At 35.6% G+C, this 461,373-nt stretch carries 363 protein-coding genes and 3 tRNA genes (2 of these 366 cut by a window edge); 174 read left to right on the plus strand and 192 right to left on the minus strand.

Annotated elements, in window-relative coordinates:
* Positions 1-1,069 carry the 3' portion of an aminopeptidase P family protein gene (locus tag DB891_RS00790; protein WP_116759612.1) on the plus strand. Its footprint begins 224 nt before the window's first position, so 1,069 of the gene's 1,293 nt are visible here — the last part of the coding sequence; its start codon lies off the left edge, out of view; its stop codon occupies positions 1,067-1,069.
* Positions 1,070-1,324: 255 nt separating this feature from the next.
* Positions 1,325-2,131 carry a TIGR00266 family protein gene (locus DB891_RS00795; protein ID WP_116759614.1) on the plus strand — a complete coding sequence of 269 codons (807 nt, stop codon included), beginning with the start codon at positions 1,325-1,327 and terminating at the stop codon, positions 2,129-2,131.
* A 43-nt stretch (positions 2,132-2,174) separates the two neighbouring features.
* On the opposite strand, the gene DB891_RS00800 is transcribed toward DB891_RS00795, so the two are convergent.
* Complete coding sequence (locus tag DB891_RS00800) at positions 2,175-3,395, minus strand: AbiH family protein (RefSeq protein ID WP_116759616.1); 1,221 nt, start codon at positions 3,393-3,395, stop codon at positions 2,175-2,177.
* Between the two features lie 90 nt (positions 3,396-3,485).
* Here DB891_RS00800 and DB891_RS00805 point away from each other — a divergent pair, with 90 nt between their 5' ends.
* The gene (locus DB891_RS00805; protein WP_116759618.1) at positions 3,486-4,274 is read left to right on the plus strand and encodes an alpha/beta fold hydrolase; all 789 of its coding nucleotides are present in this window, start codon (positions 3,486-3,488) and stop codon (positions 4,272-4,274) included.
* 2 nt (positions 4,275-4,276) lie between these two features.
* Here DB891_RS00805 and DB891_RS00810 read toward each other — a convergent pair whose 3' ends face one another.
* The 4 genes from DB891_RS00810 to DB891_RS00825 all read right to left on the minus strand — a co-directional run bounded on the left by DB891_RS00810 (position 4,277) and on the right by DB891_RS00825 (position 13,093).
* Entirely contained in the window at positions 4,277-7,042 is a 2,766-nt protein-coding gene (locus DB891_RS00810) for a PD-(D/E)XK nuclease family protein (protein ID WP_116759620.1), read from the minus strand.
* Positions 7,043-7,105: 63 nt separating this feature from the next.
* A complete protein-coding gene (locus tag DB891_RS00815) occupies positions 7,106-8,533 on the minus strand; it encodes an OmpA family protein (RefSeq protein ID WP_116759622.1) in 1,428 nt (475 codons plus the stop codon).
* Positions 8,534-8,646: 113 nt separating this feature from the next.
* Positions 8,647-9,840: a glycine C-acetyltransferase gene (gene kbl, locus DB891_RS00820; RefSeq protein ID WP_116759624.1), complete on the minus strand. Its 1,194-nt coding sequence runs from the start codon at positions 9,838-9,840 to the stop codon at positions 8,647-8,649.
* Between the two features lie 76 nt (positions 9,841-9,916).
* A complete protein-coding gene (locus DB891_RS00825) occupies positions 9,917-13,093 on the minus strand; it encodes a UvrD-helicase domain-containing protein (RefSeq protein WP_116759626.1) in 3,177 nt (1,058 codons plus the stop codon).
* 303 nt (positions 13,094-13,396) lie between these two features.
* Between DB891_RS00825 and DB891_RS00830 the strand changes: the two genes are divergently transcribed.
* Positions 13,397-14,005, plus strand: a complete 609-nt coding sequence (locus DB891_RS00830; RefSeq protein ID WP_116759628.1) for a superoxide dismutase — start codon at positions 13,397-13,399, stop codon at positions 14,003-14,005.
* Positions 14,006-14,745: 740 nt separating this feature from the next.
* Here the strand turns inward: DB891_RS00830 and DB891_RS00835 are convergent.
* The 4 genes from DB891_RS00835 to DB891_RS00850 all read right to left on the minus strand — a co-directional run bounded on the left by DB891_RS00835 (position 14,746) and on the right by DB891_RS00850 (position 18,883).
* Positions 14,746-16,644 carry an amidophosphoribosyltransferase gene (locus tag DB891_RS00835; protein WP_116759630.1) on the minus strand — a complete coding sequence of 633 codons (1,899 nt, stop codon included), beginning with the start codon at positions 16,642-16,644 and terminating at the stop codon, positions 14,746-14,748.
* 141 nt (positions 16,645-16,785) lie between these two features.
* Entirely contained in the window at positions 16,786-17,709 is a 924-nt protein-coding gene (locus tag DB891_RS00840) for a PfkB family carbohydrate kinase (RefSeq protein ID WP_116759632.1), read from the minus strand.
* Between the two features lie 210 nt (positions 17,710-17,919).
* The gene (locus DB891_RS00845) at positions 17,920-18,312 is read right to left on the minus strand and encodes a hypothetical protein (protein WP_116759634.1); all 393 of its coding nucleotides are present in this window, start codon (positions 18,310-18,312) and stop codon (positions 17,920-17,922) included.
* A complete protein-coding gene (locus DB891_RS00850; protein WP_116759636.1) occupies positions 18,296-18,883 on the minus strand; it encodes an RNA polymerase sigma factor in 588 nt (195 codons plus the stop codon). Before DB891_RS00850 ends, DB891_RS00845 begins: the two co-directional genes overlap by 17 nt.
* Positions 18,884-19,009: 126 nt before the next feature.
* On the opposite strand from DB891_RS00850, the gene DB891_RS00855 reads away from it, so the two are divergent.
* Entirely contained in the window at positions 19,010-19,357 is a 348-nt protein-coding gene (locus DB891_RS00855; RefSeq protein WP_116759638.1) for a DUF6249 domain-containing protein, read from the plus strand.
* Positions 19,358-19,410: 53 nt separating this feature from the next.
* On the opposite strand, the gene rnhA is transcribed toward DB891_RS00855, so the two are convergent.
* Both rnhA and purN read right to left on the minus strand, forming a co-directional pair.
* On the minus strand, positions 19,411-19,884 hold the full coding sequence (gene rnhA, locus DB891_RS00860; protein WP_116759640.1) for a ribonuclease HI: 474 nt from the start codon (positions 19,882-19,884) through the stop codon (positions 19,411-19,413).
* A gap of 11 nt (positions 19,885-19,895) precedes the next feature.
* Entirely contained in the window at positions 19,896-20,465 is a 570-nt protein-coding gene (gene purN, locus DB891_RS00865; RefSeq protein ID WP_116759642.1) for a phosphoribosylglycinamide formyltransferase, read from the minus strand.
* A gap of 177 nt (positions 20,466-20,642) precedes the next feature.
* Between purN and DB891_RS00870 the strand changes: the two genes are divergently transcribed.
* The 7 genes from DB891_RS00870 to DB891_RS00900 all read left to right on the plus strand — a co-directional run bounded on the left by DB891_RS00870 (position 20,643) and on the right by DB891_RS00900 (position 29,261).
* Complete coding sequence (locus DB891_RS00870) at positions 20,643-20,879, plus strand: acyl carrier protein (RefSeq protein ID WP_007137004.1); 237 nt, start codon at positions 20,643-20,645, stop codon at positions 20,877-20,879.
* A 179-nt stretch (positions 20,880-21,058) separates the two neighbouring features.
* Positions 21,059-22,318 (plus strand): beta-ketoacyl-ACP synthase II, encoded by a 1,260-nt coding sequence (gene fabF / locus DB891_RS00875; RefSeq protein WP_116759644.1) that lies wholly within the window; start codon positions 21,059-21,061, stop codon positions 22,316-22,318.
* Complete coding sequence (locus tag DB891_RS00880; RefSeq protein ID WP_116759646.1) at positions 22,319-23,065, plus strand: ribonuclease III family protein; 747 nt, start codon at positions 22,319-22,321, stop codon at positions 23,063-23,065. It begins immediately after the preceding gene.
* A gap of 108 nt (positions 23,066-23,173) precedes the next feature.
* Complete coding sequence (locus DB891_RS00885; protein WP_116759648.1) at positions 23,174-23,662, plus strand: IPExxxVDY family protein; 489 nt, start codon at positions 23,174-23,176, stop codon at positions 23,660-23,662.
* A gap of 5 nt (positions 23,663-23,667) precedes the next feature.
* Complete coding sequence (gene pyk, locus DB891_RS00890; protein ID WP_116759650.1) at positions 23,668-25,098, plus strand: pyruvate kinase; 1,431 nt, start codon at positions 23,668-23,670, stop codon at positions 25,096-25,098.
* Positions 25,099-25,208: 110 nt separating this feature from the next.
* Positions 25,209-26,855, plus strand: coding sequence for a DUF6377 domain-containing protein (locus tag DB891_RS00895; RefSeq protein WP_116759652.1), 1,647 nt, complete (start codon positions 25,209-25,211; stop codon positions 26,853-26,855).
* A gap of 288 nt (positions 26,856-27,143) precedes the next feature.
* Positions 27,144-29,261 carry a glycoside hydrolase family 97 protein gene (locus DB891_RS00900; RefSeq protein WP_116759654.1) on the plus strand — a complete coding sequence of 706 codons (2,118 nt, stop codon included), beginning with the start codon at positions 27,144-27,146 and terminating at the stop codon, positions 29,259-29,261.
* A 119-nt stretch (positions 29,262-29,380) separates the two neighbouring features.
* On the opposite strand, the gene DB891_RS00905 is transcribed toward DB891_RS00900, so the two are convergent.
* From DB891_RS00905 to DB891_RS00925, 5 genes are all read right to left on the minus strand, one after another.
* Positions 29,381-30,730, minus strand: a complete 1,350-nt coding sequence (locus DB891_RS00905) for a DUF5689 domain-containing protein (protein WP_116759656.1) — start codon at positions 30,728-30,730, stop codon at positions 29,381-29,383.
* Between the two features lie 17 nt (positions 30,731-30,747).
* Entirely contained in the window at positions 30,748-33,585 is a 2,838-nt protein-coding gene (locus DB891_RS00910; RefSeq protein ID WP_116759658.1) for a TonB-dependent receptor, read from the minus strand.
* A 278-nt stretch (positions 33,586-33,863) separates the two neighbouring features.
* The gene (locus tag DB891_RS00915; protein ID WP_116759660.1) at positions 33,864-35,075 is read right to left on the minus strand and encodes an MFS transporter; all 1,212 of its coding nucleotides are present in this window, start codon (positions 35,073-35,075) and stop codon (positions 33,864-33,866) included.
* A gap of 94 nt (positions 35,076-35,169) precedes the next feature.
* Positions 35,170-36,210 carry a Gfo/Idh/MocA family protein gene (locus DB891_RS00920; RefSeq protein ID WP_116759662.1) on the minus strand — a complete coding sequence of 347 codons (1,041 nt, stop codon included), beginning with the start codon at positions 36,208-36,210 and terminating at the stop codon, positions 35,170-35,172.
* 121 nt (positions 36,211-36,331) lie between these two features.
* Positions 36,332-37,402 (minus strand): NADH:flavin oxidoreductase/NADH oxidase, encoded by a 1,071-nt coding sequence (locus tag DB891_RS00925; protein ID WP_116759664.1) that lies wholly within the window; start codon positions 37,400-37,402, stop codon positions 36,332-36,334.
* A gap of 200 nt (positions 37,403-37,602) precedes the next feature.
* On the opposite strand from DB891_RS00925, the gene rseP reads away from it, so the two are divergent.
* The 5 genes from rseP (at position 37,603) to DB891_RS00950 (ending at position 39,923) form a co-directional block, all read left to right on the plus strand.
* Positions 37,603-38,946 (plus strand): RIP metalloprotease RseP, encoded by a 1,344-nt coding sequence (rseP, locus tag DB891_RS00930; protein WP_116759666.1) that lies wholly within the window; start codon positions 37,603-37,605, stop codon positions 38,944-38,946.
* Positions 38,947-39,108: 162 nt separating this feature from the next.
* Positions 39,109-39,182: transfer RNA gene (locus DB891_RS00935), tRNA-Asn, on the plus strand.
* Between the two features lie 50 nt (positions 39,183-39,232).
* Positions 39,233-39,520 (plus strand): GIY-YIG nuclease family protein, encoded by a 288-nt coding sequence (locus tag DB891_RS00940; protein WP_116759668.1) that lies wholly within the window; start codon positions 39,233-39,235, stop codon positions 39,518-39,520.
* Between the two features lie 169 nt (positions 39,521-39,689).
* Positions 39,690-39,763 (plus strand) — tRNA-Asn (locus tag DB891_RS00945).
* Positions 39,764-39,821: 58 nt separating this feature from the next.
* On the plus strand, positions 39,822-39,923 hold the full coding sequence (locus DB891_RS00950) for a GIY-YIG nuclease family protein (RefSeq protein ID WP_116759670.1): 102 nt from the start codon (positions 39,822-39,824) through the stop codon (positions 39,921-39,923).
* Positions 39,924-40,127: 204 nt separating this feature from the next.
* On the opposite strand, the gene dinB is transcribed toward DB891_RS00950, so the two are convergent.
* Positions 40,128-41,210, minus strand: coding sequence for a DNA polymerase IV (gene dinB / locus DB891_RS00955; protein WP_116759672.1), 1,083 nt, complete (start codon positions 41,208-41,210; stop codon positions 40,128-40,130).
* 189 nt (positions 41,211-41,399) lie between these two features.
* On the opposite strand from dinB, the gene DB891_RS00960 reads away from it, so the two are divergent.
* Complete coding sequence (locus tag DB891_RS00960; protein ID WP_116760311.1) at positions 41,400-41,867, plus strand: CYTH domain-containing protein; 468 nt, start codon at positions 41,400-41,402, stop codon at positions 41,865-41,867.
* Between the two features lie 2 nt (positions 41,868-41,869).
* On the opposite strand, the gene DB891_RS00965 is transcribed toward DB891_RS00960, so the two are convergent.
* The 12 genes from DB891_RS00965 to uvrC all read right to left on the minus strand — a co-directional run bounded on the left by DB891_RS00965 (position 41,870) and on the right by uvrC (position 60,007).
* Positions 41,870-42,364 (minus strand): septal ring lytic transglycosylase RlpA family protein, encoded by a 495-nt coding sequence (locus tag DB891_RS00965; RefSeq protein WP_116759674.1) that lies wholly within the window; start codon positions 42,362-42,364, stop codon positions 41,870-41,872.
* 81 nt (positions 42,365-42,445) lie between these two features.
* On the minus strand, positions 42,446-42,868 hold the full coding sequence (locus DB891_RS00970; protein WP_116760313.1) for a hypothetical protein: 423 nt from the start codon (positions 42,866-42,868) through the stop codon (positions 42,446-42,448).
* A 198-nt stretch (positions 42,869-43,066) separates the two neighbouring features.
* Positions 43,067-44,101, minus strand: a complete 1,035-nt coding sequence (locus DB891_RS00975; RefSeq protein ID WP_116759676.1) for a fasciclin domain-containing protein — start codon at positions 44,099-44,101, stop codon at positions 43,067-43,069.
* A gap of 52 nt (positions 44,102-44,153) precedes the next feature.
* Positions 44,154-47,504, minus strand: a complete 3,351-nt coding sequence (locus tag DB891_RS00980) for a TonB-dependent receptor (RefSeq protein ID WP_116759678.1) — start codon at positions 47,502-47,504, stop codon at positions 44,154-44,156.
* 302 nt (positions 47,505-47,806) lie between these two features.
* Positions 47,807-49,450, minus strand: coding sequence for a glucose-6-phosphate isomerase (gene pgi / locus DB891_RS00985; protein ID WP_116759680.1), 1,644 nt, complete (start codon positions 49,448-49,450; stop codon positions 47,807-47,809).
* 434 nt (positions 49,451-49,884) lie between these two features.
* Complete coding sequence (locus tag DB891_RS00990) at positions 49,885-51,105, minus strand: M23 family metallopeptidase (protein ID WP_116759682.1); 1,221 nt, start codon at positions 51,103-51,105, stop codon at positions 49,885-49,887.
* 24 nt (positions 51,106-51,129) lie between these two features.
* A complete protein-coding gene (locus tag DB891_RS00995) occupies positions 51,130-52,062 on the minus strand; it encodes a tryptophan 2,3-dioxygenase family protein (protein ID WP_116759684.1) in 933 nt (310 codons plus the stop codon).
* Positions 52,059-52,832 carry a DUF3108 domain-containing protein gene (locus DB891_RS01000; RefSeq protein ID WP_116759686.1) on the minus strand — a complete coding sequence of 258 codons (774 nt, stop codon included), beginning with the start codon at positions 52,830-52,832 and terminating at the stop codon, positions 52,059-52,061. Before DB891_RS01000 ends, DB891_RS00995 begins: the two co-directional genes overlap by 4 nt.
* Positions 52,833-53,114: 282 nt before the next feature.
* A complete protein-coding gene (gene hppD / locus DB891_RS01005) occupies positions 53,115-54,275 on the minus strand; it encodes a 4-hydroxyphenylpyruvate dioxygenase (protein WP_116759688.1) in 1,161 nt (386 codons plus the stop codon).
* Positions 54,276-54,519: 244 nt separating this feature from the next.
* A complete protein-coding gene (locus DB891_RS01010) occupies positions 54,520-55,677 on the minus strand; it encodes a homogentisate 1,2-dioxygenase (protein WP_116759690.1) in 1,158 nt (385 codons plus the stop codon).
* Positions 55,678-55,956: 279 nt separating this feature from the next.
* Entirely contained in the window at positions 55,957-58,152 is a 2,196-nt protein-coding gene (locus tag DB891_RS01015; protein WP_116759692.1) for a patatin-like phospholipase family protein, read from the minus strand.
* 58 nt (positions 58,153-58,210) lie between these two features.
* The gene (gene uvrC / locus DB891_RS01020) at positions 58,211-60,007 is read right to left on the minus strand and encodes an excinuclease ABC subunit UvrC (protein ID WP_116759694.1); all 1,797 of its coding nucleotides are present in this window, start codon (positions 60,005-60,007) and stop codon (positions 58,211-58,213) included.
* A gap of 148 nt (positions 60,008-60,155) precedes the next feature.
* On the opposite strand from uvrC, the gene DB891_RS01025 reads away from it, so the two are divergent.
* The 3 genes from DB891_RS01025 to DB891_RS01035 all read left to right on the plus strand — a co-directional run bounded on the left by DB891_RS01025 (position 60,156) and on the right by DB891_RS01035 (position 63,022).
* Positions 60,156-61,133: a succinylglutamate desuccinylase/aspartoacylase family protein gene (locus DB891_RS01025; RefSeq protein WP_116759696.1), complete on the plus strand. Its 978-nt coding sequence runs from the start codon at positions 60,156-60,158 to the stop codon at positions 61,131-61,133.
* Positions 61,134-61,221: 88 nt separating this feature from the next.
* Positions 61,222-62,484, plus strand: a complete 1,263-nt coding sequence (locus DB891_RS01030; RefSeq protein WP_116759698.1) for a pyridoxal-dependent decarboxylase — start codon at positions 61,222-61,224, stop codon at positions 62,482-62,484.
* Positions 62,453-63,022: a 5-formyltetrahydrofolate cyclo-ligase gene (locus DB891_RS01035; protein ID WP_116759700.1), complete on the plus strand. Its 570-nt coding sequence runs from the start codon at positions 62,453-62,455 to the stop codon at positions 63,020-63,022. Before DB891_RS01030 ends, DB891_RS01035 begins: the two co-directional genes overlap by 32 nt.
* A 78-nt stretch (positions 63,023-63,100) precedes the next feature.
* Here the strand turns inward: DB891_RS01035 and DB891_RS01040 are convergent, their stop codons facing one another.
* Positions 63,101-65,758, minus strand: a complete 2,658-nt coding sequence (locus DB891_RS01040) for a response regulator (protein WP_189337077.1) — start codon at positions 65,756-65,758, stop codon at positions 63,101-63,103.
* A gap of 313 nt (positions 65,759-66,071) precedes the next feature.
* Here DB891_RS01040 and DB891_RS01045 point away from each other — a divergent pair, with 313 nt between their 5' ends.
* The gene (locus DB891_RS01045; protein ID WP_116759704.1) at positions 66,072-66,266 is read left to right on the plus strand and encodes a hypothetical protein; all 195 of its coding nucleotides are present in this window, start codon (positions 66,072-66,074) and stop codon (positions 66,264-66,266) included.
* 58 nt (positions 66,267-66,324) lie between these two features.
* Here the strand turns inward: DB891_RS01045 and DB891_RS01050 are convergent, their stop codons facing one another.
* The 8 genes from DB891_RS01050 to gdhA form a co-directional block, all read right to left on the minus strand.
* Complete coding sequence (locus DB891_RS01050) at positions 66,325-66,927, minus strand: lipoprotein signal peptidase (protein WP_116759706.1); 603 nt, start codon at positions 66,925-66,927, stop codon at positions 66,325-66,327.
* 86 nt (positions 66,928-67,013) lie between these two features.
* On the minus strand, positions 67,014-67,394 hold the full coding sequence (locus DB891_RS01055) for a TraR/DksA family transcriptional regulator (protein ID WP_116759708.1): 381 nt from the start codon (positions 67,392-67,394) through the stop codon (positions 67,014-67,016).
* 4 nt (positions 67,395-67,398) lie between these two features.
* Entirely contained in the window at positions 67,399-70,860 is a 3,462-nt protein-coding gene (gene ileS / locus DB891_RS01060) for an isoleucine--tRNA ligase (RefSeq protein ID WP_116759710.1), read from the minus strand.
* Positions 70,861-70,989: 129 nt separating this feature from the next.
* Positions 70,990-71,715 (minus strand): DNA repair protein RecO, encoded by a 726-nt coding sequence (recO, locus tag DB891_RS01065; protein WP_116759712.1) that lies wholly within the window; start codon positions 71,713-71,715, stop codon positions 70,990-70,992.
* Between the two features lie 68 nt (positions 71,716-71,783).
* Positions 71,784-74,069, minus strand: coding sequence for a type IX secretion system anionic LPS delivery protein PorZ (porZ, locus tag DB891_RS01070; protein ID WP_116759714.1), 2,286 nt, complete (start codon positions 74,067-74,069; stop codon positions 71,784-71,786).
* A 59-nt stretch (positions 74,070-74,128) separates the two neighbouring features.
* Positions 74,129-74,647: a GNAT family N-acetyltransferase gene (locus tag DB891_RS01075; protein WP_116759716.1), complete on the minus strand. Its 519-nt coding sequence runs from the start codon at positions 74,645-74,647 to the stop codon at positions 74,129-74,131.
* A gap of 502 nt (positions 74,648-75,149) precedes the next feature.
* Positions 75,150-76,004, minus strand: coding sequence for a hypothetical protein (locus DB891_RS01080; RefSeq protein ID WP_116759718.1), 855 nt, complete (start codon positions 76,002-76,004; stop codon positions 75,150-75,152).
* 466 nt (positions 76,005-76,470) lie between these two features.
* Positions 76,471-77,814, minus strand: coding sequence for an NADP-specific glutamate dehydrogenase (gene gdhA / locus DB891_RS01085; RefSeq protein WP_116759720.1), 1,344 nt, complete (start codon positions 77,812-77,814; stop codon positions 76,471-76,473).
* Positions 77,815-78,098: 284 nt separating this feature from the next.
* On the opposite strand from gdhA, the gene DB891_RS01090 reads away from it, so the two are divergent.
* The gene (locus DB891_RS01090) at positions 78,099-78,890 is read left to right on the plus strand and encodes a THC0290_0291 family protein (protein ID WP_116759722.1); all 792 of its coding nucleotides are present in this window, start codon (positions 78,099-78,101) and stop codon (positions 78,888-78,890) included.
* 113 nt (positions 78,891-79,003) lie between these two features.
* Here DB891_RS01090 and DB891_RS01095 read toward each other — a convergent pair whose 3' ends face one another.
* Together DB891_RS01095 and DB891_RS01100 are read right to left on the minus strand one after the other, a co-directional pair.
* Positions 79,004-80,149 carry a cystathionine gamma-synthase gene (locus DB891_RS01095; protein WP_116759723.1) on the minus strand — a complete coding sequence of 382 codons (1,146 nt, stop codon included), beginning with the start codon at positions 80,147-80,149 and terminating at the stop codon, positions 79,004-79,006.
* A 74-nt stretch (positions 80,150-80,223) separates the two neighbouring features.
* On the minus strand, positions 80,224-80,679 hold the full coding sequence (locus DB891_RS01100; RefSeq protein ID WP_116759725.1) for a DinB family protein: 456 nt from the start codon (positions 80,677-80,679) through the stop codon (positions 80,224-80,226).
* A gap of 73 nt (positions 80,680-80,752) precedes the next feature.
* Between DB891_RS01100 and DB891_RS01105 the strand changes: the two genes are divergently transcribed.
* The 9 genes from DB891_RS01105 to DB891_RS01145 all read left to right on the plus strand — a co-directional run bounded on the left by DB891_RS01105 (position 80,753) and on the right by DB891_RS01145 (position 86,588).
* Positions 80,753-81,103: an arsenate reductase family protein gene (locus DB891_RS01105; RefSeq protein WP_116759727.1), complete on the plus strand. Its 351-nt coding sequence runs from the start codon at positions 80,753-80,755 to the stop codon at positions 81,101-81,103.
* A gap of 109 nt (positions 81,104-81,212) precedes the next feature.
* Entirely contained in the window at positions 81,213-81,446 is a 234-nt protein-coding gene (locus tag DB891_RS01110) for a hypothetical protein (RefSeq protein ID WP_116759729.1), read from the plus strand.
* A complete protein-coding gene (locus DB891_RS01115) occupies positions 81,436-81,768 on the plus strand; it encodes a type II toxin-antitoxin system RelE family toxin (protein WP_116759731.1) in 333 nt (110 codons plus the stop codon). The genes DB891_RS01110 and DB891_RS01115 overlap by 11 nt, the downstream gene beginning before the upstream one ends.
* 65 nt (positions 81,769-81,833) lie before the next feature.
* Complete coding sequence (locus DB891_RS01120) at positions 81,834-82,715, plus strand: DMT family transporter (RefSeq protein ID WP_116759733.1); 882 nt, start codon at positions 81,834-81,836, stop codon at positions 82,713-82,715.
* A gap of 261 nt (positions 82,716-82,976) precedes the next feature.
* Positions 82,977-83,639: a potassium channel family protein gene (locus tag DB891_RS01125; RefSeq protein WP_223256018.1), complete on the plus strand. Its 663-nt coding sequence runs from the start codon at positions 82,977-82,979 to the stop codon at positions 83,637-83,639.
* A gap of 58 nt (positions 83,640-83,697) precedes the next feature.
* Complete coding sequence (locus DB891_RS01130) at positions 83,698-84,558, plus strand: YicC/YloC family endoribonuclease (RefSeq protein WP_116759737.1); 861 nt, start codon at positions 83,698-83,700, stop codon at positions 84,556-84,558.
* A gap of 59 nt (positions 84,559-84,617) precedes the next feature.
* Positions 84,618-85,190 carry a guanylate kinase gene (gene gmk / locus DB891_RS01135; RefSeq protein ID WP_116759739.1) on the plus strand — a complete coding sequence of 191 codons (573 nt, stop codon included), beginning with the start codon at positions 84,618-84,620 and terminating at the stop codon, positions 85,188-85,190.
* Between the two features lie 112 nt (positions 85,191-85,302).
* Positions 85,303-85,884, plus strand: coding sequence for a nicotinate (nicotinamide) nucleotide adenylyltransferase (gene nadD / locus DB891_RS01140; protein ID WP_116759741.1), 582 nt, complete (start codon positions 85,303-85,305; stop codon positions 85,882-85,884).
* Positions 85,885-86,261: 377 nt separating this feature from the next.
* Entirely contained in the window at positions 86,262-86,588 is a 327-nt protein-coding gene (locus DB891_RS01145) for a hypothetical protein (RefSeq protein ID WP_124019477.1), read from the plus strand.
* Between the two features lie 112 nt (positions 86,589-86,700).
* On the opposite strand, the gene DB891_RS01150 is transcribed toward DB891_RS01145, so the two are convergent.
* On the minus strand, positions 86,701-87,594 hold the full coding sequence (locus DB891_RS01150; RefSeq protein WP_116760316.1) for a LysR family transcriptional regulator: 894 nt from the start codon (positions 87,592-87,594) through the stop codon (positions 86,701-86,703).
* Positions 87,595-87,682: 88 nt separating this feature from the next.
* Between DB891_RS01150 and DB891_RS01155 the strand changes: the two genes are divergently transcribed.
* From DB891_RS01155 to DB891_RS01165, 3 genes are all read left to right on the plus strand, one after another.
* Positions 87,683-88,453, plus strand: coding sequence for a type 1 glutamine amidotransferase domain-containing protein (locus tag DB891_RS01155; protein WP_189337078.1), 771 nt, complete (start codon positions 87,683-87,685; stop codon positions 88,451-88,453).
* Between the two features lie 98 nt (positions 88,454-88,551).
* Positions 88,552-89,715, plus strand: coding sequence for an iron-containing alcohol dehydrogenase (locus DB891_RS01160; protein ID WP_116759745.1), 1,164 nt, complete (start codon positions 88,552-88,554; stop codon positions 89,713-89,715).
* 296 nt (positions 89,716-90,011) lie between these two features.
* On the plus strand, positions 90,012-91,007 hold the full coding sequence (locus DB891_RS01165; RefSeq protein WP_116759747.1) for an NAD(P)H-dependent glycerol-3-phosphate dehydrogenase: 996 nt from the start codon (positions 90,012-90,014) through the stop codon (positions 91,005-91,007).
* A gap of 155 nt (positions 91,008-91,162) precedes the next feature.
* Here the strand turns inward: DB891_RS01165 and DB891_RS01170 are convergent, their stop codons facing one another.
* The 3 genes from DB891_RS01170 to DB891_RS01180 form a co-directional block, all read right to left on the minus strand.
* Positions 91,163-91,570: a hypothetical protein gene (locus DB891_RS01170; RefSeq protein ID WP_116759749.1), complete on the minus strand. Its 408-nt coding sequence runs from the start codon at positions 91,568-91,570 to the stop codon at positions 91,163-91,165.
* 270 nt (positions 91,571-91,840) lie between these two features.
* Entirely contained in the window at positions 91,841-92,860 is a 1,020-nt protein-coding gene (gene pheS, locus DB891_RS01175; protein WP_116760318.1) for a phenylalanine--tRNA ligase subunit alpha, read from the minus strand.
* A 112-nt stretch (positions 92,861-92,972) separates the two neighbouring features.
* A complete protein-coding gene (locus tag DB891_RS01180; protein WP_116759751.1) occupies positions 92,973-93,329 on the minus strand; it encodes a hypothetical protein in 357 nt (118 codons plus the stop codon).
* A 163-nt stretch (positions 93,330-93,492) separates the two neighbouring features.
* On the opposite strand from DB891_RS01180, the gene DB891_RS01185 reads away from it, so the two are divergent.
* Positions 93,493-93,990 carry a CvpA family protein gene (locus DB891_RS01185; protein WP_116759753.1) on the plus strand — a complete coding sequence of 166 codons (498 nt, stop codon included), beginning with the start codon at positions 93,493-93,495 and terminating at the stop codon, positions 93,988-93,990.
* 210 nt (positions 93,991-94,200) lie between these two features.
* Here the strand turns inward: DB891_RS01185 and DB891_RS01190 are convergent, their stop codons facing one another.
* From DB891_RS01190 to DB891_RS01225, 8 genes are all read right to left on the minus strand, one after another.
* Positions 94,201-94,947, minus strand: a complete 747-nt coding sequence (locus DB891_RS01190) for a tetratricopeptide repeat protein (protein ID WP_116759755.1) — start codon at positions 94,945-94,947, stop codon at positions 94,201-94,203.
* A 65-nt stretch (positions 94,948-95,012) separates the two neighbouring features.
* Complete coding sequence (locus DB891_RS01195; protein ID WP_116759757.1) at positions 95,013-96,761, minus strand: BatD family protein; 1,749 nt, start codon at positions 96,759-96,761, stop codon at positions 95,013-95,015.
* A 243-nt stretch (positions 96,762-97,004) separates the two neighbouring features.
* Positions 97,005-97,751 carry a tetratricopeptide repeat protein gene (locus DB891_RS01200; RefSeq protein WP_116759759.1) on the minus strand — a complete coding sequence of 249 codons (747 nt, stop codon included), beginning with the start codon at positions 97,749-97,751 and terminating at the stop codon, positions 97,005-97,007.
* Between the two features lie 70 nt (positions 97,752-97,821).
* Entirely contained in the window at positions 97,822-98,856 is a 1,035-nt protein-coding gene (locus tag DB891_RS01205) for a vWA domain-containing protein (RefSeq protein ID WP_116759761.1), read from the minus strand.
* A gap of 86 nt (positions 98,857-98,942) precedes the next feature.
* The gene (locus tag DB891_RS01210; RefSeq protein WP_116759763.1) at positions 98,943-99,944 is read right to left on the minus strand and encodes a vWA domain-containing protein; all 1,002 of its coding nucleotides are present in this window, start codon (positions 99,942-99,944) and stop codon (positions 98,943-98,945) included.
* Positions 99,944-101,572, minus strand: coding sequence for a phenylalanine--tRNA ligase subunit alpha (locus tag DB891_RS01215; protein ID WP_116759765.1), 1,629 nt, complete (start codon positions 101,570-101,572; stop codon positions 99,944-99,946). The genes DB891_RS01210 and DB891_RS01215 overlap by 1 nt, the downstream gene beginning before the upstream one ends.
* Positions 101,573-101,635: 63 nt before the next feature.
* Complete coding sequence (locus DB891_RS01220) at positions 101,636-102,499, minus strand: DUF58 domain-containing protein (RefSeq protein ID WP_116759767.1); 864 nt, start codon at positions 102,497-102,499, stop codon at positions 101,636-101,638.
* Positions 102,500-102,697: 198 nt separating this feature from the next.
* Positions 102,698-103,702, minus strand: a complete 1,005-nt coding sequence (locus tag DB891_RS01225) for an AAA family ATPase (RefSeq protein WP_116759769.1) — start codon at positions 103,700-103,702, stop codon at positions 102,698-102,700.
* Between the two features lie 270 nt (positions 103,703-103,972).
* Here DB891_RS01225 and DB891_RS01230 point away from each other — a divergent pair, with 270 nt between their 5' ends.
* Positions 103,973-104,848 (plus strand): aldo/keto reductase, encoded by an 876-nt coding sequence (locus tag DB891_RS01230; protein WP_116759771.1) that lies wholly within the window; start codon positions 103,973-103,975, stop codon positions 104,846-104,848.
* A gap of 183 nt (positions 104,849-105,031) precedes the next feature.
* On the opposite strand, the gene DB891_RS01235 is transcribed toward DB891_RS01230, so the two are convergent.
* Complete coding sequence (locus DB891_RS01235; protein WP_223256019.1) at positions 105,032-105,853, minus strand: DUF4382 domain-containing protein; 822 nt, start codon at positions 105,851-105,853, stop codon at positions 105,032-105,034.
* A gap of 184 nt (positions 105,854-106,037) precedes the next feature.
* Here DB891_RS01235 and DB891_RS01240 point away from each other — a divergent pair, with 184 nt between their 5' ends.
* The 3 genes from DB891_RS01240 (at position 106,038) to DB891_RS01250 (ending at position 108,942) form a co-directional block, all read left to right on the plus strand.
* Positions 106,038-107,177: an ATP-binding protein gene (locus tag DB891_RS01240; protein ID WP_116759773.1), complete on the plus strand. Its 1,140-nt coding sequence runs from the start codon at positions 106,038-106,040 to the stop codon at positions 107,175-107,177.
* Between the two features lie 471 nt (positions 107,178-107,648).
* Positions 107,649-108,374 (plus strand): metallophosphoesterase family protein, encoded by a 726-nt coding sequence (locus DB891_RS01245; protein WP_116760322.1) that lies wholly within the window; start codon positions 107,649-107,651, stop codon positions 108,372-108,374.
* 43 nt (positions 108,375-108,417) lie between these two features.
* On the plus strand, positions 108,418-108,942 hold the full coding sequence (locus tag DB891_RS01250) for a DUF6646 family protein (protein WP_116759775.1): 525 nt from the start codon (positions 108,418-108,420) through the stop codon (positions 108,940-108,942).
* 69 nt (positions 108,943-109,011) lie between these two features.
* On the opposite strand, the gene amaB is transcribed toward DB891_RS01250, so the two are convergent.
* A complete protein-coding gene (amaB, locus tag DB891_RS01255) occupies positions 109,012-110,565 on the minus strand; it encodes an L-piperidine-6-carboxylate dehydrogenase (protein ID WP_116759777.1) in 1,554 nt (517 codons plus the stop codon).
* Positions 110,566-110,825: 260 nt separating this feature from the next.
* Between amaB and DB891_RS01260 the strand changes: the two genes are divergently transcribed.
* Together DB891_RS01260 and DB891_RS01265 are read left to right on the plus strand one after the other, a co-directional pair.
* Positions 110,826-111,785: an MBL fold metallo-hydrolase gene (locus DB891_RS01260; protein ID WP_116759779.1), complete on the plus strand. Its 960-nt coding sequence runs from the start codon at positions 110,826-110,828 to the stop codon at positions 111,783-111,785.
* Between the two features lie 275 nt (positions 111,786-112,060).
* On the plus strand, positions 112,061-112,627 hold the full coding sequence (locus DB891_RS01265; RefSeq protein ID WP_116759781.1) for a hypothetical protein: 567 nt from the start codon (positions 112,061-112,063) through the stop codon (positions 112,625-112,627).
* A gap of 14 nt (positions 112,628-112,641) precedes the next feature.
* On the opposite strand, the gene DB891_RS01270 is transcribed toward DB891_RS01265, so the two are convergent.
* Positions 112,642-113,754, minus strand: a complete 1,113-nt coding sequence (locus tag DB891_RS01270; protein WP_116759783.1) for an endonuclease/exonuclease/phosphatase family protein — start codon at positions 113,752-113,754, stop codon at positions 112,642-112,644.
* Between the two features lie 240 nt (positions 113,755-113,994).
* On the opposite strand from DB891_RS01270, the gene DB891_RS01275 reads away from it, so the two are divergent.
* The 5 genes from DB891_RS01275 to DB891_RS01295 all read left to right on the plus strand — a co-directional run bounded on the left by DB891_RS01275 (position 113,995) and on the right by DB891_RS01295 (position 119,277).
* On the plus strand, positions 113,995-114,900 hold the full coding sequence (locus DB891_RS01275; protein ID WP_116760324.1) for a S66 peptidase family protein: 906 nt from the start codon (positions 113,995-113,997) through the stop codon (positions 114,898-114,900).
* A gap of 126 nt (positions 114,901-115,026) precedes the next feature.
* The gene (locus tag DB891_RS01280; protein WP_116759785.1) at positions 115,027-115,386 is read left to right on the plus strand and encodes a YraN family protein; all 360 of its coding nucleotides are present in this window, start codon (positions 115,027-115,029) and stop codon (positions 115,384-115,386) included.
* A gap of 108 nt (positions 115,387-115,494) precedes the next feature.
* Positions 115,495-116,151, plus strand: coding sequence for an aspartate kinase (locus tag DB891_RS01285; protein WP_116759787.1), 657 nt, complete (start codon positions 115,495-115,497; stop codon positions 116,149-116,151).
* 203 nt (positions 116,152-116,354) lie between these two features.
* Positions 116,355-118,460, plus strand: a complete 2,106-nt coding sequence (locus DB891_RS01290; protein WP_116759789.1) for an FAD-binding and (Fe-S)-binding domain-containing protein — start codon at positions 116,355-116,357, stop codon at positions 118,458-118,460.
* A gap of 100 nt (positions 118,461-118,560) precedes the next feature.
* A complete protein-coding gene (locus DB891_RS01295; protein ID WP_116759791.1) occupies positions 118,561-119,277 on the plus strand; it encodes a (Fe-S)-binding protein in 717 nt (238 codons plus the stop codon).
* Between the two features lie 87 nt (positions 119,278-119,364).
* Here DB891_RS01295 and mfd read toward each other — a convergent pair whose 3' ends face one another.
* Entirely contained in the window at positions 119,365-122,643 is a 3,279-nt protein-coding gene (mfd, locus tag DB891_RS01300; protein ID WP_394335983.1) for a transcription-repair coupling factor, read from the minus strand.
* Between the two features lie 82 nt (positions 122,644-122,725).
* A complete protein-coding gene (locus DB891_RS01305) occupies positions 122,726-123,340 on the minus strand; it encodes a hypothetical protein (RefSeq protein WP_116759795.1) in 615 nt (204 codons plus the stop codon).
* Positions 123,341-123,579: 239 nt separating this feature from the next.
* Here DB891_RS01305 and DB891_RS01310 point away from each other — a divergent pair, with 239 nt between their 5' ends.
* Both DB891_RS01310 and DB891_RS01315 read left to right on the plus strand, forming a co-directional pair.
* Positions 123,580-124,542 carry an L-threonine 3-dehydrogenase gene (locus DB891_RS01310; protein WP_116760325.1) on the plus strand — a complete coding sequence of 321 codons (963 nt, stop codon included), beginning with the start codon at positions 123,580-123,582 and terminating at the stop codon, positions 124,540-124,542.
* Between the two features lie 418 nt (positions 124,543-124,960).
* Entirely contained in the window at positions 124,961-127,609 is a 2,649-nt protein-coding gene (locus tag DB891_RS01315) for an MGH1-like glycoside hydrolase domain-containing protein (RefSeq protein ID WP_116759797.1), read from the plus strand.
* An 89-nt stretch (positions 127,610-127,698) separates the two neighbouring features.
* Here the strand turns inward: DB891_RS01315 and DB891_RS01320 are convergent, their stop codons facing one another.
* From DB891_RS01320 to DB891_RS01340, 5 genes are all read right to left on the minus strand, one after another.
* On the minus strand, positions 127,699-129,573 hold the full coding sequence (locus tag DB891_RS01320; protein WP_116759799.1) for a M1 family metallopeptidase: 1,875 nt from the start codon (positions 129,571-129,573) through the stop codon (positions 127,699-127,701).
* 65 nt (positions 129,574-129,638) lie between these two features.
* Positions 129,639-131,234, minus strand: coding sequence for a S8 family peptidase (locus DB891_RS01325; RefSeq protein ID WP_116759801.1), 1,596 nt, complete (start codon positions 131,232-131,234; stop codon positions 129,639-129,641).
* 218 nt (positions 131,235-131,452) lie between these two features.
* Positions 131,453-133,957 carry an outer membrane beta-barrel family protein gene (locus DB891_RS01330; protein WP_116759803.1) on the minus strand — a complete coding sequence of 835 codons (2,505 nt, stop codon included), beginning with the start codon at positions 133,955-133,957 and terminating at the stop codon, positions 131,453-131,455.
* Between the two features lie 49 nt (positions 133,958-134,006).
* Positions 134,007-134,435: a MarR family winged helix-turn-helix transcriptional regulator gene (locus DB891_RS01335; protein WP_116759805.1), complete on the minus strand. Its 429-nt coding sequence runs from the start codon at positions 134,433-134,435 to the stop codon at positions 134,007-134,009.
* A gap of 268 nt (positions 134,436-134,703) precedes the next feature.
* The gene (locus tag DB891_RS01340) at positions 134,704-135,561 is read right to left on the minus strand and encodes an MBL fold metallo-hydrolase (protein WP_116759807.1); all 858 of its coding nucleotides are present in this window, start codon (positions 135,559-135,561) and stop codon (positions 134,704-134,706) included.
* A gap of 259 nt (positions 135,562-135,820) precedes the next feature.
* Between DB891_RS01340 and DB891_RS01345 the strand changes: the two genes are divergently transcribed.
* The 4 genes from DB891_RS01345 to sufD all read left to right on the plus strand — a co-directional run bounded on the left by DB891_RS01345 (position 135,821) and on the right by sufD (position 139,895).
* Positions 135,821-136,150 carry a HesB/IscA family protein gene (locus DB891_RS01345; protein WP_116759809.1) on the plus strand — a complete coding sequence of 110 codons (330 nt, stop codon included), beginning with the start codon at positions 135,821-135,823 and terminating at the stop codon, positions 136,148-136,150.
* An 89-nt stretch (positions 136,151-136,239) separates the two neighbouring features.
* Entirely contained in the window at positions 136,240-137,688 is a 1,449-nt protein-coding gene (gene sufB, locus DB891_RS01350) for a Fe-S cluster assembly protein SufB (protein WP_116760327.1), read from the plus strand.
* Positions 137,689-137,742: 54 nt separating this feature from the next.
* Positions 137,743-138,495, plus strand: a complete 753-nt coding sequence (sufC, locus tag DB891_RS01355; RefSeq protein ID WP_116759811.1) for a Fe-S cluster assembly ATPase SufC — start codon at positions 137,743-137,745, stop codon at positions 138,493-138,495.
* A gap of 83 nt (positions 138,496-138,578) precedes the next feature.
* Complete coding sequence (gene sufD / locus DB891_RS01360; protein WP_116759812.1) at positions 138,579-139,895, plus strand: Fe-S cluster assembly protein SufD; 1,317 nt, start codon at positions 138,579-138,581, stop codon at positions 139,893-139,895.
* 354 nt (positions 139,896-140,249) lie between these two features.
* Here sufD and DB891_RS01365 read toward each other — a convergent pair whose 3' ends face one another.
* Complete coding sequence (locus DB891_RS01365) at positions 140,250-141,590, minus strand: serine hydrolase domain-containing protein (RefSeq protein ID WP_116759814.1); 1,341 nt, start codon at positions 141,588-141,590, stop codon at positions 140,250-140,252.
* A gap of 185 nt (positions 141,591-141,775) precedes the next feature.
* Here DB891_RS01365 and DB891_RS01370 point away from each other — a divergent pair, with 185 nt between their 5' ends.
* From DB891_RS01370 to DB891_RS01390, 5 genes are all read left to right on the plus strand, one after another.
* Complete coding sequence (locus tag DB891_RS01370; protein ID WP_116759816.1) at positions 141,776-142,990, plus strand: aminotransferase class V-fold PLP-dependent enzyme; 1,215 nt, start codon at positions 141,776-141,778, stop codon at positions 142,988-142,990.
* Between the two features lie 12 nt (positions 142,991-143,002).
* Entirely contained in the window at positions 143,003-143,434 is a 432-nt protein-coding gene (locus DB891_RS01375) for a hypothetical protein (protein ID WP_116759818.1), read from the plus strand.
* Complete coding sequence (locus DB891_RS01380; RefSeq protein ID WP_116759820.1) at positions 143,431-143,853, plus strand: SufE family protein; 423 nt, start codon at positions 143,431-143,433, stop codon at positions 143,851-143,853. The genes DB891_RS01375 and DB891_RS01380 overlap by 4 nt, the downstream gene beginning before the upstream one ends.
* Before the next feature lie 4 nt (positions 143,854-143,857).
* Positions 143,858-144,181, plus strand: a complete 324-nt coding sequence (locus DB891_RS01385) for an SUF system Fe-S cluster assembly protein (protein WP_116760329.1) — start codon at positions 143,858-143,860, stop codon at positions 144,179-144,181.
* Positions 144,182-144,267: 86 nt separating this feature from the next.
* Positions 144,268-144,777: a DUF2480 family protein gene (locus DB891_RS01390; protein ID WP_116759822.1), complete on the plus strand. Its 510-nt coding sequence runs from the start codon at positions 144,268-144,270 to the stop codon at positions 144,775-144,777.
* Positions 144,778-144,897: 120 nt separating this feature from the next.
* Here DB891_RS01390 and DB891_RS01395 read toward each other — a convergent pair whose 3' ends face one another.
* Positions 144,898-146,025 carry a hypothetical protein gene (locus DB891_RS01395; RefSeq protein WP_116759824.1) on the minus strand — a complete coding sequence of 376 codons (1,128 nt, stop codon included), beginning with the start codon at positions 146,023-146,025 and terminating at the stop codon, positions 144,898-144,900.
* Positions 146,026-146,198: 173 nt separating this feature from the next.
* On the opposite strand from DB891_RS01395, the gene DB891_RS01400 reads away from it, so the two are divergent.
* Positions 146,199-147,470, plus strand: a complete 1,272-nt coding sequence (locus DB891_RS01400) for a hypothetical protein (RefSeq protein ID WP_116759826.1) — start codon at positions 146,199-146,201, stop codon at positions 147,468-147,470.
* Between the two features lie 82 nt (positions 147,471-147,552).
* On the opposite strand, the gene hflX is transcribed toward DB891_RS01400, so the two are convergent.
* The 24 genes from hflX to DB891_RS01525 form a co-directional block, all read right to left on the minus strand.
* Positions 147,553-148,788 (minus strand): GTPase HflX, encoded by a 1,236-nt coding sequence (gene hflX / locus DB891_RS01405; protein ID WP_116759828.1) that lies wholly within the window; start codon positions 148,786-148,788, stop codon positions 147,553-147,555.
* A 164-nt stretch (positions 148,789-148,952) separates the two neighbouring features.
* Positions 148,953-149,717, minus strand: a complete 765-nt coding sequence (locus tag DB891_RS01410; RefSeq protein WP_116759830.1) for a Bax inhibitor-1/YccA family protein — start codon at positions 149,715-149,717, stop codon at positions 148,953-148,955.
* A gap of 167 nt (positions 149,718-149,884) precedes the next feature.
* Positions 149,885-151,312, minus strand: a complete 1,428-nt coding sequence (locus tag DB891_RS01415; protein WP_116759832.1) for a murein hydrolase activator EnvC family protein — start codon at positions 151,310-151,312, stop codon at positions 149,885-149,887.
* Positions 151,313-151,414: 102 nt separating this feature from the next.
* The gene (locus DB891_RS01420) at positions 151,415-152,647 is read right to left on the minus strand and encodes a murein hydrolase activator EnvC family protein (RefSeq protein ID WP_116759834.1); all 1,233 of its coding nucleotides are present in this window, start codon (positions 152,645-152,647) and stop codon (positions 151,415-151,417) included.
* A 23-nt stretch (positions 152,648-152,670) separates the two neighbouring features.
* Entirely contained in the window at positions 152,671-153,468 is a 798-nt protein-coding gene (locus tag DB891_RS01425) for a DUF4292 domain-containing protein (protein WP_116759836.1), read from the minus strand.
* The gene (locus DB891_RS01430) at positions 153,468-154,820 is read right to left on the minus strand and encodes a tetratricopeptide repeat protein (RefSeq protein ID WP_116759838.1); all 1,353 of its coding nucleotides are present in this window, start codon (positions 154,818-154,820) and stop codon (positions 153,468-153,470) included. Before DB891_RS01430 ends, DB891_RS01425 begins: the two co-directional genes overlap by 1 nt.
* Before the next feature lie 133 nt (positions 154,821-154,953).
* Positions 154,954-155,964, minus strand: coding sequence for a sugar phosphate nucleotidyltransferase (locus DB891_RS01435; RefSeq protein ID WP_116759840.1), 1,011 nt, complete (start codon positions 155,962-155,964; stop codon positions 154,954-154,956).
* A gap of 137 nt (positions 155,965-156,101) precedes the next feature.
* Complete coding sequence (gene dut / locus DB891_RS01440) at positions 156,102-156,536, minus strand: dUTP diphosphatase (RefSeq protein ID WP_116759842.1); 435 nt, start codon at positions 156,534-156,536, stop codon at positions 156,102-156,104.
* 532 nt (positions 156,537-157,068) lie between these two features.
* Positions 157,069-157,791, minus strand: a complete 723-nt coding sequence (locus tag DB891_RS01445) for a LytR/AlgR family response regulator transcription factor (RefSeq protein WP_116759844.1) — start codon at positions 157,789-157,791, stop codon at positions 157,069-157,071.
* Positions 157,792-157,793: 2 nt separating this feature from the next.
* Positions 157,794-158,876, minus strand: coding sequence for a sensor histidine kinase (locus DB891_RS01450; RefSeq protein WP_116759846.1), 1,083 nt, complete (start codon positions 158,874-158,876; stop codon positions 157,794-157,796).
* Between the two features lie 280 nt (positions 158,877-159,156).
* Complete coding sequence (locus DB891_RS01455) at positions 159,157-161,316, minus strand: prolyl oligopeptidase family serine peptidase (RefSeq protein ID WP_116759848.1); 2,160 nt, start codon at positions 161,314-161,316, stop codon at positions 159,157-159,159.
* 775 nt (positions 161,317-162,091) lie between these two features.
* On the minus strand, positions 162,092-163,564 hold the full coding sequence (locus tag DB891_RS01460; protein WP_116759850.1) for a lipopolysaccharide biosynthesis protein: 1,473 nt from the start codon (positions 163,562-163,564) through the stop codon (positions 162,092-162,094).
* 101 nt (positions 163,565-163,665) lie between these two features.
* Complete coding sequence (locus tag DB891_RS01465) at positions 163,666-164,109, minus strand: GNAT family N-acetyltransferase (RefSeq protein ID WP_116759852.1); 444 nt, start codon at positions 164,107-164,109, stop codon at positions 163,666-163,668.
* A 78-nt stretch (positions 164,110-164,187) separates the two neighbouring features.
* Positions 164,188-165,048: an ATP synthase F1 subunit gamma gene (gene atpG / locus DB891_RS01470; protein ID WP_116759854.1), complete on the minus strand. Its 861-nt coding sequence runs from the start codon at positions 165,046-165,048 to the stop codon at positions 164,188-164,190.
* 83 nt (positions 165,049-165,131) lie between these two features.
* The gene (atpA, locus tag DB891_RS01475) at positions 165,132-166,709 is read right to left on the minus strand and encodes a F0F1 ATP synthase subunit alpha (RefSeq protein ID WP_116759856.1); all 1,578 of its coding nucleotides are present in this window, start codon (positions 166,707-166,709) and stop codon (positions 165,132-165,134) included.
* Between the two features lie 38 nt (positions 166,710-166,747).
* The gene (atpH, locus tag DB891_RS01480) at positions 166,748-167,281 is read right to left on the minus strand and encodes an ATP synthase F1 subunit delta (protein ID WP_116759858.1); all 534 of its coding nucleotides are present in this window, start codon (positions 167,279-167,281) and stop codon (positions 166,748-166,750) included.
* A gap of 2 nt (positions 167,282-167,283) precedes the next feature.
* A complete protein-coding gene (locus tag DB891_RS01485) occupies positions 167,284-167,784 on the minus strand; it encodes a F0F1 ATP synthase subunit B (protein WP_116759860.1) in 501 nt (166 codons plus the stop codon).
* Positions 167,785-167,910: 126 nt separating this feature from the next.
* Positions 167,911-168,102, minus strand: a complete 192-nt coding sequence (atpE, locus tag DB891_RS01490) for an ATP synthase F0 subunit C (RefSeq protein ID WP_077374818.1) — start codon at positions 168,100-168,102, stop codon at positions 167,911-167,913.
* A gap of 100 nt (positions 168,103-168,202) precedes the next feature.
* A complete protein-coding gene (atpB, locus tag DB891_RS01495) occupies positions 168,203-169,357 on the minus strand; it encodes a F0F1 ATP synthase subunit A (RefSeq protein WP_116759864.1) in 1,155 nt (384 codons plus the stop codon).
* Positions 169,358-169,877: 520 nt separating this feature from the next.
* Positions 169,878-170,108: an AtpZ/AtpI family protein gene (locus DB891_RS01505; protein ID WP_116759868.1), complete on the minus strand. Its 231-nt coding sequence runs from the start codon at positions 170,106-170,108 to the stop codon at positions 169,878-169,880.
* The gene (locus DB891_RS01510) at positions 170,095-170,481 is read right to left on the minus strand and encodes a bactofilin family protein (protein ID WP_116759870.1); all 387 of its coding nucleotides are present in this window, start codon (positions 170,479-170,481) and stop codon (positions 170,095-170,097) included. The genes DB891_RS01505 and DB891_RS01510 overlap by 14 nt, the downstream gene beginning before the upstream one ends.
* A 2-nt stretch (positions 170,482-170,483) precedes the next feature.
* Positions 170,484-173,096, minus strand: a complete 2,613-nt coding sequence (gene porW, locus DB891_RS01515) for a type IX secretion system periplasmic lipoprotein PorW/SprE (RefSeq protein WP_116759872.1) — start codon at positions 173,094-173,096, stop codon at positions 170,484-170,486.
* Positions 173,097-173,183: 87 nt separating this feature from the next.
* Positions 173,184-173,879 (minus strand): ABC transporter ATP-binding protein, encoded by a 696-nt coding sequence (locus DB891_RS01520; RefSeq protein ID WP_116759874.1) that lies wholly within the window; start codon positions 173,877-173,879, stop codon positions 173,184-173,186.
* Between the two features lie 70 nt (positions 173,880-173,949).
* Positions 173,950-175,419 (minus strand): DUF5687 family protein, encoded by a 1,470-nt coding sequence (locus tag DB891_RS01525; RefSeq protein ID WP_116759876.1) that lies wholly within the window; start codon positions 175,417-175,419, stop codon positions 173,950-173,952.
* 136 nt (positions 175,420-175,555) lie between these two features.
* On the opposite strand from DB891_RS01525, the gene DB891_RS01530 reads away from it, so the two are divergent.
* Together DB891_RS01530 and DB891_RS01535 are read left to right on the plus strand one after the other, a co-directional pair.
* A complete protein-coding gene (locus DB891_RS01530) occupies positions 175,556-176,608 on the plus strand; it encodes a ferredoxin--NADP reductase (protein WP_116759878.1) in 1,053 nt (350 codons plus the stop codon).
* Positions 176,609-176,708: 100 nt separating this feature from the next.
* Positions 176,709-177,017, plus strand: coding sequence for a hypothetical protein (locus DB891_RS01535; RefSeq protein ID WP_116759880.1), 309 nt, complete (start codon positions 176,709-176,711; stop codon positions 177,015-177,017).
* 98 nt (positions 177,018-177,115) lie between these two features.
* Here the strand turns inward: DB891_RS01535 and DB891_RS01540 are convergent, their stop codons facing one another.
* Both DB891_RS01540 and DB891_RS01545 read right to left on the minus strand, forming a co-directional pair.
* Positions 177,116-178,114 (minus strand): glycosyltransferase family 9 protein, encoded by a 999-nt coding sequence (locus DB891_RS01540; RefSeq protein ID WP_116760331.1) that lies wholly within the window; start codon positions 178,112-178,114, stop codon positions 177,116-177,118.
* Positions 178,115-178,159: 45 nt separating this feature from the next.
* On the minus strand, positions 178,160-178,765 hold the full coding sequence (locus DB891_RS01545) for a DUF4254 domain-containing protein (protein WP_116759882.1): 606 nt from the start codon (positions 178,763-178,765) through the stop codon (positions 178,160-178,162).
* A gap of 101 nt (positions 178,766-178,866) precedes the next feature.
* Here DB891_RS01545 and upp point away from each other — a divergent pair, with 101 nt between their 5' ends.
* Entirely contained in the window at positions 178,867-179,520 is a 654-nt protein-coding gene (upp, locus tag DB891_RS01550) for a uracil phosphoribosyltransferase (protein WP_116759884.1), read from the plus strand.
* On the opposite strand, the gene DB891_RS01555 is transcribed toward upp, so the two are convergent.
* On the minus strand, positions 179,515-180,444 hold the full coding sequence (locus DB891_RS01555) for a DUF6427 family protein (protein WP_116759886.1): 930 nt from the start codon (positions 180,442-180,444) through the stop codon (positions 179,515-179,517). The two genes, upp and DB891_RS01555, sit on opposite strands and share 6 nt — an antisense overlap.
* 144 nt (positions 180,445-180,588) lie before the next feature.
* Between DB891_RS01555 and DB891_RS01560 the strand changes: the two genes are divergently transcribed.
* Positions 180,589-180,819, plus strand: coding sequence for a DUF6341 family protein (locus DB891_RS01560; protein ID WP_116759888.1), 231 nt, complete (start codon positions 180,589-180,591; stop codon positions 180,817-180,819).
* Between the two features lie 83 nt (positions 180,820-180,902).
* Here DB891_RS01560 and purD read toward each other — a convergent pair whose 3' ends face one another.
* Complete coding sequence (purD, locus tag DB891_RS01565) at positions 180,903-182,177, minus strand: phosphoribosylamine--glycine ligase (RefSeq protein WP_116760333.1); 1,275 nt, start codon at positions 182,175-182,177, stop codon at positions 180,903-180,905.
* Between the two features lie 114 nt (positions 182,178-182,291).
* On the opposite strand from purD, the gene DB891_RS01570 reads away from it, so the two are divergent.
* From DB891_RS01570 to DB891_RS17690, 5 genes are read left to right on the plus strand one after another with little or no spacing between them, the layout of a single operon-like run.
* Positions 182,292-182,573 (plus strand): type II toxin-antitoxin system RelE/ParE family toxin, encoded by a 282-nt coding sequence (locus tag DB891_RS01570; RefSeq protein ID WP_116759890.1) that lies wholly within the window; start codon positions 182,292-182,294, stop codon positions 182,571-182,573.
* Between the two features lie 10 nt (positions 182,574-182,583).
* Positions 182,584-182,886, plus strand: coding sequence for a HigA family addiction module antitoxin (locus DB891_RS01575; RefSeq protein ID WP_116759892.1), 303 nt, complete (start codon positions 182,584-182,586; stop codon positions 182,884-182,886).
* Positions 182,887-184,206, plus strand: a complete 1,320-nt coding sequence (locus tag DB891_RS01580) for a phenylacetate--CoA ligase family protein (protein ID WP_116759894.1) — start codon at positions 182,887-182,889, stop codon at positions 184,204-184,206.
* A 32-nt stretch (positions 184,207-184,238) separates the two neighbouring features.
* Positions 184,239-184,481 (plus strand): ORF6N domain-containing protein, encoded by a 243-nt coding sequence (locus tag DB891_RS17685; RefSeq protein ID WP_223256021.1) that lies wholly within the window; start codon positions 184,239-184,241, stop codon positions 184,479-184,481.
* Between the two features lie 2 nt (positions 184,482-184,483).
* Positions 184,484-184,699 carry a hypothetical protein gene (locus DB891_RS17690; protein WP_223256022.1) on the plus strand — a complete coding sequence of 72 codons (216 nt, stop codon included), beginning with the start codon at positions 184,484-184,486 and terminating at the stop codon, positions 184,697-184,699.
* 68 nt (positions 184,700-184,767) lie between these two features.
* Here DB891_RS17690 and DB891_RS01590 read toward each other — a convergent pair whose 3' ends face one another.
* From DB891_RS01590 to DB891_RS01600, 3 genes are read right to left on the minus strand one after another with little or no spacing between them, the layout of a single operon-like run.
* Complete coding sequence (locus DB891_RS01590; RefSeq protein ID WP_116759896.1) at positions 184,768-185,538, minus strand: glycosyltransferase family 2 protein; 771 nt, start codon at positions 185,536-185,538, stop codon at positions 184,768-184,770.
* Position 185,539: 1 nt separating this feature from the next.
* Positions 185,540-186,892 carry an exopolysaccharide biosynthesis polyprenyl glycosylphosphotransferase gene (locus tag DB891_RS01595; RefSeq protein ID WP_116759898.1) on the minus strand — a complete coding sequence of 451 codons (1,353 nt, stop codon included), beginning with the start codon at positions 186,890-186,892 and terminating at the stop codon, positions 185,540-185,542.
* A 3-nt stretch (positions 186,893-186,895) separates the two neighbouring features.
* Positions 186,896-187,879 (minus strand): UDP-glucuronic acid decarboxylase family protein, encoded by a 984-nt coding sequence (locus DB891_RS01600; protein ID WP_116759900.1) that lies wholly within the window; start codon positions 187,877-187,879, stop codon positions 186,896-186,898.
* Between the two features lie 263 nt (positions 187,880-188,142).
* Here DB891_RS01600 and DB891_RS01605 point away from each other — a divergent pair, with 263 nt between their 5' ends.
* Positions 188,143-189,219, plus strand: a complete 1,077-nt coding sequence (locus DB891_RS01605) for a glycosyltransferase (protein ID WP_116759902.1) — start codon at positions 188,143-188,145, stop codon at positions 189,217-189,219.
* Here the strand turns inward: DB891_RS01605 and DB891_RS01610 are convergent.
* The 8 genes from DB891_RS01610 to DB891_RS01645 form a co-directional block, all read right to left on the minus strand.
* Positions 189,188-190,492, minus strand: coding sequence for an O-antigen ligase family protein (locus DB891_RS01610; RefSeq protein ID WP_116759904.1), 1,305 nt, complete (start codon positions 190,490-190,492; stop codon positions 189,188-189,190). The genes DB891_RS01605 and DB891_RS01610 overlap by 32 nt on opposite strands.
* Entirely contained in the window at positions 190,467-191,528 is a 1,062-nt protein-coding gene (locus DB891_RS01615) for a hypothetical protein (protein WP_116759906.1), read from the minus strand. The genes DB891_RS01610 and DB891_RS01615 overlap by 26 nt, the downstream gene beginning before the upstream one ends.
* A 2-nt stretch (positions 191,529-191,530) precedes the next feature.
* Positions 191,531-192,619, minus strand: coding sequence for a glycosyltransferase (locus DB891_RS01620; protein ID WP_116759908.1), 1,089 nt, complete (start codon positions 192,617-192,619; stop codon positions 191,531-191,533).
* Positions 192,620-192,628: 9 nt separating this feature from the next.
* The gene (locus tag DB891_RS01625; protein ID WP_223256023.1) at positions 192,629-193,972 is read right to left on the minus strand and encodes an MATE family efflux transporter; all 1,344 of its coding nucleotides are present in this window, start codon (positions 193,970-193,972) and stop codon (positions 192,629-192,631) included.
* Positions 193,956-194,945: a hypothetical protein gene (locus DB891_RS01630; protein WP_116759910.1), complete on the minus strand. Its 990-nt coding sequence runs from the start codon at positions 194,943-194,945 to the stop codon at positions 193,956-193,958. Before DB891_RS01630 ends, DB891_RS01625 begins: the two co-directional genes overlap by 17 nt.
* Positions 194,946-194,954: 9 nt before the next feature.
* On the minus strand, positions 194,955-196,634 hold the full coding sequence (locus DB891_RS01635) for a DUF6909 family protein (RefSeq protein ID WP_116759912.1): 1,680 nt from the start codon (positions 196,632-196,634) through the stop codon (positions 194,955-194,957).
* Positions 196,635-196,812: 178 nt separating this feature from the next.
* Positions 196,813-198,300, minus strand: coding sequence for a GH3 auxin-responsive promoter family protein (locus DB891_RS01640; protein ID WP_116759913.1), 1,488 nt, complete (start codon positions 198,298-198,300; stop codon positions 196,813-196,815).
* Between the two features lie 60 nt (positions 198,301-198,360).
* Positions 198,361-198,873, minus strand: a complete 513-nt coding sequence (locus DB891_RS01645; protein ID WP_116759915.1) for a peptidase — start codon at positions 198,871-198,873, stop codon at positions 198,361-198,363.
* A gap of 211 nt (positions 198,874-199,084) precedes the next feature.
* Between DB891_RS01645 and tatA the strand changes: the two genes are divergently transcribed.
* A complete protein-coding gene (gene tatA / locus DB891_RS01650; RefSeq protein WP_116759917.1) occupies positions 199,085-199,267 on the plus strand; it encodes a twin-arginine translocase TatA/TatE family subunit in 183 nt (60 codons plus the stop codon).
* Positions 199,268-199,308: 41 nt separating this feature from the next.
* On the opposite strand, the gene DB891_RS01655 is transcribed toward tatA, so the two are convergent.
* Entirely contained in the window at positions 199,309-201,432 is a 2,124-nt protein-coding gene (locus DB891_RS01655) for a Tex family protein (RefSeq protein ID WP_116759919.1), read from the minus strand.
* 51 nt (positions 201,433-201,483) lie between these two features.
* Positions 201,484-202,305 (minus strand): BRO family protein, encoded by an 822-nt coding sequence (locus DB891_RS01660; RefSeq protein WP_116759921.1) that lies wholly within the window; start codon positions 202,303-202,305, stop codon positions 201,484-201,486.
* Between the two features lie 89 nt (positions 202,306-202,394).
* On the opposite strand from DB891_RS01660, the gene DB891_RS01665 reads away from it, so the two are divergent.
* Positions 202,395-202,673, plus strand: a complete 279-nt coding sequence (locus tag DB891_RS01665) for a DUF1294 domain-containing protein (RefSeq protein WP_116759923.1) — start codon at positions 202,395-202,397, stop codon at positions 202,671-202,673.
* Positions 202,674-202,773: 100 nt separating this feature from the next.
* On the opposite strand, the gene rpiB is transcribed toward DB891_RS01665, so the two are convergent.
* Positions 202,774-203,205, minus strand: a complete 432-nt coding sequence (gene rpiB, locus DB891_RS01670) for a ribose 5-phosphate isomerase B (protein ID WP_116759925.1) — start codon at positions 203,203-203,205, stop codon at positions 202,774-202,776.
* Positions 203,206-204,026: 821 nt separating this feature from the next.
* Entirely contained in the window at positions 204,027-204,149 is a 123-nt protein-coding gene (locus DB891_RS17850; protein ID WP_262497817.1) for a hypothetical protein, read from the minus strand.
* A 232-nt stretch (positions 204,150-204,381) separates the two neighbouring features.
* Here DB891_RS17850 and rnr point away from each other — a divergent pair, with 232 nt between their 5' ends.
* The 3 genes from rnr (at position 204,382) to DB891_RS01690 (ending at position 208,089) form a co-directional block, all read left to right on the plus strand.
* Entirely contained in the window at positions 204,382-206,559 is a 2,178-nt protein-coding gene (gene rnr / locus DB891_RS01680; protein WP_116759927.1) for a ribonuclease R, read from the plus strand.
* 155 nt (positions 206,560-206,714) lie between these two features.
* On the plus strand, positions 206,715-207,380 hold the full coding sequence (locus tag DB891_RS01685; RefSeq protein ID WP_116759929.1) for a head GIN domain-containing protein: 666 nt from the start codon (positions 206,715-206,717) through the stop codon (positions 207,378-207,380).
* A gap of 34 nt (positions 207,381-207,414) precedes the next feature.
* Entirely contained in the window at positions 207,415-208,089 is a 675-nt protein-coding gene (locus DB891_RS01690) for a LysE family translocator (RefSeq protein WP_116759931.1), read from the plus strand.
* A gap of 255 nt (positions 208,090-208,344) precedes the next feature.
* Here the strand turns inward: DB891_RS01690 and DB891_RS17495 are convergent.
* Together DB891_RS17495 and folB are read right to left on the minus strand one after the other, a co-directional pair.
* Positions 208,345-208,415, minus strand: a tRNA-Cys gene (locus DB891_RS17495).
* Between the two features lie 84 nt (positions 208,416-208,499).
* Complete coding sequence (gene folB, locus DB891_RS01695) at positions 208,500-208,868, minus strand: dihydroneopterin aldolase (RefSeq protein WP_116760337.1); 369 nt, start codon at positions 208,866-208,868, stop codon at positions 208,500-208,502.
* Between the two features lie 162 nt (positions 208,869-209,030).
* On the opposite strand from folB, the gene DB891_RS01700 reads away from it, so the two are divergent.
* The 4 genes from DB891_RS01700 to DB891_RS01715 all read left to right on the plus strand — a co-directional run bounded on the left by DB891_RS01700 (position 209,031) and on the right by DB891_RS01715 (position 212,651).
* Positions 209,031-211,127, plus strand: a complete 2,097-nt coding sequence (locus tag DB891_RS01700) for a glutamine--tRNA ligase/YqeY domain fusion protein (RefSeq protein WP_116759934.1) — start codon at positions 209,031-209,033, stop codon at positions 211,125-211,127.
* Between the two features lie 574 nt (positions 211,128-211,701).
* Complete coding sequence (locus tag DB891_RS01705) at positions 211,702-212,031, plus strand: YtxH domain-containing protein (protein WP_116759936.1); 330 nt, start codon at positions 211,702-211,704, stop codon at positions 212,029-212,031.
* Positions 212,032-212,043: 12 nt separating this feature from the next.
* Entirely contained in the window at positions 212,044-212,394 is a 351-nt protein-coding gene (locus DB891_RS01710; protein ID WP_116759938.1) for a competence protein, read from the plus strand.
* A 2-nt stretch (positions 212,395-212,396) separates the two neighbouring features.
* The gene (locus DB891_RS01715) at positions 212,397-212,651 is read left to right on the plus strand and encodes a DUF6327 family protein (RefSeq protein WP_116759940.1); all 255 of its coding nucleotides are present in this window, start codon (positions 212,397-212,399) and stop codon (positions 212,649-212,651) included.
* A 28-nt stretch (positions 212,652-212,679) separates the two neighbouring features.
* On the opposite strand, the gene DB891_RS01720 is transcribed toward DB891_RS01715, so the two are convergent.
* Together DB891_RS01720 and gltX are read right to left on the minus strand one after the other, a co-directional pair.
* Positions 212,680-213,684 (minus strand): SPFH domain-containing protein, encoded by a 1,005-nt coding sequence (locus tag DB891_RS01720; protein ID WP_116759942.1) that lies wholly within the window; start codon positions 213,682-213,684, stop codon positions 212,680-212,682.
* A 92-nt stretch (positions 213,685-213,776) separates the two neighbouring features.
* Positions 213,777-215,282, minus strand: a complete 1,506-nt coding sequence (gene gltX / locus DB891_RS01725) for a glutamate--tRNA ligase (protein ID WP_116759943.1) — start codon at positions 215,280-215,282, stop codon at positions 213,777-213,779.
* Positions 215,283-215,434: 152 nt separating this feature from the next.
* On the opposite strand from gltX, the gene DB891_RS01730 reads away from it, so the two are divergent.
* From DB891_RS01730 to DB891_RS01790, 13 genes are all read left to right on the plus strand, one after another.
* Positions 215,435-218,752, plus strand: coding sequence for a DUF4175 family protein (locus DB891_RS01730; RefSeq protein ID WP_116759945.1), 3,318 nt, complete (start codon positions 215,435-215,437; stop codon positions 218,750-218,752).
* A complete protein-coding gene (gene ybeY / locus DB891_RS01735; RefSeq protein WP_116759947.1) occupies positions 218,749-219,168 on the plus strand; it encodes an rRNA maturation RNase YbeY in 420 nt (139 codons plus the stop codon). The genes DB891_RS01730 and ybeY overlap by 4 nt, the downstream gene beginning before the upstream one ends.
* Before the next feature lie 230 nt (positions 219,169-219,398).
* Positions 219,399-221,270, plus strand: coding sequence for a tRNA uridine-5-carboxymethylaminomethyl(34) synthesis enzyme MnmG (gene mnmG / locus DB891_RS01740; RefSeq protein ID WP_116759949.1), 1,872 nt, complete (start codon positions 219,399-219,401; stop codon positions 221,268-221,270).
* A 345-nt stretch (positions 221,271-221,615) separates the two neighbouring features.
* Complete coding sequence (locus DB891_RS17695) at positions 221,616-221,900, plus strand: hypothetical protein (RefSeq protein ID WP_223256024.1); 285 nt, start codon at positions 221,616-221,618, stop codon at positions 221,898-221,900.
* 425 nt (positions 221,901-222,325) lie between these two features.
* A complete protein-coding gene (locus DB891_RS01750) occupies positions 222,326-223,174 on the plus strand; it encodes a class I SAM-dependent methyltransferase (protein ID WP_116759951.1) in 849 nt (282 codons plus the stop codon).
* 248 nt (positions 223,175-223,422) lie between these two features.
* Positions 223,423-223,977, plus strand: coding sequence for an OmpH family outer membrane protein (locus DB891_RS01755; RefSeq protein ID WP_116759953.1), 555 nt, complete (start codon positions 223,423-223,425; stop codon positions 223,975-223,977).
* Between the two features lie 96 nt (positions 223,978-224,073).
* Positions 224,074-226,347, plus strand: a complete 2,274-nt coding sequence (locus tag DB891_RS01760; protein ID WP_116759955.1) for a helix-turn-helix domain-containing protein — start codon at positions 224,074-224,076, stop codon at positions 226,345-226,347.
* 348 nt (positions 226,348-226,695) lie between these two features.
* Positions 226,696-228,387 (plus strand): hypothetical protein, encoded by a 1,692-nt coding sequence (locus tag DB891_RS01765; RefSeq protein WP_116759957.1) that lies wholly within the window; start codon positions 226,696-226,698, stop codon positions 228,385-228,387.
* Positions 228,388-228,400: 13 nt separating this feature from the next.
* Positions 228,401-228,817 (plus strand): hypothetical protein, encoded by a 417-nt coding sequence (locus DB891_RS01770; protein WP_116759959.1) that lies wholly within the window; start codon positions 228,401-228,403, stop codon positions 228,815-228,817.
* 33 nt (positions 228,818-228,850) lie between these two features.
* The gene (locus tag DB891_RS01775) at positions 228,851-229,138 is read left to right on the plus strand and encodes a hypothetical protein (RefSeq protein WP_116759961.1); all 288 of its coding nucleotides are present in this window, start codon (positions 228,851-228,853) and stop codon (positions 229,136-229,138) included.
* Complete coding sequence (locus DB891_RS01780) at positions 229,135-229,323, plus strand: hypothetical protein (protein WP_116759963.1); 189 nt, start codon at positions 229,135-229,137, stop codon at positions 229,321-229,323. Before DB891_RS01775 ends, DB891_RS01780 begins: the two co-directional genes overlap by 4 nt.
* A 10-nt stretch (positions 229,324-229,333) precedes the next feature.
* The gene (locus DB891_RS01785; protein ID WP_116759965.1) at positions 229,334-229,756 is read left to right on the plus strand and encodes a hypothetical protein; all 423 of its coding nucleotides are present in this window, start codon (positions 229,334-229,336) and stop codon (positions 229,754-229,756) included.
* Between the two features lie 341 nt (positions 229,757-230,097).
* Positions 230,098-230,526: an NUDIX domain-containing protein gene (locus DB891_RS01790; protein ID WP_223256034.1), complete on the plus strand. Its 429-nt coding sequence runs from the start codon at positions 230,098-230,100 to the stop codon at positions 230,524-230,526.
* Positions 230,527-230,822: 296 nt separating this feature from the next.
* Here DB891_RS01790 and DB891_RS01795 read toward each other — a convergent pair whose 3' ends face one another.
* A complete protein-coding gene (locus DB891_RS01795) occupies positions 230,823-231,047 on the minus strand; it encodes a hypothetical protein (RefSeq protein ID WP_116759969.1) in 225 nt (74 codons plus the stop codon).
* 677 nt (positions 231,048-231,724) lie between these two features.
* Here DB891_RS01795 and DB891_RS01800 point away from each other — a divergent pair.
* The 4 genes from DB891_RS01800 to DB891_RS01815 all read left to right on the plus strand — a co-directional run bounded on the left by DB891_RS01800 (position 231,725) and on the right by DB891_RS01815 (position 234,774).
* Positions 231,725-232,288 (plus strand): TetR/AcrR family transcriptional regulator, encoded by a 564-nt coding sequence (locus tag DB891_RS01800; RefSeq protein WP_189337079.1) that lies wholly within the window; start codon positions 231,725-231,727, stop codon positions 232,286-232,288.
* Between the two features lie 464 nt (positions 232,289-232,752).
* Positions 232,753-233,103 (plus strand): cupin domain-containing protein, encoded by a 351-nt coding sequence (locus DB891_RS01805; protein ID WP_189337080.1) that lies wholly within the window; start codon positions 232,753-232,755, stop codon positions 233,101-233,103.
* Between the two features lie 291 nt (positions 233,104-233,394).
* The gene (locus DB891_RS01810) at positions 233,395-233,895 is read left to right on the plus strand and encodes a Crp/Fnr family transcriptional regulator (RefSeq protein WP_189337081.1); all 501 of its coding nucleotides are present in this window, start codon (positions 233,395-233,397) and stop codon (positions 233,893-233,895) included.
* Positions 233,896-233,967: 72 nt separating this feature from the next.
* Positions 233,968-234,774: an MBL fold metallo-hydrolase gene (locus DB891_RS01815; protein WP_116759977.1), complete on the plus strand. Its 807-nt coding sequence runs from the start codon at positions 233,968-233,970 to the stop codon at positions 234,772-234,774.
* 217 nt (positions 234,775-234,991) lie between these two features.
* Here the strand turns inward: DB891_RS01815 and DB891_RS01820 are convergent, their stop codons facing one another.
* Positions 234,992-235,954 carry an HU domain-containing protein gene (locus DB891_RS01820; RefSeq protein WP_116759979.1) on the minus strand — a complete coding sequence of 321 codons (963 nt, stop codon included), beginning with the start codon at positions 235,952-235,954 and terminating at the stop codon, positions 234,992-234,994.
* Between the two features lie 246 nt (positions 235,955-236,200).
* Between DB891_RS01820 and dprA the strand changes: the two genes are divergently transcribed.
* Entirely contained in the window at positions 236,201-237,301 is a 1,101-nt protein-coding gene (gene dprA / locus DB891_RS01825; protein ID WP_116759981.1) for a DNA-processing protein DprA, read from the plus strand.
* A gap of 120 nt (positions 237,302-237,421) precedes the next feature.
* On the plus strand, positions 237,422-237,568 hold the full coding sequence (locus DB891_RS17540; protein WP_189337082.1) for a hypothetical protein: 147 nt from the start codon (positions 237,422-237,424) through the stop codon (positions 237,566-237,568).
* An 83-nt stretch (positions 237,569-237,651) separates the two neighbouring features.
* Here DB891_RS17540 and DB891_RS01830 read toward each other — a convergent pair whose 3' ends face one another.
* The 3 genes from DB891_RS01830 to DB891_RS01840 all read right to left on the minus strand — a co-directional run bounded on the left by DB891_RS01830 (position 237,652) and on the right by DB891_RS01840 (position 243,692).
* Positions 237,652-240,570 carry an FAD-binding and (Fe-S)-binding domain-containing protein gene (locus DB891_RS01830; RefSeq protein WP_116759983.1) on the minus strand — a complete coding sequence of 973 codons (2,919 nt, stop codon included), beginning with the start codon at positions 240,568-240,570 and terminating at the stop codon, positions 237,652-237,654.
* A gap of 77 nt (positions 240,571-240,647) precedes the next feature.
* Positions 240,648-242,543: a phosphoglycerate dehydrogenase gene (gene serA / locus DB891_RS01835; protein ID WP_116759985.1), complete on the minus strand. Its 1,896-nt coding sequence runs from the start codon at positions 242,541-242,543 to the stop codon at positions 240,648-240,650.
* Positions 242,544-242,882: 339 nt separating this feature from the next.
* Positions 242,883-243,692, minus strand: a complete 810-nt coding sequence (locus tag DB891_RS01840) for a DUF1338 domain-containing protein (protein WP_116759987.1) — start codon at positions 243,690-243,692, stop codon at positions 242,883-242,885.
* A 188-nt stretch (positions 243,693-243,880) separates the two neighbouring features.
* Between DB891_RS01840 and DB891_RS01845 the strand changes: the two genes are divergently transcribed.
* Positions 243,881-244,354: an Lrp/AsnC family transcriptional regulator gene (locus DB891_RS01845; protein WP_116759989.1), complete on the plus strand. Its 474-nt coding sequence runs from the start codon at positions 243,881-243,883 to the stop codon at positions 244,352-244,354.
* 284 nt (positions 244,355-244,638) lie between these two features.
* On the opposite strand, the gene trpS is transcribed toward DB891_RS01845, so the two are convergent.
* The gene (gene trpS / locus DB891_RS01850; RefSeq protein WP_116759991.1) at positions 244,639-245,613 is read right to left on the minus strand and encodes a tryptophan--tRNA ligase; all 975 of its coding nucleotides are present in this window, start codon (positions 245,611-245,613) and stop codon (positions 244,639-244,641) included.
* A gap of 216 nt (positions 245,614-245,829) precedes the next feature.
* Between trpS and DB891_RS01855 the strand changes: the two genes are divergently transcribed.
* The gene (locus tag DB891_RS01855; protein WP_116759993.1) at positions 245,830-246,588 is read left to right on the plus strand and encodes a lysophospholipid acyltransferase family protein; all 759 of its coding nucleotides are present in this window, start codon (positions 245,830-245,832) and stop codon (positions 246,586-246,588) included.
* 191 nt (positions 246,589-246,779) lie between these two features.
* On the opposite strand, the gene recA is transcribed toward DB891_RS01855, so the two are convergent.
* The 4 genes from recA to DB891_RS01875 all read right to left on the minus strand — a co-directional run bounded on the left by recA (position 246,780) and on the right by DB891_RS01875 (position 250,134).
* A complete protein-coding gene (gene recA, locus DB891_RS01860; protein WP_116760339.1) occupies positions 246,780-247,787 on the minus strand; it encodes a recombinase RecA in 1,008 nt (335 codons plus the stop codon).
* 262 nt (positions 247,788-248,049) lie between these two features.
* Positions 248,050-248,565 carry an acyl-CoA thioesterase gene (locus DB891_RS01865; protein WP_116759995.1) on the minus strand — a complete coding sequence of 172 codons (516 nt, stop codon included), beginning with the start codon at positions 248,563-248,565 and terminating at the stop codon, positions 248,050-248,052.
* A 42-nt stretch (positions 248,566-248,607) separates the two neighbouring features.
* Positions 248,608-248,991 (minus strand): DoxX family protein, encoded by a 384-nt coding sequence (locus DB891_RS01870; protein WP_116759997.1) that lies wholly within the window; start codon positions 248,989-248,991, stop codon positions 248,608-248,610.
* 6 nt (positions 248,992-248,997) lie between these two features.
* Positions 248,998-250,134 (minus strand): DNA polymerase III subunit, encoded by a 1,137-nt coding sequence (locus DB891_RS01875; protein WP_116759999.1) that lies wholly within the window; start codon positions 250,132-250,134, stop codon positions 248,998-249,000.
* 409 nt (positions 250,135-250,543) lie between these two features.
* Here DB891_RS01875 and DB891_RS01880 point away from each other — a divergent pair, with 409 nt between their 5' ends.
* From DB891_RS01880 to DB891_RS01930, 11 genes are all read left to right on the plus strand, one after another.
* Positions 250,544-250,990: a hypothetical protein gene (locus DB891_RS01880; protein WP_116760341.1), complete on the plus strand. Its 447-nt coding sequence runs from the start codon at positions 250,544-250,546 to the stop codon at positions 250,988-250,990.
* 125 nt (positions 250,991-251,115) lie between these two features.
* On the plus strand, positions 251,116-252,402 hold the full coding sequence (locus DB891_RS01885) for a hypothetical protein (protein ID WP_116760001.1): 1,287 nt from the start codon (positions 251,116-251,118) through the stop codon (positions 252,400-252,402).
* 118 nt (positions 252,403-252,520) lie between these two features.
* Positions 252,521-254,062, plus strand: coding sequence for a T9SS type B sorting domain-containing protein (locus DB891_RS01890; RefSeq protein ID WP_116760003.1), 1,542 nt, complete (start codon positions 252,521-252,523; stop codon positions 254,060-254,062).
* Between the two features lies 1 nt (position 254,063).
* A complete protein-coding gene (locus tag DB891_RS01895) occupies positions 254,064-257,489 on the plus strand; it encodes a PorP/SprF family type IX secretion system membrane protein (protein WP_116760005.1) in 3,426 nt (1,141 codons plus the stop codon).
* 294 nt (positions 257,490-257,783) lie between these two features.
* On the plus strand, positions 257,784-275,990 hold the full coding sequence (locus DB891_RS01900) for a T9SS type B sorting domain-containing protein (protein WP_116760007.1): 18,207 nt from the start codon (positions 257,784-257,786) through the stop codon (positions 275,988-275,990).
* A gap of 86 nt (positions 275,991-276,076) precedes the next feature.
* Entirely contained in the window at positions 276,077-277,021 is a 945-nt protein-coding gene (locus tag DB891_RS01905; RefSeq protein ID WP_116760009.1) for a PorP/SprF family type IX secretion system membrane protein, read from the plus strand.
* Between the two features lie 950 nt (positions 277,022-277,971).
* Positions 277,972-291,420: a T9SS type B sorting domain-containing protein gene (locus DB891_RS01910; protein ID WP_116760011.1), complete on the plus strand. Its 13,449-nt coding sequence runs from the start codon at positions 277,972-277,974 to the stop codon at positions 291,418-291,420.
* Between the two features lie 187 nt (positions 291,421-291,607).
* Positions 291,608-292,795 (plus strand): phosphoglycerate kinase, encoded by a 1,188-nt coding sequence (locus DB891_RS01915; RefSeq protein ID WP_116760013.1) that lies wholly within the window; start codon positions 291,608-291,610, stop codon positions 292,793-292,795.
* A 297-nt stretch (positions 292,796-293,092) separates the two neighbouring features.
* Complete coding sequence (locus tag DB891_RS01920; protein ID WP_116760015.1) at positions 293,093-295,126, plus strand: LysM peptidoglycan-binding domain-containing protein; 2,034 nt, start codon at positions 293,093-293,095, stop codon at positions 295,124-295,126.
* Between the two features lie 45 nt (positions 295,127-295,171).
* Positions 295,172-296,146, plus strand: coding sequence for a DUF4837 family protein (locus tag DB891_RS01925; RefSeq protein WP_223256025.1), 975 nt, complete (start codon positions 295,172-295,174; stop codon positions 296,144-296,146).
* A gap of 66 nt (positions 296,147-296,212) precedes the next feature.
* Positions 296,213-296,659, plus strand: coding sequence for a GNAT family N-acetyltransferase (locus DB891_RS01930; RefSeq protein WP_116760017.1), 447 nt, complete (start codon positions 296,213-296,215; stop codon positions 296,657-296,659).
* 27 nt (positions 296,660-296,686) lie between these two features.
* Here the strand turns inward: DB891_RS01930 and DB891_RS17855 are convergent, their stop codons facing one another.
* The 4 genes from DB891_RS17855 to DB891_RS01945 form a co-directional block, all read right to left on the minus strand.
* Positions 296,687-296,821 carry a hypothetical protein gene (locus tag DB891_RS17855; protein ID WP_262497818.1) on the minus strand — a complete coding sequence of 45 codons (135 nt, stop codon included), beginning with the start codon at positions 296,819-296,821 and terminating at the stop codon, positions 296,687-296,689.
* 251 nt (positions 296,822-297,072) lie between these two features.
* Positions 297,073-297,894, minus strand: a complete 822-nt coding sequence (locus DB891_RS01935; protein ID WP_116760019.1) for an OmpA family protein — start codon at positions 297,892-297,894, stop codon at positions 297,073-297,075.
* A complete protein-coding gene (locus tag DB891_RS01940; RefSeq protein ID WP_116760025.1) occupies positions 297,894-299,534 on the minus strand; it encodes a S41 family peptidase in 1,641 nt (546 codons plus the stop codon). The genes DB891_RS01935 and DB891_RS01940 overlap by 1 nt, the downstream gene beginning before the upstream one ends.
* A 170-nt stretch (positions 299,535-299,704) precedes the next feature.
* Positions 299,705-300,100 (minus strand): ribonuclease P protein component, encoded by a 396-nt coding sequence (locus tag DB891_RS01945; protein WP_116760027.1) that lies wholly within the window; start codon positions 300,098-300,100, stop codon positions 299,705-299,707.
* 231 nt (positions 300,101-300,331) lie between these two features.
* On the opposite strand from DB891_RS01945, the gene DB891_RS01950 reads away from it, so the two are divergent.
* The 3 genes from DB891_RS01950 to DB891_RS01960 all read left to right on the plus strand — a co-directional run bounded on the left by DB891_RS01950 (position 300,332) and on the right by DB891_RS01960 (position 302,875).
* On the plus strand, positions 300,332-301,066 hold the full coding sequence (locus DB891_RS01950; protein ID WP_116760029.1) for a lysophospholipid acyltransferase family protein: 735 nt from the start codon (positions 300,332-300,334) through the stop codon (positions 301,064-301,066).
* Between the two features lie 12 nt (positions 301,067-301,078).
* Complete coding sequence (locus DB891_RS01955) at positions 301,079-302,065, plus strand: acyl-ACP desaturase (RefSeq protein WP_116760031.1); 987 nt, start codon at positions 301,079-301,081, stop codon at positions 302,063-302,065.
* A 156-nt stretch (positions 302,066-302,221) separates the two neighbouring features.
* Complete coding sequence (locus DB891_RS01960) at positions 302,222-302,875, plus strand: HD domain-containing protein (protein WP_116760033.1); 654 nt, start codon at positions 302,222-302,224, stop codon at positions 302,873-302,875.
* Positions 302,876-302,941: 66 nt separating this feature from the next.
* Here the strand turns inward: DB891_RS01960 and DB891_RS01965 are convergent, their stop codons facing one another.
* From DB891_RS01965 to DB891_RS02005, 8 genes are all read right to left on the minus strand, one after another.
* Entirely contained in the window at positions 302,942-303,664 is a 723-nt protein-coding gene (locus DB891_RS01965) for a hypothetical protein (protein ID WP_116760034.1), read from the minus strand.
* Between the two features lie 590 nt (positions 303,665-304,254).
* Positions 304,255-305,016, minus strand: a complete 762-nt coding sequence (locus DB891_RS17915) for a LuxR C-terminal-related transcriptional regulator (RefSeq protein ID WP_116760038.1) — start codon at positions 305,014-305,016, stop codon at positions 304,255-304,257.
* 109 nt (positions 305,017-305,125) lie between these two features.
* Positions 305,126-305,521, minus strand: coding sequence for a hypothetical protein (locus DB891_RS01980; RefSeq protein WP_116760040.1), 396 nt, complete (start codon positions 305,519-305,521; stop codon positions 305,126-305,128).
* A gap of 94 nt (positions 305,522-305,615) precedes the next feature.
* Positions 305,616-306,398 (minus strand): enoyl-CoA hydratase/isomerase family protein, encoded by a 783-nt coding sequence (locus DB891_RS01985; protein WP_116760042.1) that lies wholly within the window; start codon positions 306,396-306,398, stop codon positions 305,616-305,618.
* 9 nt (positions 306,399-306,407) lie between these two features.
* Complete coding sequence (locus DB891_RS01990) at positions 306,408-307,823, minus strand: sensor histidine kinase (protein ID WP_116760345.1); 1,416 nt, start codon at positions 307,821-307,823, stop codon at positions 306,408-306,410.
* Between the two features lie 59 nt (positions 307,824-307,882).
* Positions 307,883-308,437: a CopD family protein gene (locus tag DB891_RS01995; protein WP_116760044.1), complete on the minus strand. Its 555-nt coding sequence runs from the start codon at positions 308,435-308,437 to the stop codon at positions 307,883-307,885.
* 27 nt (positions 308,438-308,464) lie between these two features.
* The gene (hemH, locus tag DB891_RS02000; RefSeq protein ID WP_116760046.1) at positions 308,465-309,490 is read right to left on the minus strand and encodes a ferrochelatase; all 1,026 of its coding nucleotides are present in this window, start codon (positions 309,488-309,490) and stop codon (positions 308,465-308,467) included.
* A gap of 120 nt (positions 309,491-309,610) precedes the next feature.
* Positions 309,611-310,483, minus strand: coding sequence for an AraC family transcriptional regulator (locus DB891_RS02005; protein ID WP_116760048.1), 873 nt, complete (start codon positions 310,481-310,483; stop codon positions 309,611-309,613).
* Positions 310,484-310,711: 228 nt separating this feature from the next.
* Here DB891_RS02005 and hemA point away from each other — a divergent pair, with 228 nt between their 5' ends.
* The 14 genes from hemA (at position 310,712) to DB891_RS02075 (ending at position 324,938) form a co-directional block, all read left to right on the plus strand.
* Positions 310,712-311,968 (plus strand): glutamyl-tRNA reductase, encoded by a 1,257-nt coding sequence (gene hemA, locus DB891_RS02010; protein WP_116760050.1) that lies wholly within the window; start codon positions 310,712-310,714, stop codon positions 311,966-311,968.
* Between the two features lie 60 nt (positions 311,969-312,028).
* Positions 312,029-312,949, plus strand: a complete 921-nt coding sequence (gene hemC / locus DB891_RS02015) for a hydroxymethylbilane synthase (protein WP_116760052.1) — start codon at positions 312,029-312,031, stop codon at positions 312,947-312,949.
* Between the two features lie 67 nt (positions 312,950-313,016).
* Positions 313,017-313,679: a uroporphyrinogen-III synthase gene (locus tag DB891_RS02020; protein ID WP_116760054.1), complete on the plus strand. Its 663-nt coding sequence runs from the start codon at positions 313,017-313,019 to the stop codon at positions 313,677-313,679.
* Between the two features lie 109 nt (positions 313,680-313,788).
* Positions 313,789-314,814, plus strand: a complete 1,026-nt coding sequence (hemE, locus tag DB891_RS02025; protein WP_116760056.1) for a uroporphyrinogen decarboxylase — start codon at positions 313,789-313,791, stop codon at positions 314,812-314,814.
* Positions 314,815-314,868: 54 nt separating this feature from the next.
* Positions 314,869-315,240 (plus strand): hypothetical protein, encoded by a 372-nt coding sequence (locus DB891_RS02030; protein ID WP_116760058.1) that lies wholly within the window; start codon positions 314,869-314,871, stop codon positions 315,238-315,240.
* Positions 315,241-315,320: 80 nt separating this feature from the next.
* On the plus strand, positions 315,321-315,851 hold the full coding sequence (locus tag DB891_RS02035; protein WP_116760060.1) for a GNAT family N-acetyltransferase: 531 nt from the start codon (positions 315,321-315,323) through the stop codon (positions 315,849-315,851).
* Positions 315,848-316,750 carry an oxygen-dependent coproporphyrinogen oxidase gene (gene hemF / locus DB891_RS02040; protein WP_116760062.1) on the plus strand — a complete coding sequence of 301 codons (903 nt, stop codon included), beginning with the start codon at positions 315,848-315,850 and terminating at the stop codon, positions 316,748-316,750. The genes DB891_RS02035 and hemF overlap by 4 nt, the downstream gene beginning before the upstream one ends.
* A gap of 53 nt (positions 316,751-316,803) precedes the next feature.
* Positions 316,804-317,799, plus strand: a complete 996-nt coding sequence (gene hemB, locus DB891_RS02045) for a porphobilinogen synthase (RefSeq protein ID WP_116760064.1) — start codon at positions 316,804-316,806, stop codon at positions 317,797-317,799.
* 234 nt (positions 317,800-318,033) lie between these two features.
* Positions 318,034-318,504, plus strand: a complete 471-nt coding sequence (locus DB891_RS02050) for a methylated-DNA--[protein]-cysteine S-methyltransferase (protein WP_116760066.1) — start codon at positions 318,034-318,036, stop codon at positions 318,502-318,504.
* Between the two features lie 190 nt (positions 318,505-318,694).
* Entirely contained in the window at positions 318,695-319,408 is a 714-nt protein-coding gene (locus DB891_RS02055) for a 3'-5' exonuclease (RefSeq protein ID WP_116760068.1), read from the plus strand.
* A 200-nt stretch (positions 319,409-319,608) separates the two neighbouring features.
* On the plus strand, positions 319,609-321,048 hold the full coding sequence (locus DB891_RS02060; RefSeq protein ID WP_116760070.1) for a nucleoside recognition domain-containing protein: 1,440 nt from the start codon (positions 319,609-319,611) through the stop codon (positions 321,046-321,048).
* Positions 321,049-321,309: 261 nt separating this feature from the next.
* Positions 321,310-321,954, plus strand: coding sequence for a hypothetical protein (locus DB891_RS02065; RefSeq protein WP_116760072.1), 645 nt, complete (start codon positions 321,310-321,312; stop codon positions 321,952-321,954).
* Positions 321,955-322,337: 383 nt separating this feature from the next.
* Positions 322,338-323,939, plus strand: coding sequence for a fumarate hydratase (locus tag DB891_RS02070; RefSeq protein WP_116760074.1), 1,602 nt, complete (start codon positions 322,338-322,340; stop codon positions 323,937-323,939).
* 126 nt (positions 323,940-324,065) lie between these two features.
* On the plus strand, positions 324,066-324,938 hold the full coding sequence (locus DB891_RS02075; protein WP_116760347.1) for a substrate-binding domain-containing protein: 873 nt from the start codon (positions 324,066-324,068) through the stop codon (positions 324,936-324,938).
* A 315-nt stretch (positions 324,939-325,253) separates the two neighbouring features.
* Here DB891_RS02075 and nagB read toward each other — a convergent pair whose 3' ends face one another.
* The 4 genes from nagB to DB891_RS02095 form a co-directional block, all read right to left on the minus strand.
* Positions 325,254-327,182 carry a glucosamine-6-phosphate deaminase gene (gene nagB / locus DB891_RS02080; protein ID WP_116760076.1) on the minus strand — a complete coding sequence of 643 codons (1,929 nt, stop codon included), beginning with the start codon at positions 327,180-327,182 and terminating at the stop codon, positions 325,254-325,256.
* A 20-nt stretch (positions 327,183-327,202) separates the two neighbouring features.
* On the minus strand, positions 327,203-328,618 hold the full coding sequence (locus DB891_RS02085; protein WP_223256026.1) for a sugar MFS transporter: 1,416 nt from the start codon (positions 328,616-328,618) through the stop codon (positions 327,203-327,205).
* Positions 328,619-328,762: 144 nt separating this feature from the next.
* Positions 328,763-329,638 carry a sugar phosphate nucleotidyltransferase gene (locus DB891_RS02090; RefSeq protein WP_116760078.1) on the minus strand — a complete coding sequence of 292 codons (876 nt, stop codon included), beginning with the start codon at positions 329,636-329,638 and terminating at the stop codon, positions 328,763-328,765.
* A gap of 2 nt (positions 329,639-329,640) precedes the next feature.
* Positions 329,641-330,723 (minus strand): mevalonate kinase family protein, encoded by a 1,083-nt coding sequence (locus DB891_RS02095; RefSeq protein ID WP_223256027.1) that lies wholly within the window; start codon positions 330,721-330,723, stop codon positions 329,641-329,643.
* A 629-nt stretch (positions 330,724-331,352) separates the two neighbouring features.
* Between DB891_RS02095 and DB891_RS02100 the strand changes: the two genes are divergently transcribed.
* Entirely contained in the window at positions 331,353-332,393 is a 1,041-nt protein-coding gene (locus DB891_RS02100) for a LacI family DNA-binding transcriptional regulator (RefSeq protein WP_116760082.1), read from the plus strand.
* A gap of 194 nt (positions 332,394-332,587) precedes the next feature.
* On the opposite strand, the gene DB891_RS02105 is transcribed toward DB891_RS02100, so the two are convergent.
* Positions 332,588-333,238 (minus strand): sugar-binding protein, encoded by a 651-nt coding sequence (locus DB891_RS02105; RefSeq protein WP_116760084.1) that lies wholly within the window; start codon positions 333,236-333,238, stop codon positions 332,588-332,590.
* Positions 333,239-333,940: 702 nt separating this feature from the next.
* Here DB891_RS02105 and DB891_RS02110 point away from each other — a divergent pair.
* The 11 genes from DB891_RS02110 (at position 333,941) to DB891_RS02160 (ending at position 356,546) form a co-directional block, all read left to right on the plus strand.
* Entirely contained in the window at positions 333,941-337,030 is a 3,090-nt protein-coding gene (locus DB891_RS02110) for a SusC/RagA family TonB-linked outer membrane protein (protein ID WP_116760086.1), read from the plus strand.
* Positions 337,031-337,069: 39 nt separating this feature from the next.
* On the plus strand, positions 337,070-338,581 hold the full coding sequence (locus DB891_RS02115; protein WP_116760088.1) for a RagB/SusD family nutrient uptake outer membrane protein: 1,512 nt from the start codon (positions 337,070-337,072) through the stop codon (positions 338,579-338,581).
* A 109-nt stretch (positions 338,582-338,690) separates the two neighbouring features.
* On the plus strand, positions 338,691-340,103 hold the full coding sequence (locus DB891_RS02120) for an aryl-sulfate sulfotransferase (protein WP_116760090.1): 1,413 nt from the start codon (positions 338,691-338,693) through the stop codon (positions 340,101-340,103).
* 73 nt (positions 340,104-340,176) lie between these two features.
* Complete coding sequence (locus tag DB891_RS02125) at positions 340,177-341,166, plus strand: c-type cytochrome (RefSeq protein ID WP_116760092.1); 990 nt, start codon at positions 340,177-340,179, stop codon at positions 341,164-341,166.
* 54 nt (positions 341,167-341,220) lie between these two features.
* Positions 341,221-344,235: a glycoside hydrolase domain-containing protein gene (locus DB891_RS02130; RefSeq protein ID WP_223256028.1), complete on the plus strand. Its 3,015-nt coding sequence runs from the start codon at positions 341,221-341,223 to the stop codon at positions 344,233-344,235.
* A gap of 105 nt (positions 344,236-344,340) precedes the next feature.
* Positions 344,341-346,929: a PKD domain-containing protein gene (locus DB891_RS02135; RefSeq protein ID WP_116760094.1), complete on the plus strand. Its 2,589-nt coding sequence runs from the start codon at positions 344,341-344,343 to the stop codon at positions 346,927-346,929.
* A gap of 55 nt (positions 346,930-346,984) precedes the next feature.
* Entirely contained in the window at positions 346,985-350,077 is a 3,093-nt protein-coding gene (locus tag DB891_RS02140) for a DUF5107 domain-containing protein (RefSeq protein ID WP_116760096.1), read from the plus strand.
* A gap of 133 nt (positions 350,078-350,210) precedes the next feature.
* Positions 350,211-352,331, plus strand: coding sequence for a M1 family metallopeptidase (locus tag DB891_RS02145; RefSeq protein WP_223256029.1), 2,121 nt, complete (start codon positions 350,211-350,213; stop codon positions 352,329-352,331).
* Positions 352,332-353,201: 870 nt separating this feature from the next.
* Positions 353,202-354,083, plus strand: coding sequence for a nucleotidyltransferase family protein (locus DB891_RS02150; protein WP_116760100.1), 882 nt, complete (start codon positions 353,202-353,204; stop codon positions 354,081-354,083).
* Positions 354,071-355,102: a phosphotransferase enzyme family protein gene (locus DB891_RS02155; protein ID WP_116760102.1), complete on the plus strand. Its 1,032-nt coding sequence runs from the start codon at positions 354,071-354,073 to the stop codon at positions 355,100-355,102. Before DB891_RS02150 ends, DB891_RS02155 begins: the two co-directional genes overlap by 13 nt.
* Before the next feature lie 106 nt (positions 355,103-355,208).
* Entirely contained in the window at positions 355,209-356,546 is a 1,338-nt protein-coding gene (locus DB891_RS02160; protein ID WP_394335984.1) for a Gfo/Idh/MocA family protein, read from the plus strand.
* Positions 356,547-356,618: 72 nt separating this feature from the next.
* Here the strand turns inward: DB891_RS02160 and DB891_RS02165 are convergent, their stop codons facing one another.
* The 6 genes from DB891_RS02165 to DB891_RS02190 form a co-directional block, all read right to left on the minus strand.
* A complete protein-coding gene (locus tag DB891_RS02165; RefSeq protein WP_116760106.1) occupies positions 356,619-357,227 on the minus strand; it encodes a hypothetical protein in 609 nt (202 codons plus the stop codon).
* Positions 357,228-357,400: 173 nt separating this feature from the next.
* The gene (locus DB891_RS02170; protein WP_116760108.1) at positions 357,401-358,060 is read right to left on the minus strand and encodes a CoA transferase subunit B; all 660 of its coding nucleotides are present in this window, start codon (positions 358,058-358,060) and stop codon (positions 357,401-357,403) included.
* A gap of 171 nt (positions 358,061-358,231) precedes the next feature.
* A complete protein-coding gene (locus tag DB891_RS02175; RefSeq protein ID WP_116760110.1) occupies positions 358,232-358,933 on the minus strand; it encodes a CoA transferase subunit A in 702 nt (233 codons plus the stop codon).
* 457 nt (positions 358,934-359,390) lie between these two features.
* Positions 359,391-361,709 (minus strand): penicillin-binding protein 1A, encoded by a 2,319-nt coding sequence (locus DB891_RS02180; protein WP_116760112.1) that lies wholly within the window; start codon positions 361,707-361,709, stop codon positions 359,391-359,393.
* An 8-nt stretch (positions 361,710-361,717) separates the two neighbouring features.
* Positions 361,718-362,197: a gliding motility lipoprotein GldH gene (locus DB891_RS02185; RefSeq protein WP_116760114.1), complete on the minus strand. Its 480-nt coding sequence runs from the start codon at positions 362,195-362,197 to the stop codon at positions 361,718-361,720.
* Positions 362,181-363,617, minus strand: coding sequence for a PSP1 domain-containing protein (locus tag DB891_RS02190; RefSeq protein ID WP_116760116.1), 1,437 nt, complete (start codon positions 363,615-363,617; stop codon positions 362,181-362,183). The genes DB891_RS02185 and DB891_RS02190 overlap by 17 nt, the downstream gene beginning before the upstream one ends.
* A gap of 354 nt (positions 363,618-363,971) precedes the next feature.
* On the opposite strand from DB891_RS02190, the gene DB891_RS02195 reads away from it, so the two are divergent.
* The 6 genes from DB891_RS02195 to DB891_RS02220 all read left to right on the plus strand — a co-directional run bounded on the left by DB891_RS02195 (position 363,972) and on the right by DB891_RS02220 (position 374,239).
* The gene (locus DB891_RS02195) at positions 363,972-366,359 is read left to right on the plus strand and encodes an arylsulfatase (RefSeq protein WP_116760118.1); all 2,388 of its coding nucleotides are present in this window, start codon (positions 363,972-363,974) and stop codon (positions 366,357-366,359) included.
* Between the two features lie 279 nt (positions 366,360-366,638).
* Complete coding sequence (locus DB891_RS02200) at positions 366,639-368,987, plus strand: arylsulfatase (RefSeq protein WP_189337083.1); 2,349 nt, start codon at positions 366,639-366,641, stop codon at positions 368,985-368,987.
* 119 nt (positions 368,988-369,106) lie between these two features.
* Positions 369,107-370,135, plus strand: a complete 1,029-nt coding sequence (locus DB891_RS02205; protein WP_223256030.1) for an HAD family hydrolase — start codon at positions 369,107-369,109, stop codon at positions 370,133-370,135.
* A gap of 138 nt (positions 370,136-370,273) precedes the next feature.
* Positions 370,274-371,755, plus strand: a complete 1,482-nt coding sequence (locus DB891_RS02210; protein WP_116760122.1) for a DUF1254 domain-containing protein — start codon at positions 370,274-370,276, stop codon at positions 371,753-371,755.
* A 296-nt stretch (positions 371,756-372,051) separates the two neighbouring features.
* Positions 372,052-373,344, plus strand: coding sequence for a DUF1254 domain-containing protein (locus DB891_RS02215; RefSeq protein WP_223256036.1), 1,293 nt, complete (start codon positions 372,052-372,054; stop codon positions 373,342-373,344).
* An 82-nt stretch (positions 373,345-373,426) separates the two neighbouring features.
* On the plus strand, positions 373,427-374,239 hold the full coding sequence (locus DB891_RS02220; RefSeq protein WP_116760123.1) for a hypothetical protein: 813 nt from the start codon (positions 373,427-373,429) through the stop codon (positions 374,237-374,239).
* Between the two features lie 78 nt (positions 374,240-374,317).
* On the opposite strand, the gene DB891_RS02225 is transcribed toward DB891_RS02220, so the two are convergent.
* The 6 genes from DB891_RS02225 to DB891_RS02250 all read right to left on the minus strand — a co-directional run bounded on the left by DB891_RS02225 (position 374,318) and on the right by DB891_RS02250 (position 381,002).
* Positions 374,318-374,548 (minus strand): ferredoxin, encoded by a 231-nt coding sequence (locus DB891_RS02225; protein WP_116760124.1) that lies wholly within the window; start codon positions 374,546-374,548, stop codon positions 374,318-374,320.
* A complete protein-coding gene (locus DB891_RS02230; RefSeq protein WP_116760125.1) occupies positions 374,548-375,789 on the minus strand; it encodes a peptidase U32 family protein in 1,242 nt (413 codons plus the stop codon). The genes DB891_RS02225 and DB891_RS02230 overlap by 1 nt, the downstream gene beginning before the upstream one ends.
* Before the next feature lie 280 nt (positions 375,790-376,069).
* Positions 376,070-376,510 (minus strand): IS200/IS605 family transposase, encoded by a 441-nt coding sequence (tnpA, locus tag DB891_RS02235; protein WP_116760126.1) that lies wholly within the window; start codon positions 376,508-376,510, stop codon positions 376,070-376,072.
* Positions 376,511-376,532: 22 nt separating this feature from the next.
* A complete protein-coding gene (gene trhO / locus DB891_RS02240) occupies positions 376,533-377,900 on the minus strand; it encodes an oxygen-dependent tRNA uridine(34) hydroxylase TrhO (RefSeq protein WP_116760127.1) in 1,368 nt (455 codons plus the stop codon).
* A gap of 435 nt (positions 377,901-378,335) precedes the next feature.
* Positions 378,336-380,006, minus strand: coding sequence for a SulP family inorganic anion transporter (locus DB891_RS02245; RefSeq protein ID WP_116760128.1), 1,671 nt, complete (start codon positions 380,004-380,006; stop codon positions 378,336-378,338).
* Positions 380,007-380,030: 24 nt separating this feature from the next.
* A complete protein-coding gene (locus DB891_RS02250) occupies positions 380,031-381,002 on the minus strand; it encodes a polyphosphate kinase 2 family protein (protein WP_116760357.1) in 972 nt (323 codons plus the stop codon).
* Between the two features lie 283 nt (positions 381,003-381,285).
* Between DB891_RS02250 and DB891_RS02255 the strand changes: the two genes are divergently transcribed.
* From DB891_RS02255 to DB891_RS02270, 4 genes are all read left to right on the plus strand, one after another.
* Positions 381,286-382,434, plus strand: coding sequence for an efflux RND transporter periplasmic adaptor subunit (locus tag DB891_RS02255; protein ID WP_116760129.1), 1,149 nt, complete (start codon positions 381,286-381,288; stop codon positions 382,432-382,434).
* A gap of 33 nt (positions 382,435-382,467) precedes the next feature.
* Positions 382,468-385,641: an efflux RND transporter permease subunit gene (locus DB891_RS02260; RefSeq protein ID WP_116760130.1), complete on the plus strand. Its 3,174-nt coding sequence runs from the start codon at positions 382,468-382,470 to the stop codon at positions 385,639-385,641.
* Positions 385,631-386,998: an efflux transporter outer membrane subunit gene (locus DB891_RS02265; protein WP_116760131.1), complete on the plus strand. Its 1,368-nt coding sequence runs from the start codon at positions 385,631-385,633 to the stop codon at positions 386,996-386,998. The genes DB891_RS02260 and DB891_RS02265 overlap by 11 nt, the downstream gene beginning before the upstream one ends.
* 171 nt (positions 386,999-387,169) lie before the next feature.
* On the plus strand, positions 387,170-387,952 hold the full coding sequence (locus tag DB891_RS02270; RefSeq protein WP_116760133.1) for a bestrophin-like domain: 783 nt from the start codon (positions 387,170-387,172) through the stop codon (positions 387,950-387,952).
* A gap of 91 nt (positions 387,953-388,043) precedes the next feature.
* Here DB891_RS02270 and DB891_RS02275 read toward each other — a convergent pair whose 3' ends face one another.
* The 8 genes from DB891_RS02275 to DB891_RS02310 form a co-directional block, all read right to left on the minus strand.
* Positions 388,044-388,454, minus strand: a complete 411-nt coding sequence (locus DB891_RS02275; protein WP_116760135.1) for a BrxA/BrxB family bacilliredoxin — start codon at positions 388,452-388,454, stop codon at positions 388,044-388,046.
* Between the two features lie 168 nt (positions 388,455-388,622).
* Positions 388,623-389,219 (minus strand): hypothetical protein, encoded by a 597-nt coding sequence (locus tag DB891_RS02280; RefSeq protein ID WP_116760137.1) that lies wholly within the window; start codon positions 389,217-389,219, stop codon positions 388,623-388,625.
* A 97-nt stretch (positions 389,220-389,316) separates the two neighbouring features.
* On the minus strand, positions 389,317-389,826 hold the full coding sequence (locus DB891_RS02285; RefSeq protein WP_116760139.1) for a hypothetical protein: 510 nt from the start codon (positions 389,824-389,826) through the stop codon (positions 389,317-389,319).
* Between the two features lie 72 nt (positions 389,827-389,898).
* On the minus strand, positions 389,899-390,846 hold the full coding sequence (locus DB891_RS02290; RefSeq protein WP_116760141.1) for a hypothetical protein: 948 nt from the start codon (positions 390,844-390,846) through the stop codon (positions 389,899-389,901).
* Positions 390,847-390,880: 34 nt separating this feature from the next.
* Positions 390,881-391,297 carry a hypothetical protein gene (locus DB891_RS02295; protein WP_116760142.1) on the minus strand — a complete coding sequence of 139 codons (417 nt, stop codon included), beginning with the start codon at positions 391,295-391,297 and terminating at the stop codon, positions 390,881-390,883.
* 77 nt (positions 391,298-391,374) lie between these two features.
* Positions 391,375-392,514 carry a hypothetical protein gene (locus DB891_RS02300; protein ID WP_116760143.1) on the minus strand — a complete coding sequence of 380 codons (1,140 nt, stop codon included), beginning with the start codon at positions 392,512-392,514 and terminating at the stop codon, positions 391,375-391,377.
* A 144-nt stretch (positions 392,515-392,658) separates the two neighbouring features.
* A complete protein-coding gene (locus DB891_RS02305) occupies positions 392,659-393,123 on the minus strand; it encodes a thioredoxin family protein (RefSeq protein ID WP_116760144.1) in 465 nt (154 codons plus the stop codon).
* Positions 393,124-393,291: 168 nt separating this feature from the next.
* The gene (locus tag DB891_RS02310) at positions 393,292-395,568 is read right to left on the minus strand and encodes a TonB-dependent receptor (RefSeq protein WP_116760146.1); all 2,277 of its coding nucleotides are present in this window, start codon (positions 395,566-395,568) and stop codon (positions 393,292-393,294) included.
* A gap of 89 nt (positions 395,569-395,657) precedes the next feature.
* Between DB891_RS02310 and DB891_RS02315 the strand changes: the two genes are divergently transcribed.
* The 3 genes from DB891_RS02315 (at position 395,658) to DB891_RS02325 (ending at position 399,708) form a co-directional block, all read left to right on the plus strand.
* Positions 395,658-397,529, plus strand: a complete 1,872-nt coding sequence (locus tag DB891_RS02315) for an Nramp family divalent metal transporter (protein ID WP_116760147.1) — start codon at positions 395,658-395,660, stop codon at positions 397,527-397,529.
* A gap of 95 nt (positions 397,530-397,624) precedes the next feature.
* A complete protein-coding gene (locus DB891_RS02320; RefSeq protein ID WP_116760149.1) occupies positions 397,625-398,278 on the plus strand; it encodes a metal-dependent transcriptional regulator in 654 nt (217 codons plus the stop codon).
* Between the two features lie 323 nt (positions 398,279-398,601).
* Entirely contained in the window at positions 398,602-399,708 is a 1,107-nt protein-coding gene (locus DB891_RS02325) for a hypothetical protein (protein WP_116760150.1), read from the plus strand.
* A gap of 234 nt (positions 399,709-399,942) precedes the next feature.
* Here DB891_RS02325 and DB891_RS02330 read toward each other — a convergent pair whose 3' ends face one another.
* The 5 genes from DB891_RS02330 to DB891_RS02350 all read right to left on the minus strand — a co-directional run bounded on the left by DB891_RS02330 (position 399,943) and on the right by DB891_RS02350 (position 403,947).
* Positions 399,943-400,425, minus strand: coding sequence for a YybH family protein (locus DB891_RS02330; protein WP_116760152.1), 483 nt, complete (start codon positions 400,423-400,425; stop codon positions 399,943-399,945).
* A 302-nt stretch (positions 400,426-400,727) separates the two neighbouring features.
* Positions 400,728-400,853 (minus strand): FeoB-associated Cys-rich membrane protein, encoded by a 126-nt coding sequence (locus tag DB891_RS02335; RefSeq protein ID WP_185965990.1) that lies wholly within the window; start codon positions 400,851-400,853, stop codon positions 400,728-400,730.
* A 6-nt stretch (positions 400,854-400,859) separates the two neighbouring features.
* Positions 400,860-402,959 carry a ferrous iron transport protein B gene (gene feoB, locus DB891_RS02340; protein ID WP_116760156.1) on the minus strand — a complete coding sequence of 700 codons (2,100 nt, stop codon included), beginning with the start codon at positions 402,957-402,959 and terminating at the stop codon, positions 400,860-400,862.
* A complete protein-coding gene (locus DB891_RS02345; RefSeq protein WP_116760158.1) occupies positions 402,956-403,198 on the minus strand; it encodes a FeoA family protein in 243 nt (80 codons plus the stop codon). The genes feoB and DB891_RS02345 overlap by 4 nt, the downstream gene beginning before the upstream one ends.
* Positions 403,199-403,269: 71 nt before the next feature.
* Entirely contained in the window at positions 403,270-403,947 is a 678-nt protein-coding gene (locus DB891_RS02350; RefSeq protein WP_116760160.1) for an SCO family protein, read from the minus strand.
* A gap of 141 nt (positions 403,948-404,088) precedes the next feature.
* On the opposite strand from DB891_RS02350, the gene DB891_RS02355 reads away from it, so the two are divergent.
* Complete coding sequence (locus tag DB891_RS02355) at positions 404,089-406,152, plus strand: M13 family metallopeptidase (protein ID WP_116760162.1); 2,064 nt, start codon at positions 404,089-404,091, stop codon at positions 406,150-406,152.
* A gap of 64 nt (positions 406,153-406,216) precedes the next feature.
* Here DB891_RS02355 and DB891_RS02360 read toward each other — a convergent pair whose 3' ends face one another.
* The 5 genes from DB891_RS02360 to DB891_RS02380 are packed head-to-tail and all read right to left on the minus strand — an operon-like array spanning position 406,217 to position 411,299.
* A complete protein-coding gene (locus DB891_RS02360) occupies positions 406,217-408,163 on the minus strand; it encodes a S9 family peptidase (RefSeq protein ID WP_116760164.1) in 1,947 nt (648 codons plus the stop codon).
* 24 nt (positions 408,164-408,187) lie between these two features.
* Positions 408,188-409,114, minus strand: a complete 927-nt coding sequence (locus DB891_RS02365; RefSeq protein WP_223256031.1) for a DMT family transporter — start codon at positions 409,112-409,114, stop codon at positions 408,188-408,190.
* On the minus strand, positions 409,115-409,939 hold the full coding sequence (locus DB891_RS02370; protein ID WP_116760166.1) for an SDR family oxidoreductase: 825 nt from the start codon (positions 409,937-409,939) through the stop codon (positions 409,115-409,117).
* 23 nt (positions 409,940-409,962) lie between these two features.
* Positions 409,963-410,412, minus strand: coding sequence for a GNAT family N-acetyltransferase (locus tag DB891_RS02375; protein WP_116760168.1), 450 nt, complete (start codon positions 410,410-410,412; stop codon positions 409,963-409,965).
* Positions 410,409-411,299, minus strand: a complete 891-nt coding sequence (locus DB891_RS02380; RefSeq protein ID WP_116760170.1) for a LysR family transcriptional regulator — start codon at positions 411,297-411,299, stop codon at positions 410,409-410,411. Before DB891_RS02380 ends, DB891_RS02375 begins: the two co-directional genes overlap by 4 nt.
* Positions 411,300-411,445: 146 nt before the next feature.
* On the opposite strand from DB891_RS02380, the gene DB891_RS02385 reads away from it, so the two are divergent.
* Positions 411,446-411,841, plus strand: a complete 396-nt coding sequence (locus DB891_RS02385) for a rhodanese-like domain-containing protein (RefSeq protein WP_116760172.1) — start codon at positions 411,446-411,448, stop codon at positions 411,839-411,841.
* Positions 411,842-411,917: 76 nt separating this feature from the next.
* Here the strand turns inward: DB891_RS02385 and DB891_RS02390 are convergent, their stop codons facing one another.
* The 4 genes from DB891_RS02390 to DB891_RS02405 form a co-directional block, all read right to left on the minus strand.
* On the minus strand, positions 411,918-412,442 hold the full coding sequence (locus DB891_RS02390) for a GNAT family N-acetyltransferase (protein ID WP_116760174.1): 525 nt from the start codon (positions 412,440-412,442) through the stop codon (positions 411,918-411,920).
* Between the two features lie 14 nt (positions 412,443-412,456).
* Positions 412,457-414,856, minus strand: a complete 2,400-nt coding sequence (locus tag DB891_RS02395; RefSeq protein ID WP_223256032.1) for a M20/M25/M40 family metallo-hydrolase — start codon at positions 414,854-414,856, stop codon at positions 412,457-412,459.
* Between the two features lie 11 nt (positions 414,857-414,867).
* Positions 414,868-415,221, minus strand: a complete 354-nt coding sequence (locus DB891_RS02400) for a DUF2116 family Zn-ribbon domain-containing protein (RefSeq protein WP_116760175.1) — start codon at positions 415,219-415,221, stop codon at positions 414,868-414,870.
* A gap of 300 nt (positions 415,222-415,521) precedes the next feature.
* On the minus strand, positions 415,522-416,109 hold the full coding sequence (locus tag DB891_RS02405) for a hypothetical protein (protein ID WP_116760177.1): 588 nt from the start codon (positions 416,107-416,109) through the stop codon (positions 415,522-415,524).
* A gap of 287 nt (positions 416,110-416,396) precedes the next feature.
* On the opposite strand from DB891_RS02405, the gene DB891_RS02410 reads away from it, so the two are divergent.
* The gene (locus DB891_RS02410; RefSeq protein WP_116760179.1) at positions 416,397-416,720 is read left to right on the plus strand and encodes a single-stranded DNA-binding protein; all 324 of its coding nucleotides are present in this window, start codon (positions 416,397-416,399) and stop codon (positions 416,718-416,720) included.
* Positions 416,721-416,776: 56 nt separating this feature from the next.
* Here DB891_RS02410 and DB891_RS02415 read toward each other — a convergent pair whose 3' ends face one another.
* From DB891_RS02415 to metG, 6 genes are all read right to left on the minus strand, one after another.
* Positions 416,777-416,956: a hypothetical protein gene (locus tag DB891_RS02415; protein ID WP_116760181.1), complete on the minus strand. Its 180-nt coding sequence runs from the start codon at positions 416,954-416,956 to the stop codon at positions 416,777-416,779.
* Positions 416,957-417,016: 60 nt separating this feature from the next.
* Entirely contained in the window at positions 417,017-417,529 is a 513-nt protein-coding gene (locus DB891_RS02420; protein WP_116760183.1) for a ferritin, read from the minus strand.
* Positions 417,530-417,648: 119 nt separating this feature from the next.
* A complete protein-coding gene (locus DB891_RS02425; RefSeq protein WP_116760185.1) occupies positions 417,649-419,061 on the minus strand; it encodes a hypothetical protein in 1,413 nt (470 codons plus the stop codon).
* Between the two features lie 80 nt (positions 419,062-419,141).
* Complete coding sequence (locus DB891_RS02430) at positions 419,142-419,771, minus strand: chloramphenicol acetyltransferase (protein ID WP_116760187.1); 630 nt, start codon at positions 419,769-419,771, stop codon at positions 419,142-419,144.
* Between the two features lie 137 nt (positions 419,772-419,908).
* Complete coding sequence (locus DB891_RS02435) at positions 419,909-420,598, minus strand: HAD family hydrolase (RefSeq protein WP_116760189.1); 690 nt, start codon at positions 420,596-420,598, stop codon at positions 419,909-419,911.
* A 154-nt stretch (positions 420,599-420,752) separates the two neighbouring features.
* Positions 420,753-422,813, minus strand: coding sequence for a methionine--tRNA ligase (metG, locus tag DB891_RS02440; RefSeq protein ID WP_116760191.1), 2,061 nt, complete (start codon positions 422,811-422,813; stop codon positions 420,753-420,755).
* A 229-nt stretch (positions 422,814-423,042) separates the two neighbouring features.
* Between metG and DB891_RS17545 the strand changes: the two genes are divergently transcribed.
* Both DB891_RS17545 and DB891_RS02445 read left to right on the plus strand, forming a co-directional pair.
* Positions 423,043-423,195 carry a hypothetical protein gene (locus DB891_RS17545; protein ID WP_189337084.1) on the plus strand — a complete coding sequence of 51 codons (153 nt, stop codon included), beginning with the start codon at positions 423,043-423,045 and terminating at the stop codon, positions 423,193-423,195.
* 88 nt (positions 423,196-423,283) lie between these two features.
* Positions 423,284-423,823, plus strand: coding sequence for a DMP19 family protein (locus DB891_RS02445; protein ID WP_116760193.1), 540 nt, complete (start codon positions 423,284-423,286; stop codon positions 423,821-423,823).
* Between the two features lie 42 nt (positions 423,824-423,865).
* On the opposite strand, the gene DB891_RS02450 is transcribed toward DB891_RS02445, so the two are convergent.
* Positions 423,866-425,782, minus strand: coding sequence for a M1 family aminopeptidase (locus DB891_RS02450; protein WP_116760363.1), 1,917 nt, complete (start codon positions 425,780-425,782; stop codon positions 423,866-423,868).
* 317 nt (positions 425,783-426,099) lie between these two features.
* Here DB891_RS02450 and DB891_RS02455 point away from each other — a divergent pair, with 317 nt between their 5' ends.
* The gene (locus DB891_RS02455) at positions 426,100-426,561 is read left to right on the plus strand and encodes a hypothetical protein (protein ID WP_124019478.1); all 462 of its coding nucleotides are present in this window, start codon (positions 426,100-426,102) and stop codon (positions 426,559-426,561) included.
* Positions 426,562-426,629: 68 nt separating this feature from the next.
* Here the strand turns inward: DB891_RS02455 and DB891_RS02460 are convergent, their stop codons facing one another.
* A complete protein-coding gene (locus DB891_RS02460; RefSeq protein ID WP_116760196.1) occupies positions 426,630-427,148 on the minus strand; it encodes an outer membrane beta-barrel protein in 519 nt (172 codons plus the stop codon).
* A gap of 239 nt (positions 427,149-427,387) precedes the next feature.
* Here DB891_RS02460 and serS point away from each other — a divergent pair, with 239 nt between their 5' ends.
* The 6 genes from serS (at position 427,388) to proC (ending at position 434,291) form a co-directional block, all read left to right on the plus strand.
* On the plus strand, positions 427,388-428,659 hold the full coding sequence (gene serS / locus DB891_RS02470) for a serine--tRNA ligase (RefSeq protein ID WP_116760200.1): 1,272 nt from the start codon (positions 427,388-427,390) through the stop codon (positions 428,657-428,659).
* A gap of 172 nt (positions 428,660-428,831) precedes the next feature.
* Positions 428,832-430,610, plus strand: coding sequence for a tetratricopeptide repeat protein (locus tag DB891_RS02475; RefSeq protein ID WP_116760365.1), 1,779 nt, complete (start codon positions 428,832-428,834; stop codon positions 430,608-430,610).
* Positions 430,611-430,799: 189 nt separating this feature from the next.
* Complete coding sequence (locus DB891_RS02485; RefSeq protein ID WP_116760202.1) at positions 430,800-431,111, plus strand: DUF4286 family protein; 312 nt, start codon at positions 430,800-430,802, stop codon at positions 431,109-431,111.
* An 89-nt stretch (positions 431,112-431,200) separates the two neighbouring features.
* Positions 431,201-431,980, plus strand: a complete 780-nt coding sequence (gene rsmA / locus DB891_RS02490; protein ID WP_116760204.1) for a 16S rRNA (adenine(1518)-N(6)/adenine(1519)-N(6))-dimethyltransferase RsmA — start codon at positions 431,201-431,203, stop codon at positions 431,978-431,980.
* Positions 431,970-433,322: a magnesium transporter gene (gene mgtE / locus DB891_RS02495; RefSeq protein ID WP_116760206.1), complete on the plus strand. Its 1,353-nt coding sequence runs from the start codon at positions 431,970-431,972 to the stop codon at positions 433,320-433,322. The genes rsmA and mgtE overlap by 11 nt, the downstream gene beginning before the upstream one ends.
* A gap of 192 nt (positions 433,323-433,514) precedes the next feature.
* Positions 433,515-434,291 (plus strand): pyrroline-5-carboxylate reductase, encoded by a 777-nt coding sequence (gene proC / locus DB891_RS02500; protein WP_116760208.1) that lies wholly within the window; start codon positions 433,515-433,517, stop codon positions 434,289-434,291.
* Positions 434,292-434,455: 164 nt separating this feature from the next.
* On the opposite strand, the gene DB891_RS02505 is transcribed toward proC, so the two are convergent.
* The 4 genes from DB891_RS02505 to nhaA form a co-directional block, all read right to left on the minus strand.
* On the minus strand, positions 434,456-435,823 hold the full coding sequence (locus DB891_RS02505; protein WP_124019479.1) for a hypothetical protein: 1,368 nt from the start codon (positions 435,821-435,823) through the stop codon (positions 434,456-434,458).
* A gap of 421 nt (positions 435,824-436,244) precedes the next feature.
* Entirely contained in the window at positions 436,245-438,263 is a 2,019-nt protein-coding gene (locus DB891_RS17550) for a hypothetical protein (RefSeq protein ID WP_189337085.1), read from the minus strand.
* A gap of 6 nt (positions 438,264-438,269) precedes the next feature.
* Positions 438,270-438,767, minus strand: coding sequence for a hypothetical protein (locus tag DB891_RS02515; RefSeq protein ID WP_124019480.1), 498 nt, complete (start codon positions 438,765-438,767; stop codon positions 438,270-438,272).
* 266 nt (positions 438,768-439,033) lie between these two features.
* Positions 439,034-440,200, minus strand: coding sequence for a Na+/H+ antiporter NhaA (nhaA, locus tag DB891_RS02520; RefSeq protein WP_116760367.1), 1,167 nt, complete (start codon positions 440,198-440,200; stop codon positions 439,034-439,036).
* A gap of 121 nt (positions 440,201-440,321) precedes the next feature.
* Here nhaA and DB891_RS02525 point away from each other — a divergent pair, with 121 nt between their 5' ends.
* The 3 genes from DB891_RS02525 to DB891_RS02535 all read left to right on the plus strand — a co-directional run bounded on the left by DB891_RS02525 (position 440,322) and on the right by DB891_RS02535 (position 442,104).
* Positions 440,322-441,272: a 2-hydroxyacid dehydrogenase gene (locus DB891_RS02525; RefSeq protein ID WP_116760216.1), complete on the plus strand. Its 951-nt coding sequence runs from the start codon at positions 440,322-440,324 to the stop codon at positions 441,270-441,272.
* Positions 441,273-441,363: 91 nt separating this feature from the next.
* Positions 441,364-441,642 carry a TM2 domain-containing protein gene (locus tag DB891_RS02530; protein ID WP_116760217.1) on the plus strand — a complete coding sequence of 93 codons (279 nt, stop codon included), beginning with the start codon at positions 441,364-441,366 and terminating at the stop codon, positions 441,640-441,642.
* A 24-nt stretch (positions 441,643-441,666) separates the two neighbouring features.
* Positions 441,667-442,104 carry a DUF2752 domain-containing protein gene (locus tag DB891_RS02535; protein ID WP_116760219.1) on the plus strand — a complete coding sequence of 146 codons (438 nt, stop codon included), beginning with the start codon at positions 441,667-441,669 and terminating at the stop codon, positions 442,102-442,104.
* Between the two features lie 98 nt (positions 442,105-442,202).
* Here the strand turns inward: DB891_RS02535 and DB891_RS02540 are convergent, their stop codons facing one another.
* A complete protein-coding gene (locus DB891_RS02540) occupies positions 442,203-444,005 on the minus strand; it encodes a GNAT family N-acyltransferase (RefSeq protein ID WP_116760220.1) in 1,803 nt (600 codons plus the stop codon).
* Positions 444,006-444,204: 199 nt separating this feature from the next.
* Between DB891_RS02540 and DB891_RS02545 the strand changes: the two genes are divergently transcribed.
* The 3 genes from DB891_RS02545 to DB891_RS02555 all read left to right on the plus strand — a co-directional run bounded on the left by DB891_RS02545 (position 444,205) and on the right by DB891_RS02555 (position 447,487).
* Positions 444,205-444,966 (plus strand): exodeoxyribonuclease III, encoded by a 762-nt coding sequence (locus tag DB891_RS02545; RefSeq protein WP_116760222.1) that lies wholly within the window; start codon positions 444,205-444,207, stop codon positions 444,964-444,966.
* A 344-nt stretch (positions 444,967-445,310) separates the two neighbouring features.
* Positions 445,311-446,249, plus strand: a complete 939-nt coding sequence (locus DB891_RS02550) for an OmpA/MotB family protein (protein ID WP_116760224.1) — start codon at positions 445,311-445,313, stop codon at positions 446,247-446,249.
* Between the two features lie 197 nt (positions 446,250-446,446).
* Positions 446,447-447,487 carry an aldo/keto reductase gene (locus tag DB891_RS02555; RefSeq protein ID WP_116760226.1) on the plus strand — a complete coding sequence of 347 codons (1,041 nt, stop codon included), beginning with the start codon at positions 446,447-446,449 and terminating at the stop codon, positions 447,485-447,487.
* 101 nt (positions 447,488-447,588) lie between these two features.
* Here the strand turns inward: DB891_RS02555 and DB891_RS02560 are convergent, their stop codons facing one another.
* Together DB891_RS02560 and DB891_RS02565 are read right to left on the minus strand one after the other, a co-directional pair.
* On the minus strand, positions 447,589-448,956 hold the full coding sequence (locus tag DB891_RS02560) for a PQQ-dependent sugar dehydrogenase (RefSeq protein ID WP_116760228.1): 1,368 nt from the start codon (positions 448,954-448,956) through the stop codon (positions 447,589-447,591).
* A 253-nt stretch (positions 448,957-449,209) separates the two neighbouring features.
* Positions 449,210-450,370 carry a vWA domain-containing protein gene (locus DB891_RS02565; RefSeq protein ID WP_116760230.1) on the minus strand — a complete coding sequence of 387 codons (1,161 nt, stop codon included), beginning with the start codon at positions 450,368-450,370 and terminating at the stop codon, positions 449,210-449,212.
* Between the two features lie 369 nt (positions 450,371-450,739).
* On the opposite strand from DB891_RS02565, the gene DB891_RS02570 reads away from it, so the two are divergent.
* Positions 450,740-452,551 carry a tetratricopeptide repeat-containing sensor histidine kinase gene (locus DB891_RS02570; RefSeq protein WP_116760232.1) on the plus strand — a complete coding sequence of 604 codons (1,812 nt, stop codon included), beginning with the start codon at positions 450,740-450,742 and terminating at the stop codon, positions 452,549-452,551.
* Position 452,552: 1 nt separating this feature from the next.
* Complete coding sequence (locus DB891_RS02575) at positions 452,553-453,299, plus strand: LytR/AlgR family response regulator transcription factor (protein ID WP_116760234.1); 747 nt, start codon at positions 452,553-452,555, stop codon at positions 453,297-453,299.
* A 93-nt stretch (positions 453,300-453,392) separates the two neighbouring features.
* Here DB891_RS02575 and DB891_RS02580 read toward each other — a convergent pair whose 3' ends face one another.
* The 5 genes from DB891_RS02580 to panC all read right to left on the minus strand — a co-directional run bounded on the left by DB891_RS02580 (position 453,393) and on the right by panC (position 459,485).
* Entirely contained in the window at positions 453,393-455,357 is a 1,965-nt protein-coding gene (locus DB891_RS02580) for a transglycosylase domain-containing protein (RefSeq protein ID WP_116760236.1), read from the minus strand.
* 35 nt (positions 455,358-455,392) lie between these two features.
* The gene (gene radA, locus DB891_RS02585; protein ID WP_116760238.1) at positions 455,393-456,754 is read right to left on the minus strand and encodes a DNA repair protein RadA; all 1,362 of its coding nucleotides are present in this window, start codon (positions 456,752-456,754) and stop codon (positions 455,393-455,395) included.
* Between the two features lie 2 nt (positions 456,755-456,756).
* Positions 456,757-458,004: an alpha/beta hydrolase gene (locus tag DB891_RS02590; protein ID WP_116760240.1), complete on the minus strand. Its 1,248-nt coding sequence runs from the start codon at positions 458,002-458,004 to the stop codon at positions 456,757-456,759.
* A gap of 244 nt (positions 458,005-458,248) precedes the next feature.
* On the minus strand, positions 458,249-458,599 hold the full coding sequence (gene panD, locus DB891_RS02595) for an aspartate 1-decarboxylase (RefSeq protein WP_116760242.1): 351 nt from the start codon (positions 458,597-458,599) through the stop codon (positions 458,249-458,251).
* 7 nt (positions 458,600-458,606) lie between these two features.
* Positions 458,607-459,485 carry a pantoate--beta-alanine ligase gene (gene panC, locus DB891_RS02600; protein ID WP_116760244.1) on the minus strand — a complete coding sequence of 293 codons (879 nt, stop codon included), beginning with the start codon at positions 459,483-459,485 and terminating at the stop codon, positions 458,607-458,609.
* Between the two features lie 78 nt (positions 459,486-459,563).
* On the opposite strand from panC, the gene DB891_RS02605 reads away from it, so the two are divergent.
* A complete protein-coding gene (locus tag DB891_RS02605) occupies positions 459,564-460,370 on the plus strand; it encodes a glycogen/starch synthase (RefSeq protein WP_116760247.1) in 807 nt (268 codons plus the stop codon).
* Positions 460,371-460,391: 21 nt separating this feature from the next.
* Positions 460,392-461,373, plus strand: partial view of a DUF4270 domain-containing protein gene (locus DB891_RS02610; protein ID WP_116760249.1) — the 5' portion only. It continues 677 nt past the right edge of the window; 982 of the gene's 1,659 nt are visible here — the first part of the coding sequence; the start codon lies at positions 460,392-460,394; the stop codon falls past the right edge of the window.

Below are 461,373 nucleotides of genomic sequence, written 5' to 3' on the forward strand. Positions count from 1 at the left end.
TCAAAAAGAAATATTATTCCTAAAAGAAACTAGCGAGCATATTGCCATTTGGGAAGGCGAAAAACTAACCAAAGAACGCGCTTTTGAAGTTTCAGGAATTAAAACCGTGTATTGGTTACAAGATTTCGAAAAAGTCTTAAACGAAATGATGACCTACTCAGACATCATGTACATCAACACCAACGAACATTACCGCGCTTCTATCGAAACCGAAACCCGTGAAGCTCGTTTCATCAAATGGTGGAAAGCCAAATATCCTGCTCATCAAGTTGCCAAAAGCAACCCAATATTACAACGTATCCGTTCAATTAAAGAGACCGAAGAAATAGATTTAATCCAGAATGCCTGTAACATTACCGAAAAAGGTTTCCGAAGATTGCTCTCCTTCGTAAAACCAAACGTAACCGAATACGAAATCGAAGCCGAATTGATTCATGAATTCGTACGCAACAGATCCAAAGGTTTTGCATACACGCCAATTATTGCTTCTGGAAATAATGCCAATGTATTGCATTACATCGAAAACAACCAACAATGTAAAGCGGGTGATTTAATCTTGCTTGATGTTGCAGCAGAATATGCCAACTATTCTAGTGATATGACTCGTGTAATTCCAGTTTCCGGAAAATTTACTGACAGACAAAAAGACGTTTACAACGCTGTTTTACGTGTTAAAAACGAAGCCACCAAAATGCTAACTCCAGGAACGCTTTGGAAACAATACCATGTTGAAGTGGGCAAAATCATGACTTCGGAGTTACTTGGTTTAGGATTAATCGACAAAGCCGATGTTCAAAATGAAAACCCGGAATGGCCAGCATACAAAAAATACTTCATGCACGGAACCTCACACCACATGGGATTGGACACACACGATTACGGATTATTACACGAGCCAATGAAAGCCAATATGGTATTCACCGTTGAGCCCGGAATTTACATCCCAGCCGAAGGTTTCGGAATTCGTTTGGAAGACAATTTAGTGGTTCAAGAAACTGGGGAACCTTTCAACTTAATGAAAAACATCCCAATTGAAGCAGAAGAAATCGAGAGTTTAATGAATTCTTAATTTTAATTATCACATATCAAAACGGCTTTCAGCAATGGAAGCCGTTTTTTTGTTGCCAATAAAATTCGGGCGTGTCCTAATATTATTCTGACAAGGTTCTTTTGTCATTTCGACGGAGGAGAAATCACATAACGAGAGCAACAAATGTGATTTCTCCCTCTGGTCGAAATGACACCGCTAAAGTATATTTCGTCCTCGTTTGTAACATTATAAATCCTCATCCGACTTATCTAAAAAAATAAAACCACAGAAATCATGCAAGCACACGAAATAGATTACCAGATTTTTGGAGAAGAAATGCAGTATGTCGAAATAGAATTAGACCCGCAAGAAATCGTAATTGCTGAAGCAGGTAGTTTTATGATGATGGAAAACAACATTCAGATGGAAACCATATTTGGAGACGGATCCGCACAGCAAGTAGGATCGGGTTTGTTTGGCAAACTTTTGAATGCGGGAAAAAGAGTTCTTACAGGCGAAAGCTTATTCATGACGGCATTTTTAAACCAAGGCAACACTAAGAGTAAGGTTTCGTTTGCTTCACCCTATCCCGGAAAAATTCTTCCTATTGATTTAACACAATTTCAAGGCAAATTTATCTGCCAAAAAAGTTCTTTTTTATGCGCCGCCAAAGGCGTTTCGGTTGGAATAGAATTCTCCCAAAAACTCGGACGTGGTCTATTTGGAGGCGAAGGTTTCATCATGCAAAAAATAGAAGGAGACGGAATGGCTTTTGTTCATTCGGGAGGAACAATGGCAAAAAAAGAATTAGCCTCCGGCGAAATTCTAAAAGTGGACACCGGTTGCATCATTGGTTTTACCAAAGATGTCAATTATGACATTGAATTTATAGGCGGAATCAAGAATTCTATTTTTGGAGGTGAAGGCTTGTTTTACGCAACCCTTCGTGGTCCAGGAACCGTTTACATACAATCATTACCTTTCAGCAGATTAGCGGACAGAATTATTGCATCGGCACCAAGATCAGGTGGCAACAGCCGCGACGAAGGAAGTTTACTAGGTGGACTTGGAAATCTATTGGATGGTGATAATCGTTTTTAAAATGTAATTTAAATATAAACGGCTTTCAGTGATGGGAGCCGTTTTATTTTAATGGAAGCTGAATTTGAGGCAATGGTTGACAAAGAGTTTTGTTTACTATTTTTTCTCTCATTAAAGCTTTTTTATTAAAATGACGAGAAATATTCTGAATGATTTCGGTATAATTATCCGTACCATCCTTTTTTAGATGATAAAAAACCTTTATTGATCTACAATTGTTATGTTCAAAAACGGTATTTAACAAAGTCCTATCTGATAACCCACAAGAATGCCCCATAATATACACTTGAAATTTATCACTATCAATATAGCTTAATAAATCATTATAATTTGAATTCTGAAGATATTGAAATGACTTAAAGTTTCTTAAATATTCATTATTATTAATATTTTCAATGAATCTATAATCATCATCCATCTCATCTCCAAAACCGAAGTTAATTGGGTCTTCTTTGTTTGAAAGTTTACCGTGAATAAAATTAACATTTGTTTCTATTCTGTCATTTTGTACGATACCACTATATTTAACTATAGTCGGAGTATAATTAAAATTTAAAAAATATAATTTATTTACAATTACTCGATTCTTCTCTTCCAGAAAATTGACTTCAATTTTATTTCTATCGCTTAGATTGGAAAATTCTTTTAAAATGTTTTCTTCATTACTTAATAATGATATTGGTTTTAATTTTTCATGGATTTTTAACCAATCCTGATTTTCTCCGCTAAAATGCTCAAAATGATATTTGGCTAAAACTTTTTCCTCTAGATATTTTTCTAAAAGATTTTGTACTTGATTAAACTCTTTATTTAATTTACCAACATTTCCATAATACAAATACTTACCTGGCTCCTCCTTTGTCTTGCTTTTTAAAATTTCATAGTATATATTTTCAATATCAACCCAATTTTTAACATTCATTTGTTGATTTAATATTCTAAAAAAATCATTTTTAAATTTCAAAAGGGAAGTTTTTGACATTGTTGTTCTTAAAGGTTTATATAGAAAAAATTCATTTTCTTCCATTTTCACTTTCCATACATTACCATATTTAATAAAATAATTATTCAATATGTCTACTAAGTTAGAATAACTATTTATCCCATCATAACTCCCAATTTCATCAATGTTTAATTTGATAAAATCATCCTCATAACATGTATTGTTTATATTCTTCCAATAATCGTCAATAAAATCTTTATAAGAAGTTGGCAATCCATGAGCCAAATCAAAACCGTTTCCAATAATTACAAGTCTGTTCATATTTTACAAAATGCTTTCCTCAAATGTAGCATTTAGGAATTTAAAAAATTAATTTTGCAGTTGTAAACTATCAACATAATCCCTGTTCTTTTGGAAACACTTCTCTACAAAAACACTCAAATTTCATACTCTGATACTGGAAAAGGAACTGCAGTAGTCTTACTACACGGTTTTCTAGAAAACAAAACCATGTGGAACAACTACATAGCAGATTTTTCTAAAAAAAACAGAGTCATCACCATCGATTTATTGGGGCATGGCGAAACCGAATGCTTAGGTTACATCCACACTATGGAAGATATGGCCGACGCAGTTCATGCTGTTTTAAACGAATTAAAGATCCGAAAAGCAATTTTTGTAGGTCATTCAATGGGCGGTTATGTGGCTTTGGCTTTCGCCGAATTGTATCCCGAAGTAACGAAAGGATTTGTTCTTTTGAATTCGACCACTTTTTCAGATGATCATGAGCGCAAAATAAACAGAAATAGAGCAATAAAAATCGCACACAAAGAGTACGCTAATTTGGTTCAACTTTCTATTGCCAATTTATTTAGCATTGATAATCGCGAGCGACTAAGTACCGAAATAGAACAAGTGAAATTGGAAGCCTTAAAAACACCTTTACAAGGTTACATTGCCGCACAAGAAGGTATGAAAATAAGAAAAAACAAAGAGCACTTGTTACATCTTACCGATTACCCAAAATTGATTATTCTTGGCAAAAAAGACGGTGTTCTTAATTATGAGGACAACATCAAACAAGTAGAAGGAACCAATGTAGAACTCATTTCGTTGCCCGACGGTCACATGTCACATATAGAAAACCAAGAGGAGCTGCTAGCTATTCTAATTAACTTTTTTAAGCAATTTAAAAAATAATACTATAAAATTTTCTCCTCAAAAGCAATTTCGGCATCCAATATTTCATTCAATAACAAAACAATTTGTTCGAGATAATTAGACTGTATCTCCTGATTAATAATAGAGACACTCTCCTTTTCTTCTTTAATAGCAAAAGGCAAGAAACCTGATTTTAGGTTTTTAAAAGAAATAATCCCCGCCTCAATAGGCTTTCCTTTTGCATTTTCCTCATACATATAGGCATATGCCAGAACCTGAATGATTTTGTCATTTTTGATGTCCTCCGTCAATCCTTTCCAAGACTTAAGAGTAACACTGGATTTCTCTACTTTTCCCGTTTTGTAATCAATGATCCTAATGGTCCCGTTGCGTTCTTCAATCCTGTCCACATTTCCCTTGATCAAAACAGGAAAAGGCAAACTTGGATGTTGCACTATTCTTTCGAACGTTTTCTCAAGCTCCAGAATCTTTATGTCATCTCCGTTTTTAATACTCTCTAATTCTACTTTCAAGAAATTGAAAACATTTCGCTTTGCTACTTCAAAAGCCAATAAATTTCGTCCTTTTTTGATTTCCCCTTCTTTGTAAACCACTTTAAACTGAATCAAAACTTCAGAATCAATTTTCTTAATACAATTTTGAATGTCTGTTTCTGAAATGAATTTGCCAACGAAAGGGTCGTATAAAGCTCTCAAAGTTTCATGGATAATCGTTCCTAAAGTATTTAAAGCAATATTTTCTTCAACTTCTTCAACTTCACTGATTCGTAAAATCTTTTGGAAATAAAACTGAATCGGGTTCCGTATATAACTCGTCAATGCCGAAGGGGAAAATCCTTTTTCTGCTATTTCTTTCAAACGTAACATTACTTTCTCCGATTTCGGAATAACCATTGGTAAATAAGCGGTGTCTGGTAAAACTGCGTTATAAATTTCGTGGCTTAAATTGTGTTTCGGTTGCTTCTCTACCTCCAATTGGGTAATAAAACGACTTTTTTCTCCTGCATCCAATCCTTCACTTTCCGTATTATAAAGTAAATAAATGTTTTTGGAACGTTGCAACAAATGATAGAAGTGATAGGTGTAGATGGCATCTTTCTCTTTAAAGGTAGGCAATCCCAATTCCCGTTTCACATCATAAGGAATGAAAGAATTTTGTGATTTACCCGCCGGAAATTTCCCTTCGTTCATAGAAGTAATAATAACCGTTTCAAAATCCAAAACCCTGCTTTCAAGGACACCCATAATTTGTAATCCGTTCAAAGGCTCTCCTTCAAAAGAAACTTCGGCTAAATCTATTACTTGCTTATAAATTGCATACAGTGTATCAATCGTGTCAATTTCTTTATGTTTAGAATAGTAATTAATCAGTTTGTTAATCACTTTAAAAATGGCATAGACAAAAGCTTTTGTTATTTTTTCCTCTTCATTTTCATTGCTTAAATTATTCTTGACCTTCAATAATAAACTTGAGATTATTTCTAAAACGGTAATAGAACCCTTCTCCCATTTTTGGAATACAAGCAAGAATAAATCACTGGCATTATCATTTAATTCCAATAATTTATAATGACTGATAAAGGTGTAATTATTTTTATTTATAATCCCAACCAAAGCACTAGTATTCGCATACGGCTCGATTAGTGGATGGGTTAATATATCCAAAACATCCTTATAATAAAAAACATAACTGCTATTGCTTCTTGATAATGCATTGGTGTGCATCTTAAACAATTTTGCAATCAGGATTTGTGCGGGATTATTTTTACTCGAATATCCCATAGTAATATTCAAGGCTCCAACCGAATTTGGTAGAGAATACAACAATGGAATTAACAAATTTTCTTCTCCCAAAACAATAGCTACTTTATCTAATGCTGCATTGGGGTTTTCAATACTGATGTTTTCTATAATGCTTCCCGCAATCTTAGCCTGACCAATCGTTTTTGGAGTACCTATAACTTGAATGTTTTTGGTGCTCGAAAAATCATCCACTATCCATTCAAAAGGATGTGTTTTATAATGTTTCCAACTTTCTTTGAAACGGCGCACGAATAAACCGGCATCATGGTAAGGATCATTTAGAAACGTTTGATCGGCGTCCCAATATATTTTTGCCTGATCTGAAGCAATAAGGTGCTGAATTATTTTTTCCTCAGAAGCATTCAAAGCATTAAAACCCGCAAAAACAAATTGCTTTCCAGATATCGATTTTGAAAAAGCATCACTGTTTTTTACCGCTTCCCGATAAATCAAACCTTGATAACCTATCCCTTTCTTTAGTAAATGTTCGTATAGTGATTTATAATATTTGGGTAATAATTTCCAAAAATCAATGTAGTTTTCGAGTAACTGGGTTTTATTTTCGACTTCAATTCCCCATTTCTTAATGTCTTCAATATCTTTTAAGTACGATAAAACATGATTTGGATCTAATAAATAACGATCGATTTCATTAAAATCTTGGAGTAAGGTTTTAGCCCAATTGGCAAAAAGCTCAAATGACTGCTGGTTCTTTTTTTCAGTAACAGACAAATAGACTTCATAAAACTCAAAAAGCAATTCTATGGGATCAATGGTTCTTATCCCTGCAATACTTTGAACAAAATCTTCAATACTTATAATTTCTGGCGAAAATATATTTTCCTCAGTTTGTTTTTTTAATGCTTCAACAAGAAATATTTTGGCTCGCTTGTTGGGTAAAACCACTATAGTATCAGCTAGTACATTATTATATTCCGTTACTATTACCGTTGCAATTTTATCTAAAAAAGAAGTATTTGTCATTTTATAAATATAAAAAAAGCCATTCAATTAAGAATGGCTTTTTAAAATTATTTGAAGAGTAAATTACAATTTACCTTCGTATACTGAACCTACGTGTCTAATTTCAGTTCTTCTGTTCAATGCTTTACCTTCTTTAGTTTTGTTGTCAGCAACTGGTTTAGATGAACCAAATCCAGCTGAAGTTAAATTAGCAGGGTTAACACCTTTTTCAATTAACTTATCCATAACAACTTTAGCTCTGTCTTCAGAAAGTTTTTGGTTGATTTTAGCGCTACCTGTACTATCTGTGTGACCTTCGATAGCGAATTTAGCGTTAGGGTAGTTTTTAAGAATTTCTTTAATCGCTTCTAATCTACCATCTGTAGCTCCTTTATCTGCAGTTGCCAATATAGCTTTACCAGTTACGAAGTATACCGCTCTAGCTTGAACTTTAAGTTCTTCTAATACTTGCTCAGTTACTTCTGGACATCCTTTGTTGCTAGCAGGACCAGCTACAGTAGGACAAGCATCTTCTTTGTCAATTACACCATCTTTATCAGAGTCTAATTCAGGACATCCACCATTGCTAGCTGGACCAGCAACTGTAGGACATTTATCAGAAGCATCAGTAACACCGTCACCATCAGCATCTGGACAACCTTTTAAAGCAGGTAAACCAGCAACTTCTGGACAAGCATCATCTTTATCAGCAATTCCGTCTCCGTCTGTATCAGGACATCCGTTTAATGCCGCTAAACCAGCAACATCAGGACATGAATCTTTAGAATCTTCGATTCCATCAGCATCTGTATCAGGACAACCGTTGAATTGTTTTAAACCTGCAACTTCTGGACAAGCATCATCTTTGTCATAAATTCCGTCATTATCAGTGTCTTTAGCACCAAACTTGAAAGTAAGACCTGCAGAATATTGAGTATAAGAAGGAGCATCTGGAGTATCAGTTCCAGCATATTGTCTGTCTCCGAAAGATTTTTTGTAAGTTCCCAATAAAGAAAGACCTACGTTTTCAGTAAACCAAAAGTTTAATCCTAAACCTGGATTTACAGTTCCGTAGCTTTCATCACCTAAGAAAGTATAACCTCCACCAACGCTTAAAGTTGGCTCAATTACTTTAGACTTAAGCAATTCCATAAAACTGTAAGTAAGAGTTGCATCGATACCGTAGTACATCAAATCACCAGGGTTTACAACAACATTTGGAGCAGTTACAAATTTATCAATTTGGTTGATAGATCCTGTAACTCCAACAATAAAACCACTTCCTACGTATCTTGACACATTAAGATAAGAAACCGATGGAAGAATATTCCAGTTGTCACTTACTTTAAAAGGTTGGTCAAAATGACTCATAAAGTCATCACCAGCACTAGACCTGTAGTCAATCGCGTTTACTCCAAAACCGATAGCCCATTTATTGTTACTGTCTTGTGCTTGAGAACTTAATCCCATCACCATAGTTACAGCAACTAAAAGTTTGTTAAGATGTTTCATACTTTGATTTTTTAATTACAATTTAGTTAATTTAAGAACAAAAATAGTACGATTTTATTTAACATCAAAATAAAATGTTAAATAAAACATACCGATAAGACAAAAATTAACACTTATATTACATTAAAAGTCTTCCCAACGGATGTAAATGCCTGAATTGCTTTATCCAAATGTTCTTTGGTGTGTGCCGCCGATAATTGTACTCTGATCCTAGCTTTATCCTTAGGAACCACTGGGAAAAAGAAGCCAATAACATAAATTCCCTCCTTTAGAAGTTCATTTGCCATAGATTGGGCTAATTTAGCATCATAAAGCATTACCGGCACAATGGCAGAATCCCCCTCGACTATATCAAAACCGGCTTTCTTCATCCCCGCCTTGAAATAATTAGTGTTCCATTCTAGTTGATCTCTAAGCGTAGTATCCTTTTCTAACAATTCAAAAACCTTTATTGACGCACCTACAATTGCTGGAGCTAAAGAATTTGAAAATAAATAAGGTCTGGAACGTTGACGCAATAACTCAATTATTTCTTTTTTGGCAGTTGTATAACCTCCCATAGCGCCTCCCAATGCCTTACCTAAAGTCCCTGTAATAATATCAACACGCCCCATTACACCTTTGGCTTCTAGCGTTCCTTTTCCTGTTGCACCAATAAATCCTGCCGCATGACATTCATCTACCATAACCAAAGCATCATATTTGTCGGCCAAGTCACATATTTTATCTAATGGGGCTACAACTCCATCCATGGAGAAAACACCATCAGTAACTATTATTTTAAAACGAGCACCCGCTTCATTCGCTTTAATCAATTGTTGTTCAAGATCTTCCATATTGCTATTTTCATAGCGATAACGAGCCGATTTACACAAACGCACACCGTCTATTATAGATGCGTGATTTAAGCTGTCCGATATAATCGCGTCGTTTTCGCCAAACAACGGCTCAAACACCCCTCCATTGGCATCAAAAGCCGCCGCGTATAATATAGTGTCTTCGGTACCGTAAAAATCAGCTATCTTTTTTTCTAATGTTTTATGAATATCCTGTGTCCCGCAAATAAAACGAACAGATGACATTCCAAAACCATGGGTATCCATAGCGTCTTTGGCCGCTTGAACCACTTCGGGATGTGAAGAAAGTCCTAAATAGTTATTGGCACAAAAATTTAAAACTGTTTCGCCCGTTGAAATAGTGATTTCAGCTCCTTGTGGAGAAGTAATTATTCTCTCTTTTTTAAAAATTCCGTTGTCTTCAATGGTTTGAAGTTCTGATTGTAAGTGTTGTTGAATTTTACCGTACATTTTATTTAAATTTTAAAGCTAAAAATTTACAGGCCAAAAGTACTGTAAACTTCGCTATTCGACATTTTTTTATTTTTTACAAATGTACTACATCGATTTCGACTCCTATATAAACAAGTGCTTTTTTTAGTACCTTGAAACCCATTTTCTCAATAGCCATTTGGTAATTTTCCAATTGATATTTGTATTTCGGATTGGGGAGACCTGTTTTATAATCCAGTAAAAAAACTTCTTTCGCTTTATTAATAGCTATCCGATCAGGTTTAATAGTACCTCCTTCGTTCTGAATAATTGTTTTTTCGTTTAAAACTTCATTCCCTTCAGCAAAATGAACTGCCAAATCTTGATGATTTACGATTTCGATAATAGCATTACAAACAACATCTTTTTGAAGAATCGTTATTAATCCATTCTCGATTGCTTTATTGATAGCTAGCTCCACATCGCTTTTTGTAGCTACAAAAGAAAGTATTTCATGGATCACATTTCCAAATTCAATAGCTTCCTGTTGATGAGTACCCCACATTAGTGCTTCTTTTTGGGCAATCTTTATGTTTTTGGGATTCAATACTTCCGAAACTACTGGAATATTTTTGGTGGTGTCGATGTGTATTTCTTTTGCAGATAACTTTGCTGAATTTCCAAAAGGATATTCCAATTGATTTTCATCGTAAAGACCTTGTTGAATCAAATATTTTATAAAAAAAGAAGCCATATTGCTTGGATATTCCCCGTCTTTTCTTGGTTTAACATTTTGAGAAATAATATACAATTGCTCCTCGGCTCTGGTCAAAGCCACGTACAATACATTAATGTTATCCAGCAATTCTTCTTGTTTCTTTAAATTATAAACTGCCGAAGCTTCCTCTCCAAATTCTTCAATAGCACTACTGTTATCAACCAGCACTTTTGGCATATCAAAATCTTGCTCTTCCGAATTAAGCCATAACTTATCTTTTGGTTTTCTATTGTAATCTTCTTCGGCAAAAGGCATTATTACAACAGGGAATTCTAATCCCTTTGATTTATGAATGGTCATTATACGAACTGCATTAGTCCCTTCGGGAGAAGGAATGTTAAATTTCTCCGAGTTTTTATCCCAATAATTCAGGAAATCTGAAATTCCAGCTTGATTACGAACATCTCGCTCTAAAACAATATCCAGAAAATATTGAACATAAGCAGTTCCCAAAGGCAATGTCTCTAGGTTCTCATTGGTTTTTAAAAATTTTGAAATAATAATTTCAACAGCTTCATACAATGATTTTTTTCTAATGTTTTGAAAAGAGAGTTCTATATTACAGTTTTCAAGCCATTTTTCGAAAGGCAATTCCTCTTTCTCCTCCATTCCTTTGGCTATGAAATCGTGAACTGGTAATTCATTTTGTTTGTTTTGCGCCAAATATTGTAAAAAATTAGCCTTTGACTCTAAATCGGAGCTGTTTTTTAAATACTTTAATATGTGAATAATCAATCGAACTTCGGTGGCATTTTTAATCATCAACGTTTCGGAAGACAAAAGCGGAATGCTTTGTTCCGTTAAATAATTGGCAATCGCAATTCCTTGGCTTCGTTTTCTAGTCAAGATTACAATGTCTTTATATTCAAACCCTTCGTTGATTACTTTTTGAATGGTATTTAAAGTAGCTAAGACATATTGTGCGGATTTATCCAAAACTTCTTCGTCTTCGTTTTCTTGCTCTTCTATTTTTGGCAAAAAAGAAATATTCACATAGCCACCCACTTTGCTATTTATCTTCTGACGGCTATGGTTTTCATATAAATCTTTATAATCGGCATTACTGAACTCATTGGACAACAATTGAAAAAAATCATTGTTGAATTTGATAACTTGAGAATAACTTCTATAATTTTTGTCTAAATGCTCTAGTTTTTTCTCAGGATTACTGAAGGGATTTTGGTCTTTACTCAATTCGATAAACTGTTCAGCTTTCCCTCCTCGCCAACGGTAAATCGATTGTTTAGGGTCGCCCACTATCATCAGAGTCCCTTTTTGCCCGGAATCATCTTGACCCGAAAGCGCATTATCAATAAGCGGAATCAGGTTTTGCCATTGCATTTCGGAAGTATCCTGAAATTCGTCTATAAAAAAGTGGCGGTAGCGCTCCCCTAATCTCTCGTATATAAAAGGAGCAGGTTGGTTTTGAATTTCGCGGTGAATAATCGCATTGAACTCGGTTATCGAAAGTACATTTTGTTCGTTTTGAATTTTTGCCAATTCATTGCTGACTGTATTTAATAACGATAAGGGAGTAATATTTTTTAAGAAGGCTTTATAGAAATTTCGCTTTTCGAAGTTTTTGTAAACTTCAGCAAGACTTTGCAACAAATCAGGGATAATGTTTTCTATCAAGGCTCTGTCTTTTGCCGTTTTATTGATGGCAATATCATCGAACTCCCGAAACATCTTGTTTTTTGGATTGAATTTCCCATCCGCTATACTCTGGAGATGATTGGGAAAAGTTCCTCTGGAAAATGACTTTAAATCAATTCCATTTTTGTCTATTAATGATAACGTTGCTTCGGCAAGAGTTGCGTTTTCTTTCTCTAAAGCAGCACAGACTTGAACTAATTTTTCTTTTACAGCAATAAAATCGCTTATTGATTTATCGTGAAAATGAGTAATTTCATTTCGGTTATTTTCATTCAGCACTAATTTTCCTGTTTCCAAAATTTCACGTGAGATGTCCCAGGATTTATCATCATCGGTTTTTTCCATTGTGAAATCGATGAGTAGTTTGGTCAGAACTTCATCTTCACCCGCTTGTGCAATGATGGCATCTACGGCTTCAATCAGCAGGTTTTCAGTATCCAAAGTCACTTCGAAAGTCATTGGTAATCCCAAATCGTGTGCAAAAGCACGAATCACTTTGTGCGTAAATTTATCAATCGTGGATATATCAAAAGCAGCATAATTATGAATAATGTGCTTGATGATTTGTTGGGATTTGGTTTTTATTTGAATGATTGAAAGCGCAGTATCCACAGCCAAATCCTGCATCAAATCCAACGCTTTCGCATTAGGCTCCTCTTTGGCAAATTCAGACAAACTGCCTACGATTCGGCTTTTCATTTCGTGAACCGCTTTGTTGGTAAACGTAATGGCTAGGATATTTCGGTAAGCGTCATTCTTGTTTGCGGTAAGAATGATTTTGAGATATTCTTTTACAAGAGCATATGTTTTCCCTGAACCTGCGGAAGCGTCGTAGATGGCGAAAGAAGGTCTTTCCATTTGAATTTTCAGATTGGTGATTAACGATTTTAGATCTCTGATTTACACTATTGCTTCCTAAAATGCCGAATGCCCTAGCCCCGATAGCAGTGAAAATCCTTTTTCTAGTCCCGTTTTTTTTCTAACGGGACTAGAAAAAGATTCCAACGAATAGCGGGAAATAGCTCCTAATTACAATGATTCCAGCAATGAAAATCGTTGTATCATTTTATTTGATGAAATTATAACGAAATAGAATTTTCAATTCCAAAGTTAAATGTTTATTTTTGAATAAATATTTATAAATCATTAAACAACTATATTATGGCTTTTGAATTACCACAATTACCTTATGCGTATGACGCATTAGAACCTCATATTGATGCTCGTACAATGGAAATTCACCATTCAAAGCACCACAATGCCTATACAACAAATTTGAATGCAGCTATCGCTGGAACTGATTTGGAAGGAAAAACAATTGAAAACATCTTGATAAATCTTGATAAAACGAATGCTGCCGTACGTAATAATGGCGGTGGTTTTTATAATCACAACTTGTTTTGGACAGTAATGTCTGCTAACGGTGGCGGATTGCCAACTGGTGAATTGCTAGAAGCCATTGAAGCTGCTTTTGGTACTTTTGAAGAATTTAAAGCAAAATTCGCTAAGGCTGGAGCTACACAATTTGGTTCTGGATGGGCTTGGTTATGTGTACAAAAAGGTGGTAAACTTGATGTTTGTGGAACTCCAAATCAAGACAATCCTTTGATGCCTGGTGTAGGTTGTGGTGGAACTCCAATTTTAGGAATGGATGTTTGGGAACATGCTTATTACTTGCATTATCAAAATAGAAGACCTGATTATATTGAAGCTTTCTTTAATGTAATTAACTGGACAGAAGTATCTAGACGTTTTGCTTTAGAGAAATAGTTTAGAAAGATAATAGATTCTTAGATAATAGACGGATAGACTGAAAAGTTTGTTCGTCTATTTTTTTTACAATTACTTTTCCTATTCTCTTTTTTGAGACTTTATTCCAATAAAAAAGGTGGAATTTCTTCCACCCTTTTTGCCCCAAATCTACCATAAACTTAACCTACTAAAATTATGGTACGTAAATATACTACGATAAAGTAGCTTTTTAAAATATACTCGACGAATGTCCAATAAACCAGTTGATTTGCCAAAATACTGATTCTCAACATTATTAATCAGCAAAATATACCAAAAAAAAAAATAAAAATAATTAATAGCAATTTTACCTAATTGCTTCATTTATGTCCAATAAAAAAGGTGGAATTTCTCCCACCCTTTTTGCCCCAAATCTACCATAAACTTAACCTACTAAAATCATGGTAGTCAAATGTACGTCGATAAAAGACGTATCCAAAATATACTCGATGAATGTCCTGTAATTTCGTTTAAACAGTAAACGGCTAATTATCAGTACTATAAACTTTACTTTCTAGGCAAAAAAGAAATCTTTTATCTAATTATTTGACTTTATTCCAATAAAAAAGGTGGAATTTTACTTCCACCCTTTTTGCCCCAAATCTACCATAAACTTAACCTACTAAAATCATGGTGGTCAAATATACTTCGCTATTTAAGACTATAAAAATAAATCCGATAAAGTACCGGAAAAACCGTTTATCAAAATTTGTTTCCTATTAATATGCTCTAGCATCTTTCCCTTCGTAGAAATTCATAAAAGCACGATTTACTACACGATTACCTCCCGGTGTTGGATAATCACCTGTAAAATACCAGTCCCCCAAATTCTTTGGACAGGCAATATGCAAATCTTCAACCGTTTGGAAAATAATTTTTATTTTGGCATTAATCTCAGGAGAACTTAAAAGCTCTGCTATTTTATCTGAAACTTCTTGTGGTGTAAAAGGAGCATATATAGCGGTAACATAATTTACTACTTCGCTATCTTTAAAATTTTCCTGTGCTTTACATTTAGCATAAACTTCGTCTACGATGTGATACAAGTTTCTTTCTTTTAATAATTCCAATGCTGCTTTAAAAGCAACTAATCCTTCCAGTTTTGCCATATCAATTCCATAGCAATCCGGAAAACGAATTTGTGGCGCAGAGGAAACAATTACAATCCTTTTTGGATTCAAACGATCCATCATTTTGATGATACTCATTTTAAGGGTTGTCCCTCTTACGATACTATCATCAATAATTACAAGATTATCCGTCGGCTTTATTACACCATATGTCACATCATAAACGTGAGCAACTAAGTCATCTCTACTACTGTCTTCAGTAATAAAGGTTCTTAATTTTGCATCTTTTATGGCAACTTTTTCGGTTCTAATTTTTACGGAAAGCAATTTTTCTAACGTATCTTCATTCAAAAGATCTTTGTTTTGAAGAATGAAATTTTTCTTTCTTTGATTCAAAAAGTCTTGAGCCGCTTCAACCAATCCGTAAAAAGAGGTTTCGGCAGTGTTTGGAATATAAGAGAAAACCGTATTGTCAGTATCATTATCTATAGATTCTAATACTGCAGGCAAAATAAGTTTTCCTAGATTTTTTCTTTCTTGATATATTTCAGCGTCGCTTCCTCTAGAAAAATAGATACGTTCGAATGAACAGGCTTTTTTTACTGTAGGAGTAAGGATTTCAGTCATAGATACTGTTCCATTTTTCTTAATGATCAAAGCGCTCCCTGGATCAATCTCTTGAACTTTCTCAAAAGGGACATTAAAAACGGTTTGTATTACAGGTCGCTCTGAAGCAACCACCACAATCTCATCATCTTGATAGAAATAAGCTGGACGAATTCCTGCCGGATCTCTAAAAACAAAAGCATCTCCGTGACCTAATAATCCCGCCATGGCGTATCCTCCGTCAAGATTTTTGGAAGAACGTGCCAATATTTTAGCAACATCTAATCTCTCTGCGATTACTGGGGAAGCTTCTCTTTTTGACAATCCCATTTCTTTGCAGTCCTGATACAGTTGCATTACTTCTTTATCAAGGAAGTGACCAATTTTTTCCATTACGGTAACTGTATCGGCCATTTCTTTTGGATGTTGCCCTAATTCAACCAAATTTTGAAAAAGCTCTTTTACATTGGTCATGTTAAAGTTACCCGCCAAAATCAAGTTTCTGTGCATCCAGTTACTTTGACGTAAAAAAGGATGAACACTTTCGATACTGTTTTTACCAAAAGTTCCATAACGAACGTGACCTAAAAACAATTCTCCTATATAAGGGATATTGGCTTTTAATTTTGGAACATCATCCGCATATTCAGGATGAGCCACCATCTCTTCATTTATTCTTTCATTTATTTGTTTAAAAACATCTTGAATAGGTTGTGCATGATTAGAACGTACACGACTGATGTATCTTTCACCAGGTTCTACATCTAACTTAATGCTTGCAAAACCAGCACCATCTTGACCACGGTTGTGCTGTTTCTCCATAAGCAGATACATTTTTTGTATGCCATAGAAAGCGGTTCCGTATTTTTCTTTGTAGAATTCAAGGGGTTTAAGAAGTCTAACTAAAGCTATACCACATTCGTGTTTTAAAGCGTCGCTCATTGTGTTTTTGTTTGTAGTTATTGGTATTTAAAATGGTAATAATTTTATTTTTATTATTAAAATCCGAAGCAAGCTCGTATTTTTCTCATAAAAACTATCTGTATTAATTAAAAAAAGCCCCGTTTGAGAGGCTTTAGATTCTTATAATTCTATATCAAACTGGGTCAAAGATTTGAACTGTTGTAATCTTGAGACCACTTCTTTTTTATCTAAATCAATCATTCTTTCTGTTCCAAATTTCTCTACACTAAAGGAAGCCAAATTAGAACCTTGAATTACTGCATTTTTCATATTATCAAAAGAGACGTTTTCGCTTTGGGCAATAAATCCTGCAAATCCTCCAGCAAAAGTATCTCCTGCTCCTGTTGGATCAAACACTTCTTCTAAAGGCAATGCCGGTGCAAAAAAGATTTCTTCCCCGTGAAACAATAATGCTCCATGTTCTCCTTTTTTAATTACCACATACTTAGGTCCCATTGTATGGATTTTTGCAGCGGCTTTAACTAAAGAATATTCTCCAGAAAGTTGACGCGCTTCTTCATCATTAATAGTAATAACATCTACACGTTTAATGATATCCATTAATTCTGGCAAAGCACAATCCATCCAAAAATTCATAGTATCCAGAACTACTAATTTAGGTTTGGTTTCCATTTGATCCAAAACGCTACTTTGCACTAACGGATGCAAGTTTCCTAACATCACAATTTCTGCATTTTTATAGTCTTGAGGAACTTTTGGTTGAAAATCGGCCAAAACATTAAGTTCCGTTACCAAAGTATCTCTTGAATTCAAATCATTATGATATAAACCACTCCAAAAGAATGTTTTTCCTCCTTTAACAACTTCAATTCCAGAAATATCAATATTTCTATCTGTTAATAAATCCAGATATTCTTGCGGAAAATCATCTCCAACTACAGATACTATAGCCGATTGCACCTTAAAAAAAGAAGCTGAGATACCAATATAAGTTGCTGCTCCACCAAGGATTTTGTCTGTTTTTCCAAAAGGAGTTTCAATTGCGTCGAAAGCTACCGTTCCAACAATCAATAATTTATTCATTATATGAGTTTCGAATTAAGGCGCAAAGATAGTCCATAAGTTGCAATATTGCAAAGGTTACAAAGCACAAAGTTTTACTAATATATCCATTTGATTTTCAAATAATTAACAATTAATTTTGAACTTTTAGCTACTTTAAATAGAATAAAAATATTTTAGCTTTGAACGGTTGGTAACTCTCAGAATAAATTTAAAAAAACAAAACCAAATTTACAATTGATACTTCTTGTCATAATAATTTTTCAATAATCGTATCTGTATCAAAATCATTAGAGGAACAATTAGAAGAGCATAAATTGTATTCTTGGAAAAATGGACCTCTGAAAACAGGTTTGAAATATTTACAACATACGAATGACCTATTTCCGAATCGTATGACTCATTCCCAAAGGCAGTATAGAGAATCAAAGAAATTAAACTCCCTAAAATAACAATCCAAATAGGTGTAGAAATCAAAGGTTTGTAATCCTGGATTTTACTTTTTTCGGCAGCTAAAATTTGGGACATTACTTTTGAAGTAAAGTCAATTGACGGCGACTCCAAGGTACTTTCCGCCATTATTTCACCTATAAATTTTTCAATATTTTTATCGCTCTCTTTCATAATAATCCAATATTTCCGATTCCAATTGCTTTTTTAAAATGACTGCTAATTTTTTTCTACTTCTAAATAACTTTACTTTGACGTTATTGGAATTAATATCCATAATTTTTGCAATCTCATCTAAATTCTGATCGTCAAAATAATACAACGTTAGTAAAAAACTTTCTTCCCTTGACAATAAATTCATGCAATTCAGAATAGTTTGTTTCCGCTCTTTCTCTTCCAAAGCGCTCAAAGCGTTATCCAGAGTTTTAACTAAATGATCCGAAAATTCGTCAATTGAAATAGTGTTCTCTTCCTTTTTATTCTTTTTTAAACGATCCAAACAGGTATTATAGGCAATTTTATAGATCCATGTCGAAAATTTAGAATCCCCTTTAAACTTATTCAAGGAATTATAAACCTTGATAAAAGTATCTTGAGAAACCTCTTCTGCTTCTTCTCTGTTTTTAATCATCTTTAAAGCCAAAGTAAAAATCATTTCCTTATGACGATCAACCAATACGCCAAACACATTTGTGTCCCCACGTATAATTTGATTGATATAATGTTGATCACTTAACTTATCCATATACTAGTAAGACGCCAATAACTTAATTAAGGTTACAATTAAGTTATTTTATTTTTTTGACAAATCTGTAACCTAAATCAAAACTGTTTCGTCATATGGAATATCAATCACTTAAATTATTTAATCATGCTACCAGGTATTTTAATCCCCTTGAGTTTTTTCCTTATGATCTTTGGAATTGTTTATCTTGTTTATTCTACAAGAAACCGAGAGCGTTTAGCTCTTATTGAAAAAGGCGTAGACGCCAGTATTTTTTTGGAAGGAAAAGACAAAGGCGTTCCTATGTGGAAAGTATTTATTCTAAACCTAGCTTTTTTGTTAATCGGAAGTGGCGTTGGGATTTTTATCGCTTTGCTAATTACAACTTACACCGCCATGAATGACAGTGCTGTTTATCCAGCAATCATCATCACAATGGCAGGAATTGGTTTGCTTGCAGGATTTAACAAGGCTAAAGAATTAGACAAAGAATAAATAATTTTTCAATATAACGTATCAAGAAAATATTTTGATACGTTATTGTTTTTTTATTTCGAATCAATCGCTTCATAAAAAGCATCAACAGAAAGTTGTTTTTGCATAGCAGCCATAACGGCTAATTCGTCACATCTTTCGTTTTGGGGATGGTTATTGTGCCCTTTTATCCATTTAAAATCTACCTGATGTTTTCGGTACACCACTAGGAAACGTTTCCATAAATCTGGGTTTTTCTTTCCTGCAAAACCTTTTTTTTCCCAACCAAAAACCCATTTCTTTTGTACAGAATCCACAACATACTTCGAATCTGAGATCACTAAAACAGACGTATTCTCATTTTTTAATTTTTCTAAGCCCACAATAACACCCAACAATTCCATTCGGTTATTGGTTGTATATCGAAAACCCTCATAAAATTCTTTTTTATACGGTTTCCCAACCCATTCCATGACCACTCCATAGCCCCCATTTCCTGGATTTCCTTTGGCAGCACCGTCTGTATATATATGTACGTCGTAATTCAATAGGTTAAGGTTTAAAAATTATTTAAAAGCAATTTTTCAATTTCTTCCGGAAAATGTTTTTGTTCTAATGCATGAATCTTTGCCGCAACATCATCCGGAGTATCGGTTTCGGACAAAACTACACATTGCTGAAAAATAATATTCCCTTCATCATAATTCTCGTTTACATAATGAATGGTAATTCCTGTTTCTTTTTCATTATTTTCGACAACAGCATTATGAATATGCATTCCATACATTCCTTTTCCACCATACTTTGGCAATAGTGCTGGATGTATATTTACGATTTGATTTGGATAGGCTTCAATTATATTTTCGGGGAATTTTAATAAAAAACCCGCAAGCACGATTAAATCTGGTTGAAATAAACTTAACTCTTGTAGCGTTTTTCCTGAATTTAAATCATCTTTAGAAAAAATAACCGTGGGAGTATTTAGTTTTTTTGCTCTATCAATTACTTTAGCATTTGCATTATTTGTAAAAACGGCAACCACATTCCCAGTACAGCTTGTGGCAAAATACTTGGTAACATTTTCAGCGTTAGTCCCCGATCCAGAAGCAAAAATCACTATTTTTTTCATAATTCAATCCTTTTATTTATGCAAAAAAAGGAATAAAAATTGAAAATAAATAGGATTGGGAAATCTTTGTCAAAATAAATTTTATAAATTAGTACTCACATTTATCAACTAAATAGTTGTTTTAAAATAAAGTTGTTTTATTTTTGCCAACAAATTAAATTCTAAAATTAAAAGATTATGTCAGACATTGCATCAAGAGTAAAAGCGATTATCGTAGACAAATTAGGTGTTGACGAAAACGAAGTTGTAACAGAAGCAAGCTTCACTAATGATTTAGGAGCTGACTCATTAGACACTGTTGAGCTTATTATGGAATTCGAAAAAGAATTTGACATTCAAATTCCAGACGATCAAGCAGAAAACATCGCTACTGTAGGTCAAGCTATCTCTTACATCGAGGAAGCTAAGAAATAATAATTAAACACCCGTTTACAATTTTGTATTCGGGTGTTATTATTTTTTAAATTAAATTTTCGATTGAAATTCAATCTAAATATATTTATATTATAATACCCATGGATCTTTTACAATACTATTACAGTATAGAAAGCATGGGCTTTATTTGTTTAAAAAGATAACAAAACAAAAAAGTTATGGTTTTAAGAAGAGTTGTTGTAACAGGCCTTGGTGCTCTTACTCCCATTGGTAATAATATTGAGGAATTTTGGAATGGTCTAATCAATGGTGTTAGTGGAGCTGCTCCAATAACCTATTATGATGCTTCAAAATTTAGAACAAAATTTGCCTGTGAAGTAAAAAACTTCAATGTTGAAGACTTTATAGACAGAAAAGAGGCACGAAAAATGGACCGTTACGCACAATACGCTATGGTTGCATCAGACGAAGCTATAAAAGATGCTGCTTTCGATTTTGATACATTAGACAGAGACAGAGTAGGTGTTATTTGGGGTTCAGGAATTGGAGGATTAGAAACTTTTCAAATAGAGGTTCTTAATTTTGCAGCTGGTGACGGTACTCCAAAATTTAACCCTTTCTTCATACCAAAAATGATTGCAGATATAGCTGGCGGTCATATTTCAATGAAATACGGACTTAGAGGACCAAATTTCACAACAGTTTCAGCCTGTGCATCATCAACAAATGCTATCATTGACGCTTTCAACTACATTAGACTGGGTCATGCAGATGCAATAGTAACTGGTGGTTCAGAAGCAGCTGTAACAATTGCAGGAATGGGAGGTTTTAATGCAATGCATGCCTTATCAACCAGAAATGACGACCCAAAAACAGCTTCTAGACCTATGGACAAAGACAGAGATGGATTTGTATTAGGTGAAGGTGCTGGAGCATTAATCCTAGAAGAATACGAACATGCTGTAGCCCGTGGCGCAACAATATATTGTGAAATTGGCGGAGGCGGAATGTCAGCAGATGCTTATCACATTACAGCACCACATCCGGAAGGATTAGGAGCTAAAAATGTAATGTTAAACTGCTTGAGAGATGCTGGTTTAGAACCAACTGATGTTGATGGAGTAAATATGCACGGAACTTCAACTCCACTTGGTGATATTGGAGAATCTAAAGCAATTCTACATGTTTTTGGAGAGCATGCTTATACCATGAATTTGAATTCAACAAAATCAATGACAGGTCATTTACTTGGAGCTACTGGAGCAATTGAAGCCATATCCTGTATCCTTTCATTAAAACACGGAATTGTTCCTCCAACAATCAATCATTTTACAGATGATGAAAATATTGACCCAAAATTAAACTTTACTTTTAACGTTGCTCAGAAAAGAGAAATGAATGTGGTAATGAGTAATACCTTTGGTTTTGGCGGTCACAACGCCTGCGTTTTGGTAAAAAAATTAGATTACAAAGCATAAATGCGTATTATTAGAAAAATATTCTCAAAATCCCGTTCTCTAGAAGACGGGATTTTTTTTGATGCTATTCAACCTATCCTTGGATTTAGCCCGGTAACGCTTGAATTTTACAAAAAAGCATTTACCCACCGTTCTTCCAATCGGTTAGACTTAAAAGGAAATCCGATTAATTACGAGAGACTGGAATTTCTTGGTGACGCCATGCTAAGCTCTGTTATAGCAGCTTATCTTTTTACCGAAGCTCCTTTAGGAGATGAAGGCTACCTTACCAAAATGCGTTCTAAAATTGTCAGTAGAGAACACTTAAATGAACTGGGAAAAGATTTAAATCTAATTCAGTTCATTGAGAGTAAAGTTCCTTTACATCATTTTGGAGAAAACATACACGGCAATATTTTCGAATCATTGGTTGGAGCCATCTACTTAGATAGAGGCTATGAATATTGCGAAAAATTTATCCAAAAAAGAGTAATTGTACCTTATGTAGATATTGCTCGATTAGAAGGAAAAGTAATCAGCTATAAAAGTTTGGTTATAGAATGGTGTCAAAAAGAAAAAAAAGTATTTCATTATGACATTTTTGAAGATAATGCCATAGATGGTCAACGATTATTTGGCGTAAAATTGAGCATTGACGATAAAGTTATAGCCAAAGCCAGAGCAACTTCAAAAAAGAAAGCAGAAGAAAAAGCATCCCAACGCGCTTATTTTGCTTTTCAAGAAAAAATTGACAGAAAACAACTATAACGTTAGTAATACTACATCGTTTTCGTTAATAAAATAGTATAATCATAGCTATTTGCCTTCTATTTGCTTGGATAGAAATGGTATATTTACGCTTTATATGTAAATGAAATGGCAATTCATAAATTAGATCTTGGCGAATTTGACGAAATAGATTATAGTCTAATTGCTATTTATACCTCATTAGATGATTATCGATTGGCTTATTACATCAATCAAAAATTTAATGTAAGTCTGAGTAAATCTAAAAAAGAAATTCAAATTACAGGAAAAGAAGGAGAAGTTCATTTTTCAAGATTTCATTATTATGAAAAGAAAAAAGAAATTTCCTGGGATTTGATACAGAATAAAAACGAAGTTATTCAAAAACAAAAGAAAGAGAGTCAGGACTTGTTTTCTAATATAGACATGGATATTTCATCAAAAGTGTATATGCTTCCGGAATTCAAAAAAGTAGATTACTTTTTGAAAATAGAAAATGGGGAGGAGAATTTGAATATTTTAAAAATACAGAATACATTAAATACAATTGACAATATAACTACGATGTATATTGTTGATACTAATAAACTAAAATCAAAAAACAATTTAATTTTTTAATAACAATGCTTACAAACAAAAAAACCAAAATTGTAGCCACACTTGGGCCTGCATGTAGTACCCGAGAAATCATAAAAGACATGATTGATGCAGGTGTAAATGTATTTAGAGTGAATTTTTCACATGCTGATTACGAAGATGTAAAACAAAAAATAAGTATCATACGAGGTCTGAACGAAGAGTTTGGATACACTACGGCAATTCTTGGAGATTTACAAGGACCTAAACTACGTGTTGGAGTTATGGAAGATGGTGTCGTTGTAAATGACGGTGATTTAATTACTTTCACAACTGCAGAAGATATACTAGGTACTGCCAAGAAAGTATTCATGAAATATGCAAATTTCCCTAATGATGTAAATCCAGGAGAAAGAATATTACTGGACGACGGTAAACTGATATTTGAAATTGTTACAACTGATAAGAAATCAGAAGTTGTAGCTCGTGTAATTCAAGGAGGTGAATTGAAATCTAAGAAAGGTGTAAATTTACCAAACACTAAAATTTCTTTGCCAGCGATGACTGAAAAAGATGTTGCAGATGCCATTTTTGCAATAGAGCAAAATTTAGATTGGATTGCACTTTCTTTTGTAAAAACTCCACAAGATTTACAAGACTTACAAGACTTAATTGCCAAACATTCTGAATACAAAATCCCGATTATTGCTAAAATAGAGATGCCTGAGGCATTAGAGAACATCGATCGAATTGTTGCTTATTGCGATGCTTTGATGGTGGCTCGTGGAGATTTAGGAGTTGAACTTCCTGCCCATGAAGTACCATTGGTTCAAAAAGAATTAATTCGCAGAGCAAAAACAGCTAGAATCCCTGTAATTGTTGCTACTCAGATGATGGAAACAATGATCACAAGCTTGACGCCAACTCGTGCTGAAGTAAATGACGTTGCTAACTCTGTTATGGATGGAGCTGATGCTGTAATGCTTTCTGGAGAAACAGCTACAGGAAATTATCCGGTACAAGTAATCCAAAAAATGACTCAAATCATTGAAGCGGTTGAAGATTCTCCGCTAATCCAAGTTCCTCAAAACACACCACAAGTAAGAACAAACCGTTTTATTACTAAAACAATTTGTCATCATGCTGCCCTTATGGCCAATGTGATTAAAGCAAAAGCAATTTGTACCTTGACCAATAGCGGCTATACGGCTTTCCAAATTTCGGCTTGGAGACCATCAGCCCATATTTTGGTTTTTACTTCAAATAAAAGAATCCTTACCCAACTTAATTTATTATGGGGAGTGAAATCTTTTTATTATGACAAAAAAGTAAGTACCGATGATACCGTTACTGATGTAAATAATATTGTAAAAGAAAAAGGTTTTGTGAAAAAAGGTGATTTCCTAATTAACTTAGCCGCAATGCCAATCATTGAAAAAGGAATGGTAAATACATTAAGAATTTCTGAAATAGAATAATTTCAAAAAACTCTCATGCCACTAAAAACCGTCTTGTTTCTTAAATAGATTCAAGACGGTTTTTTTATTTGAATTTCTAATTATTTTTATACAAAATAAATCCAACTTCAATGAATCGATTTTTGCTGTTTTTTATTATTTTACTTCTGCCATTACTATTATTTGCCCAAAATAATCCAAATGTACTATTGCTTGAAATAGACAGAACTATTGAAAACAATTCTTATTACACCCAAAAGAAAGAACTCAAAATCACCCAACTCAAAGCGTTATTATATCATACGACTACTCCTAATCGAAAATATGAGATTACGCAAAAATTGTATAATGATTACCAATCCTACCAATCTGATTCTGCCTTAGTATATGCCAGACAGAGTTTCCAAATAGCAGAAAATCTTAATGAGCCTGAAAAACTAAATCAGGCAAAATTTAATCTCGTGTCTATAATGGGGACATTAGGTATGTACAAAGAAGGTCTAGATGTGCTGAATGCTATAACTATTACATCAACTCTCAATTTAAAAGGTTCTTTTTATGGTGTTAGTAGAGTAATTTATGGGCAAATGGCCGACAATGCTTCTTCTCAACAAGAAAAAGAAAAGTATCTTTTACTTTCAAAACAATACCGAGATTCCTGTGTAAATTTTTACCCTACTCATTCTACTCCATACATTATCGCGAAAGCTGATTGGTATTTAGATAACAAAAAACATGACAAAACTCTCGATTTATTACTTCCATTCTTTCCTAAAATTCATCAAAAAGATCCTAATCGGGCTATAATATCCTATATCATTTCACAAGTATACAAACAGAAAAAAGACAGGGATCAGGAGAAAAAATGGCTAAGCATTTCGGCTCTATCCGATTTACAATTGCCAAAAAAAGAATACATCTCACTACGTTCCTTGGCCTTTCTACTCTATGAAGATGGTGATATTGAACGGGCTTACACCTATATAAAACGTTCTCTCGACGATGCGGTTGAGTGCAATGCCCGATTGAGAACCTATGAAATATCAAAGATGTTACCCATCATCAGCGAATCCTATCAACAACAAAACGAAACCAATAAATTCCAATTGGTCGTGTTTTTAATTAGCGCCAGTTTTTTGGCACTCATTTTGCTTGCCCTTTTGTTTCTACTCTTCAGACAAATGAAAAAATTATCTAAAGCAAAAAGAGATTTAAGCTTGGCTAATGATAAACTTTCTGAATTGAATGCTGAACTAAGCACTTTTAACGAAAGGCTAAATCTTTCGAATAACACTTTAACGGAAGCCAATTTTTTAAAAGAAATATACATCGGCCGTTATATGGATCAATGCTCCGACTATTTAGGGAAGTTGGATGAATACCAAAAAAAACTAAATGTATTGGCGACCACAGGGAAACTGAATGATCTTGTAAGTGCAGTAAAATCAAAGCAATATATTGAAAATGAGTTAAAAGAGTTTTATGCGAACTTTGATAAGACTTTTTTACAACTCTTCCCCAATTTTATTCATGATTTTAATACACTCATAATCCCAGACGAACCCATTCAACTAAAAGAAGATGAGCAACTCAATACCGAATTAAGAATTTTTGCACTCATTCGTTTGGGAATAAAAGACAGTGCAAAAATCGCAGTATTTCTCCGCTATTCCATTTCAACTATTTACAATTACCGTTCTCAACTCAAAAACAAATCGGCTGGACCTAGAGATGAATTTGAAGAAAAAGTGATGCAAATTGGAACAAGTAATAAATAAATTTTTTCCTTTCAAGATCTTATTGGAACTAAACCCGCTTTCATTTAAAAATCTGGTTTACTTTCTTACCACTTTTTTTAAAAATTAAATGTTTGCAACTGCTTGTTTATCAATTATTTGTGTTAATTTTAAAAAACCATAATCTACTTTTTTATAACGGCTGAATTATTCAAGGTCTAAAGAATCTACTTTTACTTTGACGAAAATGACATCTCATTTTTATAAATTAATAAATCGATTTCGTCAAAAGCTATTTGAAAAACCAATCACTAATTTACCTTTAAAAAAATGAAACATTTACTTTATACCGCTTTATTCTATTTTTTGATTTTGCAGTGTGCCAATTCACAGCAGTTGAAATCCCCCAATGGAAAATTTACAATGGAGTTTACATTACAAAGTGATGGAACTCCAAGATACAGTTTAACTTATAAAGACAAAATTGTCATAAAGCCCAGTAAATTAGGTCTTGAACTAAAAAATGATAAAAAATCATTATTGAATGATTTTACTGTTATTGATACGAAAACAGCAACTTTTGATGAAAATTGGAAACCAGTTTGGGGAGAAGTAGCATCAATCCGAAATTATTATAACGAATTGGCAGTAACATTAAATCAAAAAGAAACCGATAGACAAATTGTTATTCGTTTTCGTTTATTTGACGATGGTCTTGGATTCCGTTATGAATTCCCTTCGCAAAAAAACCTTACTTATTTTGTAATCAAAGAAGAAAGGACCCAGTTTGCCATGACAGGAGATCATACCGCATTTTGGATTCCTGGAGATTATGATACACAAGAATATGATTATACGACCTCAAAATTGTCTGAAATCAGAGGCTTGTCAGAAAAAGCAACTACTGCAAATGTTTCTCAAAAGTCATTCTCTACAACAGGAGTTCAAACTTCACTTATGCTAAAAACAGTGGACGGATTGTATATCAATTTGCATGAAGCGGCTTTGATTAATTACTCTTGTATGCATTTGAATCTGGATGATAAGAACATGATATTCGAATCCTGGTTGACACCAGATGCCAAAGGCGACAAAGGATATATGCAAGCTCCAAGCCATTCACCTTGGCGTACTATAATTATTAGTGATGACGCAAGAGAAATTCTGGCTTCTAAAATGACATTAAACTTGAATGACCCTAGCAAAATAGAAGATACTTCATGGATAAAACCAGTGAAATATGTAGGTGTTTGGTGGGAAATGATTACTGGAAAAAGTTCATGGGCTTACACGGATGAATTCCCAACGGTACAACTTGGTGTTAGTGATTTTTCAAAAGTAAAACCAAATGGCAAACACGGTGCTAATACCAACAACGTTAAGAAATATATTGATTTTGCAGCTAAAAACGGTTTTGATGCGGTTTTGGTTGAAGGTTGGAACGAAGGTTGGGAAGACTGGTTTGGACACTCCAAAGATTATGTTTTTGATTTTTTAACTCCCTATCCGGATTTTGATGTCAAAGGGTTACATGAATATGCAAAATCAAAAGGAATTAAAATGATTATGCACCATGAAACTTCTGGATCCACACGTAATTACGAGCGTCATATGGACAAAGCGTATCAGTTTATGAAAGACAATGGTTATGATGCTGTAAAAAGTGGTTATGTAGGTGATATTTTACCAAGGGGTGAAAATCATTATGACCAATGGATTGTAAATCATTATCAATATGCAGTTGAAAAAGCAGCCGATTACAAAATTATGGTAAATGCACACGAAGCTGTTCATCCAACGGGAATTTGTAGAACGTATCCCAACTTAATTGGTAACGAAGCCGCAAGAGGAACAGAATACCAGTCATTTGGTGGATCTAAACCAAACCACGTAACGGTATTGCCTTTTACACGTTTAGTGGGAGGACCAATGGATTATACTCCAGGAATTTTTGAAATGGATTTAAGCAAAATCAATCCTGACAATCATTCCCATGTAAATAGTACATTAGCGAATCAACTGGCTTTATATGTTACAATGTACAGTCCGTTGCAAATGGCCGCAGATTTACCGGAAAATTACGATCGATTTGCTGATGCATTTCAGTTTGTCAAAGATGTCGCGGTAGATTGGTCTGACAGTAAATATCTTGAAGCGGAACCAGGTCAATATGTAACCGTAGCCAGAAAAGCAAAAAGAACTAACAACTGGTTTATTGGGAATGTAAATGGATATGAGCCTCGTACTTCAAACATCAATTTTGCTTTCTTGGAAAAAGGTAAAAAATACACTGCCACCATTTATGCAGATGGAAAAGATGCCAATTACAAAACAAATTCACAAGCATATACCGTTCGAAAAATACAGGTAACCAATACCTCTAAACTTTCCCAACTAAGTGCAGCTGGAGGTGGTTATGCGATAAGTATTATCGAAAATAAAAAATAAGAAGTCTATCTCATAAACAGATTAAGATTGGCTTTTTGGACACAGATTCCACAGATTTACACAGATTATTTTGTGGAAATTTGTGGAATCTGTGTTTAATATATATACTATTTAAAGATTTATTTATCCCCAAAAATTTGCACATCATCTACCTGAAAAGCACCATCCAAAGCAAGGTTTTTTCCTGAGCCGGTGTACTTGAAAGCAATATTTATTTTACCCGTATAGGATGATAAATCTACCCCTCCAGAACCCACAAATTGATACCAAGGTGTGGCTTGTTTGGGCAATACAACTTTGAGCGGAAGCCAAGTCGCTTTAGCAACATTCAAACCATCAAAATCATTAGAAACATACACTTCGAGCGAATTTAAAGGAGAATCCACATCCAAGTGATGCTGTGCCGATCTAAAAGTGAGTATTTCTTTGGCATGCAAATCCATATCTATTTTTGGAGAAATCAGCCAAGCTATATTGGATGCCACTTTGGTTCCTGTAGTATTAAACTCGGCATAACCATTTCCTGCATACAAAGTTCCCAACCAAAATTTTGTCCCTTTTTGCACTAAATTGGTCCAACCTGGAAGATTGAGTTTGGTATTGGTTTCTACACTTTGAAAATTTTCGGCAAAGAACGGAACGGAAGCGACACCTGTAAACGCTATATCTTTTTCAGATCGTGCCAACAGTTGATAATCTGAGCCAAATTTGGTCAAAACCCCACGTACTTTTCCGCTTCCGTCGGGAACAATTTTATCGGCAAAATCAGCAAAACTGCTTGTTCGAAATAAAACTTGATTCCCTAATCTATCGGTCAAGCTCCAATTGGTAGCTCCTCCAACATCATTGGATTCTTCATAATAATGACGTCCAATGGCATCAGTGGTAAATTGCACATCCGACAATTCAACCAGTGTATTGATATTCGAATCCTGCAACAAATCGGGTATAGAAATAGGACGAACCAGTTGTTCCTCGCTTACCATTGTGCAAGAAGCATTCAAGACTTTTTTATAATCGTTCGGAGAAATTCGACCAACGCCTCCTTCATTATAGGTATTGACATAAATACTCCCAATACGCATTCCTCCAAAATAAATGTCGGTATATTGATCTTTCATTTTGAGATACACTTTATTCCCTAATCGAAAATCAATGTAGGTATTCGAAGCATCTACAGGAACACTAAAACCCATTGCTGGTATTGTGGCTGTTGCCAAAGTCTGAAACGAAATGGTCTTAAAAAAATTTCCAGACTCATCACTGGAAACCACATACGCTTCTATAACATCATCGTATGTATATTGCGTCACTATAGAACTTGTAGCGGCTCGAACTTCTTCAACGGTGCGATTCACTTTCAAATCGGGTTGGTTACAACTCAATTTTGGCACATTAAACTCCTCCTTTGTACAGCTACAAAAAATCGTTGCAATTCCTAAAAAAACGGCATAGAATTTTATCTTCATATTCTTTATTTTAAAATTTATAAATTGATGTACAGGTTTACAAAATACGTCCTCCCGTAACCGTAAAAATATTTATTTCCAAAATTGGGTGTTCCGCTAGAAACATCTTGGTTGAGTTGCCTGAAATTGGCATTTCTGGCTTGCTCATAACCACCTGTTTTATAAGTCAAATCCAAAACATTATTTATGGTAGCAAAAAGTCCTATATTCTTTCCTTTTACTCTCCAAGATTTTCCTCCCGAAATGTTTAACAAAGTGGTGGGCTCAAAAGCTTCTTGGGTCAATAATTCTCTGGCTCGTTCCTCGGTAGCTTCCGGAAAATTGAAACCACTTTCGGGATTTTTATAGAAAGTAGCCGTTCTGGAAATAGGAGAAATATCTATAAAACTATTGGCCAAATAATTGATATTGGCACCAATCCACCAATATTTGGGGTCTCGATATTCAATTCCTAAAGCGAAAGCCTGTTGAGGCATTCCCGCCTGATGGTAATTTTTTAATGATGAAGTTCCAAAATCAAATACGGGATTTGGATTTTCAATAGTGGCTTGAGCGTCGTTGGTTATGGTAACATTGGGATTGCTATCGTACGTATATTGGCCATAAGCTGCGGAAAAATTAGTCATTAGCGTTGGACTCAATTGGTATTGAAAACTGAATTCGGCTCCTAAATTTTTCTTGTCTAGCTGTGTTAATGTCTGGCTCACAAAAGCATCAGTATTGGCATATCCCGCTCCATCATCAAATATTCCTTCGGCATAAAAGAAAGAAGTTTGTGTAATATTCTTTATAGTGGCATAAAAAAGTGTGAGTCGGGTTTGCCATTTGGGAGTGCGATAAAAATAACTAACATCCAAACTGCTTATTTTTTCATTTTCTAAACCCGCAACAATCGAATTGTTCAAACGAGAATTCGGAAACGTGTTCCTGATGGTTGGCGCATTGGAAAGATATGCTCCGTTAAAATTCAATTGTTGTTTACCCGAAATTTTGAAAAGCATTCCACCTTTAAAACCAAAATTCTCAAACTGTACTTTCTCGCTTTTCCCAAAAGAATTGGTGGCATAGATTCCGTTTTTATATAAACCTTCCCTTTTATAATTGGTGCTTATAAAGTTTTGTGCCAAATAAAAATCGACTTTATCATAGGTAAATTTAAAGTTGGTAAAAAGGTTTAACGTATTCGCATCATAATTAAAATTGTAGCCATAAGTTTCCCCCTCCACAACTTGTCTGTTGGGATGATTCAAATCCGATTGCGCCTGATTTCCGTTGTAAAACACGTCAATATCGTCAAAATACAAACCTCCCAATAAATCCGTTAATTGTTGGTAATTATGGGATTGTAAATGACTGTAAAAACCTCCGGCTGTCAAGAAAAGATTGTCACTCAATTGTGTATTAAAGGTAGAATTGGCCTTTATCGTTTGGTCCTCTGTTCGGTCTTCGTACAAAACATAATTACTTTTTGCGGAAGCATAGCCTGATATTTTCCCATTGGCATCTATAATTGGAGATTGATTCGCATAATACAAAGCGTTCCAATCGATTTGATTATTGGCTAGAAACATCTCTTTGCTTTTGTCAGCATTCTCATAATCGGGTATAAATGCTCCCGAAAACTCACCATTATCTGAGGCATACAGCGAACTGTAATAACTGGGCATTTTTCTATAATAGGTCGGGTCTGGACTATTGCCATTTTGGTAATCAATATTACTGTTTGTAATTTTACCAAATTGATAGGTCAAGCTTGAATTCAGCGTGGTATGATCGTTAAGGGTAAAAAAATGATTCAGCATCAAGATAGGCTCCTCAATCGTTTTTATTCTGGCATTCCGCTTTTTGCCATCTTGCCAACCCCAATACGAATTGTAGTTGTAGCTCGTTAATTCGGTAACTTCGGCTGTGTTCGGCGAATTTTTGGCTCGGGAATTGGGTGTGTAAAATCCAGAGAAATTCAACGAATGCTGGTCGTTTATTTTCTTTTCTACACTGATGAAACCCGCTACCGCATTGTAATTGGTTCCCTCAAAATATCCTTCCTCAGCCCAGCGAGTTCCTGCCGAAACCACATAAGCCCATCCTTTACCATTCATTCCAGATGCATAGGTTCCCATCATTCGCCAAGAATAATTGGTATTGGTACCCGAAAAGGAAAGAATCATACCCGGTTTGTAAATCGAAGCACGAGTGTTGATTTCTTGGGTGCCCAAAATCCCGCCAAAAGCATAATCCGAAGGAAAAGATCCTACGGTAAATTCTTGATTTCGGGTCACATTATTCAATCCTCCCCAGTCGCCCCACTGTGGTCTTCCGTCAAAAAGTTTGTTCATCGTAACGCCATTGATCATCGTAGTGGCATATTGACTGTCTAACCCTCGAATTCTAAAACGGGCTTGCCCCCAATTGAAAGCTGCCGCTTGTTGAAAAGCATCTCTGGAGGATTGCAAAAGTCCCGAAGTACTTTCGGATCCACTATTATCATCGCTCAAATCACTTTCAAGGAGTGTGATTATCCCTGTTTGCTGCACTGACGTTTGATTGTCTTCTAATGGAATAGCGCCCAAATCTAGCATTTGCTCCTTAACAATTACAATAGGAAACAATGCGTCTTTGAACCCTTGACTATGTAAAAGCAACAATTGACTCCCAGGAGAAACGGAGTAAAAACTAAAAATACCATCACTCGTTGTGCGTTGCATGAGGGGTGTATTTTGGATAGTTACCACCACATTTTCTAATGGCTTTTGGGTTTTAGCATCAATGATTTTTCCCATAATTCCTGTTGGTTTTTGGGCAAAAACAAAAGTCATATTCAATAAAAAAAGCATTCCTAACAAAAATTTATCCATACCATATTCTTAAACTCATTGGATATGCTGCATGCCAAATATTGCAAACTGCACATCCAAAAATTAGATTCGTTTTAAAAAAGGATAAAAAAGTTTTGGAAAAAAAGTGGCACTAAGACACTAAATCAAATGTGGTATTTTGAATTTCAATCGGATAAAATAATAACAGATTGAAACCGAAGCGATAAACTTAAGAAAAAAAATTATTAACTAATTAGTAAAAAGTACTTATTTTCTTAATTATAACAAAATTGAAGAAATATTTTATAATTCTAGCCTTAGTCAATAGCTTTGATTCGAGTCACCATAAAGGCAATGAGAAACCCAAAAATCCCAATAAAAGCGAAAGAAAATCGCAAACTTGAAATTTCGGCAATGTATCCTATTATGGGAGGCCCCATCAAAAACCCCAGAAAACTAACACTGGAAACAATAGTCAAAGCTTCACCCGCAGGGACCGTTGGATTTTTACCAGCAACACTGTAAACCGTAGGAACAATGGTTGATACCCCAAAACCAACTAACATAAAAGCAATGGTTGACGGAATTATAAAAGGAAAAATAACTGCGGTAAAAAGCCCTACGGAAATCATTATACCTCCTATTTTTAAAATCAATTTCTTTCCATGTCTATGGATTAAATAGTCGCCAAAAAATCGTCCACTTGCCATTGTAATCATAAACGAAGTATAGCCCAAAATCACCAATGCTCCGGGAACTTGGATCACATCTTTAAAATAAACACCACTCCAATCAAACATTACCCCCTCGCTCGCCATGCAACAAAAACCAATTACTCCCAGCCAAATTAAAGCACTGTCTGGTTTTGAAAATAGTTTTTTCTTTTCCGTTTTTAAGGTCTCTTTGGCTTTAATCAGAAATTTAAAATTAAAAGCAATCAACAACAATACGATTATTGCCACTATTAAAAAATGTTCATAGGGTGTCAATTCAAAAGCCAACATTCCCAAACCTACCAAAGCACCTAAAAATCCAGCCAAACTCCACATTCCATGAAAAGAAGACATAATGGTTTTTTTATAAAGGACTTCGGTATAAACGCCTTGTGTGTTTACGGCAATATTGGATAGATTTCCAAATATTCCAAACAGGAATAAACCCAGCGATAATTGCCAAGTATCTTTGGCCAACCCTAAATTGGTTAAACTAAAAACGTATAATAGTAAAGAGAAAATCAAAACACGGTAACTGCCAAAACGAGTGACTAATTTACCCGAAAAAGGCATAATCACGAGTTGCCCTAGCGGAATAGCAAACAATACACTCCCCAAACTCCCATCACTCAAGTGTAAAGCCGTTTTAATATCTGGAATTCTACTGGCCCAAGTCGCAAAACTCAAACCCATACCGAAATAAAACATCGAAACAGCCCATCTAATTCTAGATAAGTAAGAAGCCTTTATGTCCTTATAGGTTTTCTTGTATTTGGCTTTGGTTCGTGACCTTCCAATAAAGTTTAAATCTATCAAAATGATTGTTTTAGGATTATTTTTTTCAAAAGTACAAAAAGAAAAAAGGCTTATACACGATCACTTCATTAACTAAAAATTACAACGTTATTGTTTATAAGTCTATGGCTTTTCTATGAAAACTACTCTGAATTGCGGCTTCAATGATTTCCATCACTAGCAAACCTTCTTGAGCAGTTACTGGTTCTTTGGTGTCACTAACAATCGACTCATAAACACCTTCAAAAAAATCATAATAGTTACCCTGTAAAGTTGGAATTTTCTCTTTAATAATTTTGTTGTCTATCTCTGTATGCAACAATCCTTCGTTACCCTTAGCCTCTTTACCCCATGAACTAAGATTTGGTTTTTTGCCCAATTTTAATTCGTCCTCTTGCACATCACCACGAGATTTCAAGAAAGAACCTTTTTTTCCGTGAATAACATACGCAGGATTGGCTTCTCTAACAAAAAAACCAGCTTTCAATCGCACTCTAAAATTCGAATAATAAAACAAAATATCGATCCAATCGTCTACTAAAGAATGTTCCCGTGTCACTCGAATATCGGCAAAAACAGCCAATGGCATACCAAACAAATACAGTGCTTGATCAATTAAATGCGGCCCTAGATCCTTTAGAATTCCAGCGCCAGAATTGACGGTTTCTTTATGTCCTTTTACACTCAAAAGCGGATTGTAGCGATCAAAATGAAACTCGGCCTCCACCAATTCCCCCAATACTTTATCGGAAACGACTTGTCGCACGGTTTTAAAATCACTATCCCATCTTCGGTTCTGGAAAACCGAAAGTTTTAATCCTTTTTCTTTAGCCAAATTTACCAATTCCTGAGCTTCGGCAACTGTAGTCGTAAAAGCTTTTTCAACCACAGCATGTTTGCCGGCAAGCAATACTTTTTTAGCATATTCAAAATGAGTTCCTACAGGCGTATTTACTATAACCAAATCAATGTCATCCTGAAGTACCGCATCAAGAGTGGCATAACTTTTTACATTTGGATAATCCAGTTGAATGAGTTTCTTGCTTCTTTCCCAGGAACCAACCAATTCAAATCCATCGTGAAATTCTATAAAAGGGGCATGAAAAACTTTTCCAGACATTCCATAGGATAGTAGTGCAGTTTTAATTTTTTGCATATATTTTTATGGTAATTTACAATCCTGCAAGGTTTCCAAAAACCTTGTAGGTCTGATTTTTAAATTTAACACCTACAAGGTCAAAAAAAGACCTTGCAGGAAAAAACGCTTAAACAGTAACTTATCTTGTTTTTGCTCGTTCGTATTGTTTCGGCCATTGTACATCAACTCCTAACTCTTGGGCAAAATCCAAACCTAAATTTGGATTTCTAAGCGACTCTCTGGCAAACAAAACCAAATCGGCTTTTCCGTTTGCGATAACATCTTCTGCCTGTTGCGACGTTGTAATCAAACCCACTGCTCCCGTCAAAATTCCAGTTTCCTTTTTTATCTGTTCGGCAAAAGGAACTTGATAATTAGGGCCTAAAGGAATTTGTTGATGAGACACTAATCCGCCTGAGGAAACATCGATTAAATCGACACCTATTTCTTTTAATATATTTGAAAGGCGCAAAGATTCTTCACTATTCCATCCCCCATCTGCCCAATCTGTGGCCGAGATTCTTACCAATAAAGGAAATTCTTTAGACCATTCAAACTGAACTGCTTGGACAACTTCTAGAAGCAACCGAATTCTATTCTCAAAAGAACCACCATACTCATCTGTCCTTAAATTAGATAAAGGCGAAAGAAATTGGTGCAATAAATAACCGTGAGCCGCGTGAATTTCAAGCACTTGATATCCAGCCTGAACCGCTCTTCTGGCTGCCAATTTAAAGTCGGAAATTACTTTTAGTATCCCTACAAAATCCAATCGTGTAGGTACATGCTCATAATCATGAAAAGCTATAGCACTTGGTGCAACTGTTTCCCAACCTCCTTGATTTTGAGCCAGTTTTTTATTGCCATACCAAGGAGACGAAACACTGGCTTTCCTTCCTGCATGAGCCAACTGTATTCCCGGAACCGAATCTTGACCAATAATAAACTTGGTAATAGACTGTAATTTTTCGATGTGATCATCACTCCATAAACCTAAATCACTAGGAGAAATTCTGCCTTCTGGAGAAACGGCTGTGGCTTCCTGAATGATTAAACCAGACCCTCCTGTAGCGCGACTACCAAGATGCACCAAGTGCCAATCATTGGCAAAACCATCTTCAGCCGAATATTGACACATGGGCGAGATCGCTATTCTGTTTTTGAGTGTAATACTTTTTATTTGTAGATGAGAAAATAATTGTGACGACATAAATACAAGGGTATTAATGTTTTAAACTAGATAGCGTTAAAACAAGATTTTTATGTAGTAAAGTTATTGCACTAAGTTCAAAATTAAAACGAAAAATGCATTAATTAACAAACATTTAAAACGATACCCAAAAATATAGCGCAAATAATAAAATAGAAAATAGTACTTTTGTCCGTCATTAAAGAACCGAAAATTAAAAAATGGAAATAGTTATCAAGCTTTCTCAATTTTTATTGAGCTTATCATTACTTATTATACTTCACGAATTAGGACATTTCATCCCAGCAAAATTATTCAAAACCAGAGTCGAGAAATTCTATTTGTTTTTTGATGTCAAATATTCCCTTCTAAAAAAGAAAATCGGAGAAACCGAATATGGTATTGGCTGGTTGCCTCTTGGTGGTTATGTAAAAATATCTGGAATGATCGACGAGAGTATGGACAAGGAACAAATGGCTTTGCCTCCACAGCCTTGGGAATTTAGATCCAAACCTGCTTGGCAACGTTTGATTATTATGTTGGGGGGGGTAACAGTAAACTTTATACTTGCTTTCATTATATATATAGGTATGGCATATGCTTATGGAGATTCCTATATTGCAAATGCCGATATGAAAGACGGTCTTTTGATAGAAAACCAAGCGATGATCAATGCCGGATTCAAATCTGGAGACAAAATCGTTGCTGTTGATGGAGAAAAGATTGTACGTTTTGACAAAGAAATCAGTTCTAAAGTTATTTTAGCCAAAGAAGTTGTCATTGATAGAAATGGTGTCGAACAAACGATTAAAATGCCAAATGACTTTGTTGACCAATTGTCTAAAGTCGAGAAAGTACCATTAGTTAACATTCGAATTCCATTTGCAATTACAGAAGTGCCTGCAGAGTCTTTAAACAAAGAGCTTAAAGCAAAAGATATAATTGTGTCCTTAAATGGTCAAAAAACAAAATATTCAGACGAAGTAAAATCTATTTTAGAAAAAAACAAAAATAAAACCATTCCTGCTGTCGTTTTACGCGATCAAAAAGAAGTGCCTGTTAACGTAATTGTTTCTAATGCTGGAAAAATGGGGATTTATTCTGGAATTTTAGGGCTTCAATCACTTGAAAAATTAGGCTATTACAAAATTACACATCAAAAATACAGTTTCCTGGAATCAATTCCTTTTGGAATTCAAAAAGGAAAAGACCAATTGGTAGGATATGGTAAACAATTAAAAATGATTTTCAATCCAGAAACCAAAGCTTACAAACAAGTAGGTGGTTTTAAAGCCATATTTGACATTTTTCCAAGTTCTTGGAGCTGGGAAGTTTTCTGGAGCATCACAGCCATATTGTCGATAATGCTTGGTGTTATGAACTTATTGCCTATTCCGGCGCTTGATGGTGGACACGTAATGTTTTTACTATTTGAAATCGTAAGCGGTAAAAAACCAAGCGACAAATTCCTGGAAAATGCTCAAATGGTTGGTTTCGTATTACTTATAAGCCTGCTGCTTTTTGCTAACGGAAATGACATTTACAAGGCCGTAATTGGCAAGTAAAAAAGAATGATTTTTTTGCATTATTTGTTTGCAACAACCAAATAATATCATATCTTTGCACCGCTTTAAAAGTGAACAACACTTTCCTTCTTAGCTCATCCCGATAGCTATCGGGAGGTTAGAGAAAAAGTTCTTAAATTGATAAAATAAAAACATACAGTTTCCTTCTTAGCTCAGTTGGTTAGAGCATCTGACTGTTAATCAGAGGGTCCTTGGTTCGAGCCCAAGAGAGGGAGCTTTTTAAAAGCCTGACAGCAATGTCAGGCTTTTTTGTTTATATTTGTTTATGAATCATTTCGTTTATATTTTATACTCTCCCACAAAAGACACCTACTATATTGGAGAAACTTCCGATTTAGAAAATCGTCTTCATTGGCACAATAGTGGCGAATTCAAAAGTGCCTATTCAAAAATAACTAATGACTGGACGGTGTTTTTTTCGTTCGAATGTCAGGATATTATTCAGGCTAGAAAAATTGAAAAACACATTAAATCAATGAAGAGTAAAATCTACCTACAGAACCTGAGTAAACATCCTGAGATGAGTAAAAAACTAATAGATAGACACCCATAGTCAATACTTTAACAATTATCAGAAAATAATCCATCCAAAATGATAGTCTTTTTTTTGTTTAAAACTCAGCAAAATCAACACTTAAAAAGGTTTTAAAAAATTTAAAAAAACATTTGCTACATTCAAATAAAAGCATATCTTTGCACCGCTTCAAAAGTGAATCACACTTTCCTTCTTAGCTCAGTTGGTTAGAGCATCTGACTGTTAATCAGAGGGTCCTTGGTTCGAGCCCAAGAGAGGGAGCATTATCAAAAAGACTATCAGCAATGATGGTCTTTTTTTTTGCCTAAAATCGATAAATATGAACTGTGTTTACATCTTGCATTCTGCTAAACTAAGCCGATTCTATATTGGATATACTTCCGATTTTGATACAAGACTTGAATTCCATACCGAATCTTAGATTATCGACTCAGCAAATGTGATTGCTTCGTTCCTCGCAAAGACATGCGCAACGTCATTGTCAGGAACGGAGCAATCTCACTAGCAAAATCAACCACCATCATTTGAGGTTGCTTTACTTTTACAGTTCAAATACAAATCAATCAAAAGAACACAGCACTATCAATAAGGACTCAACTATCACCCAAGCAAATGCCTTTCCGAATCAAAAATCAAATTTCAGCTGAACCACAATCGTTTTTTTGATTTCCGTATTTAAGTTGCTCAAAGAAATGCCTAGAAGCCGAACCGAATCTTTCATTTTTTCTTGGTATAACAACTCCTTAACCGTTTCTAGAATCAACGCTTTATCCGAAATGAAATAAGGCATCGTCTTACTGCGCGTTTGTTGGGTAAAATCGCTGTATTTGATTTTTAGAGTAATGGTTTTACCTGCAATATTGTGTTTTTTCAAACGTCGTTCTAATTCGTGGGCTATTTTTTCAAGCTTTTCGACCATGAATATCACAGAAGAAAGATTACTGTCAAAAGTATGCTCGGCTGCAACCGATTTTGTAATTCGATCCGATTTTACTTCACTGTTGTGAACGCCCCGAACTACATTATAATAGAAAGCACCCGACTTACCAAAATGCTTTTCCAGAAATTCAACCGATTTACTCTTAAGGTCCAAGCCCGTAAAAATTCCAAGTTGAAACATTTTTTCAGTAGTCACTTTCCCTACCCCATAGAATTTTTGAATGGGTAGTTGTTCCAAAAAAGAAATGACTTCGTCTGGATTGACCGTTTTTTGACCGTTGGGTTTGTTATAATCACTCGCAATTTTGGCAACAAATTTATTGACCGAAATCCCAGCCGAAGCCGTTAAGCCTACTTCATTAAAAATACGCAATCGAATCTCCTGAGCCAATAAACCAGCACTAGGGTTTCCTTTTTTGTTTTGGGTGACATCTAGATATGCTTCGTCTAACGAAAGAGGCTCGACCAAATCTGTATAATCACGAAATATCTTGTGGATCTTTTTGGAGATTTCTTTGTAACGATCAAAACGAGGTTTTACAAAAATCAGTTCTGGACAATACTTTTTGGCCAAAACACCACTTATAGCACTTCGAACCCCAAATTTTCTGGCTTCATAACTGGCTGCTGATACCACTCCGCGATTTTCGGCACCACCTACAGCAATGGGCTTTCCCCGCAATTCAGGATTATCCATTTGCTCTACCGAGGCATAGAAAGCATCCATGTCGATGTGTATGATTTTTCTATTTGGAACGGATTCGAGCATTGTACAAATTTAGAAACGTTTTGAAAGAAACAGTACTTGGAACTGTTAAAAATAAATGAATATCTTTGATGCAACTACTAGCCCAGTCCCGATAGCTATCGGGAGAAACGGCATCCTTTTTCTTTTTCCTTTAAAAAGAAAAAGATATAGTGCACAGCTGGATAAAGCTCCTTAAAAAAATTCATGAAAATGATAGAAATAGAAAGAAAATTTTTAGTTACTTCGGATGCATACAAGAAAGAAGCATTTACTCAAAACCGAATAAAACAAGGCTATTTGAGCGCAGTTCCCGAAAGAACTGTAAGAGTACGCATAAAAGGAAATACCGGTTTTTTGACTATAAAAGGCATCTCAAATGAATCGGGTATGTCCCGTTTTGAATGGGAAAAAGAAATCCCCATCGATGAAGCTGAAAAATTATTGCTTTTGTGTGAAACTGGCGTAATTGACAAAACCCGTTTTGAGGTCAAAACAGCCAAACACATCGTAGAAATAGATGAGTTTTACGGCGACAATGAAGGCTTAATTATGGCTGAAATTGAACTTCAATCAGAAACGGAATCTTTTGAAAAACCTATTTGGCTAGGCGAAGAAGTTACCAATGACAAACGCTATTACAATTCCTATTTGAGCAACAATCCTTTTAAAAGTTGGTGATTTTATTTGCGTAATTCCTCTATTTTTACAATTACCGCGCCACTACTTTTGTTAGAAGTAATATCCATAAAAGCTTTTTTACTTAAATCAATTTCTCTCCCTCTAGCAAAAGGACCTCTGTCTATTACCTCTACAATAACTGACTTTCCGTTGGCTTCATTCGTGATTCTGAGTTTGGTTCCAAAAGGGAATTTTCTATGGGCTGCGGTTAATTTTTTATTGTCAAATCGCTTGCCGCTTGCCGTTCTTTTGCCATTAAACTTGTCGTGGTAATAGGAGGCGTGGGCATTTTTTTTGAAGAATACAAACTTTCCTGTTTCAACAATCACAGTATCTGGGGCAACTGCAACTGGTTCAACTTCTTTCTCGACAATTTTATTTGTTTTTTTTACAGTGTCTTTATTTATGGAAAATTTTTTGCTGTTTATAATAGAACTTTGACTGCTTACCAAACCAATATTGGCCAGTAAAAATAACAGCGTGATTATTTTTTTCATTTATAGTTTATTAGGTGAAACTTTGAATTGCAAAAAAATTATGGGTAAAAAAAAGTCCTGAAAAGTACTTTTAAATATGGGTTAAAACCACAATGACCAAGGAATTCTGCTTAAAATCAGCACTAATCCTAAACCGTAAAATATAGAAAAGGTTTTAAATTTTGATTCGCTTGTTGTCAATTTTTTATGTTTAGACCAACCAATAGTAATCAAGGTAATAGCGATTAAATTAATTAATGGATGCTCTAATGAAGTTAAACGCAATGCTTTATCGGACATTTGTCCCAAAGAGTCCAATCCTAGCGGAGACACAAAATACAAAATCAAACCAAACAACAATTGAACGTGTGTGCCTATCAAACCAAACAAAGCAATTTTTCGATCTTTGGCGGTAAATTCTTTTTTGGAAGACATTCCAATTATCGCATTAACAGCAGCAATAACAAGAACTAATAACGCAACATAAGCCCAACCGGAGTGAAATTTTTGTAAAATAGTGTACATAAATAAGTTTTTAATTTGAACAAATATAAGCAAAAAAGTCATAAAAAAACCTGACCAAGAATCAAATGGCAAGAAAAAAAATTGCTTTTTGACACCATCAGTTAAATTCAATTTGTAAAAAAATCAATTCTAAAAAAATTAAAGTCCAAAAAAAAACCCAGAAATAATATCTGGGTTTTTGCTAAAAAAAATATTTTATTACAATGATTTCAAAACTTTATCAGTTATTTGAATTGAACCATTTGAACCTTGAATGTTAAGAACTTTTACATTAGCATTAACAGCTGGTGTAGATTTGTCAACAATTTTTAAAGTTCCTTTAGTTATCACGAATGTATAAGTAGGAAACAAAGTTGTAACTGTTATATCAACAGAAGTTGAGAAAGCAGTTGTAGAAGCTGCAACTCTATTACTTTTTTCTAAATGATAATTTAAAATTTTAGTAATATCAGCATCTGTTTTACCTACTAAATAACCACCAGTAGCTAAAGCAGTAGCAAATGCATCATTATTTGGAGCATAAACGCTAACAGGAGCAGCTCCAGTAGCAGCATTCAAAGTAGCCAACACACTAGCTTGAGGAGTACTTTTAACCAATCCTAACAAAGAAGTCAAACTTGGATTTGCAGCAATTTGATTTACGATTGTTGGCAATAGTAAAACGGCATCAACAACATGCATAATTCCATTACTTGCATCAATATCCGCAGTAGTAATTTTAGCTCCACCATTTACAGCACCACCGTTAACTAAAACATCTGTTGCAGGTTTGTTAATAAACATACTCAAGTTTGCTCCAGAAGTAGAAGTTGCACTAGTTTTCAAAAACCCAAAAGTTTTAGAATAACCCGTTGCCAATAAATCAGATGTTCTTGTTCCTAGTCCTAATACATGATTTTGTAATCGTAATTTTAAATCGGCAATTGCAGTAGCATCTGCAGGAACTAAAGGATTCAAAGCATTTATAGCTGCACTAGTATACCCAGCAGCCGTAAAAGCAGCATTAGTAGGTGCGAATACGGTATATGAACCTGGATTACCTAAAGTTATATCTAAACCTGTTTTCTTCAAAGCATCCACGAAAATGCTAAAATTAGCTGGGTCAGCTTTTGCTATTTCAACTATAGAAGGAAGTTTCACTACATCTTTAGTTTCATCATTGGTACAAGAAAATGTCATTAATGCAACTGCTAAAACAGAAACAAAATATAGGATTTGATTTTTAATTTTCATAATTAATTATTTTATGTTTATAAAGTATTTGTCTAGTTTTTAAAAATATTTTTTATTTCCCGAAAGTATATCTTAGGGTAAATTGAGCTTGCCAAACATCAGACACAGAAGCATTTTTCTGGAACGTATCTTTAGCTAAGAATCTTTTCCCTTCATTATCCGTTTGCAAAGCCATTGTATAAAAAGGCGTGAAATTATTAGCAGCACTTGGCGCTTGTGCGACAGCCAAAATATTTGATCCAGCACGTTGTGAAATACCCCAATCTCTATTCAAGAAATTTGTAAAGTTCAAGATATCCGCTCTAAACTGGAAACTGTTTCTTTTACCAGCAATATTCACGTAGAAATCTTGTGTAATTGACAAATCAACTCTATGCAACATTGGCAAAACATTTGAATTTCTCTCCACATACTGCCCTCTTCTTTTAGACAAATAAGGATCTTGGTCTATAAATTTATCAAAAGCCTCTTGTTGTTGCGCTTCGGTATAAAGAACCTGTGTAGAACCTCCCAAATTTTGAGAAATTGGGCTAAATCTAAGATCCGTTGCTTTTTCCGGCACAAAAAGCAAATCATTATTTGTAACTAAATCGCCATTCAAATCTCCTCCGTAAAAATAGGAGAATGGGCCCGATTGTTCTCCGATATATCCTAAGTTTATAGTTGTTGCCCCTCCATACTTGGTACCATAATCTATTTTGTATCCTATAATACCAACATATCGGTTAGGCGTATTATTATTAGACAGACTTAACTCTTGATCATTATTACCATTAACAGACTTCGTTCCAGTTGCCCAGGAACCTGAGGCAGTTGATCCTGGTGACATCAAATCATAAGCAGCAGAATGCGTATAAGCAAACGATCCCCATAACCCTCTGCTATATGGATATTCTAATTTAACTGTAGTAGAGTAAAAATATCCTTGGTTGGTGTTTGTAAGTACAATAGCATTAGAAACATTGTTATTAATACGAACTCCATTATCAGTACCTGCAAATAAAGGTCTGTTGTCTGGACCATTAATAGTCCCAACTGGATTGGCTAAATTCGCATTATAATATCCCACTTCATTGATGTTTTTACTAAATATCCCTTCAATAGTTCCTACGAAACCAAATGGTAATTTTTGATCAACAGCAACTGTAGTTTTCCAAACTTGTGGAAATTTATAGTTTTTATCTGTAAAAGCCAAATCAAAAGTAGAAGGCAATGTTGGTGTAGCTGGTGTAAAATACTGAGCTGGATTAGCTGTGAAACCATATCCACCAGCACCAACTGAAGCGTTGTTAGCATCAACAAAACCAGTTAATACTCCATTATTCCCGATTGCATTTGATAAATACACATAAGGTGGTCTACCTGTAAAAATACCTGTCCCCCCTCTTACTAATGTTTTTGAATCTCCCGTTAGATCCAAATTGAAACCAACTCTTGGTTCAAATAAATATTGAGTATCCGGCATTTCGCCTGTATTAAATTTTTCACCATTAGCGAAAGTCATTGACGTTACAGCTGGATTTTCAATAGCGGTATTTTTAAAGAAAACAGTTGTAGCTCTTAAACCAAAAATAACTTTAAACTGATCGTTTACTTTAAAGTCATCTTGTAAGTAAACATCAATTTTATTAGACTCTAATACTTGCCATGGATCTGCGGCACCAGGTAAAGCAGAATATCTAAATTGCGTTCTAACCGGCAAATTCGTTTTTGATGGAGCTCCACCCAAAGCTATAGATTCATCCGCAGCTTTATAAAATTCATCTAAAGAGTTAAAAATAAAAACTCCATTTGAACCAGAGTAGAATAAATTCTCAGATTTGAAATGCTCATAGTTTGCCCCAAATAATAAAGTATGTTTACCTAAATACTTAGTAACATTATTTGTAAAATGCAAAGTAGAATAATTCAATTTATTTCCTTGCGTAAAAGGGTCCAATCCTACAGAGATAAAATTCGTATTTCCTGTAGAAAACCCTGTTCCTGGCGCAGGAATTGGTTGTCCATTTTTAATATCTATAGTTGGAAACAATCCTCCACCTTGAAGTGACCTGTCCTCTATTTGCACATCATATCCTGCAATGAAATTATTACTCCATGATTCAGATAACTTAGAGTCCAATTGCACAACAATAGATCTCGTATTGTCTTCAATAACATATCCACTGTTTTTATACGACATTGAATTTACATTCCCTGTTCTATTTCCAAATCCTAAAGAACTTGAATTTGAAATACCTTGATCAGAAGAAGAGTCACTATGTACATAACGAACCGAGAATTTATGGTCGTCATTGATATTCCAATCTACTTTCCCAAGAAACTTTTTAGACTCCTTCTTAGAATCATAGTTTTCCCATGGCCCAGTAGTATAATTGAATTTATCCTGCATAAAAGTAGAAAGGGCTTGCATTTGGTCATATGTTGGAGCCGAAACCTGGGCACTTCCATTTGGTGAATTGGTAGATGTCCAATTCGATGCTGGACTTGTATTCTCTATAGTTTCAAAATTACCAAAAAAGAATAATTTGTCTTTTATAATTGGAGCACCAATTCTAGCTCCCCAAATTGTTTCATCAAATTTTGCTGGTACAATTCTAACTTCACCCGCTTTTGTTCCAACGAAACTTTCTTTATTACTTCTGAAAGAATTATATACTGATCCTTCCACTTCATTTGTTCCGCTTCGAGTAACACCATTAATTCCTGATCCTGTAAACCCAGTTTGACGAACGTCAAAAGGAGCAATATTTACTTGCAATTGCTCAATCGCATCAAGTGAAATTGCCGTAGAACCTGTTCTTCCTCCCGCTGAGGCATCACTACCAAGACCAAAACCATTATTAAAAACCGAACCGTCAATAGTAAAGTTGTTTAATCTTGAATCTTGACCTCCAAAGGTACCGCCACTTCCTGCATTGGCATTGTATTTTGTAATTGCATTTATTGATCGAGCCCCAATAACTGGTACAGCATTAATTTGTCTATTTGAAAACTGTTGAGACGCTCCTGTTTTTCCTTTTGAAAAAGCCCCGTTTGATCCCGACTTAGTAATAACAACTTCTTTTAGCTGACTTGTTTCATCTTCAAAAAACACATTTACAGTTACAGTACTTCCTAATGGAGCATTAATTTCTGTAGTTTCACTGGTTCTAAAGCCGATAAAAGAAACCTTAACAGTATAAGGACCTCCTGGTCTTATTGCCTGTATAGAGTATCCTCCTGTATAATTTGTAATCGCATTATACTTTGTTCCCGTAGGAAGGTGAACCACATGAACCGATGCCCCTGGAATATTTGCGCCAGAACTCGACCTCACTGTTCCTGAAATCCCTGAAGTTGTTACCTGAGAATAACCGATAACCGACAGAAAAAAAATAAAAATAAAGGTGATTTTTTTCATATTATTTGTTTGGTTTTAATTTGGCAAAATTATAACATTTGAATCAATTAATGTTAAGGAAACCTTAAGGAATTGCGCTTTTTACTATTCACGCATACTAAATAAACATATTTTTATTAATTGTTTAATATTTTACACTTTTGCTTAAATTTAAACATAAACACTAAGAATATGATAATGTAAAATTCCGAAATAATTGTTTTAATTTGGATTCCTGAAAAAATTTATGCTTTTTTATCTATAAAAAAAGCCTTGATTTCACAAATCAAGGCTTTTTTTAAAGTACTAATTGCAGAAACAACCTACTTATTTTCCAAAAAATGATTCAGTAAAAATTTTGTAGAACTATCGTGGGTTGCAACTCGCTTTGTGTTGATCTCTTCCAATATAGAATTGGCCAACTGTTTCCCCAGTTCTACTCCCCATTGATCAAAACTAAAGATGTTCCAGATAATCCCTTGCACAAAAATTTTATGTTCGTACATGGCTATTAAAGATCCCAAAGATTTAGGTGTTAATTTTTGAATCAATATCGTATTGGTTGGTTTGTTCCCGCTAAACACTTTGAAAGGCAGAAGCACACTTGCTTTTTCGGCACTAAGCCCTTGTTTGTCAAACTCTGCCTGAACTTGCTCTTGAGATTTACCATTCATCAAGGCTTCGGTTTGAGCAAAAAAGTTAGACATCAATTTATCATGATGATCTTCATCTCCGTATAATGGTTTTACAAATCCAATAAAATCAGAAGGTATCAATTTGGTCCCTTGGTGGATTAATTGAAAAAAGGCGTGTTGGGCATTCGTACCTGGCTCTCCCCAAATAATAGTTCCCGTTTCGTAATTTACTGGTTTCCCATCACGACCTACACTTTTACCATTACTCTCCATCGTTCCTTGTTGCAAGTACGGAGCCAGTTTTTGCAAATATTGTGTATATGGAATCAAAGCTTCACTTTCGGCACCAAAGAAATTATTGTACCAAACACTCAATAAGGCAAGTGTTACCGGGATATTATTATTGAAGTCGGCGGTTTTAAAATGCTCATCCATTTCATTGGCACCACTTAACAAGTCATTGAAATTATCAAAACCAACGGCAAGACTTATAGAAAGACCCACAGCACTCCATAAAGAGAAACGTCCTCCAACCCAATCCCACATTGGAAAAACATTATCTGGATTGATCCCAAATTCGGTTACTTTTTGAATATTAGTGGATACCGCCACAAAATGTTTCGCTACATCTTCTTGTTTTGCCGATTTCAAGAACCAAGCTTTAATCGTTTCCGAATTTGTTAAAGTTTCTTGAGTGGTAAAGGTTTTAGAAACGATCACAAATAAGGTAGTCTCTGGATTTAGTTTTTTGATAATTTCATTTACGTGATCTCCATCAACATTCGATGCAAAATGTACATTCAAATGATTTTTATAAAACTGTAAAGCCTCAACTGCCATCACAGGACCTAAATCTGAACCGCCAATACCTATATTTACAACATCGGTAAATGGTTTTCCGGTATATCCTGTTCTTTGTCCTGAAGTTACTTCGCTTGTAAACGATTTAACTTTGTTTTTTACGGCATATACTTCCGGCATTACATTAACACCATCTACATTGATTACTGCAGATTCATTTGCACGCAAAGCGGTATGCAAAACGGCTCTATTCTCTGTTTGATTGATAATCGCCCCACCAAAGTAATCGGATATAGCATCTTTCAAACCTGTTTCGTTTGCCAACTCAAGTAACAAATCAATGGTTTCCTGATTGATTCTGTTTTTGGAATAATCAACCAAAAAGTCATCCCATTTCAAATGAAATTTTTCGGTTCTTGAAGTATCGGCTTGAAACATCGCTGTCATCGAAGCCTTCTGCATTTCGGTATAGTGTGCCTGAAGTTTTTTCCAAGCAGCTGTTTCGGTTGGGTTTATTGTGTTTAAAGCCATTTAATTTTAGTTTTTTAAATTGCCCAAATTTACTGAAATAAGTTTGAATGGACTAAAATCAGTTTATTATATAACAATTTAATATCAAATCACAGAAATAAATCGCTATGTTCAAAAATAAAGAAGATTAAATTTTAACCATATAAGAAATATAAGAACATTTAAGCTAGGATACAAAAAACAATAACTTATATGACCTTAACCTGCTGGGGGTAATTCTGTTTAAATAAAAAATAAACCACATAGATACATAGATTTATAACTAATAATTAAAGAATGAATAGAAATAGCACTATTTTTCACATAGATTGTCTATGTGAAAAGTAAAACATCTATCAAACTCTTTTCAAAAACTATAAATTCTATGTCTCTATGTGGTAAAAAAACAATTACACCCAACGGGTGACCTTATATTTCTTATATGGTAACCCTTTTTATAAATTAGAAACGCTATCCAATTCAAATTTCAAAGGCTCAATATGTTTCAAAAATCGTTCTTTGTTTTTTCCGCTCATTGGTTCCCCATTGGGGAGTTTCAATCGCAAAGCATCTACTTGGACACCATTTTTCCAGAATCGATAGCACACATGTGGCCCACTTGCCAATCCTGTACTTCCCACCAATCCTATGGTTTGCCCTTGATTCACATGTTGTCCACGTCTTACCAGTATTCGGGACATGTGCAAATATTGAGTAGAATAAGTCTTATTGTGTTTTACTTTTACAAAGTTTCCGTTTCCTGCCGTGTAGCCTGTTTGTTCCACCGTTCCCGCAGCTGTTGTAGAAATAGGCGTTCCATAAGGCGCCGCATAATCGGTTCCTTTATGTGCTTTCCAGATTTGCTGTACGGGATGAAAACGATTTGAAGTAAAACGAGAAGAAATACGACTAAACTTTATTGGAGTTTTAAGAAAGAAATTTTTCAATGTTTTTCCTTCTTCATCATAATATTCTACTTTACCCGAACCTTGATTTTGTTCAAATGGAAAGGCATAAATGATCTTCCCTTTATATTCAAAAAAAGCCGCTTGGAGACTATCTACCCCATCGTAAATAGAATCATTAATATATCTTTCGGTAAAAGTCAAACCAAACCGATCTCCTTTTTTCAGTTTAAAGAAATCGACAGACCATGCAAATATTTTTGAAATTCTACTTGCCAATGCCCCTTCTACTTTTGCTCCTTCTAATGTTTCAGACAAAGATCCTTTTAACACGCCACCAATCGTTCTTTGCTTTAAGGTTAAAGGTTTCGTTTTCTTGTGAGCAACTGCAATAGAATCCCGCAAATCGACAACATAATAATGCAATGCATCTGGTTGATAAATAAAAACATCCAGTTTATTGGTTTTGCTTTTGGATCTAAGCAGCGTATAAGGTTTGTTTATTCTAATGGTACGCACGTCAAAAGTATCTTTTACCTGTGCAACAATATCAAAGATTTTTTTGTCTCCAATGTTTTGTTTTTGGATAATACTCCCAAAAGTATCTCCTGATTGTACGGTATCATTAACTACATTATAATCAGACAAAGTAAATCCAAAGTCACTTATTTTGGACTGTTTTTTTACTGCCACATCTCCTAGGGTATCTTCACTCCTATTACAGGACAATAAAGAAAACAATACTGCTAAAATTATAATGACTTGTTTCAAGCTACCTCTTTTATTATATCTATTTTATTTTTCGATTCCCCAGTTGGCTAATTCTTCTTCACTCCATAATTCCGGGAAGAAAATCCTCCTTTGGTATCTTGGATGCATGTATTTCTTCCAATCACTTCCGCCTGTAGCCTCTCCATCACCTTTCCCGCTATCTATATATTTTCTAGCTGCATTCAAATGCCCCATAACCCATGTAATGTTTACGGTATGGTCGTAATGACGCATAGCTTTTACCAGTTCCGGATTTTTTTGGTCTGATTCCGGTAATTGCTTGAATTTTTGCCAAAGGTTTATGGTATTGTATTCCTTCATCTGAGTTATAAATGCCGCTTTGTATTTGCGTTCAAACTCCAATAACAAATAGGATTTCTCTCCCGTTTGATGATCTTTCCCCGCTGCCTGCCAATACATGTGATCTAAGGCGTGTTCGTAAGGTGTATTTCTATCAATAGTCGCTCGAAAACGGTAATCGATAAGATTAATTAAATCTGTCGAGGCTATCTCTATCATCCTGTATTGTGCGCTCTGAAAACCACTTGCTGGAGTAAGTGTATTTCTAAATTTCATGTATTGCTCTACTTCCATTCCGTCACCCATGATATCAAACGATGTGGTAAGCATATCAAAATAACGACTCACCCTCATTAGCCTTTCGGTAAAAAAATCGGTAGTCAGGGATTCGGCATACGAGATTTGACGCATCTCCCATAGTATCATCTTGAAAAGCAATTCATTGACTTGGTGGTACATGATAAAAACCATTTCATCAGGTAGCGTTGTTCTTTGAATTTGCAAATTCAATAAAGCATCCGTTTGAATGTAGTCCCAATACGTTATTGGTTTAGACCAAAGCAACCCTTCAAGATGAGTCTCCGTTTTTTGGTTTATGGCTTGGTATTTTTGATCAATTTCTTCTAAAATTGATGCTGTAGTATCGTTTATTGTCATTTTAATTTTAATTTAAACGGATGTTGCAATCCTTTATACTCTTCCAAATCAGCCTTTAGAGACCCTACCAAAAGACTTGCTTTTATTCGAATGGGTATCTTATTATAGTCATCTGAAATCCAAATCGTTAAACTTTCTTTCTCTTTAAATATACGCCCAGATTGTACCAAAGGCTTAAAAATCATTGTAGAAACAATGCCAAATTTAGTTGTAATATCTTCTCTTCCTATGAATTTTAACTTAAATTTTGTAGTCTCATTGTCAAAAAACATATCAATAATAACAGATTCTCCAGATTTTATTTTATTGATGTTGGGATAATTCCTTAAATAGTAAAAAGATGATAAAATATCCTGTGTGTTTTTAGAAAAGCCAAACGTTTTTTCGGTTTTATGCTTATAATCTTTTACGGTGATTTTATTCGCTTTTTGATCAAAGAATCCTTCTTGATTTTTGGTATATCCACCTTCATTTATCTTTCGAACAAATCGATAGGGATTTCTGGTGTTCTTATCAATATAACTTTCATACAGATCTTCGACTTTAAAGAAGAATTTGGTCATTCCTGTAGAATAGCCTTTTCCAACAACATGATAAACGGATTGGTCGTTTAGAGTAGCGTCTTTAACTTCGATTGTGGCGTAACCCGCAATTAGCATTCCGTAATGCACTTTAAACTTTAGAAATTCACCAATGGAATAAGCCTCTTCTTTTTGTGTGTCAAAACCCAAGATTACCACCAATATCAAGAAAATTGCAATTTTTTTCATTGGTCAGGATTCATTTAAATTAAAATGACCTCAAATGTATTAAAACAAAAAAACTCAGTCAAATTAATGACTGAGTTTTTATGCTATTAACTAACCAAAAAACTATAAATTATGAAAATTTATATGAAACTAAGAAGGAAACCACCCCTCCCTAATTTGCGAGTGCAAAGGTATTGTATAAATCAAGGTTTTTTTAGTGAAAATTCGAGTTTAACACAACATCTGCAGCTTTAAGGGTTAATTAACTATTATTTTTTTTGATAATGTAAAAATAATCAAATTTTACAGCGTTCCTCGCAATTGCTGTTCGCGCTCTATTGACTCAAAAAGGGCTTTGAAGTTCCCTGCGCCAAAACCTTTGGCTCCCATCCTTTGAATAATCTCAAAAAACAGAGTAGGTCTATCTTGAACCGGTTTTGTGAAAATTTGCAATAAATAACCGTCTTCATCGGCATCGACCATAATGGCTAGTTTTTCTATTTCGGCCAAATCCTCTTTCATCATTTCCATGTGTACACCCAATCTTTCCGGAATAGCTTCGTAATAGGCGTGTGGCGGTGCCGATAAAAACTCAACTCCTCTTGCTTTTAATTGCGAAACTGTTTTTATGATATCATCGGTAGCGATGGCGATGTGCTGAATTCCAGGCCCACCGTAAAAATCCAAGTATTCTTCGATTTGTGATTTTTTCTTTCCTTCGGCTGGTTCGTTGATTGGGAACTTAATTCTTCCGTTTCCGTTTGACATTACTTTACTCATCAAAGCTGAATATTCAGTATTGATTTGTTTGTCATCAAAAGAAAGGAAATTTACAAATCCCATAACGTCTTCATAGAATTTCACCCAAGTATTCATTTCGTTCCAACCCACATTTCCAACCATGTGGTCGATGTATTTTAGACCTGTTGGTTCTGGATTGTAATCGGATTTCCATTCTTTGTATCCTGGCAAGAAAACACCATTGTAATTTTTCCTTTCCACAAAAATATGAACGGTTTCTCCATAGGTATAGATTCCAGAACGTACCACCTCACCAAACTCATCTTTCTCAACCGTAGGCTCCATAAAAGAACGGGCACCACGTTTCATGGTTTCTTCGTAAGCACTTCTTGCATCTTCTACCCAAAGAGCGGCTACTTTTACTCCGTCTCCATGCTTTTTCAAATGATCGTGAAGAGGTGAATCTTGCGTTAAAGGAGTGGTTAAAACAATTCGAATTTTGTCTTGTTTCAATACATAAGACGTTCTGTCTTTTACCCCAGTTTCCAGTCCGGCATACGCCAATGATTGATAACCGAAAGCCGTTTTATAATAATGTGCCGATTGTTTTGCGTTACCTACGTAGAATTCGACATAATCGGTTCCTAAAAGCGGAAGGAAATCTTGCGCTCCTTCGAATATTTTTTCTAATCCGTATTCTACTGATTTTACTTCTTTTGCCATTGTGTTTATTTTTTATGATTCGGGATTTTTATGATTTCCGAAAATGTTGTTGATTATTCTAAAGCCCTAGCCCTGATGGAAACGGCATCCTTTTTCTTTTTCCTTTAAAAAGAAAAAGATACAGTGTACAGCAGGAATAGCTCCTAATTATTTTGATGAATATGAGATAATTTTAATTGATATGCTAAACGTGATATACTAAGTGAGATTACTTCTTCCGATAGCTATCGGAACTCGCAATGACTTACTCTACCCAAGATTTATAATACTGTCCATCGTCTATTCCCATAGCTTCTTCGGTCACCATAAGAGGCCTAAAAGTATCGACCATTACGGCTAATTCCCCCGTTTCTTTGTGCCCGATGCTACGCTCCATGGCCCCTGGGGCTGGACCGTGTGGAATTCCTTTGGGGTGTAACGTAATATGTCCTTGCTCGATATTGTTACGGCTCATAAAGTCGCCATCTACATAATACAACACTTCGTCACTATCTATATTACTATGATTGTAGGGCGCCGGAATAGCTTTTGGATGGTAATCATATAGTCTTGGCACGAAAGAACAAATTACGAAAGTGCTTGTTTCGAATGTTTGATGAATAGGTGGCGGCAAATGCACACGTCCGGTAATAGGCTCAAAGTTGTGAATGCTGAAACCGTACGGAAAATTGTAACCGTCCCAACCCACTACGTCAAAAGGATGCGTAGCATAAACCACTTCATGCATCATGCCTTCCTTTTTCATTTTGATCACGAAATCCCCTTTTTCGTCGTGAGATTCCAATTCGTTTGGCAAAATAAAATCACGTTCACAAAAAGGCGAATGCTCTAGGTGCTGACCTGACTCATTTTTATAGCGTTTTGGCGTATAAAAAGGCGCATAGGATTCTACATAAAACAAGCGATTTTCCTCGGTGTCAAACTCGATTTGATAAATGATTCCGCGTGGTATAATCAAATAATCGCCATACTCGAAAGGAATATTTCCCAACATGGTGCGGAGTTTTCCTTTTCCTTTGTGGATGAAAATCATTTCATCGGCATCGGCATTTTTATAGAAATAAGTCGTCAGTGATTTTCTGGGCGCTGCCAGTCCGATGATACAATCTTTATTGACCAACATAGCCTTACGACTGTCCAAGAAATCGTCTTCAGGTTTCAATTCGAAGCCTTTCAACAATAATGATTTGATGTTTTTTCCAATAGCGATTTTAGGCTCAACCGAATAGGATTTTAGAATTTCTTTGACCTGTGTAGGTCTATTAATGTGATACGACAACGAAGAATGCCCGTTAAAACCCTCTGTTCCAAAGAGTTGCTCGTAATACAACCCTCCATCAGGTTTTTCGAATTGGATGTGTCTTTTTTGAGGAAAATCCCCTAGTTTGTGATATATTGGCATGACTTTTAAAATTAGATTTTGAACAATTAGCAACAACCCTAACGTATTTTATCTTTTTTTGTGAGAGATAAAATATAGAAAATTAATACTCTGCACTCTATTTTAAGAAAAGTGCAACAATCCCAGTATCAGTTTCAATGGTTAATGCTCTACTTGATTAATTAACACAATTAATCACTCCGGATTTCTCTTGATTAAGAATTGAAGATACTCTAATAAACCTATCCAATTTGTTTTCATTATTACAAATGTCGTAATTTTAATTTAATTTAATAACATTTAGAATAAAAAACCAACAGTAAACCAAAGATGGGAACTATTTGTTTCTGGAGACCAAGAATATTTTACCTCAACTGGCCCTATAATGGTCTCTAAACCGTAGCCAAGTGCGTAGCCCGAATATTTAGGCCACGAAAACCAATCAAGCGAATCATAAAGATTATTTTCTAAATTAGCATAATTCGCAGAAAAATTGATGTGGTTTTTCTTGAAAATTTCATAATCTAGGGTAATAGTCGTCTCCAAATAACTGTTTGCGGCAAGACTCAAAAAATCATAGCCATAAAAATATTTGAAATAATTAGTGGTATAGAATCCGTAACCACCCAAAACAAAATCAAAATAAGGCACACTGGCGCTTCCTATTGATGCTCCGGCTTCGGCTTGAAGCTTAATTGTCGTTTTATTAAAAATGGTTTTGGCAATACCCGCCTCGGCACTTAGTATCGAAAAAGGTTCGAAATTTGAGGAATGATCAGACGAAAACATATAAAATTGCGGATTCCCCGAAAAATACCATCCGCTTTTAGGAAAATATTTATTATCATACGAATCGTATTTTACATACCCAAAAACACTGGAATAGGTACTGTTGGTAATATTGGAATCAACATCTAATGTTTCAGACGTTATTTTAAGATATTCAAACTCTGCGCCAACACCTATCAGAAATTTTTGAGCAAATATGGATTGAATATAGACTTGATTAGACATATTAGAATAATCAATGTTTATCGAATTTGTTTCTTGGGTATCGCGTTTGTATATATTATTGGAAATGTTTTCATTAAATTGATTGAATTGCGACTTAAAACCATAGCTTAATCGAAATCCATTATCGATATAATAATCAAAATAATATCTTACATTATCCCCTAAAGCTAAATCTACTGATAAAAAATCATTCTTTAAAAAAGTTTTTTTATTCGTTAAGTTAACCAATACGGCACTTTTATACAATCCATCATAATGCAATCCAAATTTCAAATTCGTCTTAATGGGACTTTCGGTCAAATTAAGAATCAAGTCATCCTGCTCTCCATTTTTATCAAAATAATAACTTACTGCACTAAAATTTTGGGTACCATTAAGGTTATTCACTCCTGATTCTAAATCCTTGAAACTTATTTTGGTTTCGGGTTTAACGTGCAATTTTCCAATGATATAATCTCTTGAATAATTTTCTAATTCATTAACTTTAATGGTGGCAATGCTCAAACTATCGGTTTCCAAATGCAACCCTGGCTTATGATAAGGTACTGATTTATCTGCTAAAAGAGCTATTTTTTCATAAACTGCAAATGTGGCATCTTCTCCTTTTTTTATAATTTCCGACGCTTTATCAAAGGATACCACTCCATAATTTATAACATTTGGTTTTATGTAAATATCGGTTTTTTCGGCATTTTCCTTCATCCTTTCAATCATTTGCAGATTGGTGATTTGAAAGAAAATTTTAGTGGCACTTTTTAGCTGATCTTTGTTTAATAAACCGTTTTGAACATCAACTCCTATAATAATATCTGCCCCAAGTTTTTTGACTTCCTGTATGGGATAATTATTGATTACCCCTCCATCGATAATCAGATTCCCATCGATGACAACCGGTGAAAAAACAGAAGGCAACGAGGAACTCCCCGCCAAAGCTTGAGCCAAAATTCCTTTATCAAAAACCACTTGTTCTCCCAAAGCAATATTGGTTCCTATACACAAAAAAGGAATTCGTAAAGCATTAAAATCCCGAACATGCCTAACCGGCAAGGTCAATCTACTTAATAAATTGAAGTTATACATCCCTTTGGACAATGCTTCGGGTGAACCTATTTTAAATTTATTAAAGGGAAGTGTAAGTGCATACAATTCGTCATTCCTTTTTTCGTAAAAATTTTTAGACGATCTGGGTATAAAATCATTGAGGATGTTACTGAAATTGGTTACCTTTATTATAGAGTCAATTTGTTTAGCATTATATCCCATGGCATAAAGTCCACCTATAACGGCTCCCATACTAGTCCCACCAATGTAATCGATTTTTATCCCTGCTTCCTCCAGTACTTTCAAAACACCTATGTGCGCAAACCCTTTGGCTCCACCTCCACTCAACACCAACCCAATTTTAGGATTTCTCGGTGTATCTTGAGAAAATGAATTCAAACAAGTAAAAAACATAAGAAGTAACAATACAATCTTATTCATAGAAATCGATTTGCTTTATTTTAATATAACGTACTTGCTTTAAGGTCTGTTAAAACTATTATTCTACCACCTTGTAAAAGTCGGTAATTTTTTTGGCTTTTGATGCTCCTACCACCTCCGAAATTTCTTTTTCTGTAGCTAATTTCAACCTTTTAACACTTTTGAAATGTTGTATTAATGCCAACATCGTTTTTTCTCCAATTCCGGGAATACTTTCTATAGACGAATTCAACGCCGCTTTACTTCTTTTGTCTCGGTGAAACGTAATTCCAAAACGGTGCGCCTCATTTCGTAATTGCTGAATGACTTTTAACGTTTCTGACTTTTTATCCAAATACAATGGAATGGAATCATCAGGATAGAACAATTCTTCGAGTCTTTTGGCAATACCGATAATGGCAATCTTCCCTCGTAATCCCAAGGCATCAATACTTTTTAAAGCCGATGATAATTGTCCTTTTCCTCCGTCAATGATAATCAAATTTGGTAAAGGTTCATTTTCATCCAACAATCTTTTATAACGGCGATAGACAATTTCTTCCATCGAAGCAAAATCGTCAGGGCCTACAACAGTTTTGACATTAAAATGCCTGTAATCCTTCTTGCTTGGTTTTCCGTCTTTGAACACCACACAAGCAGCAACGGGATTTGTCCCTTGAATATTCGAATTATCAAAACACTCTATATGTCTAGGTTCTACCGGTAATCGTAAATCACTTTTCATTTGAGCCATTATCCTATTGGTATGGCGGTCTGGATCTACAATTTGCAATTGTTTGAGTTGTTCTATCCTATAAAACTTGGCATTGCGAATCGACAAGTCTAATATTTGCTTTTTGTCGCCCAATTGTGGCACCGTTATTTTTATGGTAGGTCCCAAATCTACTTCAAACGGAACAATCACTTCCTTGGACAATAACTGAAAACGCTCCCGCAATTCTATTATTGCCAATTCCAGTAATTCTTCATCGCTTTCTTCGAGTTTCTTTTTGATTTCCATCGTATGGGAACGAATAATGGATCCATGTGAAATTTGCAAAAAATTGATGAAAGCTGCACTTTCGTCCGAAACAATAGAGAAGACATCAATATTGGTAATCTTTGGATTTACAATCGTAGAACGCGATTGATAATTTTCCAGAACTTCTATCTTTTCTTTTATTTTTTGTGCTTCCTCAAAATGCATGTCTTGTGCCAAACTGGTCATGAGGCGCTTAAAATCTTTCATGCTTTCCTTAAAATTCCCTTTTAGAATTTCCCGAATGGCATCGACTTGTTTTTGATAATGCTCTAATGTTTCCAATCCCTCACATGGCCCTTTGCAATTGCCAATATGGTATTCTAAACAAACTTTGAATTTTCCGCTATCAATGTTGGTTTTACTTAGATCGTAATTACACGTTCGCAGCGGATATAGTTCTTTTATCAGATCGAGAATCGTATGAACCGTCTTAAAACTAGTATACGGACCAAAATATTCCGACCCATCTTTGACCATTCTACGCGTGGCAAAGATTCGGGAAAAAGGTTCTTTCTTGATACACAACCAAGGATAACTCTTGTCGTCCCGCAACAAGACATTGTATCTGGGCTGCAGCGTTTTTATTAAATTGTTTTCTAATAAAAGAGCATCCGTCTCTGTAGGAACGACAATGTGTTTTATGGTTACAATTTTCTTAACCAGCACATTGGTTTTGGCCGTATCATGGATTTTATTGAAGTAGGAAGAAACTCGTTTTTTAAGATTCTTGGCTTTGCCCACATATAATATCTTCCCTTCCTTGTCGTAATATTGATACACGCCAGGACTATCAGGCAGAGTTTGGATTTGAAGCGCTAAAGTTGGATTGACCATTTTTTAAAAGATTCTCAGAATTAAATGGTTATAGCAAAAAAACCTATAATCTTCATTTTTTCAAATTTACGAATAACATTGAAGCAAACCAAAACGATTTTTTTTATACCAGATAAATAATTTCTATATTTAGATTTTATTTTAAAACATGAAGAACACAAAACCAATGGTGATTTTTGGCGAAAGTATTTTGCCTGGCGAAAATAAAACCATTCAATTAGAAATTGCCCGATTGCACACCACTACCAAACTGACGATTCCTATTATTGTACGACGTTCAAAAGTTGAGGGACCGGTTGTTCTTTTTTCGGGAGGGATTCATGGCGATGAATTTAACGGTATCGAAATCGTTCGCCAACTCATCAGCAAAAAGATAAACAAGCCCAAAAGAGGCACTATCATTTGTATTCCCATTATTAACATATACGGCTTTATCAACCGATCCAGAGATTTTCCGGATGGCAGGGATTTGAATCGTGTATTTCCTGGAAGTAGAAAAGGTTCATTGGCTAGCCGTTTTGCTTACCATATCATGAACGACATTGTTCCTATCGTAAATTATGCCATCGATTTTCATGCCGGAGGAGCAAGCCGGTTTAACGTTCCCCAGATTAGGCTTTCGCCAAATAACCCCGAGACACAACAACTGGCAGATGCTTTTAATGCCCCATTTACATTATTCTCAAAAAACATATCCGGCTCTTTTAGAAACTCCTGTGAAAAATTAAATGTCAAAATGCTGCTGTTTGAAGGTGGAAAATCATTAGACATCAATGAGAAAGTGGCTCAGGAAGGCGTTAATGGAGTCAAACGATTTTTAGATTATTTAGACATGTTAGACACCAAACAAATTGTTGAAAAACAGCAAAAGCCAACGATCTATATTGAAAAATCAGGTTGGCTGCGAGCTAAATGTTCGGGTTTGTTAATCGATAATAATTTCGTGGGACAATTTGTAAAAAAAGGAACTGTGTTGGGTATGATTACTGATCCTTTCGGGAAATTTGAACGAAAAATTAAAGCCCCAAACGATGGTTATGTGATCAATGCCAACCACTCTCCCATTGTCTATCAAGGAGATGCCATTTACCACCTCTCAAATACTACAGAAGAAGGCGAAGAATAAATCCTAATAATCAAAAAGCCAAAACCTAACAATTATCATATTTTTTAAAAATCTTTACCTGTATTTTTGAAAAAAAATAATAGATAATATGTTGTATTGGAAAAAGTTATCCCAAAAAGAGAGACAAGAACGCATTCAAAAAGCGTTAACTGAAAATGTAAATTTTACTTTGGATACTTCTTTAGGATATCCTGCCTCAAAACTAGACGGAAAAGTGTACAATGGCGAAGCCTCATTTCTGGCAGACGCACCTACTTTACAAACCTATGTAGCCAATCCCAATCATATCGGTTGTCATACGCTTGGTACTTCCGAGAAAGCTTTTAAGGGAACTCAAGAAATGGAACGCGAAGTATTAAATGTACTGGCTGTAGATGTTTTTAAAGCAGAACCTAATTCTTTTGATGGCTATATCGCTCCCGGCGGAACCGAAGCAAATATTCAAGCCATCTGGATGTATCGCAATTATTTTAGTTATAAGCTCAACGCAAAACCCCATGAAATTGCCATCATAGCCTCTGAAGACACCCATTATTCCATCCCGAAAGCATCCAATTTATTAATGTTGGATTGGTTAAAAATTCCAGTAGATTTTAAAACACGAGAGATTGATATTTTTTCATTAGAAAACATAGTAATTAAGGCTAAAGAAAACGGTAAAAAATATTTCATTGTCGTATCCAATATGGGAACCACAATGTTTGGAGCCATTGACAATGCAAATGATTATATTCAGGTGTTAGAAAAACACAAACTGGTCTATAAAATACATGTTGATGCGGCTTATGGTGGCTTTATGTATCCTTTTAGCAACAAAAACAGTGATCTCAATTTTGAGAATCCAAAAATAAGTTCAATAACCATTGATGCCCACAAAATGCTACAGGCTCCTTATGGCACCGGAGTTTTTCTATGCCGAAAAGGATTAATCGAAAACGTTTTGACCAAAGAAGCCGAATACGTAGAAGGAATGGATTTAACCCTTTGTGGTAGTCGATCTGGATCTAATGCCGTTGCTGTTTGGATGATTTTGTTTACGTACGGTCCTTTTGGTTGGTGCGAAAAAGTGCGTGTTTTACAAATGAGAACCCAGTGGCTTTGTGATCAATTGGATGCATTGAACGTGGCTTATTTTAGAGAGCCGTTTATGAATATAGTAACTATTCAAGCGGAATTCATTGAAGAATCCTTGGTCAAAAAATTTGATTTGGTTCCCCAAAAACACCATGGTGATAATTCATGGTATAAAATTGTGATTATGGATCATGTAGAAGTAGATCATTTGAGTACTTTTATAACCGATCTAAAAGAATCACTTTATGTTGAAAAAGGAATTAAGACAGAAGTATAAAGTATTAAGACAAAATCTTACTGCTACTGAAATTGAGAATTTAAGCCTGGCTATAGCCAATGAAATCCTAAAACTTCCTATTTGGGAGAAAACCTATTTTCATGTTTTTTTGTCCATTACAGAACAAAAAGAAGTCGACACCGAATTTATATTACACGTTTTATCTGGAAAAGATAAAGAAATTGTGGTTTCAAAAAGCGATTTCAAAACTAGGGATATGACCCATTTTCTTTTGACGGATAATACTCGAATCAAGAAAAACGAATACAATATTCCTGAACCTGTTGATGGTCTGGAAGTTCCTGCAACAAAAATTGATGTTGTTTTTGTCCCGCTTTTGGCTTTCGACAAAAAAGGGCATCGGGTGGGTTATGGCAAAGGTTTTTATGACAAATTCTTATCGGAATGCAAACCCGAAACCATTAAAATAGGACTTTCTTTCTTTGAACCCGAAGAACTGATTTCGGATGTTTTTGAAAGTGATGTCTTGTTGGATTATTGTGTAACACCAAATGGTGTTTCTGTTTTTTCAGTTTAAGGTTACCAGACTTTTGAAGGTGGGTAGCCTTAAACGGAACACTTCTATTGAAGAGTAGTAATCCATTCATTTTATTTTTTAATTATAATTGGGATCAATGTTTTTCGCCTTTTTAAAATACTTCTGTAGTAATGCCATTAATTGCTCTTTCTTAACCGGTTTTGAAATATAATCATTGCAGCCTGCGTCTATAGCCTTTTCTCTGTCGCCCAGTAGTGCATAAGCAGTTTGAGCAATTATGATTGCGCTTTTATTGAACTGTCGTATTTGTCGGGTAGTTGCATATCCGTCCATTTCAGGCATTTGAATATCCATCAACACTAAATCAATGTCTGGATTATTGCGACAAGCTTCAACTGCTTCAACTCCATTTCTCGCTTTTAAAATTTCTTTACCAAAAAGCGCAAGCGTTTTTTCAAGGAATTTAGCAGAGACTTTGTCGTCTTCTGCAATTAGTATTTTTAGGTTTTGGTTTTGTTTAGCATCAACTAAATAATCATTTTTGATTCCATCCATTACTTCCTGTCCTCCATTGTAAGGAATGGTGAAATAAAATATAGACCCTTTTCCAAGTTCGCTTTCTACCCAAATTTTGCCGCCTAACATTTCCACAAAAGCTTTAGATATGGACAATCCCAATCCTGCTCCTTCATAATTTTTGGTTAATGTTTCACTGCCTTGTCTGAACCTTTCAAAAATGATTTCTAACTGTTCCTGTCGAATGCCATTACCCGTGTCTTTTACGAAAAATTCCAGTTCGAATGATTGGTCATGTACACTAGCTATATGCTCTGGTTTTGGTTCGGCCGGTTTCAAGTTACAACCAACTTCAATGATGCCTTTTGGGGTGAATTTAATGGCGTTTTTGACCAAATTAGTGAGTATGGCATAAATTTTCTCTCGATCGGTTTTAATCATGACCCTATCTGAAGGTAAGGTGTTTTTAAAAGAAAGTTGCTTGTCTGCGCCATCAAACTCAGGCTTAAAGAAGGTATAAATGTATTCGATTTGCTCATTGATGTTGGTTTCTGAAAGCGAGACTTTCATCAGTCCCGATTCTATTTTAGAAATATCAATAATGTCATTGATAATATTGAGCATACGGGTACCACTTTTCTCTATGATGTTGATGCATTCTTGCTGTTCTTCACCAGTTAAGTTTGGTTCTTTCAATAGTTCGGCAAAGCCCAAAATACCATTCATAGGAGTGCGTATTTCATGGCTCATATTGGTCAGGAAAGCCGATTTTAGACGATCACTTTCTTCGGCTTTTTCCTTGGCAATTATCAGTTCTTCTTCAATATGTTTACGCTCGGTAATATCCTGAATAGTGCCAATCATTTTTATGGGCTGATTCTCTTCATTAAAAAACACTTCACCCAACCCGTGAACCCATCGTTCTTCATTGTCATCCTTTCTTATAATTTTATATTCTTTATCAAATTTACATTTACGGACAAGTACTTCATTCCTAAAATAATTCAGTATTTTTGGTCTCCATTCTGGATGAACAATCGAAGTCCAATTAAGTGTTGATTTATCATAATCGGTATTAATGCCCAAAATAACATCTAAAATATTTGAGCTTGTCCAAGTGCCATTTTCAAGATTCAGAACATAAGTACCCAGACGTGCAATTGTCTGTGTTTCTTTTAAAAACAGTTCACTATTCTTTAGCAATTCTTCAGCCCTTTTGCGCTCGGTGATGTTACGTGTATGTGCTAGGTGCACTATATTACCGTGGTACTCCATAGGCACGGCATTAGTCTCCAACCAATAACGCCCTCCTTTGAGCCCCACCAATTCAAATTCCAATTGAACGGATTCGCCCGCAATCACCCGTTTGTGCATCCTTATAAAAGCCTTGCGGTGTTCCGGAGAAATAAGCTTGAAAACCTCTTGTCCTGTTACCTGTTCCATAGAATCGGCTCCAATTATCGACAGCCCTGCTGGGTTCATAAGTATCAATCTCCCCTCGGCATCCACTATCTTGATGCATTCAGGTTCTGCTTCAATTATGGTTCGAAGACGGTATTCACTTTCTATGAGCGCTTGTTCTGCCTGCTTTTGTATGTAGATATCATGCTTGAGTATTTTATTCTTATCTTTTATTCTGAATAAAAAAAGGATTGCCAATAGTAATAGAACGATTAGTACACTTGATTTGATTACCTCTACTAGTAAGGAATTAACCCATGACTTTGCGTCAAAATCCATTCCATATACGGCAATGGTTTTGCCTGTAATTTCATCTTTTATGGGTATAAGCGCACTTACCCATGTTCCCCATCTATCGGTATATGGAGGTGAAATGATTTCCTTTCCAGTATTAAAAGCCCTGTATGAAGCTTCATCGGCTTCGGTATATTCCTGTCCTGGGGGCGAGCAATCCTTTGATTCTGCAGGTTCGGAATCTGCAAAAAAGTATATTTTACCATTTCGTTTGGTAAATATATACGCGAATCTTGCTTTGGGATTGACGTGAATTATGGCCTTTAATGCTTTTTTAATAACCTGATATTGTGGCTTATCAATATCGGTTGGTTTTGCTTCAAGCATTTTTAATTCCTCTTTTGGGAACGCTGCTTCAATAGATTTTGCAATTTGCAACGCTTCATTGGCTTGACTATTTTTGAATTTTATCCAAGTATAATGAATGTATATTACACCTGAAATTAAAATTAAAAATAACACTATTTTTTGCAATGCTACTTTAGGTAGTTTAATTTTTCTCATAAACATCTGGATTATTGTTTATTTAATTATACTATACTGTAACTCTGATATTCAGACAGAAAGGGACGAAATTGTATTTTATGTCAATCAATTTTTGCTCCTCTTACAAACACAATGAATTTACTTACTAAAGGTATTGTATTTTTCTTTATATACACCGCTGTATCTTTAAAAAATTTTGAAGCCAAGCAAAGAAGAAGTACTTGGAAAAGGAAATTGTTTCAATGACCTTATACTTGCAAACGCAACCAACAATCATGAACAGTCCGTTTATAAATAGTATGTTTGCATTTATTAAACCTTTTATCAAGTTATGAAAATTTTTAAAGTCCCAAGATTTACAACCCAAATTCTGATTATTCTATTTGCTGTTTCATCAACAAACTGTAGTGTTCGAGTGGGAACAAACAGTCATACCGTTAAAACAAAACAAGTTCCTCCTGGACAAGCCAAAAAAATGAGTGGCCAAAAAAGCGCCAAAAATTATGCTCCAGGACATAATAAATAAACGAAAAGAGGCTATCCTTTACAGATAGCCTCTTTTATTTTTTTTCAAAATGCAAAATCTATTCCTTATGAAAAGCTTTTTTATTAAACACAATTAAAATCCCAACACCAGTTGAAATCGCCATATCGGCTACATTGAAAATGGCGTTAAAAAAAATAAACTCTCTCCCTCCAAAATAAGGTACCCATTCTGGCATAGGATAATCCTTTATGAAAGGAAAGTAAAACATATCTACTACTTGTCCGTTCAACCATGTTCCATACGGTTTCTCTGCAAATAAAGTAGCCACTTGTTGGTGACTATCATCAAAAATCACTCCGTAAAAAACAGAATCGATAATGTTTCCAAACGCACCAGCCAATATCAAAGCAATAGCCACAATCAAATAATTGGAGCTCTTTTTTCTTTCTATAGCATCCCACAACCAATAGCCAATTCCCGTTACAGCAAAGAGTCTAAAAACCGTTAAGATTAATTTTCCGTACTCACCCGGTATTTTGGTACCCCAAGCCATTCCTTCATTTTCAATAAAATGAATTTGAAACCAATTAAAAACGTGAACCTCTTCGCCTAAAATAAAATTGGTTTTTATATATATTTTAGAGAATTGGTCGACTAGTAGTATAAGAATAACTAGGAAGTATGCTTTAAATAATGACATTTTTTGATGATTTAATGGCGTAAAAGTAACAATTTAATCAAAAAAAACGCTCCAAAAGGAGCGTTAATTATTTTATTACAGCAAAATTATTTTTGCAAATTTTTGGCCTCGATACTCATTGTAGCATGGGGAACAATTTTCAATCTTTCTTTCCCGATTAATTGTCCAGTAACTCTACAAACTCCGTACGTTTTATTTTCAACACGGAAAAGTGCGTTCTTTAAATCACGAATAAACTTTTCTTGTCGAATCGCAAGTTGTGAGTTGGCTTCTTTAGACATGATTTCACTTCCTTCTTCAAATGCTTTAAATGTAGGTGACGTATCATCCGTCCCATTATTAAGGTCATTCATGTAAGCGCTTTTTATCAAATCTAAATCCTCTTGAGCTTTAGTGATTTTCTTTTGAATAATTTCCTTGAACTCTGCTAAATCAGCGTCAGAGTATCTTACACTTTCATCTACCATAATACTAATTTTTAGTGATTGTTATTTTTGTTGTTATTCCGTCGAAATCAATTTCCGTGCCATTTTCGATATTCTCTTCAAAAACAAGTACTTCTGTTAATGTTTCCGATTTAATATAGTCCTCATTGGCTTTTACTGCTGTTTCCAAAGTATCATTTTTTTGCAAATGCACTTTAATTTTATCCGTTACCTCAAACCCAGTATCTTTACGTATATTTTGGATTCTGTTTACTAATTCTCTCGCAATCCCTTCTTCTTTCAGTTCTGGAGAAATTGTAATATCCAACGCAACTGTTATTCCGTTTGAATTGGCAACCAACCATCCTTCTATATCCTGTGAAGATATTTCCACATCTTCTAAGGATAAAGTTACACTATTTCCTGCAATAATAACGCTTAAGCTACCCTCTTTGTCAAATTGTGAGATTTGTTCTGTAGATAGATTTTGTATCTCTTTAGAAATCAATCCCATATCTTTTCCGAAGCGAGGCCCTAAAGCTTTAAAATTTGGTTTTATTTGTTTGATCAAAATACCAGAAGCATCATCCAAAAGCACGATTTCTTTTACATTTACCTCAGCCTTTATTAGATCTGAAACCGCCTCTATTTCGAGCCTTTGATTATCGTCAAGTACCGGAATCATTACCTTTTGCAAGGGTTGGCGCACCTTAATCATCTCCTTTTTTCTAAGCGATAAAACAAGTGATGAGATGGTCTGTGCTTTCTGCATTTTACTCTCTAACATTTTATTAACATACTTTTCAACCGAAACCGGAAACTGGGCCAAATGTACTGACTCAAAATTTTCTGATTGTGTAACCTTTGTTAAGTCTCTGTAAAGCTTGTCCATAAAGAAAGGAGCAATAGGCGCGCCTAGTTTACTTATGGTTAACAAACAAGTATAAAGTGTTTGATAAGCCGCTACTTTATCTTGTGCGTATTCGCCTTTCCAGAAACGACGACGACACAAACGAACGTACCAGTTACTTAGGTTTTCCTGAACAAACTCAGATATGGCACGAGCTGCTTTTGTAGGCTCATAATCGGCATAAAAACCATCCACATCTGCGATTAAAGTATTCAATTCTGAAATAATCCATTGATCAATTTCAGGTCTTTCGTTTACCGGAATTTCGGTCTCAGCATATTTGAATCCGTCTATATTGGCATACAAACTAAAGAACGAATAGGTATTATATAAAGTCCCAAAGAACTTACGACGTACCTCAGCAATTCCTTCCAAATCGAATTTTAAATTGTCCCAAGGATTCGCATTGGAGATCATATACCAACGCGTGGCATCTGGACCGTATTCATTTAAAGTTTCAAAAGGATCGGCAGCGTTACCCAAACGTTTGGACATTTTTTGTCCGTTTTTGTCTAAAACCAAACCGTTTGACACTACATTTTTGTAGGCTACTTTATCAAAAACTAAAGTCCCGATAGCGTGCAAAGTATAAAACCAACCACGGGTTTGATCCACTCCTTCGGCAATAAAATCGGCTGGATAGTCTTTGTTTTCGTCTATTTTTTCTTTGTTTTCAAAAGGATAATGCCATTGTGCATAAGGCATCGCTCCCGAGTCAAACCAAACGTCTATCAAATCAGCTTCACGTTTCATCGCTTTTCCTGAAGCAGAAACCAAGGTAATTTGATCGACTACATTTTTATGCAAATCAATTAAATCGTAATTGGCCTCAGACATGTTTCCTACCTGAAATTCCTTGAAAGGATTTTCAGCTTGAACACCTGCCTGAACTGCTTTTTCGATTTCGTTGTATAATTCTTCAACAGAACCCACTAGAATTTCTTCGGTTCCATCTTCGGTTCTCCAAATTGGTAATGGGATTCCCCAAAAACGAGAACGAGATAAATTCCAGTCGTTGGCGTTTTTCAACCAATTTCCAAAACGTCCTTCTCCAGTTGCTTTTGGCTTCCAGTTGATGGTTTCGTTTAGGTCGAACATACGATCTCTAACCTCCGTGATTTTTATAAACCACGAATCCAACGGATAATATAAAATTGGCGTGTCGGTCCTCCAGCAGTGTGGATAACTGTGCACGTATTTCTCTACTTTAAACGCTTTGTTCTCTTCTTTTAATCGAATGGCAATCTCTACATCTATCGAACGCTCTGGAGCATTTCCATCTGTATAATATTCGTTTTTTACATATTTACCACCAAATTCTCCCATTTGCGAGATGAATTTTCCTTGTAAATCTACCAATGGAACTGGGTTTTCATTTTCGTCAAGAACCAACATTGGTGGCACTTCAGGTGTAGCTTCTTTGGCAACCTTCGCATCATCCGCTCCAAAAGTTGGGGCAGTATGTACAATTCCGGTTCCATCTTCAGTCGTTACGAAATCACCTGAAATTACTCTAAAAGCATTTTCTGGATTTTGGTATGGCAACGTAAATTGCATTAATTGCTCGTAACGAATCCCAACTAGATCCGCACCTTTACATTCGGCAAGGATTTGAAATGGTATTTTTTTATCGCCTTCTTTGAAATTTTCAAAATCAGCTGCATCTGTACTCTCAAAAAATCCTTTCCCAAATTGTTTTCCAACCAAATTTTTAGCCAAAATCACATTTGATGGACGGAACGTATATTGGTTGAAGGTTTTCACCAAAGCATATTCAATTCTTGGACCAACAGTCAAAGCCGTATTACTTGGCAAAGTCCAAGGTGTAGTCGTCCAAGCCAAGAAATGGATTTCGTCTAAATCCAACCCTTCAAACTTATAATGCTTTAAATTATTAGAACTGATGTAATTATAAAAAGTATTAAAGACTAATTCTCTTTGATCTTCCAATACTTTAAACTGAGCCACAACCGTTGTGTCCGTTACATCACGGTAACTTCCCGGTTGGTTCACCTCGTGAGAACTCAAACCTGTTCCCGCTTTTGGAGAATATGGTTGGATGGTGTAGCCTTTGTACATCAAATCCTTGTTGTAGATTTGTTTCAATAACCACCAAACGGACTCCATATATTTGGATTTATAAGTCACATATGGATCTTCCATATCGACCCAATATCCCATTTTTTCGGTCAGGTCATTCCACACATCGGTATAACGCATTACGGTTTTCTTACACGCTTCGTTATACTCCTCTACGGTTATTTTTTTTCCAATATCTTCTTTGGTAATTCCAAGTTCTTTCTCTGTACCCAATTCTACAGGCAAACCATGGGTATCCCAACCGGCTTTACGCTTTACTTGGAATCCTTTTTGGGTTTTATATCTGCAAAAAATATCTTTAATAGCACGAGCCATTACGTGGTGAATTCCAGGCAATCCGTTGGCCGAAGGCGGTCCTTCAAAAAACACATAAGGAGCGTTTCCCTCACGAGTCGTTACACTTTTCTCAAAGATGTTTTCTTTCTTCCAAAAATCCAGTACTTCTGACGCCACTGTCGGCAAGTCAAGTCCTTTGTATTCAGTAAATTTTGTGCTCATTTTATCCTTTTCTTAATCGAGGTGCGAAAGTAAGGAATTTTGAATAAAACAAAGAAAAGAACTGGAAAAATAGCATTAATCCCTTATAAATTTAAATACACATTGCATTTAAAATCGTTATTTAGTAATTTAAGAAAAAACTTCTTTCAAAACATCCAAAGATTTAGGCCTTTTGAAACCGTCCAGATGAAAACTGTAATAATCGATTAAAATCTTTAAAAGAAGTTGTCTTTCAATGACATGAAATGTTTTTTGGTCGTTATCGAATTTCAAATCTATTAGTTTTTTGAACAACTGTGTTTCATGTTCCGTGAGCGAACTAATGGCGTGAAAGGGCGTAAAAACACCTTCGGTCATTTCGAAAAAAGGCATGTCAACATCCGAGACATCAGGATAAAAACCCAGATATTTTGTGGTTTCCAACATTAAAATCAAATGAAAATTACTAATCTCATCGTGTTGGTCTAACCAATGCAAAGCGGTTTCGAGAAAGGTAAACAACGATTCGTTTTTCTCTTCTTCATGTATTGAATGGTGCAAAATTTCGGAAAGGAACATGACCATTGTACTTTTATAAATGTCCGAATGTATCGAATGAAAAGGAGCCGATATCTTTACTTCTTTGAAATTCTCCAGAGTACCTTTGTTTTTATGGACCGCTTCAATTTCTATGATCGTCAAAGGTTGAAAATACGCCATTTTTGTCCCGACGCTTCGGGAGCCTTTTCGAGACGAAAATACATCCCGAACAAAGTATGATTTCAACCCATTCGACAAGGTAAAACATTTTACAATCAAGCTTTTCTCTTGAAATTTTAGAGACGAAATTACTATGGCTTTGGTTTTGACTAACAATTTTGATTTTAGATTTTAGATTTTAGATTTTAGATTTTCAGAAACTGCTGTCTGAAATCTTCCATCTGCTATCTGATTATCATCACTTTCTTAACCTTTGTTTCCACTCCATCTTGAGCGGAAACAAAAATCATATACACCCCAGATGCTACTTTGTGTTTTCCAAAAGCGGTCGTATCCCATTCTAAGGTTCCTCCCTCGGATGTGGCTTCGTAAACCAGATTGCCGGCCACGTCTGTTATTTTTACATTGGCTTTGTTCAGTAACCCATTTATTTTTACCGTTCCTTCATAATCCGGTCGAACGGGATTGGGATATACATAAACACTGTTTAAGTTATCATTCGCCGATGTTGCAATTCCTTTAAAAGAAATCAAGCCTTTGGAAGTCGCTATAAAAACCTCTCCCGTTTTGCTGTTGATACTAATATCGTTTATGACATTACTTGGTATAGGTGAATTCTCTGTGGTAAAATGATACTTGGTTTCCTGCCCGTTTGGAGAGACCATAAATACGCCTGCATCTGCCGTTCCTATCCATTTATTATTGGCACCATCTACTTCAATATCGGTTATGAATTGTTCGTATAATAATTCTTGTGCTAGATTATCCTCCATAATAATGATGGAATGTGTTGTCAATTGACCCTCCGTTTGAAAACTCCCCACATTAGGCAAAACACGCAAACCTCTTGTGGTTCCTATCCAAAGCTGATTTTTGGCATCTACTGCCACTGTTCTGACATCTTCAATAGGTAAATTACCTTGATCTGGTCCAAAAGTGATTTTTTTGAATGTATTGGTATTTTCATTAAAACCAACAACTCCATTTTTACTGGTAGACATCCATTTTGTTCCATTTTTGTCGATCACCATAGTTCCAAAATCGTTTTGTGTAGCCGATGAAAGAATTTTATCCATGGCATAACTCTGCCATTGTCCGCTTTTACTTAGTACTTTTAAGCCATTTACAACCCTACTGTTGGTTACCCAAAAATTTCCGGATTTATCAAAAGCAGACCCGTTGATTCTGATGTCTTTGTAGTTGGGATCTGGTGGACTAATCGTTAAGGACTCTAAACCACTATTGGTTTGATTGTACAAAACTGTTGGAATATCATTCTCTATTTTTAATAAACCCGAGAAAAAAGAACTAGCATAGACTTCTTTTTCATTGCTTGGATTTACGGCAATTCTTGACATCGATTTTGCTCCAAGTACTTTATCATACGGAATATTCGACCATCCCGAAGTCGTGAATCTACTTATCCCAAAATCATCTAACGGATAAGGGTTATAATAAATATCATAATCTCCATATACCGCCCAAAGCTGTGTTGGAGTAGCTTGCATGGAGAAAACAGTATTTCTGGCAGGGCCAATGGGCGTTATGTTTTCGTAATTTGTAGCGTTTGAAAGCGAAGTGGTAATCAATCCGCTTTCGGCTGTTCCTATATAAATAACATCCTTTATTATAGTAGCAGAGTTAAAAAATACCGGTATTTGATTCCTGTTTATTTGACGCTGCAACAGCATTTGCTTATTGTAAATCGATACACCATTAGGTGTTGTTATAATAAAATAATCGGTAGTGCTTCGAAAATCGGTAGTGGGTTCCGGCAATATCAAATACCCATTAAACATATTCGAACCTGAATCATATTTGTGTACGTAGCCTACTGAATTTACGGCATATAATTCTGTCCCAAAAGAGGTGATTCCTGACCAATTTCCAACCGCTATTTGTTGCCATTGTTTGTAATCAATTAAATTAGGATTGGCTGCATCACCTCTTCTAATCCCGCTTGAAGTGGACGCATAAATAAATCCGTTGTAGATGACTGTTTGGGTAACTTTTAGTTCGGCGCCATTATCTCCAATATAGTACGTGTCTCCAAACTGGGAAGTCGCTAGATTGAATTGCACGATTCCGAAGTCGGTTGCCACATATACAATTCCACCATATTCCATGAAATTATTGATTCGCTTTACACTTGTGGGTAAATTTTTATTTACAATATCGACCACTTTGAGCATAGATCCATCAGCTTCGTTGATGACAATCAGCAAACCATTTTGATATCCCACAATGGTTTTATTGGAAGTTGCGCTATAATATAGTGCCGTGATGGTTTCGCCCGAAAGCCCATCTACAGTGGTGGTGGTTTTTATAATGCCAGTATTCACATTTTTGGAAAACAAGGCATTTTCAGAGCCGGCATAAATTGTCGTTGGCGAATCGGAAACAGCTTTGATTTGGGTGTAGGAGAAATACCCTTGCCAAGACAAATTGGTTTGGGCAAAAGTGATTTGCAGCACAAATAAAAAAAACAGGTATAAAAGCCTTTTTTGCATTGAATCGATATTGGTTCACAAATATAGCACAAAGCAAAAGAGATTTTAGATTGCAGAATTTAGAATTTAGATTTATGCAACACTTTCTCGTATGCATTTCTTTGTGCTCCTCTAAAATACACATGACCACAGAAAGCGTAACCCAATTTTTCGAAAATTTTCATCATAGCAAAGTTGTCAAAATTTGTGTCTACTTTTACGCTGTATATGTTGTTATTGCGGGCAAAATCTTCTATATGCCCAATCATTTTTACTGCACAGCCTTTCCCCAAATACTTTTCGGAAATAGCCACACGGTGAAACACAACAAAATCATCGTTGGTTAACCACTTTCCTTCAATTTTGGCATATTCAGGTTCGTCATTGATCAATATTGCACAATAACCAACTACTGTTTCTCCCTCGGTCAAAACAAATCCTTCCCCTTTTTCAATATCGTTTTGTACCACTTCGAGGTTTGGATAGCCGTCTTGCCATTGGTCACTTCCATCTTCTTTTCTGCGTTTTATAGCCAATTGCAAAATGTCCCATATTTGAGGGATTTCAGAAATTTTCGCTTTTCTAAAGTGATAATCCATTATTGTATTTTATTTTAAGCTTCTTGGAATCAAATAAAACATCGTTGATTTACAATTGTTTATGTTTTTAAAACTCTCAGTTATCAAATAGCCATCAAATAAGAATTAAGCCCAAATACAAAACCAATTGCCAAATTAAGCCAATTGCCCAAATCCGTTGTAGTAGCTGTTGAACTGACACCCTGCGGGTGAATCCGAGACCGCCCAAAAATACGTATATTTGTTGTAAATTACACAACACAAAAATGATAATAGTGTCAATTTTATATCATAAAATTATGTTAACAAAATCGCTGTAAGCCTTAATTCCAGTGAGATTTTGACAAAGTAGACAAAAGCTACTAATCCCCCTATAGAGAAGTCCTAAAAAATGGGGCACTCAGTCAACACAAACTAAACAAGAAAAGCCCCGAAACTAATCAAGTTCACACTAATTAAGGGCTTTTCTCGCCTAGTTTGCTAAGTGTTATAGGCAGTTATTTTAAGAATAATATTTTTATATTTAAATTGAATTCGTCTTACTTTCCAATATGATATATTGCTGATTTATTGGATCATCAATTCGAATGGTTAGTGAATATTTTTTTTTAATTCCTGTAAGTTGGTCCAAATATATTCCATCAAAATGGAAAAATATCTGGTTTTCTTTGTTATTTATTACCTCAATGTCAAAAGCTGTCAATGGAGTTAACCTTTTTGCCATTCCAGTCATCCAAATTTCTTTAGTAACAAATCCAGATACATTACTTGTAAAAAATGGATTCTCTAATTCTGTTTTTCGTTCATTGCTTATGTAAACTACATTTGATGATTTTATAAGTTCAGCTGTGTATGTTCCTGGGTTTGTGATACGGTAGCTTATTTGAATATTTTTTCCGATTTTTAGACTGTCAATTACGCGTATCTGATCAATTGACAAGAATGCTCGATTCAAAGTTAGAAATTGTTCTTTATCTTGGCTCATAGCTTTCAGTTGAGCACTAACAGATTGTTTTGATAAATTCATACTTTCTCTATTTAAAGAATCTGAGGATATATTACTTTCTCTAGTGAATTTTAAAAGAGTTTTATTAATTCCATTTGCACGTTTTGATTCATTATTTGCTTCCCTCGCTATTGTATTTGCATCTACACTTTGGTTAATTGCTTTGTTAGACATAGCATTTGCCTCAACTGTCTTATTGTAAAGCATATATGTAAAGAAGGCTAAGATTATATTAATTATGAATCCACAACCAGCAATTAAGTTTGCCATATGTGCAGAATCAGTTAATATTTGAAGTAAACCTCTTCGTTGTGTAGTACTTATTAATTGAGGTTCCTGATATAAAATCGGATCTTCAGTTGCGTCGTTCATAATTGTGTTATATTTCTGATTCTGTGGGTTAATTGCCTATAACTTGTATATACACACTACTAAGTATCGTAAATCTACCCCCCATAACCTTCGTGTATTGTTCCCAAATATATTGAATAATACTTACAATTCCCTGAAAGTTTTTTGAATGTGTGATTTTTCTTTTGGTCTTGAAAGAACATAAATCTCTCGTTTTCCTTGAAGTTGTGGTGTTCGCGAAAGGGATAGACGGAAGCTACCGAAGTAGCCCAGATAGCCCGACCGCATTATAGAAAGGGAGCAAATAAGCGATACCTAAAGTAGCTCCCTTTTTATAATGGGGTTTCGCCCAAATGCTGTTGGAACTGAATTTTATGGGCACAAAAAAATGCCTTTAATCTTTACAGAAAAAAGGCATTTTATATTATTTATGAATACTACATCTTAAATCGTTAATCAACAATCTAAAATCTGCAATCTAAAATGATTATACTACTCCTTGAGCAAGCATAGCATCGGCAACTTTTACAAATCCTGCGATGTTGGCTCCTCTTACGTAGTCTACATAACCAGTTGCATCAGTACCATATTTCACACATGAAGCGTGGATATCTTTCATGATTACTTTTAATCTTTCGTCAACTTCTTCTGAACTCCAGCTTAAACGCAATGAGTTTTGAGACATTTCAAGTCCTGAAGTTGCTACTCCACCAGCATTTGAAGCTTTTCCTGGAGCGAATAAAATTTTAGCTTTTTGGAAAACATGAACCGCTTCTGGTGTAGAAGGCATGTTTGCACCTTCGGCAACACAGATACATCCGTTGGCAACAAGCACTTTTGCTTCGTCTTCGTTCAACTCATTTTGAGTTGCACAAGGCAAGGCTACATCACATTTTACTTCCCATGGACGTTTTCCTGCTACGAATTTTGCATTTGGATATTTAGTAACGTATTCGCTAATTCTTCCTCTTTGCTCATTTTTAATTTCCATTACATATGCCAATTTCTCAGCATCAATTCCATCAGCATCGTAGATATATCCAGCAGAATCAGATAAAGTAACTACTTTACCTCCTAGTTGAGTTGCTTTTTCAGCAGCATATTGCGCTACGTTTCCAGATCCAGAGATTACTACTGTTTTACCAGTAAAGCTTTCCCCTTTGGTAGCCAACATACTTTGTGCAAAATATACATCACCGTATCCTGTAGCTTCTGGACGGATTAATGATCCTCCAAAAGAAATTCCTTTACCGGTTAAAACTCCAGTAAATTCGTTTCTTAATCTTTTATATTGACCGTACATATACCCTACTTCTCTTCCTCCTACACCAATGTCTCCAGCAGGTACATCCGTATCAGCACCAATATGTTTCGACAATTCTGTCATAAAGGCTTGACAAAAACGCATTACTTCGTTATCTGATTTTCCTTTTGGATCAAAATCAGCTCCACCTTTTCCACCACCCATTGGCAATGTAGTCAAACTGTTTTTGAAAGTTTGTTCGAAAGCCAAGAATTTTAATATGCTTAGATTTACTGAAGGATGGAAACGAATTCCTCCTTTATATGGTCCGATAGCCGAATTCATTTGAATACGGTATCCTCTATTAACTTGTGTGTCTCCTTTATCATCTACCCAAACTACTCGGAACATAATGATACGATCTGACTCGACCATTCTCTCCAAAATCATTTTGTTTTGGTATTTTTTGTTTTCTTCGATGAAAGGAATTACTGTTTCAGCAACTTCCACAACAGCTTGCATAAATTCCGGCTCGTTCGGATTTTTTTTGGCAACCAATTCGATAAAATTTGTAATACTTTGTGACATGATTATTAAATTATCAACGTTTTAAGAAAACGTTTTCGTTAGATCAGACAAAGATACATTTTATGCGACTATTTAAGGCTTCTTTTTTTACAATAATAATCGAATTGTCTTTTTATTAGTTATAAATTACGAATTAAGCTCATAAAATAGTATTTTTAGAATAATCCTTGCATTTTTTACAATAAATACTGTATTACAGGCTGTTTTTTATTTCATCCATATCATCATTTCAGTGATCTTTGTTTTTCTTATATTTGTAGTGTATTGAAAATCCCCCTTCTACAATGATCAACCCAAAAACAATCATCTCAGTACTGTTAATAGGATTGTCCAGTAGCGCTTTTTCGCAATCTGGGATTTCACATGAAATAGGGGTGATTGCCGGACCATTGGAATTTCGATCTGATTATGGCGAAAGAAATAACCAAAGAACAAATACAAGAAACGTAGGGTATGCTTTTGGTATTATTGATTATTTAACTTTTTCTTACCGTAACAACCTGAATCCCTATTTTAGCGAGCATTTTAGAGTACGAGCTGAGCTCTCCTATAGCAAAACCGATTTGCATCATTACGGAAAATGGGTGGACAATGACAGGAATACCTTAGGGGTTAGACAACTTAGAGCTATGTATGGCTCCACTCAACTTATAAATTTTGGACCACAATTAGAATTTTCTCCATTAAACATACACCGGTTCGAAAGATCAAATCACGCTTTTGGCCCCTACATAGGTGTTGGAGCCCAAGTTAGCTATTATACAGCCACGGCAGGCACGACCATGGGAGAACTCGGAAATCCCCTAACTACCTTTGCAAAATACTTAGTCCCTTCTGATGGTCATCCTCACGGATATTCTAATGAAAGTAAGATTGTTTTTTCTGGAATTATAAATCTAGGGACACGCTATAAATTAAACCCATTGTCGGATTTACTATTGAATGTACAGGCGCAATATTTTAACTCCGATTGGGTTGATGGACTGAATCCAAATAAAGACACCTTCAAAGAGAATAAAGATTATGATTCTACAGTATGGATCGCTTTAGGATACATTTATTATCTAGACGATTAAGAATCTATGATTTAAATAAAAAGCCAATTCTATATTAAGAAGAATTGGCTTTTTATCCTCACCCCAGCCCTCTCCAAAGGAGAAGGAGAAAATTGGAATATTATTTTTAATTTCTATGCTAATGCTTGGATCAGATCGGCAATCAAGTCTTCGGCATCTTCTATACCTACACTCAAACGCACTAAATCATCGGTGATCCCGATTTCTTTTCTTTTGTCTTCAGGAATGGATGCGTGTGTCATCAAAGCAGGATGATTGGCCAATGATTCCACGCCTCCAAGGGATTCGGCCAGCGTAAACACATTTAGTCTTTCCAGAAAATCTACAGCTTCTTCTTTTTTACCAGACACAAATGTAAAAGAAACCATTCCTCCAAAACCGCTCATTTGCTTTTTGGCAATTTCATGATAGGGATGACTCGGTAATCCCGGATAATAAACGGTTTTTATTTTAGGGTGATTGCTTAAAAATTCGACTACTTTGGCACCGTTCTCGCAATGTCTTTGTACTCGCAAATGCAACGTTTTTATTCCTCTTAGCACCAAAAAACTATCCATTGGCCCCAAAGTCGCTCCAGTAGCAAATTGTTGAAAATGCAATTGATCTCCCAAAGCTTCGTCTTTTACAATCAAAGCTCCCGCAATGACATCAGAGTGTCCACCCAAATATTTGGTCGCCGAGTGCATCACGATATCCGCCCCTAAATCTAAGGGTTTTTGCAAATAAGGCGTTGCAAAGGTATTGTCGACTGCAAAAAGAATCTTTTTCTCTTGGGTAATTTTGGCAATTTCTTGAATGTCGGCCAACTTCATCAATGGATTCGTCGGTGTTTCAACCCAAACCAATTTGGTGTTTTCATTAATTAACGACTTGAATTTCTCCAAATCATTCATGTCCACAAAATGGAATTTTATTCCGCTGTCCTTATATATTCGGGTAAACATTCTGTAGGTTCCACCATACAAATCGTCCATCGCAATGATTTCGTCACCCGCTTTAAAAGATCTCAAAATACAATCGGTTGCTGCTAGTCCTGAGGAAAAAGCCAAACCTCTAGTTCCGTTTTCGATACTCGCCAACGCATTTTCGAGAGCAGATCGTGTTGGGTTTGCAGCCCTACTGTATTCGTAGTCTGGATTTAACGGTTTCCCCGGACTGGTTTGAATAAATGTAGACGTTTGATATACCGGCGGCATTACTGCCCCAGTGCTAGGATCGTGGTGTTGTCCTCCGTGAATGACTTTAGTATTGAATTTCATATTATGCTTATTTTAAATTCTTTTTGTTCGCTTATCTATTAAGCTCCTTTGTTTTTCCTAATCTGATGCAACTATTACACAAACTTTCTAAGACTCATCATAATTCCAATATGAAGCCCTTCATGAAAGCTGTTAAATTTGATCGCATCTTCAGTGTTTTTTAGGACAAATCCGGTTGAAGTTGGATATTCCTGAAAGTTTTTGAATTTATTATCGCTGTAATCCGCCTCGGTTTGGTCTATCGTTTTAAACAGCAATGCTTTGATTTCATCAACTTCTGATTGTGTAGCAATATGCTCCGGTTTAGTTCCTTTCATGTATTTTGCAATCATTTCATCAGATACCAATATCGGTAAACCAGATAATTTATGAACCAATAATTGCTGTACCACGATTATATGTCCAATATTCCAAATTAAATTATTACTGTAACCATCCGGAATTTTATTCAATTGCTCCAAGGTATAGTTCTCCAAAAATGGAGCTACCATTTTTCTACTGATTCTTGTAATGTCAAATGTTTGCTGCATAATTTTAAATTTTCGATAAAATTAAACATTTTAAGTGTCAAATGTTTTCCTTTGCATTTAGAAATTAAAAAACATGGACAAAATATACTATCTCGCTTCTTGCGATACTTGCCGAAAAATTATAAAATCACTTCCAAAAGACCATGATCTGGCTTTTCACGACATCAAACAGGACCCTATCACGATTGAAGACCTGGAAGAAATGTACCGCCTTTCCGGAAGCTACGAAGCTTTGTTTAGCAAAAAAGCGCAATTGTACAAGTCGATGGATCTTAAAAACAAATCCCTTACGGAGGATGACTACAAGAAATACATCTTGGAACATTATACTTTTTTGAGTCGTCCTGTTTTTATTATAAACGACAAAATATACATTGGCAATACGCAGCAAAATATGCTGCAGGTCATGAAAGCTTTGGGGTAACAAGTAAGAATTGATCTAGGGTTGAAACGAAATACTGAGACTGAACACTAAATTTCGACTGAACACCGACCACTTTTTTTCTTATCTTTACACTCTAAATTTCAATGTCATGAGTTTACAAATCATTCAAAACGAAAAAGGAAAACCTGCGGGAGTTTTTATTCCAATAAACGAATGGAAACAAATGAAAGCAATGTATGAAAATCTGAAAATCTGGGAAGAACCAGAACAAACAGAAGAGGAAATTCTAAACAATATCCGACAAGCAGTCGAAGAAATGAAGCTGATAAAAGCGGGTAAACTAAAAGGAAGACCACTTCAAGAACTTCTAGATGAGTTATAAAATAATAACCATCCCCTCCTTTGACAAAGAACTAAAATCACTGTCAAAAAAACACAGGTCCATCAAAATAGATCTAGCACAACTTGGAAAACAGCTACTGGAAAACCCGAAAATGGGTAATGAAATTCTTCAAAATTGCTATAAAATTAGAATGGCGATTTCTTCCAAAGGAAAAGGCAAAAGTGGCGGCGCAAGAGTAATTACCTATATTTACATTCAAGAAGAAACTGTTTATTTACTTTCTATTTACGATAAGTCAGAACACACTACAATTTCTGACGCTGTTATTCGAGAATTAATAAGCAGTTTAGATTCGGAATAAAAAACTCTCATTCTAAACCTACAATAGAAAAGAGAAAAAAATCTAAAACAAAACCCCAAATTTTAATGTCAAAAAGAAATCTAGCCTTAATTGGCGCAACCATCGTTTCCATAATTTACGGAGTTACTTTTACCATTGCCAAAGATGTAATGCCAAAATACATTGATGCCTACGGATTTATTTTATTGCGCGCTGGAGGATCTATGCTTCTATTTTGGTTAGTATGGCTTTTTATGCCCAAAGAAAAAATTGCCCTCAATGATTTTCCTCGTATCATTGCCTCCGCTTTTTTTGGTGTGGCTTTTAATATGTTGACCTTTTTTAAGGGTTTGAGTTTGACATCCCCTATTTCTGCCGCTGTTATTATGGTAACAACGCCAATGATTGTTTTGGTGCTTTCGGCAATAATCATGAAAGAGCGCATGCACAAACGCAAAATTTTTGGAATTCTTCTTGGGTTGATAGGAACCGCTTTTCTAATTCTTTACGGAAAATCCATCGGGAGTGCCACAAATGCCGGATTGGGTAATTTCTTGGTTTTGGTCAATGCCATTTCCTATGGTTTTTACTTGATCATCGTCAAAAAACTGATGCATAAATACAATGCTTTCACCTTTGTGAAATGGATTTACTTATTTGGATTTCTTATGGTTTTGCCTTTTGGCTGGGGCCAATTTGCCGCAGTTGATTGGACTTTTGTACCAACGGACATTTACTGGAAAATAGCTTTTGTGGTGGTCATCTCGACTTTCTTGACCTATTTGCTAAATTTGCTTTCGATGAAAGAATTAAAACCAACCACCGTAGCTGTTTTTATCTACTTACAGCCTTTGTTCGCCACTGTTTTTGCTATTGGTTTAGGCAAAGATGAATTGAGTTTAGTCAAAATTGGCTCGGCTATTTTGGTGTTTTCCGGAGTCTATTTGGTGACTCTGAAGAAGGAGTAAAACGGTATTATTTTACTATATTTATACTCGTTGGGTGTAATTGTTTTTTTAACACATAGAAACATATAATTTATAGTGTTTGAAAAGAATTTGATAGATGTTTCACTTTTTACATAGTCAATCTATGTGAAAAATAGTGCTATTTCTATTCATTCTTTAGTTATTAGTTATAGATCTATGTGTCTATGTGGTTCATTTTTTATTTAAACAGAATTACACCCAACGGGTTATATTTATATCAAAATCAATACGATGAATCGAATGAAAAACTTCCTTTACACCTATAAATACGAGGTTTTGCTTTTTGCGTTAATGCAACATTTATTTTCAGGGATATTCGTTCCTGATTTGTCTAATTACCACAAAGCGATTTGGCTTATTAATATTGTTTTTCTTGGGGTGGCCAGCATTGGAGTTTTCATTCAAAAAGAAAAACGCAAAAAAATAATACAGAATATCCTTCTGCTGTTAGTGGCACTATTTACCATAGCCTTGCCTTTTTATAATACCATTTTAAACTTCAAGGTTGCCGTAAATGTCGTTTATATTGTATTTTTTTCTTTTATTTTTTGGGAACTTTTAAAATTTTTAATCCGCCCAAGCCATATTGATTTCAACGTTATTTCAGCAGCGGCTTGTGGGTATTTTTTATTAATAGAAATCAGTGTTTTTATCATGCAAAACCACTTTTATCTAAACCCTAATTCTTTCAAAGGGATAGACACCACATCTCCTTTCGCTTCTTTCATCGATCTGGTTTATTTTAGCAGCATCACATTTACGAGTATTGGTTTTGGTGACATTATCCCCAATAGCCATCAAACCAAATTATTCACCGCTTTTATTGGTATTGTAGGTCAGTTTTACACGGTTGTTTTAGTAGGGATTTTGATTAGTAAATTTTCATCGAAAGAAAAGGAATAAACCGAAAACAGACCACTGCAAACTTTTTTATTATCTTTGAGCTCTTTTAGAAAACAATATGATACAATCGATGACGGGTTTTGGTAAAGCCACTTTGCAATTACCATCCAAAAAAATTACAATAGAAGTAAAATCCTTAAACAGTAAAGGTTTAGATTTAAATGTTCGAATGCCTTCGCTTTACCGCGAAATGGAATTGGGTCTACGCAACCAAATCGCCCTGAAACTGGAAAGAGGTAAAGTAGATTTTTCTATTTTTATCGAAAGTACCGCAGAGCAAACCACCACTAAAGTGAATGTGCCTATTGTGAAAGCCTACATCAGCCAATTGAGAGAAGTCTATGCCGATGCCGATGAAACCGAGTTGATGAAAATGGCGGTTCGTATGCCCGACACTATGAAAATAGAACGTGACGAGATCGATGAAAATGATTGGATTCAAATTCAAACCGTTATCGAGGAAGCGTTGCAAAATATCCTGACTTTCCGTAGAGACGAAGGACAATCACTAGAAAACGAATTTCAGTTGCGAATAGGAAACATTCGTCAATATATGAATGAAGCTTTGGCGCTAGATCCAGAGCGTGTTCAAGCCATAAAAGACCGTTTGCAAACTGCCATTGCCGAATTGAAAGTAAATGTAGATGAAAACCGTTTTGAGCAAGAATTAATCTACTACCTAGAAAAACTGGACATTACCGAAGAAAAAGTGCGTCTAACCAATCACCTTGATTATTTCTTGGAAACCATCAACGGAACCGAAGCCAACGGTAGAAAACTAGGATTCATCACCCAAGAAATGGGACGTGAAATCAACACCATGGGATCTAAATCAAATCACGCACAAATGCAAAAATTAGTGGTTCAGATGAAAGATGAATTGGAAAAAATTAAAGAACAGGTACTGAACGTATTGTAGAATATTGATTTTAGATTGTTGATTAACGATTTAAGATTTCTGATTTTAGAAAGGAAAAAATGAAAAAAGGGAAATTAATAGTATTCTCGGCACCATCAGGGTCTGGAAAAACCACTATAGTTAGGCATTTATTAGGGAAAGAAGATTTGAATCTGGAATTCTCCATTTCTGCAGCATCACGCGCACCACGAGGTGAAGAAATTGACGGAACAGACTATTATTTTATCTCTACCGAAGAGTTTAAAAAACACATCAAAGCCGAAGATTTTCTGGAATGGGAAGAAGTCTACAGAGATAATTTCTACGGAACTTTGAAAAGTGAAATAGATCGCATCTGGGGATTGGGTAAAAACGTAATTTTCGATATTGATGTAGCCGGTGGATTGCGTATCAAACATAAATTCCCGGAACAAACCTTGGCAGTTTTTGTAAAGCCGCCAAGCGTAGATGAACTTAAAAGACGATTGAAAGAACGTTCTACCGAAAGCGAAGACAAAATCAATATGCGAATTGCCAAAGCGTCTGTAGAACTAGCTACCGCACCGCAATTTGATGTAATTATCAAAAACTACGATTTGCCTACTGCTCTTGAAGAAGCGTATCAATTGGTAAAGGATTTTGTGAAGGAGTAAAACTATTACGCAAAGATTCGCAAAGAATAAAACACAGAGGCTCCCAAAAATTTTATAAAAAACTTTGTGAATCTTCGTGAAAACTTTGTGAATCTTTGCGAAACAAAATAATATGAAAATAGGATTGTATTTCGGAACGTTTAACCCCATACATGTTGGGCATCTTATCATTGCCAATCATATGGCAGAACATTCCGATTTGGATCAAGTTTGGATGGTTGTTACACCACACAACCCCCTAAAAAAGAAAAACACCTTACTCGACGATTACCACCGTTTGCAAATGGTGTATCTCGCCACCGAAGATTTTCCTAAAATAAAACCTTCGGATATTGAGTTTAAGTTAGCGCAACCTAATTATACTGTGAATACTTTGGTTCACTTACAGGGAAAATTTCCTGATCACGAGTTCTCCTTAATTATGGGCGAAGACAACCTAAAGTCTTTCCACAAATGGAAAAATTATGAAGTCATTTTGGCGCATCATGATATTTATGTCTATCCTCGAATTTCATCCGAAGCAGAAAATTTGGCTTTAAAAAACCATCCGAAAATTCATTTGATAGATGCTCCTGTTGTAGAAATATCCTCGACTTTTATTCGGGATAACATTAAAAAAGGAAAGAATGTTCAGCCTTTATTACCCCTGAAAGTTTGGGAATATATCGATCATAATAATTTTTATAGGAAGTAAAAAACATACTTAAAAATAAAAAAAGCCTAAATAAAAAATTGACAATTTGGCTTTTTTTAACAACCTCAATTGGTTACTATTAAACCTGAGAAAAATTTCGAATCAAATTTGCGTCACCAGTTCGTTATTGCTCGGTCACTAATTCACCCGGATTCAATATAAAAACTTAGGTTCGTTTCATAAAAAAATAATTTTGTAGCGTAATTCATGCATATTTGTTTAGTCTCTGTCTGCTTATCTTTAAATCCTAAATTAAATTTGACATAGACTGAATAGTTACCTAAAAATAAAAAAAAACACTTATGCTAAACCGAAAATTCATTTTTACAATTGCTGTTATAATTAGTATTCTGGGTTGCAAATCAAAAACAAATCAAATGATAAACCATCAGCGAGAGGGGCGGTGGGTAACCATGGATACATTAGATTCTATTTATATAACAAAAGGGAAATATCGCAAAAACGCAGAAATAGGAACTTGGAAATATCTTTATAATGGAAGAATTGTCAAAAAAGAGAAATATCGTAATAGGGTCTGTAAGACTACTTTTTACCATCCTAATGGTAAAATAATGAAACAGGGTTACACTAAATTAGACAGTGATGCGAATGAGGACCATTGGTATTATTTTGGCAAATGGTCTTTTTATGATTCAAAAGAGAAACTAGATTCGGTTAAAATCTATGAAAAAGAAAATTTTTAGGGCTAATGTCTAAATTCAAAATCTATGTGTCTTGATTTATACCAAATAGCTAGACGTTAAAACGAACTAAAAACAATACAATTCAACGAAAGTCCTAACAGGGCTAAATTTTTCACAAAACTCCCTTTAATTCAACCATTATATCCTGAAAAATAGTACTCAAATTATCGTTTTTACCCGATAATAAAAACACATCCGTACTTGGCATTTCTTTGCTGCTCCATATCAATTGTAATTTCTTTTCTTGGATTAAATTTTTGGCATTGATATTCCAAGTAACCGCAACTCCTGTGTTTTTAGAAAGGATTTCCAGCATTTCATATTCGGATGGAATTATGTAATTGGCAATCATCGACGGTCTTTTTTTGGCAAAAACATGTAGCCAAAATAATTTAATATGCGGAATTCCGGCATCATGACTGTACCATTTTTGCTCATTCAACCAGTTTTCAATAGCTACATTATCTTTGCTTTTAATCTTTGCTTTTATCACTGAAAGATCAATATTTGTTGACCCTACAATAACTTGTTTGATCTCCCCCACTTTTTTCTGAATAGTATCAAAGGTGTCGAACTTTTTGGTGACAATTGCAAAATCGAGTTTTTTGGAATTGACCAAATCAAACAGCGCATCATTATTATGGAAGGTAAAGTCGATAAAATCAAATTTGGCGAGCAAGGCACTTCCAATACTACTCATCAAATGTCTGGAAATGCCAACAGAAAGTAATCGATTGGCATTGAAAGCTTTGGCTCTAAAACCGTTCTCCACATTTTCTAATCGGTCCAAAGCGTCAATGATTAGATTATTGAGTAACTTAGCGTATTCGGTAGGTTCAACCCCTTTCGACTTTCGATTAAAAAGCTTGTACCCCACATGTGCCTCCAACATCACTATTTGCTGACTTACAGCGGGTTGACTGATGAATAATTCCTTGGCTGCCAAAGAAAAATTTCCGTTTTTATAAACCGATTTAAACGTTCTGTACCATTCGAGATTAACCATGATATAAATATATTTATCACAAAAATAATTTAAATTATTTTTACAAATACCACATTCGCCATAAATTTGTAATCTCAAAAAATAAATCATGAAGAAAATAACTGTATTAACTATTCTAGCATTAACCGTGAGTTGCTTTATGGCAACAGCACAAAAACAAAATAACAAAAAGATGAAAAAAGTATTATTCGTAGTTACCAGTCACGATCAATTGGGCAACACAGGAGAGAAAACAGGATTTTGGACCGAAGAATTAGCAGCACCGTATTATGCTTTGCTTGATCAAGGGGTAACAATTGATGTTGCAACACCAAAAGGAGGTCAACCACCTATTGACCCAAAAAGTGCCGATCCAGCATCGGCTACCGAAGACACCAAACGATTTGACGCAGATACCGTTTTATTGGAAAAACTTAAAAACACTAAAAAATTAGCTGATGTTACTCAAGCTGATTACGATGCTGTTTTTTACCCTGGAGGTCACGGTCCACTTTGGGATCTTGTAGAAGATAAAAACTCTATTGCTTTGATTGAATCCTTTTATACGCATAAAAAACCCGTTGCATTTGTATGTCATGCGCCTGCCGTTTTGAAAAATGTAAAAGTAAATGGAGCATTTTTGGTAAAAGGGAAAAAAGTAACTGGATTCGCCAATACCGAAGAAGAAGCTGTTGGATTAACCAAAATTGTTCCTTTTTTATTGGAAGATGCTTTGCGAGCCAATGGAGCAACCTATAGCAAAGCTGCCGATTGGCATCCGTATGCGGTGGAAGATGGTTTATTAATTACGGGTCAAAATCCAGCTTCGTCAAAATTAGTGGCTGAAAAATTATTGATCCAATTGAATTCAAAAAAATAATTGAAGTTGCTAAGATTCTAAGAAGCTAAGCTACTAAGATTTGAAAAAACTTAGAATCTTAGCTTCTCAGTAACTTAGACTCTCTTAAAAAACAAACTATGCTAAATTTCGAATTATACAATCCTACCAAATTGGTTTTTGGAAAAGGACAAATAGATAAACTACCAACTTTAATTCCTGCAAATGCCAAAATTCTTCTCGCTTATGGCGGAGGGAGTATTTTTAAAAATGGAATTCACGAGCAAGTTCGCAAAAGCTTAGAAGGATTTGAAATTATTGAATTTGGAGGTATCGAAGCCAATCCGCATTTTGAAACTTTAATGAAAGCGGTTGCGATTATCAAAGAGCAAAAAATTGATTTTATTTTGGCAGTTGGTGGCGGAAGCGTTATTGATGGCGCAAAATTTATTTCGGCTGCCGTTCCTTTTGAAGGTGATCCAATTGACATACTGAGAAAGAGAATTATTTTTAAAGAAGGAGCTGTCGTGATTCCGTTTGGTACCGTTTTGACTTTGCCGGCAACGGGTAGTGAAATGAATTCCGGTGCTGTGGTAACTATTGCAACTACTCAAGAGAAACTGGATTTTGGTGGTTCGGCTATGTTTCCAAAATTTTCTATTTGCGACCCTACTGTCATTGCATCATTACCAAAAAGACAATTGCAAAATGGAGTTGTCGATGCCTATACACACGTACTGGAGCAATACCTAACTTATCCGCACGAAGGCTATTTGCAAGACCGAATCGCAGAAAGCATTTTACAAACCTTGCTTCAGATAGGTCCTGATGTGGTAGAAACCCCAACCGATTATGCTTTGGCTTCCAATTTTATGTGGAGTTGTACCATGGCTTTAAATGGTTTGATTCAAAAAGGAGTTCCAAGCGATTGGGCGACGCACATGATTGGTCACGAATTGACGGCACTTTACGGAATTGATCACGCTAGAACTTTGGCCATAATAGGACCTAACCTTTATACCGTAATGTTTGAAACCAAAAAAGCCAAATTAGCCCAATATGGAAAACGTGTTTTTGACTTAACTGGAAGCGATGATGAAATTGCCGCAGCAGCCATTGCCAAAACCGTAGCCTTTTTTCACACTATGGGAATGAAAACGGCACTCTCAGAAAACGCAGAAGACATTACAAAAACTGCCGATTTTATAGTGGATCGTTTTGAAAAAAGAGGATGGAAAGCCTTGGGAGAAAAACAAAATATCACTTTAGAAAAAATAAAAGAAATTGTAGCGTTGAGTTATTAATGAATAAAATATGGAAATAAAAAAAGGCGTTCAATTAACCACTAGGAACGCCTTTTCAAAGTACTAAAACAAAACTAACTAATTCAATATTCATATTTAACTTCTAAATTGTTTAACTATAGAGAGTTACAACGCAGCTAGTCAATATATATTGTATGATAATCAAAAAATAAATTATTTTTTGATTATTTTTTTTATTCGCCTCCTAAAGTCCCACAAAATCTAAGGTTGTTCTTGAAAATTAATTTGTATTATTGCCACTTTTATAAGTACTTTTGATTAAATTTAATAAAAAAATGGCCGATAATTTAAAATTTGCAGTAATTGGTGGCGGAAGCTGGGCTACTGCTATAGCAAAAATGTTGTGCGTCAATCTTCCCGAGATTTCATGGTATATGCGAAATGACGCTGCTATAGAACACATTAAAACCCACAAGCACAATCCAAACTATTTGAGTTCTGTTGAATTTGATAACAAAAAACTTAAACTTACCAACGATATCAATGAAGCGGTTGCTTATGCAGATTATATCATCTTTGCAATTCCTTCTGCCTTTTTGAATGGCGAATTAGAAAAACTAACGGTTTCTCTCAAAGATAAAGTGATTTTTTCTGCCATAAAAGGAATTGTTCCTGAAACCAGTTTAATAGTGGGCGAACATTTTCACTACAAATACGACATTCCGTATTACAATATTGGTGTAATTACTGGACCTTGTCACGCCGAAGAAGTGGCGCTAGAAAGACTTTCCTATTTAACCATTGCCTGTGGCGATCCTGATAAAGCCTCAATCGTTGCGGAAAATTTATCTGGAAATTACATCAAAGCAAAAATCACAGACGATATTATAGGAACGGAATATGCAGCGATGCTTAAAAACATCTACGCTATAGCTGCCGGTATTGCACATGGATTGGGTTATGGAGATAATTTCCAATCGGTTATCATGAGCAATGCGATTCGCGAGATGAAAAAATTCATCAAGAAAGTGCATAAAATGAAACGTAACATCAATGATTCTGCCTATTTGGGGGATTTATTGGTTACTGGTTATTCTGTTTTTTCAAGAAACAGAATGTTTGGGAACATGATTGGAAAAGGATATACCGTACAAGCGGCACAAATGGAAATGAGTATGGTTGCCGAAGGCTATTATGCCGTAAAAAGTGCCTATAAACTCAACCAAGGTTATGGTGCCAAAACTCCTATTATTGATGCGGTTTACGCAGTCTTGTATGAAGGAAAAGAGGCCAAAGCAGTGTTTAAACAATTAACTGAAGAACTAGACTAAAGATTCCAGAATTCAGATTAAAGAATTCAGATTGCAGATTAACAATAATAAAAAAAGGCATTTTCTTAAATTAGAAAATGCCTTTTTTGTTTGATTCACTCAGCTAATCACTGAATACTAAAAAACTGTCCCGATAATTATCGGGAACTGAATATTTATTTTACCATCACTCCGTCAACAAACAAAATCGGTACTTCTTCAACCGCAGTTTCATTGACGCTATTGGCTTTAAAAATAAACTTTTTGTCGTATAATGTATTTCCAATGAAATACGTTACCGTAAACTCATTGTTGAGTGCCAATACACTTTTCACAATCATTTCGATTTTAACCACCGAAACGGCTGGGATTTCCACGAAAGCGTGACGCAAAAGAGATGTTTTTTTCATTTCACCGTCAATGGTTCCAAAAGCTTTGGAAACCACCATAACACTGTCTAATTGAAAATCGCTATCATTTATTAAGTAAGCATACCACACTTTTTCCATAAAATCGTCGCTCCATTCTTGAACGGCAGCAAGGAATACGTTTTCTACTTCGGGGATGGTGATATCAGATTTCATTTGATTTTTGATTGATGATTAACGATTTTTGATTGCAGATTTAAACTTCTGAAATTGAAAACCCTTAATCTTAAATTTTTATTTATTGTTGTACTAAACTAAAGATCTTGATTACGGAATGCCCTAGCCCAGATGGGAGCAAATATCCTTTTATGCCGGTGTTCGGCATAAAAGATATTGTGGACAGCTGGAAATAGCTCCTTCCCTTGATTATGATATCTGAAATCAATCCCGATAGCTATCGGGACGTTAATCAAAAATCTTAAATCTTTATATGCTAGATTTAAATTGCTCTAAGAAACGTACGTCATTTTCATAAAACATACGGATGTCGCCAATTTGATACAATAACATCGCTATTCTTTCGATTCCCATTCCAAAGGCAAAACCAGTGTATTCCTCTGGGTTGATGCTGCAATTTTTTAAAACATTTGGATCTACCATACCGCAACCTCCAATTTCTAACCAACCGGTTCCTTTAGTAATACGATAATCTGTTTCGGTTTTTAAACCCCAATAAATATCAATTTCGGCGCTTGGTTCTGTAAATGGAAAATAGGAAGGGCGCAAACGAATTTTTGATTTACCGAACATCTCTTTGGTAAAGTACAAAAGGGTCTGTTTCAAGTCGGCAAACGACACATCCTTGTCAATATACAATCCTTCTACCTGGTGAAAGATACAGTGTGAACGCGAAGAAACGGCTTCATTACGGAAAACCCTTCCCGGAGAAATGGTTCTGATAGGCGGTTTATTGTTCTCCATGTAACGTACCTGCACAGATGAAGTATGCGTACGCAACAAAATATCTGGATTGGATTGTATGAAAAAAGTATCTTGCATATCGCGTGCCGGATGGTATTCCGGCAGGTTCAAAGCAGTGAAATTATGCCAATCGTCTTCGATTTCCGGTCCTTCGGAAACGTTGAAGCCAATAGTCGAAAAAATGTCGATTATTTGATTTTTCACGATGGATATAGGATGACGGGAACCAATGATAGCTGGTTCTGCAGTACGGGTTAAATCCCCATAAAACCCCTTGGTTTCTTCTTTGCTTACTAAGGCTTCCTGGATTGTTTTTACTTTATCTTCGGCAGAAGTTTTAAGCAAATTGATCACTTGTCCAAATTCCTTTTTTTGGTCGTTGGGTACATTTTTGAATTCAACAAAAAGGTCCTTCAATAACCCTTTGCTTCCAAGGAATTTTATTCTAAAAGCCTCTAATTCTGCTGTGTCTTGTGTGGAAAAAGCTTGTGCTTCGCCAATATATTCTTTTATCTTGTCTATCATTTTCATTCTATAATTGAGAGTGCAAATTTAGGAAATTTGTTTCAAGTTTTAGGTTTAAAGTTTAAAGTTTACACGCCAAAATCTAAAATCATTAGTCTACAATCTGAAATCATCAATCTATCAATTCTCTTTCCAGAAAATAATTAACAATTGCTTCTTTCATCAATACCGATTGTTCTCCAGCTTTCAAAGGCGGTAATTCTTCTTTTACTTTGTAATGTGGCCAGCCGTCCTCGTCAAAAAATTCAAATTCGTAGAATCCGTAAGGCTCCAATAATCGACATATTGCTATGTGCATCAAATTGAGTTTTTCGTCTTTTTTGTATTCACGATGTACTTTTCCCAGTTCCTGTACGCCGATTAAATAAATTATGGCGTCCAGATCTAGATCTTCCCCTTGAGAGAATTGATTAGAAAGTATATCGACAAGCTTTTCCCAGCGTTCTTTTAATTGTGTGTCTCTTGACATTTTGATTTTTGATTGTAGATTAACGATTTTTGATTGCAGATTTATATTGCAAATTTTCAAAAAAGAATAATCAAATTATTTACGCAAAGATAAGAACTTGAAAATTGACAATGGTACCGAACAATTCTTTTATCTTTGCCTTTTCAAATTTTAAAATAAAAAAATGAGCTTTCTGGATATTGTTTTAGGTGGACTATTGTGTTATTCGTTCTATAAAGGAATCCGAAATGGACTTTTTGTAGAATTGGCATCCTTGCTTTCTCTTATTTTGGGAATTTATATTGCCATAAAATTTTCGGATGTGATGAAAAACATTTTATCGGGATTGCATTGGAATCCATACACCATTCAGGTAATTGCTTTTATCCTGACTTTTATCGTCGTGGTTGTTGGAATTTATTGGTTGGGTAAATTCCTGACTAGTATTGCCGACTTTGCTTTTCTAGGTTGGATAAACAGTCTTGGCGGTGGTTTTTTCAGAGTATTGAAAACCGTTTTGATCATCAGTGTGTTTCTCACTATTTTCGAAAAAATGAACTACCATAATTATCTAGCCAAAAAGGAAACACTTGATAAATCCCTATTCTTTAATCCGATTCAAAAAGTAGCTGGATTTATTTTTCCGTCTATTGAGAAATGGTATGATAAAGCGAAGAAATAATTAGTATTCAGTGGTCAGTTTTTTAGTGTTCAGTTTTTAGCTCCTTTGAGATTTTCTGTTTTCGAGCCTAATTAGCCAAATGGATCCTCAAAAAACAATAGCCCATGGTTTAAACCATGGGCTATTGTTTTTTGACTCTCGAAAAATTGAAAGAACTGGACGGTTTTATTTAGTATCACAACTGAACACTAAAAAACTGACCACTGAACACTACTCTTTCACTTCCTTAATTGCTTTACTGTCAATCCAACCCTCGGTTCCATCAGTCAGTTGAATTTTTTTCCAGTTTTCTAGCGTTTCTTCTACATAGACTTTGGTACCTTCGTGGAGCATAAAAATAGAAGCACTCGCTTTTTGGGGCTCGCTTCTTACCTCTGCTGATGCGGCAAAAACGATAGCTGGTTTTTCGTCGTCAAAATGGCTTTTCTCAAAAAAGGCAGCCGAAATACTCATTAGAATAAACAATACAATGACAAACATTCCGACAAAGAAAATCCTTTTTAAGGCTACTGTTTGAGAATAATAATAACCTATAAAGAACAATAAGAACACGAAAGCAAAAGCAATGGTTATCCAAGCCCAAGTATCGAAAGGGTAAATACCCGTAAAATCACGGAGTAGCTTTGCAAAACCTACTTTTGGCACTACTTTGATTTCGTCTATGGTTTGCTTTTGCGCAAATTTTATATTGTTTAAAACGGCTGCGTTCGCAGGGTCCAAAACCAAAGCTTTCTCATAGTTATAAATCGCCGGAGCCGTTTGTTGCAATTTATAATAACAATTCCCTAGATTAAAATACAATTCAGCAGATTCTTTGTTTTCTGCCAAAACCGATTCATACGCTTTGGCGGCCAAATCATACTTCCCTTTTTGGTACAAATCATTTCCTTTCTCGAACCCGCTTTGGGCAAAGAAAACTTGCGAGATGAATAATAGTATGTAAAAAATATTTTTCATTTAATTAAATATAAATTGTCATTCGATAATTCTAAAATCTGAATTCTTAAATCTAAAGTCTAGAATTATATCTGCTTTTCTAATTCGGAAATAATGGTTACCGCTTTGTCAAAATCATGTTGTATCGTTGCACTAGACGAAGGCGCATATCTGGCGATCTCACAATTTTCGGTAAGTGCTATAAAACTATTGACCACTTCGGGATTTGCTTTTTTCGACAACAATAATTCCTGGATGTTGTCTTTACTCATTTCCGAAGTTTCGATATGCAGCTTAGCTTTCAAGAAATTGTGCATTGCTTTTTCTAAGGCCACATAGAAAGGCTCTTTATTGCTGATTTGCTTTTTGGCTTCCGATAAATATTTCTTGACCAATTTATTGTTCATTTTGACTCTGTTTCCAAAAACATCACCATCAATTGCTTCTTTTTTCTTTTTGAATAACACAATTAGCGGAAGCATTAAAAACGGTAAAAACAACAAAGTATAGAACGTATTAGAACCAAAAAAAGCGGGTTCATTGCTAGCAGTAAGTTCTGTTTTTAGATTAATAAATTTAAACTGTTCTACCCCTGTAATTTTATTTTTTCCTGTACTGGCGGTTGCAGGCGCCTCAGCAGTTTGCATAGGTCCATCAAGAACATTAATTTTTATTTCGGAAGAACTAATTGTTTTATAGGTGCCTGATCCTAAGTCAAAATAGGAAAAATGCATCGGTTTAATGACATAATCACCTTTGTATTGTGGTATAATGGTGTAGGAGTCTGAGATTTTTCCGTTCATCCCAGAAAGTGGCGTATTTATTTTTTCGCTGTGAACGGCATCATACATTTCTAATGCATTAGGTACTTCAGGCTTAGGCAAAGTAAATAGTTTAAGATTTCCTGTTCCAGTTACGCTTAAAACTAAATCCAGACTTTCTCCGTTTTTTAACATTGTTTTTGAAGGTATTGCTTTAAAATCAAATCTACCCACAGCACCCGAAAAATCCAATGGTTTTCCTGCTTCCGGCAATGCTTTTACATAAATAGTTTTGGCTCCAGCCGAAACCCTTTTATTGCCATCGGTTATGATGACACGCCCGAACATATCCCTGCGATTGGTTGGCAATTGCACATCAATATCGAGCGACAAAGGTTCGATGACTAACTTTCCTGATTTTTGAGGATATAAAACCGTCTTACGCAATACTACATAGCGGTACCGCTCGCCTTTAAACATTCCTTCTTCGGCTACCAATTGTTTGATATCAATGTTTTGACTCCAAAAATCATTGTATTTGGGTTTCCCAAGTTCGTCCCATTTAGTAATTCCGATATTAAAACTAAAATACAATTTATAAACTACCGTAATAGGCTGATTGACATAAGGATTAGTATTCGAAATATCTGCAACTAAATATAAATTATCATCGGCCGAAACTTGTGAATCGTTAGGATCACGAGGCTGTTCTGTTGCTGCAGTTACATTTATTTTTATAGGTGATGTTTTATAAATCTGTCCATTGTACTCTATGGCTGCCTGTTTGATCACCAAAGTCCCTTTTTGATTGGGTAACAGAAAATAAGAATAACTTTTCTCGAAAGTACTTCTCCCGTTAATCCAGGATTGGCTTACTTGTTGGCTTGGTCCTGCAATAATTCGAAACCCATCAAAAGAAGGTTGAACAAAATTATCCCCATCAATATTCATTACAAAATCGATGCGGAGTCTTTCGTTGAGTCCAAGCGTTGTTTTGCTTACTCTAGCCTCAAATTGCACTTGGGCTAAAAGTCCTTGAAAACTGATTAGTAATAGAATTAAATATCTTTTCATTACTTGTTTTAATATTTTAATTGTTTAAAAGAGTTTAAATTGTTTAAGGGTTTAAAAGTTTAGCAATTATAGAATTGAGTTCACACTAACAACCTTAGTTCTTCTAAAAAAACACTTTTTATACATTTGTTAACTGGTTTATTTACAGGTTTTTTTGTTTAAAATAATAGATTCATAGCTTTTAGATTATCGAAACGGATTTAAACAATTTAAACTTTAAACAATTTTAAACCCTTTATATTCTTACCAATCCTTCTCCGTTTTTGCAGGAGAACCTTTTGCTTTATTGGCATTTACTTTATCTTGAACTTTCTTTTCTTCGTTGTTTACGGCATCCAAAAGATTTTCTAATCGTTGTTTTGGGATATCCCCAGGTTTTGGTTTAGGCTGACCATCGTCTTTGGGTTTTTCGTCTTTCTTGTCCTTATCTCCGTCCTTTTTATCGTCTTTCTTGTCGTCTTTCTTTTTGTCGTCCTTTTTATCTTTATCCTTATCGTCTTTTTTATCCTTGTCCTTATCCTTGTCTTTGTCCTTATCCTTCTTTTTATCGTCTTTTGGAGGAGGATTATCTTTTAGCATTTTTTTAGCCAATGCATAATTGTAACGCGTCTCTTCATCCTCGGGGTTGTTGCGCAGGGCATTTTTATAGGCTTCTACCGCTTGGGTATAATCCTTCTCTTTCATAAAAACATTGCCTAAATTATGGAAAGCCTTATGTTTTTGGGTTCTTGTTTTTACGTTTTTTAATGCATTTGCATACGCATATTTAGATTCTGAAAACTGATTTTGTTTGTAAATTGAGTTCCCTAAATTATAAGATGCAACGGTTCTATTAGGGAATTTAGATTTAGATATTCTATAATTGGCTTCCGCCTCCACAAAATTCTTTTCTACATATTCCTCATTCGCTTTAGGCAACACTTTGTCTTTCTGTTGTGCATTGACAACAAAAGTAAAAAGCAACAGTAAGTGTATAATTCTATTTTTCATTTTATATTTTGATGTAAGTTTCAAAGTATTCTAAGAGTTGCTCTTTTGGTTTACTAAGATCTTATTACCTTTATTTATTTTCATTAAATAAATTCAACTTTTTCACCCATCTCGTTTTTCTTTCCAAAAAGAAAATATCCAGAAATAACAAGACGAATCCAATTCCTAAAAACCATTGAAATTGCGATTGAAAATCGGCCATTTCGGTGGCTTCAAATTCGGTTTTTTGAATTTTATCTAATACCCCTTTTATGTATTCCAGCACTTCCTTTGTGTTGTTTCCATTGATGTAACCGCCACCCGTAATTTTTGCAATGGTTGCCAAACTATTTGGATTTAATTTGGTTATAACAACCTCTCCGTTATTGTCCCTTTGGTAACTCTCAACAATTCCGTTCTTTTTTAAAGGAATTGTTGCTCCTTTCTCGGTTCCCAGTCCAATGGTAATGATTTTCATTCCTAGTTTCTTGGCATCTTCTGCAGCAGCTTCGGCACCTTCGGAATGATCTTCCCCATCCGAAATCATAATCAACAATTTGCTAGTCTTACTTTTTTCGGCAAAATAAGTTGCCGATAATTTTATCGCTTCATCAAGAGAGGTCCCTTGTGAGGAAACCATTTCAGGGTTAACACTTTGCAAAAACATTTTGGCAACACCATAATCCGTCGTTATGGGAAGCACTGGAAATGCGCTACCGGCATAAACCACGATTCCTATTCTATCACTCCCCAATTGATTGATGATTTGAGAAACGATTTGTTTGCTTTTTTCCAATCGGCTGGGTGCTACGTCCTCAGCAAGCATACTTTTGGACACATCCATTGCAAACACAATGTCAATACCTTCACGCTTTACGGTTTCTACCTTGGTTCCGATTTTAGGATTTACCAGTCCAATAATCAAAGCAGCCAAGGCCAAAAGCATTACGGTCAATTTTAAAACAGGTTTAAACACAGAGCGTTCCGGACTTAGTCTCTTTAGTAATTCCAAATCCCCAAATTCGCGTTGCTTTTTTCTTTTCCAATATAAATTAATTAGAAAAATTACCACCAGAATGGGCAGTAAAAAAAGAAGGTATAAATAGTTGCGTTCGTCTAATTCCATTTGATTTGTGATTTTAGATTAACGATTGCTGATTTTTGATTTTTTGACATCTTAAATCAAAAATCGAAAATCAAAAATCGAAAATCCTATATAAAACTTCTATATATCGTATTTCGCAATCCTAATTCTAACAATAACAGAAAACCAGCCAGTAAAACAAAAGGTCTGTATTTTTCGTCATAATCATAGAATTTTAGTTCTTCGACTTCAGTAGTCTCCAGTTTATTAATTTCATCATAGATTTGAGCTAATTTGTAATTACTGGTCGCTCTAAAATATTTTCCGCCAGTTTTTCTGGCAATACTCTGCATCAACTTTTCATCAATTTCCACTTTCATCATTTGAAATAAAAATTGTCCATTGGGTGCAATTGCATACGGGAATTCAGCCATTCCGTTGGTTCCTATTCCTATAGTATATACTTTTATGCCGTATTGTTGCGCGATATCGGAAGCTGTATCAGGCTCAATAAATCCAGCGTTATTCACCCCATCTGTCATCAAAATAATTACTTTACTTTTGGCTTTACTATCTTTAAGACGGTTTACGGCAGTGGCCAGTCCCATTCCAATTCCGGTTCCGTCCACTAAAATATTATCGTATTTTATACTTCGAATCGCATCTTGAATAATGGCTTTATCACTAGTTACAGGTGTTTTGGTATACGCTTCAGAGGCATATACCACAAGCCCTATTCTGTCATTGGGTCTCTCATCCACAAAACCTGCCGCTATTTTCTTAAGGGCTTGCATTCGATCCGGTTTTAAATCTCTTGCCAACATACTTCCCGAAACATCGATTGCCATAACAATATCAATCCCTTTTGTAGTTTTGGTTTTATTGCTTACATCAACCGTTCTAGGTCTTGCCATAGCCACAATTAGAGAAGACAATGCCAATAGACGAATTATATTCAATAGTGGTTCTAGCTTGGCCAATAAAGAACTTGTGCCCTTGAACCCTTGAAGAGAACTAATCTGCAAGGAGGCCGTTTGTTGGTCTCTTCTCCAAAATATCAGAGCAAGTCCAATTGGAATCAGAAGAAACAACCAAAAAAATTCTGGATTTAAAAAGGTTATTTTTTCCATTAGTTATTCGCTGATTTAAGTTCTACAGAATTCATAATACGGGCTGATAATTCATTTGCATATCGATCTCCTTCTTCGTGCAGCATCATAATTTGTTGCAACCCTCCCTCTTGTCCAAAAAGTAAAATTTCATAGTAAATTTTAGAACTGCTTTGGCTATTTCCATCTATTCTTGTAAAAGTTCCGTATCCCTTCTTCCCTGTGATTCCTGCATTGGTTTGAAAATCTTCTTGTTTCACAATCATATTTTGAGCCCCTTGTGATTCTAAAACCTGCAAAGAACTTTCGATCGATTTAGACAAATCTAATGCTCCCTCTTTTTTATATTTAATGGTAGAGACCATAATGTAAAAATTATCCAAGAGGCTACCGTAGCCAAAAGACTGCATCTCTTTTATCAAGGCCATCCCGTCTTTTGGCAATGTTTTTGTCAAGTCTATTCGTTTCAACACTTTTGGCGTTTCTACAATAACGCCAGGATTTCCGTATTCACTTTTTACCCATTCACCTTCTAACAACTCTTTAGTAGGATGCCCCAGCACATTATCTACTACATAATTATATCCTTTGGTAGCCATGAAGTAGATTGTTATGGTAGATACTAAAAGAAAAACGGATAAAACCGAAACGACAATACGTTGGCTTCTCTTTTTTCTAAGCAAAATTTTGATTTGTTTTTGCTTTTGCGCTTCATTCAAAATAGTGTCTTCTTCAATCGGAACTTCAACCGGAATGGCTTCGTCCAGCGTTAAAATCGTTTTTTGAATTCTATTTCTATCTTCGGTAATTTCAAATTCTAAAGGTTTCGATTTGGCAAATTTTACTAAATCCGCTTGTTTCAAAACCGTGAATAAATTTTCTATCGTTTCTTGAGAAAGCTTCATTTTCTTTTTTAATGATGCCGCCTTAAGTCCCGCGATCAATTCAGAAGTGGTGCTTTCCATTGCTGGAATTTCTATCGCTTCCTCGATATAATTTCTAGCAATATCCGTCAATTCACTATAATACGCTTTTATTTCACCATGTTGCCAAAGTTCTTTTTTCTCTAAAGTATTGAGTAAACTGGTCGCTTTTTCAATTGGTGTTTTATAAACTTCTTCTTCAATTTTTTTCTTCTGACGAATTTTAGTATACCAATAAACGAAAGCTCCAATTCCTAAAATCAACAAGATTCCCAAAAGATATTTCCACCAATCACCTAATGAGTCTTGGGCTTTTACAATGTCTTTAATGTCATACATTTTTTGTCTTAATGTATCTACTTGAACATTGGCTACCTCAACTTTTATGGAATCGGTCAAAAACGCTTTATCATTGATCAGAATTTTGATGCTTGGAATCGTATATTTCCCCGAATCAAATTGAGTCAAACCATACTTTTTGATTAATTCGTATCGGTCGTCTTTTTTGATGGTGTCAATCGGATACGACTGAATTACTTCTAGCGCTCCAATGTTTTTTAGTTTTGGAAAAACCACTTTAGACAAAGTATCCACCGAAGTTTTTAAAGTCAATTTAAACTCAGCTCCAATTTTATTTTTTGTAGTATCGATACTGGTAACTACTTTTTGCTGTGCAAAAATAGAAGTCGAAATCAGCAGTAATAGTAGGTAAAGTTTAATTTTCATTTTTTATCTAATTAACCCATCAGCCCTGTCAGGGTTTTGAACCCTGACAGGGCTAGGTTTGTCTTATCTTGATTTAAAATAGCCTAATAATTTGGTAACATAACTTTCGTCAACTCTAGTATTTACGACACCAGAACCCGATTTTCTAAAGGTTTCAATAAAATAATTCACATTATCATGATAGTATTTTTCATAATTCATTCGAACCGATTTTGAAGCCGTATTAATCAATTCTGTTTTGCCGGTCTCTGCATCGATCATCGAAACCATTCCTAAATTTGGCATTTTTTCTTCTCTAATGTCATACACTCGAATCCCGGTGATATCGTGTTTCTTGGAAGCTATTTTTAAGGTTTGCTCATAATCTCCCGACATGAAATCGGAAATAACAAAAACGATAGCTTTCTTTTTTTGGGTACCCGACAAAAACTTCAAAGCTTGAGCGATATCTGTTTTGTAACTCTTGGGATGAAATTCTATTAGTTCACGAATGATACGCAATACGTGTGATCTCCCTTTTTTAGGCGGGATATACAATTCGATTTGATCCGAAAACAAGATCAATCCAATTTTGTCATTGTTTTGAGTGGCCGAGAATGCCATGGTTGCAGCAATTTCAGTAACAATTTCTTTCTTGAATTGGCTTTTGGAACCAAAACTTTCTGAACCCGAAATATCAACCATTAACATCATGGTCAATTCTCTTTCTTCCTCAAAAACTTTGACATGTGCTTCGTTGTAGCGAGCGGTTACATTCCAATCGATGGCACGTATGTCGTCGCCAAATTGATATTGACGCACTTCACTGAAAGTCATTCCACGTCCTTTGAACGAAGTATGATATTCCCCCGAAAAGATATGATCGCTCAATCTTCGGGTCTTGATTTCTATTTTACGTACTTTTTTTAAAAGCTCTTTTGTATCCATTTTTCTTTAGTGACCATTGAACAGTGTTCAGTGTTCAGTTTTTTAGTGATCAGTAATAAGTATTCAGTAAATTGAATCCAGTCAGTTTTTTATTTTAAGCTTATTCTCCAAAGTCTTTTACATTAAAATCATTTTACAACAACCCTTTTTGAAACGACCTAGACTGAATACTAAAAAACTGAACACTGAACACTTCCTTTATGGTACTTCGATTTCGTTTATGATTTTATTGATGATGTCTACCGAGGTAATGTTTTCGGCTTCGGCTTCATAAGTAATACCAATTCTATGGCGTAAAATATCATGTACTACAGCACGAACATCTTCTGGAATAACATACCCACGACGTTTGATAAAAGCATAACATTTTGCAGCGGTAGCAAGGTTAATACTTCCACGAGGAGAAGCTCCAAAACTGATTAAAGGTTTCAATTCGGCCAATTTATATTTCTCAGGGTAACGAGTGGCGAAAATAATATCTAGTATGTATTTCTCTATTTTTTCATCCATGTAGACTTCACGAACTGCTTCTTGAGCACGTAAAATTTGTTCTACAGAAACTACCGGGTTTACCTTGTCATAGCTTCCTTTAAGATTTTGACGAATCACCAAACGCTCGTCTTCCATCTTTGGATAATCGATAACGGTTTTCAACATAAAACGATCGACTTGTGCTTCTGGCAATTGGTAAGTTCCTTCTTGTTCTATAGGGTTTTGAGTAGCCAAAACTAAAAATGGTCGATCTAACTTGAAAGTGGTATCACCAATGGTGACTTGTTTTTCCTGCATCGCCTCCAATAATGCCGATTGCACTTTGGCAGGCGCACGGTTGATCTCATCGGCAAGGACGAAATTAGCAAAAATTGGTCCTTTTTTGATAGAGAACTCATTCTGCTTAATATTATAAATCATGGTTCCTACAACATCGGCAGGCAATAAATCTGGAGTAAACTGGATTCTACTAAAAGAACCTTGAATGGCTTGTGAAAGTGTATTTATGGCTAATGTTTTTGCCAATCCCGGAACACCTTCCAACAAAATATGTCCTTGACCCAAAAGTCCGATTAATAATCGTTCGACCATGTGTTTTTGTCCAACAATAACTTTGTTCATTTCCATGGTGAGAAGGTCTATAAAAGCACTTTCTCTTTCGATTTTTTCATTGATTGCTCTAATGTCTAAAGTCGTTGTATTCTCTTCCATATTTGTATTTTTATACCCTTAATTTTTATAACTTTCGTTTGATGGTGCAAATTCATTTTTTTTTTAGAAGTAAGGTGTTAAAAAATGGTTAAAACTTCGGACAATCCCCTAATTTTAAGCTCGAATTGTGATACAATTTGCCTATTTTTAAGAACTCAATACAATAACCATCAAAATCACAACTTTAACCCCCAAATCATTAGGGGCTGTTGCCCAATAAATGGCGCAGAATTGACGTTGGATTTTTTGAATAAACATTAAAATAAAAACATGACAAAAACAACTTTTTCTAAGATAATTGCTGGCACCATGACATGGGGAATTTGGGGTAAAAACCTAGACAAAAATCAGATGATTGACCTGATGAATTCTTGTCTCGAAAGCGGCATTTCGACCTTTGACCATGCCGATATTTATGGGGCATATACTACTGAAACTGCTTTTGGAAATGCCTTTAGCGAAAGCAAAATTGACAGACAAAAAATACAGTTGATTTCAAAGTGCGGCATTCAACATAAAAACAAAAACAGAAGCCAAAACATAGTTGGACATTATGAATATTCGAAGTCCTACATCATTTGGTCTGTTGAACAATCCTTGCAAAATTTACAAACCGATTATTTGGATCTTTTACTGTTGCATAGGCCAAGTCCGTTGATGCAAGCCGATGAAATTAAGGAAGCTGTAGAAAAATTAAAAACCGAAGGGAAGATTTTAGATTTTGGTGTATCGAATTTTACACCCAGCCAGACCGATTTGATTCAAACAAAAACCAAAATCAATTACAACCAAATCGAATTTTCGATCACGCATCTGGATCCAATGCTAGACGGCAGTTTAGACCACATGCAAACCAACCAGATTACACCTATGTGTTGGTCTCCTTTAGGAACCGTTTTTAGAAAAGACGATGAACAATCGCAACGCATAAAAAAGCTAGCGACAGCACTTTCGTTAAAATACAATGTGGCAGATGATGTTATTTTATTGGCTTGGATATTGAAACATCCCGCTGGAATTTTACCGGTTTGCGGGACTTCCGACAAAACTAGAATTGCCAATTTAATGCAAGCCACCACCTTCGAAATGGAATTGCAGGATTGGTTTGCGCTTTGGATAGCGAGTACAGGAAATCCGGTACCTTAGGCGTAATTAGCATGGTATTCACAATAAAAAAACAGCCTCAATTCGGGGCTGTTTGTATGTCATACCGATTATGTATTCAATATAATCCAATAAAAATTGGACTGTTTTCATACCATATCGGCATTATACCACTTACTATTGGGCTATTTAGAAAATATAGATAGTATCATTTCCTGATTAATCCTATTTTTTTGATGCCAAAACAATACTACCTATGTCGGTAATCATTCCGTCCTTCACTACAATATCTGGAACCGTTGCTACAAGATAATCCGATGTGGGATCTGGCGTTAATGTTACGGCATATGTTCCTGCGGGAATCCCTTTAATCTGAAAAACACCCAATTCATTGGCATAAGCCGAAAACTCGGTATCACCCGCCATTACCGATGCCTTCACTTGAAAACCTGTTGGGGTAACCGTTCCTTTTATCCCTCCCAGGCTTAATGTGGCAAAGACTTTTATAACTGGATGAAGGTTGTAAATCCCCGAATTTCCAGCTTTTACAATCGATTTGTCAACATCAAAATCCAACGTAAAATCATAAGACATACCGGGTTCCAAAGTTTGATTCACTTTGAGTTTCAAACCAGATTGTTGAGCGCTTGGCGTTTTCAACGGATGTTCAACTCCATCTACCACCACGGTATTGTTTTCGCCTAGCAATAATCGAATTTGACCCAAGTAACCAGAAGGAACCCACGTATCGGCAATTAAAACACTGACTCCGCCGGTCAAATCCATCAAATCATACGGAGTAGGCTCTATGGTCCCTATACTTATCCATCCATTGTCATCGCTGTTTTCGTTGCTTTTAATCAAAACATCAATCACTTCCAAATTCACCTCGTCATAATCCCCTGGAGCATCTGTCAATCTCACTGCCATTTTTGAGGTTTGGTTGGTCATAGAATCCGAATCATCATTGCTGTCACAAGCCATAAAACACAAAGTTGCGAATATGATTACAGAAAAAATAAACGCAGGAATTTTAATATTTTTCATATATTTAAAGAATTAAATTAAACAAATACTTTTTATATTTTAGTTTATCGGTTTGGTCCAATTTCTAAAATGATGTTGTTCGTCTTTTTTTATAGAATTGATTAAAAAAACACACCAAGTTAACAATTAAAAATCTGATTTACAAATATTTAACACGTTCCGAAAGGTTATTAAATACAATAAAATGATTAACAAGCGTCTTCTTATCAAAAACCTGCTCGCTCACAACGATGAGAGTAGTTTTTATGATAAAAAACGACAGTTAAATTTGCATTCCAGAGAAGGTAAAGCAAAATTTTTAAAGCATATTTGTGCATTATCCAATTCGAATCCTACCAATAATTCCTATATAGTAGTTGGTGTTGAAGACGAGAATAATACTATCGTGGGAGATGATTTTTTTGATGATAGCAGGATTCAGAATTTAGTAAATGCTTTTCTGGAACATCCCCCCAAAATTCAATACGAAAACGTACCTTTTCCTAATTTACCAAAGGACAAAGTTATTGGGCTCGTAACCATAAAACCCAAGAGCAAAACTTCTTATTTTAAAAAAGGAATTCACACTATTCCCGCTAATAGTGTTTTTATACGTCGGGGCAGCAATACGATGCCAATTGAGGGCGAAGTAGATAAAAATTATCAGAATACCGAAACCGTAATTGATATCGAAAACAGTTCGAGAAACAGTATCGAATACACTCTTGATGGCGTTATTGATTTTATGAATTTTCGCCACAAGGACATGGCTCCAAAATACAAAGTTTTTAAAGAATTATTTGTTATTTGTTGGGCTGGGATCGCCAAAAGAAATCGACATAAAACCTATTTATCCAGAGTGGATATTGAATTAATCAACGAGCAAATCAAATTGTTTTATTCGGCTCAAGATGTGGTGGAGATTACGTATGACGAGGATACTTTTACCATTATTGAGTATGTCCCTTTAGGGCTGAATGACAAAACCAGTTACTACCCATTAGAACAACAAACGATTCATTTTCATGACAATGGATACTATAAGATTGATCGAAAAATACTTTTTGAACCGCCGGAATTCAACAGGAAAATGTTGTACCATATTTATAATTCGAATATCTCTTTGCTCTACAAACTCCAAAAAGACATTAAATTATCGGAACGGGAACTCAAAGATTTAGAAAATTTACCCTCTACTTTTATGATTTGTTACCTTAACGGTTTTGACGAGGCCAAACAAAAACTGATTGATGCCAAACCGCTATTGAAACCGTATACGCAAGCCTATCTTTCGTTTAAAGAAGCCCTACGAATTCTAAGAAAAATGAAATATGATGTGCAGTAAGTTTGCTTTTTGAGAGTCGTTTTATCACGATTAGCTAAACAAACCTGTTATCCAAATAACAACATCATTAATTACTTGACAAGCAAAATTAGTCATTAGTAATATTAAGGTGAGTAATGCATTCATTTTATAAATTTTTAGTAAAATTACAATACTTTCTTACAACATACAATCACTAAATTTAGTGATATTTTGAAAGTCAAAAATAATCAATTTTATTTAAGAAAAAAATTTAATTAATTGATATTCAATACGTTTAATAAATAATTATAAAGATTAAAAGAAGGCATTAAAAAATTGTAATTTAAAAACCCTTCTTTTTCTAGTAGTTTAGAAAACAAGAATGATCAGTTTCTAAAATTAATCTGTTTTACCTAAAATCAAAGTTGATTATCTCAAAAGGTAAAAAAATAAAAAAACAACACTTCTTTTCTCCTATTTTTGTAAAAGAACAATTTCAGAATGAATTACATGAGAACATTAGTAATTGGTGACATACATGGTGGTTTACGGGCTTTACATCAAATTCTGGAAAGAGCCAAGGTAACCCCAAAAGATAAACTCATATTCTTGGGCGATTATGTAGACGGGTGGAGTCAATCCCCACAAGTGATCGATTTTTTGATTGAAATGAAAACTACTCACGATATCATTTGCATTCGGGGTAATCATGATGAATTGTTAGAGGAATGGCTCAGCGAAAGCAAAGACAATTTGTTGTGGTATAACCATGGCGGTGAAGCAACCGTTTTGGCTTATGAAACCGTATCTTCCGAGACCAAACAAAGGCATATTAAATTCCTGAAATCTTTAGAAAATTATTATTTGGACGAGCAAAACAGATTGTTTATTCATGCAGGTTTCACCAATATGAACGGGGTTAATTTTGAGTATTTCCCTAAATTATTTTACTGGGACAGAACACTTTGGGAAACCGCATTGGCATTAGACAAAAGTATGAAACCCTCTCATCTATTGTATCCAAAAAGGTTCATTCAATACAACGAAATATACATTGGACACACCCCTGTTTCACGTATAGGAGCAACAATTCCGGTACAAATGGCCAATGTTTGGAACATCGATACTGGTGCCGCATTCAAAGGCCCTTTGACAATTATCGATGCCGATACCAAAGAATTTTGGCAAAGCGAACCCTTACCTAGTTTATATCCTAATGAAAAAGGACGCAATTAAATCAAAATACTATCTTTGCCGAAAATTATTACCTATTTATTTTATGAAAAAAATTATTACACTTGTGTTTTTGGCGTCTTTTGGTTTAACAAATGCACAACAGGCTTTTAAGGGAAAAGGAGATGCTAAATTTAATGTTGGAGCAAACATTCAAGATGGAGGGTCTGGGATTCAAGCTTCCGCAGATTTTGGCCTTGGCGAAAATTTCTCTTATGGATTTGTGGCCACTTATTTATTAGGAGTAGATGAGTTTTCAGGTATCTATGGAGAAAACACTTATGCTAACGTAAAACCAGAATTTGAAGATCGTGTTGATGCGAAATTTAGAATTAATGCTAATTTAAGCAGTGTAATTGGTGTAGAACAATTAGATATCTATCCAGGTTTGAGCTTAGGATTACACAATTTTGGAGGTCATCTTGGTGGCCGTTACTTTTTTACTGAAGGTTTTGGTGTTTTTACTGAACTTGGCTTCCCAATTGCAAAATACAGCGATGATAAAGAAGTATTCGATCATTTAAACAATCAAGTTACCTTTAGCATAGGCGCTTCATTTAATTTAGATTAAACCTTAAATCTCAAATAAAAAGTGGCTTGTTAACTAAAACAAGCCACTTTTTTTATGCCTTAAAATTACTTACAAATCAAATTTGATTCCTTGTGCCAAAGGCAAACTTGTAGTATAATTGATTGTATTGGTTTGACGACGCATGTAGACTTTCCAAGCATCAGAACCTGATTCTCTACCTCCACCCGTTTCTTTTTCTCCACCAAAAGCACCACCAATTTCGGCTCCAGAAGTTCCGATGTTTACATTGGCAATTCCACAATCCGATCCTACTACAGATAAGAAATGTTCGGCTTCACGTAAATTGTTGGTCATAATCGCTGATGATAATCCTTGGGCTACTCCGTTTTGAACATCGATTGCATTCTCTACTGTTCCTGAATATTTGATTAAATATAAAACTGGAGCAAAAGTTTCGTGTTGTACAATTTCGAATGAATTTTGTGCCTCAGCAATTGCTGGTTTTACATAACAACCACTTTCGTACCCTTCTCCAGAAAGTACACCACCTTCAACAAGAATTTTTCCTCCTTCGGCTACTACTTTTGTCAAAGCATTGGCATACATTTCAACTGCATGAGTATCAATTAGTGGTCCAACATGATTGTTTTCGTCTAATGGATTTCCAATTCGCAATTGCCCGTAAGCAGCCACTACAGCATCTTTTACTTTGTCATAAACACTTTCGTGAATAATCAAACGACGAGTCGAAGTACATCTTTGTCCAGCAGTCCCTACCGCTCCAAAAACAGCACCAATGACAGTCATTTTGATGTCGGCATCTGGCGTTACAATGATAGCATTGTTTCCACCTAACTCCAATAATGATCTTCCCAAACGACCCGCAACATCTTGCGCCACGATTTTCCCCATACGAGTAGAACCTGTAGCAGAAATCAAAGGGACACGCTTATCGGCAGTCATTAATTGACCTATTGTATAATCTCCGTTAATCAAACAAGAAATACCTTCTGGAAGGTTGTTTTCTTTAATCACCTCAGCAATAATGTTTTGACAGGCAACTCCACACAAAGGTGTTTTCTCTGATGGTTTCCAAACACAAACATCTCCACAAATCCATGCTAAAGCGGTATTCCATGCCCAAACAGCTACCGGGAAATTGAAGGCTGAAATGATTCCAACAACTCCTAGCGGATGGTATTGCTCATACATTCTATGTCCAGGACGCTCAGAATGCATCGTCAATCCGTGCAATTGACGAGATAATCCCACTGCGAAATCACAGATGTCTATCATCTCCTGAACTTCTCCATATCCTTCTTGCAATGATTTCCCCATTTCGTAAGAAACCAATTTTCCTAAAGCCTCTTTATTTTTACGCAATTTATCCCCAAACTGACGTACAATTTCTCCACGTTGTGGTGCTGGCATCAATCTGAATGTTTTAAAAGCTTCGGTTGCCGTTTGCATTACTTTTTCGTAATCGGCAGCTGTACTCATTTTTACAGAAGCGATTAGCTTTCCGTCTACTGGTGAATGACTGTCCAGTATTTCTCCATTTGAAAAATGGTTAATACCTGTTGAAGTCCCTTCGTTTATGGCTTTAACTCCCAATTGCGCTAATGCCTCTTTCATCCCGAATTGTTCTGCTATTGTTATCATTGTAACTATTTTGGTTAAATTTGTTATATTTTTGTGTAAAGATATTATTTTAAGCTTAATTAGAAACACTAGAGATGTTAAAATCAAAGTACGGATAGACAATTAAGATTCAAAAACATACAGACGCATATTAAAAAAGCGAGTAAATTTATACTTTTTTGACGGGTTGCTGTTCTTTTTTATAAAAAAAAGAATTCAGTAAAAAAGAACAAAGTATTTTTATAATCTGAAATACAATTTAAAATAATACCCTTTTGACTATGAATACCATTAATCGATACCTTATTGGTTTGCTTTTGATAACTATCCAGTTGTTTGCTCAGCAAAAACAAAATACTGCCTTTGAAGTAGTCCCACTGGGAGTTAGAGGTGGAATTGACGAAAAAAATCTTTCGGCCTATTTGGTTGCACCCATTCACACTCATGATTATATCTGTCTCGATGCGGGAACCATAAATTCTGGAATTGAGAAAGCGATAACTAATAAAGTCTTTAACGTTTCACCAGGCGAAGTTTTAAGAAAATACATTAAAGGCTATTTTATTTCTCATGCCCATCTGGATCATGTTTCGGGGTTAATCATTAACTCGCCAGCAGATTCTTCTAAAACGGTTTATGCCACCAAAAAATGCATGGAGACAATGGAAAACCATTATTTTAACGGAGAGGCGTGGGCTAATTTTGGTGACGAAGGTCTGGGCTTTAAATTAAAGAAATACCATTTTCAGACTCTTGTTGTTGGAGAAGAAACCAAAATCACCAATACCACAATGACCGTAAAAGCGTTTGCGTTAAGTCACGGAAACCCTTTTGAAAGTACTGCTTTTTTAATTCAAAACGGAAATGACTACGTTCTGTATTTAGGTGACACCGGCCCTGATTCGGTAGAAAAAAGTGACAAACTAAATCTTTTATGGCAAACCATCACTCCTTTGATTCAAAACAAACAATTAAGAGGGATTTTTATTGAAGTTTCGTTTCCGAATGAACAACTGGACTCCTCATTATTTGGTCATTTAACTCCCAATCATCTAATGAAAGAACTCCATGTACTCAGCGGATTGACCGGAAATGAGACCTTGAAAAATTGCAAAATTATCATTACTCATTTAAAACCTCCAACCCAGAATATTCTGAAAATCCAAGAGCAATTGCAAAAACAAAATGATTTAGGTTTACAGCTCCTATTCCCAGAACAAGGAAAGCGTTTTGAATTGTAGACATTCTATAACACTATTTTAAACCATTGAGAGATTAAGGTTCATTAAGTTTTATCTTGACAGTAAGTTGAGAAAATAATCAACCGAAAACTTAGAACTGTAACAAATTCTAAAAACAAATGTCTATTATATAAAAACAAACATTTTCTATCAAAAAAAAATTATGAAATCGCCATGACAACAGCTGTCGTAAAAACCAATGAAGATCTGGCGACCCGAGCGATAGCGAACTGGCGAAGCATACCATATTCCAACAAAAACAATATTATCTACATATGAAACCAAAAAACATTTGCTTAATCGGATTGTCATTTTTTGTTATAAGTTACATCATGTTTTCCCAAGGTTCTAAATTAGATTATTTTAAAAAACCTATAGATTTTGCACATTGGTTTAACTTAATTGGAGCAATATTGTTAATCTCATTTAATAAAGTATTCCCAAAAAATAATCTTAATGCTGTAGCCTCTCTTTTAACAACTTTAGGAGTTATTGCTCACATAGGTCTTTGCACTATTGACTTTATAATGTGGAGTTTTGGGAATGACGAAATTGCTAAAATGGAATTAAGCAACCATATAAGTAATACTCCATCTATTTTATACCCTTTTGTCATTATTGGACCATCTTTGCTCTTTGTAGGATTAGCAGCGCACGCATTAAATTTCATCAAAACCCATACTGTGATTGCCGCAATGGTTATTGTTGGGGCACCCTCAGTAGGTTTTTCATTTTTTGTATTGAAAAATGGAATTCTTATGCTATTAAGCTGCGTACTTTTTGCACTAGGATTAGTTTTGCTTCTTTATAGAAAAGAAAACGTAAAAATTCTAACTGAATAAAAACTAGCAAAGCTTTATTTTTTCTCTTTTATCAAATAAATATAAACGGGAAAATGGTCACTAAAACCAGTTTCAGTAAGTGAATGCCGTAACGGATAGCCTTTGTATTTCCCGGATTGTTGAATTAAAAAAGGCTTGTTGTAAATTCCAGCTTTCCAATATTGAAACGAGCTGTAGTCCTTTTGCAATAGCGATTCCGAAATCAGGATTTGGTCAAAAATATCCCAGGAATCCCGAAAAGCAATCGTCCCCAATCCTTTATTCGCCATTTCTTCGAATGGATTGTAAATCCCAAATAGCTGAACTTCTTGCATTTTGCCTTTGGCTCCAAGTGCTTTTTTTACACTATTATTAAAAGGACTGTCGTTTAAATCTCCCATGGTAATTATCTTGGCAATGGGGTTGATGTGCTGCAAAGAATCTATAATTTTTCTGTTTAAAGCTCCCGCAGCCTCACGAAATGGACTTGTTTTTTTCTCACCTCCAGCTCTTGACGGCCAGTGGTTAACTATTATATGAATCTCTTCCCCATTCAAAAAACCGGTTACCAGCAATTGATCTCTGGTGTAAACTCGATGATTTTTGGTGCTGACTTGGATAACATCTTCGGTTTCTAAATCCTCTTGAGATTCCTTTTTGGACATTTCCTTAATTGGTTGTTTCTCTTTATAAACGTACAAAGGAATATTGCTGGAACTCGTGGGCTGGAATTGCTTTTTTTGAAACAATAAGGCAACGTCGATTCCTCTTTTGTCGGGGGAATCAAAATGAACTATCCCATAATCCTTGTCAATCAATTTGGGTTGCTTGATTAAATCTTCCAACACCGTTCGATTTTCAATTTCGACACCACCAATAAATGTTGGGGAATTCGAATTTTCGGAAGTTCCGATTTCGGATAAAACACGGGCTAAATTTTCTAATTTTTGATGGTATTTTTTAGTGTTCCAATGTTGGTCTCCCGTTGGCGTCCATTCCTCGTCATTCGTAATTGGGTCATTAATCGTGTCAAAAAGGTTTTCAAAATTGTAAAAAGCTACCGTATGCAACGCAAAAGCCTTGGTTTGGGCATGGCCTTTGGATAGTAATAGAAATAAAATCAGATAAAAAAAGGTCTTTTTGGGCATCTTTATTCTTTTTAAATTTTGTTTGCGTAAAGTAAATATAGTAATTTGATTACAATTATTTGTCTTGTTTCAGAAATGTATATCTTTGCTTTAACTCAGATTCCCTATAACAATTCATTTTCCAAAAAATACAGCATGAATACCAATCCATTTTCTTTTATTCAAAAACAATGTGTTTTGTATCCGATGCTATTCCTTATTTTTGTTTTACAAGCTATAAACAGTCAAGCACAAACTACTATGATTACACCACCTTATTTACAAAAAGGAGATACCATTGCAATTGTGGCAACAGCCCGAAAAAATGTTGATGACAACTTAAAACCAACCATAGATTTATTGCATTCTTGGGGATTGGAAGTCGTTATTGGAAGCACCATCGGACTTGATCTAAATCAATTAGCGGGTACAGATGAACAACGTGCTGCCGATTTACAACACCAGATGGATAACCAAAATATCAAAGCGATTTGGTGTGCTCGCGGGGGCTATGGAACGGTACGAATCATTGATTTATTGGATTTTACCAAGTTCAAACAACACCCAAAATGGATTGTAGGTTTTAGCGACGTTACGGTTTTACACAACCATCTCAACACCATGGGATACAAATCCATTCATGGAACCATGCCGGTTAGCGTCGAAAAGACTGCTCCAGAATCTATAGCAACTTTGAAAAAAGCATTGTTTGGTTCACCTTTAGAGTATCAAATCGACCCATTCCCGATGAATCGTTTTGGAAAAGCAACGGGCGAATTAGTGGGTGGAAATTTGTCTATTTTATATAGTTTAATGGGATCTAAATCGGCTATTGATTGCACCGATAAAATTTTATTTATAGAAGATCTGGACGAATACCTTTATCACATTGACAGAATGATGATGAACCTAAAACGCAATGGTTGTCTCGAAAGCATCAAAGGAATCATTGTGGGTGGAATGACAAAAATGAAAGACAATGACATTCCTTGGGGGAAAAATGCGATGGAAATTGTTCAAGATGTGACCCAAAAATACAATATTCCCATACTTTACAATTTCCCTGCAGGACATGTTCATGACAATAGAGCCTTGATTATGGGGAATATTGTGAGTATGGATGTGAATGAAAATTGTAATACCGTAGTTTTTGAAAAAAGAAAATAGAGAATAGAGTAAAGAAAATAGACTTTGCGATAACTAGATAATCTTACAAATTAGTTAAACTCCATTTTTAAATCTATTCTATGTTCTTTTCTCTATACTCTAACTTCTAACCTCTAACTTCAAAAAATGGCTGCACACAACGAACTTGGCAAACTTGGAGAAGATCTGGCGGTAGAACACCTTCGGGAAAACGGTTACGAAATTCTGGAAACCAATTGGACTTTCCAAAAAGCGGAGATTGACATCATTGCCATAAAAGAAGGAATCCTTGCCGTTGTCGAAGTAAAAACACGTTCATCCCTAGAATTTGGATTGCCACAAGATTTTGTAAAACCAAAAAAAATTCAGCTTTTGGTCAAAGCAGTCAACGCCTATGTAAATCGAAAAAATTTGGACATTGAAGTCCGTTTTGACATCATTGCCATCCATAAAGAAGGCAAATCCTTTGCAATTGAGCACCTTATAGACGCTTTTTATCATTTCTGATAAAAAATTAATAATGTTGTATTTGTAACAAATTGTTTTTTTATGTATCTTTGCCTAGATTTTAGACCCAAAACTAAGTATTTACTACGTAAAAATCCCTAATACATTATGAAAACAGTATCTTCAATTGTAGAAAATTACATTAAAACAAAACCGTTTTTATTAAACGCATTATCACTTGGCATCATCAACTTGACATCTTTGTCTCGAAATATTATGATCGAATTGGAAAGTGAATTTGGCAAAGAAGTAAAACAAGGGGCTGTGGTTATGGCACTTAAAAGACTAACTGAAGAATTGGATTTTAGATTGAATCATAAAATCAATAAAGTAATTAAAAACATAGGGGAGATAACAGTACGATCTGCTTTGACGGATTTTACTTTTGCTGTTTCGGATACCGTATTAAACAAACAAGCCGATTTGATTACAGACATTAATGCTTTACCCGATATTTTTTATACCTCATCCAAAGGGGTAAATGAAACCAATATAGTGGTAAGCAATAGCGTGAATCATCTAGTTGAAAAACATTTCGCTTCTGAAAAAATGATTCAGAAACTGGATAATTTAGCTTCTATAACGGTAAAATTACCCAAAGAAAACATTACCGTTCCCGGAATTTACTATTTCATCTTTCAGCGTTTGGCTTGGGAAGGAATCATTATCAATGAGGTAATTTCGACTTCCAATGAATTTACTATTTTGGTAAGCGAAGATGAAGTGGATGTAGCTTTTAAAGTTATCAAAGATTTGAAAAATTAAGACTTATCTTTTTATAATTGAAAACGAGGCTAACTGCTTCGTTTTTTTTTGGCGCGGGTTTAAAGATTATTTCATCTCCATTAGAAAAGATCAAGAAACTTTAAAAAAACATTTACTAATCCCTAAATTTACATTTTAATCATTAAAGGTTCAGAATATTTCTTTGTGAAATAAAAACCGGATTATCTATAAAATGCAATCGTATGTTAGCTCCTTCTTATCAAAAGTTTAAAGATATTGTATCGGCATCTATTGATCCCAAACGTATTTTGACCAATCCGTTGCAAACGCTTGCTTATGGAACCGATGCCAGTTTTTATAGACTCATTCCCAAAATTGTAATTCTTGCCCACAATGAATCGGAAGTTATTGAAATTATAAAGCAAGCTAAAGCATTCGATATTGCACTAACTTTTCGTGCTGCTGGAACCAGTTTATCAGGTCAGGCCATTACGGATTCGGTTTTGGTAGTTGCCACTCACGGCTGGAAAAGCTTTGAACTTTTAGACAACAATCAAAAAATTAAGCTCGAACCCGGTATTATTGGTGCCAAAGCCAATAATTACTTAGCTCCTCATGGTTTGAAGATTGGACCTGATCCTGCATCAATCGGAGCATGCATGATTGGAGGAATCGTAGCCAACAATGCCAGCGGTATGTGTTGCGGAACGGCTCAAAACTCCTATCAAACAATAGCCGATATCCGAATTGTACTGAATGACGGAACTATTCTAGATACAGCAAATTTCGATAGTGTAGCTGCTTTCAAGAACAATAAAAAAGGGTTGATTCAAGAAATTGAAAGTCTTAGAGATGAGATTAAAAGCAACGATGCACTTTATAAGCGCATCCTAAATAAATTCAAAATAAAAAACACCACAGGTTATAGCATCAACGCCTTGGTTGATTATGAGGATCCAATTGACATCATCAAACATTTGATGGTGGGATCTGAGGGGACTTTGGCTTTTATTTCGAATGTGACTTTCAAAACGGTTATTGACGAAAAATACAAATCCTGTTCTTTGCTCTTCTTCCACACCATTCAGGATGCTTGCAATGCGACTATATTGTTAAAATCAAGTCCAGTTGCAGCAGTAGAATTATTGGATAGGGAGTCCATTCGTTCTGTCGAAAAAGATGATGATGCACCCGATTATTTTAAAACGTTACCCGAATCGGCCTGTGCTTTATTGGTGGAATGTCGGGACAATGATTTGGCTGTTTTGAATCAGAAACAAGAAACTATTCGACTGCAAATTCAATCCATTCCTACCTATACGGATTATGAATTTACGAGCGATCCCAAACAATATTATTTTAATTGGAAAGCTCGAAAAGGGTTATTGCCAACGGTTGGTGGGCTACGAAAAAACGGTACGACCGTTATCATTGAAGATGTTGCCTTCCCTTTGCCTCAATTGGCAGATGCTTGTTTGGCATTGAAAGATTTGTTTAAAAAATACGAATACCACGATGCCGTTTTATTTGGCCATGCCTTAGAAGGAAACCTGCATTTTGTATTCTCCCAAGACTTTTCGAATCAAGCCGAAGTAGATCGTTACGAAAAACTGATGTCAGAATTGGCTATTTTGGTTGTAGATCGTTTTGGTGGTTCCCTAAAAGCCGAACATGGAACAGGACGTAATATGGCTCCTTTTGTAGAAAAAGAATGGGGAATAGCGGCCTACGAAATCATGAAACGCATCAAAAATATTTTTGATCCAAATAATAAAATCAATCCCGATGTGATAATCAATCCGGATCCCAAAGCACATCTCAAAAATTTAAAACCGTTACCAGAATCTAATGCTATTATTGACAAATGCATAGAGTGTGGTTTTTGTGAACCGTATTGCGTTTCGGAAGGTTTGACATTATCCCCTCGACAACGTATTGTGATCGCCAGAGAAATTAGCCGATTGGAAAGTACAAATGATGACCCACCACGATTGGCAGATATTCGAAAAGATGTCACGTATCAGCTGGACGAAACCTGTGCAACCGATGGGCTTTGTGCCTTGGCATGCCCCGTGCATATCGATACAGGGAAATTTGTGAAAGAATGGCGAGCCTCCAAACTGGATTCTGGCGATAAAAAAGTAGCCGCTTACATTGGCTCACACATGGCAGGAACTACGGCGATTTTGAGAGTTGGATTGAAAATGGTTTCCTTTTTTCACTCCATATTAGGAACTACTATTATGACAACATTATCCAATGGTTTCCATTTTATAAGTTTTGGAAAAGTTTCCAAATGGATTCCCGAAATGCCAAAAGGAGCTAATAAAATAAACACGAAAAATTGACCGCAAATTCGCAGATTAATTTTTTTATTTTCAATAAAGATTTGCCAGATTTATAATTAAAAAATCTGCGAATCCGCGGTTAAACTTTTAATAAAAAACAATGAGTGCAACACCCGATTTAAAAGTAGTTTACTTCCCCTCTTGCATCAATAGAAGTATGGGTAAAAATAGTTTTCAAAACTCAGACGATCTTCAATTGACAGCGCTTACCCATCAATTGTTGGTACGTGCCGGTTTTACGATAATTTATCCCGAAAACATGTACACCCATTGTTGTGGCATGCCGTTTTCGAGCAAAGGTTTTGCTGAAGCCAACCACGCACAATCGGAGGCATTGGAAAAAGATTTATTGAAAGCTTCAGAAAACGGAAAATATCCCATATTGTATGACATGAGTCCTTGCTTTTATCATTCAAAAGAGGAGTTTTCGAAAACGCTAAAAATTGTGGATCCTATCGAATTTATGCTCGATTATGTCATGCCGCAATTAACGATAAAAAATAAAAAAGACACCGTAGCGGTTTTCCCGGTTTGTTCGGTTAAAAAAATTGGAAAGATGGATCAACTCCTTGCCTTATCCAATCTGTGTGCTGATAAAGTTACCCTTATCGACAGCAATTGTTGTGGTTTTGCGGGAGACAGAGGTTTCCTGGTTCCAGAATTGAATGAATACGGATTGCGCGAATTGAAACAACAAATCCCCGCCAACTGTAAAGAAGGCTTTTCTACCAGCCGAACTTGCGAAATAGGTTTAGAAAAAATGAGCGGTATTGATTTTAAATCAATTTTTTATTTGATTGAGGAAGTGACGCGGTAGATGAATTTTAAATATTCACTTCCCATTTATAAACACAAATTTCACAAATTCTCATTAACTAATTGGTGGAAATTCGTGTTTTAAAAATTACTCCCCTCCCAACATCTCCATCAATTCCAAAGCTCTCCTAGTACTCTTCACATTCTCAAAAGTCAACAATAGTCTCAAACCTGCTGGCGTTTGTTTTTCTTTCATTACACAAATACTGCTGTGGGTTTGCACAAACTGAATCACTTTATGGAAACGAGCGGAATGGTAATAATCGGATTGTTGATCAGACACAAAATAGCCAATCATCTTGCCTTTTTTCATCACCAGTTTTTCGATACCCACTCTGGTAGCAATCCATTTGATGCGAATGCTGTTCATTAAAGCAAGAGCACGCGGTGGCATTGGACCAAAACGGTCAATCAATTTATTTTGAAAAACAACCAGTTCCTCTTCGTTTTTCACGTTACCCAACTCGTTGTACAAACTCAAACGTTCAGTAACATTATTGATATATTCGTCAGAAAACAACAGCTCAAAATCGGTGTCGATTTGCAGATCTTTTACATATTCCTTGGTTTCGATATTGCTTTCTTCGGGATACAAATCCTTGAATTCATTTTCCTTCAATTCCTCGATGGCTTCGTTCATGATTTTTTGATAGGTGTCAAAACCAATGTCGTTGATAAAACCGCTTTGCTCTCCGCCCAATAAATCCCCGGCACCACGAATTTCAAGATCTTTCATGGCAATGTTCAATCCGCTTCCCAATTCGCTGAATTGCTCCAAAGCCTGAATTCGTTTTCGGGCATCTTCGGTCATGTGAGAATACGGCGGACAAATAAAATAGCAAAACGCTTTCTTATTGCTACGCCCTACTCGACCACGCATTTGATGCAAATCAGACAAACCGAAATTATTCGCATTATTGATAAAAATGGTATTCGCATTCGGTACATCCAATCCGCTTTCGATAATGGTTGTGGCTACTAGAACATCAAATTCACCGTTCATAAAGGCAAGCATCAATTCCTCGAGTTTGGCACCTTCCATTTGTCCGTGACCAATTCCCACTCGGGCGTTTGGCACTAGGCGCTGAATCATCCCCGCAAATTCCTTGATATTTTCGATTCGGTTATTGATAAAGAAAACCTGTCCGTTTCGCTGAATTTCATACGAAATCGCATCCCGAATCAACTCTTCATTAAAACCAACCACATTGGTTTCGATAGGGTATCTATTGGGAGGAGGTGTCGTGATTACCGATAAATCGCGTGCTGCCATCAACGAAAACTGTAAGGTTCTCGGGATTGGAGTAGCCGTCAATGTCAATGTATCTACATTCGCTGCAATGGTTTTAAGTTTATCTTTTACGTTAACCCCAAATTTTTGTTCCTCATCGACAATCAACAATCCAAGGTCCTTGAAAACTACATTTTTGTTAACCAATTGGTGTGTTCCTATGACAATGTCGAGTTTTCCTTCGGCCAATTGTTTTAGCGTTTCAGCTTTTTGTTTGGCGGTTCTAAATCGGTTCAAATAACCAACCGAAACTGGCATATCTTTTAGCCTTTCGGTAAAAGTACGATAATGTTGGTAGGCCAAAATAGTGGTTGGAACCAAAACCGCCACTTGTTTTGAATTATCAACCGCCTTGAAAGCCGCACGAATGGCGACTTCGGTTTTACCAAAACCTACATCCCCACAAACCAAACGGTCCATAGGACGCTCGCTTTCCATATCGGCTTTGACTTCCTGCGTTGATTTGGTCTGGTCGGGCGTATCTTCATAAATAAACGAACTTTCCAACTCGTTTTGCAAATAACTGTCGGGGGCAAATTGAAACCCTTTTTCCAAACGGCGTTTGGCATACAATTGGATCAAATTGAATGCAATATTTTTAACCCTTGCTTTAGTTTTTTGCTTTAAAGTCTTCCAAGCATTCGACCCTAATTTATAAATTTTTGGTGGTGTTCCGTCTTTTCCGTTGTATTTCGAAATTTTATGCAATGAGTGAATACTCACATACACAATGTCATTATCGGCATAAACCAGTTTGATGGCTTCTTGCGTTTTGCCTTCAACCTGTATTTTTTGCAACCCGCCAAACTTCCCAATTCCGTGGTCGATATGCGTTACATAATCGCCTACGGATAGAGTCGTGAGTTCTTTTAAGGTCAGGTTTTGCTTTTTCGAATACCCATTTTTGATGTTGAATTTATGATAGCGTTCAAAAATTTGATGATCGGTATAACAGCAAATTTGGTTTTCCTGGTCGATGAACCCTTGGTACAAAGGCAATACGATGGTCTTGTATTGTTTTCGAATATTCTCGTGATTGCTTTCGTCTAGCGTTTCAAATATATCATGAAAACGTTTGGCCTGCGCCTCATTCGAACAAAACAAATAATTTTGATAGCCGTTAAAGTGGTTCTCGCTCAAATTATTCAACAATAAATCAAACTGTTTGTTGAATGACGGTTGCGGCTGAATGTGAAACTCGAACTTCTTGGCAATTTTAAAAACCGGCTTCGAATGAAATTCTACAATCGAAAAATCCAAGGCTCTTTTTACAAATGCCTTTTGATTCAAGAACAATTGTTCCGGCGTGGCGTGTTTGATATCCTTGGACAATTTCTCAAAAGCTTCTTCGGCTCTTCCAAATTGCTTGTCCAATTCGTATAAAAGATTCTCGGTATTTTGAAAAAGCAAAACTGTTTTCTCCGCTATATAATCTAAAAAACTCTCCCTGTTTTCCTGAAAAATTTTATTTTCAACGTTCGGAATAATGGTGATTTTTTTCTGCTTTTCTAATGACAATTGAGTGCCCACATCAAAACTACGGATGCTTTCGACCTCATTTCCAAAAAATTCTATTCGGTACGGATTGTCATTCGAAAACGAAAACACATCGACTATTCCTCCACGAACCGAGAATTCGCCCGGTTCCGTGATAAAATCAACCCTTTTGAATTCGTATTCAAACAAGACTTCGTTCAGGAAATCAATCGAAATTTTATCGCCGATTGCTACTTTCAATGTATTTTTATCCAAATCCTTTCGGGTCACTACTTTCTCAAAAAGCGCCTCGGGATAGGTAACGATGACAGCGGGTTTTTTACGGGAATTGATTCGATTGAGTACCTCAGCTCGAAGCAAAACATTCGCATTGTCGGTTTCCTCTATTTGATAAGGACGACGAAAAGAACCTGGATAAAACAAAACATCCTGTTCGCCAATCATTTGTTCGAGGTCGTTTAAATAATAGGCCGCTTCTTCTTTGTCATTCAAAACCAACAAAAAAGGAAGCTCTGATTTCTTAAAAAGAGATTGAATCACAAACGAAGCTGCCGATCCCAACAAACCCTCCAATTGCATTTTTATCTGATTGTTTTCCTGCAAACGAGCTACAATTTGTGCCGTTTTTGGAGACGAATCATAAACCGAATATATAGTGGATTTACTCAATGCGTGGTGCGTTTGGATTAACTGGAATCACAGGATTCCCAGACTGAATGGCTCTTGTGGTATCCAACATCATTAATAATTCGGACTCCCCAACTTCCAATGGAATTTTACTTTTCTCGACGATTTTATCCATTTGTCTTTGCAAAGAAACCAATCCGATATTAATCTCTGAAACGAGCTTGGTCACTTTTTTATCCGAAACCTTATCCAAATTAATGTATAAATCCAACATTTGAACTTGAGTGATTAAAGTCGCAATTCGGCTTCGTATCTGTGGAGTGTCAAATTGGGATGGAATGTTGTTATTCAAAGCCATCGCTTTGGCCGATAAAGCTTTGGCTTTCTTTTGAAAAGCGCCAATTGTTTTCTTCGGCTTTATGGACAATTCATCCATAAAGGCGCGCCATTCTGTCCAGGTCGCCAAAGTAGCTTCGGAAGTCGAATTGATGGGTGTGTCATGAAAATTCCACCCTTTATTTATGGTTGTAAAAATTAATTCCTTCTTTTTTGCATCCCTTAAGTTATCGGCAAGACGTTGTTCGTTGTCATTTTTACACGAAAACTGCATCAAAAGCACCAAAAAAAGTAGCGTTAATTTATTGTTCATTTCTCATTATTTGAACCACAAAGTTACAAAGTAAATTTACAATGGCAATCGTAATTTCAATGTCAATGTCAATGACAATTTCAATGGCAATTTCAGTTTCAATGGCAAAATGGCAACATCAAGAATTACGACCTTCAAACAATCTCATCTATTATTTTACGGCATACATAAAAATCGCCGTCTTTAATCCTGATTATTTACGAAATCGTTATCTTTGCTTTTCAAAATCATCCAAAAACATGAACCCAAAAATATTAATTATAGGCGCTTGCGGGCAAATTGGCACCGAACTAACGCACCAACTTAGAGCATTATACGGAACGGAAAATGTTATTGCCTCCGACATTCGAAAATTAAATACGGATGTAGTCAATTCAGGACCCTTTGAAGTGGTTAATGCTTTAGATTTTAATCAAATCGAAAATTTAGTAGAATCGCACCAAATTACCGACGTGTATTTGATGGCTGCCCTACTTTCTGCAACAGCCGAAAAAAACCCCGCTTTTGCTTGGGATTTGAATATGAATTCGTTGTTTCACGTTTTGAATTTGGCGAAAGCCGGAAAAATCAAAAAGATATTCTGGCCTTCTAGTATAGCTGTTTTTGGGCCAACAACACCCAAAGAAAACACCCCGCAATACACCGTTATGGAACCTTCTACCGTTTATGGAATCAGCAAACAAGCTGGCGAAAGATGGTGTGAATACTACCATAACATCTTTGGTGTAGATGTGAGAAGCATTCGTTATCCCGGTTTAATTAGTTGGACCACGCTTCCGGGTGGAGGAACTACCGATTATGCCGTTGACATCTACCACAAAGCGCTTTCTGATAAAAAATACGAATGCTTTTTAGCTGCAGAAACCAAAATGCCGATGATGTATATGGATGATGCCATTGCTGCCACCATCAATATTATGAAAGCACCGGCTGAACAAATTAAAATTCGATCTTCTTATAACTTGGCGGCGATGAGTTTTACTCCAACCGAAATTGCCGCCGAAATCAAAAAACATATTCCAGAACTTGAAGTGACGTATGCACCAGACTTCCGTCAAAAAATTGCCGATAGTTGGCCAGCCAGTATTGATGACAGCCGTGCTAGAGAAGATTGGGGCTGGAAACACGAATTTGATCTAGAAATGATGACCGTCGATATGTTGAAGAACTTATCCAAAAACAATACTGTTTCAATAGACTAAATTCAAAAAACCTGATTACACCCATTTGGGCGTGCCACCATTAGAAAAAGAGGCCTACTTATCGCACCGCATATTCGGCCTCTTTCCCTAATGCTGTCAGGCTATTGCCGTTACAAGGTAACTTGGCGCTATCCTTCACGCAGCATTCCTGTTCCGAAGATATAATTTCCTTAAAGAACCTGTTTCCACAAACCATACACTCAAAATTGCCATTCCTGACAATACTAAGGAGAAACTGTTTAAAATAAAAACCAACACTACCCCAAATTACAGCTTTATAGAATTTCCATACTAATTACAATAAAACAATTCATACAATAACGTTTCGCTAATAATTTCCCTTGATTTTTGCCGATTATATAACGGTTTGTACCTGTGATTTATTTAAATTGCAAATGCATTAAATCAAAAAAGTGGTATGTCAGAAATAGATCCAGAAAGAGCGCGCTTAAAGTTAAGAACCGACAATAAAGGCTGGAAAAAGTGGGGCCCTTATCTAACGGAACGTCAATGGGGAACCGTGCGGGAAGATTATTCCCAAAGTGGTTACGCCTGGGGAAGTACCACCCACGATATGGCCCGTTCCAAAGCCTATCGATGGGGAGAAGAAGGCATCGGAGGCATTTCAGACAACAAACAGCACATTTGTTTTGCTTTCGCATTTTGGAACCACAAAGACCACATTCTAAAAGAACGCTTTTTTGGTTTAACCCCTTCAGAATCGAACCATGGAGAAGACGTAAAAGAAATCTATTTCTACCAAGATTCTACCCCTACCCATTCCTATCAAAAGATGCTTTATAAGTATCCTCAAACTGCTTTTCCGTATGAAAGTTTAGTTAAGGAAAGCACAAAACGATCCCGTCAGGAACCCGAATACGAATTACTGGACACTGGGATTTTTGACAACGATGCCTATTTTGATATTACCATAGAATATGCCAAAGCAGACGAACAAGACATCTTAATCAAAGTTACCGTAGAAAACCGCTCAAAGGAGGCTGCTCCAATTACAGTATTACCCACCATTTGGTTTAGAAATACTTGGAGTTGGGGGTATGAAAAGTACAAACACAAACCAACCCTGACCGGTGTTGAAAATTCTTCAATTGAAATCCATCATTCCTTGGTGGGGCACTTTCATTTGTATGCAGATCATCCCGATGAACTTTTGTTTTGCGATAACGAAACCAATTTGGAGCGTTTGTATAAAACCCCTAATCCCACTCCTTACACCAAAGATGGCATCAATGATTATATCATTAATAAAAACAACGAAAGCGTAAATCCAAAGAAGACAGGAACCAAAGCATCCGTAAAATACGATGATATCATTCCTGCCAATGGTCAAAAAGTCTATCGCCTTCGGTTTACAAATACCACTACAAATAATCCTTTTGCCGATTTTGATACCCTCTGGGAAAAAAGAATGCAAGAAGCCGATGAATTTTATGCTCCGCTTCAAAAAGGGATTACCGACGAAAAATTAAAATCGATTCAACGTCAGTCTTATGCTGGAATGCTTTGGTCAAAACAATGGTATTATTACAATGTCTTTGAATGGTTGAAAGGAGATCCATCTACCCCAAAACCAGAAGGAAACCGAAAAACAGGTCGGAATAGTACTTGGAAACACCTATATACTTCCAACATTCTCTCCATGCCAGACAAATGGGAATACCCTTGGTTTGCAGCCTGGGATTTGGCTTTTCATACATTACCATTGGCCAGATTAGATCCTGATTTTGCCAAAAGACAGTTATCGGTTATTCTTCGAGAATATTACATGCATCCCAACGGACAAATCCCGGCTTACGAATGGTCGTTCTCCGATGTGAATCCACCAGTTCATGCTTGGGCCACCTGGAAAGTATATGAAATTGACAAAGAAACCAATGGTGGTGTTGGAGATACAGTTTTCTTGGAACGCATTTTTCACAAACTACTGCTCAATTTTACGTGGTGGGTAAATTTGAAAGATAAAAATGGAAATAACATCTTTGGAGGTGGATTCCTCGGAATGGATAATATTGGAGTATTCGATCGCTCCGCCGATTTACCTACTGGAGGTCACCTGGAACAAGCCGACGGTACGGGTTGGATGGCCATGTACTGCTTGAATATGCTCCGAATTGCCTGTGAAATTTCGCTTAAAAACCCCGTTTATCAGGAGATGGCTTCCAAGTTCTTTGAACACTTTCTTCAAATTTCGGGAGCGATGCAATTCATGGGAGACAACAAACTAAACCTTTGGGACGATGGGGATAAATTTTTTTATGACATGCTCCACAAAGAAAATGGCGATGCCGAATTGCTAAAAATACGTTCGATGGTTGGATTGATTCCGCTCTTTGCCGTCGAAGTTTTAACTCCGGAGCTGTTAGAAAAATTACCCGCTTTTAAACGTCGTGTAGAATGGGTGTTAAAAAACCGACCGGACTTAGCGAGTTTGGTTTCGAGTTGGCATCATCATGGCAAAGGAGACAGTCGTTTGCTTTCGACCTTGAGAGGACATCGAATGAAAATGATCCTAAGACGCATGTTTGATGAAAATGAATTTTTATCCGATTTTGGAGTGCGTTCTCTATCCAAATACCACAAAGAACATCCGTATAAATTTACCCATGAAGGCGGGACCATTCAGGTCGATTATACTCCGGCCGAAGCTACGGGGGATATGTTTGGCGGAAACTCGAATTGGAGAGGGCCTATTTGGTTTCCCATGAATTATTTGATTTTGGATTCGTTAGAAAAATTTCACGGTTATTACGGCACAGACTTCAAGGTAGAATTCCCAACTCATTCAGGGCAAATGGTCACGCTACAGGAAGCTTCTGAAGGAGTCGCCAAACGATTATTGTCGCTTTTTCTACCGGATGCCAATGCAAAAATTCCAATGTATGGTGAATACGAAAAGTTTCAAAAGGATGCCCTTTTCAATAAAAACCATTTGTTTTTTGAGTATTTTGATGGCGATACCGGCAAAGGTCTAGGTGCGAATCACCAAACGGGATGGACGGGACTGATCTCTGAAATTATCAGACACTTGCATAAGGTAGCGGAATAGGAGGCACCCCAAAATGGATGTCTACAAAAAAAAGGCTCTTTCTAAAACGTTACGTTCTAAAAAGAGCCTTTTTTATATTTTATGAATTATCACTTCACTTCATAAACATTATTGGTTTGCTTAATATCAGCCATTAAACCGCTTGGGTCAATGGTGATTTTCTTGATGGTCGCTTTGGGTTTTGAAATGTTAAATTCAAAAGTAGGATACGCCCATGCCCAGTCGTTAAGAACGGTTCTGGTAATGGCGGGAGTTGGGTTTTCTTTTTCAAAACTCATCATGCGCAACGGGATGTAGAAACTCTCTTTGGTACCATCATTATATTCAACCAATAGATCGATCGGCATTGGCATTCTACCAATTCGTTCTAGGGTTACGGTTGTTTTATCGGCATTTTCTTTGACGTCTTTGATTCCGTAATCAATGGTGTTTAAAGTTTGGGTCCAATCCACCAAGTACCAATCTAAGTTGGCTCCCGAAACACGCTCGGCAGTTCTCTTAATGTCATTTGGCGAAGGGTGTTTGAATTTGAAATCTTGGTAGTATTTTTTTAGGGTTTTGTTCATGTTGTCTTGACCAATCACATAAACCAATTGTGACAGGAAGATACTTCCTTTTACATAAGAAGAAATGCTATACGGACGATTTTCGTCATAGCGATCTCCGTGCGTCGTTTGTGGTTGTTCCTTACCCGATTCGACCAATTTATAATAAGCGGCATAGTTCCCTTTGAATGGGTTTTCTTCTTTCTTCACGGCTATTTCATTAAGAGCAGAATCTTCGATATAAGTCGTAAAACCTTCATCCATCCAAGGATGTTTGGATTCGTTGGAGGCCAAAATATGTTGGAACCAAGAATGTCCCATTTCATGAGCTGCAGTACCTAAAATTCCATCTAGGGTTCCGTTTCCAAGCATCAAGGTACACATGGCATACTCCATTCCACCATCGCCTCCTTGTATAAACGAGTATTGTTTGTATGGGTAGTCGCCAACGGTTTTGTTGTAATAATCCATCACTTTTACCATCAAAGGTTCCAGTTTTCTCCACGTTTCTACAACAGCTGTGGTGTTTTTGAAAAAGAAATGCAAATCAACATTATTGGGTCCTTTTACGATATCATGTACGTAATTTTTATCGGCACCCCATGCAAAATCATGCACCATTGGCGCTACAAAATGCCAAGTCAATGTTTTTGCTTTTTTAGGATACACTACGGTAACTCCAGCGTCTTGGTAGCCATGACCGATTTCGTTTGGATTTTGCAAATATCCGGAACCTCCCAAAGTGTAGTCCTTATCAATCGTAATCTTCACATCAAAATTTCCCCAAACGCCGTGAAATTCTCTGGCAATGTAAGGATCGGCATGCCAACCTTCAAAGTCAAATTCGGCCATTTTCGGATACCATTGTGCCATTGACAATTCAATTCCTTCCACATTATTTCGTCCCGAACGACGAACTTGAACTGGTACTTGTCCATCAAAATCTAGGGTGAAAGTAGTTTTTGAATTCGGTAAAATCGGTTTGACCAAAGTTACTTCTAGAATCGTTCCTATTTCTTTTGCAACAGCTACAACACCGTCTTGTTTGAAATTTGAAATTCTCAAATATCCGATTTCGTTGGGTTTAAGGTTTTTGATTCGGCTTTCTTTTACGTCTTTGCCATCCACTTTTATTTTGGTTACCATACGACCATCGGGATCTTTGATGGTTTGCAATCTAGCGTCCATTTCGCTTCCTGGTTGAAAAGCATTGTTATACAAATGATAATATACTTTCTTCAACGTATCCGAAGAATTATTGGTGTAAACCAGTTCTTGTTTTCCTTTGTATTGGTAATTTTTGACATCGATAGTGACGTCCATTTTGTAATCGACCTGTTGTTGCCAGTAACCTGAATTTTGGGCGAATAGATTCCCGAGACTTAAGGAAAAGAATCCTAATAAAAAGAGTTTGCGCATGGTTATTTAAAAATAAAAAATGGAAGAGCCGAAAAACTCTTCCATTGGATTAATAGTAGTTACAATTATTTCTTAGACATTTTTTCGGCCAACAATAATGCATTATAGGCATTGACCATCTTGCCTGTTCTTGATGATTCAGTAGATGCTACTGCCACCGGTTTTTCATTAGGATTTTCACTTTCGCCCAAAACTACCTTAGCAGGAAGTGGTGTTCCAGATTCCATCAAGATTTGTTTTACTTGTTTGGCAGATAATTTTGGATAATAAGAACGAACCAAGGCAGCAACTCCGGCGGCATTTGGCGAAGCCATAGAAGTTCCTTGCAAATATTTGTATTTATTGTTCGGAATCGTTGCATAAATTTCGTCTCCAGGAGCATAAACGTCTACGTTAAAAGCTCCATAATTTGAAAATGACGCAATTACTCCTTCTCCATATCCATTATTCAAAGCACCTACGGTCAGTACATTCGAAGCAAATTCTTTTTTATTGTCTTCAGAGTCATTTGGGAAATTTGCATTTTCATCCAAATCGATGTTTTGTCCATCATTCCCAGCGGCATGAACAAACAAAACGTCTTTCTTTTCGGCGTATTTAATGGCTTCAAAAATCCATTGTTTGTGTGGAGAATAACTTTTTCCAAAACTACCGTTAATTACTTTGGCTCCATTATCAACAGCATAACGAATGGCTAGTGCAATGTCTTTGTCGTATTCATCTCCGTCCGGAACGGCTCTTACAGCCATGATTTCAACAGTGTTGGCAATACCGTCACCCCCAAGATTATTACCTCTTACTTGAGCAATGATTCCGGCAACGTGAGTTCCGTGCAATGCCTCTTCCTTGTCTGGTCCATAAACGGTGTTGTTTCCGTATTTGGTGTTTTTAATATCTTCTGGATTATCACCTACAATTTTTCGGCCATCAAACTCTTTGTTCAAATTATAGTTCAATTGATCGTAAACGTATTTTCCGTAGTCTTCTATTTCTGCCCTGAAAGTAGGTCCTGCATTGGTCAAGATACGGGTCATGACCATTTTGCTTTTGGACAAATCAGGATCTGTAGTAACGATTGCGTTCAAATCTTCAACGGTATAGACTTCCTTATTCAAATGTTTTTGAATGGATTTGTCTGCCCCCATCAAGAAATCGACTTGCTGTTTGTCTTGCAATGCTTTATTGTATTTTTCATCATAAGCCGCCAGTGCGCTTTTGTAGGTTGCCGATCCGTCATCGCCTTTTTTTACGATACGAGTCATTTCTAACGTTTCATGTCCGGCATTACCCAGAAAATTCCAACCGTGAATATCATCGATGTAGCCGTTTTTGTCGTCATCGATTCCGTTTCCGGCAATTTCTTTTTTATTGGTCCAAACTACAGCTTTCAAATCTTCATGGTCAATGTCAACTCCAGAATCTACAATTCCAACAATTACTTTAACGCTTTTTTTACCTTTCAGTAATTCGGCATAGGCTTTGTCCACGCTCATTCCGGGAATACTGTCTTTGGCCAAATCCAGGTGTGACCATCTTTGCAGTTCAGGTTCGTTCAATTTTCCTTTTTTACCAATGTATGAAGTTGATGTTTGCGCATTGGCCGAAAGGCACAATGACAAAGCCGCAAGTAACGCTAATGAGGTTAAGTTTATTTTTTTCATGTGTAAATACTTTATATGTTTTTAGAACATGCAATCGCTATTCTTTATTAATGTTTTGGAATCATAGCGATTTCACATCTATAATTTTCCTTTTTTAATAATCAACTTCAAAAATAGTGGAAGTAAATTATATATTATACAATCGTTAACTGTATTTTAAGATTATCTGACACTTATTGACAAATTTATAATTTGTTCCTTACTAAAATCGCCATCATCTATCCATTACTCGAATTGGCTCTAGCTTTTTCATCATCGGCTCCACCGGTTTTTCTTCGAGCTGATGCTTTCCCATCACCAAAATTATAGGTGTAAGTCAAAATAACAACCCTAGAGTCTCTTTTGACTACAAAAGATTCATTGTAATCAGAATATACCGAAACGGCTTGAATATAATTTGTTGCAAAAACGTCATTAAATGCTAATTTTAAAGAACTCTTGTTCTCAAATTTCTTCTGAAAACCAATATTAAAAAACCATACGGGTTCAATAGTCATAAAAGCATATACTTCTTTGGCTTGGTAATTCCCTATAAGTTCTGCAGAAAAATTTTTGGCTATTTTAAAACTATTAGTACTGTTTATATTATATGAATATCCTCCAACATTATCCAAAGTTGTATTTGAAACTGTTCCTGAATACGATCCATAATAAAAATTGAAATTGTTGTTGGTACTAAACCATTTGGTTACCTCTATTGGGACTACAATATTAAAACCATAATTGTCTGCAATGTCAAGATTCTTAAAAGTTTGAACGGTCTTTCCTTTGTCTGTTTCAGAAGGTATAATTAGTTCCGTAATATTATTATAGGTTCTCGAAAAATTTAATGTAGTATAAATTTTTTGATTAAACCCATAAATCAGTTTAATAGAATTGGTAGTTTGTGGTTGCAAATAAGGATTACCCTCTACGTATGTTGTTTGATCGATATAATACTTAAAAGGATTTAATTGACTATAACTTGGGCGAGTAATTCGTTTACTATAATTTATTTCCAAAGAGTTGTTTTCATTAAAAGTATACCCCACATTAGTACTTGGAAATAGCTGCGTATAATTATCTTTAATAGTAGTGTTGTCTACCAATTGTTCACCAGAAATATTCGTATTTTCTGCCCTTAATCCAAAGGTTGCTTTCCATTTTCCAAACTCCTTTGCTGCATTAAAATAGGCTGCATTGATGTTTTCTTTATAAATAAAATGATTACTTTTTGAATTGTCATAAATGGGATCTCCAGAGCTCAAATCATAAAAAGATAAATTATTATCCGCTTTTACAAAGCTTGTTTTAAGCCCAGTTTCAAATTTAACTCCTCTTTTTGAAGTGGTAACATAATCTGCTTTTAGTGTATAAATATCCAGCTTCCCTTTTGTATCACCGTATAGTACATTGGGAGCCAATATTTCTACATCGCTTAACCCATAAAATTTGGTAGTTAAGTCTTGAACTGCATCTGTTTTATAACTGGCATAATCAAAATCACTTGTTAACTCTGTCCCCAAAGTATCAATTACATGTTTATAATTTAAATTTAAAGAAGGATTACTAAATTCTTTATTTGAAATATTATCTGTTTCATATCGAGACGATTTGGTGTGAGTTGCATCATATACATCCGAAACATTATCTCCTTTAGCTTTAGATTTTGTTTTTATGGTATTGACTGTCAATCCAAGCGTGTTCTTATCATTTAAAAAATAATCGATTCCTGCTCTAAAATTTTGATTGTCAGAAGTTCTGTTTATAGAATTTACTTGAGAATAGGCACCCGTAAAAACATTGTCTTCATAAAAATTACGAGTTAACACCAAATTATTAAATCCTTCTCTATGTGCAAAATTATAGTTTCCAAATACATTTATTTTGTCATTTTTGTGATTCAAACTCAGATTCGCAGTCGCAGTAGGAAATTGTCCTTGTCCATAAGATCCTGAAGCGCTTCCGTTGGTACCTTGTTTCTTTCCTTTTTTCATTATTATATTAATGATCGAAGAACCCGCAGCATCGTATTTTGAGGATGGATTGGTGATAAATTCTATTTTTTCAATCGAACCAGAAGCAATACTTTTTAAGTAACTAGTTAAATTTTCTCCAGATAATGGAGTTGGTTTACCGTCAATTTGAACCAAAACACCATTTTTACCCTGAAGGCTGATGTTGTCACTAGCGTCGATTTTAACACCTGGTGCTTTTTCTAAAACTTCAAAAGCAGAGGTACCCGCGTCGGTAATGCTGTTCTCCACATTCACAATCGTTTTACCATCTTTACGCTCGATATAAGGTTTGGTTTTTTTAATCACCACTTCTTTCAGAGCACTTGATTCTAATATTAGAAAAATAGAAGGAAGTTCTAAACTCGCCAAAACATCAAAAGGTTGTCCTGTATATTTAGTTTTCCCATTTTCGGAAACAGTAACATAATAACTTCCTTCCGAAATATTTTCGAATAAAAATTTACCTGTAGTATTGGTAAGTTCTGTTTTTACTAATTTATGATCTGTTGAACGATATAGATTTATAATTCCTTCATTGACGATTTCGCTTTTTTCAGATAAGACAGTTCCAGAAATGGTAAGAATTCCATTTGCAACAACTTCATTTTTGGCCAAAAGATTTGATTCATTACTAGAAGAAGGCCCGCTTCCCAAATTTTGTCCATAAATGATTGTTGCGAAAACTGAAAGTAAAAAAAAGGTAACACTTAAAATAATTTTTAACATACTGATTGTTTTTTGATTGATGATTGATTTTTTATTGATGATTGATGAATTAAATACAGTTTTCTGTAATTTTTTTTAATGTTCTATTGGTAATTTCTAGATCCTCTTGAGAAACTCCTTTTAAAGCTATTTTTCTATTTTGAAGTACTAATGAATGAACTTTTTTGATAATGGATTCCCCTTCAAGAGTTACTGTTAAATTTGATTTTCGTCTATCATTTGGATTGTTTTCACGCTCCAAATACTTTGATTGTACTAGAAGTTCAATAATTCTAGTGACCGATGCATTGTCCTTAAAAACCATTTCGGCTAAATCTTGTTGAGAAATTCCAGGATTTTCAAGTATTGCTTTTATAATCAACCATTGATCAATAGTTATTTTATAATTGTTCTCCTTGAGCTTTTTCTGTGCAAAAGTTCTATATGTTTTGATTGCTTTATCCATTGAATAGAAAATGATATCTTTTAATTTATCCATTTTTGAATATTGTTTTGATTGTTCGGGCAAAAATATAAATGTTTTATCAATCTTTGATGTATCAAATACATTTTAACAAAATTTTATTTTTAATGACCTCTCCTATAAAAAATAGTTGAACTACTATACTATTGAATTACAAAAAAAAAGGGAATGAAAGGGAATCAGTAAAATAAAAAATAATTTCAAATTACTTATAAAACAAAAACAGCAGTAAACTTTTGCTTACTACTGTCTGAAAAAAATAATTTTTTATTTTTATATGTTTTTAAAATACCTCTTTACAACTAAACCGTTCTTTCAATCTCACCCCTTTCTCGGTATGCTGAACCGTTATAATTTCGTTGTGTGCATCGTGTTCCAAGAACAAGTAGTAATTATTGTCTGCGGCTGCATTAAGGAATTTTGCTTTTTCGGGCATTGTCAATAAGGGCCTTGTGTCATACCCCATCACATACGGCAAAGGCAAGTGTCCGGCTGTTGCCAATAAATCGGCACAAAAAACAATCGTTTTATCTTGGTATTGAATATGCGGAATCATTTGCTTCTCAGTATGCCCATCTGCATAAAAAACTCCAAATCCCAAATCTGATGAAATTTCAAAATCAGTATCTGGCTGAGGAATAAAATGCAACTGTCCGCTTTCTTGCATCGGCAAAATATTCTCGGATAAAAAAGAGGCTTTTTCTCTCGGATTTGGTTTTGTGGCCCATTCCCAATGATTTTCATTACTCCAGAATTTGGCGTTTTTGAAAGCAGGTTCATAGCCTGTTTTGTCTTTGTTCCATTGCACACTACCTCCACAATGGTCAAAATGCAAATGTGTCATGAAAACGTCGGTAATATCATCGCGATGAAAACCGAATTGAGCCAGCGATTTGTCCATAGAATGAGTTCCCCAAAGAGAGTAATATCCAAAAAACTTTTCAGATTGTTTGTTTCCCATCCCGGTATCAATCAAAATTAATCGGTTTCCATCTTCAATTAACAAACAACGTGCGGCAATATCAATAAGGTTATTTTCGTCTGCAGGATTGGTTTTATTCCAAATGGTTTTGGGAACCACTCCAAACATAGCACCACCGTCGAGTTTAAAATTACCTGTTTCTATAGGATATAATTTCATTATTAAAGTTTAAATAGTTTTAAAAAACACTGCAATTTAGCAAAATCGTTTGTCTTAATTGGAATCAAATAGACATTTTCTATTTTGTCATTAGTTATATAAATGTTATCAATTATGGAAAAAGGTTTTTATATAGTATCTTTGCGGTTAATTTAGACGAAATAAAGATAAGGGTTAAAATACTTTTCGGAAATAGGATTCCTTTTTGGGAATTTCTATTCAAAATCTCGCTAAAAAACACAATTAAAAACACCAACACATGATACAAGTTTCTGATACTGCCAAAAAGAAAATCATCGATTTGATGAAAGACGATGGTTTTGATGCTGCTGTGGACTACGTGAGAGTAGGCGTAAAAAGCGGTGGATGCTCTGGTTTGTCTTATGATTTGAAATTTGACAAAAACAAAGGCGAAGACGACAAAATATTCGTTGACAACGACATCACCATCGCTGTAGAGAAAAAATCATTCCTTTATTTAGCAGGAACGATACTGGAATTTTCAGGAGGATTAAACGGAAAAGGTTTCGTTTTTAATAATCCAAATGCTAATAGAACTTGCGGTTGTGGGGAATCATTCTCACTTTAAAGAATTAAAAAAAGATTTAAACCATTAAAAAATTAAGAAATTAAGTCTTATTAAGCCTTAATTTCTTAATGGTTTTAAAAAATAAAAACATGTCAAAATACACCGAAGACGATTTAAAAATCGAATTAGAGACTAAAGAATATGAGTACGGATTCTATACCGAATTAGAGTCTGAAACATTTCCTATTGGTCTAAATGAAGATATTGTTCGCGCTATTTCTCAAAAGAAAGACGAACCACAATGGATGACCGATTGGCGTATTGAGGCTTTTCGCGCTTGGGAAGAAATGATTGAGCCAAATTGGGCAAACGTTCGTTATGAAAAACCGGACTTTCAAGCCATTTCGTATTACTCAGCTCCGAAGAAAGCAGACCCAAACAAAACGCTAGACGACGTAGATCCAGAACTTTTGGAAATGTACAAAAAGTTAGGTATCTCTGTGGATGAGCAAAAAATGATGAATAATGTAGCCATGGATATCGTAGTTGACTCGGTTTCGGTAGCGACAACATTCAAAAAAACATTAGCGGAAAAAGGAATTATCTTTATGAGTATTTCCGAAGCCATTCGTGAATATCCAGACTTGGTTCGTAAGTATCTTGGTACTGTTGTTCCTCAAAAAGACAACTTTTATGCAGCCTTAAATTCAGCTGTTTTCTCAGACGGATCTTTCTGTTATATTCCAAAAGGCGTTCGTTGCCCAATGGAGCTATCTACATATTTTAGAATCAACCAAGCCGGAACAGGACAATTCGAAAGAACATTATTAGTGGCTGACGAAGGTAGTTACGTTTCTTACTTAGAAGGTTGTACTGCGCCATCACGTGACGAAAATCAATTGCATGCCGCAGTGGTAGAGTTGATCGCCTTGGATGATGCCGAAATAAAATATTCTACTGTTCAAAACTGGTATCCTGGAAACAAAGAAGGTAAAGGTGGAGTTTTCAATTTTGTAACCAAAAGAGGATTCTGCGAGAAAAATGCTAAAATCTCTTGGACACAAGTAGAAACAGGATCTGCCATAACATGGAAATATCCATCCGTTATTTTAAAAGGAGACAACTCAGTAGGTGAATTTTATTCGATTGCAGTTACCAATAATTTTCAACAAGCCGATACGGGAACGAAGATGATCCATTTGGGTAAAAACACCAAATCGACTATTATTTCCAAAGGAATTTCTGCTGGAAAATCACAAAACAGCTATAGAGGATTGGTTCAAATTGGAGCTAGAGCAGAAAACGCAAGGAACTTTTCACAATGTGATTCTTTATTGATGGGGAATCATTGTGGAGCACATACTTTTCCTTACATCGAAAGCAAAAATCCAACGGCAAAAGTAGAACATGAAGCTACTACCAGTAAAATTGGTGAAGACCAAGTTTTCTATTGCAACCAACGTGGAATCCCAACCGAAAAAGCCATTGCGCTTATCGTAAACGGATTCAGTAAAGACGTGTTGAATAAATTACCAATGGAGTTTGCTGTTGAAGCACAAAAATTATTGGAAATTTCGTTGGAAGGTTCTGTAGGATAGTTTTCTGTTCTAAAAAAATACTTAATAATCTTAATGGTTTAAAATATAAAAACAATGTTAAGCATAAAAAATTTACATGCCTCAATAGGTGACAAAGAAATATTAAAAGGGATAAACCTTGAAGTAAAAGCGGGAGAAGTTCACGCTATAATGGGACCAAACGGTGCTGGAAAAAGTACACTTTCTTCTATCATTGCTGGAAACGACACTTACGAAGTAACAAATGGTGAAATCTTTTTGGACGGTGAAGATCTTTCGGATCTTGCTCCAGAAGAAAGAGCACACAAAGGGGTTTTTCTATCGTTTCAATATCCAGTAGAAATCCCTGGTGTTTCGGTAACCAACTTTATTAGAACTGCCATCAACGAAACACGAAAAGCAAAAGGTCAGGAAGAAATGCCAGCCAACGAAATGCTAAAAGTAATTCGTGAAAAATCAGAATTATTAGAAATCGATAGAAAGTTTCTTTCTCGTTCTCTTAATGAAGGTTTCTCTGGAGGAGAGAAAAAAAGAAACGAAATTTTCCAAATGGCGATGCTAGAACCAAAACTAGCCATCCTTGACGAAACCGATTCTGGTCTTGATATCGATGCTTTACGAATTGTTGCCAATGGAGTAAACAAATTGAAAAGCGATAAAAATGCTGTCATCGTAATTACACATTACCAAAGATTATTAGACTATATCGTTCCTGATTTCGTACACGTACTTTACAACGGAAAAATTGTAAAATCGGGCGGGGCAGAATTAGCGCACGAATTAGAAGAAAAAGGATACGATTGGATTAAATTAGAACAAGAAGCTTAAATTTTTGTTTAAAGTTTGAAGTTTAAAGCTGCGTCGAGTTAACTTTAAACTTTAAAACCTTAAACTTTAAACAATAAAGAATAATGGAATTAAAAGAAAAATTACTATCGTCTTTTATGGCTTTTGAAGAGCGTGTTGATGTTCAAACAGAACTTCATAACGTACGAACTGCTGCCATAAAAAACTTCGAAAATAAAGGGTTCCCAACTAAAAAAGAAGAATCTTGGAAATATACTTCGTTAAGTGCCATCTTAAAAAATGACTTTACCGTATTTCCAAAAACAGAAAACAGCATTCAATATAGCGATGTAAAAAAATATTTTTTACACGAAATAGATACCTATAAAGTAGTTTTTGTAGACGGTGTTTTTGCCTCCAACCTATCTTCAACTACTCATGATGGAATTGATGTTTGCTTGATGGCATCAGCATTGAACAGACCAAAATACAAGATGGTTATTGACACTTACTTCAATAAAATTGCCAGTAAAGACGAGAGTTTAACTTCATTGAATACCGCTTTTGCTAATGAAGGAGCATATATCAATATCCCAAAAAGCAAAGTGGTAGACAAGCCTATAGAAATCATGTATTTCTCTACAGGAAGTGAAGCTGCACTTTTGGTACAACCTAGAAACTTAGTTATTGTTGGCGAAAACTCACATGTACAAATCATCGAGCGTCATCAAAGTTTGAACGACAATCCTGTTTTAACCAATTCGGTTACCGAAATTTTTGCTCAAAAAAGAGCCATTGTGGATTACTACAAAATTCAAAATGACAATCTGGAGGCCAACTTAATTGACAATACTTATGTTTCCCAAAAACAGGAAAGCCACGTATCCGTTCACACTTTCTCTTTTGGTGGAAACCTAACGAGAAACAACTTGAATTTCTATCATTTTGGAGAACGTTTGACCAGTACTTTAAACGGAATCACGATTATTGGAGACAAACAACACGTGGATCATTATACATTGGTGCATCACGCAACGCCAAACTGCGAAAGCTTTCAAGATTATAAAGGAATCTATTCTGACAGATCAACAGGTGTTTTTAACGGAAAAGTATACGTAGAAAGAGAAGCTCAAAAAACAAACGCTTTTCAAAAAAGCAACAACATTCTTTTGAGCGACAAAGCAACCATAAATGCCAAACCACAACTAGAAATTTTTGCAGATGACGTAAAATGTTCACACGGTTGTACCATCGGGCAACTGGACGAAACCGCTATGTTCTACATGCAACAACGCGGAATCCCTAAAAAAGAAGCCAAAGCATTATTGATGTACGCCTTCTCGAATGCAGTAATCGAAAACATCAAAATACCGGAATTAAAACAAAGAATCACCACTATTATCGCTAATAAATTGGGCGTTAAAATCGGATTTGATTTATAATAATATTATCTTTTGATAAATAATCTAAACCTAACAATTTTTACTGTTAGGTTTTTTTTGGAGCTATTCCCGCTATACATTGCAATCTTTTTTCGGTGAAAAACCTCAAAAAGGATTTCCATTTCTATCGGGGCTAAACAACTTTCAATTACCTTACATATATTTTTTATAAATCATTTTTTAACTAAACAATAGATTAAAAGTATAAATCCAAAAAATGATAATCCTAATCCCAAATTAAGACATATCGAATTATATGGATGGCTTATGATTGTTGACCAAGCCAAAGCATTAAAAACAAAACCAATTATCATTAATAGAAATGATATTAAAAATTTATTTCTTCCCATACTATTATTTTTTCACACTCCCCACTATCCCGCTCAAAAACCCATTAAAGTCAAACTCATCTTTCAACCCCATTCTCACAATTACCAAATCCATAGACGGAATAATCGCGACCATTTGCCCTTGAAAACCGCTACAATAATACATATCTCTTGGAACATCTGGAAAATGACCACTAGCATTGAGCCAAAAATGCGCACCATATCTTCCGTGAGAAGTATTTGTCGGAGTCGAAACATACTTTGCCCAACTGGCATCAAATAATTCCTCACCGTTCCAATTGCCTTTATGCAAATACAACAATCCCAATTTTGACCAATCTCTAGTCGTTGCCCAACCGTAAGACGAACCCACATAATTTCCTGCCATATCCGTTTCTATAAGCATCGAATGCATCCCTATTTTATCAATCAAAGCCGAATACCAAAAATCCAAATACTCTTGGTGCGTCTTGAACTGCTTCCGCAAAATTCCAGACAACAAATTTGTCGTTCCAGAAGAGTAATTCCAATGCGTGTTGGGTTTAAAAATGGCTGGTTTTATCAGTTGGGATCGAGTCATATCTTCGGTCTGGAAAAGCATTTGTGTTGCATCACAGGTTCTGTCATAATGTTCCCCCCATTCCAAACCCGAATTCATGTGGAGTAAATCATTGGTCGTAATATTTTTTCGATTGTCATTCTGCCATTCTGCAATGGGAGAGGGCTTATAAATATCAAGCTGGCCCTGCTTTTGAAAAATCCCAAATAAAGTTCCCGTAATACTCTTAGTCATGGACCAGCCCAAAATAGTGCTGCTTTTAGTAAAGCCAGGAGCATATTTCTCCGCAATGATTTTGTCATTATAAATAACCAAAACAGAGCGGGTTCTTTTATCATTATGCCCTTTAGCATCAAATGCATTGGCAACAGCCTCACTCAATTTAGCATAATCTACATTGGAAAAAACGGTGTCTTTGGGTTCTAGATCTCCATAAGGAAAAGGTAATATGTTTTTTAATTTTGTTCTTTTGGGAACTTCATACGCTTTACTGACATCAAAATCATCATCTATTAGTGTGGCTCCCAAACCCTCTCTATAAATCGCTTTTCGCTTTTTTAAACCAAAAACGTTCGCCGTGGCAAATTTTTCTGATTCATTAATTTCATTGGTTGCCCAACCTATAACATCAAAATCATTATCGTTTTTTTCGATAATTTCTTGTGAACGATAGTCGATGAAATGTCCGGAAGCAACACTTTTGGCCGAAAATCCAGAAATTAATTCCAGTTTGGGATAATTGGTAAAACCCAAATAACCCAAGAGTAGGAAAAAGAGAAGAGCACCTATTTTAAAATACTTTTTCATATTGAAAGATAATTACACCAATTTAGTAAAAAAAAGAATACTAACTTCAAACAATCGGTAGGCAATTCATTTTCAACAATACACTTGTTTTCTTTGTTACTATTTTTACAATTATTAACTATTGTTTCATAAAAAACTAAATCAATTGTATTACTTTTGTATTTAGAAAAATTCTAAATAAAGAAATGTTAGATATTCAAAAAATAAGAACCGATTTTCCTGTTCTTTCACAAAAAGTAAACGGAAAACCTTTAGTATATTTCGATAACGGAGCCACTTCACAAAAACCCCAAGTGGTTATTGATGCAATTTCAACCTATTATCAAGAAATTAATGCCAACATCCATAGAGGTGTTCATACGCTAAGCCAATTGGCGACTGATGCCTATGAAGTTTCCCGAGCAAAAGTGAAAAATCACATTAATGCACAATTCCTTCACGAAGTGCTATTTACTTCAGGAACTACTTTTGGGATCAACCTAGTAGCCAATGGATTTGCTTCCATTCTAAAACCAGGTGATGAAGTGTTGGTTTCTGCATTAGAACACCACAGTAATATTGTGCCTTGGCAAATGCTGTGTGAAAAAACAGGAGCCACACTCAAAGTCATTCCGATGAATGAAAATGGTGAATTGATTATGGAAGAGTATGATCGATTACTATCTCCTAAAACCAAGATTGTAGCCGTAAATCATATTTCGAATGCGCTGGGAACTATCAATCCTGTCAAATATATGATTGACAAAGCTCACGAAGTTGGGGCTGCTATTCTAATTGATGGCGCACAAGCCGTACCGCATTTAAAACCCGATGTTCAGGAACTGGATTGTGATTTTTATGTTTTTTCAGGCCATAAAATGTGTGGACCAACGGGCATTGGAATTTTATACGGAAAAGAAGCTTGGTTGAATAAATTGCCTCCCTATCTAGGCGGTGGTGAAATGATCAAAGAAGTGACTTTCGAAAAAACCACTTATGCTGATTTGCCTCATAAATTCGAAGCGGGAACACCCAATATTGCGGGCGGAATTGTTCTAGGAACTGCTATCGATTATATGAATGAAATAGGTTTCGATAACATTCAAAAGCAAGAATTAGAGTTATTAAATTACGCAACAAAGCGATTATTGGAAATCGACGGGTTGCAGATTTTTGGTACATCCGAAGCAAAAACCTCGGTTATTTCGTTTAATATTGATGGTATTCATCCCTATGATATTGGAACCATTATAGACAAATTAGGAATTGCCGTAAGAACGGGTCACCATTGTGCGCAACCGATTATGAATTTCTTCGGAATTCCCGGAACAATAAGAGCTTCCTTTTCTTTTTATAATACCAAAGAAGAGATTGACCTAATGGTCGATGCCGTAAAAAAAGCACAAATGATGTTATCCTAAAACTGAACTGCAATGAAAATTATATCCCTTTTGTTTTTAACCCTGTTTCTTGGTAAAAACTGTCAAAGTCAAAATAATGTTGATATGGAGACTGCAAAAATGGAGTATACTGCCAATTCAAGAGGATTGTATAATAACACGGTTGTAGAAAATAAAACCATATCGGTTACGAATACCAGAGACGGAAAACCAGTTTCGAATTCGCTTACCGATGCCCAATGGAACACTTTAATAAAAGAATTTCAAAAAGTAAATTTGGACGAAATTCCAAGTTTGAAAGCTCCCACTCAAAAACGTTTTCACGATGGAGCGGCAATGGCCAATTTGACAATAACCTATAAAGGGAAAACCTACGAAAGCCAGACTTTCGATAATGGATTTCCACCCGATAAAATAAAAAATTTAGTAAATACGATACTATCCTTTTCAAAAAAAGTAGAATGACAATAAAAGAAACACAAAACGAAATTATAGACGAATTCTCCATGTTTGACGACTGGATGCAACGTTATGAATATATTATTGATTTAGGCAAAAATCTTCCTTTAATCAAAGAAGAATTCAAAACCGACAACAACCTGATCAAAGGATGTCAATCCAAAGTATGGTTACAAGGAGAACAAAACGGCGATACAATTGTCTTTACAGCCGATAGTGATGCCATTTTGACCAAAGGAATAATCGCTATTTTAATCCGTACTTTTTCAAACCAAAAAGCGATCGATATATTAAACGCCGATACAGATTTTATAGACGAAATAGGATTGAAAGAACATCTTTCGCCAACAAGAGCCAATGGTTTGGTGTCGATGATAAAAAATATAAAAATGTATGCCTTGGCATTTGATGCTAAGAAAAATTAAAAATATGGAACAAGAAATAAACACCGCAGAATTAGGAGAATCGATTGTAAAAAAATTGAAAACCATTTACGATCCAGAGATTCCTGTAGATATTTACGAATTAGGATTGATTTATGACGTGATGGTTAATACCGATTACGAAGTGAAAATATTAATGACTCTTACTTCTCCAAACTGTCCGGTAGCTGAGAGTTTGCCAAGAGAAGTAGAAGAAAAAGTAAAATCTATTGAACATGTAAAAGATGCTGAAGTAGAAATTACTTTTGATCCACCTTGGAGCAAAGATTTAATGAGCGAAGAAGCAAAATTAGAGTTGGGAATGCTTTAGTAAAAAGTAGACAGTGTTCAGTCTTTTAGTATTCAGTTAGTAGCTGATCACTAAATACTGACCACTGACCACTTAATATTTAAAAAATGGAAGAAATAATCAATAAAGTAGCGAATAGTGTACTGGAAGTTTTCGATCTTGAAGACTATTATCCAGAAGGAGCTCGAGCGCAAATAGATATTTCACAATGGCTTATTGATGGTTTTTTGTTGAAAGAAAAAGACTTTAGAGAACAGCTCAACAATCAAGATTGGTCAAAATACCAAGATCAATATGTTGCTGTTGCTTGTGGGACAGATGCGATTACCCCTAAGTGGGCTATCATTTTAGTCACCATGCATTTGGCTCCTTATGCCAAGAAAATTATAAACGGTTCTATCGAAGATTTGGATTCGGCTTTATATGATGAATTACTTCCCAAAATTGATTATAGTGTTTACCAAGACAAACCTATTATTATAAAAGGCTGCTCCAGAAAACCCGTTCCTATGCGAGCCTATATTTTGGCCGCACAGTATTTGCAACCTTATGCCAGAAGTATAATGTATGGAGAAGCTTGCTCTGCTGTGCCATTGTACAAGTCTACTAAAAAATAGTACCTTCTTCAATCCAAAGAAAATGTTTGGTGTAAGACTCAATTACAACTTTCAGAACAAAAAAAGACCTTTTAGCAATTACTACTAAAAGGTCTTTAAATTATAATTTATTCAAATCAATTACAATGAAGGATTGTGTCTTGTTCTTAATTGTAGTTTATTAAAATGTTCTACTAACTTAGTCCCCTCTTCAATAATATTTTTCCCGTCTTTCTTGTCATAATCATTAGCGATTAGTCCTTCACCTTCTTTAATTGCTTTTTCAGGCTGATCCAAATACAAATAAATTTTGCCTAAATTATAATAGGCAGAATATCTAATTTTCTTACTCCCCTTATTGTCTTCTGTATATTTTGTCTTTAAAGACTCAAAATATTCTATTAACGGTTGCAAATCGGCAGCTAGTTTATCAATAGGCTGATCCGCCTTCATCCCTGCAAATTGAAGTTTAACTGCTTCGATTGCTTCTTTTTGAATTGCTCCTTCTTCTTCCTTAGAATCCATAATCCACAATTGCTCTTTATAACTAGTAGGAACAAAGCCATATTGATTATTTAGTCTGCGATTCGTTTTTGCAATACAGTCTGTAACAAATTGTCTTAATCTAACATTAAAGTTAGTTCTTCTGTTTTGTTCTTCATCTTTCTCTACATCTGCAAGAGATCTACTTTCTTTTGTAGTATACGCAATATCGCCAGAAAAATTAAATGTTTTATGATTATTAGTATTCTCTGTTTTTGGTGCTTCCTGATTGGTGCTTTTTAAAAATCTATTCGTTGGCTTAGGAGCATCAACAACCACAACAGAAGCAGGAGTCTCTTTTGGTTGTAAAATAGATGTTTGGGTTCCGTTTGCACGACCACTATATGTTGTTGTAATTGAGTACAAGGGATATGAACTGATTACTTTACCGTCTTTATCTTTTTCTTCAACAATTTTTGTATTCACTTTTGTTCCTGCCTCATAAAAATCAGCTAAATTAAGTACTAAAGTAATGGTTGGATTTTCGGCTACTTTTTTCCATCCTGAGATATACAAATCATTATTTAGAACTTTAGCGCTTTCAAATTGTTTTGATATAGGACCATCGGTAATAATTGTAGTTGCATATGTTCGTTGTTCAAAAGGCACTAGTTCTTCAGGTAAATTTTGAAAACTGACATCAAAATAAAAACGATCTAAATCTACTTTTTGAGCAAAAGAAACCGTCGAACATAAAACAAAACATAATAAAGTAATTTTTTTCATAGATGAAATTTTAAAACAGTAAGGGTTTAGAATATTAAAATAATTTTTGAGTGCCAAGATATTGTTTTTATCTGTTTTTTGAATCGTTTTAATTGAAAAAAGTTACAAAAAAATACATTTTTTAATGTTTTTACTTATTTTTACATCCTAAATTAACCTGTAAAATTTAAGAAATGATTAAAAAATTATTTACGCTATTATTCCTGCTTATCACTTTTGCTACTTTTGCACAAAAGACGGATACTGAAACAAAAAAAATTAAAATACCAGTTCCCAAATCAGATTTTTTTAATGCTATAAAAACTTATAACATCATTATTCAAGGTCATAAAAATTGGTCATACACTGAAGGCTATGATAGAAACAAAACATATCAACATCTAATTGCTCTGCCTGAATATAAAAACGACAAAAAAATTGATTCAATAAATCCGGATATAAAAATATTGACTGGATTTATACCTACTGCTTCGAGATCCATTAATTCAAATGGGCAAACTGTAATTACAGGAAATTTTAATTATTTGATTTTAGGAAAAGACAATTCTATTATTTTTGAAAAAACCATTAATACTAGTGCCACTTTAAACGTAACCAGTAAATCTAATGAAGTAAATATGGCAAACACTTTATGTAGGCTTGCTTATAATGCGTTAGATATTTTATTAATAACTGCAAACGAAAAAGAATTTACTTTTAATTACGGACTCTTTGAAAAAACAGAAGGATTTCCTGAATTGGAAGCTTTTAATGCCAAAAACACTGAACTATTAGCAAAACTCGAAACGCTCAATTTTGACGATGCTTATTTAGAAGAATCTCAAACCTTTTACAAAAGCTATATTGGAAAACAATTTGGAAAAATAAAGGAAAAAGAACTAAATAAAGTAATCTATTTGAACTTAAGTCTTATCGAAATATTTAAAGTCAATTTTATAAAAGCAAATGAATATTTGGCTGTCGCAAAAGAAGGAGCCGGTATGTTGAGTATGTGGCCAGGAAATGCAAGGTCAATTATTGCCGATTTAGAGTTTATAAACCAAACAACTTTTAGCCATAAAGTAGAAAATTTGAATGCAACATCCGTTTACTACATAAATACAGTAGGTACGGCAACTTATAAAGAAAAAACTAGTTTTACAGGTTTCTTTGAAATACCAAGATTTAAACCTAGTGGAAGTGATGGAAATATAGTAAGTTTAGATTCTGGTTATACTCCTAATTTTTTGATCTATGAAAAAGGAAGATTAACGAATGATTATCCAAATTCAAACAAATTTCATATTAAAACTGATTCTGGAAAAGAACTCTATATCATGAAATTAAAAAGTGATTATGTAATGGTTGAGAAACTTTCTGATAATACATATAAGAGATATGAAACCAAATCTGATGATATTTATACCTCTCCAGATAATGAGAAATTAGAATTGAAAAAATCCTAATCAATATATGTTTCAATAAAAAATCCCAAAAATCTAAAAACTAGATTTTTGGGATTTTTTCATTTAAAGAAAAACTTATAGATTACTCTTCATTCTCCTCCTTCTCCACGGCATCTTTATAATCTGGATATAAAAATTTATTGTATGGAAAACGGGTAATGTGAATATGTCGAACTGCTTCGTAAACACGTTCTCTAAATTCTTCAAAATTTTCTTTGTTCGTAGCCGAAATAAACAACGCTTTTTCTCCACCCAAACGATGCATCCAGGTTTGCTCCCATTCCCCAAGGGTAAAATGTTTTGGGGTCTTTTCGGTCATCAAATCATCTTCATCAATGGTCAAATGTTTATAGGCATCAATTTTATTGAACACCATTATTACTGGCTTATCATTGGCTTTAATATCCAACAACGTCTGGTTTACCGACTCGATATGATCTTCAAATTCGGGATGTGAAATATCGACAACATGCAATAACAAATCGGCTTCACGAACTTCATCCAATGTACTCTTGAACGAATCTACCAATTGAGTTGGTAATTTTCTAATAAATCCTACAGTATCCGAAAGCAAGAAAGGCAAGTTCTTAATAACTACTTTTCGAACCGTGGTGTCTAACGTCGCAAAAAGTTTGTTTTCTACAAACACGTCACTTTTCCCAACTGCATTCATCAAAGTCGATTTACCAACATTGGTATACCCAACCAAGGCTACACGAACCATAGAACCACGATTGCTTCGCTGAGTTCCCATTTGCTTGTCGATACTTTTAATTTTATCTTTCAATAAGGCAATTCGGTCACGAACAATACGTCTGTCTGTTTCAATCTCGGTTTCTCCAGGTCCACGCATTCCGATTCCTCCTTTTTGACGTTCCAAGTGGGTCCACATTCCAGAAAGTCTAGGTAATAGATATTGGCATTGCGCCAGTTCTACTTGGGTTCTTGCATAAGAGGTTTCGGCTCTTTGTGCAAAAATATCAAGGATAAGGTGTGTACGATCTAGTATTTTACAGTCGATTATTTTAGAAATATTCTTTTGTTGCGAAGGCGATAGTTCATCATCAAATACCAAAGTTGATATATCATTTTCTTTTACAAAAAGACAAATTTCTTCCAGTTTTCCAGTTCCCACAAACGTTTTAGGATTCGGACGTTCCATCTTTTGAGAAAAGCGTTTGACCACTTCTCCTCCAGCGGTAAAAGTCAAAAACTCCAATTCATCAAGATATTCTTTAAGTTTTTCTTCGCTTTGATTTTGGGTAACAATACCAACAATGGCCGTTTTTTCGAAATTTATTGTTTCTTTTTCTAACATGTCTTTAAATAAGAATGCAAATTTAATGATTTGATAGCTACAATTCCTTTAATCCCTTTATAAATTAACATACGAGAAAAGAACCGCACTAATTTATGTCTTTGAATTCCAAAAAAAATACCCTCCTAAAAAAGAAGGGTATTGATTTGAATCTTAAGCTGTCCTTAGTTTTTACTGTTCAGTTTTGAAAGCAATCGTAAGAATTCAATATACAACCATACTAGTGTAATCATCAATCCCATTGCTCCGTACCATTCCATATATTTTGGCATTTTTTGCTCTGCTCCTTTTTCTATACTGTCAAAATCCAAGAACAAGTTTAAGGCTGCAATAACAATTACAAACGCACTAATACCAATACTCATCATAGAATTTCCATGGTGAACCGGTGTGAAACTTGTAAACATAGAGACCAACCAAGAGATTATATAATAGGTAGCAATAGCAAGAGTGGCCGCTACAACAACCGATTTGAATTGCTCTGTTACTTTTACAATTTTATATTTATACAACCCTAAACAAACTGCAAACGTGACAAAAGTAGCTCCGACAGCTTGCACTACAATTCCTGGGTACATCGTTTCGAATATAGCTGAAATTCCACCAATGAATAACCCCTCAAAAAGTGCATATCCGGGGGCTAAATACGGAGAATATTCGGGTTTAAAAGCAGCGACTACCACTAAAATTAGTCCAACAATGGCACCACCAATAGCAGGAAACATTGGATTCCATCCGTTAAACGTAGCCCACCAAATCACGGTTGCTGAAGCGGTAAGCAATAAAAAAAGAATTAAACTTCTGTTGATTGTCCCTGCCAAAGTCATGCTTTGATTATCATCAATAATCGTTGCTTGATGCACTTCGTCCTTTCTGGAAACAGCAGTTGAAAATGTTTTGTTGTTTAAAAATGGATTATTAGAATTCATATTTTCAAGTTTTATTTTTATCAAATGTAAATTTTATTTTTCATACGGAGTTAATATTAGCTTTTTTTTAGGAATATGGAATTCGCATATCACCATTTAGGTTAACGACAAAATTTAAGGTTATGCTCATTTCAGAAGACTGTTTAAATTTTATTAATTTTAACCTACTATTTTCCCGACAACCAAGATCTTGGATTAGTGTAGGTAGTGTTTTGAGTAATCGCAAATTTCAGAATCGTCTTCCCATCTCCATTCGTTTTTATTTTTCCCAAGCTTTGTCTTATACTTACTTTATCGCCTTTGCTTACATTGACTGAACTCAGATTTTGGTAAATGGTAAAAAAGTCTCCATGTTGTAACATGACCAATTTATTTACTGGCGAAATGATAATAACACTCGTTACCACCCCGGCAAAAACCGCTCTGGCATTGGCACCAGAATCAGTGGCAAATTCCAGTCCGCTGTTATGGATTACCAGGGTTTTATATACCGGATGTGCTTGGTCTCCATAACCAAGTGAAATATATCCTTTGTCAACTGGCCAAGGCAATTTTCCTTTATTGCCCTTAAAATTATCCGAATCTACTTTTCCTCCCGATGATAATTCCATCTTAGTGGATGAAACTGCGACAGGCATAACAGTCGGTTCTACTTTAGCAATGGCTTTTGCCACTTCTTTTGGAATTGGAATCGGTTTTGGAATTGGTTTGGAATTCGCTTTTGCATTGGCTGCAGCAATTGCATTAGCGGCAGCAATAGCTTTAACCTTTTCCATAGCATTAGCTTTGGCAATAGCATTGGCTTTTGCAATAGCGTCTGCTTTGGCTTTATCTTTTGCAGCTTTTTCTCTGGCTGCTTTTCTATTGGCCTCCGCAATGGCTTCCCGAATTAATCGGTCTATTTTTTTATCAATTCCTTTAGACTCCTTTTGCTTTTTCTTAATCTCTGCGATAATTTTATTCTTATCTTTCTTTAAGGAATCTACTAGTTTTTGTTGTTCAATTTTTTCTTTTTCTAAAGACAATCGCTCTTTCTCGTTTTCGGTAATAAGCTGTTCCTTGGCACTTTTTTGAACATCTAATTTGGCATTAAATGTATAAAGCACATTCGTTTTGGATTTTATTTCTTGCCCTTGTATTTTTCTATAATTGGTGTATTGTTTCAGATACTGTGCCCTTTTATACGCTTGCAAAAAACTTTCCGAAGATAATATAAACATGGCTCGACTTTCTTCGGAGCGGCTTTTGTATGACTTAACAATCATCTTGGCGTAGTCCTCCTTTAGTAATTGGAGTTCATTTTCTAATGCACTAATCTGAGCTTGATTTACAGCAATAGAACTCCCCAAAAACTTCGTTTGCTTTTCGGTGGTCGAAATTAATTCTTCTTTTAGCTTGATTTTATTGCTTTGTAAAACAATGGCTTTGGTTGCTGTTTTTTCCTTTTTTTTAACCGTTTGTAGTTTGGTTTCGTTTTCTAGGATTTCTTTTTGAATTCTGGCTTTTTGCGCTTCTAATTTTGCTTGTTGTGATTCTTGACTCCAAAGAACAGAAGTGGCAAGTAGAAAAATAAGGCTTATAAAAAATTTTGGCATCTTAAATATATATGGTGCAAATTTAATGAATGATACTTTTAGAAAAACAGCACTATCTTATTTTTTTAAATAAAATAATGCTGAATATTTTGGGCGATTTGGTTACATATTATACAGCCAACTTGCTGGATTATTATAGGTAGTATTTTGAGAAATGGTAAATTTCAAAACGGTTTTACCCTCCCCATTGGTTCTAATTTTTCCTAAACTTTGTTTGATATTTACTTTATCTCCTTTGCTTACAAAAACAGAACTTAAATTTTGATACACCGTAAAGCAATCTCCATGTTGTATCATTACCGCTTTATTTACGGGAGACAAAACGATAACACTTGTTACTTCTCCTCCAAAAACCGCTCTTGCAGTTGACCCTTGATCTGTGGTGATTTCCACTCCACTATTATGAATCACTAGGCTTGGGTAGACTGGATGTGCTTGATCCCCGTATCCCAATGACACAAATCCTTTTTCTACTGGCCAAGGCAATTTACCTCTATTGGCTCTAAAATTATCTGCTAATATTTTTGATTCCGCAGTCAATACAATTCTGGATGAAGTATAGGTCGCAACGGGAGCATTTGGATTTGCAATAGCTGCTTTTCTATTGGCTTCGGCAATGGCTTCACGAATTAATCGATCTATTTGTCTGTCTATAGCTCGGGACTCTTGCTGTTTTTTCTTAATACTGGCTATAATTTTTTTCTTGTCTTTTTTAATAGCATTCACCAATTTCAGTTGTTCTCTTTTTTCTTTTTCAAGAGACAATTTTTCTTTGGTGTTTTCGGCTAATAACTTCTTTTTGGCTGCTTTTTGAATGTTTAATCTTTCATTATATCCTAAAAGCTCATCCGTTTTGGTTTTTATTTCTTCTCCTTGTATTTTTCTATAACTCGTATATTGTTTCATATACTGAGCTCTTTTATAGGCCTGCAAAAAATTCTCTGATGATAATAAAAACATAGCCCTACTTTGTTCAGATCTGCTTTTGTATGATTTCACAATCATCTTGGCATAATCTTCTTTTAGTATAGCCAACTCCTTATTCAGCTTATTGATTTTCATCTGATTGATGTACATGTCATTCCCAAGAATCCTTGTTTGTTTCTCTGTAGTATGAATCAGTTTTTCTTTTAATTTAATTTTATTGCTTTGCAAAATAATCACATTAACGGCAGATTTCTCTTTTTTCTTTACCGTTTGCAATAACTTTTCATTAGCCAAAATTTCCTGTTGAATTTCGGCTTTACGTTTTTCTAATTTTTCTTGTTGCGAATCTTGCCCCCACATTAATGAGGTCATGCTTAAAAAAATTAGGCTTAAAATAAATCTCGGCATCTTACTATTGAATTTGTTCAAATTTACTTAATTAAAATTCTTTTATAGCCATTTGGAACACTATATGGAAAAGAAAGTTCTTCATTTATGGTTATGGTGTTGTATCCTAAATTTATTTCTGTATTCCCTTTATCTTGACTGGCACTGATTGCAACATTAGAAGGAAACATGGATTCATTATACAGCTTAGAATCAGAATAAGAAACCTGAATCATTCTGTTTTTATCAGTTTGAGTAATCTCCTGCTTATTTAACAGGAATTTTTGAGTGTCAAAAAAGAAATATTTTTTGGTGTCTTTATTAGAAATATCCTCCAAACGGTACGTTTGATCTATTAAAGAATCTTTATATTCTCCTTTCGTTAAGTCATCCATTGCTTGGCCAATCAACATGTTTTGAATCTTTTTATAATCCAAATCGGTTCCTAGCCATTGACTTAATGTACTAAAATCGCCTTCAAAATAACTCCCATTTATTTTCTCATAATAGCTTACTGTCGTTGGAGTAATTAAGGCTTTGGCCATTGTTATCCCTAAAAAACGAATACTGACCAAAATTTGCTCATTGTTCTTGATTTTTATTTCGGCAGTTACATTTTGCGTTTGTTTATCATCACTATATCTTACATTAGACTTAATATATAATGTTGAAAACTCACTTTTATTATTGTAATAATTTTTTACAATCCGATCTGCCGTTAAACGATTTGAATTCGTGTTTTCCTTTACCGCAATTGCCTTTGCTTTACAAGACACTAATGTTAGCGAACTGCTCATGCAAACCATTAAAACAAAAAGTACTCTTACTAGAAATCGATTCATTATTTTTTTTCTTTTATTAATTGATTGGCTTTACTAAAATAAAACGCTGCCTTCGTTGCATCTCCTAAACCATGAAAAGCTTCGCCAAGTTGAATATTAAAATTAATTTCTAAATTTACGTTTTCCACTACATAATCAAAGCCCATTTCAAGAATCTCTTTGGCTTTTTTAAATTGTTTCAATTGATTGTTTGCCATTCCTGCATAATAATAAAATTGAGGTTCAGCAGGAAAACTCTCGATCAACGTCATCGCTTTTTTGGCTACTGATTCAAATTGCTTGAGTTCGGTATTGGCTTGAAGCCAAAGCAAATTCGCTTCAATATCAACTTCCGAATCGTTTTTCTCCGATAGTTCGTAATATTTAATCGCGTTTGCCCATTGTTTTTTATTGTGGTAAAACTTACCTATTTCTTTGGCAACATTTACGGTTGTATCTGTTTTAAAATAACCAATTGCATTATCCAAATCGGGCGTAAATTGTGGATTGACATTGGCAAACAGCAAAAATTCATTAAAAATGCGGTGCTTGATTTTGGAATCAATTTTCGAACTGGCCAAAACGATATTCATCGCTTTTACCGCGTTTGGTCCATCATTTTTTTCTAAATAATTTTTAAACAAACTCACTTGTGCCCAAACTGATTCAGGAATTTCTTTTTCTAATTTTTGTGAGATTTCCAATGCTTTTGCTTCTTCATTATTTTTAGAATACAAAAAAATCAAAGCAATATAATTCGATTCTTCTTTTGGGTTTTTATTTATTTGATCAATTAAGTTTGTTATTTCTGCATTTTGATATTTCCCTTCAGACAAAATTTCCATTTTGTACATTTCTCTTCTGTCTGTTTTTCCGGTTTTTTCATTCAGCTCATTTATCCCTTCAAGAGCCTTATCATACTGCTTTGTTGCCATGTACAAGGAAACCAAATCTTCTTTGTATTCTGGATCAAAAGGAATGATTTTATTGACTATAATTATGGCTTGGTTGAAATCTTTGGTGGCATAACATACATCGTACATCCCTACCCAAAACCATTTATTGTTAGGATCCATTTGAGCCGCACGTTCATAAGAATCGTAGGCATTTTTATAATCTTTTAGAGCAAAATAATTTTTCCCAAATTCAAAATAAACCGTTGCTTCATTGGGGTTTAATTTCAAACATTGTTCTAATGATGCTAAAGATTTATCATAGTTTTCAATGCTTTTCTGAAATAAAGATTCATAAAAAAAATCTTGAAATTTATCTCCTTCCACTTTGATTTCCTCTGGCTCCGTTTGTGCCAATACAGCAACTGAATTGCTTAGCAAAACGGAAAAAGTGAATATGAAAGGCCATTTTTTTATCATTGAAAGAAGAAGTCTTTTGAAAACAAAATCAATAACATTGTTCTCTTGTGCAAAATAAATTAAAAAAACAACGAAGCAGCATAATAAAAACTTAAAAATGCTGCTTGATGATTTTTTAATGTACGCTTTTTAATTATTCTAAAACGGAATAATCGCCAATGCTGATATTAGTGAAATCCCCATCAAAACTGGCATAATTCCCTATCATGGCATTATCAAGATTGGCATTTTTTATACGGGCGTTGGTTTGCACCAAACTGTTTTTAATTGTGCTATTTTGTACGTGACATCCGTCCCCTAAAGAGACATTTGGCCCTACGATTGAATTCATCAGGACTACATCATCCCCAATATAACAAGGCGGAATAATCGTTGAATTTTCTAAAACCGCTAAATTAGAAACTAAATTTTCACCATCTTCCTGTAAAAAACCTAACATTCTGGAATTGGTTTCTACAGTAACGTCTTTGTTTCCGCAGTCCATCCACTCATCTACTTTTCCTGGAACAAATTTCATGCCTTTGGCCATCATTTGTTTTATTCCATCATTAATTTGATATTCTCCACCGTGAATGATATTATTATCCAACACTAGTTGAAGTTCGTTTTTTAGAACGGCAACATCTTTAAAATAGTAAATTCCGATAACGGCAAGATCCGAAACAAATTCTTTTGGTTTTTCAACGAGTTCAATTATTTCATTGGCCTCATTTAAGTTTACCACACCAAAAGCTTCTGGTTGATCTACTTGTTTTACCCAAATAACACTATCGGCATTTGTATCTAAATCAAAGTTAGCACGGATTAAAGTATCAGCATAAGCAATAACAGCTGGTCCACTCAAAGAATCTTGAGCACACATAATGGCGTGACCAGTTCCAAGTGCCTCATTTTGATAATAGATAGTTCCTTTGGCGCCTAATTTTTGAGCAATTGCAATTAAATCTTCTTCTACTTTTTTTCCAAAACTTTCATGAATAACGAATGCAATTTCTTCTATAGGCTGATTTAAAACACCAGCAATGTCTTCGACCAAACGGTGTACGATTGGTTTACCCGCAACTGGAATTAAAGGCTTAGGAATGGTTAAGGTATGTGGGCGAAGACGTGATCCACGTCCTGCCATTGGTACAATTATTTTCATTGGGTTTGGTTATTATACTGCAAACTGTACTGTTGAAAAGCACACTAAGCTAAATTATTATTATATTTTTTGAAAGATAAAAAGTATCCATGCTACTCTTTGTCTTTTTTTGTATTCTGAAGTCTGAAGTCTGCTAACTATTTCACTCCAGTGCTTCCAAATCCGCCGGCACCTCTTGAAGTTTCGGTTAATTCTTGTACTTCAATCCAGTCTGCACGCTCGTGTTTGGCGATGATGAGTTGGGCAATTCGTTCTCCGTTTTCGATAACAAATGGATCATTGGATAAATTTACTAAAATTACTCCTATTTCTCCTCTATAATCGGCATCGACAGTTCCAGGCGCATTAAGAACGGTTATCCCATTTTTGGCAGCCAATCCGCTTCTGGGTCTTACCTGAGCTTCGTAACCTATCGGCAATTCTATAAAAAGACCCGTTTTTACAATGGTTCTTTCCAGAGGTTTTAAAGTTATAGATTGTGTCAAATTGGCTCTTAAATCCATTCCCGCAGAAGCAATGGTTTCGTAGTTTGGGAGCGAGTGTTGTGAGTTATTGATAATGTTTATTGTCATTCTTTTTTAATATAATAAGTTGATTACGAAAAACCCTAACCCAGATGATAAAAACATCTTTACAAAGTCTACAGATTTTATGTTATTAATGCTGTAAAAATAATAAAAGTCTTCCGTCTTTTTCAGTAAAATGCCTTTAAAAATTGTAATCAACAACTTTGTAGTTTTTGATTGTGGATTTGTATTGTGTGCTAAGTATGTGTTGCGAATTCTGGAGACTTAGCCTGATCATTTAGAAATAAATATTTCGACTAGCGGGGGATTAGGTAATTCCGTTGTAAATTAATGTTTTAGAACTTGCTATTTTTGTTGTGCCAATTATTACTGGTACAAATTATAGTCTTTTTACCAAAACAACTCCTTTATAAAATACTGAAGTTTGAATTACTATTTTAAATCAAAAAGAGCTAAAACATTATATTTGATTCATTACTTCAAAATAATGACAAACGAAATGAAAAAGGAGACATTTTTAAAACTTTAGAAAATTTGAAAAAAGTGTAATTGATGAAATTATTAAGTATATGATAATCTACAAACTTAATTTTTCTTTGAATGTTGATGTTTGACGTCTTGAAATTTCGACTTTTGCTTCTTTTGGCAAATGAACTAAAAGATTTCCGCTAAACCAAGGGTCAATTTGAGTAACGTATTGTATGTTAATAATTTGATTGCGATTGGCTTTAAAGAAAAATTCTAAGGGCAGTTTATCTTCTATTTGATTTAAAGATTTATTGATAATGGCTTTTTCATTATTAAAAAAAACTTTGGTGTAATTCCCATCAACTTCAAATAAATAAATATCAGCAATTTTAACCAGCCAACATTTTTCACCATCTTTAATGAAAATCTGATTACTTAAAGTCAGTTTTTTATCGTTACTTTCTTGTTTTTCAACTAAAATGGCATTTACTTTCTCAATAGCTGTCGCAAATCTTTTAGCGTTTATAGGTTTTAACAAATAATCTAAAGCATTATATTCAAATGATTTAATAGCATATTCATCAAAGGCAGTTGTAAAAATGGTTATAGGCACATTATCTAGCATTTCTAATAAGGCAAATCCGTCTTTTTCGGGCATGTTTATATCAAGAAAAAGCAAATCGGGTTGGGTTTTGTTAATTAATTCAAAACCAGCATCTACGTTTTCAGCTTCGCCGATAATTTCAATTTCAGGATGGTTTTTAACCAATTCTTTGAGCTCATTGCGAGCTAAACGAGAATCTTCTACAATAACTGCTTTAATCTTTTTCATGATTATATAATTGGCATTACAATTGTTGCTACTACTTTATCCTCTTTTTGTTTTAATTTAAAAATAGCGTCATTTCCATATAATAAATGCAATCTTTCTTCTATATTCTTTAGTCCAACTTGAGTTGTGTTTTCTACAATTACTAATTTTCCAGTATTGCTAACCAAAATAGTCAGATTATTATTTTCAATCGTCGTTCTCAATGTAATTTCACCGCCATCTTTAATCGTAGCTATTCCATGTTTGATCGCATTCTCAATAAGCAATTGAATAATCATAGGTGGTATCTTAATTGGTAATGTTTCAGGAGCAATTTCTGAAACAAATTGTAGTCTCTCTTCTAACTGAATTTTAGAAATTGCGATAAAATTTTCAACCATTTCTATTTCTTCTTCGAGAGCAATAGTATCAATATCATTTTTTGTTAACGAATACCGAAGCATTTCAGACAAACGTGTAATCATATCTCTAGAATTCTCTGGATTTTCTAAGATCAAACCACGAATATTATTCAGGCTATTGAACATAAAATGTGGGTTAATTTGCCCTTTTAACACATTGAGTTGAGATTCTTTTAAATTAGATTCTAATTGTGTCTTCTCAATTTTATCGTTTTTTAATTTTAAAATTGATTTGTACATAGTGTATGCAACTGACCAAATAAAAAATAAAAAAATAAAAAAGATAAAATTCAAAATATAGAAACTTTTCTTTATGATTGTTGATTCTAGAATATCAGGTCTATCATAAATGAAAAGAACTGAGAAATTGGTATATAAATACAATAAAAAAACAAAGATGCCTGAAGCCAAAATACAAAACAAAATCACTTTTGTAAATTGCCATAAATTAAAATCATCAAGCACAACGAATTTATGATATAAACTTTTTAGAATGAAAGAAGCAAAAACTAAAAAAATGGTATCCATAAAACCATCTAAAATGTACTGCCATATATGATATTTCAAAACATTTAATTTAGGAATGTAAATCATAGGCGCAGTGAACGCAGCCATTATTACTCCCCAAAAAATAAAATTGGCAATTAAAAATTTATAATTATTTTGTACCCATTTAATCAACATAAAATTTATTTTAATTGTAAATTACCTTTTTTTTTAATTCCTTGAAATAATCCTGAAAAAAAACTTAAAACAAGAAATATGCAAACAAGTATACAAATTACAGTTTTTCTCATGATTAAAAGTTTTCCTATTTTTTTCATTAACTAAAAATTAAAACAACAAAACTAATCACTAAATCTGCTACTTTGAATACCAAAGAAAAAACAATTTGTACCATAACTTTACAATATTAGAAACTTTGGCAAAACTAAAATGCTTTGCCAAAGTTATAGTTTTAAATTTAATTTAAAGGTTGAAATTCTGGATGACCAACCTGCCATAGCGCAAAGCTAAAAACATCTGCAATTTCTTCATATGACTTTGCTTTAGTTGCTCCGCCAAAATGACCCGCTTCATAATCAACTTTAAGTAAGCTTGGTTTGTTTGATGTGTTTACTTCTAGCATTCTTGCTGCAAATTTTGCAGGTTGCCACACAATAATTCTTGGGTCATTAAAACCTGCCGTTGTTAAGGTTGCGGGATATTTTTCACCTTCTTTTAAGTTTAAATAAGAGTCCATTTCTATTAAAGCTTTAGCTTCACTTTCTTTTTCCATCGTTCCAAATTCGGCAATATTTGCTGGTCCATTGGGCGTTTTTTCTCCTCTCACTGTGTTCATGCTTCCCACTCCAGGAATGGCCACTGCATACAAATCAGGTCTTTCGGTGATAGCTCTTCCTACAAATATTCCGCCTGCACTTCTACTGTAAATAGCAGTTTTTGTTGCGTTAGTATAGCCTTCATTAATCATATATTCAGTACAGGCAATAACATCTTTCCAAGTATTGGGTTTAGTTGCTTTTTTCCCATCTAAATGCCATTTTTCGCCCAACTCTCCACCTCCTCTTACATGAGCTATCGCTAAAATCCCACCTTTTTCAACCCAAAGTAAGTGTTGTACGTTAAAACTTGGCGTCATTGACATTCCATATGAACCGTATCCATAAAACAATACCGGAGTTTTGCCGTCTTTCGCAAGCCCTTTTTTATGAATTAAAGACATCGGAACCAATACACCATCATGTGACTTTACCGTTATTTCTTTCACTTCAAAATTTTCAAATTCTGGATAAGATACTACAGTAGATAATTCTTCACGTTTGAACTCATTTTTATTTGAATCATATTTGTAAGTTTCAGAAGGAGAAATCCATCCAGCAATTGTAATCCAAAGATCATTGTATTTGTCACCTCTGCTTCTCATCCCAATGGTTGCCGCTTTTTTAGGCGTAATTATTTCCTTTATATTATTACCTTCAAAATCAGTGTAATAAAGCTTTGTTTCTAAACCATTGAAATTTACGGTATAAAAGATACCATTTTTTGTAGTCGTAATTGATTCTAATTTTGCATTTTTATTCTCGGCAATAATTTCTTTTGCATTTTTATAATCCGGATTTTCATAACTAGTTCTACATAATTTAAAGTTTTTTGCATTTAAACTTGTATAAAAATACATTTGTTTGTTGTGCACAAAATAAGTTTTAATTTCTTGATCTCTATCTATTAGTAATTTCCAATTTTTCTTTTCTAAATCTATTTCTTTTGAATCAGCTACATAAATTTTTAAATTTCGATTTACAGACATAGGGATAAACATTAAATTGTTGTTTTCAATATCAGCACCTGCTAAAGGAATTTCATCAGCATTTATTAATCCCAAAGCGGATGCTCTAGAAAAAAACAAACGATCTGTACTTATATCGGTACCCAATTTGTGTATTTTGGTATTTAAATCGCTTTGTGACGCCATGTTGTGAATGTCTCCTGAGATGGCTTGTACATACATAAAAGATTTATCGTCTTTTAACCATGCTGCGGGACTAAATTTAATTTTGTCTATTTTTTCTGGTAAAATTTCTTTTTTCAGCACATCAACAATTATCATTTCAGCCATTTCACCTCCATTTTTATTTACGTTTATAGCGACTAAATTACCTTTTTTGTTAGCTGAAAACAATCCAATACTATGAACTTCTTTAGAGTTTGCAACGTAAGTTTCTGGATTAAAAATTAACGTTTCTACATCTTTAGCATTATTTTTCATATAAAGTTTTGCTACGATATCTTTTGGTGTTGTTTTTAAATAAAAATACTTGCCGTTTTCTAAGATGGTTAGCGAACTTATTTTTTCTGCACGTCTTGCATCTAGTTCAACTAGCTTATCTATAATTTTTTGTTTACCTGGTATTGAGTTTAACACAGCGTTTGTATAATTTGCTTGTGCTTTCATCCAATTTAAAGTTTCTTCGTTCTTTAAATTTTCTAAATTCCTATATTTATCTACTATAGTTGTTCCAAAATAATTATCGCTTACGGGGCTAGCTGGTGCCTTTGGAGGCTGTTGTGCAGTAGAATTTAAACTTAAAAGTAAACCTAATGCTATTATTGCTTTTTTCATTTTTTTAAATTTTGTATTGTTTTTTGACTTGTTAAATTAATCTGATTAGATACTGAACTTTTATTGCAATTAATTGTATCATGCTTCTAATGATTTTTAATAAAGATTTCTATCCAATGACCAACTTCTTTACCAATATTACAAAGCACATAGGTGATGGCCAGAAACCCAGTTACTCAAACTCGCTTTCTAGTTACCTTTTTATTTTCCGCACTTACAATAAATGTATCATTGCTTTTATAAAATGGTGTAAGCCAAAGCCTACAAGAAATCCTATAATCGATGTTAATGCTGAGTTATTGAAATTTAATTTCTGTGTGTTCACAATTTGAGTTTTCATAATTTTATTTTTTAAATGATTGTTATAATTTGATGAGACAAATATATAATCAGAAAAATCCTTTTTTTTCAAAAAAATGATAAGTGGTAATTATAAAATGATGAGCGGTTAATAAAAGATAAATTATCTTTTATTAACCGCTCATTTGATAACATAACCTTATTTCTAAGAATTCAAATACTTTACTTCAAACCTCGAATAAGCATTCAAAATCTACAGTCCAATTTAGTGAAAGATTTTAGAATTTAAGATACTTACAGAAATACAAAATACATTGATACAATTAAAATAAATTGCATTACTGTTATTTTAAATAAAATATAATGATTGTGGAATACCTTAGCCCTGATAGAAGGGAAAATCCTTTTTTGTACCGTCTCGTCCCTAAAGACGAGACGGTACAAAAAATATTGGAATGACAGCAGGAAATAGCTCCTAATTTTTATTCGGACGTTTTAAAATTCGCAAAAGTGTTTCTTTTTCATTGTAATATATAAAGCCCATAAATACGGCTAAAAGTAAAATACCGATATAATAATTCTCTCTGAAACCATAAAAAGAAATTCCTGAAAAACCGATAGATAAAGTAAGGTAACCCATTATTTTTTTCTTATCGTAGGGAATTGGATAGTATTTGTTTCCGAGGTAATAGGAAATAAACATCATACTCCCGTAAGCAGAAATAGTAGCAACCGCCGAGCCGTAATAACTGTATTTTGGAATCAATACGTAGTTTAAAACCAAAGTTACAATTGCTCCAACTATTGAAATATATGCCCCCACATAGGTTTTGTCAATAAGCTTGTACCATACGGAAAGGTTGGTGTAAATGCCTAGAAAGAAATTGGCCAAAATGATTAAAGGCACCACTTTCATCGCTTCCCAATACGAGGAATTTGGAATCATGACTTGTTTTAATAAATCGGCAAATACGATTACCGACAATAATATAAAGGACCCAAAAATGACAAAGTATTTGGTAATTGTTGCATAGGTTTGTTGTGCATTCTCGTTGGAAGCATGACTGAAAAAGAAGGGCTCGATTCCAAGTGTATATGCCGTTCTAAATAACACCATAAAGAGTCCCAATTTGTAACAAGCGGAATATACCCCTACTTGTTCTGCTGCGATATTGGCCGGCAATAGCCAACCCAAAAGAATTTTATCAAATTGTTCGTTAATGGCAAAGGCTATCCCAGCAATCATGATGGGAAGTCCATATCGCATCATACGTTTCCAGAGTTCGTAATCGAATTTCCATTTGATAGTAAAATAGTCAGGAAAAAGCACCACAAATGTTAAGAAACTGGCAATAATATTGGCTAAGAAAATATAGCCTATTTGGAAATTTTCTATATAAACAGAACTCAAAAAACTATCGGGTTGAGATAACGAAATACTTGGTAAATACTTAAGAAAAAACAAGTTGAAACTTAGGTTTACAAGTACATTTCCAATTTTTATTATCGCATAAAACTTAGGTCTTTGGCTGGCTCTTAATTTTGAAAACGGAACAATAACCAAAGCATCCAATGCTAAAATCCATATAGAATATGTGATGTATTGCGTATCCACTCCAGACCACCGCGCTAATGAATTTCGAAACAATAACGCTATAAATATGAAAAGGATGGTCGTCCAAAAAATTGAAACAGTAGTCGTTTCAACCACACTTGTTTTACTTTCATCTTTATTATTATAAAACCTAAAAAAAGCGGTTTCCATTCCGTATGCCAGAATCACATTGAAAAAAATCATCCAAGCAAATATTATGGATACCTTTCCGTACTCGGCCTGAGGTAATAATCCCGTATAAAGCGGAACCAGCAAGAAGCTGAACATCCTTGGTATTACAGTGGCAAGCCCATAAATGGCCGTTTGTTTAAAAAGCTTTTTATATAATCCCAAAATATAATGTCTGTTTATTATTTATAAAACAAAAATAACCAATTCTTTGGTTATTTTTTGGGTTTTGTTGTTGAATAAAGTTTCAAAAAATGAAATTGAGATTATGTTAATCCATCTTCATTTAATATTTTCAAAAAGTGAAAGCCTTTAGGAACATATCCTTGATTATAATAAAAACGATGTGCGGTAAAATTACCCGTGAAAGCATCCAAAACAATGGCATTGCAACCTTCTGCTTTGGCTTTAGCATCGATATAATCGGTCATGATCTTACCTATGCCTTTAGCTCTATGATCTGAATGGACAATAAAATTATCAATTTCAATATACTTCCCCGTCCAAAGTTTCATGGCTGTCCAAAAACCCGTTATCCCCACGCAAGTACCCTCTTCGAAAACAGCTAATTGTTTGTAATTATGAGGAACCATTTCCTTCAAATAGGATTCGTATTTTTCAACAGTGAGATTGGGATACAGTTGTTGCATGGTCTCAATTTGAGCCAACATCTCCGGAATGGTGGTAAGTTCTATTAATTTCACTTCTATTACTTTTTGAGTTTAAATTTAATCAAAAAAAAAGAGTTCCGCAATGCGGAACTCTCATATATTAAAACAGATAATTTCTTATCCTTTCAAGGCTTCTGCTCCACCAACAATCTCAAGGATTTCATTAGTAATGGCGGCTTGACGTGCTTTATTGTAAGTCAATTTCAACTGATCTCTCAAATCGGTTGCGTTGTCTGTTGCTTTGTGCATGGCAGTCATACGCGCACCGTGCTCTGAGGCAAATGAATCACGAATTCCTTTGTACAATTGAGTTTTCAATGCTTTAGGAATCAATGTTAAAACGATTTCTTCTTTTGAAGGTTCAAAAAGATAATCTCCTGTCGAAACTGGTTTGTCCGATTTTATAGGTGCTAATGGCAAAAACTGTTCTGTTTGAACAATTTGAGTTGCAGCATTTTTAAATTGATTGTAAATCAATTCTATCTTATCGTATTCTCCAGAAACAAATTTTTGAGTTAATGTTTCTGCAATTACAGCCACATTGTCAAATGATAAATGATCAAAAATAGTACTTTGATTATCAACAACTTTAAGTGTTTTTGATAAAATATCATTACCTTTTTTACCTATAGCAAAAATATCAACTTGCTTTCCTGCATAATATTCAGAACGGCTTTTAGCTTCCTTAATTACATTGGTATTAAATGCACCACACAAACCTCTGTTTGAAGTTATGGCTACAATTAAAACTTTTTTTACTTCACGTTGTGTTGTAAATTCTCCTCCAGCATCACCATCAAGAGTCGCTGAAAGATTTTGTAATAATTCCGTTAATTTTTCGGCATAAGGGCGCATTGCCGTGATCGCATCTTGTGCTTTCTTAAGCTTTGCTGCAGAAACCATTTTCATTGCCGATGTAATTTGCATCGTTGATGAAATGGAAGTAATTCTATTACGGATTTCCTTTAAATTTGCCATTGTTTTGTAAGTATTAAGATTTAAGTATTAAGTATTAAGTACCAAGAAAATCTTAATACTTAATACTCATTACTTAGTACTTTTTAGTTATATTTCGCTGAAATTTCTTTTGCAACAGTTTCAAGTACATCTGTAATTTCATCTGTTAATTTTCCTGCTTTCAAAGCATCAAGAGTCGCTCTGTGTTTGTTGTTCAAGAATTCCAAGAAATCTTTCTCAAATTCTTTTACTTTATTCACAGGAACACTTCTCAATAAGTTTTTAGATCCAGCATAGATAATTGCAACTTGGTCTTCAACAGTATAAGGATCATTCAAACCTTGTTTCAAGATCTCAACGTTTCTTCTTCCTTTTTCAATTACGTTTAAGGTAACAGCATCAAGATCAGAACCAAATTTAGCAAACGCTTCCAATTCGCGGAATTGTGCTTGATCCAGTTTCAAAGTACCTGCTACTTTTTTCATAGATTTAATTTGAGCATTACCTCCAACACGAGATACAGAAATACCTACGTTAATCGCTGGACGAACCCCAGAGTTAAACAAATCTCCATCCAAGAAAATTTGACCATCTGTAATAGAAATTACGTTTGTTGGGATATATGCAGAAACGTCACCCGCTTGCGTTTCGATAATTGGTAAAGCAGTCAATGAACCACCACCTTTTACGATACCTTTTAATGAAGCTGGTAAATCGTTCATGTTTTTTGCAATTCCGTCATCAGCAATTACTTTACAAGCACGCTCTAATAAACGACTGTGTAAGTAAAAAACGTCTCCAGGATATGCCTCACGTCCCGGTGGTCTTCTCAATAAAAGAGAAACCTCACGGTAAGCAACAGCTTGTTTAGATAAATCATCATAAACAATTAAGGCTGGACGGCCTGAATCTCTAAAATATTCTCCAATAGCTGCACCTGCGAAAGGAGCATAAACTTGCATTGGAGCTGGATCAGAAGCATTAGCTGCAACGATCACTGTATAAGCCATTGCTCCTTTTTCTTCTAACATTTTTGCAATTCCTGCAACAGTAGAAGCTTTTTGACCAATAGCAACGTAGATACAAAATACTGGTTTTCCAGCATCGTAAAATTCTTTTTGATTTAAGATCGTGTCAATACAAACAGTAGATTTTCCTGTTTGACGGTCACCAATAACAAGCTCACGTTGTCCACGACCAACTGGGATCATAGCATCAACCGCTTTTACCCCTGTTTGCAAAGGTTCAGTAACTGGTTGACGGAAGATAACTCCAGGAGCTTTTCTTTCTAAAGGCATTTCGAATAATTCACCACCAATTGGTCCTTTTCCATCAATTGGAAAACCAAGTGTGTTCACTACACGACCTACCATTCCTTCTCCTGCTTTAAGAGAAGCAATACGTTGTGTTCTTTTTGCTGTAGATCCTTCTTTGATTCCTGTTGATGGTCCTAAAAGTACCACACCAACATTGTCTTGTTCAAGGTTCAAAACGATAGCCTCTAATCCGTTTTCGAATTCAACTAATTCACCGTATTGAACATTTGAAAGCCCATAAATAAGAGCAATACCATCTCCAACTTGAAGTACTGTTCCTACTTCCTCTAGCGTAGCACCAGATTCAAAACCTTCGACTTGCTTTCTTAATATTGCTGAAATTTCAGCAGGTTTGATTTCCGCCATCTTAATTTATAATTTAGACACTTAAATGTGTAATAAAACTAATTACTTAACTCTCTTTTTAATACTTGTAATCTGTTGGCAACTGAAGCGTTGTATTGCTGGTCACCTATTCTTAGAATAAATCCTCCAATGATAGCAGGATCTACTATATTTTCTATTGTAATCTTTTTGTCTGAAAGGGTTGCAATTTTAGCTAAAACTTTAGCTTCAAGTGCAGCATCCATAGCAATAGCTGTAGTTACTTTGGCCACTTCAACATTATTCATAACATCGAATAATTCACTGTATTTTATTGCAATAGCTTCAAGAATTTCGAATCTTTTGTTTTCAAATAACAAATGAAGCAAACCTTTAGTAACATTGTCAACACTAGCAAAAACTTCTAAAAGTGCGCTCTCTTTTACTTCTACTTTAATGGTTGGATTTTGAATAAAAGTATTCAATTCCAAATTTCCATTGATAGTTGAAGCAATCAATTTCATATCGTTATTTACAGATTCAGATACTCCTTTTGAATCGGATAAATCTAAAATTGCTTTCGCATAACGAATTGCTGCTCTAGTACTTGCCATAATTAGTTCAATTTAACGTCACCTAACATTTTCTCAACCAATTTAGTTTGAGCTTCTTTGTTAGATAATTCATCTTTCAATAATTTTTCAGCAATGCTAAGAGACAAAGTCGAAACTTGTAATTTCAATTCAGCCATAGCTGCATTTTTTTCGCTTTCGATAGCCGCTTTAGCTTGTTCGATCATTTTTTGACCTTGAGCTTGAGCTTCAATTTTAGCGTCATCAACCATTTTCTCTTTCATTTCACGAGCATCTTTAAGCATGTTGTCACGCTCTAATCTTGCTTCTTGTAAAATACGTTGGTTATCTGCTTGTAAATTTTGCATTTCTTTTCTAGCATTTTCAGCAGAAAGCAATGCATTTTTAATTCCTTCTTCTCTATCGTTTACAGCGTCAAGAATAGGTTTCCAAGCGAATTTTTTCAATAAGAATATTAACCCAACAAATATTAATACTTGCCAGAAGAACAAACCTAACTCAAACTGATTTATTAACTTTTCCATTTTTTATAAATTATAAATTGTATTTTAAAAAATAAAATTTAATTTGTTTAATATGATTTTCAACATTTAATTAAAACAATAGTTACAACCAACCGTTGCAACTATTGTTTGTTTTTTAAGTGCTAATTAAGCTGCGAATAACGCTGCGAAACCAATACCTTCAATAAGTGCAGCTGCGATAAGCATAGCTGTTTGGATTTTTCCAGAAGCTTCTGGTTGACGAGCAATAGCGTCCATTGCTGAACCACCGATTCTACCAATACCTAAACCTGCTCCGATTACAATTAATCCTGCTCCTACAATAGTTGGAATTTGCATAATATATATATTAAAAATTAAACATTCAATTTGATTTTGGAGTGTAGATTTTAGAGTGTAGATTTTGAAAATCTGCCATCTGAAATCTAAATTCTAAATTTTAGTGATGAGCTTCCTCATGGTGATGCTCTTCTACTGCTGAACCGAAGTATAAAGCAGATAACATCGTGAATATATACGCTTGTAAAAACGCAACTAATATTTCAAGAATAGAAAGTGCAAATGACAATCCAAATGACAAACTACTTCCCAACCAGCTTTTAAAGATAAACATTAAACCAATAATACTCATCAATACAATGTGTCCTGCAAAAATGTTTGCGTACAAACGTATCATTAATGAAAATGGTTTGATAAAAACTCCCAATAACTCAATAGGAGCCAAAACAATACGCATTACTTTTGGCACACCTGGCATCCAGAATATGTGACCCCAATAGTTTTTATTTGCCGTAAAGTTGGTAATTAAAAAAGTAAGGATTGCTAATGAAAAAGTAATCGTAAGATTTCCTGTAACGTTAATACCGAAAGGCATCAATCCAAAAATATTCAAAAACAATACAAAGAAAAAGATAGTCAATAAATAACTCATGTATCTTTTATAATGTTTCTCTCCAATATTAGGAATTGCAATTTCGTCACGTATATACAATACAACTGGTTCAAAAATACGACCAACACCAGAAGCGATTCCGTTATTTTTCGCATACGATTTTGCCAAACCTGAGAAAATGATAAACATCAAAAGTGCAGCAATCATTATCGACACAACTGATTTTGTAATCGATAAATCTAAAGGACGCACATTTGTAGGATGTCCTGATTTTCCATCTTCGGTGATTGTTCCAGCAGCATCGGTTTTGTAAATCTTCCCGTCGTGGTGATTTATTTTGTAGAAATTCCCGTTTGATTCAGCAACAGCTTCTCCATGTTCAAATTTTGAAGAAGAAAAAATTTGAAATCCATTATCCCAAATAATAACAGGCAATGCAAAACCGTAATGTACTCCTGTTTCATCATCTTGGAAAAAAGAAAATTCGTGAGAGTCTAAAACGTGGTGTTTAATAAATGCTTTAACTTTAGACTTCACATCTGTTGGTTCAGCATGTGCTTCGTGAGCAGATTTTGCTACTTCATGTGTAGCTACAGTTTGTGTACTTGTGGTATCCGTTTCAGGATTTGCAAAACTAGTAAAAGGAAGACATACTACGAAAGTCGCTATAATAAAACTAAGTGCCTTGTTTGAAATCACCATATCTGTTAAATATCTAAATTTTTTACGATTCTAAAATTTGGTGCAAATGTACATTTTTTATTAATACTCAAAAGCATATAAAATTAAATTTTTCAAACATTTTTATCACTTATCGTCAGTTTACCCTTTTTCGTTGACTAATCGTATTGTAAAAAGTGTTTCAATTGCTAAAAACACAACAAACAAGACAAAAAAGTTTACCCTTTCTATTGGGCTATTCGGCTTTGGAACATGCAATAATGGCCTTACTATCAGATAACAAAAAATCATTTTGACACTTGTAGCCAAAAGAAAAGACATCCCCACATTATCAAAACTTTTTTCTTTCACTATTAATAATATTTTGAAAATAACCGTGGATAAAAGAAAGAAAAATAAGTAAAGCACTTCTAAAGAATAATGGAATGTGTTAGTATCTATATTTAAGACATAAAAAATAACGCGATGGATTGCATAAATTACAAGAACAATACTTAGTAAAGTTAGAAATGGTAAGAACTTTTTAAAATTCATTATGTGATTACTTTTTATTGATTTCGTTTACTTGTCGGATGACATTATATAAGGCTAAAACAACACCTACCATCACCAATATTTTTACATAATATACTTTTGTACTGGGGTGATTGTCGTCCAGCCAGTTCCCTAGATAGGAAAACAAGAAAATAACAACTCCCATTTGGATTGGGATATTAATTAAGGCCAACCATTTAGTATTGTTGTTTTTCTTTGGGTCATTATTCGTTGTCATTGGCAGTTCCTTGTGTAGCATTGGGTTTCATGATACAGGTTGCGCTAAAAACGGCTCCAGGTTCAACGGATAGTTTCCCAACCGTAACATCACCAATAATAATGGCCGATTCTTTTATGTTTAAAGTGTCTTCAATCTTCAATTTCCCTTCAAACTTACCTTCTATGTCTGCGTTTTGACAAATAATTTCTCCATTAACGCTTCCGGCAGGACCAATTACTAACTTCCCATTCGATGAAAAGTTACCTATAAGCGCTCCGTCTAATCTAAAATCAGCTTGCGAAATAATATCTCCCTTTATTATGGTTCCCTCTACAATTCTATTGGTTTTCCCTAAAACATCGGTTAAAGATTTTGGTTTTTTATCAAACATAATTACAGTTTTTTTAGTGAAAGATAGGCTTCTAGATTTTTCTTGATTTGAACTATTTTATAGTTTTCATTAGAAATAACAATTCCAGGCTGATTTATTTTATATTTTAAGTTTTCCTCCAAAAGAGCCGCTACAAATTTTGCATAAGACTCTGTATGTATTCCATGAATCGAAATGAAACTTTCTTTTTCGGTGTAGGCATCACAAGTGTATTTTAACTTTTCAACATTTTCATTGGCGAAAAATAACGCTAATTTAGCCTCTATTGCTGCAGCACTTTTCTCGTCATTATCGGTAATTCTAAAAATAACCTTCCAATTCTTCGAATCCGCTGTGCTAAAATTCATTTGTTCTAAAAGTGGAATTTGGGTTTTTAGAATTTCGATAGCATTCTTCCCTTCTTCCGTAGTGGCATAATTATCGGCTACATATTGTATTGCTTTTTTATATGCATCAAGACCATACAATTTCCCAATGGTATAAGCTTTCAGTAATTCGAATTTTGAAACTATAGGATCGCCAGAAAAGTCATCAATCAAACCATCGACTTGTTTTAATACTGATCCAAAATATTCCTCTTCATACAATCTATATAATTTTATATACTCTCCTTCGGGTGTATCCTGTACCGTTTCATTATGTGAACCCGAATTACTTACGATATTCGCATAACGAGAGTTTGGATATTGAGTCGTTATTTCATTTTTCAACGCTTCAGCTTTGGCGCTGTTTGTGATTTGATAGATTTTATATAAATTATACTTTGTGGGAAGTATTAATTTTTCTTCGGGATTGTAGGCTAATAATTGCTCCAGTTTTGTACTAGCCAAATTATATTCCTTGAATTTTTCTTTATATGTAACTCCAAGTTTATAATAGGTTAAATTCCTTTCTTTAACAATACTGTCCATTACCGTTTGCGATGTTGGAAGTTGTTTCATATAATACTCCACAGTATATTTTTCGTTTACCACAACTGGAGCGGTTTTGGTATCTGTTATAGTATCGGTTTTTTTTTCTTCAGGATTAGTATTAGCCACAGCACCCGTCGTTGCCGATAATCTCCAATATCCGACTTGAGTTCTGTTTCCCCATCTTTTCTTAAACTCTAACTTTCCGTAAGCAACCGTATTGGGATTGTAAAAATAGAAAGTGTTTATCTTTTCCTTTTCTGTTGAATTTGCATTATCCGGAGGTACAATTCCTGTATTTTTATTAGAAATAGCCCCATCCGGCATATTTGAAGCGCTGTTTATTGCAATGTTATCTTCTATCTTTTTTTGTTTGTCTTCCAAAAGTTTTTTAAGCTCGTCTTTGCTCTTTAATTTTTGAATATAATTTTCATAATAAACTATTTGTTCCGGCTCTTTTAATCCAACCACATAAATAATACTATCATTCCTTTTGGCAATAGCTTCGTCATGTATGACTTCATCAAGGTTTTTTCTGGTTTTTTGAATCTTTAGAAACTCTCTGGTTTTTACATCTAATAACGCCAAGGACAGGTCGTAATTTTTTGCAGCATTAATATAATCGGTATCTTTGAAATACATATTCCCTATATTTCTATAATTGGAAGCATTCAAATAAGTATCTGCAGATTTGGTTTCTAAGGAAGCATTATAAAAATCTAATGCCATTCTTTTGTCATTGTTATTCTCATAAAAGATCCCAATGCTATGATAAATCACATCCAAGTACGGTCTGTTTTCTCTGTCGTCCATAATCTTTTTAGATTTTTTGACAAATAAATCATAGTCCTCGTTTTTATAATTATTGAGTTTCGCTTTTTTGGCGTAGGCCTGAATAACAAATTTCCGTTCGGCTTTTCTATTCATATCAATAACGGTTTGATAAAAATAAATGGCACTGTCCTTTTGCCCAGCTTCTTCATACAACTGTCCTAATAAAAACGAATACCGTTGTCTTTCTTCATTACGTTTCGTCTTTTTATTGGCCAATTTTAATTTTACAACCGCACTGTCTTTTTCTTCAATATTCAAAAATGCACTGGCAAGAATGGCATTCGCATCAGCAAATTCCTGATTACTTAAATCATTGTCTTCAATAAGTTTAGACGTATTACGTATCGCAGCTGCGTCATTCCCTAAACGAATATTTGTTTTTTCGCGCCAAATTCTAGCCTCATAATTGTTGCTGCTGTTGGGGTATTTGTATAGAATGTAATTGAAAGCATCTAGAGCAGGAATAAATCTTTGGTCATAATACCTGGCTTTTCCCAGTAACAGATAGGCTTCGTCTATTTGATAATTTTTTTCTCTTCCATCAATATTCATGGAATGTTTCTGAATGGCTTTGGTCGCTTTGGCTTCAGCAAGTTCAAAATCGGTATTTTTGGGTTTTCCATCAACTGGCATATCATCACTGACCTGCATTTTTTCAACAGGTAAGCGTTTCCAAAAATTTTCGGTAGTATTGTCATTAATTCCTTTAACTCCTTTATCTAATGCAATTTGTCCATTATATAAAATATTCAGTTTTGTACTTAAAGCATGGGAATTTCTAGCCAAAAAAGTATCCTTCTTGGTAGAACAAGCTATCATGGCAGCTAAAAATAATAAAGCTAAAAAGTATTTAGATGTATTGCTATTCAAGGGTAAACGTTTAATTCATTAAACTTTTAAAAAAGTATTTTAGTATAATGACTGGTAAAAATACGTTTCTTTTTGAAATATATAAATTTAAACAGCAAAAAACAATTCCAATTCCTGCAATGTCTCTTTTGAAGTTGGCATGTCTTTGACCAATTCTCCTTTATTCAACGCAACAATCCTATCACAAACATCAACAGTATGCTGTAAATCATGACTGGAAACGAGTACTGTAATATTTGGATTGTTGGCCAATTCTTTGATGATTTTTTTTAGTCTGTTTACCGTAGTGGGATCTAAATTGGCAAAAGGTTCATCTAGAATAATCACCTCAGGATTCCCAATCAAAGTCGCAATGATTCCCACTTTCTTTTGGTTTCCTTTAGATAAATCACGTAAGTATTTTTTATTTTTAAGGATTTCACCATTAAAAAATTCCTCGTGTTGAGCCAATAAAGCGTCAACATCGGCTTTGTTTTGTCCTCTTAAGTCCCCAATGAAATAAAAATATTCTTCGGGTGTTAAATATCCGATTAAGAAACTCTCGTCCAGAAAAGAAGCTGTGAAAGGTTTCCAACCCTCACTGGCATTAACCTGAACCTTGTTGTTTATAATATTACCCGTTGTAGGCTGGATTAAATCCAATAACAAACTGAAAAAAGTTGTTTTGCCCGCACCATTGTTACCCACTAATCCAAAACTTTGTCCTTTTGGAATTTCTAATGATTCTATATTCAATACGGTAGTATCGTTGTATTTTTTGGAAAGATTATTTACTTGTATCATGGCAATTTTAGATTTTAGAATTAAGATTTTAGATTTCGGTAGAGAGGTTGCATTGCAACGTCTCTACAAATTATGATTTTTGTTTGTAGGCCGCAATGGTTGCATATTTTTCTGATTTGTATATTTTTTCAATGAATACAAAAGCCTTGTTTTTTAGGGCTAAACCTAAAATACCTACAACGGCAACAAGTGTTAGACCTAAATTTTCATTCATTAAATAAGTACCCGACCAGTACAATCCCACTGGCAATATTAACTGCGGAATGGTAATGAGCATTGTTTTTACATTAAACGCTTTTTTGTCTCCAAAAGCACCTTTGCCAGAACTCAAATCAATTGGGGTTTTTGTAAAAGCTCCTCCTAATAATACTAATGAGGAATTGACTCCAATATTATAAATGGCTCCAACAATTATCATTAGATAAACATGCCACCCAAAATATAAGTAAAACGAAGCAATGATGGTCGAAACTACTGTAGCAATAACCATCAGCCACCATTTTGAATTCAAATACCCTTTGTATGGAATGTTTTGTGTCATCATGAGTTGATAATAGGCGCTATCCCAACTCGGTACAAATTGTCCGAAAGTGATTAAAAATCCACCTGAAACAAAAATTCCTGCCAAAATATGCATCGTGGGAGTATCATAGGATTCGATTCCGCTTCCGAAAATCAGGAGACCATAAAACAAGAACATAACGCTTAATCCAATTGTCGTTTTAGAACGTTTGTTTCTTTTGATTAATTTAATGTCATTTTTCAAAAACGTTCCCAGTGTTCCAAATTGGTTCAACCAAGTTAAATGCTCCGTTTTGGCAATGTCATTTTTAGAAGTTAATCCTGCATCTAGGTACAAATCGCCTTTTAGATAATTATACGTCCAAAAATACAATCCCGATAAAACTAAAACAGGAAGTACGAAAACCCATTTAGTATGGAATAATGATTCAAAAAATGGATAGGTGTAATTGGTAATATCAAAGAATTTGTAATATTGACATCCTGCCAAAATTAAAGTAATGGTAATGAAAATAGCCAATAAGTGGTCTTTGTTATTCAATAAAACATTCAAAAAATTATTGGCAAATACTATAGAAAAAAGAGCCATTCCCCAAAGCAAAACAGAGATAACATCATAACCTTCGTAGATCAAAACGGCACAAAAAGGAAGAAAGAAAAAAGCATGCACGACATTAAAAAAAGACAACATGGTTTTTCCTAACGAAAAATGAACAATCGTTGACTTTTTGAAAGGCATCGTCAACAATGGTCGAATGTTCATTACTGGAATCGCTTGCAGCATAAGCCGAACAATCAAATCCATCAAAAAATAATACATCAAGAACTTGTTTATGGTTACTAATGGATCCAATTTCATTTCCCTAAGAATATAAAAAGCCCCTACTCCTAGTGCTAAAAAAGCTACAGTAAAATAAAGGACTAGAAATCCCATTAAAATTTTCAAGGCCAAATTCGATGCGAAAGAAGCAGACCTCGTGAAAGATTTCCACTCGAGATAAATAAATTTTGTAAACATGGTTATTTAATTTGGTTTGGTCAGTAAGTAGATCGATGTAAGAAAACGTTACAGAAATAAATCAAAATCTAACTTGAATAGGTTCAAATTCTTTCATTCCTAAATAGTTTTATTACTTTTGCAAAAAAATATTCCTATGCCATCCTTCCTAAAATTGATTGTAAAAGAAGTAAAACGTGAAACCAAAGATGCTGTTTCTATACTTTTTAATGTTCCCGAAGAATTAAAACCCAATTATACTTTTATTGCTGGTCAATATATTAATTTACGCTTGACATTAGACAATACCGAAATTCGTCGTGCCTATTCTATTTGTTCTGCCCCTACAAGCGGGGAATTGCGAATTGCAGTGAAAGCCGTGAAAAATGGTGCTTTTTCTCAATTTGCCAATAGCAAATTAAAAGCTGGCGATGTCCTTGAAGTTGGAAAACCAGAAGGGAAATTCACTTTTGAACCCGATGCAGACCGTCAAAAAAATTACATTGCTTTTGTAGCAGGTAGCGGAATTACTCCAGTTCTATCAATCATAAAATCGGTTTTGAAAGGCGAACCAAAAAGTTCCTTTGTCCTGGTTTATGGAAACAAATCTCCAGAAGAAACCATTTTTCATCACGAATTACACGATTTACAATCACAATATGTGGGTCGTTTATTTGTGCATTACGTTTACAGTCAAGCTAATGTTGAAAATACATTGTTTGGCCGAATTGACAAATCTGCCGTAAATTTTGTATTGAATAACAAACACTCAGCATTAGATTTTGAAAAATTCTATCTGTGTGGTCCAGAAGAAATGATCAATACCGTTTCTGGCGTTTTGAAAGAAAAAAACGTAAGAGATTCGGCTATAAAATTCGAACTTTTCAAGGCTTCTTCACATGAAAACACCATTCAAGAAGCATTAGTTGGACATTCAAAAATCACCGTTATGGTGGATGATGAAGAAACGACTTTTGAAATGTCACAAAAACAAACTATTCTTGAAGCATCCTTAAAACAAGGAATTGATGCACCGTATTCTTGCCAAGGAGGTATTTGTAGCAGTTGTTTGGCTCGTGTAACTTCTGGAACAGCGCTAATGAAGAAAAACTCTATTCTTACCGATAGCGAAATTGAAGAAGGTTTAATCCTAACTTGTCAAGCACATCCAACTTCGGCTAGTTTACGAGTTGATTATGATGATGTTTAAAAAGTAGTGTTCAGTTTTTTAGTATCAGTCGCAGTTTGTAAATTTAAAACGATGCTATTGCTATTGAAATTGATTTTTGAAATTGATATTACCATTGTAGATGAAATCAACACGAGAAATTTTTAAAGGAAAAGAATATCTATTGAATGAACCCGAAGTGGCAAAACTATTGGAATACTGCGAGCAATTACAAGATGAAATCGTTGAGTTCAAATTTCAAAAAAATGATAATAAAGAGCTTGCCATGCTCGACATGCTCAAGGAAGTTATAAAAGGCTGCAACGCTATCGAAAAAGAACAAATGGAACACGACCGTTTTGGATATGAAGCACCCAATTATCAAGAAACTATTTCGAATCTAAAAAGATACATTTACGGCAGATGTAAAGATGAGAAGATTTATTTGTAGTTCGTCATTGCGAGGAACGAAGCAATCTCATATCGTATAGCTATTTCAATAATTTACAAAGCTTACTGTTAGTGTGATTGCTTCGTTCCTCGCAAAGACTATAAAACAAGATTAATTATATCCTCAACAGCAATTGTTCGCATCGCATCTTCATACCCTTCCACTTTTTTATTGCCGTAAACTGATGTTGGCAATTTTGGAAACAATTTTCTATCGGAAACCAAAGCATTTTTAAAAGGTTGATTGAAAGGAGAAAAACCGGCATACGGATGTGTTGCGCCCCAAAGAGTGATTACTTTCACCCCTAACATGGCTGCAATATGGGCATTCCCTGAATCCATAGAAAGCATCACATCCAGATTACTGATGAGTTGCAACTCTTGTGGAAACTTGATTTTTCCGGCCATATTGATGACATTCTCTTTGTTTGAACTTAGTGTATTCAAAATCTCGATTTCCTTTTTTCCGCCACCAAAAAGCAAAATGGTATTGTTTGGGTCCAATGCCAAAGTGTCTATCACTTCTTGCATTAAGTCCAGAGGATAGACCTTAGAATCGTATTGTGCAAAAGGGGCAATCCCAATTAATTTTTGTTGAGAATTGCCAATTAAATTGAGAATATCGGAATCTAAAATGGCTTTTTGAGGAAATTTTGGATTCGCTAAACTCACAGGAAAACCAACTTGTTCAAACACTTTGATATGCCTCTCGAACATGGTAGTCAAAGGTTTGAAAATTTTATTTACGGAACGGGTCAGGGCTTTTTTCTCATCTCGACCTTTATCAACCGAAGCTACTTTTTTTCCGTTTAAAGCAAAAAGTGTTCTTACGATTTTGGAACGCAAGACATTGTGCAAATCGGCGAAAGCGCCGATATCCAATGCTTTTAAATCTTGAAATAATCGGCATAGTCCCAGGAATCCTTTGTGTCTTTCTTTTTCATCGAAAGCCAAAAAAGAAAGATTGGGAATACCCTCAAAAAAAGGTTTAAAAAAAGGCCTGGAAACTACCGTGATTTTTACTTCTGGATACTGATTTACAAAAGCACGTAAAACAGGAACCGTCATGGCGACATCTCCCATTGCGGATAGTCTCATGACGGCTATATGTTTGATTTTTGGGGACAAATTTGTTGCCAAAAATTATTTTTTATTTTGATACAAAACCGGATTCAAATCATCATCGTTATACATTTTCATTTGCTTGTACACTTTCATGAATTTATCTCCATTTTCGATATCTGTCAATAAATCATCAATTGCCATTGACAAATCTGTTCTTTGTTCTAAAAGGATGTTCAATTTAGCTTGACATTTATCTCTATGGTCTTGCGAAGCTTCAGCACGAGTCGCTTCTTCATTCATGTGATAAATTTTTAGGGCCAGAATAGATAATCTGTCAAAAGCCCAAGCCGGACTTTCAGAATTGATTTTGGCATTGTCTTTTACAACAACATGGCTGTATTTTTGAAGAAAATAACCATCAATATATTCTACCATATCCGTACGTTCTTGATTGGAAGCATCGATTCTTCTTTTCAAAGTCAAAGCAGCAACAGGATCAATATTTGGATCACGAATGATGTCTTCAAAATGCCATTGCACGGTGTCAATCCAGTTTTTTAAATACAATAAATGCTCAAATTTATCTTTTGGGAAAGGATTGTTTATGGGTTGGTCAACATTATCAAATTGATGATAATCTTTTATACTTTGTTCAAATACTGAATAAGCTAATTTTGAAAACATATCTTTATGATTTTAGAAATACAAAGATACTTTTTATACTTTTATAGTGTAAAGAAAACGGCAAAAATTATCCCGACATTTCGGGATCAAATAGAGACTTCATGGAAATTCATTATTTATCAGAAAACAATAGCGTTCTAAATCATTTTTTAGGTCAAATTCGAGACATTAAAGTCCAAAATGACAGTATGCGTTTTCGCAGAAACATAGAACGCATTGGTGAGATTATGGCTTATGAAATGAGTAAATCATTGCATTACAAAGCCGTTGAAATACTGACTCCGCTTGGCATTAAAAAAACTACCGAAATTGCGGATCAATTGGTTTTATGTTCCATACTAAGAGCTGGACTGACCTTGCATCAGGGGTTTTTAAACTATTTTGACAATGCCGAGAATGGTTTTATTTCGGCCTACAGACACCATCCCAATCATGATGATTTCTTTGATATTTTAGTAGAATACCAAGCTATTGCCGATATTAATAATAAAAATGTTTTGTTGCTAGACCCTATGCTGGCTACTGGACAATCTATAGTGGCGGTTTTTAACAAATTAATAGAAAGAGGTACTCCAAAAGAAATTCATATTGCCGTGATTATTGCCGCTCCCGAAGGCATTGCGCATCTAAAGGAAAATTTGCCTGATACGTGTCATCTTTGGATTGCTTCCTTGGATGAGAAACTCAATGACAAAAGCTATATTATTCCGGGACTCGGAGATGCAGGAGATTTGGCCTATGGAAACAAATTATAATTGAGAAAAGAAAGCAAATAGACTACAGGCCAAAAGCACAAACATAACGATTTCCTCTTTTAATTTGGGTTGGGCAATTTCGATATGAGCTGTAGCCAAGATAGCCAATGGTGCAAAAGTAAAAACTAATAATTCATTGCTTTTGTTGGCCGATAAAATGAAAACGAAAATCCCGATAAAAAAAGAAGCTATTACTTTTTTATACGAAGAAAGCAATACTAAAGGTCGGCTAGATAATGTTGAAAATATTGATATTACAAAAAACAAAGCAACAGTGATATAAATGGAAAAAGCCGCATTTTGATAATTATTGGTAAAATAATCTACGCTTAAACTTATCCTGCTATTCTCTTGTAAAAAAGCAATACTATTGATGTCAAAAATCAAGCAGCAAGAAATAAACAATATCGAAACCGCAAAAAGAGCGATAAAAGGGATAACCCAGTTTCTATAATCCCTAGAAACGTGGAATATAACAGATATAAAAACTAAAAGAATATATAAAATACTCCAAAACTGAAATAATGCAGCTATAAAAATCCATAAAGATGCATCAAAAAGCTTCTCTTTTGTTTCTTTTAAAGTTTGTAAAGACACCAGTCGTCTAATGGCCAATAAAATAAAAAAATTGGCAAGAATCAGATTTGTGTTGTTGAATAAATCAGGAAAAAAAAGCAGAAACAAAAAATAAAAAAAAGCAGTGTAGGTACTGTCTTTACTCAATCCGTTGCGTTTTGAAATAAAACTGGCAAGGAAGACAGTTCCCAGTAAAAATCCAAATAATCCTACTCTTTGAAGAATTAAAATAACAGAATTTACCCAAGTCGGTTCTTGAATTTGATATAGAAAAAAGAAAACCAACATTAAAATAACCACCAAAGAAAAATTTAATGGTGTAGATTTTCTAAAAACACTTGTTATCATAAGGATATTTTATACTTTTGTGACTGTAAATATAATACTTGTTTAAAAAGGAATGGGACAAGATTAAAAAAGATTCGTTGGAAATTTATTTATTGATGTTGCCTATTCCAAAACATAAAAATAATAAAATAAAATATATAGATTATGACATCATTTTTTGAAGGAATACAATACTTATTTGTAAACATTTTATTCGCTCCCTTAGATTTTTTGCGTGCATTAGAGCTTAAATCATGGTTTGGTGCCAATACGATCAACTGGATCTTCATGATTATTTGTGCAGTTGCAATGGTATATTGGATCAAACAATTGAAATTACACAAAGAAAATGGAGAAGAGTTTCAAGATACAACTGCTCATTCTTTTTTGAAATAAGCACTTAGCTCTTGTAGCAATTAAGATAAACTTCTTAGATTTTAATTTTTCACAAAATTAAAATCTAAGAAGTTTATTTGGTTTTATATCAAATCGAATCCGATATCTTTTCTGAAATTCATTTTATCAAAATGCAATTGACTTACATTCTTGTATGATTTATCTAAAGCTTCCTGAAAATTATCCCCATAAGAAGTAATAGCCATAACTCTTCCTCCATTAGAAACCACATTGCCATTCTCTAATTTGGTTCCAGCATGAAAAACGATTGAATCTGTAACCGTTTCTAAACCTGTAATTACTTTCCCTTTTTCAAAATCTTCTGGATATCCTCCAGAAACAATCATAACCGTTGTTGCGCTTCTTTCATCAATTTCAAGGTTAAATTCGTCTAGTTTTTCATTGGCTACAGCCAAAAACAATTCGACTAAATCTGATTTTAATCTTGGGACTACAACCTCAGTTTCTGGATCACCCATTCTCACATTGTATTCAATAACAATTGGCTCGTTATTAACATTGATCAGTCCAATAAACACAAAACCTTTATATGGAATTCCGTCTTTTTGAAACCCTTCGATTGTTGGTTTTACAATACGAGTTTCTATTTTTTCCATCAACACGGCATCTACGTAAGGAACTGGAGAAACTGCTCCCATTCCACCTGTATTCAAACCCGTGTCGCCTTCACCAATACGTTTGTAATCTTTGGCTGTTGGCAAAATTTTATAGCTTTTTCCGTCTGTCAAAACAAAACAACTCAATTCTATACCGTCTAGAAATTCTTCGATTACTACTTTTGAACTTGCTGCACCAAATTTTTGATGTACCAACATGTTTCTTAATTCGTCTTGGGCTTCCGCCAAATCCTGAATAATTAAAACCCCTTTTCCAGCGGCTAAACCATCAGCTTTCAATACATACGGAGATTGCAAAGTTTCAAGAAACTGACATCCTTTTTCAACTGTTTCGGCTGTAAAACTATCGTAAGCCGCTGTTGGAATGTTGTGTTTCATCAAAAATTCTTTGGCAAACTCTTTACTTCCTTCTAATGTTGCTCCAATTTTTGAAGGTCCTATCACAGGAATATCTTTTAAATCTTGATCGTTTAAGAAAAAGTCATAAATCCCTTTTACCAAAGGATCTTCTGGCCCAACAACTACCATTTTTATATTTTCCTTAATTACCAATGCTTTTATGGCATCAAAATCGGTGGCACTAATGTCGATGTTTTTTGCAATTTGAGCAGTACCTGCATTTCCCGGTGCTACAAAAAGGGTGTCGCAAAGTGGACTTTGAATCATTTTCCACGCAAAAGCATGTTCTCTTCCTCCAGATCCTAGTAGTAAAATATTCATGGTGTAGTTTTTTAGTTGCATTTCCGTCTTTTGACAGATGGTGCAAAAATAGTTTGTTTTGCTGTGAAATAATAATTTTTTTTACTTACTTTTAACGTTAGTAACGCGAAAGATATGATAATTTCATTTGGATCAAAAGCAACCGAAAAAATTTGGAATGGAATTGTTGTTAAAAAACCCTCAATAGCAGTACAACAAATTGGTAGAAGAAAACTAAGAATACTTAACAACTCACAAGATTTGATAGATTTAAGGATTCCACCATCCAACAGATTAGAGAAATTAAGTGGTAATTTAAAGGAGTTTTACAGTATTTGGATTAACGATCAATGGCGCATCATTTTTAATTGGGAGAATGGAAATGCTTCAAATGTAGAAATTGTAGATTATCATTAAAAAAAATAAAATGGAAAAATTAAAAAACATACACCCTGGAGAAATTCTACTCGAAGAATTCCTTATCCCTTTGGAAATAACCCCATATCGTTTGTCTAAAGATTTGAAAATTCCACAAACCAGAATATCCGAAATCACAAAGGGAAACAGAAGAATTACTGCAGATACGGCAATCCGTTTGAGTCAATATTTTGGAAATTCAGCTAAGTTTTGGCTTGGATTGCAAGATGATTATGATATTGAAGAAGAACGGGAAAACAAAGGGGAAGAACTGCAATCTATCAAACGTTTTAATAATCAAAAAGTGGCATAGATGATTAAACTATTCGACCTAACACTCCAAATAAACGGTTTCCCTATGCGGGAAGCCAAAGCTGAGTTGCAAAAAATTCTTGCCATTCCAGAGGAAGAATATGGTCGTTTTATAGAAAAACAAAAAATGGAAATCGTCCATTTTCATTTAAATAACAATCCTTTTTACAAAGAGCTTGTTGGTGAAAACTCTCTTAAAAACTGGTCAGACTTGCCAATTTTGACTAAGGAAAACCTGCAGAAACCTTTGAATGAAAGACTTTCAATGGGCTATACTTCCAAAAATAGTTACGTCAATAAAACTTCTGGCTCTAGTGGTCATCCCTTTATATTTGTGAAAGACAAATTTTGTCATGCTTTGACTTGGGCATCTTATATGTATCGTTTTGGTTGGTACGGAATTGATTTTAATAGTTCCTATCAAGCTCGTTTTTATGGCATTCCGCTAGATTTTATTGGAAACAAAAAAGAACGGTTCAAGGATTTTTTGAGTCATCGCTATCGGTTTTCGATATTCAATTTATCAGACGAAGTTTTGGAAAGTTTTTTAAAGGATTTTAAATCTAAAAAATTTGATTACATAAATGGCTACACCTCTTCCATAGTTTTGTTTGCAAAATTTTTACAGCAAAAAAATATCATTTTAAAAGAAATTTGCCCTACTCTAAAAGTATGTATGGTTACCTCCGAAATGCTTTTTGAAGAAGATAAACTACTGTTGGAGAAGCAATTTGGCATCCCTATTGTCAATGAATACGGAGCATCAGAATTGGATTTGATAGCTTTTCAAAATCCAGGCAGCCAATGGCAAGTCAACTCGGAAACTCTATTTCTAGAAATTTTGGACGAAAATAATCAGACTGTACCAAACGGAATTTCGGGGCGAGTTGTAATCACTTCCCTCTACAACAAAGCGCATCCTTTTATTCGTTACGACATTGGCGACATTGGAGTTTTGGATGAAAAAAGCACTTTGAAAAAACCCATTCTCAAACAATTAATTGGCAGAACCAATGATGTCGCCATTTTACCCAGTGGTAAAAAATCGCCCGGATTAACCTTTTATTATGTGACCAAAAGTATCATCGAAGACGATGAAAACGTAAAAGAGTTTATCATTAAACAAACCAAAACAGACACTTTCGAAGTAGAATATGTGAGTGAAACCGAATTGACATTGGCACAAATCAATAAAATTGAGGAAGCAATTACTTTGTACTTGGAACCTAATTTATACTTTACTTTTAGTCGAAAAATAACCTTAGAACGAAGCATTCGAGGAAAATTGAAACAGTTCACTTCGTTTTTGTTATGTAATTAAATTCGTACATTAGTTGTTTAAATTAAAAAGCGATGAATGACCAATCTTTACTTTCAGAAGAAACTATTTCTAACAAAATCTACGTTATTCGCAATCAAAAAGTGATGCTAGATAGTGATTTGTCTTTGCTTTATGGAGTTGAAACCAAAAGACTAAACGAACAAGTAAAAAGGAATGAATTAAGATTTCCTTTGGATTTTATGTTTCAACTCACTGAAATTGAATTTCAGAACTTGAAGTCGCAAATTGCGACATCAAGTTGGGTGGAACAATAAAATTGCCTTTTGCATTCACTGAACACGGTGTTTTAACGTTGTCAAATGTGCTAAAAAGTGACAAAGCCATTCAAACGAATATCCAGATTATGCGCATTTTTACAAAAGTGAGACAAATGCTTTTGGACACCACCGAAATAAAAATAGACATCCTTCAGATTCAAAAAAAATTGGAAAACTATGATAAAAATATCAAATTGGTTTTTTCTTATGACTGAGAAGAAAGAAAACGAAGGTGAAAGGATCAAAATTGGATATAAAAAATAGACTCAAGAACTAAACTGTTTCAAATCTTCTTTATATAACGCGGTTTTATCATCAATTGGGTCAATAAAAATCCAATCATAATGAACAGGGAAGTAACATAATTAAAGCCATGAAAACTCCTATAAACGGCAAAATTATGTTTCAATAAATCAACCTTTGAGGCCGATAATGAATTATTCCTAATGCGATAAATAGCCAAACTTTCTGGAACTGGTTTTGCTTTTTTTATTTTTTTGAGAATCGTAAGCCATACCATCCAATCCTGTCGTTTTCGAGTCGAGGAAATTGCAATTTTTCCAAAATACTTTACTTCATAAATCCCCGTAAGATTGCCTACATAATTGCAAAAGAACAATTGACGATACGAGAGATCTCTAGGTGCTTCTACCCTTTTGTTTAATTTATTTCCTTCTTCATCAATACAATCATAGAAACAGAATGTAAAAGGAATTTTGTTTTCTTTTAAAAATTGAAGTTGTTTTTCGAGTTTTAAAGGTTTCCACAAATCATCGGCGTCCAAAAAAGCAATATAGTCTCCTTTTGCTTTTGATAAAGCTACATCTCTGGCAATTCCTGTACCTGAATTTTCATCTAATCGAAAAAGATGAATTCGACCATCGTCATTAATAAATTGTTCAATAATGGAGACCGTATGATCTTTAGAGCAATCATCTACAATAATCATTTCCCAATTTATATAGGTTTGATTTTGTACAGACACAATCGTTTCAGCAATGAATTTCTCAGAGTTGAAAGACGGTATGATTATAGATACCAGATTTTCTTGCATGTCAATACGCTTTTATATCACCCTTTATAATATTATAAATGGTGTTGAAAATGATTTTTAAATCCATCAACAGAGACCATTTTTCGATATAAAAAATATCATATCGCACTCTATTTATAATGTCTTTGTCGTTTTCAACCTCTCCTCGAAATCCTTTGGTCTGAGCCAAACCTGTTATTCCTGGTTTTATAAAATGACGCACCATAAAATTATCAATCCGTTCAGCATACATATTGGTGTGGCTAATCATATGCGGTCTAGGGCCCACTACAGACATATCCCCCCATAAAACATTAAAAAACTGAGGCAGCTCATCTATGCTTGTTTTTCTAATATATCTACCAATTTTTGTTATTCGGGCATCATTTTTAGAAACTTGATTGATATTCGCTTCATCATTGAGTTCCATCGATCTGAATTTGAAACAATTGAACTCCCTATTGTTTAAACCATTTCTCTTTTGTATAAAAAATAATGGCCCATTTGAATCCAATTTAATGATAATTGCTAAAATCGGGGTCAACCAAGATAATAGCCCAACTATCATTAGGATTGAAAAAACTATATCAAATAGACGCTTTATAATTTTATGCAAGGTTTCATCCAAAGAAATCGTTCTTTGTGCAATTATGGGAATATAATCGTAATATTCGAAGGTGGTGTTCAAAGAAAGGAGTTGTTTTTCGTCTGGAATGAATTTGAGTGTTTTAAAGTTATTGTCAGCAAAAAAGATAAAATCATCAATTTGCTTACTGGTCAAATCGTTCATAGAACAATAAACTTCATCTATTTTATTTTCTAAAATAAACGAAAAAATCTCCTGTAGCTGTTCGGTTTTATGATGATCCAAATCAAACACTTTTATCAATTTATACCCATAATCTGGGTTTTCTTCAAAAAAATGCTGCAACGGGTTTATACTTTTACGCTTCCCTATCAGAGCAACTGTCCTAAAATTACCCCCAAATAAAATTCTGTATTTCTTTAGAAAAAAATAAATAAATAGTTTGAATACCAGAATTATTAAAACCGATATCGTTGTAAATAAAACAATTGTATTAAAACTGTCCCTCTCAGGATAAAAATGTACAAGTGCCAAGCAAAAAACAATAAAAGCAATGGTTTGCTTCAAAGTACAATTCAAAATAGCAATTACTTTAGTGTACCTATAGACTTCATAAAAACCTAAATTGGCGGCAATAATAAACCAAGCACAACTGATAAATAAGAAATAATAATCCTGAAAAACAGGTATACCCGAAAAATACGCAGTCAAAACATTGATAATTACCAAGTCTAGTATGCGTGAAAAAGGTCTAATATAACCCGAATATCTTCCTGTTTTAGTTTTCACTACCTAATTGATATACTTAGAAAAATCTTTATGTTCCTCTTTCGATAACTCTTCTTTGGATAGCGATTTGAAATAATCATAAGTGATTTTCATTCCTTCGGCTCGGTTTACTTTGGCTTCCCAACCCAGTAATTCTTTAGCTTTGGTAGTATCTGGTTGACGTTGCAAAGGATCATTTATAGGCAACGGATGATAAACCACTTTTTGATTGGTTCCCGTTAATTTTATAATTTCCTCAGCAAAATCTTTGATGGTGATTTCATCGGGATTACCAATGTTTACCGGATACACATAATCCGAATGCAATAATCTAAAAATTCCTTCTACTTGATCATCTACATAACAAAAAGAACGGGTTTGCATTCCGTCTCCAAAAATCGTTAAATCTTCTCCACGAATGGCTTGTCCAATAAAAGCGGGAATAACACGACCATCATTGAGACGCATTCTCGGCCCATACGTATTGAAAATTCGAACAATTCTAGTTTCTACCGCATGAAAAGTATGATATGCCATCGTGATCGATTCTTGAAAACGCTTGGCTTCGTCATATACTCCTCTTGGTCCAATGGTATTTACGTTTCCATAGTATTCCTCCGTTTGCGGATGAACTAGTGGATCTCCATACACCTCGGATGTAGATGCAATCAAAATTCTTGCTTTTTTTACCCTAGCCAAACCTAATAAATTGTGCGTTCCCAAAGAACCCACTTTTAAGGTTTGAATTGGAATTTTAAGATAATCAATTGGACTTGCAGGCGAAGCAAAATGCAAAATATAATCTAACTCTCCGGGAACATGAACAAACTTGGTAATATCATGATGATAAAATTCAAAATGTTCTAACTTGAATAAATGTTCTATATTTTTTAAATCACCAGTAATGAGATTATCCATTCCTATTACATGATAACCTTCTTTGATAAAACGATCGCATAAATGAGATCCTAAAAATCCTGCTGCTCCAGTGATGAGTATTCTTTTCATAGTTACTATATACTACTATAATTGTTTTTTGTAATACGCACAAATGTACTAAAATATTTTACCTTTAAATTACACGATAAATGATTAACGGATGCCCTTTTCCATTTGTTGAAAGATAATTTCCTTCTAATATTGTTCTTGTTTTAAAAACAAGGCTAATTCCCTATACTTTTTGAAAGAAATTTGTAGAGAAATCCAGGTTCAAAAAAATAATAGTACTTAATCAACTTTACTCTATTTTTGTTGCACTAAAACCATCTATTTTGAAAGTTGTTCATGTGATCGAAGCATTAGGGGGAGGCGTTTATACGTATTTCAAAGACTTGTCCCACTATTTTGGAGATGATAAAATAGCAAAAGACATTTCTACAACCATTATTTATAGTGGAAATCGAAAAGAAATAGATCCTGAAAAAATTGAATCCGATTTTTCAAAGGGGGTATCGCTGATAAAAATAGATATGGTTCGCGAATTTTCACCTATTCAAGATTTTAAATCCATTCTTCATTTACGAAAAGAACTTCAGAAACTGAATCCAGACGTCATTCATCTTCACTCTTCAAAGGCTGGTGTTTTGGGTAGAATTGCTTGTTTTTTATTATTCAGAAGCAAAAAAATATTTTATACACCACATGGTTATTCTTTTCTAAGAACAGACATTTCAAATTTGACCAAGAACTTCTATTGGACAATAGAAAAAAGTTTTCAGCAGCTATTTGGCGGTATTACAATTGCCTGTGGAGATACGGAATATGAAATAGCCCAAAAAATAGGGAAATCATATTTGATCCGAAACGGCATCAATATTGAAGAGATTCATCAACTCCAAATAAAATCCACAAATCAAGTATTGACTATTGGTATCGTAGCCCGAATAACCTCTGCCAGAAACCCAAAACTATTCAATTCGATCGCATTGCGCTTTCCTAACTTTAATTTTGTATGGATAGGAGATGGCGAATTAAATTCAATGTTAACTGCTCCAAATATAAGAATTACAGGTTGGTCCATGGACAGAAAAGATGCGCTGAAAGAGCTTAATGCTATAGATATTTACATCCAAACCTCTCTTTGGGAAGGCTTGCCTATCGCTGTTTTGGAAGCTATGGCCTTGAAAAAACCAGTTTTGGCAACCAATGTTATTGGTAATAAAGATATTGTTGTCCCCAACGAAACTGGCTTTCTTTTTGACGATATTGATGAACTTTCCCTTTATTTTGAACAATTAAAAGAGGATAAAATCCGAAGTCTTTTTGGTGATAATGCCTTAAAAAGATGTTATGATTTATTTGATAAAAACAAAAACTTTAAAGCCCTTGCTGAACTTTATCAACACTAATTTTTTGTTGTAACCAATAACTAGCAAAAATAGAAAACCACAATCCGCTGAAAGCGATACCATCAAAACGCAATAAAAAATCATCGGTAAGATTGGACGTGAAGAAAAGAACGAAGAAAGATATTATTAAAGCGTTCTTTAAACTAAAACCCAAGTAGCTAATTGTAAAAATATAAATCAACACCACCAAAGGACCTAATATTCCAAATTTTATTAGAAAATCTAAAAACTGATTGTGGGTTGGGAATTCATATTTTGCCAAAAAATGTTGGTTCGTTTCTTTAAAATATTTGACTAATTCCGGTTTTCCATCCGAAGCACCGACGCCAAAAAGAAGGTTTTCTTGGGCCAGTTCCCAACCCGATTTCCAAATAGAAACTCGAGTTACAAGGGAATTAAACACTTTGGCTTCTGGATGCTCAATTTCATCGAGTTTGCCCACTTTATCCATGTAAGCAAAAGTAACCGAAGAATATTTCTCCTTCATATACGGGTTGTTTTGAACAAAAAAGAAAAGCACTCCGCCCAATACAACCATTAAAATAGCCAAAGTTCCAACCACTTTCTTGAAATTGTATTTTCGAATCACTTCGCCAAAAAACACCAATGAAAATCCAATCAATGCATTCAATAAAGCCATTCTGGTATTCACAAAAAGAACAAAGAAAAAGGAAAGGACAAATACGATACTGCTAGCTATTTTAAGAACCCATTTTTCAGGCAACCGAAAAGCCTCAAAAACAAAAAAAAGACTGCAAATAGACACAAAAGCCAAATGCATGTTTAAGGCCGGTGCATGAATCCCAATACTGTTTGAAAATTCATATCCCATTTCCCATAAGTCGTTTCCGTTTAAATATTTATCGACCAATTCAGGATAGTAAATGATAAATCGGATGAAGAAAAAAAGCAGGATAACCGTAGTAGCTATACTATACAATCGGAGGGTTTTTAAAAACTGAATCCTCTCATAATTCCCTAGAATAAATACCGGAAAAATAAGAAGCGAACTGTATTTTTCTAATGATTTTAGGCCTTTAGCAAAAGAGTCATTGTTCCAAAACATGATAATTTCCAATAGCAAAGGAGATGCAATAAGCGCTATTAAAATCAAGGATTGCCTAGAATAGCTGAACTTTTTTATAAAAAATAAATTGAAGACTGCAAACAGTATGATCAACAGTGTACAAGGTTTTCTAAAAATCATTGCAATAGCAAGTAATACAAGAAAGCCGTTGACTATTTTGCTAAAGTTTTTTTCTGAAATGTTCATAGTATAATGCATAATAAATTAGAGGGAAAACGCCTATTTTATGTCGAACAGCCGACCCTAAATCGGGTTCGAAAACGCCTTGAACAATAAAAAAAGCAAACAAAATAAGTAAAACCCAAAGTTCATTTTTATGTTTTTCTCTCGCTGCAATACATTTGGAAAACCGAACAAGGAGGATGTAAAATAAAAAAAGTTGCCAGATAACAAATACCAAGATTTGAGGTGAAAAAATATACTTGAATCCGTTGAGCGGAACATTCACCGAGAAAAACCCATAAACAATACCAATCGTTTCTCCATACCAAGTATCTGGTTTTATCGGAGATATAATGATTGAATTGGCGTCAACACCACTTAATCTAACGCTATTGACCACTTCTCTACTGACTTCCGAGAAATAATGCCCTAATACAACTCCATAACTTAACGACAAAAATATAGCGATAAGTAATCCGTAAAAGATAGTAGTTAGTGTCTTATTATTAAAATTAACTAATGTCACTCCATACATCACAACCGCAATAATGGGAATCAGAAAAAAATAAGGGCGGTACAAAACACCAAATACAGTCAGTAAAAATAATGATGAAAAAAGGGCTTTTCGAAAAGAAACCTTCTCATTTAAAAATAAAAAAACGATTTGGGAAACAAACAAATACGTAATAAATTCTTTGGAAGGCATTGACATAAAAATAGCCATCATCAGGATTCCTAGATAAACGAGTATGTTTTTTATGTTTATTTTTTCAAAGTCAGCAGGGATTCCGATTTTATACAGCACATACATCAGAATAGGAAATTGTATCAATCCAACGATAGAAAACGGCAAATAACGCAACCCTGTTATTTTGTAAAACAATATAGTTAGCGGATAACTCCCAAAAAAACCTATTTCATTGCCTTTGTCTAGTGCTATGACCACAGCATCATAAAAAAAACGTTTTGGCAATACATAGCATGCAAGAACTGCAACAAACAAATTGAGTATCAATAATACAATAAAAGTGGCTGTACTTCTTTTAATCAAAATTTGCATAATTATACTATTGTTTGGTACAAATGTAGGTGTTTGTCAACCATAATCTGAATGTCATATTGTTCCGCTCTTTTTAAACAAGATGTTACAATTTCTTGGTAATAGACTTCGTCTGTCAGTAATCGTTCGATTTTATTGGCTAAATCCCTAGCATCACCCTGCTTAAATAAAACACCTGCACCTCCAACAATTTCCTGCAATCCCGGCACATCCGAAGCTATGAATGGTTTTCCAGAAGCCATTCCTTCAATACTGGACAAAGACAGACCTTCGTATTTTGAAGATAAAACGACCACATCAGCCGTCTTCAATAATTGGGAAACATCCATCCTTAGTCCTAAAAACAGCACTCGTTTTTCTACGTTTAGGGTATGTGCTAACACTTTGCATTCCTCTTGCAATTTCCCCTCTCCTACCAATACTAATTTAACATCTTCTGATAAATAGTGTAATGCTTTTATTAGCGTCATTTGGTCTTTGGGTTCCTTAAAAGAGGCTACTTGAATGAGTGTTTTTATATTCGAATCACTATTTGGGAAAAACTCCTGTAGGTCTTTAGTACCACTATTCTTGAATTTTTCGAGTGATACCCCATTGTGTAAGATTTCGATTTTTGAACTTGGTAGTCCTGTATGCTCTTTAACAACATCACATACTTTTTCTGAAATACAAATTATCGTATCATACTGTCTATAAAAAAATGGGTCTATATATTTAAAGAGCCTACTTCTAGTTCTTCTGCTAGAAGTACTGTGCTCGGTATAAATCAATTTAATTTTAGAAAAAGACAACAACTTTGCCAAGACAACCCAATATTGCGAGGGAAATAAATGTACATGGGCTATGTCATATTTTTTCAAAAAAGGAATTAACTTAAAAACCTGTATCGGATTATATTCTGAATTTAAACCCAAGGAATAAATCGAACAACAACCTTTTTCTTCTAATGCTTGCATAAAAGGACTTGGAGTGCCGTTCAACACCAATAAGTCAACGTCAATTCCTCTTTCTCTATAAATAGGAATCGTGTCCAAAAGCAATTTCTCGGCCCCTCCAGAGGCTAAACTATTTATGATATGTATTACTTTCATTCTTGAATTCTAGTTCAAAAAAACATTTACTTTATCCTTTCTATAAATTACAACAGCAGTAATACTATTCCAAAAAACAGAACTGATAACAAATGCAGTTGCGGCTCCAGTCATGCCATATTGGGGTATTAACACTCTATTCAGAATAAAATTAATAAGTACCGCAACAATCAAAATGATTTGAAAAATATGCTGTCTCCCCGTCATATTCAAATAAACGGGAGCCGTTCCAAAAGCGGAGCAAATTCCCTGACCGACAATTAAAATCAGCAAGGCATCCTTAGCAGCTACATACTCTTTTCCGAAAAAACCCAAAATAAACTCTGAAAAAAAACAAATGATAAGTACTGCTGGAAAAGTCAATAGAAATATCAACCGAGAGGCGTGCTGGATTGTTTTGACCAAATCGGTTTTGCTTTTGGTGAAAAAATATTCTGAAATTTTGGTAGAAACCGTAATGTTCACCGTAATGATTACCATAGAAAGGATGGTCATCAATTTTACCGCCACCGAATAAAAAGCAACAGTTGCATCATCTCTATATTTTTTTAAAAAAAGAATATCAAAACTCATTAATAAAAACAAAGCCATCCCGCTAATAGCGATAGGATATGATTTCATGAATATATCATTATAAGTGAAATCTGCAACCTCATTTTCAATTTTAGCTTTACTGAAATAAAAGAAAACAATAATACTTGTTACAATCGAAAGAAGAACAAAACCTGCCAAAAAGACCTCAACTAAATAGGTTTCTAAACCAGAATAATAAAGCAAAACTGCCCCAACAATCAGTGGTATATATTTAATGGTATTCCTAAAAAGTTCAGCTACATAAAAATGATCCAATGCGCGAAAAACTTCTGTATTCAAGGTCGTTAACCCATAAAAAAACAACACCATTATTGATTTTAAAAGAATAGCGTAAACCCTCGAATCAAAGAAATAATCATTTATAAATTCTTCGTCGATACTCAAAAATATCAAAAGAAATAAAACGGACATCAACAGTAGCAGTCCTAACATTTTGGTATATACTTTCCTGATTCCTTCCAAAGAATTTGAACCGCTTAGTCTTCCTTTGAAATACAATATGGACTGGTCACAGCCTAACAAACAAATACTTCCGACTACCAGAAGAAATGAACGAACAAAATCATATTGTCCAACAATTTTTGGAGAATACGATTTGGTTAGAAATACAGTGAATCCAAATAATGTTATTATACCAAAAACCCTAAAAATCAAAGTAATCAAGCTTTGCCGAAAAAAAGAATTTTTTCTGATTTTCAATGATTGATCCCTAATTTTCTTTAACATATTTCGTTCTCCATACTCATTCCAAGTTTGCATTTGCTTTGAGAGATTGTTTTTTATAAAAAGAAATAAAAAAGCTAAAGAATATAAAAAGACCAACAAACACTAATGGTAAAATAAAAATGAATCTCCCTTTAATGGTCTTATTCCCTTTTATGTTCAAAACCATTCCTTGCTCTTTAATAGTTTTTCCGGTGTTGTATTGTTCGATTTTTAATTTGTCTATTTCACCTGATAAAGAATCTTTAGTTCTAATAATCGCATCCAAATTCAAATTTTCATTATAATAAACCAGTTTTTCATTATTTGAATGGTTCCCATTAGCTTCTGAAAATTGATTTAAAATTCCATCAATTTGAAGAATTGTCGCTTCTTTACTTTTTATATTATTTTGGATATTCTGAGAATTGATTTTTTTGAATGCATCATAATACAAACTTGTATTCAAAAAATTTAATATTGGGTCAATTGTGTTTTTTTGTACTATTATACCATTAGCATTTATCTTAATAGTATGAAAATTATAATATTTCCTTAAAGTTGTATCCTTAACAATAGTCTTTAAACCCTCATTTTCATTCATCAATTCCAATAATTGAAACTCCTTATCCTCTTCATTTATAAGGTCATTCACATTTACAATAGGTTCTACAGCAATAGAAGCAATTTGTAACGGATTTTGAATCCCAATTGATTTTAAAAACAACGTATCTTGTACTGCTATTTTAGAAGCTAAAAAATCAATTTTAGAGTATAGATAATTCGTCGATTTAAAATTGGGTGAAACAATAATTCGATTGTCATACCCATTTTGAGTGGTATCCAAATACTTTCCAACCCCAACCCCAAGAACGACCAAAACAGCCACAACAATGACCTTTTTCACAAAAAAGCGAATCATTTTAAACAACAAAGTATTCATCCATTCGAAGAAATCCCCTATTCTGCTAAAAACCATCAGCAGATCTATTTCTGGATTCTCTGGATTACTTTCTCTTTTTGCACTCATGCCGTCTTCTTATTTTATATTGAAAATTTGTTCTAATATTTTAATGGTAATCAAATAGGTAGGTTTTACTCCTGTGGTTCCCAACCCACCCGAAGCCAACGTACTTCCTGTTTCTAATGGATTATCTGAAGCATAATAGGCATAACGCACTTTGATATCGTGAGGAACACTTTTTCTGATTTTAGAGGCCGATTGAATGGCTTTTTGGTAATACGATCCTTCCATCTCCAGACCAATAATACCCCAAGTCGATTCATGGAAGAACTTCAACAAGTCTCTATTTTGCAACGATGTTCCCAAAACCGTAACCATCGGTCCTGCAAAAACGGCTATGTCATTGCCTTCAAACATGGCTGCAGTCAATTGATTTTCGAAAAAATAATTATCTGCCGTTCCCTCATTGATATGGGCATTCGGAATCATGATGTCTCCTTTTCCTCCCTCTAGAATTCCTGCTTTTCCCATAATAGAAACCGATTCAACTCGAAGCAAGGTTTCCTTCTTATACGGTTTCAATAACTCATCAATCGTTTCATAAGCCTGTTCTCCAAAGGCATAATCCATAACAATAAGAACGGGTTTCTCCTCCACAAGATTTGCTGTTGGAAAAGAAGTCTTAGTCCAATCTATTTTGGCAGTATCAAAAATTTGTACATCGATATTGGTTCCGGACGTATCGGGTAAGGCAATCATTCCTTGTTTCAATGCAACGGCTTCCACTAGATTGCGAACTTCATGCGCACCCGACTTGCTCAACTCTTCGTAGATAAAGAAATCGGATTTGTCTTTGAACTTCGTTTTCAAAATGGGAGTCGCAAAAATAGAATTCATCACCGAGTGCATATTCGCACTAATCACGTGAATGGGTCTATCCAAAAGTTCGTTCGCTTTCAAAACTTCCTTGATGTTGGTTGCCCAAATCTCGCCATGAATATGATGCCCCAAACGCTCTCTTAGAATAGGACTGAATGTAATGGTTCGTTTATTATTGTCAACAACTTCCTCTATTGCTAGTTTCCCCAACCAATAAATCACGTGCAAAAAGCGGTCAGGTGCTGATTCGGTTCCAAAGGAATCGTAAATATCCAAAACTTCCTCGAAGGTTCTCCCTAGAATATTGGCAGCATGAGAAATGGCCTTTTCTTTTTCAATCAGAGTTAGTTTTTTACTTTGAGATACTGCCAGTTCCAATTTTACCCAATCACGGGATACTTCGCCAGCATCGTCCAGTAAAACCCTGTTTTTAATTTTATGTGATTCGATGAAAATAAAAGTCAAATGGGTCAGGATATCATAAATGTCTGATCGCCCTCGAGTGATTTCCACATTCATTTGTTCTTCGTCAATTCGATAGCAATTGCGGCGTCTTTTTGGTGGAACTATCGCTTTAAAATGCGATTTGGAATACCCTTCATCCGAGGTTAAATTAATAAAACGACACTCCTCGATTCCTGTCGGTAACCGTTCTATAACATATAAAAGACCGTTTAACTCAACTTTTTCCTCGGCTATATTTCCATAAATTTCAGGTCTTAAGGCCAATAAAGCCTCTCTTAAGGTATCACCGGAAATTCCCATGGGTTTATAAAATCCTCTATTAAAAAGATGGCGCATCGTGATGTACATTTTTTCAATGGCTGCCGATGATTCTTGTGCTCTGGATCTGGATATGTTTTTAGTCTCTTTCATATATGTAAAATTTTATTTGTCAGCGGTCATATATGGTGTCGCCTTTTTATTTATCGGTGTTTATCTCACAATATTTTATTTTCATCAGTGTTCGATGATTATTCAATTGTTTGCGCAAACAACTTTTTAGTGGCGATTTCATATTTTTATAACTTTATAACGCTCAAATGTATTGTTTTTATTTTTGTTTTAAAACAGCTACAATACTCCTATCATTAGATAATCTTGGAATTTTATTTTGTCCTCCCAATTTCCCTATAGATCTCATGTAGTCTTGAAAACCGTTTTTGGTCACTTTGGTAATGACCAGTTTTTTCAAAACATGCCCTACTATCAAATCATCATAATACATGTTTTGTTTGCGCATGGCATTGTCTAGCGCTTCCGCAAAAGTGTCGCTGTTCTCTGGTTCATTTTCAAATTCGATAAACCATTCATGATAAGGCAGTCCTTCGGTAGGTGTGATTTGTGGGGCTACGGTAAATTCATTTACTCGCACCGTTGTTCCTATCATGGCTTCCTGCAAAGCGCATTCGACTTCTTTCCCAATAACATGTTCCCCAAAAGCCGAAATGTAATGTTTAATACGTCCCGAAACAATAACACGATACGGTTTCAAAGAGGTAAACTGAACGGTATCTCCAATATTATACCCCCAAAGTCCCGCATTGGTCGAAATAATTAAAACATAGTTCACTCCCAAGTCTACTTCGCCTATGGTATGTCGTTTTGGATTTTCGGTATAAAATTCTTCGCTCTTTATAAATTCGTAAAAAATTCCAGCATTCAGCAATAATAACATTCCCTTTTCTTTTTGAGAATCCTGGTAGGCAAAAAAACCTTCAGAAGCGGGAAATAATTCGATACTATCTACTTTTCGACCTATTAAATTTTCGAATTTAGCACGATAAGGTTCATAATTGACGCCACCATAAATAAACAAATTGAAGTTCTTGAAAATCTCCCCAACAGGCTTTCCGGCTCTTTGCTGCAGTTTTTCAAAATACATTTGCACCCAAGACGGAATTCCCGAAATCACGGTCATATCCTCATTTATGGTTTCATTGACAATGGCGTTCACTTTGGTTTCCCAATCTTCAATGCAATTGGTTTCCCAAGAAGGCAGTCGGTTTTTTTGCAGATATTTAGGAACAAAATGTGCCACAATTCCAGACAAACGACCTAGTTTTATTCCGTTTTTTTCTTCCAGAATAGGGCTTCCTTGCAAGAAAATCATTTTACCATTTACAAAATCGGCTTTTTTGGTTTCGTGTATATAAAGTAAAATCGCATTTCGGGCCGCTTCAATATGATACGGCATCGATTCTTTGGTCAACGGAATGTATTTCGCACCCGAAGTCGTTCCCGAAGTTTTGGCAAAATAAAGTGGTTTGCCTTTCCAAAGTATATTCTCCTCCCCTTTTACAACTCTATCCACATAGGGTTTTAAGTCTTCGTAATCGCGAACTGGAACTAGCTTTGCAAAATCTTCATAAGTCTTTATCTCTTCAAAATGATGGTCTTTTCCAAATTGAGTCTGTTTTGCGTCTTGTATTAAATTCAAGAAAACAGTTTTTTGGGTTTCTATAGGAGTATTGGCCCAAGCCTGTGTCTTTTTATAAATTTTTTGTGCAAATAGTTTTGCTGCAACCGATTTTAGTGACATTGTATTGGACTTTATTTTAAAATTGTAATGTTATTTTTTAAATTCCGAAAACTATCCAGATTATTTTTTAGGGTTTCGGCTCCTCCCCTTCGGGGAGGCTGGGAGGGGATTTTCCTCTTGCGCTACTCTTTCCCTTAATTCCATTTCTTTCTTGGATGGCGATAAATCAACTGGTTCTGGCTCTTCGTTAGTGCTTGAAAGTATTGAGTCTTTGTTGAATTTAGCGTATTCTAAATCGCCATTTAGCACTTTTTGAATCGACTTGATATAGGCTTCATTTTTCTTTAAAGCAAAAGATAGGGAATCTGATTTTAATGCTAGAACTGTGGCGTCTCTTTTTAGCTGAGAAGATGAATAGCCTGGGATGAATTCTCGTAAAGGAGTAAAGGCAATCAAAACCGTTGTAATCGAAATCAAGAAAATGGCGCCCAATGAAAGGGAAACAAAAACACTCATGATGTTTAATTTGAAAGAAAAAATTTCTTCAAAAGTATTCTCGTTCAAAATTATCAATCGGTTTTTGATTAATAATTTATCCAAAAACTTTTTTCTTTTTAATCGATTCGTTGACATCCTTTGGGTTTAAGTCACAAATATAATAATTAAAAGCGTTGCCAACACTAGCCTATTTTAAGTAGTTGCATCGCTACCCAAACTATTTTATCAAATATTTAACGCTATCGAAAGTAAATAAATGAATCAAAATGAATGCCTATTAAGTTATTCTATATACATTTGCACATTAGATTCATTACAAATTTGCTACGGCATTAAATATTCAATCATGGGAAGATTTGGAGTTACAGAAATCCTTATTATTTTGGCAGTTGTTTTATTACTTTTTGGAGGTAAAAAAATTCCGGAATTAATGAAAGGTTTAGGAAGCGGTATTAAAGAGTTCAAAAACGCAGCCAAAGACGATCAGACAGCTGATAAGAAAGAAGAAAAAGAAGAAGAAAAAAAATAAAAAAAAGGCTTTTCGATACCGAAAAGCCTTTTTTTTGTGTTTTAAATTACCATTGTTAACTGAATACGTTTTCGATCTTCATCCACTTCAGTGACTTTTACCTGAACGTGTTGATGTAATTTCACCACCTCATTGACATCGCTCACAAAACCTGCTTTGAGTTGAGAAATATGAACCAATCCGCTTTCTTTTACCCCAATATCAACAAAACAGCCAAAATTGGTAATGTTATTCACAATTCCTGGTAAAATCATACCCGTTCTAACATCTTTTATCGATTTTACATTCGGGTCAAATTCAAAAACCGTTGCTGCTTTTCTTGGGTCTAATCCTGGCTTTTCTAACTCTTTTATAATGTCTTTCAAGGTTAAAACTCCAATATCGGGCGTAATATAATTTTCTGGTTTAATTAAAGCCGTTTTTTCTTTGTTGGCAATCAAATCATTTACCGTTACTTTCAAATCTTTGGCCATCTTTTCAACAATTGAATATGCTTCTGGATGCACCGCCGAATTGTCTAAAGGATTTTTGGCATTCGAAATTCGGATAAACGCCACTCCTTGCTGATAGGCTTTTTCTCCCAAACGAGGAACTTTCTTCAGTTGTTTTCTATCTGTGAAAGGACCGTTTTCAGAACGATAGGTTACAATATTTTCGGCCAGCTTCTCTCCTATTCCACTCACATAACTCAACAAATGTTTACTCGCGGTGTTGATGTTGATTCCCACCGAGTTCACACAACGAATTACCGTATTGTCCAGTTCCTCTTTGAGTTTGTTTTGATCCACATCGTGTTGGTACTGTCCTACACCAATCGCTTTGGGATCAATTTTGACCAATTCAGCCAAAGGATCCGATAATCTACGCCCAATAGAAACTGATCCTCGAACCGTAACATCATAATTAGGAAACTCCTCTCTCGCAATCTTCGAAGCCGAATAAACCGAAGCACCCGCTTCTGAGACGATGAATACTTGAAGCGGTTTGTCAAAAGCAATTTTCTTGATAAAGAACTCCGTTTCACGAGAAGCCGTTCCATTTCCTATCGATATCGCATCAATTTGATAGGCATTGACCATCGAACGAATCTTTTTCATGGCCATCGCTTCCTCCTTTTGCGGAGCATGCGGATAAATGGTTTCGTTATACAACAAATCGCCTTTTTCGTCCAAACAAACCACTTTACATCCCGAACGAAATCCTGGATCTATCGCCAAAATTCGTTTTTCTCCTAATGGTGGCGCCAGTAATAACTGCCCTAAATTATTCGCAAATACCTGAATTGAATTCGCATCTGCTTTGGCCTTGGCTTCCTGTAAAGCTTCATTCGAAATCGCCGGATTCAACAACCGTTTGTAACTGTCTTCAATCGCCAATTGAATGTGTGGCGTGGTATTGTTATCTCCTTTTATAATTAATTCGTCAATAATATCGTAGGCATCATCTAGTTCTACATCAACTTTGAACTTGATGAAACCTTCGTTTTCGGCACGCATAATGGCCAGTAATCGATGCGATGGCGCTTTGGTCAACGGTTCCGCCCATTCAAAATACTGATTGAATTTTTGGGCGCCTTCCTCCTCTTTTTTCGATTTAACGACCTTTGTGGTTATAGTCGCTTTACGTTCAAACAATCTTCTCAGTTGCTTTCTAACGTAAATGTTTTCATTGATCCATTCCGCAATAATATCTCTTGCACCTTGCAGCGCTGCTTCTTCATTGATCACATTTTCATTCAGATATTGAGTCGCTAGAAAATCAACATCATCCTTGCTTTGCGCCATAATTATCTTGGCTAAAGGCTCCAAACCGTTTTCACGAGCCACATCGGCTTTGGTTCTTTTTTTCTTTTTATAGGGCAGATAAAAATCTTCCAATTCCTGTAAATCAAAACTTTTATCAATTTTCGCAAATAAACCCTCGTTCATGGCTCCTTGCTCCATAATCGATTTTAAAATCGCTTCTTTGCGTTTTACAATAACTTCATACTCTTTTTGAAACTTGGCAATATTCTCAATAAAAACTTCATCGAGATTTCCTGTTTTATCTTTTCGATAACGAGATATAAACGGAATCGTACAGTCTTCCTGTAATAATTGAACGGTATTTTGAATGTTGATCGTTGCTGTGGCAACATATTTTGAAATGAATTGTAAGTTGGTCATTTTTTATGTTGTAATTTTTTATGCTGTAAAAATAGAAAAAGGAATACATTTCTATTCGTTTAATTCTTTTTTTGCTGGTGGTAAAAAATTCTCCCCAGTAACTACACTTTTTCCGGTTTTGTCTTCCAGCGCAATACGGGCATTTTTGGCAATGGCTCCTCCTTTTTTGCTCGCTTTTGCATTTTCAATGAGTCCTTTGGCTTGATCACTCTCGGCTATTTGTCTGGTGGAAAGTTCGGCTAATGCAGTAAAAATCAATTCGGCCTCACTCATGTGATCTCTTAAATTTTGAGTTTCCAAACCCTTAACTTCTTTGTGTTTTTTTACCGACAATCCTGTCCATTCTTGATGAATGATATTGGTCAATAAAGCAAACTCGTCAGGTTTTTCAACTCCGCTGTCTTTCCAATAATCAGTCAATTTATTGCGTGTCTCCTGCCCCGTCATTCGTTGCTGAATCCATTTTTCGCTTCGTCCCAATTTTTGCCAATTTTCACGGGCACGATCTAAGCTTTGAGCGGGATCTGCCAATTCTTGCATTCGTTCATAACCCACTTTGGCCAACCATTGTTTGAAAGGTTCCGCTTTTGGAGAAGGAATCGATTGGATAAGTCGTAATAATTTTTGAGAATCCAAACAATCTGTGTTATATTTTTTTCCATCAGATGACTCAAATTTCAGTTGTACGATTTCTTCGTACAACTGACTTCCTTCTTTAGTAAGCTTCTTTTTTAAATCCGTCCAATATCTTTTAGGTATGGTACTTCCTGTCAAAATTTCAATTACATCGATAACCGAAAAATACCAAATTTCTTGTTCAGCATCGTAATGACTTCGTACTTTTTTCTGTTCAAATAATTTAATTGGGCTCATAATTTATACATTTTTAAGGCTTAAATAAAGACTTTGAATATAAGAAAAATAATAAACTTCTACTATCTTTGACTCTTATTTTTATACCAATGACAACACTTTTATACTTATTTTTGCTTGTTAATTTTATAGCCTTTATTGTAATTGGTTATGACAAATATTCGGCTGTAAAAAACAAAAAAAGGATTTCCGAAAAAGCACTTTTGACTTGGGTCGCCTTGGGTGGAACCATTGGATCATCGCTTGCGATGTCGGTTTTTAGACATAAAACTTCCAAAACAAGCTATCTATGGAAGTTTTCAGGAATTGTTGTCCTCCAAATTTTAATTGTTTTTGGATTATTTTATTTCGACATGTTAACACTATAAAAAAGTAATCCAGTCAATGTGCCAACTGAATTACTATAAATTCAACTAACTCACTGACTGAATTCATATAAATTAAGTCAATAGAAATGCTAAAATGTTCTTATTGACAAGCTATTTTATCCACTCTATTTTGGTGCCTTCCACCTTCAAATTCTGTAGCCAAAAAAGCTTCAACAATTTCTACAGCTTGTGGAATAGAAGTAAAACGTGCCGGAATACTTATAATATTTGCATCATTATGCAAACGAGTTAAAACCGCTATTTCTTTCATCCAACAAAGACCGGCGCGAACTTTTGGGTATTTATTTACTGTCATCGCAATTCCGTTACCGCTTCCGCAAACAACAATTCCAAAATCAGCTTTTCCTTCAGAAACATCTGTAGCAACAGGATGCGCAAAATCTGGATAATCAACACTGTCTACAGAATCTGTTCCGTAATTAGTTACCTCATGTCCCTTTGCTTCAAGCATAGCAACAATTGCTTTTTTATAATCTGGGCCTGCGTGGTCATTTCCTATGGAGATTTTCATTTCTTTGTGTGTTTTGTTTTTGAATTGCAAATTTAGCCAAAGTAATCTAGATATGATACTACTATTTAATTTTCACTTCAATTTTTAACTAAAGCAATAGAATAATCGAAACCTTTTAAAACTAAAATGTAACTGTCTGAATTTCTGAAAATAAGCTACTTATTAACAAAACAACTGTTTTACAAAAGACTGTAAATCAATGCATAGTTTACAATTTAAATGTTAATTTTTTGAATTGTTAATAGCAAAACCTAACTACTTGATATTCAGTTAACGTTATGTTAACTAAAAATGTTCATAACTTGAGATAGAATATTAGAAGTTTTTTTTGGAAAATAGAATAAAATAAGTAATCCAAAACCCACTTTAGAAATCCTAATTTAGTTTACTGAATTTTTAGAAAAGTTATCAATACTCAAAATTGGTTTTTCAACAAAAAAACAGAAATCACTTATTTACAATTTATATAATTTTTGAATTGTTAACAGTTGTTAACTAAACTTGAAAAAGCCTTAAAAACTAAATATTTACGTATAAATAACTATGTTGATAACTCAAGATAAAGTGACAAAACTTCATTTCAATACATTTTTTTAGAAATTTATAGCAACTATTAACAAGCTATAATAACCATAAATAAATAATTTAAATTTAAATTTTCTTTTTGTTGTATTTAATATATGTTGACAACTTTGAAATTTTAAAACAAAAAAAATGAAATTGATTTTTGAATTCTTTTAAACGATTGAAAGTTTGGAATTCAAATTGTCTAGTATTTCTTGAACTTGTTCTAAATCGTTTAGGTGTATTTTTAGTTTGATTTAGCCAAAAGCAAATGTTGCCAAAGGATCAATGGATACTATGTTTTCATTTTCGAAAAAATAATAAATTCCTTCTTGATCCAAAATATGTTTAAGAACCACAATTTCATGCGAAACCCACATCAAAAAAATAATTTTTTTTCTATAAAATAAAAAAGTGTCCCGATAGCTATCGGGATGACAACCAAAATTTAAATACTTTTTAGGAAGAATAATTAAAAACAGCAATCGTTTTAAAGTCTTTCATTTTCATTTTTTTATAAATGTAGTAAAGTTATTATTAGTTTAAAACTGTACTGATATTACGGAATAGTGGATACTATTTTGTAATTTTAGACTTTTAAGAAAAAGATATATGAGTAAAAGATTAAGAAAGCCGATAAAAAAAGAGAAAGATTTCTCAGATAAAATTATAAAAATATTATCGCAAAGTGCCAATAAAGCCTTTAATTATAAGCAAATAGGAGCCAAATTAGAATTAGACGATACCCAAAGTCGCAATCAAATTATAAAAGATTTAAAAATTCTGGCTGCTTCCAAGAAAATTATCGAATCAGAACCCGGGAAATATTTAATAAAAGCTGCCAGTAAAGAGTATTACGAAGGCAAGATTGATATGACAGGTCGTAAAACGGCTTATTTTGTTTGTCCAGAATTTGAAGAAGATGTTTTTATTCCGTCGAATAATTTGAATCACGCTTTAGATAAAGATACCGTAAAAGTGTATGTTTATAATAAAAGAAGTGGTAAAAGAGCTGAAGGAGAAGTAATTGAAGTTATAGAAAGATACAAAACCGACTTTGTTGGGGTAATTGATATTCAAAAGAATTTCTCTTTTGTTTCAACAGCCAATCCCAAAATGTACACCGATATTTTTATTCCAAAGGATAAAATAGGGGAGGCCGAGCAAGGAGATGTAGTTTTGGTTCATATCGAAGATTGGCCTTCAAGAGCTGATAGTCCTTTTGGAAAAGTAGTGAAAGTACTTGGAAAACCAGGTGAACACGATACTGAAATTCATGCAATTTTAGCTGAATATGGCTTGCCTGCTGAGTTTCCTATTGAAATTGAAACCTATGCCCAAAAAATAGATACTTCGATTGAAGAAAGTGAAATAGCCAAACGTCGTGATATGCGAGATACGTTGACTTTCACAATTGACCCGAAAGATGCTAAAGATTTTGATGATGCATTGTCTTTCAAACAACTAGAAAATGGAAACTATGAAATAGGTGTTCACATTGCAGATGTTTCGCATTATCTAGAAGAAGGAACTATCCTGGATGATGAAGCCTATCAAAGAGCAACATCCGTTTATTTGGTAGATAGGGTAGTACCAATGTTACCGGAAGTACTTTCTAATTTCGCTTGCTCTTTAAGACCTCAAGAAGAAAAATATACCTTTTCTGCCATATTTGAAATTACCGAAAAATGTCAAGTGGTGAATCAATGGTTTGGTAGAACCGTAATCTTCTCTGATCAGCGTTTTGCTTATGAAGAAGCGCAATACATCATTGAAACAAAGGATAACACCATTCCAACCGAAATTTCCATTACAGGAAGTTCGTATGTAGTTTCAGATGCAATTGTGGCTGCAACGCTAAAAATGGATGAATTAGCCAAGATTTTTAGAAGAAACAGAATGAACGAAGGGGCAATTTCTTTTGATAAAGTAGAAGTAAAATTCAACTTGGATAAAGATGGTGAACCAGAAGGAGTATATTTTAAAGTAGCAAAAGATGCCAATCATTTAATTGAAGAATTCATGCTTTTGGCAAATAGAAAAGTAGCAGAATTCATTGGAAAACAAAAGAAAACTTTCGTTTATAGAATTCACGATGAACCCAATGAAGACAAACTTTTTGCGATGCAAGCTGTAATTGCTAAGTTCGGTTATAAAATTGATTTCAAACAAGGTTCCATCTCTCAAGCCTTGAATAAATTAATGGAAGATGTTAATGGAAAAAAAGAGCAAAATTTAATTGATACTTTAGCCATTCGATCCATGAGTAAAGCCAAATATTCTACGGATAATATTGGTCATTACGGATTAGCTTTTGATTATTATTCTCATTTTACTTCGCCAATTCGCCGTTACCCGGATGTTATGGTACATCGTTTGTTGCAGTTTTATTTGGATGGTGGAAAATCGGTTGATGAAGATACGTATGAAACGAAATGTTTGCATTCTTCAACAATGGAAGGATTAGCGACCAATGCCGAAAGGGATTCTATAAAATACATGCAGGTTAAATACATGCAAAACCATAATGATCAGGAATTCCTTGGTGTTATTTCTGGAGTAACTGAATGGGGTATTTATGTTGAAATTATTGAAAATAAGTGCGAAGGAATGGTGAGAACCCGTGATATAAAAGATGATTATTACACTTTCGATGAAAAACAATATGCCTTGGTAGGTGCCAATTCTGAGCGATTATTGCAACTGGGCGATGAGATTTACGTAAAAGTAAAAAATGCCGATTTGGTAAAGAAACAATTGGATTTTAATTTTGTAAAAAGAAACGAGTAAGATTTTTTTTAAAGTTTTTAAGCTTCTGAGTAACTAAGTTTCTAAGATTTGAAAATGAGAATTATATAATCTTAGAAACTCAGTTACTTAGTATCTTAGCTTCTTAATTTTTGAGTAGTGAATAATTAAATATATTAACAATTAAATTTTTTCAAATGAAAAAGACAATTTTATTAGGTTTTGTATTCTTGACACAATTGACTTTTGCCCAAACCACAATAGATCTCAAGGATTTTGATGATATAAAAGTATTTGATAAACTGAATGTTACTTTGATAGCATCGAATGAAAATAAAGCAGTTATCACGGGAACCAATCAAAGAGATGTTGAAGTGGTTAATAAAAATGGACTTTTAAAAATAAGAATGCCTTTGACTAAAACCATGTCTGGTGATGTAATAAAAGTGACATTATATTTCAAGAAAATCCAAAGTATTGATGCCAATGAAGGCAGTACTGTAACTTGTGCGGACACTTTCAAACAAACCACTTTGGATTTAGGTACTCAAGAAGGGGCTAGGATTACAGCTGTATTAGATGTGGATAAAACGTCAATTAAAGCGTATTCTGGCGGTATTATTAATTTATCGGGTAAAGCCATCACTCAATCGGTTTCTATCAATTCTGGAGGTATTTTAAAAGCAAGCGATTTAGAAACTTCGCAAACGACAGTGAGTGTTTCTGCTGGTGGAAATGCCGAAGTAAAAGCAAGCACACTTGTTGATGCCAAAGTAAAAGCTGGTGGAACTGTAGTTATTTATGGTAAACCAAAACAAATTAATCAAGAAACTCTCATGGGTGGGAGTATTATTGAAAAGTAATAAATAATTTATAAATTTTTAAAGTCATTTTTTAATGATAAACGATATTTTAACTGGAATTCCTTGGGGAGTTTTATTGAGTTTTATGATTGGTCCTGTTTTTTTTATTTTACTTGAAACAAGTATTATCAAAGGATTTAGAGCCGCTTTAGTTTTTGATTTAGGGGTTGTTTTAGGAGATGTTTTTTTTATAGTAATTGCCTATTTAGGTAGTTACAGGCTTATTCAAAGTTTAAATGACAATTCTTCGTTATTTATTTTCGGAGGTTTTATCATGATGGCTTATGGTTTTGTTTCTTTTTTAGGAACTAAAAAAGAGAAAAAAATCAATACGAAAACAATCGATAACGAGATTATAAAGAAGAATTATTTAGGTCTTTTTCTAAAAGGTTTTTTTCTAAACATTATTAATATTGGTGTTCTTGGTTTTTGGTTGGCAGTAATTATTTCTGTGGGTCCAAAATTAGAAATGGAAACTTCGAGAGTATTTACGTTTTTCATATCGGTTATTGTTACTTATTTAGGTATAGATTGCATCAAAATAGCTTTAGCCAAGCAATTAAAACACAAAATGACACCAACCAATATCTATAAAATTAAAAGAGGTATAAGTGTTGTCTTGATGATTTTTGGACTGGTTCTAATTTTTCAAGGTTGGTTTCCAGAAGAAAAGCAAATGGTAAAAAATGCTTTTGAAAAAATAGATTAATATTTTTGTATCAAAATTTATAAAAAAGAGACTGTAACTAGTCTCTTTTTTTATACTAATAATTAGCCCATTTTAGTGTGATTGTTTCGTTTTAAACAAAGATGTCAGTTAAGTCTTTGCGAGGAACGAAGCAATCACACTAGCTATTTTTTTTAATTTTTATAGAATAAGATCTAGATTCGAACTTAAACTTTAATTCATATTTTAAAAAAATTAAGCATAAAAAAAAGAGATACATTTCTGTATCTCTTCTTGAGGCATCGTCCGGATTCGAACCGGAGTAGGAGCTTTTGCAGAGCCCAGCCTAGCCGCTCGGCCACGACGCCATAGTTGAACGGATGGCAAAAGTAGTTTAAAATTTTAAAGTTTAAAAGTTTAATCTTAACTTTTTTCTATTTTTCTATTAATTCTTATAATTTGAAATAGCGCTCTTCTTCCATTTCTACGGTAACCGCTTCGACATCACCGCCTATAGGAGGATTTATTTTAGACACCGCTACTTTTATTTTTGATATGGCTTCTATCTCTGCCAATGCTCTTACTATTATTCTTTTGGTAACATGCTCCAATAAATTAGATCGAATAGCCATTTCTTCTACCACAATTTGATTTAAATGTACATAATCTACCGTATCCTTCAGATTATCCGATTCGGCAGATTGTTTCAAATTGGCTCTTATTTCTAAATCTACACTATAGTCAGACCCAATTTTACCTTCCTCGATTAAGCAACCGTGGTAAGAATACGTTCTGATATTTTTTAATTTTATTGTTCCCATTTTCTTTGTTTTTAACATTGAGAATAACTTCTTTTTCATTTCAAAAAAGAAAGTATTTATACAAATATATTAAAAATTGACAACTGTTTTTTCTTTAAAGTCTATTATCTTATTCTCTATTATCTGTCATCTATTTTTTATCTTTGCTAAAATTATTTACAAATGGCATCAGAAGAGAAATCACTTCATTTTATTGAACAAATTATAGAAGACAGTTTAACAAGCGGTTTTCCACAGGATAAACTACGCTTTCGTTTTCCACCAGAACCTAATGGATATTTACACATTGGTCATGCCAAATCGATCTGTCTTAATTTTGGTTTGGGTCTAAAATACAATGCGCCGGTAAATTTGCGTTTTGATGATACGAATCCAGCCAAAGAAGAGCAGGAATATGTAGATGCCATCAAAGAAGATTTGAAATGGTTGGGTTTTAATTGGTCTGAAGAATTGTATTCGTCTGATTATTTTCAACAATTATATGAATGGGCTGTTGCTATGATCAAAAATGGTAAAGCTTATGTTGACAGTCAATCTTCTGAAGAAATGGCAATTCAAAAAGGAACTCCAACGCAACCAGGTGTAGATGGTCCTTATAGAAATCGTTCAATTGAAGAAAATTTAACGCTTTTTGAAGGAATGAAAAACGGTGATTTTCCAGAAGGTAGTCATGTTTTACGTGCCAAAATTGATATGACATCGACTAATATGTTGATGCGTGATCCATTGATGTACAGGATATTGCACCGTCATCATCACCGTACAGGAAATGAATGGAATATTTATCCTATGTATGATTATGCGCATGGAGAAAGCGATTATGTAGAACAAATTTCGCATTCTATTTGTACGCTTGAATTTGTGATGCATCGTGAATTATACAATTGGTTTTTGGATCAAATTTATGATGAAAACAAAGTGCGTCCTCATCAACATGAGTTTGCTCGTTTGAATTTGAATTATACCGTTATGAGTAAGCGTAAGCTCTTGCAATTGGTTCAGGAAAATATAGTAAAAGGTTGGGATGATCCTAGAATGCCAACTATTTCCGGACTAAGAAGACGTGGTTATACTGCAGCTGCTATCCGTAAGTTTTGTGATGTGATAGGGGTTGCCAAACGAGAAAACATTATAGATGTTTCGCTTTTAGATTTCTGTTTAAGAGAAGATTTAAATAAAACAGCTCCAAGAGTTATGGCTGTTTTAGATCCTGTTAAAGTTTTGATTACCAATTATCCAGAAGGAGTAGAGGAGTGGCTTGAAGCAGAAAACAACCAAGAAGATGAATCAGCTGGTTATAGAAAAGTACCTTTTTCCCGTGAATTATACATAGAAAGAGACGATTTCCTTGAAGTTGCTCCAGCTAAGTTTTTCCGTTTGAGTATTGGAAATGAAGTACGTCTTAAAAATGGTTATATCATTAAAGGAGAGAGTGTTACTAAAGATGCTAACGGAGTTATTACCGAAATTCAAGTAACGTATGATGAAGATTCCAGAAGTGGAAGTGGGAGTGAAGCCAGTCAAAGAAAAGTGGCTGGAACCTTGCATTGGGTTGCTGTAAAAACTGCTGTTGAAGCCGAAGTTCGTTTGTACGATCGTTTGTTTATTGATGAAGCTCCAGACAGTCATAAAGAGAAGAGCTTTTTAGAGTTTATGAACAAATCTTCTTTACAAATCGTAAAAGGTTTTGTAGAACCAAGCTTATCAGCTGCTAAAAGTGGAGACCATTTTCAGTTTCAACGTTTGGGTTATTTTGTTGTTGATAAAGAAGCAACTGATTCAAAATTAGTGTTTAACAAAACTGTTGGACTTAAGGATGCTTGGGAAGAAAAGGATAAAAAAGAAGCAAATCTTTTGATGAACACCCAAAAAGAAATCAATAAATATGTAAAAGAAAAGGAGGATAACAACGCTCAAATTCTTTTAAATTCTATTGTTGATAACATCAAATCTATTGATAATTTCAGTTTACTTTGTCAAACTATTGTCAAAAATGTTAAGAATGATAATAACTCACTATTGTTTGCTAATTTAATTTTGCATTTTTCTGATAAAGTTACCGCTAATGACATTGAACAAGAAGTAGCGCATAAATTATATATGATGTCATTAAAAAGTCAATTGGCAACGGTTCGTATTTTTGTATTATTAAACATTAAAAAAGATTTAATTAATTTTTCTGTTTTCGAATCTCAAATTTCAGATTTAAGAAGTTCAGAAAAAAATGAGAAAGTATTAGAAGTTCTAAATTCTATATAAAACCTAATTATAGATATTATCAATTAAAAGCGCTTTTTATAAGGCGCTTTTTTTATTATATAGAATAATGATTAATAAATAAAAATTTATAAATTTTATTTATTAAAATCAACCTTCATAAATTGATTTTAAGACATTTTTTAATTTTGTTAATATCAATTTATATTTTCTATATTTTGATTCGTTAGGAGTTTTAATTTCAATTTTAACTTAAAAAAGAGTTGTTTTTTTACTTTTAAGTCTATTTTTTATCCTTTTTTAGAAATCGCACACATTTTATTTTAATATCAATTTTTACTATTAAATTTATTTATTAATAATTTATATTTATAATTGATTTTGTATATTAAAATTCTATTTTAATAGTTATTTTTGATTAAAACTGACTTTCATACCTTTGTTTTAATCCATTTTTATTTAGTTTCTATACTGATAGGTGTTTTTTAGTTTTTGATTAAAAAAAACTCTTTATTTAGTTTTTTAGCCTAATGTAGGACACTTTAACGGCTTGTTAACATAGGTTTGTTAATAAAGTTGTATTTTTATAAATAGTAAACTTTTAAATTTTAATCATATGTCAAATAGTACTGGAAATACAATAGTGGCCATTTTAGTTGGTGCAGCGATCGGTGCAGGAGTAGGAATTTTGTTTGCACCTGATAAAGGATCTAAAACTAGAGAAAAATTAAAAGATGGTTTTGATGATGCCAAACACAATCTTCAAGATAAATTGCATGATGTGTCTGAAAGCATTAAAAGTAAAATAGTAATTGCCAAAGATGATATTGATGGAAATTATGATAATATAGTTTCTTCTCTAAGTCATAAAACAGAAGATGTCATTTCTTTTTTAGAAAATAAATTAGCGGATCTTAAATTAAAAAACGCTAAATTTCAAAAATAAAATATTGCGTCTATGCCATTTGTCGATATAAAAGAAAATACGGATAAGGTTCAAGAACAAGTTCAAGTGTATCTTGAAAGTACTATTTCCTATTATAAATTATGGGGTTTTAAAGTTGCGATGAAATCAACCACTATGATTTTAAAGTTTACTTTAATTTTGTTGTGTTTCTGTATGGTTTTATTATTTGGCTCTGTTGCAGCCGCTTTGGCGATTGGTGCATATTTTGATAGTTATGCTATTGGTTTTCTAATTGTAGGAGGTTTATATTTACTCACAACAAGCCTTTTATTTTTAATTAAAGACAAAGTAATTGAAGGGCCAATTTTAGGGAAATTTTCAGAAATCTTTTTTAACGACTAATTATGGGGGCCAAAAAATATACATCATATGCCGAAATTGATTCTGATTTAGAAATTTTAAAATTAGAAAAAGAGATCAGTTATCAAAAACTTGTTTTGAGCATTCAGAAAACCAAAGAAGCAATTACTACAGAAAATATTATTAATGGGTTTTTTGATTCTTTTAAAAGTATAATTTCTAATTCGTACCTATCTATCTTAAAATCGGTAGTTCCATATATCATTAGTTATTTCGTAAATAGAAAAAGAGGCGATTAAGCCTCTTTTTTTATGGTATTCAGTTAGATTATTCTTCTGATTTTGGTAATTCTGAATCAGGTAGTTCCAGTTTTGTTGTTGGTGGAGGAGTTGTATAATGATCCTCTGGTTTATTTTTTACTTTTGGTTTGTTTCTCTTCATCATTTCTCCCACTTGGTTCGATGCAGAGAAAGATGCCACCATATTATTCAGCATATCGCTTCCTGCTTGTGGAGAATTGGGTAACAAAATTAAATTAGAATTTGCATCTGCACCAATGGCTTGCAGAGTATCATAATGTTGAGTAACTACAATCAATGCCGAAGCTTCTTGTGAATTGATACCCACTTTATTCAAAATATCTACACTTTCTACCAATCCTCTTGCGATTTCCCTTCTCTGATCAGCAATTCCTTGTCCTTGTAAACGTTTGCTTTCTGCCTCAGCTTTGGCTTTAGCAACGATTCTTATTCTAGATGCTTCGGCTTCAAATTCGGCCACTGTTTTCTCTCTATCTGCGGCATTGATTCTGTTCATGGCATTTTTTACCTGAATATCTGGATCAATATCGGTTACTAATGTGTTGATAATCGTGTATCCATAAGTTGTCATTGCTTCATTCAATTCTCTTTTTACGGCAATGGCAATATCGTCTTTTCTTTCAAAAACATCATCTAGTTTTAGTTTCGGAACTTCGGCACGAACCACATCAAATACATAAGATGTGATTTGATCGTGTGGATATTCCAGTTTATAGAAAGCATCATATACGGTTTCTTTTACCACCATAAATTGAACCGAAACTTTTAGTTTTACAAACACATTGTCTTTGGTTTTGGTTTCAATAATGACATCCAACTGTTGAATTTTGAGGTTTACACGTCCCGCAATTCGATCAATCATCGGAATTTTTAATTGTAAACCAGATTGTCTAATGCTGTGAAATTTCCCAAAACGTTCGATTATAAAACTACTTTGTTGTTTCACTGTAAAAAAGGACGATAGAAAAATAAATAATCCTAAGATTATAAAAATAATTAATGGAATGTTCATAGCTTTTACTTTTTAGTTAGTTAATATTGTACGTAAGAATATTTTTAAAGTTACAAAAAAAAGCTCCCAATCATTTGGGAGCTTTTTACTTTTTATAGAGTTGCTATTGCTTTTTGAATTCTGGAAATGGTTTCTTCTTTTCCAATTACTTCAACAATATCAAATAGGTGAGGGCCTTTGAGCGCTCCAACCAAACTCAATCGAAACGGTTGCATTACTTTGCCCATTCCAATTTCGTTTTTTGTCATCCAATCTTTTACGATAGTTTCAATATTCATTGAAGTAAAATCGGTTATTTCTTCTACTACCGAAATCAATTCTTGCATCAAAGCAGGAGTTTCTTCCTTCCAATTCTTAGATGCTTTTTCATCATAAGTTGTTGGAGCCACAAAAAAGAAATCACTCATTTCCCAAAACTCCGAAACAAAATGTGCTCTGTCTTTTATCAAGGAAACGATTCTAGTCAAATCAAATTTTGAAATATCAATCCCTTTTTCAATTAAAATAGGAGCAAAGGTATCTGCTAAAATTGGATTATCTTGTTTTAATAAATATTGGTGATTGAACCATTTGTTTTTTTCTGGATCAAATTTGGCTCCTGATTTATGCACTCTTTTTAAATCAAATGCAGCTGTCAGTTCTTCTAATGAAAAAAGTTCTTTCTCGGTTCCGTCATTCCAACCCAATAAGGCAAGGAAGTTGATAACTGTTTCTGGAAAAAATCCTTTCTCTCTGTAACCAGATGAAACACCTTCTTCAGTTTTCCATTCTAACGGAAATACTGGGAATCCCATTTTATCTCCATCTCTTTTTGACAATTTACCATTTCCAATAGGTTTTAAAATTAATGGTAAATGTGCAAATTGGGGAGCATCCCAACCAAAAGCTCTATATAACATTACGTGTAATGGCATTGACGGTAACCATTCTTCTCCACGAATTACGTGTGTGGTTTCCATCAAATGGTCATCTACTATATTAGCCAAATGATATGTTGGCATTCCATCACTTTTAAACAATACTTTATCATCTAAAAGACCAGTTTGAAACTGAACTTCCCCACGGATGATGTCTTGTAAATGCAAAGTTTCTTCTACTGGTGTTTTGAAACGGATCACATAATCTTCGTTATTGGCGATTCTTTTTTCCGTTTCGGCTGCAGAAATCACTAATGAAGTATCTAGTTTTTCGCGATTATGATGATTGTAGATAAACGTTTTTCCTTCTTCTTCATGTTGTTTTCTATGGGCATCCAGTGATTCGGCAGTGTCAAAAGCATAATAAGCATTACCGGATTCGATTAACATATCGGCATACTGTTTGTACAAATGCTTTCTTTCGCTTTGTCTGTACGGTCCAAATTTTTCGTTTTTTCCAACGGTTTCTTCGGGAGCAATTCCCAACCATTCTAAGGCTTCCATGATATATTCTTCAGCACCTGGAACAAATCTATTTTGATCGGTATCTTCTATTCTTAAATAAAAAGCACCTCCATTTTTTTTGGCAAACAAATAATTGAATAATGCGGTACGTACTCCGCCAATATGTAATGGTCCTGTTGGACTTGGTGCAAAACGCACGCGAACTGGTTTAGACATTGCTTAAATTTTTTGCAAATATACAATTTTCAAACAGTCCATTTGTTATACTCAATTAGGGATTCTTGGTATGTAGAATATTATGTTTTTTTTACATTTTAATACCCATTAAAATTATTACTTTTATTGGTTATTAAATCAATACGATAATTTTGGAAAAATCAAATTCGATACATCAAAAATTAGAAGCTTTTATCAAGAAGTATTACACCAATGAGTTAATCCGGGGTATTATATTTTTCGTTGGTTTAGGATTAATTTATTTTTTGTTTACTCTTTTTATAGAGTATTTCCTTTGGTTACAACCACAAGGAAGGTCATTTTTGTTTTGGTTTTTTATCACTGTCGAAGCTTTCTTGTTGCTTAGATTTATACTTTTCCCAGTTTTTAAAATTTTAAAATTCCAAAAAGGGATTGATTATAAACAAGCTTCTTTGATTATAGGAAACCATTTTTCGGAAGTGAATGATACTCTAACGAATTATCTTCAACTTTCTAATTCTGATAGGTCTGCTTATAATTCAGAATTATTGTTGGCTTCCATCGAACAAAAAGCAAACGCTCTTAATCCAATTCCGTTTGGTAAAGCAATTGATTTTAATAAAAACAGGAAGTTTTTACCCTTAGCCATTATCCCAATTTTGTTTTTATTGTTCTTCTTTTTATCAGGTAATAGCAGTGTCATTTCTCAAAGTTTGAATAGGGTAGTGCATTTCAATGCCGCATTTGCACCTCCAGCACCTTTTAAATTTGTTGTATTGAATGCCAATTTGGTTACCGAACAAGGCAAAGATTTTGTGTTGCATATAAAATCAGAAGGTTCGATTGTTCCAGAAAATGTGATGATCTTTATTGGAGATGAAAGTTATTTTTTAGAAACCATTCGTCCCGGAGAGTTTCAATTCAAAATTGTGAAGCCTTCTTCTAATGTTGCTTTCCATCTTGAAGCCAATACAGTTTTCTCTTCTAATTATGAATTGAAAGTAATTGCTGTTCCTACTATTGCCAATTTCGAAATGAAGTTCGTTTATCCTTCGTATCTGAATCTAAAAAATACGATTATCAAAGGATCAGGGAATGCTATAATTCCAGAAGGCACACAAGTTACTTGGGTTATGAATACCAATTATACTCAAAATGTAGTTTGGAAAGTAGGTTCTCATGAATTTCCTTTCTCTAAAACGGATAATACCTTCAATTTATCAAAAAATATTACTCAAAACACAGAATATCAAATTATTACATCTAATTCTGAAGTAAAAAACTTCGAAAAGTTAGATTATCAGCTCAATATTGTCAAAGATCAGTTTCCTACCATCAATGTTGCCAAAGTACCCGATAGTTTAAGGGTAGGGAACACCTATTTTGTGGGACAATTATCGGATGATTACGGTTTATATAAGTTACAGATCGTTTACTATGAAAGCGGAAAACCACTTAATGCCAAACGTGGAACGATAGCAGTTAAGAAGGATACATTTGATCAATTTGTTTTTGATTTTCCGAGTAACCTTGATTTGGTAAAAGGGGTAACCTATGATTTCTATTTCGAGGTTTTCGATAACGATGCGATTCATCATTTCAAAAGCACCCGTTCTTCTGTGTTTTCAAACCGTGTACTTTCGGATGAGGAAAAACAAAATCAAGTTTTTCAAGAGCAAAATAATGACATCAACAGTTTGCAAAAAACATTGTCTAAACAGGATAAACAGTTTTCTGAAATGGAAAAACTTCAGAAAGCCAGCAAAGAAAAAGCCTCTTTAGATTTTAAAGACCGTCAAAAAGTGAATGATTTCATCAAACAGCAAAAGCAGCAAAATGAATTGATGAAGGAGTTTGCCAATAAAATGAAGAACAATTTAGATAAATCTAATCCGCAGCAAAAAGATGAAAACAAAGAATTGTTGCAAAAAAGATTAGAGAACACGGAAAAGGAATTAGATAAAAACAAGAAATTATTAGATGAGCTTAATGAGCTAAACAATAAAATTAATGATGAAGATTTTACCGAGAAGTTAGAAAAATTTAAAGAGAAAAGTAAAAGTCAAAATAAGAATTTAGCACAATTAGTCGAACTGACGAAGCGGTATTATGTCGAAAAAAAGGCTGAACAAATAGCGGATAAATTAGATAAGTTATCTCAAAAAGAAGATAAATTATCGGATAATGAAAAAGAGAATTCTACAGCAGAACAGAAGAAACTCAATGATGAGTTTGATAAAATACAAGCTGAACTTGATAAATTAGAAAAGGAAAATAACGAATTAAAAGCACCGATGGATATTCCGAATGATGCTGAAAAGGAAAAAAGCATCAAAGAAGATTTAAACAAAGCGGCTGAAGATTTACAAAAAAACAACAAATCAAAAGCCAAACCGAGTCAAAAAAGCGCTTCCAAAAAGATGAAGGAAATGTCTAAAGCTATGGAGCAGGCAATGGAAGAATCGAACAAAGATCAGATAGAAGAAGATGTAAAAATGTTGCGTCAAATATTGGATAATCTATTGACCTATTCTTTTTCCCAAGAGGATGTAATGAACCAATTTAAAACAATTAAATTGGGTTCTCCATCTTTCAACAAGTATATTAAAAGTCAGCAAAATTTAAAAATTGAGTTCAAGCATGTAGATGATAGCCTTTTCGCTTTGTCCTTGCGCCAACCTAAAATTGCCGAAGCGGTTACCAAAGAGGTGGCCAATGTACAGTACAATATTGATAAATCTATTGAAAGTTTATCTGATTCACAAATTCAAAGAGGTTTGTCTCAACAACAATATGCGTTATCTTCTGCTAATAAACTAGCCGATTTATTAAGTGATTCTCTTAATAGCATGCAAATGCAAATGTCTGGCAGTAGTGGTGGTAAACCAAAACCTGGTAAAGGGTCAGGAATGCAATTACCGGATATCATCAAAAAGCAAGGGGAGCTTGGAGATAAGATGAAACAGGGAATGGAGAAAGGAAAGAAACCAGGAGAAGGAAAGAAACCGGGAGATAGCACTAAGGAAAAAGGTTCTCAATCTGGAAAAGAACAAGGAGGAGAAGGTGGAGAAAATGGAGAAGGAGATGCCAAAGCTATAATGGATATTTACAAAGAGCAAAAACAATTGCGTGAAGCGCTTCAAGAAGAATTGAATAAAAAGGGCTTAGGCAACAATGGGCAAAACGCATTGGAGCAAATGAAGCTACTGGAAAAGCAATTATTAAACAAAGGTTTTTCCAACGAAACGATTCAAAAAATCAATAATATCAAACAGGAACTTTTAAAATTAGATACTGCAATTCGTCTGCAAGGGGAAGATCCTAAACGTCAATCCGAGACTAATACGAAGAGTTTTTCTAACCAAGCGAGTCCATTGCCAAAGGTGCTTTCAGATTATTTGAATAGCATCGAAATATTAAATAGACAATCGCTACCTTTGCGCTCGAATTTTAATCAAAAAGTTCAAGTATATTTCAACAACAAATGATCAATTTTAATTACGAATCCGATTTTACTTTAGATAACGAAGAGGCGATAGCTACTTGGTTAAGTGCTGTAATAGTTTCGGAAAACAAGAGCGAAGGAGAAATTAATTATATTTTTTGCGACGATGAATACCTACACAAAATCAATGTAGAGTATTTGGATCACGACACACTTACCGATGTTATCAGTTTTGATTACACTATGGGTAACGAAATAAGCGGAGATGTTTTTGTTTCTGTCGAAAGAGTTCTAGACAACTCCAAAGATTATAAAACCAGTTTCGACGAAGAGTTGAAACGTGTTTTGGTTCACGGGGTTTTACATTATTGTGGATATAAAGACAAATCAGAAGCTGACGAGATTCTAATGCGAAGTAAAGAAGAAGAGAAATTAACTATGTTTCACGTGGAACAGTAGATTAAAATGTATTAAAACTATATAAAAAAGCAATACGTTCCACGTGAAACATTTTTTTTTTGTAAATTTTTTTAAAATAAATTTTTCACACAAAACGTAATTTATTCGTTTTAAAACAATATGTTTCACGTGGAACATTATTTAGATTGCTTAGATTGTTTATATTGTTTCACGTGGAACGTTAATTTGAGATTTCATAATTCCTTTTCGAAGGATTAATATATAAGAAAATGTTTTTAGAAGAGTATGATGTAATTGTGGTGGGTGCGGGTCACGCTGGTTCTGAAGCGGCGGCGGCAGCGGCAAATTTGGGCTCCAAAATTTTGCTGGTGACGATGAGTTTGCAGAACATTGCACAGATGTCTTGTAACCCTGCAATGGGTGGAATTGCAAAAGGGCAAATCGTTCGCGAGATCGATGCGCTCGGTGGGTACTCCGGAATTGTTTCGGATCGAACTGCAATTCAATTCAAGATGTTGAATAAATCAAAGGGTCCCGCGATGTGGTCTCCAAGAGTTCAAAGTGACCGTATGCGTTTTGCCGAAGAATGGAGAATGATGTTGGAGGGAACTCCGAATCTTGATTTTTACCAAGAAATGGTAAAAGGATTGATAATTGAGAATGGAAAGATAAAAGGGGTCAAAACTTCGTTGGGAGTGGAGATTCGATCCAAATCGGTTGTCTTGACGAACGGGACTTTTTTGAATGGTTTGATTCATATTGGAGAAAAACAATTCGGAGGTGGTCGTGCAGGAGAGAGTGCAGCGTATGGAATTACCGAAGATTTAATTCTGGCTGGTTTCGAAGCGGGTCGAATGAAAACGGGAACGCCTCCAAGAGTTGATGGAAGGTCGTTGGACTATTCTAAAATGAACGAAGAAAAAGGAGATGCAAGACCGGATAAGTTTTCGTATTCTGATTTGACCAAACCATTGGCTGTTCAAAAATCGTGTCATATGACGTACACTTCGTTGGAAGTGCATAATATTTTGAGAGAAGGTTTTGATCGTTCTCCAATGTTCAACGGTAGGATAAAAAGTATAGGCCCGAGATATTGTCCGTCTATAGAAGACAAGATTAATCGTTTTGCGGATAAAGAGCGTCACCAATTATTTGTGGAGCCGGAAGGATGGAATACTTGTGAGGTTTACGTAAATGGTTTTTCAACTTCTTTGCCGGAGGATATTCAATTTAAAGCGTTGCGTTCTGTTGTCGGTTTTGAAAACGTGAAATTCTTTCGTCCGGGATATGCGATCGAATACGATTATTTTCCGCCAACGCAATTAAAGCATACCTTGGAAACTAAGTTGGTTGAAGGTTTGTATTTCGCTGGACAAATTAATGGAACGACTGGATATGAAGAAGCCGCTTCTCAAGGATTGATGGCTGGAATCAATGCGCATTTAAAAGTGCACGAACAAGCTCCGTTAATTTTAAAAAGAGACGAAGCGTATATTGGTGTTTTAATTGATGACTTGATTACGAAGGGAACCGAAGAGCCGTATCGTATGTTTACTTCTCGTGCGGAATACAGAACCTTGTTGCGACAAGATAATGCCGATTTTAGATTAACGCCACTTTCGTATGAAATTGGTTTGGCATCGGAAGCACGTTTGCGTCGTATGGAACATAAATTAAATGAATCCGAAAAAATGGTTGCTTTCTTCAAAGAGACGAGTGTTTCTGTTGCAGAGACCAATCCGATTTTAGAAGCTAAGGATACTGCGTTGATTAATCAAGGCGATAAAATGTTTAAAGTTTTCTCTAGACCGCAAATCGATTTGGAGGATATGATGAAATTTGAAAAAGTTGCTGAGTATGTAGCCGAAAATAATTTAGACCTGGAAATTTTGGAACAAGCCGAAATACAAGTGAAGTATTCGGGCTATATCGAAAAGGAAAGAAATAACGCCGATAAGCTAACGCGCTTGGAAGACGTTAAGATTCCCGAAAATTTCGATTACAATAAAATCAAATCCATGTCGATAGAAGCAAAGCAAAAATTAAGCAAGATTCGTCCTGTGACAATTTCTCAAGCTTCCAGAATTAGTGGAGTTTCTCCTAGCGATGTTTCGGTGCTTTTGATTTACATGGGAAGGTAGGAGGAGATTTTAGATTTTAGAGTTTAGATTTTAGATTGAGGATTTTAGATTGAGGATTAATGATTTTTAATTTGTATAGTGGTTGAATTGTAATTTTCATAATATTCGTTTTACTTAATTGTTGAAATAACTAAATTTGAAATGTTAACGTGATTGAGTTCCCCTCTAGAGAGGGGTTAGGGGTGTGTTTTTCTTTTAGAGCTGAAATTATATACGTGTTTGCTATCGCTCTGGTTTTTAATCTAAAATCTGCAATCTAAAATCTAAAATTAATTTGTTCCACGTGAAACTATGCTCGCAGCACTAGTATTTGTTGATAAATCGCTTCATACTATTTTTTTGAAAATGAAAATTATCCAAACAACGAGTTTAACTTTAGATCAGAAACAATCGGCATTTGAACTTTGGAATTCGGAGTATCCAGAAAAAATTGGATATCCCGAATTATCCGAATTTGAGAATTATCTCGATGGACTTTCAAATGAAGAACATTATTTAGTAGTTGACGATCAAAATCAAATTCTGGGCTGGGCTTTTGCTTTTTTTAGAGAAGAGGAGATTGGTTCGGAATTATCATCAATTCAGAAATACAGGGAAAAGGATTTGGTTTACTTTTGCTGGATGAATTGAAAAAAAATAAATTGGCTTTGAATGGTTGGGTAATCGATCATCAAAATGATTTGAAACAAAATAATGAGCCTTATTTGTCGCCCTTAGGGTTCTATACAAAAAACGGTTTTTTAGTGCTTCAAAAGGACCGAATAGAAAAAGAGAAAATTTCGGCCGTTAAAATAAGGTGGGAAAGGAACTAGAGTTGATTGCAATTCCTGTTTCTTAACAATGTTTTCTAAAAATTAAAATAGCACACGGATTATACGGATTTACGCAGATATTTTTTATTTTGAATTTGTGCTAATTCGTTTATCCCGATAACTATCGGGAGTGGTGAAAAAAAATAGGTATTATTGTTGGCAATCATATAGAATTAATAGTAAGAAAGAATTACTTTTCAGCTTTTCTACGCAAGGGTTGAAATTATTTATTTAAAAACAAAAATGGACATTACACACAAAAAGCATTTTCTAAAAGTAAAAGATTATTCGGTTTCTCAAGAAACTTTCGACTTGTATCAAGATGAAGTATTGGATATGTTAATCACACATCCACAACCTAGCTTAGATGTTTTAGGGAAATACTACGAAAGTGCCGATTATATTTCGCATACCGATTCTAAAAGATCTTTGTTTGAAAAGGCCTATCATTTTGTGAAAAATATTGCTTTAAAGAATAAATTGAATTTAATCAACTCTTATCAACCTTCAAAAGGGTTGATTTTGGACATTGGTGCCGGAACTGGAGATTTTTTATCAGTGGCAAAGAATGACGGTTGGAAAACGGTAGGAGTAGAGCCTAGTGATAAAGCCAAAGCCATTGCAAAAAGTAAAGGAGTTTCTTTTGTCGAGAAAACTTCAGAATTAGAGGATCATACTTTTGATGTTATTTCGATGTGGCACGTTTTGGAACACGTTCCCAATTTAGACGAACAAATCAAAGAATTAAAACGTTTGCTAAAACCCAGCGGAACTTTGATTGTAGCCGTTCCGAATTTCAAATCTTTCGATGCAAAACATTATGGACATTTTTGGGCGGCTTATGATGTGCCGATCCATTTTTGGCATTTCTCGAAAACAGCGATCCAAAAACTTTTCGAAAAAGAAAATATGAAGCTCGAAAAAGTATTGCCGATGAAATTTGATTCTTTTTATGTGAGCTTGCTTTCGGAAAAATACAAAACGGGAAAAATGAATTATATCAAAGCTTTTTTCATCGGATTGCAGTCGAATTGGAAAGCCAAGCAAAATTTGGAATACTCATCGCATATTTACATACTTAAAAACAACTAAATCGCATTTTAAGCCGTTTTAATACGCTTATTTTGGTTCTGCTAGGGTAATTATTCAATTATTTTGAATCGTCCTTTAGAAACGAGCCTTTAAATCCGTTTTTGATAGCTTTTTTTGATTGAATTTATATTTATTAATAATTAAAATTGATAATAATAAAATAGCAGCATTTTTGAAACTTTTTATCAATGCTATCTATTTTTTTATATTTTTGTCATCCATACTTAAAAAACTTGAAATACATCAAAATGAAGAAAGCATTATTATTTATCGCAATTTCAATATCACTTGTTTCTTGTGATAAAGCAGCAGAAGTGAAAGAATTCAAAACAGCTTATGTTGATACAGCTGAGTTGATGAAAGAATATACAGAAACTAAAGATCTAGAAGCAAAATATAAAGGTCAAGCTGCTGAAAAAGGAAGACAATTGGAAGCAGAAATCAATAGATTCAAACAAGATGCTGCTAATTTTCAACGTAATGCTCAAGCAAACGGTCAAGAATGGGCTCAGAAAAATGGTCAAGAATTGCAACGTAGAGAGCAACAATTGGCTCAAGCGCAACAAGGTTTGCAAATGCAATTGCAACAAGAAAGCGGAAAAGAAATGGATTCTCTTGTAAAAGGGGTTAAAAAATTCATCAAAGAATACGGTAAAGAGAAAGGATATGCTTATATCTATGGTACTGGCGATGCAGCTTCGATCTTGTATGCTGAAGAGAAATACAACATCACTAAAGACATCGTGAAATTATTGAACGAAAAATACAAATCGGCTGCTAAAACAGAAGAAGTTAAAAAGTAATTTTTTGTTTGCACAAATACATAAAACCTTCATCTTGAACAAGATTGAAGGTTTTTTTATTTAAAAATATTTTAGCACTCTAAATTTATACGCCAAATGCAATCCATATCCGAAGCCGCTGCTTATGCTCTCCGTTTTATCAATCAAACCCATCAATCTGTTTTTTTGACGGGTAAAGCGGGAACTGGTAAAACCACGCTCTTAAAGCAAATCATAGCGACCACACACAAGAACACAGTGGTTGTGGCGCCTACGGGAATTGCAGCGCTGAATGCGGGCGGAGTTACGATCCATTCGATGTTTCAACTGCCTTTTGGCGGATTCATACCGGACAATTCGGCTCCTCAGTTTTCGGATACGACCAAGTTTGAAACCAAAGCCACTTTGCGCCGACATTTCAAGATGAGCGGACAAAAACGTGCAGTTATCCGCAATATGGAATTGCTTATCATAGACGAAGTCAGTATGTTACGTGCCGATTTGCTGGACGCAATGGATTACATGATGCAAACGGTTCGAAAGAAATCGGCTCCGTTTGGTGGTGTGCAAGTGTTATTTATAGGAGATTTATTACAATTACCGCCCATCATCAGAGACGAAGAGTGGCGCACTTTGAGAACATATTACAAAGGGAAATTCTTTTTCCACGCACACGTCATTCAGCAGTATCCGCCTTTGTACATCGAGTTGTCCAAAATTTACCGTCAAACCGATGATCGATTCATTTCGGTTTTGAATAATCTGCGTAACAATGAGATTACAGCAACGGATATTCAAATGCTGAACGAATTCGTAAAACCCGATTTTGACATGAAGGTGAACAAAGGCTATATCACGCTGACCACGCACAATGCCAAAGCCGATGTTATGAATGCGCAATCTCTAGAAGATCTGGAAGGAAAACTAACAACTTTCAAACCGGAAATCACAGACGATTTTCCAGAGAAAATATATCCCGTAGATCCCAATTTGCAGTTGAAAGTAGGAGCACAGATTATGTTTGTCAAAAACGATTTGTCCCCGGATAAAAATTATTTCAACGGAAAAATGGGAATTGTAAAATCCATGACCAGCAAAGAAATCTGGGTTCACTTTCCGGATGAAGACAAAACCATCGAAGTCGACAAGTACGAATGGCAAAACATTCGCTACACCGTAAACGAGATGACCAAGGAAATAGAGGAGGAGATTTTGGGCACTTTTGTGCATTACCCAATCAAACTGGCTTGGGCGATTACGGTACACAAAAGCCAAGGTTTGACTTTTGATAAAGCTGCGCTCGACGTATCGCAAGTTTTCTTGCCCGGACAGGCGTATGTGGCATTATCGCGTTTGCGTTCCTTAAACGGGCTTGTTTTACTCTCTCCGTTGCGAATGAATGGTATTTCAAACGATCAGGACGTGATGGATTATGCCGAGAACAAAGCCTCCGAAGAAGCTTTGGCGAATGCCTTAAAACGAGAAACCAAAAATTTTATCCTCAACTATCTGAAAAACAGCTTCGAGTGGAACGAGTTGGCTCAAGAATGGCGCAACCATCAGTTCAGCTACAACGAAGATGTCGAAAATTCAGCCAAATCCAAACATGCCGCTTGGGCGAAAAATCAAGCCGGGGTGATTTGGCAATTGCTCGATCCGTCTTCTAAGTTTTTGGTGCAGTTGGATAAATTGTTCCACAGCGAACAGCTGGAATTCAGTCATATTTCGGATCGGATCAACGCAGCCTTCAATTACTTCATGGATCCCATGGACAAGTTGGTGTACGAAATCCTATGGAAACTCGAGGAAGTAAAACGACTCAAAAAAGCCAAAGCTTTTTACGATGAATTAATACTACTCGACGATTTGCAAACCAAGGCAGTGCTCCAACTGATGAAAGCCAAATTAATGATGGCCACGCTGGTAAAAGGCGAAACCATCTCTAAAGAAAAACTAACGTCTGCCGAAATCAAGCAATATAAAACCACCAAAGTCGAGCGTGTCATCGAAGATTTCAAGAAAGCCAACATCACCCTAATCGAGGACGAAAAGGACGCCGAACGCTACGCACCCAAGAAAACCACCAAAAAGGAACCCAAAAAATCGACAGTACAGGAAACCCATGAGCTGTGGTTAGAAAAGAAAACCGTACAGGAAATCGCAACGATCCGCAAGTTCACTCAGGAAACCATTTTGTCACACTTAACCAAGTTGATCCAGTCCAAAACCATTATTATCAACGAAGTCTTGTCCAAAGACAAAGTGACCGCACTCACCGAGGCCTTTGCGGGTTACAAAGAGGAATCGGTTTCTCCCCTAAAAGAAAAACACGGCGACAAATTCACTTGGGAAGAACTTAGAATGTTCAAGGCGAGTTTGAATCTCAATTAAACACAAAATTTAAAAATCATTTGGGCGTGCCAGCATTAAGCAAAGGGGCCAACTTATCATATCGGTGAGTCGGCCCCTTTGCTTTATGCCGTCGGGCTTCCCGATAATTATCGGGAAGCGCTACTTCGGTAGCTAACTTCTATCCCTCACGTATGCTCACAAGATGTTGAGGGAAGGTGGAGGGATTTTGTTGATTCCAAAATAATTTATTTTTTGTAAGAATTATTTATCATTTTTGAAAACGATACTTAGCTGCGTGTATACATCCAAAATATAAATGGATTTGTGGTTTTTTGTTTTGTATATACAAGTTGCAAGAGATTTTAACCACCTAACAACATTTAAATTATGAAGAGAAATGTATTTTTAAAAGCCTATTTAACAAATGGGTTAGCACTTATTCTAGTATTCTTTTTATCAAATTGCCAAGTAGAGGAAGACACCTTACAAGGAAATAATAAGGCAGTTTCTGAAATTTATAAAGTTAAAATAGAGGATTATTGGGGTCAATTAAAAACAGGCTCTAGTAAGGAACAATTAGCCAAAATTGAAGAATTGTCGACTGCAATCGACATCAATAGTTTAAAAATATATGATTTAAGAACGACCGAAAAATTAGTGATTGCAAATGCAAAATCATTACAGGGATTAGATGGAATTATTAAAATTATTTTTTATATAAATGAAAATAAAGTGGTGCGTTCAAATATTGTAACATTAAAAACTAATGAAGCCAATAGTGATTACGATAAGGTTATTCAATCCGTACTAAATGCAGATAAAAATGGTTTTAACTATACGGGTGAAATTACTTTTTTGAGTCTTTCAAAAACAAAATTGCTGTATGATAAATTTAATCAAGGGAATTTAATCGAAAATAAAACCCTAAGTTCTGCTAGAAATAGGAAGAAATTTAGCAAAACACAAGGAAACTGTACTGAGTATTGGTGGGTAACCAAATATGGTAATGAAATCATTAGTCAAGTTTATATGTTTACAGTCTGTGATTGTAGTGGCGGTGGTGGTCCCAATGGTGGTGATGAAACTTTTAAAATGAGTAATTGTGATAATGGTGCAGGGGTATTTTTGGGAGGATCAAGTGCGTCAACTTCTACAAACAAACCTACTCTTCCTGCAAATCCCATCAACAATCAAACCTATAAATTTACCGATCCAGATGGAGTATGTACCGAATATATTTATAAAAGTAGCATAAACTCCTGGCATATTTTAGAGGTAATCCTTCCTAATATTATAATTTCTAGAAACAAAGATAATTACGGTATTCTAGATTTCCAATGGCCTGTGGATAATCAAAAAGTGTTCGACCCATCTACCAATATTTTTTACACTTACGATGGAGGTTCTGATTCTTGGAGCGGAATACCAGGTGAGTCTCCAAAAAATCCTTGTGACGCAGCTAAATTAATAACAACGGATTCTAAAGACAGCAAGTATTTATCTGCCAAAAGTAGTATCCTAGCTGCAAATGCTACATTAGAACATAGTATCACTCTAGGTAAAGACGTCAGTAATCAAATAACCCATGCACCTATGAATAATGGAGGAACAAATGATGTAAAAGTAAATGAAACTTGGGCTGGAGCTTTTGCATCTTTGCACAACCATCCGAACAATACACCATTATCAACTGGAGATATCTATAATGCTGTTACACTAAATAATAAAAACAGTAATTTTACTACTTCATTTGTTTTGATAGACGGAGAAACCTATGCAATTGTTGTTACAAATTTAGTAGAAGCAAATGCCTTTGTAAAAGCTTATCCAGCCGATGAAAATCCACCTTATCCACCTGAATTTCCCGATGCTATTTTTAATGAGATATTAGAGGTCAGGTCTAAATTAGGTGAATCAATTGAAGCAAGAACAAGTGCAATAGCTTTTGCTTTAAACTCACATAATTCTGGTATTTCATTAATGAAACAAGATAATAATGGAGAATTTTATCCACTAATAATTAAAAAGACAACACAAAACGGAACCGACACATACAACCTAACGTCTTGTAACAACTAAAAAAAATATAAAAATGAAAAATATATTAAAAATTTTCGGGATACTATTATTGTTAATAAACTATAGCTGTAGAGCACAACAAATGGTACAAGTACCTAATGATACTTATCTATTAAAGACAAATGATCAACAATTCCTTAACAAGCCATTAAAAAACCTTTTGAGAGAAATAAAACCTAATATAAAATCTGTGTTAGGTACTGTAGATTCACCATCTTATTTTATATTTAGATTCATAGATATTGATGAATTTAAAAGTGGAAAAGCAATAGGAAAAAATCATTTATTGATATGTGTATATGTAAAAGAGCCTTTAGATTGGAATTTTGACAAAAGACCAAAAGGAAAAGAATATCAATGGACAAAAGAAGATGAAGAAAAATATGGTAATCTCACTGTAATTCGAATTAAGGTAATTGGTAAAGATTAAACAGACAAAGTTTTAATCTCGACTCGTTACTGAATGAAAATTCCTTTTTGGTCTAAAAACCAAAAAGGAATTACTAGTAATGAAAGAAAAATGAAAAATATATTAAAAACAATCGCAATCCTATTCCTATTTGCAAACAATAGTTGCAAAGCTAAACAAATGGTCCAAACAACAAAAGATGTATATTTATTAAAAACTAATGAACAACAATTTATAAACAAACCTTTAAAGGATTTATTAAAAGAAATAAAACCAGAGATAAAAACAGCTTGGGCAACTTTAAGTGACCCGATGCTATTTTTTATCAAATTGATGATATGAAAGATTATATGGGATATAGCATCGAGGGACGTACAACGGCAATCTCTACTATTTTAAACCAATACAGCTCAGGAATAACTCTAATGAAGCAAGATAGTAACGGAGAATTTTATCCCCTAAAAGCTAAAACAACAATACTCCCAAATGGATCTAAGAGCTATATTCTAACACCTTGTAATCAATAAATTAAAAAATATGAAAAACATATTAAAAACATTCGCAATCCTATTCTTATTTGCAAACAATAGTTGCAAAGCTCAACAAATGGTCCAAACAACAAAAGATGTATATTTATTAAAAACTAATGAACAACATTTTATTAACAAACCATTAAAAGATTTATTAAAAGAAATAAAACCAGAGATTAAAACAGCGGACGCTACTAATGATAATCCTTACTATTTTTCTTTTAAATTTAGAACATTAGAACAACGAAAACAAAGCAAAGGAAGTCAAGATGATAGCGTATCTCTATTTGTCTATGTAAAAACTCCAATTGATTGGAAATATGAAGAAAGACCAAAAGGAAAAGAATTACAATGGACAAAAGAAGATGCAGAAAAGTATAGCAATCTTACTGTAGTTCGAATTAAGGTAATTGGTAAAAATAAAGAATAGTAAACTTTTAATCAAGACTGTTATTAAATGAAAATCCCTTTTTAGTCAAAAAACTGGGAAGGGATTATTTGAATTAAAAAAACAAAGCAAACAATCAAAAATCTTGCTATTCAATCTTGATTGAGTATGTACCGTATATAAGTACAATAGTAGTCAAAACTCTTGGAAAATCATAGAGGTAACCCCGCTCGGATATATTAATTCTTCATCGCAAAGATAGCGCTGATTTGCAATCTGTGCCCACAAAGAAAAGCTACAATTAAAGATAGAGTATGCTCAAACAATTTACAACTAGCGTTTTCATCATCAATAACTTTGAAAGGAATTTGTAACTAGCGCTCATTCATCATAAAAAATTTGATAGATGGATGGTTCCTGGCGGTCATATCGAACCTTCCGAAAACCAAGTGGAAGCTGCCATTCGAGAAGCTAGGGAAGAAACAGGATTAAACATCAAACTGTTTTCCTTTTTGCATGCAGAAAATAAGGTTAATGATTCGGAATGGATTTTACCTCCTGAATATTTTTATCAGCAACAAATTCCAGCTTCATCCCAAGAAGAGTCCCATTATCATTTAGATTTTGCCTATTTGGCATTTGCTAATGAGGTGGAATTTACTTTTAACGCTAAAGAAACAAAAGACATAAAATGGGTAAATTTAGAACAGGCTTTAAATTTTAATCTCTTTGAGGGAACAAGATTTATAATAGATGAGATCATTTCTAAATTTAAAAACCACGAAAAAATAGGATATATACAAGAAGCATAACGTAAACGGGTAGCTCGGAAGTGTTAAGTTTTCAATTTTTCCGTTCATAGCAGAATCCGTTTGATCAGTAATCCCGAAAGCTATCTGGAGCCGGCCATTGCGCAATCCGGGTTTATTGAGAATTAGGTTTAAGATGGTTGTTGAAAAGTTATTTTTTTTTGAGGGTATGCTGAACAAAGTGAATTTATTATAAAAAAAAACAGACTGTAAAATTTTCAGTCTGTTTTTTAAATTGCTTATTTTTTCTCAGTTCTTTTAATTCGAAGTGAAGTTTCCTGAATTTTAAAAGTATTTTTTTATCCTCTCTGAGCGATGTTTTTTTTGTAAAAATAGAAGGAAGCAAATGTTACCATGTTTAAAGTAATTGCTAGTGATACAATTGGATTGAAATCTAATGTTTTTTCAACATTTTCAATATTTTTTGTAATTTGACTTACTGTCATCACTAAAAATGCTGAGATGCTTACATAGGTATAGACTAGGTATGCACACACTTTGGTAGATAAATTATTGGTTTTCATTTTTTTGGTTTAGTTTTTTTTAGTTTAAAAATTACTTTAAAATGTTCTCAAAGTTTTAATATTAAGACTAATGCAAAATTAAGTTAATGATATTGGCGTTTAAAATAAATCTGATAAATAGCTTAAAAATCCGATTAAAATACAAAATCAAGCGTTTTTATTTTGTATGAATAAATAGGTATTATAAATTGAAACACCAAGATTTAGGGAAGAATCATGATCTATCGGATGTTGCAATTTTAGCAACTCGGCTTTGGAAAGAAATTATTAGGCCCGTTTAATTTTCATTTGAGTGCAATCTTTAACCGCAAAGAAGAGTTGCAAATCGGACCCTTTCAGGCTTTTTCAGATGGAAATCAAGTATTGTGTCAGAATTTTAAAAGACGGGCTAAAAAACACCGAAAACGATTTTATAATCAAAATGGGGAGGCGTTGTGAAAATGAAATGATCAATATTATTTCAAATACGATTTTGGATGATGTTTACAAAGAAAAAAGCATTAGTTAATTTTTTATAAGATTTTTGTTTTTCACAATTATAGTATTCTTGCTGCTTTACTCCAAGGTCTTAGTTCTTTTTTTGAATTCTTTTTTCAAAATGGTTTTAGGTAAATGTTTGTATAAGGTTATAACTTATTATGCTTACTTTTGTGACTGACCAGTCAGTAATATCAGTAATGGGCAAAAAACAACATATTATCAATACGGCTACCCAATTATTTGTTGAATTGGGATTCCACGGTACAGCAACCAGTAAAATTGCACAACAAGCCGGTGTAGCCAATGGGACTCTTTTTAATTATTTCAAGACCAAAGACGAACTTATCGTTACTTTATACTTTAGCATTTTGGCCGAAATGGATGATTACATCATCAATAGAATGACATCCCAGTCCATTACCAAAGAATCATTCCAATCTCTTTTCTTTGTAACTCTTTTCTGGAGTTTGGATAATCGGATTCAGCATCAATATGTGCAACAATTCAATCATTCACCCTATTTTCAACAAGTAGCTACAACAGGTTTAAATCAAGAAGAACACCCGCTTTTGATCCTAATCCAAAACGGAATTGATCTTGTTCTTCTAAAACCATTGTCAGCCTCGTTTATTTTCTCATTGTGTACAGCACAAATAAACGGATTGTTTAATTATATAATTGCTAATGATTTAGCCAAAGAGAAACAGTTAGAATTGATCCAAGAGACTTTTGAGATGCTATGGAAAATGATAGAAGATTAATTAAAATCACAAATTGACTGATTGATCAATCTATTTTTAAATTCATAAAAAACGATAACCGATGAAGCTTTTCCTTTTCGGTGTAATTATCTCGATCGCTGGCTTATATTATATTTCTGTCAATGGGTTGGAATAGTTGCATCATCTGTCTTTAATTAAATATAACACAAAAATCTAAAAATCAAGTAAATACAAAAATATATCGTCTGTATTCCATATTAATTAGCTTGTTTTTTTGTAAATTAGCGAATTGAATTGTTCCTATCTCCCCATTTCTTTTTTTAATTAGTACTGCTCGAAAGTTTGTAAAGAGAGGCAGTACTTTCAATAATACTTTTTTGATAGTTGATAAAGGCTCTTGTTTAAAAGAAACAGCAGCAAACCGCTATATAAGACGGAGTAGCCGAAAACCAGACAGAGTAGGCAAAAATTAAAATTAAAATAAGATGAAAAAAATAATCCTTATGATGCTGCCAGTGATTACACTTGCAGTATTTATGAACGTAGAATCCGCAAGCGCACAGGAAACCCAAACGCCATGGCCTGGGGTAACTAAAAAAGTTTTAACGGATAACGAACATGTTAACGTATCGGAAGTAACTTTTGCTCCGGGTGCGGTTGCAGATTGGCACTCTCATCCACAGTATAGTGCTTATGCGATTACCGACGTGAAAATGAAAGTGGAATTTAAAGATAAAGAACCCGTTACCATGGATTTAAAAGCTGGACAAGCAGTATACTCCCCAGCAGTAACGCACAAAACAACCAATGTGGGTAAAAAGCCCTTTACTGTTATAGTCTCTGAAGTGAAATAATACGCAGGACATTGTAAATAAACGAACTAAAATGAAGCCCCGAAATAGTGAAAATTTCGGGGCTTTTTGCGACTTTAATAGTTTAGTTGCAATTTTAAAAAGCATTTTGGATATAGTTTAAATCCACTATATTTACTTCAAAATTTAGCAAAATATAATGGAACAGCAGTATTTAGACAAACCGTCATTTTACGAATTGTTACTGAACTACAGAAGATAAACACTATAAATGCAGACATTAATTACATATTTTGAGAAATTGGGTTTTTCGGAGAACGACTTAACCGCATTTTGAGTTGTGTTAAAACCCGTAAATTTTCGGCTAATGAAATAATCCTTTTCAATGGTCAATTAGAAAACTATTTATCCTTTATTGACACTGGTGTGGTGCGCTATTATGTGGTGGCAAACGACAAGGAAATTACGTTTGATTTTGCTTTCAAAAACTCCTTTTATTGCGCCTACGATTCCTTTTACGGCAGAACCCAAACCAATATTTACATTCAGGCAATAACCGATTGTCAGTTGTACTCCATTTCACATGAAAATCTGCAAATGCTTTATGGGAAATGTGAAACTGCTAAAAAGCTGGGCCGAATTGCCACCGAATTTTTATTAGCCAAAAAAGTAAAAAGAGAATTAGATCTTTTAACGACTTCTCCACAAGAACGATATGAAAATTTGCTGTTGGAACATCCCAAATACATCCAACAAATACCCTTGAAATACCTTGCTTCCTATATTGGCGTTGTGCCGGAAACGCTGAGCCGCATTCGGAAACGCATTTCTTGACCAAAGTCAATTCTGGACTCATAAATTGAACCCAATTTTGTATTACTATTTTAACAACAAAATCGAATACAAATGAAAGTAACCATTACACATATTGACACGGCTTGTGTTTTACTCAACATCAATGGGTTCAAAATATTGACAGACCCCACTTTGAACAAAAAAGATGGTATTTTTCCGCAATATGTCAGCAGCCCTTTGGCTTTTTCCAAAAAATATTGCGACCCCGCTTTAACCAATGAAGAAATCGGAAAAGTAGATTTAGTGCTATTAAGCCACGACCATCACAGTGATAATTTGGATAAAAAGGGTCGAGCTTTCATCAAGACAGTCAATACGGTACTTTCGACTACAGCTGCGGTAAAACGGTTAAAAAGAAACAATATCATTGGACTCGATAATTGGCAAGAGTACACCGTTGAAACCGATAAAGTTCCCCAATTAAAAATAACGGCAATACCGGCCCAACACACCAACATAAAGCGTTTGGATAAAGTGATGGGTAAGGTTATTGGATTTGCGATTGAATGGGAAGGTCAAAAAAATGGCTGTCTTTATATTTCGGGGGATACGGTACTTTTTGAGGGTATTTATGAACTTAAAAAAAGAAAAAAAGTCGACGTGGCGATTTTACATTTAGGGGCTGGGGCATTCCCTTATCTGAAAAAAAATTTGAGAGTGACCATGAATGGGGAAGAGGCAATTGAAACCGCTAGACTTCTGAATCCAAACAGTGTGATACCCATTCATTATGAAGGTTGGTGGCATTTTAAACAATCGGTGAAGTCCTTAAAAAATGAAATAGAACAATCAGGGGAAAAAGACAAGTTTTTATGGCTCACCAGTGGAGTTGAAACGGAATTAATGCTTCATAATTAGAAGGGTTCTCAAAAGCCGCCTTTTAATTGTTTTAAAAGATTTTTGCAGCTTAATCGCGTTAAGTGGTGTTTGGTAGAAAAAGCAGCTTAAGGAAGCTTGAAATTGGCTTTAAGTTCAAGTCGAAAAGAATCGAATTAGGGTAAAACAAAAAATCACGAACAAACACCTATTTAATTCGGGTTTATTCGTGATTTTTTTATGCTGAATTGTTGATTTTCTATAGTGTTTGTATCAAGATCCAAGCTTCGGGATTATCCGTTTCGATAATTTTAGCTTTCTCTTTTTCAGCTTCCGAAAATGTTGGGAAGCTTCCGTATAAAACTGGGAATAATCCATTTTTATTAACTCCCAAACGTCTTGCTTTGTACCCTTTGGCAATTAACTGATCGTGTCTTTTTTGCGCATTGGCTTCGCTTCTAAAAGCTCCGGCCATAATGTGATACGGCAACTTAGCCACTATTTCCTTGTCTTTTTTCAAAGAAAGGGTTACAGCTGGTATTGGTGTTTGAATAAAGAAAGTAGCTTGCTGTATTTTGTTCTGCACTTGTTTTTGAACCGCTGTTTCTACCAAAATAGTTTCAGTGGCAATTTGTTTTTGATATAAAGGATATCCAATAGTTCCGGTAGCAGCCAATCCTAAAACAAAAATTGCAGCATACTTAAGATAAACACTCGTTGTTCTGGTTTCCGGAATAAACTCAATCGGTTCTTTTTCTGTAACAACCGTTTCTTTTTGATCCCGAAGCGTCGGGACAATTTCTCTTTTTACGGCTGGCGACACATAAGAACTTAACCCAAAAGATTGCGTTAAATAATTGGTTTGTTCGTTTGGAGTAAAAAGAATATTGTTATCGGCATTCAAACTAAGAGTACCAATGTTTTTTATCGAAAAAGTTCGGTTTTCCTGTAATGCTTTTTTCCAGCTCAATACCTCATATTCTATGGCACTTACCGCATAATCATAGGATGTTTTTTCGGCTTGGGCAATATGATTGGCCAATAATCCATCATTGTTTTTTAGATAGGAATTAAAGGAAATCATCTTTTTTGGCGGAAAAAAAGAATGTGAGTTTTCGATCAATTGAGCCGATTGGATTTCGGTCAAAAAAGCTCCAAAACCAGGAACGGTTACACATTGGTAACGGTACAAAAGTTGCGCGATGTAATGTTCGATTTTCATAGTAACAAAGTTATACAACGAGAATAGTTATCAAAATTTTATTCACAATTTTTATTAACAATTTATATAAACTTATATATCAGTTGATTATGAATTTAAAATTTATTCAAGTTCTGTTTATATGTGATTTTAATTTCGTTTTGTTATTAAATGAGCCTCTTCATTTTTTTGAAAAGACTTTTGTTTTGAAATATTATGAAAATAAAATTTTTAGATATTCAAAAATATGTGGTATAATTGTAAGATATGTCAGAAGAAAAATTATTTCATTTAATGGCTTTACTCCGTGTAGAAGGGGTGGGGGATATCATGGCCAAAAAGCTCTTAACGCACTTTGGCAGTGCAGAAGCCGTATTGAATGCCAAAACTTCGCAACTTGCTGCAATTGATGGTGTAGGTGCTGTTTTGTTGAAAAATTTAAAAGACAAATCTATTTTCGAAAAAGCGACCCAAGAGTTGCAGTTTATTCAAAACAACAACATCGATGTGCTTTATTTTCTAGACGAAAAGTATCCAGATCGCTTAAAGCATTGCATAGATGGTCCTGTTTTGTTATTTAGCTCGGGGAATATCAATCTGAAAAACCGAAAAATAATAAGCATTGTGGGTACTCGCCAAATCACTTCCTATGGTATGGAGTTTTGCAGAAAATTGATTGAAGATCTTGCTCCACTTGACCCGATAATCGTGAGCGGATTTGCTTATGGGGTTGATATCGTGGCACACCAACTGGCAATGGATCATAATTTACTAACTATTGGTGTTGTGGCACACGGGTTAAACCAAATTTATCCCAAACCGCATAAAAAGTATGTCGCCAAAATGGAGCAAAATGGCGGCTTTATGACCGAGTTTTGGAGCACCTCCAATCCCGATAAAGAAAATTTTGTTCGTAGGAATAGAATTGTTGCCGGAATGACCGAAGCAACTATTGTCATCGAATCTGCTGATAGGGGAGGTTCGCTCATTACCGCCAACATGGCGAATGATTACAACCGTGATGTTTTTGCAGTTCCAGGACGTGTTACGGACAAATACAGCCAAGGGTGTAACAATCTAATCAAAACCCAAAAAGCGAATGTGCTCACCAGTGCAGCTGATTTGATTTACATTCTGAATTGGGATATAAAGAATGAAGCCAAACCAGTGCAAAAACAATTATTTGTCACGCTTGATGATGATGAGCAAAAAGTCTATGATTACCTTTTGAAAACAGGCAAAGAATTGATGGATATCATCGCTTTGCATTGTGATTTTCCCATTTATAGACTATCTGGATTGCTCCTCAATATGGAACTCAAAGGAGTTATTAGACCTTTGCCAGGGAAATTGTTTGAGGCAATATAAAAAATTTTTGATTTTAGATTGATGATTAACGATTTTTGATTTCAGATTTTTTACATCCGCAATCAAAAAAAGCTTTAGTTGTGATTGTAATCTATACCGATAGCTTAATGAGACTAGAATATGGGTTTTTTAGATAGTACAATAGCCCAAGGTTTCAACCTTGGGTTACGTATTGTTGGTTTCAATTGTTTGTTATCTATATTGTCTCCAACGGTTGAAACCGTTGGCTATGGTTTAATGAAAAAATATGGTCCTAGTGTCTTTTAGTTAGGAACTAAAGCAGTATTTGGCTACTGATTACTTATAAAAAAAATGCAGATGTCAAGTTAAACATCTGCAATCAAAAATCTCTATTTTAAAGCTTTATACAAAATTTCAACAGGGTGAAATGCTTTTCGGCTGGTACCGTCGCTTATTTGATGCCTACAGCTGGTTCCAGACGCAGATATTAAAGTGGCTTCTTCTTCGGATCGAATGGCCGGGAATAAAACCAGTTCGCCAATTTTCATCGAAATGTCATAATGCTCTTTTTCATATCCGAAAGAACCCGCCATACCGCAACATCCGCTTGGAATATTGAGTACCGTATAATTTTTGGGCAACATCAAGATTTTCTTGAGCGGCACTAATGACGATAAGGCCTTTTGAAAACAGTGACCGTGCATGCGAACTCGCTCTACATTTGCCGTAAAGGAAGCCGATGTGATGCGGCCTTCGTCCAGTTCTTTGGCCAAGAATTCTTCAATAAGCATCGCTCTACTGGAGAACGATTTGGCTTTTTCTTTCAAATCGCCACGACATAAATCAGGATATTCATCTCGGAATGATAATATGGCCGAGGGTTCAATTCCAACTAAAATTGTGTTTTCCGGCATTTCTTTGGCGAAAGCCTGTGTATTCTTTTCCGCAATTTCTCTAGCCTCTTTTAGCATTCCTTTCGAAAGATAGGTTCTGCCGCTGATGCCAATTTCTGGAATCTCGACTTCATATCCCAAACGGTTCAACAGCTTCACAGCGGTTTGACCGATTTCTACATCATAGAAATTCAAGAATTCATCGTTGTACAAATAGACTTTTCCCTGTATAAAATTACCCGTTTGTCGGTAGCTTTTGATCCATTTGGCAAAGGTAATTTTATGCATCAAAGGCAATGTTCTTTGGGTGGAAAAACCAGTCGAACGTTTCATGATGTTTCCTAGAATACCTTTGGACCCAAAATTATACAACCACGGAATGGAAGCAAATAATTGATTAATTTTTGGGGTATTCCCAATTAATCTCGAACGGAATTTTACGCCGTTTTTGTCATGATATTGTTGTAAAGTCTCTGCTTTGAGCTTCGCCATGTCTACATTTGACGGACATTCGGATTTACATCCTTTGCAACTCAAACAAAGATCCAGTACTTCAAGTAGGGCTTCATCATCAAATCGATTCTCTTTGGTAGAATTGGTAATGGTTTCTCTCAGGATGTTGGCTCTGGCACGAGTGGTGTGTTTTTCATCACGCGTGGCCATATAACTCGGGCACATGGTACCACCGCTTTTCTCGGTTTTTCTGCAATCTCCGGAACCGTTACACATCTCGGCAGCACGAAGAATTCCGTTATGTTCCGAAAAATCAAAATACGTTTCAGGCATCGGAGTATCTTGACCCGGTGTATATCTTAGGCTCGTGTCCATTGGAGGTGTGTTCACGATTTTTCCAGGGTTAAAAACGCCCCAAGGATCCCAAGTTTGTTTTACTTGGATAAACAATTGGTAGATTTCTTCGCCCAACATCAGCGGAATAAATTCCCCGCGAAGTCTTCCGTCTCCGTGTTCTCCACTTAGCGACCCTTTATATTTTTTGACTAAATGGGCAATATCGGTAGCGATGGTTCTAAAAAGTCCTGCGCCTTCTTTGGTTTTTAAATCAATGATCGGACGAAGGTGCAATTCACCGGTAGCCGCATGAGCATAATGCACACAGTTTAGGTTTCGTTCTTTCAGAATCGCATTAAAATCTTCTATAAAATCGGGTAAATCATTGACGTCAACTGCCGTGTCTTCAATCACGGCAACCGCTTTGGCATCACCAGGAATATTAGACAATAAACCAAGTCCTGCTTTTCTTAGTGCCCATACTTTGTTAGTATCTTCACCGTAAACAATCGGAAAATGATAGCCTAGATTTTGAGAACGCATCAAAGCTTCCATTTCTTTAGCAATAATGTCAATTTCTTCTTGCGTATCTCTTAAAAACTCAACAGCAAGAATTGCCTGGGGATCTCCTTGTACAAAGAACCTGTTTTTGCTTTGCTCTATGTTTTCTTTGGTACATTCCAGTATATAATGATCGATTAATTCGACACTGTCCGGATTGAATTTCAAGGCTAATAAATTGGCTTTTAACGATTCGTTGATACTGTTAAAATGCACACAAACCAAAGCAGCAAAAGGCTTTAAGGCATCTACCAAGTTTAATTTTATGGCTGTCGAAAAAAACAAAGTTCCTTCGGATCCTGCAATTAACTTGCAGAAATTAAATTTTTCGGTGGGATCTCCAAAAGGCTGACTGTCTGCCAATAAATCCAAAGCATAACCCGTATTTCTTCTTGGAATTGATTTTTTTGGATAATTTTCATCGAATAAAGCTCTGTTTTCAGCAGAAGACAAAATTTCTTTTGCCTGAACATAAATGGCTTGTTCCAATGGGCTCACCACATTTATGCCTTTACATTTGTCTTCGAATTCGGCATTGGTCAAGGCTCCGAAAGTGACTTCGTTACCATCTGCCAAGAAGCCTTTGATTTCGAGTAAATGTTCTCTTGTCGATCCATAAATTACAGATCTGGCACCACAGGCATTGTTTCCTACCATTCCGCCGATCATACAGCGATTGCTCGTGGATGTTTCCGGCCCAAAAAATAATTTATAGGATTTTAAATGAAGATTTAATTCGTCTCGAATGACTCCTGGTTCTACCCAAGCGGATTTTTCGACAGGATCGACCGAAAGGATTTTGGTAAATTCTTGCGAAATATCAACCACAATTCCGTTTCCTACAACCTGACCGGCAAGAGAAGTTCCGGCCGCACGAGGGATTACACTGCTGTTGTTTTCTCGGGCAAAAGCTATGATTTTTTGGATATCGGCTGCCGTTTTTGGAATAGCTACCGCCAAAGGCATTTCTTTATAAGCACTGGCATCCGTGGCATAGAGCGTACGCATGGTGTGGTCATAAAATAATTTACCTTCTAATTGTTTTTCAAGACTTTCAAGCTTCATTTTGGTAATTTTAGATTTTAGATTTCAGATTTTAGATTTCGGGTAATCTGAAATCTAAAATCTGAAATCTAAATTATTTAGTACAGAATTCTATATCGAATAGTATTCGGAATCTTTTTTAATTTTTTCTCTAATTCTTTGTTGTGGAAATTATCAATATCGGTAATCACATATCCCAAAGTTTCGTTTGTTTTAAGGTATTGACCCAAAATATTATTATCATATTCCGAAAGAATAGTGTTGATTTGTGCCAAAATTCCTTTTACGTTTTCATGGATATGCATGATACGGTGGGCACTTTGAAGTTCAGGAAGCTGAATTTCAGGAAGATTAACACTTCCATAAGTGGTACCCGTATTGATATACTGAATTATTTTTTTGGCTACATAATGACCAATGTCAAATTGCGCTTCCTCTGTACTACCGCCAATATGGGGAGTTAGAATAACATTAGACATTCCTTGCAATTCAGATACAAATGGTTCATCGTTATTGCTTGGTTCTTCCGGGAAAACATCCACGGCAGCACCTCGTATTTTACCGCTTCTTAAGTTGGCCGTCAAAGCTTCAATATCCACTACGTGTCCTCTTGAAAGATTCAAAAAAATCACACCGGGCTTCATGTATTCAAAAGCGGCGGCATCAATTAAGTTTTTATTGCTTGCGCGTCCATCAACGTGTAAAGAAACCACATCCGAAAGGGCCAATAATTCTTTCAAGGAAGAACATTTTTTGGCATTTCCAAGGGCTAATTTATCGACTGCATCATAGAAATAGACTTTCATTCCAAGTGCTTCTGCAATGATCGAAAGCTGTGATCCGATGCTTCCATATCCTACCAATCCTAGTTTTTTTCCTCGAATTTCCACGCTATTGGTGGCCGATTTATCCCAAACACCGGCATGCATCATTTTGCTTTTTTCGAAAGTATTACGAACCAGCATGATGATTTCTCCAATGGCTAACTCAACTACTGAACGGGTATTGCTATAAGGTGCATTAAATACCGAAACCCCTCTCATGCTACAGGCAGTAAGATCTACTTGGTTGGTACCGATACAAAAAGTTCCAATTGCGTGGAGCTTTTTGGCATGTTCCAATACCTTTTCGGTTACATGGGTTTTCGAACGAATTCCAAGTATTGAAACTCCTTTTATTTTTTCGATCAATTCATCTTCAGACAGGGATCCTTTGATCACTTCAACATTATACCCTTCGTGTTCAAATATCTGTACGGCATCTTGGTGTACGTTTTCCAATAACAAAACTTTAATTCTGTTTTTAGGATACGATACGGAGGCTTTGTAAGACAAATCATAAAGTATTTCGTCTAATGAAGGAGCGATTCTATCCGCTTTATCGACCACAACTTTTCGGCTTACATTTTCTGTAAAGGCAAAAAACTTTGATACGGCACCACCTTCCAATGTTTCATAATCGGTATAGCCATCACCGATCATTATGGCTTCTCCAGCTAGATTCAATGATTTTATTTTAAGGACTTTTCCTTGATTTTCACACAATTCGTCTTTCTCGTCAAAACCTATGATTTTTCCATCGTGGTCAAATTTGAAGGTATTGGCCAAAACATGTTCCGGTTTTATCCCGTATTCTTGAACGATTGGGATAATGATTTCTTTAAAACCATTAGAAATGATGTAGATGTTTTCGGCATGTTGCTTAAAAAAGGCTCTATTTCGGATAACAGATGCGGTAACTTTCTTTTTTAAAACCTCAATTACGGTGCCTAAATGGTCTCTATTGGCTTGCAATAAATGAATTCGGCTCGTTAACGATTCTTTTAGGGACAATTTGCCTTCCATTCCCAGATCGGTCAACCGTTGAATTTCGCTCAATATTTGAACACCCGCAACGCTATCTTCATAAATTACTTCACATAACACGTCAAGTGCTTCGACTTTAATAAAAGTACTGTCAAAATCGAATATAAATGTTTCTTGAATTTCTGTCATCTTTTTACTGTTTACCACAAATAGAAATTATTTGCCAATTTTTTTTCAAAGATAGAGCCTCGATAGTTATTGTGAAAATTTATTGGAATAATACTAAACAGTTTAACGAGAATTGAGATTATTGTTATAATTCCTCCTTTTGATTGGATAATATTTATTTATTGGCCGTAAAATCAATACTATATTGTATTGACCCTATTTCAAAAGGGCTTTTGAATGGATTATAAGTTTTTACTTTTGTTGAATGTTGAGCGTGTTTTCCTAAAAAAAAACTACAACTTGTCAAGTTTTTCTAATTTTAGAAGAAATGATGACAAATTGTAGTGTTGTTTTCCAATATTATTTTTGCAATTTCACATCGGTACTTTCAAAAATTTTATCGGCTGATGAGGCTACAAATCCTTGGTATAAGTTTCCGTCAGGCATGGCATATCGAAGTGCAAACTCATAATAGCAAGATGGAATTTCAACCGAACCTTCATCAAAGGTAATTGTGTATAAATCTGCTAATGTACTGGATTGCTCTAAAAACTGCTCAGGAGTTCCTTTTATTTTCCCACCAGAAGCGTTTAGTTTCCAGCCACTTTCTTCCAAGAATGAATTCAATTCTTCCAGTTTTTCAAAATGCTTAAGCGCATTTACACTAATCGTAAAATGATTGGCACGGAAACCATAGATGTACATCCAAGCTGCATATTCTGATTCTTCCAAGAGTGATTTGTATATCGCCTGTGAATTAGATTTCCAAAAAGTGCTGTTTAAAGCTAATTCAGGATTAGTAAATTCGTTAGGGTCGCAATCATCCAGTAATTTTTTTACCGTATTTTGTAATGATTCTGAACATTTTTCTAGCTCTAATTCGGAGATGAAAATTCTCGGGGCATCTTTGTCTGTAGTATGTTCGTAGTGTTTGGCAAATAATTTTTTAGATTCAAATACATACTCTCCACGAGCTTCATATCCAACGCTTAAGAAAATTTTTTCTAACACATTGATGTTGACTCTTTTGTCATTAAATGTTCTAATTGCAATATGATCATTTTGAATCGTTTCGCCTTTTTCTTCCAGTAAAGTATGTATTTTTTTAGCAGATGGGGTTATTTCAGCATATTGCTCCCATAGTTTCGAAAGTAGTTGATTTTTGTCCATTTCCGTATGTTTTTAGTGTTGTTATTGTGACACAAAATTATATATACTTGTATCATAATAACAGTAATATTCTACGATTATTTATAAATAGACATTTTTTGATATATTTGATGTAATTTTGACAGTTTTAAAGCTGCTTTTAACATTCGAATTGTCAAAATAATAGTTTCAACAAAATCACGTAACCGATGTCAAGTATAAAACACAACGAAAATACTGATTATTTAGATCAAGAAATCATCAGAAAGCTTAGTGAGAACGGTAGAATTCCCTATTCTGAATTGGCCAAAGAATTAAACGTATCTAATTCACTGGTGCATTTACGGGTTCGGAAATTGCAGGAATCGGGTGTGATTGCGGGTTTTTCTGTGAAATTAAATGCGAAAGCCAATGGATTTGAAACCATAACCTATACCGGAATTACCACCAAAGAAGCTCGTTTTGCCTATTCTATTGCCGAGCAGCTCAAAATGATTCCTGAGATTGTGGAATGCCATTGGGTTTCGGGTAAATATGCTTTATTTATCAAGATTGTGGCGGCCAATAATGATGAGTTGCGTAAAATTATATACGACCAAATTCATATTATTGAAGGAGTGGGTGGTACCGATTCATTCATTTCTTTTGGATCGGCTTTTGAGAAAAACTTGCCGATACATTAGGGATTATAAACACGAATTTCACGAATTGTCACGAATTCCTTTGTGTTGAAAAATTTCACGAATTCACTCTAAAATTGGAATTTGTTCAAAGAAAATCAGTTTTATTTTTTTGGTTCTACCACGAATCGTGTGGGTATTATCAAATAGGAAAATTTATAAAAACATAATAACAAATAAAACCATTAAGATATTAAGCTAATTGAGACTTAATGAAACTTAATGGTTTAAATTCTTAAAATTAATTTTAAAGACTAAACCCACACAATTCGTATTACCTTTCTTTTTTAAACCTCAAACCCCAATTTCTCTCTTACTCTTCCCAAAACACCATTGGCAACAATACCCGCTTTTGCTGCTCCTATTTTCAATAAGGCATCTACTTCTGGGAGATTATTGATGTAGTAATTGTATTTTTCTCTTTCGGTTTTAAATTTTTCTACGATCAATTCAAACAAAGCTTGTTTGGCGTGACCATACCCATAATTTCCTCCTAAATAATTGGCTGTCATGGTTTCTAATTGACTTTCGTTTGCCATTAGTTTGTATAATGCAAAACAATTACAGGTTTCAGGGTTTTTTGGAGCCTCAAGTGGTGTACTATCGGTTTCTATACCCATGATTTGTTTGCGCAACGCTTTGTCATCCAAGAAAATATTGATGAAATTATTGGCCGATTTGCTCATTTTCCCTCCGTTTGTACCCGGAATAAGCATGCTGTCTTCTTGTATTTTAGCCTCTGGAAGGACAAATGTTTCCCCCATTTGAAAATTGAAACGGGAAGCTACATCTCTTGTTATTTCTACGTGTTGCAACTGATCTTTTCCCACTGGAACAAATTCTGCATCATATAACAAAATATCCGCAGCCATAAGCATAGGGTAAGAAAACAATCCAGCATTTACATCTTCTAATCGATCCGATTTATCTTTGAAAGAATGCGCCAATGTCAAACGTTGGTATGGAAAAAAACAACTCAAATACCAAGATAATTCAGCCGTTTGCGGCACATCCGATTGACGGTAAAAAACCACTTTTTCCACATTCAAACCACATGCCAACCAAGCCGCTGCAGTGCTGTAGGTGTTGGCTCTTAATGTTTCTCCGTTTTTTATTTGTGTGATCGAGTGCAAATCGGCTATGAAAAGAAAAGATTCGTTTTCGGGTTTATTGGATAAAGCGATTGCCGGTATAATTGCGCCAAGTAAGTTTCCTAAATGTGGTGTTCCCGTACTCTGAACGCCAGTAAGTATTTTTGCCATTTTATATATTTTATTCCCTATAGATTTCGTTAACGAAAAGTGATTTTTTTTGCAAAGTTAATTCTTTTGCCAAATTTTCCGCAAGTTTCCTTACTTTTGACGTTATGAAATCGCCATGATTCCAAAAAACAAAGAAAAAAAAGAATGGTGTGACCTCCTGTACCGATAATTATCGGTAGCTATTGGGATCCTTTAAAAAACAAATATTATCTACACATGAAAGGTATAAAAAAGATGTTTTGGGCCGTCTGGCGGGTTTGGTTTTATGTCGTAATGCTTATTCCGATCCTTATTATGTCCCCTTTTTTGGTGGCTTCGATCTTGACCGAAAGAGGGTATCCCTATTTTTTCAAGATGTCCCGCATTTGGGCGAAATGTGTTCTTTTTGGAATGGGATTTTATTATAGGGTCGAGAAGATTCAAAAATTAGATCCTCATAAAAGTTATATGTTTGTAGCCAATCATACTTCAATGTCGGATATTATGTTAATGCTTGCCGTTGTTGAAAACCCTTTTGTTTTTGTGGGAAAAAAATCACTGGCGAAAATTCCATTATTTGGCTTTTTCTACAAAAGAACCAGTATTTTGGTCGATAGAAGTTGTTCTAAAAGCAGAATGGAAGTGTTTGATGAAGCACAAAAAAGAATTGACCGCGGACTTAGTATTTGTATATTCCCTGAGGGTGGTGTGCCACATGATGAGTCTATTCTGTTAGACACTTTCAAAGACGGTGCTTTTCGTTTGGCAGTAGAACATGAATTACCAATTGTCCCCTTAGTTTTTCCGGACAATAAAAAAAGATTATCCTATACTTTTTATAGCGGAAGTCCAGGTTTAATGAGAGTTAAAATCCTTCCATATGTAGAAACTGTTGGGAAAAAAGGAGCGCTGGACCGAAAAGAAATTAAGGAAGAGGTTCGGGATCTTATTTATAATGAATTACTCGAGTTTGAGAAAATGGACAAGTTAAGTTAATTGTACCAAACGGTTATAATTTAGTTCCAGTTTAGAAACTATTTTTTGAACCATTAAGGCATTAAGTTTCATTAAGCTTAACTTAAACAATCTTAATGCCTAAATGGTTTCAAATATTGGGTATCTTGACTTTACTTATACAATTGTAGTAGAACAAAAAAAAAGCCCGCAATTGCGGGCTTTTTTGCTATTTAAGCTTCTGCTAACTCTTTGATTTGATTTTTAATCTTCACTTCCAATTCATCAGCCAATTCTGGATTGTCTTTTATTAAAGATTTTACTGCATCACGGCCTTGTCCTAGTTTGGTTTCACCATAACTAAACCAAGAACCTGCTTTTTTGATAATTTCAAATTCTACAGCAAGATCCAATATTTCACCCGTTTTAGAGACTCCTTCTCCGTACATAATGTCAAATTCAGCTACTTTAAATGGCGGTGCAACTTTGTTTTTAACAACTTTTACTTTAGTTCGGTTACCCAATACATTATCTCCATCTTTAATCTGAGTAGAACGACGAATATCCAAACGTACCGAAGCATAAAATTTCAATGCATTTCCACCCGTTGTAGTTTCGGGATTACCAAACATAACCCCAATTTTTTCCCTCAATTGGTTGATGAAGAATACCGTGCAATTCGTTTTGCTGATCGTTCCCGTTAATTTTCTTAAAGCTTGAGACATTAATCGAGCATGAAGACCCATTTTTGAATCTCCCATTTCGCCTTCAATTTCACTTTTAGGTGTCAAGGCTGCAACAGAGTCAATTACCACAATGTCAATGGCTCCAGAGCGAATCAAATTTTCGGCGATTTCTAATGCTTGTTCTCCGTTATCCGGTTGTGAAATGATTAGGTTTTCAATATCAACACCTAATTTCTCTGCATAATTTCTGTCAAATGCATGCTCCGCATCAATAAAAGCAGCTATTCCTCCCGCTTTTTGAGCTTCGGCAATAGCGTGTAGTGTTAATGTTGTTTTACCAGAAGATTCCGGTCCGTAGATCTCTATAATTCTTCCTCTTGGATACCCACCAACTCCTAATGCTAAATCAATCCCTAAAGACCCCGAAGAAATAGTTTCTACTTCCTCAATGGCTTTATCCCCCATTTTCATTACAGTCCCTTTTCCGTAAGTTTTGTCTAATTTGTCAAGCGTTAATTGCAATGCTTTTAACTTGGCTTCTTTCTCTGAACTGATTTTTTCTTTCATCTCTTTTTCTTTTACTTTCATATTTTTTAGCAATAATATAGGCTCGTAATATTAGATTGATTTTATTTAGTTTTCGTAAAAATACTTCTTTTTTCTGAAGTTACAATAGCAAAAGGTAATGGCAATGGCAATAGCAATTTCAATCATTCAATATCGAATGTCAACACTGAATACATCAATCCAAGAGGTATCTCACTTGGAAATGAAATCTTGACAAGCTAGGCTCTCTTTACTCTTTACTCTTTACTCTTTACTCTTTTGCAAAAAGAGCTTTCAATTCAGTAGCATCATGAGGATTCATTTTACCAGCCAACACTAAGCTCAATTGTTTTCTTCTCAAAGCCGCTTCGTAACGCTGTTTCTCCAATTCTGTTTCTGGAACCAATAAAGGAACTTCTACGGGTCTTCCGGTATCATCCACGGCTACAAAAGTGTAAATTGCTTCATTAGCTTTGGTTCTGTTTCCAGATTGACGGTCTTCTACCCAAACATCTAGGTAGATTTCCATTGAACTTTTAAAAGCTCTGGATACTTTGGCTTCAATAATAACCACACTTCCCAACGGAATGGATTTGTTGAAAGCAACGTGATTAACAGAAGCCGTTACTCCAATTCGACGCGAATGTCTTCCGGCGGCGATACTTGCTGCGCGATCCATTCTGGCCAATAATTCACCTCCAAATAAGTTATTCAAAGGATTGGTTTCGCTCGGTAAAACCAAATCGGTTAATATAGTTAAGGATTCTGAAGGATGTTTTGGTGTCATTTTTATTGTTTTATAAAGAAATTGTAATTGTGTTCAATTATGTTAATTCAGCCAATACACAGCCATTACCGCTGGAATAAAGTAAAGTACAATGGTTCTGGCTCCGTCATAATCTTTGGCTAATCGTTGTCCAAAAAGTAACATAATAAGGGTAATACAAGAAAAAATGGCTCCGTACAAACCATATAATCTTCCGCTATTTACGGTTAATTCTATAGCACCCACTACACATAAAATTCCAGACAGTAACTCTAATAGTAATACATTAAGTAAGGCTAAGGGTACTTGATTTCTTAAAGGGGTTGCAGAAAAGTGTTCTTTTAACCAATCGATATTATCTTTCCAATGAAATAATTTATCATAGGCTGATTGTAAAAAAGTTATTGCTAAGAAAATTAAAATTAGGATTGAGGCAATGTTATTCATTTTTTATTATTTTTTATGGATTAGACGAGTGAGTTTTATGGATAAATCAGTTAAAATTATTTTTGCATTTCCATTGCGTTCAATATGATACATAGCATCGGATAGTTCTTTGAAAATGTCATTGATGTTATTTCCGTTTACAAAAGGGGCGAAATTTTCCAGTTTGAATTTTTCAACCTTTGTTTCTATGTAAACCAGTTTTTTGGTTTGATAATTCTCGAGCAATGCTTGGCGGAACATTTCGATACAAAATTGCAGGAATTTTTTCTGTGTTTCTCTTCCTAAAGCAGCAATTTGCTCGCTCCATAGAATTAAATCCTGTATCGCTGCAGCATTTCCTTTTGCCTTAAAGGCGGCTCTAACCCAAGTCACAAACCATTGTTCAAAAGGAAATTCGTCATTGTCATCCTGTAACAGATGTAATGCTTTAGAATAGTTACCCTGTGCTTGATGCGCAACCTTTATCGCTAGTTTTGGGTCAATTTGTTCTCGTGCAATAAGGGCATCTGTGATGGTTTGTTCACTTAAAGCATTAAAATGCACGATTTGACAACGAGATCGAATCGTTTGAATGATATCTTCTTCATTTTCGGAGATTAATATAAATACCGTTTTTTCCGGTGGTTCTTCCAGTAACTTCAGTAATTTATTGGAAGCTGCGGTGTTTAGCTTATCCGCCATCCAAATAATCATGATCTTATAACCTCCTTCGTATGATTTTAATGCCAATGATTTAAGAATCTCTTGGGCATCATCTACACGGATCTCTCCTTGTTTATTTTGCACACCCAATTTTGCATACCAATCAAATAAACTTCCGTATGGATTCTCCATTAAAAATTCCCTCCAATGGTTTATGAAATCGATACTCTTCGGTTTTTGTTTCACCTCTTCTGTGGTTACGGTTGGGTAAACAAAATGAAGATCAGGGTGGGATATTTTTTGAAATTTCAGAACGCAAGATTCTTTTAACCCTCCAGTATTATTGCAAAGCACATACTGTGAATAGGCGATTGCCATGGCCAAAGTACCACTTCCTTCAGGGCCAACAAATAATTGTGCATGAGGAATTCTTCCTGAATCGGCACTTTTTGTTAAATGATTTTTAATGTAATCTTGTCCTAGAATTTCTGAAAATTGCATGAAGCAAAGATAGAAGAAAATGATTTAGTCAAAAATAATCCATTATAAAGTTTATATAAGTTTTTAAACCAAATACTAAAAGGGATCGTAAAAAGGGTACTAAAATTAATGTTTTTTATAATATCAGCCGGTCAACTGTTAATAACTTTTGTATTATTATTAACAACTAAATTTTTCATTGTTCTGTCAATGTTGTTTTAATAAGATAAGTAGTGTTATTTGTTAAGTTTTTTTGTTAATTATTTTTTTTAAAGATTTAATAATTACACCGACAAAGTGTTGGTTTTACTCGCTATAATGTACATTTTGCCTTGTTTTTATCTTAAAATTGACTTTAAAAAAATTCTCAGGACTTGCAAATTCAAAATATTTGTATATTTTTGTTTTATTAATTAAATATTTCAATGTTATGAGAGGGAAAATTATTTTTTTCAGTATTTTTATGTTAGCGTTAAGTTCTAAAGGATTCGCTCAAGCAAAACAAAACATGCCAAAAAGTATTATAAGTACAAGTGCAGCGGTACGTACTTATCATGACGATAAGACTCTGAGAGCAATGTCAAAAGGAGAATTGGTAGAATTGTACATCGAGCGTATGAAGGTTATTGTAAGAACATTACCTAATATTGCCTTGGCTACAAAGCCTGGTGTAACTTTGACTGATCTTGGTATTCCAGCTGATGATGTAAACAAAAAGGCATTAGATTTAGAAACAGAGGCAACAAATGTGTATTTAGATGTAACGGTTGATTTTTTAAGAAAAATGCTTCCGTATTCTGATAAAGGTCAATTAGTGACTATGGTTTTGTTCTATGAGCAAACATTGAAGTCATTGCATGAAGTTGAACATCAATAAAAAAAAATTTTTTAGTAAAGATGTAACAGTCTTTACTAATTTTTTTGATCTTTTACTCTTTTAATGAGGTTATAAACTCTTACCTACAGAGTTCAAATATTAATAATTTAATCCCCCCCGAACCTATGAAAAATGTGTTTCTAATTATATGGGTTTTCCTTGCTGTTGTTTGCAATGTTAATGCTCAACAAGAGAAGGGAATAATAGGATCAAGCAATTGGTTAAACAACTGGACTGAATTTAAACCTGGTAAAGCAGATTACGGAGAAGCTACTCAGATTCTTGCCGGTAATATTGCTGTGAATACTAAATTGGTAAAAAAAGAAGTTTACATTATTCAAGGTAATGTATATGTAACCAATAATGCGATCCTTACTATTGAACCTGGTACCGTAATTCTTGGAGATTCCGAATCAAAAGGAACTTTGATAGTAACTAAAGGAGCACAATTGATTGCAGAAGGTTTAGAAACAGATCCTATTGTTTTTACTTCAAATAAATCGCTAAAAAAAGCAGGTGATTGGGGAGGAATTGTTATTCTTGGTGACGCTCCAATTAATAAATTTGGAACCTATTCTTCTGTTAATTACGATTTGGATCCTTCATTAACTACTTATGGTGGTTTGAATCCAGCAAGTTCTTCAGGGGCTTTAAAATTTGTTAGAATTGAATATGCAGGTAAAAAGCCAAGAGGATTGGAAAATTTTAATGCTCTTTTATTAGGGGGAATTGGAAACAAAACAATTTTAGAAAACATTATGGTGAGCTATGCTGCTGGAGATGCATTCGAAGTTCTTGGTGGTGAGCCTATAATGACTAAAATGGTTTCGTATAAGTCTAATGGAATAGATTTTAAATTTACTTTGGGATCACAGGCTAAAATTGACAACTCCTTAGCTGTAAGATCTTCTTATTTAACTAGCAGTAGTGGTTCTCGTTGTTTAGATGTTTCTTCTTATGCAAAAAAAGAAGAAGTAGATTTTACAAAAAAGCAAACACTTGTTACAGCTACGAACTTGACCTTGGTTAATGATAGTGAAAATATCGATGCAGATATTAAAGCGGGTTTGGTTAAAGAAGCGGTTTACGTAAGTGAAAATTCTTCTTTGGTTTTACGCAAAAGTGTAATTTCAGGTTTTAATCCAGCTGTTGTTTTAGACAATAAAATTGAAATTAACGATAAGAATCTTAAAAAGATACGTATCGAGGAAATGTACATAAACTTCTGTAATGGAAATATATTTACGGAAGGATCTGATAATAATGAAGATTTAGAAGGGTATTACGGTAACAGTGTGTTTTTTAATTTGTATTCTAAAACAACCAATTTAGAAACATTTAATGACTTTGCAAATCCGAAAAGACCAGATTTCAGATTGGCTCTTTCTAAATTCACAGCTTCTTCAAAATAAAATTAAAGTTATAATGACTTTGTAGTAAAATGAAAGTTAAACCTATACAAAGGTTTTACTTTCATTTTACTACTTAATATAGGTTGTTATAATTGCTTAATTTTAAATGCTATTTACTATGTCAAGCAAAACTACATCCCTTTTTTCTTTAAATACATTATTAAATTTTTTAATGTTGTTGCTGTTGCCTTCAACAATATTATTGTTTGCTCAAACCCCAACCATCACCCCCCAAAAATTACCGTTTGATAAGATTTGTGCCGGTGGACTAACTCCAGACCCAATAAAGTATCCAGGAGAATTTTTTAATCATTATCAGGCTAATTTTAAAATTAGCGGTTTTGACCCTAGCGTAATCTTTGTAGTAGAGCTTTCGGATCCTTCTGGTTCTTTTGTGACAACCCAAACCGCAACTACAGCTTTACCACGGTTAGCGAATACTCCTCCAGACACGGCAACGGATAAATGGCTAACATTTGCAGTCCCCACTAATTTAGTGGGATCGGATACCTATCGATTAAGGGTAAAAAGTTCTACAGGTATCACAAGTAGCAATTTTAACATTGGTGTTTCAGGTAGCGTGCAAGCGCTTACAGCGTACTATAAACCCTATATTAATCCTTTTGCGATTAATAATAATCAACCTACATTGAGTTTTTGTAACGGTAGCAGTGTAACTTTAACAATTTACAATCCAACTCCAGCTATTCCAACTTCATCTCCTGCCAATTACCCTCAATTAAAATACAAATGGTACAAAGACGGTGTCTTAATTCCGGGCGAATCTGGTATTTCCTTATCCGTAAGTTCTAATGGAGAGTATTATGCCGAACTTAATTATGGTATCTGTTCTGATGTTAATTATAGCTCACAGCGAGTTACTGTAACGGGCACTTCCGGAAATGGGGCCACGATTACCTCTAGTTCAGGTAACCCTTTTTGTTCCAGTTTAGGTAATACAACTTTAACAGCTACTGCTGGTAATACGTATGTTTGGAAAAAAAATAATGTAGTTATTGTTGGAGCTACTGCTCGAACATATCAAACCAATTTATCAGGTATTTACACTTGTGATGTTGATTTTGGCGGATGTAAATCCACAGGAACTGTCGATTTAAAAGTGTTTGAAATCAGTAGCACCATTTCCGGTGTTGATGAAGGCAAGGTAAATAAAATACCAGAAGGAGAAACAGTATCCATAACAACAACCACAACAGCGGTTTCACCAAGCTATCAATGGCTTCTTAATGACTCCACGATTCCTGGCGAAACTACAAGTTCATTAGACATAACTGCAGAAGGAAAATATAAAGTAATTATTACTCAAACCTCCGGCTGTCAAGTAAGCGACGAATTTAGTTTTGAAGTTTCATACCAAACCAATTTGAATGTGCCGCAAATAGCTAATATCGTTTCTCCTAATAATGACGGTGCCAATGACACTTGGATTATTCCTGATCAATATATTAGCGGTACCAATACCCAAGTGATGATTTTAAACTCATTGGGTGAAATAGTTTACCAAACCGATAATTATGATAATTATAATGGTTGGCCACAAACCACCATTAAATTCAGTAATTACAATCCTGTTTATTATTATATAATTACTCCTAATGGTCAATCAGCCAAAAAGGGTTCGATAACTCTTGTGAAATAATATGAAAAATTTTTTTTTAAGTGTTTTCTTTTTTTTCTGTTCTATTCAATTTTTTTATTCACAAGAAGATGGGGTTGTTTCTTTCGTAATTCCTCCCGGAAACTCTTTGAAATTTAATTCATTTGCGATCAATCCTACTTTTAGTTTTGTAAGACAGCAAAGTTCCTACATTACTCTTTTTAACAAAAGTCAATGGACAGGATTCGAAAACGCACCCAAAACCTATTTATTAAGTTATTCTGGACGTTTCAAAGAAAATGAAGGTTTGGCTTTGGGTGTCTTTCAGCAAAATTATGGTGCTTTAACCACTTTTGGTCTTATGGCTAACTTTGCCCATAATATTATTCTTCAAGAAGATAGTAATTTGACATTTGGTGTCAATTTAAGCGGTTACAAAAGTGGTTTAAATAGCGGAAAAGTAATTTCTAATTTCCCAGATTCCTCACTAGATAACATTCCTTCCAATACTTTAATGGTAGTTTCACCTGGAATCAATTATGGCACTGCTTTTTTTGATTTTGGTCTTGCTTATAATAACTTAGTAACTTATAATTTAAGTTCAGGTCTATTAAAAGACGATCCTAACAGTGGGATTCAAGCTCATGTTATGTATACAGGATTCCTTGATTCTTACGGTTTTTTTGACAAAAGCAAATTTTCCGGTATCGTAAAAACCGAGTTATATAAAGAACAAGCAGTTGTTTCTGGATCGGCTGTGTTTACTATTCCTAAAGGGATTTGGGCTCAGGCGGGTTATAACTCCGTTTTAGGAATATCTGCTGGTTTAGGATTCAATATTACACCAAAAATCGCATTTGAATACTCTTACGGAATGGGATTGGGTGATATTTCAAACTTAGGGGCATCCCATATTCTTGTTTTAGCCTATAAACTTAAAAACAATACTTATGATTATGGCGATGATGAAGAAGAAGGTGCTATTATTTCTCCTGCTGAAGTAAAGAAAACAGTAGTTGCAAAACCAAAACCGGATACAAAAGCGGTTACCTCCTCACAAGCTCAAGTCGCTGCTGCAAAAGCTAAGCTAGCAGCTGCTGCAAAAACCAAAGCGGATGCTCAGCAAGCTGCTGCTGCAAAAGCAAAACTAGCTGCGGATGCTAAAGCTAAATCGGATGCAGAAGCCGTTAATGCTAAAAATAAATTAGCTGCAGATGCTAAAGCTAAAGCAGATGCTGCTGCGGCTCTAATTATAGCCAATAAAAAACCTGTAAGCGCAGTCAATAAAGCGAAACTTGCAGCTGATGCTAAAACTAAAGCGGATGCTGATGCTTCTGCAAAATTAGCTGCGGATGCCAAAGCGAAATTAGATGCACAAGCCCAAGCCAAACTGGCTGCAGATGCCAAAGCGAAAGCGGATGCAGATGCACAAGCCAAACTGGCCGCTGAAGCCAAAGCGAAAGCAGATGCCGAAGCCCAAGCAAAACTGGCCGCAGATACAAAAGCGAAAGCCGATGCAGATGCACAAGCCAAACTTGCTGGTGATGCCAAAGCGGATGCCGAAGCTCAAGCTAAACTAGCTGCAGATGCCAAGGCTAAAGCTGATGCAGAAACTCAAGCCAAACTTGCTGCGGATGCCAAAGCGAAAGCCGATGCTGAAGCCCAAGCCAAACTGGCCGCTGATGCAAAAGCTAAATCAGATGCTGCTGCTCAAGCAAAATTAGCCGCAGACGCAAAAGTGAAAGCCGATGCAGAAGCCCAAGCCAAACTGGCTGCGGATGCCAAAGCGAAAGCCGATGCAGAAGCTCAAGCCAAACTGGCTGCAGATACAAAAGCGAAAGCCGATGCCGAAGCTCAAGCTAAACTAGCTGCTGATGCCAAAGTGAAAGCGGATGCACAAGCTCAAGCCAAACTGGCTGCTGATACAAAAGCGAAAGCGGATGCCGAAGCTCAAGCCAAACTGGCCGCAGATGCCAAAGCGAAATCAGATGCTGCAGCTCAAGCCAAACTTGCCGCAGACGCCAAAGCGAAATCTGATGCCGAAGCCCAAGCCAAACTTGCTGCTGATGCCAAAGCGAAATCTGATGCCGAAGCCCAAGCCAAACTTGCTGCTGATGCTAAAGCGAAAGCCGATGCCGAAGCTCAAGTTAAACTGGCTGCAGACGCCAAAGCGAAATCAGATGCTGCAGCCCAAGCCAAACTTGCTGCTGATGCTAAAGCGAAAGCCGATGCCGAAGCTCAAGCTAAACTGGCTGCAGACGCCAAAGCGAAAGCCGACGCTCAAGCCAAACTGATCGCAGAAGCCAAAGCTAAAGCTGTCGCTGATGCTCAAGCAAAATTAGCTGCAGACGCGAAAGCCAAAGCCGATGCCGAAGCACAAGCCAAACTGGCTGCAGATGCGAAAGCGAAAGCCGACGCTGCTGCTCAAGCCAAACTTGCTGCAGACGCAAAAGCGAAAGTGGATGCCGAAAATCAAGCCAAACTGGCTGCTGAAGCCAAAGCGAAAGCAGATGCAGCCGCCGAACAAGAAAGGCTGGAAGCAGCAGCAGCAGCTAAGTTAGCTATAGAAGCTCTTGCCAAAGCCAAAGCCGATGCCATGCCTAAAGATGAATATGGTAAATCGATGGATAATTTGACTAAAACATTAGAAGATTCTAAAAAGAAACAACAACAGTTGTTAAGTCGATTAGATGCTTCTGTTGCCAATAAAGAAAAAGCCTTAAAAGAATTAAAAGAGGAAAATGACTTAAGCGACAAAGGAATTGTGAAAACTAGCGTGGAATTTAAAAGTACCTCTGGTGAAAATGCTGAATTGGAAGCCATTAGAGCTCAAATAGCGGAAGTGAATAAAGCTCAAAATGCATCTTTGGCGGAGTTTAACAGACTTTATAATGAAAGACTTAAAAAAGCTCCCAAAAATGATTTAATTAATCAAAATTATTTGAGAACGATTGAGAGTTTGAAAGCGGAACAAGCCAAAGCAGAGCAATCTAATGCAGTATTAATTTCGAACTTAGAGCAAATTAAAGTACAAACTGAAATAGAGAAAAAACGTAGAATCAAACGTGCAGCTTCATTGAATGACCAAGATCGATATGTACAAGACTTGGCTACTTTGAAACGAATCAAAGAGACCACTAAAGTAAGTAGCACACCACTGAAAGCGGAAGATTTTGACTTTGGAGATAGTCAATCCAATATGCAGATTATTAAAAACAATAAAAATGTCGAAACTGGCTATTATGTAATATTGGCGGTTCATTCTGATGTACAAAAAAGGGATACTTTTGTGGGCAAAACGGTGGCTGCTGGACAAAAGGAGGTGAATTTCTTCTATGATGCCAATTCTAGTAAGTATTTTATTTACGATGCTAAGTTTGATAATTTGGAAGAAGCCACACAAGCGCTAGAAACCAAAGGCAATAAACCTTATAATGGTAAAATGGTAATTGTTAAGATTGAAAAGTAATTAGTAAGAATAGATTTGTTTAAAAAAAATAATTAAAAAAAAACAATCTATATTGTTATAAAAAGTATATTTTTAGCCTTTTAACTTATGTTTTGTAGTATAAACAGACAAACTGTGAGTTTTTTATAATTAATTGCGATAATAAAAAAATATAACAAAATAAAATGCTGCTTTTTAGTTTTCTAATGATAGAATTTTAGCAGCATTTAAAATTTAATTAAAAAATGGTTTCCTTTTACTCTATTCTTTTGCCCCAAAGAATAGAGTAAAAGGAAATTCCTAAATATTATATACATGAAAAAACCTACTTTTTCGAAATTTTCTTTTGTTGCTTTTTTGTTTTTATTTAGTTTTTACTCATTTGGGCAAAATCTAGTCCCCTTTAACGTTAGATACAATACCACTATTAAAGGCGATATGCTTTTGATAGGGAATAACTTACTTAGTGTTGATCCTACAGCAGCATATGATAATGTTGATAATGCTAATGGTGATATCGATTGCCCAGGCTTGATAAATGTGGATATTGATGGAGATTCAAATACGTTTAATTCCAGTAGTGCTGATTTAACTGTTCCAACTACAGGTACTACCAAATGCTATAAAATTAAATATGCTGGATTGTATTGGGGAGCTGTAAGAAATGGTACTGCCCCTATTACATCGATAAAATTTAAAGTACCTGGAGCGACGACGTATGAAGTATTAACGGGAACTAAAATTTATTCTAAAACGGGTAAAGGAACTGGACAAAAAAATATTTTTGAACCATCTGATGAGCCTGGTGCGGTCGGAATGCAGAACGAATATGCCAAATTAGGCCCCAAACCCAAACCTATACCGGTGACTTGTGATAATACTACAGGCGCAGGTTCCTATGCCTGTTACGTCGATGTAACCTCTTATTTAAATTCGACAAATCCAAATGGGACATACACAGTTGCGGATGTATCGACAGCAATAGGGACTAATGGAGGTACAGGTCTTTCTGCAGGTTGGTCTCTTTACATTGTATACGAAGATCCGACAATGACCAGTAAAAACATTACATCTTTTGATGGTTTTACGTTTGTCAGTAGTGGAAATTCTCAGGACATTAATGTTTCCGGATTTAAAACAATTCCTACGGGTCCTGTTCGCGCAAAATATGCATTTAGTGCATTAGAGGGTGATAAACCTTATGATGGTGATTATTTATCAATTAATGGAACAATCATTGACGCAACTAATAGTGCAAATAAAACAATCCGACCTAGTGACAATTTTTTTAATAGCTCAGTTTCTTATATCAATCCCGTAACGAAAACACCGGAACTCTTTACAACAAGAAATCCAAATAGTTCGAATACTTTAGGATTTGATGCAGGGATTATAGAGGTTCCCAATTCAGGTAATACTGTAATTGCGAATGGCGCTACTTCAGCTACAATCCATTTGGATAGTGATTGGGATCTTTATTACTTTTATTTTAATGCGTTTTCGGTTGAAATCATTGAACCTAAAATTGTACTTACCAAGGTCGTTCAAGATAAAGCAGGGAAAGATATCGGGAATAAGAATGTGACACGTGGGGACGAACTTTATTATGTTATCGGTGTTACAAATTCAGGCAATGATGATGCGACTTCTTTAACTATTCGAGATGTTTTGCCAATAAATACAATTTTTAATTATCCCTCGGATATGAGTCCATTACCCGATGGAGTTACAGTTAAAAGTTACAATGCGACTACAAGAGAGATTGTTTTTGAAATTGAGAATAGAGTTGTTGAGGAAGGGGATGCTACTTTTGAAATTCGTTTCAAAGTACAAGTGGTTCCTGATTGCAACATGTTGAGTGATGCGTGTTCCAATAGTATTGATAATTCTGCTTATGCAACTTATAAAGGGACTTTGAATCCTTTATTTACAATATCTGACGATCCTAGTGTTAATGCCAATTCAGGATGTTTGCTAACTCCAAAAGCCACAAACTTTTTAGTGGGAATGGATGATTGTAAGTATAGCAAAGATATGGTTTTGTGTGGGACAGGTCTTGTTTTAAAAGCCGCTAATGGATACAATACTTATTCGTGGTCTTCCAGTCCTACTGGTTCCCCAGTAATTGGAACAGGGCAAACATTTACCGCAACTACAGCAGGTACGTATTATGTGCACAATACCGCCGTTGCTCCTTGCTTATCGATAGATCAGGTGTTTAATGTAAGTCTTTTTGGGGCTACAACTCCGAATCCATTGTTGCTTTTTGTAGATCAAGAGGTAATTTGTACCAGTGGTGGAAAAAAATTGCACAATATCTTTTTGTGTGGTGCCAATGATACTCGATTAATTAAGACGGGTGTTTCGGATGGTTCGACCATTGTTTGGGAAAAATTGAATGAAAGTGCTACTTGTCCTGCGGCAACTAACACCACACTATGTGCCAACGAAAGTGGCGCTTGCACTTGGACAGAAATGGGAACTGGTCCCGATTATTTGGTCGATACTTCAGGGCAATTCAGGATAACTCTTACTTATTCTGGAGGATGTTTCGTCCGGTTTTATTTTAATGTTTTCCAGAATTTATTAAAACCAACAGCTACTTCTTCCGATAACTATTGCAATACCCCAGCCAAGATTATTGTGGGGGGTGTTGGTAATGGATATGAATTTAGTCTGGACGGTACAACCTATCAAGCCAGCAATGAATTTCCTAATCCTTCTTTTCCTGTTGTTGCAGCAGGTACATACACTGCTTATATTAGACAAACAGGGGTTGTTAAAGGGTGTGTTTTTAAAGTAGAAGATATTAAAATTCTGGATAAGGTTTTAAAAGTTGCTGCAACTAAAATTGTGCAACCACTTTGTTTTGGAGATAAAGGTTCAATCAAAGTAGCGGCGAATGGTGTTAGAGGACAATATATTTATACGTTATATAAAGATGGTGTTTTTGATCAGAAGTCTGTACTTACAAATGATGATACGTATACATTTGGAAATTTAGACGGTGGTACCACTACCCCTTTGTCTCCAATCACCTATAAAATTGAGGTAACTACTGATGATGGCTGTACGGGTTCTGTAGATGTACAATTAATTATGCCGGACTTACTGAAAGCTACGTCTTCGCTTACAAAACCATTTACATGTACAGATGGAGAAGTTACAATAAGCCCAGTTGGAGGAACTTCACCGTATGTTTATAATGTGAATAGTGCTTCTGCCAACCAATCTGTACCTGAAATTGTAGTTAAGAATCCATTGCCAGCCGCTGGAATTTATAATGTTGAAGTGATTGATTATAACGGCTGTAAAGCTAAAACGGCAATTACGGTAAGTAATATTCCAAAACCGGAGTACACCGTTTCAAAAAACGATATCCAATGTTACGGAACTAAATCGGGCGAAATCAAATTTAATGTAACCAATGAGTATGGCTATACCTTATCTTATGGTATTAGTATTGATAATGGAATAACCTATACGTATGCAAGTCCTGCAAACGCGACCCTTTCGAATCTTGCAGCCGGTGATTATTATGTAATGCTAAAATATTCGATGAGCGGTACAGATTGTTTAGATACACCGCAAAAAATAACGATAACGGAACCAGTTGCTGCTTTAACGGCATCTGCGGGAGTATCTGAACTGGCGGGATGTGGTCCAGGTACAGTACAATTTCCTAAAGACGACGGAAAAATCCGCATTACCAACCCTCAAGGCGGGACACCATTTGCAGGGCCAAATCCATATTTGTATAGTTTCGATAATCAGAATACGTGGGTCCCTACGAATGATTATTATATGCCTGTGGGTATTTACACTGTTTATATCAAAGATGCTAATGGGTGTATATTTCCTATGCCAAACATTACCATCGATCCCAAGCCGGTAGATCCTACAATTGACGTTTCATCGCCTGCTTTCAATTGTAATGGGACGGCAAGTAGCACGATAACGGTTACTAATCCAGCCAGTGCGGTGTATGATTATACCTATTCGCTGGATGGGACGGCTAATGGTAACGTGCCTGCTAATGTTTTTGTCGGGGTTCCGTCTGGGGCGCATACCGTAAATGTGGGGTATGTATTAAAAAGTGTTACCACGTTCAGTAATTTGCTGAATGAAGATTTTGGTACAGGTTCAGAAATTTCTTCACCGGGTATTAATCCTGCTTTTTGCTGGGAGAGGCAAAACTTTTTGACTTGTGATAAAAACGGAACTTTAAATAACGGAGAATATACGGTTACTAATACTCTAAAGAATAGCCCATGGCCTGGCTGGAATAATCCGGTAGACCATACGACCGGTAGTGCAACCGGTAGGTATATGGCTGTTGATGCAGGGGTCGCTATACCAGCGGGCGCAGTGTTGTACCGAAAACAAATCAAGGATGTTATCCCAAACCAACCGATACAAGTTAAATTTTTTGCCACAAATTTATTAAAAGTAGGAAATACACAACCAAATGCCTCTTTAACAGTTGAAGTACAAACGAGCTCAGGAACGGCTTTGTCATCAAGCTCTACTGGAGGGATTCCTAAAACAAATGGTTGGGTTGAATTTAACAGAACTATAAATCCAGGAAACAATACTACTTTAGATTTTGTATTAAAATTAGATAATCCAGGTATTGATGGGATTGATTTTGCTGTAGATGACATTCAAGTCTATCAGCTTCCCAAAGCCTGTGTTACCCAAAAAGACTTTAAAATAGTAGTGGCCAGCAACCAAGCTTTTGCGGCTTCTGTTACGGGAACTTCCGACATGAGTTGCGCAGGATTGAGTGATGGAAAAATTATTATAGCAGCTCAAAATTTTAATACTACTACTGGTTTTGAGTATTCTAAAGATGGTATCACTTGGCTTACTTCTACCACTTCGCCAGTAACTCTTATCGACTTAGGATCAGGGGCTTATGTGTCGCAAGTGCGTTATAATGCGGCGGGTGCTTGTACATTGACGTTAACGCAACAAACCATTAATGCTCCTGCGCCTATAGTGGTAAAAACGACTCCAACGGTAGCTACTTGTCTTCCAAATGGTGGCGCTACGGTAGATGCGACAGGTACAATGGGAGGAACGGGTGCTTATACTATTCAGTTGGTAAATACCGTGGCTCCTCTTACTGTAACCAATTTTCCTTCTACTTTAATTTTAAATAATGTTGCTCCAGGAACGTATACTATTGTGGTTAGGGATGCCAATGGTTGTAAACCAACCACAGACCCTACTATAACAATTGCACAACCTGCAGCCCCAACTGCGACTATAGATCCTACCTCTAATTTGTGTTTTGACCCTACCACGGGTGCCAATATCACTGTAAATGTAATAGGAGGAGTAGGGCCTTATACCTATAAATCAATATTGAATGGAGGTACGCCAAGTGGCGCCAGCGCCACTTTTGATGGCCCACCATTCCCAGCCAAATTTACTTATAATACTACCGTTACCGGTACGTATGCTTTTGAAGTTACGGATAGTTATGGTTGTAAAGTAACAACGGCTGATCAAGTTATTAATGATAAATTGACGGCAGGTGCTGCTGTAACAACTGCTTTAGACTGTGATGCTGCACCAGCCAATCGAGCTGTCATTACTGGAACAGTTTCTGGAGGTAAAGCACCATTTGTGGTTACGCTTCTTTCTGGAGTGGGACCGGGTACTTTGGTACAACCCGTTGGAAATGCAACTACTTTTACCTATACTACAGCGGTTGCAGATACTTATAAATTTCAAATTAAGGATGCCAATAATTGTTTAACTACCAGTGAGGCTACAATTAATTCATTGGTTGCTATTACTTTAGCTACTGATAATGTAAACCCAAAATGTAATGGTTTTTCGGATGGAAGCATACAATTGAATCCAGGAGGAGGATCAGGTGGATTTACTTACAGCACAGACGGGATTACTTATAATAGTACCTCATTTTATAGCTCATTAAGTGCTGGAGTAGCATACACCTATTATGTAAAAGACAGCAATAAGTGTACAAAAAGCATAACAGTTACTTTAACAGCACCAGCTTTTATCACTGGAACGGCAAAAATAACCACACCTTATACCTGTGATGGTCCAGGAGAAATTACGGTTTCAGCTGTTTCAGGAGGAAATGCAGGCGGATACAACTATACGCTTTATCGAGGAGCTGTTGCTGTTGCAGGGCCACAATCAGGTGTCGGAGCCGATGTTTTTAAAAATTTAAGTGTTCCGGGGAATTATACCGTAACTATTACGGACACAAAAGGATGTTCTTTTACCACAACGCCTGCGTTAACTATTGATGCTTTAAATGGTCCAACGGATTTAGATTTTACCTATAAAACTTTTAACTGTAGTGACAATACTTCCGCATTCAATGTTAATTTACCATCTGGAGCTGGTGGTCAAACACCAGTAAAATTTCAAATAATTGGTGTTCCGGCATCTATTGCAGTTGGTTCCCTACTATACATCTTTTTGACCCAGCCCAATTCGGATGGACAATATTCGGGAGTCCCAGAAGGAGCTTACAAATTTCAAATAACGGATAAAAACAACTGTACGTACACAGAGGTTTATAATCTGATACCTGACCCTCCAATTGTGGTTACAGGAAAGTTGATCAATAATGTCAAATGTAAAGGCTCTGCAACGGGTTCTGTAGAATATTCAGTTTCTGACTTTGCCACCACTTATTCTTATACCATAAATGGAGGGGCATCTTCTGGTGCTGTAAACACTCCAAAAATTACACTGACTAATTTATCAGCAGGAGATTATACCATTAGTGTTACGGACAAAAAAACGGGTTGTGTTAGAACAGCAAAGGTTACTGTATCTGAACCAACAGATGCATTAACTATAGATTCAATTGACAAATCAACAATTACTTGTTTGGCGACAAAAAGTAATGTAGATATCAACACAACTGGTGGTTGGGGCGGTAACAGTTATACCGTTACGGGAACTGCGCCTGCAGTAACGGCTGTTACTCAAGGAACCAAAACTTTTGTGGGTCTTGCAGCAGGTGATTATACTGCTACTGTTAAAGATTTGAATGGATGTATTGTGACACAGAACTTTACAATAAATCCAGTAGTAGGGATTACCGCTGCTATTGGAGTTTCCGATTTTTGTTATGACAGTGCCGATAAAGCGACTCTTGTCGTTTCTCCAAATACGTTTGCAAATTATGAGTACAGTATCAATAGCGGTACGCCTAAAGGAGATGGTACTTTTAATAGTCTTACTCCGGGCAGCTATACCATTCGTGTAACGGATAAAGTTACAGGTTGTTTTAAAGATTTATCGGCAACTATAGCCAATCCAGTTTCGGCAAATACTAAATTAAATAAAGATTTAGATTGTGATGCGACTAACCCTAACGCAATTATTGAAGTTACGATTAATGACGGTTACCCTGATTATAAATACAGAGTAAGTACAACTGGACCAACTTTTTCAGGGGGGTATACTACACTTGTAGCAGGACTAAAAACGTTTACTCATACCACTACCACGGGAGCTGCAGCAGCAACTTATGACTTTGAAATCACCGATGCCAAAGGCTGTACAACCATAGTGACGAGAACTATAAATGCTAAAGTATTGCCAACAGCAACTACAACTCCAACGAATCCAACTTGTTTTGGAGGAAATAACGGTTCTATTGTAGTCAATGCCAGTTTAGGATTGGCACCTTATACCTATGAGGTTTCAACAGTTGCTGCTACGGGACCATTTACTGCTATGACTTCTAATTCGTATCCAAATGCTTCAGCAGGGGATTATTGGTTTAGAGTTACAGATGACAAAAAATGTACTTTTACAACTCCAAAAGAAACATTGGTTGCACCTTCGCAAATGACGGCTTCTGCTTCAGTGACTACTCCGTTAAAGTGTAATGCCAGCAATGTGCAACAGGCTGCACTTATTACGGTTACGGCTTCAAATGGCACTCCATTCCCAGGGCCAGATTTTTATAGATACAGTTATAATGGATTGGCTTATGGGACTTCTAATACATTTACTATAAACTCGGCGGGTAACGTAACAATCGATGTTAAAGATGCCAATAATTGCCCTGTAACAGTTACTGGTGGTGTTACGATAGCAGCTTTAAATCCACCTACTGCTATAGCTTTCTCCAAAAACAGAACTATTAATTGTAGTGTATTGGATGCCGATGTAGAGCTTACGGTATCTGGAGGTACTCCGCAATATAAATATGAAATAACGGCACCGGCTGTTGCGACTGCGACTGTTGCAGGTCAAGCAAGCCCATACACCTTTTCAAATCTAACCCCTAGAGTTTACACTTTTAAGGTAACGGACAGTAATGGTTGTACGGTTACCGATACCTATAACCTTACGGCTTCGGGCAAAATTAATGTATCCGGTTCATTAGTGGCGGATGCCAGTTGTAACGGTGTATCCGACGGAAAAATTCAATTTACCGTGGGCGGAACCTATGTAGGTGCTACTGGAGTTCTTACAAATAGTTTGACTGCGGCTGTCGTTAATGTACCAGCTATTCCAATAGGAGGAAATGTATTAAATTTCACCGGTCTTCCAGCTGCGACTTATACGCTTACTGTAACCAATCCTAGTACAGGGTGTAGTGCTACTACATTTGTAGATGTAGCCCAACCTACTGCAGTAATTATAACCAGTATCAAAGCCACCAAAGTTTTCTGTTCTAAACCAATTTCGACCATTACTGTAACTGCTTCTGGCGGAACAGGTCTTTTGTCTTATGCTATTATGAAAACTGGAAATGCTCCTCTAGCGGTCAATTACCTTGCGAGTAACATTCAAACCAAAGATACTAGTGTTGATGGATTGGTTTATGATGTTTGGGTAAAAGATGAAAACGGTTGTCCTGCTATTATGGGAACTGTTTCTGCGGTAAGTGATCCTGCGCCTACGGTTACCGCTAGTGCAGTAGGGCAATGTTTGGGTACTGGGACGTACACTATAACCGCTACCCCGGGTGCTACTGTATTTGGTACACCAACGTATAGTTTAAATGGCGGCGGTTTTGTACCTACTAATACTTTTACCATAACTACAGCGGGTGATTATACTATTACCATAAAAGATGGGAATGGTTGTACAGCACCAAGTAATAAGGTAACGGTTGCTTCTAAATTAACATTAGGGGCCATTTTAGATAAGGATATTACTTGTGCTTTTGCTGCTCCTTTTACTTCTAATGATGCTCAGATAACATTGACAGCAGCAGGTGGTAATGGTGCGTATGCTTATGAATATGATAATGGCGGTGGATTTGTTTCTTTTGCAGGATCAGTTTATAAAACTTTAATCCCAGGTAATTATATTTTTAGGGTTAAAGATGCCAGTGGATGTAGTGTTGTAACTACAGTAGCTATTCCAGTTACTGCTAAAGTAGATCCCGTGATTACAAGTGCCACACCAGATCCATTAAAAAAAATCAATTGTAACGGTGAAGCTACTGCTGCTATTGATATTGTCATCGATAATACGAAAGGACAAGCGCCATTTGTATTTAATGTAAAACAATACACTGATGCTACTCATACAACGTTGGTAAAAGATTTTGGCACTCAAACATCAGGTTTATCAGCTGGGTATTATTTAGTTACAGTTACAGATGCTAAAGGGTGTACGGATACGAAACCCGTAACTATTACTGAGCCAGCACCAATTGTAGTAAAACACCATGAAGTGCCTATTACATGTGGTGCTTTGGGAGTATCTAAAGGTTCAATCATTATTGATAAAATTACAGATGGTGTAAGTGCTCTTGGAGGAACTGGAGGTACAGGACCGTATAATTATTTTGTAACGGGTGTTAATGGCTATAATGCCGTCGAATTAAATAATGCTGGGACTACTTCTATCACTTTTAATGTGGTTGATTTTGGATTGTATCAAATTAACGTGGTTGATGTTAATGGCTGTTCTAAATTAGTTCAAAACGTATTGGTAGCTTCACCTCCAGATGATTTAGATATTAGTGTTATTTCACCCCCAGCAGATTGTTCTACTTCTGGTTCTGCTACGATTTCAATTGGGGCATTAAGTAGTATAACTGGAACTGGACCTTTCTATTTTAGAATATATACGGGACCTGGTGTTTTTTACAATGCTTTAGATCCAACTTGGCTTCCAGAAGCTCCACTAGGTAGTAAAAAAGCGACTTTCCCTAATTTGATACCGGGTGTTACTTACACCTTTATGGTATATGACGCTGATGCAGCCCATGGAGGGACAGGTTCAGGATGTTATTACTACGAAACCTCTTCGGTTCCAATTCCAACTAATTCATTAATAACGGTTAATCCATTAATTGCAAATAATATTACTTGTAAAAATGCTGCAAATGGGAATGTTACTTTTACTATTAACCATCCATACGGTGTTGCAACACCAGTTATTTACCAGATATATAATTCATTGACTGCTGCTGCAGTAGGAGCAGCTGTATCAGATATAGTTCCTGCTAGTGGCTCGTTGATTGTAAATAATTTTGGTGTTTTACCTTTTGGTAATTATTTTGTTTTAGTTAAGGAAGATGTTGGAGCAACTCATGCGGGTTGTAGTAAAGCTTCTGCTTCATTTGATATTACTGAAGCGGCTTTCGATTTGACGATTGATGCGACTGTTTCTAAACAGCCTAATACTTGTAATTTAACTGCGGGTATAATTACAGCTAGCGCAAGTGGAGGAAAAGTTGTTCTTGTAGACCCTACAGACGCTACAATTATTCCTTTACCTTATTTATATCAAATAACGACAGTCAATGTTCAACCCGCAGTAGGAGATCTAAATTGGAATGTTAAGAATACTTTTACTCTTTTGGGAGCTAATACCTATTATATATGGGTTAAAGATGCTTACAATTGTATAAAAATGGATTCTGAAACTTTAATTAATGATGCTGCACCAGTTATAAATGCACTACCAGTAACGGCTGTTTGTCCAGCAGACATGCCAAAAACGATAACAATTTCAGGGACTGTGTTTGCGGGCTCTTCTATAACGTATGCTATAGGTACTGGACTTCCTGCAGTTGCGGTTGCGGGTGCATACAAAACAACTTCGGACTTTGTGCTTACAGCTTCGGGTAATTATACGTTCTTCATAAAAGACGACAATGGTTGTGTTGTAAAAGCACCTTATACTATTAATGAGGAGATTATTCCTAATCTAAAGGTTGATAAACAATTGGATTGTAAAGCAAGTCCTGATGCCAACATTCACGGAGAAGTTGTAGGCGGTCTAGGTACCGGTACATATTCTTATACCGTAAAAATTGGTAGTGGTGCTGTTGGTTCTAGTGTGCCAATTACAGGAACTACTTTCGATTATTCGGCAACCACTTCGGATACTTATACTTTTGTGATCACAGATGGTACTTGTAATGTTACAGAGATTATAAAAGTAGACCCAAAAGTGCCAACCGTATTTGATACTCATATTGTAGATGTAAAATGTTTTGGTGATAATACGGGAAGTATTTCTGTTGATGTAACTTCTGGCGTAGGACCATTTGAATATCAATTGAGCGGAGGTCCAGTTTCTTATGGGTATCAAGATTCAAATCAATTTAATTTGTTGAAATATGGGACAACATATACTGTTACCGTTAGAAGCAAAACAACCTTATGTGAGTATAGTAAGACAGTTACAGTTGGTCAACCTGGTTTAGCTTTAGCAGTTGTTCCAACGATCACCAAATTATCCTGTGATCCAAACAATGCAGCACAAAAAGGTACGGTAAAACTTGTTGTAACTGCAGGAACGGGCACAGGACCTAATTATCAATATAGTTTTAATAATAGTGCTTATGGAACTGCTAATGTTTTTGACGTATTTGATACTGGTTTAGATCAACTAGGAATTCCTTATAAAGTAAAAGACAGTAACAATTGTGAAGTGTCGGGTACTGTAGATATTTTTAAACTTGATCCACCAGTTTTTAATAAGCCTGCATTTAGCCAAACAACGGTTACATGTGTTGCTCTTACTAGTGATGTTATCGTTGCTGTAGATCTTACTCATGGCGTAGGTACACTTAAGTACGAGACCATTGCGCCTTCCCCAATGATTGTCAATAATTTAACAGATCCTAAATTTATTGGTTTAATTCCCGGTGATTATCTCTTCCAAGTAACGGATGCAAATGGTTGTACCGACCAAGTAAGTTACAAGGTTAAGGATGTTACTAAAATCAATCTTCAAGTTACTTCGCAAAGTGATGTCATTTGTGATGCTTCGGCTACGGGAACGGCAAGTTTTGCTGTAACTGGTTTCGGACTTGCAACGTATAGTTGTACGGTAAATGGGTTAGCATTCCCGTTAGTATTGCCAAATTCTAATACTGGAGCAACAATTAGTTTAACAGGATTGGCTGCAAATACTTATATCGTAAGAGTTACGGATAATGTTACTGGATGTTTTGATGAGAAAACAGTAATAATCAAGAATCCTACTCTACCTTTTGCCTTGCTACCTAATACAGTTACGCCTTTGGGTTGTAAAACCAAAGGAGCTGTAACCATCAATGCTACTGGCGGATGGGGTAATTATGTATATACGCTAACTCAGCCGGATTTTTCTACAGTTACCAATACTACAGGTGTTTTTGCAGGTCTTACGCAAATAGGAACTTACAACACTTCCGTAAAAGATGACAATGGATGTACAATTTCAGGAAGTTTTACTTTATTAGACCCTACTCTTGTCAATCCAACCATTTCTTCGGTTGTTGTTTCTTGCCCTACCAACAATCTTTCGACTTTGACTGTAACGGCAGCTTCTGCATCAACTTTTACCTATGCTCCTTTTGGGTATAGCATTGATAATGGAGTAACGTTTCAAGCCTCAAATATTTTCAATAATTTATCTCCGGGTAGTTATGATGTGGTGGTAAAAGATGCTTTTGGATGTGTTTCTGCAGGTACAAATGCCAAAATAGAATCACAACTTTTTGCAACGACACAAAATACTAAAGACATTTTCTGTACAGGAATTGTTAATGGTACTATCAAAATTAGTGCAGTTGGTGGTTATGGTTCTTATACCTATACTTTCTCTAAAGATGGAGCTCCAGTTTCAGCTCCAATAGCATTCCCAATTGGATCTGATACTGCTAACTATACTGTTCCTGATACAGCTCCAGGAAGTTATGCTTTTGTAGTATATGATGCTAAAGGATGTTCGTTTACAATTATAAATGCTGTTGGGATGGTGGCTCCAACTCCAGTAGCTTTAGCTCCTGCTGATATCGTTAAAACGGCTGTAGATTGTAATAGTGCAAATGGTACGAATAACAATGGTACTATAACCGTTAAATTAAGTGCAGGTAATAATAATCCGTCCTACACGTACGCCTTGTCAGGAACTGCTATACGCGCTGCCCAGCCTTCAAATGTTTTCACAGGATTGGCTCCTGGAAGTTATGATGTAACGGTTACTTCGGGTAGAGGTTGTGATGCTACTGTAAATGTGACTATTGCGGATCCCGTGATTGTTGGTGCTGCATCGGTTGTTCCTAATTTTGCGTGTTCTGCCAATGTAGTTCAAGCGACAGCTGTTGAAATTACAGGCTCAGGGGGTACAGGAACTTATAGTTTCAGTAATGATGGTACAAATTATTTTACAAGTAATACTAAGCCAGTTGCTGACAAAAAATATACTTTTAGTGTTGTTGATACGGGCTTACCACAGCCGTTCACGTATTTTGTAAAAGACACCAATGGTTGTATTCAAACGGTAAACGCCACTGTTAATCCTTTCCCTAAATTAGTGTCTGTGATTGCCACAAATGGTCCCGCCATGGATTGCACCATTGCCAACAATAAACAAGAAATGAATGTGGTGATAACTGGCGGTAGCAATACACCGAATCCGTTCACTTACCAAGTCTATCAAGACGGAATTGCTTTTGGATTGCCAAACACATTAGCTGTTGGTGACAATACATTTACCTATAATGCTCCAACGGCAGGTCATTACTATGCATTTGAAGTAATTGACAACAATACAACATGTAGTTTAACTTCAATTGCTTACGACGTTCCATTATTCAATAAAATTAACGTAGTTGCTTCTACAGCAGCTAATGCCAAATGTAAAAATGATGTCAATGGTGCCATTGAAATTAACGTGACAGGTTATTCAGGAACGTATGATTATGAAATTCTTAAAGGAGGAGTTTCTCTTGTTCCAGCTCTTACTGGCTCAGGAGACAGTAGTATTACAAGTTCTTTACTACTTCCTCAAGGATTGGGTGCTGGAAATGATTATACCGTGAAAGTGATAGAAACCGCTTTCCCAAGTTGTCCGGCAACTTCAAATGTTGTTATTATTACTGAGCCTGCAGCTTTAACCCTTAGTAATGTAATCACGGTGGTAAACAAAAACTGTTTCACAACAGGAGCTCAAGTTACCGTGCCTATTACATCGATAGGAGGAGGCACTCCTGATTATATGTATGCGTTTGTGCCAAAGGGTGCATCACCAGCAGGTCTTTACACTTCATCTAATACAAAAACAATTGCTACTACTCAAATAGCTCCTCTATTTGACGAATGGGATGTCTATGTACAAGATGTGAATGGTTGCCCAGTTGTTCAAACTATCCAAGTTACAACGGACCCAATGCCCACAGTTACTTCTATACCAGCTAGCCAATGTGCTAATCCTGCTGGATATACCATCAATGTGACAGGAACTGGTGTAGGAACATTAGAATACAGTCTGGATGGGAATAGTTTCCAAACCAGTACCGTATTTACCGTTGCTTCTCCGGGGACTTATGATGTTACGGTACGTGATGCAAATAAATGTGCCGTTACAGTAGTTGCTGCTTTTACTATCGTTAAACCGCTTGCCTTAAAAGGAGTTGTTTCGAAAGTGAGAAGCTGTAGTGCTGTTAAAGATGGCGAAATTACAGTAACCGCTACAGATGGTTCTGGTCTGCCAAACTATGAGTACAGTATAGGCGCAGGAGCTTATGGTCCGTCTAATGTATTTGGTGGTTTAGCAGCGGGAACGTACACCATGAACGTTAGAGATACAGGAACTCCTTTACCTTTTTGTGTGAAATCAATAGCAGTGACTGTTGATGCTCCTACAGCTGTAACCGGTATGGCTTTGTCTAAAGTTGATGTAAGTTGTAAAGGAAGCAGCGATGGATCTATAAAGGTTGCTTTAGATGCTACGACTTTAACAGTAAATAACAATCCAGATTATAATTTCAGTTTAACGGGTACTACAGTGAATTTAGTTGTTGTAGCTAGACCGAACCAACTTTCTAATGTTTTTGATACTTTAGAAGCAGGAACTTATACTATAACTACAACGTCATCTAGAGGTTGTCAGGATTCAAAAACCATAACTATCGTGGAACCAGCAACTATCGTTGTTCCGGCTCCAGTAGTGGTACAATATGCTTGTTCTGTAGCGACAGCTTCCAATACCATGAACCTAGCAAGTATAACGGTAAATGCTCCGTCGGGAGGTTCAGGAACATACACTGTTTACGAATTTGTAAAAGGAGGTGTCGTTGTACAAAGCGGTAAAAACAATGTGTATAACCAAACTGATTTATCGGGTGGGACTATAACAGTAAATGTATATGATGACAAAGGTTGTATAGGAACGGTTGTAGCTGCACCTATAGATCCATTTGTTAGTATTGATTTTGCGGCTACCGCAATTACGATAACCAAAGGAATTACTTGTGTTAACGACGAGGAAATTAAAGTTAATGTAACCACTACAGGGGCAATGGTGCCAATGCCAACTTTAATTTATAATGTAAAAGGTTTAAGTGCAGGCAGTATCTATGATGTTACGGATCCAACTTCAACAGGTGTTTTCACTGGATTGACTGTAGGGGATTATATGGTTACAGTAACCAACCCTATTACTGGATGCGCTATTCAAAAGATACACTATGTAAATGAGCCAAATACCTTCGACCTGCAAGTGGTCAATAAATCGGATGTGATTTGTTTTGGTTCTAATGAAGGTAGTGTGGAGTTGACTTTTGTTGACAGAAACCCATTGCCGGTTGATGAATCAGGGCCTTATAGCTATATAATTAAAGATGCTGCCGGAGCGACTGTGCGCAACGGAAATAGTACGAATGCGACACCCGAATTAATCACAGGTTTAATAGCAGGTACGTACTCCGTAACGGCTACACTTACCAGTCTTACGGGTCCACAATGTACTACTGCATTAAAAAATTTCACAATCAATCAGCCTGTTCAAATATTGGTGATAAGCGAAACTCATACCCAAATTACATGTGTGACAGGAAACAATGATGGTTCTATTTCGGTTACAGCAGTAGGAGGATGGCCAGGGGATTATCAATTTGAATTGGTGGGACCAGTAAGCAAAACTTGGAGTACAGATATGAATTTCACGGGCTTAACAGTCGGAAATTATACTGTTAATGTAAGAGACAGTAAAGGTTGTATTGCGCCTATAAGCGTTAACTTGACCAATCCAGTTACTATTTTAGCCACTATTGCTGCTGATAAAACGTTATTAAGTTGCTTCGGGGATACCGATGCTACGATAACATTAGATTTAGCCACTCTTTCGGGAGGTTCAGGAAATTATAGGTTTACATTAGAATCTACATTGCCTAACGGAACCATTATACAAAACGGACCACACTTGAGCAATGTGTTTACCAATTTGGGGGCCGGAAGCTATAGGGTATTAGTTTCAGACGATTGGACTTGCTCTAATTTTTCGAATACTGTTGTGATAACCGAGCCAACTATAGTAAAAGCAAGTTTAGTTGTAGCGTCTACTCAAACCTGTACGACTCAAACTAGTCTTACGCTTTCGGCAACTGGAGGTACAGGATTATACAGTTATAGTGCGACTGCTAATTTTGCAGTAGTATTAGGCTCTTTTGTTTCGTCCGTTACATTCCCTGTACCAACTGGAACGTATCGTTTTTATGTGAGAGATGCGAATGGTTGTATCAGTGTTGTTTCTAATGGCATCAAAATAGATCCATTGGTGCCATTGACCATCAAATTAGATGTTACTAATGCGGTGATCAATTGTCGTGGAGATAATACAGGTGTTATTGTAGCCACAGCAAATGGCGCTTTGGGGAATTATGTGTATACATTGCTAGATGATGCCACAAATAATCCAATAGCAGGTGCTGTACAATCAACACCAGGGGTCTTTACACAATTGGTTGCGGGAAGTTATAAAGTGCAAGTAATAAGTGATGATTGTAATACAACATCAGCAACCATTACTATTGCACAACCTGCTTTACCTTTAATTGCTCCATTTATAGTAACTCCTGTTACTTGTAATGGTAATGGCGATGGGAAAATAGTTATCAATGCATCAGGGGGAACCAGTGCAATTAAATATGCTATTTCGGCTAGATTGGATCAGTTTTTTGACATTGGTGTATTTAATAATCTCAAACCGGGTGATTATACGATTGTTACTCAAGACAAGAAAAGTTGCTATATCAATGATTTAGTTACTATTACCGAACCTGATCCGATTAATGTTAGTACGGTGGCCAATTCTATAGTTCCGGAAATTTGCGTTGGAGACAAGAACGGTGAATTTAAAATTGATATTTCTGGTGGAATTGCTCCTTATAGCGTAAATTTGGACAACCCAAATATGGCTACAGCAACACAAGGAACCTTGGGACAAACGCAATTTGACTTTACCAACGGAATAACAGGAGGTGATCATAGGGTTTATATCGCCGATAGCATGGGTTGTCCTACCGAATGGAAAGTAGCTTTACCGCCTGCTATTAATTTAGATCCAAAAGCCAATGTTGCATATGATTGTGTTGATAACGAACCTGGAAATACAGTTGTAGTTACCGTAGATCCTAGTAACACCTTTCTTTCTGATATTGACTATACAATAGACGGACTAACGCCTTTTCAAGCGAGTAATATATTTGCAAATGTGGTACCAGGATTGCACTATGTTGAGGCAAGACACACCAACGGTTGTATTCAAAAATTTGATGGAATTGTAGTCGATAAAGTAGATCCATTATCAATTTCATTAGCACTTGGAGGATTAAATGAAATTGTTGCTACCGTTTCTGGAGGATCTGGTATCTATCAATTGACGTTGAATGGAGAACAATTTAGTACGCAGAATAAATTCATTTACTATAAATCTGGTGATTATACCGTAACGCTTTCTGACAGTTATGGTTGTGTGGTTTCGGCGACTAAGTATTTTGAGTTTATTGATATTGAAATTCCAAAGGTGTTTACGCCTAATGGAAGTGGTACAAATGACCACTGGAAACCCTTAAAGACAGAAAATTATCCAGATATAAAATTTGTAGTGTATGACCGTTATGGTCGTATAGTAGGTGAATTTGGTGCCGGACAATTCTGGGATGGGAATTACAATGGCACCGAGCTGCCAATGGGGGATTATTGGTATGTTTTAAAACTTAGAAACACCAAAGATGATCGTGAATTTGTAGGTCACTTTACTTTGTATCGATAGTCTTGAATTTTGATTTTAGAATGAAATTGCCATTGATTTTTACAATGTAAAAGCGTCAAGGAGACTAGACAAAAAAAATATTTAAAATGAAAAAAATACTTATATGCTTTTTTCTTTTGACTGTAGCGTTTAGTTACAGTCAAGAGTTAAATGCACCCGTAGCCACTCAATATTTAGCCGACAATCCTTTTGTTGTTTCTCCCACTTATGCCGGTATAGGAGATAATTTTAGAATAAATTTAAACGGATATATGCAATGGGTAGGTATTGAAGACGCACCACGGAATCAATCGTTACATGCAGATTTTAGAATATTTGATAAATCAGGTGTTGGACTAACGTTATACAATGATTCTAATGGGAATACCCAACAAGCGGGTGGTAAACTAAGTTTTGCCCATCACATTATATTGGATTATTATTCTAAGCAGTATCTTTCTTTTGGGGTTTCTTATATTTTGAATACGTTTAGTATAGATATCAGTGATTTTAATAATGGCGAAGTCACGGATAATAGATCGTCGATGAACAACAACTTTGAAGTTGGTTTTTTGTATCGAAACAAAGGGTTTTATGCGAGTTTTAATGCGACCAACATTTTACCTAAAAGTATTGATTTAGCCACTGGATTTGAGCCCAATACGCTTACCAACTATCAATTGTATTCGGGTTATGTATTTAATTCAGGGAACAGATCAGAGCTAGAACCTTCGGTTTTTTATCAATTGTATCAAAGTGATGGCCGATCCGTAACGGATTTGAATTTAAAATACAGAAAATTCAATAAATACGAAGACTACTATTGGGTAGGGGCATCCTATCGTTTTTTGAATGATCAAATAGGTAAGCCACTCGGTGTAGGGCCAATAGTAGGATTACAAAAAGGGTTTGTCTCTATCGGGTATTCCTATCAAGTGACGCTAAACGATTTAGCGGCCTATAATACGGGAACCCATTCGTTAACCATAGGATTTAGGTTCCTTCAAGGCGTGAGTAACTGTCCTTGTACAGAAGGACCGGTTCATGATTAAGTAAGCACCTTTTTTTAAACATACAAAGCACAAATTAGTTCTGGTTTAACGGAATTAATTTGTGCTTTTTTTATTTGTGACTTTCTTCTGATTGTTTTCACAATCAAAATAACATTTCATAACTTTTTTTGCTTAATGCGGTTATAATTCTGAATATTAAGCTGTTAGTTTTTTGTTTATTTATTAATTTTATATAATAATCTTATCTATTGTTTAAAATGAATTGTATAAGAGAATGAACAGGTTTGCTCCATTTTTGAAAGGTTGAATATAAAAAGCGAGAGCAGCAATTCATAAATTAATTTTTGTTTAATTCACGAATAAAAAAAAGTAAGATTATACTTTTAATTGTTTGTAAATTATGCAATGTGTCGATTAAAAGTTTATTTAAGCGAGTTTTTTAATTTTATTTCCAAAAAGTATATTTACATTTGTCTAACGTTTAAATAGGCTTGTAAAGTGCATTTAAACTCTATTTCTTGTTTATACAGAAACAGGTGAATCATACCGTTTTACTATTTTGTAACTAATATGGGATTTTTTTAAATCTGAATTAGTTATCTAAAGAACTTTACTTCAGATTAATTGCTGAATTCCGATTGATTGTAAATAGTATCCAATTTAAAGTTTTATACTTTAAACAAACACAAAAAGTAAGGATTAAATAGAACACACTATTTATTTTTTAGTAATCTTTTTGTAAACGGAGGTTTATCCCCCATTATCTCCCTTTCTTTTTTTAAATTATTTTGATTTTGTATAATGCTACAAAACAGGATGTTTAATGATGCTATTTAAAATCAGCGAGTTGTGTTTTGATTTTATTAAGAAATAGGTTTTCAATTTTTTCGCTATCCCTATTGAGGACTAAAAGGTATTTCTTTTTTACTGAAATCTGTTTTTTTTAAATTTCGATAGATGTTTCTACTGTGGTTTCTAAATTTCTTATAATGAAAAAATGTACGTCTAAATTCATAATAGCTATTGTAGTACTGTTGCTTTTTCATTTAGGCTCGTATGCTCAAAATTTAAAGCCCTTCACGCCTCGTTTTGACCAGGATTTGAACGGGAGCATGCTCTTGATTGGGAATAATATTCTGAGTAAAGACAATAATGATTATAATATTACTACGGGAAGTTCAGCGTACAATTCCAATATAGATATGGTCTATGTTGATATTGATGGTGATCCATCTACATTTAGTTCGAGTTCCGCAACTTTAACCATACCCAATCCTAGTTGTGCCAAAGTACGCTATGCTGGTTTGTATTGGAGTGCTTTACTGCAAAGTGGTACTCGAACAGAGATAAACAAAGTTAAATTAAAAGTTGGTGCGGGTAGCTACACCAATATTGTAGGTGAGGTAATAAAGGATGTAGGTTCTACGGAACTTGCTGGTGGTGCAGGAAATCGTCCCTATGCTTGTTATGCTGATATTACAAGTATAGTTAACAGTTCTGGTAGTGCAGTATATACTGTGGCCGATGTTTTGTCTAGTACAGGGAGGAATGGTGGTACTGGTTTATCTGCAGGTTGGTCTATAGTTGTAGTTTATGAAGATCCTACATTGTCAGCTAAATCGATAACTACCTTTGACGGTTTTAGCGGCATATCCGCTTCAGGTACAGGTAATTTAAATGTCAATGTAGTTGGATTTAGAACCATTCCTAATGGGCCCGTACGAGCGGAATATGCTTTTAGTGCTTTGGAAGGAGATAGGCCTATTAATGGTGATTTTTTAATGATTAATGGGACTAAAGTTGTAACCGTTTCACGCCCCCTCTCCGGTGGTGCTGATAATTTTTTTAACAGTACAGTTACAAACGATTTAGGTGTTATAAATACTAGAGTGCCAAAAAGCACGAATAGCTTAGGTTTTGATGCCGGTATTTTGAAAGTACCCAATCCTGCCACAGTTGCTTTTCCTGGAGGGAGCATCATAAAAAATAAAGATGAATCGGCAATAATTACTTTTGGAACCTCACAAGACACCTATTTTATTTATTTTAATGCTTTTGCCGTCGAAATTATTGAACCCAATATTGTCATTACCAAGGTTGTTCAGGACGCTTTAGGCAATGATATGAGTAATGCCAATGTAACGCTGGGGCAAAATTTATTCTACGAAATTGAATATCAGAATAAAGGGAACGATGATGCTGTTGGTTTTACCATAAAAGATATACTTCCCTTAAACACTATTTTTAATCCAATTGATTTAGATTTAACCAATTCTGGAGGAGCTACTTATACGTATGATGCAGCTACCAGGACCATAATATTCACTATACCTGATAGTGCTGTTCAGGAAAACGACCCTAAATTTAAGATTCGTTTCAAAGTACAGGTAGTGCTTACCTGTAATGAGTTGAGTAATGCGTGTTCTAATATCATCAGAAATCAAGCCTTTGGCAATTATAAAGGGAGATATAGCGGTAACACCATCAATCAGGATCCCAGTATTCCCTCAGCTTCACCCTGTCTTTTTGCCATTCCGAGTCCCACCAATTTTTTGGTTGGTTTAGATGGTTGTGTTTATACCCGAAATGAAATTTTATGTGGAGCCACTACAACTTTGAATGCCGCTTCTGGATACAGTACCTATTCGTGGTCAAAAAATGCCGATGGTTCCAATCCTTTTGCTTTTACCCAATCGATAACCGTAAATGCTGTGGGAACCTATTATGTACGGGATACCGCAATTGCACCCTGTTTGTCTATTACTGAAATTATTAACGTTTCTTTATTTGGAGGGACAGTAACTAATCCTGTACTTTCTTTTGCAGATCAAATCGTTACTTGTCCGAATGACGGAAAAAAATTACCCTTAATTTTTCTGTGTGGAGGCAATGCCACTAAGTTAATTACCTCCGGTATTTCAGATGGTTCAACCATTGTATGGGAAATATTAAATGAAAATGCCTCTTGTCCTGCCGCTACGAGTACTACAGTATGTGCCAACGAAAGCAATTCCTGTACTTGGACCCAAGTAGGAACAGGACAAGACTATTTGGTCAACGCGGCAGGACAATACCGTATGGTTTTAAATTACCCTGGAGGTTGTTTCAATCGGTTTTATTTTAATGTGTATCAAAATTTACTCAATCCTACCGCAACCGCAATTGATAAAGTTTGTACAACTGCGGGACAAATTACAGTTGGGGGAGTTCCGCCTGGGTACGAGTACAGTTTGGACGGGGTTACCTATCAGGACAGTAATGTATTTGTTATCAATATTGGGGAAATTTACACCGCTTTTGTCAGACAAAAGGGGGTAACGACCAATCCCTGCGTTTTTACCGTGCCGAATATTTTTGTGAGAGAACGAGATTTTACTGTTGATACTTTTATAACGCAACCGCTTTGTAATGGCGGATTAGGAAGCGTTAAGTTGGCAGCCAATGATGTTTTACCCCAATATTTTTATAAAATTTCGCAAGGCGGAAGCACTGTAAATAGTGTAGGGCCCATTATAGCGAGCGATTACACCTTTGGTAATTTATTGGCAGGAACGTATCAAGCTGAAGTTTCTACATCAGACGGCTGTATTTCTAATTTTGATGTGATTATTCCCAACACCCCATTGTTGCAAGCCACAGCTGCTATCACGATTCCGTTAACGTGCAATAATGGTGAAGTGACTGTGTCTCCCACAGGAGGAACTCCACCTTATTTTTATTTTGTAAACAGTACTACGATTTTTCAGGGTGATCCCAAAATAGTCATTACAGCTCCAGGAGGAGTGTACAATATTGATGTAGTCGATGCGAACAATTGTCCGACCACAACCAGTATTACGGTAGCGCAAACACCAGCACCCACTTTTGATGTTACTCCTACAAATGTGCTTTGTGCAGGAACCAATACGGGAACGATTACCTTTGGTTCTATCGTTACCAATGGGAATACGCTTCGATACGCCATAGATGTTATCCCCGGAACACCAGCGATACCCGGAACACCGGACACCGCCGAGATTCCGGCAACACCACCTACAGGAACCTTTGTTAGCTCTCCCGTGTTTGCGGGACTGGCACCCGGCACTTATGCTGTTGCGGTTGAATATACGATTGCTGGTCAAGTGTGTTATTCGAATTTGCAAACGGTTATTATTAACCCAGTTAGTCCCATAGTAGGGTCAGCTAGTTTAACTCAGCCTTATACCTGTGGTCAAAATGGTGAAATAACCGCCACTGCCTCGGGCGGAGTTGGGTTACTAACCTATAGCATCGATGGAGTGACTTTTCAAGCTAGTCAGGTGTTTGGAGGTTTGACCAATGGCACGTATTCCATTACGATAAAGGATGCTAATGGTTGTGCTTTTTTAACGAATTCGGTTACGATTGACCCATTGACTCCTCCTACGGATTTGGGTTTTGTTGCATCTGCATTGTCATGCTCGACTGTTCCGCCAAATGTTTCAAGCGTAACGGTAACTCCTACGGGAGGATTTGGGGCATTAGCCTATACTATTTTGCCGGCCTTGCCCGCAGGGGTTACGGTAGCGGGCAATGTGTTTTCTGGATTAGCAGCGGGGACTTATACTTTTCAGGTGACCGATGCCAAGAATTGTAGCTTTCAAAAGGATTTTACCATTGTGCCTTTGCCAACTCTTACGGTTATTGGGCAATTGGTTTCCAATGTAAAATGTTTTAATACTGCTACTGGAGCAATTAGGTTTACGGTTTCAAATTTTGGTGCTGCTGCGGGATTCACATATACAATAAACGGTATTGCTCAAGGTGCAGGACCCGCCTCAGGAATAATTGATTTAGTTAATCAGCCAGCGGGTACTTATACTGTTGTAGTGACCGATGTGACTACTACTTGTACAGCCACAATCTCGGTTACAGTAGCGAACGCTCCAGCTGCTTTGACCACATCACTAGCGGTGAGTCCAATTAAATGTTTAGGAGTTAATGGAAGTGTAACCATTATCGCTTTGGGTGGATGGGGTGGATATTCCTATACGCTTACGCCTCCTGCACCTGGAGTACCAGTGACTCAAGCCAGTAATACTTTTGCTAATCTTAGCGATATAGGGAATTATACAGTTGTTACAACTGATGCTAATGGGTGTCCTATTACGGATACTTTTACTTTGACAAATCCGGTTTTACCCACGGCAAGTATTGACCCTTTATCTGATTTGTGTTTTGATGGGGTGAATGCCGCTATACTTGTGGTTACCACCGGAAATGGGAATCCGACCCCTGCAACGGCTGTTTTTGATTACAGCATCAATGGAGGTGCGACTTATCAAGCGAGTAACACTTTTTCGGGTTTAGCCCCAAATGCTGTTGCTCCGGGTTATACCGTAACGGTTCGGGATGGGTATGGTTGTACCGCTACGGCAAGCCAAACGATACAACCGCAACTTACGGTAGGCACGGTTTTGTCCAAAGATTTGGATTGTAACGTACCACCAGACGCTGCCATTACAGGAACGATAAGTGGGGGAACGGCTCCTTATGCAGTAAGTGTAATTACTGCAACAGGTACAGGGACTTTAACACAACCAGTTGGTCTTGGCACAACATTTACTTATGTCACAACGACTCCTGCCGACTATCAATTTCAAGTGACGGATGCCACTGGTTTGGTTTTTCAGCATTGTACTGCGCTATCAACTGTGACGACAATTAATCCAATTATAGCCCCAACATTTAGTTTTACCCAAACTCCAGAAACATGTAATACTTCTAGTGACGGAACTATTGTCGTTACTCCAACAGCTGGAGTGGCTCCTTTTAAATATATAATTGATGGTGGCTTACCTCAAGTTTCTAATGTCTTTACAAATTTGCAAGCAAGAGTAGCCTCTTATCAAGTTCAGGTTGTCGATGATAAAGGTTGTCTCTCTGTAGCTAAACCTGTTACGATTACGGAGCCAGATTTATTGACGATTTCAAGTGTTGTTTCGCCATTTACCTGTACGGCGAATGTTGTGAATGCTACTGTTGTAACTATTACTGGAGGAGGAGGTATTACCCCCTATACTTTTAGTTCTGATGGGGTTAATTTTTTACCAAGTAATACGCTACCAGTACCTGATACGAAATATGCTTTTAGTGTTATAGATAATGGAGCAATTCAGAATATAACCTATTTTGTAAAAGATTCAAATGGTTGCTTGATTAATAAAGTGGTCACTATAAATCCATTCCCGAAAATAACGACTGCTCCAGTATCAATTACCACACCGATTGATTGTAAAAATACAGGAACAGTAACGATATCTCCAGTTGGAGGTTCTGGGAATTATACTTATCAATTATTGCCAAGTTTAGTTACACAGGTTTCAAATGTCTTTAGTGTCACTGTTCCAGGCACTTATAGTTTTCAAGTAAATGATGTGACTACAGGTTGTACATTTACTACAGCTCCTTTTACGGTTGCCCCTTTTAATACGATTGATGTTGTTGCTACAGCCACTGCTCCTGCTACTTGTTTTGGAGATACCAATGGTTCAATTGCCATCAATGTTACGGGTTATTTAGGAGCATATAGTTATAAAGTATTAGGGAGTACGCCATTAATTTCGGGAACAGGGGATTCTTCAGCTTTAAACCCACAACCAATTTTAGGACTTACGGGCGGTAGTTATACAGTTGAAGTTACAGAAACGGCAAGTCCATTTTGTATAAAAACATCAAATGTTGTGGTGGTTGATTCCCCAAGTTTGCCAGTATCAGTAACGACTAAAACGATTAATGATAATTGCAATGCTAATGCAGGTCAAATCACGGCAATTGCGCAGGGTGGAACCGGACCTTATACGTATCAAATTTTATTGTCAACCGATCCAGCCCCAACGGCTGTAAGTCCAGGTTGGGTAGCTTTGAATACCTTGAATGCGGAATCTGGAAATTATATCGCTTACGCCAAAGATTCCAGAGGTTGTATAAGGCAAATAGCAGTTCTATTAGGATTGGATCCAACGCCTGTAATTGCAGCAGTTGTAAGCAATCAGTGTACAGCCATTGAAGGTGGTTTTGCTATAGATGTTACTTTGCCAACGGCTGGTATTGCACCTTACAGTTATAGTGTTGATGGTGGAGCTTATCAAATTCAAACGGCACCATTTACGATAAATAATTTAGCTTCTGGAGCGCATACGGTGCAGGTTAAAGATTTTAATGGTTGTGGGAATACGGTTAATTTGACTATTTATCCAGTTTTAAAAACTAACGCTGTATTAACAAAAGACATTACTTGTTCCTTGACACCTACAAAAGAAGGTCTTATCACTGTTACGACAAATGGCGGGAACGGTCTTTATACTTATAAAGTAAAAATAGGTATAGGTGCTTTTGGAGTTGCTTCACCTCCATTTGCAGGTCCTACATTTACCTATGCGCCAACTTCGTTACTATCTGAAACGTATACTTTTGAAATTACAGATGCAAATGGTTGTATAGTTGAAACTAATGTAATTACAACTACTCCAGCCCTTCCGCCAACTGCAACAATTAATGCCGTTAACCCAACCTGCAACGGTTCTACAGATGGTTCCATAAAATTGGAAGGTTCGGGTGGGGAAGCACCTTATACGTATAGTATTTCGGGCGTAGGAGGTTTGGGAGTTGCCAATGTTTTTGGAGGGTTAACTTCAACTCCAGGAATTTATAATTTTATCATTCGTGATAATAAAGGGTGTGATGCTACAGGAACTGTAACGTTTATTGACCCTGTTGCTATTGTAGCCACAACTTCACAAGTGAATGTAGTTTGTTCAAATACTGCATCAGGTAACACTTTAGGCAGTATTACTCCACTTATAACTGCTGGTGGAGTTGGACCTTTTGTTTATAAATTATATAACAATATTTTTGCACTAGTGAATAGTAGTGGTTCTATTGGAGCAAATACTTATACTTTTCCTAGTTTAAACTTTGGTGATTATTATTACACCATTGTTGATGCCAATGGTTGTGAATTACGTAGCCCAAAAATAAGTATATTGGCACCTATATTTACTACGATTCCTACTGTTGCAATTGGACTTACTTGTGCTGATGGTGCCACTGTAGTGGTTACTGCCGAAGGAGTTTCTCCTTTTACCTACTCAATAGTTGGAAATCCTAATTCAACGGATGGAGTAGGATTTCCTATAAATCCTGTTGGACCAACCCTGTCTACCACTAATACTTTTGTGAAAGTGCCACTAGGTACGAATTATATTTTTAAGGTAACAGATGCTAATGGTTGTGAATTTAGTCAATATGTACCGATACCTAATCCTTATGGAATAGCAGTCACTGCAACAGGAACTAATATCACATGTAATGGTGCAATAACAGGGAGTGTCGCTTATACGGTAAGGGGTTATTCTCTAGCAGCAACAAGCTTGAATTATTCAGTTGTAAATACAATAACTAATGTCTCGGTTTTTTCAGGGTCAGTAGCTGTTGATATAGCAGGTGCTGATGTAAGTTATACTTTGGGAAGTTTGCCCCCTGGAAGTTATAGCATTTATATTACAGAAGTAGCAGGTTCTGAGTGTACTGCCCAAGCTCCATTTGATATTATTCAACCAACACCACTTACTGCAATTATCAGTAACGAGGTCAATGCAAATTGTTTTACAGGCGCACAACTTACCATCGCCGCATCGGGCGGAACAGGACCTTATCAATATGCTTTTGTAGCTGATGGTGCCCCTCGAGCAGCTGCTTACGGAGGAAATAGCTTTACAACATTAAATCCTCCAACATTAAATTGGGATATTTGGGTAAAAGATTTTAATGGTTGCGAATTTAAAATTGATAAAACTATAATTCTAGACCCAATCCCAATCATCACTACAGCTGTTGTTGATAATTGTGTTCCAGAAGGAACTTTTACAATCAATGTTACTCAAACAACTGCTGGAGTTGCTCCCTACACGATGAGTGTAAACGGAAGTGCTTTCCAAAGTGTTTCGGGTTTAAGTTATACAATTTCAAATCTAAACTCAGGAACTTATACCATAATTGTAAAAGATGCAAACGGTTGTGAATCATTACCAGTAGTTCAAACTATTGCTGCACCAGTAAGTGTTAGTACTGTTTTGACCAAAGATGTTGATTGTTCTTTAGCTCCAGCTTCACCAGATGCTACTATTACAATAACAATTAAGGACGGTTATCCAGATTATAGTTATAGGGTGAGTATAAATGGGTTTCCATTTGCTGGTGCATATACTCCTGTAGGTTTTGGGTTTACCACATTTACTTATACAATTGCACCAGTTTTATCTACTACAACCTATCAGTTTGAAATAACGGATGCTAATAATTGTACTACGTTATCAGGTATCACTACAATTAACCCGATAATTTTGCCAACAGCAACAACAAACATAACCAATGTTAGCTGTAATGGTTCTGCCAATGGAAGTGTAACCATTGTGGCTAGTTTAGGAGTTGGGCCTTATACGTATAGTTTTAATGGAAGTCTATTTACTTCAATAACTACTTATACAAATTTAGCAGGTTCAATAGCGGGTATTGCTTATCCTTTCATCGTAAGAGACAGTAAAGGATGTTTGTATAATGGAAGTGCAACAATAACAGAACCTGCGCCAATTGCAGGCACGGCAGTTACAACGGTTCTTTATACTTGTTTAAGTAAAGCAACGATAGAAGCTCAAGCTGTTGCGGGAGGAACTGCTCCATACGAATATAGTATAGATGGAGTTACTTTTCAAGCGTTACCTACTTTCGCAGGATTGGTTAATGGCACGTATTCCATTACCATCAAAGATGCCAATGATTGTACATTTGTTACACCTCCAGTAATCATTGCTCCATTGACACCTCCAACGGATTTAGGTTTTGTTCCAACAGCAATAACTTGTCCAACGAATAAGTCGGATGTAGCGTTAACAGCAACAGGCGGATTTGGTGCATTAGAATACCAAATTACGGCACCAGTTGCTTCAGCTACACCATATCAAGGAGCGAATGTATTTAATAATTTAGCGCCAGGAACTTATACTTTCCAAGTAAAAGACGCTAAAGATTGTACATATCAAGAAGATTTTACGATTGTACCGCTACCAACATTAACCGTTGTAGGTCAGTTAGTGGCCAATGTTCAATGTTTTGGTACAGCCACGGGTTCTGTTCAATATACGGTTGCAGGGTTTGGAGGAGCAGGATATACGTACACAATTAATGGAGTTCCTCAAGGAGCAGGGCCAACAGCACCAGCCGTAATTACGATACCAACTTTGCTGGCAAACACTTATACAATTGTAATAACAGATGTTACAACAAACTGTACTGTTTCAACTTCAGTTATAGTTACGGAGCCAGCTACTAGTGTAGGTATCACATCAGCAGTAGCCACCAATGTCAATTGTAATAAATTCGATTCTCAGATTACTGTTATAGGAACTAACGGTACGCCAAATTATACTTATACAGCAGTTATAGCAGGAACAGGACCTCCAGCTCTAGGGACTTATGGACCAAGTAATGTTTTCAATGTAAATACCGTAGGAGGTACTGTTTTAGGCTGGGATGTGTATGTTAAAGACAATAATGGATGTGTTGTTTCTGCTCCAACACTTGTAACTGTTATTTTGGATCCACCACCATCTGTAGCTGTTACTGCAGCTGCATCCAATCAATGCAATACAACTGGTGCGCTTTATACTTTTACGGCTACAGGAGCTAGTGGTATTCCGCCTTATGAATATTCTATTGGGAACGGGTATCAAACGATTCCAACATTTACAGTTGCTCTGCCTACTGTGCCAACTTCGTATACCGTAACCATAAGAGATGCCAATGGTTGTACGGCTACAAGTCCTACGCCAGCCACGGTTTATCCGCCTCTAGGCTTATCCGCTAGTTTTACCACTCCGCCAATATGTATTAATGCTGATGGTACAATTACAGCTGTTGGAACTGGTGGCACTGGGGCTTATACCTATACATTGCTACCAGTTACCGCAGGAGTGACAGAGGTAGGAGGAGTGTTTTCTAATGTGCCACCAGGGAATTATACCATTACCGTTGCTGATAGTTCTGTTCCAACAGCGTGTACTAAAACAGTTCCAGTAACTATTGCCATTCCAATTGCGCCTGTCTTTGTACTTGTAGATATTGCAGTTAATAATGTGAGTTGTAATGGTGCCAATGACGCCATTATAACTGTAAACCTAAATCCATTAACCAATATAGATCCGCTTTATACGTATACGCTAACGCCAACTGCTCCAGCTGGTCCGCCTACGGGTCCTCAAAGCAGTAGCTTATTTTCAAATCTTCCTCCGGGAACTTATGACGTAACGGTAACTTCTGGTAGAGGTTGTCCTACAAAAGTTACTGGTGTTGTAGTTGCAGAACCAACTGTTTTGGCGATTTCGAGTGTTACAGCTACTCCATTTGCCTGCGCTTTGGATAATTCCAAATCTGCATCGACAGTAACTATTATTGCTTTGGCGGGAAGCGGTACAGCTCCGTATTTGTTCAGCATAGACGGAATTAATTATACCTCGACGAACACTTTTAGCGTGATTGATAACGGAACTAATTATACTTTAAATGTAAATGTAAAAGATGCTAATGGCTGTATGGCTAATGGCTCAGTGGTAATTACAACTCTAATTCCATTAACAGCAGTCGTTAATCAAAACGCTTCGATTACGTGTACTAATCCTGAGGATATTACTATTACAGCAAACGGCGGTTCTGGAACTTACAGCTATCAGTTGTTGCCAATTGGAATTCCTAATCCGAATGTGATTCAAGATGCTATACCAAATATTTTTCACATCAGTGCCCCCGGCGATTACTATTTCCAAGTCAACGATGTAACCACCGGCTGTACTTTTGCGACAGCGAAATACACCGTAGTACCATTTAATTTAATCAATGTAACCGCTACTCCAACGGCATCAGTAACTTGTTTTGGCGATACTAACGGAACTGCCGTTATCACTATCACAGGATATACTGGAACGTATGATTACCAGGTACTCGACAGTTCCGGAAACCCTTATGGCCTATTGGTTACAGGAAACACCACGCCTGTCCCTATAACAACAACAGGCTTAACAGGAGATAGTTACACTGTAAGAGTCACAGAAACAGCTACTCCATTTTGTACATTTATTACCAATACCTTTACCATCGCTTCACCAGCAACGGCACTTGCGGTAACTGCTGTAAAAACTGCCGATGCAACTTGTACCAACGACCAAGGAACCATAACCGCTACAGGGATAGGTGGTTGGGGCGCTTTGGAATATGAATTGGTAGGAACAGTCAGCGTTGGTTATTCTTCAAACAGTACTTTTGGTAATTTGCCAGCAGGAAATTACACTGTAAATGTAAGGGATAGCAAAGGCTGTATTAGTTCTTCAACTGTTGTGGTGCTTGCTTCTCCATTGCCTATACTTCTCACTGCCTCAGCAAGTGTATTATCTGTTAAATGTAATGGCGATACCGATGCAATAATTACAGCGACTGTAAATGCGCCACAAGGAGGTCAAGTTGGTAATTATTCTTACACTTTAAATGTGCTTTCAGGAGGGGATTCTGGACCACAAACATCTCCTGTTTTCGGCGGTTTGGGTGCTGGAACATATACTGTGACTGTAACTGATGGTTGGAATTGTAGTGGTATATCAAATACTATTGTCATCGATGAGCCAGCTCCAGTTACAGCGAGTTTGGTATTAGCTTCCGGGCCAACCTGTAATATTGACCCAATAGTCACTTTGACAACTAGTGGAGGAACAGCTCCCTACACATACAACATTGATGGTGGAGCAATAGCATTAGGAGTATTAAATCCAACAACTACTATTCCAATTCCTCTAACATCATTACCTATTGTGAATCACTACTATGTTGAAGATGCCAATGGCTGTAAAAGTTTTATATCTAATGATATCTTGATTGAACCATTAGAACCGTTACTTATCAATTTAGACCTTTCTAATGCTTTTATCAATTGCAAAGGAGATGCTTCTGGAGTAATAGTGGCAAAAACACAAGGGGGTTTAGGGAATTACACTTATACCTTACTGGATGGTTCAGGTAATCCTCTTCCCGTAGCGGTACAAAATAGTCCAGGAATATTCACTCAACTGTTTGCTGGTTTTTATCAGATACAAGTAGATAGTGGTATTGATTGTAAAATAACTTCAGTACGTTTTGAAATCAAAGAACCTGTACTTGCTTTAACCCAGTCCAATGTGGTAACCAATGTGCTGTGTAACGGAAACAATGACGGTCAAATCGTTATTACGGCTCAAGGCGGAACAGGCATCATCCAATATGCGATTACCCCTAATTTGAATAAATTTGTTGATCAAAACACCTTCATAGATCTTGCACCCGGCAATTATCAGTATATTGTTCAGGACCAGGCGGGTTGTTTTGAATTGGTTTTATTTGCTATTACAGAACCCAATGTGTTAACAGTAGCAACCACGCCAAATTCGATCGTACCCGAAATTTGCTTTGGAGATGTAAACGGAGAATTCAAAATTGACATTGCTGGAGGAACGCAACAATACAGCACCAGTTTGGATAATGTAAATGGCGTTTATACGGTATGGCCGGTAGGACAAACGCAAATTCATTTTACGGGTTTAACAGGTGGTTCACATACCGTATATGTCAAAGATGCCAATGGATGTACCCAAGAATGGACAGTGGTATTGCCGCCATCCGTTTTCCTAGACCCTAAAGCCACTGTAAATTATGCCTGTGTGAGTAACATAGCTGGAAATACCGTAACAGTAACCATTGATACCAGCAATAACCCTGTCGATGTAGATTATGCTTTAGACGGAATCGCTCCTTATCAAGCCAGTAATGTATTTGTAGATGTGGCTCCCGGTACGCATTTTATTCAAGCAAGACATACCAATGGATGTATAGATGTTACGAGTTCTTTTGATATTGCAAAAATAGATCCCTTAGCACTTACCTTGAGTCAAGGCTCAGGGTTGAACCAAATTGTAGCAACACCCACAGGAGGTTCTGGCATTTATCAATTTACACTCAATGGGGAATCCTATGGAACTCAAAACAAATTTATTTATTATCGTACTGGTGATTATACCGTTGCCGTAACCGACAGTTATGGCTGCACGGCTACGGCGACGATGTATTTTGAATTTATTGATATTGAAATTCCAAATGTATTTACACCAAATGGTAGCGGAACCAATGATACTTGGAAACCTGAAAAAACAGATAATTACCCCGATATGATTTTAAAAATATTCGATCGTTATGGTCGTGTGATTGCCACTTTGGGTCAAGGACAATCTTGGGATGGAAATTACCATGGAGCTGCACTACCAATGGGAGATTACTGGTATGTGTTAAAACTCAGAAATACACAAGACGATCGTGAATTTGTCGGACATTTTACATTGTACAGGTAGGAGGTTGCAGAAGGTAGGTTGAAGTTTGCAGAATTCAGTTTGCAGAAGGCAGGTTTCAGAAAACCAAAAACAGTGATTTACATCGATTTCGTTAGTAAATTCACAATTTATTTAGAATTTTCAAATTTAATACTTGTTTAAAAGTTATATCTTTGTTTTTCTTTCAAAAACAACTAATAAAAGAACCATGAAGACTTTAAATAATTTTGATTTTAATGCTAAAAAGGCCATAATCCGTGTAGATTTTAACGTTCCTTTAGACGAGAATTTTAATGTAACTGATGCTACTCGAATTGAAGCTGCAAAACCTACCATAGATACTATTTTGGCTCAGGGAGGAAGTGTAATCTTAATGTCTCACTTGGGTAGACCAAAAGGAGCTGAGGATAAATACTCATTGAAACACATCTTGAAAACGACTTCGGACATTCTTGGAGTACCGGTTCAATTTGCAGCAAACTGCGTGGGTGAAGAAGCTCAAAATGCGGCTAAAAATTTATTGCCAGGTCAAGTGTTATTATTAGAAAATTTACGTTTTCATGACGAAGAAGAAGCAGGAGATGTTGCTTTTGCAAAAGAATTGGCTTCACTTGGGGACATCTACGTAAACGATGCCTTTGGAACGGCTCACAGAGCGCACGCTTCGACTACTATAATCGCTCAATTTTTTCCAACCAGTAAATGTTTCGGACTTTTATTGGCTAAAGAAATTGAAAGTTTAAATAAAGTATTAAAAAACAGTGAAAAACCTGTAACTGCAGTTCTTGGAGGATCTAAAGTGTCTTCTAAAATTACGGTTATCGAAAATATTCTAGACAAAGTTGATCACATGATTATTGGGGGTGGAATGACATTTACTTTCGTGAAAGCTTTGGGCGGAAAAGTTGGAGATTCTATTTGTGAAGATGACAAACAAGAATTGGCACTTGAAATTTTAAGATTAGCCAAAGAAAAAGGAGTTCAAATTCATATTCCAGTAGATGTTATTGCTGCCAATGATTTCTCTAATACGGCAGATACCCAAATTGTAAACGTTAACGAAATTCCTGATGGGTGGCAAGGTCTGGACGCAGGTCCAAAATCATTGGCTAACTTTGAAAAAGTAATTATGGAGTCTAAAACTATCCTTTGGAACGGACCATTGGGTGTTTTTGAAATGGAAAGTTTTGCCAATGGAACCATCGCTCTTGGAAATTATATCGCAGCTTCTACTCAAAACGGTGCTTTTTCACTTGTAGGTGGAGGAGATTCGGTTGCGGCAGTAAAACAATTTGGTCTTGAAGACAAAATGAGTTACGTTTCTACAGGTGGAGGTGCTATGTTAGAAATGCTAGAAGGTAAAGTGTTACCAGGAATAGCAGCTATTTTAGACTAAGACACTTTTTTAAAGAAATATATCTCAGAAATTTAATTTCTGAAACAATGAAAAAACTAGTAGTAATTTATTTTACTGCTAGTTTTTTTTATGAAAGAATTTTATGAAACAGTGTCATTTAAAATGAGAAAAATTAAATTTTTGAAAATTTTTACGCACAAATGAGTAAAAATCAAGTGAAATATCGAGTTTTTTTGTATTTTTAACATTATTTATTGCTTTTTTTAAATTTTACCCCTTAAGTTTGTATTCCTTAATTTGTAATTATTTGAATAATAGCATATTGAAAATATATTTATGACTTTAAAAAATACCACCCTCACTTTTTTCCTTTTGCTAACTGTTTCTGTGTTTTCTCAAAATTTTGTTGAGAAAAAAGAATTGGTAAGAGCAGAAAAGCCTGTATCCTATTTAGACTCCATTAAAAATTCTTTTGTTAAATACGATAGAACAACTAAAACAGACAGTCTATGGATGAATCAGGTATCCAGTTTTGATATTTATAATGATATAGAAACCGACATCAATACGGTTAATATTGATACCGATATCGATAAAGAATTGCCTACTGAATTGTTAAAAGAAAGACTGGCGGCTATGGATGCCAAATCGCCTTTTAATATTGAATACAACCAAGGTTTAGAAAATTTAATAAAATCATTTCTTAAAAACAGAAGAAAAGCATTTGCCAATCAAATGGCCATTTCAGAGTATTATTTTCCAATTTTTGAAGAGGCGTTAGCCAAACAAAACGTTCCATTAGAGATTAAATATTTAGCTGTTGTAGAATCGGCATTAAATCCAAAAGCAGTTTCCAAAATGGGTGCTACAGGTTTGTGGCAATTTATGTATCATACAGGGAAACAATACAATTTGAGTATTGATTCTTATGTTGATGAACGTAGCGATCCTTTGAAATCCTCTGAAGCAGCGGCACAATACATGACCAATATGTATACTGTTTTTAACGATTGGGATTTGGTTTTAGCCTCATATAATTCAGGTCCAGGAAATGTAACCAAAGCAATTCGCCGATCGGGAGGGCAACAAAACTTCTGGAATATCAAAAAACATCTTCCTCAAGAAACACAAGGGTATGTCCCTGCATTTTTGGCGACTATGTATATTTACGAATACCACACCGTTCATGGTATTGTTCCCAAAAAAGCTTTAGTAAAACATTTTGCTACCGATACCGTAATGGTGAAGAAAGAGATGTCTTTTACCCAAATTTCCAATTTATTAGACATTCCGGTAGAGCAACTACAAGCATTGAATCCTTCGTACAAACGCAATGTTATTCCAAATTATGTTGGAAAAAGCCATTATTTAACACTTCCTTCTTCAAAAGTGGCGGTTTTTACTTCAAACGAAGATAAAATTTATGCCTATGTTCAATCGGAATTAAACAAAAGAGAAAAAACCAATGATGTTAGAAAGTTCAATAGCATCAAAGATTCTGCTACTGCAATAGTCTCCAATACCACTGTAAAATACTATAAAGTGAGGCATGGCGACAATCTGGGTGATATTGCCAAAAAGAATGATGTTGTAGTTTCGGATTTGAAAAAATGGAATCACCTCAAAGGGAATTCAGTGGCTACTGGAAAATCGTTGAAAATCATTATAGATAATACGGATTCAAAAACAAGTTTGGCTTCTAATACCAATAAGAATAAAGTATTGATTGCGGCAGATTCTCCAAAACTGGCCGATGCCGATGCCAAAACGAGTTCAATCGAGAAAAAGGATACGCTTGTTTCTAATGCATCGAATTTTTATATCGTTCAAAAAGGAGACAATCTAAACACGATAGCCAAAAAATACAATACGACTGTAGCCGATATTCAAGAGTGGAATCACCTTTCTTCTACCAATGTCAAATTGGGAGTTTCTTTGCAAGTGGTAGTTCCAGTATTAGAAAATTCAGCAGCGGTTGCGGTCGCAGCTCCAGTACTTAAAGACATTCAATACGAAGTTCAAAAAGGAGACAATTTAGGAAACATAGCCAAAAAATTCGGAACTTCTTTGGCAGATTTAAGGCAATGGAATAATTTACAAAATAACAATCTTGCTGTTGGAAATATTTTAATAGTAGCCAAAAATGAAGTTGCTATTATCACCAACAATGCAACGGTGGATTCTTTTAAGAAAAGAGACATTACAACAGCTTCTAAAAATGCCGATATCGATTATCTGGTTAAAAAAGGAGATTCTTTATTTAGTATATCCAAGCAATACCCAGGAGTTACAGTATTTGACTTAAAAAAATGGAATAATATCACCGGAGACAATCTTAAACCGGGAATGGGACTGAAAATAAAAGGATAATACAATAATCTGCTGTATTTTTGAGGTCTATTCTATAATCGATTTATGATGCATAAAGCGCCTATTTTATTTCTGTTTCTTTCGTTGTTTTTTTTTTCTTGCTCCAAGAAAAATGAAAATTCAACAAGGGCTTCTTCAGGGAAAATCAATTCTATTTCGGTAGTTATAGATGATAAGTTATGGTATGGCGTTATTGGCGACAGTATTCGAAATAAATTTGCCAGACCTGTTGACGGTTTGCCAAAAGAAGAACCACTATTTGACATAAATCAATATCCTACCCATCTAATGGAAGGGTTTATGACCAAAAGCAGGACGATCATTGTAATCAAAAAAGCAGATAAAAATAGTTTTGAAATTAAGAAAGATCAGTATGCAACACCACAAAATGTGTTTCATATTTCTGGTAAATCCGTTTCGGCTATTCGTGAAATTTTAGAAAAACATGCTCCACAGATAATCCAAATTATAGCAGAAGGAGAAATTACCGAACATCAAAAATTGTTAAGCGATTCCATTCTCAATCCCAAAAAAATCCAAAAGCAGTTTCAAATTCTTTTAAAAGTCCCAAATAGTTATTCTTATGTCGTTAATGGCGATAATTTTATATGGCTAAAAAAAGAGTTTATTAGCGGCAGTAATAGTTTGTTGATCTCTCAATTGCCTTTGGGTGCCATAAAAACCAACTCGAATGTCTCTTCAAGAATTTTAAAGCTCCAGGATTCTATAGGCGCATTATATGTAAAAGGGACAAAGTCTGCTTCTACGATGTATATTGACCAATCCTATCCTATTTATTTTTCAAAAACCAAACTGGATGGAAAACTGGCCTATGAAACAAAAGGTACTTGGCGATTGAAAGACAGTTTCATGTTTGGGCCTTTCGTGAATTATATGATTCTAGACCCCGATAAAAACCGAATTTTGTTTTTAGAAGGATTCAGTTATTCTCCTTCGAGGGATAAACGTGATTTTATACATGAATTGGAGTCTGTAATACAAGGGGTAAAGACGAAATGATTGGATTTTAGATTTCGAAAATCGTTAATCTAAACCAGCTATTAAAAATATTTTAAGAAAAGTACAATGACTATAGAATGGAAAATAAAGCCTTTTGAGGCGTTAACGGTAAACGAATTGTATGATATACTCCAATTGCGAAGTAGAATCTTTGTAGTGGAGCAAAACTGCGTCTATCTTGATCTTGATGGCAAAGATAAAGTCGCTTTGCATCTTTTTGGTAGTTTTGAGGGTAAAATAGTGGCTCACGCCCGACTTTTCAAAGCTGGAATTAGTTTTGATAACGCTTCAATAGGCAGGGTAACGGTAGATCCCGATTACAGGGACAGAAAATGGGGACACGACTTGATGAAAGAAGCCATTTCGGGTATATTGCTTCACTTTGGCGAAAACCAAATTACTATAGGAGCACAATTGTATCTCAAAAAATTCTATGAAAACCACGGTTTTGTACAAACTAGCGAAATGTATCTGGAAGATGATATTCCGCATATTGAGATGGTGCGGGGGTGATAGTTATCCAAGTCCAAAAGAAATTATTTATTTTTGATTTTCGGTAGTGTAGATTGTTTCTTGATTGTTCAGTGAACTATTCGGTTCATTCATCATTTTTTTTACTTCATCTTGACTGTGAATGTGACCCGATTTTATATCGTCTTCTGATTCTATAATCATGCTACTATTTTCGGATTTCGATAGATGGGTTGTGATAAGATTATAAAACTCCTTAGCGAGATTAGTGTCGCTACTGTCTATAAATCGGATGAAGTTCTTTTTTAATTTCTAAAGTGCTCATAGTAAGGAATGATTGTTATACAAAAAAAGAAAAAAAGTGGATAGAAATGCCAACTAAATCATCCTATGCTGATTTTGAATTGCCTCCTCCCGATTATTATCGGGATAGCTGGAGATTTATGAATGAATGTCTAGATCTTCACAATCAAAAACTCGACTCTTCGGTCCAGTCGATCTCCTTTGTACAGAGGAAATTGATTTCCATACCCTTTATAGGTCATTCGGTACGGGTTTATTCCTTTTGATTTCAGGTATTTATATACGTTTCTGGCACGATTTATAGATAAAATACGTTCTTGGCTATCTCTGTCAACAGCATCAACATAAATCTTGGAGGTGCAACAGACATGCCCCCGAATTTCAAATTGTACGGTTTTGTTTTTTTGCAAAGCGGCCACAACTTTATCCAATTGTTGTCTGGATTCTAAGGTGGGGTCACTGCTTCCCATTTCGAATAAGATATTTTCAAGAATAATAAGATCACCTACTTTATGTTGGTTTTGAACGCTTTGAAACTTTCTATGGTTTTTAAAATAGTCCTCAGATATGCTTTTTTGAACCATTACAATATCGACTCTCCTGTTTCTGGCCCGCGTTTCATGTAGATTTGCAACGGTATCTTTGTTTAAATCAATACTTCCTCTCCCTTCTGTAACGATTATTTTTTTTGATTTTATGCCATGGGATAGCAAGATTTTCTGAACATAATTAACTCTGTTATCCGACAGTTTAAAATTGTATCCATCGGTGCCTCTATCGTCACAATAGCCATATATGGCAACGGTTTTGATTTTTGAGGTGTCTAATTTTCTAATAAAATCAAGAATTGTGTTTTGTTCTTTTTTTATAAGCACATATCGGTCAAATTCAAAATAGACTTTTTGAACGGGTAAATCTTGTGCGTAAAGACTTGAAACGAATAAAAACGCAGCTATTTTAAAATAGATTTTCATCAATTTTTCAAAATAGCATTATACTCAGCAGGATTATTCAAAATACTGACCGCCTTCTTGATTTCGGCATTGTTTTTTATATAAAACTCGTACAACCCTTCTTGGTATTGATAACGTTTAATAATTTCGTCCAGCAATAAACCTTTGATTTCTTTTTGGCTTTTGTCTAATTGATTGTTTTCGGATTTTTGAAGTGCTGTAAGCAATTGTTGGTATTCTATGGCAATCGATTCGTCGAGTTTTTCTTTTTTGGCTGTAGCCAAAGTGTTTTTCAAGGCGATTTCGGTTTCCGTGTCAAAAGTTAGTTTTTGGGCTTTTAAAAATTGTTTGAAATCGGTATAATCGGCATCTGTAAGTGTTGGAATTGTAGTTCCTAAATTAGGGTTTTTGTAATAATAGTACGTCGCATACTGAAAAATACCGTCGTTTTTTAGCAATGCATTTGTTATCGGACTCGTTTTGGTTTCTTCCATTTCGATGTCGGGTAAAACACCGCCGCCGTCATAAACCGTTCTTCCTTTTCTGGTTTTAAAGGTGTTGTAGTTTTTGGCATCGGTTCTTGTGGCCGCACCATTTTTGTCTTTATGGGCATAATCTAATGCTTGAATACATCTGCCTGAAGGCGTGTAATAACGTGAAATAGTTACTTTGAGTTGTGTTCCATACTTTAATTCTACGGGTCTTTGTACCAAACCTTTTCCGAAACTACGGCTGCCCAAAACTACGGCGCGATCCAAATCTTGTAGTGCTCCTGAAACAATTTCGGAAGCCGAAGCACTTCGTCCATTCACTAAAATAACCAACGGAATAGTGGTGTCTATAGGTTCTTTGGAAGTTTTATAAGTGTTGTTGTGTTTTTCTATTTTTGATTTGGTCGTTACAATAACCTCGTTTCTGGGCACAAAAAGATTGCAAATATTGACGGCTTCGTTCAATAATCCTCCTGGATTGCCTCTTAAATCCAAAACGATTCTTTCGACACCTTCTCTTTTTAGTTGTTCAAGGGCCTCTTTGGTTTCATTCGAGGCTTTGTTATTGAAACGAGCCAATACGATATACCCCGTTTTTGCATCGATTTTTCCAAAATACGGAACTGATTTGATTTCGACTTCATCCAATACAATTACAGTTGAAAGTGTTTTACCCTGGCGAATGTATTTGATGTCAATTTTGGTGTTTTTTGATCCTTTTAAAAGTTGGGAAGCATCATCCTTGAAGTCGCTCAATGGCGTATCTCCTATTTGGATAATTTCATCCCCAGCTTTAAGTCCCGCTTTATCTGCAGGGAAATTTTTATACGGCTCTTTTATGATTAATTTATCGTCTTCTCGGGTTATCAAAGCTCCAATTCCGGTGTATTCGCCTGTGTTGTTGATTTTGAATTTAAGTACCTCCTGTTCATTAAAATAAACGGTGTAAGGGTCAAGAGAGCTCAACATTCCTTTTATGGCGTTGTTCATCAACTCAGCCGGAGTGGTTTCGTCTACATAATTTTTATGCAATTCCTTGAATAGGGTAGTGAAAATTTCTATTTGTTTGGCAATCTCAAAATAGTCGTCTTTAAAACTGACACCCACATACAAAAATGCAGATGCCACTACCGGAATGATGAATTTTTTTTGAAAAAAGAAGGTTTTCATTTTCGTTTGGCTTAAATTGAATGTACTAAAATATGAATAAATCTAGGAATATAATCATTGATTAGCAGGAAATGCCACCCCGCCCGTTGGGCACCCCTCCAAAGGAGGGGAATTTAGCGCATTCCCCTCCTCTGGAGGGGTGCCTGAAAGGTGGGGTGGTTTTTAAGTATTTATTTTTCTTCGGATTGAATTACCGGTTTCGTTTGTGCCAAGAATTTCTCAAACAATTGAATGGTTTTGGTGTTGATTTCTTCATAAGGCAATCGGTCTTTGCTTTGGTAAAAAAGCATAAAAGAATACGGTTGATCCAGATTGTCAATTAGTAAATGTTTGTTAAGGCGATACGTTTCACGAAGCACGCGTTTGAAATAGTTGCGATCAACCGCTTTCTTAAAATATTTTTTGGAAACCGAAACACCTATTTTTATTTTTTCGCCTTCGCCAAAAGTGCCTGCATTATAAACTAATCGCAACGGATATTTAGAAACAGATTTCCCTTCGGTAAATAATAAACCAATGGTGATTTTACTTTTTAGTTTTTCTGTTTTGGGATAGGTAAAGTTCATTTTATAAAGGACAAAGTTATAAGAAAGCAAAGGTACGATTAATGTATGGCGATACAATAGGTTGTTTTATGGCTTCTTTTGCTTGTTTGTAAATTTTTAAATTTGTTTTTATAAGCGTAAATTTAATTGTAAAGTATTGTTTGTCAATTTAATAATTGTCTTTCTGTTTATTACGCTTGATGTAAATACTCCTAAAAATATATTTCTTACTTTTGTAGCAAATTTAACAGTATGCAAAAAATCATTTCATATCCCTTATCTTTTATCGTTTTGATGTTAATTCTTTTGACATTGGTGATTTTTCACCCCATTCAATGGATTTGTTTAAACGTTTTTGGTTATCAAGCGCATAAGAAAAGTGTCGATTACCTTAATTTTATTTTATTGAGAATCGTTCATTTGCTTGGAACTACTTTCAGTTTCAGGAATAGAGAAAGTATTCCAAAAGGAGTGCCTATTATTTTTGTTGCCAATCACCAAAGTTTGTATGACATCATTGCCATGATTTGGTTTTTGAGAGAATTTCATCCAAAATTCGTCAGCAAGAAAGAATTGGGAAAAGGGGTGCCAAGCGTGTCCTTCAATTTGCGTCATGGCGGTTCCGTGCTCATAGACCGTAAAGACCCAAAACAGGCAATACCGGCGATTAAAAAACTATCGGAATATATAGAAAAAAACAACAGGGCAGCCGTAATTTTTCCGGAAGGAACACGAAGTAAAGATGGCAAGCCAAAGGAATTTGCACAAAGTGGGTTGAAAATTTTATGTAAATACGCCCCATCAGCTTATGTGGTTCCTTTAAGCATCAATCATTCTTGGAAATTGGTAAAATATGGATCTTTTCCCTATGGTTTAGGAAATCGCCTTACCTTTGTAGTTCATAAGGCAATTTCGGTAAAGGATTATAATTTTGATGAAATAGTAGAAAAGACCGAAGCGGAAATAGTAAAAGGAATAAAAATTTAATAATTATATAAAATGTCTATAAAAAACATACGTCTGGAAGTAATGCAGTTTTTAGAAGGTAAGGTTGACGGTTTTGTCGATCAATACTTGATTCCTGTAGAGCAAATATGGCAACCGTCTGATTTTTTACCCAATTCAGAAAGTGATAATTTCCTTGAAGAAGTAAAAGAACTTAGAGAAATCTCAAAAGATTTACCGTATGATTTTTGGGTAGCGATGGTAGGAGATATGATTACCGAAGAAGCTTTGCCAACCTACGAAAATTGGTTGATGGAAGTTGAAGGGGTTGATAACTTAGAAAGAAATGGTTGGGCAAAATGGGTGCGTCAATGGACTGGTGAAGAGAATCGTCACGGCGATTTGTTGAACAAGTACCTTTATTTATCGGGTCGTGTGAATATGAAAGAAATCGAAATGACGACACAACACTTAATCAACGATGGTTTTGATATTGGAACTGGAAGAGATCCGTATAAGAACTTTGTATACACCAGTTTTCAGGAATTAGCGACCTACGTTTCTCATAATAGAGTTTCACAATTAGCAAAAAGTTACGGAGACAAGAAATTGGCAAAAATGTGTAAGATGATTGCCGGAGACGAAATGCGTCATCACCATGCCTATAGCCATTTTGTTACTGAAATATTTAAAGTAGATCCTAGCGAAATGATGCTTGCTTTTCAATATATGATGAAAGCGAAAATTGTGATGCCTGCACATTTCTTGAGGGAATCAGGACAAAAAATAAGCTCCGCTTTCGAACACTTTTCGGATTCTGCACAACGTATTGGGGTCTATACTGCCAACGATTATGTGGATATTATGCAAAAACTAATCGAAAAATGGGAGATTGACAAATTTTCCGGTTTGACTGATGAAGCCGAAAAAGCCCGTGATTACTTGATGAAATTGCCGGCTAGAATGGCTAAAGTTTCAGAGAGATTAGTCATTCCCCAGGAGTCTTTCCAATTCAAATGGGTAGAACCGGCGAGATTGTAGAATTTAGATTGTAGAATTTAGAGTTTAGAATTTAGAATTTAGAGTTTAGAAATTGATTTTGCCATTGCCATTGCCATTGAAATTTGACATTGATATTGCTGATTTTTGAGGTTTATACTTTGAAGGTCAGCATTTTTTTATACATAAACACCACAAATGACTAATCCAGATTTAATTAATAAAACCATTCTTTTTGTAAAAGAAAAATTGGCGAATGCCGAAGGCGGCCACGATTGGTTTCACATTCAAAGAGTGTATAAAAATGCACTGTTAATAGCAAATGGTGAAACATGCGACGAAACCGTTGTGAAACTGGGTGCTTTGCTTCACGATATAGCCGACAGTAAATTTCACAGTGGAGATGAAACCGTTGGGCCAAAAGTGGCCCGTGAATTTTTGGAAAGCGAATCCGTTTCGGAAGCTGTTATCACACATGTAATCCAAATCATAGATAATGTCTCTTTTAAAGGCGGAAAAACGGAAAAGACATTCTCGTCAATAGAATTGGATATTGTTCAAGATGCAGACCGTTTAGACGCGATAGGAGCCATTGGGATTGCTAGGGCATTCAATTATGGGGGATTTAAAAACAGAGCTCTGTACAATCCTCAAATTGCACCAAATTTGCAAATGAGCAAAGAAGAATACAAAAACAGTCAGACGCCAACAATCAATCATTTTTATGAAAAGTTATTGTTGTTAAAAGACAAAATGAATACTGAAACGGGTAAACAAATAGCCCAGGAAAGACATCACTACATGCAAGGATTTCTAGCGCAGTTCTATGCCGAGTGGGATGGAGAGTTGTAAAGAAGAACAATTAACCCTTCCAAAAGCCGAATTTTGGAAGGGTTAGTTATTGAATTTCTGATAGGTTTAAAGTACCCTTTTGGTCTTAAATAAGCCTGTGTCATTATCTTTGTTTTTCCAAGTTCCCTCTGCTTTTTCTCCATCTATTGTACCTTTAATGTTGGCTTCCACTGTGCCTTTAATGTATTCTACAATTCCAGTAATGGTGTTGTTTGCCACAGTCCCTGTTACTATTAAAGCCGTGCCGGAATCGTTATGAGCAATGCCAATGAGGTTCTCCCCTAGGATGCAAAAATTAAATGTATTTGAATTGGTTTTTCCATCGTCATCAGTAGAAATTCCTACGTAACATTTTACAATTTTGTCTGATTTTTCCTTTTGTATTTCAATACTGGCGTTTGGATGTCCAACAATTGTAATGTTTGTAATATTAGGTTCTTGACCAGATGCGCCCACATTAAAATCAAATGATGATTCTCCGTTTTTAAACGTTAATCCAGTAGTAACTTGACCAATAGAACTTGCTTCTGTTGCTGTATAAGTATACTCTTTACCATCTATAGTTAAAACCGCTGTTTTGGTGCTATTATTTTGGTTGATAACTATAGTTCCTGTAGAGCCAACAAACACTCCTTTGTATGTGCCATAATTACTAGAGTCAAATTCTTTAACTGCAGTTGGTGTCTCCGTTAATTGTGATTGTTCGGGTTCGTCTTTGTCTGATGAGCATGAAAATGTCACTGTTCCAATAAGCACTAGTGCTAAAATAGTTTTTAAAATAGATTTCATATTTTCAAGTTTTTAAAATTGGATTGCCTACTCTGTTTCCCCTTTTCGGCTAACGGGTTGGTTATTACTCTCTAAAGTGTAACCCGCAAAAGCATTTTTAATAAGCAGCGGATTATTTGTAATTTTTTATAAAACAATTGTCATCTAGTAATTAATGCTATAATTTGATGAAGTATACGATTAAAAAAATTTGATTTTTTCATTTTGTTGAAGTTTTGTTTTTAAGTAAAAAAATATTCGTAGCTTATTACTTTTAAATGTAATTATCGTTAAAAACCCTCTAGCTTTATCTTTAATTAAATGGGTATTTAGAAGACCACATTCCATCGTTATTATTTCTGAAACTGTATTTGAATTATCTAATTGTAAGTTTGCACTTATTTGTTCGATTTGTGATTTTAACATTATAATTTTATGGTATTATGCGTTTTGTTAAAATTTTGATACTTCAAAGAACTGTATTTAAGACCACAAAAAAAATACCTATAAATAGGTGTTTATGGTATTAATTTTGTTGTCTGGGGTAATTTCTGAAATTTAATTAATCAAGAATTATAGGAATTGATAGTATAGAGTAGTTTTCTTTTGGTTTAAATCAAACCTTGTAGCAAACATTTACGAACCAATTCTACTGAATTTTTTGTACCTGATTTATAATTGATGTTTTTTCGGTGTGTTTTTACCGTATATTCACTAATAATCAAAAATTCGGCAATTTTTTTGTTTGTATAACCTTCGGAAATAAGTTTTATAATTTCAATTTCCCTTTTTGAAAATGATGTTAATTCTTTAAGATCTAGAATGACACTAATATTAGTATAAGAAGGCTCGTTATTTAATCCTATAAGTGAAATCGTATTGTTATTCGTTTTGGTAATATGATCTATATTGGTGTGGATATTCAGGGATTTCCCAATGCGAAAGTCATCATCTATTGTCAGTATTATAGATTGATGATTTAACAGACAATATTCCCCATTTTTCATTCGACTTCTAAAGGAATAATTTGCTTTGTAATTAGGGATTTTTTCTTTTCCTAATTTATTATGAAGGAGCTCAAAATAAGTAGCTTCCGCTTTTGCAACAAACTCCATATCATCAGGATGAATTGTATTTAAGACATCATCAAAGGTTACTGTTTCTGGATCAAATCCATGAATCTCAGCTATGGACGGACTGACATTGGATAAGGACATATCATAAAAATCTATGATATAAAAGTAAAATGGCCCCACACTGATTAAAGAACTTATAATTTCATCAAAGTTGAATTGAGGAACTAATGTACTTAGATCAGTTGTTATTTCCGTAGCCTCCCAAACTGTTTTCAGTTTATTTATTTCTGGATCCATAAATTTTGCTGATTTAAAGATCCCTAAGGTATTAAAAAAAAGTATATTTAGTGGCAAAGTCTATACGGAGCCTTATTTTTTAAAATTGAAAAAACAATTTTATAGTGTTTTACATCCCTTTCTCTTTCATTTCCAAAATCACATCCGAAGCATTCTTAAAAGTAGGAGCTTGTTCAATGATACTTCCCACACGTTTTTTATTCAGTTTAAAAGTAATGTCATTTTCGGTGGTGAATAAAAGTGCCGTCAAAAAGGGATTGTTCATGTATGGAGCCAAAACAATATATGCTTCATCAAGAGTGTGAAAGCTCTCAATTTCCTCAGTTTTATAACGCGCCGTAACCGAAAGGCTGAAGATACCATCATTCAAAACGGGACGAACATAAATGTTTTTCAATTCAGTATCGCCTATGGTTTTGGCTAGGGTTAATTTGGCATAGGTTTTATTTTCGATGCTTTCTTTTACTTTTTCCCAGAATTCAGCAAATACAGGTTGGAATGACATAGTTTTTATTTTTAGGTAATTAAATTTTAAATAAGTAGTATTCTTGTTTTTTAAATACTCAGGTTACAGCATACTATAACCTGAGCACTAAAAACTATTTTCCCGTAAAAACGGCTTTTCTTTTTTCTAAAAAGGCTTTGGTTCCTTCGCTAAAATCTTCGGTTCCAAAACATTTTCCAAAGTTTTTTATCTCGGTTTCGTAACCGTTTTTACCATCTGCAAAATTGGCATTGATTGCTTTTATGGCTCTACCAATGGCAAAAGGGGAGTTTTTCATGATTTTTTGGGCAATACCAGTACAAAATTCGATTAGTTCAGCTTGCGGTACTACGTGATTCACTAATCCGTATTGTTTGGCCTCCTCGGCAGAGATCATTCCAGCGGTCATAATCATTTCCATCGCACGACCTTTACCAATGAGTTGCGGCAAACGTTGTGTTCCTCCATAACCTGGGATAACTCCAAGAGAAACTTCCGGTAGTCCCATTTTGGCATTCTCTGAGGCCACTCTAAAATGACAAGCCATGGCCAATTCCAGTCCACCACCCAAGGCAAAACCATTGACAGCGGCTATAACTGGAGTTTTTAGGTTCTCTATAAAATTAAATAAAAGTTCTTGTCCTTGAAAAGCCAGTTGAGCTCCTTCTTCGATAGTGAAATGAGCAAATTCGGAGATGTCGGCTCCCGCAACAAATGCTTTTTCTCCGCTACCGGTTAGTATGATAACTTGAATTTCTTTGTTTTTACCCAATACTTTAATGGCTTTATGCAAGTCGTTTATCGTTGCAATATTCAAAGCATTTAGTTTAGTTGGTCTGTTGATTACAACCGTTGCGATGTTGTTTTCTATTGTAATTAAAAGGTTCTCGTAGTTCATTTTATTGGTTTAAGTGTTAGTGATGGGTAGGGTAACCGTAAAAGTAGTTCCACTTCCAAATTTGGTTTCAAAGGTAATTGTTCCGTTGTAGTTTTCGATAATGTTTTTTATAATTCCGAGGCCTAAACCCATTCCGCTATTTTTGGTGGTGAATTTGGGTTCAAATATGTTATTGAAATTATGTTTTTCAATTCCAGTTCCGTTATCTTGTATGGAAATGATTACCTCGTTTGCTATTTTTTTTATGGTAACCAAGACCCATTTGTTTTTTTGGGCAGACGGAATGGCTTGTGTCGCATTTTTGACCAAATTGGTAATGACTCTAATGAGTTGCGTACGATCCATTTTTGAAATGATTTCTTTTTCTTGACTTTCAAAAACGATATAATCTTCGTTAAAGATATCCAATGTTAGTTCTACAACTTCCACCACATTCAAGACTTCATTTTGTTGGGCCGGCATAGAAGCAAAATTAGAAAATGCTGAGGCTACAGAGCTCATCGTGTCAATTTGTTGAATTAGCGATTCGGAGAAATCATTTAATTTTTGTTTAATATTTGCGTCTTCAGGGTTGAATCTCCTTTGGAAACTTTGTACCGTGAGGCGCATTGGCGTAAGCGGATTCTTGATTTCGTGCGCCACTTGTTTAGCCATTTCTCTCCAAGCCAAGTCGCGTTCGTTTTGGGCGAGTTTTATGGCGTTTCTTTCGAGTTCTTCAATCATTCTATTGTAGGCAATCAACAGCATGTTTATCTCTTTAATCTTGGCCGAAAATGGAATTATCTTGCTTTTTTGATTCAAACTGGTTTCGCTCAATTTTTTCGCAAAATCGTTGATGGGTTTGGTTATAAAAGAGGACAGGAAATAGGCGAAGGCAAAAGCCACAATAATCATAAAGGTGTAGACTTGTGCCAAATGAATTAGAAAATTGTTTAATTCTTTTTCGTAATAACCATCGTCGGGGATATTGGGCAAAAGGAGAATTCCGATGGGTTTGAATTTTTTGTTTTTTATCAGACTGTAGGAGGAACGATACTTAATGCCGTCAATCGTTTTGACGTCTACGTATCTTTTGTTGATCGATGACCGTACCAATCGAAGGATGAATTTTGAAATGGTAGGGGAATGTGGTTCTACAGAAAAGGATTCTTTAGACGATTTAAGTAATTTTCCCTCTAAGGAATATATTTGAATTTCAGCATTTTGTATGTCCGATACTTCGTGAATTTTATCCTTGAAAATTAATTTGATATTTTCATTGGTCAAAGGATAGGTCGTATTTGAAAGAACATAATTGATATGCTTTTTTACATAACGCTCTATGTTTTCAACCCGTCGTTGATTGTATTCTTTGGCTACACTTTTGTACTGTATTATGGAGATCGTTATAAGCAATATAGAGGTTGCGATGATTAGTACAATCATCGATAGAAAGATTCTAACACGTAATGAAACTAAGGGAATCTTAAAATTTTGAACCATAATTACGATTTATTTCGCTCTCTTATTCTTTTGTAAAATTTAAAGCCAAGCATAATAGTAATCGAAAACAAAAAGATACCTACAACTCCATAAATCCAATTCACGGCGTTTTTTAATATTACTAAAAAGACAACGGCAAATAAAATGATGGTTGCTCCTTCGTTCCACAATCTCATAAAATTGGTGGTGTATTTTACTTTGTCGTTTTGTAATTGATTGAATATTTGCTGGCATTTTAAATGATACAGATACAACACAAAAACAAAGCCAAGTTTTACATGCATCCAGGGCATTTGTAGCCAAGTGTTGCCAATATCGGTAAAAAACAACATCCAAAAAGCAAAAAAACTAGCCAATACAGCCGATGGCCACGTGATAATGTACCATAAACGGTACGACATAATTTTATACTGTTTTTGAAGAATTTCTTTTTCTGGAGAGGGTTTGTCGGCAGCTTCTATTTGGTATACAAATAATCGAACGATATAGAATAAACCAGAAAACCAGGTAATTACAAAGATCAGATGAAGTGATTTGAGATAATTATAATAATCCATTTTTAAATTTTAAGCATTATTAATTTTCTATTCGCTTTTTGCTGAACTCCAATCAGTAATCCAGTTACTTACCGTAGCACACCATTCGTCACTGTCATTCAAACAAGGAATGGCCAAGAAATTTTCGCCTCCGTGTTCTTTGAATTGGTGGTTGGCTTCCATGGCGATTTCTTCTAGGGTTTCCAAACAATCCGCAACAAAAGCGGGTGTAACGACTGCTAGATTCTTAATTCCTTTCTCTGGCATTTTATTCACTTCGACATCCGTGTAAGGTTCAAGCCATTTGTCTCCCGCCAATCGGGATTGAAAGGTTTGGCTGTATTTTTCTTTTGGAATACCCAATTTTTCAACTACCAATTTTGTGGTTTCATAACATTGGTGGCGGTAGCAGAATTCATGACAAGGCGATGGCGTTTGACAGCAAGAACCGTCAATCTTGCAATCTTTGGTGGTAATGTCAGTTTTTCGAATATGACGCTCCGGCAAACCATGATACGAAAACAATAAATGATCGTAGTCAAATTGATCCAAATGCTTTTTTATAGAATCGGCCAAATTCTGAATGTAATCCGGTTTATTATAAAAGGCAGGAACATGGGAGAATTTCATGTTCGGAAAATGTTGCTTTCTGATTTCTTCCGCTTTTTCCAGTACCGTCGTGGTAGAGGACATGGCATGATGTGGATACAAAGGAAATAGCAAAACCTCGGTAACTCCTTTGTTAGCAAGTTCCTGTAAGCCAGAAAGCAGACTTGGATTTCCGTAACGCATCGCCAAGGCAACGGGAACATTGACTTGGGGTTTTACCTTTTCGTGCATTCTTTTGGAGATGACCACCAGAGGCGAACCTTCCTCCCACCATATTTTTGCGTAAGCGGAAGCTGCTTTTTCGGGCCTGTTTCTAAGGATAATGCCGCGAACCAATAAGGCTCGTAACAAATACGGAACGTCAATCACGTATTTGTCCATTAAAAATTCATCTAAATAAGGTTTTACATCTTTGGGAGTTGGACTTTCTGGAGAGCCTAAGTTTATTAATAATACGCCTTTCATATTTCGTTTTTTTGATGTTTCAAAAATAGCTAAACTTACTTTTGGATAAATTGATATTAACTACTTTTTAATTATTGTTGAATATAGAAACCTGATGCTTTTGTTTAATCGAAATTTTATCTAAAGATTCGAATTAATTGACATCAAATATTTTTTAGGTGTTGTGGCAAATTTCTTTTTGAAAGCCGCAATAAAATGACTTCCGGTGCTGTAGCCTATTTTCAATCCTACTTCATTTACATTATACGAGCCGCTATCTAATAATTTTCGGGCATATTCCATCTTGTAATCGAATAAGAATCCATAGACCGTATCGCCATAAATTTGCTTGAAACCCATTTTGAGTTTCTTTAAAGTCAGACCAATTTCATCCGCCAATTCTTGTAAACCGGGTGGTTCGGCCATGTTGGCAATAATAATGTCTTTGGCTTTTTTGATTTTAAAAACATTGTCCTCATCTATCAAGAACGGACATTGTTCTGCATTGGGGTCTTCGGTTCGGTTAAAATACAAACTCAACAATTCATATCCTTTTCCTTTGTAATACAGGTTTTTGATCGAAGGATGCAGGCTGTAATGAAACAATTGACTCAAAACAATTGCCATTGAAGGACTAATGTCGTCTTCTTTGTAATATTTTTTGTCTTTATTGTCGGCGCTCAAAAAAGTAATGTAATTCGCCTCAGTCGAAAATAAAGCGTGGAATTTTTTGATTGAAATAATTACCGAAATGACCCAGGAATTTGGAGCCAATTCTAAATTTAAAGGCAATTCCTTTTGTGGATTGTATAAAAGCAATGATTTTTCCTCTTTCAATTCCAAAGCATAATTCCCTTGATTGAAAATGAATTTGGCGCTTCCTTTCAATCCAAAGTGAAACTGAATCAATCCGCTACTGACTTCGCGTTGTGCTTGAAAAACGGTATCGGTGTCATTCTGAAAACGAATCAGCGTAAAATCATCTTCAATAGTTATAATTTCTTGTGAACCCATAGCGATGTTTTTTTTGTCAAAATATGATAATTATCAAGTATTTTTATTTAGAATCATTCTGAATAAAATCAATTGTAACCCTTGATAACAGTACAAAAATAACAGTTTTTATTCTAAAACAACGATTTAAATCTAAAAAATCATGTAACGACACAAAAAGTACTTCTAGCGTTACTTTTATAAAAAGGATAGTGATAAGTTTGCTTAACTTTAAGTTAAAGTGTAATTATGGAAAATCACAGCGTTTCAAAACATCATTATTTCTATTCTATCGGACTCAGTTATAAAAAAGCCGATGCCGAGATTAGGGGGAAATTTAGTTTAGACACCCTAGCAAAAACGCGCTTGCTTGAACAAGCCAAAAGAGAAGGAATACAAAGTTTGTTTGTTACTTCTACTTGTAATCGAACAGAGATTTATGGTTATGCTGAGCATCCTTTTCAATTAATAAAATTACTTTGCGAGAACAGTAACGGTACTGTTGAAGATTTTCAAAAAGTAGCCTACGTATATAAAAGCCAAGAAGCCATTTCTCATTTATTTCGTGTAGGAACAGGTTTAGACAGCCAGATTTTGGGAGATTTTGAAATCATTAGCCAAATCAGAAATGGTTTTGCCGAAGCAAAAGCTTTAGGATTAGCCAACGCTTTTATGGAAAGATTGGTGAATGCCGTGATTCAAGCCAGCAAAAAAATTAAAAATGAAACCGAAATCAGTTCAGGAGCCACTTCGGTATCTTTTGCATCGGTTCAATATATTATCAAGAACGTTCCAGACATTGGAAACAAGAATATTTTACTTTTTGGAACAGGGAAAATCGGAAGAAACACCTGCGAGAATTTAGTGAAACATACCAAAAACGAGCACATCACTTTAATCAACAGAACCAAAGACAAAGCTGAGAAATTGGCTGGAAAATTGAATCTGATTGTTAAAGATTACTCTGAATTGCATCTTGAATTGCAAAAAGCCGATGTAGTAGTAGTGGCAACTGGCGCTCAAAATCCAACGATTGACAAAGCCATTTTGAATTTGAAAAAGCCAATGTTGATTTTGGATTTGTCTATTCCAAAAAATGTCAATGAAAATGTGAAAGATCTTGAGGGAGTTACCTTAATTCACATGGATCATTTGTCGCAAATGACAGACGAAACATTAGAAAACAGAAAAACACATATTCCTGCTGCCGAGGCTATCATCGAAGAAATTAAAGAAGAGTTTTTGGCTTGGACCAAAGTCAGAAAATTTGCTCCCACTATCAATGCCTTGAAAGACAAACTAAATGCGATTAAAAACTCGGAATTGGATTTTCAAAGCAAAAAAATCTCCAATTTCAACGAAGAACAAGCCGAAATTATTAGCTCTAGAATTATCCAAAAAATCACCACTCATTTTGCCACTCATTTAAAAAATGAAGACACTATGGTAGATGAGAGTATCGACTGGATTGAAAAAGTTTTTCAAATAGCAGCTACTGCAAAATAAAAATTTTAACCGTTAAGGAATTCAGTCTCATTCCTAAGTAATGGTTTGGAAAAATAAAATATGGTAAACAAAACAATACGTATAGGAACCCGTGATAGCGAACTAGCACTATGGCAAGCCCACACTGTAGAAAAAAAATTGAATGATTTAGGTTATAAAACCGAAATCATTGCCGTAAAATCCCAAGGTGATATCATTCTTGATAAACCTTTGTACGAACTGGGAATCACCGGAATCTTTACCAAGACACTCGATATTGCCATGATAAATGGTCAAGTAGATATTGCGGTACATTCCATGAAAGACGTTCCAACTGCTTTGCCTATTGGAATTGTACAAGCTGCGGTTCTGGAAAGAGCCAATACCTTAGATATTTTAGTACATAAAGGAAATCTTGATTTTCTGAACGAATCCGGAACTATTGCAACAGGAAGCCTGCGCCGTCAAGCCCAATGGTGGAATAAATATCCCAATCACACCGTAGTCGATTTACGAGGAAACGTGAATACGAGAATGCAAAAACTACAAGAAAATGATTGGAACGGAGCTGTATTTGCAGCAGCAGGATTAGAAAGAATCAATCTTAAACCGACAGATTTTATCAATTTAGACTGGATGATTCCTGCACCAGCACAAGGAGCGATGGTTGTTGTGGCTATGGCAAACGATGAGTTTTCGCGACAAGCGGTAGCCGAATTAAACGATATTGATACCGAAGTGTGTACCCATATCGAGAGACAATTTCTAAAAACCCTAGAAGGTGGTTGTACAGCACCAATTGGGGCCTTAGCTGTATTTGTTGAAGATGATATTTTGTTTAAAGGAGTCTTGTTCTCTATTGATGGGAAACAAAAAATTGAAGTTGAGAAAACAATTCCAATGCAAGAATGGAAAAAACTAGGGTATTATATGGCCAAAGAGATTCTTGATAACGGCGGAACTCAATTAATGGCGACTATAAAAGAGAGTTTGAAGAAATAAAGTTCTAATTAACCCTTTCAGAGTTTTTAACTCTGAAAGGGATGCTAGGCTACTATAAAACAAAAAAATGAGTAAAACAGTTATATTATCTACTAAAACCCTTTCGGATATTCAGCGACAGGAACTTCTAAACGCTGATTTTGAAGTATTCGAGGAGGATTTCATTTCGACTAAGAAGCAAGAATTTAAACTCAATGCCATCAACGACAATTTGATTTTCACCAGTCAGAATGCGGCACAGAGTATTTTGGAAAATGTGAATGTTGACGATTTGAAAACCAAAAATGTTTTTTGCGTTGGACTAAAAACAAAAATTCTATTATCCGAAGCAGGGTTCAACGTGGTTGCCTACACCGGTTATGCTGCCGATTTAGCCGAAATTATCGCTTTGATTTATAGCCAAGAAAGCTACACTTTCTTTAGTGGAAATCTGCGTAAAGAAACACTGCCAAAAGCTTTGGCAGCCGCAGGGATAAAATTCAATGAGATTCAGGTTTATGAAACGTTACTGACCCCACTAAAGATTAAGGAGAAAATCGATGCGATTTTGTTTTTCAGCCCTTCTGCAGTTGAAAGTTATTTGAAAGACAATGTTATAAAGAAAGAAATTTGCTTTTGCATAGGCGAAACTACCGCAGAGGCATTAGATAAAATCACAAAAAACATTATAGTTGCAGACCAACCCAGTGTTGAAGACGTGATTGAGGATGTAATCGAAGAATATAAATAGCCCCTAACCCCGAAGTGGAAAACAGGAAAAATAAAAGTAAAATAAATAAAATTAAGGTTTCTTTTTACGGCAGTCAAAACCGAAAACTGAAAACCGAAAACTGAAAACTATGTTAAAGAACGACCTATTTTTAAAAGCTTTAAAAGGAGAAACAGTACAACGTCCACCAGTTTGGATGATGCGTCAAGCAGGAAGATATTTACCGGAATTCATCGCATTGCGTGATAAATATGATTTTTTCACCCGTTGTCAAACTCCAGAATTGGCTGCCGAAATCACGGTGCAACCCATTCGTAGAATCGCTCCCGATGCTGCTATTTTATTCTCGGATATATTGGTAGTACCACAAGCTATGGGAATAGAGGTGTTGATGAAAGAAAACTTTGGGCCGTTTTTGCCAAACCCTATTCGTACCATTCAAGATGTCGAAAAAGTGATTGTTCCTAATATTCAGGAAACTTTGGGTTACGTGATGGATGCCATCAAATTAACTAAAGAAATGTTGAATGATGAGGTGCCATTAATCGGTTTTGCAGGTTCTCCTTGGACTATTTTTTGTTATGCAGTAGAAGGAAAAGGTTCAAAAAGCTTTGATATGGCCAAAGGATTTTGTTTTTCACATCCAGAAGCAGCTCATGTTTTATTGCAAAAAATCACCGACACCACAATTTTATACCTAAAAGAAAAAGTAAAAGCGGGAGTTGATGCCGTTCAGATTTTTGATTCTTGGGGCGGAATGCTTTCTCCGGTTGATTATCAAGAGTTCTCTTGGAAATACATCAACCAAATCGTCGAAGCTTTGGCGGATGACGCACCCGTAATTGTTTTCGGAAAAGGATGTTGGTTTGCCCTTGGCGAGATGGGGAAAAGTAAAGCATCGGCTTTAGGTGTGGACTGGACTTGTTCTCCAAGAAACGCAAGATACCTTTCTGGTGGAAACATCACTTTACAAGGGAATTTTGATCCTTCAAGATTGCTATCTCCAATTCCGGTTATCAAGAAAATGGTACACGAAATGATTGACGAATTCGGAAAAGACAAATATATTGTGAATTTAGGTCACGGAATTTTACCGAATATCCCTGTAGATCACGCTAAGGCGTTTATTGATGCGGTGAAGGAGTACGGGAACTAATAAGGTTCTTTAATTACACCCGACGGGTGTAATTAAAAAACAAAAATTATAAAAATGCTAAACAAAGGATTAAGAGACCAAGAAAGTATTCGAATAGACAACGTGCTCCAGAAGCTGATGTCGTTGGTTTATGTGCCTAAATTTTGGAATCTTGAAGACCTTTTGTATCTTGAAAATGAGCTAAAAGACTTGGGAATGAATATCGAGAGTCTCCATGATTTTGACGAAAAAGAATTGATTGCCCATTTAGAACGCCTACATTTTGATTGGAATCATTTCGAGTTATTCGCCGATTTTTTAATGACGCTTTCAAAAGATAGTCAATTTGATTTTTTACAAAAAGCCATTGCTATTTATAATTATATCCAACAGGAAAGCAAGATTTTTTCCTTTGGAATAAGTACAAAAATTGCTAATGTAAAATAAATTAAAAATAAATCCTCTGCTCGTCTCTCTGGGTAATTATCTGGTTTGTAGGAGTGTTGGAGAGAGAATAAAAAAACAAAATGCATAATATAGAAGCCTTCCATATTGTCCCACTGGATGACAAAGACGCAAAAAGTCTGAATGAATTAATGGTTTCAAATGCCGAAAGATTCAAAAGATATTTTCCTAAAACACTCTCCAGCAATCTGACTTTAGAAGATTCAGAGCGTTATATTATTGATAAAACATTGGAGCTGCAATCTCACGAGTGTTATACATTTGGTATAAAAGAAAAAGCTACCGAAAATATTGCAGGTTTGATTATTGTTAAAAAAGTTGATTTTGAAACTCGACAGGCCGAATTGGCTTACGGTATTGGAGCCCAATATGAAGGGAAGGGTTTGGTTACTTTTGCTGTTAAAGAAGTTTCAGATTTTGCATTCAATGAATTGAACTTGAATACCCTTCAAATTATATCCCATAAAACGAATTTAGGAAGTGTTAAAGTCGCGGTAAAATCCGGATTTGTTTGGAAAAGAACCTTGCCGGATGAGTTTACACCAACTGATGAACTTCCATTAGATATGGAATTATATGAACTAACAAAATGAAACAACAATTTTACGCCTACATACAAAACCTTCAAGATCAAATTTGTAAAGGATTGGAAGCCGTTGATGGTCAAGCCAAATTTCGTGAAGACCTTTGGGATAGACCAGAAGGTGGTGGTGGAAGAACACGAGTAATCGAAAATGGAGCTGTTTTTGAAAAAGGCGGAGTCAATATTTCGGCAGTGCACGGAAAATTGCCCGAAGCGATGCAAAAAATGTTTAATGTAGGCGAAGCTGATTTTTTTGCCTGCGGTTTGAGTTTGGTTTTGCATCCAAAAAATCCAATGGTACCAACCGTTCATGCTAATTGGCGTTATTTCGAGATGTATGATGATGCAGGAAATATAATTCAACAATGGTTTGGTGGAGGACAGGATTTAACACCTTATTATTTGTTTGGAGAAGATGCGATTCATTTTCATCAAACCTGTAAAACGGCTTGCGACAAGCACAATCTGGAGTTTTACCCAAAATATAAAAAACAATGTGACTCCTATTTTTGGAATGCGCATCGTCTCGAAGCCCGAGGAATAGGTGGTTTGTTTTTTGATTATTGTAAAGCAAATGACACTATGAGTATGCAAGATTGGTTCAATTTTGTATCCGAAGTGGGGAATAGTTTTCTGGAAGCCTATGTTCCTATAGTTGAAAAAAGAAAAAATCTACCCTATACTGTAGAAAACAGAACGTGGCAAGAAATCAGAAGAGGACGTTATGTCGAATTCAACTTGGTACACGATAAAGGCACCTTATTCGGATTAAAAACCAACGGAAGAATCGAGAGTATCCTGATGAGTTTGCCTCCACACGTGCAATGGGTATACGACCATCATCCGGAATCAGGAAGCGAAGAAGAGAAATTAATACAAGTATTAGAAAATCCAGTTGATTGGGTTTAAGCGCAAAGAGAAACAACTTTAAACTTTAAACCTTAAACTTTAAACAAAAATATATGTTCCCATTACACAGAAACCGCCGTTTAAGAGTCAACGAAAGCATTCGTTCACTAGTTCGTGAAACCACATTAAGTCCAACCGATTTTATGTTCCCCATGTTCATTGCCGAAGGAGAAAATGTTGAGGTTGCCATCCCTTCTATGCCTGGAATCTTCCGCCGTTCAATCGATTTGACGGTAATAGAGGTTAAAGAAATTTATGCTTTAGGAATACGAGCGGTCAATATTTATGTAAAAGTAAGTGAGCATCTGAAAGATAATGCAGGAGTTGAAGCTTGGAATCCCAACGGACTGATGCAACAAGCCATTAAAGCGATCAAAACGGCCTGCCCGGAGATGATCGTAATGCCGGATGTGGCTTTAGATCCGTATTCTATTTATGGTCATGACGGAATTATTGCCAATGGCGATGTCGAAAACGACTCCACCGTAGCCGCTTTGGTAAAAATGGCTGTTTCGCATGCACAAGCGGGTGCCGATTTTGTAGCGCCATCCGATATGATGGACGGACGCGTGTTGCGTTTGCGTGAAGGATTGGATACTGCAGGATTTCATCACGTGGGGATTATGAGTTATTCTGCTAAATATGCTTCGGCATTTTACGGACCTTTCCGCGATGCCTTAGACAGTGCGCCAAGAGAAGCCGATGTTGTAGTTCCAAAAGATAAGAAAACCTATCAAATGGATTATGCCAACCGCATCGAAGCCATCAAAGAAGCTTTGTCTGATGTAGAAGAAGGAGCCGATATGGTGATGGTAAAACCCGGAATTGCGTATTTGGATATCGTTCGCGAAGTAAAAAATGCCGTGAATGTACCCGTAACCGTTTTTCATGTATCGGGCGAATATGCCATGATCAAAGCCGCTGCCGAAAGAGGTTGGTTGGATCACGATAAAATCATGATGGAACAACTAATGTGTATCAAAAGAGCAGGAGCGAGTTTGATTTCGACTTATTTTGCTAAAGAAGCCGCTATACTTTTAAATAAATAATTGGCATCCTGAGCGTAGTCGAAGGGAGGAGCTATCCCGATAATTATCGGGACCGCTATCCGCTATATTTTTATGTTTTTAAAGGAAAAACATAAAGGATGCCGCTACTATCGGGGCTAAAAATACAAGAACCATTTGTGTAAACGAATGGTTCTTTTTATTTTTCACCTTTTTGAATTCTTTGCGAACTTTGCGATAACTTTGTGTACTTTGCGGTTAAATCTACTCAAAATCATGGAAACAGTCTACATCAAAACACCCTTGGGAATCGCCACAATCATTGGAGATGAGAATGGCATTTCGTCAATTTCCGTTTCAGACGAAGGAACTGTTTCGATGATAATTCCTGTTATTTTACAAGAAGCCGTGAATCAATTAAATGGTTATTTTGAAAAGAAACGAACCCATTTTGACTTCAAACTTAATCCCAAAGGAACCGAATTCCAACAAAAAGTGTGGTGCGCCTTATTGGATATTCCGTATGGCAAAACGCGAACTTATCTGGAACAATCGAAAATTTTGGGCGATGTCAAAGCGATTCGTGCCGTGGCTTCGGCAAATGGGAAAAACCCGCTTTGGATTGTTGTTCCTTGCCACAGAGTAATTGGTTCTGATGGCTCACTCACCGGTTACGCAGGGGGATTATGGAGAAAAAAATGGTTGTTGGAACATGAAAACCCAACTACGCAACAAAGTTTATTTTAAGTTAGACTTCTTAGATTGTTGGACTATTAGATAGTTAGAAAAAAATATTTAAAGTATGCTATTCTAAAACAAAGCTAATTTGTGTTTTTTCTGTAAATTAGATTCTTAAATAGGCAACTATTCTGATAAATAAACGGTGATTCAAAAAAAATCTAGTATCTAATAGTTCAACAATCCAATAATCTATCCAATGATTGAAAAAATAAACCTCAATAACATCCTGTTTCTGGATATAGAAACCGTTCCGGAAGCCGAAGATTTCAATGCTCTGGATCCAGAGATGAAAGACCTTTGGGAACACAAAACCCAATACCAACGCAAGGACGAATATACTCCAGAAGATTTTTACGATCGTGCGGGAATTTGGGCCGAGTTTGGGAAAATCGTCTGTATTTCGGTGGGGTATTTTACGATCAAAGGCGATATTCGGAATTTTCGCGTGACTTCCTTTTTTGGAGACGAAAAGAAAATCCTTAAAGACTTCAATAATTTACTCAACAATCATTTCAATCAACCGCAACACGTTTTGTGCGGACACAATGCCAAGGAATTTGACATTCCGTTCCTTGCCCGCCGAATGATTATCAACCAAATTGCGATTCCTGATAAGCTCAATTTGTTTGGCAAAAAACCGTGGGAGATTGCACATCTGGACACATTAGAGTTGTGGAAGTTCGGCGATTACAAACATTTTACTTCCTTAAAATTAATGTGCAAAGTCCTCGGAATCCCTTCTCCAAAAGGCGATATCGACGGCAGTCAGGTGGGACATGTTTTTTATGTGGACAAAGACATTGATCGTATTGTCACCTATTGCGAAAAAGACACCATTGCTGTTGCCCAGATTTTTCTCCGACTTCGAAGAGAAGATTTATTGATTGAGGACGAGATTATTCATGTTTAAAAACAATTTCAATATCAAAATTCAATAGCAATTATAATTTGAAAAAAAAATCGATTGTGTTTGGCTTTTGACAATGAAGAAACATTTGTCACATTTGAAATTCTTTTATTGACATAGATGTTAAAATTGATATTGACATTGACATTGCAATTGATATTGCAATTGACATTGATTTATTACATTTACAAAAATTATAAATTATGGTATTAAGTAGATTTTGGCTCGTTATTTTTATTTCTTCAATAGTTTTTGTTGTGATTAGTTTGTTTTCTGGCAACAGTTATACAATCGATTATGTTTTGAATGGAAAAAAAGACGATCCCATTTTACTTTCTGAAAAATACATCAATCAAGTTCCGGTTTTCATCAAAGACAGTATCAAAAATGCACCGGACCAAACCATGATTATCAATCGTGATACGCTAAATGCCGACACGACTTATGTTTATAAAAATAAAACAGTAAAAATCTTCAGTGGTGTTCAAAAATCCGATGGATTATTGCCGACCTGTAAAAGTACTTTACTCGATTTAATTTTGCCGCTTATGGCCTATTTGGCATTTTTCTGCGGATTGATGGAACTTTTAATTATTTCCGGAGCGACCGAAAAATTTGCCAGAATATTGAGTCCAGTATTCGTAAAAGTGTTTCCTAGTATTCCCAAAAATCATCCATCGATCTCCTATATGACCTTAAACTTTGCCGCCAATTTCTTGGGATTGGATTCGGCCGCAACACCTTTTGGATTAAAAGCTATGGAAAGTTTACAGGAAATAAACCCCGAAAAAGACAAAGCCAGTGATGCTCAAATTATGTTCATGTGTCTTCATGCCTCGGGACTTACCTTAATTGCAACTTCTATAATCGGCTATCGTGCAGCTGCCAATGCCGCCAACCCAGCCGATGTTATGCTGCCTTGTATTATCACCTCTTTTATCGGTACAATTGCTGCTTTTCTTATTGTGGGGGTTAAACAAAAAATTAATTTCAAAAGCGCGTCTTTAGTAACAGGGTTAATGGTGTTAATTGCTGCAATTGTAGGTTTGTTGATGTATGTAAACCATTTGGATCTAATAGGTAAAAATTATTTTACATCTAATCTTTCAGCATTGATATTGGTTGGAATTATTGCTTCTACTTTGATCTTATCTTTTATTAAGGAAAAGAAATTTGCGGAGGCGAAAACTACCGTTTATGAAACCTTTGTGACAGGAGCCAATAATGGCGTTAAAACGGGCGTTATCATTTTTCCTTATGTTTTAGGAATGTTAGTTGCTATTTCTTTATTCAGAAATAGCGGTTTATTTGAAATTATTAGCAACTGGATTGCTTTTGCTTTTTCTAATATGGGAGTAAGTAAAGAAATCACGGATGCCTTACCAGTAGCTTTACTTAGACCTTTTAGTTCTGCAGGATCCCGAGGGTTTTTAATTGATTCGATGAATACTTTTGGTGCCGATTCCTTAACTGGAAGATTAAGTAGTATTTTTCAATGCAGTGCCGAGAGTACTTTTTATGTGATCGCGGTTTATTTTGGTTCTGTTAATATAAAAAACACCCAGTACGCTTTAGGGACGATGCTTTTGGTCGATTTAATTTGTGTGATTACAGCTATTTTGGTGGCGAGCTGGTTTTTTTAAATCAGACGGGACTAAAATCTGGCTTATAAAATAAATTAAGTAGCGCATTCTTGAATATAATAAAAGTAGCATAGAAACGATTTGTTTTTATGAATGATATTGTAATAATAGATTTCAACTATTGTTCATTTGTGATTTTAAATAATTATATCAGAATTATTGAAAGAACATCCAGCGGATTTTGAAAATAAAATTTTAAATTTGAAAAAAAGGAAATAAGGATTTGAACAAAACCTTTTGAGACTTAATAAATATCAACACATGAAAAAAATTTACACATTAACCTTCTTATCATTGTCATTTAATCTTTTTTCTCAAGATAAAAATTTTTTACAAAACGGAGAAATTATTTCTTCCAAAATAATAGAAGTTTCTCCAAAAGAGGTTAAGTACAATAAATTTAACAACATAGAAGGGCCTTTGTATATTGAAAAAAAAGGAAATATATCTAAAATTGAATTTGAAAATGGAAATATAGAAAAATTAGATTTAATAATAGAAAGTAATGATGTTTCTATTGAAGAAACAAAAGCATTTATTATTGAAAATATAAATATATATGGGTTTGAGGAAGACTCATATTCTCATCCATACAAAGCTGTTTTTGAAGGAGATTTTTTAAGATTAATTGAAATGAACAAAAAAAGAACAAAACAAAAAAACAGTGGAATTTTATTTGATTTTTCAAATGTTTATAAGTTTCAAAAGGTTTCAAAAAGATCCGATGATAAAGCATTTATAAATATATTTGTTTCTATTCAAGAAAGTAAAAGGAGGAATACCTGGGACAAACATAAATTAGTAATGCTAGTAAAAGGCCATGAAAAAGCAGAGTCTATATTGAAAGCACTAATTCACTATAATAAACTTTTAAGCCCCCAAAAAATGGTTGAAGATAAATTCTAAAAAGCTTGAATAATAAAAAACGGATTAACATACTTTTCCTACCAGTGAGGATATATGGTATTACAAGCCCAGATTTTGTTCTTAAATTAATGATTTCTTGTATGTATTTGTCAGTCATAATTTTATATTCACCACTCAAAATATTTATTTTATAGTATTATTCGTCAAATAAGATTAATCAAAAAAAATTCCCGTGGCTCTGCCTCGTGGGTAAAGTGGAAAATTTTAAATCGTTGACATAGGAATGATTGATGTTGTAACAACAAATTTAATCCGTTGTTCATTTATAATTCCAAACAATTATACCAACAATAGCTGACATAAATCACTTTTTATTCTTTGAACAATTCTTATATTTGGCGTTCTAAAAATAATCACATATTATGGACTTTATATACCAGGATCCTTATCCAATTTTAAAAGACGATACCCAATACCGTAAAATCACTTCCGATTTTGTAAAAGTAGAACAACTAGGGAATAGAGAAATCTTGACTGTTGATCCAAAAGGATTGGAATTATTGGCTCAAGAAGCTTTGAAAGATGTTTCTTTTATGTTACGTACTTCACATTTGGAAAAACTAAAAGCAATTTTGGATGATCCGGAAGCGACCGATAATGACCGTTTTGTAGCTTATAATTTATTGCAAAATGCTGTAGTGGCGATCGATGGGGAATTACCTTCTTGTCAGGATACCGGGACGGCGATTGTAATGGCCAAAAAAGGAGAAAATGTATATACGGGAGTAGATGATGCCGAATGGCTTTCAAAAGGGATTTTTAATACCTATCAAGAACGCAACCTTCGTTATTCTCAAATTGTTCCGATTAGCATGTTTGAAGAGAAAAATTCAGGTTCCAATCTTCCGGCTCAAATTGATATTTATGCCAAAAAAGGAGCTTCTTATGAGTTTTTGTTTTTGGCAAAAGGAGGAGGATCTGCGAACAAAACGTATTTATACCAACAGACAAAATCTTTATTGAACGAAAAATCGATGGATGCTTTCATTCGTGCAAAAATAATGGATTTGGGGACCTCTGCCTGTCCGCCATATCATTTGGCTTTAGTGATAGGAGGAACTTCTGCGGAAGCGAACTTATCAGCAGTTAAAAAAGCTTCAGCAGGTTATTTTGACCATTTGCCTACCACCGGAAACATGGCTGGTCAGGCTTTCCGTGATCTGGAATGGGAAAAAAGAGTACAGTTAATTTGCCAACAAAGTCAGATTGGAGCACAATTTGGCGGTAAATATTTTACTCATGATGTTCGAGTGATTCGTTTGCCACGTCATGCGGCTTCTTGTCCGGTTGGATTGGGAGTTTCTTGTTCTGCCGATAGAAATATCAAAGGTAAAATTACCAAAGACGGTATTTTTGTAGAGCAATTGGAAGTGAATCCAAAACGATTGTTGCCTGAAACTGCACCTCATTTGGAACCTGCTGTCGAAATTGATTTGAACCGACCAATGGCCGATATTCTTGCGGAATTGTCTAAATATCCAATCAAAACCCGTTTGAAATTAAACGGAACCTTGATTGTGGCTCGTGATATTGCCCACGCCAAAATCAAAGAATTATTGGATGCAGGGAAACCAATGCCAGAATACTTTAAAAATCACCCTATCTATTATGCTGGACCTGCAAAAACACCAGAGGGAATGGCTTCGGGAAGTTTTGGACCAACAACAGCCGGTAGAATGGATGTGTACGTAGAAGAGTTCCAAAAAAATGGTGGAAGTATGGTGATGCTTGCCAAAGGGAACAGAACCAAAGACGTGATGAATGCCTGTAAAACCTACGGAGGATTCTATTTGGGATCTATTGGAGGTCCAGCGGCGATTTTAGCCAAAGAGAATATTCTTTCTGTTGAGGTAGTCGATTTTGAAGAACTGGGTATGGAAGCCGTTCGTAAAATCACCATTAAAGATTTCCCCGCTTTTATTATCACCGATGACAAAGGGAATGATTTTTTTGAAAACCTTTAGAGAACAACTCATTTATAAATAGCAAAAAAACCACCATTTCTAAAGTTTTTGAGATGGTGGTTTCTATTTTTAAGTGCATATTTGTATTGTATTCTACCCTTTCAACTTTTTTATATATTTGCTTCGGTGGATAAAAAACTTACGATTAAAGATATTGCGCTGTTAGCTGGTGTTTCAAAAGGAACCGTGGATAGAGTGTTGCATAAAAGAGGCAAAGTATCTGAGGAGGCTCTTGTAAAAGTGAATGCAGTTTTGAGTGAGATCAACTATGAGCCTAATTTTATGGCAAGAAGTCTCAAGAACAATAAAATATATCACATCTGTGTCAGTCTTCCCAATCCATCGTTAGACTCCTATTGGCTTCCTTGTGTCAAAGGAATTGAGGATGTTGTACAAAAAATTAAAGCGTACAACCTTCAAATCAAAATATTTTATTTTGATCCGGAAAGCACGGAGTCTTTTATAAATTGCAATGAATCCATATTGAAAATTGCTCCAGATGCCGTCATGTTGGCGCCTTTGTTTTATAAGGAAACATTGAATATGGTTGAAAAATATAATAAACTGGGAATTGTTGTTTCTACTTTTAACAATCAAATTCACTCTTCTATAATCAAAAGTTTTGTTGGTCAGGATTTATTTATGAGCGGTAGGGTTGCTGCCAAACTTTTGGATTTACTGCACAAAAAAGGGAGTATGGTCATTATTCATATCGATGAGTCTTATGAAAATGCCATTCACATGCAAGAAAAAGAACGTGGATTTAGAGCTTATTTTAGTAAAAAAGAAAATTCGGAGTACACTATACATACTTTAAAATTGCATAATCCAACTATTGAAAAGGATTTTAAAGATTTTCTGGCCGACAACCCCAATTTGGGCGGAATCTTTGTTACCACCTCGAAATCCTATCATATAGCCAAAATAGCGAGTGATCAAAATGCCTCTAAAATTGGCATTTTGGTATGGGCGAGTTTTACGAGTTGTTTTTGGTTTTGATCCATTTTTTTTAATCGAAAAGTAGAGCGAAAAGAAATCACACCATTTATTTCCAGCAAGATATATTTTTTTCTTTCTAAAATCATAGAATATTGTCCTGAATTAATTTGACAATTTAATCTAAAACTCTTCATTTATTGACTCTCAAAAAATCAAAGAAACAACAACATAAGTAGGATTAACTTCATTTTGAAACACCTTTTTAATAATTCGAATAAATACAAAGAGGTCCGAAAATTTCGAACCTCTTTGTTTACTAACTAACTCTATATATCGGATATATCTTGACCTAATTCTTAAATACAAACCTTGTGATTAATATTCCCATCTAACGAAGGCTTCCATTGCAGCATAGGTTGACAATCCCAATTGTTTATATAATGCTGCCGTTTCTCTGTTTCTGTCTTCGGCTCTTTGCCAAAATTCTCTCGTATCCGATCCTTGAAACACTACACCGTCTTTTTGAGATTGGTGTTTAAAAATTCCCTGTCTTTTAGCCAATACCTGATCCGGACTCATGGGCACAGCCATTTCAACCTCATCGATACCCCATTCCTGCCAAGCTCCTCGGTACAACCAAACCCAACAGTCTTTCATAAAATCTTTTGATTTCAATCGTTTAACCGCTTCAAAAATAGCGTCCAAACATACTTTATGCGTTCCATGAGGATCGGCTAAATCGCCCGCAGCATATATTTGGTGTGGTTTAATTTTTTCAATAAGATTCGTCGTTAGCAAAATATCTTCCTCGCCTAGAGGTTTTTTCTCAATAGTCCCTGTTTCATAAAAAGGAAGTTCCATAAAATGAATTTGCTCATCTGGCAAACCAACAAAATTACTGGTGGATCGAGCCTCCCCTTTTCTAATCAATCCTTTCAAATACCTCACTTCCGGAATGTCGATTTCACTTGTTTTTTTGTTGCTCAAAAAAGTGATTGCTTTGTGATAAATGTTGTCTGCTTCTGGACTTTTTATTCCAAATTTCTCGTTGTAATCAATTACAAATCGTGCAAATCTCAATGCCTCATCATCTGCAACGGCAATATTTCCAGAAGTTTGATACGCAACATGCACCTCGTGCCCTTGTTGTTGCAATCTCATAAAAGTACCTCCCATACTAATGATGTCATCATCAGGATGTGGGCTAAAAATCAAGACTCTTTTTCTTGCTGGCTCCGCTCTTTCCGGTCGGTTTGAATCGTCTGCATTTGGTTTTCCTCCTGGCCAACCGGTAATTGTATTTTGTAGTTTATTGAATATCTTGATGTTAATGTCGTACGCAGGACCTGAATCGGCCAACAAATCACTCATTCCATTTTCGATATAATCAGCATCGGTAAGCATTAAAATAGGCTTCTTTAAATCGAGCGCCAATCCTAATACCGCTTTCCTGATTAATTTATCTGACCAAACAATTTTTTCGACCAACCAAGGCGTATTGATTCTGGTTAATTTTGAAGAAGCTTCTTTATCTAAAACAAAAACTGCATTATTATGCTCTTGCAAAAAAGAAGCAGGTATGCGATTGGTCACTTCGTCTTCGACAGATTTTTTAATAATTCCCGATTTTCCTTCTCCCCAAGCCATTAAAATAACTTGTTTTGCTTCCATTATTTTTTTTACTCCAAGCGTAATTGCTGTTCTAGGAGTATTGTTCAACCCAGAAAAATCTTTGCTGGCCGCCACTCTTGTAATATGATCTAAAGCAACCAGTCTCGTTTTGGAATTTTGTAAAGATCCCGATTCATTAAATCCGATATGACCGTTACCTCCAATACCCAGTATTTGCAAGTCAATACCACCCAAGGCTTCTATTTTAGCTTCGTAATTAGTACAATAATCCGCAATTTCTTCTTTAGACAAAAGGCCATCCGGAATATGATAATTTTCAGGTAAAATATCTACATGATCCAATAATAATTCTTTCATGAATCGCACGTAACTATTTATGGAATCCGGTTCCATTGGGTAATATTCATCTAAATTGAAAGTGATTACGTTTTTAAAACTCAATCCCTCCTCTTTGTGTAAGCGCACTAATTCTGCATATAATCCTTTTGGTGAAGATCCTGTTGCCAATCCCAAAACACAAGATTGTTTATTCTCTTGTTTTAATTTAATAAGTGCCGCTATTTCCTGCGCAACCGCTTTAGATGCCGAAGTTGAATTTTCAAAAACTACTGTGTTACTATTCTCGAATCTTTTTTCGAAACCTGTTGCTTTATCTATTGTACTTTTTAACATTGTCAGTTTTGTTTTTAAATTTATTTAATTAACTCAATCTGCCCCGATAATGATCGGGATCGCGACCAACTTCTGTATTTATGCCCTTTAAAGGCATAAAATATAATCATTAAATAAGAAGGCAATAAAATCAAATAAGCAATTTGATTCCCACTTTTTGCCGTTTTTGCAATACCATTTGCTTCATTAGCCAGATTAATAGTTTCCGCCCATGAACCATAGATTAACGGAAAAATCGCCCCACCAATAATTCCCATTATTAATATAGCGCTTGCTATTTTTGTATATCCACCTAAATCCTGAAGAGCCATTGGCCAAATTGCCGGCCAACAAAGCGCATTGGCAAGTCCCATAAGAGCTACCAATAGTATCACCAATGGTAAAACTGGAATTCCAGGTAATTGAATCATTACATTAGGAGATATCGTTACAATTAATAGTACTAAAATTAAACCTAAAATACCTGAAACTTTTAATGCCATAACCTGGGAAACATATTTTGGTATTAGTGCAATACCTAAAATATATCCTATCACCATTGCTGTCATGGTAAATGAAGTCAGTTTTAGATAAAAATTACCATTCTCACCATAAACCCCTAATTGTTTACCAAATACCCCAATCGAATCTCCAGCCAAAACCTCTGCAGCCAGATATAACATTAATGTTATAACACCCAAAACTAATTGGGGATATTTAAGAGCATTTATAATTTGCTTAAAAACACTTAAATGAGCCACATTTCCATCTTCATCTAAATCAATTTCCGGCAGAGGAGATAATTTAACAAACACTGCTAAAATGATGATGATAAACCCCATATAAAGATAGGGAGTTTGTAATTGCAAAGCAAGTGTGTCTAATGCTTTCGATTTGGCTATAGCATCAAGAGCAGCAATTTTGTCGGCTGTGTAATCTTGCATATTTGATAACACCAAAGCTGTTAACACTAGCGGCGCAATAAATCCCGCTAATTTATTGGCAATCCCTAGTACGCTAATTCTTGCTGCTGCACTTTCTCTGGGCCCAATTACCACTACATAAGGATTTGCCGCAGTTTGCAAAATAGCCAAACCGGTCCCCATAACAAACAAAGCGACCAGAAATAAGATGAAAGTTCGAGTCTCAGCAGCGGGATAAAACATAAATGCTCCAAGGGCAATTACAAGTAGTCCTAACGAAACTCCATTTTTATAGCCTACTTTTTCTATTACCCAAGAGGATGGGATTGCCATAACAAAATAAGCAATATAAAAGGCAAAAGCCACAAAATAGGCCTGAGATTGAGTCAATTCGCAAGCCAATTCAAAAAACGGAATTAATGGTCCATTCAACCAAGTTACGAACCCTAAAATAAAAAATAATGCGGTTAAAATAACCATTGGAATTAATGCATTTTCCTGATTGGCATGCATTGCGTTTTTAATTTCTGACATGTTGTAGTTTTTTATAGTAATAGTTAAATTCAGCTTGCAACTTTATAAAACAGTATAAAACCTTCATAATCTAGTGTGGTTTAGTTACTAGAAAAAAAAATAGAAGTGCTTTTCACTGATTTTTCTTATCTTTCTTTTAGGTTATTATTCATTCCAATCTAATTGGGGATACTGTTTTTTTAAATATTCTTTCACTTCGGCTATATCTTCTTTTGCCGTTAAGTCGGGAACGTGTTCAGAAAAAGGGATTCCTAATGTAGTATTAGGATGCTCTTTTATTGCGTTTAAAAGTACGGTAGGCAATTCCTTCTCCTCTCTTTCCGGATGAACGGGACAGTTTTTTAAGTAAGGATATAAAAGCGCTCCATTAAATTTAAAAGCATTCATGCTTACTCTCAATTTCCCTTCGGCATCTTTGTAGCTGTCTAGAATATCTGCGGCAGGTTTTTCCAGAATATCCAATAATTGATTATCACCATTGAGTTTTGCAATGGCAAAACGCGAAATTCGTTCTGACGGAAATTCCATTGCATCCCTATCATAGCTTATAAAAGCATTTAGGCTTTTGGTTTCCCTAAGCGCATATAAGGCATCTTTAGAATACAAATTATCACTATTACAAACGGAATAATCTTGGGAATTCAATTCAGGATACTGTTCGACAGCTTGAAATAATGCGTCGGCGGTGCCAAATGGTTTTATTCTACCTTGGGGAATATATTGAATTGCGAAAGAAATATTTAACCCGTGAAAATCATTGTTTTTGTTTTTACTTCCGTAAAATTCTTTAAACAAATCTCCCTGTTCTCCTATAATGATGATGATGTTTTTATATCCCGCTTTTTTAGCATTCAATAAAAGATAATCCAATAATGGTCTTCCGTTTGGGCCAACTCCTATCAATCCTTTGCTTCTTTCGTTAGCTTGGGCAATTTCTTCAGGAGTTAGATTATCTAATGAAATTTCTTTTTTCATTCGTGAAGAAGCTCCACCCGCTAAAATAATTAAATTGTCATGCATACTTAATTCTTTAAATTTTTCTGTTTTTCTATTATCCTTACTCCAGGATCAACCGTTACTGCATAAGCTTCTTTTGCGCCTGCGGCCAATATTGCGGCTACAACCTGCGCTTCTTTTTCTGGATCTGCAATTACTACAATACTCCCGCCGCCGCCTGAACCCACAATTTTGGCACCATAAGCCCCCGCTTTCAATGCGGCAGTAATCATATCATCAATTTTCGGCACTGTTATTTTTAATAAATCCCTTAAAACAGCATGATGCTCATTCATTAATCCACCAATTTTTTTTAAATCCAGAATTGGTTTTTGAAATTCTTTTAAAGCTTCTTTTGTATAATGGTAGTTTTTGATGGCAGCCTCAAAATAAGGAATCAGTCTGTCCGGCAAATAATTACGATATTTATCTAAATCTTCGATTTCGGATTTGTTTAAATCAAAATCTTTAAAATTTTGTTTTATAATACCTATTGCCAACAAAGCATTTCCTTTTATTTCTCCAATCAGTCCAATAGTTTCTTTGGGTACTCCGGAAACGCCGGTAATCAGTCCTTTCAATTCCGTTCCAATAACGGTGTACGAAAATGGATCTTTGGTATTTATATGGACAATATTCCCTATTCCTATGCTATAATGATCCATCATTCCGCCCGGCTCCCCATGCTCCAGCACTTCAGAGGCATAACCCATTTTCGCAATGAATTCTGGTGTAACTTCATCATCTACTCCGTAAGCAGTTATCAAAAAATTAATCCAAGCCAGTAGCAAAGCCGATGAACTTGAGGTTCCTGAATTGATGGGAATATCGCCTTTTATGGTAATATCGTACCCTACATTTGGAATACAGCCATGCCTTCTTAAAACCCTTAATGAAGACGCAAAATAATCACGAGGCGCCAATTCCGAAAAGTCAGCATGAATATCAATGATTCTGACTTCATCGATATCTCCCATATTTAATTTAAAAACCTGCGTGTCATTTTGCACTGCAGTTAATTTTATACTTCTATTAATTGCGCATGCAATTACCGGCAAACCCAAATAATCTTGATGATCTCCAAATAAACAGGTTCGCCCTGGTGCCATTGATATAATTTTTCTCACTCTTTATTTAATTAACACACTGCAATGCTGTTGATTACACTGTTTCGAATTTATAAAACAAACTCTTTTTCTAGTTTTAACTTTACGAAACTATAGATTAAATTCTAATAAACCAAACAAAAAACAAAAAAATGTGCTCGAACACACTATTTTAATGTTGTCGAGCACATTTTTTTAAATAAACAATTATTACATTAGCAGAATCATTTGATCGTTTTGAAAAAGTATAATTTGAAAACAGCTAATACCATTCCATTACATTTATATTTTAATAAAGAGTTCATGCCGAAGCTTAAACTGGCGGCTTCAAAGTCGGTTACTATTTAATTATAGTGCTAAATTCACTTAAAGATACAGGGCAAACGCGTTTAAATTTTTTTGCCACTCCCGATAGCACCTATCTGGATTCACGAATTGTCACAAATTATATTAATTTTTAAAATTGAATTTCACAAATTTTATCTGTTTTAACCAAAATTGTGAAATTAAAACAGATGATTTTTCGTGTAAATTTGTTCAATTCGTGGCTAACTTTTTTTAAAAAGCGTTTGCCCTGTGTTTATTAAACCTTACAAATTAAATAAACCAAAGTTTTTATATATTTGCTCATTATGGATAAAAAATACACAATTAAGGATATTGCAAAATTAGCTGGCGTTTCTAAGGGTACCGTTGACAGAGTCTTGCATAAAAGAGGCAAAGTGTCTCCAACAGCCCTTGAAAAAGTTAACGAAGTTTTAAACGTAATTGACTACGAACCAAATCTTATTGCCAGAAATTTAAAAAACAATAAAATTTACCGTATTTGTATAGTACTTCCTGATCCTGAAATCGACCCTTATTGGCTACCTTGCGTAAAGGGTATTAATGATGCCATACAAGAATTTAAGGCCTACAATTTAGTTATTCAGACCTTTTATTTTGATCCGGAAAAAAAGAAATCGTTTTTGGAAACCAATGATACCGTAATTGAACTTTCTCCAGATGCTGTTTTGTTGGCACCCCTATTCCATAAAGAAACGGTAGCCGTTATCCAAAAATACGATGCTATAAACACTATTGTAAACACCTTCAATAACCAAGTCGAATCTGCATCCGTAAAAAGTTTTGTGGGCCAGGATTTATTTAGAAGTGGTCGCGTAGCCGCAAAATTATTGGATTCTATTTCTGATAAAGGCCAAATTGCGATTATTCATATTGATGAAACCTACAAAAATGCTATTCACATGCAGGAAAAGGAAAGAGGCTTTAGAAATTATTTTGATGAGAAAGAAAATTCAGAATATACTATCACGACCTTAAAATTAAAAAGTCCAAATATTGAAATTAATTTCAATACTTTCCTGAATGAAAACCCGGATTTATCGGGAATCTTTATTACCACTTCCAAAGCATATCAAATAGCCAAAACAATTACTGAGGTTACCCATAAAAAAATAGGATTTATTGGATATGATTTGATTGATGAGAATCTAACGTATTTGAATCAAGGCGTAATTGATTTTATGATACACCAAAATCAAAAAAGACAAGCTTATCTAGGGATAACTTCTTTGGTGGAACATTTTCTTTTTAATAAAGAAATTCCGGAGATGATTCTTTTGCCTATTGATATAGTAAATTCCGAAAATGCAGACTATTATATTGAATAGCATTTATTTATTCGTATTCAGCCTAACAAAAATTTGACACAAATTGCACGAATTCACACAAATTCAAAATGAAAATTTAGAAAGATTTCACAAAAAAAATCAATCTTGCAATGCAATTCGTGTGAATTTGTGCAATTTGTGTCTGTTTTTCTTTAAATCCAAAGTTGAATTTGGTGTAGGCTGAATAGTTCCATTTATTCTTTTAAAACAAAGGTTCCAAAAGAAGAAGCTATATGAAAATTCGGCGTTTCTGTATTTGGGTTTACCCAAGTGATCCAAGTAGGTTCAAAACATCCGTTTTGCCCCTTAAAATATTTAGCCCGAAAAACCCCCACTTCAATTTTGTTGTTTTTAATTAAATTAAAATCTTTTAAGGATTGAATGCTTATTGATCCTTCAACGGTAAAAGAATTCTCATTTACAGATGATTTAACAACTATATCATTCTTTGGCCAACTCCAATTAAAATCGAAATCCTTATTAGGATAAGCGATAAAATCCATTATTCGAGCAGCGGAATCTATTTCCAGACAGTAATATGGATTCAGGGAAATATCGGGTCTGAAAAAAAGTTCGACTCTATCTGAATTATTGATACTATCAATACTATCGTCCAGTTTTTCTATGTGAATTGATGAATCTAAAACGGTAAAGCTGAAAAATAAATTTTCACGATCCCAAAGTGCCTTAAAAGTAATTTCTGACTGTTTTTTACTATCCCATGGAGAGCAAAAATCAGTCAAAGGCATAGCGCAATCCCACAACTCATCATCTCCTTTTCCAGAGATAACCAGCTGATTTTTTTCAATTAAATTCACTACGTACTCTTTTATTTCATCATTCATTTTTATATGTTATTTACTATTTCTTTAAAACCCATTCCAAACATTTTTTTCGAAATATAGTTGAAATAAATCAATTAATCTCATTATAAAATTACTCCATTTTTCGAACTGTTTTAAGGGTATAAATTTACTGTTAATTTTTACCATAAATAAAACAAAAAAAACACACTAATTAGGTATTCCTTCCATTACATTATCATTATTCAATCTATAAGGAACCTGCGAATTTAATATTATTCAATCAGTATTTCAATCATTTACCTAAAAATAAGATTAAAACCCAAAAGATCTATATTGTTAAACAATTGGAATTGTATTACAAAAAAACATTTTAACACCGTTTTTTTGTGCTCGAGAACAGAAATATTGTGTGTTCGAGCACAATATTTGTTATTTTCCTTGTTTAATAAAAATATAATCTATAGTTTCGTCAGTGAATTGTGAATTATATTGTTTGAATTATAATTTTTAAGCAATAAAAAAAATGATTTTATTGTCGTTTTTAACTTTTAAAATGAAGGTGCATTTAATTAAAAACTGTCATTTTTAAAATAATTTAAGAATTTAAAATCAGCATAAATAAGACAAAATGAATACCCTTTTTTAATGAAATTCAAATAGACTTGTTCGATTGCAGGGTCAAAAAAGAGAAGGGAATAAATTAAAAAATAATTACGTATAACAACCAAAAAACCATTAAGTATGAATGAAATAACCAAAAACAAGCCGGAAAACTTTCGGCTTAACGTGATCTCCGGGAGAGTGGTCAAAATTACAACTATTATACTGCTCAACTGGGGCTTGCAAGCGTCAGCATCGGAAAGTTATACCATAAATATTCCGACGGAAATTAATGCCCAAAACATACAAAATCAAATCAAAGGAAAGGTTACCGATGAAAACGGACTACCTATATCTGGAGCCAATATTCACATTAAAGGAAGCACCGAATCGGTTCAGACTGATCTAGATGGTTCTTTTGCAATTGATGCCCCAGAAGCTACAGTTACTTTAGTGATTTCTTTTATCGGAAAGGAAACCAGAGAAGTAAAAGCAACAGGAGGTTTTGTAACTGTCGTTTTGAAAGAGGAAGGACTTAAAATGAATGAGGTAATCGTAGTTGGATATGGTAAACAAAAGAAAAGTGACCTTACCGGTTCTGTGAGTTCCATTAGTAAGGATAACTTAAACTTAGGAGGAACCGTGGCCAATGTTGGTCAAGCTTTACAAGGACGTGCCTCAGGGATTCAAGTGCAGCAAAATAATTTTGCTCCGGGAAGCACCCCTTCAGTTATTATTAGAGGAGGGAACTCCATCAACAATTCTAATGCCCCATTGTATGTGGTAGATGGATTTATTACGAGTACCGGTGGATCGATTAGTCCGAACGATATCGAAAATATTCAGGTTTTAAAAGATGCTTCTTCTACGGCTATTTATGGTGCCAGAGGAGGAAATGGGGTAATATTGATTACCACTAAAAAAGGAAAATCTGGAAAAATGCAAATTGAAGCCGATTTGTCGAATGGTTTTCAGAATATAATTGAAGCTCCCTCTTTATTGAATGGACAACAATATGCTGATATTCAAAATGCAATTGCTGCCGAAAATAATAAACCACCTGTTTTTCCTGTAAGTTTTCCAATTGCAAATACCAATTGGTTTGACGCAGCAACCCGTCAAGGTTATGTAAGAAATGGAACAATTTCATTTAGTGGAAGCGATAAAGTGTCTAAATTTTATCTTTCTGGAAATTATATAGACCAAACGGGAGCGTTGCAAAACACTGATTTCGAAAAATTCTCTGTACGAATGGGTGGGGAGAAAAAGTTTAGTGAGAAATTAAATATAGGCACTAATTTTTATGGTTCTGTAAGCAATGGAAACAATAGTAATTATGATGATAATATTTTATCTCCTATAAATGCCATACAGACTGCTCCCCCGTCTATTCCAATTTATAACCCAGATGGGACGTATTATAAATACCAAGGAAAAGATAATGCATTAGCTCTTTTGTTGGAACCTACAGATAATATCACCAATAGATTGGTCAATGCAAGTATGTTTCTTGATTATGAAATTATTAAAAACTTAACGTACCATTTTGGAGCAGGTGCTGAGTTTCAAGAAAACATAGAAGGAAAATATACTCCGAGCACACTAGTTGCCGGAGCTGCTTTAAAAGGTGTTGCCTCAGAAGAAAATAAATCCTATTTTAGATGGAGTACAGAGCAATATTTAACCTATAAATTTGCTACAGGGGAAAATGCTTTTACAGCAATGATAGGGACTTCCAATCAAAAAGACACCTATGAACAATTAAAAGCTTCCGGCACTGGTTTTTCTAATGATTTGTTAACCTATCATGATCTTGGAGGTGCCTCTGTGTATTCAAAACCAGAAAGTTTTAAGTCGGAGACAAAACTTACGTCTTATTTCGGTAGATTGAATTATGCTTTTGCCGATAAGTATTTGGCTTCTTTTACCATAAGAAGAGATGGATCTTCTCGATTCGGTCCCAACAATCAATATGGAACATTCCCGTCTGGGGCTATTGCATGGAAACTTTCGAACGAATCATTTGTACAAAATTTAAATGCTTTTTCAGAACTAAAACTAAGAGCCAGTTATGGTATTACGGGTAATGATGGTATTGGAGATTATGCTTATATGAGTAGACTAAGATCTTGGGGTGTTATTATTGCACCAGATGATTTTGTTCCGGGTACTGAACCCGCTAATTTAGCAAATCCCAATTTAAAATGGGAAGAAACAGCTCAAACAGATTTAGGTTTGGATATGGGTTTTCTTGACGGAAGATTGAATGCAACCATTGATGTGTACAAAAAAACAACCAGTGATGCGCTTTTGAACGTGCCTGTTGGAGATTGGTGGGGTTTTGACACTCAAAGAATCAATACAGGAGTTATTGAAAATAAAGGGATAGAATTTGGTTTAAGTTATGATAATATAAGAAATGAAAATTTCTCTTGGAAATCGACTTTTAATATTGCTTACAACAAACAAGAGGTAGTGTCGCTTTCTGATAATGTTAAAATTATAAGTGTAAAGACATCTAATCCAAGTGCATTTACTTCAGTACAAGAGTTTACAAGATTAGAGCCAGGAAAAGAAATGGGGGTGCTATATGGTTATGAATATGCTGGAGTGGTAAAAACAGGAGAGGTTTATTCGCCACAACCAAATTCTAAACCGGGAGATCCTAAATATTCAGATTTAAATGGAGATGGAAAAATTACACCAGATGATAGAACCTATTTAGGGAATTCTACACCACATTATATCGCAGGATTTGGGAATGATTTTAGATATGGAAATTTTGATTTGAATATCTTTTTTCAAGGAGCATTTGATTATTCCGTGTACAACATGACCGCAATGGTAGCTGAATCAAGTACCGGTACAGCCGCATTAGACCGTTGGGTTGCCGGTACAAATGAAGATACCGATATTCCAAGAGATGGGTATTACAAAAGTAAATATGGTAGTTATGTAAATTCAAAATTTGTTAAAGAAGCTTCTTATGTTCGTTTAAAAAACGTGTCTATTGGATATTCTATTCCAGAGAGTGCATTAAGACAAGCTAAATTTATTGATAGTATCCGATTGTATGCTACTGGTCAGAATTTATTAACGTTGACAAACTATTCTGGTAATGATCCTGAAGTTAATGGGCATTCAAATAACAATCTAGGAGGTGGAATAGATTTCAACTCATTCCCAGCTTCCAGAAGTTTTGTTTTGGGTGTAAAAGTTACCATTCATTAGTCTAAAAAGCTTTTTTAACTAACATTAAATTTAATTAAAATGAAAAAATATTCTATACTATTTCTAATACTAACCGCAGGAATACAATTTTCTTGCAATCAAGATCTTGACCCTAAAGTATACAGTAGTTTGACCAATACCAATGGGTATCAAACAAAGTCGGATGCGATGGCGGCTGTAAATTCAGTATATGCCAGACTAAAAGGACCATCAGTGGGTGATAACTTTTCATATTGGGCAACACGGCATTTTGCGTTAACAGATATTGCAACAGATTTAGGTCATTGTCAATTTGATGGGGATCCAGGACAATTGTTTTTAGGTACTTGGAATTCGGCCAATGGTCTACTTGAGGAAGATTGGACTTCTATGTATAAGTTGGTTGCCAATGCCAACAATGCGATTTATTACATTACCCCAATGACAGGGATCTCGGATGCTGAAAAAACACAATTCATCGCCGAATCAAAATTTCTAAGAGCTTCGGCTTATATGGATTTAACGGATTCTTGGGGACCCGTAATTTTGATTACAGAGGATAATTTGGCAAGTCCTGATTATTTATCGCAAACGCCTCCAACATCGGTTGAAGATATTGATGCTTTTTTGATTAAAGATTTGAATGAAGCTGCCAGTGTATTGCCTGTTAATTATCAAGACAATGCTATTTATGGAAGTAATGATGTAGGGCGTGCTACCAAAGGTGCGGCACTAACATTATTGGCAAAATTGTATATGAGAAGCCATAATTGGCAACAAGTAGTCGATCTTACACAACAAGTAATGAGCTTAAATCAATACAGTCTTTATCCATCTTATTTAGGATTGTTCAAAGAAAATAATAAATGGTGTCAAGAAAACATCTTTTCCTCCCTTAGCGATGCTAATACTAATGGAACGGAATTGCTAAATCACTTTGGTCCAGTAAATCATCCAGTAGTACAAAACAGATGGCAGTATTATACTGTAAACTGGGATTTCTATAATACTTTTGGTAACGAAGACGAGAGAAAACAATGTTTCTTTCCAGAATATGTAGGAATCGATGACTTATTATATAGACAAGCACCTACTATGGGGGCCGAACCTCCTGAAGGCGAATTTTATATGCAGGATGTAGCCACCAGAAAATATGCAGATGATGAAACGCAAACCTATTACGATGGTCATAGTGTTAACATATTGCGTTATGCCGATGTTTTGTTGAGCAGAGCGGAAGCATTAAACGAGATTAGCGGGCCAACTGGCGAAGCGATTGACCTTATTAATCAGGTTAAAGCAAGATCTCATGCTAAGCTATTGGTTTTAGCAGATTACAATCAAGCTACTTTAAGGGATGCTATTTTGCAAGAAAGAGGATGGGAACTTTTCTACGAAGGAAAACGTCGTGCCGATTTAATCAGAATGAATAAATATGATGTTCTTGTAAATGCATACCATACCAGAGTAGGAGAAGGCGCTCCAATCAAGATGCCTCAAAACAAATATTATACCTACCCTCAAAGTCAGGTAGATCTTAACCCAAAGTTAAGTAACGCCGATAGACAGTAAATAGTAATAGGTTTATATAAATCAAGAATGTAATGTCGTCAGCATTGATGCTGTTATATTCTTGATTTTTATATAAAAAAAAATAGTAGTTTTATAAAAACACCATAAAATGATTAAGAGTTTAATAGTTAAAGGCATTTTGATTTTTACCCTTTTGGTAATGGTTAGTTGTTCCAAGAATCAAGGCAATTGTGTTACTACTATCAACGTCGGAACTCATAGTAACAACGAATTGAAGATTCAAATCGATGTTACTACAAGTACTGATGCAAAGGTATATGTAGAATATTGGCGTGAGGCAATTGGAAGTAAAGGTAAAATGACTTCTTTGACAACACCTAGTGGCAAAAAACATTCTCTTGTGCTTTGCTCCATCAGTCCTGATACTAAATACAACTATCAGGTTGTGACGATTCAGGATGATGTAAAAAACATAAGTAAAGTCTATGCTTTCAAATCCAGACAGTTGCCGGAATGGTTGCAAAAACAATTCAAAGCCAATTGTCCAAAACCCAATTTAATACCTGAAAATTTCAAAAAAGGGTTTTTACTTTTAAGCAAAAGAGAAACTCCGGGTACCGTTTACCTAGTAGATTATAAAGGAAATCTGAGATGGTATCATACAGTAGAAGGAACTGGATTTAAAGTTTCCTGTTTTACCGATGATCAAAGCATTATTTCTATACTTGGAAAAAATGATGAACCAACGAGCTATGGCAGCGAGATTTTAGAAATTAATTTGCAAGGTGATACGCTCACGCACATTAGAAAAGGTCAAGGCGATTTAAAGCAAGTCATTCATCATGAAATTATAAAGAAATCGACCAACGAAATCGTGACTTTGTTTGTCGATGAAAGAATAACCGACTTATCCGCGATAGGTGGCAAAAAGAAAGATACCATCAACGGTGACGGAATTCTTATTTTGGATAAAAAAGGAAAACAACTCTGGAAATGGAGTGTTTTTGACGATTTAGACCCGATGAAAGATAAAGCATTGTTGAAAACCAAAAAGGATTGGATGCATGCCAACAGCTTGAATTATGACAAAGACGGCAATTTTATTATTTCATTTTATAATAACGGTCAAATTTGGAAAGTAAATGCCAAAACCGGAAAAGTAATTTGGAAAATAGGAAAAGGCGGAACAATTGCAATGCCTGCCAATTGCAATTTTTCACAAGCCCACGCGGCACACATTAATCAAGAAGGAAGTTTATTATTTTTTGACAATGGAGTCGACAAAAAACAATCTTCGGTTTTTGCCATGAATGTAGATGAGAAAAGCAATAAAGTAGCATTAGATTTTCATATTGAATTACCCAAAGAAATCTACAATGACAGAATGGGAAGTGCCTATATGATTGACAAAGAAACCCTATTGGCTTGTTGTTCCAAAAGACATATTACCGTTCTAACCAATAAAAAAGGAGTGCTACTTTGGACTTTAGAGTCCGAAATTCCACCTTACAGGGTAAAGTTTATCCCAGAAGATAAACTCAAACCGTTTCTTTTGAATTAAAAAATAACCAAAAGGGAAGAGCTGTTTCAATTGGAATAACTTTATAAATACCTGAATTTAATACCTTATTAGAATGAAAAAAATAGTTGCAATCGGAATCCTTTTTGCTTTGCCAATAGTGATTTTTAATTCTTGTAATTCATCTTCGGCTAATACGATGGCAAAAGAAGTTGCGGAAGAAGAGTCTTATATCACCATTGATACTTCAAAAATCCCAAATGATAAGTTTGGCGAATCGGTGCGTTACGGAAGAGAATTGATGCTAAGAACGTCTTATTATATTGGACCAGAAGGAATTAATGGAAAATATTTGGGCAATAAAATGAATTGTACCAATTGCCATCAAGATGCGGGAACCAAACCATATTCCTTCAATTTAATGTCATCACACGACAATTACCCACAATATCGTGGTAGAGAAGATAAAGTTCTTACTCTTGCCGAAAGGGTAAACAATTGCATCATGCGTCCTCATTCTGGTAAACCATTGCCATTAGACAGTGATGAAATGGTAGCTTTCTTGTCTTATTTTAAATGGATTAGCAAGTTTGTACCCAAAGACAGTTTATTTAAAGGATCCAAAAACTTTAAAATTGAATTTCCAGATGTAGCGGCAAGTCCTGAGAGAGGAAAAGCACTTTATGCCGAAAATTGTGTTCGTTGTCACGGAAATGACGGGCAAGGAATATTCAATGCCGATAAATCTGGTTATGTATATCCACCTTTATGGGGTAAATATGCCTACCAACCCGGTTCGAGTATGCATAGAGTTATCAAACAAGCGCAATGGTTAAAAGGAAATATGCCTTTTGATAAAGTATCCGTTGGCAAACCGTATTTGACCGATGCACAAGCACTCGACATTGCGGCTTATGTTAATGATGACTCCGTTCATTCTAGAACAAATCCTAAAACACTGGACTATCCAGATCCAAAGGCAAAAGCTATAGATTATGCCCATGCTCCTTTTAGTGATCCTTTTACCGAAAAACAACATAGATTAGGGCCTTTTAAACCCATTATTGAATATTGGAAAAAACAAGGTTGGGAAGCTATTTATTAAAGTTTTATACAACAATCTATTACTATTCTACATACCCTTTTGAAAAACAGAATCATGCAAAACAACTCAAAACCGAGATTTTTTATAAGTAGCTTATTTGCTCTTTGTCTTTTTATAACAACTGGTGCTTTACGTGCACAAGAGCTAAAGTACACCGACGGAAACAACAGTTGGAATCCAGATTTACTGGGAAATCATCGTGCGATAGTACAGTTTTCCGGTAGCGGAACGGTTGCCAAAACCACGATCGAATGGAGAAGAAGAGACGAAAATCCAGATCAAAAACGCATCATAGTACAGGATGCCAAAACGGGCAAAGACATTCTAAATGTGATTTCTGAGAATGTAAATCGGGAATCGGGTACTGTTTTTTTTGAACCGGTTTCGGGTAAAGGAACCTACTATGTGTATTATTTGCCATACATAGACGAAGGACTTGGTGTCTACTACCCAAAAGGGGTTTACGCTAAACCGCAAAACACTGCCGATGCGGCCTGGTTGTCGAAAGTAAAAACCGATTTAAAAGCGAATTGTAGCGTTTCAGAAATCCAAAGTGTCAACGATTTCAATAGTTTTTATCCTATGGAAGTGATTGCTACAGCTGCCGAAACACAAAATGTAATGGCACAAAATAAAGGAAAAGCATTCTTGGTTTTCCCGGAAGATCGACTGAATTCTATCCGAATGCAAAAAGATTTACCAAAGCGTTGGATTGACAAGGGAGTTCAAAATACGTTCACAGATACAGCATTAAGAGGAGAATATTTGGCTTTTCAGTTGGGTGTTTATGCTTTACAAGATTTAAACAATGTAAAAGTTACTTTTTCGGATTTAAAAAATGCAGCAGGAAAAACAATTGCAGCAAAAAACATAAGTTGTATCAATACCGATGGGGTAAAATATGACGGTACTGTTTTTTCGAATACGGTAAATGTATTAAAAGGCAAAGTACAAGCCTTGTGGTGCGGAATTGATGTTCCAGAAAGCACCCAGGCTGGAGATTATGTTGGTGAAGTTTTGGTTACTTCGGGAGGTGCCACCCAAGCGGTTACTCTTCATTTAGTGGTGAATGAAGGTGTAACTCACAATGGTGGCATCGACCAACCCGAAAAAATGGCCCGATTAAAATGGTTGAATTCTACAATGGCACAAGAAAACACGGTGATTGCACCCTATACGCCATTAGAAGTAAAAGAAACGGAGATTTCATTATTGGGAAGAAAAGTGCTTTTGAGCAAAAACGGATTACCGACTCAGATTCAAACTTTTTTCACACCCGAAATGACTTCAATTGGCACCAAAGCCAATGATATATTAGCAGCTCCTGCACAATTCCATGTATTGGATAATGCCGGAAAAGAAATTAATAATTGGAAAAACACCAGTTTTAAATTCACCAAAAAAGAAGCCGGAACCGTATCATGGGAAAGTACCAATACCGCTACTGGCGTTGACATGCAGGTAAACGGAACCCTTGAATTTGATGGTTTTTTATCGTACACCGTTAAAATTACGGCACTTGAAGATGTTACTTTCAATGATATCAATTTTCAAATGCCTTTGCAGCCTACTTCTGCTAAATATCTGATGGGATTAGGTCAAAAAGGAGGTGAACGTCCTGAATCAATTAAATGGAAATGGGATGTAGCCAATAAAAATCAAGATGGTGCCTGGATTGGGAACGTGAATTCGGGATTGCAATTTTCGTTTAGAGATGAAAAATACAGCCGACCTTTAAACACTAATTTCTATTTACAAAAACCATTGCTCTTGCCAGCTTCTTGGGGGAATGGAAACAAAGGGGGAATTGATATTCTTCCCAACGGAAAAACAGTTTTGGTAAATGCCTACAGTGGAAACCGAAGCATGAAAAAAGGAGATGTCTTGCATTATAATTTCAATTTATTGATTACCCCCTTCCACCCTATCAACACCGATTTTCAGTGGGACAGCAAATTTTATCACAAGTATAATAACTTGGATACCATTGCAAAAACAGGAGCTACAATAGTGAATATTCATCATGCAACGCCTATAAATCCATATATCAATTATCCTTTTATCGAACATGATAAGATGAAAAGTTATATCGATGAAGCACATAGCAAAGGGCTAAAAGTAAAAATTTACAATACCATAAGAGAGCTTTCGAATAAAGCCCCTGAAACATTTGCTTTGCGAAGTCTGGGTCATGAAATTTATTCTCCGGGAAAAGGCGGAGGGTTTAGTTGGTTGCAAGAACATGTAGGAGACGATTATATTGCCGCATGGTTTGTTCCCGAAATTAAAGATGCGGCAATAGTAAACAGTGGAATGAACCGTTGGCACAATTATTATGTGGAAGGAATGAATTGGTTAACTCAAAACGTAGGTGTCGATGGTGTTTACCTTGATGATGTAGCTTTTGATAGAGTAACCATGAAACGTATCAAAAGAGTATTGACACAAAATGGTCATCCTGGAATATTAGATTTACACAGTGCCAATCAGTACAATAAAAGCGATGGGTTTAATAACAGTGCAAATTTATACATGGAACATTTTCCATATTTGAATAAACTATGGTTTGGGGAATATTTTGACTATGAGAAAAACCAACCCGACTTTTTCTTGACTGAAGTAAGCGGAATCCCTTTCGGATTGATGGGCGAAATGCTACAAGATGGTGGTAACGCATGGCGTGGTATGATTTACGGTATGACCAACAGAATGCCTTGGAGTGATAATGCCGATCCGCGTCCAATCTGGAAATTATGGAATGATTTCGGGATCAAAGGATCAGAAATGATTGGATATTGGAGTGAAAATTGTCCTGTGAAAACAAGCAATGCCAAGGTATTAGCAACGGTTTATAAAAAGAATGGCACGGCAATGATATCTATCGCAAGTTGGGCTGATGAGGATGTAAAAGTAAAACTGAATATAGACTGGAAAAAACTGGGAATTGATCCTGCTAAGGCTACAATAACAATCCCTGAAATTAAGAATTTTCAGTCAGCACAGCAATTTTCTGTTAATGCGGAACTACCGGTTGCCAAAGGAAAGGGATGGTTGTTAATCATCAAATAATAGATCAATCTATCTCATACAATGAAATCGCCATGATTCCAAATTACAAACTTAAATCGAGAATGGCGATACCATATTCCTTTGAAAAACAAATATTATCTACATATGAAAAATAGACTAGCATTATTTGTTTTGCTTATAGGGGCAATATGCCCATCCATTGCCCAGAATAAAAACTGGAAACCGTTGGGGCCGTTCAGTATTCATAAAACAGTTGGTTCAGTAGAAGCTCCCGGACTTGGCGTAATGCGAAGTCTGGATGTGTCCATGAATAATCCAAACATGATTATAATGGGAGGCATGAGCAGTGGTATATGGCGTACTACCGATAAAGGGGAAACCTGGAAAAATGTAATATTAGATTTGCCGGTAGAGAACGTGAAAAAAATTCAAATTGCTCACTCGAATAACAAGATAGTATATGCTGCCACTACGGTTGGGATTCTAAAATCGTTGGATAACGGGGTTTCATGGAAGTTTACCAATCTAAACATGCTCGATGAGCTTAATGCTAAAGGTAAAGCGCAATGGAGCGATGACACTACATTACTTTCTGTATCTCCAACAAATCCAAATGTGGTAATCGCTTCCAATACGGATACGGTTTATAAAACAACCGACGGAGGTGTAAGTTGGAAACCCATATTGGAGGGATTTGGCGCACAGTTCATAGAATTTCATCCTACGAATGAAAACATAGTTTATTTAGGGGGATCTTACAGAAAAAGCAAGCAGTTGTTTTTTGTCTATCGCTCTACAAATAGTGGAGAAAGTTTTGAGGAAATAACTAAGGGTATGCCAGACAAGAACAAACTTGTTCGTTTGCATGATATTACAGCGGCAGTTTCGCCGGCTGCCCCAGATAAATTATACCTTACCATTTTTGGAGAGGCTGCTGTAAAAACGACTGTTAAGCAGGAATTAAAAAATCAAATGGTGGGGACATTTATCGAAAGTGTTGATGCGGGCCAGAGTTTTCAGCTAGTGCCACAAGCCAATAATTATCGCTATATAGACGAGTATTATTCTTTATTTCATCCCTATAGTGAAGATGAAAACAAGAATGAGTATGATTTCGATATGAAGGATAATTCATTTTGGTCTGCTTCTTTTCAACAGGTGGGTTGGGCGACTTCATTTGCCATATCTCCTACTGATGCCAATATCATGGTAATGGCAGCATCGGGAAATATTATAAGTAATGATACTGGTAGAACATGGAATGTATTGCGCAAACAAGGCACTTATGCCATTCATGGAGATATGCAATGTGCTAAAATCGTAGGCGATGACATCTGGTTGGCCAACGATGGAGGATTGCAATATGTGAATATGAAAACAAGGCTGCATCATCGAGTAGAAGGTTTTAGCGGACAGGATTTATGGGGCTTTAGCACTTCTTTTAAGTCGGATGTTATGGCGGTTGGGGTTGATCATAGCGGTACTATGGTTTACAATGAAAAACTGTACGGAAAAGATTGGTATCACTATGGTGGTGGCGATGCGATGAGTGCAACGATGAACCCTTTTAATGACAGGTTTTTATATGCCACACCCTATACCCATTATATAATAAAGTTACCCGCAACTTTAAGGGACGAGCCTGTTTCTAAAAAATCGCCGGTAAGTTTTGGATACATCCCTAATAGGAATATTGAATTTCATCCTAATCTGTTTTATACCAGTTATTCTATTAATGAAAACAGTGATCATAGCAAGATTAAAAATTGCTCAGTTATTAAAACAGAAGACAATTTCAAAACGTTGGATACCTTGAAAACCTTCCCAGAGAATTTTTATATCCGAAGGTTGAGGGTTAGTTTTTCAAATCCCGATTTTATGTATGTGTTGGTGGGAAACAAGAGGAGTATGCATCCTGATGAGGTTTGGATGACGGCCGACGGAGGTAAAAATTGGAGTAAGATCACTCCCGACAATGCAGTCGCCAAAAAAAATGGATTTCCTGATATTGCAATTAGTGATGAAGATCCCCATAAAATATACTTAGGTGTAGGTGGTTTTCAAAATGAAGTGAAAATATTGGCCTCAAAAGATGCTGGTAAAAGCTGGACAGATGACCACTCTGCGGATTTGCCTAAAAATGAAATTCAAACAATGGCTTACCAACGCGGCACTAATGAAGGTGTTTATTTGGGCTGTTATCCAGGGTTGTTTTATAAAAGTAGCAATACAGGTACATGGAAAACAGTTGGGGAACATTTGCCATACACCCCAATCAATTTTATTTCTTTAAATTATGATAAGGAAAAAATAAGGGTGGGAACTTATCGCGGTATTTGGGAACACGATCTGTATGAAACTACTGCTCCCAAAGCCAATATTGCGCTTTCGAAAAGAACATTGGGCGTAGAAGGCACCGATTCGGACGAAGAAGATTCCGACCAGATGAAAGTATATTTTTATGATAATTCGGTAATCAAAGGGAAAGGAGCAAAATTTAATTGGGAATTCCCCGGAGCGATTCCTGCAACATCCGATGAGGAAAATCCAATTGTGAATTATTCGGCTTGTAAGCCTGGTATGTACTCCGTTAAATTAACAGTAACTGATGCAAAAGGAAGAAAAAGTGATTTTGAATTGAAGAATTATATTGAGGTAAAGAATAATTACCCATGGAATTTGAGAGAGAAGAAGTTAGAAATGGAAGAACATGAGGATGAGGATGACGAATAACGTTTGATCGCAAAGAAGAATAAAAATATAATGACTCCACGTAATTTAAAATATCATGAACAAATTTTTTTTAACCCTTTTAATAAGTTTTGGTTTCTCTTGTATTGCCCAGCAAAATACTGTTGTAAGGGAATATAAAAAAGTTTTTACGACCTATCCTTTTTCTGATCCGGATCCCATTCCGAAGCCGGACTCAAAAATCTATCCTTATTACCGATTTGATGGTTTTACAGACAAACCCATACAAAAGGAATGGAAAGTGGTCGAACTGGAGAACGATTACATTAAACTGACAATTTTGCCTGAGGTGGGCGGTAAGGTTTGGTCTGCGATTGAGAAATCAACCGGAAAGGATTTTATTTACAACAATCATGTGATTAAATTTCGTGATATAGCCATGCGAGGTCCTTGGACCAGTGGTGGTGTGGAAGGGAATTATGGAATTATAGGGCATACGCCCAATTGTGCCACGCCAGTAGATTATATAACCATTACCAGAGAAGATGGTAGTGTGAGTTGTGTCATTGGAGTATTGGATTTACTTACCCCAACCTCTTGGAAATTAGACATCAATTTGCCAAAGGACAAGGCGTATTTTACCACCAATTCATTTTGGTTTAATGCCACCGCATTCGAGCAACCGTATTATACCTGGATGAATACTGGGATTAAAGCAGCCGGGAATTTGCAATTTATATATCCTGGCAAAAATTACCTTGGTCACGATGGCGAGTATAATTCTTGGCCCATCAACAAGGAAAACGGAAAGGACCTTTCTTTTTACAACAACAACAATTTTGGGGGTTATAAATCATACCATGTGTTTGGTAAATACACTGATTTTTTTGGAGGATACTGGCATGACGAAGATTTTGGAATGGCTAGATATAGCAACCATGATGATAAACCCGGCAAAAAAATATGGATCTGGGGTTTGTCACAGCAAGGAATGATTTGGGAAAAATTACTAACGGATACTGACGGACAATATGTAGAAGTGCAAAGTGGCAGATTGTTCAACCAATCTGGCGAAAACAGTATGTACACACCTTTTAAACACCGCTCTTTTTCGCCGTATCAGTCGGATTCTTGGACAGAGTATTGGTTTCCGGTGAAGCAAACCAAGGGCTTCATAAAAGCGAATAATTATGGTTCCGTAAATGTAAAAAATGAGAACGGCTGGTTGAAAATTTATTTTTCGCCATTGCAAAAGTTGGATGAAAAACTGGTTGTATTTGACAATGGTAAAGTGGTGTATTCTAAGGATATTTCCGTTAAGCCGATGGAACTATTCAAAGATTCTATTCAGGTTTCTGTTGATGAAAACAATTTAAAACTCGCAATTGGGGAGAATAAACTGGTTTGGAATTCGGCACCGGAAGATGGGAACCTAAGTCGACCACTGGAAATCCCTAAAGATTTCGACAATAATTCTGTATATGGTTTATACCTGCAAGTGAAAAACTATATCAGTTTTAGGGATTATATAAAAGCGGCCGAAAAGCTAACTGCATGTTTGAAAAAAGATCCCAATTATGTACCTGCATTATCCGATATGGCCTCTTTGCAAATTCGTAAGTTTCAGTATGCTCAAGCAGTTGTTATGGCAAGCAAAGCTTTGGCAATTAACACCTATGATCCAGCTGCCAATTATTATTATGCCGTGGCGAATCTGCATTTAGGAAATACTGCTGATGCAAAAGATGGTTTTGATATTGCCACTTCCAGTGTTGAATTCCGCTCTGCCGCTTATACAGAATTGAGTACACTTTATTTTTGTGAAAATGAAATAGACAAAGCCATTGAGTATGCCGAGAAAAGTTTGTTGAATAATCAATACAATTTGGAAAGCTTGCAATTGTTGGCAGTAATTTACCGTTTGCAAAACAATACTTCTAAAGCGACTGAAATACTAAATAAAATTTATGCAGTTGATCCTTTAAGCCATTTTGTTCGTTTTGAGAAATTTCTTTCGGAGGATTCCGAAGCCTCAAAACAACGTTTTACTTCACTGATACAAAACGAAATGCCACAACAAACATATCTAGAATTAGGAATGTGGTATCAGCGATTAAATCGTAAGGAAGAAGTATTAAAAGCGTTTTCACTTGCCGTTCCCAATGCGGAACTAATGTATTGGAAAGCATTTCTGGAAAACAAAGCAGTAGATTTGAGCCAGATTCAACCCGGAATCAGTTTTCCTTTCCGTGCCGAAACCGCTGATGTGTTGGAAAAATTGATTTCAACAAATGATCAATGGCTATTGAAATACCATCTGGCCTTGATTGAGTGGAACCGCAATAATCTTGCAAAGGCAAAAGAGTTGTTCCAGCAATGTGGCACTAAACCCGCGGATCCAGCTTTTTATGCGGCAAGAGCAGCATTGATGAAAGATAATCCGGAATTAGCTTTGATTGATCTTCAACAAGCCATTAAACTGGATAAACAAGGATGGCGATACTCTAAATTATTGGCAGAGCATTTTATAGTACAAAAACAATATGATAAGGCATTGGCTGTAGTAGAACCTTTTTACAAGGGACATAAAGATAATTACATCATGGGTATGTTATATGCAAAAACACTCCTGCTTACCAAAAAATATGCGGATGCGGATACATTCTTAACTCAATTGCAAATTTTGCCTTTTGAAGGAGCTACCGCGGGTAGACAATTGTACCATGAGGCCAAACTAATGCAGGCGGTAACGGAAATGAAAAACAAGCAATACAAAAAAGCATTGCAGTTTATAGCAGAAGCAAAGTTATGGCCAACGAATTTAGGTGTGGGTAAACCGTATGAGGAAGATATTGATGAAAGGTTGGAGAATTGGTTGGATTATCAATGTTATACAAGTCTTGGTAATAATGAAAATGCAAAGCAATCATTGCAAAAAATCATTACTTTTAATCCGAAGATAGATAATACGGTAATGAATTTTTTACCGGCAAATCAACTCGTTTCGGCTTGGGCTATCGAAAAAACTTCTTCTGCGAAAAAAGCGGAAGAATGGCTACAGAATCAGGCTGATTTATATCCGACAAATAAAATCATTAAGTGGTGTTTACAAGTTTATACTAAAAAACAATCAAATAGTTTAACTGCGGATGAAAAAGACGGTGAAGTTCGAATTATTGAAAAACTTTAAAAAACAAGTGTTGGAGCCGCAGAATAATTAACTGTAATTCTATCAAAATAATCATCATTATAAATCAAATAAAATGAATAAACTTTTTTTAAAATGTACAGTTTTTAGCTTCATCGCACTAGTGTCGATAAAAATGGACGCACAGAATGCCGATAAAAATACAGACGAGCTTGCCGTTTATAGAGTTACACCGTTAAAAATTAACGATCTGGTAAATACAAAACTGGATGTGTCGTTTGATTACGGGAAGCGATATTTATACGGAAAAGAATGGCTTACTTTAAAACCTCATTTTTACGAAACAGATGCACTTACTTTGGATGCCAAGGGAATGGATTTTAAAGAAATTGCCATAATGGTAGGAAAAGAAAAAATTCCTTTAAAATATACTTACGACACAGAGCAACTTTTTATCACTTTAAACAGAAAGTATAAAAACACGGAGAAGTACACCATTTATATTGATTATACGGCAAAGCCAAATGAATTAAAAGTAAAAGGAAGTGAAGCTATCACTGACGCAAAAGGATTGTATTTTATCAACCCAGACGGTAAAGAGGATAAACCCGTACAGATTTGGACGCAAGGTGAAACAGAAGCGTCATCTGCTTGGTTTCCCACTATTGATAAGCCAAATCAAAAAACAACATCGGAGATTTCGATGACAGTAGAGGCTAAATACACAACCTTGTCTAACGGGAAATTAATTACCCAAAAAGCCAACAAAAAAGGAACCCGTACAGATACTTGGAAAATGGACATGCCTCATTCTCCCTATTTGTTTATGATGGCGGTAGGCGATTTTAAAATATTTAAAGAATCGTATAATGGGAAAGAAGTTAGCTATTATTTAGAACCTAAGTATGCGCCGTATGCCAAACAAATTTTTGGTAAAACACCCGATATGATGAATTTTTACAGCAAAATGTTAGGGGTTGAATATCCATGGGTCAAATACGCTCAGATTGTGGCGCGAGATTACGTTTCTGGCGCAATGGAAAATACATCAGCCACTTTGCATGGTGAATACGTACAGAAAACAGAAAGAGAATTGCTGGATGAAAATGGAGAAAGTACCATTGCTCACGAACTTTTTCACCAATGGTTTGGAGATTATGTAACTGCTGAATCCTGGTCTAATTTAACGATGAATGAATCTTTTGCCACTTTTGGTGAAGTACTTTGGCATGGACATGATGCCGGACAAGATGCGGAAGACAGATCACGCTATGAAAAATTACAAAACTATTTGCATTCCAGCAAAAATGGAATGAGTCCCGTATTATCCCGTTTTCATTATAAGGAAAGAGACGATATGTTTGATAATATTAGCTATTCAAAAGGGTCTATAATCTTATATGCTTTAAAAAATCAAATGGGTGATGCCGCTTTCTTTAAATCTTTAAATCATTATTTGACAACTAATGCGTTCAAAAATGGAGAAACACATCAGTTGCGTTTGGCAATGGAGGATGTGACAGGAAAAGATTGGAGTCCTTATTTTAACCAATGGTACTATCAAAAAGGTAATCCGATTTTAGAAATTCAATATGGCTATGCCAATGGACAAGCCACAATTGCTGTAAAACAAACGCAGGATAGTTCGGTGCAAACCTTTAGCCTGCCATTAAAAGTTGATTTTTATGTAAATGGAACTAAAATAAGAAAGGATATTTTAATTGAAAAAAGAGAACAGAATTTCAGTTTTGATGTGCCTGCCAAACCAGACTTTATAGACATGGATCCTGATAAAATTTTAGTGGGTCAAATTATAGACAGCAAAAAAGTAGCCGATTATCTGTATCAATACAAAAATGCTCCATCATACTACAACCGAATGGAAGCTATAAAATTTGCTATTAAAGATAAAAGCCATGATGCTCAACTGATACTATTGGCTGGTTTAGGAGATCAACAAGACGACTTGCGAAAACTTAGTATTAAAGGAGTTGATTTAGGCGATAGCCAAATAAAAGAGGCTGCATTGAAAAGTGTACTGAACATAGCCAAAAAGGATAAAAATACGACTGCTAGGGCTGTTGCAATTATGAAATTGGCAGCTACTGGCGATATTATTTATAAGGAGTTAATGCAGGAAAGTATAAAAAATCAATCTTATAATGTAATTGCTGCTGGGATATGTGGATTAACAAAATTAGCACCTGATGAAACTGATAAAGCATTAATAACATTAGACGAAGACACTAAAAAACATATAACGCCGCTGATAAAAAAAATTAGCAGTGTAAAATAGATTTATTTATTGCAGGTCATACCCATGAATTAGGATTGTATGGGCCTAATTTGGAACATTCCTACCATTTTTCCATTGGCGGTGGCCCCGATACCGGAACAAGGACTTTGACTCGAATTGAAGCCAATTGAAAAAAGCTAAATTTAAAAATGTTCAAAGATAATATGCCTATAATGGAAATGAATTTGTGTAATCAGTGGCAAAAAGAATGACAGGTATGCGTTAGGGATAGTTGTATATGCGAATCAAGGGTTGAATCTACATCTTTTTGACCTTCAACGCAGACCTAACAGGTTTCAAAAACCTGTCAGGTCTAATCCATCCAGAGAATGTCAGTATTTTATTCCAACCCTTGATTTTTATTGTATACAATGAAACATAGTTTTGTCCTTTTTTTAGGATAAAACACCATTCAAATTTAAAGCGGAATGGTGTTTATATTTGTTGAAATATTAAATTAACACTCTGATTATAAGTTTAAATGAGCGAAATCATATGTTTTGTTATTCTTACTTAAGATAAAAATAGATACGCTTAAATTTTTTGAGACTAGTAGTTAGTTGTAATTTATGTGCTCGAAAATACAAAACAAGCGTGTTCGAGCACATTTTTTGGTATTTTCCTTTTTTTATTAAAAAATAATATATAGTTTCGTCATCGAGTTGTGATTATTGTTATCTGATTTTGAACTTTTAAATACAAAAACAAGAATTTTAATATCATTTTTCATTTTTTTAAATGGAAGATACACGAAATACACAGTGGTGTTTTTTTAAAACATTTTTAAAATAGAATAGTAGCATAAAAAGAACATCCTTTCCATAAAAAGAACTTTTTTGGAAAGTTGAATAATACTAAAACAGAAAGAAGATGAAGCCAACATTAGTAGTATTAGCCGCGGGTTTAGGAACCCGATACGGAGGATTGAAACAGTTAGATACCATAGGGGCCAATGGTGAAATTATAATGGATTACTCCATTTCGGATGCGATACTAGCGGGATTTGGTAAAATTGTATTGATAGTACAGGAAGACATGATTCCTGTTTTGACGGAAAGATACATTCGGAATCAAAACTTAGAGGTCGAATTTGTCGTTCAAACCAAGGAGTTAATGCTAGAGGGTTTAACATATAAGAATGCAAGGCCTTGGGGTACTGCGCATGCCGTTTGGTGTGCGAAGGACAAAGTGAAAAATAATTTTTTATTGATTAATGCCGATGATTTTTATGGTCGAAGCTCTTTCCAATTAGCATACGATCATTTATCTACATCTAATAATCCTTGTGCAATTGTGTACCCTATTCTGAAAACATTATCGGACAACGGAACAGTAAATAGAGCCGAAATTCAGATGGAAAATGGTTATTTGGTAGATTCTATCGAAAGAGAAAAAATTAGAATTGAAAATGGGGTAGTCGTTTATCAAGATGCTAATTCAGTTATACAGGAGATTAGCAAAGAAGCATTTGTATCGATGAATATGTTCGGGTTTACCACACAAATTTTAGATTTTATAGATACAGACATTCACAAATTTATCGCGAATTGGCTAGACGATAATAGTATTGAATACCAATTGCCGAATGTAGTTGGTGACATGATTAAAAACAATATCATTACCGTTGCCGTTTTAAAAACGAATGAAGAATGGATTGGAATCACTTATAAGACCGATAAAGATTTGGCTGAAGTAAAACTTCAAAAATTACATGATCAGGGGATTTATAAAAATGAAGTATGGAAGAATTAATTCAAACTGTTTTTAAGGATTTTTATTCGGACAAATCAATCGGTCGCTATTCAATTATACATAGTGGCTTGATCAATAGTACGTATAAAATTGAGACTGCCGATGAGGATTACATTTTGCAAAAAATGAACCAAGTTGTGTTTCCGAACATAAAAGCTTTATTGAACAATAAGATAAAAACCACTAGTTATTTGAATGCAAACGGGTTTCCTACTTTGGCATTTATTGCCAATAGAGAAGGACGGTTTTACTCCGAACAAGACGATACAATTTGGCAGCTTTCAACCTATATCCCTTCGGTAGTTCTGGACCGAATTGATTCTAATGTGGTAGCAAGTCAGGTGGGGGCTTATTTGGCCAAGTTTCATACAGCCTTACTCAATTTTCCGGTTTCGGAATTAGAATATACGATTCCAGATTTTCACAATACGATAAAAAGGTTTTGCGATTTTGAAGAAAGCATAATAAAAGCCTCTCCGGAAAGACTGACACAAGCAAAAGAATTGATTGCGTTTTTAGAAGCTAATTTTAAAAGAATTGAAACTGTTGCCAATGCTATCAATTCGGGAAGAATACCGTTGAGAGTAGTACACAATGACACTAAAGTCGGGAACATGCTTTTTGACCAAAACGGGAATATTTTATGCATTATTGATTTTGATACGGTAATGCCAGGAAGCATTTTTCATGATGTTGGGGATGCCTTACGAACAGGAACCAACACATCAACGGAAGAAGAAAAAGATTTGTCAAAAGTGTGTTTTGATGTAGAAATTTATGAGGCTTTTATGAAGGCTTATGTTAAAGAGGCTTCAAGTTTCATGTCTGAAGAAGAAGCGCAAAATATTCATTTAAGCTTGCCATTGATTCTTTTCGAACAAGCCTGTCGTTTCCTAGGAGATTACTTAAATGATGACAGTTACTACACTACAACATATGAGGATCAAAATCTGGTAAGAGCCAAAACACAGATTAAGCTTATGGATAGTGTACAGTTGTATTTGAAAACAAGAATATAAAAATAGTTTATCTTTTGTAAAATACGTTATGGAATCAATAACACGATAAAGTTTAAAATAATTTAATATGAAAACAAAAAAAATCAAACATCTCCTGTTAAGCTGCATGCTAATGGTAATGGCCAATGTATCGGCTCAAATGATTAAAACGGTTGCGCCAAAACGCGCTAAAGGTCAAACAGATGTATTGCGTTTGGCCACTGCTCCACTGCCAACTGTGCGTATTGCCTATATTGGTCTAGGCATGAGAGGTTCTGATGCAGTAGAGCGTATGACTCATATTAAAGGGATCGAAATTGTTGCTGTTTGCGATATGTTGGAAGACAGAACTAAATCGACAAACGAAGTTCTTGTTAAAAGAGGTTTCCCTAAAGCCCAAGAGTTTTTTGGAGCTGATTCATGGAAAAAAGTAACAGCGCTTCCAAACGTAGATTTAGTTTACATCGCCACAGACTGGAAAAATCATGCCAATATTGGTGTTCAAGCCATGAAGGATGGGAAACACGTGGTGATTGAAGTGCCTGGAGCTTTGACAATGGATGAGATTTGGGAACTGATCAATACTTCAGAGAAAACAAGAAAACACTGTATGCAATTAGAGAACTGTGTGTATGATTTCTTTGAATTAACTACTTTGAATATGGCGCAAAAAGGCTTGTTTGGAGAAGTCCTTCATGCTGAGGGATCCTATATCCATAACCTTGAGCCGTATTGGGCGGATTACTGGAACAATTGGCGTTTGGATTACAACAAAGCCCATCGAGGGGATATCTATGCGACACATGGCATGGGGCCTGCTTGTTTGGCGTTGAACATACATCGTGGTGACAAAATGAATTATTTGGTTTCTATGGATACCAAAGCCGTTGGAATTCCTGCATTTATAAAAGAAAAGACAGGAGAAGATTTGAAAGATTTTAGAAATGGAGATCATACCATGACCATGATCCGCACCGAAAAAGGAAAAACGATTCAAATTCAACATAACGTGGCGAATCCTCGTCCGTATAGTCGTATGTACCAACTTACAGGAACAAAAGGTTTCGCCAATAAATACCCGTTTGAAGGATATGCATTGGATGAATCAATGGTAGGGCAGGATATTGTGCCGAACCATAAAAAGTTGTCAGCCCACAGTTATGTGCCAGAAGAGGTAAAAAAAGCGTTAATGGAGAAATATAAAAATCCAATTGTTATTGGCATCGAAGAGGAAGCCAAAGAAGTTGGCGGTCACGGCGGAATGGATTTTATAATGGATTACCGTTTGATTCATTGCCTTCAAAATGGACTTCCGTTAGATATGGATGTCTATGACTTGGCCGAGTGGAGTTGTTTAGGACCTTTAACAGCCATTTCCCTTGATAATAATTCTGCTCCGGTAGAAATCCCAGATTTTACTCGTGGAGGATGGGATAAGTTGAAAACAGTTGAGTTTTCTAAATAGAAAGTTTTTAAAATTGGTTTAATAAAAAAAAGCAACTCCAACGAGTTGCTTTTTTTGTTATTTGGTTTTTGACTATTTGAAATTGAATCCAATTACAGCACCCAATCCAAATTGATAAGAGTAGGCATAGTCAGCTACGGCAACTGGCCCGTAGTATCCCCAGTAAACATCAGTACCTGATTCTGCAATCATCGATTGAAGCGATGCTTGTAAACTTACAGAAACGATTGAAGCTGTTTTTATTTTAACCCCTCCTTTTAGTTCCCAGGCAAAGTTTCTATCTTCATATCCAGTAGGTGTTTTTACCATACCCATACCAATACTACCACCAACAAATGGAACAGCATTTTTACCATTATCAAAATAACGATTACCTCCTATTAAAACATAAGTAACTGCTCCAGATCCAGAAGAATCACTAATAGTACCTGGTACATCGTAAGATATTGTATTGTTTATTCTTAAATACTTTACTTCTATAGATGAGCTTTTTTGAGGAAAAAACTGTAAAGCACCTCCATACATTAAACCGTCACCAAGTTTAACACTTCCATAATCGAAGTTTACTTTGTCTGAAAAGGTATAACTACCAATTACATCAAGTACTACAGATCCTCTATCTTGAGCCATTACTCCCACAGAGAATAAAAATGAGATTGCTATTAAGCTTAAATTCTTCATAATTTTTTTTGTTTGTTTATTTTTTGCAAAAGTAATAATAAAATCAAAAATATTACAAATTATATGTTAAATTTAATAGTCTAACGATTGTTTTTTTGCGACAATTAGTGTTAAAATAGTTGGTCAGGATTCGTCTGAGTTGTTGTTTTTTAATGCTACCGTAAGAGGCAGTATTACACAATTACCATTTCAGGAATTTCTCCTTCTATGATTAAGTCGGCTTCGGTAGAAGCAATGATGTGTTCTACTGTAACTCCCGGAGCACGTTCCAGCAATTTAAACCCTTTTGGAGTGATTTCTAAAACGGCCAATTCAGTAACTACTTTCTTTACGCAACCTACTCCAGTTAATGGTAAGGTGCATTTCTTTAATATTTTGGATTCTCCCGCTTTGTTGACATGCATCATCGCCACGATAATATTCTCGGCCGAAGCTACAAGATCCATGGCTCCACCCATTCCTTTGACCATTTTACCTGGGATTTTCCAGTTGGCAATATCTCCGTTTTCGGAGACTTCCATAGCGCCAAGGATTGTTAAATCGACATGTTGTCCGCGGATCATCCCGAAACTGGTGGCAGAGTCAAAAAAAGAGGCTCCCGGCAAGGTCGTGATGGTTTGTTTTCCCGCATTGATGATGTCAGCATCTTCCTCACCTTCAAAAGGGAAAGGACCCATGCCCAGAACACCATTTTCGCTTTGAAATTCGACATCAATTCCTTTCGGGATATAGTTGGCCACCAAAGTGGGTATTCCGATGCCTAAATTCACGAAATAACGGTCTTTTAATTCTTGTGCAATTCGTTTTGCAATTCCTATTTTATCTAATGCCATGTGTTTTTGTGTTTAAAATCTAAAAAAATACCACCCCGCCCTACGGGCACCCCTCCAAAAGAGGGGAAGTCTAAAAAGACTATGTCTATCTCTCTTTTATCTATTTTCTTTATTCTAATCTCTTTAATTCTGTTTTCTGAAATCTAAAATCTGCAGTCTAAAATCTGCAATCTATTCTCTTGTCCTAGTTGTACGTTGCTCAATTCTTTTCTCGTATTGTTCTCCTTGAAAGATGCGTTGTACTAAAATTCCCGAAATATGAATTTGGTTGGGATCTAATGTTCCGGCTTCGACCAATTCTTCTACTTCGGCCACGGTGATTTTGGCGGCGCCACACATACACGGGTTGAAGTTTCTGGCGGTTCCCTTGAAGATGAGGTTTCCTGCGGTATCGCCTTTCCACGCTTTTACTATGGCAAAATCGGCTTTGAAGGCGTGTTCCATAATGTGCATTTTGCCATTAAATTCACGAACTTCTTTACCTTCGGCTACTTCGGTTCCGTAACCTGCTGGGGTGAAAAAGGCAGGGATTCCTGCTTGTGACGCTCGGCATCTTTCGGCCAATGTTCCTTGTGGGATGAGGTCTACCTCAAGTTCCCCGGAAAGCATTTGGCGTTCGAATTCGGCATTTTCTCCCACGTAGGAAGAAATCATTTTTTTGATTTGTTTTTTTTGTAACAACAAACCGAGTCCAAAATCATCTACACCGGCATTATTGGAAATGCACGTCAGATTTGTGGTCTCTTTTTGAACTAATTCGGCGATGGAGTTTTCGGGTATGCCACACAATCCGAAACCACCAAGCATAAGGGTCATTCCGTTTTCTATTCCTTGTAGTGCCTCTTGAACGGTATTTACTTTTTTGTTAATCATACTGATTTATTTAGAACTATATCGATTTCTTTAATTTTTGTAAAATTAGGTCATTTTTTGTTTTCTGTGAAGTATTATTATTTAAAGCATTAAAAAGGGGACTTCAATTGAAAATAATTAATGGATAAAGCAAACTTAGTAAAATAATCGCATTGATTTGTTTTCAATTTTTATTAAATAGGGATAAACAAGAAGAACCATTTTAGAAGTTCTAAAATGGTTCTTTGAATAGCCTTGTAGGTGTTCCTGTATTTTAAAAATAAAATAGGATGGTTTGCAGGATTTGCGTGAGGGATAGACGGAAGCTACCGAAGTAGCCCATCCCGATAATTATCGGGAAGCCCGACCGCAATAAAAAAAAGGCCAACTAGCACGTAAGCTGAGTTGGCCTTTTTTTTTATTGTGGTCACGCCCTAATGATTCTGAAAAAGAGAGCTAGTGACTTGAAAACTATTTTTTATAATGCAAATTCCTCGGTGTCCTGTTCGGGAGTAGCGGTGGTATCTTTGACTACGGCTGCTCGAGGAGTATAACAATCTACTTTGATGGAAAGATTGGATGGTCTTTCGAAAGGTTCTTTGGATATATTTAAGGCTTTGTCCTCGTAGCATTTATTCATATAATATCCCCAAATTGGTAACGCTGTGGCAGCTCCTTGTCCGTACGTAAGCGTTTTGAAATGAGACGAACGGTCTTCACAGCCTACCCAAACACCTGTTACTAGGTTGGGAACCATTCCCATGAACCAACCATCGGATTGATTTTGTGAGGTTCCTGTTTTTCCTGCTATTGGATTCGTAAACATATACGGATATCCTGTCCAACGTTTGTCTCCGTTTCCTCCATTTTGAGTTCTCAATCTGGCTCCAGAACCCGTTTCGGTTACCCCTTCCAATAATTTAATTACGGCAAATGCAATGTCTTTGTTCAAAACATCATGGGATTCCGGGATGGGTTCGTAGATTACTTCACCACTTTTATTCTCTATTTTTGATAAAAATTGAGGTTTCGTATAAACCCCTTGATTGGCAAATGTACTGAAGGCTGCCACCATGTCTTCTACGGTAATTTCTACGGCGCCCAAAGCAATGGAAGGCTGGTTGATGATTTCGGATTTTACTCCCAATTTATGGGTTAATTCGATTACGGCTTCGGGACCCACTTTGTCTATCAGTTTTGCCGAAATGGTATTTATGGATTGAGCCAAAGCTTGCTTTAAGGTTACCATTCCGCGGTATTTGTTATCGGAGTTTCTAGGTTCCCAATCTTCGGTTACATGGTGACGTCCAACACGAATGATAAAGGGACCATCTAAAATAGAGTCGCAAGGAGACATGTTTAATTGTTCGATTGCCGTTGCATAAACAAAAGGTTTGAAGGTAGAACCGACCTGTCTGGCTCCTTGTCCTACGTGATCGTACTGAAAGTATTTGTAATTGATACCTCCAACCCACACTTTTATATTACCCGTTTGTGGTTCCATAGACATGACTCCAGCTTGTAAGAAGTGTTTGTAATAACGAATGGAATCCATTGGGGTCATGATGGTATCTCTTTCGCCTTTCCAGGTAAAAACCGTCATTTTTGTCTTTTCGTTGAATGATTTGATGATTTCTTCGTCGCTTTTGTCTTGTTCTTTCAAGATGGACCAGCGGCTAGAAGATTTCATGGCTTGATTCAGAATACGTTGGGTTTCTGCTTGAGAAATGTTTACAAAAGGGGCGTTTTTATTGTCTTTTGCCTGAATAAAAAACTCTTCCTGCATGTTTTCCATGTGAGCAGCTACAGCTTCTTCGGCATAGGCTTGCATTCTGGAATCTATGGTGGTGTAAATTTTAAGACCGTCTTTGTAAATATCGTAATCGGAACCATCGGGTTTCTTGTTTTCTTCTACCCATTTTTTCATGTAATCACGTAGATACTCCCTAAAATAAGTAGCCGTTCCTTCTCTATGACTTTCTAGTTTGAAATTCAGCGTGATAGGCAAGCTTTGTAATTGTGCTTTTTGGTCTTCGGTAATGAGGTTTGCTTTTTCCATTTGCGATAGCACCACATTTCTACGGTTTTTTACGCCTACGGGGTTTTTTACGGGGTTGTAAAGTCCCGAGTTTTTAAACATTCCCACTAATATTGCCGATTCATCAATGGTTAAATCTTTGGGCTCTTTAGAGAAATAAGTTTTCGCGGCAGAGCTAACCCCAACAGAATAATTTCCAAAATCATACACATTGCAATACATGGCGATGATTTCGTTTTTGGTGTATTGGCGTTCCAATCGAATGGCGATGATCCATTCTTTCATTTTTTGAACGATTCGAAAAGGTAAAAACTTAGAGCCTTCTCCGTGAAATAATTGCTTGGCCAATTGTTGAGATAAGGTACTGGCTCCTCCGCTTGTTCCCAAACTGGCAATGGCTCTTAGCGTTCCTCTTCCGTCAATTCCAGAGTGTTCGTAAAAACGAGCATCTTCGGTGGCTACCAAGGCTTGAACGAGATTTTTTGGCAAATCGGAATATTTTAATGCAGAACGGTTTTGTTTGAAATATTTACCCAAAACGACCCCGTCTGAAGAGATAATCTCTGTAGCCAAATTAGAATCTGGATTTTCTAAATCTTCAAAAGAAGGCATGGAACCAAAAAGCCCCCAAGATGCAAACAGGAAAAATAATGCAATCGATCCCATTCCGTAAAAGAAAATCTTCCAAAATTTCTTGGAATAATATTTTACATCTTTCTCGATGCCTTTTGTCTGTGTGTTATTTTTTCTAGTAGCCATATACTAATCTATTCTTTTTTTTCTATTCTAAAGCCAACTTCTGTGATTCCGTCTAAAAGGGCAACCCCGGGAACTTTTCCGGTTTCTCTCACCACTTGTTTGATGTGTACTTTGTATTTCCCTCTAAATCGCACATTTTCTTTGTAGTAGAGTTTGCTTTCTTTGAGATCTGTAAATCCATCGCCGAGTAATGTCCCGTCCGGATTGGCCATTTGGTACTCTAAAGTGTCTACTTTTGTATAACCGTTTGGACTCTCTAAAGACACAATTAAAAAAATATTGTTGTATTTGTAATTGTTATTGTCTCTTAAATTCACAAATAAATCGTAGCGTTTTGTTGAATCCAAAACGGGTAAATCAAAAGTTACAATACTGTCTTTGTTCCAGGCACTACCTACAGATTTGTACTCGTCAAAAACTCTTTTTTTATCACACGAAAAAAGGAGTACTGTCACTAAAAGTAGTAAAACACTATTCTTTATTCTCATTCTTTTTAATAATTATAGGTTTTCTAGGTTGTTCTGGTTTACTCTCGCTTGTAGCTGGACGGTTAGGGTTAGGCTTATTGCGATTGTTGTTTTTATTCCTATTGTTATTGCGATTCTCTTTGTTCGGATTCTCTTTGTTCGGATTTTCCTTATTAGGGTTTTCTTTGTTCAGATTCTCTTTACTGGGATTATTTTCTTTGCTGATAACGTTTGCCTTTTGAATGCTCGGAGGATTGTTTTTTTGAATAATTGGTTTGTTCGCACTGTTGGGAACAATCACATTTTCTCCAGCAATTCTTGGTTTTTTGTTTGGTTTTTTCTTCCTTTTTGGTTGGTCGAAACGCGTTAAACTTTCCTGACCCATCGCATTGTTGAAATTTTGCTCTGGCTCTACGATCAGTTCGATAGCATAATCTTCTAAAGAAGAAACTTTGTTTTTCAGTTTGTTTTCGGCGATAATTTCTTTGACCTGATCAATCTTTAAAATATGCCAGTTCGCAAAATTATTGGTATAGGCAAACCACATTAATCCTTTGAAAATGTCTTGTTTTTGACAAATAGCGTCTCCTTTTTCGGTAACTAATTTGGTATCGAACTCTGGAAACTCCTTTAGGGCATCCATGTAAGTGTCGAGTTCATAATTCAAACAGCATTTCAATTTACCGCATTGACCCGCCAATTTTTGTGGATTTAAGGATAATTGTTGGTAACGTGCTGCCGAGGTGTTCACACTTCTGAAATCTGTTAGCCAAGTAGAACAACATAATTCTCTACCACAAGATCCAATTCCGCCTAAACGAGCCGCTTCTTGGCGGAAACCTACTTGTTTCATCTCGACTCTGGTACTGAATTCCTTGGCAAAGTCTTTGATTAAAAGTCTAAAGTCGACTCTGTCATTGGCCGTGTAGTAGAATGTTGCTTTTGATCCATCGCCTTGAAATTCGATGTCCGAAATTTTCATTTCCAGTTTTTGGGCAATGGCAAGTTCACGAGCTCTTACTTTCATAGGTTCTTCCTTGTCTCTAGCCGTAGACCAAATATCAATGTCTTTTTGAGTGGCTTTTCGATACACTTTTGGAACTTCATTGCTTAAATGATTAACCCCTTTTTTCTTCATTTGAATTTTTACCAATTCTCCTGTAAGTGTAACGATTCCTATATCATGTCCGGGTGAGGCAACAGTTGCCACAATATCACCCATACTCAATGTTAATTTTTCGGTATTGCGGTAAAATTCTTTTCTGCCGTTTTTAAAACGGACTTCAACACAGTCAAAAGGAGCTTCTCCGTTAGGTAAACTCATGTTAGAAAGCCAGTCAAAAACGGTTAATTTATTGCAGCTATCGGTGCCGCAAGTCCCATTATTTTTACAACCCTTTGGTGCACCACCATCTGAAGTTGAACAACTTGTACATGCCATAATTTTATATGTAGTATTGCGATTAACGCAATTTAAGTTCTTAATATGTTTAATCCGTAAAGGTAGTATTTTTTTAGTTTATGTTACAAGGGATGAAAATGGCAAAAAATCATAAAATTATACTAAAGAAACAGGATATAATTAAGATTAGAATTTGTTTTTCTAATGGGCTTAGCGAAAGATTTTGTTTTTAAAGGTTTTAAATTATTTGGGTTTAATTTAAATAGTTGATAATGAGCTTTTTTTTGGATAAAAAATAGTTTGTATTTTATGTTTTAACACTAAAATATTTATCTTTATAAAACCCTTTCCAAGGGTTTATTCTTATTTTGTAAATTTTAAATTTAATTAATTATGAATCAAAAAAATCTAGTAGCAATTGTTGTTACAGTATTGCTTTCTTACTGTAGTTATGCACAGCAACCCGCTTTCAAGGGCGAAGTCAAACTCGATGTCCGCGACTCCAAAGCAGATTGGGCTCCTTTCATTCGTAAAAAAGCCCCAGAGGGATCGCCAAATATCCTGTTCATTCTTTATGACGATACTGGATTAGCGGCTTGGTCACCTTATGGCGGAAGAATCAATATGCCAACCATGGATAAATTGGCTGCCGATGGATTAACCTATACCCAATGGCAAACAGTTGCGCTTTGTTCTCCAACCCGTTCTTGTATTAACACGGGTCGTAATCATAACCTTAATGGAATGGGGGTTATTACCGAAGGTGCGAACGGATTTCCTGGATTCAGTTGCCAATTGCCTGCACAAGCGGCAACTATGGCTCAAATATTGAATGATAATGGATGGAGTACTTTTTGGTTAGGAAAAAACCATAATGTACCAGAAACGGATCTTTCGGCGGGTGCCAATAAAAGCCAGTGGCCGTTGCAACAAGGTTACGATCGTTTTTACGGTTTTATTGGTGGAGAAACCAACCAGTTTTATCCCGATTTAACAGAGGACAATCACGCTATCGAAGCGCCTTATGGCCCAGAAAAAGGATATCATTTGTCCAAAGATTTAGCAGACCAAGCCATCAAAATGATTGGTGATCAAAAATCAGCCAATCCTTCCAAACCTTGGTTTATGTGGTATTGCCCTGGAGCCAATCATGCGCCTCATCAAGCACCACAGGATTACATTGCCAAATACAAAGGAAAATTTGATGATGGCTATGAAGCGTATCGCAAATGGGTTATGCCTCGTATGATTGAAAAAGGTATTTTGCCAAAAGGAACTAAATTGACTGAATGGAACCCAATGCCAAAAGATATGGCAAATCCTGCAGATGCAGTGCGCCCGTGGGAATCATTGAGTGCAGATGAAAAGAAATTGTTTTCCCGTTTGTGCGAAGTATATGCTGCTTTTTCAGAATATACCGACGCGGAAATTGGTCGAATAGTTGACTATTTGAAAAAGACGGGTCAATATGAAAATACCGTTATTATGTATGCCTCCGATAATGGAGCATCTGGAGAAGGTACGCCAAACGGTTCGGTTAATGAAAATAAATTCTTCAATGGTTTTCCAGATGATTTAGCCGAAAACATGAAGTTGATCGATGAGTTGGGTGGGCCAAATACCTACGAACATTATCCAACAGGATGGGCTGCAGCCTTATCTACTCCTTTCAAAATGTTCAAGCGTTACTCCAATTATGCTGGAGGTACAGATTGTCCATTAACCATCACTTGGCCAAAAGGAATTAAAGCTAGAGGTGAAGTACGTAATCAATACCACCATGCGGTAGATATCGTTCCAACGATTCTTGAAATTTGCGGACTTGAAATGCCAAAAGTTTACAAAGGTGTTGAACAATATCCTTTATCTGGAGTTTCTATGAAGTATTCCTTTGATGCAAAACCAAACGATCCTACACAAAAACACGTACAGTATTTTTCTATGTTGGGTACTCGTGCCATTTGGCAAGACGGTTGGAAAGCAGTTGCAGTTCACGCACCATTGACAGACAAAGGGAAATTCGATCAAGACAAATGGGAATTGTATAATGTTGAAGCAGACCGTTCAGAGTCTGTTGACTTAGCCAAAAAGAATCCAGAAAAGTTAGAAGCATTAAAAAAATTATGGTTAGAGGAAGCTCTTAAAAATCAAGCATTGCCTTTGGATGACCGTACTACTATGCAAATTGTAACTATAGAACGTCCAACTGAAGAAGTAGCAAAAGACAGCTATACCTATTATCCTCATACAAGCCAAGTGCCTGAAGCAGTGGCTGTAAGTGTTAGAGGGAAATCATTTAAGATTGTTGCCAATGTTGAAATTACAGCTGCTGCTAAAGGTGTAATTTTTGCTCATGGTTCTCGTTTTGGAGGTCATAGTTTGTTTATAAAAGACCACAAATTGTACTATGTGTATAATTTCCTTGGAATCAAAGAACAACAATTGGTTTCAACCGAGACATTACAACCCGGAAAATATACTTTTGGTATGGAGTTTACCAAAGAAAAAGCGGGTGAACATGGAGAATCACTAGGTACAGCCAAATTGTATATCAATGACAAAGAGGTTGCCACTGGTACAATGACTGCACAAGTAGGTAAATTTACCCTTGTTGGTGATGGTCTTTGTGTAGGTTTTGACAGTGGAGATCCAGTAAGCAAGCAATATAACTCTCCTGGAGAATTTGAAGGTGGTGAGATTAGCTTTGTAACTGTGAATACAGGTAAAGAACAATATCTTGATTTAGAGCGAGAAGCCGCAAGAGCTTTTAGTAAGGAATAAATCTCTTTTAACTGAACGGCATTGTTCAGTAGTATTTTTAACAAGACGGTCATCTCCCGATAGCAATTGGGATTGGTGGCCGTTTTTTTTATGAAAGTCAGTAGTTTTGACAGTAATTTTCTTTAAATAGTTTGTTGCATAAATGCCAAAAGTAAGACACTTTTTTCTTTCTTTATTACAGGCTCAATTAACCTAATAAGCAGTAGTATTTTCCGTGTTATTTGAAAATATTTTGTTAATTTAGCTTCTTTAATACTTAAGGTAAAAATGAACTATAAAATGAAATTCAAAACCAAAATCACATCGTTACTGCTCGCAGTCATGACTGCGGTAACATTCAGTTCCTTTGGACAGGATAAAGCAGTTAAAGAAGACCCCCGCATGGCAGGCTTCAAAGGGAAAATCGCAAAATCATTTGCCGACTCCAAAGAAGACTGGCCTGAACGAAAAAAAGCACCAGCAGGCGCACCTAATATCATGATTATCTTGTTGGATGATGTAGGTTTTGCTCAATTAGGTTGCAACGGCGGTTTAATTGCTACGCCAAACCTGAATAAGCTAGCTGACAATGGTTTGAATTATACCAACTTTCACACTACAGCACTTTGTTCGCCTTCACGTGCTGCACTAATGGCGGGTCGTAATCACCACTCCATTGGTTTGGGTAGCCATGCACTTACTGCTATGGGATTTCCTGGTTACAATGGTATGATTCCTGAATCTGCTGCCAGCGGTGCAAAGATGTTACAGGAGAATGGTTATACTAATTATGCCCTTGGAAAGTGGGATCATACTCCATTATGGGAAGTTACGGGTAGCGGACCATTTAATGGATGGCCTAGTGCCGAAGGATTCGACCATTATTATGGCTTCATGACTGCCGACATTCACAACTTTGTACCTGTTATGTACAATGACCATTGGCCTACCAACCCAGCTGTGGGTAAGCCCGATTACAATATAAACAATGATATGGCAGACCGCGCCATCTACTGGCTTACTGCTCATCAGTCGATATCTCCAAACAAACCTTTTATGATGTTTCATGCTACGGCAACATTGCATGCGCCGCATCATGCTTCTCAAAAATACCTTGATATGTACAAAGGAAAATTTGATATGGGTTGGGATGCTGCACGGGAACAGATTCTGAAAAACCAGATTGAAAAAGGAATTCAGAAACCGGGTACCAAATTGGCAGAACTTCCAAAAGAAATTGAATCATGGAAAAACATACCTGCTGATAAAAGAAAAATGTATGCACGCCAGATGGAAGCAGCAGCGGCCGCACTTACAGAAGCGGATAACGAAATAGGTCGCATCATAGCTACTTTGGAAAGAACAGGGCAGTTAGAAAATACCTTGATTTTTGTTACCTCTGATAACGGAAGTAGTGGCGAAGGTGGATTAGAAGGCTCTCACAATGAAATGAAAGTTTTAAATGGTATTGGTTTGACTGCTTATGAAGAGAATAAGAAATTTTATGACCAATGGGGAACTACCGAAACGGATAATCACTACCACGCAGGTTGGGCTGCTGCAGGAAATACTCCGTATAAATATTTTAAACAAACCGTTCATAATGGTGGAATGACCGACGGATTGATTGTACATTGGCCAAAAGGGATCAAAGCCAAAGGAGAAATTCGCACACAATTTCATCACCTTATTGATATTATTCCTACCATTATGGATGTGTCCGGTGTAGGTTTCCAGGAAGAAGTAGATGGCGTAAAACAAATGCCTTTTGACGGTGTGAGTATGAAATATACTTTTGATGATGTAAAAGCACCCACTAATCACCCTGTACAATATTTTGAGCAATTAGGAAGCCGTGCTATTGTTGACCACGAATGGAAAGCAGTGGCACTTCACGGAGGACGATTGCCATGGATAATAGGAGGAACTTTTGATTTTGAAAAAGACGATTGGGAATTATACAATCTAAGCAATGACCCTACTGAAACTAAAAACTTGGCAAAATCGAATCCTGCGAAATTAGAAGAATTAAAAAAGAAATTTGACGAAGAAGCCTGGAAATACAATGTGTATCCACTTTATGATGATTTAGCATTTCGTCTTAAAAATGTAACCGATCGTATTCATCCACCTACCGAAAAATTATTTACCTATTTTGCTCCCGGAGCAGAGTTTATTGCCGAAGCAGCTGGGCCACCGGTAAAAAATCGCAACCACACCATCACAGCAACTATGGAAACTGATGGGCAAACCGATGGCGTTATCACTGCCAGTGGTGGGTATTTTTCTGGATATAGTTTGTATGTAAAAAACAATATTGTTACCTACGGTTACAATTATTATGATGAAAAATACTTCTCCATTAAAGCCAGTAAACCATTAACCGCAGGCAAGCATGAAGTAAAAGTGATTTATGAAGCTATTGCAGGTGCTACACCTCAGGCTCCAATTGGCAAAGTCACACTTTATGTAGATGGTGTACAGGTTGGCGAAGGGACAATTGACAATGTAGTTTTGGGAAAATACTCCATCTCCGAACCGTTTGATGTGGGCGTTGACAATGGAGGTTCTGTTATTCGTAAAGAATATACAGCGCCTTTTAAGTTTAGCGATAACTTAGATAAAGTGGTGTTTGAGTTGAAAGATTAATCTTTAACAAAATCATTCTATTCAATGTTAAGGATATAGAAATTTTTGAACAACGGTCATCTTCCGAAAATTATCGGCAGATGATCGTTGTTTTTTTATAAACCCTCTTAGTAATAAAAATGAAACACAAAGTTAAATTCGCAACACTGTTGCTCGTAGCATTTATGTTGGGTTGCAATCGACCACAAACAAACAAAGAAACCGCAAAAATCGAAGCCGATAAAGATACCGTTCTGCTTCCTTCTTGGAGTGAAGGCACATCAAAACATTCCATCATAAATTTTGTAACCAACACAACCAAGGAAGGCAATTCAGATTTTGTTCCTGTTGCCGACCGCATTGCCTGCTTTGATAATGATGGTTGCCTGTGGGCAGAACAACCGATGTATTTTCAATTGGCGTTTGCTATTGACCAGATAAAAGCGATGGCTCCCCAGCATCCGGAATGGAAAACGAAACAACCTTTCAAAGCATTGCTTGAAGGCGATATGAAAACAGTAATGGCAGGTGGCGAAAAAGCACTGCTGCAAATTGTAATGACTACCCATTCCGGAATGACCACCGATGAATTTGATAAGACAGTAAAAGACTGGATGGCAACTGCCACACATCCTAAAACGGGCAAACATTATAATGAGATGGTCTATCAACCAATGGTGGAATTGCTGAATTACCTGCGTGCCAACGGCTATAAAACATTTATCGTCTCTGGCGGTGGCGTTGACTTTATGCGTCCGTGGGCGGAGTTGGCTTATGGAATTCCTCCTTACCAAGTGGTAGGAAGTTCAGGTAAAGTGAAATACGAAGTGGTAGATGGTAAGCCGGTTTTGCAAAAACTTCCTGAAATTAATTTCATAGATGATAAAGAAGGAAAGCCTGTTGGTATTCATCAATACATTGGCAAGCGCCCTGTTTTCACTGCAGGAAATTCCGATGGTGACTATGCCATGCTGCAATACACAAGCGCTTCCACAGCGCCTCATTTTGGAATGATTATACATCATACGGATTCCGTTCGTGAATATGCTTACGATCGTAAATCTTCCATAGGGCATTTAGAAAAAGGATTGGATGATGCGGCAAAATACAACTGGCTGATTGTAGATATGAAAACCGACTGGAAAAAGATTTTTTCGTTTGAGAAATAAGTAATTTTTGTATAATGATACTCATCCAAGAGCTTAGTCAATGTCATTGAGCCAATTACTACTTAAAAACAGCATTAATAATCCTCCAAAAAAACAGTATTAAATTGAGTATATTGCCAACTATTAAATTTAAATAATATGAAACAAAAAATAAAAATAAAAGCCCTGCTATTCACAGCTATAGCGGCAATAACTCTCAGTAGCAATCAATCTGCAACGGCACAAACATCGCACTTTGATGAATTGAGCAAGCTACCGTTCCCTGGGGGTTACCCGACCAAGGAAGCGGCGAACCAATTGCAGGACGAACTGCAATTTCAACGAGCCTGCCAAGTCTATATGTGGGCTTTGCCGGCAATGAACATGATGTCCATGCGTCTGGCTTCGGAGAAAACCTTTGGAGATGCCTACAACATCGTGCCGATGTGGAAGGATCGCCCCAACGCCAACACCATCATTACCACGGCCAATCCCGACGTGATCTACGCCATGAGCTATGTGGACTTGAAGAAGGACGGGCCTATAGTTGTCGATCTGCCGCCGCAGATGCAGGGATTGTTCGACGATATGTGGCACCGATCCATTTCGGACATCGGTTTCGCTGGCCCCGATGCGGGCAAGGGCGGCAAGTATCTGCTTCTGCCGCCAGATTACAAAGGGAATGTGCCGAAGGGTTATTTTACATTCACCTCGGCCACCAACCGAGTATTTATTTTCGTGCGTGGCTTTTTCAAGGGCAGCGACTTGGCACCGACCGTGGCATCAATGGAAAAATTGCGCATCTATCCGCTGGCACAAAAGGACAATCCAGCGAAAATGCAGTTCCCCAATGCCTCGGCAGTGAAGCTGGACATGGATTTCCCCAGGGACATCAGTTACTTTGAGAACCTCGCCAAGTTCATCAACGAGGAGCCAGCCGCACCCGAAGACTTCTATATGCGTGGAGTGGCTGCCAGCATCGGCATCGTCAAAGGCAAACCTTTCGCCCCGGACGACCACATGAAGACCATTCTCCAGAAGGGTGCGGAGGTCGGTTACAAGATGGCAGCCAACGTCTCATTGAGCAGTTACGGCCAAATTCCGGGTGTTCGCCTTTATCCAGACCGCCAGTGGGAAACCCTGTTCCTCAGTGGTAGTACAACTTTCGACACGCCAACGCACCGATCCGTGGACGAGCAGATCGCCTTCTTCCACAAGGCCTACTCGATGTCTCCCGCCATGGTGGTGAAGATGCCTGGAAAGGGTGCACAATACGTAGCCACGTTTCACGATTCCGAAGGTGAGTATTTTTCGGGTGAAAACTCTTATATGCTGTATGTTCCAGCTAATGCACCTGCGAAGAATTTCTGGTCTATTGTCCTATATGACATCGAGACTCGTTCCCTGCTAGACAACGGTCAGCCGTTCCCCGCCTTCGCTTCCAATAACGGCCAGATGAAGTTGAATGCCGACGGCTCCGCCGACTTCTTTTTCGGCCCGGCCGCGCCGACCGATGCCAAATTAAACTGGATCAAGACGGTACCTGGCAAAGACTTCTTCCCCGGCCTTCGGTTCTACGCCCCGACCGAGGGCTTCTTCGACAAGACATGGAAACCTGGCGATGTAGTGAAGGTGAAGTAAATCAGCAAATAAAAGCACTATAATAAAAAACAATTCCGCAACAGTCATCTCAAAAGGGGACTGTTGCTTTTTTCCAAACATAACTGATTAAATTACAAATGCAAATGAAACACAAAACAAAAATCACAGCACTGCTATTCACAGCAATAGCAGCAATAAGTTCTGATGGGTTTGCTCAGCAAGTCCAAGCTCCAAAAACCGCTGCTGGGACAAAAATAGTTGACACTCGAATTGGCAAAATCACCCTGGAGAATGGAACGCCAACAAAAGAGTCCGTTGACAAACTCTATAATGAAATGGACTTTCAACGTGCATGCCAGGCTTACATCTGGGGTATTCCAGCTGTAGCCTTGAGCCAGTTTAAAAAAGCGAGCAACGATATCAAGGTGAGTAACGGGCAGTTCATAATCTTTGCCACTTTCGAGTCAAAGCTCGGTATTATCACGCCAAATTATACAACGCCCTATGTAGCGACCGTAGCCGATCTTGAAAAAAGCGGTCCTGTGGTGATAGAATTACCAAAAGGCTTGATGGCAGGAATGGCATTGGACGCATGGCAACGGGTGTTGACAGATCTTGGTGCTATTGGGCCTGACAAAGGGGAAGGCGGAAAATACCTCTTCGTGGGTCCCGGTCAAACTGTTCCGAAAGTGGAAGGTTACCATGTTATCCAATCCCCAACCTTCAATATATTTTATGGAGTCCGACTTCTCGATGCGGATGAAAAAAAAGCTATTGCAGAGCTTACACCACTGATAAAAAGTTATCCTTATAGCGAACGCAATAATATACCTAAAGAACAGACCGAACCGCTTGGTGAGGTAAAATGGAGCCAAATACAACCACATGGAATGGAATACTGGGAACGTTTGGCAGATGTTGTTCAGCAAGAACCGGTAGAGGAACGTGACCGTTTCTTTATGGCCCAACTCCGTTTTTTAGGAATTGAAAAAGGTAAACCATTCAACCCAACAGCTGAGCAAAAACAAATTTTGCTGGAAGCCGAAAAAGTGGGTGAGTTGATGGTAGAGGCGAATTCGAGCGACAAACGATTTGCGCCTTCTTATTGGTCAGGTACAAGCTGGAAAGATGCGGTAGTATCTGATGTTAATCAGCGTTCCGAAAATTATGAGCAGTTAGACGAACGTTCTTCCTGGGCTTACGAAGCTTTTACCATTTCAAGAGGAATGAAAAGTACTACTCCCGGATTTGGTCAACGTTATATGGTAACATATACTGACAAAGGCGGAGATTTATTAGATGGTGGTAAAAATTATGTGCTGCATGTACCGTCAAATCCCCCAGCAACACAGTTTTGGTCAGTTACTGCATACGATGAAACCACTCGGTCGTTTGTAGTTTCTGCAACAAAGAAAACAGATCTTTCTTCCCGTAGGAAAAGTGTTGTTACCAATGCAGACGGTTCGGTGGATGTATATTTTGGACCTACAGAGCCAAAAGGACATGAGAACAATTGGGTGCAAACCGTGGCTGGTAAAGGTTGGTTCCCATATTTCCGTTTCTACGGTCCTACCGAAGCAGTTTTCAATAAGAGCTGGCAACTGAAAGACATTGAGAAGGTGAAATAAAAAATAATCCAGCAACAGTCATCTCAAAAGGTGGCTGTTGCTTTTTCAACTTAACTGATAAATAACAATAACAGCAAATACAATGAAACGCAAAACCAAAATAACAGCACTGCTGCTTGCACTTTCACTAGCTTCCATTGCTCAGGACAAACCAAAACCTGCCTCAGGCGATGCAGCCGAACTTGCCAAGAAATTATCAAACCCCATTGCTTCCCTCATCAGCATGCCTTTTCAAAACAATACCGATGTGGGTATTGGCGCTTATAATGGTTCCAGAAACACGTTGAATTTCCAACCCGTAATTCCAATCTCGTTGTCTCCTAGTTTGAATATCATTACTCGTGTCGTGCTTCCCATTATAACCCAACAGGACATAACAGCTCCCGGAGTCAAACAAACGGGTTTAAGTGATGCCGTTGTAAGTGCATTTTTCTCCCCTGCCGAAGCCAAAAACGGTATGACTTGGGGTGTTGGGCCAGCGATTTTGGTACCAACCGCCAGCGATAAAGTATTGGGAACCGAAAAACTGGGTGTTGGGCCTACAGCGGTAATATTAAAACAAGCCAACGGTTGGACGTATGGAGCATTGGTCAACCAAATTTGGTCGGTTGCAGGAAGCACTAGCAGAGCCGATGTCAATCAGATGTTTGTGCAGCCTTTCTTTGCTTACAACTGGAAAAGTGGAGCAGGAGCAGGTGGAAACTTTGAAATCACACAAAATTGGGAAGGAAACGCAACAGCTGTTTATTTTAATCCAACCATAACGGGGATTACAAAATTAGGAACTCAAATGGTACAATTGGCCGTGGGTCCTCGTATTCCGGTATCGATTCCTGATGGCAGCCGACCAGATTTTGGAATTAGAGCCGTTTTGAATTTTGTTTTTCCTAAATAAAAATTTATCAACACTTAAAACAAAAACCTATTCCGCTTCAAAATGGAATAGGTTTTTTTATGTTTAAAAGAAGAACTTCTACGTCTCTTTCGCCGAAATAATCTTCACAGGACAGGCTTTGGCAGCCAATTCACAGCTTTCGAAAATAGTGTGGTCGGGTGATTTCAACGTAAAAAAACCTTTGGCATTCACACTTTTAATCAACACTGATTTTCCGTCTTTTTTGGACATCTGAAATTGAACGGGTGCCATTTCTACGCAATAGTTACAGCCGATGCATTTGTCTCTCTGTAGTGTTACAATAACCATTAGGCTTCCACTATTTTATATAATTTATCGGACATTCGGATTCTGAAAGGCAATTTGAAAGTACAATCGTCTCCTTTTGTGGCTTTCTCTGCAGTGATATCATTCACATACATTTCTTCAATAATCATTTCTTGCGCTCCCGTGCTTGGACCTGTCACCAATATTTTATCTCCAATTTTAATATCGTAGGCTTCAATTTTGAATTGACCAATGGCGGCTTTTGGAAAAAAATGGGTTCCTTTCCCCACATATACTTTCTTCTGGGTCGCTACAGATCCTGAAACATCGCTCCATTCTCCCAATTCCTGTCCGAGATAATATCCTGCCCAAAATCCACGATTGTAAACCGTATTCAGCGCTTCCATCCAAACCGCAATTTTTTCTTTAGAAAATGAACCTTCGTAATAACTATCTATAGCTTCACGGTAGGTTTTAATTACGGTAGCCACATATTCCGGAGCGCGGCCTCGTCCTTCAATTTTTAAGACTTGAATGCCCGAATTTATCACTTGATCTAAGAAATCCAATGTGCATAAATCTTTTGGGGACATCAAATATTCATTGTCCACTTCAATTTCAAAACCGGTTTCCTGGTCGATAACGGTGTATTTCTTGCGACAGTTTTGTTTGCAGGCGCCACGGTTTGCCGAAGAATTATTGGAATGTAAACTCAAATAGCATTTTCCCGAAACGGCCATACATAAAGCACCGTGTCCGAAGATTTCGATTTCCACCAATTTTCCATTTGGCCCTTTGATTTGTTCTTTTTCGATTTGAGCGGTAATACTTTTTACTTGACGTAAGCTCAATTCTCGGCTTAAAACCATCGTATCGGCAAAAAGGCTATAGAACTTTATGGTTTCGATATTGGTAACGTTCAATTGGGTCGAAATATGGACTTCCATTCCAATTCCTCTTGCCATGGCAATCACGGCTTGGTCTGAAGCAATTACGGCTGTGATATTGGCTTCTTTGGCTTTGTTCAACAATGTCTTTACTACCGATAAATCGTGATCGTAAATAATGGTGTTCAACGTCAAATAACTTCTAACGTTTTTGGCTTCGCAACGACGGGCAATTTCTTGTAAATCGTCCATCGTGAAATTTACCGAAGCACGAGCGCGCATGTTCAATTGCTCAACGCCAAAGTAAATGGAATCGGCACCATTGTCTAATCCAGCTTGAAGTGACTCAAAGTTCCCTGCGGGAGCCATAAGTTCTATTTTGTTGTTTGTTGTCATTTTGATTTGTATTGTCTCCAACGGTTGAAACCGTTGGTTATGGTTTTGTGTTTGTTTTCGTTTTTCAACTATAGCCCACGGTTTCAACCGTGGGGAACGTATTGTTGAATATTTTATTTTTAATGTTGGGATTCGCTGTATTGTCTCCAACGGTTAAAACCGTTGGTTATGGTTTTGCGTTTACATTCGTTTAGTTTGAAATAATTGAAAGTGGCTTTGCGTCTGTTTTCGTTTTTCAACTATAGCCCACGGTTTCAACCGTGGGAAACGTATTGGTTTATCATCCATTGGAATTGTTCAATCCATGTAATTTTATAAATTCATCGAATTCATCTTGACCATTTTTCTTTAGGTGGTGTTGTTTTTGATTTTTTATATAATTATAAACAACTTCTAACTGGGATTCACTCACTGAATAACCAGCAAAGCCCGTTTGCCATGCAAATTTTTCAAGGATTAGATTTTCTCCATTGATAGAATGAGAAGAACTTCCTTTTATTTGCTTTATCACATCTGTAATAGATTTTTGTGGATTCAATAAAAACAAAGCATGTACATGATCAGGCATGCCATTAATAATTCTAACTGGGCATCCAAGGTCAATTAATTCCTCACGGATATAATCATATACTTTTTTCTCTATTGAAAAATCAATTAATTCCTGACGATTTTTGGTTGCCCAAATAGCATGAATCCATAACTTATTAAAAGAATGTGACATATAAATTAGTTTGAAATTTCTACTAATTTACAATTTTATATAATTTATCAGATAATCGAATGCGGAATGGCACTTTAAAAGTACAAGTTTCACCCGCTACCCCTTTAGCGGAAGCGATTTCATTGACAAACATTTCGTCAATAATCAATTGTTGCTCGCCAGTTGTTGACCCTTTGATCAGGATTTTATCGCCAACATTAATTTCGTTTTCTTCAATCAAAAACTGGGCAATACTTGGTTTTGGAAAAAAGTGGGTTCCTTTCCCGATGTATTGTTTTTTTATTTTCACTTCCTTTTTAAGCAGCGGTTTTGATTTTTTTAAATCGCTAAGATTAGGAACATTTGCCAAAGGGTCTTGATTGTTTTTGAATGTCAAAACCTCTGATTTTCCTTTTTTGAAGATTTTATTTCCGTTTTTGATTCCTCTTCGAATGGCTTTTTGCTCTTCTTCCGGCAAATGGATTACCGTTACACATTCAGTCGAACAACAGCCTTGCATTTTCTCCTTGCAAGAATCACATTGAATGAACAATAAATGACAACCTTCATTAACACAATTGGTATGCACATCACAAGGTTCACCACATTGATGGCATTGAGAAACGATATCATCTGTGATTCTTTCACCCAAACGGTGGTCAAACACAAAGTTTTTACCAATGAATTTGCTTTCTAGCCCTTCTGCTTTTACTTGACGGGTGTATTCAATAATACCGCCTTCGAGTTGGTACACATTTTCAAAACCTTTGTGCTTGAAGTACGCACTGGCTTTTTCGCAACGGATACCACCGGTGCAATACATCAAGAGTTTTTTGTCTTGTTTGTGTTCTGCTAATTGTTCTTCTATAATGGGCAACGATTCTCTAAACGTATCCACATCGGGTCTAATGGCTTTGGTAAAATGACCAATTTCGGATTCGTAATGATTACGCATGTCGACCAAAATGGTATTTGGATCTTCAAGCAATGCATTGAATTCTGCGGCTTTTAGATGGATTCCGATATTGGTTACGTCGAAAGTGTCGTCTTCCAGTCCATCGGCAACAATCTTGTCGCGAACTTTTACGGTGAGTTTCAAAAAGGAATGATCGTCATGCTCTACAGCAATGTTCAAACGGATTCCCTTCATGAAATCGTATTGTTCTATAGTATTTTTGAATTCGTAGAAATGGTCTGCCGGCAACGAAAGCTGTGCGTTGATACCTTCGTGGGCAACATAAATTCTTCCCAGAACCTCGAGTGGGTTCCATGCCAGAAATAATTCATTACGAAATTGAGTTGGATTTTGAATTTGCGCATAGGCGTAAAAAGACAATGTGAGACGTTGCTTTCCGGCATCGTCAATCATAGTGGCTCTTTCCTCTGCGCTTAAAGTGTTGTACAGTTGCATGCTATAAACTAATTTAAGTTGAGAAAATATGGGTTGATTCTAATTTATGGTTCCAATTATTTTGGGAATACGCATTTGAAATCGGGCGCAAAATTAGTGAACTTTTGGGATTTTTAGGTGTTAATTAGCGGAATATTGTGATTTACTATTTTTAATGATAGTCTACGGGTTTGGGTGAGGGATTACTTCACCTTTAATTTATATTCATAGGAGTTCAGCGAATTTCATTTGTAGCTAGCTACCAAAGCAGTGTGGATAGCCCGACATCAATGTTATTAAGTCAAGGGTTTCTTTCTAAGTTTTTCCTGAGTCTAGCTCTCGCAAAGGCGCTAAGACGCAAAGTTTAGAGCCGTTTTCTTTGCGTCTCCGCGTCTTTGCGAGATAAAAACGGAACTTAACTTTAATTGTATTGAGCCCGACAGCAGGTGCTACTTTCTAATTATTTTTTGTTGCTTCGACTACTAAATCATCTACCGAAACAAAACGGCTGATGTGACCTAAAAGAGATTCTAAGTTTTCATCGCGCAAAATGTCACGAACTTCCGAGCGGGCTTCGGCAATTTTTAGCGAAATATTTTTAGCTTTCAGATCTAAAAAAAGATGTTTTAAAAAGCGAGCCCCAGCAATATCGATATGAGGAGAGGAATTGAGGTCTAATATTATTGTTTTTAATGGGTTAGTTTCACGGTTGATCTTTGCCCATATTTGCTCTTTGATGTATTCGGAGTTAAAATACAATATAGCCGATTCGACGCGAACAATCAATACACCTTCGATGCTTTCGTTGTCGGGATGGCGCTCTATGTCAGAATAACGTTTGGTACCAGGGATTCTGCCTAAAAAAGCGACGTTTGGGTTAGAAGTTTGTTTTATCAATAACACTAAAGTTACTATAGCTGCCAGTAAAACGCCTGTTAAGATTCCCCAAATGAGTACTCCGATAAGTGCAATCATGGCAACGTAAAATTCCTGTTTGTTTATTTTATACAAATGCTTCATTTCCTTTAGATCGAAAAGGCCTCTGATGGCTACCAACACGATGGAAGCCAAAATTACTGTTGGGAGATTTTGGAGAAATCCAGTTAAAAACAATAAACAGATTGCAATGGTTGCTGATGCGAATACTAAGGATAATGGTGTTTTGGCGCCAGCAGTATCGTTTACAGCAGATTGGGATAGACCTCCAGCAACTGGGTAACCTTGTCCGAATGCTACGGCGGCATTTGCTACTCCAATTGCTAATAGTTCTTGGCGTGGGTCGATGATATATCCGTTTTTTTGTGCCAATGTTCTTGCTGCCGATACGCTTTCGATATACGACAATAAAAAGCAGGCCAAAGCTAATGGGAGCACTCCGTCTACATCTCGAAGACGTAAAGAAGGTAAATGAAACTCAGGTAACCCAGTAGGGATAATGCCGACGGTTTTGAATCCTTGAACCCCTAGAGAAGTTGTCGAAATGAGTATAATGGACAGAACTACAATTAAGATAGCCACAGGTCGTCCGGGAGCCATTTTTTCGCCAACAATTAGAATGATAATAGCGGCAATACCAAAAATAAAAACGGCAGTATTAGTGTCGGGGAGTTGTTGAAAAAGGGTAATGATGCGATCCAGAAAATTCTCGCCACCACCTTTTACTCCAAATAATTTGGGTAATTGGGTTAAACCTATGGTTATGGCAGCACCGGCTTTGAATCCCACCAAAACGGTTTCGCTGATAAAATTTATTATACCGCTCAATCGTAAGAGGTAAGCAAGAATTGCCATTACTGCAAATACCAGAGCCGTGAGTGATGCGATATCAGCCCAGCGTTGTACATCTCCGTTGGCCATATCGGCAATGGTGGTGCCGATAAGTAAAGAAATTGCCGATGTGGGACCAATGGCCAATTGCTTACTGGTTCCCAAAAGGGCATAAAATAACCCGCCTATGAGATAACCGTAAATTCCATATTGCGGAGGAAGACCCGCGAGGGTGGCGTATGCCAATGATACGGGAATTCCATAAGCTGCTAGTGTTATTCCGGCTACAAAGTCGCTTTTTAAGGTTTTGGCTTTGTATTTTTTAATCCAGTCCGTTGGAGGAAAAAAATTTGAAGTCATAAATTTGAAATTCAAAAAAGTATATTAGTCTTTCTCGTCCAGCAATGCTTGTTTAACAGCATTCAACTCAGCTATTTTGGCTGCGCTTACTTTTGGGTATTCTAAATCCATTTCCTCCAATGCGGTGATTATGGCCGATGCAATGGCGATGCGGGCGTAGGATTTGTTATCGGCGGGAATAACATACCAAGGCGATTTTTTGGTAGAGGTGTTTTTTATTAATTCCTCGTAAGCATGCATGTAGTCCTTCCAGTATCCTCGTTCTTTGACGTCTGTGGCACTGAATTTCCAGTTTTTGTCCGGATCGTCCACACGTTCTATAAAACGTTCTTTTTGCTCTTTTTTAGAAACGTTAAGGAAAAATTTGATTACGATGGTTCCGTTTCTGTTTAAGTATTTTTCGAAATTTCGAATGTCTTGAAAACGTTCCTCCCAAATGTCTTTGGTAATCAATTTTTCGGGGAGTTTTTGGTTTTTTAAAATTTGTTCGTGTACACGCACCACCAATACTTCCTCGTAATACGAACGGTTAAAAATTCCGATTCGTCCACGTTCCGGTAAATGTTTTTGGCAACGCCATAAAAAATCGTGATCCAACTCCTCGGAACTAGGCGCTTTGAATGAAGAAACTTGACATCCTTGTGGGTTTACGCCAGACATCACATGTTTGATAGCGCCATCCTTACCCGCAGCATCCATAGCTTGAAAAACGAGTAATAACGACCATTTATCCTGAGCATATAATATGTCTTGCATAGTAGCCAGTGCATCAACACCGATTTGCAAGGTTTGATTTACCAATGGTTTTCCTTCGTCGCCTAAATTAAAACTGGCTTTGGTTTCATAGTCTTTCAGTTTAAAACCATCGCCATCACCAACGCAATATTGTTTGGAAAATTTTTTGGCTCGTTGCACCAGTTCTTTTTTGCTTAAAGCACTGAGGTTAATTACCCTTTCTTTAAAGTCATTCGAGTCTTTATTATTTGATTTAGGCATAATTGGGAATTTTGTAGTTAGTGGCATGGTTGTTGAAAGCTGGTAAGTTCTGTTTTTTTGATAAAAAGAAATAGAATCGACTGTACTAATTTAGTGAAAAAACAATAACAGGAATTGTTTTTATTAGGAATGATTTAGGGATTGGTTGGTGTAATTTAAAATAATAATAAATTTTCTATTTTTTTATTAATTATTAAGACTTATTCTCTCGTTTTTTGTAATTTGATACCGCTGATAAATATAAATCAGTATTTTTGTTTCTATTAATTTTAATAAAAATTTTATGACTGCACTGAAAAAGATTAAAATATTATTTTTTGTTATAGCTTTCTCGGCTTTATGGATTTCTTGTAAAAAGGAAGTAGCACCAGAGGCCAAGCCCCTAGAAATTTCGGTTGTAAAAGTGCTGCAACAGGATGTAAGACTCGAATCAGAATTCACTGGACAAACGTTTGGACAATCGGATATACAGATTAACCCTAGAGTTGATGGTGTGATTGAAAGCCTTAATTTTAAAGAAGGAGGTTTGGTGACCAAAGGACAATTGTTATACACCATTGATCCGTTGCCCTACCAGGCCAAATTAAACGAGGTTGAAGGAACGCTGGCAGAGGTAGAAGCCAGATTGGCTAAAACCAAATCGGATTATGATATGATGGTTCCGTTAGCCAAAATGAATGCGGTTAGCCAAAGGGAATTAATAGCGGCCAAAGCGGCCTATAATGCTTCAACAGCCTCCATAAAAGCAGCGATGGCAAATTTACAAAACGCAAAAATAGAATTAGGATACTGCAGAGTTGTTGCTCCAATTTCTGGATTGATTGGAATATCAAAAGTTAGGCAAGGTGATTATGTTCGCCCGGGAGCACTTTCAGTTTTAAATACGATTTCAGATTTAGGAGATGTTAGAGTTCGATTTACGATGAGTGAACAAGAATATCTTCGAATTTTTAGAGAAATTACAAAGAAAAATTCAAGCCTAGTAGGAGCAGGAAAATCAGTGTCATTACAGTTGTCGGACGGGTCGATTTATCCAGAAACTGGTAAAATAAGTTTTGCAGATAGACAAATAGATCCCACTACCGGTGCTGTAACTATTGAAGCTGCATTTGCTAATCCGGATCGATTAATTCGACCAGGTCAATTTGCTAAAATTCTAGTAGTTACAGATGTTCGTAATAATGCATTACTTATACCTCAACGTTCTGTTATTGAAATGCAAGGGGTTTTTCAAGTTTATGTTTTAGACAAAAACAATAAAGTAGAAATGAAAATGATACAAGTTGGTCCGGCATACAAAGATTCTTATATCGTTACTGAAGGATTAACTGCAAATGATGAAATTGCAATGGGAGGAACTATGTTGTTGAAAGGTGGAAGTATTATTACTCCAAAGTTTATAGATTGGATTCCAGGTAAAACAGAAAATTAATCAGCGCTAACTAAATAATTTAGAAACATCATTATGGGAGAATTTTTTGTTAGAAGACCAATTGTAGCCATGGTAATCAGTATCATCATTGTGATACTCGGATTACTGGCATTACAAAAAACACCAATATCACAATATCCAGACATCAATCCGCCGGTTGTAAAAATCACGACCAGCTTTACAGGTGCTAATGCTTTGAATGTGGAGCAAGCGGTTGCTACTCCAATTGAGCAAAAAGTAAATGGAGTGGAGCAAATGCTTTATATGAAATCTACAAATACCTCTGATGGAGCTTGTACGATTGAAGTTACTTTTGATGTAGGGACCAATTTGGATAATGCCAATATGCTTACGCAAAACAGGCAAAATCAATCGGCACCATTTATGCCGTCAAGTGTGAAACAACAGGGAGTTGTGGTGAAGAAATCATTGTCGTTTCCGATGATGTTGTTTACCGTTACATCGACCAATCCAAAATATGATGCTAAATTTTTGAATAATTATGCGAGTATCAACATTGTTGATCAATTGGCTCGTATCAAAGGAGTTGGTGAAGTTTCACTTTTTGGAGGTAGTGATTATTCGATGCGGGTTTGGTTAAAGGCCGATATAATGAGCAAACTTGGGGTCACTGTTGACGATGTGAAAAATGCCTTGAATGCCCAAAATATGATTAGCCCCGGCGGAAAATTTGGAGCAGAACCGGCACCAATGGGAACTGATTTTACTTATGGCGTTACCCTTCAGGATCGTTTGGTTACCGAAAAACAATTTGCCAATATTGTGGTTCGCAGTAAGGAAGATGGAGCACAAGTTTTGTTAAGTGATATTTCTCGAATAGAATTAGGAACAGAAAATTACAGTTCTTCGGCTCGAAGAAACAGTTCACCAAGCGCCGTTATTGCTTTATACCAAATGCCGGGAAGTAATGCTCTCGAAGTGTCTGAATTTGCCAAAAAAGCAATGAAGGAAATGTCTGAAAAATTCCCTAAAGACATTGTTTATCAAGAATCATTGGATACCACACTTGCAATTACGGCGGGTGTAGAAGATATCGTTCACACGCTTTTTGAGGCTATTATTCTGGTTATTCTCGTGGTGTTTATATTCCTTCAAAACTGGCGCGCTACTTTAATTCCATTGATAACCGTTCCGGTTTCATTGATTGGAACTATTGCTGTTTTTCCGTTATTAGGATTCTCTATAAACACACTATCACTATTAGGATTAGTACTAGCAATTGGTATTGTTGTCGATGATGCCATTGTGGTGGTAGAAGCTGTGATGCATCATATTGAAAAAGGCAAATCTCCTAAAGAAGCAACCATACAAGCCATGCGTGAAGTTTCTGGACCAGTAATTGCCATTGCACTTATCTTGATTGCGGTGTTTGTACCCGTTGCAATGACACCAGGAATCACAGGACGTTTCTATCAGCAATTTGCCATAACCATTGCGGTATCTGTTGCCTTTTCGGCATTTAGTGCTTTGTCATTAAGTCCTGCATTGTGTGCCATGTTATTAAAACCTACAAAACCAGTCGAAGAACAAACAGGATGGTTGGCTAAGTTTTTTGCAGGGTTCAATAGAATTTTCGAAAAAGCGACTGGCGGTTATTTAAAAGGAGCTACTTTTTTTGCTAAAAAAGGATTTCGTATTGTTGTTTTATTGGCAGTAGTTTTATGTGCTGTTGCATTTTTTGGCAAAAAAATTCCGTTAGGATTTATTCCAGAAGAGGATCAAGGGTATGTCTTGGTTAATATCGCATTGCCTCCTGCATCCTCTCTTCAGCGTACCGATGAAATTTCAAGAAAAGTGGATAGCTTTTTGAAAGAAGAAGAATCCATATTGTCTTATACTACAATCAATGGATTTAGTATGCTTACCAATTCCTATCAACCCAATAATGCTTTTATTTTTATATCCTTAAAGCCTTGGGAAGAAAGGACAGAAACGGCTAAACAATTCGCGGATCGATTGAATAAAAAATTAGCAACACAAATTACAACTGCAACGGCTTTTGCTTTTGGCCCACCGGCCATTCAAGGTTTGGGAGCATCGGCAGGGTTTAGTTTAATGCTACAGGATAGAGGAGGAAACACGCCTCAGTATCTAGCTGAGCAAACACAAGCTTTTATTGCTGCTGCTCAAAAACGTCCTGAAATAAAAAGAATTTATACCACTTTTAATGCGGGTACACCTCAAATAAAGTTAGATATCGATAACGAAAAGGCTATGAAATTAGGGGTTCCTGTTTCAAAGGTTACAGAGGTATTGGGCGCCTTTTTGGGAGGAAGTTATGTAAATGACTTCAATCGTTTTGGTCGCCAATATAAAGTGTATTTACAAGGTGATGCTGTTGATCGATTAAAACCTGAAAATCTAAATAAAATTTATGTAAGAAATAACAACGGAGATATGTTGCCTGTATCTACTTTGGTTACAGCCACAAAAGTTACAGGGCCTGATTTTACCAACCGTCTTAACTTATTCAGATCAGCTGAAATAGGAGGAAGTCCGAATGATGGATACAGTAGTGCCCAAGCATTGGACGCATTAGAAGAAGTAGCCAAGGAAACTTTGCCTGCCGATATGAGTTACGATTATATCAATCTTTCTTATCAGGAAAAACATTCACCAGGTGGAGGCTCAGTGTTTTTGATGGCCTTGATTTTTGTGTTTTTAATTCTTGCAGCACAATACGAAAGTTGGAAATTACCCTTTAGTGTATTGCTAGGAGCGCCTTTGGCGGTTTTTGGTGCTTTTTCTGGGTTGTTTTTGGCGCGAATTGGAAGCGATGCCTATGTAAATAATGTCTTTGCACAAATTGGGTTGGTATTACTCATCGGGTTGGTCGCAAAAAATGCCATCCTTATCGTTGAGTTTGCTAAAGAAGAATATGAAAAAGGGGTGCCACTTTATGAGGCTGCAATGGTAGCAGCCAAGCTTCGTTTTCGTCCTATTTTAATGACTGCTTTTGCCTTTATACTAGGTGTTGTTCCGTTGCTTACCGCTACAGGTGCTGGCTCGCAGGCACGTATTGTAATGGGAATGGCCGTGTTTAGCGGGATGTTGATAGCCACAGTACTCGGGGTGTTAATTGTACCGGGTTTGTATGTAATGATAGAAAGTATCGGAAAAAAGAAAAATGAGGTGGTAACTCCTGAAAATAATATGGATTCAAATACTACAGAACATGATGAATAAATTAAAACTAGTAATAGTCATCCTTATACTTGCAATACTTCCTGTGGGGTGTTTGGTAGGCCCTAAATATCAAAAGCCTGAAGAACAAAATGCCGCTAGTTTTCAAAACGGGCCTGCAAGTGTTGATACATTGGCCTCGGTGGTCAATGTCAAATGGTTTGATCTTTTTAATGATGAAGTTTTAAAAAGACTTATCTACAAAGGATTAGAGAATAATTATGATATGAAAATTGCTATGGCTCGTATTGAACGTACCCGAGCTGAATTAGGATATACCAAAGCGGATTTATTACCGGCCATAGGATATAGCGGAACAATAAATAGTAATGAAAAGACATTTATGCCTTCTAATGCTGCAGCTACTTTGTCTTGGGAATTGGATTTTTGGGGGAAAGTACGCCATGAGAATAGAGCAGTTCAAGATGAATTACTGGCTAGTGAAGAAGGGCGTAAAGTTATTCTTTCGAATCTGGTAAGTGATATTGCAGTTGCTTATTTTCAGCTTCGTGATTTTGATAATCAGTTGGTTGTTACTCAAAAAACGTTGGAAACAAGACAAAAAGCATTTGATATCATAAATCAAAGGTTTTTGGCGGGTTATGTTTCAGAAGTGGATAAAGTGCAAATTGAGCAACAAGTCGCCATTGCCGAAGCTGCGATACCTGCCATTAAGAGACAAATTACGAATCAAGAAAATACAATTTCAATCTTGTTAGGTCAGGCTCCTGGTCCAATTGAGCGCGGTAAAACAAATCTGGAGCTTCAAGTGGCGAATACTATACCGGTTTCTATTCCGTCTATTTTGTTAAAAAACAGACCCGATGTGAAACAAGCCGAAATGTATTATATGGCATCCAATGAAAGAATAGGAGTGGCACAAGCCATGCGTTTTCCGTCTTTTAATATTGCGGCTTTAGCAGGTTTTGCCAATAGTGACGTGAGCGCTTTGTTTAATAGTACTTCGTATATACAAAATGCAAGCGCAGCTGTTGTAGGACCATTGTTTAATTTTGGAAAAAATAAAAGAAGAGTAGACATCTATAGACAAATTGCCGAAGAATCGAAACTGTCATATCAAAAGACCTGTATTGTGGCTGTTGCAGAAGTGGAGCAAGCGTTACAAAATGTGAGAACCTACAAGGAAGAATGGGCAGCTCGAAACAAACAGGTACTTGCCGCTAGGAAGAACTTGGAATTATCGGATGCCAGATATTATAATGGTTATGTTTCTTACTTGGAAGTTTTAGAAGTGCAACGTTCCCTATTTGATGCTGAACTGAGTCTTTCCCAGTTAACGCAAAGTCAACTTAGTTCAATGATACAATTGTATAGAGCTTTAGGAGGAGGTTGGAATTAAAAATCCATTAAAATCATAATTAGAAAACCACGCAATTTGCGTGGTTTTTTGTTTAAATCATTTTCTGACAAGACTTCTATTCTACAACATTGTCAAAATTTGATTGTTTTTAATGAAGTGTGTGTAAATAATTGTAAATTTATGTGTTAAATATAACTAAATGAATTGATTATGATGGATTATTATATACTTCAGAATCTGGTAATGTACCTAATTCCTTTTTTTTGTGTGCTAGTTCCAATTCTTTTAGGTCAGCGATACGGGCTTTATTTAAAAACAAAGGCTGTTAAAGTAAGCGATGCTCCTGTTGGATCTGTCGTTGGTGCGTCACTTGGTTTGTTGGCTTTCATGTTGGCGTTTACTTTTCAAATTGTCGATAACCGCTATAACGAACGCAAAAAACTTTTGCTTGATGAGGTAACAACTATTCGTACTACTTATTTGCGTGCCGGACTAATACCGGAGCCTTACAAATCGAATACGAGAAAACTATTGATTGAATATACCGATTTGCGTGCTTCAATAGTTGATGATATAACACCTCAAAAAATAGCATACTTAAAAAGCAGATCTCAAGTGATTTTGGATACGCTTTGGCGTTATTCAGAAGCGTTGGGAGCTATAGATCGGAGTTCGGAAGCCTATTCTCTTTATATGTCATCTACAAATGATTTGAATGAGATATACAATCATCGGGTTACCTATACTTTTGAGTATCGCATTCCATTTGCTATTCTATGTATTTTAGGCATTATCACTTTTTTTTCAATGTTTATACTGGGTTATCAGTTTGGGATTTCGGGTAAGAAAAATAACATTGTTGCCGTTTTAATTTCTGTTATTTTTGCTTCATTGATGTGGTTGATTCTTGCACTTGACCGACCGGAAAAAGGATTTATCCGATTGAATCAAAAACCAATAATTACACTTTATAAACAGTTACACGAGAAATAAGCATTGAATTATTTTTAATTTAGGCAACCATTAGAATCAAAAAAAAACCATCCGTTTCTGGATGGTTTTTTGATTTGATGCATTTTAAAGCTTAGCAATACTCGTTGAAAGCATCTTTTAAGTTTTCTGCAATAGTTTCTGCTGGACGCCCTTCAATGTGGTGACGCTCTAACATGTGAACCAATTCACCATCTTTGAACAAGGCAATACTTGGTGAAGAAGGAGGGAAAGGAAACATAAATCCTCTTGCAGCTTCTACAGCTTCTCTATCTACTCCTGCAAAAACAGTTACTAGGTTTGAAGGTTTTTTTGCATTATCTAAACTCATTTTTGCTCCCGGACGTGCATTTCTAGCAGCACAACCACATACAGAGTTTACTACTACAAGTGTTGTTCCTGCTGATTTTATTGCGTTTTCTACAGCTTCTACAGTATGTAATTCTTGAAAACCAGCGACTGTTAATTCAGCCTGCATTGGTTTTACCATTTCTTCTGGATACATATTTTTTATTTTAAGTTTAACTTTTGAGCTGCAAAGTTACAAAGTTTAGTTGCAAGAACTTAATTTGAAGTATAAAGTTTTGTTATAGTTTGATTTTGAACTTTTAAAATCATTTGTTATTTATCATAGAATGCTCTATCAGGACTTATTTCAATGTGTGCTTTGATCTTATTCAAAGTATTTATTAATGTCTGATTTGAATTTTTCATATTCATTAGGCAATATCTTTTTTTCGAAAAACAACATATTAAACAAATTGTAAAATTCATAAAGAATTTCAAAGTCATTTTCATTATCAAAGTTGATTTTGATACGAGCATAATTTGAATCATTCTCGTTTAAAAATTTAACATAAGGATCTCTTCCGTTCAGGAATGAAAATGATTTTATTGGTGTTGCATAGTACTCTGAATCCGTATCTAATCCTTTTTCAAGGTTTCGTTTAAGCCATTTTTTTGTTTTTTCAAGGTCGTTTGCAATTGAATTATATTCTGCTAGTTCGATTTTGAGTAATTGAATCTTGCCTTCAATATCATTGTTTTTTTCTAGATGTTTACTTAAAGTCTTATAAATATCAATGAATAAGCAATCGTTTCCTCTTGTACAACACATACAAGGCAAAATGAATTGACTACATCTATAATTGTCAACTGTATTTAAGTACAATCCCCAATTTTTGTTTAGCCAATTTTTAACATAAGTAATTGTTAGCGATTTGTTATTTGACTTTTCGGTTAATTCTGAGATTTGGTTTAAATAACTCATCCTTGAAATTTGTTTAAGGTCTAAAAATCATTATTCAAAATTTATGAATAATAATTTTACAGTTTATTTACTAAGGGAAATACTTTACATTTCGTAACTATTTATGATTAAATTTCAGTTGCTTTTGTAAATCCAAAATTTTAGATTCAAGTCGAGTTATTGTTTTATCACGATAATTAATGTCTTCTATTGCAATATGAGTTCCGTACTTGTTTAATTTTTCGACATAGGATAACAGTTCTTTGAAAAACACTTCAGAATGCTCCGAATTGTCGAATGGGATTACTTTTTCAAAATCTAATTTATCAGTTATTTTTACTTTTTGACATACAGCATAATGATTAGGCTTAATTACAACACTCCAAGTCTCATCTCCTTCAAAAGAACATTTGATATCGTCTAAAACCATAAAATTACCGATAATATCTTGTATTGAATTATTTTTTATAATATGCTTATAGAAGTTATTATTTTTAGATGCAGAATCAAACTTCCAATTGGATTCTATTACATAAATTATTTTTTTTAAGTCAATTTTTTCAATTGATGCTGTTTGCTTTATATGTTGAGAATCATTAAGAATAAGAGTATAGTATTTTTTATTCATTGAGGATAAGTAAAAAGAGGTTAGCTAACTAAATCAAAGTGTTTTTGAATGAATAGTTTAGTATAACTTCCGTTAATATTTATATTTTTCTATAGAATCTATTCTTGTTTCAGATAAGCTATACCAATTAGCAATAGTTTTAGTTCTTTTGTCAATAACTATTGCATTTTCAAATTTTGTATTTCCAATAATATTTAATTCTATTACTGCTATTTGATAATCATCTTCTAAATAATTTAATTTACCATCCTGATTGTAATTGTAAGTTTGTTTTCCAAAAAAATTTAATTGTAAAAAATTGATCTCATCATAAAATTCTTCAAGTTTAGAAGAATCTAATAACGCCATTTCGCTATCATCAATACACTCATAAGATAATTCCATTTCATATAGTAAATTACTATACTCATCATGAAATTTATTTTTAAAATACTTTTTTTTATCAATCATTTTATTTCCAAACTCTGTGATGATTTCTGTAGTTGTTGATATAAAATAATCATCTTCATCCGTTATTTTTTCCGTTGGTTTTAGTTTGAATAAATCATAATTTAACTCATTATAGAAATATAATTTTCTATGTAACAAATCTTCGACCTCCTTATTCGTAATTATTTCCGATCTAATTAATTTATTTTGATTTATTGGAGTTTCAGTACCGTATTGTGTAGCTATATTATTTGCACTAAAAAAAGTTTCTGTTTTTATAAGCATAGTTTTTTTTAAAACTGCGTCTTCATCAAAATATTCAAATGTAGTTAGGCAAGTCCAATAGTCGTGATGTTCATCTGACCCTTCAGTAATAATTTGAGATAGTTTCCCTAATTCGTTATAGTATAATTTTTCACCATTAAAAATTAGCAGTCTATCATTTTTATCAAAAATAAGCTCTGTATCAACGAATCCGTTTGTTCCTCTATTAAATTTCTCATCAAAATTCGGATTAGAATAGTTTATAAATCGATAGGTGTCAAAACATCGATTTCCTTCCATTCTTAAATTTATTTTCTTGTAGCTCATTTTTTTATTATTACCTAATTAGTTTATTTTGAAGTCAATCTATCTTTCTAACAAACTTCCAATCTTTACCATTTTTATCCGTGACTTTCAATGTATTCCCTTCTACGACACCTTTAATTTCACAATTAAACATATTTTCAATTTTACTGCATTGTCCTGCAAAATTAAGTGTAAAATTTGGTTTGGTGTATTTATAAGTTCCTAAGATTAAACTTTGTTGGGGATACCACATTGATACTTGGGTGTTTGGATTTGAAAAGTAAAGATCGAAGGCTTCTATTTCTGTGCATGTCCATTCCGTTTGATATAAATTATCCGGCGTTTGTGAATTGGTGGTTTCTTCATCTTTACTACAACTGTATATTAATGTCAGCATGACAGCCATCAAACTGCTTTTAAACATGTTTTTTATATTGCTTTTGTTTGCGAATTCTAATAATTTTTTTCTCATTTTATTTGCTCTTTAAGTTTTGTAACGCAAACATATTAACTAGAATGAGACATTATTGTTTTCTGCAAATTTGCAAACTAAAAAGGTTGGCCTTTATAGGTTTCCGGTTCGTTTTCTTTTGGTTTTAATATTGGTATTCTTTTGACATCGCTCCCAAAACCGCTGCCTGATATGATGTAATTATCAGCATATTGTTTATCCATAAGCTTGTAAAATGCTGATTTTATTCTGGATATATGTGTGTAAATTGCCTTGCTGTTAAGGTCGGTCAAATCATCTATACTTTGCAACATTTTATCATAATCAGCCTGATAGGATATTTTTGAATAAAGTTGTTCTAACTCTTTTTTGTACAAGTGTAATTGCTTGATATTTATTCCTTCCGGATGATTGTAAAACAATATGTAAATTGACTTTGTTAAGTGGCTTAGAGGGATTTCGACGTTGCCAAAATACGGTAGTGAAATTCTAAAATCAGTATCAATATTAATTTTGCTGACTGATTTCAAATCGATTTCATCAGCGGTGTTGTTGATGATGTTTTTAAGAATAGGCAAAGCATATAAAAGTTGTCCATTGTTTTTCAAGTCTTTTAGTTGTGCCTCTATTTGCTTTATTTTGGCTACTGTTTCTTCATCTAATCCCTCAAAAGGATCTGTTTTTTGGAATTCCCTTCTTGAAAAAGCAAGGTTATCAAGGGAATTACTTATGGTAATAAATTCCTCATTCAGGAATTCAAATAATCTTTCAAAAGGTTTTAGATTAAGGTTGGAAAAATGAAGATCATCACATTCAATTAAATAAAACAAATTGTCCTTTTTTAATAAGAACCCGGATTGAATATTGCCATTGTAGCCCAAACTATTTAAGATAGTTTTACAATATGTAGAATTAAGTAATGACGAACTTAATAAGCCTTTAATGTAGTTTAAGTGTGGTAAGTAGTATTTAATGATTTCTTCAATGGTATCGGTTTGGATTTGAATTTTTGACAAGTAAATAAATTTCTTGTCAATCTTAGTAAATCGTTCGAAAAGCAGATGGTAATTTGATTTTAGATAATTCCCAAGAAAATGGTTGTTTTCTTCAATATCGAAAAACAAAACCATATCTTCTTCAAAATTGAACTCGGATAGGTTTAAGTTTTGCTTTGTCATTTCAAAGCCTTCAATATTGAAACCTTTGAAATAATTGGATAAGTTTTCTGAGTAAATCAAGGTTTGGTTGTTAACATTTAATCAAGTTTAAAAAGATTGATATACAACTTAAAAGATGTAAGTTCAATTGATATGTAAATCTAAATGTTTTAACCTTAAAAACCAATTCAAATTATGAGTAGACTACTTATGTAAAACAACTCATTATTTTATCTTTTTTAGAATGGATAGTAAGTCTTTGCTGTTTAGAAAAGAATGCTTTTGGAACACTATTGAAAAATCAGGCTGTAAAATAGTAAGAGTAGGGTAAATTACTTGAGAATTAATGGTCGCTAATGCTGTGGCAAGTTCATGAATTCCTGTGTTTTGTCCATTTGGTTGAAATTCAAATGTATGATTATTGAACTGTATGTCTTCTTTGCTTTCGGCATCGAATGAAATAAAGTAGAAATTTTCGTTTAAAAGAGTAATGATTTCAATGTTTTTGAAAGTTGAATTTTCCATCATTTTGCAGTAGTTACACCAGGTTGTATGGATGAAAATTACTAAAGGTTTTGGGTTTTCTTTGGATAATTTTTCGGCTTCTTCAAAAGCATAGGTTTTCAATTGGGCAAAACCAGATGGAATCGTCCAAAAGAAAATCATTAGTATGTAGATCCATTTTTTCATTTAAAATTTGTTTGTATTTGTAAGTGATGGCAAAGAAGTAATATGTTTTTCCCTTAGCCCTGATCGCAGTGATATCCTTTGCTTTTTTTCTTTAAAAAAGCAAAGATAAAACGGAGAGCAGGATTCTTCTTTCCCAAAAAGCCTAATGTTTCTGCTTCTTCAAAAGTTTTAAAATAAATTATAGCGCAGTCCGAAGAAACCTCTAATCCCTTGATTGGGTCCGTAAACATAAGTTGTGTCAAATGTCAACCCATAGGGATTGGCTGGTGTTACCAATACTTTTCCGTTCGAATCATATTGTACATTTTTGTCAAAAGGATCTTCGGTTCTGGAAATCAGGAAAGGATTGTTTTGTTTTGGAGTAAAGTTAAGTAGGTTTTTGATGCCGGCATATAGTTCAAAACCTTTAATTCCGGTGTAGGTTAACTGTATGTTTTGTAAACTGTACCAAGGAGAGTATGGATTGCGGGGGTCTGTCTCGCTCAACAACGGCAATTTCATCGGACTGTACACATTTCCTGTGTAGTCTATGGCGAGATTTATTTTGTTTATTTTATAGGATACACTCCAAGTAGCCGTGAAATTCTCTGTTAGGTAGGGTCTTGTTTTTATGCCATTTTCCACATTGGAGACATCCATATACGTAGCTCCTAATATGAATTTTAATCCATTGGTGAAATTGATATCAGTATTACAACTGATTCCTTGGCTCAAAGCATAACCATCAATGTTGTCATAAATGATTTTGTTAGGGTCAGTTGCATAATCCGATACTATTTTATTACTGAATTGGGTATAAAAAGCGGTGGTTTCAATTCCTATAAAAGTGCCATTATTTAAGTAGATTTTCTTTATATAATTCAAATTGGCGTTCATTGATTTTTCAGGATTCAGATTATTGGCAATTACGACTTCTCGTGACCCTGTCAATGCGGCGTGGTCTTCAGTAAATAAATTGACTACCCTAAAACCGGTTCCTGCATTAAAACGCAGGATATTGTTTTCATTTATTTTTAATTTATAGGCCATTCGAGGCGTTAAAATATTTCCGTGTATGGAATTGTAATCATATCGTAATCCCAATAATACTTTGTGTTTCTCGCTAAAAGCAATTTCATCTTGAACAAAAATACCAGGGAGCCATGTTTTTTCGGGATTGTTTTCGTTTAAAAGTGCGGTAGATTGTGTGTTGTCATCATAGTATGTATAGCGAGAGGCTATTCCGGTAAGTAAATCGTTTTTTCCTGTTTTTTTGTCCCATGTAAGTTGAAGGAATCCAATTTTTTGATTTGCAATATAAGAGGTTGTGCCATAGCGACTGTCTTGATAATGAACCGTTCCAGAAAAAGCCAACATTAATTTTTCGGTTGTTGGCAGTTGATAGCTCCCTAAAAGCTCTCCTCTTTTTGTATAAATGCTCTCGCCGTAAATTTCATCTCCTCCACGGTATTTTTTCTCCCAATGTATATCTCCACCCCAACGATCTTCGTACATACCTCGAACGGCAATTGTGAATAATCGGTTTTGTTCTCGAGAGAAATTCCATTTGTTAAAAAGCGAAATTCTATTTTGTGCAGTTACATCCGTAAACCCATCATGGTCATTGTCAATTGTTTGGTTGTAATTGTAGTAATTCAATCCTAATAGCGAAGTTGCTTTTTTAGTAATATTAAATTTCACTCCCAAATCGGCATTGGTCTCTAGCCAAGAGGTTGTAAATACATCGGCTGAAAAGAGGGGAGCATTACTTGGGTTTTTGGTGATAATGTTAATTAAGCCTCCTACAGCTTCACTTCCATACAAGGAAGAGGCAGGACCTTTTACAATTTCGATTCGTTCTACCAATGAATTTGGAATTCCAGACAACCCGTAAACGGTTGACAAACTACTGACAATAGGCATTCCGTCTATCATTACCGAGGTATAGGGGCCCTCAAGTCCATTGATGTGAATATCTCCAGTGTTACAAACGCCGCAGTTGAGTTGCGGTCTTACTCCGTTTACATTTTGTAACGCCTCGTAAATACTAGCCGTTGGATTTTTCTTGAAGAATACGGGAGTGTACACTTCTACAGGAACAGCACTTTCTAGTCGTTTTATGGCCTTCAAAGTTCCTGAAACTACTACTTCATTCAGTTCGTTGTCGTCTGGTTGCAGTTCAAAATTCAGTTGAACTTTCTCTTTAGTTTTTATAGAAATGCTTTTTCTCTGGGTTTTAAATCCGGTTGTCGAAACTTGTATTTTGTAATTCCCTTGAGGTATATCCCAAAAGGTGTAAGTGCCAAGGCTGTCTGTTTGTTTTTCAAAACTCGTGTCTAATATTTCAATAGATGCTTTTTCAACGGTAGCAGTTTTATGGGTAATCAATCCAATGATTGATATGTTTTCTTGTGAGTGTACAGCTTGAATTAGAAACAAAGCAACCGCAATAAATATTTTTTTCATTTAATTCAAAATTAATTTTAGGCAAATCTAAAAAAAATATTTCATTACTGTAAAGTTATTTTATATATTTGTTTTTTAAATGTTTAAAAATGTCCAAATCACTAGAAGAAGTAAACCAATCGGTCACTACACAAAATAAAACAACAGTATTCAGAAAAATATTAGCCTTTTTTGGGCCAGCCTATTTGGTCAGCGTTGGCTATATGGATCCGGGAAATTGGGCGACAGACATAGCGGGAGGAAGTCAGTTTGGATATGCCTTATTGTGGGTATTGCTGATGAGTAATTTAATGGCACTGCTGCTGCAAAGCTTAAGTGCTCGATTGGGAATCGTTACCCAGCGTGATTTGGCGCAGGCCTCTCGAGAAACCTATTCGAAATTCATTAATTTCATTCTTTATTTTCTTGCCGAAATTGCCATTGCTGCCTGCGATCTGGCAGAGGTTTTAGGAATGGCCATTGGTATCAATTTATTGTTTGGAATCCCGTTGATAGAAGCGGTTATGATCACTGTTTTGGATACTTTTTTATTGCTTTTTCTAATCAATAAAGGGATTCGTAAAATGGAAGCGTTTATCATAGTACTCGTTATGATTATTGGATTCTCCTTTATATTCGAAATGATATTTGCGCAACCCGAAATGGGGAAAGTGATTTATGGCTTGATTCCTTCTTTACCCAATGAATCGGCACTTTATATTGCTATTGGGATCATTGGGGCCACGGTAATGCCTCACAATTTGTACCTGCATTCCTCTTTGGTGCAAACCAGAAAATTCGATCGAAGTCCAAAAGGCATCAAACAAGCCATAAAATATAATTTTATAGATTCTACGATCGCCCTAAACATGGCTTTCTTCGTGAATGCGGCTATTTTAATTTTGGCGGCAGCCACATTCTATAAAAACGGAATGTTCGAAGTGGCCGAAATTCAAGATGCTCACCGTTTTCTGCAGCCTATGTTAGGAACTAAGTGGGCACCCATTTTATTTGCGGTGGCCTTAATAGCTGCGGGACAAAGTTCTACGGTTACCGGAACCTTAGCGGGACAAATTGTGATGGAAGGCTATTTGAATTTACGCATTCAGCCTTGGGTCCGTCGAATTATTACGCGCTTAATTGCGATTGTACCTGCCGTAATTGTTATTTTAATTTTTGGCGAAAGCGTAACCGGAAAAATGTTGATTCTAAGTCAGGTAATTTTAAGTTTACAATTGGGATTTGCTATCATTCCGCTTATTCATTTTGTGAGTGATAAAAGAAAAATGAAAGGATTTCATATTAGCAGAACCACGCAAGTTGCTTCATGGATAGTGGCTTTGATTATTGTTTCGCTCAACGCTAAATTGGTTTATTCGGAAATTCAAGGGTGGTTAGAAACTTCAGAAAATCCATTAATTCTTTGGTTGACGGTAGTGCCTTTGGCAATTAGTTTTTTGATTTTATTGCTTTATATAGTCTTCGAACCTTTTGTCAGCAAGTCAAAACCTGCAATCGAAAATCATTCTCCGCATCTTTTGTCCTTAAAATTTACTCCAACTGAAACCTATTCCTATAAGAATATTGCCGTTTCAGTCGATTTTTCTACAGCCGATGAAGCTGCATTAAACCACGCTTTCGAATTGGGTGGAATGGATGCCAAATACACTTTGATGCATGTGGTTGAAACTGTTGGCGCCATGATGTATGGTGATGAAGCCGATGATCATGAAACTAGCATTGATGAAACGCTTTTGCATGAATACAAAGAGATGCTTTCGCAAAAAGGTTTTAAAGTTGAGACTCAATTAGGGTTTGGAGATCCTGCCAAAATTATCCCAACGATAATAAACAGTGGGAATTTTGATATTTTGGTCATGGGAACACATGGACATACGGGCTTGAAAGATTTGATTTTTGGTACCACAGTAGATAAACTACGCCACAAAATTTCTATACCTTTGTTTATTGTAAAAAATTAAAGATAGTATTAAGTATTTTGTATCAAGTATTAAGATATTGGTGTTAAATTTTTACTTCTAAAATCAGTAATCTAAAATCTACAATCACAAATCAAATGACTTTTTCCGAAGAAAATTACCTAAAAGCCATATACCATCTTACCACTCGATTAGATTCCGAAGTTAGTACCAATGCCATTGCTGAAATGATGGAAACCAAAGCTTCTTCGGTTACCGATATGCTTAAAAAGTTGGCCGAAAAGGACTTGGTAAACTACAAAAAATACCAAGGAGTTTCCCTAACTGAAAATGGTAAGCTGGCCGCCAAAATGATCGTGAGGAAACACCGTTTATGGGAAGTGTTCTTGGTCGAAAAACTTGATTTTTCTTGGGATGAAGTGCATGATATTGCCGAACAACTCGAGCACATAAAATCGGAGAAACTCATCAATAAATTGGATGATTTTCTGGGTAACCCCACCGAAGATCCACACGGAGATCCTATTCCCGATGCGTTAGGACGTATGGTGACTATAGAAAAGCAATTGCTTTCGGAGTTAGTGGGGAATCAAACCGGAATATGTGTTGGAGTAAAGGACAATTCTTCTGATTTCTTGAAATACCTGGATAAACAACAAATTGGTTTGGGTTCTAAAATTGAAGTTGTGGCTAAAGAAACCTTCGATTTGTCACTGAAAATTAAAGTAAATGGCACTGAATTGGCTATTTCGAATAAAATAGCGAGTAATTTATTTGTGAAGTTGGTTTAGTAAATGGTTTATTTCAAAACCTTTACTTAGGCATTATCGAGGGTTTTAAAAGTTCGATACTCAATAATTTCAAAAGGAACACATTGAGATTTTGGGTGTGTTCTTTTTTAATTTGTCAAAAAAAAACTTTACCAGTGTGAGGTGAATAGAAGTTGTAAAGCGGTTATTTCCTTTCTCTTGGTTCAAGATATTCCATCGGGGTCATAATTTATTAAGTTTTGTTTGCTATATTTACAATATGATTGAAGCGTAAAAACATAGAGGTTTCCCTTTTGTTGTTCAATAGTAGCGTTAAATTTTGTTTATTTTAAAATTACACAAACATGAAAATGAGGTTTATAACATTTTTAGCAATAGTATTAAGTTTATCTAGCTTGACTGCTTTTTCACAAACAGAGGGTTCAACTGGAGAATTAGGTCTTCCTGGGGATAATTTGGATCTTTATGCCGTTTTGGATCTTTTTCAGAAATCAAAGACAATCGAGGATTTTGAAAAGTCATTGAATGATGAAAAAACCAAGATTAACAATTTAGATTTAAACGATGATAAAAAAGTAGATTTTATTAAAGTGGAAACCAAAAAAGATGGTGATGATTTTACTTTTATACTTAGAGATCCAATAAGTAAAACGGAAACTCAGGATGTTGCCGTTATTTTAGTCTCAAAAGACAAAAATAAAAAGATAAGCTTGCAGATAGTTGGCGACAAAAATTTGTATGGAAAGGACTATATTGTTGAGCCTACCCCAAAAGGAAGTAGTGGAGTTACGGCCAACCCAGCCTATACGGGATCTGATCCAGTTACCGTGAATGTACCAGCGTCGACTACGACAGTTATAGTAGAACAAGTGCCAATTGTACAGTATGTTTATTCACCGGTATATGTTCCCTATTATCCGCCTTATTATTATGGTTATTACCCACCTTATTATACGGCTTTTGCGGTCATGGCTGTAGGGATTTATCGTCATAATTATTATCATTATCATGGGGGAGGTTATGGATATCATAATACAAATGTTTATGTTAATCATAATAGTTACAATAATTATAATAACAATAGCAGAAACAGTTCTAATACTATTTCGCACAATAACGTAAATAATAATAGAAATAATGCTTCTACACGTGATGGCAAAAGAAATAACACTTCTACACGTGATGCAAATAAGCCTTCTGCTTCAACTCGAGATGTCAACAAATCTTCTGGTTCAACGCGTGATGCCAGTAAAGCTTCTGCTTCAACCCGTGATGCCAGTAAATCTTCTGCTTCATCTAGGCCGTCAACTTCCAATTCAATGAGTTCTTCACGTTCTAGTTCAAGTTATAATAGGAGTGGAAACAGTAGTGGGGGATATCGATCTGGTGGCGGTGGCGGTGGTTACAGAGGTGGCGGCGGTGGCGGCGGTGGCGGCGGAAGAAGACGTTAATATTGCCGGTTTTATTTGAAAACAATGACGTATAAACATAAAAAAAACCTGATAACAAATACTGTGTTATCAGGTTTTTTTATGTGCTAAAAAGAGATTCGCAATGATGTATTATTGTTGGTTTTTAAAATAATCCATTTGTGAATTCAAAACAGCAGGCGCAGTTTGTTAACGTTTAAAAAGACTGCTCAAAAAAGTTGTCTGACAGTCTTTGTATATATGGGGTGTTTTTTATTAGTCTGGTAAATCGGAGGAGCTCATGTCTCTTAGGCAAAAATATTTGCCGTCTTTTCTTACAAATAAGCTCATGTAATTTCCCGAATTTACAATTACATCAGTAGAATCCACTACTTTATAATAGCCAACTTCAACCACTTGGGCTCCGTCATTTGACGCAAAAACTTCGTTGGTTTTAAATGAAATTTTGTGGCCTACGGAAATAGTATCTCTATGGGTTTTTAAGTACTCAACTATTGCTGCTTTACCCACTATTGGTTGGCTGTTTTGTGGATAGGTTACGGCATCATCGGCATAGTATCCTATGCTTTTCATGATTCCAGCATTATAAGTAGCCGCAAATTCATTTTCTTTGGCTTGAATTTCCTCTTTGATTTGGTTAGTGTCTATAACCGCTGCTAGGGGTTCTTCTTTTTTACAGGAAATAAATACTAACAATACACTTGATACAACTATTCCTTTAATAAACATTTTTTTCATAATATTCAGTTTTTTTAAATTTAGGCATTAAGCAATTGAAAATTAATGACCTAAATTTAAGATAAAAAAACGAAATGAAATGGTTTTTGTACTAGAAATTCGATTAATTAGTATCTATTGTAGGGTTGAATCTTAGTAATGAAGGCGTTTTTTAAACGGAGAGTTCAAATGAGGGAAGTTTATTTTAAAAAATAGGGACTTAAGATACGCTTTAGAAATCCGCTGTAAATTATTACTGCTAATAATAAAGTAAGCTCATTTTGATAGGAATTGTTAATTTTGTTTTTAAATTTAAAAAAAAATTAACTACACCCACAATTATCACCACTTCCGCAGTTTTTATCCGATTTTTTTTTGAAGAAAAACTTTCGAATCAAAAAAGCAAGTGCCAAAATTAGAATAATAAAAGCTATTATTTCTTGAATCATAATACCCTATTTTAGAATTTGAAAAGCTATTAATGCCACCAAATAGGCCAATGTACTCATGAAAACAAGTTGACCAGCAGGCCATTTCCAAGAGTTGGTTTCTTTTTTGGTTATGGCTAGTGTACTGGCACATTGCATGGCAAAGGCATAGAATAAAAGCAATGAGATACCCGACGCAAAATTGAATATCTTTTGGCCTGTTATAGGATTCACTTCTGCAGCCATTTTGTTTTTTATAGTGGTTTCATTGTCGGTTCCGCCCACGCTGTAGATGGTTGCCAACGTGCCTACAAATACTTCTCTTGCCGCAAACGAGCTGATGATGGCAATACCGATCTTCCAATCATAACCCAAAGGGGAAATTACGGGTTCGATGGTTTTTCCCATAAGTCCGATATAAGAGTTTTCGAGCTTTTGTGATGCAACAGCATTATTGAACTCGGTTGGAGACAACGGATGTGCTTTGGTATTCTCTTTTATTATTTGTTCGGCGTTTTTAAACTGTTTTCCGGGGCCGTAGGAGGCCAAAAACCATAATATGACCGATATTGCCAGAATGATTTTACCGGCGCCAGAAACAAAGGCTTTTGTTTTCTCAATCACGTTGATGGCCACATTCTTGAACATTGGCAATTTATAGTTGGGCATTTCAACCACGAAGAATGTTTTGCCTTTTACTTTTAAAATAAGATTCAAAATATACGCAGCCAATATTGCCGTTCCGAAACCAATAACATATAAAAGCATTAAGGTTAATCCTTGTATATTTAGTATTCCTAAAACATAAGTGTCTGGAATAACCAATCCGATAATAATGGCATAAACGGGCAATCGAGCCGAGCAGGTTGTAAAAGGAGTTACCAGTATAGTAATTAAACGTTCTTTCCAGTTTTCGATGTTTCGAGTCGCCATAATGGCCGGAATGGCACAGGCTGTTCCCGAAATTAGGGGAACTACACTCTTACCTGACAATCCAAATCTACGCATGATTTTGTCCATCAAGAAGACCACACGACTCATATAGCCGCTTTCTTCGAGTAATGAAATGAATAAAAACAAGAAGGCAATTTGTGGAATGAAAATCAAAATTCCGCCGATTCCTGGAATTATTCCTTGTGAAATCAAATTAGTCAGCACGCCCGAAGGCAAATGTTCACTCGCCATTGTGCTTAAAGTGGCAAAAGTGCTGTCAATAAAATCCATCGGAATTTTTGACCATTCAAAAATAGATTGAAAAATCACAAATAAAATGAGGAAGAAAATAACGTAACCCCATATTTTGTGGGTAAGCACACGGTCTAGTTTACTACGAAAATCCTTGGCAACACTGGAATCTACTTTTAAGCCCTCTTTTAGCACATCATTAATAAACTGATAGCGCTTGATGGTTTCTTTTTGTTGCAATCGTTTCAAATCGGAATGCGATTTGGTAAACGAGCCATGGATCTCATTGCGTTCCAGATTCAAAAAGTTGACATCTTGCGTAATAACCAACCACAGTTTGTATAACAACTGATTAGGAAAGGCATGACGAAGACTGTTGAAATATTCGACATCAATACTCGACGCATTCAAACAAGGTTCGCTTGAAATGGTTTTATAACTAACAATCAGGTTTTTTAATTCCTCTATTCCGTGACCTTTTCTGGAACTAATCAGTGCGATTTTGGTTTTTAAGTGTTCTTCGAGATAAGGAATATCAAGAGTAATACCTTTATGTTCCATTCGATCGGCCATATTAATGACTAAAATAGTAGGGATTTCAAGGTCTTTTATTTGGGTATAAAGAAGTAAATTTCGTTTTAGGTTCTCTACATCGGTAACCACTAGAGCAACGTCTGGATAGAGTCGGTCGTTTTTATTCAGTAAAAGTTCAATGACAACGCTCTCATCAATTGAACTGGCGTTTAAACTATAGGTTCCTGGTAAATCGAGAATATTCGCTTTGATGTTGTTGGGTAGTTTACAAAAACCCATTTTTTTCTCTACGGTAATTCCGGGATAGTTCCCTACTTGCTGGTTCAAACCCGTAAGTTGGTTGAAAACCGAAGTTTTCCCCACGTTTGGATTCCCAATTAATGCAACATTGATATTTTTTAAACTCATTTTTCTTTGTTTTTAATGAGTTCCACTCCAATCTGTTTTGCCGTTTCGATACGAATGGCAAGATGAGAACCATTAATATTCAAGTACAAAGGGTCTCCAAAAGGAGCAATTTGAAGTAATTCGACTTCATTGCCTGGTAAACACCCCATTTCCAGTAGTTTTAATGGAATAACATCGATATCAAAATCCAGTATTATGGCTTTTTGCCCTTTTTTGAGAGAATGTATCGTTGTCTGCAAAGCTTATTTAGATTGAATTAAGATTGCAAAAATACATTTTTTATTATAATTAAAGGTGATAATTATCAGTTTTACTCATTTTTTTCATTGGCAGTAAGCCAATTAATATCTTCTATTAATCGCTGTATATCTTCCTTTTTGGTTCCGTCATAAAAGCCACGAACGCGTCTTTTTTGATCTACCAAAACAAAATTTTCAGTATGCACCATATCATACAATTCCTCTGGTTTACCGAGTTTTACAGCCAAGTATGATTTTCTGGCCATGGTATAAATTTCTTTTTTATCGCCTGTGACTAGATTCCATTTTGCATCAATGACACCGTATTTTTTAGCATACGCCTTTAGTGCGGGAACATCATCAGTTTCTGGGAAAACGGTGTGTGAAAGCAGCATTACTTTTGGATTGTTTTTTATTGCTTTTTGTACATCGACCAGGTTGGTAGTCATTTTGGGACAAATAGAACCACAAGTGGTAAAGAAAAAGTCGGCTACGTATATTTTGCCTTCATACTCTTTTTGGGTTATGGTTTTTCCGTTTTGATTCACAAAAGAGAAATCGGCAATCGTGTGGTATTTGCTAATGTATTGTACGGTACTGTCCACCAATTCTGGGTTTACATCAGCGGGATTATAAATCGGTAATGATTTACTGGGTTTTAATGCCGAATAAAACAAGTAAAGGGTTATGATAGAAAAAATCAAAACGATACCAATATAGGTTCGGTATTTTTTTAAAATGGATGACATAATTTTAATTTGGTGCAAAAATACAAAAAAGTTGCCCTTTTTAATTGAAATCTATTTCGCAAAAGTCACTTCGAATTGTATTAACATTTTTTTAATATTTTTATTAATAACTTTGGGACACTAACTAATTTAAAATAAATAATGAAAAAATTAAGCAAGAACAAATTGTTTTTTGTGATTCCTGCAATCTTTGGATTAAATGTTGTGCAGTCACAAACATCAGATATTGCAAAAGAGCCTGGGATTAATGTTAATTTTATGGATACATCTATAAAACCTAATGATGATTTTTTTAGATATGTCAATGGTACATGGCTCAACAAAACTGAAATTCCAGCAGACAAAACTACCTGGGGAAGTTTTAATGAGTTACGCCAAAAAACAGATAATGATGCCTTAGCAATTTTAGCGGAAGCATCTAAGAATCCAATCTATAAATCGAATACAGATCAAGGAAAGGCAATTAATTTGTATAAAACGATTATGGATACGGTTGGAAGAAATAAAAAAGGTCTTTCTCCATTAAAACCATATTTGGCTAAAATTAATAGTATAAAAAACATCCAAAATGTACAAGATTTATTAATAGAAATGGATCCTATTGGGGGTTTAGGCTTTTTTGGTGTTGGTTCTGGTACGGATGCAAAAAACAGCGATAGAAATGTAATTTATGTGAGCCCGGGAAGTGTAGGGCTTCCAGATCGCGATTATTACGTTTCTGACGAAAAAGATTCAAAAGAAAAAAGAGAAAAATATGTTTTGCATGTGGCGCGAATGCTTCAGTTTTTAGGGGACAATCCGACTGTAGCCAAAACGAATGCGGAAAGAATTTTGGCTTTAGAAATAGCAATGTCAAAACCAAGATTTGATAGAGTAGAACGCAGAGACCGAAGGAAATCATACAATCCTATGACCGTTTCAAACCTTCAGAAAATAGCACCATCCATTGACTGGAATAGTTATTTGACAGGCATTGGATTTAAAAATGTGGATTCATTGATTGTTTCTCAACCCAAATATATGGTTGCTTTGGAAGGTGTTTTTAAAGAAAACAAAATTGATGATTGGAAAGCCTACATGCGTTGGACATTGTTGAATAGGTCTTCTTCTTTATTATCTACAGATCTTGAAAATGCCAATTGGGAATTTTATGGTAAAACCTTAACAGGAGCCATCAAACAAAGACCTAGTGACGAAAGGGCGCTGCAAGTAATCAATGGTTCTGTTGGAGAAGCATTAGGGAAATTATATGTTGAAAAAATGTTTCCTGCAGAAGCTAAAGTAAAAGCTGAGAAAATGATAAAAAATATTTTTGTCGCTTTCGAAAACCGTATCAATAATTTGAAATGGATGTCTGCTGAAACAAAATTAAGTGCTATTGCCAAATTAAAAAAATCTAGAATAAAAATAGGATATCCGGATAAATGGAAAGATTATTCCGCATTAACTCTAAAGAGTCCTGAAGAAGGCGGTACTTTTTTTGACAACAGTATGGCTTTATCCCGTTGGAGAACCAATGAAAATATAGCGGAATTAAACAAACCTGTAGATAAAGATAAATGGGGAATGTCACCACAAACGGTAAACGCCTATTACAATCCTTCTATAAATGAAATTGTATTTCCAGCAGCTATTTTGCAACCTCCATTCTACAATTATCAAGCAGACGAAGCCGTGAATTATGGCGGAATAGGTGCTGTAATCGGTCATGAAATTTCTCATGGTTTTGATGATTCAGGTTCCCGTTATAATGCAGAGGGAAATCTGGTAGATTGGTGGACTCCAGAGGATTTAAAACAATTCACGGCACTAACAGGTGCTCTAGCAGATCAATACAGTGCTTTAGAACCATTACCGGGAATTCATGTCGACGGTAAATTTACTTTGGGAGAAAACATAGGAGATTTGGGTGGCACTAATGCCGCTTATGATGGATTACAATTGTATTTAAAAGAAAATGGCAATCCCGGATTAATAGATGGATTTACGCCGGAACAACGTTTTTTTATGTCTTGGGCAACCGTTTGGAGAACCAAAATGCGTGACGAATCAATAAAAACTTTGGTAAAAACAGATCCACATTCACCTGGGATGTACAGAGCCTATGTGCCACTGCAAAATTTAGATTCTTTTTATGAGGCCTTCAATATTAAACCTGGAGACGGGATGTATGTAGCACCAGAAAAAAGAGTAAAAATCTGGTAATATTCAGTTAGATTAAAATAAAAATCCCATTTGTCTATAGTTGACAAATGGGATTTTTTTGGCTTTATTTTAATAGATATTCCTGCATAAATCGGATTACTGCAAGACGTTGATAATCGATATTGGCTTTCTTTTTAAACCCATGGCCTTCATCTTTGGCTTCCAGATACCAAACGGTATTCCCTTGTGCTTTTAGTTTGTCACGCATTTGAATGGCTTCTGTAACAGGAACTCTTGGGTCATTTTTCCCTTGAATGATAAACATTGGTTTTTTAATTTTATCCGTATTGTTTAATGGCGCCATCTTTTCGAAAAAAGCAGCCATCTTTTCTTCTCTTTCATCACCATATTCTACTCTTCTTAAATCCCTACGGTATTCTTCGGTGTTCTTTAAAAACGTATTGAAATTGGAGATTCCAACAACATCAACAGAACATTTTAGCTTGTCCGCATAATGATAGGCAGTAGCAAGGCTCATGTAACCACCGTAACTACCTCCCATAATCATTATTTTATCTTTGTCTAAGTCCGGTTGAAGTGCAATCCAGTCTAGTAATGCTCCAATATCTTTTACGGAATCCTCTCTTAAAAATCCATTGTCTTTTGCTAGAAAGGTTTTTCCAAAGCCAGAGGATCCACGTACATTCGGGAAAATTAGAGAAACGCCCATTTCGTTGGTGTAATAATTATTAGAACCTAAAAAGGACGCTTGAGATTGTCCTTCGGGACCACCATGAATATTGATAAGTACGGGTCTTTTTCCTGTAAATTTTGGTGAAGCTGGGTAATAAAAACCAGAAATCATTAAGTTGTCAAAGCTTTTCCACTCGATGAACTTTGGGGTAGACATGTCCGATTGTTGCATTTCGCCTAGTTCACTCGATGTCCATTGCTCAATTTTTTCGCTTTTTAAGTTTAATTTGTAGACATCGGCAGCCGATTGAGCCGTTGATTGTACAAAGAAAATACTCTGATTGTCTTTGGTGAAATCAGCTCCGGCTATAAGCCCAATAGGAATGTTTTTGACTTCAGAATACGATTTGTCTCCAGTATTCATAAGGTACATTTTGTTGATTCCCGCTTCATTGGTTATAAATACGATTGTTTTCTTGTCTTCAGAAAGGGAATATCGTTCTACGTTCCAAGGAATTTTGGAAGTATGATAGGTTGTTTTTTTTGTTTTTAAATTCAGGGTAGCCAGTCGTTCAAATTCATTGTCACGGTCGGTTACATACCAAATTTCATCCGCTGTATTGCTATATTCAGCATTGGTTTGAACAATACTTTTTGATTTCCGATCGGTAATTTCAGTTAGTTTGCCAGTTTCTAGATCCAATGACCACAAATGGGATTCATTTGCCGAAATGCCCTCGCCAACCAATAGCTGTTTATTGTCTTTTGAAATATCATGGATTCCCCAACCACCACCTTTTACTTCAAGGATAAGCTTGTTCGAACTTGGGTTGTTTGGATCCATATAATAGATATCTCTGTCTCCGCCATTTCTTTTGGTAGAGGAATAGTAAAATCCTTTTCCGTCTTCACGCCAAGTTACGCCGCCATTTTGAGATTTTCCACCATCGGTAAGCAAGGTAGATTGGAGTGTTTTTAAATCCAATTTGAACAATTGACCAAATTCATTTCCACCAATATCTTTAGAATAAATAAGATATTCCCCTTTGGTAGGTTCATAAGTAGCACCACTTACCGGTTCGTCAAAAAAGGTGATTTGTTTTCTAGCTCCCATGGGTTGGGAAACCAGATGCAATTGAGAAGTCGATCCAAAACGGGTATTGATTATAATGTCGTTTCTTGTAGGATGGATTTCTGCTAAAGTGGCACCTCTCGATTCAGAATATTTTTTAACTTGACTTGCAAGTTCACTTGGAATTGCAGCGATATTTTCGGTTATCAAGTTTTCGTTCGGAACAATGTAGTTCTGCTTTTGTTGAGCATGGACAAATGATAACCCAACAAAAGTTGGAATTAAAACAAAGAATTTGATTTTCATAAATATGTCATTTTAAAATTAATACTAAATAGATCTCTTTTTTCGCATGGCGTAATTAATCACATACAATCCAATTAAAGTAACACTTCCGCCAAAGATAATTGCCGTGGTTAAGGGTTCTCCAAAAATAAAAGAACCCAAAATAACCGCTACTATCGGGTTGATATATGCATAGACACTACTCAATTCGGTCGGAAGTTTTTGCAAGGCATAAATAAACGCAATAAAGGTTAATACAGAGCCAATAATGACCAAATAAGCAATAGACCACCAAGAATTAGCAGGTATTTCAGAAACGGGGATACTCGTGCCCGTAGCGCCTACAAAGGCAAACAGGAAAATACTGGAAATGAACATTTGCAATCCCAAACTAAAATACGGATTGAAGCTAGCCGCTTTTTTCTTGGTATATAAAGTCCCAAAAGCCCAGGTAATCGTTGCTGCTATTGAAAGGACTATACCAAATTGAAAGTCGGGTTGTAAAAAGTCGAGTAGATGCTCATAAAAGATAACACAAACGCCTCCAAAACAAACCAAGATTCCCAAAACGGCCAATCGTGTAATTCTTTCCCCTTTGAAAATACTGATGAATACGATCCATACAGGAACCATTGCGCCAATGATGGCGCCCAATCCGCTGCTGATGAATTTCACACCCCAAGTGCTGAGCCCGTTGCTTAAAACAAAATTGAGTAAACTAAGAATGATGATGCTTTTCCATTGTATTCCTTTGGGCCAGGGTGTTTTTTTAAATAAGAAAAAGGCAAGATATAATGATCCGGCAATAAATTGTCTAATAGCAGCCAGTTGGAGTGCTGGCATGTGTTTGACTCCTTCTTTGGAAGCCAGCCAAGTAGTACCCCAAAAAAAACTTACCCAGCACAAAGCCAAAATGGGCAATCCAATGGCATTGACTCGGGATTTAAAAACGGTTTTTATTTTTGTTCTCAACTATAATTCGGTTTTAATAAAGGTGTAACCCAAAACGGTTTCTACTTTGTCACTCAAAATGAGTTTTCCATTAGAAGGCCTGGAGTGATTAAATTGAGGTAAAGGTAAGACTAATTCGGTTGCTTTTTGTGTGTAATAAGTTTCTCTTGTGGGATGAAATGGACATACTCCATTGTAAATTTCGTTCCAAGAATCAGTAGTTATGATTTTTAAGATTATCCCAATGCAATCTTCTTGATGGATAAAGTTGATGGGCGCTTCCGGATTTTCCAAATTTTCTTTTCCAGCCAAAAAAGTAATCGGATTTCGGTCTTCGCCAATGAGTCCGCCAAAACGCAGAATTGTTGTTTTGAAGTTTGGATTGTTCAGTAAAAGCGCTTCCACTTCCAGTAATTGTTTGCCGCTTTCGGTATCGGGTTTTGCAATCGTTTCTTCGGTTATCGTACCATTGGCTTTGCCATAAACCGAAGTCGAACTCACAAAAAGAACGTTCTCAATCCTAGATTTTTCTATATAAGGAATCAGTGTTTTCATCTTTTCTACAAATACCTTTTCATTCGCAGTTGCAGAATCACTATTTTTCCCTCTCAATTGGGGTGGGATATCAATAACCAAAGTTTTACTTCCGCTAAGGAAATTTTCAATAGAGCCTGTTATACTTTTGCTGTCAAGCGCAACCAAAAAGGGATCAATGTTCAACGCTTTTAATTCAGCAAGTTTGCCTTCTGAAGTAGTCGATCCCTTTACAGAAAAGCCATTTTCTAGTAAGGCTTTCGCCAAAGGAAAACCCAACCAACCGCAACCCAATATGCTTATTTGTTTCATTTTTTGTAACTTAAAAAAGATTTTTATAAATCTAAAGAAAAACGAACTTTGTCTTTTCCGGTTCCTCCGATGCGATGATAAAATTTTATTGCTCTTTCATTGAATTTGGGGGTTTGCCATTGTATATTGATGCAGTTTTTTGCTGTTGCAATTTGCTTTAATTTTTCGATTATAGCTTCACCGATACCGGAGCCGCGAACCTTTTCTTCGAGATATAAACAATCCATATACATAAAATTTTCGGCATCCCAAGTTGAATAATCAATCGTATAACTCGCATATCCTACAATAGTTTTATTGTTTTCTACGACCAAACAAAATAATCTGGGTTGTTCCTCAAACAAAGCCTTTTTAAGACCTTCTTCTTTTCCAACAGGATTAAAAGTAGCTCTTTCGAATTCAGCGTGTTTTTGACATAAATCAACAACTGTAATTATATCATCAGGTTGGCATTCTCGTATTAAATAATTCATTGAAGGTTAATTTCGGTTTGTAAAAAAGTTATAAATTGATTGAAATAGTCGGGTTGTGGCTTGTCTGTTCTTATAGCAATGAAATGTTTTCGCTTTAGACCTTTTTTCCCAATTTTAACGGCCTTTATAGAGCTGTTTTTTAAATATGGTTGCAAAGCCCATTTTGCCATAGACATGACACCCATATCAGCCTTAACCATTTCGATTGATGCTTCGGTAAGGGGTAATGGCGTAACTTTTTTAGGTGTTATGTTAGCTGGAGCCAAAACCATTTGATGTATGGTAACCGTTTCTAATGGCAGGGAGTGAATGATTAAATGTTCATTTGTAAAATCTTCGGCTACTACATATTTTTTAGTGGCCCAAGAATGATTTTCAGATACAACCATCACCACTTCATCTTGAAAAAGTTCAATGTATTTTATTTTATCATCTTTGATTTGGTCACTCACGATTCCAATATCAATTACATTATCCAGTAGTTTTTGTAGCGGATAATGAGTGGCTTCGGTTACAATTTTCAATTCTACATTGGGATACAAATGATGAAACTGTTTTAAAACCGAAGGCAACCAATGGTAACTAGAAAAGCATTCCGTGCTAATTCGGATTTCGCCAAATTCCCCATAAACCATTTGTTTGATTTGTAGTTCCGTTTCAGAGAGTTTATCTAGGATCTCATTTGCAATTCCGTATACTTTCTCTCCCGCTTTGGTCAGTGTCAATTTTTTATTTGTTCTCAAAAACAGCTTTGTGCCTACTTGATATTCGGCTTCTTTGAGTTGATGACTTAAGGCCGATTGTGTCAAATGGAGTTTGTCAATTGCCTTTGTGATACTTCCTTCTTCGACAATCGCTTTTATCAATTTTAAATGTCTGATTTCCATCTTGAGAATTATTTTCACAAAGGAACAAAATATATAGATGGCTATCTATGAAAAGAATTCATGCAATAGATGAATTCTTTTCGTTTTTATTGCAAATGAAGTTGTTTTACTTTTGAATTATTAAATAATCTAAAAAAACAGTTTATATGGAAGCTCAAATTAAACACTATAAAAACAAATTGGCATTTGAAATGGATACGTCCGATTTGTTTGATGCCTTGAACAATGGCCAAAAGGTAATTGTACTCGATGCCCGAAAAGCTTTCGGATTTGAGGCAGAACATATACCCAATGCCATCAATATTCCGCATCGCGAAATGAGTGCAGAAACTACCAGTCATTTGGATAAAGACGTTTTATATGTTACGTATTGTGATGGAATAGGCTGCAATGCTTCTACAAAAGGTGCCTTGAACATGACCAAGTTGGGATTCAAAGTAAAAGAATTATTAGGAGGTATCGAGTGGTGGAAATTTGACGGATATGCTACTGAGGGTACTCAAGGAAAAAAAGATGGAGCGAAATTTGAATGTGCTTGTTAATTAAATTGAACTTTTAAATTCTTTAAGGTCATAATTTATGACCTTAAAGAAAAATCTATTCAGTATTACCTATAGCTCACACCCAGTCCTTTTTCAGAATGTGATACTCAAAGTGGGGAGTATTATTAAAATCCACAATGCCTATTTTGGTCGCACCAATTTTTGAAACTGCTTTTTGGGATCGGATGTTAGTGTCACCTATATGAAAAGCTATCGTATCTACGTGCTGGAAAGCATAATCAATAAGTAATTGTTTCATCGCTTTGTTGTGATTTCCTCCCCAGTATTTTTTTGCCAAAAAGGTAAAACCAATGGCAATTTTAGAATTTTCGGAATCAAAATCATAATAACGGGTGCTGCCAATTAGTTTCTCTGTTGCTGAATCATAAACTAAAAATGCACTTTTAGACTCAACTGCACCATCAAAAAAAAGCTGAAACACCTCTTTTTGGTATCTGTTTTTTGCGGGGTGCTGTTCCCAGATTTCAGGGTCTGATGCTACTTCATAGAGCATTTCAAAATCACTTTCTTTGAGCGGAGTCATTATTACTTGAGCGTTTTCTAATATCTTGGGCTGTAAATTAAATTTAGAATCAGGCATAAATTGTTGTTTTGTTAAAGTCCATTTTGTTTTACTTGCAGACTGTCTTTGGCGATTACCGGTTGTACTAATTTAGGATTAACAACTGGTGAAACAACAGGCGCAACCACTTTCGGTGTTGGTTTTATTTTTTGTCTAATGACCACCGCATCATTCAAAACAAAAGGCGTTGGCATCATCCAGTCTTCCCTATGATTCATGGCAAAAATTGGATTGGTCATTAAATCAAAAGAACTTTCCATCACATCCATATCCAGTACAGTCGATCTGTTTAGTGTAAATTGTAATACCAACGGTTCGTTGTTGACTACATAATAACTCAATAGTTTTTTTCCGTTTCTTTCTAGCTCGGTTCCTTTTTGACCCAAAGGAATTGCCCCGTTAGCTTTGAAATTGAAAAACGTCATAATTTCATCGGCAAAAATATCATAGCGATTGACCTTTCTGTTTGGGGTAATTTTTATCTTCAAATATTTTTTGAATCCTACCACACTGTCTTGTAGAAAAGTAATGGTTGGTTTCGCGATCCCTTTGTTGGGAGCTTCGGCGGCATATGTGAATTCTGACTGGTATTTACTAAACAACTTCAAATCATTCCATGTTTTTGCTTGTTTTGGATTTTCACCCAAATAGCCTTTTGACCAAGAATCCAGATTGGTGTCATAAGTGACCCAATTGGCTTTGTTGGTATCGGCATTATAGAGATATACCAAACTATTCGATTTTGCTTTGCCATGCTCATATCCTGAATTATACTGGGCTTTTACCAAAAAGACTATCGCAATTATAAACAGCATTAAAGACCAGCTTCCTTTTTTTGTGAAAGCCCCAAAAATTGGCAAGAGTAAAGTAAATGTCAAAACAGTCAAAATTGCACTACCAAACAATACTTTCAATCCTAAACCTACAGGAAACATTTGGATAAACGGAGCAATGATCAACAAGGCGGGAATCCCGCAAATGAGGTTTACAATCCAATTGGACCTTTGACTAAACACAAAAACCGCAAAAGCAACCAGTCCAAAATAGACAGGAATAATCAAGAATCCTGCGCCTGGCAAACTGTTGGCAAGAAATCCATTCAGCACAATCCAAAATAACAGCGGAATCACATAATGGTTCATCGTCACTTTTGGTTTGGAAGCAATCTGATAAAAGAAAAAACAAATTGAAAGGCTTAAGAATACAAAGGCAGCAATATAATCGTGTCCATTATAGGTAAACCCGTTAAGTAAATCATTGTATTGCGGATTGATCCACAGTAATGCTTTCCAACCGTAATAGGTAATCAATCCCGTAAAAATCAAAGCACCCAAAAACGGGAAAAACCCTTTCATGATTTCATTCAATTTTAGCATCTTTTTGGCTTTGCCCAGAAAAACTAAAATGATTAGCAAACCTACGGCTATTAGCGTCATTGGCAGTACCCAAGCAAAAGGATAGCTGATGAAAGAAAATGGAATGGTAAAGTAAACGTAGTCTTCGGTTGCAGCAGTATTGTCTAAATTTGCATTCGAAAAATAATTCAGCAACGGCATCAAATACGAACCTTGATGTTTCAATGTGCTTTTGTCCAAATGCGCTACATCATCCTGAGCGGTATGGTAATTAAAATGACTGTCTATAAAAGCAAAATTAAATCCTTGAATATTGCCTTGCTCTCTAAAAACCGTTAAGTCGGTGTCATTGGGCAGCATTTTGTAAATGCTATACATCAACGAATTCGAAACTGGATACTCAGCGCCCGCTTTGGCAAATTCCTTAACCAAACCCGCATTTCCTTTGTTGGTTTCCATCAACATATAACTCGGTCCCGAAGAGCCACGGGCTTCAAAATTCAATACTAATCCCACTTCTTTTGCCCATTGGTGTTCGGTGATAAAAAGCGCAGCACCATTCAAACCCAATTCCTCTGCATCGGTAAACAGAATAATGATGTCGTTTTGGTGTTTGGTTTTAGCATTCAAAAAAGCACGAACGCCTTCTAGTATCGTAGCCACGCCAGAAGCGTCGTCACTTGCCCCATGAGAAAATGAATGCGGTGCGCTGTCATAATGAGAGAGTAGGAGCAATGCTTTGCCACCTTCAGTCCCTTTTATGCGGCACATAATATTTTTAGACTTTACAAGATTCCCCCAATCACTCAGCGTAAAGCCTTCCTGAACGGTTGTTTGTAATCCTAGTTTTTGAAGTTCTTTAATAATATAATTGGCCACCACTTCGTGGTTTTGGGTGCCTACATAATGCGGTTGTTTGGCAATCGCTTTTATATGATCCAGAGCCCGTGAGGTCGAAAACTCAGTAACTTTTTTGTTTTCATCTGCCGACCAAGAAGGCATCATAGTTACAAATAGGAATCCCAAAATCAACAAGATAGAGGCGACAACAATAATAGAAGAGAAATTTTTTTTCATTATTTGGGGTATTAAATATCTTTTTTAACTAGCATATAAAAATCATTATCCAAAACCATATAGCCTTGGTCGTACAGGAAATAGTAGGTATTTCCGGACTTGGTATTCAAAATATTGGTAAAAAACTCAAAGTCAAAACCCTTGCTCATCAACTTGGCTCGCGTTGTTTTCGATTTTCCGTCGGCATTCGCATTCAGTTCCGACAAAATTCGGTAATTTTTACGCAATTTGTTATTGATATTGCGCATATAATTAGTGCTATCCTTATTTATTTTGTTGTTGTAGGCATTCCGGCAACCATCGCTACAGAATTTCTTGTCTTCGCGACCTACAATGGGATCTCCACATTCGAGGCAGGTTTTCATAATATCATCGTTTTAAATTCAACATTATTTCTTTTTTTTTCGGAGCCAAATAATAGGCTTTATTTGTGGGTATGGGTTCCTGCTTTACTCATAGTTTATATTTAAAAATTTGTTTTCGGGAATATAAATATTTCGCCTTTATCTCTCCGCTGCGTTACGAGGATATAGGCTCTATCAGGGCTAATTAGGATTTATGGTTTTAGAATCAAAGAATTCATTTGGTAGATTAAACATTTCAATTTTATTCTTGTTTACATAATTTATAAAAATAAGAATGAAATAGTCCATTATAGATTTTGATCATTTTACACCAATAATTTCTCTAAATACTTCGGCAAGTTCAAGTCTTTGTTCTTTGATTTTTTGAGCTGATTTTATTTCTTCAAATCTCCATTGTTTAACAATACTTTCATCACTGCTTATATTTTTATTTTCACTTGTTTTTGCAGTAATCATTTTACTTGTTAGAGCTAAGCAATCATTTAGTGAATTAATTATTTTTTCGCAAAGTTCGTGTTTCAAGTAGAGTCTATTCTTTTCAAGAAACTCTCTCGTTTCTTGATATTTTTTAGCAGCCATTTTTTCAGGGGTTATGTCTTTAGATTGCCATTTATCTAATTCATTTTGAACTGCAATTAAAGATAGCATACTCTCAAGGTTAAATAATGACACATATAATTCCTTTATTATTGTTCCTCTTTCTTCGTGAAGTTTAGAATATTTAACTTGATGTTCAATTTTATGGATCTCAATTTTATTTTTCTGGGTTTCTAAAAAAACTTCTGAGCTTTTGCCTATTATAATTTTGCCTAAATAAATAATAATTCCTCCTGCAGTTAAGCCACCAATACTGATTTGGAATAGGTATTTTACTAATTCATCCCCCATGATTTTTGTTGTTGTTAATTTTAAAGAGTCTAGATTTGATTATAAATTATGTTTCTATTGCGCGAATTAAAAATCTTTGAATCAATCAAATATACTCAAAAAAATCCATTTACAAACGGTTACAAATAATTACAACCGAAAGTAAGTAGTTAGCAACCGAATAACTTTTGGAAGCCGTCGCATCTTTGCCTTGTCGAAATGAAACAAAGCAATGTCAATAGCAATGTCAATTTCAATGACAATAAAAAAAATAATTTATACACACTAACATTTAAATTTTACACGCCATGAAAAACAGAGTACAATTAATCGGAAACGCAGGAAATGACCCTATAATCAAATCTTTTGAGGGAGGAAAAAAATTAGCCAATTTGACTATCGCCACTAACGACAGTTACAAAAATGACAAAGGAGAACGAGTAGACCAAACCGAATGGCACACTGTGGTTGCCTGGGGAAAAACTGCCGAGATTATTGAAAAATTCGTAACCAAAGGCAAACAAATTGCCATAGACGGAAAACTAACCCACCGTAGCTACGAGGATAAGAACGGTGAAAAACGATACATCACCGAAGTGGTGGTTAGCGAGATTATGCTACTAGGGAAGTAGGTTTAAGTTTTTTCCATAAAAAAAAAGAGTCCCGCGGGACTCTTTTTTTACTCTATTTATAAATGGTTGTTTTTTTTCTTGCGCAAATCAAACATCGGGCAACGATCACAACGACGATCCTCCCCTTTTTTATATTTTTCACAACATTTTGATTTGAGTTTTTTTGCTGTCTTAATATTTTCAGGATGTTTTTTTTTGTCTTTTTTCTTTTCCTTTTTTTTATCTTTTTTACTCATTTGGCAAAAGATTAATAGTAGGATAAATATGCTTTAGACACTAAATAAAATTTAGCTAATTTATGCTTTTGGGCCAGAACGATTAACCGTTAGCTGCTGAATGTCTCGGTCAAAAAGATACAATCCTCCTTTGTCGTCGCCAATCAAGTTGATTTTGTCCAAAATTGATTTGGCTGTTGCTTCTTCTTCAATTTGCTCTGCTACATACCATTGCAGGAAATTATGAGTGGCGTAATCTTTTTCTTCAAACGTAATATGTACCAACTCATTGATAGAGTCCGAAACAAAAATTTCATGTTTGTATAGTTCTTCAAACATTCCTTTGAAGGTTTCGTATGTTGTTTTTGGGGCTTTCAAGTCGGTAACTTGAGAATGGCCGCCACGTTCGTTTACGTATTTGATCAATTTAAGCATGTGCAAACGCTCCTCATCCGATTGAGCGTACATAAACTGTGCGATTCCCTCCAGTCCATTTACCTCGGCCCAACAAGCCATGGATAAATAGGTTTGAGAAGATTCTGCTTCTATACGAATTTGTTTGTTTAGTGCTGTTTCAATATTTTTTAATAGCATGGCGTTTAGTTTTTAGTAAAGTTAAAAAAAAATATTCACGGATGTCTTTTTTTGAATAAAAGCTTTTCTATAGCAGTACAATTTTACGGAACATCAGGATTTATAAAGTGGAATCAGGGTTAAAACGAAGGGTCAAATCCATCAGTAAACTTACGCATAATGTATTGTTTGGCATACATATCATAATACCCGAAAATATAATAGTTTTTGAATCGGATAGTGCTTCCCAAAGAAACTTCGGTATGTTCATTCGTGAAACGAGATATAAAATCTATGGCAAGAGGCTCTTGCTCTTGTTTGGTTTGTTGTAGTTTTTTATCGAATATGCTTTCAAAGTAAACCGTTGTCGGTCCTGCATTGTTTAGTAAATCATAAGCGACATCTGTAGAATTTGCATCAACTGCAGCATTTATTCTTCTCGAAAGATCCGCATAATTGCTCTGGGGGTCACTTGTACCTCCCAATGTGACCAAGATAGTTTTGGGTGTTTTATATACCGTTAATCCGGTATTCATATACAATAGTCGTTGCAGAAACTTGGCTGTGTTTTTTACTTCTCTTGGTTTTTGATTGTCAATCTGAATGTATAGAGGAGAATTTTTAAAGGTAATAGTGTCGGTTTTTGAAACTTGATGGTTTTTGATGATTTCTTTCGATCTATAGTCTTTTATTTCTAGCAATAGCTCATCGTCATTAGAATTAAGTTGGTATATTTTATTTTCATGATAAAAAGAATTGGCTAACCCAATTTGCTTTTTTGTAGCGGGTTGTAGAAACTTTTTTTCTTGAATTTCAAAAGTGCTTAAGTCAATATCGAATACCTGCGTTTCATTAAAATTATGGTCTAAAGTGAGCAGCAGTCTGTTTTTCAACACATACAATTTGGTTTTTTGAGTCCCTTTAAACAACGGATTGAACTGATTGGTTTCTATTTTTTCAATAGGGCAAACTTCTAAGATCTGATTCAATGTTAAAGGTTTTGTATTTCTGTTTTGAAATTTAAAGGAAGAGAAATCCAGTGTTTTTTCTTCTTTTTTTCCGTTTTTAAAAACATACAGTACCAATTTTTGTTCTAAATCTTTTTGTGAAAGAATATAAAAGGTGTTGTTTTCCTGAAATTGGGTTACAATCGATTCATTAGAAAAAGAAAGGTAATAATTATAAACAGCGGTGGTTTTGGTGTTCAAATCATATTGAACGGCCATCATTTTTTTTAAATTCTCGGATGACCAATAAAGCGTTGGGTTTTCCTCGTCATTGAAACTGTAACCAGTCAATAGTTTATAGTCTAAATCGGGACGTGCTTGCGTATATTGATTGGACAGAAATAAAGCGCTATTGTATTTTAATATTGTAACGGTTTCTTTGTCGGATGCAAATACAAAGAGATCGTGTGTATTGGTGTTTTCGGCATTTAGGATTTGCTTGTATTCTTTTGATTTTTTTAGTTCTAATGGATAGCTAGTCAATACCGTTTGGCTAAAAAGCAGGGAATTTTGTATTAGAATCAAAAAAGCGATTAATTTTTTCATTGTGTTCTTTGCTTTTGGACTAAAATGAATTGGGTTAAAGCGAGGCCAAAAAAACGGATTCCATTTTAGATCAATTGTATTTACTGATTCATTATTTCCTGAAAATAATCAACCATTTGTCCCACATGCAGGGCGTCCATCAATCCATGATGTACATGGATTGACATGGGTATTGTTCTTTTTCCGGCCTCGGATACTGTCATTTTTCCAAAAGATATTTTGGGACAACTATCGGGGAAAGTCATGTTTCGAGCGTGAGAAAGCGAAGTAAAATCTAACCAAGGAATGGCCGAAAAGTGAATGACATTGTCCTCATTGAATTCCCGAGTAAATAAACCGGTTGTGTTTTGAATGCGCTCAATTTCGGTCAATGCTGTTTGTTCAAAAATCGCATAATCAGGATGATATTCGATCAAAGAAAACCCAAAAGTACCATCGGCACGACTTATCGTTGCCGATCCATCAATTCGATCATGAACGTAGATATGGGTGTTCGAAATGCGGTATCTGAAACTTTCAGAAACATTCATCGCGTTCAGGGTTTTGTGCAAATAATAAATAAAAAAGGAAGTGCCTAGCGTTTTGGAAGTTTCATACGCTTTGGTGCAATCAATGGCTACTGTTGCTCCAAAAAAAGGTTCTTGCATTTGTTTAAAAAAAAGAAAATGTTCTTTTCGATTCCAATTGTCTAGGTCTAAAAGTGTTTTCATAGTTTTAGTATTTTTTGATGTCAAATTCTATAGTTGTGCAAACCTTTTTAACGAAGTGCTTTTAAATTTAAAAACCTAGCTAAAATACTAAATATAAAAGTATTATAACCAGGTTTTGTATGTTTTTAAACGGTTTTTTATAATTCCAATAGCGTTAAAACTTCTGTTATTTTTTCAAATGCTTGAAAGTTTTTGTGTTCCACTTTATGGTCTATTTTTTCATGTGCCCAAGTGGTGTGAAACGGAATGTGAACGGCGTGTCCGCCAATGGCCAAAACCGGTAAAACATCCGATTTTAGGGAATTACCAATCATAAAAAACTCATTGGGTTGTATCTCCAAGCGTTTGATCAAATCCGAATAATCTACTTCTTGCTTGTCTGACATCACCTCGATATGGTGAAAATAATGCCCCAAACCCGAATTGTGTAATTTTCTGCGTTGGTCCAGTAAATCACCTTTGGTGGCAACCACCAATTTGTATTTCCCCTGTAACGCTTGTAAAGTTTCCTCGACTCCATCCAACAAAACAATCGGTTTTTCAAGCAATTCTTTTCCGTATTGTATGATTTTCTCAATAATTTCGATCGGAATAGTATTGTTTGAGATGGTCATCGCCGCTTCAATCATCGATAGGATATAGCCTTTTATGCCGTAACCATATAATTTTAGATTCTCGATCTCCACCTTGAAAAGCTCTTGTGAGATTCCTTGATGCGACAGGTAATCTTCCATCAAACCGCAGAATTTTTTCTCGGTTTCATCAAAGTAGGTTTCGTTGATCCATAAGGTATCATCGGCGTCGAAGGCAATTACTTTTAGGTTCATGGTTTTTGTTTTTACCGCAAATTCGCAAATTATTCTTTATTATATTGAATTAAAAATTGCGAAACTTTTTGAGGTTTATTTTATTTATTTTTACCGCAAATTCGCAAATTATTCTTTTTATATTGAATCAAAATTTGCGAATTTGCGGTTGAATTTAATTTATCGTTTCCCCATTCCCAACCCCATCTGCATCAGGATTTACAAAAACCAATTTTCCTTCGGCATTAGTAGTCATCAAAATCATTCCTTGACTTTCTACGCCACGAAGGTTTCTTGGTGCCAGATTCACGAGAACGGTTACACGTTTTCCAACAATGTCTTCCGGTTTGAAACTCTCGGCGATTCCCGAAACAATCGTGCGAACATCAATTCCGGTATCTACTTTCAAAATCAAAAGCTTGTTGGCTTTTGGCATTTTTTCCGCTTCCAGGATTGTTCCCACACGGATATCCATTTTGGCAAAATCCTCAAACTGAATTAGATCTTTCTGTGGTTCCGCTACTTTGTTTTCTGCTTTGTTGGCAGATTTAGTCGCTTCTAGTTTGTCTATTTGTTTCTGAATTTCCTCGTCTTCAATTTTGGCGAAAAGCAATTCGGCTTCCCCAATTTGATGACCAGCAGGGATTAAATCGGATGAATCAGTTATCGTTTTCCAGTTTATAGGTGTTTCTATTTTTAAGATTCTGGATAATTTTGTAGCTGTAAATGGCAAGAAAGGCTCACAAAGTGAACTCAATGCAGCAGCAATTTGCAACGCAACATACATTTGGGTTTGTACACGAGCTGGATCAGTTTTAACCATTTTCCAAGGCTCTTCGTCAGCCAAATATTTGTTTCCAAGTCGAGCTACATTCATCATTTCGCCCAAAGCTTCTCTAAAACGGTATCTTTCCAATGAACTCGAAATCACGGCTGGATAGGCTTTCAATTCTGTCAAAGTAGCTTCGTCAACTTCAGATAATTCATTTGGTTGAGGGACGATTCCGTTGTAATACTTATTGGTTAATACCACCACACGATTAATGAAATTTCCATAAATGGCTACCAATTCGTTGTTGTTTCTCGCCTGAAAATCTTTCCAGGTAAAATCATTGTCTTTGGTTTCAGGAGCGTTCGATGTCAATGCATAACGCAAAACATCCTGTTGGTTTGGGAAGTCTTCCAAATATTCGTGCAACCAAACGGCCCAGTTTTTAGAAGTCGACAATTTGTTTCCTTCCAAGTTCAAGAACTCATTTGCAGGCACATTGTCTGGCAAAATATAACTTCCTTCGGCTTTTAGCATCGCTGGGAAAATCACACAGTGAAAAACAATATTGTCCTTCCCAATGAAGTGAACCAACTTCGTATCTTGATCTTTCCAGTACGGTTCCCAATCTTTTCCTTCGCGTAAAGCCCATTCTTTGGTCGATGAAATGTACCCAATTGGCGCATCAAACCATACGTATAATTTTTTTCCTTCGGCACCTTCAACCGGTACGTCAATTCCCCAGTCCAAATCACGGGTTACCGCACGAGGTTCCAATCCGCCATCGATCCAAGATTTTACTTGTCCGTAGACGTTGGGTTTCCAGTCGTTTTTATGTCCAACAAGTATCCATTCTGTTAAGAAATCAGTATATCTGTCCAAAGGCAAAAACCAGTGTTTCGTCGATTTCATAATTGGAGTTTCACCCGTAATCGTCGATTTAGGGTTGATTAAATCAGTTGCATTTAGCGTAGAACCACATTTTTCGCATTGATCACCATAGGCTTCTTCATTACCACATTTTGGGCAAGTTCCCACCACAAAACGGTCTGCCAAGAATTGATCTGCTTTGGCGTCATATAATTGCTCCGTTACTTCCTCAATAAAATCACCTTTGTCATACAGTTTCTTGAAAAATTCCGAAGCGGTATCGTGGTGAATTTTCGCCGAAGTTCTGGAGTAATTGTCGAATGAAATACCGAAATCAGAGAATGATTTTCTAATAATTCCATCGTATTTATCAATTACTTCTTGTGGCGTAATGCCCTCTTTTTTGGCTTTCATCGAAATAGCCACGCCATGTTCATCGCTTCCGCAAACAAACAAAACGTCTCTTCCTTGCAAACGCAAATAACGAGAATAAATGTCCGAAGGCACGTAAACCCCCGCCAAATGGCCAATGTGAATCGGTCCGTTCGTATATGGCAATGCCGCTGTAATGGTATATCTTTTTGGATTCTGTATCATAACTCAATTTTATTGGGTGCAAAAATAAGCAATTATTTATTGTCATCCTGAGCGAAGTCGAAGGATTAGGAGCTATTTCCCGCTATTCGTTGCAATCTTTTGTACCGAAAACCGGCACAAAAGGATTTTCACTGCTATCGGGGCTAGGGCATTTGGGTTTTTAATTGGTCTCTCATTTTACCATAGCTTTGTTTATATTTGCAAACGAAATTATCGAAGCGTATAAATTATGGCAAAAGGACCCGAAAAAAACACCAAAAACAAGGCTTTACATACCAAATTGCTAAATCGGAAAAAGTCTAAACTTCAAGAAGAGAAAAAAGAAAAAGCATTGCGGTTGAAAGCTTTGGTCACAAAAATGAATCAGAAAAAAGCGGAGTAGCCAATTTGTTTTCAGATAAATCAATTTGGATTTCTTTTCTGTTTTAATTTAACTGAAATTTGCACTTTAGTATTTAAACAAAACTAGTATGGAATTCGGCAGAATAATTATTTCAGAAACAGCAATGAACAGTGAAAATCTTCAAGATGTGGTTCACTCCAATATTTCGGTCATCAACTTAATGCGCGAGGAAGGAGTAAATGATGATTTGATTCACGAGGATGCTTTGATGAGTTATTATTTGGATTATTATTACTCTCAATATGTTACTGGAAATTTTCCGCAATTTGTTCACCATTCGGGTTGGAATAAAGAATTAAACGAATTGATAGAGGAAGGTTTGGCACTCGTTGGCGCCCCGAAACATTTGGAATTATTCCAACAACAAAGTAAAAAGATAAAACTAATGAGCAGCGTAAAGCTCAATAAATTCCTGAAAGGGAAATTGGAAGGCGTAAATCCCATAAGAGATTTGCTCAATAACGACACTTTCTTCGAGATCGAAGAAAATCTGGTTACTTTGAATGCCGATTTTTTAAAAACCCACCCCGATTTCGAAGTACTTTCGGTAGACGATATGTTTGCCGCTTTGGAAGAATTTGTGGGTCACGAGATTAAAAGAGAATAGCCAATACGTTAGTTGTTTCGCGCATCTCCGCGAAATTGTTTTTTAATTCTTCACAAACTTCATTTTTTTAGTGCCAGAATCGGTAATTATATTCATAAAATAAACCCCTGAAGGCAGTGAAGTAACATTCCAAGAAACCTCTGACTTTGTTTCTCTTATCTTTTGTCCTCTTTCATTATAAAAGATTACTTTTTTGATTGTTAGATCATTTGGTAAATCAAGAGATATAGTGTCATTAGTAGGATTTGGATATAGTTTTATGCGCTCCAATTCAAACTTTTCTCTTCCCAAAGTAGCTGCATTATTTCTTGAAACAATATTTTTATTAGGGTCAAAAGTGATGCTTGTAATGCTAAAAGGTACGTTTTTAATAAAAATTTCTCCATTAACGGTATTGTTCAAAACCAAATCCAATTGTTGGCCACCTGTTCCGAAAACACGAACAGGCACTGGCATTTCAAAAAAGGAAACCGATGGATCCGATTGCGTTTGATTGACAGTAAATTTGGCTTGACCGCCCTCTAAATTTTGAGCCGAGATATTGTAAATTGGATACCCTTGATTGTACACCCAGTCGTTAAAGAATTCGGTCAGACTGCTGCCATACACAGCTTCGAAATGCGCTTGCAAGTCGGGGGTTTTCGCATATTTATAGGCAAGATTGACGTCTTTCAAATAATTTTTAACTCCTTGAAAAAACAAAGCATCTCCCATTTTGAAACGGAGCATGTTCAATACCATGGCACCTTTATTATACGTTAACCGAGAGCTGAAAATTCTATTGGTATCGGTAAGTTCTGCATCGGTCAAATACAGTGCCCCATTGGTTTGGGAGGTAATGTTGTTGATCATTTTTGCTTTTTCGTTTACAAAAGGCGCTTGACCATCAAAACTTTCTATTACCAAGGCAGCAACATAAGTGGCAAACCCTTCGTTAAGCCAAATGTCTTTCCAGTTGCCACAAGTGATTTTGTCCCCAAACCATTGGTGTGCCATTTCGTGAGCAATTAGACTTCGGTCAAAATTATACATGAAAGAAACCGTAGTGTGTTCCATTCCGCCACTCCAGCCAAATTGGGCGTGACCGTATTTTTCGGCGTGAAAAGGATAGATTTCAAAAAGGTTTTCGAATAAATTCAGAATCAATGGCGTTTGGTCTAACTGCGTTTTTACAGACGCTAAACTTTCTGGATAGATGTAATTAATGATTGGGTATTGATTGGGCGCAGTTCCTCCTGTTTGGTTATACACACTGTAATTGGTTACCGCTATGGCGATGAGGTAGGCGGGAATAGGATACCCATGATGGAAATGGGTAGTTTTCACGGATCCATAAATGACAGGTGCGGTTGGTTCAACACCATTGGAGACGCTCACATATTCTGATGGTGCCGTAATGTAAACATCAATTGCGTCAGCTTTGTCATTCAAATCTTGTTTGCAAGGCCACCAATCTCTTGCGCCATAAGGTTCGGATAAAGTGTATAAAACGGGTGAACCATTGTGGGTTGATGTGGTAAAAGCTTCTTCCTCTTTTGCGGGAGCGCCAGAATACGAGATCGTAACGGTTGCCGAAGCTCCTGAATTAAGCACGCTTGGTAAGGTAATAACCAATTCATTATTGGCGTTTTGTGTAAAAGTTAAAGGGAACCCCTCTTTGGTGACTTTGCTTACCGTCAATTTATTGGTTAAATCAAATGTAATTGTTGAAAGATCCGATAATGCCGTAAAGGTGGTAGTTACCTTTCCTGAAATATAATAATTCGCTGGATCTACCGTAAACTCCAGTTTGTGATAGGTGATGTCGTAGTTTTGTGTGTGGGTATTGGTAAGCAAATTCATTTTTTTGCTTGCCATTTTCATTTCGGTAGTGGCAATTTCGTGCAAATGGTTACTGCTATTTTGAGCATTCCCTAGGGTTGTTAAAACAAATAATGCAAACAACTGTATTTTTTTCATTGTGTATTTAGTTATGGTATCAAATGTATGGAATGATTCTGCATAAACGATTGTATAGCTGTAAATTTGAAAAATTTTAACAGAATTCATAATTATAGGAAGATAATGATCTTTCGCAAATTTCACAAATCTGTTGTGTTTTTTTGGGTTGTATTTTTCTGTATATCAATATTTTAGATATTTTTGGAATGATTTATATAAAAATTAAATATCTTTATATATTGTAAATATAAGGTCTTTGAAGGGGACGTTTTCCTTTATCAAGAGTTAAGAAGTTCAATAATTTTGAGTTGATTCTATCCATTAAACTAACAGCTATGAAAAAAACTACTATTCTATTAATCCTGTCAAGGTTGTTTGTAATCTTATTTCTATTGCCGATGCAGTCTTACCAACTTAGTGCAAAAAATGAAAATCCTAATGCAAATGTTGTTTTTGAGAATTTGACTGGTACAAAACATACCGACCAACAAGATGAAAATTTAATTAAGGGAGTTTGGGGTAGAATTGATGCAGCCGGTGAAATAAATATTTCAGAAATCCTAAATAATGGACTGTTAAAGGCTGAATTTTATAATCCTAAAATGATTAATATTGAAAAAGCAGTTTGGACAAACTCTTCTGATGTTTTGAGAATTTATATTCTTTTTAGAGAAGACAAGTATCCGGGTTCTAGTTTTTCTTTAAATTACTTGCCAGAAAAAGACTTGCTTTTAGGCACCTATTTTGATGCTTTGACCAACGAATCTCATTCTGTATCTTTTAAAAGAGTTAAGTAATAGCGATTGTATAAAAAAACCATCTGATTTTCTCAGATGGTTTTTTTTGAAATTTATATTTAATAATGCTAGAGTTTAAAAGTAACTCCAAATTTAGCACCACTAGTACCTGTGTTTCCTCCTAATTCTAGATTGATACCAAATTTATCGGTAAAGAAATAACGACCACCTACTTGGGCTCCAAGTCCTAGTGAAGTGTTGTCAGGATGGGGATTGTTGTCGTAGTCGTCATAATTCCAGATATAATACGTAAGATTGGCTCCAGCATAGAAGTCAAATTTACTTGGAATATGCAATATACGATTGAAATGGTAATTTCCATTAGCCCCAAGTCCTATTGCTGTAGAATTATAGTTGTAATTTTTGTCGTTATAATAGTACGGGTCATTATCAGTTTGAAAAGAGATTTGACCTCCTAGAGTGAAATCTTTAGCGATTCCATAATCAAGACCAAAATAGACAGGAACTCCCCAGCCTGAAAGTCCAACACCTGCGTTTAATTGTACTCCACCTTCTTGAAGAGGAGCTTGTGCAAATACACCGTTCGATATAAAACCTAAGGCAATTATTAGAATAAGTTTTTTCATGATTTTTTATTTAAATTACAATACAAACGTACCGTTTTTTAAATAATTGTCTGTTGTATTATAAAAGTTTTTAGTTTCATAATTCCCACTTTTTTGTTTTTTGAAAAGAGTTTTGTTTTTAGAATTAGTGAAATTATATAGTAGCAAACCAAAAAATAGTACACAAAACAAACTTTGTCTAGTTGTTATCAAACATTTCCTTAAATTTGCTTCCATTATTTAGTTATAAAAATCAAACTATGTTACAAATTGCATTTATTAGAGAGAATCAGGAGAAAGTAATCAACGCTTTGGCAAAAAAAAATATGGATGCCAAATCTGTTGTTGAAGAAGTGGTACAACTAGACGAAAAACGTCGCGCTACACAAGTAGAGCTAGATGGTATTTTGTCTGAATCTAATAAATTATCCAAAGACATTGGAGATTTGATGAAAGCTGGCGAAAAATCAAAAGCCGCTATTCTAAAAGAAAAAACAGTTCTGTTAAAAGAAAAGAGTAAAGTTCTTGCCGAAAATGCAGTCGCTTTGGCCAATGAATTAACCGAGAAATTATACACCCTACCTAATCTTCCTGCAGATATAGTTCCTGTTGGAAAAACGCCTGAAGAAAATCTAAACGTTTTCCAAGAAGGGGATATTCCTGTTTTGCACGAAGGAGCGCAGCCTCACTGGGAATTGGTGAAAAAATACGACATCATTGATTTTGAATTAGGGAATAAAATAACAGGTGCTGGATTCCCTGTTTATAAAGGAAAAGGAGCTCGTTTGCAACGTGCGTTAATTTCTTATTTTTTAGATAAAAACACCGATGCGGGTTACAAAGAGTATCAAGTCCCTCATTTAGTAAACGAAGCATCAGCATACGGTACTGGACAATTACCAGACAAAGAAGGGCAAATGTACCATGACGCAACCGATAATTTGTATTTGATTCCAACGGCTGAGGTTCCCGTAACCAATATCTTTAGAGATGTCATTTTAACTGAAAATGAATTACCGGTTTTGTGCACTGCCTATACGCCTTGTTTCCGTCGTGAAGCGGGTTCTTATGGAGCGCATGTACGTGGTTTGAACCGTTTGCATCAATTTGATAAAGTAGAAATCGTTCGTGTTGAGCATCCTGATAATTCATATCAAGCACTCGATGGAATGGTAGAACACGTAAAAAGCATTCTTCAAGAATTGAAATTGCCGTACCGAGTTTTACGTCTTTGTGGCGGTGATATGGGTTTTGCATCAGCTTTGACGTATGATTTTGAAGTGTACTCTACAGCTCAAGAGCGCTGGTTGGAAATTTCTTCTGTATCTAACTTTGAAACATTTCAAGCCAATCGTTTGAAGTTGCGTTTCAAAGACAAAGACGGGAAAAACCAATTGGCACACACTCTTAACGGAAGTTCATTGGCCTTACCAAGAGTTCTTGCTGGAATTTTAGAAAACTACCAAACTCCAGAAGGAATCGTTATCCCAGAAGTATTACGTTCATATTGTGGGTTTGATATTATTGATTAATACAAATTTCAAGAAACAGAAAAACATTTTAAACCATTAAGGGATTAAGGTTCATTAAGCTGCACCACTTCTTAATTTTCTTAATGCCTTAATGGTTTAAAAAAATATTTAATTTGAAAAAGTTAAGGTATTGACAGATTCTAAATTATTTACTTTAGCAAATTGTTGCGATATGAAAAAGCTTTTTCTATATATTACTTTACTTTTCTCGCTAGCGACGTTTTCCCAAAACGAGCAGTTGGCGCAGTATTATTATGACAAAGGTGATTTTGATAAAGCATTGGTCAGTTACCAAGAGTTATTAGAAGGATTGCCCTCTAATCCTTTTTATTTTCAACGAAAAATAGATTGTCTCCAACAATTGCAACAGTTTGATCCCGCCGAAAAAGCCATTCAGGAACGATTGAATAAATACAAACAAGCCACACTTTTGGTCGATTTGGGGTACAATTTTCAATTACAGAAAAATGAGGTTAAGGCCAAAAAGTACTATGACGAGGCGATAGAGAAAATCAAGAAAAATCCAAACGAGGTTTACGGAGTTGCCAACTCTTTTGAGAAAAAAGTATTGCTCGAATATGCCTTAAAATCCTATCAGGTAGCCAGTACGTTGGTGCCCACTTTTAATTTTAATTATCAAATGGCATTGCTCTATGGACAATTGGGCGATACCGATAAGATGGTAACCACTTTTCTGGACGAAGCGGTGGCAAATCCCCAAAACGCTATGATAATTCAGAGTCAATTGGCTCGATATATGTCGAATGATGGTGATTCAAAATTCAATGAGAGTTTGCGTAAATCATTAATTATGCGGGTTCAAAAAAGCCAAGATGTTTTTTGGAATCATTTTTTGAGTTGGTTTTATATGCAACAAAAAGAGTTTGGAAAAGCATTTATTCAGGAAAAAGCCATTTATAAACGGAATCCAGAATCACTCTCCAATATCATCAACTTAGGTCAAATGGCCATAGAAGAAGATGATTATGTAGAGGCCAAAGCCATTTTGGATTATGTTTTAGAAAACACCACAGATATCCAGCTGATTGTGCAAGCCAATACCTATTTGATGAAAATGAAAATAGAAAAGGCGCCAGAAAGTGAATTTGTAGCCATCAACACACAATTTGACCTTTTGTTAAAACAATATGGTATAACGCCAATTACCTTATCTTTGCAGCTGATGCAAGCGCAGTTTGTGAGTTTCAAATTGAAAAATCCCGTTGAAGGAAAAGCGATAGTAAAGCGGGCTTTGGAGTTGCAATTAAATGTGTACGACCAAGCGAAATGCAAAATGGAACTGGCTGATATTTTGCTTTCGGAAGAGAAATTCAATCAGGCTTTATTGTATTATTCGCAAATAGAGGAAAATTTAAACAATGATGTTTTAGCACACGAAGCAAGCTTAAAATCGGCAAAAACGAGTTATTTCAAGACTGATTTTGAATGGGCTTTGAAGCAGTTTAAGGAGCTGAAATCAGCCAGTACACAATTGATTGCCAATGATGCCTTGGAGTATTTTTTGTTAATCAACGACAATACGGTTGCTGATTCGACTCAAACGGCTTTGAAGCAATTTGCCAAGGGGGATTATCTTTTGTATCAAAATAGAAATCAAGAGGCTATAGCTCAGTTTCAATCGATTCTGAAAAGTTTCAAAGGACAGGAAATTGAAGCCGTGACATTGTTGCGATTGGGAAGAGTCTATGAAAAAATAGGCGATTTTACTTTGGCTTTAAGCCAATACCAAGAAATAATTGCCCATCATAGTGATGGAATTTACATAGACGAAGCTTTGTATTTTTCGGCGGATATTTATAACAAACAATTGCAAATGCCCGATAAAGCCAAGCCTTTGTATGAAAAAATAATTTTCAACCATCAGGACAGTATTTATTTTGTGGATGCGAGGAGGAAATTCAGGGAATTACGAGGGGATACGAACTTGTGATTTTAGATTGCAGAATAAAGAAAATAGAATAAAGAAAATAGAATAAAGAAAATAGAATAAAGAAAATAGAATAAAGAAAATAGAATATAGAAAACAGATTGCAGAAGGCAGAAAGAATAATAAGAGTTGATTAATTAATCCTTTTATAGTCTTAATACTTAATACTCCAATCTTAATACTTTTTGAACAATGATCATATACAACGTTACCATAAACATACACGAAAGCGTTCACGACCAATGGATGATTTGGATGCAGCACAAACACATTCCCGAAGTTCTGGCAACAGGAAAATTCAGCTCAGCTCGATTAGTGCGGGTTTTGATTGAAGAAGAAATGGGCGGAGTGACTTATTCTGTTCAATATACAACGGATAGCAAGGAAACATTAGAGAAATATTACCAAGAAGACGCCCCAAGATTAAGGGAAGAAGGGTTGAAATTGTTTGGAGATAAAATGCTGGCTTTCAGAACCGAATTGGAGTTGATTTCTGAACATTAAAATTAAAATATTGCTTTGCGCCTCTGCGTCTTTGCGAGAAAATAACCCTAAAAATAAAGCGAGATGGCGTAGTGCCTCGCAATGACAAGATGGAAAAAGTAAAAGCCAAAAAACACCTCGGACAGCATTTCTTAAAGGACGAAAGCATTGCCAAAGACATTGCCGATACCCTGAATTTAGTAGGATATGAGGATGTGTTAGAAATAGGGCCTGGAATGGGAGTTTTAACCAAATACATGTTGGAGAAACCTATCAATACCTATGTTATTGAGATAGATGAGGAATCAGTGACGTATTTGGATGCGAATTACCCAAAACTTAAGGACAGAATTATCTCAAAAGATTTTTTGAGGTATGATATCAACGAAGTTTTTGCGGGGAAACAATTCGCTATAATTGGTAATTTTCCGTATAATATTTCGACGCAAATTGTTTTTAAAACATTAGAATACCGCAATCAAATTCCAGAATTTGCTGGGATGTTTCAAAAAGAAGTGGCACAACGTATTTGTGAAAAAAAAGGAACCAAAGCTTATGGGATTCTATCGGTTTTAGTACAAGCGTTTTATGATGCTGAGTATTTGTTTACTGTAGATGAAAATGTGTTCAATCCACCACCCAAAGTAAAATCGGGAGTGCTGCGTTTGCGCAGAAAAGAAGATTTTAGTTTGCCTTGTGGCGAGAAATTGTTTTTTACGGTAGTGAAAACCGCTTTTCAACAACGCAGAAAGACTTTGAGGAACAGTCTAAAAACCCTAAATTTGTCTGATAGTTTGAGAGAAGATGAGGTTTTCAATCTTCGCCCAGAGCAATTAGACTACAAAGAATTTATAGCATTGACCCAAAAAATAGAAGCCGATGGAGTTTAAAATCAGCAAAGAATTAATAAAAGAATTAGAGCTACTCATTCAAAATAAAAACGACGAACAACTTGGCGTTTTATTGAATGACATGCACCATGCTGATATTGCCGAAGTTCTGGATGAACTTGATTTTGATGAAGCTACTTATATTTTTAAGGTATTAGATAGCGAAAAAACAGCCGAAATCCTTCTGGAGTTAGAAGACGATTTACGGGAAAATATATTAAGCAGGCTTTCTCCAAAAGAGATTGCGGAAGAGCTCGATGAATTAGAGACCAATGATGCTGCCGATATTATTGGGGAACTTTCCAAAGAGAAGAAAGCCGAAGTAATATCCGAGTTGCAAGATGTTGAGCATGCCAAGGATATTGTGGAATTACTGCGTTATGCAGAGGATACTGCCGGTGGAATCATGCACAAAGAGTTGGTAAAAGTCAACGAAAACTGGAATGTACTCACTTGTGTGAAAGAAATGCGTATTCAGGCAGAAAACATCTCCAGAGTGCATTCTATTTATGTGGTGGACGATGAAGATCGATTAAAAGGACGCTTGTCGCTCAAAGATTTACTGACAACCTCTACCAGAACTAATATTAGTGATGTATACATCCGGAAATTGAATTCGGTGAATGTAGATACCGAAGATGTTGAGGTGGCTAGAATCATGCAAAAATACGATTTAGAGGCCATTCCTGTGGTAGATGAATTGGGACGCTTGGTAGGCCGAATCACAATTGATGATATTATTGACGTAATCAAAGATGAAGCCGATAAAGATTACCAATTGGCGGCGGGTATCTCTCAAGACGTAGAAGCCGATGATAGTATTCTGGAATTAACCAAGGCGCGTTTGCCCTGGCTGGTGTTGGCACTTTTGGGTGGTTTTGTTACCGTAAAAGTCCTAGGTTTATTTGAAGGAGCGATGCTGGAACACGGAAAATTATTTTTCTTTACCCCGCTTATCGCTGCAATGGCCGGAAATGTTGGGGTGCAATCCTCGGCAATTATCGTTCAAGGTTTGGCTAACGATACCTTGAGTGGTTCCCTCTTTAACCGATTGATAAAAGAAGTGTCGTTAAGTTTATTAAACGGACTCATATTAGCCTTGATTTTGTTTCTGGGCAGTCATTTTTTACTCAATGTAGAGATTATTATTGGGGTTATAGTAACAATTGCTTTGGTTTCTGTAATTATCATAGCCTCGCTTATTGGGACATTTGTGCCTTTATTGTTGGATAAATTTGGTATTGACCCCGCCTTGGCAACAGGGCCATTTATCACTACAAGCAATGATATTTGTGGGATCCTTATTTATTTCTCCATTGCCAAATTAATTTTAGGGTTTTAATTGTAAACACTGTTGAATTATAACAATTATCCCGATTTTATTTAAATTTTGAAATAATAAATTCGGGATAATTCGTGTACTTTGTGTACAAATAGTTTTGCCCTGATTTGTGGTAGAATCTAAAGTTTATATACAATGCCTTTTTGGGATTCAACATACTATTAACCAGCCAAAGAACAAAATAAAACCAAAATGAAAGTACATATTATTGGCGGCGGAAACTTAGGGGTTTCTATCGCTTTGGGAATTGCAAAATTCTCTCCAAACAATCAAGTTACCGTAACCAGACGAAATACGGCAAGTATATTGCATTTAGAAAAATTGGGCATCACCGTTTCTTCGGATAATACCCACAACATTCAGGAGGCCGATGTGATTATTCTAACCATAAAGCCGTATCAGGTAGATACCGTTCTGGCCGAAATTCTTCCTGTGATTACCAATAAAATAATCGCCTCAGCGGTAAGTGGTTTGGCGATTGATGTGCTGCAGGAAAAAACAAAATTCGCACATCATGCCGTTCGTATTATGCCCAATATTGCGGCGCAATTTGGAGAATCGGCTACTTGTATCTCTTTCAACGAAAAAGATAAAACCGAAGGGGAAAGCGTAGTTACACTTTTTCATGATTTAGGGACAGCACTCGTAATCGACGAGAAATTGATGGATGCCGCCACTGTTCTCGGTGCTTGCGGAACTGCCTATGCATTGCGTTATATCCGTGCTTCTATGCAGGCCGGAATCGAGATTGGTTTTGATTCCCAGACGGCTTTGGCCATAGCTGCCCAAACCGTAAAAGGAGCTGCCCAAATGTTAGTCGAAGAAAAAGTACATCCGGAACAACTCATCGATAGAGTAACTACGCCACAAGGTTGTACCATTGTGGGACTAAACGAAATGGAGCATAATGGTTTCAGCTCTTCTCTTATCAAAGGAATTAAGACTTCTTTGAAACAGATTAAAGGGTAAGATTTTTGATTTGAGAATAACGATTTTTGATTTAAGATTTCGTACAGCGAAATTATAAATCGTCTGCTTTATGGGTTGTTTTCCACTTCTGAAATTAAAAATCGTTAATCAAAAATCTTAAATGATAAGTTTTTTTTATTGGTACTATTATTACCAAGTGCTACTTACTTCATTATCACAATCAAGCTTTTTCCATCCTTGGTCTTCAAAAGAGCCTGAAAATGGCTTAAATTATTGTCTTGAGTTAGAGTGATTTCCAAGACCCCAAATGGTTTTAAAAGTCCAAAATTTTCGTTTTTGGCGATCATAAAACGCCAGTCTTTCGCATGAAGTTTGTTAAAATTTACTTTTAAATACCCCGTTTTTGGCAACGAAGATTTTAAAGAGGCTTGTTTTTTGGGATTGGTTTCCAGTGTTAAAGTATTGTTCTTGACAAAAATTTTGGTTACCGCCAAAGGAAAATTTACGAATACTTGATGTTTATCGATAGCATTTTGTGATTTTAAATAATCATAAACTCGTTTAGAATCTTCTGTTTGCATCGAAAAGTTAAAAGAAGGTTCACGGCTAGTGTGCACAATGACTTTTTTTATTGAATTAAAATTATCATCATATTCGTAACTAATAGCCGAATCTTTTTTTTCTACTATTTCATTCAATACCAATTCGGTTTTGGTTGGGTTATGAATCAAAATGGAATCCAAATCAAAACCAATTATTCTATTGATCCGTTTTGGATTTTGTTTGTAGGGAATTTGATCCTGAATCATTTCAAAATTGACACCCAAAGCGAATAATGCGTTTGGATTCTGAGTGAATTGCCATTCTTTTTTATACTTAGATTTGAATTGCAATTGTCCATCAACTGTTACTTCTTGGTCTCCCAATTTCAGATTTAGAATCCCATCTTCTTTCAGTAAATTATTTTTTTTGATCCAAACGGTTACGGCATTTGAAGTGGAAATTGTTTTTTCTGTTTTTTTAGGATCTAAAAACTGATGCTTTAGAAACAAATCTTCGGCTATTTTTAGCGCAATTTTTTTTTGATTTTCAGGAATTGCCGAACATATGATTTGGTTCGAATGTTTAATAATGCAAATGCCCAATTGTTTGGAATAATACGAACTCATTCCGTTTTTAAGCATGATCTTGCTGAAATGTGCTTTGGCTATTGTTTTCTCAAAATCAGTTTCACTTTCGATTTTTACTACAGTGAACCATTGGGTAACAGGTTGGTTTTCGAGGTGAAAAAAAGCCAGATAATCAGGTGTTTCTATTCCAAAATTAGAAAAATCAAACTTTTTATTTATCTCAGTAGTTCCTAATTGCCATTGTGAAGGGTTTTTTAGATAAGAAAAAATAAAATAATTTCGAATATTTTTTATATCGACCATCACTATTCCGTCGGCATTTTGAGGGATGTTTTTTTTGTCAAAATTTTTATGATAGCCAATCCAATACAGCATCATCACACTTCCCAGGAGGATAAGAAGCAGGACAATTTTAAAAAAAGAGCTTTTATTGCTTTTCATATTGAATGTAAATTGTTTTTATTGTCTTTTTACAATGTTATTCAGCAGTTTCAATGGCTCACAGATTAGACGGATTAAACAGATTTACACGGATTTTTGTATTCTCGGTTTTCTCGTAAAGATGCAAAGGTTTAAACTTCTTTCTTTGCGCCTTTGCGTCTTTGCGAGGCATAATTTTTCACAAAAAAGCAATATAAATGACGTCTCATTGTGAAAATTAACCGCAAGGTTCGCAATGTTTTTTATTTTAAGCCGTGTTTAAGGTTCGCAAAGCTTTGCGCCCCTTGCGCAGTTTTCTACAAAGGATTTAATTTTCCTTGCGCTCTTTGCGGTTATTCAAATCCGTCATTGGTAGGGATAAATTTAGTTTAATCTTAGTGTCATCTCAATTGAATTATCGGGAGTAGTATTATTTTAGGTTTTACTGCGTAACGATTGTTTCTCTTTTGCTTTCGGTATACAACTCATTGATAACATCAAAGAAATACTGCAAGCTATTGGTATGTTCTCCTTTGATAGTGTAACTTGATTCTGAGATAATAGTGCCGTTTTTGAATTTGGATTCCATTGTGATTTGGCCTGCATTTTTCAAAGCAATATCAAAGTAATTGCTTTTAGTGTCTTTGTTAAGTTCATTTTTGGATGCTGTGATTATTTTTTGAAGATCCATCCAAGCAGCCGAATTGTTTTTAGAAATGGATTTTTTGAAATCAGCTTGCAACGGCATGACTTTCTGTTGGATCAGATTTTCCACATTCTCCTTAGAGGTAGTTACCATAATCACGCCATTTTTTAGTCCAATATATAAGTTATCAAGCAAGTTGTCTTTTTCAAAATGAATCGTGTAATACCCATTGGTCAATTGGTAGTCGGTAGCGGTGAATTTGCTTTTGTTCAAAGGAAGTTGCAATAATTTATTGACAAAAGAATCGTTTTTAGTGTTCAAAAGAAACGTAAAATCGGGTTGTATTTCTTCTTTAATGCCTTTGATTTCCAGTTGTTCATAATTTTCATTATACTCTATAGTAACGTATTCTCGTTTTACTTTTTTGAGATCGTGAAGTACAAAAAGGGCATTCCCGGGAATTAAATCTGCAATGGCTTTTTCGTCCAATAATAAAGCAATGGCATCAATCATAACATCGGCTTCGTTACCACTGACTTCTTTGGTGTAGGATTGGTAAACGGAATTTAAAGTGTTTTTTAGAATTTTGTATTCATAGTTCATAATGGCCTGGGTGTCCATGGCAATAGAGTAATAACCCAACACATTATTGCCTACGAAATTCAATAGGTTTTTGTCAATTTTCGAATCAAACATGGCCTGATAGGACTTTTTGGTTTCCTCATTTTTGGGTGTTATGACTTGATTCAGCCGAATTCTGTCTTTTTCAAAATACCCATTGATATGGTAATTGCTGTCCAGGATTCCGTTTTTATAAATCCCCATCAATGCCGCATTGGATCCTAAAAAACTAGAGTACAATTGGCTGGTTAATGCGTCCAAATCAGCGAAAGCAAAAAAATCGGATTTAGGGTTGTTATTTTTAAACAAGGTTGTATTTATGGCTGCTGTTTCCTTTTCAGAGTCGAAAGTTTCTTTAAAAATCAAATCAACAGCTGCATTGATTTTTAGTTTTTCTATAGAGTCTGTTTTTTTATACTCGAGTTCTTCCAGTTTTCTATTGGTTTCTTCCAATTCAGCATTTGCTTTATCTTGGGCGGCATAGATTTCTTCTTCGGTGGGTTCGACAACTTTAGGTTCCTCTATTATTTTTTTGTTTTTCTTCCCTTTTTTTGTTTTTCCTTTTTTGGCTTTGTCGTTTTTTTCTGGAGCTGGTGATGTTTTTGTTTCTTCTGCAAGCTTGTAAGCTGATTCAGCTATCCTGTCATAGTTAACCGCAGCGGTATCAACAAAAACCGTAGCCGTATCGATACTCGTCAGATCAGAATAAGGCTCGTTATCGCTGTATTTGTGTGGCTTTGTATAAGTTGCATTGACTAGAATAGCGAATTTGTCATTCCAGGCCAAATGATGGGTTTTTGAAGTTGTTGTACGATTGTATGTTCCTTGTTTTTTTACTTTAATGCTATCACCATATTTGCCTTGAATTAATTTTTCGAATAAAACAGCATTGTTTAAAGGAATCAATATTATATAGTTCATCACGGTGTCTCTGTTGATGTAGTAATGATATTGTTTGTTAGTAAGGTCAATTCCAGTTTGGCTTAAATCTTTTGGCAGAAATTTCATTTCTTTTTCTAATAAAGTTTGCATCCAAGGGTATTCTTGAATGGTTTTGAGAGTTACTTTATCATTTAGATTTTTGCCATTAAAACACAAGGCAAAAGGCGCATTTTCTGGAACTTTGTTGGCTAAATCTTGGGCGTATAGCGTTGCAGAGAAACAAATAAAAAGGAATAGTAAATAATTTTTCATTTTATTTTAATTGAGGGTAATTGTATTTTCTATTTTTTCGTTTCCATTAATCACATTGATCACAGAACCGTTTAGTTTGATGGCTTTATTGCTTTTGGAGGGGGTTGCTTTTTTGTTTGAAAACGATTTTATAGTCGAATCGAATTTATAAACCGAAGTGTATTTTGCGTTTTCAAAAACTTCTTTGTCCGTTTTTTTTAATTTATCATAAAGTGCTTTTATGGGTACTTTTTGATTGCGTATGAATTTTTTGTCAGCGAAGGTAAAATAGTCAGTTGTGATCGTTGGATCTATTTTTTTGCTGTTTTTTAGTTTTAAAAAAACAGCATTGAGATTGGTTATTTTTTGAAAATCTAAATCGACAGTAAAAATATAATTCGTTAAGTCGATATTCGTTTTTACATTGGAGATTCCTATGGTGTTCTTTGCCAGTGCTTCTAGCCTTGAAGCTTCATTTTTAATTTCCTCTTTGGAAGGAATGTCATAACCGTTAATTTTTTCCATTTTTAAAACCGAATTGATTTTAGTTTTGCTTTGGCTAAAATTAATTACAAAATTAAAATGTCCCGATCCGTCGTCTTTCATTTTCACCTCTTCAATGACTTCAAAACAACTTTGAAACAGAAAGACAAAACAGAGTAAGGGTATGAAATAAATTTTTTTCATGGTAGGATTTGCAACAAGGTTTTAAGAGTAATACTTGTAGTCAATGGTGTTACAAAGGAAAGGATAATATTTCTTTTTCAAATTTCTTCAATACGTTTTTTGTTCTATTTTTTTGATTTTAATCGTTTTTCTGGAACTTTAAAAGTAAAATTTAGCCATAGATAACCCAAAGTTCCGGACAAAAAGGAAGCGATTAGAATGGCGATTTTAGAATAGGTAATGACTGCTTCACCATCTTCTTTGAAAGCTAATAAAGTAATGAAAATAGACATGGTAAATCCTATTCCGCCCAGCATTCCTGCGCCCAGTATGTTGTTCCATTTCAGGTCGTTGGGCAATTTGCAAATCCCAATGCTTACCGCAAGAAACGAAAACAGCCAAATCCCTAGTGGTTTTCCCACTACAAGGCCTAAGAGAATTCCAAGTGAGTTGTCATGACTCAAACCTTCGTGCCAATCGGGATTAATAGCGATACAGGTATTGGCGACAGCAAATAAAGGAAGAATGAAAAAGGCTACCGGATGGTGCAAGATATGTTGTAAACGGTACGAAGCCGTATTTTTTCCGCCATCTCCAAACGGAATGACAAATGCCAATAGTACACCTGTTATAGTTGCATGCACGCCAGAATTCAACATGAAATACCACATAAAAGCGCCTCCAATTAAGTAAGGCGCCAGATGATGCACTTTGCGTCTGTTCAGGATAAATAAGAAGCCCATAATAGAGAAAGCAATCAGTAGATTATCAAAAGCGATGGTCTTAGTGTAAAAAATGGCGATGACCAGAATAGCACCCAAATCATCAATAACGGCCAAGGCAGTCAAAAATATTTTTAGAGAAGATGGAATTCGATTGCCCAATAAGGATAAAACCCCAATAGCAAAAGCTATATCTGTTGCCATAGGGATTCCTGCTCCGTTTTGAGTTGCCGTTCCGTAATTCAGCACAAGAAAAAGACCCGCTGGCACTAGCATTCCGCCCAAGGCTCCAAAAATGGGAAGAATGGCATTTTTGATATTGGCCAACTCGCCACGATATATTTCGCGTTCTAATTCTAAACCAATGAGTAAAAAGAAAATGGTCATTAACCCATCATTGATCCAATGCGTGATGGAATGATGCCCGACTTCGGTATTCCAAAAAGCAATATAATCTGCTTGAATTACTGAATTAGCGAGTAATAAAGAAACTACCGTTACAAAAAGGAGCAATAGTCCACCCGCTTTTTCGCTTTGAAAAAAGGCAGAAAATGTTTTGGTTAATCTCATCTCTAGGGTTGGTTTTAATATGGAAAGCGCTAATTTAAGCATTGTAGGTTAATTATTCGGGGTTAAAACCATAAACCATGTTTTTTTATTTAATTTTGAGTCTAAAATCAAGAACATTTTTATGGATATCAAAATCCTTCATATTGACAGTAATCATCCCTTACTTTGGGAACAATTACAACAGGCCGGTTTTGTAAATCACGCTGATTTTAAGTCGACCAAACAAGAAATTGAAGCCAAAATTCAAGACTATCAGGGAATTGTAATTCGAAGCCGATTCAAAATAGACCAGCAGTTTTTGGACAAAGCCACCAATTTGCAGTTCATAGCCCGAGTAGGAGCGGGCTTAGAAAGTGTCGATTGCGAGTATGCTACATCCAAGAATATTGCATTGATTGCCGCACCCGAAGGGAATTGTAATGCGGTAGCCGAGCATACTTTGGGAATGATTTTGTCGCTTTTTAATAAATTGAACATTGCTGATAGCGAGATTCGATCTGGTGAATGGAACAGAGAAAAAAATCGAGGATACGAACTAGATGGTAAAACGGTTGGGATTATAGGGTATGGGAATATGGGAAAATCTTTTGCAAAAAAACTCCGTGGTTTTGAAGTAGAAGTGTTGTGTTACGATATTAAAGAAAATGTGGGTGATGCCAACGCAAAGCAAGTTTCATTGCAAGAATTACAGCAAAAAACAGACGTCTTGAGTCTGCACATTCCGTGGACACCCGAAACCGACAAGATGGTGAATTCGGATTTTATTAATGCTTTCGCAAAAGATATTTGGATTATCAATACTTCTAGAGGGAAAAACATAGTAACAGCCGATTTGGTTACCGCCATGCAATCCGGAAAAGTTCTTGGAGCAGGTTTAGATGTTTTAGAATACGAGAAATTATCGTTTGAAACATTATTTCAAGATAAAAACACTCCTGAGGCCTTTCAGTATTTATTGGATGGTCGAAAAGTGATTCTTACCCCGCATATTGCAGGATGGACGTACGAAAGTCATGAAAAATTGGCTCAAGTGATTGTTGATAAGATAAAAGCGTTGTACGGTAAAAGTTAATTTGTGAGATTTTAAGGGTCTAATAATAGGGTTTTGTATTATTTTTTCTAATTTAGACCCATTATTAACTAACCAAAATTAATTATCTACTATGGAGAATACAAAACAAGAAGCCTGGAATACACCACAACCAATTCGTCAAGAAAACAAAAAAGTCTTGGCGGGAGTTTTAGCATTGATTTTTCCGTACTTTGGGATTCATAAATTTATTTTGGGGTATACGCAAGAAGGAATAATTCAAATTATTGTAAGTATAGTTACTTGTGGGTTAGGAAGTGTTATAGGTTTCGTAGAAGGGATCATTTATTTAACCAAATCCGATGAAGAATTTTATCAAACCTATCAGGTTGGCAAGAAAGGTTGGTTTTAGAACGTTGAAATCTGAATAAAGGCAATGAAACGAGAACGAAAAATAATCGGAATTATAGGAGCTGTATTGGTTCTTATAATTCCGTTTTTTTTAATGCTGCACAATCAAAATAATCATCTTGAAACCGATCAGTCTTTATGCCCTTTCAAAATGCTTACCGGTTTCCCTTGTCCGGGTTGTGGAATCACAAAGTCATTGGTGTATTTTTATGAAGGGGATCTCTACAAAAGCTTGTATTATCATATTTTAGGGCCTTTTGTGGTTCTTTTTTGTGTGTTAACTATTGTTTTGTTACTCACTGAACTAATGACCAAAAAAGAATATTTAAACGGGTTGGTTTACAGTAAAAAACTAGCCTATGCTCTAGCTTGTTTTCTGATTTTCTATCAAATAGTTAGAATAACCTATTTCGTAGAAAACAATACGTATGATTCCATTTTAAAAGAATCCATTTGGAAATAGGCATAAAAAAATCCCGAAAGGGATTTTTTTATAATTATAAATGCATACTCTATATTCTTCACTCTGTTTTCTGAAATCTAAATTCTCTAGTTTTCCATCTACTCTTCCTTGTCATTCAATTTCCGTTCCAATTCGGCTTGGTATTCTTCCATAACGGGTTTCATGGTGCTTTCCGGAATATCGGCTATTCTTAGGTAAATAAGTCCGTCAATAGCGTTGTTGAATAATGGATCTACATTAAAAGCAACTAAACGAGCATTTTGTTTGATGTATTTTTTGATTAAAACGGGTAGTCGTAAAACGCCAGGCTCTAGTTCATCAATGATTTTATCAAATTTATTTAAATCGGCTTCGGTTTCATTAAAAACGAAATCTTTGTCTGCGTCTTTTAATTTGACTTTAAATTCTTTTTTCGGGTGAATGTACTGCGCAATATACGGATCGTAATAGTGTGATTTCATGAACTCAATCATCAATGATTTCGAGAAATCTGAAAATTGATTACTGATACTCACACCGCCCAATAAAAATTTATGCTCCGGATAATGTAAGGTCGTATGAATAATTCCACGCCATAGCAAGAACAACGGCATCGGTTTTTGTTGGTAATCCTTGATGATGAATGCTCTACCCATTTCGATGGATTTGTGCATCATGTCATGTAATTCGGGTTCAAAACGGAAAAGTCCATTTAGATAAAAACCGTCCATGCCATATTTAGGGTAGATTTCGCAACCCAATCCCATGCGATAGGCTCCGGCAATTTTTTTAGCTTCATCATCCCATAGAAAAAGATGACGGTAATATTTGTCGTATTTGTCTAAATCAATCGATTCGTTGGTGCCTTCACCGACTTCTCTAAAAGTGATTTCTCTTAATCGACCAATTTCATGAAGGATGTTTGGAATATTTTTTGCCTCAGCAAAAAACACTTCGTAATTTTTACTCTGCAATAATCGACAGTCGGTGGCTCTCAAAGATTCCACTTCGGTTATCATTTTTTCGGTATTGGCAGGAGTGACAATCTTTTTAGGGCTTTTGGGAGGTTTTAAGCTAGCGGTATTCAAAAAATTATTCTCTTTTTCAAAAGGATTCGCCAGCATATAGGTTTTCTTTCTCAAGAATTCCGTGTATTCTTCAATTGTTTTGTGTTCGTTTTGTTCGGCAACCGAAATAGGTTTCCCAACACGTACTTTGATAATGCGATCTTTCTGTGTCAATAATTCAGATGGCAGTTTTGCCGTTCTTAGCGTGTCGTTTATTTTAGATAAAAAATAAAACAAACGACTGTTCTTGGCATGAAAATAAATAGGAACTACAGGAACCTGTGCTTTTCGAATCACTTTTATAGCACCTTCTTCCCAAGCCTTATCAACCACTAATTTTCCATCTTTATAAGTAGAAACTTCACCAGCCGGGAACATTCCCAATGGTTTTCCGTCTCTAAGATGACGTAATGTTTCCTTAATTCCTACCACGCTGGACTTGGCGTCTTTATGGTTTTCAAAAGGATTCACCGGCATGATATACGGTTTCATCGGGTCAATACGATGCAGTAAAAAATTGGCGATGATTTTGAAATTAGGCTCTCTTTCCAGCATTAATTTCAACAACAAAATCCCATCAATTCCTCCCAGCGGATGATTCGAAATAGTAATGTAAGCGCCGTCTTTTGGCAAACGTTTAAAATCTTCTTCTGGAATCTCAAACTTAATTTGGAATTCATCTAATATGGCGTTTAGGAACGGTAACTCTTTCAAGTGCTTATTCCTGTCGTATATTTTGTTTAATGTCGATATCTTCAAAACTTTCATCAACAACCAACCCGAAAAAGTACCGAAAACTCCGTACTTGTCCGTATTTATTGTCTTTGCAACTTCTTTCGCGGTAACTAAACCCATTTATTTTTTCTTTTTGAGCTAATCACAAAGATAGCAAAATACTCCATTTTTTATGGTTTTTTTTTGAATCATTCTTTCTGTTTTTTACTACTTTTGGATTCCACATGAAAAATAATTATCCGAAGTTTTGATAAAAAACAGATTTTTAAGGATCTATTGCTGTCAAAATTTATTTCGGATATAACCCAAAAAGCATACAATGAAAATAATATCGTACAACGTAAACGGAATTCGAGCTGCCATCACAAAAGGATTTATTGAATGGTTACAACAAGCCAATCCAGATGTAATTTGTTTGCAGGAAATCAAAGCCACCGAAGAACAAATCCCAGTTGCAGACATTACCGCAGCCGGCTATCCCTATCAATATTATTATCCAGCCACCAAAAAAGGGTACAGCGGTGTTGCTATTCTTTCCAAAATAAAACCCAACAATGTGGTGTACGGTACCGGAATTCAACACATGGATTTTGAAGGTAGAAACCTTCGTGCCGATTTTGATGACTGCTCCGTAATGAGTTTGTACTTGCCATCGGGAACTAATATTGAGCGATTAGACCATAAATTTATGTTTATGGATGATTTTCAAAACTACATCGATGAACTCAAAAAAGAGATTCCTAATTTAATTATTTGTGGGGATTATAACATTTGCCACGAGGCTATCGATATCCATGATCCTATTCGAAACAAAAACACATCAGGCTTTTTACCCGAAGAAAGAGCTTGGTTGGATAAATTTATGAAATCCGGTTTTGTAGATAGTTTTCGCCATTTCAACAGCGAACCACACCAGTATTCGTGGTGGAGTTATCGCGCTGGAGCACGAGGGAATAACAAAGGTTGGCGCATCGATTACAATTTGGTGAGCGACTCCTTAAAACATAAACTCAAAAGAGCCGTTATATTGCCGGATGCCATGCATTCCGATCATTGTCCTGTTTTGGTCGAAATAGACTAGGGAATATCAATTTCAATGGCAATTTCAATAGCAATTGGAAAAATAAAACAAAAATTTTAAGGAGCTAATCCAGCTATCATTCCAATCTTTTTTTAGGCTAAGAAAAATAGCCTAAAAAAAGGATTTTCCCTTCTATCTGGGCTAGGGCATTCCGTATTTCAATAACGTTTGATTTTTAAACAAGAACAATAAATTTATAATATAAAAAAACCACCCCACCCGTTGGGCACCCCTCCAGAGGAGGGGAATTTGAGCGACTTCCCCTCCTCTGGAGGGGTGTCTGGAAGGCGGGGTGGTTTTTAGACTTTCAAAATAAAAACTAAAATAAACTAAATTAAACTAAAATGATAAAAAAAATTTCCATCGGACTTTTAATTCTGGCACTGTCCACTTCTTGTGTTTCTAAGAAAATCTACAATGATTTAGAGACCAAATTTGCTGATTTAAAAAAGGAAAACAGAACTATTTCTGATGAAAACGCAGCTTTATTAGCTTCCAAAAAACAATTAGAATCAGAGAAAGCCGCTTTGCAAACCAATCTGGATGATGTCAATACCAACTTGGCCAAAGTGCAAGCGGATTATGCTGCCGCAAAAGACAAAATGAAAATTATGCAAGATTCGTACGCTGCTTTAGAGAAAAACAGCAATGAATCCTTGGAAGCCAACATGAAAAAGAACCGTGAATTATTGGCTCAACTGGATGCAAAAGCAAAAGCATTGGCATTAGAACAAGAAAAATTAAATGCAAGCAGCCAACGTTTAAAAGAGCTGGAGGATTTAATCGCTGCCAAAGAAGCCAGCATGAAAAAACTAAAAGAAACGCTTTCTAAAGCGTTAAATAGTTTTGAAGGTAAAGGTTTGACCATAGAACAAAAAAACGGAAAAGTATATGTTTCTATGGAGAACAAATTGCTTTTCAATTCCGGTAGTTGGGCTGTAGGTTCCGAAGGGAAAAAAGCAGTGGTCGAAGTAGGGAAAGTATTGGGAGACAATCCTGATATTTCGGTATTGATTGAAGGACATACTGATAATGACCCGTATGTAGGTTCTGGGACAATTACGGATAACTGGGACCTTTCGACTAAAAGAGCAACGGCTATTGTAACCATTTTGGGTGAAAACAAAAAGGTAAACAAACAAAACCTTACCGCAGCCGGCAGAAGTGAATACTCTCCATTGGCAAGTAACACTACTGCCGATGGTAAATCTAAAAACCGCAGAATCGAAATTATTTTGACTCCTAAATTGGACGAAATTTCAAAAATGTTGAATGAGTTTTAGGAGGAAGAAGCTAAGGTACTGAGATACTATCCCAATATTTATCGGGATTAAGTTTAGAAAAGGTTTGCGTGTAAACGTCGAACCTTTTTTGTTAATATTAGACAAAGCCAAACTAAAAACGAAGAACTAATTTTTATCTTTGCTTTCAAAAAAACTTAGCATTTTAGCCTCTTAGAATCTTAGCCACTTAAAAAAAAATGAAATACACCACCTTACCGAATACCGATATCAAAGTCAGTAAAATATGCCTTGGCACCATGACTTTTGGACAACAGAACACAGAATCCGAAGGGCATGCCCAAATGGATTATGCACTCGAAAAAGGTGTTAATTTCTTTGATACCGCCGAGATGTATTCTATTCCTGGAAAGCAGGAAACCTACGGAAGTACCGAGAAAATCATTGGATCGTGGTTCAAGAAAACCGGAAAAAGGGAAGAAGTGGTTTTGGCATCGAAAATTGCTGGACCAAGCCCTATCTTTGGCTATATGCGAGAGAAATTAGATTTTTCTCCCGCCAGTATTCAATACGCTTTAGACAACAGTTTACAGCGTCTTCAAACCGATTATTTAGATCTTTACCAATTGCATTGGCCAGAACGTAAAACTAATTTTTTTGGACAACGAGGCTACAAAGTACAAAATGACGATGCTTGGGAAGATAATATTCACGCCGTTTTAGAAGCTTTGGATGGTTTTGTAAAAGCTGGAAAAATTAAACATATTGGGGTTTCCAATGAAAATCCTTGGGGGATGATGCGTTTTCTGGAAGAAAGTAAATACCAGAATTTACCAAGAATTAAAACCATTCAAAATCCGTATTCGTTGTTAAACCGCCTTTTTGAAAATGCTTCAGCCGAAGTTTGTCTTCGTGAAAATGTGGGACTATTGGCTTATTCGCCAATGGCATTTGGAGTTTTATCGGGTAAGTTTTTAACGGGAGAGCCCCATCCTAATGCGAGATTGAGCTTGTTTCCTCAATATTCGAGATACAGCAGTGCAAAATCTACCGAAGCAACAAGACTGTATCAAGAAGTAGCTCACCAACACGGATTGACATTAACCCAATTGGCCCTGGCTTTTGTGGAACAGCAACCCTTTTTGACCAGCACCATTATTGGCGCCACCACAAAGGAACAGCTTAAAGAGAATATAGACACAATTACCGTTTCACTTTCAGAAGAAATATTGAAAGCAATTGATGGTATTCAGGCCATTATTCCAGATCCGGCACCCTAAGTCTTGATGTAAAATCAGAATTACAAAACCCTGTCAGAGTTCAAAACTCTGACAGGGTTTTGTGTGTTTAAAAAGAAGTCTAACGCAATTTCTGGGTTAAACTATTCAAAAATCAGTTTCTGTGTTGAAAATTCTCCTTGGTCATTTTGAATGGTAATAATGTAAATACCTTTGGATAGGTGGTTTGTTTTGATGATATTTAGAGCCTTGTTTTCCGTTTTTTGCCGTAATAACATTTTGCCTTCCAAATCAAAAATGGTAACTACAGTGGGATAATTGTCATTTGATTTTTGGATAATAATTTCTGATTTCGTTGGATTAGGATACACTATAAATTGGGTGTTGTCAAAAGTTTTTACTCCCAATGAAGTATCTTTAATTTTGTAAATAGAACCATTATTTAGGGATGCAACGTATAGCTCGCCATTGATATCTTCGCCAAAAGTTGAAAAATTATTTCCTGAGAAAACCGTAGAGAATGTTACCGTTCCATTTGATGTTAGCATACCTATTTGTGGGTTGCAATAATCCGAAAAGAAATACAGTCCCTTAAAATTGGGATAGACGGTGCCGTTGTACACATAGCCACCAGTAATGGAACAAGCGCCAGTAGAATGGTTTATTGTCTTTAATGGAAACTTCATGGAGGCTTGTGAAGGACAGCCCACAGTATTGTATGCCGCATCTCCTTCATAACAACGCCAGCCGTAGTTTAATTCGGATTGTGTAGCGGCTGCCATGTTGATCTCTTCAATTTCATTTTGACCAACATCGGCAATCCATAAATTACCCATTTTTTTGTCAAAAGAGAATTTCCAGGGATTTCGAAGGCCGATCGCCCAAATTTCATCAGCACCTGCAATTCCCACATACGGATTGCCAGCAGGAATGCTGTATGGAGTTCCTGAATTTACATCTATACGAAGCATTTTGCCTAATAATTCATTTGCGTTTTGTGCTCTGTTTTCTGGATCACTACCACTTCCGCCATCGCCCATGCCAATGTATAAATAGCCGTCTGGTCCAAACTTGAGACTTCCGCCATTATGGTTTGCATAAGGTTGCGCAATGGTCAAAAGTACAATTCCACTTGAAGGATTAGCAAGATTTGGATTTGTACTATCGACGGAATACCTTGTAATTACAGTATTTCCGGATAAGTTGGTATGGTTGGTATAAAAGAAACCATTAGAAGTATAATTGGGGTGAAAAGCCAAGCCTAACAAACCCTGTTCACCACCAGCACTTACTTGACCCGCAATATTGAGAAAGGGATTGGGATTTATAGTTCCATTTGGATTCAAGATTTTGATCATGCCGCCTTGCTCGACAACAAACAATCGGCTGTCTCCGGCATTTGTAATTTCGACAGGGTTTGAAAAACCAGACGCGAAAGGTTGTAATCCTATGGTTTGAGAATAGGAATAATTCAAAAAATAGAATGAGAATAATAATGCCATTATTTTCATGATCAAATGGTTTAAAAGTAAACTCAAATTTACAATTTTTTTTGTTCTAATAAGTTGTAAATTAAATAGCTATGTGATAATTGGTTTCTATTCCTGCTTTTGTTTCACAGATATTTTTTTAAACCATAAAAGACATACAAACAAATTTAAAGACTTCAACTTGAATGAACTTGTATGTCTTATAGAGTAAAAACACTTTAAAATTCTTTGTGAATCTTCTTTTTTTCTTCGTGAATCTTTGCGAAACGAACTTTTATCGCTCTACCGTATAGCCTTTTGTTTTTGCCAAAGCCACAATGGAAGTGTTTATGGCATTCCCTAAATCATCTTGTGATTTTGTTTTTTTGGCTTCGGCATCAATATAGTGTTGGCGTTTTTTGGCTAGATCCCCTATTTCTTTCTGGATGGCTTCTCTTTCCTTGGTTTTTTGGGTAACAATCACTTCCAATTCGGCCTCGGATTTGTTTTGAAGTTCAGCTGGTAATTCCTCTTTTTTGATTTTTGTAATTGCTTTTGGGTCTTGTTTTACTCGGTCGACTAGATCCCAACTTTCATTTTTGTATACCGCTTTGGATTTACTTACGGCACGTTCGGCATAATTGGCAGCAGATACACCTTGTGCATTTTTGTCTTGTGCTTCTTGGTTCATTTTTTTAGAAGAGCCTTTTGCTCCATAACCTATATAAGTAGTGTTTATTCTTATATTGCATTGTGATATTTGATCGTCATAAGGCGTTGATACGTATTGTACTGACAAATTAGAATCAATGTTGAAGTATTTCCCTTTTCCATAATCGGCTCCATCTTTCCAAAAGGAATTGATGCCTTCCAAACTGCTTCCGCAAAAAATAGTGTTCACATAAATGTCATTTTTCATCGCATCGCTTATGGCTTCTTTGTAATTTATACCTCCTTGGTCGAAGGCTTCGTTACCTGCAATATAGATGAGTTTCATGTTGTTGCTTTCTTTTTCCCATTGCAATTTCTTTGTTGCATCTTGGATCACTGCACCGCAATATTCATTACCACCATTGGTTTTTAAAGCAAATAATTTTTCGGAAATCAAGTCCAAATCAGTGGTAAGAGGCGTTACTTGTCGGATATAATTAGATTGTTGAGCCAAACCGTCATTACCGTATTCGTACAAAGCAATTTCGATATCGGGAGTTTTACCAGAATATTTAAGTGTAGTCAGCGTGTTGACGATATTCCAAAGTCTAGATTTGGCTTGGTCGATTAATCCGTCCATACTGTTGGAAGTGTCCAATAAAAGGGCCACTTGAATTTTGGTATTTTCTGCTGTTTTTGAATTTTCTGTTCTTATTTTTTTTATGGGTTCGGCATTCGAAGAATTACAGTTTGCAAAAGCCATTGTTGTTGCCAAAAGTGCTGAGATAAATAGAATCGATTTCATAATTTCTAGTTTTAAGGGTTGATTACAGACCAAACTTAAAAACTAAAAACACTCCTTTTTTGGACAAATGGTGAAACGCTCTTTTCACTTGGTGAAACAAGTTGTAAAAGGAGTTTAAAATACTTTACTTTACATAGTGGATTTTTTTTTGGAAAGTGGCTAAGTTTCTAAGATTCTAAGTGTCTGAGAAACTTAAAAAAACAAAATATTGTCTCTTAGCCCCGATAGAAGCGAAAATCCTTGTGGCCCGGGGTTCGGGACACAAGATTGAAGCGGATAGCGGGACTAATGCTGATAAAATTCCAAATCTTTCGGCTCCAAATTATTATTAATCACTTAGAATCTTAGCAATTCAGAAACTTTAAAAAAATGCGTTTATTAACGATATATATCATCTTCCTTCTTACGCTGTTGCTTCCCATCGGGACAATGGCTCAGGATTCTTTGTATAAAAGCAAATCGATGCCGGCGTCTAAAATGAGTAGGGTGAGCAATGATTTAAAGAAGTCTTTGGAAGTAAATGATGAGGCTCAAATTGCTAAAAATTATGAACGATTGGCCAATGAATTTCTCAACAAAGGAGATAACGCCAAAGCAGAGGAATACTTTAAAAAAGCAATCACGAGTTACACCAAATTGAAGCTGGTAGAGGACAAAACCCGTGTAACCAGAAGCCTTGCCAAAGTGCAGGAATCTCAAAAAGATTATGAATCGGCGATTAAGAGTTATGAAGTTGCGGGTGCATCAGCAGAAGATAAAAGTCTCGAAAAAATAAATGCCAATGATGCCAATCGTTTGCGTTCCGTGGCGAGTCCGGTGGCTCAAGCAGGTTATGTTGATTCGAATATCGAGTTACTAAAAAAAGAAAAGAAACTAGAGGAAGTTTCGGCGGCCTATGTCCAAAAAGCCGAAAATTCCCTGCAACAAAAAAACAAGGAAGTTGCCATAGAAAGTTACAATCAAGCGCTCGCTTACGCAAAAGGCAAACCGGAGGCCATCATCAAAATTAATAATGAAATTGCCAAAGTATACGCATCAGACAATCAGTTTGATAAAGCGATTGGTATCAACGAAAAGCTTTTGGCGGAAGCCAAAACCAAACAAGATTTCAATACTCAAATCAAGCAATTGCAATCGCTATCATCTCTTTATTTCAAAAAAGACGAACCGAATAAAGCCATCACTGCTTTGAAGGAAGCCTTTACATTGGCGCTACAAAAAGGAAATTCAGCGGAAGCCAAAAAGAGTTTGATTTCATTGACTCAATATTACAATGGAAAAGGGAATAACAAAGAAAGTTTGGCTTTATACGACCAATTTCTTCAAAACTTCGATCAATTGGTACAATCAGATACGACTTTGATTGATGCCAAAACATTTCAAGTTAGTGAAGATAAGATCCGTCAATTGGAAAAGGAGAAATCCTTGAAAGATGAGCTAATCACTAAGAAAAATACCTTTAATTATTTTCTTTTGGGTTCGATTGGATTGCTTTTGTTGTTGTTTTTATGGATTGTAAAAGCGCTTTTTTCGATTAAAACCAAGAATAAAGAAATAGCCCTGCAGTCGTTGCGAAGGGAAATGAATCCGCATTTTATTTTCAACAGTCTTAATAGCGTGAATCAGTTTATATCCGAAAACAAAGAATTAGAAGCCAATAAATACTTGACTTCTTATTCGAATTTGATGCGAAACACAATGGAAAATTCCAACAAGGATTTCATTACATTGGATAACGAATTGGAGCAATTGAAAAAATATTTGAAATTGGAGCATTTGCGTTTTCAGGATAAATTTGATTTCAAAATCAGTGTTGACCCAGAATTGGATCCCGAGAGAACCATGGTTCCCAATATGATCATTCAGCCTCATTTGGAGAATGCCATTTGGCACGGTTTGCGGTATTTGGATGTCAAAGGATTATTGCAATTGCAAGTTCTGTTGATAGATGGGAAAGTGTTGATTCGTATAGAAGATAACGGCATTGGTTTAGCCAGAAGTCAGGAATTGAAAACGAGTAACCAAAAAACGCATCAATCTCGGGGAATGAGCAATACGAAGGAGCGTATTAGTTTGCTGAATGAGTTGTACAAAAGGAATATTTCTTTTCAAATTTCCGAAAAAGCCTTTCCAGAAACAGGAACCATAGTCGAAATTGTTTTTTCCTTAATTGATAAATAGGATGAATTTTCAAAAGATAAAAAGTGTCATTGTCGAAGATGAATTGGCGGCACGAGAAGTCCTCAAGAATTATTTGAGTAAATATTGTCCCCAAGTGGAGGTTATTGGCGAAGCCCAAAATATAAAAGAAGCCGTTCCGTTGTTGCACGAATTACAACCACAATTGGTTTTTCTGGATGTTGAAATGCCTTTCGGTAATGCTTTTGATGTTCTCGAAGCCTGTAAAGATTTACATTTTGAGACTATTTTTGTAACCGCCTTTTCAGAGTATTCTTTGAAAGCCTTGAATCAAAGTGCTGCGTATTATTTGCTAAAACCCATTAGCATAGAAGAATTAATTGTTGCTGTAAACAAAGTGCATCATCAAATTCTGAATCACGAGATTTTTAACAGGAACAAGATAATCGTTGAAAATTTTCAGGAAACCAAGCCCGAAAAGCAACAGGTAATCTTACCAACGCAGGAAGGTTTTGAAGTGGTGAGAATGGAAGAAATCGTCCGCCTTCGCGGCAATGGAAATTTCACCGATTTGTATCTCCATAACGGAAATAAGAAAATGGTGTGTCGTTTTTTGAAGCATTTCTCGGAAATCTTACCTTTGCCATTTATACGCGTTCACAAATCCCATATTATCAATTTGAATTGTGTGAAATCGTATAATAAAGGTGGTATTATTACCCTAAACGATGCTACTGAAATAGAGGTTTCCCCAACGTACAAAGAGGATTTTCTGAGGAATTTTAAGTGAAGACTTAACCGCAAAGGGAAGCGCTATGAACGCAAAGCTTTGCGAACTTTGCGATATCCTTTGCGTGTCTTGCGGTTAGATAGCTAAAACAGTTTAAAAATCAAACTCTTCCTTAACAGCCATCGAATCAATAACGGTAGTATCTTGTACTTTAATATTCAATAACGAATGTGCACGACCCGTAAGGGCAATAGGAGAGGACTGACCAATGGTGTCTTCGGGAACCAAAAGGCCACGTCGAAACATTAGATTTCTAAGGAAAGTTTGTTGTTTGGTTGCATACGCTTTTTGAAGACCTTCTTGGTCAAATTGCCACATGAATTTTTTCGGTTTTGGGATTATGGCGGCTAGGAACAGACATTCTTGTACGTTCAAATCGGCAGGTTTTTTCTGGAAATAAAATTCGGCAGCTTCGCCGATTCCATATACGTTTGGACCCCATTCGATAATGTTAAAATAAACCTCCAGCATACGTTGTTTGCTCGTGATTCGGTTGTTTTCTATGATGTATACCAAAAGAATTTCTTCCAGTTTTCGAGATAAGGTTTTTTCTCGGGTAAGAAACACATTTTTAACCAACTGCATGCTTATTGTACTAGCGCCACGAGAGAATTTTTTGGTGCGAATGTTTTTAAGAATCGACTGTTTGAAGGCCTCGTTAATAAAACCGCGGTGCGACATGAAAGAAGGGTCTTCAGAGGTTAAAACACATTTTTGAAGGTAAGGCGATATTTGATCCAAAGTTGTGTAATACGGATTGTTTGTGCCAACAAAAACGGGTCGTTGTAACACCCCTTTGTCAACAGCTCGATACGTGAACTCGCCATTCATTTTAGTCAAATTGGTATTGCCGTATTTTGTTATTTTTAAATCTTTCTTGTCTATCGTACTATCAAATATGATTTTATTGGGTTTGTTTTTGTTGAACATAAAATCCAATTTATAATCAAAATCTCCTGTTGCTTCCATACCTTGAAAATGGGTGAACAATCCATCGGGAAGGGAAGTGATGAAATCTTGCGCTTTCATTTTTGGGATAGCCACTTTGAGTTTATAAACGGTATCTTTTTCGGTGTTATACGATAGGTAAGGATGAACTTTTATTTTATTAAATTGAAAAGTAGAACTGCTATCGATAGAAATAAAATCAGAGCCCAATAAGAAACGATAATCAAATCTTGCGTTTTTGATGATGACATCTTTATTGGCAATTCGTTCATGGTTCATTTTTAAATTCGTAATTGAGGTATAGCCGTCTAGGTGTAATTTGCCTCGACTCATGTCAATGTTTTGAACATTGAATCGAATGGAGTCAAAACTGGCTTTTAGATTGTAACGTTCGTCAAAATAAGGGACTTTGATGGCGCCAGTGTCAATATTAAAAAATCGGATGTCTCCCTTTTTATTTCTTGGGTCTGCCATTCCGTTGATTCTCCATCTTTGGGTAAAAGTATTGGTTTGTACATCAATGGATGATTCTAATTTGGTTTGAAATAAAGTTAGTTTTTTGATGTCAATAGTTGCCTTTTTTCCATTGTCGTCTAGTTTGAAAACTAAATTTTCAAGAGACATATCGGTTGGAACCAAATTGAGTACTTTGGAGATAATGCGATAGGCAAATTCGGCATAATCTCTTTTTTTGTTCGGTTTTTTTGGTTCATTTTTGTCTTTTTTCAAGAAAGCACCAAAGTTTTTGATCTTTCCTTTTTTAGTAAATTGAACATAACCATTTTTTATTTCAAGAGTGCCAAGTTGAACATCGCCAATTAGCAATTTCCATAAATTGACCGTTGTTTTTATTTTTTGAATTTTAAAAATAGTGTCTAGGTTTTTTGGCGCTAAAGTTATTTCGTCCAATTCTATTCCTGAAACACCATCAAAAGAAGCTTTTTTTACGGCAAAATCACTGTTGTATTCCAGTTTCATAGTAGTTGAAACTTTATCGATGGCCTGGTCCAAAAGTTCATCTCTAAATACAAGAAAGCCAATTAGGAGTACAGCAATAACTATCGCAAGTATTTTGGAAGTTAAGACGATCTTTTGTTTGTTAGTTCTCATGTTATAAAAGGAAATGTATTCTTTTTTAATAGTGTTTATCCGAACAGCTGACTCGCCACATCTTCAATTTTGGCAACCAATTGAATTTTTATTCCTGTATTTTTTAAAGTAATCTTATTGTATTTGGATACAAAAATAGTAGAAAATCCTAATTTTTCGGCTTCTTGAATTCTTTGATCTACACGGTTCACAGGGCGAATTTCTCCCGAAAGACCAACTTCGCCTGCAAAACAAAAGTCTTTGTTGACTGGAATGTCTTCGTTGGATGATAAAATCGCGGCTACTACTGCCAAATCAATGGCGGGGTCATCTACAGAGATTCCCCCAGTCACATTTAGGAAAACGTCTTTGGCCCCCAATCGGAAACCAGCCCTTTTTTCTAAAACGGCCAAAATCATATTCAGTCTTTTGGCGTTGTAGCCCGTGGTGCTTCGTTGTGGAGTTCCGTAAACCGCGGTACTCACAAGCGATTGTATCTCGATCATCAAAGGTCTCATTCCCTCGAGTGTAGTGGCAATGGCTGTTCCCGATAATTCTTCGTCTTTGTGTGAAATTAAGATCTCGGAAGGATTGGATACTTCTCGCAATCCGCTCCCAAGCATTTCGTAGATTCCGATTTCGGCAGTAGAGCCAAAACGATTTTTTAAGGAACGTAAAATGCGATAGACATGATTTCGATCACCTTCAAATTGAAGTACCGTATCGACCATGTGTTCCAATATTTTTGGACCAGCAATCGTTCCGTCTTTAGTAATATGACCAATTAAAATAACTGGGATATTGGTTTCTTTGGCAAATTTGATCAGTTCTGCTGTGGTTTCCCGTATTTGGGAAATACTCCCAGCAGTTGATTCAATATAATCGGTATGTAAAGTCTGAATCGAATCGATTATGACTATTTCGGGTTGTATGGCTTCAATCTGTTTGAAGATATTCTGCGTTTTGGTTTCGGTAAGAATATAGCAATTGTCTCCGTTGGGAGTAATACGTTCGGCACGCATCTTGATTTGCTTCTGGCTTTCTTCTCCGGAAACGTATAAAGTTTTGTATGGTAATTTTAAAGATATTTGAAGCAAAAGAGTACTTTTTCCAATACCGGGTTCGCCTCCCAAAAGGATTAAAGAACCAGGAACGATTCCACCACCCAATACTCTGTTGAGCTCGTTGTCGGTAGTGTTGAGTCTTATTTCTTCCGCACTGTCAATTTCGTTTATTCGTAACGGTTTTGGGGCTTTACCAGTGGTTGATGATTCGCTTTTCCAAGCCACCTTTTCTTGCTTTTGTATGATTTCCTCAGCAATAGTATTCCACTCTTTACAGGAATTACACTGTCCTTGCCATTTGGCATATTGTGCGCCACAATTCTGGCAAAAAAAAGTTGTCTTTACTTTGGCCATTATTATTGTTTTTTTTCTTCGGTAACTGGAATGTCAGTTGCAGGAGTTTCTTGTTTTGGTTCTGCTTCTTGACCTACTTTTCCTTTTATTTTTGGTTTCTTTGCAAAGGTCTTTTTCAACTCTTCGGCTTTGGCAAACATCATGTCTTTAGTAAGATCTGCTATTTCTTCTTTGTTAAATCCTGACATATAGTAGCGAACTGCCCTAGGGTTGTCGCCCTTTTGCTCAAACATAGTTGCCAATTCATAGTCTCCCAACATACTTTTTGGGTAATTTTTATCGGCAATAATGGCTAATGCGTCTAGTTCGTTGAAATCTTTGTTTTGTAAAATGGCCGCTTCAATAGCTTTAATATCATTGATTCGAACTGGGCTTTTTATACCAAAAGAATTTTCAATGATGTCATATTTTTTTTTCAAATAGTCGACATAACCTTCTTTTAAGGTGACTATTTTGGTGTCATACTCGATGGTGGAAATAGGTTGTGCTGCTGCAAATATTTGATATAAAGCACTTGGTATAGAATGTAAGACCAAAGAGAAATGAGAAGCATCCTTGAAACTTTCAAATTTATAATTCAAATCAGGATTTTTGATTTCTTTGGTTTTATGGTCTAGCTGTTGAATTCTTTCTTGCATGTTTTTTACATCTCCGTCTGCTGTAGATAGATAGTAAAAAATGGGTTGTTTGAGAGTCGATAGAATCTCTGGAATTTGTTCCTCCATTCCCAAAGGTAATTCTGGGCTTAGTGAAATATAGGCATTAAACAAAGGCTTGTCATTATATAAAAAGTAATTTAAAAAAGCTGCGGTGGTATCGTGTCCTGCAATGATCCTAAAATCGGTAGTTCTGTAATCGTGTTGTAAATAGGGAACAAGTTCGAGGGCTATAAAGTCATAAAAGGCAACGCTTTTTCCTTCAGGCATGGCAGTGGTTTCGTTAATACTTCCGCAATCGGATACTCTTTCATTTTTTTTATTTTGGCTGATGGCCACAATTATTACTTCGGGAAGATCGTCCCAATAAGCACCATAAGCTAACGTTCCCAGAAATGGATTTAATAAATAATCTCCGTCCAATAAAATTAATAGAGGATATTTTTTAGTGGGGTTTTTTTCGTAGGAAGCGGGTAGCGATATAACCAGTTCTCTTTTTTCGTTTAGTTTATCCGAATTGAAATTTTCGATTTTAATTTGAGAAAAGGAAGAAATTGTAATAAGACTCAGTAATGCTGTCAGGAGATGTTTCATAAGTTTTGGGGCTAAAATTTATTAAAAAAAAGGCTAAGCAATATAGTCAATTTTTCTATCGATTGGTGTTCCTGAATATTTCGAGTGAGATTTTAAATGGCACGAATTCACTAATTTAATTTTTTTGTTTTTGAGTTTAATTCAAAAAAGCAATCAAAATTTTAAATTCGTGAATTCGTGACGGAACTAACAGCTGCGTTTACCTAGTTATTAGAGAGTCGCTAGTTATATTGTTTCTGGTTTTTTAAGTCAGAGAATTGTCATTTTCATTAGGGAAAACAATCCAAGGCTTGAATGTTTTTGCTTCTTCAAATTCAAGAGAAGCATAAGATATTATGATAATGATATCGTCTTTTTGAACTTTACGGGCTGCAGGGCCGTTTAAAGTGATGATCCCAGAGTTTTTTTCTCCTACAATGGCGTAGGTATCAAAACGTTCTCCGTTATTAATGTTTACAATAGAAACTTTTTCTCCTTCAATAATATTGGAAGCTTCCAACAATGCTTCATCGATAGTAATGCTCCCGATGTAATTTAAATCGGCTCCAGTAACTTTTACACGATGTATTTTTGATTTTACTACTTGAATATGCATGGCAATTTTAATTTAATGAAATGGTATCGATTAATCGAATGTTGTTGACGAAAACCGCAATAAATGCACGGTATTTTTTGTTTTTATTTTTTTTAAGACATGTTGAAAGTGTCGTTTCATCTGCAATTTCAAAGTATTCTAGGGTAAAAGAATCGCTTCTTTCAAACTCTTTTTTAACCCACTCTGTTACCTTTGCGGCACTTTCACTATTGAATTTTGTTTTGGCTGCTTCTAATGTTTTATAAATGATAGCAGCTTCTTCTCGCTCTTGCAAAGTTAAGCGTTCATTTCTAGAACTCATAGCAAGATGGTTGGTTTCTCTATAAATAGGACAACCAATAATGTTTACGTTCAGATTATTCTTTTCTGTCATTTTTTTGACAATCTGTAACTGCTGAAAATCTTTCTCTCCAAAATAAGCATTTGTTGGATTTACAATCTCAAATAAGCGTTTTACAATGGTACCAACACCATCAAAATGGCCTGGTCTAAATTTTCCCTCCATTTTATTTTCCAGCCCATCGAAATCAAATGATTGAGATAAGGTTTTTCCCTCATAGATATCATCCACAGAGGGGGCGTAAATTATAATATTTGAATTTACATTCGAAATTTTACTTACATCTTCCTCTAAGTTTCGAGGGTATTTTGCTAAGTCTTCAGGATTGTTAAATTGTGTGGGATTCACAAAGATACTCACGACAGTTCTATCGTTTTCTGTAGTAGATTGGCGCATTAAGGACTGATGGCCTTCATGCAAAGCTCCCATTGTAGGAACAAAACCTATAGTAGAATTTGTAGTCTTAATTGAAGATAAATAGTCCATTAAAGCTACTTTTTCATAGAAAACAGGCATGGCAGTTTTGTTTAAATTAGGTGCAAACATAATATTTTAGTCCATAACTGCATAAAATTTTGTAATTTTGCGTGGTTTTTATTGCCAATTAATTAATCAATTTATACTATGAAAGATAAGAGGATATTATACGTATCATCTGAAGTTGTACCTTATCTCGCTGAAAATGAGGTTTCATTAATGTCTTATGACGTACCAAAAATGATTAATGATCAAGGAGGGCAAATTCGAATATTTATGCCAAGATATGGAAATATTAACGAAAGAAGACACCAATTACATGAAGTAATTCGTCTTTCGGGGATGAATTTGGTCGTGAATGATTTAGATATGCCACTAATTATTAAAGTAGCTTCAATTCCTAAAGAAAGAATACAGGTTTATTTTATCGACAACGATGAGTATTTTAAAAGGAAAGCGACTTTTGCGGATGAGGATGGGGTAATGTACCCAGATAATGACGAGCGCGCCATATTCTTTGCAAAAGGAGTGGTCGAAACCGTGAAAAAACTAAATTGGGTTCCTGATATTATACACGTTCATGGTTGGATGGCTGCTATGTTGCCCGTTTATATGAAGCATTTTTATAAAAACGAAGCATTGTTTTCGGATACTAAAATAGTTACATCAGTGTATGCGCAGTCTTTTGACGGTACTTTGGATATTGGAATGATCAATAAAGTGAAATTTGACGGAATTCCTGCCGATGCTATTGCTGACTTGGAAACTCCTGATTATGAAAACATTATAAAAACTACTGTTTTAAATTCAGATGCGGTTATTATTGCTTCGGATGGGGTATCGCCAAGTTTAACAAAATTTATAGAATCTTCCGGAAAACCTTTTTTACCTTTGGTTTCCAAAGATAATTTCGCTGTAGCATACACGGAATTCTATAAAAACATGCTCCTATAAATCAAACTTTTACGAAGAAACATGCTCAAAAATTCATTTTTTAAAACAATTCCATTTCTTTTATTTACTGTTCTTTTTAATTCATGTGATAAAGAATATAATGTAATAGGTGCAGACCTGATAGGAGATAGTTCTTTTGACCTTGCAAAATCCGAATCTGCAGTTGTTGCTTACAATCAAAAAATAGATATAATCCAATCGGATAATCTTGCGATAAACGCTTTGGGTTCTTATCATAATCCTTCGTTTGGAGCTACAACCGCAAATTTTGTGACGCAATTGAATTTAGCAGCTGTAAATCCTACTATAGACGCAACGGCCAAAATTAAAAGTGTTGTTTTGACAATCCCTTATTTTTACGATAAAGCGCAGACAGTTAATAATTCCGATGGAAGTCATGTCTATGTTCTGGACTCTATATATGGAGATGTAAAAACTAAAATGAAATTAAGTATTTATAGATCGGGTTATTTTATGAGGGATCTGGATCCAGCTGAACAATTTCTTAAACCTCAAAAGTATTACACCGATCAAAATGCCGATTTTGATCAAGTGAAAATCGGGACTTCTACAGGAACTCCTTTAAACAATGATCCTAATAAAGCCCAAAATACAGAGTTCTTTTTTGATCCTGCTGAGTATTCGGTAGAGACCACAAGTGCAAGTGGAGTAAAAACCACTACTTTGAAACCGCCAGCGATGCATCTAAATTTAGAGAATAAATATTTTCAAGACAATATATTGAATGCACCTGCTGGATCTTTGTCTTCCAATGTTGCTTTCAAAGAGCATTTTAGAGGATTGTATTTTAATGTGGAGAATTCCGGAAGCAATCCTGGAGTTCTTAACATGATCGATTTTAAAAAGGGCAATATTACTATAACTTACGAAGAGACTGTGGTTACAAACGGAGTGAGTACACAAGTCGAAAAGACCTTAGTGTTGAATATGACCGGAAGTTCCGCAGATCCAATAAGAACCGCTAGCTTTTTGACTCAAAGCA

The organism is Flavobacterium laiguense (genome assembly GCF_003097655.1).
GTDB classification, from domain to species: Bacteria; Bacteroidota; Bacteroidia; order Flavobacteriales; family Flavobacteriaceae; genus Flavobacterium; species Flavobacterium laiguense.

Bases quoted from the DNA above. Each gene is read 5' to 3' on its own strand.
- DB891_RS00795 (WP_116759614.1), top strand. From the start codon at position 1,325: ATGCAAGCACACGAAATAGATTACCAGATTTTTGGAGAAGAAATGCAG.
- DB891_RS00800 (WP_116759616.1), bottom strand. From the start codon at position 3,395: ATGAACAGACTTGTAATTATTGGAAACGGTTTTGATTTGGCTCATGGA.
- DB891_RS00810 (WP_116759620.1), bottom strand. From the start codon at position 7,042: ATGACAAATACTTCTTTTTTAGATAAAATTGCAACGGTAATAGTAACG.
- DB891_RS00815 (WP_116759622.1), bottom strand. From the start codon at position 8,533: ATGAAACATCTTAACAAACTTTTAGTTGCTGTAACTATGGTGATGGGA.
- kbl (WP_116759624.1), bottom strand. From the start codon at position 9,840: ATGTACGGTAAAATTCAACAACACTTACAATCAGAACTTCAAACCATT.
- DB891_RS00825 (WP_116759626.1), bottom strand. From the start codon at position 13,093: ATGGAAAGACCTTCTTTCGCCATCTACGACGCTTCCGCAGGTTCAGGG.
- DB891_RS00830 (WP_116759628.1), top strand. From the start codon at position 13,397: ATGGCTTTTGAATTACCACAATTACCTTATGCGTATGACGCATTAGAA.
- DB891_RS00835 (WP_116759630.1), bottom strand. From the start codon at position 16,644: ATGAGCGACGCTTTAAAACACGAATGTGGTATAGCTTTAGTTAGACTT.
- DB891_RS00840 (WP_116759632.1), bottom strand. From the start codon at position 17,709: ATGAATAAATTATTGATTGTTGGAACGGTAGCTTTCGACGCAATTGAA.
- DB891_RS00845 (WP_116759634.1), bottom strand. From the start codon at position 18,312: ATGAAAGAGAGCGATAAAAATATTGAAAAATTTATAGGTGAAATAATG.
- DB891_RS00850 (WP_116759636.1), bottom strand. From the start codon at position 18,883: ATGGATAAGTTAAGTGATCAACATTATATCAATCAAATTATACGTGGG.
- DB891_RS00855 (WP_116759638.1), top strand. From the start codon at position 19,010: ATGCTACCAGGTATTTTAATCCCCTTGAGTTTTTTCCTTATGATCTTT.
- purN (WP_116759642.1), bottom strand. From the start codon at position 20,465: ATGAAAAAAATAGTGATTTTTGCTTCTGGATCGGGGACTAACGCTGAA.
- DB891_RS00870 (WP_007137004.1), top strand. From the start codon at position 20,643: ATGTCAGACATTGCATCAAGAGTAAAAGCGATTATCGTAGACAAATTA.
- fabF (WP_116759644.1), top strand. From the start codon at position 21,059: ATGGTTTTAAGAAGAGTTGTTGTAACAGGCCTTGGTGCTCTTACTCCC.
- DB891_RS00880 (WP_116759646.1), top strand. From the start codon at position 22,319: ATGCGTATTATTAGAAAAATATTCTCAAAATCCCGTTCTCTAGAAGAC.
- DB891_RS00885 (WP_116759648.1), top strand. From the start codon at position 23,174: ATGGCAATTCATAAATTAGATCTTGGCGAATTTGACGAAATAGATTAT.
- pyk (WP_116759650.1), top strand. From the start codon at position 23,668: ATGCTTACAAACAAAAAAACCAAAATTGTAGCCACACTTGGGCCTGCA.
- DB891_RS00895 (WP_116759652.1), top strand. From the start codon at position 25,209: ATGAATCGATTTTTGCTGTTTTTTATTATTTTACTTCTGCCATTACTA.
- DB891_RS00900 (WP_116759654.1), top strand. From the start codon at position 27,144: ATGAAACATTTACTTTATACCGCTTTATTCTATTTTTTGATTTTGCAG.
- DB891_RS00905 (WP_116759656.1), bottom strand. From the start codon at position 30,730: ATGAAGATAAAATTCTATGCCGTTTTTTTAGGAATTGCAACGATTTTT.
- DB891_RS00910 (WP_116759658.1), bottom strand. From the start codon at position 33,585: ATGGATAAATTTTTGTTAGGAATGCTTTTTTTATTGAATATGACTTTT.
- DB891_RS00920 (WP_116759662.1), bottom strand. From the start codon at position 36,210: ATGCAAAAAATTAAAACTGCACTACTATCCTATGGAATGTCTGGAAAA.
- DB891_RS00925 (WP_116759664.1), bottom strand. From the start codon at position 37,402: ATGTCGTCACAATTATTTTCTCATCTACAAATAAAAAGTATTACACTC.
- rseP (WP_116759666.1), top strand. From the start codon at position 37,603: ATGGAAATAGTTATCAAGCTTTCTCAATTTTTATTGAGCTTATCATTA.
- DB891_RS00940 (WP_116759668.1), top strand. From the start codon at position 39,233: ATGAATCATTTCGTTTATATTTTATACTCTCCCACAAAAGACACCTAC.
- DB891_RS00950 (WP_116759670.1), top strand. From the start codon at position 39,822: ATGAACTGTGTTTACATCTTGCATTCTGCTAAACTAAGCCGATTCTAT.
- dinB (WP_116759672.1), bottom strand. From the start codon at position 41,210: ATGCTCGAATCCGTTCCAAATAGAAAAATCATACACATCGACATGGAT.
- DB891_RS00960 (WP_116760311.1), top strand. From the start codon at position 41,400: ATGATAGAAATAGAAAGAAAATTTTTAGTTACTTCGGATGCATACAAG.
- DB891_RS00965 (WP_116759674.1), bottom strand. From the start codon at position 42,364: ATGAAAAAAATAATCACGCTGTTATTTTTACTGGCCAATATTGGTTTG.
- DB891_RS00970 (WP_116760313.1), bottom strand. From the start codon at position 42,868: ATGTACACTATTTTACAAAAATTTCACTCCGGTTGGGCTTATGTTGCG.
- DB891_RS00975 (WP_116759676.1), bottom strand. From the start codon at position 44,101: ATGAAAATTAAAAATCAAATCCTATATTTTGTTTCTGTTTTAGCAGTT.
- DB891_RS00980 (WP_116759678.1), bottom strand. From the start codon at position 47,504: ATGAAAAAAATCACCTTTATTTTTATTTTTTTTCTGTCGGTTATCGGT.
- pgi (WP_116759680.1), bottom strand. From the start codon at position 49,450: ATGGCTTTAAACACAATAAACCCAACCGAAACAGCTGCTTGGAAAAAA.
- DB891_RS00995 (WP_116759684.1), bottom strand. From the start codon at position 52,062: ATGACAATAAACGATACTACAGCATCAATTTTAGAAGAAATTGATCAA.
- DB891_RS01000 (WP_116759686.1), bottom strand. From the start codon at position 52,832: ATGAAAAAAATTGCAATTTTCTTGATATTGGTGGTAATCTTGGGTTTT.
- hppD (WP_116759688.1), bottom strand. From the start codon at position 54,275: ATGGCAAAAGAAGTAAAATCAGTAGAATACGGATTAGAAAAAATATTC.
- DB891_RS01010 (WP_116759690.1), bottom strand. From the start codon at position 55,677: ATGCCAATATATCACAAACTAGGGGATTTTCCTCAAAAAAGACACATC.
- DB891_RS01015 (WP_116759692.1), bottom strand. From the start codon at position 58,152: ATGAATAAGATTGTATTGTTACTTCTTATGTTTTTTACTTGTTTGAAT.
- uvrC (WP_116759694.1), bottom strand. From the start codon at position 60,007: ATGGTCAATCCAACTTTAGCGCTTCAAATCCAAACTCTGCCTGATAGT.
- DB891_RS01025 (WP_116759696.1), top strand. From the start codon at position 60,156: ATGAAGAACACAAAACCAATGGTGATTTTTGGCGAAAGTATTTTGCCT.
- DB891_RS01030 (WP_116759698.1), top strand. From the start codon at position 61,222: ATGTTGTATTGGAAAAAGTTATCCCAAAAAGAGAGACAAGAACGCATT.
- DB891_RS01035 (WP_116759700.1), top strand. From the start codon at position 62,453: ATGTTGAAAAAGGAATTAAGACAGAAGTATAAAGTATTAAGACAAAAT.
- DB891_RS01040 (WP_189337077.1), bottom strand. From the start codon at position 65,758: ATGAGAAAAATTAAACTACCTAAAGTAGCATTGCAAAAAATAGTGTTA.
- DB891_RS01045 (WP_116759704.1), top strand. From the start codon at position 66,072: ATGAAAATTTTTAAAGTCCCAAGATTTACAACCCAAATTCTGATTATT.
- DB891_RS01050 (WP_116759706.1), bottom strand. From the start codon at position 66,927: ATGTCATTATTTAAAGCATACTTCCTAGTTATTCTTATACTACTAGTC.
- DB891_RS01055 (WP_116759708.1), bottom strand. From the start codon at position 67,394: ATGGTAGATGAAAGTGTAAGATACTCTGACGCTGATTTAGCAGAGTTC.
- ileS (WP_116759710.1), bottom strand. From the start codon at position 70,860: ATGAGCACAAAATTTACTGAATACAAAGGACTTGACTTGCCGACAGTG.
- porZ (WP_116759714.1), bottom strand. From the start codon at position 74,069: ATGCAAAAAAGGCTTTTATACCTGTTTTTTTTATTTGTGCTGCAAATC.
- DB891_RS01075 (WP_116759716.1), bottom strand. From the start codon at position 74,647: ATGGATTATCACTTTAGAAAAGCGAAAATTTCTGAAATCCCTCAAATA.
- DB891_RS01080 (WP_116759718.1), bottom strand. From the start codon at position 76,004: ATGAACGACGCAACTGAAGATCCGATTTTATATCAGGAACCTCAATTA.
- gdhA (WP_116759720.1), bottom strand. From the start codon at position 77,814: ATGTCACAAAGTATTACAAATTTTATCGAATTGGTTGCCAAAAAAAAT.
- DB891_RS01090 (WP_116759722.1), top strand. From the start codon at position 78,099: ATGATCAACCCAAAAACAATCATCTCAGTACTGTTAATAGGATTGTCC.
- DB891_RS01095 (WP_116759723.1), bottom strand. From the start codon at position 80,149: ATGAAATTCAATACTAAAGTCATTCACGGAGGACAACACCACGATCCT.
- DB891_RS01100 (WP_116759725.1), bottom strand. From the start codon at position 80,679: ATGCAGCAAACATTTGACATTACAAGAATCAGTAGAAAAATGGTAGCT.
- DB891_RS01105 (WP_116759727.1), top strand. From the start codon at position 80,753: ATGGACAAAATATACTATCTCGCTTCTTGCGATACTTGCCGAAAAATT.
- DB891_RS01110 (WP_116759729.1), top strand. From the start codon at position 81,213: ATGAGTTTACAAATCATTCAAAACGAAAAAGGAAAACCTGCGGGAGTT.
- DB891_RS01115 (WP_116759731.1), top strand. From the start codon at position 81,436: ATGAGTTATAAAATAATAACCATCCCCTCCTTTGACAAAGAACTAAAA.
- DB891_RS01120 (WP_116759733.1), top strand. From the start codon at position 81,834: ATGTCAAAAAGAAATCTAGCCTTAATTGGCGCAACCATCGTTTCCATA.
- DB891_RS01125 (WP_223256018.1), top strand. From the start codon at position 82,977: ATGAAAAACTTCCTTTACACCTATAAATACGAGGTTTTGCTTTTTGCG.
- DB891_RS01130 (WP_116759737.1), top strand. From the start codon at position 83,698: ATGATACAATCGATGACGGGTTTTGGTAAAGCCACTTTGCAATTACCA.
- gmk (WP_116759739.1), top strand. From the start codon at position 84,618: ATGAAAAAAGGGAAATTAATAGTATTCTCGGCACCATCAGGGTCTGGA.
- nadD (WP_116759741.1), top strand. From the start codon at position 85,303: ATGAAAATAGGATTGTATTTCGGAACGTTTAACCCCATACATGTTGGG.
- DB891_RS01145 (WP_124019477.1), top strand. From the start codon at position 86,262: ATGATAAACCATCAGCGAGAGGGGCGGTGGGTAACCATGGATACATTA.
- DB891_RS01150 (WP_116760316.1), bottom strand. From the start codon at position 87,594: ATGGTTAATCTCGAATGGTACAGAACGTTTAAATCGGTTTATAAAAAC.
- DB891_RS01155 (WP_189337078.1), top strand. From the start codon at position 87,683: ATGAAGAAAATAACTGTATTAACTATTCTAGCATTAACCGTGAGTTGC.
- DB891_RS01160 (WP_116759745.1), top strand. From the start codon at position 88,552: ATGCTAAATTTCGAATTATACAATCCTACCAAATTGGTTTTTGGAAAA.
- DB891_RS01165 (WP_116759747.1), top strand. From the start codon at position 90,012: ATGGCCGATAATTTAAAATTTGCAGTAATTGGTGGCGGAAGCTGGGCT.
- DB891_RS01170 (WP_116759749.1), bottom strand. From the start codon at position 91,570: ATGAAATCTGATATCACCATCCCCGAAGTAGAAAACGTATTCCTTGCT.
- pheS (WP_116760318.1), bottom strand. From the start codon at position 92,860: ATGATAGACAAGATAAAAGAATATATTGGCGAAGCACAAGCTTTTTCC.
- DB891_RS01180 (WP_116759751.1), bottom strand. From the start codon at position 93,329: ATGTCAAGAGACACACAATTAAAAGAACGCTGGGAAAAGCTTGTCGAT.
- DB891_RS01185 (WP_116759753.1), top strand. From the start codon at position 93,493: ATGAGCTTTCTGGATATTGTTTTAGGTGGACTATTGTGTTATTCGTTC.
- DB891_RS01190 (WP_116759755.1), bottom strand. From the start codon at position 94,947: ATGAAAAATATTTTTTACATACTATTATTCATCTCGCAAGTTTTCTTT.
- DB891_RS01195 (WP_116759757.1), bottom strand. From the start codon at position 96,761: ATGAAAAGATATTTAATTCTATTACTAATCAGTTTTCAAGGACTTTTA.
- DB891_RS01200 (WP_116759759.1), bottom strand. From the start codon at position 97,751: ATGAAAAATAGAATTATACACTTACTGTTGCTTTTTACTTTTGTTGTC.
- DB891_RS01205 (WP_116759761.1), bottom strand. From the start codon at position 98,856: ATGGAATTAGACGAACGCAACTATTTATACCTTCTTTTTTTACTGCCC.
- DB891_RS01210 (WP_116759763.1), bottom strand. From the start codon at position 99,944: ATGGAAAAAATAACCTTTTTAAATCCAGAATTTTTTTGGTTGTTTCTT.
- DB891_RS01215 (WP_116759765.1), bottom strand. From the start codon at position 101,572: ATGAAAATTAAACTTTACCTACTATTACTGCTGATTTCGACTTCTATT.
- DB891_RS01220 (WP_116759767.1), bottom strand. From the start codon at position 102,499: ATGGATACAAAAGAGCTTTTAAAAAAAGTACGTAAAATAGAAATCAAG.
- DB891_RS01225 (WP_116759769.1), bottom strand. From the start codon at position 103,702: ATGGAAGAGAATACAACGACTTTAGACATTAGAGCAATCAATGAAAAA.
- DB891_RS01230 (WP_116759771.1), top strand. From the start codon at position 103,973: ATGACAAAAACAACTTTTTCTAAGATAATTGCTGGCACCATGACATGG.
- DB891_RS01235 (WP_223256019.1), bottom strand. From the start codon at position 105,853: ATGAAAAATATTAAAATTCCTGCGTTTATTTTTTCTGTAATCATATTC.
- DB891_RS01240 (WP_116759773.1), top strand. From the start codon at position 106,038: ATGATTAACAAGCGTCTTCTTATCAAAAACCTGCTCGCTCACAACGAT.
- DB891_RS01245 (WP_116760322.1), top strand. From the start codon at position 107,649: ATGAGAACATTAGTAATTGGTGACATACATGGTGGTTTACGGGCTTTA.
- DB891_RS01250 (WP_116759775.1), top strand. From the start codon at position 108,418: ATGAAAAAAATTATTACACTTGTGTTTTTGGCGTCTTTTGGTTTAACA.
- amaB (WP_116759777.1), bottom strand. From the start codon at position 110,565: ATGATAACAATAGCAGAACAATTCGGGATGAAAGAGGCATTAGCGCAA.
- DB891_RS01260 (WP_116759779.1), top strand. From the start codon at position 110,826: ATGAATACCATTAATCGATACCTTATTGGTTTGCTTTTGATAACTATC.
- DB891_RS01265 (WP_116759781.1), top strand. From the start codon at position 112,061: ATGAAACCAAAAAACATTTGCTTAATCGGATTGTCATTTTTTGTTATA.
- DB891_RS01270 (WP_116759783.1), bottom strand. From the start codon at position 113,754: ATGCCCAAAAAGACCTTTTTTTATCTGATTTTATTTCTATTACTATCC.
- DB891_RS01275 (WP_116760324.1), top strand. From the start codon at position 113,995: ATGATTACACCACCTTATTTACAAAAAGGAGATACCATTGCAATTGTG.
- DB891_RS01280 (WP_116759785.1), top strand. From the start codon at position 115,027: ATGGCTGCACACAACGAACTTGGCAAACTTGGAGAAGATCTGGCGGTA.
- DB891_RS01285 (WP_116759787.1), top strand. From the start codon at position 115,495: ATGAAAACAGTATCTTCAATTGTAGAAAATTACATTAAAACAAAACCG.
- DB891_RS01290 (WP_116759789.1), top strand. From the start codon at position 116,355: ATGTTAGCTCCTTCTTATCAAAAGTTTAAAGATATTGTATCGGCATCT.
- DB891_RS01295 (WP_116759791.1), top strand. From the start codon at position 118,561: ATGAGTGCAACACCCGATTTAAAAGTAGTTTACTTCCCCTCTTGCATC.
- mfd (WP_394335983.1), bottom strand. From the start codon at position 122,643: ATGCAATTGGAGGGTTTGTTGGGATCGGCAGCTTCGTTTGTGATTCAA.
- DB891_RS01305 (WP_116759795.1), bottom strand. From the start codon at position 123,340: ATGAACAATAAATTAACGCTACTTTTTTTGGTGCTTTTGATGCAGTTT.
- DB891_RS01310 (WP_116760325.1), top strand. From the start codon at position 123,580: ATGAACCCAAAAATATTAATTATAGGCGCTTGCGGGCAAATTGGCACC.
- DB891_RS01315 (WP_116759797.1), top strand. From the start codon at position 124,961: ATGTCAGAAATAGATCCAGAAAGAGCGCGCTTAAAGTTAAGAACCGAC.
- DB891_RS01320 (WP_116759799.1), bottom strand. From the start codon at position 129,573: ATGCGCAAACTCTTTTTATTAGGATTCTTTTCCTTAAGTCTCGGGAAT.
- DB891_RS01325 (WP_116759801.1), bottom strand. From the start codon at position 131,234: ATGAAAAAAATAAACTTAACCTCATTAGCGTTACTTGCGGCTTTGTCA.
- DB891_RS01330 (WP_116759803.1), bottom strand. From the start codon at position 133,957: ATGTTAAAAATTATTTTAAGTGTTACCTTTTTTTTACTTTCAGTTTTC.
- DB891_RS01335 (WP_116759805.1), bottom strand. From the start codon at position 134,435: ATGGATAAATTAAAAGATATCATTTTCTATTCAATGGATAAAGCAATC.
- DB891_RS01340 (WP_116759807.1), bottom strand. From the start codon at position 135,561: ATGAAATTATATCCTATAGAAACAGGTAATTTTAAACTCGACGGTGGT.
- DB891_RS01345 (WP_116759809.1), top strand. From the start codon at position 135,821: ATGATACAAGTTTCTGATACTGCCAAAAAGAAAATCATCGATTTGATG.
- sufB (WP_116760327.1), top strand. From the start codon at position 136,240: ATGTCAAAATACACCGAAGACGATTTAAAAATCGAATTAGAGACTAAA.
- sufC (WP_116759811.1), top strand. From the start codon at position 137,743: ATGTTAAGCATAAAAAATTTACATGCCTCAATAGGTGACAAAGAAATA.
- sufD (WP_116759812.1), top strand. From the start codon at position 138,579: ATGGAATTAAAAGAAAAATTACTATCGTCTTTTATGGCTTTTGAAGAG.
- DB891_RS01365 (WP_116759814.1), bottom strand. From the start codon at position 141,590: ATGAAAAAGTATTTTAAAATAGGTGCTCTTCTCTTTTTCCTACTCTTG.
- DB891_RS01370 (WP_116759816.1), top strand. From the start codon at position 141,776: ATGTTAGATATTCAAAAAATAAGAACCGATTTTCCTGTTCTTTCACAA.
- DB891_RS01375 (WP_116759818.1), top strand. From the start codon at position 143,003: ATGAAAATTATATCCCTTTTGTTTTTAACCCTGTTTCTTGGTAAAAAC.
- DB891_RS01380 (WP_116759820.1), top strand. From the start codon at position 143,431: ATGACAATAAAAGAAACACAAAACGAAATTATAGACGAATTCTCCATG.
- DB891_RS01385 (WP_116760329.1), top strand. From the start codon at position 143,858: ATGGAACAAGAAATAAACACCGCAGAATTAGGAGAATCGATTGTAAAA.
- DB891_RS01390 (WP_116759822.1), top strand. From the start codon at position 144,268: ATGGAAGAAATAATCAATAAAGTAGCGAATAGTGTACTGGAAGTTTTC.
- DB891_RS01395 (WP_116759824.1), bottom strand. From the start codon at position 146,025: ATGAAAAAAATTACTTTATTATGTTTTGTTTTATGTTCGACGGTTTCT.
- DB891_RS01400 (WP_116759826.1), top strand. From the start codon at position 146,199: ATGATTAAAAAATTATTTACGCTATTATTCCTGCTTATCACTTTTGCT.
- hflX (WP_116759828.1), bottom strand. From the start codon at position 148,788: ATGTTAGAAAAAGAAACAATAAATTTCGAAAAAACGGCCATTGTTGGT.
- DB891_RS01410 (WP_116759830.1), bottom strand. From the start codon at position 149,717: ATGAATTCTAATAATCCATTTTTAAACAACAAAACATTTTCAACTGCT.
- DB891_RS01415 (WP_116759832.1), bottom strand. From the start codon at position 151,312: ATGCCAAAATTTTTTATAAGCCTTATTTTTCTACTTGCCACTTCTGTT.
- DB891_RS01420 (WP_116759834.1), bottom strand. From the start codon at position 152,647: ATGCCGAGATTTATTTTAAGCCTAATTTTTTTAAGCATGACCTCATTA.
- DB891_RS01425 (WP_116759836.1), bottom strand. From the start codon at position 153,468: ATGAATCGATTTCTAGTAAGAGTACTTTTTGTTTTAATGGTTTGCATG.
- DB891_RS01430 (WP_116759838.1), bottom strand. From the start codon at position 154,820: ATGATAAAAAAATGGCCTTTCATATTCACTTTTTCCGTTTTGCTAAGC.
- DB891_RS01435 (WP_116759840.1), bottom strand. From the start codon at position 155,964: ATGAAAATAATTGTACCAATGGCAGGACGTGGATCACGTCTTCGCCCA.
- dut (WP_116759842.1), bottom strand. From the start codon at position 156,536: ATGACAATAAACATTATCAATAACTCACAACACTCGCTCCCAAACTAC.
- DB891_RS01445 (WP_116759844.1), bottom strand. From the start codon at position 157,791: ATGAAAAAGATTAAAGCAGTTATTGTAGAAGATTCTCGTTTAGCTCGC.
- DB891_RS01450 (WP_116759846.1), bottom strand. From the start codon at position 158,876: ATGTTGATTAAATGGGTACAAAATAATTATAAATTTTTAATTGCCAAT.
- DB891_RS01455 (WP_116759848.1), bottom strand. From the start codon at position 161,316: ATGAAAAAAGCAATAATAGCATTAGGTTTACTTTTAAGTTTAAATTCT.
- atpG (WP_116759854.1), bottom strand. From the start codon at position 165,048: ATGGCAAATTTAAAGGAAATCCGTAATAGAATTACTTCCATTTCATCA.
- atpA (WP_116759856.1), bottom strand. From the start codon at position 166,709: ATGGCGGAAATCAAACCTGCTGAAATTTCAGCAATATTAAGAAAGCAA.
- atpH (WP_116759858.1), bottom strand. From the start codon at position 167,281: ATGGCAAGTACTAGAGCAGCAATTCGTTATGCGAAAGCAATTTTAGAT.
- DB891_RS01485 (WP_116759860.1), bottom strand. From the start codon at position 167,784: ATGGAAAAGTTAATAAATCAGTTTGAGTTAGGTTTGTTCTTCTGGCAA.
- atpE (WP_077374818.1), bottom strand. From the start codon at position 168,102: ATGCAAATTCCAACTATTGTAGGAGCAGGATTAATTGTAATCGGAGCA.
- atpB (WP_116759864.1), bottom strand. From the start codon at position 169,357: ATGGTGATTTCAAACAAGGCACTTAGTTTTATTATAGCGACTTTCGTA.
- DB891_RS01505 (WP_116759868.1), bottom strand. From the start codon at position 170,108: ATGACAACGAATAATGACCCAAAGAAAAACAACAATACTAAATGGTTG.
- DB891_RS01510 (WP_116759870.1), bottom strand. From the start codon at position 170,481: ATGTTTGATAAAAAACCAAAATCTTTAACCGATGTTTTAGGGAAAACC.
- DB891_RS01520 (WP_116759874.1), bottom strand. From the start codon at position 173,879: ATGATACAAGTAAATAATCTTTCCAAAAAATACAACGATACTACCGTA.
- DB891_RS01525 (WP_116759876.1), bottom strand. From the start codon at position 175,419: ATGTTTACAAAATTTATTTATCTCGAGTGGAAATCTTTCACGAGGTCT.
- DB891_RS01530 (WP_116759878.1), top strand. From the start codon at position 175,556: ATGCCATCCTTCCTAAAATTGATTGTAAAAGAAGTAAAACGTGAAACC.
- DB891_RS01535 (WP_116759880.1), top strand. From the start codon at position 176,709: ATGAAATCAACACGAGAAATTTTTAAAGGAAAAGAATATCTATTGAAT.
- DB891_RS01540 (WP_116760331.1), bottom strand. From the start codon at position 178,114: ATGAGACTATCCGCAATGGGAGATGTCGCCATGACGGTTCCTGTTTTA.
- DB891_RS01545 (WP_116759882.1), bottom strand. From the start codon at position 178,765: ATGTTTTCAAAATTAGCTTATTCAGTATTTGAACAAAGTATAAAAGAT.
- upp (WP_116759884.1), top strand. From the start codon at position 178,867: ATGGAAATTCATTATTTATCAGAAAACAATAGCGTTCTAAATCATTTT.
- DB891_RS01555 (WP_116759886.1), bottom strand. From the start codon at position 180,444: ATGATAACAAGTGTTTTTAGAAAATCTACACCATTAAATTTTTCTTTG.
- DB891_RS01560 (WP_116759888.1), top strand. From the start codon at position 180,589: ATGACATCATTTTTTGAAGGAATACAATACTTATTTGTAAACATTTTA.
- purD (WP_116760333.1), bottom strand. From the start codon at position 182,177: ATGAATATTTTACTACTAGGATCTGGAGGAAGAGAACATGCTTTTGCG.
- DB891_RS01570 (WP_116759890.1), top strand. From the start codon at position 182,292: ATGATAATTTCATTTGGATCAAAAGCAACCGAAAAAATTTGGAATGGA.
- DB891_RS01575 (WP_116759892.1), top strand. From the start codon at position 182,584: ATGGAAAAATTAAAAAACATACACCCTGGAGAAATTCTACTCGAAGAA.
- DB891_RS01580 (WP_116759894.1), top strand. From the start codon at position 182,887: ATGATTAAACTATTCGACCTAACACTCCAAATAAACGGTTTCCCTATG.
- DB891_RS17685 (WP_223256021.1), top strand. From the start codon at position 184,239: ATGAATGACCAATCTTTACTTTCAGAAGAAACTATTTCTAACAAAATC.
- DB891_RS01590 (WP_116759896.1), bottom strand. From the start codon at position 185,538: ATGCAAGAAAATCTGGTATCTATAATCATACCGTCTTTCAACTCTGAG.
- DB891_RS01600 (WP_116759900.1), bottom strand. From the start codon at position 187,879: ATGAAAAGAATACTCATCACTGGAGCAGCAGGATTTTTAGGATCTCAT.
- DB891_RS01610 (WP_116759904.1), bottom strand. From the start codon at position 190,492: ATGAACATTTCAGAAAAAAACTTTAGCAAAATAGTCAACGGCTTTCTT.
- DB891_RS01615 (WP_116759906.1), bottom strand. From the start codon at position 191,528: ATGCAAATTTTGATTAAAAGAAGTACAGCCACTTTTATTGTATTATTG.
- DB891_RS01620 (WP_116759908.1), bottom strand. From the start codon at position 192,619: ATGAAAGTAATACATATCATAAATAGTTTAGCCTCTGGAGGGGCCGAG.
- DB891_RS01625 (WP_223256023.1), bottom strand. From the start codon at position 193,972: ATGCAAACTTGGAATGAGTATGGAGAACGAAATATGTTAAAGAAAATT.
- DB891_RS01630 (WP_116759910.1), bottom strand. From the start codon at position 194,945: ATGAGTGCAAAAAGAGAAAGTAATCCAGAGAATCCAGAAATAGATCTG.
- DB891_RS01635 (WP_116759912.1), bottom strand. From the start codon at position 196,634: ATGAAAGAGACTAAAAACATATCCAGATCCAGAGCACAAGAATCATCG.
- DB891_RS01640 (WP_116759913.1), bottom strand. From the start codon at position 198,300: ATGTCACTAAAATCGGTTGCAGCAAAACTATTTGCACAAAAAATTTAT.
- DB891_RS01645 (WP_116759915.1), bottom strand. From the start codon at position 198,873: ATGTCAACGAATCGATTAAAAAGAAAAAAGTTTTTGGATAAATTATTA.
- tatA (WP_116759917.1), top strand. From the start codon at position 199,085: ATGGGAAGATTTGGAGTTACAGAAATCCTTATTATTTTGGCAGTTGTT.
- DB891_RS01655 (WP_116759919.1), bottom strand. From the start codon at position 201,432: ATGACCAACTTACAATTCATTTCAAAATATGTTGCCACAGCAACGATC.
- DB891_RS01660 (WP_116759921.1), bottom strand. From the start codon at position 202,305: ATGAGCCCAATTAAATTATTTGAACAGAAAAAAGTACGAAGTCATTAC.
- DB891_RS01665 (WP_116759923.1), top strand. From the start codon at position 202,395: ATGACAACACTTTTATACTTATTTTTGCTTGTTAATTTTATAGCCTTT.
- rpiB (WP_116759925.1), bottom strand. From the start codon at position 203,205: ATGAAAATCTCCATAGGAAATGACCACGCAGGCCCAGATTATAAAAAA.
- DB891_RS17850 (WP_262497817.1), bottom strand. From the start codon at position 204,149: ATGTGGGTTTCGCATGAAATTGTGGTTCTTAAACATATTTTGGATCAA.
- rnr (WP_116759927.1), top strand. From the start codon at position 204,382: ATGAGTAAAAGATTAAGAAAGCCGATAAAAAAAGAGAAAGATTTCTCA.
- DB891_RS01685 (WP_116759929.1), top strand. From the start codon at position 206,715: ATGAAAAAGACAATTTTATTAGGTTTTGTATTCTTGACACAATTGACT.
- DB891_RS01690 (WP_116759931.1), top strand. From the start codon at position 207,415: ATGATAAACGATATTTTAACTGGAATTCCTTGGGGAGTTTTATTGAGT.
- folB (WP_116760337.1), bottom strand. From the start codon at position 208,868: ATGGGAACAATAAAATTAAAAAATATCAGAACGTATTCTTACCACGGT.
- DB891_RS01700 (WP_116759934.1), top strand. From the start codon at position 209,031: ATGGCATCAGAAGAGAAATCACTTCATTTTATTGAACAAATTATAGAA.
- DB891_RS01705 (WP_116759936.1), top strand. From the start codon at position 211,702: ATGTCAAATAGTACTGGAAATACAATAGTGGCCATTTTAGTTGGTGCA.
- DB891_RS01710 (WP_116759938.1), top strand. From the start codon at position 212,044: ATGCCATTTGTCGATATAAAAGAAAATACGGATAAGGTTCAAGAACAA.
- DB891_RS01715 (WP_116759940.1), top strand. From the start codon at position 212,397: ATGGGGGCCAAAAAATATACATCATATGCCGAAATTGATTCTGATTTA.
- DB891_RS01720 (WP_116759942.1), bottom strand. From the start codon at position 213,684: ATGAACATTCCATTAATTATTTTTATAATCTTAGGATTATTTATTTTT.
- gltX (WP_116759943.1), bottom strand. From the start codon at position 215,282: ATGTCTAAACCAGTTCGCGTGCGTTTTGCACCAAGTCCAACAGGACCA.
- ybeY (WP_116759947.1), top strand. From the start codon at position 218,749: ATGATCAATTTTAATTACGAATCCGATTTTACTTTAGATAACGAAGAG.
- mnmG (WP_116759949.1), top strand. From the start codon at position 219,399: ATGTTTTTAGAAGAGTATGATGTAATTGTGGTGGGTGCGGGTCACGCT.
- DB891_RS17695 (WP_223256024.1), top strand. From the start codon at position 221,616: ATGAAAATTATCCAAACAACGAGTTTAACTTTAGATCAGAAACAATCG.
- DB891_RS01750 (WP_116759951.1), top strand. From the start codon at position 222,326: ATGGACATTACACACAAAAAGCATTTTCTAAAAGTAAAAGATTATTCG.
- DB891_RS01755 (WP_116759953.1), top strand. From the start codon at position 223,423: ATGAAGAAAGCATTATTATTTATCGCAATTTCAATATCACTTGTTTCT.
- DB891_RS01760 (WP_116759955.1), top strand. From the start codon at position 224,074: ATGCAATCCATATCCGAAGCCGCTGCTTATGCTCTCCGTTTTATCAAT.
- DB891_RS01765 (WP_116759957.1), top strand. From the start codon at position 226,696: ATGAAGAGAAATGTATTTTTAAAAGCCTATTTAACAAATGGGTTAGCA.
- DB891_RS01770 (WP_116759959.1), top strand. From the start codon at position 228,401: ATGAAAAATATATTAAAAATTTTCGGGATACTATTATTGTTAATAAAC.
- DB891_RS01775 (WP_116759961.1), top strand. From the start codon at position 228,851: ATGAAAATTCCTTTTTGGTCTAAAAACCAAAAAGGAATTACTAGTAAT.
- DB891_RS01780 (WP_116759963.1), top strand. From the start codon at position 229,135: ATGAAAGATTATATGGGATATAGCATCGAGGGACGTACAACGGCAATC.
- DB891_RS01785 (WP_116759965.1), top strand. From the start codon at position 229,334: ATGAAAAACATATTAAAAACATTCGCAATCCTATTCTTATTTGCAAAC.
- DB891_RS01795 (WP_116759969.1), bottom strand. From the start codon at position 231,047: ATGAAAACCAATAATTTATCTACCAAAGTGTGTGCATACCTAGTCTAT.
- DB891_RS01800 (WP_189337079.1), top strand. From the start codon at position 231,725: ATGGGCAAAAAACAACATATTATCAATACGGCTACCCAATTATTTGTT.
- DB891_RS01805 (WP_189337080.1), top strand. From the start codon at position 232,753: ATGATGCTGCCAGTGATTACACTTGCAGTATTTATGAACGTAGAATCC.
- DB891_RS01815 (WP_116759977.1), top strand. From the start codon at position 233,968: ATGAAAGTAACCATTACACATATTGACACGGCTTGTGTTTTACTCAAC.
- DB891_RS01820 (WP_116759979.1), bottom strand. From the start codon at position 235,954: ATGAAAATCGAACATTACATCGCGCAACTTTTGTACCGTTACCAATGT.
- dprA (WP_116759981.1), top strand. From the start codon at position 236,201: ATGTCAGAAGAAAAATTATTTCATTTAATGGCTTTACTCCGTGTAGAA.
- DB891_RS17540 (WP_189337082.1), top strand. From the start codon at position 237,422: ATGGGTTTTTTAGATAGTACAATAGCCCAAGGTTTCAACCTTGGGTTA.
- DB891_RS01830 (WP_116759983.1), bottom strand. From the start codon at position 240,570: ATGAAGCTTGAAAGTCTTGAAAAACAATTAGAAGGTAAATTATTTTAT.
- serA (WP_116759985.1), bottom strand. From the start codon at position 242,543: ATGACAGAAATTCAAGAAACATTTATATTCGATTTTGACAGTACTTTT.
- DB891_RS01840 (WP_116759987.1), bottom strand. From the start codon at position 243,692: ATGGACAAAAATCAACTACTTTCGAAACTATGGGAGCAATATGCTGAA.
- DB891_RS01845 (WP_116759989.1), top strand. From the start codon at position 243,881: ATGTCAAGTATAAAACACAACGAAAATACTGATTATTTAGATCAAGAA.
- trpS (WP_116759991.1), bottom strand. From the start codon at position 245,613: ATGGCAAAAATACTTACTGGCGTTCAGAGTACGGGAACACCACATTTA.
- DB891_RS01855 (WP_116759993.1), top strand. From the start codon at position 245,830: ATGAAAGGTATAAAAAAGATGTTTTGGGCCGTCTGGCGGGTTTGGTTT.
- DB891_RS01865 (WP_116759995.1), bottom strand. From the start codon at position 248,565: ATGACACCAAAACATCCTTCAGAATCCTTAACTATATTAACCGATTTG.
- DB891_RS01870 (WP_116759997.1), bottom strand. From the start codon at position 248,991: ATGAATAACATTGCCTCAATCCTAATTTTAATTTTCTTAGCAATAACT.
- DB891_RS01875 (WP_116759999.1), bottom strand. From the start codon at position 250,134: ATGCAATTTTCAGAAATTCTAGGACAAGATTACATTAAAAATCATTTA.
- DB891_RS01880 (WP_116760341.1), top strand. From the start codon at position 250,544: ATGAGAGGGAAAATTATTTTTTTCAGTATTTTTATGTTAGCGTTAAGT.
- DB891_RS01885 (WP_116760001.1), top strand. From the start codon at position 251,116: ATGAAAAATGTGTTTCTAATTATATGGGTTTTCCTTGCTGTTGTTTGC.
- DB891_RS01890 (WP_116760003.1), top strand. From the start codon at position 252,521: ATGTCAAGCAAAACTACATCCCTTTTTTCTTTAAATACATTATTAAAT.
- DB891_RS01895 (WP_116760005.1), top strand. From the start codon at position 254,064: ATGAAAAATTTTTTTTTAAGTGTTTTCTTTTTTTTCTGTTCTATTCAA.
- DB891_RS01900 (WP_116760007.1), top strand. From the start codon at position 257,784: ATGAAAAAACCTACTTTTTCGAAATTTTCTTTTGTTGCTTTTTTGTTT.
- DB891_RS01905 (WP_116760009.1), top strand. From the start codon at position 276,077: ATGAAAAAAATACTTATATGCTTTTTTCTTTTGACTGTAGCGTTTAGT.
- DB891_RS01910 (WP_116760011.1), top strand. From the start codon at position 277,972: ATGAAAAAATGTACGTCTAAATTCATAATAGCTATTGTAGTACTGTTG.
- DB891_RS01915 (WP_116760013.1), top strand. From the start codon at position 291,608: ATGAAGACTTTAAATAATTTTGATTTTAATGCTAAAAAGGCCATAATC.
- DB891_RS01920 (WP_116760015.1), top strand. From the start codon at position 293,093: ATGACTTTAAAAAATACCACCCTCACTTTTTTCCTTTTGCTAACTGTT.
- DB891_RS01925 (WP_223256025.1), top strand. From the start codon at position 295,172: ATGATGCATAAAGCGCCTATTTTATTTCTGTTTCTTTCGTTGTTTTTT.
- DB891_RS01930 (WP_116760017.1), top strand. From the start codon at position 296,213: ATGACTATAGAATGGAAAATAAAGCCTTTTGAGGCGTTAACGGTAAAC.
- DB891_RS17855 (WP_262497818.1), bottom strand. From the start codon at position 296,821: ATGATTATAGAATCAGAAGACGATATAAAATCGGGTCACATTCACAGT.
- DB891_RS01935 (WP_116760019.1), bottom strand. From the start codon at position 297,894: ATGAAAATCTATTTTAAAATAGCTGCGTTTTTATTCGTTTCAAGTCTT.
- DB891_RS01940 (WP_116760025.1), bottom strand. From the start codon at position 299,534: ATGAAAACCTTCTTTTTTCAAAAAAAATTCATCATTCCGGTAGTGGCA.
- DB891_RS01945 (WP_116760027.1), bottom strand. From the start codon at position 300,100: ATGAACTTTACCTATCCCAAAACAGAAAAACTAAAAAGTAAAATCACC.
- DB891_RS01950 (WP_116760029.1), top strand. From the start codon at position 300,332: ATGCAAAAAATCATTTCATATCCCTTATCTTTTATCGTTTTGATGTTA.
- DB891_RS01955 (WP_116760031.1), top strand. From the start codon at position 301,079: ATGTCTATAAAAAACATACGTCTGGAAGTAATGCAGTTTTTAGAAGGT.
- DB891_RS01960 (WP_116760033.1), top strand. From the start codon at position 302,222: ATGACTAATCCAGATTTAATTAATAAAACCATTCTTTTTGTAAAAGAA.
- DB891_RS01965 (WP_116760034.1), bottom strand. From the start codon at position 303,664: ATGAAATCTATTTTAAAAACTATTTTAGCACTAGTGCTTATTGGAACA.
- DB891_RS17915 (WP_116760038.1), bottom strand. From the start codon at position 305,016: ATGGATCCAGAAATAAATAAACTGAAAACAGTTTGGGAGGCTACGGAA.
- DB891_RS01980 (WP_116760040.1), bottom strand. From the start codon at position 305,521: ATGTCATTCCAACCTGTATTTGCTGAATTCTGGGAAAAAGTAAAAGAA.
- DB891_RS01985 (WP_116760042.1), bottom strand. From the start codon at position 306,398: ATGAACTACGAGAACCTTTTAATTACAATAGAAAACAACATCGCAACG.
- DB891_RS01990 (WP_116760345.1), bottom strand. From the start codon at position 307,823: ATGATTGTACTAATCATCGCAACCTCTATATTGCTTATAACGATCTCC.
- DB891_RS01995 (WP_116760044.1), bottom strand. From the start codon at position 308,437: ATGGATTATTATAATTATCTCAAATCACTTCATCTGATCTTTGTAATT.
- hemH (WP_116760046.1), bottom strand. From the start codon at position 309,490: ATGAAAGGCGTATTATTAATAAACTTAGGCTCTCCAGAAAGTCCAACT.
- DB891_RS02005 (WP_116760048.1), bottom strand. From the start codon at position 310,483: ATGGGTTCACAAGAAATTATAACTATTGAAGATGATTTTACGCTGATT.
- hemA (WP_116760050.1), top strand. From the start codon at position 310,712: ATGGAAAATCACAGCGTTTCAAAACATCATTATTTCTATTCTATCGGA.
- hemC (WP_116760052.1), top strand. From the start codon at position 312,029: ATGGTAAACAAAACAATACGTATAGGAACCCGTGATAGCGAACTAGCA.
- DB891_RS02020 (WP_116760054.1), top strand. From the start codon at position 313,017: ATGAGTAAAACAGTTATATTATCTACTAAAACCCTTTCGGATATTCAG.
- hemE (WP_116760056.1), top strand. From the start codon at position 313,789: ATGTTAAAGAACGACCTATTTTTAAAAGCTTTAAAAGGAGAAACAGTA.
- DB891_RS02030 (WP_116760058.1), top strand. From the start codon at position 314,869: ATGCTAAACAAAGGATTAAGAGACCAAGAAAGTATTCGAATAGACAAC.
- DB891_RS02035 (WP_116760060.1), top strand. From the start codon at position 315,321: ATGCATAATATAGAAGCCTTCCATATTGTCCCACTGGATGACAAAGAC.
- hemF (WP_116760062.1), top strand. From the start codon at position 315,848: ATGAAACAACAATTTTACGCCTACATACAAAACCTTCAAGATCAAATT.
- hemB (WP_116760064.1), top strand. From the start codon at position 316,804: ATGTTCCCATTACACAGAAACCGCCGTTTAAGAGTCAACGAAAGCATT.
- DB891_RS02050 (WP_116760066.1), top strand. From the start codon at position 318,034: ATGGAAACAGTCTACATCAAAACACCCTTGGGAATCGCCACAATCATT.
- DB891_RS02055 (WP_116760068.1), top strand. From the start codon at position 318,695: ATGATTGAAAAAATAAACCTCAATAACATCCTGTTTCTGGATATAGAA.
- DB891_RS02060 (WP_116760070.1), top strand. From the start codon at position 319,609: ATGGTATTAAGTAGATTTTGGCTCGTTATTTTTATTTCTTCAATAGTT.
- DB891_RS02065 (WP_116760072.1), top strand. From the start codon at position 321,310: ATGAAAAAAATTTACACATTAACCTTCTTATCATTGTCATTTAATCTT.
- DB891_RS02070 (WP_116760074.1), top strand. From the start codon at position 322,338: ATGGACTTTATATACCAGGATCCTTATCCAATTTTAAAAGACGATACC.
- nagB (WP_116760076.1), bottom strand. From the start codon at position 327,182: ATGTTAAAAAGTACAATAGATAAAGCAACAGGTTTCGAAAAAAGATTC.
- DB891_RS02085 (WP_223256026.1), bottom strand. From the start codon at position 328,618: ATGTCAGAAATTAAAAACGCAATGCATGCCAATCAGGAAAATGCATTA.
- DB891_RS02090 (WP_116760078.1), bottom strand. From the start codon at position 329,638: ATGCATGACAATTTAATTATTTTAGCGGGTGGAGCTTCTTCACGAATG.
- DB891_RS02095 (WP_223256027.1), bottom strand. From the start codon at position 330,723: ATGGCACCAGGGCGAACCTGTTTATTTGGAGATCATCAAGATTATTTG.
- DB891_RS02100 (WP_116760082.1), top strand. From the start codon at position 331,353: ATGGATAAAAAATACACAATTAAGGATATTGCAAAATTAGCTGGCGTT.
- DB891_RS02105 (WP_116760084.1), bottom strand. From the start codon at position 333,238: ATGAATGATGAAATAAAAGAGTACGTAGTGAATTTAATTGAAAAAAAT.
- DB891_RS02110 (WP_116760086.1), top strand. From the start codon at position 333,941: ATGAATGAAATAACCAAAAACAAGCCGGAAAACTTTCGGCTTAACGTG.
- DB891_RS02115 (WP_116760088.1), top strand. From the start codon at position 337,070: ATGAAAAAATATTCTATACTATTTCTAATACTAACCGCAGGAATACAA.
- DB891_RS02120 (WP_116760090.1), top strand. From the start codon at position 338,691: ATGATTAAGAGTTTAATAGTTAAAGGCATTTTGATTTTTACCCTTTTG.
- DB891_RS02125 (WP_116760092.1), top strand. From the start codon at position 340,177: ATGAAAAAAATAGTTGCAATCGGAATCCTTTTTGCTTTGCCAATAGTG.
- DB891_RS02130 (WP_223256028.1), top strand. From the start codon at position 341,221: ATGCAAAACAACTCAAAACCGAGATTTTTTATAAGTAGCTTATTTGCT.
- DB891_RS02135 (WP_116760094.1), top strand. From the start codon at position 344,341: ATGAAAAATAGACTAGCATTATTTGTTTTGCTTATAGGGGCAATATGC.
- DB891_RS02140 (WP_116760096.1), top strand. From the start codon at position 346,985: ATGAACAAATTTTTTTTAACCCTTTTAATAAGTTTTGGTTTCTCTTGT.
- DB891_RS02145 (WP_223256029.1), top strand. From the start codon at position 350,211: ATGGACGCACAGAATGCCGATAAAAATACAGACGAGCTTGCCGTTTAT.
- DB891_RS02150 (WP_116760100.1), top strand. From the start codon at position 353,202: ATGAAGCCAACATTAGTAGTATTAGCCGCGGGTTTAGGAACCCGATAC.
- DB891_RS02155 (WP_116760102.1), top strand. From the start codon at position 354,071: ATGGAAGAATTAATTCAAACTGTTTTTAAGGATTTTTATTCGGACAAA.
- DB891_RS02160 (WP_394335984.1), top strand. From the start codon at position 355,209: ATGCTAATGGTAATGGCCAATGTATCGGCTCAAATGATTAAAACGGTT.
- DB891_RS02165 (WP_116760106.1), bottom strand. From the start codon at position 357,227: ATGAAGAATTTAAGCTTAATAGCAATCTCATTTTTATTCTCTGTGGGA.
- DB891_RS02170 (WP_116760108.1), bottom strand. From the start codon at position 358,060: ATGGCATTAGATAAAATAGGAATTGCAAAACGAATTGCACAAGAATTA.
- DB891_RS02175 (WP_116760110.1), bottom strand. From the start codon at position 358,933: ATGATTAACAAAAAAGTAAATACCGTTCAAGAGGCACTACAAGGAATA.
- DB891_RS02180 (WP_116760112.1), bottom strand. From the start codon at position 361,709: ATGGCTACTAGAAAAAATAACACACAGACAAAAGGCATCGAGAAAGAT.
- DB891_RS02185 (WP_116760114.1), bottom strand. From the start codon at position 362,197: ATGAGAATAAAGAATAGTGTTTTACTACTTTTAGTGACAGTACTCCTT.
- DB891_RS02190 (WP_116760116.1), bottom strand. From the start codon at position 363,617: ATGGCATGTACAAGTTGTTCAACTTCAGATGGTGGTGCACCAAAGGGT.
- DB891_RS02195 (WP_116760118.1), top strand. From the start codon at position 363,972: ATGAATCAAAAAAATCTAGTAGCAATTGTTGTTACAGTATTGCTTTCT.
- DB891_RS02200 (WP_189337083.1), top strand. From the start codon at position 366,639: ATGAAATTCAAAACCAAAATCACATCGTTACTGCTCGCAGTCATGACT.
- DB891_RS02205 (WP_223256030.1), top strand. From the start codon at position 369,107: ATGAAACACAAAGTTAAATTCGCAACACTGTTGCTCGTAGCATTTATG.
- DB891_RS02210 (WP_116760122.1), top strand. From the start codon at position 370,274: ATGAAACAAAAAATAAAAATAAAAGCCCTGCTATTCACAGCTATAGCG.
- DB891_RS02215 (WP_223256036.1), top strand. From the start codon at position 372,052: ATGGACTTTCAACGTGCATGCCAGGCTTACATCTGGGGTATTCCAGCT.
- DB891_RS02220 (WP_116760123.1), top strand. From the start codon at position 373,427: ATGAAACGCAAAACCAAAATAACAGCACTGCTGCTTGCACTTTCACTA.
- DB891_RS02225 (WP_116760124.1), bottom strand. From the start codon at position 374,548: ATGGTTATTGTAACACTACAGAGAGACAAATGCATCGGCTGTAACTAT.
- DB891_RS02230 (WP_116760125.1), bottom strand. From the start codon at position 375,789: ATGACAACAAACAACAAAATAGAACTTATGGCTCCCGCAGGGAACTTT.
- tnpA (WP_116760126.1), bottom strand. From the start codon at position 376,510: ATGTCACATTCTTTTAATAAGTTATGGATTCATGCTATTTGGGCAACC.
- trhO (WP_116760127.1), bottom strand. From the start codon at position 377,900: ATGCAACTGTACAACACTTTAAGCGCAGAGGAAAGAGCCACTATGATT.
- DB891_RS02245 (WP_116760128.1), bottom strand. From the start codon at position 380,006: ATGACTTCAAATTTTTTTCCTCCAACGGACTGGATTAAAAAATACAAA.
- DB891_RS02250 (WP_116760357.1), bottom strand. From the start codon at position 381,002: ATGCCTAAATCAAATAATAAAGACTCGAATGACTTTAAAGAAAGGGTA.
- DB891_RS02255 (WP_116760129.1), top strand. From the start codon at position 381,286: ATGACTGCACTGAAAAAGATTAAAATATTATTTTTTGTTATAGCTTTC.
- DB891_RS02260 (WP_116760130.1), top strand. From the start codon at position 382,468: ATGGGAGAATTTTTTGTTAGAAGACCAATTGTAGCCATGGTAATCAGT.
- DB891_RS02265 (WP_116760131.1), top strand. From the start codon at position 385,631: ATGATGAATAAATTAAAACTAGTAATAGTCATCCTTATACTTGCAATA.
- DB891_RS02270 (WP_116760133.1), top strand. From the start codon at position 387,170: ATGATGGATTATTATATACTTCAGAATCTGGTAATGTACCTAATTCCT.
- DB891_RS02275 (WP_116760135.1), bottom strand. From the start codon at position 388,454: ATGTATCCAGAAGAAATGGTAAAACCAATGCAGGCTGAATTAACAGTC.
- DB891_RS02280 (WP_116760137.1), bottom strand. From the start codon at position 389,219: ATGAGTTATTTAAACCAAATCTCAGAATTAACCGAAAAGTCAAATAAC.
- DB891_RS02285 (WP_116760139.1), bottom strand. From the start codon at position 389,826: ATGAATAAAAAATACTATACTCTTATTCTTAATGATTCTCAACATATA.
- DB891_RS02290 (WP_116760141.1), bottom strand. From the start codon at position 390,846: ATGAGCTACAAGAAAATAAATTTAAGAATGGAAGGAAATCGATGTTTT.
- DB891_RS02295 (WP_116760142.1), bottom strand. From the start codon at position 391,297: ATGAGAAAAAAATTATTAGAATTCGCAAACAAAAGCAATATAAAAAAC.
- DB891_RS02305 (WP_116760144.1), bottom strand. From the start codon at position 393,123: ATGAAAAAATGGATCTACATACTAATGATTTTCTTTTGGACGATTCCA.
- DB891_RS02310 (WP_116760146.1), bottom strand. From the start codon at position 395,568: ATGAAAAAAATATTTATTGCGGTTGCTTTGTTTCTAATTCAAGCTGTA.
- DB891_RS02315 (WP_116760147.1), top strand. From the start codon at position 395,658: ATGTCCAAATCACTAGAAGAAGTAAACCAATCGGTCACTACACAAAAT.
- DB891_RS02320 (WP_116760149.1), top strand. From the start codon at position 397,625: ATGACTTTTTCCGAAGAAAATTACCTAAAAGCCATATACCATCTTACC.
- DB891_RS02325 (WP_116760150.1), top strand. From the start codon at position 398,602: ATGAAAATGAGGTTTATAACATTTTTAGCAATAGTATTAAGTTTATCT.
- DB891_RS02330 (WP_116760152.1), bottom strand. From the start codon at position 400,425: ATGAAAAAAATGTTTATTAAAGGAATAGTTGTATCAAGTGTATTGTTA.
- DB891_RS02335 (WP_185965990.1), bottom strand. From the start codon at position 400,853: ATGATTCAAGAAATAATAGCTTTTATTATTCTAATTTTGGCACTTGCT.
- feoB (WP_116760156.1), bottom strand. From the start codon at position 402,959: ATGAGTTTAAAAAATATCAATGTTGCATTAATTGGGAATCCAAACGTG.
- DB891_RS02350 (WP_116760160.1), bottom strand. From the start codon at position 403,947: ATGTCATCCATTTTAAAAAAATACCGAACCTATATTGGTATCGTTTTG.
- DB891_RS02355 (WP_116760162.1), top strand. From the start codon at position 404,089: ATGAAAAAATTAAGCAAGAACAAATTGTTTTTTGTGATTCCTGCAATC.
- DB891_RS02360 (WP_116760164.1), bottom strand. From the start codon at position 408,163: ATGAAAATCAAATTCTTTGTTTTAATTCCAACTTTTGTTGGGTTATCA.
- DB891_RS02370 (WP_116760166.1), bottom strand. From the start codon at position 409,939: ATGAAACAAATAAGCATATTGGGTTGCGGTTGGTTGGGTTTTCCTTTG.
- DB891_RS02375 (WP_116760168.1), bottom strand. From the start codon at position 410,412: ATGAATTATTTAATACGAGAATGCCAACCTGATGATATAATTACAGTT.
- DB891_RS02380 (WP_116760170.1), bottom strand. From the start codon at position 411,299: ATGGAAATCAGACATTTAAAATTGATAAAAGCGATTGTCGAAGAAGGA.
- DB891_RS02385 (WP_116760172.1), top strand. From the start codon at position 411,446: ATGGAAGCTCAAATTAAACACTATAAAAACAAATTGGCATTTGAAATG.
- DB891_RS02390 (WP_116760174.1), bottom strand. From the start codon at position 412,442: ATGCCTGATTCTAAATTTAATTTACAGCCCAAGATATTAGAAAACGCT.
- DB891_RS02395 (WP_223256032.1), bottom strand. From the start codon at position 414,856: ATGAAAAAAAATTTCTCTTCTATTATTGTTGTCGCCTCTATCTTGTTG.
- DB891_RS02400 (WP_116760175.1), bottom strand. From the start codon at position 415,221: ATGAAAACCTGCCTCGAATGTGGAGATCCCATTGTAGGTCGCGAAGAC.
- DB891_RS02405 (WP_116760177.1), bottom strand. From the start codon at position 416,109: ATGGGGGATGAATTAGTAAAATACCTATTCCAAATCAGTATTGGTGGC.
- DB891_RS02410 (WP_116760179.1), top strand. From the start codon at position 416,397: ATGAAAAACAGAGTACAATTAATCGGAAACGCAGGAAATGACCCTATA.
- DB891_RS02415 (WP_116760181.1), bottom strand. From the start codon at position 416,956: ATGAGTAAAAAAGATAAAAAAAAGGAAAAGAAAAAAGACAAAAAAAAA.
- DB891_RS02420 (WP_116760183.1), bottom strand. From the start codon at position 417,529: ATGCTATTAAAAAATATTGAAACAGCACTAAACAAACAAATTCGTATA.
- DB891_RS02425 (WP_116760185.1), bottom strand. From the start codon at position 419,061: ATGAAAAAATTAATCGCTTTTTTGATTCTAATACAAAATTCCCTGCTT.
- DB891_RS02430 (WP_116760187.1), bottom strand. From the start codon at position 419,771: ATGAAAACACTTTTAGACCTAGACAATTGGAATCGAAAAGAACATTTT.
- DB891_RS02435 (WP_116760189.1), bottom strand. From the start codon at position 420,598: ATGAACCTAAAAGTAATTGCCTTCGACGCCGATGATACCTTATGGATC.
- metG (WP_116760191.1), bottom strand. From the start codon at position 422,813: ATGATACAGAATCCAAAAAGATATACCATTACAGCGGCATTGCCATAT.
- DB891_RS17545 (WP_189337084.1), top strand. From the start codon at position 423,043: ATGGCAAAAGGACCCGAAAAAAACACCAAAAACAAGGCTTTACATACC.
- DB891_RS02445 (WP_116760193.1), top strand. From the start codon at position 423,284: ATGGAATTCGGCAGAATAATTATTTCAGAAACAGCAATGAACAGTGAA.
- DB891_RS02450 (WP_116760363.1), bottom strand. From the start codon at position 425,782: ATGAAAAAAATACAGTTGTTTGCATTATTTGTTTTAACAACCCTAGGG.
- DB891_RS02455 (WP_124019478.1), top strand. From the start codon at position 426,100: ATGAAAAAAACTACTATTCTATTAATCCTGTCAAGGTTGTTTGTAATC.
- DB891_RS02460 (WP_116760196.1), bottom strand. From the start codon at position 427,148: ATGAAAAAACTTATTCTAATAATTGCCTTAGGTTTTATATCGAACGGT.
- serS (WP_116760200.1), top strand. From the start codon at position 427,388: ATGTTACAAATTGCATTTATTAGAGAGAATCAGGAGAAAGTAATCAAC.
- DB891_RS02475 (WP_116760365.1), top strand. From the start codon at position 428,832: ATGAAAAAGCTTTTTCTATATATTACTTTACTTTTCTCGCTAGCGACG.
- DB891_RS02485 (WP_116760202.1), top strand. From the start codon at position 430,800: ATGATCATATACAACGTTACCATAAACATACACGAAAGCGTTCACGAC.
- rsmA (WP_116760204.1), top strand. From the start codon at position 431,201: ATGGAAAAAGTAAAAGCCAAAAAACACCTCGGACAGCATTTCTTAAAG.
- mgtE (WP_116760206.1), top strand. From the start codon at position 431,970: ATGGAGTTTAAAATCAGCAAAGAATTAATAAAAGAATTAGAGCTACTC.
- proC (WP_116760208.1), top strand. From the start codon at position 433,515: ATGAAAGTACATATTATTGGCGGCGGAAACTTAGGGGTTTCTATCGCT.
- DB891_RS02505 (WP_124019479.1), bottom strand. From the start codon at position 435,823: ATGAAAAGCAATAAAAGCTCTTTTTTTAAAATTGTCCTGCTTCTTATC.
- DB891_RS17550 (WP_189337085.1), bottom strand. From the start codon at position 438,263: ATGAAAAATTATTTACTATTCCTTTTTATTTGTTTCTCTGCAACGCTA.
- DB891_RS02515 (WP_124019480.1), bottom strand. From the start codon at position 438,767: ATGGAAAAAATTAACGGTTATGACATTCCTTCCAAAGAGGAAATTAAA.
- nhaA (WP_116760367.1), bottom strand. From the start codon at position 440,200: ATGAGATTAACCAAAACATTTTCTGCCTTTTTTCAAAGCGAAAAAGCG.
- DB891_RS02525 (WP_116760216.1), top strand. From the start codon at position 440,322: ATGGATATCAAAATCCTTCATATTGACAGTAATCATCCCTTACTTTGG.
- DB891_RS02530 (WP_116760217.1), top strand. From the start codon at position 441,364: ATGGAGAATACAAAACAAGAAGCCTGGAATACACCACAACCAATTCGT.
- DB891_RS02535 (WP_116760219.1), top strand. From the start codon at position 441,667: ATGAAACGAGAACGAAAAATAATCGGAATTATAGGAGCTGTATTGGTT.
- DB891_RS02540 (WP_116760220.1), bottom strand. From the start codon at position 444,005: ATGGGTTTAGTTACCGCGAAAGAAGTTGCAAAGACAATAAATACGGAC.
- DB891_RS02545 (WP_116760222.1), top strand. From the start codon at position 444,205: ATGAAAATAATATCGTACAACGTAAACGGAATTCGAGCTGCCATCACA.
- DB891_RS02550 (WP_116760224.1), top strand. From the start codon at position 445,311: ATGATAAAAAAAATTTCCATCGGACTTTTAATTCTGGCACTGTCCACT.
- DB891_RS02555 (WP_116760226.1), top strand. From the start codon at position 446,447: ATGAAATACACCACCTTACCGAATACCGATATCAAAGTCAGTAAAATA.
- DB891_RS02560 (WP_116760228.1), bottom strand. From the start codon at position 448,956: ATGAAAATAATGGCATTATTATTCTCATTCTATTTTTTGAATTATTCC.
- DB891_RS02565 (WP_116760230.1), bottom strand. From the start codon at position 450,370: ATGAAATCGATTCTATTTATCTCAGCACTTTTGGCAACAACAATGGCT.
- DB891_RS02570 (WP_116760232.1), top strand. From the start codon at position 450,740: ATGCGTTTATTAACGATATATATCATCTTCCTTCTTACGCTGTTGCTT.
- DB891_RS02575 (WP_116760234.1), top strand. From the start codon at position 452,553: ATGAATTTTCAAAAGATAAAAAGTGTCATTGTCGAAGATGAATTGGCG.
- DB891_RS02580 (WP_116760236.1), bottom strand. From the start codon at position 455,357: ATGAGAACTAACAAACAAAAGATCGTCTTAACTTCCAAAATACTTGCG.
- radA (WP_116760238.1), bottom strand. From the start codon at position 456,754: ATGGCCAAAGTAAAGACAACTTTTTTTTGCCAGAATTGTGGCGCACAA.
- DB891_RS02590 (WP_116760240.1), bottom strand. From the start codon at position 458,004: ATGAAACATCTCCTGACAGCATTACTGAGTCTTATTACAATTTCTTCC.
- panD (WP_116760242.1), bottom strand. From the start codon at position 458,599: ATGCATATTCAAGTAGTAAAATCAAAAATACATCGTGTAAAAGTTACT.
- panC (WP_116760244.1), bottom strand. From the start codon at position 459,485: ATGTTTGCACCTAATTTAAACAAAACTGCCATGCCTGTTTTCTATGAA.
- DB891_RS02605 (WP_116760247.1), top strand. From the start codon at position 459,564: ATGAAAGATAAGAGGATATTATACGTATCATCTGAAGTTGTACCTTAT.